General features: G+C 67.0%; 401 protein-coding genes, 4 tRNA genes and 2 riboswitches (1 of these 407 only partly in view). Of the genes, 198 read left to right on the top strand and 207 right to left on the bottom strand.

Annotated elements, in window-relative coordinates:
• The 10 genes from QUV18_RS03120 to QUV18_RS03075 form a co-directional block, all read right to left on the bottom strand.
• Positions 1-220, bottom strand: partial view of a pitrilysin family protein gene (locus tag QUV18_RS03120; RefSeq protein ID WP_300891959.1) — the 5' portion only. The gene continues 1,112 nt to the left of window position 1, outside the view; the window shows 220 of its 1,332 coding nt (coding positions 1-220); it begins with the start codon at positions 218-220; its stop codon lies beyond the left edge, outside the window.
• Positions 217-1,548: a pitrilysin family protein gene (locus QUV18_RS03115; protein WP_300891958.1), complete on the bottom strand. Its 1,332-nt coding sequence runs from the start codon at positions 1,546-1,548 to the stop codon at positions 217-219. Before QUV18_RS03115 ends, QUV18_RS03120 begins: the two co-directional genes overlap by 4 nt.
• Before the next feature lie 111 nt (positions 1,549-1,659).
• Positions 1,660-2,184, bottom strand: a complete 525-nt coding sequence (locus QUV18_RS03110; protein WP_300891957.1) for a DUF3035 domain-containing protein — start codon at positions 2,182-2,184, stop codon at positions 1,660-1,662.
• Positions 2,185-2,238: 54 nt separating this feature from the next.
• On the bottom strand, positions 2,239-2,709 hold the full coding sequence (lspA, locus tag QUV18_RS03105) for a signal peptidase II (RefSeq protein WP_300891956.1): 471 nt from the start codon (positions 2,707-2,709) through the stop codon (positions 2,239-2,241).
• Positions 2,710-2,738: 29 nt separating this feature from the next.
• Positions 2,739-4,328, bottom strand: a complete 1,590-nt coding sequence (gene purH, locus QUV18_RS03100) for a bifunctional phosphoribosylaminoimidazolecarboxamide formyltransferase/IMP cyclohydrolase (protein WP_300891955.1) — start codon at positions 4,326-4,328, stop codon at positions 2,739-2,741.
• Between the two features lie 27 nt (positions 4,329-4,355).
• On the bottom strand, positions 4,356-6,098 hold the full coding sequence (locus QUV18_RS03095; protein WP_300891954.1) for a heparinase II/III family protein: 1,743 nt from the start codon (positions 6,096-6,098) through the stop codon (positions 4,356-4,358).
• Positions 6,099-6,219: 121 nt separating this feature from the next.
• Positions 6,220-6,354 carry an aa3-type cytochrome c oxidase subunit IV gene (locus tag QUV18_RS03090; protein ID WP_300891953.1) on the bottom strand — a complete coding sequence of 45 codons (135 nt, stop codon included), beginning with the start codon at positions 6,352-6,354 and terminating at the stop codon, positions 6,220-6,222.
• A 114-nt stretch (positions 6,355-6,468) separates the two neighbouring features.
• The gene (locus tag QUV18_RS03085) at positions 6,469-6,924 is read right to left on the bottom strand and encodes a DUF6173 family protein (protein WP_300891952.1); all 456 of its coding nucleotides are present in this window, start codon (positions 6,922-6,924) and stop codon (positions 6,469-6,471) included.
• An 8-nt stretch (positions 6,925-6,932) separates the two neighbouring features.
• A complete protein-coding gene (locus QUV18_RS03080; protein ID WP_300891950.1) occupies positions 6,933-7,982 on the bottom strand; it encodes an MBL fold metallo-hydrolase in 1,050 nt (349 codons plus the stop codon).
• Positions 7,979-9,697, bottom strand: a complete 1,719-nt coding sequence (locus tag QUV18_RS03075; protein WP_300891949.1) for an acyl-CoA dehydrogenase — start codon at positions 9,695-9,697, stop codon at positions 7,979-7,981. Before QUV18_RS03075 ends, QUV18_RS03080 begins: the two co-directional genes overlap by 4 nt.
• 136 nt (positions 9,698-9,833) lie before the next feature.
• Here QUV18_RS03075 and QUV18_RS03070 point away from each other — a divergent pair, with 136 nt between their 5' ends.
• The gene (locus tag QUV18_RS03070; protein WP_300891948.1) at positions 9,834-10,778 is read left to right on the top strand and encodes an L-threonylcarbamoyladenylate synthase; all 945 of its coding nucleotides are present in this window, start codon (positions 9,834-9,836) and stop codon (positions 10,776-10,778) included.
• A 65-nt stretch (positions 10,779-10,843) separates the two neighbouring features.
• Here QUV18_RS03070 and QUV18_RS03065 read toward each other — a convergent pair whose 3' ends face one another.
• Entirely contained in the window at positions 10,844-11,374 is a 531-nt protein-coding gene (locus QUV18_RS03065) for an invasion associated locus B family protein (RefSeq protein ID WP_300891947.1), read from the bottom strand.
• 208 nt (positions 11,375-11,582) lie between these two features.
• Here QUV18_RS03065 and QUV18_RS03060 point away from each other — a divergent pair, with 208 nt between their 5' ends.
• The 3 genes from QUV18_RS03060 (at position 11,583) to QUV18_RS03050 (ending at position 14,064) form a co-directional block, all read left to right on the top strand.
• Entirely contained in the window at positions 11,583-12,578 is a 996-nt protein-coding gene (locus QUV18_RS03060) for an asparaginase (protein ID WP_300891946.1), read from the top strand.
• A 304-nt stretch (positions 12,579-12,882) separates the two neighbouring features.
• Positions 12,883-13,143 (top strand): EF-hand domain-containing protein, encoded by a 261-nt coding sequence (locus QUV18_RS03055; protein WP_300891945.1) that lies wholly within the window; start codon positions 12,883-12,885, stop codon positions 13,141-13,143.
• A gap of 247 nt (positions 13,144-13,390) precedes the next feature.
• Positions 13,391-13,544: riboswitch (FMN riboswitch) on the top strand.
• Positions 13,545-13,623: 79 nt separating this feature from the next.
• On the top strand, positions 13,624-14,064 hold the full coding sequence (locus QUV18_RS03050) for a 6,7-dimethyl-8-ribityllumazine synthase (protein WP_300891944.1): 441 nt from the start codon (positions 13,624-13,626) through the stop codon (positions 14,062-14,064).
• Here QUV18_RS03050 and QUV18_RS03045 read toward each other — a convergent pair.
• The 5 genes from QUV18_RS03045 to QUV18_RS03025 form a co-directional block, all read right to left on the bottom strand.
• Positions 14,061-14,759 carry an ATP-binding cassette domain-containing protein gene (locus QUV18_RS03045; protein WP_300891943.1) on the bottom strand — a complete coding sequence of 233 codons (699 nt, stop codon included), beginning with the start codon at positions 14,757-14,759 and terminating at the stop codon, positions 14,061-14,063. The two genes, QUV18_RS03050 and QUV18_RS03045, sit on opposite strands and share 4 nt — an antisense overlap.
• Positions 14,746-16,302, bottom strand: a complete 1,557-nt coding sequence (locus tag QUV18_RS03040; RefSeq protein WP_300891942.1) for a thiamine/thiamine pyrophosphate ABC transporter permease ThiP — start codon at positions 16,300-16,302, stop codon at positions 14,746-14,748. The genes QUV18_RS03045 and QUV18_RS03040 overlap by 14 nt, the downstream gene beginning before the upstream one ends.
• Positions 16,278-17,255: a thiamine ABC transporter substrate binding subunit gene (gene thiB, locus QUV18_RS03035; protein ID WP_300891940.1), complete on the bottom strand. Its 978-nt coding sequence runs from the start codon at positions 17,253-17,255 to the stop codon at positions 16,278-16,280. Before thiB ends, QUV18_RS03040 begins: the two co-directional genes overlap by 25 nt.
• Positions 17,256-17,287: 32 nt before the next feature.
• A riboswitch (TPP riboswitch) is annotated at positions 17,288-17,400 on the bottom strand.
• A 100-nt stretch (positions 17,401-17,500) separates the two neighbouring features.
• Entirely contained in the window at positions 17,501-17,836 is a 336-nt protein-coding gene (locus QUV18_RS03030) for a YciI family protein (RefSeq protein WP_300891938.1), read from the bottom strand.
• Positions 17,837-18,387: 551 nt separating this feature from the next.
• Complete coding sequence (locus QUV18_RS03025; RefSeq protein WP_300891936.1) at positions 18,388-20,472, bottom strand: response regulator; 2,085 nt, start codon at positions 20,470-20,472, stop codon at positions 18,388-18,390.
• Between the two features lie 174 nt (positions 20,473-20,646).
• Between QUV18_RS03025 and QUV18_RS03020 the strand changes: the two genes are divergently transcribed.
• The gene (locus tag QUV18_RS03020) at positions 20,647-21,735 is read left to right on the top strand and encodes a Hint domain-containing protein (protein WP_300891934.1); all 1,089 of its coding nucleotides are present in this window, start codon (positions 20,647-20,649) and stop codon (positions 21,733-21,735) included.
• Between the two features lie 548 nt (positions 21,736-22,283).
• Here QUV18_RS03020 and serB read toward each other — a convergent pair.
• Together serB and QUV18_RS03010 are read right to left on the bottom strand one after the other, a co-directional pair.
• Complete coding sequence (gene serB, locus QUV18_RS03015) at positions 22,284-23,150, bottom strand: phosphoserine phosphatase SerB (protein ID WP_300891931.1); 867 nt, start codon at positions 23,148-23,150, stop codon at positions 22,284-22,286.
• Between the two features lie 71 nt (positions 23,151-23,221).
• The gene (locus QUV18_RS03010; protein WP_300891929.1) at positions 23,222-24,079 is read right to left on the bottom strand and encodes a c-type cytochrome; all 858 of its coding nucleotides are present in this window, start codon (positions 24,077-24,079) and stop codon (positions 23,222-23,224) included.
• A 276-nt stretch (positions 24,080-24,355) separates the two neighbouring features.
• On the opposite strand from QUV18_RS03010, the gene QUV18_RS03005 reads away from it, so the two are divergent.
• The gene (locus tag QUV18_RS03005; protein ID WP_300891926.1) at positions 24,356-25,510 is read left to right on the top strand and encodes a phosphoserine transaminase; all 1,155 of its coding nucleotides are present in this window, start codon (positions 24,356-24,358) and stop codon (positions 25,508-25,510) included.
• Positions 25,511-25,600: 90 nt separating this feature from the next.
• Positions 25,601-27,196: a phosphoglycerate dehydrogenase gene (serA, locus tag QUV18_RS03000; protein ID WP_300891924.1), complete on the top strand. Its 1,596-nt coding sequence runs from the start codon at positions 25,601-25,603 to the stop codon at positions 27,194-27,196.
• 105 nt (positions 27,197-27,301) lie between these two features.
• Here serA and QUV18_RS02995 read toward each other — a convergent pair whose 3' ends face one another.
• Entirely contained in the window at positions 27,302-27,673 is a 372-nt protein-coding gene (locus tag QUV18_RS02995) for a hypothetical protein (protein ID WP_300891923.1), read from the bottom strand.
• Positions 27,674-27,849: 176 nt separating this feature from the next.
• Here QUV18_RS02995 and QUV18_RS02990 point away from each other — a divergent pair, with 176 nt between their 5' ends.
• Positions 27,850-28,542 (top strand): metallophosphoesterase family protein, encoded by a 693-nt coding sequence (locus QUV18_RS02990; RefSeq protein WP_300891921.1) that lies wholly within the window; start codon positions 27,850-27,852, stop codon positions 28,540-28,542.
• 85 nt (positions 28,543-28,627) lie between these two features.
• A complete protein-coding gene (locus QUV18_RS02985) occupies positions 28,628-29,803 on the top strand; it encodes an acetyl-CoA C-acyltransferase family protein (protein WP_300891918.1) in 1,176 nt (391 codons plus the stop codon).
• Between the two features lie 363 nt (positions 29,804-30,166).
• On the opposite strand, the gene pbpC is transcribed toward QUV18_RS02985, so the two are convergent.
• From pbpC to QUV18_RS02970, 3 genes are read right to left on the bottom strand one after another with little or no spacing between them, the layout of a single operon-like run.
• On the bottom strand, positions 30,167-32,212 hold the full coding sequence (pbpC, locus tag QUV18_RS02980; RefSeq protein WP_300891916.1) for a penicillin-binding protein 1C: 2,046 nt from the start codon (positions 32,210-32,212) through the stop codon (positions 30,167-30,169).
• A complete protein-coding gene (locus tag QUV18_RS02975) occupies positions 32,202-32,777 on the bottom strand; it encodes a putative glycolipid-binding domain-containing protein (protein WP_300891914.1) in 576 nt (191 codons plus the stop codon). Before QUV18_RS02975 ends, pbpC begins: the two co-directional genes overlap by 11 nt.
• Positions 32,774-38,200, bottom strand: coding sequence for an alpha-2-macroglobulin family protein (locus tag QUV18_RS02970; protein WP_300891913.1), 5,427 nt, complete (start codon positions 38,198-38,200; stop codon positions 32,774-32,776). The genes QUV18_RS02975 and QUV18_RS02970 overlap by 4 nt, the downstream gene beginning before the upstream one ends.
• Before the next feature lie 149 nt (positions 38,201-38,349).
• Here QUV18_RS02970 and QUV18_RS02965 point away from each other — a divergent pair, with 149 nt between their 5' ends.
• Positions 38,350-40,515, top strand: a complete 2,166-nt coding sequence (locus QUV18_RS02965; RefSeq protein WP_300891911.1) for a response regulator — start codon at positions 38,350-38,352, stop codon at positions 40,513-40,515.
• Here the strand turns inward: QUV18_RS02965 and yaaA are convergent.
• The 3 genes from yaaA to QUV18_RS02950 all read right to left on the bottom strand — a co-directional run bounded on the left by yaaA (position 40,500) and on the right by QUV18_RS02950 (position 43,704).
• Positions 40,500-41,261 carry a peroxide stress protein YaaA gene (gene yaaA, locus QUV18_RS02960; protein ID WP_300891910.1) on the bottom strand — a complete coding sequence of 254 codons (762 nt, stop codon included), beginning with the start codon at positions 41,259-41,261 and terminating at the stop codon, positions 40,500-40,502. The genes QUV18_RS02965 and yaaA overlap by 16 nt on opposite strands.
• Positions 41,262-41,298: 37 nt before the next feature.
• Positions 41,299-43,338, bottom strand: a complete 2,040-nt coding sequence (gene recQ, locus QUV18_RS02955) for a DNA helicase RecQ (RefSeq protein ID WP_300891908.1) — start codon at positions 43,336-43,338, stop codon at positions 41,299-41,301.
• A gap of 78 nt (positions 43,339-43,416) precedes the next feature.
• Positions 43,417-43,704 (bottom strand): YggT family protein, encoded by a 288-nt coding sequence (locus QUV18_RS02950; RefSeq protein ID WP_300891906.1) that lies wholly within the window; start codon positions 43,702-43,704, stop codon positions 43,417-43,419.
• Positions 43,705-43,839: 135 nt separating this feature from the next.
• Here QUV18_RS02950 and QUV18_RS02945 point away from each other — a divergent pair, with 135 nt between their 5' ends.
• From QUV18_RS02945 to arfB, 5 genes are all read left to right on the top strand, one after another.
• Positions 43,840-44,376 (top strand): acyl-CoA thioesterase, encoded by a 537-nt coding sequence (locus QUV18_RS02945; RefSeq protein WP_300891904.1) that lies wholly within the window; start codon positions 43,840-43,842, stop codon positions 44,374-44,376.
• Positions 44,377-44,431: 55 nt separating this feature from the next.
• Positions 44,432-45,814, top strand: coding sequence for an MFS transporter (locus QUV18_RS02940; protein ID WP_300891902.1), 1,383 nt, complete (start codon positions 44,432-44,434; stop codon positions 45,812-45,814).
• Entirely contained in the window at positions 45,793-46,719 is a 927-nt protein-coding gene (mepA, locus tag QUV18_RS02935) for a penicillin-insensitive murein endopeptidase (RefSeq protein WP_300891901.1), read from the top strand. Before QUV18_RS02940 ends, mepA begins: the two co-directional genes overlap by 22 nt.
• 84 nt (positions 46,720-46,803) lie before the next feature.
• Positions 46,804-47,427 carry a queuosine precursor transporter gene (locus QUV18_RS02930; protein ID WP_300891900.1) on the top strand — a complete coding sequence of 208 codons (624 nt, stop codon included), beginning with the start codon at positions 46,804-46,806 and terminating at the stop codon, positions 47,425-47,427.
• 322 nt (positions 47,428-47,749) lie between these two features.
• Positions 47,750-48,172 carry an alternative ribosome rescue aminoacyl-tRNA hydrolase ArfB gene (gene arfB / locus QUV18_RS02925; RefSeq protein ID WP_300891899.1) on the top strand — a complete coding sequence of 141 codons (423 nt, stop codon included), beginning with the start codon at positions 47,750-47,752 and terminating at the stop codon, positions 48,170-48,172.
• Between the two features lie 105 nt (positions 48,173-48,277).
• Here the strand turns inward: arfB and QUV18_RS02920 are convergent, their stop codons facing one another.
• Both QUV18_RS02920 and polA read right to left on the bottom strand, forming a co-directional pair.
• Entirely contained in the window at positions 48,278-49,285 is a 1,008-nt protein-coding gene (locus QUV18_RS02920; protein WP_300891897.1) for a hypothetical protein, read from the bottom strand.
• 338 nt (positions 49,286-49,623) lie between these two features.
• The gene (gene polA, locus QUV18_RS02915) at positions 49,624-52,434 is read right to left on the bottom strand and encodes a DNA polymerase I (protein WP_300891896.1); all 2,811 of its coding nucleotides are present in this window, start codon (positions 52,432-52,434) and stop codon (positions 49,624-49,626) included.
• 186 nt (positions 52,435-52,620) lie between these two features.
• Here polA and QUV18_RS02910 point away from each other — a divergent pair, with 186 nt between their 5' ends.
• On the top strand, positions 52,621-53,184 hold the full coding sequence (locus QUV18_RS02910) for a GAF domain-containing protein (RefSeq protein WP_300891895.1): 564 nt from the start codon (positions 52,621-52,623) through the stop codon (positions 53,182-53,184).
• Between the two features lie 18 nt (positions 53,185-53,202).
• On the opposite strand, the gene QUV18_RS02905 is transcribed toward QUV18_RS02910, so the two are convergent.
• From QUV18_RS02905 to QUV18_RS02890, 4 genes are all read right to left on the bottom strand, one after another.
• Positions 53,203-53,577, bottom strand: coding sequence for a diacylglycerol kinase (locus QUV18_RS02905; RefSeq protein ID WP_300891894.1), 375 nt, complete (start codon positions 53,575-53,577; stop codon positions 53,203-53,205).
• A gap of 331 nt (positions 53,578-53,908) precedes the next feature.
• Positions 53,909-54,598 carry a TIGR02117 family protein gene (locus tag QUV18_RS02900; RefSeq protein WP_300891893.1) on the bottom strand — a complete coding sequence of 230 codons (690 nt, stop codon included), beginning with the start codon at positions 54,596-54,598 and terminating at the stop codon, positions 53,909-53,911.
• A gap of 479 nt (positions 54,599-55,077) precedes the next feature.
• Positions 55,078-55,740: an OmpA family protein gene (locus QUV18_RS02895; protein WP_300891891.1), complete on the bottom strand. Its 663-nt coding sequence runs from the start codon at positions 55,738-55,740 to the stop codon at positions 55,078-55,080.
• Positions 55,741-55,894: 154 nt separating this feature from the next.
• Entirely contained in the window at positions 55,895-56,746 is an 852-nt protein-coding gene (locus tag QUV18_RS02890) for a bifunctional helix-turn-helix domain-containing protein/methylated-DNA--[protein]-cysteine S-methyltransferase (protein ID WP_300891889.1), read from the bottom strand.
• 100 nt (positions 56,747-56,846) lie between these two features.
• On the opposite strand from QUV18_RS02890, the gene nth reads away from it, so the two are divergent.
• Complete coding sequence (gene nth, locus QUV18_RS02885) at positions 56,847-57,491, top strand: endonuclease III (RefSeq protein WP_300891887.1); 645 nt, start codon at positions 56,847-56,849, stop codon at positions 57,489-57,491.
• Positions 57,488-58,474: an adenosine kinase gene (locus QUV18_RS02880; RefSeq protein ID WP_300891885.1), complete on the top strand. Its 987-nt coding sequence runs from the start codon at positions 57,488-57,490 to the stop codon at positions 58,472-58,474. The genes nth and QUV18_RS02880 overlap by 4 nt, the downstream gene beginning before the upstream one ends.
• Before the next feature lie 274 nt (positions 58,475-58,748).
• On the opposite strand, the gene QUV18_RS02875 is transcribed toward QUV18_RS02880, so the two are convergent.
• From QUV18_RS02875 to QUV18_RS02865, 3 genes are all read right to left on the bottom strand, one after another.
• Positions 58,749-59,168 (bottom strand): hypothetical protein, encoded by a 420-nt coding sequence (locus QUV18_RS02875; RefSeq protein ID WP_300891883.1) that lies wholly within the window; start codon positions 59,166-59,168, stop codon positions 58,749-58,751.
• A gap of 64 nt (positions 59,169-59,232) precedes the next feature.
• Entirely contained in the window at positions 59,233-60,126 is an 894-nt protein-coding gene (locus tag QUV18_RS02870) for a bestrophin family ion channel (protein WP_300891881.1), read from the bottom strand.
• A 15-nt stretch (positions 60,127-60,141) separates the two neighbouring features.
• Positions 60,142-60,960 carry a sulfotransferase family protein gene (locus QUV18_RS02865; RefSeq protein WP_300891879.1) on the bottom strand — a complete coding sequence of 273 codons (819 nt, stop codon included), beginning with the start codon at positions 60,958-60,960 and terminating at the stop codon, positions 60,142-60,144.
• Between the two features lie 151 nt (positions 60,961-61,111).
• Here QUV18_RS02865 and QUV18_RS02860 point away from each other — a divergent pair, with 151 nt between their 5' ends.
• Both QUV18_RS02860 and QUV18_RS02855 read left to right on the top strand, forming a co-directional pair.
• Positions 61,112-62,689 (top strand): DUF5928 domain-containing protein, encoded by a 1,578-nt coding sequence (locus QUV18_RS02860; RefSeq protein WP_300891877.1) that lies wholly within the window; start codon positions 61,112-61,114, stop codon positions 62,687-62,689.
• 12 nt (positions 62,690-62,701) lie between these two features.
• The gene (locus QUV18_RS02855; protein ID WP_300892041.1) at positions 62,702-63,082 is read left to right on the top strand and encodes an HIT domain-containing protein; all 381 of its coding nucleotides are present in this window, start codon (positions 62,702-62,704) and stop codon (positions 63,080-63,082) included.
• Between the two features lie 31 nt (positions 63,083-63,113).
• Here the strand turns inward: QUV18_RS02855 and QUV18_RS02850 are convergent, their stop codons facing one another.
• A complete protein-coding gene (locus QUV18_RS02850) occupies positions 63,114-64,934 on the bottom strand; it encodes a hypothetical protein (RefSeq protein WP_300891876.1) in 1,821 nt (606 codons plus the stop codon).
• A gap of 166 nt (positions 64,935-65,100) precedes the next feature.
• Here QUV18_RS02850 and QUV18_RS02845 point away from each other — a divergent pair, with 166 nt between their 5' ends.
• On the top strand, positions 65,101-65,877 hold the full coding sequence (locus tag QUV18_RS02845) for an ion transporter (protein WP_300891875.1): 777 nt from the start codon (positions 65,101-65,103) through the stop codon (positions 65,875-65,877).
• A 6-nt stretch (positions 65,878-65,883) separates the two neighbouring features.
• On the opposite strand, the gene QUV18_RS02840 is transcribed toward QUV18_RS02845, so the two are convergent.
• A complete protein-coding gene (locus QUV18_RS02840; RefSeq protein WP_300891874.1) occupies positions 65,884-66,813 on the bottom strand; it encodes an ABC transporter ATP-binding protein in 930 nt (309 codons plus the stop codon).
• 75 nt (positions 66,814-66,888) lie between these two features.
• On the opposite strand from QUV18_RS02840, the gene QUV18_RS02835 reads away from it, so the two are divergent.
• Positions 66,889-67,068, top strand: coding sequence for a zinc-finger domain-containing protein (locus QUV18_RS02835; protein ID WP_300891873.1), 180 nt, complete (start codon positions 66,889-66,891; stop codon positions 67,066-67,068).
• A 191-nt stretch (positions 67,069-67,259) separates the two neighbouring features.
• Positions 67,260-68,054, top strand: a complete 795-nt coding sequence (locus QUV18_RS02830) for a phytanoyl-CoA dioxygenase family protein (protein WP_300891872.1) — start codon at positions 67,260-67,262, stop codon at positions 68,052-68,054.
• On the opposite strand, the gene QUV18_RS02825 is transcribed toward QUV18_RS02830, so the two are convergent.
• From QUV18_RS02825 to QUV18_RS02810, 4 genes are all read right to left on the bottom strand, one after another.
• Positions 68,051-68,626, bottom strand: a complete 576-nt coding sequence (locus tag QUV18_RS02825; RefSeq protein ID WP_300891870.1) for a HupE/UreJ family protein — start codon at positions 68,624-68,626, stop codon at positions 68,051-68,053. The genes QUV18_RS02830 and QUV18_RS02825 overlap by 4 nt on opposite strands.
• 128 nt (positions 68,627-68,754) lie before the next feature.
• Positions 68,755-69,453: a polysaccharide deacetylase family protein gene (locus QUV18_RS02820; protein WP_300891868.1), complete on the bottom strand. Its 699-nt coding sequence runs from the start codon at positions 69,451-69,453 to the stop codon at positions 68,755-68,757.
• On the bottom strand, positions 69,450-70,742 hold the full coding sequence (gene pncB / locus QUV18_RS02815; RefSeq protein WP_300891866.1) for a nicotinate phosphoribosyltransferase: 1,293 nt from the start codon (positions 70,740-70,742) through the stop codon (positions 69,450-69,452). The genes QUV18_RS02820 and pncB overlap by 4 nt, the downstream gene beginning before the upstream one ends.
• A gap of 184 nt (positions 70,743-70,926) precedes the next feature.
• Entirely contained in the window at positions 70,927-71,274 is a 348-nt protein-coding gene (locus QUV18_RS02810) for an antibiotic biosynthesis monooxygenase (RefSeq protein ID WP_300891864.1), read from the bottom strand.
• A gap of 242 nt (positions 71,275-71,516) precedes the next feature.
• Between QUV18_RS02810 and QUV18_RS02805 the strand changes: the two genes are divergently transcribed.
• The 7 genes from QUV18_RS02805 to QUV18_RS02775 all read left to right on the top strand — a co-directional run bounded on the left by QUV18_RS02805 (position 71,517) and on the right by QUV18_RS02775 (position 81,452).
• Positions 71,517-72,980, top strand: a complete 1,464-nt coding sequence (locus QUV18_RS02805) for a PLP-dependent aminotransferase family protein (protein WP_300891862.1) — start codon at positions 71,517-71,519, stop codon at positions 72,978-72,980.
• A gap of 108 nt (positions 72,981-73,088) precedes the next feature.
• A complete protein-coding gene (gene xsc / locus QUV18_RS02800; protein ID WP_300891860.1) occupies positions 73,089-74,864 on the top strand; it encodes a sulfoacetaldehyde acetyltransferase in 1,776 nt (591 codons plus the stop codon).
• 4 nt (positions 74,865-74,868) lie between these two features.
• Positions 74,869-76,029, top strand: a complete 1,161-nt coding sequence (locus QUV18_RS02795; RefSeq protein ID WP_300891859.1) for an acetate/propionate family kinase — start codon at positions 74,869-74,871, stop codon at positions 76,027-76,029.
• A gap of 138 nt (positions 76,030-76,167) precedes the next feature.
• Entirely contained in the window at positions 76,168-78,996 is a 2,829-nt protein-coding gene (locus QUV18_RS02790) for a molybdopterin oxidoreductase family protein (protein ID WP_300891857.1), read from the top strand.
• A complete protein-coding gene (locus tag QUV18_RS02785; protein ID WP_300891855.1) occupies positions 78,993-79,835 on the top strand; it encodes an alpha/beta hydrolase in 843 nt (280 codons plus the stop codon). The genes QUV18_RS02790 and QUV18_RS02785 overlap by 4 nt, the downstream gene beginning before the upstream one ends.
• A complete protein-coding gene (locus QUV18_RS02780) occupies positions 79,832-80,578 on the top strand; it encodes a 4Fe-4S dicluster domain-containing protein (RefSeq protein ID WP_300891853.1) in 747 nt (248 codons plus the stop codon). The genes QUV18_RS02785 and QUV18_RS02780 overlap by 4 nt, the downstream gene beginning before the upstream one ends.
• Position 80,579: 1 nt before the next feature.
• On the top strand, positions 80,580-81,452 hold the full coding sequence (locus QUV18_RS02775; RefSeq protein WP_300891851.1) for a DmsC/YnfH family molybdoenzyme membrane anchor subunit: 873 nt from the start codon (positions 80,580-80,582) through the stop codon (positions 81,450-81,452).
• Positions 81,453-81,604: 152 nt separating this feature from the next.
• On the opposite strand, the gene QUV18_RS02770 is transcribed toward QUV18_RS02775, so the two are convergent.
• Entirely contained in the window at positions 81,605-82,180 is a 576-nt protein-coding gene (locus tag QUV18_RS02770; RefSeq protein WP_300891849.1) for a DUF1523 family protein, read from the bottom strand.
• 209 nt (positions 82,181-82,389) lie between these two features.
• On the opposite strand from QUV18_RS02770, the gene QUV18_RS02765 reads away from it, so the two are divergent.
• Entirely contained in the window at positions 82,390-83,211 is an 822-nt protein-coding gene (locus tag QUV18_RS02765; RefSeq protein WP_300891847.1) for a cyclase family protein, read from the top strand.
• Positions 83,212-83,296: 85 nt separating this feature from the next.
• On the opposite strand, the gene QUV18_RS02760 is transcribed toward QUV18_RS02765, so the two are convergent.
• Both QUV18_RS02760 and QUV18_RS02755 read right to left on the bottom strand, forming a co-directional pair.
• Positions 83,297-83,590: an SCP2 sterol-binding domain-containing protein gene (locus QUV18_RS02760; RefSeq protein ID WP_300891845.1), complete on the bottom strand. Its 294-nt coding sequence runs from the start codon at positions 83,588-83,590 to the stop codon at positions 83,297-83,299.
• 324 nt (positions 83,591-83,914) lie between these two features.
• Entirely contained in the window at positions 83,915-85,123 is a 1,209-nt protein-coding gene (locus QUV18_RS02755; RefSeq protein ID WP_300891843.1) for a M24 family metallopeptidase, read from the bottom strand.
• Between the two features lie 150 nt (positions 85,124-85,273).
• Between QUV18_RS02755 and QUV18_RS02750 the strand changes: the two genes are divergently transcribed.
• From QUV18_RS02750 to QUV18_RS02725, 6 genes are all read left to right on the top strand, one after another.
• The gene (locus QUV18_RS02750) at positions 85,274-86,272 is read left to right on the top strand and encodes a P1 family peptidase (RefSeq protein ID WP_300891841.1); all 999 of its coding nucleotides are present in this window, start codon (positions 85,274-85,276) and stop codon (positions 86,270-86,272) included.
• 286 nt (positions 86,273-86,558) lie between these two features.
• Complete coding sequence (gene leuC, locus QUV18_RS02745) at positions 86,559-87,962, top strand: 3-isopropylmalate dehydratase large subunit (protein WP_300891839.1); 1,404 nt, start codon at positions 86,559-86,561, stop codon at positions 87,960-87,962.
• 3 nt (positions 87,963-87,965) lie between these two features.
• Positions 87,966-88,490 carry a hypothetical protein gene (locus QUV18_RS02740; protein WP_300891838.1) on the top strand — a complete coding sequence of 175 codons (525 nt, stop codon included), beginning with the start codon at positions 87,966-87,968 and terminating at the stop codon, positions 88,488-88,490.
• Positions 88,491-88,563: 73 nt separating this feature from the next.
• Positions 88,564-89,169 (top strand): 3-isopropylmalate dehydratase small subunit, encoded by a 606-nt coding sequence (leuD, locus tag QUV18_RS02735; protein WP_300891837.1) that lies wholly within the window; start codon positions 88,564-88,566, stop codon positions 89,167-89,169.
• Between the two features lie 374 nt (positions 89,170-89,543).
• Positions 89,544-90,383 carry a hypothetical protein gene (locus QUV18_RS02730; RefSeq protein ID WP_300891836.1) on the top strand — a complete coding sequence of 280 codons (840 nt, stop codon included), beginning with the start codon at positions 89,544-89,546 and terminating at the stop codon, positions 90,381-90,383.
• A gap of 38 nt (positions 90,384-90,421) precedes the next feature.
• Complete coding sequence (locus tag QUV18_RS02725) at positions 90,422-91,423, top strand: endonuclease/exonuclease/phosphatase family protein (RefSeq protein WP_300891835.1); 1,002 nt, start codon at positions 90,422-90,424, stop codon at positions 91,421-91,423.
• Here the strand turns inward: QUV18_RS02725 and QUV18_RS02720 are convergent.
• Complete coding sequence (locus QUV18_RS02720; protein WP_300891834.1) at positions 91,387-92,310, bottom strand: sugar nucleotide-binding protein; 924 nt, start codon at positions 92,308-92,310, stop codon at positions 91,387-91,389. The two genes, QUV18_RS02725 and QUV18_RS02720, sit on opposite strands and share 37 nt — an antisense overlap.
• 97 nt (positions 92,311-92,407) lie before the next feature.
• Between QUV18_RS02720 and QUV18_RS02715 the strand changes: the two genes are divergently transcribed.
• The 4 genes from QUV18_RS02715 to QUV18_RS02700 all read left to right on the top strand — a co-directional run bounded on the left by QUV18_RS02715 (position 92,408) and on the right by QUV18_RS02700 (position 95,372).
• Entirely contained in the window at positions 92,408-93,304 is an 897-nt protein-coding gene (locus tag QUV18_RS02715) for a LysR family transcriptional regulator (RefSeq protein ID WP_300891833.1), read from the top strand.
• A 15-nt stretch (positions 93,305-93,319) separates the two neighbouring features.
• On the top strand, positions 93,320-93,700 hold the full coding sequence (locus QUV18_RS02710; RefSeq protein WP_300891831.1) for a GFA family protein: 381 nt from the start codon (positions 93,320-93,322) through the stop codon (positions 93,698-93,700).
• A gap of 74 nt (positions 93,701-93,774) precedes the next feature.
• Complete coding sequence (gene leuB, locus QUV18_RS02705; protein WP_300891829.1) at positions 93,775-94,881, top strand: 3-isopropylmalate dehydrogenase; 1,107 nt, start codon at positions 93,775-93,777, stop codon at positions 94,879-94,881.
• Positions 94,878-95,372: a GNAT family N-acetyltransferase gene (locus tag QUV18_RS02700; protein WP_300891827.1), complete on the top strand. Its 495-nt coding sequence runs from the start codon at positions 94,878-94,880 to the stop codon at positions 95,370-95,372. Before leuB ends, QUV18_RS02700 begins: the two co-directional genes overlap by 4 nt.
• On the opposite strand, the gene QUV18_RS02695 is transcribed toward QUV18_RS02700, so the two are convergent.
• A complete protein-coding gene (locus QUV18_RS02695; RefSeq protein ID WP_300891825.1) occupies positions 95,344-96,258 on the bottom strand; it encodes a CHAD domain-containing protein in 915 nt (304 codons plus the stop codon). The genes QUV18_RS02700 and QUV18_RS02695 overlap by 29 nt on opposite strands.
• Positions 96,259-96,340: 82 nt before the next feature.
• Here QUV18_RS02695 and QUV18_RS02690 point away from each other — a divergent pair.
• Positions 96,341-96,417: transfer RNA gene (locus QUV18_RS02690), tRNA-Pro, on the top strand.
• 308 nt (positions 96,418-96,725) lie between these two features.
• On the opposite strand, the gene QUV18_RS02685 is transcribed toward QUV18_RS02690, so the two are convergent.
• The 8 genes from QUV18_RS02685 to QUV18_RS02650 form a co-directional block, all read right to left on the bottom strand.
• Positions 96,726-97,493 (bottom strand): SDR family NAD(P)-dependent oxidoreductase, encoded by a 768-nt coding sequence (locus tag QUV18_RS02685; protein ID WP_300891823.1) that lies wholly within the window; start codon positions 97,491-97,493, stop codon positions 96,726-96,728.
• Positions 97,490-98,338 carry an ATP-binding cassette domain-containing protein gene (locus tag QUV18_RS02680; protein WP_300891821.1) on the bottom strand — a complete coding sequence of 283 codons (849 nt, stop codon included), beginning with the start codon at positions 98,336-98,338 and terminating at the stop codon, positions 97,490-97,492. The genes QUV18_RS02685 and QUV18_RS02680 overlap by 4 nt, the downstream gene beginning before the upstream one ends.
• A complete protein-coding gene (locus QUV18_RS02675) occupies positions 98,335-99,333 on the bottom strand; it encodes an ABC transporter ATP-binding protein (protein ID WP_300891819.1) in 999 nt (332 codons plus the stop codon). Before QUV18_RS02675 ends, QUV18_RS02680 begins: the two co-directional genes overlap by 4 nt.
• Positions 99,330-100,241, bottom strand: coding sequence for an ABC transporter permease (locus QUV18_RS02670; RefSeq protein ID WP_300891817.1), 912 nt, complete (start codon positions 100,239-100,241; stop codon positions 99,330-99,332). Before QUV18_RS02670 ends, QUV18_RS02675 begins: the two co-directional genes overlap by 4 nt.
• Positions 100,238-101,215 carry an ABC transporter permease gene (locus tag QUV18_RS02665; protein ID WP_300891816.1) on the bottom strand — a complete coding sequence of 326 codons (978 nt, stop codon included), beginning with the start codon at positions 101,213-101,215 and terminating at the stop codon, positions 100,238-100,240. Before QUV18_RS02665 ends, QUV18_RS02670 begins: the two co-directional genes overlap by 4 nt.
• A gap of 93 nt (positions 101,216-101,308) precedes the next feature.
• Positions 101,309-102,913 (bottom strand): ABC transporter substrate-binding protein, encoded by a 1,605-nt coding sequence (locus tag QUV18_RS02660; RefSeq protein ID WP_300891814.1) that lies wholly within the window; start codon positions 102,911-102,913, stop codon positions 101,309-101,311.
• 34 nt (positions 102,914-102,947) lie between these two features.
• Positions 102,948-104,099: an acetylornithine deacetylase gene (argE, locus tag QUV18_RS02655; protein WP_300891813.1), complete on the bottom strand. Its 1,152-nt coding sequence runs from the start codon at positions 104,097-104,099 to the stop codon at positions 102,948-102,950.
• Complete coding sequence (locus QUV18_RS02650) at positions 104,096-105,157, bottom strand: Glu/Leu/Phe/Val dehydrogenase dimerization domain-containing protein (RefSeq protein WP_300891812.1); 1,062 nt, start codon at positions 105,155-105,157, stop codon at positions 104,096-104,098. Before QUV18_RS02650 ends, argE begins: the two co-directional genes overlap by 4 nt.
• A gap of 170 nt (positions 105,158-105,327) precedes the next feature.
• Between QUV18_RS02650 and QUV18_RS02645 the strand changes: the two genes are divergently transcribed.
• From QUV18_RS02645 to QUV18_RS02610, 8 genes are all read left to right on the top strand, one after another.
• A complete protein-coding gene (locus QUV18_RS02645; protein ID WP_300891811.1) occupies positions 105,328-106,179 on the top strand; it encodes an AraC family transcriptional regulator in 852 nt (283 codons plus the stop codon).
• Between the two features lie 96 nt (positions 106,180-106,275).
• Positions 106,276-107,364 (top strand): TRAP transporter substrate-binding protein DctP, encoded by a 1,089-nt coding sequence (dctP, locus tag QUV18_RS02640; RefSeq protein ID WP_300891810.1) that lies wholly within the window; start codon positions 106,276-106,278, stop codon positions 107,362-107,364.
• 54 nt (positions 107,365-107,418) lie between these two features.
• Complete coding sequence (locus QUV18_RS02635) at positions 107,419-107,736, top strand: DUF1330 domain-containing protein (RefSeq protein ID WP_300891809.1); 318 nt, start codon at positions 107,419-107,421, stop codon at positions 107,734-107,736.
• A gap of 9 nt (positions 107,737-107,745) precedes the next feature.
• Positions 107,746-108,489, top strand: a complete 744-nt coding sequence (locus QUV18_RS02630) for an SDR family oxidoreductase (RefSeq protein WP_300891808.1) — start codon at positions 107,746-107,748, stop codon at positions 108,487-108,489.
• Between the two features lie 72 nt (positions 108,490-108,561).
• Entirely contained in the window at positions 108,562-111,915 is a 3,354-nt protein-coding gene (locus QUV18_RS02625) for an indolepyruvate ferredoxin oxidoreductase family protein (protein WP_300891807.1), read from the top strand.
• Between the two features lie 9 nt (positions 111,916-111,924).
• Positions 111,925-112,635 (top strand): alanyl-tRNA editing protein, encoded by a 711-nt coding sequence (locus QUV18_RS02620; protein WP_300891804.1) that lies wholly within the window; start codon positions 111,925-111,927, stop codon positions 112,633-112,635.
• Between the two features lie 20 nt (positions 112,636-112,655).
• Positions 112,656-113,195 carry a TRAP transporter small permease subunit gene (locus tag QUV18_RS02615; RefSeq protein ID WP_300891802.1) on the top strand — a complete coding sequence of 180 codons (540 nt, stop codon included), beginning with the start codon at positions 112,656-112,658 and terminating at the stop codon, positions 113,193-113,195.
• Complete coding sequence (locus QUV18_RS02610; RefSeq protein WP_300891800.1) at positions 113,192-114,778, top strand: TRAP transporter large permease subunit; 1,587 nt, start codon at positions 113,192-113,194, stop codon at positions 114,776-114,778. The genes QUV18_RS02615 and QUV18_RS02610 overlap by 4 nt, the downstream gene beginning before the upstream one ends.
• A 3-nt stretch (positions 114,779-114,781) precedes the next feature.
• On the opposite strand, the gene QUV18_RS02605 is transcribed toward QUV18_RS02610, so the two are convergent.
• Positions 114,782-115,918: an acyl-CoA dehydrogenase family protein gene (locus QUV18_RS02605; protein ID WP_300891798.1), complete on the bottom strand. Its 1,137-nt coding sequence runs from the start codon at positions 115,916-115,918 to the stop codon at positions 114,782-114,784.
• Between the two features lie 195 nt (positions 115,919-116,113).
• On the opposite strand from QUV18_RS02605, the gene QUV18_RS02600 reads away from it, so the two are divergent.
• Positions 116,114-117,451, top strand: a complete 1,338-nt coding sequence (locus tag QUV18_RS02600) for an FAD-linked oxidase C-terminal domain-containing protein (RefSeq protein WP_300892040.1) — start codon at positions 116,114-116,116, stop codon at positions 117,449-117,451.
• Between the two features lie 64 nt (positions 117,452-117,515).
• Here the strand turns inward: QUV18_RS02600 and QUV18_RS02595 are convergent, their stop codons facing one another.
• Both QUV18_RS02595 and QUV18_RS02590 read right to left on the bottom strand, forming a co-directional pair.
• Positions 117,516-118,607 carry a CaiB/BaiF CoA-transferase family protein gene (locus QUV18_RS02595; RefSeq protein ID WP_300891796.1) on the bottom strand — a complete coding sequence of 364 codons (1,092 nt, stop codon included), beginning with the start codon at positions 118,605-118,607 and terminating at the stop codon, positions 117,516-117,518.
• 261 nt (positions 118,608-118,868) lie between these two features.
• Positions 118,869-119,855 (bottom strand): DMT family transporter, encoded by a 987-nt coding sequence (locus QUV18_RS02590; RefSeq protein ID WP_300891794.1) that lies wholly within the window; start codon positions 119,853-119,855, stop codon positions 118,869-118,871.
• 155 nt (positions 119,856-120,010) lie between these two features.
• Here QUV18_RS02590 and QUV18_RS02585 point away from each other — a divergent pair, with 155 nt between their 5' ends.
• Positions 120,011-120,514 (top strand): CoxG family protein, encoded by a 504-nt coding sequence (locus QUV18_RS02585; RefSeq protein ID WP_300891792.1) that lies wholly within the window; start codon positions 120,011-120,013, stop codon positions 120,512-120,514.
• A gap of 142 nt (positions 120,515-120,656) precedes the next feature.
• Here the strand turns inward: QUV18_RS02585 and QUV18_RS02580 are convergent, their stop codons facing one another.
• The 9 genes from QUV18_RS02580 to QUV18_RS02540 all read right to left on the bottom strand — a co-directional run bounded on the left by QUV18_RS02580 (position 120,657) and on the right by QUV18_RS02540 (position 128,466).
• Positions 120,657-121,943: an ABC transporter substrate-binding protein gene (locus QUV18_RS02580; protein WP_300891790.1), complete on the bottom strand. Its 1,287-nt coding sequence runs from the start codon at positions 121,941-121,943 to the stop codon at positions 120,657-120,659.
• 72 nt (positions 121,944-122,015) lie between these two features.
• Entirely contained in the window at positions 122,016-123,419 is a 1,404-nt protein-coding gene (locus QUV18_RS02575; RefSeq protein ID WP_300891788.1) for a hypothetical protein, read from the bottom strand.
• A 169-nt stretch (positions 123,420-123,588) separates the two neighbouring features.
• A complete protein-coding gene (locus tag QUV18_RS02570) occupies positions 123,589-123,873 on the bottom strand; it encodes a YrhK family protein (protein WP_300891786.1) in 285 nt (94 codons plus the stop codon).
• Positions 123,874-124,062: 189 nt separating this feature from the next.
• Positions 124,063-125,136: a phenylalanine--tRNA ligase subunit alpha gene (pheS, locus tag QUV18_RS02565; RefSeq protein ID WP_300891785.1), complete on the bottom strand. Its 1,074-nt coding sequence runs from the start codon at positions 125,134-125,136 to the stop codon at positions 124,063-124,065.
• A gap of 82 nt (positions 125,137-125,218) precedes the next feature.
• Positions 125,219-126,106, bottom strand: coding sequence for a fatty acid desaturase family protein (locus QUV18_RS02560; protein WP_300891783.1), 888 nt, complete (start codon positions 126,104-126,106; stop codon positions 125,219-125,221).
• A 45-nt stretch (positions 126,107-126,151) separates the two neighbouring features.
• Positions 126,152-126,919, bottom strand: coding sequence for a MauE/DoxX family redox-associated membrane protein (locus QUV18_RS02555; protein ID WP_300891782.1), 768 nt, complete (start codon positions 126,917-126,919; stop codon positions 126,152-126,154).
• A 210-nt stretch (positions 126,920-127,129) separates the two neighbouring features.
• Complete coding sequence (gene rplT / locus QUV18_RS02550; RefSeq protein WP_300891780.1) at positions 127,130-127,495, bottom strand: 50S ribosomal protein L20; 366 nt, start codon at positions 127,493-127,495, stop codon at positions 127,130-127,132.
• Positions 127,496-127,508: 13 nt separating this feature from the next.
• Positions 127,509-127,709 carry a 50S ribosomal protein L35 gene (gene rpmI, locus QUV18_RS02545; protein ID WP_300891778.1) on the bottom strand — a complete coding sequence of 67 codons (201 nt, stop codon included), beginning with the start codon at positions 127,707-127,709 and terminating at the stop codon, positions 127,509-127,511.
• Between the two features lie 121 nt (positions 127,710-127,830).
• The gene (locus QUV18_RS02540) at positions 127,831-128,466 is read right to left on the bottom strand and encodes a cation transporter (protein ID WP_300891776.1); all 636 of its coding nucleotides are present in this window, start codon (positions 128,464-128,466) and stop codon (positions 127,831-127,833) included.
• Between the two features lie 72 nt (positions 128,467-128,538).
• Between QUV18_RS02540 and QUV18_RS02535 the strand changes: the two genes are divergently transcribed.
• Positions 128,539-128,967, top strand: coding sequence for a helix-turn-helix domain-containing protein (locus QUV18_RS02535; protein WP_300891775.1), 429 nt, complete (start codon positions 128,539-128,541; stop codon positions 128,965-128,967).
• A gap of 7 nt (positions 128,968-128,974) precedes the next feature.
• Here QUV18_RS02535 and QUV18_RS02530 read toward each other — a convergent pair whose 3' ends face one another.
• The gene (locus QUV18_RS02530; protein WP_300891773.1) at positions 128,975-129,196 is read right to left on the bottom strand and encodes a hypothetical protein; all 222 of its coding nucleotides are present in this window, start codon (positions 129,194-129,196) and stop codon (positions 128,975-128,977) included.
• A 46-nt stretch (positions 129,197-129,242) separates the two neighbouring features.
• Positions 129,243-130,688, bottom strand: coding sequence for a pyruvate kinase (gene pyk / locus QUV18_RS02525; RefSeq protein WP_300891771.1), 1,446 nt, complete (start codon positions 130,686-130,688; stop codon positions 129,243-129,245).
• Positions 130,689-130,879: 191 nt separating this feature from the next.
• Here pyk and QUV18_RS02520 point away from each other — a divergent pair, with 191 nt between their 5' ends.
• Positions 130,880-131,620: an N-formylglutamate amidohydrolase gene (locus QUV18_RS02520; protein WP_300891769.1), complete on the top strand. Its 741-nt coding sequence runs from the start codon at positions 130,880-130,882 to the stop codon at positions 131,618-131,620.
• 141 nt (positions 131,621-131,761) lie between these two features.
• Entirely contained in the window at positions 131,762-133,054 is a 1,293-nt protein-coding gene (locus QUV18_RS02515; RefSeq protein ID WP_300891767.1) for an MFS transporter, read from the top strand.
• 30 nt (positions 133,055-133,084) lie between these two features.
• Here QUV18_RS02515 and QUV18_RS02510 read toward each other — a convergent pair whose 3' ends face one another.
• Positions 133,085-133,414, bottom strand: a complete 330-nt coding sequence (locus tag QUV18_RS02510) for a DUF2200 domain-containing protein (protein WP_366914613.1) — start codon at positions 133,412-133,414, stop codon at positions 133,085-133,087.
• A 145-nt stretch (positions 133,415-133,559) separates the two neighbouring features.
• Here QUV18_RS02510 and QUV18_RS02505 point away from each other — a divergent pair, with 145 nt between their 5' ends.
• The 6 genes from QUV18_RS02505 (at position 133,560) to QUV18_RS02480 (ending at position 138,188) form a co-directional block, all read left to right on the top strand.
• Complete coding sequence (locus QUV18_RS02505) at positions 133,560-133,901, top strand: 5-carboxymethyl-2-hydroxymuconate isomerase (protein WP_300891762.1); 342 nt, start codon at positions 133,560-133,562, stop codon at positions 133,899-133,901.
• A gap of 6 nt (positions 133,902-133,907) precedes the next feature.
• Entirely contained in the window at positions 133,908-134,999 is a 1,092-nt protein-coding gene (locus QUV18_RS02500) for a hypothetical protein (RefSeq protein ID WP_300891760.1), read from the top strand.
• 10 nt (positions 135,000-135,009) lie between these two features.
• Positions 135,010-135,324 carry a DUF1244 domain-containing protein gene (locus QUV18_RS02495; RefSeq protein ID WP_300891758.1) on the top strand — a complete coding sequence of 105 codons (315 nt, stop codon included), beginning with the start codon at positions 135,010-135,012 and terminating at the stop codon, positions 135,322-135,324.
• A 1-nt stretch (position 135,325) separates the two neighbouring features.
• Positions 135,326-135,709, top strand: a complete 384-nt coding sequence (locus tag QUV18_RS02490; protein WP_300891756.1) for a DoxX family protein — start codon at positions 135,326-135,328, stop codon at positions 135,707-135,709.
• Between the two features lie 135 nt (positions 135,710-135,844).
• Positions 135,845-136,570 carry an STAS/SEC14 domain-containing protein gene (locus QUV18_RS02485; protein ID WP_300891755.1) on the top strand — a complete coding sequence of 242 codons (726 nt, stop codon included), beginning with the start codon at positions 135,845-135,847 and terminating at the stop codon, positions 136,568-136,570.
• A 100-nt stretch (positions 136,571-136,670) separates the two neighbouring features.
• Positions 136,671-138,188: a catalase gene (locus QUV18_RS02480; RefSeq protein ID WP_300891753.1), complete on the top strand. Its 1,518-nt coding sequence runs from the start codon at positions 136,671-136,673 to the stop codon at positions 138,186-138,188.
• Positions 138,189-138,311: 123 nt separating this feature from the next.
• Here the strand turns inward: QUV18_RS02480 and QUV18_RS02475 are convergent, their stop codons facing one another.
• The 8 genes from QUV18_RS02475 to QUV18_RS02440 all read right to left on the bottom strand — a co-directional run bounded on the left by QUV18_RS02475 (position 138,312) and on the right by QUV18_RS02440 (position 146,265).
• Positions 138,312-139,175 carry a D-amino-acid transaminase gene (locus QUV18_RS02475; RefSeq protein ID WP_300891751.1) on the bottom strand — a complete coding sequence of 288 codons (864 nt, stop codon included), beginning with the start codon at positions 139,173-139,175 and terminating at the stop codon, positions 138,312-138,314.
• A gap of 70 nt (positions 139,176-139,245) precedes the next feature.
• Positions 139,246-140,211, bottom strand: a complete 966-nt coding sequence (locus QUV18_RS02470) for a M23 family metallopeptidase (protein WP_300891749.1) — start codon at positions 140,209-140,211, stop codon at positions 139,246-139,248.
• A 25-nt stretch (positions 140,212-140,236) separates the two neighbouring features.
• Positions 140,237-141,202, bottom strand: coding sequence for an N-acetyl-D-Glu racemase DgcA (gene dgcA / locus QUV18_RS02465; protein ID WP_300891747.1), 966 nt, complete (start codon positions 141,200-141,202; stop codon positions 140,237-140,239).
• Positions 141,203-141,286: 84 nt separating this feature from the next.
• On the bottom strand, positions 141,287-142,288 hold the full coding sequence (gene dgcN / locus QUV18_RS02460; protein ID WP_300891745.1) for an N-acetyltransferase DgcN: 1,002 nt from the start codon (positions 142,286-142,288) through the stop codon (positions 141,287-141,289).
• A gap of 141 nt (positions 142,289-142,429) precedes the next feature.
• On the bottom strand, positions 142,430-143,695 hold the full coding sequence (locus tag QUV18_RS02455) for an MFS transporter (protein WP_300891743.1): 1,266 nt from the start codon (positions 143,693-143,695) through the stop codon (positions 142,430-142,432).
• Between the two features lie 212 nt (positions 143,696-143,907).
• A complete protein-coding gene (locus QUV18_RS02450) occupies positions 143,908-145,023 on the bottom strand; it encodes a site-specific DNA-methyltransferase (RefSeq protein WP_300891742.1) in 1,116 nt (371 codons plus the stop codon).
• A 90-nt stretch (positions 145,024-145,113) separates the two neighbouring features.
• A complete protein-coding gene (locus tag QUV18_RS02445) occupies positions 145,114-145,746 on the bottom strand; it encodes a ribonuclease HII (protein WP_300891741.1) in 633 nt (210 codons plus the stop codon).
• A gap of 147 nt (positions 145,747-145,893) precedes the next feature.
• Positions 145,894-146,265 (bottom strand): hypothetical protein, encoded by a 372-nt coding sequence (locus QUV18_RS02440; protein WP_300891740.1) that lies wholly within the window; start codon positions 146,263-146,265, stop codon positions 145,894-145,896.
• A gap of 199 nt (positions 146,266-146,464) precedes the next feature.
• Between QUV18_RS02440 and QUV18_RS02435 the strand changes: the two genes are divergently transcribed.
• The 4 genes from QUV18_RS02435 (at position 146,465) to QUV18_RS02420 (ending at position 149,946) form a co-directional block, all read left to right on the top strand.
• Positions 146,465-146,707: a hypothetical protein gene (locus QUV18_RS02435; RefSeq protein ID WP_300891739.1), complete on the top strand. Its 243-nt coding sequence runs from the start codon at positions 146,465-146,467 to the stop codon at positions 146,705-146,707.
• A gap of 43 nt (positions 146,708-146,750) precedes the next feature.
• On the top strand, positions 146,751-147,455 hold the full coding sequence (locus QUV18_RS02430; protein WP_300891738.1) for a hypothetical protein: 705 nt from the start codon (positions 146,751-146,753) through the stop codon (positions 147,453-147,455).
• Positions 147,456-147,618: 163 nt separating this feature from the next.
• The gene (locus tag QUV18_RS02425; protein ID WP_300891736.1) at positions 147,619-148,770 is read left to right on the top strand and encodes an ABC transporter C-terminal domain-containing protein; all 1,152 of its coding nucleotides are present in this window, start codon (positions 147,619-147,621) and stop codon (positions 148,768-148,770) included.
• A gap of 117 nt (positions 148,771-148,887) precedes the next feature.
• Positions 148,888-149,946, top strand: a complete 1,059-nt coding sequence (locus QUV18_RS02420) for a phosphatase PAP2 family protein (RefSeq protein ID WP_300891734.1) — start codon at positions 148,888-148,890, stop codon at positions 149,944-149,946.
• 45 nt (positions 149,947-149,991) lie between these two features.
• On the opposite strand, the gene QUV18_RS02415 is transcribed toward QUV18_RS02420, so the two are convergent.
• Positions 149,992-150,068, bottom strand: a tRNA-Arg gene (locus QUV18_RS02415).
• A 126-nt stretch (positions 150,069-150,194) separates the two neighbouring features.
• Here QUV18_RS02415 and QUV18_RS02410 point away from each other — a divergent pair.
• The 5 genes from QUV18_RS02410 to QUV18_RS02390 all read left to right on the top strand — a co-directional run bounded on the left by QUV18_RS02410 (position 150,195) and on the right by QUV18_RS02390 (position 154,412).
• Positions 150,195-151,220 (top strand): LacI family DNA-binding transcriptional regulator, encoded by a 1,026-nt coding sequence (locus QUV18_RS02410; RefSeq protein WP_300891732.1) that lies wholly within the window; start codon positions 150,195-150,197, stop codon positions 151,218-151,220.
• Between the two features lie 213 nt (positions 151,221-151,433).
• Positions 151,434-152,390 carry an NAD(P)-dependent oxidoreductase gene (locus tag QUV18_RS02405; RefSeq protein ID WP_300891730.1) on the top strand — a complete coding sequence of 319 codons (957 nt, stop codon included), beginning with the start codon at positions 151,434-151,436 and terminating at the stop codon, positions 152,388-152,390.
• Between the two features lie 84 nt (positions 152,391-152,474).
• Positions 152,475-153,530: a calcium-binding protein gene (locus tag QUV18_RS02400; RefSeq protein ID WP_300891729.1), complete on the top strand. Its 1,056-nt coding sequence runs from the start codon at positions 152,475-152,477 to the stop codon at positions 153,528-153,530.
• A gap of 156 nt (positions 153,531-153,686) precedes the next feature.
• Entirely contained in the window at positions 153,687-153,956 is a 270-nt protein-coding gene (gene rpsO / locus QUV18_RS02395; protein ID WP_300891727.1) for a 30S ribosomal protein S15, read from the top strand.
• Between the two features lie 138 nt (positions 153,957-154,094).
• Positions 154,095-154,412: an HPF/RaiA family ribosome-associated protein gene (locus QUV18_RS02390; RefSeq protein WP_300891725.1), complete on the top strand. Its 318-nt coding sequence runs from the start codon at positions 154,095-154,097 to the stop codon at positions 154,410-154,412.
• Positions 154,413-154,481: 69 nt separating this feature from the next.
• Here the strand turns inward: QUV18_RS02390 and QUV18_RS02385 are convergent, their stop codons facing one another.
• Positions 154,482-156,116: a tryptophan halogenase family protein gene (locus tag QUV18_RS02385; RefSeq protein ID WP_300891724.1), complete on the bottom strand. Its 1,635-nt coding sequence runs from the start codon at positions 156,114-156,116 to the stop codon at positions 154,482-154,484.
• A gap of 256 nt (positions 156,117-156,372) precedes the next feature.
• On the opposite strand from QUV18_RS02385, the gene QUV18_RS02380 reads away from it, so the two are divergent.
• From QUV18_RS02380 to pnp, 3 genes are all read left to right on the top strand, one after another.
• Entirely contained in the window at positions 156,373-157,452 is a 1,080-nt protein-coding gene (locus QUV18_RS02380) for a Hint domain-containing protein (RefSeq protein WP_300891722.1), read from the top strand.
• Between the two features lie 150 nt (positions 157,453-157,602).
• Positions 157,603-158,373 (top strand): hypothetical protein, encoded by a 771-nt coding sequence (locus tag QUV18_RS02375; RefSeq protein WP_300891721.1) that lies wholly within the window; start codon positions 157,603-157,605, stop codon positions 158,371-158,373.
• A gap of 335 nt (positions 158,374-158,708) precedes the next feature.
• The gene (gene pnp, locus QUV18_RS02370; RefSeq protein WP_300891720.1) at positions 158,709-160,844 is read left to right on the top strand and encodes a polyribonucleotide nucleotidyltransferase; all 2,136 of its coding nucleotides are present in this window, start codon (positions 158,709-158,711) and stop codon (positions 160,842-160,844) included.
• Positions 160,845-160,970: 126 nt separating this feature from the next.
• Here the strand turns inward: pnp and QUV18_RS02365 are convergent, their stop codons facing one another.
• Both QUV18_RS02365 and QUV18_RS02360 read right to left on the bottom strand, forming a co-directional pair.
• Entirely contained in the window at positions 160,971-162,560 is a 1,590-nt protein-coding gene (locus QUV18_RS02365; RefSeq protein ID WP_300891718.1) for a GMC family oxidoreductase N-terminal domain-containing protein, read from the bottom strand.
• A gap of 42 nt (positions 162,561-162,602) precedes the next feature.
• Entirely contained in the window at positions 162,603-163,061 is a 459-nt protein-coding gene (locus tag QUV18_RS02360; protein ID WP_300891717.1) for an Lrp/AsnC family transcriptional regulator, read from the bottom strand.
• 134 nt (positions 163,062-163,195) lie between these two features.
• On the opposite strand from QUV18_RS02360, the gene ald reads away from it, so the two are divergent.
• The 11 genes from ald (at position 163,196) to QUV18_RS02305 (ending at position 175,734) form a co-directional block, all read left to right on the top strand.
• A complete protein-coding gene (gene ald / locus QUV18_RS02355) occupies positions 163,196-164,314 on the top strand; it encodes an alanine dehydrogenase (RefSeq protein ID WP_300891716.1) in 1,119 nt (372 codons plus the stop codon).
• A gap of 214 nt (positions 164,315-164,528) precedes the next feature.
• A complete protein-coding gene (locus tag QUV18_RS02350) occupies positions 164,529-165,575 on the top strand; it encodes an ABC transporter permease (protein WP_300891715.1) in 1,047 nt (348 codons plus the stop codon).
• Between the two features lie 15 nt (positions 165,576-165,590).
• Positions 165,591-166,784: an ABC transporter permease gene (locus QUV18_RS02345; protein ID WP_300891714.1), complete on the top strand. Its 1,194-nt coding sequence runs from the start codon at positions 165,591-165,593 to the stop codon at positions 166,782-166,784.
• A gap of 27 nt (positions 166,785-166,811) precedes the next feature.
• A complete protein-coding gene (locus QUV18_RS02340; protein ID WP_300891713.1) occupies positions 166,812-168,905 on the top strand; it encodes an ABC transporter ATP-binding protein in 2,094 nt (697 codons plus the stop codon).
• Positions 168,906-169,034: 129 nt separating this feature from the next.
• Entirely contained in the window at positions 169,035-170,225 is a 1,191-nt protein-coding gene (gene hutI / locus QUV18_RS02335) for an imidazolonepropionase (protein WP_300891712.1), read from the top strand.
• Complete coding sequence (gene hutH / locus QUV18_RS02330; RefSeq protein WP_300891711.1) at positions 170,222-171,757, top strand: histidine ammonia-lyase; 1,536 nt, start codon at positions 170,222-170,224, stop codon at positions 171,755-171,757. Before hutI ends, hutH begins: the two co-directional genes overlap by 4 nt.
• Entirely contained in the window at positions 171,757-172,551 is a 795-nt protein-coding gene (gene hutG, locus QUV18_RS02325) for an N-formylglutamate deformylase (RefSeq protein WP_300892039.1), read from the top strand. The genes hutH and hutG overlap by 1 nt, the downstream gene beginning before the upstream one ends.
• Positions 172,548-174,218 carry a urocanate hydratase gene (gene hutU / locus QUV18_RS02320; protein WP_300891710.1) on the top strand — a complete coding sequence of 557 codons (1,671 nt, stop codon included), beginning with the start codon at positions 172,548-172,550 and terminating at the stop codon, positions 174,216-174,218. The genes hutG and hutU overlap by 4 nt, the downstream gene beginning before the upstream one ends.
• A gap of 48 nt (positions 174,219-174,266) precedes the next feature.
• Positions 174,267-174,674: a DUF1810 domain-containing protein gene (locus tag QUV18_RS02315; protein ID WP_300891709.1), complete on the top strand. Its 408-nt coding sequence runs from the start codon at positions 174,267-174,269 to the stop codon at positions 174,672-174,674.
• 171 nt (positions 174,675-174,845) lie between these two features.
• Entirely contained in the window at positions 174,846-175,004 is a 159-nt protein-coding gene (locus QUV18_RS02310; RefSeq protein ID WP_300891708.1) for a hypothetical protein, read from the top strand.
• A 112-nt stretch (positions 175,005-175,116) separates the two neighbouring features.
• Positions 175,117-175,734: a TetR/AcrR family transcriptional regulator gene (locus QUV18_RS02305; protein WP_300891707.1), complete on the top strand. Its 618-nt coding sequence runs from the start codon at positions 175,117-175,119 to the stop codon at positions 175,732-175,734.
• A 13-nt stretch (positions 175,735-175,747) separates the two neighbouring features.
• On the opposite strand, the gene QUV18_RS02300 is transcribed toward QUV18_RS02305, so the two are convergent.
• Both QUV18_RS02300 and sseA read right to left on the bottom strand, forming a co-directional pair.
• A complete protein-coding gene (locus QUV18_RS02300) occupies positions 175,748-176,932 on the bottom strand; it encodes an amino acid aminotransferase (protein WP_300891706.1) in 1,185 nt (394 codons plus the stop codon).
• 4 nt (positions 176,933-176,936) lie between these two features.
• The gene (gene sseA, locus QUV18_RS02295; protein ID WP_300892038.1) at positions 176,937-177,791 is read right to left on the bottom strand and encodes a 3-mercaptopyruvate sulfurtransferase; all 855 of its coding nucleotides are present in this window, start codon (positions 177,789-177,791) and stop codon (positions 176,937-176,939) included.
• Between the two features lie 415 nt (positions 177,792-178,206).
• Between sseA and QUV18_RS02290 the strand changes: the two genes are divergently transcribed.
• The 10 genes from QUV18_RS02290 to QUV18_RS02245 all read left to right on the top strand — a co-directional run bounded on the left by QUV18_RS02290 (position 178,207) and on the right by QUV18_RS02245 (position 186,016).
• Positions 178,207-178,500: a ribbon-helix-helix domain-containing protein gene (locus QUV18_RS02290; RefSeq protein ID WP_300891705.1), complete on the top strand. Its 294-nt coding sequence runs from the start codon at positions 178,207-178,209 to the stop codon at positions 178,498-178,500.
• Positions 178,501-178,591: 91 nt separating this feature from the next.
• Entirely contained in the window at positions 178,592-178,987 is a 396-nt protein-coding gene (locus QUV18_RS02285; RefSeq protein WP_300891704.1) for a VOC family protein, read from the top strand.
• Positions 178,988-179,023: 36 nt separating this feature from the next.
• Positions 179,024-179,548, top strand: coding sequence for a Twin-arginine translocation pathway signal (locus tag QUV18_RS02280; RefSeq protein WP_300891702.1), 525 nt, complete (start codon positions 179,024-179,026; stop codon positions 179,546-179,548).
• Positions 179,549-179,575: 27 nt separating this feature from the next.
• Complete coding sequence (locus tag QUV18_RS02275; protein WP_300891700.1) at positions 179,576-181,147, top strand: GMC family oxidoreductase; 1,572 nt, start codon at positions 179,576-179,578, stop codon at positions 181,145-181,147.
• A 212-nt stretch (positions 181,148-181,359) separates the two neighbouring features.
• On the top strand, positions 181,360-181,803 hold the full coding sequence (gene msrB / locus QUV18_RS02270; protein ID WP_300891698.1) for a peptide-methionine (R)-S-oxide reductase MsrB: 444 nt from the start codon (positions 181,360-181,362) through the stop codon (positions 181,801-181,803).
• Entirely contained in the window at positions 181,804-182,313 is a 510-nt protein-coding gene (gene msrA, locus QUV18_RS02265; protein WP_300891696.1) for a peptide-methionine (S)-S-oxide reductase MsrA, read from the top strand. It abuts the gene before it with no gap.
• Between the two features lie 3 nt (positions 182,314-182,316).
• The gene (locus QUV18_RS02260) at positions 182,317-182,802 is read left to right on the top strand and encodes a peptide-methionine (S)-S-oxide reductase (RefSeq protein WP_300892037.1); all 486 of its coding nucleotides are present in this window, start codon (positions 182,317-182,319) and stop codon (positions 182,800-182,802) included.
• A gap of 93 nt (positions 182,803-182,895) precedes the next feature.
• A complete protein-coding gene (locus tag QUV18_RS02255; RefSeq protein WP_300891694.1) occupies positions 182,896-183,912 on the top strand; it encodes a C4-dicarboxylate TRAP transporter substrate-binding protein in 1,017 nt (338 codons plus the stop codon).
• Positions 183,913-183,989: 77 nt separating this feature from the next.
• Positions 183,990-184,619 carry a TRAP transporter small permease gene (locus QUV18_RS02250; RefSeq protein ID WP_300891692.1) on the top strand — a complete coding sequence of 210 codons (630 nt, stop codon included), beginning with the start codon at positions 183,990-183,992 and terminating at the stop codon, positions 184,617-184,619.
• On the top strand, positions 184,619-186,016 hold the full coding sequence (locus tag QUV18_RS02245) for a TRAP transporter large permease (RefSeq protein WP_300891690.1): 1,398 nt from the start codon (positions 184,619-184,621) through the stop codon (positions 186,014-186,016). Before QUV18_RS02250 ends, QUV18_RS02245 begins: the two co-directional genes overlap by 1 nt.
• Positions 186,017-186,067: 51 nt before the next feature.
• Here the strand turns inward: QUV18_RS02245 and QUV18_RS02240 are convergent, their stop codons facing one another.
• Both QUV18_RS02240 and paaZ read right to left on the bottom strand, forming a co-directional pair.
• The gene (locus tag QUV18_RS02240; RefSeq protein WP_300891688.1) at positions 186,068-186,847 is read right to left on the bottom strand and encodes a PaaX family transcriptional regulator C-terminal domain-containing protein; all 780 of its coding nucleotides are present in this window, start codon (positions 186,845-186,847) and stop codon (positions 186,068-186,070) included.
• A gap of 31 nt (positions 186,848-186,878) precedes the next feature.
• Entirely contained in the window at positions 186,879-188,909 is a 2,031-nt protein-coding gene (gene paaZ / locus QUV18_RS02235) for a phenylacetic acid degradation bifunctional protein PaaZ (protein ID WP_300891686.1), read from the bottom strand.
• A 115-nt stretch (positions 188,910-189,024) separates the two neighbouring features.
• Between paaZ and paaG the strand changes: the two genes are divergently transcribed.
• The 5 genes from paaG (at position 189,025) to QUV18_RS02210 (ending at position 192,846) form a co-directional block, all read left to right on the top strand.
• The gene (gene paaG, locus QUV18_RS02230) at positions 189,025-189,810 is read left to right on the top strand and encodes a 2-(1,2-epoxy-1,2-dihydrophenyl)acetyl-CoA isomerase PaaG (RefSeq protein WP_300891684.1); all 786 of its coding nucleotides are present in this window, start codon (positions 189,025-189,027) and stop codon (positions 189,808-189,810) included.
• A gap of 2 nt (positions 189,811-189,812) precedes the next feature.
• Positions 189,813-190,238, top strand: a complete 426-nt coding sequence (gene paaI, locus QUV18_RS02225; protein ID WP_300891682.1) for a hydroxyphenylacetyl-CoA thioesterase PaaI — start codon at positions 189,813-189,815, stop codon at positions 190,236-190,238.
• A gap of 16 nt (positions 190,239-190,254) precedes the next feature.
• A complete protein-coding gene (gene paaK / locus QUV18_RS02220) occupies positions 190,255-191,565 on the top strand; it encodes a phenylacetate--CoA ligase PaaK (RefSeq protein ID WP_300891680.1) in 1,311 nt (436 codons plus the stop codon).
• Between the two features lie 3 nt (positions 191,566-191,568).
• Positions 191,569-192,165, top strand: coding sequence for a TetR/AcrR family transcriptional regulator (locus QUV18_RS02215; RefSeq protein ID WP_300891678.1), 597 nt, complete (start codon positions 191,569-191,571; stop codon positions 192,163-192,165).
• A gap of 69 nt (positions 192,166-192,234) precedes the next feature.
• Positions 192,235-192,846, top strand: coding sequence for a dimethylsulfonioproprionate lyase family protein (locus QUV18_RS02210; protein WP_300891675.1), 612 nt, complete (start codon positions 192,235-192,237; stop codon positions 192,844-192,846).
• Between the two features lie 190 nt (positions 192,847-193,036).
• Here QUV18_RS02210 and hemF read toward each other — a convergent pair whose 3' ends face one another.
• The 4 genes from hemF to clpS are packed head-to-tail and all read right to left on the bottom strand — an operon-like array spanning position 193,037 to position 196,128.
• Positions 193,037-193,927 (bottom strand): oxygen-dependent coproporphyrinogen oxidase, encoded by an 891-nt coding sequence (hemF, locus tag QUV18_RS02205; RefSeq protein WP_300892036.1) that lies wholly within the window; start codon positions 193,925-193,927, stop codon positions 193,037-193,039.
• 24 nt (positions 193,928-193,951) lie between these two features.
• Complete coding sequence (locus QUV18_RS02200) at positions 193,952-194,752, bottom strand: SDR family oxidoreductase (protein WP_300891673.1); 801 nt, start codon at positions 194,750-194,752, stop codon at positions 193,952-193,954.
• A 37-nt stretch (positions 194,753-194,789) separates the two neighbouring features.
• The gene (locus QUV18_RS02195) at positions 194,790-195,782 is read right to left on the bottom strand and encodes a class I SAM-dependent methyltransferase (RefSeq protein WP_300891672.1); all 993 of its coding nucleotides are present in this window, start codon (positions 195,780-195,782) and stop codon (positions 194,790-194,792) included.
• Between the two features lies 1 nt (position 195,783).
• Positions 195,784-196,128: an ATP-dependent Clp protease adapter ClpS gene (gene clpS / locus QUV18_RS02190; RefSeq protein WP_300891670.1), complete on the bottom strand. Its 345-nt coding sequence runs from the start codon at positions 196,126-196,128 to the stop codon at positions 195,784-195,786.
• Between the two features lie 97 nt (positions 196,129-196,225).
• Here clpS and QUV18_RS02185 point away from each other — a divergent pair, with 97 nt between their 5' ends.
• Positions 196,226-196,927, top strand: coding sequence for an HAD family hydrolase (locus tag QUV18_RS02185; RefSeq protein ID WP_300891668.1), 702 nt, complete (start codon positions 196,226-196,228; stop codon positions 196,925-196,927).
• A gap of 87 nt (positions 196,928-197,014) precedes the next feature.
• Here the strand turns inward: QUV18_RS02185 and QUV18_RS02180 are convergent, their stop codons facing one another.
• Positions 197,015-198,265: a glycerate kinase gene (locus QUV18_RS02180; protein ID WP_300891666.1), complete on the bottom strand. Its 1,251-nt coding sequence runs from the start codon at positions 198,263-198,265 to the stop codon at positions 197,015-197,017.
• 237 nt (positions 198,266-198,502) lie between these two features.
• Here QUV18_RS02180 and crcB point away from each other — a divergent pair, with 237 nt between their 5' ends.
• From crcB to QUV18_RS02140, 8 genes are all read left to right on the top strand, one after another.
• Positions 198,503-198,883, top strand: coding sequence for a fluoride efflux transporter CrcB (crcB, locus tag QUV18_RS02175; protein ID WP_300891664.1), 381 nt, complete (start codon positions 198,503-198,505; stop codon positions 198,881-198,883).
• On the top strand, positions 198,880-199,923 hold the full coding sequence (locus QUV18_RS02170; protein WP_300891661.1) for an RluA family pseudouridine synthase: 1,044 nt from the start codon (positions 198,880-198,882) through the stop codon (positions 199,921-199,923). Before crcB ends, QUV18_RS02170 begins: the two co-directional genes overlap by 4 nt.
• On the top strand, positions 199,920-200,603 hold the full coding sequence (locus QUV18_RS02165) for an HAD-IA family hydrolase (protein ID WP_300891659.1): 684 nt from the start codon (positions 199,920-199,922) through the stop codon (positions 200,601-200,603). Before QUV18_RS02170 ends, QUV18_RS02165 begins: the two co-directional genes overlap by 4 nt.
• Positions 200,600-201,313, top strand: a complete 714-nt coding sequence (locus QUV18_RS02160) for an ATP12 family protein (protein WP_300891657.1) — start codon at positions 200,600-200,602, stop codon at positions 201,311-201,313. The genes QUV18_RS02165 and QUV18_RS02160 overlap by 4 nt, the downstream gene beginning before the upstream one ends.
• 203 nt (positions 201,314-201,516) lie before the next feature.
• A complete protein-coding gene (locus tag QUV18_RS02155) occupies positions 201,517-202,536 on the top strand; it encodes an amino acid ABC transporter substrate-binding protein (RefSeq protein ID WP_300891655.1) in 1,020 nt (339 codons plus the stop codon).
• Positions 202,537-202,666: 130 nt separating this feature from the next.
• Positions 202,667-203,935 carry an ABC transporter permease subunit gene (locus tag QUV18_RS02150; RefSeq protein WP_300891653.1) on the top strand — a complete coding sequence of 423 codons (1,269 nt, stop codon included), beginning with the start codon at positions 202,667-202,669 and terminating at the stop codon, positions 203,933-203,935.
• Position 203,936: 1 nt separating this feature from the next.
• Positions 203,937-205,259, top strand: a complete 1,323-nt coding sequence (locus QUV18_RS02145; RefSeq protein ID WP_300891651.1) for an amino acid ABC transporter permease — start codon at positions 203,937-203,939, stop codon at positions 205,257-205,259.
• A 15-nt stretch (positions 205,260-205,274) separates the two neighbouring features.
• Entirely contained in the window at positions 205,275-206,066 is a 792-nt protein-coding gene (locus tag QUV18_RS02140) for an amino acid ABC transporter ATP-binding protein (RefSeq protein WP_300891649.1), read from the top strand.
• A 60-nt stretch (positions 206,067-206,126) separates the two neighbouring features.
• Here the strand turns inward: QUV18_RS02140 and QUV18_RS02135 are convergent, their stop codons facing one another.
• The 12 genes from QUV18_RS02135 to QUV18_RS02080 form a co-directional block, all read right to left on the bottom strand.
• A complete protein-coding gene (locus QUV18_RS02135) occupies positions 206,127-206,618 on the bottom strand; it encodes a histidine phosphatase family protein (RefSeq protein ID WP_300891647.1) in 492 nt (163 codons plus the stop codon).
• Entirely contained in the window at positions 206,615-207,196 is a 582-nt protein-coding gene (locus QUV18_RS02130; protein WP_300892035.1) for a ferredoxin, read from the bottom strand. The genes QUV18_RS02135 and QUV18_RS02130 overlap by 4 nt, the downstream gene beginning before the upstream one ends.
• 47 nt (positions 207,197-207,243) lie before the next feature.
• A complete protein-coding gene (locus QUV18_RS02125; RefSeq protein WP_300891645.1) occupies positions 207,244-208,038 on the bottom strand; it encodes a sterol desaturase family protein in 795 nt (264 codons plus the stop codon).
• Between the two features lie 60 nt (positions 208,039-208,098).
• A complete protein-coding gene (gene argB, locus QUV18_RS02120) occupies positions 208,099-208,962 on the bottom strand; it encodes an acetylglutamate kinase (RefSeq protein ID WP_300891643.1) in 864 nt (287 codons plus the stop codon).
• 73 nt (positions 208,963-209,035) lie between these two features.
• Positions 209,036-209,530: a hypothetical protein gene (locus QUV18_RS02115; protein WP_300891641.1), complete on the bottom strand. Its 495-nt coding sequence runs from the start codon at positions 209,528-209,530 to the stop codon at positions 209,036-209,038.
• Positions 209,527-210,009 (bottom strand): RNA pyrophosphohydrolase, encoded by a 483-nt coding sequence (locus QUV18_RS02110; protein WP_300891639.1) that lies wholly within the window; start codon positions 210,007-210,009, stop codon positions 209,527-209,529. Before QUV18_RS02110 ends, QUV18_RS02115 begins: the two co-directional genes overlap by 4 nt.
• Positions 210,006-212,018, bottom strand: a complete 2,013-nt coding sequence (locus tag QUV18_RS02105; protein WP_300891637.1) for a M3 family metallopeptidase — start codon at positions 212,016-212,018, stop codon at positions 210,006-210,008. Before QUV18_RS02105 ends, QUV18_RS02110 begins: the two co-directional genes overlap by 4 nt.
• A 77-nt stretch (positions 212,019-212,095) precedes the next feature.
• The gene (locus QUV18_RS02100) at positions 212,096-213,142 is read right to left on the bottom strand and encodes a HesA/MoeB/ThiF family protein (RefSeq protein WP_300891635.1); all 1,047 of its coding nucleotides are present in this window, start codon (positions 213,140-213,142) and stop codon (positions 212,096-212,098) included.
• On the bottom strand, positions 213,142-213,597 hold the full coding sequence (dut, locus tag QUV18_RS02095; RefSeq protein WP_300891633.1) for a dUTP diphosphatase: 456 nt from the start codon (positions 213,595-213,597) through the stop codon (positions 213,142-213,144). The genes QUV18_RS02100 and dut overlap by 1 nt, the downstream gene beginning before the upstream one ends.
• A 51-nt stretch (positions 213,598-213,648) precedes the next feature.
• Positions 213,649-214,842, bottom strand: coding sequence for a bifunctional phosphopantothenoylcysteine decarboxylase/phosphopantothenate--cysteine ligase CoaBC (gene coaBC, locus QUV18_RS02090; protein WP_300891632.1), 1,194 nt, complete (start codon positions 214,840-214,842; stop codon positions 213,649-213,651).
• A gap of 64 nt (positions 214,843-214,906) precedes the next feature.
• Positions 214,907-215,671 (bottom strand): ChaN family lipoprotein, encoded by a 765-nt coding sequence (locus tag QUV18_RS02085; protein WP_300891631.1) that lies wholly within the window; start codon positions 215,669-215,671, stop codon positions 214,907-214,909.
• The gene (locus tag QUV18_RS02080) at positions 215,668-216,546 is read right to left on the bottom strand and encodes an RNA polymerase factor sigma-32 (RefSeq protein WP_300891630.1); all 879 of its coding nucleotides are present in this window, start codon (positions 216,544-216,546) and stop codon (positions 215,668-215,670) included. Before QUV18_RS02080 ends, QUV18_RS02085 begins: the two co-directional genes overlap by 4 nt.
• A gap of 108 nt (positions 216,547-216,654) precedes the next feature.
• Here QUV18_RS02080 and cobU point away from each other — a divergent pair, with 108 nt between their 5' ends.
• The 12 genes from cobU (at position 216,655) to QUV18_RS02020 (ending at position 228,043) form a co-directional block, all read left to right on the top strand.
• Complete coding sequence (cobU, locus tag QUV18_RS02075; RefSeq protein ID WP_300891629.1) at positions 216,655-217,176, top strand: bifunctional adenosylcobinamide kinase/adenosylcobinamide-phosphate guanylyltransferase; 522 nt, start codon at positions 216,655-216,657, stop codon at positions 217,174-217,176.
• Positions 217,173-217,745, top strand: coding sequence for a histidine phosphatase family protein (locus QUV18_RS02070; protein ID WP_300891628.1), 573 nt, complete (start codon positions 217,173-217,175; stop codon positions 217,743-217,745). The genes cobU and QUV18_RS02070 overlap by 4 nt, the downstream gene beginning before the upstream one ends.
• A gap of 59 nt (positions 217,746-217,804) precedes the next feature.
• On the top strand, positions 217,805-218,695 hold the full coding sequence (locus QUV18_RS02065; protein ID WP_300891627.1) for a glutathione S-transferase N-terminal domain-containing protein: 891 nt from the start codon (positions 217,805-217,807) through the stop codon (positions 218,693-218,695).
• A 66-nt stretch (positions 218,696-218,761) separates the two neighbouring features.
• The gene (locus tag QUV18_RS02060; RefSeq protein WP_300891626.1) at positions 218,762-219,334 is read left to right on the top strand and encodes an XRE family transcriptional regulator; all 573 of its coding nucleotides are present in this window, start codon (positions 218,762-218,764) and stop codon (positions 219,332-219,334) included.
• 8 nt (positions 219,335-219,342) lie between these two features.
• Positions 219,343-219,732, top strand: coding sequence for a GFA family protein (locus QUV18_RS02055; RefSeq protein WP_300891625.1), 390 nt, complete (start codon positions 219,343-219,345; stop codon positions 219,730-219,732).
• The gene (locus tag QUV18_RS02050) at positions 219,729-220,097 is read left to right on the top strand and encodes a GFA family protein (protein WP_300891623.1); all 369 of its coding nucleotides are present in this window, start codon (positions 219,729-219,731) and stop codon (positions 220,095-220,097) included. Before QUV18_RS02055 ends, QUV18_RS02050 begins: the two co-directional genes overlap by 4 nt.
• Positions 220,094-220,480, top strand: a complete 387-nt coding sequence (locus QUV18_RS02045) for a GFA family protein (RefSeq protein ID WP_300891622.1) — start codon at positions 220,094-220,096, stop codon at positions 220,478-220,480. Before QUV18_RS02050 ends, QUV18_RS02045 begins: the two co-directional genes overlap by 4 nt.
• A 1-nt stretch (position 220,481) precedes the next feature.
• Positions 220,482-222,926 (top strand): FAD-dependent oxidoreductase, encoded by a 2,445-nt coding sequence (locus QUV18_RS02040; protein WP_300891621.1) that lies wholly within the window; start codon positions 220,482-220,484, stop codon positions 222,924-222,926.
• Positions 222,923-223,549: a LysE family translocator gene (locus QUV18_RS02035; RefSeq protein WP_300891619.1), complete on the top strand. Its 627-nt coding sequence runs from the start codon at positions 222,923-222,925 to the stop codon at positions 223,547-223,549. Before QUV18_RS02040 ends, QUV18_RS02035 begins: the two co-directional genes overlap by 4 nt.
• A gap of 23 nt (positions 223,550-223,572) precedes the next feature.
• Positions 223,573-224,634 carry an alcohol dehydrogenase family protein gene (locus tag QUV18_RS02030; protein ID WP_300891618.1) on the top strand — a complete coding sequence of 354 codons (1,062 nt, stop codon included), beginning with the start codon at positions 223,573-223,575 and terminating at the stop codon, positions 224,632-224,634.
• On the top strand, positions 224,631-225,533 hold the full coding sequence (locus QUV18_RS02025) for a homocysteine S-methyltransferase family protein (RefSeq protein ID WP_300891617.1): 903 nt from the start codon (positions 224,631-224,633) through the stop codon (positions 225,531-225,533). The genes QUV18_RS02030 and QUV18_RS02025 overlap by 4 nt, the downstream gene beginning before the upstream one ends.
• Before the next feature lie 62 nt (positions 225,534-225,595).
• Positions 225,596-228,043, top strand: a complete 2,448-nt coding sequence (locus QUV18_RS02020; RefSeq protein ID WP_300891615.1) for an FAD-dependent oxidoreductase — start codon at positions 225,596-225,598, stop codon at positions 228,041-228,043.
• Between the two features lies 1 nt (position 228,044).
• Here QUV18_RS02020 and QUV18_RS02015 read toward each other — a convergent pair whose 3' ends face one another.
• Entirely contained in the window at positions 228,045-229,277 is a 1,233-nt protein-coding gene (locus QUV18_RS02015; RefSeq protein WP_300891614.1) for an NAD(P)/FAD-dependent oxidoreductase, read from the bottom strand.
• 101 nt (positions 229,278-229,378) lie between these two features.
• On the opposite strand from QUV18_RS02015, the gene QUV18_RS02010 reads away from it, so the two are divergent.
• Positions 229,379-230,023 (top strand): RluA family pseudouridine synthase, encoded by a 645-nt coding sequence (locus tag QUV18_RS02010; protein WP_300891612.1) that lies wholly within the window; start codon positions 229,379-229,381, stop codon positions 230,021-230,023.
• 70 nt (positions 230,024-230,093) lie between these two features.
• Here the strand turns inward: QUV18_RS02010 and QUV18_RS02005 are convergent, their stop codons facing one another.
• The 4 genes from QUV18_RS02005 to QUV18_RS01990 form a co-directional block, all read right to left on the bottom strand.
• Positions 230,094-231,134 carry a serine/threonine protein kinase gene (locus tag QUV18_RS02005; protein ID WP_300891611.1) on the bottom strand — a complete coding sequence of 347 codons (1,041 nt, stop codon included), beginning with the start codon at positions 231,132-231,134 and terminating at the stop codon, positions 230,094-230,096.
• A gap of 104 nt (positions 231,135-231,238) precedes the next feature.
• Positions 231,239-232,090, bottom strand: coding sequence for an alpha-1,2-fucosyltransferase (locus QUV18_RS02000; RefSeq protein ID WP_300891610.1), 852 nt, complete (start codon positions 232,088-232,090; stop codon positions 231,239-231,241).
• A complete protein-coding gene (locus tag QUV18_RS01995) occupies positions 232,087-232,872 on the bottom strand; it encodes a glycosyltransferase family 25 protein (RefSeq protein WP_300891609.1) in 786 nt (261 codons plus the stop codon). The genes QUV18_RS02000 and QUV18_RS01995 overlap by 4 nt, the downstream gene beginning before the upstream one ends.
• Positions 232,854-234,296 carry an aldehyde dehydrogenase family protein gene (locus QUV18_RS01990; RefSeq protein WP_300891608.1) on the bottom strand — a complete coding sequence of 481 codons (1,443 nt, stop codon included), beginning with the start codon at positions 234,294-234,296 and terminating at the stop codon, positions 232,854-232,856. The genes QUV18_RS01995 and QUV18_RS01990 overlap by 19 nt, the downstream gene beginning before the upstream one ends.
• A 172-nt stretch (positions 234,297-234,468) precedes the next feature.
• Here QUV18_RS01990 and QUV18_RS01985 point away from each other — a divergent pair, with 172 nt between their 5' ends.
• Positions 234,469-235,122: a peroxiredoxin gene (locus QUV18_RS01985; RefSeq protein ID WP_300891606.1), complete on the top strand. Its 654-nt coding sequence runs from the start codon at positions 234,469-234,471 to the stop codon at positions 235,120-235,122.
• A 254-nt stretch (positions 235,123-235,376) separates the two neighbouring features.
• On the top strand, positions 235,377-236,411 hold the full coding sequence (locus QUV18_RS01980) for a succinylglutamate desuccinylase/aspartoacylase family protein (protein ID WP_300891605.1): 1,035 nt from the start codon (positions 235,377-235,379) through the stop codon (positions 236,409-236,411).
• Between the two features lie 94 nt (positions 236,412-236,505).
• Here the strand turns inward: QUV18_RS01980 and QUV18_RS01975 are convergent, their stop codons facing one another.
• From QUV18_RS01975 to rpsU, 3 genes are all read right to left on the bottom strand, one after another.
• Complete coding sequence (locus QUV18_RS01975; protein ID WP_300891604.1) at positions 236,506-237,171, bottom strand: hypothetical protein; 666 nt, start codon at positions 237,169-237,171, stop codon at positions 236,506-236,508.
• A 76-nt stretch (positions 237,172-237,247) separates the two neighbouring features.
• Positions 237,248-237,868, bottom strand: a complete 621-nt coding sequence (locus QUV18_RS01970) for a protocatechuate 3,4-dioxygenase (protein ID WP_300891603.1) — start codon at positions 237,866-237,868, stop codon at positions 237,248-237,250.
• Positions 237,869-238,047: 179 nt separating this feature from the next.
• Positions 238,048-238,254 carry a 30S ribosomal protein S21 gene (gene rpsU / locus QUV18_RS01965; RefSeq protein ID WP_057812606.1) on the bottom strand — a complete coding sequence of 69 codons (207 nt, stop codon included), beginning with the start codon at positions 238,252-238,254 and terminating at the stop codon, positions 238,048-238,050.
• 111 nt (positions 238,255-238,365) lie between these two features.
• Here rpsU and QUV18_RS01960 point away from each other — a divergent pair, with 111 nt between their 5' ends.
• The 4 genes from QUV18_RS01960 (at position 238,366) to QUV18_RS01945 (ending at position 241,784) form a co-directional block, all read left to right on the top strand.
• A complete protein-coding gene (locus QUV18_RS01960) occupies positions 238,366-239,058 on the top strand; it encodes a COQ9 family protein (RefSeq protein ID WP_300891600.1) in 693 nt (230 codons plus the stop codon).
• A 74-nt stretch (positions 239,059-239,132) separates the two neighbouring features.
• Complete coding sequence (locus QUV18_RS01955) at positions 239,133-240,116, top strand: NAD(P)H-quinone oxidoreductase (protein ID WP_300891599.1); 984 nt, start codon at positions 239,133-239,135, stop codon at positions 240,114-240,116.
• A gap of 4 nt (positions 240,117-240,120) precedes the next feature.
• Positions 240,121-241,236, top strand: coding sequence for an exo-alpha-sialidase (locus QUV18_RS01950; RefSeq protein ID WP_300891597.1), 1,116 nt, complete (start codon positions 240,121-240,123; stop codon positions 241,234-241,236).
• On the top strand, positions 241,233-241,784 hold the full coding sequence (locus QUV18_RS01945; RefSeq protein ID WP_300891596.1) for a hypothetical protein: 552 nt from the start codon (positions 241,233-241,235) through the stop codon (positions 241,782-241,784). Before QUV18_RS01950 ends, QUV18_RS01945 begins: the two co-directional genes overlap by 4 nt.
• Before the next feature lie 64 nt (positions 241,785-241,848).
• On the opposite strand, the gene QUV18_RS01940 is transcribed toward QUV18_RS01945, so the two are convergent.
• Positions 241,849-242,478 carry a ribonuclease T2 gene (locus QUV18_RS01940; RefSeq protein ID WP_300891595.1) on the bottom strand — a complete coding sequence of 210 codons (630 nt, stop codon included), beginning with the start codon at positions 242,476-242,478 and terminating at the stop codon, positions 241,849-241,851.
• Positions 242,479-242,608: 130 nt separating this feature from the next.
• Here QUV18_RS01940 and QUV18_RS01935 point away from each other — a divergent pair, with 130 nt between their 5' ends.
• Complete coding sequence (locus QUV18_RS01935) at positions 242,609-243,382, top strand: cell cycle transcriptional regulator TrcR (RefSeq protein WP_300891594.1); 774 nt, start codon at positions 242,609-242,611, stop codon at positions 243,380-243,382.
• A 209-nt stretch (positions 243,383-243,591) separates the two neighbouring features.
• On the opposite strand, the gene QUV18_RS01930 is transcribed toward QUV18_RS01935, so the two are convergent.
• Positions 243,592-244,350, bottom strand: coding sequence for an SDR family oxidoreductase (locus tag QUV18_RS01930; protein WP_300891593.1), 759 nt, complete (start codon positions 244,348-244,350; stop codon positions 243,592-243,594).
• Between the two features lie 170 nt (positions 244,351-244,520).
• Here QUV18_RS01930 and QUV18_RS01925 point away from each other — a divergent pair, with 170 nt between their 5' ends.
• Positions 244,521-245,393 carry an AraC family transcriptional regulator gene (locus tag QUV18_RS01925; protein WP_300891591.1) on the top strand — a complete coding sequence of 291 codons (873 nt, stop codon included), beginning with the start codon at positions 244,521-244,523 and terminating at the stop codon, positions 245,391-245,393.
• Between the two features lie 3 nt (positions 245,394-245,396).
• Here the strand turns inward: QUV18_RS01925 and recR are convergent, their stop codons facing one another.
• The 5 genes from recR to QUV18_RS01900 all read right to left on the bottom strand — a co-directional run bounded on the left by recR (position 245,397) and on the right by QUV18_RS01900 (position 250,200).
• Positions 245,397-245,990: a recombination mediator RecR gene (gene recR / locus QUV18_RS01920; protein WP_300891589.1), complete on the bottom strand. Its 594-nt coding sequence runs from the start codon at positions 245,988-245,990 to the stop codon at positions 245,397-245,399.
• Entirely contained in the window at positions 245,987-247,027 is a 1,041-nt protein-coding gene (locus QUV18_RS01915) for a TraB/GumN family protein (RefSeq protein WP_300891587.1), read from the bottom strand. The genes recR and QUV18_RS01915 overlap by 4 nt, the downstream gene beginning before the upstream one ends.
• A gap of 5 nt (positions 247,028-247,032) precedes the next feature.
• A complete protein-coding gene (locus QUV18_RS01910; protein WP_300891585.1) occupies positions 247,033-247,377 on the bottom strand; it encodes a YbaB/EbfC family nucleoid-associated protein in 345 nt (114 codons plus the stop codon).
• Between the two features lie 364 nt (positions 247,378-247,741).
• On the bottom strand, positions 247,742-248,134 hold the full coding sequence (locus QUV18_RS01905) for a hypothetical protein (RefSeq protein ID WP_300891583.1): 393 nt from the start codon (positions 248,132-248,134) through the stop codon (positions 247,742-247,744).
• On the bottom strand, positions 248,110-250,200 hold the full coding sequence (locus QUV18_RS01900) for a DNA polymerase III subunit gamma/tau (protein ID WP_300891581.1): 2,091 nt from the start codon (positions 250,198-250,200) through the stop codon (positions 248,110-248,112). The genes QUV18_RS01905 and QUV18_RS01900 overlap by 25 nt, the downstream gene beginning before the upstream one ends.
• A 63-nt stretch (positions 250,201-250,263) precedes the next feature.
• On the opposite strand from QUV18_RS01900, the gene QUV18_RS01895 reads away from it, so the two are divergent.
• The 4 genes from QUV18_RS01895 (at position 250,264) to QUV18_RS01880 (ending at position 254,475) form a co-directional block, all read left to right on the top strand.
• Positions 250,264-251,784 carry an ankyrin repeat domain-containing protein gene (locus tag QUV18_RS01895; RefSeq protein WP_300891579.1) on the top strand — a complete coding sequence of 507 codons (1,521 nt, stop codon included), beginning with the start codon at positions 250,264-250,266 and terminating at the stop codon, positions 251,782-251,784.
• Between the two features lie 83 nt (positions 251,785-251,867).
• Complete coding sequence (locus tag QUV18_RS01890) at positions 251,868-252,704, top strand: neutral zinc metallopeptidase (protein ID WP_300891577.1); 837 nt, start codon at positions 251,868-251,870, stop codon at positions 252,702-252,704.
• A gap of 10 nt (positions 252,705-252,714) precedes the next feature.
• Positions 252,715-253,197 (top strand): protein-tyrosine phosphatase family protein, encoded by a 483-nt coding sequence (locus QUV18_RS01885; protein WP_300891575.1) that lies wholly within the window; start codon positions 252,715-252,717, stop codon positions 253,195-253,197.
• Between the two features lie 132 nt (positions 253,198-253,329).
• A complete protein-coding gene (locus QUV18_RS01880) occupies positions 253,330-254,475 on the top strand; it encodes an iron-containing alcohol dehydrogenase (RefSeq protein WP_300891573.1) in 1,146 nt (381 codons plus the stop codon).
• Positions 254,476-254,571: 96 nt separating this feature from the next.
• On the opposite strand, the gene QUV18_RS01875 is transcribed toward QUV18_RS01880, so the two are convergent.
• From QUV18_RS01875 to QUV18_RS01840, 8 genes are all read right to left on the bottom strand, one after another.
• Complete coding sequence (locus QUV18_RS01875) at positions 254,572-255,330, bottom strand: Phenylacetic acid catabolic protein (RefSeq protein ID WP_300891571.1); 759 nt, start codon at positions 255,328-255,330, stop codon at positions 254,572-254,574.
• Positions 255,331-255,344: 14 nt separating this feature from the next.
• Positions 255,345-256,421, bottom strand: a complete 1,077-nt coding sequence (locus tag QUV18_RS01870) for a 2Fe-2S iron-sulfur cluster-binding protein (protein ID WP_300891569.1) — start codon at positions 256,419-256,421, stop codon at positions 255,345-255,347.
• Positions 256,422-256,429: 8 nt separating this feature from the next.
• The gene (paaD, locus tag QUV18_RS01865) at positions 256,430-256,903 is read right to left on the bottom strand and encodes a 1,2-phenylacetyl-CoA epoxidase subunit PaaD (RefSeq protein ID WP_300891568.1); all 474 of its coding nucleotides are present in this window, start codon (positions 256,901-256,903) and stop codon (positions 256,430-256,432) included.
• A complete protein-coding gene (gene paaC / locus QUV18_RS01860; protein WP_300891566.1) occupies positions 256,897-257,664 on the bottom strand; it encodes a 1,2-phenylacetyl-CoA epoxidase subunit PaaC in 768 nt (255 codons plus the stop codon). The genes paaD and paaC overlap by 7 nt, the downstream gene beginning before the upstream one ends.
• Positions 257,664-258,002, bottom strand: coding sequence for a 1,2-phenylacetyl-CoA epoxidase subunit PaaB (paaB, locus tag QUV18_RS01855; RefSeq protein ID WP_235607866.1), 339 nt, complete (start codon positions 258,000-258,002; stop codon positions 257,664-257,666). Before paaB ends, paaC begins: the two co-directional genes overlap by 1 nt.
• A gap of 12 nt (positions 258,003-258,014) precedes the next feature.
• On the bottom strand, positions 258,015-259,007 hold the full coding sequence (gene paaA / locus QUV18_RS01850; RefSeq protein ID WP_300891563.1) for a 1,2-phenylacetyl-CoA epoxidase subunit PaaA: 993 nt from the start codon (positions 259,005-259,007) through the stop codon (positions 258,015-258,017).
• A 137-nt stretch (positions 259,008-259,144) separates the two neighbouring features.
• Complete coding sequence (locus QUV18_RS01845) at positions 259,145-260,290, bottom strand: acyl-CoA dehydrogenase family protein (protein WP_300891561.1); 1,146 nt, start codon at positions 260,288-260,290, stop codon at positions 259,145-259,147.
• 80 nt (positions 260,291-260,370) lie between these two features.
• Entirely contained in the window at positions 260,371-261,600 is a 1,230-nt protein-coding gene (locus tag QUV18_RS01840; RefSeq protein WP_300891559.1) for a HAMP domain-containing sensor histidine kinase, read from the bottom strand.
• Positions 261,601-262,020: 420 nt separating this feature from the next.
• Here QUV18_RS01840 and QUV18_RS01835 point away from each other — a divergent pair, with 420 nt between their 5' ends.
• Positions 262,021-262,704 (top strand): acyl-homoserine-lactone synthase, encoded by a 684-nt coding sequence (locus QUV18_RS01835; RefSeq protein WP_300891557.1) that lies wholly within the window; start codon positions 262,021-262,023, stop codon positions 262,702-262,704.
• 122 nt (positions 262,705-262,826) lie between these two features.
• The gene (locus QUV18_RS01830) at positions 262,827-263,618 is read left to right on the top strand and encodes an alpha/beta hydrolase (RefSeq protein WP_300891556.1); all 792 of its coding nucleotides are present in this window, start codon (positions 262,827-262,829) and stop codon (positions 263,616-263,618) included.
• 149 nt (positions 263,619-263,767) lie between these two features.
• On the opposite strand, the gene QUV18_RS01825 is transcribed toward QUV18_RS01830, so the two are convergent.
• Together QUV18_RS01825 and QUV18_RS01820 are read right to left on the bottom strand one after the other, a co-directional pair.
• Complete coding sequence (locus QUV18_RS01825; protein WP_300891554.1) at positions 263,768-264,583, bottom strand: SDR family oxidoreductase; 816 nt, start codon at positions 264,581-264,583, stop codon at positions 263,768-263,770.
• Between the two features lie 204 nt (positions 264,584-264,787).
• Positions 264,788-264,863, bottom strand: a tRNA-Lys gene (locus QUV18_RS01820).
• Positions 264,864-264,969: 106 nt separating this feature from the next.
• Between QUV18_RS01820 and dapF the strand changes: the two genes are divergently transcribed.
• The 4 genes from dapF to QUV18_RS01800 all read left to right on the top strand — a co-directional run bounded on the left by dapF (position 264,970) and on the right by QUV18_RS01800 (position 268,427).
• Positions 264,970-265,809 carry a diaminopimelate epimerase gene (dapF, locus tag QUV18_RS01815; protein WP_300891553.1) on the top strand — a complete coding sequence of 280 codons (840 nt, stop codon included), beginning with the start codon at positions 264,970-264,972 and terminating at the stop codon, positions 265,807-265,809.
• Positions 265,806-267,062: a tRNA (N(6)-L-threonylcarbamoyladenosine(37)-C(2))-methylthiotransferase MtaB gene (gene mtaB, locus QUV18_RS01810; protein WP_300891552.1), complete on the top strand. Its 1,257-nt coding sequence runs from the start codon at positions 265,806-265,808 to the stop codon at positions 267,060-267,062. Before dapF ends, mtaB begins: the two co-directional genes overlap by 4 nt.
• Positions 267,063-267,139: 77 nt before the next feature.
• Positions 267,140-267,760 carry an FMN-binding negative transcriptional regulator gene (locus QUV18_RS01805; protein ID WP_300891550.1) on the top strand — a complete coding sequence of 207 codons (621 nt, stop codon included), beginning with the start codon at positions 267,140-267,142 and terminating at the stop codon, positions 267,758-267,760.
• Positions 267,761-267,824: 64 nt separating this feature from the next.
• Positions 267,825-268,427, top strand: coding sequence for a glutathione S-transferase (locus tag QUV18_RS01800; protein WP_300891548.1), 603 nt, complete (start codon positions 267,825-267,827; stop codon positions 268,425-268,427).
• Positions 268,428-268,446: 19 nt separating this feature from the next.
• Here the strand turns inward: QUV18_RS01800 and QUV18_RS01795 are convergent, their stop codons facing one another.
• The 3 genes from QUV18_RS01795 to QUV18_RS01785 are packed head-to-tail and all read right to left on the bottom strand — an operon-like array spanning position 268,447 to position 270,991.
• Positions 268,447-269,853, bottom strand: coding sequence for a PepSY domain-containing protein (locus QUV18_RS01795; protein ID WP_300891546.1), 1,407 nt, complete (start codon positions 269,851-269,853; stop codon positions 268,447-268,449).
• 39 nt (positions 269,854-269,892) lie between these two features.
• Positions 269,893-270,267, bottom strand: a complete 375-nt coding sequence (locus QUV18_RS01790) for a hypothetical protein (protein ID WP_300891544.1) — start codon at positions 270,265-270,267, stop codon at positions 269,893-269,895.
• Between the two features lie 37 nt (positions 270,268-270,304).
• Positions 270,305-270,991, bottom strand: coding sequence for an outer membrane beta-barrel protein (locus tag QUV18_RS01785; RefSeq protein WP_300891542.1), 687 nt, complete (start codon positions 270,989-270,991; stop codon positions 270,305-270,307).
• 235 nt (positions 270,992-271,226) lie between these two features.
• Between QUV18_RS01785 and petA the strand changes: the two genes are divergently transcribed.
• The 3 genes from petA to QUV18_RS01770 are packed head-to-tail and all read left to right on the top strand — an operon-like array spanning position 271,227 to position 273,928.
• Positions 271,227-271,787 carry a ubiquinol-cytochrome c reductase iron-sulfur subunit gene (petA, locus tag QUV18_RS01780; protein WP_300891541.1) on the top strand — a complete coding sequence of 187 codons (561 nt, stop codon included), beginning with the start codon at positions 271,227-271,229 and terminating at the stop codon, positions 271,785-271,787.
• Between the two features lie 12 nt (positions 271,788-271,799).
• The gene (petB, locus tag QUV18_RS01775) at positions 271,800-273,122 is read left to right on the top strand and encodes a cytochrome b (RefSeq protein WP_300891540.1); all 1,323 of its coding nucleotides are present in this window, start codon (positions 271,800-271,802) and stop codon (positions 273,120-273,122) included.
• 17 nt (positions 273,123-273,139) lie between these two features.
• Positions 273,140-273,928, top strand: coding sequence for a cytochrome c1 (locus QUV18_RS01770; RefSeq protein WP_300891539.1), 789 nt, complete (start codon positions 273,140-273,142; stop codon positions 273,926-273,928).
• Positions 273,929-274,152: 224 nt separating this feature from the next.
• Here the strand turns inward: QUV18_RS01770 and hisH are convergent, their stop codons facing one another.
• From hisH to QUV18_RS01735, 7 genes are all read right to left on the bottom strand, one after another.
• The gene (gene hisH / locus QUV18_RS01765) at positions 274,153-274,791 is read right to left on the bottom strand and encodes an imidazole glycerol phosphate synthase subunit HisH (protein WP_300891538.1); all 639 of its coding nucleotides are present in this window, start codon (positions 274,789-274,791) and stop codon (positions 274,153-274,155) included.
• 4 nt (positions 274,792-274,795) lie between these two features.
• The gene (hisB, locus tag QUV18_RS01760; protein ID WP_300891537.1) at positions 274,796-275,383 is read right to left on the bottom strand and encodes an imidazoleglycerol-phosphate dehydratase HisB; all 588 of its coding nucleotides are present in this window, start codon (positions 275,381-275,383) and stop codon (positions 274,796-274,798) included.
• 78 nt (positions 275,384-275,461) lie between these two features.
• Positions 275,462-276,469: an LLM class flavin-dependent oxidoreductase gene (locus tag QUV18_RS01755; RefSeq protein ID WP_300891535.1), complete on the bottom strand. Its 1,008-nt coding sequence runs from the start codon at positions 276,467-276,469 to the stop codon at positions 275,462-275,464.
• Between the two features lie 131 nt (positions 276,470-276,600).
• Positions 276,601-276,675: transfer RNA gene (locus QUV18_RS01750), tRNA-Gly, on the bottom strand.
• Between the two features lie 95 nt (positions 276,676-276,770).
• Entirely contained in the window at positions 276,771-277,160 is a 390-nt protein-coding gene (locus QUV18_RS01745; RefSeq protein WP_300891533.1) for an MAPEG family protein, read from the bottom strand.
• Positions 277,161-277,230: 70 nt separating this feature from the next.
• Positions 277,231-280,674 (bottom strand): pyruvate carboxylase, encoded by a 3,444-nt coding sequence (locus QUV18_RS01740; RefSeq protein WP_300891531.1) that lies wholly within the window; start codon positions 280,672-280,674, stop codon positions 277,231-277,233.
• A gap of 199 nt (positions 280,675-280,873) precedes the next feature.
• Complete coding sequence (locus tag QUV18_RS01735; protein WP_300891530.1) at positions 280,874-282,055, bottom strand: alpha-hydroxy acid oxidase; 1,182 nt, start codon at positions 282,053-282,055, stop codon at positions 280,874-280,876.
• Between the two features lie 574 nt (positions 282,056-282,629).
• Here QUV18_RS01735 and QUV18_RS01730 point away from each other — a divergent pair.
• The 3 genes from QUV18_RS01730 (at position 282,630) to QUV18_RS01720 (ending at position 287,045) form a co-directional block, all read left to right on the top strand.
• A complete protein-coding gene (locus QUV18_RS01730) occupies positions 282,630-284,975 on the top strand; it encodes an ATP-dependent helicase (RefSeq protein ID WP_300891529.1) in 2,346 nt (781 codons plus the stop codon).
• Between the two features lie 187 nt (positions 284,976-285,162).
• Positions 285,163-286,044 (top strand): fatty acid desaturase, encoded by an 882-nt coding sequence (locus QUV18_RS01725; RefSeq protein WP_300891528.1) that lies wholly within the window; start codon positions 285,163-285,165, stop codon positions 286,042-286,044.
• Between the two features lie 5 nt (positions 286,045-286,049).
• Positions 286,050-287,045 carry a zinc-binding dehydrogenase gene (locus QUV18_RS01720; RefSeq protein ID WP_300891527.1) on the top strand — a complete coding sequence of 332 codons (996 nt, stop codon included), beginning with the start codon at positions 286,050-286,052 and terminating at the stop codon, positions 287,043-287,045.
• A gap of 257 nt (positions 287,046-287,302) precedes the next feature.
• Here the strand turns inward: QUV18_RS01720 and QUV18_RS01715 are convergent, their stop codons facing one another.
• Positions 287,303-287,554 carry a Rho termination factor N-terminal domain-containing protein gene (locus QUV18_RS01715; RefSeq protein ID WP_300891526.1) on the bottom strand — a complete coding sequence of 84 codons (252 nt, stop codon included), beginning with the start codon at positions 287,552-287,554 and terminating at the stop codon, positions 287,303-287,305.
• Positions 287,555-287,642: 88 nt separating this feature from the next.
• Here QUV18_RS01715 and QUV18_RS01710 point away from each other — a divergent pair, with 88 nt between their 5' ends.
• Positions 287,643-287,993, top strand: a complete 351-nt coding sequence (locus tag QUV18_RS01710; RefSeq protein ID WP_300891525.1) for a hypothetical protein — start codon at positions 287,643-287,645, stop codon at positions 287,991-287,993.
• A gap of 286 nt (positions 287,994-288,279) precedes the next feature.
• On the opposite strand, the gene katG is transcribed toward QUV18_RS01710, so the two are convergent.
• A complete protein-coding gene (gene katG / locus QUV18_RS01705) occupies positions 288,280-290,454 on the bottom strand; it encodes a catalase/peroxidase HPI (RefSeq protein ID WP_300891524.1) in 2,175 nt (724 codons plus the stop codon).
• A gap of 234 nt (positions 290,455-290,688) precedes the next feature.
• On the opposite strand from katG, the gene QUV18_RS01700 reads away from it, so the two are divergent.
• Together QUV18_RS01700 and QUV18_RS01695 are read left to right on the top strand one after the other, a co-directional pair.
• Positions 290,689-291,630 (top strand): hydrogen peroxide-inducible genes activator, encoded by a 942-nt coding sequence (locus QUV18_RS01700; RefSeq protein ID WP_300891523.1) that lies wholly within the window; start codon positions 290,689-290,691, stop codon positions 291,628-291,630.
• 204 nt (positions 291,631-291,834) lie between these two features.
• Positions 291,835-294,459 (top strand): Hint domain-containing protein, encoded by a 2,625-nt coding sequence (locus QUV18_RS01695; RefSeq protein WP_300891521.1) that lies wholly within the window; start codon positions 291,835-291,837, stop codon positions 294,457-294,459.
• A 33-nt stretch (positions 294,460-294,492) separates the two neighbouring features.
• Here the strand turns inward: QUV18_RS01695 and QUV18_RS01690 are convergent, their stop codons facing one another.
• The 12 genes from QUV18_RS01690 to QUV18_RS01635 form a co-directional block, all read right to left on the bottom strand.
• Positions 294,493-298,824: a translocation/assembly module TamB domain-containing protein gene (locus QUV18_RS01690; RefSeq protein WP_300891520.1), complete on the bottom strand. Its 4,332-nt coding sequence runs from the start codon at positions 298,822-298,824 to the stop codon at positions 294,493-294,495.
• Positions 298,824-300,617: an autotransporter assembly complex family protein gene (locus tag QUV18_RS01685; protein ID WP_300891519.1), complete on the bottom strand. Its 1,794-nt coding sequence runs from the start codon at positions 300,615-300,617 to the stop codon at positions 298,824-298,826. The genes QUV18_RS01690 and QUV18_RS01685 overlap by 1 nt, the downstream gene beginning before the upstream one ends.
• A 109-nt stretch (positions 300,618-300,726) precedes the next feature.
• A complete protein-coding gene (locus tag QUV18_RS01680; protein ID WP_300891518.1) occupies positions 300,727-303,789 on the bottom strand; it encodes an efflux RND transporter permease subunit in 3,063 nt (1,020 codons plus the stop codon).
• Between the two features lie 10 nt (positions 303,790-303,799).
• Positions 303,800-304,849, bottom strand: a complete 1,050-nt coding sequence (locus QUV18_RS01675; protein ID WP_300891517.1) for an efflux RND transporter periplasmic adaptor subunit — start codon at positions 304,847-304,849, stop codon at positions 303,800-303,802.
• Between the two features lie 99 nt (positions 304,850-304,948).
• Complete coding sequence (gene ureG / locus QUV18_RS01670) at positions 304,949-305,599, bottom strand: urease accessory protein UreG (protein WP_300891515.1); 651 nt, start codon at positions 305,597-305,599, stop codon at positions 304,949-304,951.
• Positions 305,596-306,243, bottom strand: coding sequence for an urease accessory protein UreF (locus tag QUV18_RS01665; RefSeq protein WP_300891513.1), 648 nt, complete (start codon positions 306,241-306,243; stop codon positions 305,596-305,598). Before QUV18_RS01665 ends, ureG begins: the two co-directional genes overlap by 4 nt.
• Positions 306,233-306,760 carry an urease accessory protein UreE gene (gene ureE / locus QUV18_RS01660; protein ID WP_300891511.1) on the bottom strand — a complete coding sequence of 176 codons (528 nt, stop codon included), beginning with the start codon at positions 306,758-306,760 and terminating at the stop codon, positions 306,233-306,235. The genes QUV18_RS01665 and ureE overlap by 11 nt, the downstream gene beginning before the upstream one ends.
• A gap of 11 nt (positions 306,761-306,771) precedes the next feature.
• A complete protein-coding gene (gene ureC / locus QUV18_RS01655; RefSeq protein WP_300891510.1) occupies positions 306,772-308,532 on the bottom strand; it encodes an urease subunit alpha in 1,761 nt (586 codons plus the stop codon).
• A 6-nt stretch (positions 308,533-308,538) separates the two neighbouring features.
• Complete coding sequence (locus tag QUV18_RS01650; RefSeq protein WP_300891509.1) at positions 308,539-308,847, bottom strand: antifreeze protein; 309 nt, start codon at positions 308,845-308,847, stop codon at positions 308,539-308,541.
• 8 nt (positions 308,848-308,855) lie between these two features.
• A complete protein-coding gene (locus QUV18_RS01645; RefSeq protein WP_300891508.1) occupies positions 308,856-309,161 on the bottom strand; it encodes an urease subunit beta in 306 nt (101 codons plus the stop codon).
• An 11-nt stretch (positions 309,162-309,172) separates the two neighbouring features.
• A complete protein-coding gene (locus QUV18_RS01640) occupies positions 309,173-309,475 on the bottom strand; it encodes an urease subunit gamma (RefSeq protein ID WP_300891507.1) in 303 nt (100 codons plus the stop codon).
• A gap of 4 nt (positions 309,476-309,479) precedes the next feature.
• A complete protein-coding gene (locus QUV18_RS01635; protein WP_300891506.1) occupies positions 309,480-310,214 on the bottom strand; it encodes an urease accessory protein UreD in 735 nt (244 codons plus the stop codon).
• 317 nt (positions 310,215-310,531) lie between these two features.
• On the opposite strand from QUV18_RS01635, the gene QUV18_RS01630 reads away from it, so the two are divergent.
• The 6 genes from QUV18_RS01630 (at position 310,532) to QUV18_RS01605 (ending at position 316,587) form a co-directional block, all read left to right on the top strand.
• Positions 310,532-311,701, top strand: a complete 1,170-nt coding sequence (locus QUV18_RS01630; protein WP_300891505.1) for a pyridoxal phosphate-dependent aminotransferase — start codon at positions 310,532-310,534, stop codon at positions 311,699-311,701.
• Between the two features lie 19 nt (positions 311,702-311,720).
• A complete protein-coding gene (locus tag QUV18_RS01625) occupies positions 311,721-312,764 on the top strand; it encodes a GlxA family transcriptional regulator (protein WP_300891504.1) in 1,044 nt (347 codons plus the stop codon).
• Positions 312,765-312,890: 126 nt separating this feature from the next.
• On the top strand, positions 312,891-314,030 hold the full coding sequence (locus tag QUV18_RS01620) for a ring-hydroxylating oxygenase subunit alpha (RefSeq protein WP_300891503.1): 1,140 nt from the start codon (positions 312,891-312,893) through the stop codon (positions 314,028-314,030).
• Positions 314,031-314,076: 46 nt separating this feature from the next.
• Positions 314,077-314,871, top strand: a complete 795-nt coding sequence (locus QUV18_RS01615) for an SDR family oxidoreductase (protein WP_300891502.1) — start codon at positions 314,077-314,079, stop codon at positions 314,869-314,871.
• Positions 314,872-314,910: 39 nt separating this feature from the next.
• On the top strand, positions 314,911-315,651 hold the full coding sequence (locus tag QUV18_RS01610; protein ID WP_300891500.1) for an SDR family oxidoreductase: 741 nt from the start codon (positions 314,911-314,913) through the stop codon (positions 315,649-315,651).
• Positions 315,652-316,587 (top strand): 3-hydroxyacyl-CoA dehydrogenase NAD-binding domain-containing protein, encoded by a 936-nt coding sequence (locus tag QUV18_RS01605; RefSeq protein ID WP_300891499.1) that lies wholly within the window; start codon positions 315,652-315,654, stop codon positions 316,585-316,587. It abuts the gene before it with no gap.
• Here the strand turns inward: QUV18_RS01605 and QUV18_RS01600 are convergent.
• Together QUV18_RS01600 and QUV18_RS01595 are read right to left on the bottom strand one after the other, a co-directional pair.
• Entirely contained in the window at positions 316,557-317,210 is a 654-nt protein-coding gene (locus QUV18_RS01600; protein WP_300891498.1) for a hypothetical protein, read from the bottom strand. The genes QUV18_RS01605 and QUV18_RS01600 overlap by 31 nt on opposite strands.
• A gap of 122 nt (positions 317,211-317,332) precedes the next feature.
• Positions 317,333-318,475, bottom strand: a complete 1,143-nt coding sequence (locus tag QUV18_RS01595; RefSeq protein ID WP_300891497.1) for a Xaa-Pro peptidase family protein — start codon at positions 318,473-318,475, stop codon at positions 317,333-317,335.
• 131 nt (positions 318,476-318,606) lie between these two features.
• On the opposite strand from QUV18_RS01595, the gene QUV18_RS01590 reads away from it, so the two are divergent.
• The 3 genes from QUV18_RS01590 to glmS all read left to right on the top strand — a co-directional run bounded on the left by QUV18_RS01590 (position 318,607) and on the right by glmS (position 320,661).
• Entirely contained in the window at positions 318,607-319,389 is a 783-nt protein-coding gene (locus QUV18_RS01590; RefSeq protein ID WP_300891495.1) for an arylmalonate decarboxylase, read from the top strand.
• A complete protein-coding gene (locus QUV18_RS01585) occupies positions 319,386-320,069 on the top strand; it encodes a GntR family transcriptional regulator (RefSeq protein WP_300891494.1) in 684 nt (227 codons plus the stop codon). Before QUV18_RS01590 ends, QUV18_RS01585 begins: the two co-directional genes overlap by 4 nt.
• Positions 320,070-320,178: 109 nt before the next feature.
• On the top strand, positions 320,179-320,661 hold the full coding sequence (glmS, locus tag QUV18_RS01580; protein WP_300891493.1) for a methylaspartate mutase subunit S: 483 nt from the start codon (positions 320,179-320,181) through the stop codon (positions 320,659-320,661).
• Here glmS and QUV18_RS01575 read toward each other — a convergent pair.
• Positions 320,658-321,602: a LysR family transcriptional regulator gene (locus tag QUV18_RS01575; protein ID WP_300891492.1), complete on the bottom strand. Its 945-nt coding sequence runs from the start codon at positions 321,600-321,602 to the stop codon at positions 320,658-320,660. The two genes, glmS and QUV18_RS01575, sit on opposite strands and share 4 nt — an antisense overlap.
• 139 nt (positions 321,603-321,741) lie before the next feature.
• On the opposite strand from QUV18_RS01575, the gene QUV18_RS01570 reads away from it, so the two are divergent.
• From QUV18_RS01570 to QUV18_RS01560, 3 genes are all read left to right on the top strand, one after another.
• Complete coding sequence (locus tag QUV18_RS01570; RefSeq protein WP_300891491.1) at positions 321,742-322,422, top strand: SOS response-associated peptidase; 681 nt, start codon at positions 321,742-321,744, stop codon at positions 322,420-322,422.
• 74 nt (positions 322,423-322,496) lie between these two features.
• Positions 322,497-323,858: a formimidoylglutamate deiminase gene (locus QUV18_RS01565; protein ID WP_300891490.1), complete on the top strand. Its 1,362-nt coding sequence runs from the start codon at positions 322,497-322,499 to the stop codon at positions 323,856-323,858.
• Positions 323,855-324,556, top strand: coding sequence for a GntR family transcriptional regulator (locus QUV18_RS01560; protein WP_300891489.1), 702 nt, complete (start codon positions 323,855-323,857; stop codon positions 324,554-324,556). The genes QUV18_RS01565 and QUV18_RS01560 overlap by 4 nt, the downstream gene beginning before the upstream one ends.
• A gap of 10 nt (positions 324,557-324,566) precedes the next feature.
• On the opposite strand, the gene QUV18_RS01555 is transcribed toward QUV18_RS01560, so the two are convergent.
• The 12 genes from QUV18_RS01555 to QUV18_RS01500 all read right to left on the bottom strand — a co-directional run bounded on the left by QUV18_RS01555 (position 324,567) and on the right by QUV18_RS01500 (position 337,646).
• Positions 324,567-324,932, bottom strand: coding sequence for a Na+/H+ antiporter subunit G (locus tag QUV18_RS01555; protein ID WP_300892034.1), 366 nt, complete (start codon positions 324,930-324,932; stop codon positions 324,567-324,569).
• On the bottom strand, positions 324,932-325,201 hold the full coding sequence (locus tag QUV18_RS01550) for a K+/H+ antiporter subunit F (protein WP_300891487.1): 270 nt from the start codon (positions 325,199-325,201) through the stop codon (positions 324,932-324,934). Before QUV18_RS01550 ends, QUV18_RS01555 begins: the two co-directional genes overlap by 1 nt.
• A complete protein-coding gene (locus tag QUV18_RS01545) occupies positions 325,198-325,701 on the bottom strand; it encodes a Na+/H+ antiporter subunit E (protein ID WP_300891486.1) in 504 nt (167 codons plus the stop codon). The genes QUV18_RS01550 and QUV18_RS01545 overlap by 4 nt, the downstream gene beginning before the upstream one ends.
• A gap of 1 nt (position 325,702) precedes the next feature.
• Positions 325,703-327,355: a monovalent cation/H+ antiporter subunit D gene (locus QUV18_RS01540; protein WP_300891485.1), complete on the bottom strand. Its 1,653-nt coding sequence runs from the start codon at positions 327,353-327,355 to the stop codon at positions 325,703-325,705.
• A complete protein-coding gene (locus QUV18_RS01535) occupies positions 327,352-327,702 on the bottom strand; it encodes a Na+/H+ antiporter subunit C (RefSeq protein ID WP_300891484.1) in 351 nt (116 codons plus the stop codon). Before QUV18_RS01535 ends, QUV18_RS01540 begins: the two co-directional genes overlap by 4 nt.
• A 1-nt stretch (position 327,703) precedes the next feature.
• Positions 327,704-330,568, bottom strand: coding sequence for a monovalent cation/H+ antiporter subunit A (locus tag QUV18_RS01530; protein WP_300891483.1), 2,865 nt, complete (start codon positions 330,566-330,568; stop codon positions 327,704-327,706).
• A gap of 187 nt (positions 330,569-330,755) precedes the next feature.
• Positions 330,756-332,414, bottom strand: coding sequence for an amidohydrolase (locus QUV18_RS01525; RefSeq protein ID WP_300891482.1), 1,659 nt, complete (start codon positions 332,412-332,414; stop codon positions 330,756-330,758).
• Positions 332,415-332,441: 27 nt separating this feature from the next.
• On the bottom strand, positions 332,442-333,677 hold the full coding sequence (locus QUV18_RS01520) for a serine hydrolase (RefSeq protein WP_300891481.1): 1,236 nt from the start codon (positions 333,675-333,677) through the stop codon (positions 332,442-332,444).
• A gap of 65 nt (positions 333,678-333,742) precedes the next feature.
• Positions 333,743-334,774, bottom strand: a complete 1,032-nt coding sequence (locus QUV18_RS01515; protein ID WP_300891480.1) for an extracellular solute-binding protein — start codon at positions 334,772-334,774, stop codon at positions 333,743-333,745.
• Positions 334,775-334,805: 31 nt separating this feature from the next.
• Positions 334,806-335,663, bottom strand: a complete 858-nt coding sequence (locus tag QUV18_RS01510; RefSeq protein WP_300891476.1) for an ABC transporter permease — start codon at positions 335,661-335,663, stop codon at positions 334,806-334,808.
• The gene (locus QUV18_RS01505) at positions 335,656-336,582 is read right to left on the bottom strand and encodes an ABC transporter permease (RefSeq protein WP_300891474.1); all 927 of its coding nucleotides are present in this window, start codon (positions 336,580-336,582) and stop codon (positions 335,656-335,658) included. The genes QUV18_RS01510 and QUV18_RS01505 overlap by 8 nt, the downstream gene beginning before the upstream one ends.
• Positions 336,579-337,646, bottom strand: a complete 1,068-nt coding sequence (locus tag QUV18_RS01500) for an ABC transporter ATP-binding protein (protein ID WP_300892033.1) — start codon at positions 337,644-337,646, stop codon at positions 336,579-336,581. Before QUV18_RS01500 ends, QUV18_RS01505 begins: the two co-directional genes overlap by 4 nt.
• A gap of 130 nt (positions 337,647-337,776) precedes the next feature.
• Between QUV18_RS01500 and QUV18_RS01495 the strand changes: the two genes are divergently transcribed.
• Entirely contained in the window at positions 337,777-338,712 is a 936-nt protein-coding gene (locus tag QUV18_RS01495; protein ID WP_300891473.1) for a MurR/RpiR family transcriptional regulator, read from the top strand.
• Positions 338,713-338,744: 32 nt separating this feature from the next.
• Here the strand turns inward: QUV18_RS01495 and QUV18_RS01490 are convergent, their stop codons facing one another.
• The gene (locus tag QUV18_RS01490) at positions 338,745-340,112 is read right to left on the bottom strand and encodes an aspartate aminotransferase family protein (RefSeq protein ID WP_300891472.1); all 1,368 of its coding nucleotides are present in this window, start codon (positions 340,110-340,112) and stop codon (positions 338,745-338,747) included.
• Between the two features lie 175 nt (positions 340,113-340,287).
• Between QUV18_RS01490 and QUV18_RS01485 the strand changes: the two genes are divergently transcribed.
• From QUV18_RS01485 to gap, 9 genes are all read left to right on the top strand, one after another.
• Complete coding sequence (locus tag QUV18_RS01485; RefSeq protein WP_300891471.1) at positions 340,288-341,313, top strand: LacI family DNA-binding transcriptional regulator; 1,026 nt, start codon at positions 340,288-340,290, stop codon at positions 341,311-341,313.
• A 292-nt stretch (positions 341,314-341,605) separates the two neighbouring features.
• Positions 341,606-342,928: an ABC transporter substrate-binding protein gene (locus QUV18_RS01480; RefSeq protein ID WP_300891470.1), complete on the top strand. Its 1,323-nt coding sequence runs from the start codon at positions 341,606-341,608 to the stop codon at positions 342,926-342,928.
• 112 nt (positions 342,929-343,040) lie between these two features.
• Positions 343,041-343,988, top strand: coding sequence for a sugar ABC transporter permease (locus tag QUV18_RS01475; RefSeq protein ID WP_300891469.1), 948 nt, complete (start codon positions 343,041-343,043; stop codon positions 343,986-343,988).
• A complete protein-coding gene (locus tag QUV18_RS01470; RefSeq protein ID WP_300891468.1) occupies positions 343,985-344,923 on the top strand; it encodes a carbohydrate ABC transporter permease in 939 nt (312 codons plus the stop codon). The genes QUV18_RS01475 and QUV18_RS01470 overlap by 4 nt, the downstream gene beginning before the upstream one ends.
• Positions 344,920-345,108 (top strand): hypothetical protein, encoded by a 189-nt coding sequence (locus tag QUV18_RS01465; RefSeq protein ID WP_300891467.1) that lies wholly within the window; start codon positions 344,920-344,922, stop codon positions 345,106-345,108. The genes QUV18_RS01470 and QUV18_RS01465 overlap by 4 nt, the downstream gene beginning before the upstream one ends.
• 9 nt (positions 345,109-345,117) lie before the next feature.
• A complete protein-coding gene (locus tag QUV18_RS01460) occupies positions 345,118-346,215 on the top strand; it encodes an ABC transporter ATP-binding protein (RefSeq protein ID WP_300891466.1) in 1,098 nt (365 codons plus the stop codon).
• Entirely contained in the window at positions 346,208-347,203 is a 996-nt protein-coding gene (locus QUV18_RS01455; RefSeq protein WP_300891465.1) for an ABC transporter ATP-binding protein, read from the top strand. Before QUV18_RS01460 ends, QUV18_RS01455 begins: the two co-directional genes overlap by 8 nt.
• A gap of 12 nt (positions 347,204-347,215) precedes the next feature.
• The gene (locus tag QUV18_RS01450; RefSeq protein ID WP_300891464.1) at positions 347,216-348,853 is read left to right on the top strand and encodes a dihydroxyacetone kinase subunit DhaK; all 1,638 of its coding nucleotides are present in this window, start codon (positions 347,216-347,218) and stop codon (positions 348,851-348,853) included.
• Between the two features lie 110 nt (positions 348,854-348,963).
• Complete coding sequence (gap, locus tag QUV18_RS01445) at positions 348,964-350,001, top strand: type I glyceraldehyde-3-phosphate dehydrogenase (protein WP_300891462.1); 1,038 nt, start codon at positions 348,964-348,966, stop codon at positions 349,999-350,001.
• On the opposite strand, the gene QUV18_RS01440 is transcribed toward gap, so the two are convergent.
• The 8 genes from QUV18_RS01440 to QUV18_RS01405 all read right to left on the bottom strand — a co-directional run bounded on the left by QUV18_RS01440 (position 349,998) and on the right by QUV18_RS01405 (position 362,391).
• Positions 349,998-353,453 (bottom strand): CHAT domain-containing protein, encoded by a 3,456-nt coding sequence (locus tag QUV18_RS01440; RefSeq protein ID WP_300891461.1) that lies wholly within the window; start codon positions 353,451-353,453, stop codon positions 349,998-350,000. The genes gap and QUV18_RS01440 overlap by 4 nt on opposite strands.
• A 1-nt stretch (position 353,454) precedes the next feature.
• Positions 353,455-354,396 (bottom strand): rhodanese-like domain-containing protein, encoded by a 942-nt coding sequence (locus QUV18_RS01435; RefSeq protein WP_300891460.1) that lies wholly within the window; start codon positions 354,394-354,396, stop codon positions 353,455-353,457.
• 21 nt (positions 354,397-354,417) lie between these two features.
• Positions 354,418-355,473: a serine protease gene (locus tag QUV18_RS01430; protein ID WP_300891458.1), complete on the bottom strand. Its 1,056-nt coding sequence runs from the start codon at positions 355,471-355,473 to the stop codon at positions 354,418-354,420.
• Between the two features lie 13 nt (positions 355,474-355,486).
• A complete protein-coding gene (locus QUV18_RS01425) occupies positions 355,487-357,679 on the bottom strand; it encodes a caspase family protein (protein WP_300891457.1) in 2,193 nt (730 codons plus the stop codon).
• 158 nt (positions 357,680-357,837) lie between these two features.
• On the bottom strand, positions 357,838-358,188 hold the full coding sequence (locus QUV18_RS01420) for an Hpt domain-containing protein (RefSeq protein ID WP_300891456.1): 351 nt from the start codon (positions 358,186-358,188) through the stop codon (positions 357,838-357,840).
• Positions 358,189-358,215: 27 nt separating this feature from the next.
• Complete coding sequence (locus QUV18_RS01415) at positions 358,216-359,181, bottom strand: response regulator (protein WP_300891455.1); 966 nt, start codon at positions 359,179-359,181, stop codon at positions 358,216-358,218.
• A gap of 134 nt (positions 359,182-359,315) precedes the next feature.
• Positions 359,316-361,307 (bottom strand): ATP-binding protein, encoded by a 1,992-nt coding sequence (locus QUV18_RS01410; protein ID WP_300891454.1) that lies wholly within the window; start codon positions 361,305-361,307, stop codon positions 359,316-359,318.
• A 115-nt stretch (positions 361,308-361,422) separates the two neighbouring features.
• Positions 361,423-362,391 (bottom strand): response regulator, encoded by a 969-nt coding sequence (locus QUV18_RS01405; RefSeq protein ID WP_300891453.1) that lies wholly within the window; start codon positions 362,389-362,391, stop codon positions 361,423-361,425.
• A 427-nt stretch (positions 362,392-362,818) separates the two neighbouring features.
• Between QUV18_RS01405 and QUV18_RS01400 the strand changes: the two genes are divergently transcribed.
• The 5 genes from QUV18_RS01400 (at position 362,819) to QUV18_RS01380 (ending at position 372,914) form a co-directional block, all read left to right on the top strand.
• The gene (locus QUV18_RS01400) at positions 362,819-365,989 is read left to right on the top strand and encodes a PAS domain S-box protein (RefSeq protein ID WP_300891452.1); all 3,171 of its coding nucleotides are present in this window, start codon (positions 362,819-362,821) and stop codon (positions 365,987-365,989) included.
• A gap of 55 nt (positions 365,990-366,044) precedes the next feature.
• The gene (locus QUV18_RS01395; protein WP_300891451.1) at positions 366,045-366,443 is read left to right on the top strand and encodes a response regulator; all 399 of its coding nucleotides are present in this window, start codon (positions 366,045-366,047) and stop codon (positions 366,441-366,443) included.
• Positions 366,444-366,650: 207 nt separating this feature from the next.
• Entirely contained in the window at positions 366,651-370,295 is a 3,645-nt protein-coding gene (locus tag QUV18_RS01390) for a PAS domain S-box protein (RefSeq protein WP_300891450.1), read from the top strand.
• Between the two features lie 5 nt (positions 370,296-370,300).
• Entirely contained in the window at positions 370,301-370,705 is a 405-nt protein-coding gene (locus QUV18_RS01385) for a response regulator (RefSeq protein ID WP_300891449.1), read from the top strand.
• Between the two features lie 46 nt (positions 370,706-370,751).
• Positions 370,752-372,914, top strand: a complete 2,163-nt coding sequence (locus QUV18_RS01380) for a histidine kinase N-terminal 7TM domain-containing protein (protein WP_300891448.1) — start codon at positions 370,752-370,754, stop codon at positions 372,912-372,914.
• Positions 372,915-372,919: 5 nt separating this feature from the next.
• Here the strand turns inward: QUV18_RS01380 and QUV18_RS01375 are convergent, their stop codons facing one another.
• Genes QUV18_RS01375 through QUV18_RS01350 form a run of 6 tightly spaced genes read right to left on the bottom strand, consistent with a single transcriptional unit; the run spans position 372,920 to position 380,798 of the window.
• Complete coding sequence (locus tag QUV18_RS01375) at positions 372,920-373,693, bottom strand: IclR family transcriptional regulator (RefSeq protein ID WP_300891447.1); 774 nt, start codon at positions 373,691-373,693, stop codon at positions 372,920-372,922.
• Positions 373,690-375,261, bottom strand: a complete 1,572-nt coding sequence (locus QUV18_RS01370; protein ID WP_300891446.1) for a class I adenylate-forming enzyme family protein — start codon at positions 375,259-375,261, stop codon at positions 373,690-373,692. The genes QUV18_RS01375 and QUV18_RS01370 overlap by 4 nt, the downstream gene beginning before the upstream one ends.
• A complete protein-coding gene (locus tag QUV18_RS01365; protein WP_300891445.1) occupies positions 375,215-376,309 on the bottom strand; it encodes an acyl-CoA dehydrogenase in 1,095 nt (364 codons plus the stop codon). The genes QUV18_RS01370 and QUV18_RS01365 overlap by 47 nt, the downstream gene beginning before the upstream one ends.
• A 2-nt stretch (positions 376,310-376,311) precedes the next feature.
• Positions 376,312-377,508 (bottom strand): acyl-CoA dehydrogenase family protein, encoded by a 1,197-nt coding sequence (locus QUV18_RS01360; protein ID WP_300891444.1) that lies wholly within the window; start codon positions 377,506-377,508, stop codon positions 376,312-376,314.
• A gap of 4 nt (positions 377,509-377,512) precedes the next feature.
• Positions 377,513-378,691, bottom strand: a complete 1,179-nt coding sequence (locus QUV18_RS01355; RefSeq protein WP_300891443.1) for an acetyl-CoA C-acyltransferase — start codon at positions 378,689-378,691, stop codon at positions 377,513-377,515.
• A gap of 16 nt (positions 378,692-378,707) precedes the next feature.
• Positions 378,708-380,798, bottom strand: coding sequence for a 3-hydroxyacyl-CoA dehydrogenase NAD-binding domain-containing protein (locus QUV18_RS01350; protein ID WP_300891442.1), 2,091 nt, complete (start codon positions 380,796-380,798; stop codon positions 378,708-378,710).
• A gap of 206 nt (positions 380,799-381,004) precedes the next feature.
• On the opposite strand from QUV18_RS01350, the gene pcaC reads away from it, so the two are divergent.
• From pcaC to pcaG, 3 genes are read left to right on the top strand one after another with little or no spacing between them, the layout of a single operon-like run.
• Positions 381,005-381,391, top strand: coding sequence for a 4-carboxymuconolactone decarboxylase (pcaC, locus tag QUV18_RS01345; RefSeq protein ID WP_300891441.1), 387 nt, complete (start codon positions 381,005-381,007; stop codon positions 381,389-381,391).
• Positions 381,388-382,116 (top strand): protocatechuate 3,4-dioxygenase subunit beta, encoded by a 729-nt coding sequence (gene pcaH, locus QUV18_RS01340; RefSeq protein WP_300891440.1) that lies wholly within the window; start codon positions 381,388-381,390, stop codon positions 382,114-382,116. Before pcaC ends, pcaH begins: the two co-directional genes overlap by 4 nt.
• Entirely contained in the window at positions 382,116-382,736 is a 621-nt protein-coding gene (gene pcaG, locus QUV18_RS01335) for a protocatechuate 3,4-dioxygenase subunit alpha (protein ID WP_300891439.1), read from the top strand. Before pcaH ends, pcaG begins: the two co-directional genes overlap by 1 nt.
• A 475-nt stretch (positions 382,737-383,211) precedes the next feature.
• Here pcaG and QUV18_RS01330 read toward each other — a convergent pair whose 3' ends face one another.
• From QUV18_RS01330 to QUV18_RS01280, 11 genes are all read right to left on the bottom strand, one after another.
• Positions 383,212-383,718, bottom strand: coding sequence for a hypothetical protein (locus QUV18_RS01330; RefSeq protein ID WP_300891438.1), 507 nt, complete (start codon positions 383,716-383,718; stop codon positions 383,212-383,214).
• A complete protein-coding gene (locus QUV18_RS01325) occupies positions 383,711-386,494 on the bottom strand; it encodes a 2Fe-2S iron-sulfur cluster-binding protein (RefSeq protein ID WP_300891437.1) in 2,784 nt (927 codons plus the stop codon). The genes QUV18_RS01330 and QUV18_RS01325 overlap by 8 nt, the downstream gene beginning before the upstream one ends.
• Complete coding sequence (locus QUV18_RS01320) at positions 386,491-386,757, bottom strand: sarcosine oxidase subunit delta (RefSeq protein WP_300891436.1); 267 nt, start codon at positions 386,755-386,757, stop codon at positions 386,491-386,493. The genes QUV18_RS01325 and QUV18_RS01320 overlap by 4 nt, the downstream gene beginning before the upstream one ends.
• A 12-nt stretch (positions 386,758-386,769) precedes the next feature.
• Positions 386,770-388,020: a sarcosine oxidase subunit beta family protein gene (locus QUV18_RS01315; protein ID WP_300891435.1), complete on the bottom strand. Its 1,251-nt coding sequence runs from the start codon at positions 388,018-388,020 to the stop codon at positions 386,770-386,772.
• On the bottom strand, positions 388,017-388,691 hold the full coding sequence (locus tag QUV18_RS01310; RefSeq protein WP_300891434.1) for a TetR/AcrR family transcriptional regulator: 675 nt from the start codon (positions 388,689-388,691) through the stop codon (positions 388,017-388,019). Before QUV18_RS01310 ends, QUV18_RS01315 begins: the two co-directional genes overlap by 4 nt.
• A complete protein-coding gene (locus tag QUV18_RS01305; protein ID WP_300891433.1) occupies positions 388,692-390,239 on the bottom strand; it encodes a trimethylamine methyltransferase family protein in 1,548 nt (515 codons plus the stop codon).
• Positions 390,240-392,648: an FAD-dependent oxidoreductase gene (locus QUV18_RS01300; RefSeq protein ID WP_300891432.1), complete on the bottom strand. Its 2,409-nt coding sequence runs from the start codon at positions 392,646-392,648 to the stop codon at positions 390,240-390,242. It abuts the gene before it with no gap.
• 413 nt (positions 392,649-393,061) lie between these two features.
• A complete protein-coding gene (locus QUV18_RS01295) occupies positions 393,062-394,558 on the bottom strand; it encodes an aldehyde dehydrogenase family protein (protein ID WP_300891431.1) in 1,497 nt (498 codons plus the stop codon).
• The gene (locus QUV18_RS01290; RefSeq protein ID WP_300891430.1) at positions 394,555-395,598 is read right to left on the bottom strand and encodes an ACP S-malonyltransferase; all 1,044 of its coding nucleotides are present in this window, start codon (positions 395,596-395,598) and stop codon (positions 394,555-394,557) included. The genes QUV18_RS01295 and QUV18_RS01290 overlap by 4 nt, the downstream gene beginning before the upstream one ends.
• Complete coding sequence (locus QUV18_RS01285; RefSeq protein ID WP_300891429.1) at positions 395,595-397,784, bottom strand: alpha-ketoacid dehydrogenase subunit alpha/beta; 2,190 nt, start codon at positions 397,782-397,784, stop codon at positions 395,595-395,597. The genes QUV18_RS01290 and QUV18_RS01285 overlap by 4 nt, the downstream gene beginning before the upstream one ends.
• 17 nt (positions 397,785-397,801) lie before the next feature.
• Positions 397,802-399,022 carry a pyridoxal phosphate-dependent aminotransferase gene (locus QUV18_RS01280; RefSeq protein WP_300891428.1) on the bottom strand — a complete coding sequence of 407 codons (1,221 nt, stop codon included), beginning with the start codon at positions 399,020-399,022 and terminating at the stop codon, positions 397,802-397,804.
• A 101-nt stretch (positions 399,023-399,123) separates the two neighbouring features.
• Between QUV18_RS01280 and QUV18_RS01275 the strand changes: the two genes are divergently transcribed.
• The gene (locus tag QUV18_RS01275) at positions 399,124-400,005 is read left to right on the top strand and encodes a LysR family transcriptional regulator (protein WP_300891427.1); all 882 of its coding nucleotides are present in this window, start codon (positions 399,124-399,126) and stop codon (positions 400,003-400,005) included.
• Positions 400,006-400,036: 31 nt separating this feature from the next.
• On the opposite strand, the gene QUV18_RS01270 is transcribed toward QUV18_RS01275, so the two are convergent.
• Entirely contained in the window at positions 400,037-401,320 is a 1,284-nt protein-coding gene (locus QUV18_RS01270) for an FAD-binding oxidoreductase (protein ID WP_300891426.1), read from the bottom strand.
• A 682-nt stretch (positions 401,321-402,002) separates the two neighbouring features.
• Between QUV18_RS01270 and QUV18_RS01265 the strand changes: the two genes are divergently transcribed.
• The 3 genes from QUV18_RS01265 to QUV18_RS01255 all read left to right on the top strand — a co-directional run bounded on the left by QUV18_RS01265 (position 402,003) and on the right by QUV18_RS01255 (position 405,012).
• On the top strand, positions 402,003-402,638 hold the full coding sequence (locus QUV18_RS01265; protein WP_300891425.1) for a sugar transferase: 636 nt from the start codon (positions 402,003-402,005) through the stop codon (positions 402,636-402,638).
• Between the two features lie 57 nt (positions 402,639-402,695).
• Positions 402,696-403,676, top strand: a complete 981-nt coding sequence (locus QUV18_RS01260) for a CpsD/CapB family tyrosine-protein kinase (RefSeq protein ID WP_300891424.1) — start codon at positions 402,696-402,698, stop codon at positions 403,674-403,676.
• A 73-nt stretch (positions 403,677-403,749) separates the two neighbouring features.
• The gene (locus QUV18_RS01255) at positions 403,750-405,012 is read left to right on the top strand and encodes a Wzz/FepE/Etk N-terminal domain-containing protein (protein ID WP_300891423.1); all 1,263 of its coding nucleotides are present in this window, start codon (positions 403,750-403,752) and stop codon (positions 405,010-405,012) included.
• Between the two features lie 4 nt (positions 405,013-405,016).
• Here QUV18_RS01255 and QUV18_RS01250 read toward each other — a convergent pair whose 3' ends face one another.
• The gene (locus QUV18_RS01250) at positions 405,017-406,384 is read right to left on the bottom strand and encodes an oligosaccharide flippase family protein (protein WP_300891422.1); all 1,368 of its coding nucleotides are present in this window, start codon (positions 406,382-406,384) and stop codon (positions 405,017-405,019) included.
• A 173-nt stretch (positions 406,385-406,557) separates the two neighbouring features.
• Here QUV18_RS01250 and QUV18_RS01245 point away from each other — a divergent pair, with 173 nt between their 5' ends.
• Positions 406,558-407,775: a glycosyltransferase gene (locus QUV18_RS01245; RefSeq protein ID WP_300891421.1), complete on the top strand. Its 1,218-nt coding sequence runs from the start codon at positions 406,558-406,560 to the stop codon at positions 407,773-407,775.
• A gap of 66 nt (positions 407,776-407,841) precedes the next feature.
• Here the strand turns inward: QUV18_RS01245 and QUV18_RS01240 are convergent, their stop codons facing one another.
• The 8 genes from QUV18_RS01240 to QUV18_RS01205 form a co-directional block, all read right to left on the bottom strand.
• On the bottom strand, positions 407,842-408,705 hold the full coding sequence (locus QUV18_RS01240) for a glycosyltransferase family 2 protein (protein ID WP_300891420.1): 864 nt from the start codon (positions 408,703-408,705) through the stop codon (positions 407,842-407,844).
• A gap of 1 nt (position 408,706) precedes the next feature.
• Entirely contained in the window at positions 408,707-410,407 is a 1,701-nt protein-coding gene (locus QUV18_RS01235; RefSeq protein WP_300891419.1) for a hypothetical protein, read from the bottom strand.
• Positions 410,404-411,360 carry a hypothetical protein gene (locus QUV18_RS01230; protein ID WP_300891418.1) on the bottom strand — a complete coding sequence of 319 codons (957 nt, stop codon included), beginning with the start codon at positions 411,358-411,360 and terminating at the stop codon, positions 410,404-410,406. Before QUV18_RS01230 ends, QUV18_RS01235 begins: the two co-directional genes overlap by 4 nt.
• Positions 411,361-411,385: 25 nt before the next feature.
• Complete coding sequence (locus QUV18_RS01225) at positions 411,386-412,120, bottom strand: 4'-phosphopantetheinyl transferase superfamily protein (protein ID WP_300891417.1); 735 nt, start codon at positions 412,118-412,120, stop codon at positions 411,386-411,388.
• The gene (locus QUV18_RS01220; protein WP_300891416.1) at positions 412,117-416,727 is read right to left on the bottom strand and encodes a MupA/Atu3671 family FMN-dependent luciferase-like monooxygenase; all 4,611 of its coding nucleotides are present in this window, start codon (positions 416,725-416,727) and stop codon (positions 412,117-412,119) included. The genes QUV18_RS01225 and QUV18_RS01220 overlap by 4 nt, the downstream gene beginning before the upstream one ends.
• The gene (locus tag QUV18_RS01215) at positions 416,724-417,734 is read right to left on the bottom strand and encodes a glycosyltransferase family 2 protein (protein ID WP_300891415.1); all 1,011 of its coding nucleotides are present in this window, start codon (positions 417,732-417,734) and stop codon (positions 416,724-416,726) included. Before QUV18_RS01215 ends, QUV18_RS01220 begins: the two co-directional genes overlap by 4 nt.
• Before the next feature lie 5 nt (positions 417,735-417,739).
• Complete coding sequence (locus tag QUV18_RS01210; RefSeq protein WP_366914608.1) at positions 417,740-424,180, bottom strand: beta-ketoacyl synthase N-terminal-like domain-containing protein; 6,441 nt, start codon at positions 424,178-424,180, stop codon at positions 417,740-417,742.
• A 362-nt stretch (positions 424,181-424,542) separates the two neighbouring features.
• Positions 424,543-425,979, bottom strand: coding sequence for a hypothetical protein (locus tag QUV18_RS01205; protein WP_300891413.1), 1,437 nt, complete (start codon positions 425,977-425,979; stop codon positions 424,543-424,545).
• Between the two features lie 113 nt (positions 425,980-426,092).
• Here QUV18_RS01205 and QUV18_RS01200 point away from each other — a divergent pair, with 113 nt between their 5' ends.
• Positions 426,093-426,857, top strand: coding sequence for a WecB/TagA/CpsF family glycosyltransferase (locus tag QUV18_RS01200; protein WP_300891412.1), 765 nt, complete (start codon positions 426,093-426,095; stop codon positions 426,855-426,857).
• Here QUV18_RS01200 and QUV18_RS01195 read toward each other — a convergent pair.
• Positions 426,854-427,828 (bottom strand): glycosyltransferase, encoded by a 975-nt coding sequence (locus QUV18_RS01195; RefSeq protein WP_300891411.1) that lies wholly within the window; start codon positions 427,826-427,828, stop codon positions 426,854-426,856. The genes QUV18_RS01200 and QUV18_RS01195 overlap by 4 nt on opposite strands.
• A 12-nt stretch (positions 427,829-427,840) precedes the next feature.
• A complete protein-coding gene (locus QUV18_RS01190) occupies positions 427,841-428,950 on the bottom strand; it encodes a glycosyltransferase (RefSeq protein WP_300891410.1) in 1,110 nt (369 codons plus the stop codon).
• 284 nt (positions 428,951-429,234) lie between these two features.
• Here QUV18_RS01190 and QUV18_RS01185 point away from each other — a divergent pair, with 284 nt between their 5' ends.
• On the top strand, positions 429,235-430,803 hold the full coding sequence (locus QUV18_RS01185; protein ID WP_300891409.1) for a hypothetical protein: 1,569 nt from the start codon (positions 429,235-429,237) through the stop codon (positions 430,801-430,803).
• 10 nt (positions 430,804-430,813) lie between these two features.
• On the opposite strand, the gene QUV18_RS01180 is transcribed toward QUV18_RS01185, so the two are convergent.
• Positions 430,814-432,034 carry a GNAT family N-acetyltransferase gene (locus tag QUV18_RS01180; protein ID WP_300891408.1) on the bottom strand — a complete coding sequence of 407 codons (1,221 nt, stop codon included), beginning with the start codon at positions 432,032-432,034 and terminating at the stop codon, positions 430,814-430,816.
• Between the two features lie 2 nt (positions 432,035-432,036).
• Entirely contained in the window at positions 432,037-433,080 is a 1,044-nt protein-coding gene (locus QUV18_RS01175; RefSeq protein WP_300891407.1) for a phosphotransferase, read from the bottom strand.
• Positions 433,081-434,787: 1,707 nt separating this feature from the next.
• On the opposite strand from QUV18_RS01175, the gene QUV18_RS01170 reads away from it, so the two are divergent.
• The 5 genes from QUV18_RS01170 (at position 434,788) to speB (ending at position 440,343) form a co-directional block, all read left to right on the top strand.
• Entirely contained in the window at positions 434,788-434,910 is a 123-nt protein-coding gene (locus tag QUV18_RS01170) for a hypothetical protein (RefSeq protein WP_300891406.1), read from the top strand.
• A gap of 187 nt (positions 434,911-435,097) precedes the next feature.
• Positions 435,098-436,999: a biosynthetic arginine decarboxylase gene (gene speA / locus QUV18_RS01165; protein WP_300891405.1), complete on the top strand. Its 1,902-nt coding sequence runs from the start codon at positions 435,098-435,100 to the stop codon at positions 436,997-436,999.
• Between the two features lie 11 nt (positions 437,000-437,010).
• Entirely contained in the window at positions 437,011-438,219 is a 1,209-nt protein-coding gene (locus tag QUV18_RS01160) for a saccharopine dehydrogenase family protein (protein ID WP_300891404.1), read from the top strand.
• A gap of 109 nt (positions 438,220-438,328) precedes the next feature.
• Positions 438,329-439,498: a carboxynorspermidine decarboxylase gene (gene nspC / locus QUV18_RS01155; RefSeq protein WP_300891403.1), complete on the top strand. Its 1,170-nt coding sequence runs from the start codon at positions 438,329-438,331 to the stop codon at positions 439,496-439,498.
• Positions 439,495-440,343 (top strand): agmatinase, encoded by an 849-nt coding sequence (gene speB, locus QUV18_RS01150; protein ID WP_300891402.1) that lies wholly within the window; start codon positions 439,495-439,497, stop codon positions 440,341-440,343. The genes nspC and speB overlap by 4 nt, the downstream gene beginning before the upstream one ends.
• Here speB and QUV18_RS01145 read toward each other — a convergent pair.
• Entirely contained in the window at positions 440,340-441,152 is an 813-nt protein-coding gene (locus tag QUV18_RS01145) for a helix-turn-helix transcriptional regulator (protein ID WP_300891401.1), read from the bottom strand. The two genes, speB and QUV18_RS01145, sit on opposite strands and share 4 nt — an antisense overlap.
• Before the next feature lie 142 nt (positions 441,153-441,294).
• Here QUV18_RS01145 and QUV18_RS01140 point away from each other — a divergent pair, with 142 nt between their 5' ends.
• The 6 genes from QUV18_RS01140 to QUV18_RS01115 all read left to right on the top strand — a co-directional run bounded on the left by QUV18_RS01140 (position 441,295) and on the right by QUV18_RS01115 (position 450,431).
• Positions 441,295-443,310 (top strand): CocE/NonD family hydrolase, encoded by a 2,016-nt coding sequence (locus tag QUV18_RS01140; protein WP_300891400.1) that lies wholly within the window; start codon positions 441,295-441,297, stop codon positions 443,308-443,310.
• 115 nt (positions 443,311-443,425) lie between these two features.
• Entirely contained in the window at positions 443,426-444,976 is a 1,551-nt protein-coding gene (locus QUV18_RS01135; RefSeq protein ID WP_300891399.1) for an ABC transporter substrate-binding protein, read from the top strand.
• Positions 444,977-445,036: 60 nt separating this feature from the next.
• Positions 445,037-445,981: an ABC transporter permease gene (locus QUV18_RS01130; protein ID WP_300891398.1), complete on the top strand. Its 945-nt coding sequence runs from the start codon at positions 445,037-445,039 to the stop codon at positions 445,979-445,981.
• Positions 445,968-446,918: an ABC transporter permease gene (locus tag QUV18_RS01125; protein ID WP_300891397.1), complete on the top strand. Its 951-nt coding sequence runs from the start codon at positions 445,968-445,970 to the stop codon at positions 446,916-446,918. Before QUV18_RS01130 ends, QUV18_RS01125 begins: the two co-directional genes overlap by 14 nt.
• A gap of 2 nt (positions 446,919-446,920) precedes the next feature.
• Positions 446,921-448,978, top strand: a complete 2,058-nt coding sequence (locus QUV18_RS01120; RefSeq protein WP_300891396.1) for an ABC transporter ATP-binding protein — start codon at positions 446,921-446,923, stop codon at positions 448,976-448,978.
• A gap of 25 nt (positions 448,979-449,003) precedes the next feature.
• On the top strand, positions 449,004-450,431 hold the full coding sequence (locus QUV18_RS01115) for a C69 family dipeptidase (protein ID WP_300891395.1): 1,428 nt from the start codon (positions 449,004-449,006) through the stop codon (positions 450,429-450,431).
• Positions 450,432-450,523: 92 nt separating this feature from the next.
• On the opposite strand, the gene QUV18_RS01110 is transcribed toward QUV18_RS01115, so the two are convergent.
• Complete coding sequence (locus QUV18_RS01110; RefSeq protein ID WP_300891394.1) at positions 450,524-451,198, bottom strand: TetR family transcriptional regulator C-terminal domain-containing protein; 675 nt, start codon at positions 451,196-451,198, stop codon at positions 450,524-450,526.
• 160 nt (positions 451,199-451,358) lie between these two features.
• Between QUV18_RS01110 and QUV18_RS01105 the strand changes: the two genes are divergently transcribed.
• Both QUV18_RS01105 and QUV18_RS01100 read left to right on the top strand, forming a co-directional pair.
• A complete protein-coding gene (locus QUV18_RS01105) occupies positions 451,359-452,768 on the top strand; it encodes an aminotransferase (protein WP_300891393.1) in 1,410 nt (469 codons plus the stop codon).
• A 58-nt stretch (positions 452,769-452,826) separates the two neighbouring features.
• Positions 452,827-454,044, top strand: coding sequence for an aromatic ring-hydroxylating dioxygenase subunit alpha (locus tag QUV18_RS01100; RefSeq protein ID WP_300891392.1), 1,218 nt, complete (start codon positions 452,827-452,829; stop codon positions 454,042-454,044).
• Positions 454,045-454,391: the final 347 nt, after the last annotated feature.

The raw sequence follows: 454,391 nt of genomic DNA, 5'->3' as shown, positions 1-454,391 counted from the left end.
GGCTGACCGCGCCGTCCTTGCCCTCGGCGTCAAGCGAGGTGCCGCCGCGGAAGCGCAGTTCCAGCGCGACGAAGGGGAGGGAATGCTCCTCGACCAGCCAGACCTCGATGCCGCCGGGGGTGGTGATTTCCTGGATGTCGACATCGGCCCGCGCGGGCAGGGCGGCGACCATGAGCGCCACCAGCATCACGGGGGCGAAAAGGGTTCTTGCAAAGCTCATTGGGTCACCTCCGGCGCCTTCATCCAGCCTGTGACGGCCTTGTCGCGGTTGAATACCTTGCGGGCTGCGGCGAGCACGTCATCTGCGGTGACCGCCTGGAGCACGCCGGGCCAGGCCTGCACGTCCTCGACCGTCAATCCCTGTGTCAGCGCCCGGCCATAGCGGTTGGCGACCTGGTTGACGTCGTCGCGGCCATAGATCTCGTCGGCCCTGAGCTGCATCTTGATGCGCTCGAGCTGTTCCTCGTTGATGCCCTCTTCGAGGAAGGTGGCGATGACCTCGTCCATGGCGTCCTCGATCTCCTGCAGGGTCACGCCGGCGGCCGGCGCGACGATCAGGTCGAAGGTGGTGTCGTCGAGCGACTTGCCGCTGTAATAGGCCGAGGTGTAGACCGCCTTGCTTTCGTCGAACTGGAGCTTCTCGGAGAGGAGCGAGGTGATCCCGCCGCCGAGGATCTCGGCCAGCACGGTGAGGGCGGCGGCCTCGTCCTGGTCGCCGCTGTCGCGCTCGGGGGCGAGGTAGCTGCGCATCACGTAAGGCTGGCCGACGCGGGGGTCTTCGTAGATCAGCCGGCGCTCGGCCATCTGGCGGGGTTCCTGCGGGCGGGCGCGTTCGGGCAGGTTGGGGTTGCGGGGCAGGGCGCCGTAATACTGCTCGGCCAGCGCCTTGACCTCGTCCGGCTGAACGTCGCCGGCGACGATCAGCACGGCGTTGTTGGGGGCGTAATAGGTCTGGTAGTAGGCCAGCGCATCCTGAAGGTCGAGGTCGCGCATCTCGTGCTGCCAGCCGATGATGGGCACGCCGTAGCGGTGGTTGAGATACTGCGCGGCGGTGGCCTGTTCGCGGAAGAGGGCGCCCGGGTTGTTCTCGACCCGCATGTTGCGTTCCTCGATGATCACGTCGCGTTCGGTGGCGATGACCGACTCGTCGAGCTGGAGGTTGACCATGCGGTCGCTCTCCATCTTCATCATCAGTTCGAGACGGTCGGCGGCGACGCGCTGGAAGTAGGCGGTGTAGTCGTAGCTGGTGAAGGCGTTGTCGCGCCCGCCGTTGCGGGCCACGGTGGCGGAGAATTCCCCGTCGGCCACCGTTTTGGTGCCCTTGAAGAGCAGGTGTTCGAGGAAATGCGCCACGCCGGAGACGCCGGGCTCTTCATCGGCCGAGCCGGCCTTATACCAGACCATGTGCACGACGACGGGGGCGCGGTGATCCTCGACCACGACGACCTCCATCCCGTTGTCGAGCATGTAGGACGTTACCTGTTCGTCGGCCCGTGCCGCGCCCGCTGCCGTGAGAACCACGGCGAGCATGGCCAGAAATCTCGTCATGGCCTGCCTCCCTGCCATCAAATTCCTTTGCCCCATGGCTATACTAGCGAAGATACGGGCGTACCATCGCAATTCAATCCATCTGAACGGGTTGTGAATGGCCGCGCCAGCCTAGCGCGAGGGCGGCGGCGCGGTGGGGGTGATGACACCGGCGTTGCGCATGCGGCGCTGTTCGGCTTCCGAATCGAGCCACTGCCGCTTGTAGGCGTCGGTGTAGTTGTCGCGCGGCCCGATGCGCAGGATGTTGCGGCGGCCGTAGTTGCGGCGGATCTGCTGGTCTTCGACGCTGAGACGCTGGCGAATCGCCGGGTCGGTGCCGTAGCGGCCGGCGTGGCGGACGAGGCCCGCGTCACCCGGGGCCACGCCGGTATCGGCCGTGGCGGCCGGGTTGCCGCCGAGTGCGGCGATGCCGTCGGCCTTGGTGTTGTGATCGGTGCGGTTGCCGGCGCCGGGTTGCGGCGTGGGCAGGGCGGAATAGCTTTCGGGGGCCTCGAGCGGTTTGCCGGGGGCGATCGCGAACTCGTCCGGCCCGTTGCCGGTGTTCTTGAACCGGGTCAGCGTGATATCGCGGTCGCGCGAACACGCGGCCACCACAAGCACCAGCCCAACCATCATGATCTTTCTCGGCAACATCATCTTGCCAATCTCCCACACTCGTCGCGCCGTGTCTAACGCATCACGCGGCAAAGGTCACGCGGCCTTTTTCTCGCCCGTGAATAATACCATACCGAGGGCACCGGCGAAAACCGCGATATCGGCCACGTTGAACGCGTAGGGGTTGTCGATGCCGCAGCAGGCCATGTTGAGGAAGTCGGCGACCGCCCCGTAGACCAGCCGGTCGACCACGTTGCCCATCGCCCCGCCGATCAGCAGGCCGGCGGAGATGTGCTGCCAGAGGCCGCCGGGTTCGCGGCGGATCCACCACAGCACGACGCCCGAGATCACCACCGCGATGGCGATGAGGATCCAGCGGGTGGTGTCGGTGTCGCCCTGGAACAGGCCGAAATTGATGCCGTAGTTCCACGCCATCCGGAAGTTGAGGAAGGGCGGCAATATGTCGATCTCGCGCACGCGGTCGAGCTCGAGGATGTGGACAACCCAGTATTTCGACACCTGGTCGATCAGGAAGGTCAGGATGCCTGCGATGATGAGCGTGCGCATGGGGCTCTCCTTGCCGCGTGGCGCCGGTGTCAGTGGCGGAAGTGGCGCATGCCGGTGAGGACCATGGCGAGCCCGGCCTCGTCGGCGGCGGCGATCACATCGTCGTCGCGCATCGAGCCGCCGGGCTGGATGACGGCGGTCGCCCCGGCCTCGGCCGCGGTGAGCAGGCCGTCGGCGAAGGGGAAGAAGGCATCGGAGGCGACGACGCTGCCCTGGGTGAGGGCGGCGTCGAGGCCGAGTTCCCTGGCCATGTCCTGCGATTTGCGGGCGGCGATGCGGCAGCTGTCGACGCGGCTCATCTGGCCCGCGCCGATACCGACGGTGGCGCCGTCCTGGACGTAGACGATGGCGTTGGACTTGACGTGTTTCGCCACTTTCCATGCGAACAGCATGTCGGTCATCTCGCGGTCCGAGGGCGCGCGCTTGGTGACGACGCGAAGGTCGGTCACGTCGACCTGGCCGGTGTCCTTGTCCTGCACGAGGAAGCCGCCGGAGACCTGCTTGATGGCCAGCAGCGAGGCCGTGGGGCTGGCGAGCTTGTCGGTGGTCAGCAGGCGGAGGTTCTTCTTGGCGGCGAAGATCGCCTTGGCGTCGTCATCGGCGCCGGGGGCGATGACCACCTCGGTGAAGATCTTGGCGATCTCCTCGGCGGTTTCGCCGTCGAGGGGCTGGTTCAGTGCGATGATGCCGCCGAAGGCGCTGGTGCGGTCGCAGTCGAAGGCGCGCCTGTAGGCGTCGCGCAATGTCGGCCCCTGGGCCACGCCGCAGGGGTTGGCGTGCTTGATGATGGCGCAGGCAGGGCCCTCGTCGGTGGGGTATTCGCTGACCAGCTCGAAGGCGGCGTCGGTGTCGTTGATGTTGTTGTAGCTGAGTTCCTTGCCCTGGTGCTGGGTGGCGGTGGCCACGCCGGGCCGGGCGGAGCCGTCCTTGTAGAAGGCGGCGGACTGGTGCGGGTTCTCGCCGTAGCGGAGGGTTTGCGCGAGCGTGCCGCCGAAGGCGCGGCGGCGGGGGGTCTTGTCGCCCAGCGCCTGTGCCATCCAGCTTGAGACGGCGGCGTCGTAGGCACCGGTGCGGGCATAGGCGGTCAGGGCAAGGCGCTGGCGGAATTCGTAGGTGGTCTGGCCGTCATTGGCGTCGAGCTCGTCCAGAAGTGGCTGGTAATCCTCGACATCGACGACGACGGAGACGAAGGCGTGGTTCTTGGCCGCCGCGCGGATCATGGCCGGGCCGCCAATATCGATGTTCTCGATGCAGGTGTCGTAGTCGGCACCCTTGGCGACCGTTTCCTCGAACGGGTAGAGGTTGACGACCAGAAGGTCGATCGGGCCGATGCCGTGCTGTTCCATGGCCGCCACGTGATCGGCGTTGTCGCGGAGCGCCAGCAGGCCGCCATGGACCATCGGGTGCAGGGTTTTCACGCGGCCATCCATCATCTCGGGGAAGCCTGTCACATCGGCCACGTCGCGCACCTCGAGCCCGGCTTCGCGGAGGGTTTTCGCGCTGCCGCCGGTCGAGAGCAGCTCGACGCCGCGTTCGGACAGGGCCTTGCCCAGCCGGACCAGCCCGGTCTTGTCGGAAACGGAAAGCAGGGCGCGGCGAAGGGGCGCAAGATCGGTCATCGGCAGCATGTCCTTGGTCGGTTCAGGTCAGTATTCGGTCACCGGGTCGAGCCCGTCGCGCGCCAGATCGCGGATGCCTATCGGCGAGTCCTGCGGCTTGGCCAGTGACCATCTCACGCGGGTCGCATACTCCATCATGCGGCCGGAGAGAACAATCTGTTTGGTCGCACGGGGCTTGAGCCGCGTTTTTTGCAGGTAAACGCTGCCTTCTATGGACATTTCGACGTTGCCGTCGACCCGCATGACCCAGATTTCGCCGCTCATCAGCGCCATAGACGCCGCGGTGCCGCCCATGTCGAGCGAGACGTCGACATCCGGATGAAGGTGAAAGCGGATGTCGAATGGGATGCCCTCGAGCCCGGAGGCGTCGAGTGCCTTGTCGAAATGTTCCTTGTCGCCGTCGTCGAGCGTGACCAGCATGTCCTCGCCCGCCAGCCCGCGCCCGTCGAAGGTGAGTTCCAGCTTGCGGACGTGGGTCAGGCCGTAATCGCGGACATAGCCGTCATGCCCGCCCTCGAAGCGCAGCCCGTCGGAGGCGTGGCTGATCTCGATGGGCACGCGGCGGGGGGCGCTGACGAGGTAGTCGAACCCGTCGCGGGGGGCGCCGAGCCGGGCGCTGGACTGTTCGTTGAGGACGAGGGTGGAATGCGAGGGGGTGGCGCGGCCGGCGCGGCGCCATTCCTGCCCGAAATTCACGCCCGAGCCGCAGTTGACGATCAGCGGGCGGCGGCCCGAGGTCAGCTCGAAGGCGAGGGTGGAGGCGTGGGCCTCGGCCGAGGCCTTGCCCTGGGGCGGCGGGGCGGCATCGACGATGACGCTGGTGCGGCCGGCGCTGAGCCGCAGGAACCCCATGGAGAGGCCGTTCGCCGCGCGGCTTTTCACGCCGCTGTTGGCGAGCGCGTGGTCGAGCCGCCCTTCCAGCCCCTTGCCGCCGCCGTGGAACCGGGCGAGCCCGCCATCGGCGTGGCGCAGGGTGCGCAGGGTGGGAGCGATGCGTTCGATGGCCGACCAGTGGGCGTTGCTGACGCCCTTGCCGGATTCGCCGAGCGCGACGGCGGCCCATGTCAGAAGGGTGAAGACGTCGAGCAGTTCCTCGGGGTTGCGGGTGGGCAGGCCGCCCTGGGCATCGATCTGCTCGGTGCATTCGCGGCCCAAAGCGGTGACGGCGGAGTCGACCTGGTCTTCCATGCCTTCCAGCGAGATGCCGGCATAGATCAGCCCGGTCAGCGCTTCGAAGCGCGGCAGGCCGGGGGAGGTGGCGGACCAGCGGCGGCCGAGGAAGACGGTCTGCGCCGCCATCGAGCGGTAGAAGGCGTGGGAGTGTTCGCTGTCCAGCCCGTTGAGCAGGAAGAAGGCGTGGCTGATCCAGCGGATCAGGCGGCGGCCGGTGAGGTTCGGTGTCCAGCCCGGGCCGCGGCCACGGCCGTAGAGCTCGATCCAGCCGCGGAGCCACTCCTGGGCACGGGCGCGGGCCGTGGCGTCGCCGGCGGCGACGAGATCGTCGAGCCAGCCGAAACCGTGCAGCGCCTCGGCGAAGGCGTGGTCGGGCGGGGTGAGTTCCCACATGTCGGTCTCGGGCTGCTGGAGCAGGTGGCCGGCGAAGAGGAAATTGCCGGCGGCCAGCTGGCGCCCGCGGGCATAGCTGCCGATGGTGCGGGGTTCGGGGCGCGAGACGAAGGCCGTGGCGGGCCGGCCCAGCACCGCCCGTCGGGCGGCGACCCGGTTCTGGAACCGCGTCCAGCGCGCGGTCAGCTTTTCCGCTGTTGCCATGCCTTTGTGCCTCTTCACGCTCTTCGCGGCGCCGTTTGGCCGAGTATAGCGCGGGAGCGAGGTCAAGTCACGGCGGATTGCGGGCCGCGGGCAGGACTTTCAGGAAAGGGCCGGTGGCGCCTCAGGCGTTGACCAGCGCCATGAAGATCAGCACGACGACGATCAGAACGCAGTTCCAGGCCGTGAAACGGATGAAGCCCTCGAAGGTCTTCTCGTGGGTTTCGATATCCATTTCGCCATGTTTGTGGTCAGCCATCTGGGGTCGTTCCCTGCTTGGAAATTACGCGGTCGGAGGTGTGGATAGCGCATTTGCGGGGGGCTGTCACCACCCTGTGCGCCCTGTGGCCCGAAATGTCGCAAGGCGCGGGGCTCAGGCGGTTTCGAGGTCTTCCACCAGGCGGAAGCCGATGCGGTTGGGTTCGACGTGGTCGATCTTCTTCGGCAGGGCCCGCAGCATGACGCTGAGCTGGGTGACGTGCTGGATGAGCTGGGTTTTCACGCCGCCCGCGTCGCTGCCGTAGAAGGTGACGATGTCGGGGTCGAAAAAGCCCATCCCCTCGATCCGGATGACGCCGGTGTCGCCGCCGGCGAAGCCGATGGCGATCTCGTGCTCGTTGTCGAGGGTCTTCTCGAAGTTCTGGATGTAGAGGATCAGCCGTTCATAGGCCCACTGCGCCTCGCTTTTTTCCTTGACGGGGGTGAGCCGGACGCCCTCGGTCACGTCGCGCCCGCCCTTGCAGGTTTCGGGGTCGGCATGGACCTCGTGACAGCGCGGGATGGCGGCGTCTTCGGCGGCTTCGGCCGCGGTTCTGATCTCGTCGTCCATGTGTCTGCTCACTCCGGGCTGCTCTGCCAAAGCCAGGCGCCATCGTCGCGGCGGCGGCGCGTGATTTCGCCAGCGTGGTGGAGATGATTGAGATGTGCAACCGTCTCGACCAATGCAAGCCCGTAGATGCCCGCGTCGATCGGGCGCTTGAAGAGCGGGGGGAAGCATTCGGCGGCGGTGCGGGGCTCGGCCAGGTGGGCGCGGAGGCGGTCGAGCGCGCCGTGGTGGTTCTCGATGAGCTGGCGCATCCGCATGGGCAGGCCGAGGAAGGGCCGCTTGTGCCCGCTGAGGACGAGGTGATGTTCACGGGCGAGCGAGCGGAAGCGGCCGCAGGCTTCCAGCCAGTCGGCGACGGGGTCGGCCTCGGGCTCGGTAGGATGGACGCCGATATTGGGGCTGATGGAGGAGATGATCTGGTCGCCGGCGATGACGAGATTGTCGTCGCGGCTCCAAAGCGTGAGGTGTTCGGGGGCGTGGCCGTTGCCGATATGGATGTCCCACTTGCGGCCGCCGGCGCGGAGCGTGTCGCCTTCCTTGACGCGGGTGTAGCCCACCGGCAGGGGGTGGCAGACATCGGCGAAGTTGAAAGGGCGTTCGGCCTTGCGGGTCTCGTAGATCTCGGGGTCCATGCCGGCGGCGCGCCAGAAGTCGAGCGCCTGCGGGGTAGGCTTTTCCTCGGTGTCGAGGATCAGCATCCGGGAGAAGAGCCAGGCGGTGCGGGTGGTGATCAGCTCGGCCCCGAAACGCTCCATCAGCCAGCCCACCATGCCGACGTGATCGGGGTGGTGGTGGGTGAGGATGATGCGCGAGACGGGTTTGCCCCTGAGCGGCCCGGTGAGCAGGCCCTCCCACAAGGCGACGCTGTGGTCGGTCTTCATGCCCGTATCGACGAGCGTCCAGCTGTCGCCGTCGTCGAGCGCGTAGACGTTGACGTGGTCGAGCGCCATCGGCAGGGGCAGCCGGATCCAGAGCACGCCCGGCGCCACCTCGAGGGCGGCACCGTTCTCTGGCGGATCCGGAAAGGGGTAGCGCAGGGTCTGGTTCGGGCCGTCCGTCATGCGACGAGGTCGTCCGGTGTCAGCGCGTAGAGGTCGTCGGCCCCGGCGGTGGCATGGGCGATGTGGCCCGCGTGCTCTGGCAGGAGGCGCTTGATGTAGAACCGCGCGAGCCGCGTGCGCTTGCCCTCGCCGCCCTCGGCCTGGGCGGCGCAGAGGTGGAAATGGCCGCCGAGCACCCGCGCCCAGGCCCGCAGGAAGGGGACGGAGCCGGCAAAGCGGTCGGTCATGTTCTTTTGCGACACCATCCACTCGGTCGCCTCGCGGAGGGATTCGGTGGCGTTCCACACCGGCTCGGCCAGCTCGGGCAGGGTGCTCCGCGCGCTTTCGGCGTGGCGCTCGATCTCGTCGAGGAGGGCATAGGCGGCCTCGCCCCCGTCCATCAGCTTGCGGCCGGCAAGGTCCATCGACTGGATGCCGTTGGTGCCCTCGTAGATGGCGGTGACGCGGACGTCGCGGGCATACTGGGCGGCGCCGGTTTCCTCGATGTAACCCATGCCGCCATGCACCTGGATGCCGAGATCACTGACCGCGATGCCGGTGTCGGTGCCGAAGGCCTTGGTGATGGGCGTGAGGAAGGCGGCGCGGGCGGCCCAGTCGGGCTTGCCGGTGGCGTGGGCCATGTCGATCGCCACGGCATTGGCCAGCGCGATGGCGCGGGCGGCGGCGGTTTCGGCCTTCATGGTGGTCAGCATCCGGCGCACGTCGGCGTGGTCGATGATGGTGCCGGCGCCGTTCTCGACGGGCGTCTTGCCCTGGCTGCGCTCCTGGGCGTAGGCCATGGCGTGTTGCAGCGCGCCCTCGGCCGCGCCGATGCCCTGGACGCCGACGCCGAGGCGGGCGTTGTTCATCATGGTGAACATGCAGCGCATGCCGTCATGTTCCTTGCCGATGAGCCAGCCCCTGGCGCCGTCATACTGCATGACGGCGGTCGGGCTGCCATGCAGGCCCATCTTGTGTTCGAGGCTGACGACCTTGAGATCGTTGGCCTTGCCGGGAGCGCCGTTTTCGTCGGGGATGTACTTGGGCACGAGGAACAGGCTGATCCCCTTGGTGCCGGGCACACCGTCGGGCAGACGGGCGAGGACGAGGTGGCAGACGTTCTCGGTGAAGTCGTTGTCGCCCCAGCTGATGTAGATCTTCTGCCCGGTGATGGCGTAGGAGCCGTCATCGTTGGGCTCGGCCCGGGTGCGGAGCGCGCCCACGTCGCTGCCGGCCTGCGCCTCGGTCAGGTTCATTGTGCCGGACCATTCGCCGGAGATGAGCTTGGGCAGGTAGGTTTCGCGAATCGCGTCGCTGGCGTGGTTTTCCAGTGCCTCGATCTGGCCTTGGGTCATCAGCGGGTTGAGTTGCAGGCTGAGGCAGGCGCCGCTCATCATCTCGTTCACGGCGGTGGTGACGGCCATGGGCAGGCCCATGCCGCCGTTCTCCTGAGAGGCGGAGATCGAGACCCAGCCGCCCTCGGCGATGGCCTTGTACCCTTCGTCGAAGCCGGGGCTGGTGCGGACGACGCCGTTTTCGAGCCGGGCGGGGTGCAGGTCGCCGTTGCGTTGCAGGGGGGCGAGCACCGCCTCGCACATGCGGCCGGCCTCCGTGAGGATGGCGGTGACCATGTCGGGGGTGGCGTCGGCGAAGCGTTCGGTGGCGGCGACGTCTTCGAGTTTCACGACGTGGGAAAACAGAAAATTGAATTCCTCGACAGGGGCGCGATAGGGCATCGGAAATCTCCTGATCTTGTCAGTTGCGGCGGCGCGGCGGCTTGGCTTCGCGCGCCGTGGCCTTTATGCAGTCGGCCAAGGCATAGCCTAGCGGGTGACGGACTTCCATCAATCAAAACGCCGCGTCAGACCGATCATGAACCAAGAGACCGCCCTTCTGACCGCCGACCCGAACGGGTACGCCCGCGCCGCCGAGTTGTTGCGGGGCGGAGAGCTTGTCGCCTTCCCGACGGAGACGGTTTACGGGCTGGGGGGCGATGCGACGAACGACATGGCGGTGGCGCGGATCTTCGAGGCGAAGGGGCGGCCGCGGTTCAACCCGCTGATCGTGCATGTGGACCGGATCGAGACGGTGCGGGACTACGTCGAGTGGTCGCACGCGGCGGAAGTTCTGGCGAGCGCGTTCTGGCCCGGCCCGCTGACATTGGTGCTGCCGATCAGGCCGGGGACGGGGATTTCGGGGCTGGTGACGGCAGGGCTGCCCTCGCTGGCGGTCAGGGTGCCGGCGAACCCGGTGGCGCGGGAATTGCTGAAGGCTTTCGGCGGGCCGGTGGCGGCGCCGTCGGCCAACCCATCGGGCCGGATCAGCCCGACGACGGCGGCGCATGTGGAGGCCGGGCTGGCCGGGCGGATCGCGGCGGTGCTTGATGGCGGGGCCTGTGACGTGGGGGTGGAATCGACCATCGTCGGGCTGACCGACGGGCCAATCCTGTTGCGCCCCGGCGGGTTGCCGGCAGAGGCGGTGGAGCAGGCGCTGGGCGAGGCGCTGGCGCGGCAAGGCGAGGGTGAGCCGGTGACAGCGCCGGGGCAGCTGGCCTCGCATTATGCGCCCGGCGCGATGGTGCGGCTTGAGGCCGAGAGGCGGGAGCCGGGGGAGGTGTTGCTGGGCTTCGGCCGGGTGGATTGCGACCTGAACCTGTCGGCGTCGGGCGACCTGACCGAGGCGGCGGCGAACCTTTTTGCGCATCTGCACGCGCTGGATGAAACGGGCAAGCCGATCGCGGTGTCGCCTATTCCCGAGCGGGGGTTGGGCCGGGCGATCAATGACCGGCTGCGCCGGGCCGCCGCGCCGCGGGATTAGAAAGGGCGCGTCACCGGAGGGGTGCGCGCCCTTGTGGGGTTGTGCTAGTGAAGCCCGTCAGGCCGTCACTGGCAGCGTTTCTCGGCCTCTTCGACCGCCGCGGTGAAGCCCAGCAGCGAGAAGGTATCTTTCGTGGTGGTGCCCCGGCTGGACCGCGCGGTGAGCACCGCGTCGGTGCCGCGCTTGAGGGCCGCGATGATCTTGGCATCGTCCGCCGTGCTGGCCGGCCACGCCCATTCGCCCTCGGTAAAGAGCTCGAACTCGGTGCCGCCGACATTAAGGTTGACGGTGGAGCCGGAGGCGAAGGGATAGCCGCCGGTGAAGGTGAGCTGGCCATCGACGCCGGCATCGGGACGGTAGAACGTCATCATCAGGATGTCGCCCCGCCGCACCGCGACGACGCGGCCATCCTTGGTATTGACCGTTTCGGTCGGCGAGGACACGGCCCAGCATTCGCGCGGATCGTTATCCTCGAACACGCTCCATGCCGTGTTCGCGGCGACCTGGTTGGTGCTTTCTTCCTGCGCAGCCACGCCGGTTGCAGTAGCTGCCAGCAGGGCGCCCGCCAAAAGGCGCAGGGCAGTCAGACGTCCCATCGGTGATCCCATTCTATCCAGCCTCCAAAGCTGTCCTTGGCCTCAAATTCTTCAGCCGCCCTTGCCGCTTACCGGATTTATCTTGCGGGTCGGCCGTTTTCCCTCGACATTGCAATATTAGCCTGAAAGTGGCGAGATATGAAAGGATCAATTGGCAAGTTTTCGCGCGCCCTCGCGAGGGTGTGAACCCTTGCCGGAAAGGCATGACATGAGCGGTGCGACCCCCCTGACCGAAATCTGGCGCGGTCCGCTGGCGGAAAGCCGGCATCTTGGCCACGCGGTGATCTGCGACGGCAAGGGCGAGATCGTGGAGGCGTGGGGCAATCCGGAGGAGCCGGTTCTGCCGCGCAGTTCCGCCAAGATGATCCAGGCGCTGCCGCTGGTGGAGAGCGGGGCGGCGGCGAAGCACGGGCTGAATGCCGAGCGGCTGGCGCTGGCCTGTGCCTCGCATAACGGGGCGTTCATGCATACGGAGCGGGTGAACGCTTGGCTGGCCGAGCTGGGATTGTCGGACGATGATTTCCGCTGCGGGCCGCAGATGCCGGATGACGAGGAGGCGCGGTACGGGTTGATCCGGGCACATGAGCAGCCCTGCCAGGTGCATAACAACTGTTCCGGCAAGCATGCCGGGTTCCTGACGCTGGCACGGCACATGGGCGCCGGGCCGGAGTATGTCGAGGCGGATCACCCGGTGCAGAGGGCCTGTCTCGCCGCCTTCGAGGAGGTGACGGGCGAGGCCAGCCCCGGCTACGGGATCGACGGGTGTTCGGCGCCGAACTTCATCACCACGGTGCATGGCATGGCCCGGGCGATGGCGCGGTTTGCCTGTGCCCAAGAGGGGGCGGATGCGCGGCAGAGCGCGCAGCACCGGCTGTGGCAGGCGATGGTGGCGCATCCGGAGCTTGTGGCGGGCGAGGGGCGGGCCTGTACCGGGTTGATGCGGGCCTGTACCGAGCCGGTGGCACTCAAGACAGGGGCGGAGGGATTCTTCGTCGCCATCCTGCCGAGCCGGGAGATGGGGATTGCCCTGAAGGTGGCCGACGGGGCGACGCGGGCGGCCGAGTGCACGATCGCGGCGCTGCTGGTGCGGCTGGGCGTGCTCGACCCGCTGCACCCGGCGGCGCGGCGGTACCTGAACGCGCCGATCTACAACCGCCGGGGGATCGAGACCGGGCGGATCAGACCGGTTGAGGGGTTGCTTTGACCTGTCGAGGGAAGCCGCCGGGCGTGTGCCAATTTCAACCCTAAGGGCGGTTGTTTCGCGCCTTGTCCGGTGCGGCCGACGGTTTCCGCCCATTAAGGCACGCCGCATCCGCAGGTTCCCGCCGTCCAGTTGCCGTAAAGGGGCCCGTGGCAATCTCCCGCTGACATGACAGACCGGTTTGGGCTCTTTCCCGCAGGTTCGGGGCCGGTTTCGTGATCGCCGCAGACAAGTGGCTTTCGGGTCACCATGTTCTGTGGACGAGAGCACCACTCTCGGAACGCAGAAACCGAAAAGGAACGATTTCATGTTCAAGAAACTGACATCTGCAGGCCTCATCCTCGCCTTGGTGGCACCGACCGCAGTACTTGCGGAGGAAGCCGAAGCGTCGATGGATGCCGACGGCGACGGCGCCGTGACCATGTCGGAATTCAACGAGGCGATGCCCGATGCGGGCACGGAAGTCTTCGCTGAAATCGATGCCGACGCGAACGGTGCCTTGAGCGAAGAGGAAATCTCGGCGGCGACCGAAGCGGGTGTGCTGCCGGACATGTCTTCTCGGGGCTAGGGTCACTTCGTTCCTCCTCCCGAGTTCCCGGAGAGGGTGTGCGGTCATGCTTGCAGGCGCGCCTAGCCCTGAGGCCGGTCAAGGACACCCCCAAATCCCGACCGGCGATTGGCAATAACCAGCCAGCGTCTGTGCAGCTACATCTGGTTTGACAGCGCTCCACTCCGGGTCGGATGCCGCGTCGCCACTGGCGGCGCGGCATCTTATTTCGGGGCTTGCCGCAAGGGCGGTTTTCCAACATCATCGACCACGTTCTCAGGGCGGGGTGCAATTCCCCACCGGCGGTAAGGGGCGCCTGCCCCAAGCCCGCGAGCGCACCGGGGCTTCATGGCTTCGGTGGTCAAGCAGATCCGGTGCGATTCCGGAGCCGACGGTGACAGTCCGGATGGAAGAGAACGCCGGGTTTCAGGGGTCTGCCCCTGCCTTTCCCGTCGTCCTGCGCCTTGGGTGAGAAGTGTCGATGATGGAAAGGAGCACCCCATGACACGCACCCGATACGCCTTTATCAAGGCCAACTGGCACGCCGAGATCGTCGATCAGGCGCTGGCCGGTTTCTGTGAGCTTATCCCCGAAAGCGAGGTGGATGTCTTCGACGTGCCCGGCGCGTTCGAGATGCCGCTTCTGGCACGCGACCTGGCCCGGACGGGGCGCTATGCCGCCGTGGCGGCGGCGGCCTTCGTGGTGGATGGCGGGATATACCGGCATGACTTCGTGGCGCAGGCCGTGGTGGACGGGCTGATGCGGGCGGGGATGGACAGCGACGTGCCGGTATTGTCGGTGTCGCTGACGCCGCACCAGTACCAGGAGACCGAGCATCACACCGCTATTTTCAAGGCGCATTTCGTCGAGAAGGGGCGGGAGGCGGCGAGGGCCGCGCTGATGATCGGCAAGACCCGCGAGGGGTTGAGCGCGGCGGCCTAGGCGTCACCCAGGTAGGCGCGCAAGGCCTCGGGCGGATCGGCGAAGAGCCGGTCCGTTGCCGCCGGGGGGTGGGCCTTGCCGTCTGTCACCAGGATCACCTCATCGGCGACGCGGCGGGCGTCGTCGGGCTCGTGGCTGACCATCAGTACGGTGGCGCCGGATTCGCGGGCCAGCTCCGCCACGAGGTCGAGCATCTCGGCCTTCAGCGCCGGGCCGAGGGCGGCGAAGGGTTCGTCGAGCAGGAAAATCTCGCGGTGCTGCACCATGAGGCGGGCCAGGGCCACGCGCGCCCGCTGGCCGCCGGAAAGGGCGCCGGGCTTGCGGGGGCCGAGCCCCTCGAGGCCGACGCGGGTAAGGGCGGCGTCGATGCGGGTCTTGTCTTCGGTCGAGAGGCGGAGGCGGGGGTCGATGCCGAGGCCGACGTTCTGGGCGGCGGTCAGGTGGGGGAAGAGGTTGCCGTCCTGAAAGAGCATGGCGACGGGGCGCTTGCCGGGCTCGGTGTCGGACAAGGGGTTAGCGTTCCAGTAGATTTCGCCCGAGGTCAGGGGCAGGAAGCCGGCGACGCCTTCGAGCAGGGTGGTCTTGCCGCCGCCGGAGGGGCCGATCACCGCGACGATCCGCCCGGTATAGACCGAGAGATCGGCGGCGAGGTGGAAACCGCCATTGTCGATGGTGCAATCGTCAAATTTCAGCATGGTGGCGGCCTCCCTTGTCGAGAAGCCAGAAGGTGCCGACCGAGAGGAGGAGAAGCAAGAGCGCGCCGCCCGCCGCCGCCTCCATCTGGTAGGAGCCCATGAGGCGGTAGATCTGGAGGGGGAGGGTGGCGATGTCGGGGTCGGCGAAGAGGGTGATGACGCCGAGATCGCCGATGGAAAGGGCCATGCCGAGCCCGGCGGCGAAGCCGATCTGCGCCCGCATCCGGGGCAGGAAGACCCGCCAGAGGAAGGGGCCGTGCGCCATGTTCAGCGATAGGCCGAGCTTGCCATAGCGCTCGACGATGTCGCGGGCGCGGGGGACGAGGATGCGCATGGCGAAGGGCAGCGACATCAGGGCGTTGACCAGGGCGGTGACGGGCAGGGCCAGCAGGAACGGGTCGGCGATGGGGCGGATCAGGATGAAGAGCCCGGTGCCGATGACGAGGGGGGAGGCGGCGAGGCCGAGGAGGCCCGCGAGTTCGATGGCGGTATGGCGGCCGGTGGCGATGGCGGCGGACATGGGCAGGGCGGCGAGGAGGAGGAGCGCGGTGGAGGCGGTGGCGACGAGGAGGGAGACGCCGGCGGCCTTCCAGACGACGAAGGGCAGGCCCGCAAAGCCGGGCACGCCCGAGGCGACGATGGCCCCGAGCGGGAGCAGCAGGAAGGCTGCTGCGAGGGCGATCCAGACCGCGTCGGTCGTTCTCGCCAAGGTCGTGCGCCCGTCCCAACGTCTTAACGAACGGTCAAGGCCGGTGCCGAATCCGGTGCCTTGCGCCAGTCGAATCGCCACCATCGCGGCGCCCGTGGCGAGCAGGATCTGCAGACCCGACAGCAATGCCGCGCGGCCAAGGTCGAATTCAAACCTGAAGGCCTGGTAAATGCCGAGTTCTATGGTGGTCGCTTTCGGCCCGCCGCCGAGGGTGAGGGCGACCGCGAAGCTGGTGAGGCAGATGGCGAAGACCACGGCCAGCGCGCCGGGGATGACCTGGCGCAGGAGGGGCCATTCGATAAGGCGGAACATGGCGGGCGCGTCGAAGCCAAGCTGGGCGGCGAGGCGGAAGCGTTCGGCGGGCACCTCCTGCCACCCCTGGAGGATCAGGCGGGTGGCCAGCGGCAGGTTGAGGAAGACATGGGCGAGCACGACCCCGTGCAGCCCGTAGATGCGGATCGGGTCGAGGCCGAAGAGGCCGAGAAGCTGGCTGATCAGGCCGGCGCGGCCGAAGACCTCGAGCAGGCCGAGGATGGCGACGATCACCGGCAGGATGAAGGGCACGCCGAGAAGGGCGATGAGGGCCGAGCGCCCGGCGAAGCGGCGGCGTGCGAGGGCGCGGGCCACGGGGATGGCGAGGCCCACGCTGAAGAGGGCCGAGAGGGTGGCCTGCAGCAGGGTGAAGCGCACCGCCGCCCAGTCGGCGGCGGAGAGGCCGCCGCCGGGTTCGGCCCGCCATGCCACGGCGGCCAGCGTGCCGAGGACCAGCGCGGCGATGCAGGCCGCCGCGCCGATGCCGGGGCGCGCGCTTACTGGCTGAGCGCGGTCTGCCACTCGGACAGCGCCTCGTCACGGATGGCGGCGGCGTCCTCGGAGGACATGAGGAGCGATTTCTCCGGCGTGATCAGGGTGTCGAAGCCGTCTGCCAGCCCGTCCTCCGGCATGACGGCGGGGTACATCCAGTTGGTCGTGGGGATGATCGACTGGAAGGCGTCGGAGACCATGAATTGCAGGAACTGGTCGGCGAGCTCGGGCTGGTCTGTGCCGGCCAGCTTGGCGGCCACTTCGACCTGCATGTAATGGCCCTCGTCGAAGGGGGCGGCGGCCTTGGTGTCATCCTCTTCCGCGATCAGGTGATAGGCGGGGGAGGTGGTGTAGGAAAGCACCATGTCGGCCTCGCCTTCCATGAAGAGGCCGTAGGCTTCGGACCAGCCTTTCGTCACGGTGACGATGTTGTCGGAGAGGCCCTCCCAGATCTCGGGCGCCTCGTCGCCATAGGCGGATTTAACCCACAAGAGCAGGCCGAGGCCGGGGGTGGAGGAGCGGGGATCCTGTATCAGGATGGTCTGGTCGCTGTCGGCCAGTTCGCGGAAGCTTTTCGGCGCGTCGGTGCCGGCCTCGTGGATGAAGGCGAAATAGCCCCAGTCGTAGGGGACGAAGACCGGGTCGTCCCACGTGACGGGCATGTCGTAGGTGGCGTCGACCGAGTGTTCGGCGAAGAGGCCGGTTTCCTTGGCGGCGGCGGTCAGGTTGGTGTCGAGGCCGAGCACGATGTCGGCGTCGGAGCGTTCGCCCTCGAGGCGGACGCGGGCGAGGAGCGCCGCGCCATCCTCGACGCCGACGAGCTTGAGGTCGCAGTCACAGACCTCCTCGAACGCCGCCTCGACCTTGGGGCCGGGGCCCCATTCGGCGACGAAACTGTCATAGGTATAGACGGTCAGTTCCGGTGTCTGGGCCGTGGCGGCCGTGGCACTCAGAATTGCCGCTGCAAATGCAAGATGCTTCATGTCATCCTCCTTTGCGGCGCGAGGGCAAGGGCGGATGCGACCTTTACCTTCCCTCCGCCGGTTCTAGCCGGTTCAGGTTCAACGGGTTTGCCGGTGGCATCTCAGCCCATGGGCCATTGGCCCACGGGCACCCCGAGGTAGGCTGGAAACTAGGGCCAGCGGAGGGGGAAGGCAAGGGGGGCCAGGGGCGCCGGGGCGCCACTGGCCAATGTTCGGGGCCAGTGATCGGGGGCCGGGTTTGCGGATCAGGCGGCGGTGGCGGGCGTCTCGGACGACTCGCCGATGGGCGCGACCTCGACCGAGCCGCCGTTGGCGAGGATCGGGCAGCCCTTGGCGATCTCGCAGGCGGTCTCGATATCCTCGGCCTCGACGATGGTGTAGCCGGCGAGCGGATTCGTGCCGCCATTGTGGGCGATGCCGGCGGCGCGGACGGTCTTGGACCAGCCGACGGGGCCGCCCTCGTCGAGGCAGGCCTGCCCCATGACGTTGCGCCAGTCCTGCCAGCGGGCCTGTTCCTCCTGCTCGGAAATCCCGGATTCTGCAGCGTTTCCGCCGTGATAGGCGAAAATGTATTTCGGCATATCGTGCTCCTCCTCTTGCGGTTCGAGGGGGCAGGATACCACGGCGGGGGGCGGAGATTCAGGGCAGCGGCCGGAAGAAGGGGTTAACGGCCATATTTTGCTGGGGAATGGACGTCGGTATCACGTCGGTATTCTGTCGGTATCGCGTCGGTGCGGGGGTCTGTGAAGGCGTTGGTTGATGTGGCGGGCGGTGCGCAACACGCTGGATCTTGTGGGGGGCGCAACGGGGGGTGGTGGTCCGGTGTCGGCCCCGAGCCATTCTCGACGTCGCCCCGCCGGGTGAGCGCCGGCCCGTGGGGAGGCGCTGCAACGGGGGGGATGGCAGTTTATGGTGCCGCGTACTTCCTACCTGACAACGGCGCTCGACGCTTGCCAAAGCGCCTGCCCGCCCGGACGGGCCGGCGCTCGCCCGGCGGCCTTCGGCCTCGATTCCGGGCGTGTGGTATGCCGAGCCGATGCACTCGATCCGTCCCGGCCTTCGAGCCGGGACCTTGGGCCGGCGGAGGCCCCGGGTCAGGCCCGGGGCGGGGTGTGCAACTTGTCGGGCGGTCTCAGCTTTCGGTGCCGTTTTCCGGGTCGGGCGCCGGGGCGGACGAGCGGCCGACGATGGTGCGCAGGGTGCGGACGTCGATCGGTTTCTGCAGGAAGGGCAGGCCGGCCAGCGCAGCGATCTCCTCGCGCTGGGTGGCGGAGGCGAAGCCGGACATCAGGATCACCTCGATATCCGGGTAGCGCTGGCGGATGCGGGCGGCGAGGTGGTGGCCCTGCATCTCGCCCGGCATGACGATATCGGTCAGCACGACCTCGGGGAGCGGGCCGGCCTCGAGCGTTTCGAGCGCCCTGGCCGCGTTCAGGGCCACCCGCACGGTGTGGCCGGCGCGTTCGAGCTGGGTGGCCATGACGCGGGTGAGCGCCTCGTCGTCGTCGACGATCAGCACGCCGCGGGGCGTGGTGGTGAGCGTCGTGGTCTCGGCGGTGTCGGCGGGTTCGGCCGCGCCCCGGGCGGGCGCGGGGCAGGTCGTGGCCGTGGCGGCGGGGAAGGCCATGGCGACCAGCGTGCCGCTTCCCGGCGCCGAGTCGATCCGCAGCCCGCCCCCGGATTGGCGGCAGAAGCCGGCGACGGTGGACAGGCCCAGCCCCGTGCCCTCGCCCACCTTCTTGGTGGTGAAGAACGGCTCGGTGGCCAGTTCCGCCACTTCCGGGGTCATGCCGGTGCCGGTATCCTCGATGGCGAGGGTGGCGTAGGTGCCGGAGGGCAGGGTTTCGCTGCCGTGGAAGCCGGTGACCGCGGCGCCCTCGAGATGTTCGCGCCGGCCGGAAACGCGGATCTCGCCGCCCTCGGGGAGGGCGTCGCGGGCGTTGATCAGGACGTTGAGCACCGCCTGCTGCAGCGCCGCCGGGTCGAGCCGGGCGGAGAGGCCGGGGGTGTCGAACGCCCGCGTGATGGTGATGTTGGCCGGGCAGACCCGGCGGAACATGGCAATGGCGGTCTCGACCTCGGTTTCGAGGTCGGTGAGGACCGGGCGAAGCTGTGACTTGCGGCCATAGGCGAGGAGCTGGCGGGTCAGGTCGGCGGCGCGGTTGGAGGCGCCGATCGCCTCGGACAGGTAGGTGCGGTGCATCTTCCTGTCGGGGTCCTCGTCGAGCAGTTCGAGGTTGCCGAGGATGACGTTGAGCGTGTTGTTGAAGTCATGCGCCACGCCGCCCACCAGCTTGCCCAGCGCGGCGACCTTTTCCGAGCGGGCGGCGGCGAGCTCGGTCTGCTGGCGCTGCATCTCGCTTCGGAGATAGGCGGCCTCGGCCTCGGTGCTGCGGCGTTCGGCGCGGTTGGTGAGGTGGGCGAAGCCGATCACCGCGGAGACCGTGCAGAAGATGATCATGAAGGTGAGCATGGCGAGGCGGAACTCGATCGTCATGATGTTGCGCTCGACCGCCTCGGCCACGACGAGGGCGAAGAAGAGCGGCACGATGATCGCCACGGGCAGGACGCGGCGGGCCATGCGGCTGCCCGGCTCCTGCGAGAGCAGCACCTCGATCCAGCCGCGGCCGGGCTCGGTGAGCAGGAGCGCGATGAAGAGCAGCACATGCCCCAGCGCCGTGTGCAGCGCCATCATGGTGTAGAGCGGGTTGTGGAACAGGGTCTGCGCGCCGAAGACGTAGCCGATCAGCGGGATGAAGGCGACGACCAGCCCGGTGGTGTCGACCACGACCGAGGCCGTGCCGATGCGCAGGGCGCGCAACAGCAGGCTGAGCCCCAGCAGCGTGGCGCAGAGGGCGCTGGCCAGTGACATGCCGTCGAACCCGCGGTGCGGGTCGGGGGTGAGGCCGATGGTCTGTTCGAGAAGGATGAAAGCGAAGATCGCCGCCGCCGCCAGCAGGGCCAGCAGCGCCGGCGCGCCGATCAGCAGGGCCGCCGCGCCGAGCCCGCCGGCCAGCAGGGTAAGGGCGGTGGCGGGGACCATGGCCGGCAGGCCCGGCGCGATGCGGCGGAGCCAGTCGACCTCGAACCCCCAGCCGAAGACCAGCACCAGCGCCGCACCGAGCGCGGCCACGGTCGCGAGGAAGAGGCCGAGACGAGGCGGGTCGATGGCGTGGAAGCCATGGATCGACCCTCCGTCATGTGCTTGGTTCGCCACCGTATTTCCCGCCATCGAGGAACAATTCATCAAAGTGTACATCCTAAACGGTCTCAGAGAAACCCGTTGCGCGGAGGGCGGTTAATGCACCGGTGGCGGTGATTTGGGCAATTAGGCGCATCTTAAACCGGCAAGGGTAGGTCTTCCCCGTGTTTGCAGGACCGGGAGCGCGATATGCCGACGATTGCCGTCTACGACTGGAGCGTGGTGAGCCATGACGGGGCGCTGACCGCCGAACAGCTCACGAGTGACGACCATGCCAACGACCCGGCCTCGGAGAATTACGACCCGGGCCGGACGAGCTGGACCGGGGTGACCTATACCTATACCGGCGCGCCGCCCGTGCAGATCGTCGTCTCCGACGATGACGGCAGTTTCGATGACGGTATGAACGATACCGGGGCGGGCCAGGTGCTGATGGAACCGGTGACGGTGAACGGTGTGACCTACCCCGCGGGCACGCCGGTGGAGAACGAGTTCGCGCTGATCCAGGACGGGTTCATCGAGGTCTACGTGCTGCGGCTGGGGGACGACAATATCGGTTTCGTGCCGGCCTCGGACCTGCCTGAGCCGTTTCCGGGGGCGCAGTTCAGCCCCACCGCAAGCCGCGACGGGCTGGCCGAGAACAGCGGTGACGGGGGCACGAACGAGGAGGCGTACAACAATGTCATCTGCTTCGGCGCCGGGGTGCGGATTGCCACGCCGGGAGGTGACGTGCGGGCCGGGGCGTTGCGCGCGGGAGACATGGTGCTGACGGTGGATCACGGGCCGCAGGCGTTGATCTGGACCGGCCGGCGGGAAGTGGTGTTTTCCGGCCCCGACGACCGGCGGCGCCCGGTCAGGATCGGGGCCGGGGCGCTGGGCGAGGGGCAGCCGGGGCGCGATGTCCTGGTCTCGCCCCAGCACCGGGTGCTGGTCGGGGAGGGTTGCCGCACTGGGAGCGGTGCGCTGGGCCCGGCGCTGGGCCTGATGCGGTTGCCGGGGGTGTCGCGGGTGCGGGGGCGGCAAAAGCTGACCTACGTGCACCTGCTGCTGGCGCGGCACGAGTTGTTGTGGGCCGACGGGCTGGTCTGCGAGAGTTTCTTTCCGGGGCGGATGGCGCTGCGGCTGCTGGGGGCGGAGGACCGGGCGGAGGTGCTGGCGCTTTGGGGATTGTCGCGCGAGGGTGCCGGGCCGGAAAGGGCGGCGCGGCCGCTGCTGACCCGGCGGGAGACGGCGGCGCGGGTCGATGACGGTATGGGCCGGGTACTGGGGGTGGGGTAGGCGCGGTCTTTTGGGGTTGGCTTCGGTGGGACCGCAATAGGCGGGGCGAGTGCCGGTTCGCGGGGAGGCGTGGCTCTGTTCCGGGCGTGTGCCAGACGGCAAGGATAGCATGATTCTGCCGGCCCGTCCCGGCCTCCGAGCCGGGGCCTCGGCCGGTCAGGGGCCCCGGGTCAGGCCCGGGGCGGGTATGGTCGGCGGTCGGGCGGGGTGGGGGGCGGAAAATTGGAATTTTCCGGCCCGTTTTCTTCGAAGAAAACGGGCTCGTGCGCCCGGTTCGCCAGGCGAACTCTGTCCGCGCGTGGTCCTGCAGGAACTGGAGTGCCTTCCGGTCTTCGTGGCAATACACGTCATATTTGGCGGCGACCGAGGGTTTGGTGTGGAGGGCGGCGCCGGCCCGTCCCGGCCTCCGAGCCGGGACCTCGGCCGGTCAGGGGCCCCGGGTCAGGCCCGGGGCGGGTATGGTCGGCGGTCGGGCGGGGTGGGGGGCGGAAAATTGGAATTTTCCGGCCCGTTTTCTTCGAAGAAAACGGGCTGGCGCGCCCGACGGGTCAGGCGAAGTCGCTGCGCGCGTAGCCTTGCAGGAACAGGAGCGCCGTCAGGTCGCCGTGGTTGATGCGCACGTCGCATTGGGCGGCGACGGAGGGTTTGGCGTGGAGGGCGACGCCGGTGCCGGCCAGCTCGAGCATCCCGAGGTCGTTGGCGCCGTCGCCCACGGCGATGACGTCCGCCGGCGTGATCCCGAGGCGGGCGGTGATGTCGTGGAGCGCCTGCACCTTGGCGTCGCGGCCGAGGATGGGCTGGGCGACGTGGCCCGTCAGCGTGCCGTTCTCGATCAGGAGAGTGTTGGCACGGTTCTCGTGAAAGCCGAGCTCCTCGGCCACTTTCGCGGTGAAGTTGGTGAAGCCGCCGGAGACCAGCGCGGCATGGGCGCCGTGGGCCTTCATGGTCGAGAGCAGTTCGCGCCCGCCGGGCATGTAGGTGATGCGGGAGGCGAGCACCTCGGCGATGACGGTCTCGGGCAGGCCCTTGAGCAGGGCGACGCGCTCGGTCAGCGCGCCTTCGAAGTCCAGCTCGCCGTTCATGGCGCGGGCGGTGATGTCGCGGACATGGGGGCCGACGCCGGCTTCCTCGGCCAGCTCGTCGATGCATTCCTGCTGGATCATGGTGCTGTCCATGTCGGCCAGCAGCATCTTCTTGGCGCGGTTTTCGGCCGGTTGAATGACGAGGTCGGTCGCGCCCTTCTGGAGGTCGTCCCACACTTCCCAGCGGTTGCCGGGGAGCGCCTCCATCGGGAATTCGGCGGCCTCGTCGGGGGAAAGCCACTGCGCGTTGCCGCCGCCCCACGCGTTGCGCAGGCTGTCGACGAGCGCGGGCTGCAGCGTGCCGCGCGGGGCGATCAGGGTGGCGATGTACATTGGGCGGCCCTCCGTCGGTTCAGGTGTCGGTGCGGGATAGACCACAGGCACCGGCGGAGGGCCAGCGGGTTTTAGCTGCCGCCCGTTTCGGCGTCGGGCAGGGGCGGCAGGGTGCGCAGGTAGAGGATGAGGGCGGACAGATCGTCCCCGGTCATCTTCGCGAGGTAGCGGTAGGGCATGGGCGGCATCATCGGCGCGCCGTCGGGGCGCTGGCCCCTGGTGATCATGCCGGCGAGATCGGCGTCGGAATACTCGGCCAGCCCGTCGGCATGGCTGGTGAGGTTGGGCGCGACGGAGATGCCCCACGGCCCCTCGAAGGCAAAGCCGCCGCGGCCGAGCTCGTCATGCAGCAGTGCCCCTTGCGGCCCGCGCGGGGTGTGGCAGTCGACGCAATGGGCCACCGCGCTGGCGAGGTAGGCGCCGTATTCGGCCGTCACGCCGCGGGGGATGTCGGCGACGGACTCGACCGGCGGGCCCCAGGCCGGCGGCAGGGGGATGCGGTATTCGGAGGCGGCCATGGTGTTCTCGACCGCCGGTACGGTGCGGAGATAGGCGACGATGGCGGCGAGGTCGGTATCGGAGAGGTCGCGGTACATCTCGAACGGCATCGGCGGGCCGATCAGCGAGCCGTCGGGGCGCAGGCCCTCGCGGATGGCGCGGGCGAGCTCGGCATCGCTCCACCCGGCGACGGGACCGCCGGGGGTGATGTTGGGCGCGCGGGCGGTGAACTCGGGCAGCTCGATGACGAGGCGGCCGGCGAGGGCCTGGCCCGGCAGGGGCTGGCCCGCCTGGTCGATGGGCGAGTGGCAGTTGCCGCAGCCGGCGGGGCCTTCGACGAGGTAGGCGCCGCGTTCCTCGGGGGTTTCGGCGGTGACGGCGAGGGGACAGGTGGAAAGGGCAAGCGTGGCAATGAGCGCGGAAAGACGCATCTGGCTGATCCTGATGGTCCGGGCCCCGGTTTTCCTTTCACGAGTCGGGGCGGGCGGACGTTGCGTTGACGTGGCGGCAGCCTAGCAGGTCGGCACCCGTGCTCTGGCCGGATTGCGACGCGGCGGTTTCCGATCGGAACCGAAAGCGTCGCAAATCGACATCAAACCGGCGCTGGGGGGCGATTTCTGCGCTTGCAAAGGCGCGCGAAGGGTCTTACCCCTTGCCGTGGGACACCCCTCCCCAACGAGGGGCGCTTATCTGGAAGGGTAGCAAAAATGGCTATTTCGCAACCGGCAACGCGGCCGGGTAATCCGCGTTTCTCCTCTGGCCCCTGTGCCAAACCCCCCGTTTTCAAGCTCGAGAACCTGAAGGACGCGCCGCTGGGCCGCTCTCACCGTGCCGGTGTGGGCAAGGCCAAGCTGAAGGCCGCCATCGAAGGCACGCGCGAGGTTCTGGGCATTCCGGAAGACTACAAGATCGGCATCGTGCCGGCGTCGGATACCGGCGCGGTGGAAATGGCGATGTGGAACCTGCTGGGCGAGCGCAAGGTCGAGATGCTGGCCTGGGAAAGCTTCGGCTCGGGCTGGGTCACGGACGTGGTCAAGCAGCTGAAACTCGATGCCGAGGTGAAGACCGCCGAGTATGGCGAGATCGTCGACCTCGACAGTGTCGATACCGACAATGACGTGGTGTTCACCTGGAACGGCACGACGAGCGGCGTTCGGGTGCCGAATGGCGACTGGATCAAGGAAGATCGCGCCGGGCTAACGATTTGCGACGCTACTTCGGCGGCGTTTGCGCAGCACCTGCCCTGGGACAAGCTGGATGTGACCACGTTCAGCTGGCAGAAGGTCCTGGGCGGCGAGGCCGCGCATGGCATGCTGATCCTGAGCCCGCGGGCGGTGGAGCGGCTGGAAAGCTACACCCCGGCCTGGCCGCTGCCGAAGATCTTCCGGCTGACCAAGGGCGGCAAGCTGATCGACGGCATCTTCGAGGGCGCGACGATCAACACGCCGTCGATGCTGGCGGTCGAGGATTACCTGCTGGCGCTCGACTGGGCGCGGGACGTGGGTGGCATGGAGGGGCTGCGCGAGCGGGCCTATGCCAACCTTGCCGCGGTGCAGAGCTTCGTGGCCGAGAATGACTGGATCGCGTTCCTTGCGAAGGACCCGGCGATCCGGTCGAACACGTCGGTCTGCCTGAAGTTCACCGACGACCGGATCAAGGACGGTGCCGGCTTCGCCAAGGCCGTGGCCAAGCGGCTGGAGGCGGAAGAGGTGGCGTTCGACATCGGGTCGTACCGCGATGCGCCGGCCGGCCTGCGCATCTGGTGCGGTGGCACGGTGGAGACATCGGATGTCGTCGCGTTGATGCCGTGGATCAAGTGGGCCTTCGAGGCCGAGATCGAGGCGTTGTCAGAGACGGCGTGATAGTGGGTTTTCACCCACCCTACGGCGGCGTAGGGTGGGGCCTGCCCCCCCAATTGCTCAATACATTCTCAATCTAAAGGACCAGGAAAAATGGCTCCCAAGGTACTTGTTTCCGACAAGCTGTCGGACACCGCAGTTCAGATCTTCCGCGACCGGGGGATCGATGTCGACTTCATGCCCGACCTGGGCAAGGACAAGGACAAGCTGGCCGAGGTGATCGGCGACTATGACGGCCTTGCCATCCGCTCGGCCACCAAGGTGACGGCGAAGCTTCTCGAGAACGCCACGAACCTGAAGGTGATCGGCCGGGCCGGGATCGGCACCGACAATGTCGACAAGGAGGCCGCGTCGAAAAAGGGCATCATCGTGATGAACACGCCCTACGGCAACATGATCACCACGGCCGAGCACGCCATCGCGATGATGTTCTCGGTTGCCCGCCAGATCCCCGAGGCGAGCGCCTCGACCCAGGCCGGGAAATGGGAGAAGTCGAAGTTCATGGGCGTCGAGCTGACCGGCAAGACGCTGGGCGTGATCGGTGCCGGGAATATCGGTGGCATCGTGTGCGACCGGGCGCGCGGGCTGAAGATGAAGGTGGTGGCCTATGACCCGTTCCTGAGCCAGGAGAAGGCCGACAAGATGGGCGTCGAGAAGGCCGAGCTGGACGAGCTGCTGAAGCGGGCGGATTTCGTCACGCTGCACGTGCCGCTGACGGATCAGACCAGGAATATCCTGTCCCGCGAGAACATGGAGAAGATGAAGAAGGGCGCGCGCGTCATCAACTGTGCCCGTGGCGGGCTGGTCGACGAGGAGGCGCTGGCCGATCTCATCAAGTCGGGCCATATCGGCGCTGCCGCCTTCGACGTGTTCACGGTGGAGCCGGCGACGGAGAACCCGCTCTTCGGCCTGCCCAACGTGGTTTGCACGCCGCACCTAGGCGCCGCGACGACCGAGGCGCAGGAGAACGTGGCGCTGCAGGTGGCCGAGCAGATGTCGGATTACCTTCTGACGGGCGCCGTGAGCAACGCGCTCAACATGCCGTCGGTGACCGCCGAGGAAGCCAAGGTGATGGGCCCGTGGATCAAGCTGTCGGATCACCTGGGCGGGTTCATCGGGCAGATGACGGACGAGCCGATCAAGGCGATCAACATCCTGTATGACGGTGTGGTGGCCGACATGAACCTCGAGGCGCTGACCTGTTCGGCGGTGGCGGGGATCATGAAATCGGTGAACCCCGAGGTGAACATGGTCTCCGCGCCCTTGATGGCGAAGGAGAAGGGCGTGAAGATCTCGACCACAAGGCAGGACAAGTCGGGCGCCTTCGAGGGGTATATCAAGCTGACGGTGGTGACCGACAAGCGGGAGCGGTCGATCGGGGGCACGGTGTTCTCGGACGGGAAGCCGCGGTTCATCCAGATCAAGGGGATCAACATCGATGCCGAGATCGGGGCGCACATGCTCTACACCACCAACAAGGACGAGCCGGGGATCATCGGCACGCTGGGCAACACCATGGGCGAGAACGGCGTGAACATCGCCAACTTCACGCTGGGCCGGTCGGCGGCAGGGGGCGAGGCGATTGCGCTTCTTTACGTGGATGCGCCGGTGGGCAAGGACGTGATCGCCAAGCTGCACGAGACGGGCAAGTTCCAGCAGATCGCGCCGTTGCAGTTCGACGTGGCCTGACGGGGTTTCGTCATTGGACGAGGGAAACGCCGCCTTTCGGGGCGGCGTTTTCTTGTCGGTGAAGGGGCGGGCCCTGCGCGGCTCTTCGGGCACCCCGTGCCTCTCCTACCCCGCGTGCGCCCCGCGCAGGACGACCACGAGAAACGACAGCATCCCCAGCGCCGAGGTGATCGAGCCGGCGATGGCGAAGGCGGGGGTGCCGCCCTGGATGGCCAGCGCGATGCCGGGGACCATCAGGGCGAGCCCCGCGACCGACAACAGGAAATGCAGCCGGGGCAGGAGCCCCACATCGGCGCCCGGCACCGCGTGGTAGTAGAAGGCAAAAACCGAGAAGGCCACGAACCCCAGCAGGTTGAGATGGCCGTGGGCGGGGGAGAGCGAGTGATCCTCGATCCCCGACATGTAGAGGCCCCAGCTCATCCCCGCGAGCGCCGCGACGAGGCCGAGCACCATGAACCAGAGCGCCAGTCCGTTCATTTTTCTGCTATCTCCGTGTCTTCCCCCGCGCGGCAGACTGCGACATAACGCGACGTAAGGAAACCCGTGAGGGGCGGGTTGCCGGGAAGTGCGACCGCCATGCCATACCCTTTCGATGAGGGGGCCGTGCGCCGAACCGGGTTGCGCCGCGCTGCGAGACCGGCCACCAATGGCGCATGAGCATACTCGCCATCCCCGATATCCACGGCTACCGGTCCGAGCTTGACCGCGTGCTGGCGCTGGCCGACGCGCAGTGCGGCGCGGAGGCCAGGATCGTCTTTCTCGGCGACCTGACCGACCGGGGGCCGGACAGCCGGGGGGTGATTGACCGGCTGATCGAAGGGCTGGAGGCGGGGCGCGACTGGGTCGTGCTGCGCGGCAACCATGACCAGATGTTCCTCGATTTCCTGCGTGGTCCGGGGCCGGGGGCGCGGTGGCTGAACGGGAATATCGGCGGGTCGGAGACGCTGCGCTCCTACGGTGCGGCCGAGGCGATGGCGGCGGGTGACTGGCTGGCGGCGGCGGATTGCGTGCCGAGGGCCCACCGCGAGTTCCTGGCCGGGCTGCCCTTCAGCCACGAGACGGAGGCGCAGTTCTTCGTGCATGCGGGCATCCGCCCCGGCGTGCCGCTGGACGTGCAGGAGATCGACGACCTGCTGTGGATCCGGCAGGAGTTTCACGGCGACACGCGTGACCATGGCAAGCTGATCGTGCATGGCCACACGCCCGTCGAGCGGCCCGCGCATTACGGCAACCGGATCAACCTCGATGCCGGGGCGGGGTTCGGGCGGCCGCTCAACGTGGCCGAGATCGAGGGGCGCGAGGCCTGGCTGCTGACGGCGGAGGGACGGGTGCCGCTTACGCCCTGACCGGGGTGCGACGCGAGGGTCTGTTTGCGTCCGGCATCCTGCAGTATACCGTGGGCAACAACATCGAATCCTGCAGGAGATTCCCATGACCGACATCGTTCTTCTCGACGGCGCGCGTACCGCCATCGGCACTTTCGGCGGATCGCTGGCCGGCACGCCGCCGACCGCGCTGGGCGCGCATGTGGCCAAGGCCGCGATGGAGCGTTCGGGCGTCGAGCCGGGGCAGATCGGGCACGTGGTTTACGGCAATGTCATCAATACCGAACCGCGCGACATGTACCTGTCGCGGGTGGCGATGATCGAGGCGGGTATTCCCGACACCACGCCCGCGATGAACGTCAACCGGCTGTGCGGGTCGGGCGCGCAGGCCATCGTGTCGGTGGTTCAGGCGCTGATGCTGGGCGATGCCGAGTTCGGGCTGGCCGGCGGGGCCGAGAACATGAGCCGGTCGCCCTTCATCATCCCCGATCAGCGCTGGGGCGCGAAGATGGGTGATGTGCGCACGCTCGACATGATGCTGGGCGCGCTGAACTGTCCGTTCGGGACGGGGCACATGGGGGTGACCGCAGAGAACGTGGCGGGCGAGCATGACGTGAGCCGCGAGGACCAGGATGCGTTCGCGCTGGAAAGCCAGAACCGGGCGGCGAAGGCCATCGAGGAGGGCTATTTCAAGTCGCAGATCGCGCCGATCGAGGTAAAGGTGAAGCGCGACATGGTGCCGTTCGAGACGGATGAGCACCCCAAGCCGACCACCGCCGAGGGGCTGGCCGGGCTGCGGCCGGCGTTCCAGAAGGATGGCAGCGTGACGGCGGGCAACGCCAGCGGCATCAACGATGGCGCGGCGGCCGTGGTGCTGGCGCGGGCGGAGGCGGCCGAGAAGGCCGGGCTGAAGCCCAAGGCGCGCGTGCTGGGCTATGCCGTGGCGGGCGTGCGGCCCGAGGTGATGGGCATCGGCCCGGTACCGGCGGTCGAGAAGCTGATGGAGAAGACGGGGCTGAAGGCGGGCGATTTCGACGTGGTGGAATCGAACGAGGCCTTCGCCGCGCAGGCGATTGCCGTGAACAAGGGGCTGGGGCTGGACCCGGCCAAGGTGAACCCGAATGGCGGGGCGATTGCGCTGGGGCACCCTGTCGGGGCGACGGGGGCAATCCTGACGGTGAAGGCGTTGTACGAGCTGGAGCGGATTGGCGGGAAGACGGCGCTCATTACCATGTGCATCGGCGGTGGCCAGGGGATCGCGCTGGCGATCGAGCGGCTTTAAGGGTTTCGCGCCGCGGGCCTGACCCGGGGCCTTACTCTTGTCGCCGAGGTCCCGGGCCGAGCCCGGGACGGGTGGAGAGAGATTTCTGGACAGGCGGCCTCGGATGGGTTTCCGGGGCCGTTTTTCGTGGGATGAAGGGGATTGCCAAGCGCGGAATCGAGGCCGAAGGCCGCCGCGCATCGACCGCTGGCCGGCAGGCGATTGCCTGCAATCGCCGAGAGGTGGGCCGCCCCCCGGCACGGCGATTTGGTGAGGTAGGCGCGACGTCGTGAGCTTGGATGTGTTTGGCGGGGATAAAGTGGCCGCCACTATCGTCGGAACGCCGCACCACGGCCCGCCGATGCGCGGCTCCGAGACGTGTCCCTAGTCGATCCAGACGGTGACCCGGTCCGCCCGGCCCTCGGCGTCGATCACCGAGAGGGTGGAGTAGCCGCGCGACAGGCCGTTCAGCACGGTGTCGCGGCGGTGGATGCCGGTGAGGACGGCGGCCCCGTTGGCCATCCAGGTAAAGGGCGGCGTGCCGTCGCGGAGTTTGACGGCGAGGCCGATGCCGTCGACCGGCAGGCGGGCGCCGGAGGGGGGGAAGACCAGCTTGGGGGCGTCCTCGTCAGGGCGGAAGACGGCCTCGCGCCCGGTGAAGCGCTTGAGGGGCTGGGGCAGCTCGGCGGTCGAGACGATGAGCGTTTCGGGCGGGGGCGGCGGCAGGGGGTCGGCCTCGGGCTTGAGGCGCTGGAAGGCTTCGAAGAGAATGGGCGCCGCGAGGTCGCCGCCGAAGGCGCCGGGCACCGGCGTGCCGTCGGCGCGGCCGATCCAGACCCCGGCGACGTGTGACCCGTCGAAGCCCACCGCCCAGGCGTCGCGGTGGCCGTAGGAGGTGCCGGTCTTGTAGGCGATGCGCCCGCGCGGCGCGCCGGGGGGCGGGGTGAGGCCGGCGAGGATGTCGCCGACCTGCCACGCGGCGGAACGGCTGATGACGTTGTGGATGGGGGTTGTAGACGGTGTTTCCTGCCAGTGGAGGGGGCGGGTGCGGCCCTCGTTGGCGAGCATGGCGTAGAGCTGCACGAGGTCTGTGAGGGTGATGCCGACGCCGCCCAGGGCGACGGCGAGGCCTGGCTGGTCGCCGGGAAGCTCGGGGGAGAGGCCGGATTTGCGCAGGGCGTCCATCAGGTGGGCCGGCCCGATCTCGTTCAAAAGCAGGATGACGGGGATGTTGAGCGACTGGCGCAGGGCGTCGGTGACGGAAAGCTCGCCCCGGAAGGCGCCGTCGAAGTTCTGCGGGGCGTAGCTGCCGAAGGCGACGGGGCGGTCGTTGATGAGCGTCTGGGGGTGGGCGAGGCCGCGGTCGAAGCCCATGGCGTAGACCAGCGGTTTCAGGGTCGAGCCGGGGGACCGCAGGGCGCGGGTCATGTCGACATAGCCCTGCCGGCCGTCGCCCGTGGCGTAGCTGGCGGAGCCGACGGAGGCGAGGATCTCGCCCGTCCGGTGGTCGGCGATGACGAGGGCGACGGAGACGCCATCGGGCAGGGTGCGGAGGCTGTCGCGGGCGAGCGATTCCACGCTTTGCTGCAGGGGGCGGTCGAGGGTGAGCGTGTGGCGCGGGGCGACGGGGTTTTCCGCGAGCGCAAGGTCGGTGAGGTGGGGGGCGAGGGCCGGGAAGGGTTTGCGGGCGAAGGGGACGGGTTCGGAGTAGGCGGCGGTAATCTCGCTTTGGCTGAGGAGATTGGCGCGGCCGAGCCGTTCGAGAACGCGGTCGCGGGCGTCGCCGGCGGCTTGGCGGTTGCGGTCGGGGCGGCGGGCCTCGGGTGATTGGGGGAGGGCCACGAGGAGGGCGGCCTCGGCCGCGGTCAGGCGTTTCGGTTCCTTGCCGAAATAGGCGAGTGTCGCCGCGCGGACGCCTTCGAGGTTGCCGCCGAAGGGCGCGCGGGCGAGGTAGAGTTGAAGAATGCGGTCCTTGGACAGGCGGCGTTCGAGGGCGAGGGCCACGCGTATCTGGCGGAGCTTGCCGGAGAGCTGGCCGGTGCCGCTGTCTTCGAGAAGGCGGGCGGCCTGCATGGTCAGGGTGGAGCCGCCGGAGACAACCTCGCCGTGCCAGAGTGCCTGGCCGACCGCGCGGAGCATGGCGCGGGGGTCGACGCCGGCGTGGCGGTAGAAGCGCTTGTCCTCGTAGCCGATGAGCATGTCGAGATAGCGGCGGTCGACGGCGTCGGGGCTGACCGAGAGGCGCCAGCGGCCGTCTTCGACGGTGTAGAGGCGGAGGAGGTCGCCGTTCCGGTCGCGCATCTCGGTGGAGGTCTCAGACGCGAGCACGGGCAGCTGGGTGGCGTCGACCCAGCGATCGAACGCGTCGCGGCCAAGGGCGGCGGTGAAGAGCGCGACGGTGAGCGCGAGGAGGAGGCGGTCAGCCCGCATGGGTGACCTCGCCTTCCCAGAGCTCGGGGTAGAGGGTGACGAAGCCGGCCCGGTCGAAGGTGAGCTGGGTGGCGTAGCCGGTCTGATCGGCCATGTAGGACATGACGTCGGGCTGGCCGGTGCGGGCGTAGGTCTGGTCGAGCCGTTGCAGGGCAGGCTCGGGGTAGTGCAGCCACGCGGCGGAAGACTGGAGCGAGGTTTCGCGCCCCTCGAGCAGGCGGCGGAGGGGCATGAGGTTGGTGGCGGGGGTGAAGGAGAGGTCGATATCCGGCACGCCGTCGAGGCCGGGTTGCTCGGCCTCGTTCAGGAGCCACGCGCCGTTGTCGCGCTGGATGTGGAGGCGCACCTCGCGGTCGTCATGGATGCCGGCGATGTCGGCGCTGAGCGTGTGCCACGCCTCGTCGCAGCGCACCACGTAGTCGAGCGCCGCGAAGCCGCCCTCGTCACGGAACCGCGCGTGGCCGACCAGTAGCCAGCCATTGGCGGTGGGGCTGAGGCGGCACTTGTCCTCGCCCTCGCGGTCGAGCGCGCGCCAGTGGGCGGTGGCGACGACAAGCTCCGTCACTCGGTCACGCGCATCCGCCCGGTGGCCGAATGCGCCCGGTATTGTGGGCGGTACATGTCCTCGACCGAGACCGCCGGGTGGTGGTATTCCCCCGGCGAGACGGCGCGGACGATGTAGGCCAGCTCGAACGGCCGGTCGGAGAGCCAGTCGACGGCGGCAAGAAACCGGTCGGCGCGGAACTCGGTATGGCGGGCATCGGCGGGCTCGAGCCAGTCGAGCGCGCGGATATCGCCGGAGCGCAGGAGGTTGGGGTTGTCGATCTCGAGGCCGGCGGGCAGCGGGTCGTCGACCATCAGCCGCGCCTCGCCCTTCTCGAAGGGGGTGACCTTGATGACGGTCACGAGGCGGGTGCCGGTTTCCACGCTGTCGAGGGTGACGGGGGCGCCGTCGAGGTCGTAGTAGCTGCGCTCGATGGCGTAGCCATAGCCGCCGGCGTCGGGTGCGACGGTGGGCACGCCGATGGTGGTGAGCGTGATGTCGACGGGGCGGTCGCCGGTATTGGCGATGGTCTGGTCGGTGAACATCTCGGCGCTCACCTTCTGCACCAGCGGGCCCGAGACCGGTTCGCCGTTGAGGGTGAGGCCGGCGAGCGAGGGATCGTCGATCAGCGCCTGCGTGGCCAGCAGGGTCCAGGCCTGTTCCTGGGTCGACATGTTGGGGCCGACGTTGGACAGGGTGTCGGCCAGGGTCGAGGCGTCGACTACGTTGCTGCCTGCCTCGACCGCCAGCGCCAGAAGGCCAGCGCGGTCGCGCAGCCGGGTGCCGTAATCGGCGCGCCAGACATGGCCTTCGTCGCCAGACTGGCCGACGACGCGGCGCACGGCCAGCGCGAACATCCGGTCGGCGCGGGTCTGGTCGCCGTAGGAGGCCAGCGCCGAGCCGAGCTGGGCCAGTGCGAGGGGGGTCGAGAACGCCTCGGCCTTCACGTCGGCGTAGTAGCGCAAATCGCCCATGCGGGCCGCGCCTTCGCGGGCGAGGACCATGAGCGCATAGGCCACGTCTTCGCCGCCCTCGTCGAAATCGGGAGCATAGTTGACGCGGTTGCGCAGGTTGTCCATCGCCATGGCGAAGGCCTGTTGCGGGACGTCATGCCCCTTGGCTTTGGCGCGCGAGAGGAAGTCGGTGACATAGGCGTCGAGCCAGAAATCGCCCGAATCCGGGTACCAGAGGCCGAAGCCGCCGCCGGTGGATTGGCGGGCAAGGACGCGGGTGACGGATTGCTCGATGCGGGTGTCGATGCGGTCCTGCTCGCCCAGCCCCAGCGCCTCGGCCACAGCGTTGAAGTAGAGGAGCGGCATGGCCTGTGACGTGACCTGCTCGGTGCAGCCGTAGGGGTAGCGGTCGAGCGCGGTCAGGAGTTGGGGGGCGTTCATCTTGGCCAGCGGGCCGGCGGAGAGGATGGCGCTTCCGGTGCCGGGTTTGAGGTCGGCGAAGACATCGGCGCCAAGGGTGAAGTTGTCGCCCGTGCCGAGGGAGAAGCGGCGGGTTTCGGCGACTTCCGGGTCGTTGGAGCGGACGCCGAGTTTGAGGTTCTTGGTCAGTTGCTGGCCGTCCGGCGTGGTGAGGGCGACGCGAAGGTCGTAATCGCCCACCTCGCCTGCCGTGACGGGCAGGCGGAAGGTGGCTTTTTCGCCTTCGGCGAGGTCGAAGCCGGAGGGGATGGCATCGCCCAGCGTCAGCCCCTCGGCGGTGACGTCGAGGCCCATGCGGCCCGCGGGCCCGTCGGCGTGGACGATCTCCAGCAGCAGGCGGCTTTGGTCGCCGGGTGCGAGGAAGCGGGGCAGCGAGGCGGTGACGACGACCGGGTCGCGGACGATGACGTCACGCTCGGCCTGCCCCACGGCGCGGGGGGACCACGCGATGGCCATCAGGCGGACGGTGCCGTTGAAATCGGGGATGTCGAAGCTGGCCTGCGCCGAGCCATCGGGGCCGATGGTGAGGGGGCCGGAGAAATAGGCGACAAGCTCGTCCTGCGGCGGGGGCGAGTCGAACTGGGTGTTCGAGGCGTCGCCGCCGGAGCGGACCTGCCCCTGGGCGCCGTTCATGCCGTCGATCAGGCGGCCGTAGAGGTCGCGGATTTCGACGCCGAGGCGGCGCTGGCCGAAGTAATGACCGGAGGGGTCGGGGCTTTCGAAGCCGGTGAGGTTGAGGATGCCGAGGTCGACCGCCGCGAGGGTGACATAGGCGGTGTCGTCGTCGCCGATGCCGTCGACATTGACGGTGACATCGAGCGGGCCGCGCGGGTCGGACATGTCGGGGGCGTCGATGGCGACGTCAAGCTGGCGGTCGCCGGGCTCGATTTTCGCGTAGGAGAGGCCGAGGGAGCGGGCCGGGTTGTGGCCGGAGGCGACGTTCATCGGGCGGATGACCTGGGCCGTGACATAGGCGCCGGCGCCCCACTCGTCGGTGACGGGAAGGGGGATGGTGTTCTCGCCCTCGGTGACTTCGACCGCCTGCATGTCGATCACGTGGTTGGACATGACGGTGATGAGCGCCGTGCCGGCGTAGCGGGGCACGATGCGGAGTTGGGCCGTGTCACCCGAGCGGTAGCCGGGCTTGTCGAGCGACAGTTCCAGCGTGTCGGGCGTGCTGGAGGCGTCGGCGGGGGCGTACCAGCCGGCGTAGAAGTCGGAGGAGGCGGCGACGTAGGTGCCGTCTGTTCGTTCGACGACCAGTTCGTACTGGCCCCATTCGACGGGGGCGGAGACGGTGACCGGGTCGCCGCCCAGCGTGGCCTCGCCGGTGGCGACGCGGCTGCGGGTGGTGACGGGTTCCCAGTTCCACGAGCCGTAATCCTGGTACCACTGGTAGCGGGTTTCGACGCGGTTCATCGTCCATGTCACCTGCATGGGTGTCGGCGAGAGGTCGGTGCCGAGGGAGATGACCTGGAAGGTGGCATCGGTGCCTTCGGCGACGACGCCGTCGAAAGAGGGTTTCAGGCCGATCATCGGGCCGGCGGGGGCCAGCATCCGTTTCGTCTGGCGCTCGACCGGGCGGCCGGAGCCTTCGCGGACCGACATGGTGACCGTCGCCTCGAACGGACGGTCGGTGACGGTGGTTTCGGGCATCTCGACGGGGGTGACGAGGATACCGTCGGGGCCGGTGGTGCCGCCGTCGATATAGCCGGAGCGGGCGTTGACCTGTTCGTCATGGCGGCCGAACTGGTAGCCGGGGAAGGCGTCGAGCGCGCGTTTGGGGCGCAGGGTGACGGTGCCGTTGGCCTTGAGGCCGGCACCGGGGGCGCCGAAGAGGTACTTGGCGTCGACGGTGAGCGGGGGTTCGTCGCCGGGGCGGATCTCGCCCTCGGGGAGGGAGAGGGTGAAGTCGATGCGCTCGGGCAGGAAATCCTCGACGAGGAGGGTCTGGCTGGCCAGCGTCTCGGCGTCGGGGTCGGCCTTGATGTCCAGCGTCCACGCGCCGCGCGGGGCGGTGGCGGCGACGGGCAGGGTGAAGACATGCCCGCCGGCGGAATCCTCGGCCGAGAGGTGGCGGGAGTACTCCACGCCATCGGGGCGCTTGAGGATGGCGGTGAGCGGCAGGCCCTGCACGGCCTCGGCGCCGCTGTCGCGGGCCAGCGCCGTGGCATGGATCACCTCGCCCGCGCGGTAGGCGCCGCGATCGGTGGCAAGGAACACGTCGACCGGCGGGGCGGGCTGACGCCCCTCGACGCCACGGTCGGAGAGGTCGAAGGCCGGGTCGGTGAGGGAGAGGAAGGCGATATCCTCGTCGCCCCGTTTCGCCAGCACCATGGCGGGGGCCGCGCCGTCGGTGCCCCGCGTCAGGCCGGGGGCGAAGAGGGCGTGGCCGTCGGCATCGGTTTGCAACTGGCCGAGTTCCCGGTTGCTGCGGGACAGCAGGGTCAGCGTCACGCCCTCCTGTGCCGCCGCGTCGCTGAGGCCGCGGACGAAGACGTGCAGGCCGTCGGTGCCCTTGAGCGTGGTCAGCCCGAGATCGGTCAGCACGAACCACTGGGTGGCGCCGGCATCGTCGTAGAGGTCAACGCCCGGCACGCGGGCGGTCAGCGTATAGATGCCCGGCGGCTGGTCGGCCAGCACGTCGCCCAGCGGCAGGCGGGTGGTCATGGTCTGGTTCAGTTCGTTCTGCACCTCGCCCTTGCCCTGCCAGATATCCTCGGCGATGTCGTCGGAGAAGCGGGCGTCATCGTAGTAGCTGAGCGGGCGGGCGAAATAATCGTCCTGGATGGCGCGGAGGAGGTTGCGGTCACTCACCCGGCGGAGGACCAGGTCGACCTCCTCGAGGTTGACGGTTTCAAGCGGCAGGGCGGTGTCAGCCGCCTTCGGGAGGACGTAGTTGCGGCCCGGGAAGGCGACCTTGGGCGAGCGGTCGCGGACGTAGAGGGTGATCTCGACATCCTTGAGGAGCGTCTCGCCGGTGGCGGCGGGCAGGCCCTTGCGGAAGGTGACGCGGTAGCGCTCGCCATGCTGGACGCCGTCGATGCAGAGCTGGCGCTCGTCGGCCTGGACCACCAGCCCGGCATCGGGGAGGCGGACGTACGGCGTGTAATCGGTGCCGGCCTGGACCAGGTCCTCGGAGAACTCGGCACAGATGCGGGGGCTGGCGCTTTCGTTGTCGGAGCGGTGTTCGGTGATGCGGAAGCCGTACTTGGCGACGGCGCTTTCAAGCTCTGACAGCACGTCGTCGCGCGGCTGGATGCTTTCGGCAAGGCGCAGGGCATGGACCATGTCGCGCCCGCGGTCGAGCCGTTCCAGTGCCGGGGCCATGGTGAGCAGCGCGTTGATGCGCACCGGGTCGGAGCCGGCGCGGAGATAGGCGTTGGTGGCGGCCTCGACCGCGCGGGTGGCGTTCTGGCGTTTCTCGGAATGCTTGTCGGTGTCGATCAGCATCGAGAGGCGGGCATATTCGACCCACTGGTCGGCCGCGTCGGTGGCGGCGACGATGGCGCCTGTCCAGCGCATGGCGTTGAGGAAATCCTTCTGCGAAATCTGCTGCTGCGCGGCCGAGATCATGGCGGCGGGCTCGTACTGGCCGCCGGGGTGGCGCCAGGAGATGTCGATGGCCTGCGAGCGGGCGTTGTTCAGGTCGCCGGGCGAGAGGAAGTCGAGATCGGCGGCGCGGGCGCCGGCCTGTGACAGGATGCCGGCCTCGGTGTTCAGGACACGGGCCGAGACGGCGCCCTCGTAGGCCTGCGAATCCTGCACGGCGCTTTTCGGGAAACAGGCGTTGGAGCGGGAGTTGAACGTGTAGGCCCGGCAATTCGCATCGGCGAAACAGGCCGTGCGGCAGGCGGTGCGCGTGGTGTCGAAAAGCGGTTGCAGGTCGGCGCCGTAGAAATCGGTGTCGAGGGTGATGACCTCGCGCCGTTCGGGAACCGCGCCCTGCTGGGCCGTGGAAATCGTGGCGGTGATGGCGAAGAAAACAACTGAAGCAATAAAACGGAGCATGGGACCCTCCCGGTCAAAAGACGTCTCATTTTGCCACGCGCCACGGCGTTGCACAACGATTCCAACGCGGGAGGTGAAAGGTTAACGCCTTGTTCATTTTCCTGACGGAAGGTGGCGGCCTTATCCGGGGGTTGTGCGGAGACCGGGCGATGAGCCTTGCCAACAAACTGGCCGAAGAGCGCCGCGCGCGGCTGGCGGCGGAGCGGCTGCTGGAGCAGAAACAGGCGGAACTGCATGCCGCGAACCGCAAGCTGGGCCGGCACGCGATGGCGTTGTCGGAGGAGATCGTCGAGACCCGCGCCGAGGTGCAGGTGGTGCGCGACGAGAACGCGCGCTTCCGCTCGGACCTGAGCGATGCGAACCGGAAGATCCGGATCGCCGAGCGGCGGCTGTGGCATTCGATCGAGACGATCCAGGACGGGTTCGCCTTTTTCGACGCCGATGGCCGGATGATCGCCGCCAACAAGGCCTGGCTGTCGGTGTTCGACGGGCTGGAGGAGGTGAAGCCGGGGATCGCCTATGTCGAGATATTGCAGATCGCCACCGAGGAGGGGATCGTGGATATCGGCGGGCAGGACCCGGCGGCGTGGCGCGAGGCGATGCTGGACCGCTGGCAGAGCCCCGGGCCCGAGGCCGAGGTGATCCGGCTGTGGAACGGGGAATACGTCAAGCTGATCGATCAGCGCGGGCATGGCGGCGACGTGGTGAGCCTTGCGCTCAATATCACCGACACGGTGCGTTACGAGGAACAGCTGAAGGACGCGCGGCGGCAGGCGGAGGCGGCGAGCAAGGCGAAATCCTCGTTCCTTGCCAACATGAGCCACGAGATCCGGACGCCGATGAACGGGATCGTCGGCATGTCGGAGCTGTTGATGGACACGGTGCTGAACGAGGAGCAGCGGCTGTTCGCGGACACGATCAAGAGCTCGGGCGAGGCGCTCCTGGTGATCATCAACGACGTGCTGGATTACTCGAAGATCGAGGCCGGGAAGCTGGACCTGCACGAGGAGGATTTCGACCTGGAGCGCTGTATCTACGAGCTGGTCACGCTGATGCAGGCCAGCAGCCGCGACAAGGGGGTCGAGCTGTCGGTGGAATATGACATGTTCCTGCCGGGGCGGTTCACGGGGGATCCGGGGCGGATCAGGCAGGTGCTGACCAACCTGATCGGGAACGCGGTGAAGTTCACTGAGGCGGGCCACGTGATCGTGCGGGCGACCGGGGTGCCGGGGGCGGACGGCATGACCGAGCTGCATGTCAGCATCGAGGATACCGGGATCGGGATACCGGCGGACAAGGCGAAGCATATCTTCGGTGAGTTCAACCAGGTCGACGAGGCGCGGAACCGCAAGTTCGAGGGGTCGGGGCTGGGGCTGGCGATTTCGCAGCAGCTGATCGGGATGATGGGCGGGCGGATCTGGGTGGAGTCGGAGGAGGGCGTGGGCTCGACCTTCGGGTTCACGCTGACCCTGCCGGTGGCCGAGGTTCTGGAGGCGGAGGATGTGCACCTGCCCGAGGGGTTGCGCACGGTGCTGGTCGTCGACCCGCAGGCGGCGCGGCGGGCGGTGCTGGAACGGCAGATGGGCGCGCTGGGGCTGGCGGTGGTGAGCGTGGAGAGCGGGGCGGCGGCGCTGGCGGCGCTGCCGGGGGCGGTGGACCTTGTGCTGACGGCGCATTCCATGGCCGAGATGGACGGGATGGAACTGGCCGAGGCGATGCGGGCGGAGGGGTATGGCATGCCGGTGCTGGTGCTGAGCGCCGAGCCTTCGGTGGCGGAGCGGGACCCGGCGCGGGGGCATGTGCAGGGGGTGCTGGCCCGGCCGTTGCAGCGGAGCGATGTTTTCGCGGCGTTGCGCGGGCTGGAAGGGGCGTTTGCGCCGGGTGTGCCGGAGGGCGGGGGCCGGGCGATGCGGGTACTGGCGGCGGAGGACAACCGGACCAACCGGCTGGTGTTTTCAAAGATGGTGGCGGCGCTGGATATCGAGCTGCGCTTCGCCGGGAACGGGGTGGAGGCGGTGGAGGGGCACCGGGACTTCGCGCCCGACTTGATCTTCATGGACATTTCCATGCCGGAAATGGACGGGAAGGCCGCCACGCGTTGTATCCGCGAAGCCGAGGCGGGCACCGGGCGGCACGTGCCCATCGTGGCGATGACGGCGCACGCGATGGGCGGGGACGAGGCGGAGATCCTGGCCGCCGGGCTTGACCGGTACATGACCAAGCCGCTGAGCAAGGCGGCGATCACCGCCGAGATCGCGGCGGCCTGTCCGGCGGGGGCGCGCCCGCCGGGGGCCGGGGTTCAGGCGGCCTGTTGAGGGCGGACGAAAACGGGTTTGCCGGGCTCCGACAGGTCGGGGCGGTGGCGGTAGCCGCCGCTGTCGAACCCGGTCAGGCTGTCGGGGTCGGTCAGGCGGCGCTGGAGGATGAAGCGGGCCATCGCCCCGCGCGCCTGCTTGGCGAAGAAGCTGACGATCTTGGGGCCGTCGGGCTTTTCCTCCATGAAGACCGGCGTGACGACGCGGAGGTTCAGCGCGCCGGGTTTGACGGCGCCGAAATATTCCTGGCTGGCGCAGTTGACCAGCGTGTCGGTGCCGAGGGTTTCGGCCTGGTCGTTGAGCGCCTTGGCGATGCGGTCGCCCCAGTAGTCGTAGAGCGACTTGCCGCGCCGGGTTTTCAGGCGGCTGCCCATTTCGAGGCGGTAGGGCTCGATCGCGTCGCGGGGGCGCAGCAGGCCGTAGAGGCCCGACAGGATGCGCAGGTGATCCTGGGCGTAGTCGAGTTCGTCGGGGTCGAGCGAGGCGGCCTCGAGCCCGGTATATGTGTCACCGGCGAAGGCGAGGGCGGCGGGCTTGGTCTCCATCGTGCCGAAGGCCTTGAACCGGTCGGCGTTGAGCTTGGCGAGCGTCTCGCTGATGCCCATGAGCTTTTGCAGGTCTTTCCGCGTGAGGCCGCGGGCGGTCTTGGCAAGGGCCCTGGCGTCGTCCGCGAAATGCGGGTCGGTGGCGGGAATGTCCACCGCAGACATGTCGAGTTTCTTCGCGGGCGAGAGCACCACCAGCATTGATTGATCCCCCAATTCGGTATCCGTTGCCGGTGACTTAATCCGCCATCTGCAGAACGTCCAGAAACGCCGCGCCGAACCGGTCGGATCGTTTCTCGCCCAGAAGGCGGGCCATGTCCTGTAGCGTGCCCGGCCGGGCCGAGGCGACGCGTGCCAGAAGCGAGGAGGAGCAGCTGAGCGGCTTGTCGGTGCCGGTTTCGCCACGGGCGAGATCGGCCTGCACGGCGAGGAGGCGGTCGTAAAGCTCGCCCGCCTCGCGCCCGGCGAGTTTGCGGCGGGTGGGGTGCATGGCCTCGGCCTCGCCCCGGATGACCTCGAGAAAGGCGGCGCCATATTGTTCCAGCTTCTTGGCGCCGACGCCGCTGATGCGGGCCATGTCGTCAAGCGACTGCGGGCGGCGTTCGGCCATCTCGATGAGCGTGCGGTCGTTGAAGACGATATAGGCGGGCATCTTCGCGGCCTCGGCCAATGCGCGGCGCTTGGCCTTGAGGGCGGAAAGAAGCGGCGCGTCCTCCTCGGATACCAGGGCCTTGGCGGCGGGGCGGCGGGGGGTCTTCTGCATCGTGTCGCGGCGCAGCGTGATGGCCTGTTCGCCGCGCAGCACGGGATGCGCGGCCTCGGTGATGCGCAGGGCGCCGTGGCGTTCGGGGTCGGGGCGGACAAGGTCGTGGCCCATCATCTGACGGAAGATCGCCTGCCAGCCGCGGCGGTCGATGTCGCGGCCGACGCCGAAGGTGGGCAGGTCGTCATGGCCGCGCGCGCGGACCTTCTCGGTTTCGTTGCCGGTGAGCACGTCGATCAGGTGGCCGGCGCCGAAGTATTCGCCGGTGCGCAGCGCGGCGGAGAGGGCCTTTTGCACGGCTTCGGTGGCGTCGAAGGTTTCGGGCGGGCGGTCGCAGAGGTCGCAATTGCCGCAGCCCTGCGCTTCCTCCCCGAAATAGCGCAGGAGGGTGGTGCGGCGGCATTCCAGCGCTTCGGCCAGCCCAAGCAGCGCGTTGAGGCGGGCGTGGTCGGCGAGGCGGCGTTCGGGCGGGGCGAGGCCCTCGTCGATCTGGGAGCGACGGAGGCGGATGTCGTCGGCGCCGAAGAGGGTGAGGGTTTCGGCCGGCGCGCCATCGCGGCCGGCGCGGCCGATTTCCTGGTAATAGGCCTCGATCGACTTGGGCAGGTCGGCATGGGCGACCCAGCGGATATCCGGCTTGTCGACCCCCATGCCGAAGGCGACGGTGGCGACGACGATCAGCCCGTCCTCGGTGCTGAACCGGTGTTCGACATGGCGGCGGTCGTCGGCCTCCATCCCGCCGTGGTAGTGGCAGGCGTTGTGGCCATCGTCGCGCAGGGCCTTGGCCAGCGTCTCGGTCTTGGCGCGGGTGCCGCAATAGACGATGCCCGACTGCCCCTTGCGGGCGGCGACGAAGGCGGTGACCTGATGGCGCGGGCGGTCCTTCTCGGCGAAGGCGAGGTGGATGTTGGGCCGGTCGAAGCCGCGCAGGAAGGTCTGGGGCGTCTGGCCGTCGAAGAGCTTCTGGACGATCTCGTCCTGCGTCTCGGCATCGGCGGTGGCGGTGAAGGCGGCGAGCGGGACGTCGAGGGCGCGCCGGAGTTCACCGATGCGCAGGTAATCGGGGCGGAAATCGTGGCCCCATTGCGAGACGCAATGGGCTTCGTCGACCGCGATGAGGGAAACGCCGATGCGGCGGAGCATCCCCATCGAGGAGCCGGCGGCGAGGCGTTCGGGGGCGATGTAGAGAAGCTTCAGCCGGCCCTCTTCCAGCGCCTCCCACACCGCGCGGGTCTCCTCCTCGGTATTGCCGGAGGTCAGCGCGCCGGCCTCGACCCCGGCGGCGCGCAGGGCACGCACCTGGTCGCGCATCAGCGCGATGAGGGGGGAGATCACGACGGTCACGCCCTCGCGCAGAAGCGCGGGCAGCTGGTAGCAGAGGGATTTGCCGCCGCCCGTGGGCATGATGGCCAGCGTGTTCTGGCCCTCGGCGACGGTGTGAACGATCTCTTCCTGCCCCGGCCGGAAGGTCTGGAATCCGAAGACATCGTGCAGAAGCGTGGCAGCGCTGTGCATGAAAAGGCCCGTAGAATTTTATCTGTCTGCTCTTACGCAGAACCTTTTCACACTAAGATTCGGTAAACAAGACCCGGCTCAGTAAAACGCCGCCGCGTTGTTGGCCAGGATGATCCGGATCGCGTAGACCCCGATCAGGGCCACCAGCGGCGCGAGGTCGATGCCGGACATCGGCGGAAGGATCTTGCGGATCGGCCGGTAAATCGGTTCGAGGATGCGGTTGAGCATGTCCCAGATCTGCGCGACGAGCGGCTGATGCAGGTTCAGCACCTGGAAATTGATCAGCCAGCTCATGATCACGTGGGCAATGATGAAGAACCACAGGATATCCAGCAGAAGAAACAGGATCTGTAAAATCGACGTCATCGGCACCTTCCTCGAACTGCGACCGGTCAACACCTAAGCGGGCGGGTCCGGAATCGCAAGTCTGACGCAGGGTTTCGGTTGACGTCGCGGACGGGCGGGCAGAGGTCAGGGGCAAAGCGAAGGAGGCAACGCCCGATGTACCCGTTCATCCGGATGTTCTGGCAGGTGTGGAAATACCGCAAGGCGCCGCCGCTTTCGGTGTTCGACACGCATGTGTCGCGGCATGTCTGCCTGCCGTGGGATATCGACATGTGGATGGAGCTGAACAACGGTCGGACGCTGATGCTGTATGACCTCGGCCGCATCCCGATGGCCTATCGCGTGGGGTTGGTCGAGGTACTCAGGCGCAAGCGCTGGGGGCTGACCATGGCCGGGGCGAGCGTGCGCTACCGGCGCCGGGTGAAAGCGTTCGAGACGGTCGACATGCGCTCGCGGCTGGCGTCCTGGGACGAGCGGTTCTTCTATATCGAACAGTCGATGTGGAAGAAGAACGGCGAATGCGCGAACCACATCGTCTATCGCTCGGCCGTGACGGGCAAGAACGGGATCGTGCCGCCGGGCGAGGTGATCCGCGAACTGGGGGTCGACGAGGTGTCGCCGCCGGCGCCGGAGTGGGTCAAGGCGTGGATCGAGGCCGACGATGTGCGCCCGTGGCCGCCGATGCAGGATTGACTTGAAAGCCGTGCTCTGAGCCTGTCTTATCGCGGGCAAGGCTTGGGGGGACAGTATGGCGGAACCGTCGCGGCGCAAGCGCATCTGGGGCTGGTACTTTTTCGACTGGGCCAGCCAGCCCTATCACACGTTGCTGGTCACCTTCGTCTTCGGGCCGTTCTTCGCCTCGGTGGCGTCGGAATATTTCATGAATGCCGGGCTGGCAGAGGAAGCGGCGGATGCGCGGGCGCAGAGCCTGTGGTCGATGTGCCTGACGGTGACGGGGCTGATCATCGGGTTCGGGGCGCCGTTCATCGGCGCGCTGGCCGATACCGCCGGGCGGCGGCTGCCGTGGATCGTGGCCTTCTCGGTCATGTACGTGGTCGGCGCCACCGGCATCTGGTGGACCCAGCCGGACGGGTCGAACATGCTGTGGGCGCTGTCGTGCTTCGGGATCGGGTTCATCGGGGCGGAATACGCGCTGATCTTCGTCAACTCGCAGCTTCCCTCGCTCGCGCCCAAGGAGGAGGCCGGCGCGGTTTCGGGCTCTGGCTTCGCCTTCGGCTATGTCGGCGGGATCGTTTCTCTGGCGATCATGCTGACGCTGTTCTTCGACGATGGCGGCAAGACGCTGATCGGGCTCGACCCGGCGCTGGGCCTCGATGCGGAGGCGCGGGAGGGCACGCGTTTTGTCGGGCCGTTCACGGCGGCCTGGTACGCGGTGTTCATGATCCCCTATTTCCTGTGGGTGCGCGATACTGGCCCGGCGCGGAAGGGGCGCGGGGTGGGTGACGCGCTGCGGCTTCTGAAGAAGTCGATCGTGGCGCTGAAACGCCGGGTGAGCCTTTCGGTCTACCTTGGCTCGTCGATGTTCTACCGCGACGCGGTGAACGGGCTTTACGGGTTCGGGGGCACCTACGCGGTGCTGGTGCTGAACTGGACCATCATCTCGGTCGGCATTTTCGGCATCGTCGGCGCGATCTCGGCGGCGGCGTTCAGCTGGGTCGGGGGGCGGTTCGACCGGGCCTTCGGGCCGAAGCCGGTGATCATCGTGTCGATCCTCGGGCTGATGCTGGTCTGCTTCACCGTGGTGGGGATGGACCGGGACCAGTTCTTCGGCATCCCGCTGGAAGAGGGCTCGGCCCTGCCGGACATGGTGTTCTTCGGCTGTGGCGCGCTGATCGGGGGTCTGGGCGGCGTGTTGCAGGCGTCGAGCCGGACGCTGATGGTGCGCCATACCGACCCGGCGGCACCGACCGAAAGTTTCGGTCTCTACGGCCTTTCGGGGCGGGCGACGGCCTTCATGGCGCCGGCGCTGATCGGGCTGGTCACCACGCTCAGCGGCAGTGCGCGGATCGGCGTCTCGCCGGTAATTCTTCTTTTCCTGATCGGCCTCGTCCTGCTACGCTGGGTGAAAGCAGAAGGGGACAGCGACACATGGTCCGTCACGTCAAACTGATCGCGCTCATCATCGGCCTTGCGGGCTGTGGCGGCTCGGGGCCGCAGGAGTATGCGGCGAGTGAGCCGATCCTCTCGACCCAGAGCATTCCCGCCTCGATGCAGGGCGTCGAGGCGAAACAACTCTTCGGGGCCAAGCCGCAGGGCTCGCAACAGGCGCCCACGCCGTTCGGCAGCTATGCCAAGGGCTGTGCGGCGGGCAGCGTGCAATTGCCCGAGACGGGGCCGACATGGCAGGCGATGCGGCTGTCGCGGAACCGCAACTGGGGCCACCCCGAGACCATCGATTTCATCAAGAAACTCTCGGCCAAGGCGGCGCAGCAGCCGGGCTGGGCGGGCCTATATGTCGGCGATATCAGCCAGCCGCGCGGCGGGCCAATGCTGACCGGGCACCGGAGCCACCAGATCGGCCTCGACGTGGATATCTGGATGCTGCCGCCGAACCGGCTGAACCTTTCGCGGGCAGAGCGCGAGAACCTTTCGTCGATCTCGCTGCGCAGGGCGAACGGGGCCTATACCAATGACAACTGGACGCGCCAGCATCACGAGGTCATCAAGGCCGCCGCGCAGGACCCGCGCACCGCGCGGATCTTCGTCTTCCCCGGCGCCAAGGTGCGGATGTGCAAGGAGGAGATGGGCGACCGCTCCTACCTGCGCAAGATCCGGCCGTGGTACGGCCACCATTACCATTTCCATGTCAGGCTGAGCTGTCCGCGGGGCGCCAAGAACTGCGAGAACCAGGCGGCGCCGCCGGCGGGCGATGGCTGTGACGACGCGCAGGAATGGGTGAACAACATCATCAACCCGCCGCCGCCCGACCCCAACGCCCCGCGCCCCAACCCGCGGCGCGAGCTGACCATGGCCGACCTGCCGGGGCAATGCGTGTCGGTGCTGACCTCAGAATAGGCACGGGCCTTGCCACGCGGCAGGACAGGCTGTAAGGGCGGCCAGCCCCCCGGTGGGGGAGTTGTGCAAGGATCGTCCGACGTCATGAAACACCACCTGCTTCCCGGCATCCTGGCCATGGCCGCGATCGTCGTGGCCTCGAACATCCTGGTGCAGTTCCTGTTCGGCCAGTGGCTGACATGGGGGGCGTTCACCTATCCGCTGGCCTTCCTGGTGACCGACGTGATGAACTGGGTCTACGGGCGCGACGCCGCGCGGCGGGTGGTGTTCGCGGGCTTCGTTGTCGGGCTGGCCTGTTCCTTCGTCGGCACGCAGATCTCGGGCGAGTTCGGGCCGCTGGTGACCCTTCGCATCGCGCTTGGCTCGGCCGTGGCATTCCTGGCGGCGCAGCTGCTTGATATCGCGGTCTTCGACCGGCTGCGCGACGGGGCGTGGTGGCGGGCGCCGATGGTGTCGTCGCTGATCGGCAGCACGGTGGACACGGCGCTGTTCTTCACCATCGCCTTTTCCGCGAGCCTTGTCATGCTGGAGCCCGGCAACGACGTGGGCTGGGCCAACGAGGCGCTGCCGCTTCTGGGGGTCGGGCCGGTCGTGCCGCTGTGGATCTCGCTGGCGGTGGCGGACTGGATGGTCAAGCTGGGACTGGCCCTGCTTACTTTAGTGCCGTTTCGCATCATCGTGAGGTCACTGACGAACCGCGCCACATGATTTTGTTTTGACAAAGCGAAATTCTGTGTCAGGCTGTGGATAACGGCAACATTTTGAAAGGAGGTGATCCAGTGTCTATAGAGGTATTGGAGAGAGGTGACGGAACAGTTCGGGAGGGTCTCGTCTAGGGCAGCCCCTGGGCGTGTGACGCCCCCGGATTGGTGCGCCTAACCGCACCGCCTCCTACAACTCTAGAGGGCCGCTTCCTTGCCGGGGCGGCCCTTTTGATTTGCCGGTTTTCAACGTCGGTATAACGTCGGTATCTTGTCGGTATCGCGTCGGTGTTTCCACCGCGCCCGAGACTTTGCCCGAGAGGAATTCCATGCTGCGCATCACGAGCCAGATCACCATCGAGGACTGGGAGCTGACCGAGCAGTTCACCCGCTCGGGCGGGCCCGGCGGGCAGAACGTCAACAAGGTGTCGACGGCGGTCGGGCTGCGCTTCGAGGCGGAACGCTCGCCCAACCTGCCGGAGCCGGTGAAGCGGCGGCTGAAGCGGCTGGCCGGGCGGCGCTGGACGAAGGACGGGGCGGTGCTGATCCAGGTGGAGGAGACCCGCAGCCAGGCGCGGAACCGCGAGATCGCGCGGGAGCGGCTGGCGGAGCTGGTCAAGAAGGCTTGCGAAAAGCCGAAACGGCGCATCCCGACGCGGCCGTCGCTGGGGTCGAAGAAGCGGCGGTTGAAGGCGAAGAAGGAGCGCGGCGAGGTGAAGGCCCTGCGCGGCCGGGTGGATAGGGAGGAGTAGGGGGTGGGAGAGAGGCCCCGGCTCGGGGGCCGGGGCGGGTTGCATGGTATTGCGGGACGTGGGGGAGGTGGGTTTCACCCACCCTACGCCGAGGCCCCGGGCCGGTCAGAGTTCCTTGCGGATCAGGCTGCCGAGGTTATGGAAGGGGACGCGGACCCTGTTGTCATTGATATCTTTATAATAGAAAGTCACACCCACACCATGGAACGGCGAGTTCGTGCGGTTCAGTTCGCGCTTTAGGTGATCGGCGCGGAGCCACAAGGTGCCGATGGCGAAGACGATCCCCTTTTGCCTGGAGATGCGGCACAATTGCTCGGCATCGAACTCGGCACGGTGTTCGGGCTTGCGCTTGGGGTCGAGAAGAACCTCGGAATAGTCCCGGGTCTCTTCCAGGGTTTTGAAACATTCGGATTTGCTGCCCCGATACCAGGATTCATACATGTAGGCGTTGGCGTCTTGCTTGGGCAATTGCACTGCGCCGTAATCGCTGTCGAAGAGTTTGACCCGCGCTGTGCTGGGAAGGTCAACGTCGTGTTTCCGGGCATAAAAATCCGTGCGGAGCGCCACGCGCAGGCGAGCGGTGGACCACTTCATCATCCGTCTGACCAGACAGTTGACCGGCATGGTGAGTTCGGCGTCGGGATCGTAGTTTTCGGGGGTGTAGGGGTTGTCGTCGGTGAAGATCATGTCCGCCATGCGGTCGAGGTCGCGGTCTTCCTTGGCGCAGGTTGCGTAGACGCGGCCGAGGCGGCTGGACTTGTCGCGGCGGTGGGCTTTGACGAGGGTTTCGACGAGCCGCCCTTCGACCTCGCGGGCCTTGCGGGATTGCCGTTCGCTTTTGCTGAGTTCGTGGAGGTAGAGGGCCTGTCGGTAGGGTTCGCCGGTGATGGGCAGGAAGAGGTGGGCGTATTCGCCCTCGAACAGGCCCGGGGAGACATATTCGTAGAACGCGCCCGAGCCGTCGGGCGAGCGGGTCTTTTGCCAGTAGCGGTCCTGTGCCGGGGCGGCGGTTGCGGTGATAAGGACGGCGAGGCCGAAGGTGAGTTTCAATAGATTGGCTTTAAACATTTTTATACCCATGTTTTCGTTACGGAAACGGGTTGAGGAAAGCATGGATGGGGGCGGTGGCGCAATGATATTGTGGGGAATTTTTGTTTGTGTGATCGTGGGCTGGCACACGCCCGGAACAAGGCCGGAGGCCGCCGGGCGAGCGCCGGCCTGTAAGGGCGGGCAGGCGATTTGGCGGGTGTTTCGTGACGTTGAGAGGGAAGATGTATTCGGCGCGATAAAGCGTGGGCCGTTACCGTTGTAGCGCCTACCCACGGGCCGGCGCTCGCCCGGCGGGGAGGCGATGGCGCGAGGTCCCGGGTCGAGCCCGGGGCGGGGAGGAGGAGGCGAGGCCCCGGGTCAGGCCCGGGGCGGGGAGGGCGCGCGAGGTCGGCGGGGCGGGCTCAGTGGGCCTCGGCCCAGTTCATGCCCTGGCCGGCATCGACCACGAGCGGCACGTCGAGGTGAACCGCAGGTTTGGCCGCCCCTTCCATGATCTCCCGGGCGGCGGTGATGACCTGGTCGGCGGCGCCGGAGTCGACCTCGAAGAGAAGTTCGTCGTGGACCTGCAGGAGCATCTTGCAGGGCAGCCCCTCTATCGCCGCGGGCATGCGGATCATGGCGCGGCGGATGATGTCGGCGGCTGTTCCTTGTATCGGCGCGTTGATGGCGGCGCGGCGGGCGAAGCCGGCGCGGGGGCCCTTGGCGGAGATTTCCGGCGTGTGGATCTTGCGGCCGAAGAGGGTTTGCACGAAGCCGTGTTCCTTGGCGAAAGACACCGTGTCGTCCATGTAGGTCTTGATGCCCGGGAAGCGCTCGAAATAGCGGTTGATGAAATCCTGCGCGTCGCCGCGGGGGATGCGGAGCTGGCGGGCGAGGCCGAATCCGGAGATGCCGTAGATCACGCCGAAATTGATCGCCTTGGCGCGGCGGCGGATTTCCGGGGTCATCTCGGCCAGCGGCACGTCGAACATTTCCGAGGCGGTCATGGCGTGGATGTCGAGCCCGTCGGCGAAGGCCTGCTTCAGTTGCCCGATATCGGCGATATGGGCGAGGATGCGCAGCTCGATCTGGGAGTAGTCGAGGGAGAGGAGCGTCTTGCCCTCGGGGGCGACGAAGGCCTCGCGGATGCGGCGGCCTTCCTCGGTGCGGACGGGGATGTTTTGCAGGTTCGGATCGGTCGAGGCGAGGCGGCCGGTGCTGGCGCCGGTCTGGACATAGGAGGTGTGGACGCGGCCGGTGTCGGGGTCGATATGATCCTGCAGTGCGTCGGTATAGGTGGATTTCAGCTTGGAGAGCTGGCGCCAGTCGAGGATGCGGGCGGGCAGCTCGTGCATGGTGGCGAGGTCTTCGAGCACATCGGCGCCGGTGGCATAGGCGCCGGTCTTGCCCTTCTTGCCGCCTTCGAGGGACATCTCGTCGAAGAGGATTTCGCCGAGCTGCTTGGGGCTTCCGACGTTGAATTTGCGCCCCGCCAGCGTGTGGATCTCCTCCTCGAGCTGGGCCATCTTCTGGGCGAACTTGCCGGACATGCGCGAGAGCGTGTCGCGGTCGACCTGGATGCCGTGGCGTTCCATCTGGGCCAGCACCGGCACGAGGGGCCGTTCGAGGGTTTCGTAGACGGTGGTGACGCGGGCGGTGTGCAGCTGCGGCTTGAAGATGTGCCAGAGGCGGAGGGTGATATCGGCATCCTCGGCGGCGTAGCCCACGGCCTTGTCGATGGCGACCTTGTCGAAGGTGATGGCGGATTTGCCGGTGCCCAGCAGCTCCTTGATGGGGATCGGCACGTGGGAGAGGTAGCGTTCGGAGAGCGTGTCCATCCCGTGGTTGTGGATGCCGGAATTGAGCGCGTAGGACATCAGCATCGTGTCGTCGATGGGGGCGATGCGCACGCCGTTCTGGGCAAAGATCTTGGCGTCGTACTTCATGTTCTGGCCGATCTTGAGGATGGCGTCATCCTCGAGGATCGGTTTGAGGGCGGCGAGCACGGTGTCGGGGTCAAGCTGGCCCTCGGCGCGGGTCTCGGAGTTGAAGAGGTCATCGGCGCCGCCGGAGCCGCCCTCGGTATGGCGCAGCGGGATGTAGCAGGCCTCGCCCGGGGTGACGGCGAGGGAGATGCCGACGAGGGCCGCCTGCATTTCGTTGAGAGACGTGGTTTCCGTGTCGATGGCGACGTAGCCGCGGGCGGTGATCCGGTCGATCCAGACCTGCAGCGCCTCCATCGTCTGGACGTGCTCGTAGGTGGAGGGGTCGATGGCGGGCCAGTCGGGGGCTTCGTCGGCCGGGTTGGCGCCGGCGGGGTTGGTGTCGGGGATGACCGGGGCCTCGACATTCAGCGTGTCGGCGATGCGCTTGGTCAGCGTGCGGAACTCCATCTGGGTGAGGAAATCCATCAGGGTTTCGGGGTCGGGTTCTTTGATCTCGAGGTCGTCGAGGGTGAAGGTGAGCGGCGTGTTGCAGTCGAGCTGGACGAGGCGTTTCGACAGCTCGATCTGCTCGCGCTTCTCGATCAGGGTTTCGCGGCGCTTGGGCTGCTTGATCTCTTCGGCGCGGTCGAGAAGCTCTTCCAGCGAGCCGAACTCGTTGATGAGCAAAGCGGCGGTCTTGATGCCGATGCCGGGGGCGCCGGGCACGTTGTCTACGCTGTCGCCGGCGAGCGCCTGCACGTCGACCACGCGGTCGGGCCTGACGCCGAACTTCTCCTCGACTCCTTCCACGTCGATGCGGCGGTTCTTCATGGCGTCGAGCATTTCGACCCCGTCGCCCACGAGCTGCATCAGGTCCTTGTCGGAGGAAACGATGGTGACCCGCCCGCCCAGGTCGCGCGCCTGGCAGGCGAGGGTGGCGATGATGTCGTCGGCCTCAAACCCTTCCATCTCCTCGCAGGCGATGTTGAAGGCGCGGGTGGCGTCGCGGGTCAGCGGGATCTGCGGGCGCAGATCTTCCGGCATCTCGTCACGGTTGGCCTTGTAGAGGTCATACATGTCGTTGCGGAAGGTGTGCGAACCCTTGTCGAAGATCACCGCCACATGGGTGGGCGCATCGGCGCCGTGATCGTCGGAGACGTAGCGGAAGAGCATGTTGCAGAAGCCCGAGACCGCGCCGATGGGCAGGCCGTCGGACTTGCGGGTGAGCGGCGGCAGGGCGTGGTAGGCGCGGAAGATGAAGGCCGAGCCGTCGATCAGGTGCAGGTGGCAGCCTTTGCCGAATGTCATGCGCGCGCTCCGTGGTCGGGGATTTGATTGCTTCGCAGATATGCCACGGGTGCGGGCCGGGGGCCAGTGGGCAATCGGGCGGGGCCGGGGGTGCTGACAGGGGGTGTCAGCGTGGGAATTTACCTTTGGTTCACCTTGGCGGGGCATGGTCGGGCACAAGACCCAAGCCGGAAAGGAAGAAAGACCATGGCCGAGAACACGATGATGGACGGCGCCGACTGGGACACACGCGGCGAGAGGTACTTCCGCGATTTCGCCGAAACACTGCACGCGCTGGAGCTGGTGGACAGCCCGCCCGAGGAGGTGTTCGACAAGTTCACCCGGCTGGTGGCGCGGGTGCTGGCGGTGCCGGTGTCGCTGGTCTCGATCGTGGACGAGGCGCAGGGGCGGCAGTTCTTCAAGAGTGCGCTGGGCCTGACCGGGGCCTATGCCGAGCGGCGCGAGACGCCGCTGTCGCATTTCTTCTGCCGGCTGGTGACGGGCGGCAACCGTCCGCTGGTGGTGGAACATGCGCCGAGCGATGCGCGGGTCTGCGACAACCACGCGGTGCCGGAGCTTGGGGTGCGGGCCTATCTTGGCGTGCCGATCCACGGGCCGGGGGCGCGGCCGGTGGGGGCGCTTTGCGCCATCGACACGGTGCGGCGGACCTGGCGGGAGGCGGACGTGGACGTCATGGTGGATATCGGCGCCTGCGTGTCCGACCTGATCCGGCTGCGGGCGATGATCGAGCGGCGGTTCAGGGGCGGATAGGCCGGGCGCGTTGCGCGGTCAGGCGAGGAATTTCTCGTAGAGCGCGGCCAGCCAGAGCAGGCCGGGCACCAGCGCCGAAAGCGCCACGGCGAGCGAGCCCATGTCCTTGGCCATGCGCGACAGCTCGTGCCGTTCCGGGCCGATCCGGTCGATCGCGGCCTCGATGGCGGTGTTGAGCACCTCGACGATCAGGATCAGCAGGACCGAGCCGATCAGCAGGGCGACATGCAGCGCGTCGCGGGCGATCCAGATGGCGGCGGGAATCGAGAGCAGGAAGAGGGTGAACTCGATACGGAACGCCTCTTCCCCGCGCCAGGCGTCGCGGAAGCCGGCCAGCGAATTGCGCGAGGCGGCGGCGAGGCGCGGCAGGCCGCTGAGCTTCTTCTTTTCCATGCCTGTCCTTTTGGTGACTGCGCGATGTGGCGGCAGGCTAGAGCGTTCGGGAGAAATACTGAATCCCGGAATGTCTTGAAGGCCCGGGGCCGGGCGGTGGTGTTGCACGGAAACCTGTGGCGCGGCGCGGGACGGGCGGTGTCCGCCGGTCGCGGCGGGGGCGAAGCGGGCGAGAGGGTGACGGCGTAGGGCGTGGGGATCCAGGCGCCGAAGCGCAGGCCGGCGGCGCGGGGCATGGCGGCGATCCAGGTGGTGTATCTGCGCGGGAGGTTGACGCGGCCATGGACTGTGAAGGCCCGGTTGGTGGGACGGTGACCGGTCGCAGGGACCGTCAGCGGGGTGTGTCGGGGGCGAAGCGGGCGAGCGAGAGGGTGACGGCGTAGGGCGTGGGTGTCCAGGCGCCGAAGCGCAGGCCGGCGGCGCGCAGCATGGCGGCGACCCAGGTGTTGCAGGTGCGCAGGATGTCGAACCGGCCATGGGCGGCGAAGAACCGGTCGGTCGGGCCGAAGCCGGGGGTGGCGAGCGGGATCGGCGCGCCGGTCTCGTCGTGGCGGAAGCTGCCGGAGATGGCGGCGAGGAGTTGGGAGTACTGCCCGGCGGTGAGGGCCAGGGCGGGCAGGTCGAGCCCCGCGCGCAGCGGGCCGGCCACGTCAACCCGCAGAACGGAGGCATCGCCGGTGAAGCTGCGCCAGATGGCGGCGGCGGAGAGGTCGGCATAGCTGCCGGTGGTGGTGTAGAACTCCCGCGCGCCCCAGCCGACGATCAGCCACGCGGCGCCGGGCGCGTCCAGCGGCAGGCCGTGGCGGGCCAGGGGGGCAAAGGCGGCGCGGGTTTCGGGCGTGAGGGGGAGGAGAAAGTCATAGTGGATCGGGCCGGAGACGAGGCGGATGGTGACGGGCGGGCCGGCGGTCTCCGGCGCGTCCTGCAGCGGGCCGGGGATCAGCGCGCCGGCGACGGCGGCCAGCAGGTAGGCGGCGACGAGCGCCACGAGGGCAAGGAGGATGTTGCGGATCAGGCGCATGGGGCCGCGGCCGATGCGGCCGGGGACGCGGCGTTCGGGGGCGCTGCCCCCCGCGATGAAACCCTGCAGGTTTCAACGCTCCCCCCGGGAGTATTTGGGCCAAGAAGACGCATGGCGCGGATCACCCCGTTCCCCGGCCAGGTTGATTGGCTGCCACGGGCACGGGAAACGGGGCTTCACCTTGGACGCCCATCGGCTTTCCAGCCTGTGACGCGGGATCACTAGACCAGATCCCGGTTAACAGGCCGTGAACAACCTTCATCTTGCCAAAGGGCTCCGCCCGTTCGCGGGCAAAACGCTCCACTGGAGCGTTTCCGGGACGCCCGCGAACTCCTCGCCGGAGGCTCCCGCATTCGCCGCAAGCGCCAAGGTCTCGGCCCTTAAGCTGCCGGCCCCACGGGCGCCCCGTTTTCTTCCCACGAGAAAACGGCCCCGGAAAACCCTGTTTTCCGAGGCCGTCGATGGGTGCGGGTGAGCCGTCACGAGGTCGGGAGGATGACGATCTCGACCCGGCGGTTCTGGGCGCGGCCCTCGGTGGTGAGGTTGGAGGCGACCGGCTGATCCTCGCCGCGGCCGAAGGCCTGGATCCGGTCGTAGGAGACGCCACCCGATGTCAGCACGTCGGCCACGGAATTGGCGCGGCGTTCGGAGAGCCCCTGGTTGTAGGCGGCGCTGCCGGTGTTGTCGGTGTGGCCCACCACCTGCACGCGCGAGCGCGGATACTCGCGCAGGCTGTTCGCCACGGTGAGCAGGTCGCCGCGGAGCGAGCTGTTCACGGTCGCGCTGTCGACGGCGAACAGGATGTCCTGCGGCATGGTCACGATCAGACGGTCGCCGGTGTTGCGAATGCCGATGCGGTCATTCTCGAGCTGGCGGCGGAGGTCGGCTTCCTGCTGGTCGAGGAAGCTGCCGGCGATGGCGCCGGTGGCGGCGCCGGCAAGCCCGCCGATGACGGCGCCCTTGCCCTTGTCGTCGGCGGTCAGCGCGCCCACGCCGGCGCCGAGGATGCCGCCCAGCAGGGCGCCCTGCTTGGTTTGCCGGTTGGGATCGTTCGGGCCCATGGCGCCGGGGTCGGTACAGGCCGTCACGGCCAGCAGCGAAACGGCGGAGAGGAAAAGGATGGGTTTGGTTGTGCAGCTCATGTGCTCGCCTCGACTATTTGTGATCATCCGCTAGATCGGATTTGCGGCAATGATATGCAATAACACGCCGGTTCCCAACCGGTTTCCGGCAAATTTCGGCGACAACCCGCGCACGATGTGCCGCCCCTCTTGCGCGGCGGCGGGCGTGCCCCTGTCAGCCCGCCTCGGCGCGGGCGGATTCCCAGGCGAGGATGGCGCGCTTGACGGGCAGGCCCCAGTGATAGCCGCCAAGCCCGCCGGATTTTCGCAGCGCCCGGTGGCAGGGGATCAGGAAGCTGATCGGGTTGCGGCCCACGGCGGTGCCGACGGCGCGCACGGCGCGGGGCTTGCCGATGGCCTGGGCGATCTCGGAATAGGTGGTGACGTGGCCCGAGGGGACCTGCAGAAGCGCCTCCCACACCTTGATCTGGAAGGGGGCGCCGATCAGGTAGAGGGGCGCCACCTCGCGTTCCTGCCCGTTCGCGCCGAAGGCGGCGAGCGCCCAGGGGCGGAGCATCATCGGGTCTTCCACGAACCGGGCGCCGGGCCAGCGCGATATCATGTCCTCCATGGCCGCGGCCTCGCCGGTTTCGCTGGCGAAGCCCACGCCGCAGATGCCCTTCTCGGTGCCCATGACGAGGGCGAGGCCGAAGGGGCTGTCGAACCAGCCCCAGAAGATGGTGAGCCCCTCGCCCCGGCGGGCGAAATCGCCCGGGCTCATGCATTCCCAGCGCAGGAAGAGATCGTGCAGGCGGCCCGAGCCCGAGAGGCCCAGCTCGTGCGCGGTTTCCAGGGTGGTGAAGCGTTGGGCCAGCAGCGCCTTGGCCTGCCCCAGCGCCAGGTATTGCTGGTAGCGCTTGGGCGAGACGCCCGCCCACTGGGTGAAGAGCCGCTGGAAGTGGGCGGGGCTCATGTTCATTTCCGACGCGAGCTCGCCCAGCGAAAGCTGGCCTTCCGCGGTGTCGATCAGGTCGATCGCGCGGCGCATGACGTGGTAGTGGTAGCTTTGCTGGGGCTCGGCGTTCATCGGGGCAATCCTTGGGCTTGTGGCAGGAAATCTATCCCCTGGCCCCGTGCCATGCGACCCGAATATTGCGCATTGCCGGGAATGCGGGCATGAGGGGGGCATGGCCGCCCAGCTCGATTACCACACGATGCGCGAGATCTTCACCCGGTTCCACGAGGCGGAGCCGGAGCCCCAGGGCGAATTGCATCACGTCAACGCCTTCACGCTGGTGGTGGCGGTGGCGCTGTCGGCGCAGGCGACGGATGCGGGGGTGAACAGGGCCACCGCCGAGCTGTTCAAGGTGGCCGATACGCCAGAGAAGATGCTGGCACTGGGCGAGGAGGGTCTGATCGGCCATATCAAGACGATCGGGCTTTACCGCAACAAGGCGAAGAACGTCATGAAGCTGTCGCGCATCCTTGCCGAGGAGTATGGCGGCGAGGTGCCCAATTCGCGCGCCGCGCTGCAATCGCTGCCGGGCGTGGGGCGCAAGACGGCGAACGTGGTGCTCAACATGTGGTGGCATTACCCGGCGCAGGCGGTGGATACCCATATCTTCCGCGTCGGCAACCGCACCGGCATCTGCCCGGGCAAGGACGTCAACGCCGTCGAGCGCGCCATCGAGGACAACGTGCCGGTCGATTTCCAGCGCCATGCGCATCACTGGCTGATCCTGCACGGGCGCTATACCTGCAAGGCCCGCAAACCCAACTGTCCCGCCTGTCTGATCCGGGACCTCTGTCAATTCGAGGAAAAGACCATATGACCAAGTACCAGGCCGTCGGCATCGGCAACGCCGTCGTCGATGTCATTTCGCAATGCGACGACCGGTTCCTTTCGACGATGGGTATCGAGAAGGGGATCATGCAGCTGATCGAGCAGGACCGGGGCGAGCTGCTCTATGGCGAGATGCAGAACCGCACGCAGATGTCGGGCGGCTCGGTCGCCAACACGATCGCGGGGCTGGGCGCGCTGGGGCTGAAGACCGGTTTCATCGGCCGGGTGAAGGATGACGAGCTGGGCCGGTTCTATGCCAGCGAGATGGCCGAGGTGGGCACCGATTTCGTGAACACGCCGGTGGCGGGGGGCGAGCTGCCGACCTCGCGCTCGATGATCTTCGTGACGCCGGATGGCGAGCGGTCGATGAACACCTATCTCGGCATTTCCACCGAGCTGGGGCCCGACGACGTGGATGACGACGTGGCGGGGCAGGCGGGCCTTCTGTTCCTCGAGGGGTATCTCTTCGACAAGGACAAGGGCAAGGAGGCGTTCCTCGCTGCTGCGCGGGCCTGCCGGGCCGGGGGCGGGCGCGCGGGGATCGCCCTGTCGGACCCGTTCTGCGTGAACCGGCACCGCGACGATTTCCGCAAGCTGGTGACGGAGCTGGATTACGTGATCGGCAACGAGCACGAATGGCTGGCCTTGTACGAGACCGAGGACCTGGGCGCGGCGCTGGAACAGGCGGCGGCCGACAGCGGGCTGATCGTCTGCACGCGGTCGGGCAAGGACGTGGTGCTGGTCGAGGGCGACGAGACGGTGACCGCGCCGGTCGACCGGGTCACGCCGGTCGATGCCACCGGGGCGGGCGACCAGTTCGCCGCCGGGTTCCTTTACGGTGTCGCCACGGGCAAGCCGCTTGCGGTCTCGGGGCGGATGGGCTGCATCGCGGCGGCGGAGGTGATCGGCCATTACGGTGCGCGGCCCGAGAAGGACGTGAAGGCGCTGTTTGCCGCGGAAGGGTTGATCTGACGGTGGCTTGATCGCGGCGACGCGTTGCGTGGCGGGCGTCGGATTCGGATATTTGTACCAAGAAGAAGCACAGGTTGCGCGCCCGGCCCCCGGCGGCGGGCTGGAAAGCCGGGCGCGACTTCTCCTTGGGCGGTCATCGGCTTCCCAGCCTGTACCGCATCCGTGAGTTAATCATCCCATGGTTAAGAAACCGTTGCTTCTTCTTGGGGAAAATATCCCGGGGTGAATTGGCCCAAGGGGCCAAGAGGGGCAGCGCCCCTTCTTCACCCGCCTCTCAGCGCGAGCAGGTGATGTTGGTCATGTGGGTGTTGCCGCGGAACTGGAAATACATCGTGTTCGGGTCGGACATGATGGCGGGCATCTGGAAGGGCTGCTGGCCGCTGCCGGCGCGGTACATGGTGCCGAGGAAGACCACCTCGGCATTGCCGTAGCCGGGTTGGGGGCCGTATTGCCCCTGCATCTGCACGGGGACGCGGCCGACCACTGGGTTCTCGTAGAAGCCTTCCGCCGTGAAGCTGGTGTCGGGCTGGGCGTAGAGGCGGTATTCCCAGTAATGCAGGTCGAGGGGCTGGCCGCTGAACGGTTCCATGGCGTAGCGGCAGTACCAGGAGCCGGCGAACCTGGCGGCCTGGGCGTGGGCGAGGCCGGCGAGCCAGCAGAGGGCGAGGGCGGTGATTAGGGTGCGTGTCGGCATGGGCTGTGGCCTCCGGCGGGATGGGGGATGATAGCCCGGACCGCGCCGTCTGCCTAGCGGCGCGTCAGGTCAGCACGCCCTTGACCGGCGCCAGCGGTGGCGGGGCGGGGCGGCCGAGCGCCTCGGAGGCGGAAATCTCGATCACCCGGCACATGGTGTGGAGCGGCAGGCCGTTCTCGACATTCTGGAACGGGTGTTCGAGCTCGCGGGTGACCGCCTGCAGCCCGAAGAAGACATAGGCCACGATGGCGGCGAGAAGCGGCGTGAACCAGCCCGCCTGGTCGGCCAGGGCGAAGGGCAGCAGGAAGCAGTAGAGGTAGGTCGTGCGCCGCACGAGCAGGGAATAGACGAAGGGCAGCGGCGTGGTGGCGATGCGCTCGCCCCCGGCCTGCGCCAGGCCCATGGCCGAGAGCGTGCCGGAGAGGGTCATGCGGGCGTAGCCGTCGAGCTCGGCCCCGGCCAGCGCCGCGTTGATGCGCGAGAGGGCGGCGTTGGCGGGGTTGGCCTGGGCCAGCAGCGCGTCGGTCTCGGCCTCGTCAAGCCAGGGCAGGATCTCGGCGCGGGCGTCCTCGCCGCGCAGGGCGCCGCGGTGGAGATGGGCGAAGGCCACCGCGTTCGTCATGACGCGGGCATGCAGCGCGGGGTCGGGGGAGAAGAGCGTGACCTGCCGGCCGAGGTTGCGCACCTCGGCGATGAGCTGGCCCCAGAGGCCGCGCGCCTCCCACCAGCGGTCATAGGCGGCGTTGTTGCGGAAGCCGAGGAAGAGCGAGAGCGCGATGCCGAAGACGCCGATGGCCGAGACCGAGACATGCGGCAGGGGCAGGGCGAGCCGGTCGATCGAGAGGATTGCCGCCGAGAGCGCCGCCACCGCGAGGATGTTGCGCAGGATGCGGGGCACGATGGAGCCCTGCATCACGAAGAAGAGCCGCAGTGCCGAGGGCTGTTCGAGCACGATCATGGGGGCGGGTCCGGCTCAGTCGCCCAGCTTGGCGTGGACTTCGTCGAGGTCGATCTCGCCCGTGGGCATCTTGTTCGACGGGTCGTGGAAGTCGTATTTGAAGAGCTCGAAATCGCGTTTGTAGATCTCGTAGACGAGGTGCATGGAGAGGTCGTCGAAATAGTCTTCGACCGGGTGGGCGCGTTTGGGCCCGTGGCCCTCGCTTTCGTTGAAGCGGGGGATGGTCTTCAGGTCGACCTCGTGGGGTGTCTCGATGGAACTCAGCACGTCGGCCATGCCGTCGTTGAACGCCTCGGTCCAGAAGATGCGGTCGTAGCGGCCGCCGCTGACGATGAAGGTCGACACGTGGCCGGACATGGCCGACCAGTGGATGTCCGGCTCCATCGGGCGTTTCCAGCGGATGGTGTCGCGGGCGAAGAGCAGGAAGCGACGGAAGCTCTTGACCTGGTCGAACTCTTCCTTGCCGTCCTCGCCGCCGACCTCGACCCCGTATTTCTGGACGAGCAGCGGCACCAGCTTGCCGCGGTAGCGCTTGCCGTTGCGCTGGATGCCGCAGATCTTGTCGAAGAAGCTGGAGAGGATGCGGGTATACGGGTTGCGCACGCAGGTGAAGGCGTAGGACCGGTGCGCCGTGACGTTGTCGCGGATCAGCGGCTGGCTGTCGTCGCGCGCCCATTTGTGCAGCCCCTCGACCGCGTCGTGAATGTCACCGTCGAAGAATTCGCCGTGATCGGAGTAGTACATGATCTGGCCGATCGTCGAGCAGGCGCATTTCGGCACCACGCGATAGACGACGCTCTCGCTTTCGGTCATCCACGTGCCCGGAAACCCCATATTTCTGCCTCCACCTTCCCGCGCCGCCTTTTTTTTTGCGACTTCAGCTTTGTACCCTGAGGAAAATCCCCCCGAAAGGGCGTTTCTTCAAGGCGTCTTCATGTCTATCACTGTACGCAAGAAAGATAATATCGGGTAGAGCGTTCACGTCATGGCAAGAATTGCCTTCATCCTTCTGTGCCATAAAGACCCAGACGCCATCATCCGTCAGGCCGAGATGCTGACGGCGGTGGGCGATTACATGGCGATCCATTTCGATGCGCGGGCCAGGGTGGAGCATTACCGCAAGATCCGCTCGGCGCTGGCGGACAACCCGAACGTGACCTTCGCGCGCAAGCGGATCAGGTGCGGCTGGGGGGAGTGGTCGCTGGTGCAGGCCTCGCTCCATGCCGTCGAGGCGGCGGTGGAGGCGTTTCCGAGGGCCACGCATTTCTACATGCTGTCGGGCGATTGCATGGCGGTGAAATCGGCCGCCTTCGCGCACGAGTTCCTCGACAATGACGATGCCGATTACATCGAGAGCTTCGATTTCTTCGAGAGCGACTGGATCAAGACCGGGATGAAGGAAGACCGGCTGATCTACCGGCATTATTTTAACGAGCGGGTGCAGAAATGGCGGTTCTACACCTCGTACAACCTGCAGAAGAAGCTGGGGCTGACGCGGCCCATTCCCGCCGATCTGCAGATCCAGATCGGGAGCCAGTGGTGGTGCCTGCGGCGGCGGACGATCGAGTGGATCCTCGATTTCACCCGCAAGAGGCGCGACGTGATGCGGTTTTTCGCCACGACGTGGATTCCGGACGAGACGTTCTTCCAGACGCTGGTGCGGCACGTGGTGCCCGAGAAGGAGATCCGGACGCGGACGCTGACCTTCCTGATGTTCACCGATTACGGGATGCCGGTGACCTTCTACAACGATCACTACGACCTGCTGTTGTCGCAGGATGCGCTGTTCGCGCGGAAGATCAGCCCGGAGGCGACGGAGCTGAAGGCGCGGCTGGGCGCGCTTTACGCCAACGAGGATGCCACGTTCCAGATCTCCGACGAGGGGCGGAACCTTTACAAGTTCCTGACTGGGCGGGGCCGGATCGGGCGGCGGTTCGCCAGCCGGTTCTGGGAGACGGAAAGCTCGCTCGGCCGGCAGCGCGAGCTGATGATCGTGATCTGCAAGAAATGGCACGTGGCCAAGCGGGTGATCCAGCGCATCCGGCAGGTGGCGAACGTGCCGACGATCGACTACCTCTTCAACGAGGAGGACACGCCGCTGCCCGACCTTGGCGGGATCCAGGCGACGCTTGGGAAGAGGACGCGGCACCGGCGGGCGCTGATGCGGATGCTGTTCGATTATTTCGACACCGACCGGCTGATCGTGTGCATGGACCCGTCGAACCTTGACCTGTTGCATGATTTCGCGGGCGACCGGTCGACCACCAAGATGCTGGAAATCCAGTGCGAGTTCACCGACGACTACCTGATCGGCCATGCCAAGCGGGTGGGCTTGGCGGGTGAACAGACCTCGCCCCAGACGCTGGAGCGGCTGTTGCCGACGATCCGGGGCGACATGACCTACGAGAGCGACCGGATCCGGGATGCCGGGTTCGAGCATCACGGGGTGATCCGGGAAACCGCCGAGCCGGACGAGAACGCGCCGCCGATCGCGCGTTTTCTTGATATCCCGCCCGAGAAGGCGCTAGAGATTGCCGAGACGCCCCGTCTTTTCGCTGACTAGGATGTGACCGCCATGCCCTTCGCCTATGACGACCAGAATATTTTCGCCAAGATTCTGCGCGGCGAGATTCCCAACGACACGGTGCTCGAGACCGAGCACACGCTGGCCTTCAACGACATCCAGCCACAGGCGCCGGTGCATGTGCTGATCATCCCCAAGGGGGCTTACGTGAGCCATGACCATTTCGCGACGGAGGCGTCGGATGCCGAGATCGTCGATTTCACCCGCGCCACGGCGGAGGTGTGCCGCAAGACCGGCGTGACGCTGGGCGAGGGGGGCGAGGGGTTCCGCTCGATCGCCAATGCCGGGGCGCATGGCGTGCAGGAGGTGCCGCATTACCACCTGCATATCCTCGGCGGGCGGCATATGGGGCGGATGCTGTCGAAGGATTGAGGGCGGCCGGCGCGCGGCCGCCCGGCCGCGTTCAGGCGCCCTCGGTTTCGCCGTTGAAGGCCCAGATGCGATTCTGCACCGCCGTGGCACCGCAGGTGCCGCCGGCATTGGCCTCGTAGATCGCGCTGCGCCGGGCCGAGGGGTGCGAGATGGTCAGCCCGTCGAGCACCGGCGCGCCGTCACGGTTCTTGAAATGCCAGAGGAATTCGACCGTGCGGTTGCCGATGACGGCGAGCGAGCCGAGGTCGTTCACGCCGGCCTCGCCGCCTTCGTCGGCGGGGTAGGTGAAGCAGCCGAGGCCGACCCGGGCGCCGTCGACCTCAAGCAGGTCGACATCGCGGGCGAGACGGTGCAGCAGCGCGTCGGCGGTGTAGGGCGTGGCGTTGGCACCGCCGTTGCAGGGGACGGCATCGAACAGGCCGGTTTCGTCGCAGAGGGTGACGCGCCGGGTTCCGTTGTCGGTGACGCCGCGCAGGGCCGAGCGGTAGGGGCTGCCGGTCTCGTGGACGGTGTCGCGCAGCGCCGGGATCTTCAGGATGCCACTGAGCCCGGCGGGCAGCACCACCATCTGATCGTCGCGCAGGCGGTCATCCGTCAGGTCGATTTCGGTTTGCAGCGGGGTGAAACGGTATTTCCGGAATGCCTCCTCGTCGAACACCGCCTTGTCGGGGCCGAAGCAGGCATCCTCGTTCCAGCCCTCGGAGAAGTCGGCCTGTTTCGAGTAGAGCATCGCGCTGATGGCGATGGGCACGTCGGCGCCCACGAGCCGGCCGTTCAGGGCGTCGGCGATGCTGTCGCAGACGCGCTTGGTGTCGTGCCGGTCGGAGCCGACATCGCCCCAGGCGGCCTTGGTGGCCGGGTTGGTCTGGACGAAATAGTCGAGCGGCTGAACGATGTCGTTGTCGACGTGGATCTTGCTGTCGCGGATGTCGTTGAAGGTGGGATCGGCGCTGGTGAGCAGGATCGACGGCTGGTAGTCGAGCGACACCTCGAGGCGCAGGTGCTTGTCGCGGTCTTCCATGCTGCGCGCGTTGCGCGGGTAGAAATCGGCCTGGATGCGGTAGGTGCTTCCGGCCGAGGCGTGGCGCAGCGTGCGGCTGGCGGTGATGGTTTCGACCTGTTCGAACGGCTCGAGGAGGGTGTCGACGAAGTCGATCGCGGCGCCGACGCGGCCGGCGTTCGACCCCAGCACCAGGCTGTTGAGGCTGGCAAGGCTGACCGTGTTGCCATCGGCACCGTTCTTGAACGTCTCGCTGCCCTCATTGCCGAGCGCGAAGAGCCTGGCGACGTTGCGGGTCACGGTGTCGGTGGTGGCGGTCTGGTGCAGCACCAGCCGGACGCGGCGGGATTCGTCGTTCTTGAAGAAGAAGCCGATCTCGCCGCCGAAATCGATCATCTGGTTGTCGGAGATCGAGGAGAAGGTTTCGCGGCTGGTATAGGCATAGACCGGGCGGCGGTGCAGCACCTTGACCTCGCCGTCGGCGAACTCGACCACTTCCACCGACAGCATGTAGGTCTGTTCGGTGTCGTTGAAGTAGCTGCCGAGCCAGCCGAGGAAGGAGCGGTCGGCGAATTCGCGGGTGTCGGGGGTCAGCTCGGCGCCGAGGGGCGTGTTGTCCCTGGGGTTGAGCAGGCGGAAGGAGAGCCGCCCGTAGCCCGCGCGCCTTGGCGCCGCCTCCAGCGTGCCCGGGTCGAGCCAGGTGACGCTGGGCACGAGGGAGAGGGCGACCGGGTCCGCCGCAACGGGCTTCGGCTCGGGGCAGTGGCCCACTTCGACATTGCAGGCCGTGGCCGCGGAGCCGAAGGCAAGAAGCGCCCCGGCCAGCAGGACAGAAGGAATGCGGTTTTTCATGATGGTCCCCAAATAAATAGCGTTTGTTCCCCTAATACCCTGAAATTAGACCACAGTTTGGGCGATCCGTCGAGTGTGGCGTGCCGCGGGCGGGTTTCGATCTTGCCGTTTGGGGCTTACTCCCCATATGCAGGCAGAGGACAGGAAACAGACGGATTTCGCCCCCATGACCCTTCGCGACCGCGCCGGTGCGTTCATCGACCGGCCTCTCGTCAGAAACTTCATACTCGGCGTGATCCTGTTCAACGCGGCCATCCTGGGGCTTGAAACCTCGGATATCGCGATGGCGCGGGCCGGGGCGCTGATCGTCACGCTGGACGGTATCTGCCTGGCGATCTTCGTGATCGAGATCGGCCTCAAGCTGTTCGCGCGCGGCGGGCGGTTCTTTCGCGACGGCTGGAACATCTTCGATTTCGTGATCGTGGCGATCTCGCTCATCCCGGCGGCGCAGGGGCTTTCGGTGCTGCGCGCGCTGCGGATCCTGCGGCTTCTCCGGGTGCTGTCGGTGACGCCATCGCTGCGCCGGGTGGTGGAAGGACTGATGAGCGCGCTGCCGGGGATGGGCTCGGTCTTCCTGCTGATGGGGATCATCTTCTACATCGGCTCGGTCATGGCGACGAAACTCTTCGGCGAGAACTTCCCCGAGTGGTTCGGAACGCTGGGGCGGTCCGCCTATTCGCTGTTCCAGATCATGACGCTGGAAAGCTGGTCGATGGGGATCGTGCGGCCGGTGATGGAGATCTATCCGCAGGCCTGGGCCTTCTTCGTGCCGTTCATCCTTGTGACGACCTTCGCGGTGGTGAACCTTGTCGTCGGCCTGATCGTGAACTCGATGCAGGATGCCCATCACGAGGAAGAGACCGAGAAGACCGGCAATTACCGCGACGAGGTGGTCGCGCGGCTGGAGCGGATCGAGCGGATGCTGGAAAGCCGCGGGAAGTAGCCGCCCTCAGGTGCTGCGGGTGAGGTCGAGGAAGACATCCTCGAGATCGGCCTGCTCGGTGCGGACGTCCGAGATGCGGATGCCGGCGCCGCGGACCGCCTCGAGCACCTGCTCGGCGCTGGTGCGGCCCGACTGGTAGGTGATTGCCAGCTCGCCATGGGGGCGGGTTTCCACCTCGATCCCCTCGGCCTGTGGCAGGTGGGTGACCGGCGCGTCGGGGCGGATCACCAGCGTCTTGGCGTCGAGCCGGCCCAGGAGGTTGCCGGTGGTGTCGCGGGCCACCAGCTCGCCGTGGTTGATGATGGCGATCTCGTCGCACATCTGCTCGGCCTCTTCGAGGTAGTGGGTGGTGAGGATGATGGTCATCCCCTCCTCGTTCAGGCGGCGGACATTGTCCCACAGCATGCGGCGCAGCTCGATATCGACCCCGGCGGTGGGTTCGTCGAGGACCAGCACGGCGGGGTGATGCACCAGCGCCTTGGCCAGCAGCAGGCGGCGGCGCATCCCGCCCGAGAGGGTGCGGGCATAGGCGTGGGCCTTGTCCTCGAGCCCGACGAGGCGGAGGATCTCGTCGCTGCGGCGCTGGGATTTCGGCACGCCATAGAGCCCGGCCTGCACCTCGAGCGCGCCACGGGGGGTGAAGAACGGGTCGAGGTTCAGCTCCTGCGGCATGACGCCGATGGCGGCGCGGCTCTGGCGGGGGTTCACGTCCTGGTCGAAGCCCCAGATGGTGACCTTCCCGGCGGTCTTGACGACCAGACCGGCGAGGATGTTGATCAGCGTCGACTTGCCCGCGCCGTTGGGGCCCAGGAGGCCGAAGACGCAGCCCGACGGGATGTCGAGATCGACGCCCTTGAGGGCCCGCTTTTCCGGCTCGCCCTTGTGCGGCGGGTAGGTCTTGGTCAGGCCCCGGATTTCAATGGCATTCCCGCCCATCGCTGCTCTTGCCCCCGGCTTTTCGATCTTCCATATTCGGACCTAGTTCAACCGAGCGGAAAAGGAAACTGCCAGATGGTGACACAGGCCCCAGAAACCCGGATCGTCGACAGCTACCGGATTGCCTGCGACGGCGGCGGAGAGGCGCTGGGCCATCCGCGTGTCTGGCTGATGATCCCGCAGGAGCTTGGCTGGGTGGAATGCCCCTATTGCGATGCCAAGCTGATCCACAAGGATTTCGAAGGCAAGGTCTGAAGGCCGATGTGCGCCCGTGCGGGCGCGCCGCCTGTCTCGCCGTCGCCCCTTGGGCGCCGTCTCGGGGGTGTGGCCGACGTGACGGGCCGACGCGGGCGGTGGCGCGCGTGGACGGGTCCGGGTGCCTCCGGCGGGAATATTTTTGGCAAGATGAAGCCGGGGCCGCGTGCGCCGGCGGAGGAGGGCGCGGGATGCATCCGTTGATTACCGAAGAGCATGTCGAGGCGTATCAGCGCGACGGGGTCGTGCTGATCGAGGGGTTGTTCGCGGATCATGTCGAGGCGCTGCGCGGGGGCGTGGCGCGGAACATGGCGGAGCCGGGGCCCTACGCGGCGGAGAACCTGAAGGAGGGGGAGGCCGGGCGGTTCTTCGACGATTACTGCAACTGGCAGCGCATTCCGGAGTTCCGGGAGGTGATTGCAGACTCGCCCGTGGCGCAGGTGGCGGCGGAGCTGATGCGGTCGGAGACGGCGCAGGTCTTCCACGACCACGTGCTGGTGAAGGAGCCGGGCACGTCGAAGCCGACTCCGTGGCACCAGGACGGGCCCTATTACTTCGTCGAGGGGCGGCAGACGGTCAGCTTCTGGTCGCCGCTGGACCCGGTGGAGGAGGCGTCGTTGCGTTGCGTGGCGGGCTCTCACCTGTGGGAGAAGCCGGTGCTGCCCCGGCGGTGGCTGTCGGAGGAGAGCTTCTATGCCGATCCGGAGGCCTATATGCCGGTGCCGGACCCGGATGCCGAGGGGATGCGGGTGGTGGAATGGGCGATGAAGCCCGGCGACGCGGTGGCGTTTCACTACGGCATCCTGCACGGGGCGCGCGGGAACGAGACCGCGCGGCGGCGGCGGGCGTTCTCGCTCAGGCTGGTGGGGGATGATGCGCGGTATGTCGAGCGGCCGGGGCCGACCTCGCCGCCCTTTCCCGGGCACGGGATGGTGCCCGGGGAGCGGTTGCGAGAGGACTGGTTCCCGGTGGTCTGGCCGGCCTAGCCGAAGATGAAGTAGAGCCCGGCCGCCGAGGTGAGCCCGCCGAGAAGGCGCAGGGCCGGGGCGTTGCCGGTGGTGAGACGCGAGGCCGCGACGGCGACGCCGAGGCCGGCGGCGTGGAGCAGCGCCGTGGCAATGGCGAAGCCCGCCCCGAATTGCAGGGCGCTGGCGCCGCCAAGTTCGCCGCCATGGGCGTGACCGTGGAACAGGGCGAAGGCGCCGACAAGGGCCATGGCGAGGCGCGGGTCGGGGCGCAGGGCGAGGGCCACGACGAGCCCCAGCACCACGATCGATGTCAGGATGGCCGGTTCCACGAAGGGCAGCGGCAGGCCGGCGAGGGCCAGCAGGAAGCCCGCGATCATGGTGGCGACGAAGGCAGTGGGCACGCCCCAGACGGAACGGCCGCCGATCTGCGCCGCCCAGAGGCCGACGGCGACCATGGCGAGCACGTGGTCGAGGCCGAAGATCGGGTGGGTGACACCGGCAAGGAAGGAACCGTACTCGCCCGGGGGCAGGTGGGCGAAGGCCGGGGTGGCGGCAAGGGTCAGGGCAAGGGCGGTCAGGGTGCGGGTCACGGGTATGGCTCCTTTGATGTGGGTCGGCCCGGCGCCCCGGTATGGGTCGCGTCGTTCTCCGGCAGAGTTGTGCACGGGGAGGGGGCGGCGCGCAAGGTGGCGCGTGTGCCGGTGCCGCGAAGCGCCGCCTAGGCGGGCTGGCCCACCTCCGCCAAGGTCACGAACTCCAGCCCCCGCTCGGCCGCGGCGCCAAGGAAACGGCGCAGGTCCTCCGGCGTCGAGAAGAACTGCGAGCCCTTGCCCGGCGGCCTGATGTCGTGGCCGGCGAAGACCCCCGTGCCGCCCGCCTCCGCGATCCGGTCGAGGAGGCGGGATTGCCACTCCCATCCCGGGAAGGCGCTGTGCTGGAAGTCGCAGAAGCCGACGCAATCGACCGCGTTGTGGGGGCCGGGGGCGTGGTAGATGCGCGCGGGGATGTCGGCTTCAGACAGGTTCTTCGGTCCCGCGGCGCGGGTGACGGGGAAGCGTTTGGCGGTTTCGGCGAGGGTTTCGTCGGTGAAGGCGTGGAAGGGGCTGGCGAAGCTTTTGGCGGGGAAGCCAAGGGCGCGGTGTTCGGCCACCCCGGCGTCGATTTCATGTTCCAGCCAGTGGGGGAGGCCGTGCTTTCGCAGGTAGGGGCCGAGTTTCGGGTGGGTGCGGGAGTGGAAGGCGATCTCGTGACCGTCCTCCTGCAGGGCGCGGAGCTTCTTCACCTGCCGGGGCTTGGCGTTGTGCAGGTTGCAGACGCAGAAGGTCGCCCGCGCGCCGAACTCGTCGAAGATCGGCCGGGCGGCGTGCCAGCTTCCGGCGAAGAGGTCGTCGAAGGTGAGGCAGACAAAGCCTGTCACACCACCACCTCCAGCGCCTCCTGCTTGCCCACGCCGAAGACGCGCTTGTAGCGGGCGATCTCGCTTTCGGGGCCCATCGCCTTGTTGGGGTTGTCGGAAAGCTTCACCGTGGGCCGGCCATTGGCCGAGACAGCCTTGCAGACCAGAGAGAAGGGGGCGAGCCGGTCATCCGGGGTCAGGCCGCGGAAGTCGTTGGTGAGCAGGGTGCCCCAGCCGAAGGACGGGCGGCAGCGGCCGGCGAAGCGGGTGTGCAGGTCGATGATCTTGTCGGTGTCGAGCCCGTCGGAGAAGATGATGAGCTTCTTCGTCGGGTCCTCGCCGCGGGATTTCCACCAGTCGATGGCGATCTCGGCGCCCTCGGCCGGGTCGCCGCTGTCGACGCGGATGCCCGTCCAGCCCGCCAGCCAGTCGGGCGCACGGTCGAGGAAGCCCTTGGTGCCGTAGGTGTCGGGCAGGATGATCCGCAGGTTGCCATCGTGTTCCTCGTGCCAGTCGGAGAGCACGTCATAGGGCGCGCGGGCGAGGTCGTCGTCGGTGTCGGCGAGCGCGGCGTAGACCATCGGCAGTTCATGGGCGTTGGTGCCGATCGCCTCGAGATCGCGGTTCTTGGCGATGAGGCAGTTGGAGGTGCCGACGAATTTCTCGCCCAGCCCCTCGCACATGGCGCGCACGCACCAGTCCTGCCAGAGGAAGGAGTGGCGGCGGCGGGTGCCGAAATCGGCGATGCGCAGGCCGGGCACGTCGCGGAGGCGCTCGACCTTCTCCCACAGCTTGGTCATGGCGCGGGCATAGAGCACCTGGAGCTCGAAGCGGCGCATGTCGTGCAGGACGGCGCGGCCACGCAGTTCCATCAGCACGGCGAGCGCCGGGATTTCCCAGAGCATCACCTCGGGCCAGGAGCCTTCGAAGGTGAGCTCGTATTGCCCGTCACGCTTTTCGAGCTGGTAGGGGGGCAGCTTCAGGTTCTCGAACCATTCCATGAAGGCCGGCGTGAACATCTGGCGCTTGCCATAGAAGGTGTTGCCGCGCAGCCAAGTGCTTTCGCCCCGGGTCAGGGAAAGCGAGCGGATATGGTCGAGCTGTTCGCGGAGTTCGCCCTCGTCCACCAGCTCGGCCAGCTTCACGTCGGTCGAGCGGTTGATGAGGGAGAAGGTCACCTGCGTGTCGGGCCGGTTGCGGAACACCGACTGGCACATCAGCAGCTTGTAGAAATCCGTGTCGATGAGCGAGCGGACGATCGGGTCGATCTTCCATTTGTGGTTCCAGACACGGGTCGCGATATCGACCATTGGTTTCCTCCCGGACGGGTTGCCGGACCGGTTAAAGCAAAGGGGGGCGGGGGTGGCAAGCCTTGGCGGCGCGCCCTTGGCGCGCCCTTGTTCCGCGCGAGGTTCCCTTGACGGGTTCGAAGTTCGGAGGGAGGTGCCACGCCTGGTTCGATGGCGTCCTCTTCCGTTTGCCGGCCTCGAAGGCTCAGCCGCCGTGTTCGGCCTTGCTGTCTTCCGGCGCCTCGGCGCGCTCGTTCAGCCCGTAATCGCGCAGGACGTGGGCGACGCGGAGGCGGTAGTCGGCGAACATGCCCGCCCGCCCCTTGGCCTGGGCCCGGCGGTGGGCGGCGAGCCGGCGCCATTCCTCGACCGCCTCCTCGCTTTCCCAGAAGGAGAGGGAGAGTAGCTTTTCCGGATGCGTCAGGCTCTGGAACCGTTCGACCGAGATGAAGCCGTCGATCTGTTCGGCGAGCGGGCGCATTTCGGCGGCGATGTCGAGGTAGTGGTCCTTGCGGCCCTCGGCGGGGATAACCTCGAAGATGATGGCGATCATTGGCTGTCTCCTTTCGGTGTGCGCGGGCCGGTGTGCGCGGGCGAGTTTCGGCGGTGTCGTGTTCGGGGGCAAGCGGTGTTTCCGACGGAGAGCGCCGGGGGGCCAGCCCCCCACGTTGAAATCCTGCGGGATTTCAACGCTCCCCCCCGGGATATTTTCGGCCAGAAAAAGCAGGGGGTGGTTTTGTCTTTGCCGGGCAATACCAGATTGCAGGGGCGATAAGGCCAGTATACCCTCGGGTCATGCCGATCCCCGTCGAGACCTTTTTCCTCAATCCCGAAGCGCAGGGCACGCTGCAGGCGCAGATCCAGCAGATGATCGCGCAGGGCATCCTGTCGGGCAGGCTGCGGAAGGGGGAAAAGCTGCCTTCGTCCCGCAAGCTGGCCAAGCACCTCGGCGTCAGCCGGATCACGGTGACGCTCGCCTATACCGAGCTGCAGGCCTCCGATTACCTCGAATCGCGCGACCGCTCGGGCTATTTCGTCTCGCAGAACGCGCCGGAGCCGCCGCAGTTTGCCGCGCGGCACCCGAGGCAGGACAGCATCGACTGGTCGCGCGCGCTGGGCCGGCGGTTTACCGGCGGGGCAACGCCGGTCAAGCCGCGCGACTGGTGGAGCTTCCGTTATCCCTTCGTCTATGGCCAGACCGACCCGTCGCTCTTCGATCATGCCAACTGGCGGCATTGCGCGCTCCGGGCGCTGGGGCAGAAGGATTTCCAGGCGCTGACCACGGATTACTACGACAATGACGACCCGCAGCTGATCGAGTTCATCGCGCGGCATACGCTGCCGCGGCGGGGAATCCTGGCGCGGCCGGAGGAGATTCTCGTCACGATGGGGGCGCAGAATGCGCTGTGGCTGACGGCGCAGGTGCTGTTGACGCAGAGGCGGACGGCGGTGGCGGAGGAGCCGTGTTACCACGCGCTTCGCGATATCCTGACGCAGTCGCGCTGCCACCTTGCCCCCGTGGCGGTGGACCGGGACGGGCTGCCGCCCGAGGCGCTGCCGGAAACGGCCGACGTGATCTTCACCACGCCGAGCCACCAGTCGCCGACCAATGCCACCATGCCGATGGGGCGGCGCAAGGCGCTGATGGCACGGGCGCGGGAGATGGAGGCGCTGATCGTCGAGGACGATTACGAGTTCGAGATGGCCTTCCTCCGGGCGCCGCTGCCGGCGCTGAAATCGCTCGATACCGATGGGCGGGTGATCTACGTGGGCAGTTTTTCCAAGTCGATCTTTCCGGGGCTGCGGCTGGGCTACCTCGTCGGGCCCGAGCCGTTCATCCGCGAGGCGCGGGCGCTGCGGGCCAGCGTCTACCGCCACCCGCCGGGGCATATCCAGCGGACGGCGGCGTATTTCCTGAGCCTCGGGCATTACGACAGCCTGATCCGGCGGATGGGGCAGGTTTTCGCCCGCCGCCGCAAGGTGATGGAGGAGGCGCTGGCGAATCACGGCCTCGGCGTGGCGGGCCGCGGCGTGTTCGGCGGCTCGTCGATCTGGATGCGGGCGCCGGAGACGGTGGACACGGGCGAGCTTGACCGGCGGCTGCGCGACAAGGGCGTGCTGATCGAGCCGGGGCGGCCCTTCTTCCACGCGGCCGAGCCGCCGGGGAATTTCTACCGGCTCGCCTATTCCTCGATTTCTTCCGAGCGCATCCCGGAAGGGGTGGCGCGGCTGGCCACTGAACTGGCCCTGATGCGCTGACTGGCTTTAGTCGGGCGCCAATTCTGGCCCTAACGATGCCCCGGCCCGTGCCGTAGGTTTGCCGCAACTCCGGTGCGCGGCCGGCTTTGGATTTCAGGAGACACCCGCATGAAAATGACGACCGAAGAAGCTTTCGTGAAGACGCTGCAGATGCATGGCATCCAGCACGCCTTCGGAATCATCGGGTCCGCCATGATGCCGATTTCGGATATTTTCCCCAAGGCGGGGATCACCTTCTGGGATTGCGCGCACGAGGGCAGCGCCGGGATGATGGCCGATGGCTATACCCGCGCGACCGGCAAGATGAGCATGATGATCGCCCAGAACGGACCGGGCATCACCAACTTCGTGACCGCGGTGAAAACCGCCTACTGGAACCACACGCCGCTTCTGCTGGTGACGCCGCAGGCAGCGAACAAGACGATCGGGCAGGGCGGCTTCCAGGAAGTCGAGCAGATGAAGCTGTTCGAGGACATGGTCGCCTACCAGGAGGAAGTGCGCGACCCGACGCGGATTGCCGAGGTGCTGAACCGGGTGATCCTGAAGGCGAAGCGGGCCAGCGCCCCGGCGCAGATCAACGTGCCCCGCGATTACTGGACGCAGGTGGTCGATATCGCGCTGCCGCAGATCGTGGCGTTCGAGCGGCCGACGGGCGGGGCCGAATCGCTCGACCGGGCGGCAAAGCTGCTGGACGAGGCGAAATTCCCGGTGATCCTGAACGGCGCGGGCGTGGTTCTGGCCGGCGGGATCGAGGCCAGCAAGCAACTGGCCGAGCGGCTTGATGCACCGGTCTGCGTGGGCTACCAGCACAACGATGCCTTCCCCGGCTCGCACCCGCTTTTCGCGGGGCCCTTGGGCTATAACGGGTCGAAGGCGGGGATGGAGCTGATCTCGCAGGCGGACGTGGTGCTGTGCCTCGGCACACGGCTCAACCCGTTCTCGACCCTGCCGGGCTATGGCATCGATTACTGGCCCAAGGACGCCAAGATCATCCAGGTCGACCTGAACCCCGACCGGATCGGCCTGACCAAGCCGGTCAGCGTGGGGATCGTGGGCGATGCCAAGGCGGTGGCCGAGGGTATCCTCGAGCGGCTGTCGGATACCGCGGGCGATGCCGGGCGCGACGATCGCAAGGCGCTGATCGCCAAGACGAAATCGGCCTGGGCGCAGCAGCTCTCCAGCATGGACCACGAGGATGACGACCCGGGCACCACGTGGAACGAGCGCGCGCGCAAGGACAAGCCCGACTGGATGAGCCCGCGCATGGCGTGGCGGGCGATTCAGCAGGCGCTGCCGAAGGAGGCGATCATCTCGTCGGATATCGGCAACAACTGTGCCATCGGCAACGCCTACCCGTCCTTCGAGGAAGGCCGGAAATACCTGGCGCCGGGGCTGTTCGGGCCGTGTGGTTACGGGCTTCCTTCGGTGATGGGCGCGAAGATCGGCTGCCCGGATGTGCCGGTGGTGGGCTTTGCCGGGGACGGCGCCTTCGGCATTGCCGTCAACGAGCTGACCGCGATCGGCCGCGAGGAATGGCCGGCGATGACGCAGATCGTCTTCCGCAACTACCAGTGGGGCGCGGAGAAGCGGAACTCGACCCTGTGGTTCGACGACAATTTCGTCGGCACCGAGCTGGACGAGGGCGTCAGCTATGCCGGGATCGCCAATGCCTGCGGGCTGAAAGGTGTCGTGGCGCGGACGATGGACGAGCTGACCGACGCGCTGAACCAGGCGATCAAGGACCAGATGGAGAATGGCACCACCACGCTGATCGAGGCGATGATCAACCAGGAGTTGGGCGAGCCGTTCCGCCGCGACGCGATGAAGAAACCGGTGGAAGTGGCGGGCATCGATCCGGCCGACATGCGCGAGCAGGTGGTCTGAGCCGATGACGGCGCCCGGCGGCGAGGACGCGATACTGGTTCTCAATGCCGGGTCCTCCTCGATCAAGTTCGCGGTGTTCGGCGGCGACCTGAAGGAACGCCTGACCGGGATGGCCGACGGCATCGGTGGCGACGGCGCGCTGCGGGTCGGGCGCGACCGGCAGACCGCCACCTTCGGCACCCATGCCGCCGCGCTGGCGGCGGTGCTGGAGGGGCTGGCGGCGCAGGGCTTCTCGGCCGACCGGTTCCGCGCGGCGGCGCACCGGGTGGTGCATGGCGGCATGGAGCTGACGGCGCCGGCGAAGATCGACGTGCACGTGCTGGCCGGGATCCGGCGCTGCGTGCCGCTGGCGCCGCTGCACAACCCGCACAACCTTGCCGCCATCGAGACGCTGGCACGGCTGGCGCCGGACCTGCCGCAATGCGCCAGTTTCGATACCGGGTTTCATGCCTCCAACCCGGAGGTGGCCAAGCGCTACGCGCTGCCGGCGGATATCGAGGCGCGGGGAATCCGGCGGTACGGGTTTCACGGGCTGTCCTATGCCTCGCTCGTGCGGGCCATGCCGGAGGTAACGGGGGAGGCGTTGCCCAAGCGGCTGCTGGCGTTTCACCTTGGCAACGGCGCGTCGCTCTGCGCCATCCGCGACGGGCAATCGGTGGCGACAACGATGGGCTATTCGCCGCTCGAGGGGCTGACCATGGGCACGCGGGCCGGCAGCATCGACGGCAATGCCGTGCTGCGCCTCGCGGGCGAGGACGGGATGGATGCGACGCTGCGGATGCTGAACAAGGAAAGCGGGCTCTGGGGCCTGTCGGGCGGCATTTCCGACATGCGGGCGCTGCTGGAGGATGGCGGCGAGCGGAGCCGCTTCGCGGTCGAGCATTTCTGCTACTGGGCGGTGCGGCACGCGGGCTCGATGATCGCGGCGATGGAGGGGCTGGACGCCGTGGCCTTCACCGGCGGCATCGGCGAGAACGCCGGCCCGGTGCGGGCGCGAATCGCCGAGGGGCTGGCGTGGCTGGGCCTGAGACTGGACGGTGCGGCCAATGACAATGGGAGTGCAATGTTGCATGTCGAGGGGTCCGATATCGGCTGCTGGATCGTCGAGGCGCAGGAAGAACGCCGCATCGCGGCGGATGCGCTGGACTTGCTGGGGGCCGGATGATTGGATCTTGCGGGAAAATCGTCTGGATTCCGGGCGTGGGCGGAACACACGGTTTCCGTGCCGCCGGAACCTCAGAAAAGGGTCGCGGACCCTATCAATCTGTCCTAATGTGCCGCTGGATCGGGAGACAATTGTCAGATGAGCTTTGAACAGCCGCGAATCAATACCTCGCCCAAGGTGTCGGACGAGGTGCGGAAGACCACGTGCTACATGTGCGCCTGCCGCTGCGGGATCAACGTGCACATGAAGGACGGCAAGGTCGCCTATATCGAGGGCAACCGCGACCATCCGGTGAACAAGGGCGTGCTTTGCGCCAAGGGCAGCGCGGGGATCATGCAGGTCAACGCGCCGTCGCGCCTGCGGGCGCCGTTGAAGCGCGTCGGCCCGCGCGGCTCGGGCGAGTTCGAGGAGATCAGTTGGGACGAGGCGCTCGATATCGCCACGGGCTGGCTTGCTCCGCTGCGCAAGGAAGACCCCTCGAAGCTGGCCTTCTTCACCGGGCGGGATCAGAGCCAGTCCTTCACCAGCTTCTGGGCGCAGAATTTTGGCACGCCGAACTATGCCGCGCATGGCGGGTTCTGCTCGGTCAACATGGCGGCAGCGGGCATCTACACGATGGGCGGCGCCTTCTGGGAGTTCGGCCAGCCCGACTGGGACCACACCAAGTTGTTCATGATCTTCGGCGTGGCCGAGGACCATGACAGCAACCCGATCAAGATGGGCATCGGCAAGATCAAGGCGCGCGGCGCCAAGGTGATCGGGGTGAACCCGATCCGCTCGGGCTACAATGCCGTCGCCGATGACTGGGTCGGGATAACGCCGGGCACGGACGGCCTCTTCATCCTGTCGCTGGTGCATTGCCTGCTGAAGGCCGGCAAGATCGACCTCGACTATCTCGCCCGCTACACCAACGCCGCGTATCTGGTGAACCGGGATTCCACCTCGGCCGAATACGGGCTGTTCCTGCGCGATGCCGACGGCAAGCCGCAGGTGATCGACCGCAACACCGGCAAGCTGGCGCCGTTCGACCGCAAGGGCGTGCGGCCCGATCTTTCCGCCAGCTACCGGCAGGGCGGGATCACCCACAAGCCGGTCATGCACATGATGGCCTCGCGCTACCTTGCCAAGGAATACGCGCCCGAGGCGGTGGCCGAGCAATGCGGGGTGAAGCCTGCCAAGATCAGGGCCATCGCCAACGAGCTGGCACGCGTGGCCTTCGAGGAAGAAATCGTGCTCGAGCGGGAATGGACGGATTTCCGCGGCGAAAAGCATTCGGTCATGAAGGGCCGCCCGGTGAGCTTCCACGCCATGCGCGGCATCTCGGCCCATTCCAACGGGTTCCAGACCTGCCGGGCGCTGCACATGCTGCAGATCCTGCTGGGCTCGGTCGAGGTGCCGGGCGGGTTCCGGTTCAAGCCGCCTTACCCGAAGCCCGTCACCGCCCACCCGACACCGCATTGCAAGGCCACCCCCGACGCGCCGCTCGACGGCCCGCACCTTGGCTTCGTGCGCGGCCCGCAGGACCTTGCGCTGAGGGAAGACGGCACGCCCGCCCGGATCGACAAGGCGTTCACCTGGGAAAACCCGATGAGCGCGCATGGCCTGATGCACATGGTCATCAGCAACGCCCATGCCGGCGATCCCTACAAGATCGACACGCTGTTCATGTACATGGCCAACATGTCGTGGAACTCCAGCATGAACACGCGCGGCGTGATCGACATGCTGACGGACAAGGACGAGAACGGCGAGTATGTCATCCCCCGGATCATCTATTCGGATGCGTATAGTTCCGAGATGGTCGCCTATGCCGACCTGATCCTGCCGGACACCACCTATCTCGAGCGCTACGACTGTATCAGCCTGCTCGACCGCCCGATCTGCGAGGCGGACGCGGCGGCCGACGCGATCCGCTGGCCGGTGGTGGAGCCCGACCGCGACGTGCGCGGCTTCCAGACGGTGCTGGTGCAGCTGGCGAACAAGCTGAAGCTGCCGGGGTTCACCGATGAGGGCGGCGCGGCGAAATACACCGACTACGCCGATTACATCACCAACCACGAGCGCAAGCCGGGCATCGGCCCGCTCGCCGGGTGGCGCAGCGGCAAGACCGGCCTGACCCACGGGCGCGGCGCGCCGAACCCGTCGCAGTTGAAAAGCTACATCGCCAATGGCGGGTTCTTCATCAAGCATATCCCCGACGAGGCGGCCTATATGAAGCCGTGGAACATGGCCTACCAGGAATGGGCCGTGGGGATGGGCATCTACGACAGCCCGCAGCCCTATGTCTTCGACCTATATGTCGAGACGATGCGCCAGTTCCAGCTGGCCGCCGAGGGCCATGGCGAGCGCCAGCCGCCCGCGCATCTGCGTGAGCGGATCAAGCAGACGCTCGACCCGCTGCCGGTCTGGTACCCGCCCTTCGAGGATGGCAGCATCGACACCGGGGAATACCCGGTCCACGCCCTGACCCAGCGGCCGATGGCGATGTACCATAGCTGGGGCACGCAGAACGCGTGGCTGCGGCAGATCCACGGGCAGAACCCGCTCTACGTTCCGACGAAGATCTGGGAGAAGGAGGGCTTTGCCGAGGGGGATTGGGCGCGCGTGACCTCGGCGCATGGCGAGATCGTGGTGCCGGTGGCGCATATGGCGGCGCTGAACGAGAACACGGTCTGGACATGGAACGCCATCGGCAAGCGCAAGGGCGCCTGGGCGCTCGACGAGGATGCGCCGGAGGCAACAAGGGGGTTCCTGCTGAATCACCTTATTCACGAGTTGCTGCCGCCCAAGGGCGACGGGCTGCGCTGGTCGAATTCCGATCCGATCACCGGGCAGGCGGCGTGGTTCGACTTGCGGGTGAAGATCGAGAAGACCGCCGCGCCGGACCAGGCGAAGCCCGAGTTCAGCGCCATCCGCTCGCCCGTGGGCAAGGGCCCGGACGAGCTGCGCTGGAAGGTGGGCGAATGAGCGCACCGGAGATCACGGGACGCGACGGCGTGCGGCTGGCCACGTATGCGGAGGGCCCCGAGGGCGCGCCGGCGCTGCTGTTCATCCACGGCTGGGCGCAGCAATCGGTGTGCTGGCGGCCGGTGATGGACCGTCTGAAGGATCGCTTCCGCGTGGTGGCGATGGATTTGCGCGGGCACGGCGCGTCGGACAAGCCCGAGGGCGAGGGGCCCTATACAGATACGGCGCTCTGGGCCGATGACGTGACAGCGGTGATCGAAGGGTATGGGCTGGAGAAGCCGGTGCTCGTGGGCTGGTCCTATGGCAGCCGGGTGATCGCCTCCTACCTGTCGGTGCATGGCGATGGGGCGCTTGGCGGTGTCGTGCTGGCGGGCGGTATCCTGACCATCGGTGCGGCACGGGAAGACTGGATGGTCGGGCCGTCGAGCCCCGGCGTGCAGCGCGACCTCTACACCGGCGACCTGCCAAGGCGGCTGGCCGCCACGGCAAAGTTCGTGCGGGAGTGCACGGCGCAACCGCTCGATACGCAAGCGTATGGTGAGCTGGTCGGCGCCAACATGCTCTGCCCGCCGCATGTGCGCCGGGCGCTTTTCGCGCCGACATGGGATTTCCGCCCGGTCTACGCGGCGATGACCTGCCCCGGGCTGGTGATCCACGGCGTGCAGGACGAGGTGGTCTCTGCCGCCACGGGCGAAGCGGCGGCGAAGCTGATGCAAGACGCCCGCTACCTGCCCTATGACGGAACGGGCCACGCGCCCTTCCTCGAAAACCCCGACCGGTTCGCGGCGGATGTCGCGGACTTCACCGAAACCCGTGCCAGACGGAAGGAGGCGGTATGACAACCCTGCCCGAGAAGACCGACCGCAAGCTGGGGCTGGTGATCGACCTCGACACCTGTGTCGGCTGTCACGCCTGCGTGGTCAGCTGCAAGGGCTGGAACACCGAGAATTACGGCGCGCCCCTGTCCGATCAGGACCCGTACGGCGCCGACCCCTCGGGCACGTTCCTCAACCGGGTGCATTCCTACGAGGTGCAGCCCGAGGAGGGAGCGGCGCAGCTGATCCACTTCCCGAAAAGCTGCCTGCATTGCGAGGATGCGCCTTGCGTGACCGTTTGCCCCACCGGCGCCAGCTACAAGCGGGTCGAGGACGGTATCGTGCTGGTGAACGAAAGCGCCTGCATCGGCTGTGGCCTCTGTGCCTGGGCCTGCCCCTATGGCGCGCGGGAGATGGACGCGGCGGAAGGCGTGATGAAGAAATGCACGCTCTGCGTCGACCGGATCTACAACGTGAACCTGCCCGAGGAAGACCGGGTGCCCGCCTGCGTGCGCACCTGCCCGGCGGGGGCGCGGCATTTCGGCGACCTGGGCGACCCGGAGAGCGATGTCTCGAAACTGGTCGAGGAACGCGGCGGCATGGACCTGATGCCGGAACAGGGCACCAAGCCCGTCAACAAGTACCTGCCGCCCCGGCCCAAGGACGAGCTCGACCAGGTCGACGTGCTGGCGCCCTATCTTCAGCCGGTGGCGGAGGAGCCGAAAGGGTTCATCGGCTGGCTTGATCGTACACTGGAGAAGCTCTGACATGCATCCGGCGCCGTCCGTCATCATCTTCACCACCCTGTCGGGGTTGGGCTTCGGCCTTCTGGCCTGGCTGGGCCTCGGTTTTCCGGAGGTCACCGGCTGGGTCGCCTTCACCTTCTTCGCCATCGCCTATGCGCTGGCGGTGGGCGGGCTGGTGTCCTCGACCTTCCACCTCGGCCACCCGGAACGCGCTTTGCTGGCCTTCACCCAGTGGCGGACCTCGTGGCTCAGCCGCGAGGGCGTGGTCTCGGTCGCCACGCTTCTGGTGATGGCGGTCTACGGCGCGGGGCTGGTCTTCTGGGGCGAAAGCTGGCGTCTCCTGGGCGTGATCGGCGCGGTGCTGTCGCTGGGCACGGTATTCTGCACGGCGATGATCTATGCCCAGATGGACACGGTGCCGCGCTGGAAGACACCGCTGACGCCGCTCCTTTACCTGATGCTGTCAGTGGCCGGCGGCGCGCTCTTGGCGGGGCAGGTGAAGGCCGCGATGCTGCTCCTGCCGCTGGCAGCGGCGGCGCAGGTGCTGTGGTGGATGCGCGGCGACGGCGCGTTCGCGCAGAGCGGCACGACACTGGCCACGGCCACCGGGCTGGGCGGCACCGGCAAGGTGCGCTCGTTCGAGCATCCGCATACCGGCAGCAACTACCTGCTGCGGGAATTCACCTTCCAGGTGGGCCGCAAGCACGCCACCAAGCTGCGCTCGATCGCCATGCTGCTGGGCTACGTGCTGCCCTTCTCGCTGCTGATCATGCCGTTCTCGCACGCGCTGGCGCTGGTGGCGGTGCTGAGCCACCTTGCGGGCGTGGCGGCGTCGCGCTGGCTGTTCTTCGCGGAAGCCGAGCACGTGGTCGGCCTCTACTACGGCAAACGCTGACCGCCGCTCGTCAGCCCTTGCGGGCTGCCTCGCCCCCGGCTTCTTCTTGGGGATAAATACTCAAAATCCGACGGTTCAGCGGGCGCAGGCTCATCCGGGGCTCCGCCCGTTCGACCCTGAAACGCTCCACTGGAGCGTTTTCGAGACGGGTCTCACCCCCACCCGTCGGTCCATTCATCGACCTTCGGATCGACCCGGTTCCGCCGGAACCGCTTCCACCGCACGCGGATCGCCCAGAACAGCGCGGCCAGCACCGCCAGCACGATGATGTTGAACCACGGGATGATCCGCACGTCGGGCCCCGCCACCCGCTTGATGGTGACCGCGTTGGGGTAGATCGAGATGAACTCGTTGCGCCAGCCATAGTGGCGGATCGACACCCAGCGGGGGGTCTCGGAGGTCGATTTCAGGTCGGCCGCCTCGGCCTGCAGGTTCGAGGTGTCGAACTTGAAATAGGGCGGCCAGCCCCAGCCGGTATCCTCGTTCCGGTAGACGATCACCCGGCCGTTCGGTCGCACCGCGGTGATGAAGAACACGTCGCGGTTCACCGTGCCCTCGGCCTCGCCGGTGCCCTGGTTCGCCCAGAAGATCGAGTTCTCGCCGAAATCGACCCGTTTCTCGTAGGTGTCGGTGATCCGGGCGATATCGTGCTGCGGCAGGGTGTAGTGCAGGAAGGCGCCCACGATAAGCCAGAAGGCGATGATGAAGACCCATTTGACGTAGACCATGCCGGCCCCTTTCCTGTTGCTGCGCGATTCCTGCCTGTAGGTCTTGCATATAGGCATGGTGCGGCCATGGGCCAGACGTGAGCGCCGCGAGGTGCGGAATTTCGCGGCGGCGGCCGGGCCCTCGGCGCGGCGCGCGGAGACTCCTTTTGGGGAAAAGGGCCGAGTCGCGGTAGACTTGCGGGATAATCATGAACCAGGGAGTGCGATCCATGTGTGATATCTGCGTAATGAACGCCGTGAAGGAAAAAATGCTGTCGCGGCGGAGTTTCTTTACGGCCACTGCCGCAAGCGGTGCCGCTGCCGTGCTGGGCAGCACGATCGCGGCGCCGCCGGCCATGGCCGCCGGGCATGGCGCGGTCGAGGACCTGACCCACGCCTATGGCCCCGATTTCCCGACCTTCTTCGGCGCCCCCGGCATCGAGATGACGCAGGAGTTCAATTTCGACGAACACGGGTTCAACCTGTTCAACCTGAGCATCAACGAACACACCGGCACCCATATCGACGCGCCGATGCATTTCTCGGCCGATGGCGCCTCGGTCGACGAATTGCCGGTGACGTCGCTGGTGGCGCCGCTCTGCGTGGTGGATATCGCCGCCAAGGCCGAGGAGGACCCGGATGCCCAGGTGACGCCGGAGGATCTGAAAGCCTGGATCGACGCCAATGGCGAGATCCCCGAGAACGCCTGCGTCGCCATGCATTCGGGCTGGGGCGGCAAGGTCGGGGGCGACGGCTATCGCAACGCCGACGGTGAGGGGGCGATGCATTTCCCCGGCTTCCATGTCGATGCGGCCAACATGCTGATCGAGGAGACGGCGGCCCAGTCGATCGCGGTGGACACCCTGTCGCTCGATTTCGGCCCCTCGCCCGATTTCGCGACGCATTACGCCTGGCTGCCCTCCGGCCGGTTCGGGATCGAGTGCCTCGCCAATCTCGACAAGCTGCCGGCGACCGGGGCGACGATCGTGGTCGGCGCGCCCAAGCACAAGGGCGGCTCCGGCGGGCCGGCGCGGATCTTCGCGATGACGTGACGCGGGAGAGGGGAGCGTCCCGGGCCCGATCCGGGATCTCCTTGCCGTGATGGGGCGCGGCTCGGGGGCCGGGACGGGTATTGCGTCAGGGCGCCGCGCTGAGGATCTCGCCCACTTTCAGCGCGCGCATCGGGCTGCCGTCGACCTTGAGCTTGCCGGTCATCACGGCGGTGGTGGGGTTCTGGCTGCCTTCGACGATGTTGCGGAAGACCTGTGAGGTGGCCGTCAGCGTCAGGTCGGCCTCGCGGTTGCTTTCGGTGGCGCCGGTCTCGTCCACGTACAGACGGCCGAGATCGGGCATGTCGAGCGCGACGGAGCCCCGGATACGCCCCTTGGCGCGGGCACTGACGGCGGCGGCGAAGTCTTCGAGCGGGGTCATGGGCGGGGTCTCCGGCTGGGGTCGGGGTCAGCATGCCAGAGGGCGCGGGAAAGCAAAGCGTGACGGTGGGTCATTTCGGCGATGGCAGGGGGGAAGCCCGTCCCGGGCTTGCCCCGGGACCTCGCTGCGGTGGAGAGGCCCCGGCTCGGAGGCCGGGGCGGGGAAGCAAATGATACCCATCGCGGGCTTGCCCCGGGACCTCGCTGCGGTGGAGAGGCCCCGGCGCGGAGGCCGGGGCGGGGAAGCAAATGATACCCGTCCCGGGCTTGCCCCGGGACCTCTCGGACAGCAAGAGCCCCCGGCTCGGAGGCCGGGGCGGAGGTGTCACCCCACCACGTTGAACCCCGGCCCATAGGGATACCCGGTGATGTTCTCGTGTCCCGCCTCGGTGATCACCAGCACGTCATGTTCGCGATAGCCGCCGGCGCCGGGCTCCCCCTCGGGCAGGGTCAGCATCGGCTCCATCGAGATGACCATGCCGGGCTGCAGCACCGTGTCGATATCCTCGCGCAGCTCCAGCCCCGCCTCGCGCCCGTAATAGTGGCTGAGGATGCCGAAGGAATGGCCATAGCCGAAGGTGCGGTATTGCAGCAGGTCACGTTCTTCGAGGAAGGCGTTGATCTTCTGCGTCACCTCGGCGCAGCTCACCCCCGGTTTCAGCAGCGACATGCCGTATTCATGGGTGGCGACGTTGGCCTCCCAGATCCTGCGGGAGGCATCGTCGACCTCGCCCAGGAACATCGTCCGTTCCAAAGCCACGTAATAGCCCGAGACCATCGGGAAGGTGTTGAGGCTGAGGATATCCCCGCGCTGCAATGGCCGCGCCGTGACCGGGTTGTGGGCCCCGTCGGTGTTCAGCCCCGACTGGAACCAGACCCAGGTGTCACGATACTCGGCGTCGGGGAAGACGCGGGCGATCTCAAGCTCCATCGCGTCGCGCCCCGCCATGGCGACATCGATTTCGCGCACCCCTTCGCGCACTGCCTCGCGCATCGCGTAACCGCCCACATCGGCGATGGCCGTGCATTTGCGGATCAGGGCGATCTCGGCGTCGGATTTCATCATCCGCTGGCGCATCGTGGCAGGCGCGATATCCAGCATGGTCAGCGGCCTGAGGAAATCTTCGAGCTTGTCCCGACCGGCCAGCGTCAGGTGATCCCCCTCGTACCCGATCACCGCGTGCTCGCCCGTCACCTCGCGCACGGCGCGCCAGAAATTGTCGCGCTGCCAGTCGGTATAGGTGATGTTGTCGCCCACCGAGCGGCGCCACGGCTGGCCTGCGTCGATCCCGGCGGAGATGGTGACGCAGTCGGTCTCGGTGACGACACAGGCATAGGGCCGCCCGAAGGCGCAATAAAGAAACCCCGAGAAATACGCCACGTTGTGCATCGAGGTCAGCACGCAGGCGCTGGCGCCCATCTGCTCCATCGTGTCGCGCAGATCGGCGAGACGCGCCTCGTATTCGGAAACGGCGAAGGGCAGCGGGGCCTTCTCGCCATTGTGGAAGCGGTAGAATTCAGGACGTGCAGTCATTTTCAGACCCTCCTTGATCAGAAAGGTCCCGGCGTTCAGGACTGTGGGGAAGGGCCGTGAAAGGGCGACGCCATCGCCCGGGCCTGTGGGTGTTCTTGCCGATCCGGGGCGATCCGGTCAAGACTGTTCGAGACTGAAGGAGAGTGGTGCGTGACGGAAGCATATCAGCCGGGCAAACGGAACCTGATCACCGATGTCGCGGGCCTGCGCGTGGGGCATGCGGCCGATGCGCGGATCAAGACCGGGGCGACCGTGCTGACGGGCGATACGCCCTTCACCGCCGGCGTGCAGGTGATGGGCGGCGCGCCGGGCACGCGCGAGACGGATTTGCTGGCGCCCGACAAGACGGTGCAGGAGGTCGATGCACTGGTGCTCTCGGGCGGCTCGGCCTTCGGTCTCGATGCGGCCTCGGGCGTGGCGGATACGCTGCGCGTCTCGGGGCGTGGCTTTGCCATCGGTCCCGTGCCGGTGCCGATCGTGCCGGGGGCGATCCTGTTCGATCTCGCGAATGGCGGCGCAAAGGACTGGCCGGAGAACCCCTACAAGCGGCTGGGGGCCGAGGCGCTGGAGGCCGCCGCGCCCGACTTCGCGCTGGGCACGGAAGGGGCCGGAACGGGGGCGATGACGGCAGGTCTGAAAGGCGGGATCGGCTCCGCCTCGCTGGTGCTGCCCACGGGGCATGTCGTCGGCGCGCTGGTGGCGGTGAACGCGCTGGGCTCGGCCATCGTCGGCAAAGGTCCGCAATTCTGGGCGGCGCCCTTCGAGATCGGGGACGAGTTCGGCGGGCTCGGGCTGGCCCCCGCCGCGCCGCCGCTGGCCCCTCACATCAAGGGTCGCGACCCCGGCAACACCACCATCGGGATCGTCGCCACCGACGCCGCGTTGACGCAAGCGCAATGCACGCGGTTGGCCACCGCCGCCCATGACGGGCTCGCGCGTGCCCTTGTGCCGGCGCACACGCCGCTCGACGGCGACCTGATCTTTGCCACCGCCACCGGGGAGAAGCCGCTCGACGACCCGCTGGCCGACATGCTTCTGCTGGGCCATGCCGCCGCCATCTGCGTGGCCCGCGCCATCGCCCGCGGGGTCTACGAGGCGCGGGCGGAGGCGGGGGACTTGAAACCGTGCTGGCGCGCCCGGTTCGGCTGACAGCTCTATTGAGTATTTGGGGAAAGATGAAAGACAGGCCCCGCTTTCACTTTTCCGAAAATACTCAAGATCCCGCCGGGGCCGCGGGCGCCTCCGATTGCGTTTCTCTTGCGACGGGGCCTGACTCGCTATATCTCCATCCCCATGACACGGATTTTCGACATGGATGACCGCGCGCGCCTGCCTTGGCGCTTCCACGGCGCGACGATGACGGTGCTGGCGCGCCTATGAGCGCGCGGCCATTCCTGTCACACCACAACTCCATCTGAAGAACCGGAGAGGACCCATGTCCCCCAAGACACTCTATGACAAGATCTGGGATGCCCATCTCGCCCACGAGGCCGAGGATGGCACGTCCCTTCTCTATATCGACAGGCACCTCGTGCACGAAGTGACCAGCCCGCAGGCCTTCGAAGGGCTGCGCATGGCGGGCCGCACCGTGCGGGCACCGGAGAAGACCATCGCCGTGCCTGACCACAACGTGCCCACCACCGCCGACCGGGTGAACGGGATCGAGAACCCCGAAAGCCGCATCCAGGTCGAGGCGCTGGACAAGAACGCCAAGGATTTCGGCGTGCATTACTACCCGGTCAACGACATCCGGCAGGGCATCGTGCACATCGTCGGGCCAGAGCAGGGCTGGACCCTGCCGGGCATGACCGTGGTCTGCGGCGACAGCCATACGGCCACGCATGGTGCCTTCGGCGCGCTGGCCCACGGGATCGGCACGTCGGAGGTCGAGCACGTGCTGGCCACCCAGACGCTGATCCAGACCAAGTCGAAGAACATGAAGGTCGAGATCACCGGCCAGCTGCGCCCCGGCGTCACCGCCAAGGACATCACCCTGTCGGTGATCGGCCGCACCGGCACCGCCGGTGGCACCGGCTACGTGATCGAATATTGCGGCGAGGCGATCCGCTCGCTCTCGATGGAAGGGCGGATGACCGTCTGCAACATGGCGATCGAAGGCGGCGCCCGCGCCGGCCTGATCGCGCCGGACGAGACCACCTTCGAATACATCAAGGGCCGCCCCCACACCCCGAAAGGCGCCCAGTGGGAGGCCGCGCTGGCATGGTGGAAAACGCTCTATTCCGATGACGACGCGCATTGGGACAAGGTGATCACCATCAAGGGCGAGGATATCGCCCCCGTCGTCACCTGGGGCACCAGCCCCGAGGACGTGCTGCCGATCGACGCCATCGTGCCGGCTCCGGAAGATTTCCAGGGCGGCAAGGTGGAAGCCGCCAAGCGCTCGCTGGAATACATGGGGCTGACCGCCGGCACGCCGCTGTCGGAGATCGAGATCGACACGGTCTTCATCGGCTCCTGCACCAACGGCCGGATCGAGGACCTGCGCGCCGCCGCCGCGATCCTGAAGGGCAAGAAGATCAAGGAAGGTCTTCGCGCCATGGTCGTGCCCGGCTCCGGCCTCGTCCGCGCGCAGGCCGAGGAAGAGGGGCTGGCCGACATCTTCAAGGATGCGGGCTTCGAATGGCGGCTCGCGGGCTGTTCCATGTGCCTGGCCATGAACCCCGACCAGCTCTCGCCCGGCGAACGCTGTGCCGCCACCTCGAACCGCAACTTCGAGGGCCGGCAGGGCCGCGGCGGCCGGACCCACCTGATGAGCCCGGCCATGGCCGCGGCGGCGGCGGTGACCGGCAAGCTGACCGACGTGCGGCAGATGATGTGAGCCATGTCGGCGGGTGAACGCCCTTTGTACGAAGGTGAGCCCATTCGTTATGTCGACCAGTTCGAGAAACTGGTCGACAGCGGGCTCGATCCGTATTCCGTGGCGGCCCATTTCGCCATTCCATACTTCGACGACGACAACCCGGAGGCGATGTATGATCTGGCACGGGGGCCAAGGGTCCTGACCGGCGCGGTGAACTATTACACGCTGGTCATGGATGGGGGCATCACCGGGGTGTTCCAGAACACGCCGGAGCTCACGAAGCTGAGCATCGACGCGATGGAGGCCCTCGGGTTCGACGAGGTCGCCGCGCGGTCCCGCGATGCGCTTGGTCTGTTTGGGTTGCCAGAGGTATTCACCTGGGAAGTTTACGAGGAGGCGAGTGATAAACTCGACGCGGAAAAGGCGGATGAATGGCTCGACGACATCGATCAGGACATCCTCGACTCGAAGTTCGACGAGCATCTGGGCGACCGGCTCCACAGCTTCATCACGAGGCACCGTACCGAGTTTGAAACACGCCACTGACGCAGGCTGCGAGGGCCTGCGGACAACCTGATGACGTGCAAGGATGTTGCACATATCCAGTGAGGATAAGACGATGGAAAAATTCACGAAAATCACCGGGGTCGCGGCGCCCATGCCGATGATCAACGTCGATACCGACATGATCATCCCCAAGCAGTTCCTGAAGACGATCAAGCGGTCGGGGCTGGGGGTGAACCTGTTCCACGAGATGCGCTTCGACGATGACGGTGGCGAGATCGAGAGCTTCGTGCTGAACAAGCCGCAATACCGCGAGGCCGAGGTGCTGGTCGCCGGGGCCAATTTCGGCTGCGGCTCGAGCCGCGAGCACGCGCCCTGGGCGATCAAGGATTTCGGCATCCGCTGTGTCATCGCGCCGAGCTTTGCCGACATCTTCTACAACAACTGCTTCAAGAACGGCATCCTGCCGATCTCGCTGCCGCAGGAGCAGGTGGACGTGCTGATGAAGGATGCCGAGAAGGGCTCGAACGCGCGGATGGAGGTCGACCTCGAGGCGCAGACCGTGACCACCTCGGATGGCGAGGTGATCCCCTTCGAGATCGACAGCTTCAAGAAGCACTGCCTTCTGGAAGGGCTCGACGATATCGGCCTGACGATGGAAAAGGCCGACTCGATCGCCGCCTACGAGACCCGCGCCGCCGCCGAGCGGCCCTGGGTCTGAGGCACAAGCCTGCCTTGTTTCGGTCGCTGCTCCGGCCTGCACGCCCTGCGTGCGGGCCGGACGGGCGCCACACCCCTTAAGCGAAAGTTAGCGCAGCCCGTTCAGGTTTGGTGGCGGGATTGCCCCAATCCACATTATCTTGTGTATATACACAAGAACGTCAAAATTCCGATTTCAAATTGATGCATTCCCGCACCACTTGCATCATCAATTGGACAGAAAATTCATGTCCCTTAACGGGCAAGCTTGAGCCCGTGGTGGAAAAGGGGCAAAAATTGGACAAGAATGAGGCAAACCGCCCGGACGGGCGGGATCAAGTTGGGACAAAGGCGCGGCATCGTACCGGGCCTGGCCAGTTTGAAGGGAAACGGGCAGTGGTTTCGCAGATCGTCAGTGCGCTTTTTCGCGCCTATTGCGTGGCGGTTCTCGTCGCGCTTCCGGCGTTGCTGCTGCCGACCGTGGCCTCCGATACCGCCCAGATCGTTGTCGTCATCGCCCTTCTCGCCGCCCTGCTGACCTTCATGGAATACTACGGCAAGTATCCCAGCATCGTCGAATTCCGCTTTGCCCCGCCCTTCAACCGCATCAAGTTCATCGCCCTGGCGGTGTCGATCATCACCATCTCGCTGATCATGCGCGGCAAGACCGATCCCAACGGCCTGACAGAGGTGCTGGCCATGACCGGCGACGCGCTGGGCCGGGTGATCGATTTCCCCTATTCCCCGGTGCGGCTGGTGATCCTGATGCTGCCGCCCGATGCCGGGCCGGGCCTGATCGGCGACGTGCGCACCGCGGCGGGAATCTCCTATGCCGTGTCGCTGGTGATGATGCTGGTCTTCGTCACCTACGTGCGGATGCTGAACTGGCCCATGCGCAAGGGGTCGTTCAACGTGTGGGTGAACCTGCCGCTGTTCGACCCGACCCGCGGCGGCGACGTGGTTGACCGGCTCAAGCGCGATGCCGGCGTTAACATTGTGTTAGGGGCTTTGCTGCCATTCATTATCCCGACGGCGATCAAGGCGACGTCGGATATCATCGATCCGGTGTCGGTCGCCAATCCGCAAACGCTGATCTGGACGATAACGGCATGGGCCTTCCTTCCTGCAAGCATGTTGATCCGGGGCATCGCCCTGTCGCGCGTGGCCGAACTGATCGAGGCCAAGCGCCGCCGGGTCTATGGCAAGGATGGCGCCAACGGGTTGCAGGAAGCCTGATCCTCGGCCTACTGGCCTGGCTTTGGGCGGGGCCGGCGATGGCCGAAACCCTGCGCATCGCGACATTTCACACCGAGCTGTCCCGCAAGGGGCCGGGCCTTCTGCTGCGCGATATCCTCAGGGGCGATCCGCAGGCCGGGGCGGTGGCCGAGGTGGTGGCCCATGTGGCGCCCGACGTGCTGATCCTGCAGGGGGTGGATTACGATCACGGGCAGGAAACCCTGCGCGCCCTGCGTGACCTGATCGGCGCGGCGGGGACGGAATATCCGCACATCTTCGCCCTGCAACCCAACAGCGGCATGGCCAGCGGGCATGACCTCGACGGCGACGGGCGGCTGGGCGAGCCGGAAGATGCGCAGGGCTATGGCTGGTTCGCGGGCGAGGGGGGCATGGCGGTGTTCTCGCGCTACCCCGTGGCGGAGGGGGAGGTGCAGGATTTCAGCGACATGCTCTGGGCCGACCTGCCCGGTGAGATTGCCGATGGCGGGATGAACGCGGCGGTGCAGCGGCTCTCCTCTGTCGGCCATTGGGTCGTGCCGGTGAAGCTGGGCGACAGGCGCCTCAACCTCCTGACCTTCCACGCCACGCCGCCTGTCTTCGACGGGCCGGAAGACCGGAACGGACGCCGGAACCATGACGAGATCACGTTGTGGCAGCGCTACCTCGACGGGGCGCTCGGGCCGGTGGCGGAGGGGGCGTTTGTGCTGGCGGGCAATGCCAACCTCGACCCGGTCGATGGCGACGGGCGGAAGGGCGCGATGGCCGGGCTGCTCGAAGATGCCCGATTACAGGATCCCGCGCCGCGCCGCGACGGTGGGGCGGAACAGGGCGAGGGCCAGGCGGGCGACCCGGCGCTCGACACCGTGGCGTGGACGGCACCAGTGCCGGGACACCTGCGGGTGAGCTACGTGCTGCCCTCGGCCAAGCTCGAAGTGCTGGCGTCAGGTGTATTCTGGCCGGCCGAGGGCGCGCCGCTGGCCGACGCCGCCCGCACGGCCAGCCGTCACAGGGTGGTCTGGGTCGACCTGCGCATCGAGTGAATGCGGCAACGCCCCCGCGCCGGTTTGAGCCACGGCCCCGCCGCCATGGCCAGCGCCTCCTGCGGCGGGGTGGCGGCGAAACGCGGGCAAAGCTCGTCGAACCGGTCGCTTTCCAGCCAGTGCGGCGTGTCCCACAGGTAGCGCATCTCCAGCAGGGAGCGGCCCAGCGGCCAGACCGGCGACGCAAGGTGCAGCGGCAGCCATGACATCCGGCGCAACGCGATACTGCGCCCGGTGACCGCGGTCAGCATGTCGGTCATCTCGAGCCCGGTCAGCGTGTAGCCGGGGAAGGTGACATCGGTGAAACCCGGCAGGCTTTCCTTCTGCCCCGCGATCTCGGCCGCGGCGCGGGTCAGGTCGGGCAGGTAGGCCCAGGCATGCGGAATGTCCGGTTGCCCCGGATAGGTGAACTTGTCCTTCGGCAGCGACGGCAGCATCATCCGGTCGAGCCAGTTGCCCGAGGCCTCGGTATCGATGAAATCGCCGGCGCGCAGGATCACGGTCTGCACGCCGCTGTCGCGATAGCTCTGCTCCATGCCGATGCGCAGCTCGCCCAGCGGGTTGGTGGCGTTGTGCGGCGTATCCTCGCGCCACGGCGCGGGGGTCTGGGCCCCGTAGACATAGACATTGCCGGGGATCAGCACCATCGCGCCCGACAGGCGCGCGGCATCCTGGATGCGGGCGTGCAGGGCAGGTATCTCCGCGGCCCAGTCGGGGTAGGCCGGATTCCACGCCGCGACGATCACGTCGGCGCCCCGCGCCGCCTCGTTCAGGTCGTCCCTGCGGCGGTCGAAGCTGCGAATCGACCAGCCGGCATTCCAGAAGGCATCGGCGGCGTTGCGGCCGAACCGGCCCGACGCCCCGAGGATCAATACGGATTTCTGCATCTTTCGGCTCCCGTGTGTCCGAGTGGGTGACGCGACGATACCTGTTCCTGTCCGAATGGAAATTGTCAAAATTTCGTGGGCTGGTATTCATGGATGAATGGATAAATCGCTTTCCTCTCTCGACTGGACGCTGGTGCGCGCCTTCCTCGCCGTGGCCGATACCGGCTCGCTCTCGGGCGCGGCGCGGCGGCTGGGCGGCAGCCAGCCGACGCTGGGCCGCCAGATCCGGCAGCTTGAAACCGCGCTCGGGCAGGCGCTCTTTCACCGCCGCCCCAAGGGCCTCGCGCTGACGGAGAATGGCCGCGCGCTCCTGCCCGGGGCGCAGAAGATGCAGGCCGCCATGCACGAGATCGAGCTGACGGCGGCGGGCCGCGAAACCGGGCTCTCCGGCCCGGTGCGGATCACGGCAAGCGAATCGGTGTCGCTCTCGATCCTGCCGCCGATCCTTGCGAAGCTGCGGCTGGAGGCGCCGGGTATCTCCATCGACCTCGTGCCCAGCGACAGCACCGAGAACCTGCTCTTCCGCGAGGCCGATATCGCGCTCCGCATGTACCGCCCCCGACAGCTTGAACTGGTGGCCCGGCACCTGGGCGACATCCGGCTGGGCATCTACGCCTCGCGCGCCTATCTCGACCGGGCGGGGCGGCCGGAAACGGCGCTGGACCTCTTCGATCATCCGATCATCGGCTACGACCGGAACGAGGAGATCATCCGTGAACTGCAATCGCGCGGCTTCCCGGCGACGCGCGAGTGGTTCGCCTTCCGCTGCGACAGCCACACGGTCAACTGGGAACTGGTGCGCGCCGGCTGCGGCATCGGCTTCGGCCAGGCCGGCGTGGCCCAGGCCGACCCCGAGATCGAGGAGATCCCGATCGACGTGAACCTGCCGGTGCTGCCGGTCTGGCTGGCCACCCACCAGGCGCTCAGGCATAGTCCGAGGATTGCAATGGTGTGGGACGCGCTGGCCGAGGGCATGGCGCCGCACCTGGTCTGAACGGGAGCGTGTGCGATGGACAAGGTGACGGGCGGCTGCCTCTGCGGCAAGGTGCGGATCACGGCGGAAGGGGTGCCCGACCGGGTGGGCCTCTGCCATTGCCTCGACTGCCGCAAGCACCACGGCGCGCTGTTCTACGCGGCGGCGATCTACCCGGCGGCGGCGGTGATCGTCGAGGGCGAAACGAAGGCCTATCAGGGCCGCCACTTCTGCCCCGATTGCGGGTCTTCCATCTTCGCCGAAAGCGGCGATGAAAGGGAGGTGCATCTCGGCGCCCTCGACGCCCCCGACCAGCTCCCCCCCACCTACGAGAACTGGTGCATCCGCCGCGAGGCATGGCTGCCGGAGTTTCCGTTGGAAACCAGCTACGAGAGGGACCGGGAAGAGGGGGCATAGCCCGCCCTTTCTTGACCCTCCCCCGGCTTCGGGCTAGGCGATGGCGAGACATTCCCAGACAGAGGACCGCCCCCATGACCAACCCTTCGCTTCTTATCCTCCCCGGTGACGGGATCGGCCCCGAAGTGATGGCAGAAGTCGTCAAGATCATCGGCTGGTACGGCGACAAGCGGGACCTGAAATTCGACGTCAGCGAAGACCTCGTCGGCGGCGCCGCCTATGACAAGCACGGGACCCCCCTTGCCGACGTCACCATGGACCGCGCGCAGAAGGTCGATGCCGTTCTGCTAGGCGCCGTGGGCGGGCCGAAATACGACAATCTCGACTTCTCCGTGAAGCCCGAGCGCGGCCTCCTGCGCCTGCGCAAGGAGATGGACCTGTTTGCCAACCTGCGCCCGGCGCAATGCTTCGACGCGCTGGCCGACTTCTCCTCTCTCAAGAAGGACGTGGTCGCCGGGCTCGACATCATGATCGTCCGCGAACTGACCAGCGGCGTCTATTTCGGCGAGCCGCGCGGCATCTTCGAAGAAGGCAACGAGCGGGTGGGCATCAACACCCAGCGCTACACCGAGTCCGAGATCGACCGCGTCGCGCGCGCCGCCTTCGAACTGGCGCGCCGGCGGGGCAACAAGGTCTGCTCGATGGAGAAGGCCAACGTGATGGAGAGCGGCATCCTCTGGCGCGAGGTCGTGCAGAAGGTGCATGACGAGGATTATGCCGATGTCCAGCTCTCGCACATGTACGCCGACGCCGGCGCCATGCAGCTCTGCCGCTGGCCCAAGCAGTTCGACGTGATCGTGACAGACAACCTCTTCGGCGACCTGCTGTCGGACGCGGCGGCCATGCTGACCGGCTCGCTCGGGATGCTGCCCTCGGCCAGCCTCGGCGCGCCGATGGCGAACGGCCGGCCCAAGGCGCTCTACGAGCCGGTCCACGGCTCGGCCCCGGATATCGCGGGCCAAGGCAAGGCCAACCCGATCGCCTGCATCCTCAGCTTCGCCATGGCGCTGCGCTACTCCTTCGACAAGGGCGACGAGGCCGCGCGCCTCGAAGGCGCAGTCGAGACCGTGCTGGCCGATGGCCTGCGCACCGCCGATCTGCTGGGCGAAGAGGGCGTAACCCCGGTCTCGACCGCCGAGATGGGCGATGCCATCGTCGCGGCGCTCGACGCCAGCCTGTGATCGAAACGCGGCCCTATGCCCCCGGCGACGGGGCCGCGTTCGAGACGCTCTACCACGGCTACCTTGACCACTACCGCCTCGGCCCCCCGAACGGGGCCGAGACCGCGCGGCTGATCACCCTGTTGGATGACGGCCGGCACATGTCCTGCCTGATCGCCCATGACGGCGGCCGGCCCGTGGGTTTTGCCACGTGGGCGCTGACCTTCCCGGCGGGGCGGGGCACGGCGCTGTTCATGAAGGAGCTGTTCGTCGACCCGCAGGCGCGGGGGCAGGGCGTGGGGCGGCACCTGATGGCGGGGCTCGTCGAGATCGCCAAGGCCGAGGGCTGCGTGCGGTTCGACTGGCAGACCGATGGCGACAACGCCGGTGCGCAGGCCTTCTACAAGGCCGTCGGCGCGCCGCAGGTCGAAAAGCTCAGCTACCGCGTTCCGGCGGACACGCTCGCCGACTTCCGCGCCCGGCTTACCCGGCCTTCCGGTCGCCGGCCGTAGGCGCCGAGATCCAGTAGCCCGCCAGCCGGTCGGCCAACTGCCCCTTCTTCTCGCCCAGCATCTGCGCCGCCAGCCCGAAGGCCCGCTCGCGCAGCGCGCCACTTTCTTCTGCGGCCAGTTCTTCGGCCCGCTTGCGGGCCGTCTTCGGCAGGTCGTCCGACGCCTCGTCGAGCGCCGCGCGAAGCACCACAAGGTCATGATCGTCGCCCAGCGCGCCCGACAGCTCGTCCAGCGTGTCGATCCTTGCGTGCATCGTCTCGGGCCACGCCTCGCGCAACAGGCGGCAGTGATACCAGTGATACTTCACCCGCTTGCGCCATTCGTGCAGCAGCTCGGCATCGCCGGGGTCGCGCCCGGCCTTGCGCCAGCACTTGCGCGCCCGGCCATAGGTTTTCTTCAGCCCGCCCGCGATCACCTCGTGCGACGTGCCTTCGACGGGCCAGGCAGAGGCCCGCTTGCGCGCATCCTCCAGCCGGGTCGCCGCCTCCTCGATCCGGCCGGGCAGGTCATGCTCGTGCAGCATCGCATCGCGCCGCTCGGTCGACCAGGCGATCAGCGGGGCAAGGCTGTCATCGCCCGCCTTTTCCGCCAGCCCTCCGAGCGTCTGCGTCAGAACCTGCGCATCCCGCAGGTCCGAGAACAGACGCGCGATATCGCGGAACTCGGTATTCTCGGCCTTGTACTGCTTGCCCAGGCCGGGGCGCACCAGCCGGATCAGCCCGCGCAGCTTCTTCATCCGCTTGCGCACGTCATGCACGCGCGGCTCCAGCTCGCCCTCGCCGGTCAGCGACTCGAGCGCCGCACCGATCTGGTCATCGGCCACGCGCCGCAGATTCTCGGTCAGCGGCAGGTCGGGTTTGAAGTGATACGTCATGTCGCCGGTCATTACATATCAACCCTTGCACCGATTTCCATGATTTCGCTACTTGCAAAACGCCGGACAGGCGTATAATCGCGTGGCTCAGCGTCGGAGTGTAGCTCAGCCTGGTAGAGCACTGTCTTCGGGAGGCAGGGGCCGGAGGTTCGAATCCTCTCACTCCGACCATTCTTTCCCGTGAAAATCAAATTGTTAATGCTTTCGCAATTTTATATCGCGTTTTCTGTTCCGCGATTGGGTAGCACCGGGGCAGCACATGACAGAAAAACGTGCCCCCGCCGTTTAAGGCTCAAGTCAAAGGCTTCTTGACGAAATCAGGTCTGGGGCGCTTCGGGTTGGTCCGGTACGTTTCCTGCCGCAGCACCCGAATTCAAATCGTCACGATCTGGGCTCGCGGCTGATCTCACGGCGCTCCGCCTTGTCCGGCAGGCAAGGCACACCCCATGAGGTCAGGCGCTTTGACACTTTACCTGCCCTCACTGGAACGGCATTCGAAGAGCGCCATCAAGGCGAATGACCTCTCCATTGAGCATCGGGTTCTCTATGATGTGTCTGACCAGCGCAGCGAAGTCGGCTGGTTGCCCCAGCCTGGAGGGAAACGGGACTGTCGCGGCGAGACTGGACTGCACGTCCGTCGGCAACCCCTTCATCATCGGGGTTTCGAATATCCCCGGCGCGATAGCGACGACGCGGATACCATGTCTTGCAAGATCTCGCGCGGCAGGCAGCGTCAATGCAGCGACACCTCCCTTTGAGGCCGCATAGGCAGCTTGACCGATCTGACCGTCGAATGCCGCTATCGAGGCCGTGTTGACTATCACGCCGCGTTCGCCGGCCTCGATGGGTTCCTGTTTCGCCATGGCAAATGCCGCGAGGCACATCATGTTGAAAGTGCCAACCAAGTTGACCGCCACGACCGTTGAAAACATGCCAAGGTCATGGGGCTCGTGACGACCAATGATGCGCGCAGCCGGGGCTATGCCGGCGCAATTTATCAATCCATCAATCCTCCCGAACCGGTTGATAGCCTTGTCGACCGCTGCTTGTCCCGCCTCGCCGTCCGTGACGTCGGTCGGAATGGCAAGTGCATGTGTCCCTAGCCCTTCCGCGACGGCCTGAAGCGTGTCGGCGCTCCGATCCAGGAGAACGGCCTTTCCTCCTGTTTGAAGGATTGTATCAACGACGCCAAGCCCGAGACCTGATGCTGCTCCAGTGACAAGAAACACACGATTCTGGAGCTTCATTCGTCTGTTCCTTTGCGAATTTTCGGGACGGCCGACAACAGCATCTGTGAGTACTCGGCCTTCGGCCCTGCGAAGAATGTCTTCGTGTCGGCCTCCTCCACCAGTATGCCACGCTGCAGGACGCCGACGCGCTGCGCCATGTGGCGAACGACGGCAAGATCGTGGCTGATGAAGAGATAGGTCAGGCCAAGGTCGGATTGCAGTGTCCTCAACAGGTTGAGCACCTGCGCCTGAACCGAGACATCAAGCGCCGACGTCGGTTCGTCGCAAACGATGAACTCGGGCTCGGACGCAAGCGCGCGGGCAATGGCAATGCGCTGGCGCTGCCCGCCCGAGAATTCGTGCGGATATTTCCGCGCGTCGGCGGCGGAAAGCCCGACGGTTTCCAGGTGCCCGGCAACCCGCGCGGCAAGCGCACGCCCGGAGGCCAGGCCAAAGGCCCGGATCGGCTCGCCCACGATGGCCTCGACCCGCCAGCGGGGGTTCAGGCTGGCTTGCGGGTCCTGAAACACCATCTGGATCCGCCGCCGCATGGCCTGGCGGGTGTCCCGGGCGTCCGGGGCGAACAGGTCGTGCCCGGCGATGCGCACGACGCCGGCAGTCGGTCGGGTAAGCCCCACCACCATCCGGGCGATGGTCGACTTGCCCGACCCGGATTCGCCGACAAGCGCATAAGTCTGACCGCGCGGGATCTCGAAGCTGACATCGGTTACCGCCCGGAAAACCGGCCGCGGACGGCCGGGAACAAGGCGCCGGAGAAAGGGCACCGGAATGTTGAAATCCCGCGACAGCCCTTCGACGCTCAGGACCGGCGCCACGGTGGTGGTCGGCGTGGAATGTTTCATGACGCGGCATCCTCGTGTGTCGGCGCGCAGACCGGACAGGCGACCTCCGACCGGCCTGCGGGCCGGGGGTCCGGTCTGACACGGGCGCAATCGGGCGTGGCGCTGGCGCATCGCGGATGGAAGGCGCAGCCGGATGGGCGGGCCGCGATCGACGGCATCGCGCCGGGGATCTGCCGCAGCGTCGCCACGCCCGGCTCCCCGCGCGCCGGATCGAGCGACGGGATCGCATCCATCAGGCCGACCGTGTAGGGGTGCCGGGGGCGCGACAGGACCTCGGTCACCGGCCCCGTCTCGGCCACGCGACCGGCATAAAGCACGCACACCCGGTCGGCGGTTTCGGCGATGACGCCCATGTCATGCGTGATCAGCATCACCGCAACCCCGCGATCGGCGCAGAGACGCTTGAGAAGCCGGATGATCTGCGCCTGCACCGACACGTCGAGCGCCGTTGTCGGTTCGTCCGCGATGATCAGCTCTGGCTCCCCCGCCAGCGCCAGTGCAATGACGATGCGCTGCCGCTGACCGCCCGAGAACTGGTGCGGCCAGTAGGCCATGCGCTCCTCCGGCGCGGGAATGCCGACCTCGTCAAGCAGGCGGATGGCTTCGGTCCGGGCACTGGCGGCAGGCATGGGGCGGTGCAGGCGGATCGTCTCGACCAACTGGTCTCCGATTCGCATCAGCGGGTTGAGGCTGGTCTGCGGGTCCTGAAAGATCATCCCGATCCGCCGGCCGCGCAGCTGCCGCATCTGATGCGGCGCAAGCCTGTCGATCCGCCGGTCGCCCAGCCAAATCTCGCCGCCCGCGACATGGGCGGGCCGGGCCAGCAGTCCGATGACCGCGTTGCCGATCATGGACTTGCCCGCACCGCTTTCACCGACAAGCCCCAGCACCTCGCCCCGCGCGATGCTCAGGCTCACGCCGTCGATGGCGCGCAGGGTGCCACGCCGATGCGGGATATCGACCACGAGGTCGGTCAGGGTCAGCAGATCGGTCATCCGAGCCTCGGGTTCAGCGCGTCGCGCAGCCAGTCGCCGAAAAGGTTCACCGACAGCGCCAGCACCCCCAGAACAGCGCCGGGAAACAGCGTGATCCACCATTCGCCCGAAAACAGGTAGTCGTTGCCGACCCGGATCAGCGTTCCCAGCGACGGGCTGCCCGGCGGCACCCCCACCCCGAGGAAGCTGAGCGTCGCCTCTATGATGATGGCCAGCGCGAGGTTGATCGTGGCGATGACCAGCACCGGCCCCATGACATTGGGCAGGATGTGCCGGATCAGGATTGCCGGCGCCGATATCCCGATCAGCCGGGCGGCCAGCACGTATTCCCGGTTCGCCTCGATCAGGACCGAGCCCCTCACGGTACGCGCGTATTGGACCCAGAACGACAGCCCTATGGAGAACACGAGCAGCGCGAGCGGTCCGGCGCCCGAGGCCCCCTGCGCGGCGGTCCCCCGGAAAATGCCGGCGAGAAGCAGTGCGATAAGGATCGCGGGAAAGGTCATCTGGATGTCAGCCGCCCGCATGATCAGATTGTCGGCCCAGCCCCCCGCATAGCCCGCGATCAGCCCGAGCGTGACGCCGAGGATCAGCGCAAAGATCACGCTGGCGAACCCGACCGCGAGCGAAACGCGCAATCCGTAGAGCATGGCCGACAGCAGATCGCGCCCCTGATCGTCGGTCCCCAGAAGGAACCGCGGGTCCCCTGCGGCGTCCCACGCCGGCGGCAGGAAGTTGTCGAGGATCGACAGTCCCGAGGGGTCGAAAGGATCGTGCGGAGCGATGACCGGGGCCAGCACGGCCCCGAGGATCAGCGCGCACGACAGTGCGGCGGCGATCATCGCGCCGGGGGTCCGGCGGAAGGAATACATCAGGTCGCTGTCCAGTGCACGGGTCACACGGGTCATGCGGCCGCCCTCCCGATGCGGATGCGCGGATCGACGGCCATGTACAGCAGGTCGACCGCCAGGTTGATCGTCACGAACAGCGCCGCGATCAGCATCAGATAGGCGGCCATTACCGGCACGTCGGCATTCTGCACCGCCTGCAGGAACAAGAGCCCCATGCCGGGCCATTGGAACACCGTCTCGGTGATGATCGAAAAGGCGATGATCGACCCGATCTGAAGCCCGGTCACGGTGATCACCGGGATCAGCGTGTTGCGCAGCGCGTGGCCGAAATGCACGATCCGGTCGGGCAGGCCGCGGGCCCGCGCGAACTTGATGTAATCGGTGCGCAGGACCTCCATGATCTCGGCCCGCACCAGCCGCATGATCAGCGTCATCTGGAACAGGCCAAGGGTGATGGCGGGCAGGATGATTGACCGCCAGCCCGAAGCGGTCAGCAGACCCGTGCTCCACCCGCCGATCTGCACCGTCTGGCCGCGGCCGAACGACGGCAGCCAGCCGAGATGAACCGAAAAGACGAAGATCAGCAGGATGCCGATCAGGAAGGTGGGCAGCGACACGCCCAGCAGGCTGAGCGCCATGAACGCCCGCGCGGCCAGCGACCTGGGATGCAACCCGGCCAGCACGCCAAGCGGAACGCCCGCCGCGATGGCAAACACCACCGATATCAGGGACAGCTCCAGCGTGGCGGGAAGACGGGCGCCGATCAGGACCGCCACCGACTCTTTCTGCTGGTACGAGGTGCCGAAGTCGAACCGCGCCGCGCGGACCAGGAACCGGGCATATTGCACCGGCATCGGATCGTTCAGTCCAAGGTCCTCGCGCAGTTTCGCGCGATCCGCAAGCGAGGTCTCGATTCCGACCATCTGGTTCACCGGGTCACCGACATACCGGAACAGCACGAAGGCGATCAGGGTGACCATCAGCATGGTTGCGATGGCCTGCACGGCGCGCGAAAGAAGAAAGGATATCATGGGTCTGCCTTAATGGGCCCGTGGTCGGGCCGTGTGGGCCCCCGGCGGGACGAAATGCGCCGGGGGAGGGCCTTTGCGCCCCGGCGCGCCTGCTCAGTTGACACGGGCCCAGTAGAACAGGACCTGGTTGTCCGCCCGCTGCGCAATCTCGATGTTGGCGCGCTTGCCCCAGACGAGGTTCTGCTGGTGCAGCGGCAGATAGGCCGTGTCCTCATGCAGGATGCGGTACGCCTCGGCGATCAGGTCATCGCGCCGTGCGGCGTCCGTCTCGCCCAGGATCTGCGCCGCCAGGTCGTCCACCTTCGGATTGCAGTAGCCGCCGACATTGAACGGACCGCCCTTGCCGGTCCGGTCCCGGCACGTCGCGAGGTTGACCAGTACGTTCCAGCTGTCGAGCGATCCGGGCGTCCACGCCAACAGGTAGAAATCGGTGTCGAACCCGCCCGCCGCGAGGATCTTGGCGGCCCAGAGCGATTTCGTCTGCGCATTCAGCGTCACCCTGACGCCGACCTTCGCCAGCATCGCCACCGCCGCCTGGCAAATCGCCTCGTCGTTCACGTACCGGTCATTCGGACAGTCGAGCGTCACCGAAAAGCCGTCGGGATATCCCGCCTCGGCCAGCAGGGCCTTGGCCGCCTCGGGATCGTAAGGCCATCGCTGGAAGTCCGACGCCTGTGAAAACAGCTCCTGTGCGATCAGAAGTGCCGTCGGCGTCGACAGGCCGCGCATGACCCGGCTCTTGATCGCCTCGATGTCGATCGCCTGGTACATCGCCTTGCGCACCTTCGGGTCCTGGAACGGGTTCCTGCCCTTGATGTCCGAGGTCGCAAGTTCGGCGCGCATCTGGTTCATGCCCAGGTAGACGACGCGCAGCTCCGGCCCGGTCAGAACGTCGGTATCGGCATTCTGCTCGATCCGGGGGATGTCCTGCACCGGCACCGGGTCGATCAGGTCGACATCGCCCGACAGCAACGCCGCCACCCGCGTGCCGTCGGCGGCGATGGTGGTGTAGGTGACCCTGTCGAGGTTGTGTTCGGGCGTGTCCCACCATCCGGGGTTCGGCACGAAAACGGTCTTCACGCCCGGTTCGTGGCTTTCGAAGGTGAAGGCGCCGGTGCCCATGGCGGTGAAGGCGGCGGGACGCGGGCTGGTGTCCTTGGCCGAGACGGGGGCGACCATGTCATTGGCCTCCGACCACTCCTTGTCCATGATGTACCAAGTATCCCATTCATAGTTCAGGATCGGGTTCGGTGTCGTCAGCTTGACGTCGACGGTGTACGGATCGACCTTCACGAATTCCGCGTCCGCCGGCAGCCGTGCGGCCAGGTTGGACCCGTCTGCCCGGACACGGTCGGCCGAGAACAGCACATCGTCGGCGTCGAAGGCGTTGCCATTGGCAAATGTCACGCCCTCGCGCAGGTGGAACCGCCAGGTCAGGTCGTCAATCTGCTCCCAGCTTGTCGCGAGACCGGGGATGATCTCGAGGTCCTTGTCGCGCCGGGTCAGGCCTTCGTAGACGTTGCCCAACATCCCCAACGTGAAGGTTTCATTCAGCGTGTAGGGGTCGAGCGCACCAAGCGTGCCCTGGAAGGCAAACCGGAAATCTGCGGCCGGAGCGGCGGTGGCCGCCCCCTGCGCGACGAGCGCAAGCATAACGCTCCGGCGCAGCACCCGCGCCGGCGAAATTGTCGATGTCATTGTCATTACTCCCTGTTTTCGTTTGTCTTTCGTATCAGTCCGCGGTCCAGGCGATCATGTCGCCAAGCATTCTTTCGGCCCGTTCGATCTGGGCGATCTCGACGTATTCGTCCGGCTTGTGCGCCACGTCGATCGAACCAGGCCCGCAAACCACGGTCGGCACTCCCATGCCCTGAAAAAACCCGGCTTCGGTTCCGAAGGGGACGGCGTCGTCGCCCTTGCAGCCGGTCCGGCGGTGCACCTCGTCCCGCGCGGCGCGGTTCATCGCGGGATCAAGCGCGGGCACATTGGCCGTCCGCCGCGTCTCGATCCGGGCGCCGGACCATTGCGCCTGCATCTCCGGCAATCCCGTCGCGGCTATCCAGCCAAGAATTTCGGCTTCCACCTGATCGGCGTCGACCTCGGGTATGTTGCGGAACTCCCAGACCAGCCGGGTGAAATCAGGGATGATGTTCAAAGCCCAGCCGCCGGTCATCAGGCCGACGTTGAACGTCGTCTGCGGCGGCTGGAGGTCCGCAACCGCCGTGCGCACCTCACCCAGACGATCGAAGTGGCGGTCGAGCATCGCGATGAACCGGGCCGCATGGACATTGCTGCTGACGCCCCGGTGGCTCTGGCTGGAATGGGCGGAACGCCCGTGGAACTCGGTCTCGTAGACCCGCGCGCCCTTGTGCGCGGAAACGATCCGCAGAAGCGTCGGCTCGCCCACGATGGCGATGCCCGGAAGCGGGATCGCTTCGCGCAGGACATCAACCAGATCGTCGGTCCCGGTGCAGCCAAGCTCCTCGTCGTAAGACAGCGCAAGATGGACGGGCCGCTTCAACGCGGCGGCGTCGATCTGCTCCATCGCCGCAAGGCTACAGGCGAGGAAGCCCTTCATGTCGGCCGCACCCCGCGCCACCACGCGGCCGCCGTCGCGGCGCAGGCGGAACGGATCGGAGGTCCAGACCTCGCCGTCGACCGGGACGACGTCGCTGTGGGCAGACAGCATCAACCCGCCTTCGCGCGCCGGACCCATGGTCGCGACAAGGCACTCTTTCTCGCCGGCCTCGTTCGAAACACGCGTGATCCGTGCCCCCGCCGATGCCAGCCGCTGCGCCACCCAGTCAACGAGGTCCAGGTTCGACCGGGAGGAGACGGTCTCGAAAGCGACCAGCCTGTCGAGGTGATCCAGCGCGACAGTCACTGCGCCGCCGCCGTCAGAGCCGCAGGCGAATAAAGCCGCGCCTCCGCCAGATCGGCCGCAGCGGCATGGGTCGGTATCGCATCGCGCTCAGAGCGGTCGAAGATCGCTGACAACGTGTCGCCGATGCCCAGCACGCGCCGGCGCACATCGGCTTGGCCGTCGGGCAGGAACTCTGCCGCAAGCTGGATCATGCCGCCGCTGTTGATGACGTAGTCCGGCGCGTAAAGGATGCCCCGCTCCATCAGTGCACCGCCGTCGCGGGTTTCGTCGGCCAGCTGGTTGTTGGCCCCGCCCGCAATGATCCGGGCCCGGATTTCGGGGATGGTTCCGGGGTTCAGCCCCGCCCCAAGCGCACAGGGAGAGAACACGTCGGACGGCGCCGCGTGGACGCTCTGCACCTCGCAGGACGTGGCCCCGAAGGCCGTCACCGCCCGCGCGACCAGTTCGGGACGGACATCTGCCACGACCAGCTTCGCGCCGGCATGGTGGAGCAGGTGGCAAAGATTGAATCCGACGTTCCCCAGCCCCTGCACGGCCACGACGATATCGCTCAGCCCACGGCCTGGAAGCCTGGCACGCACCGCGGCTTCAATTCCGGCGAAAATCCCGAGCGCCGTGCTGGGCGATGGATCGCCACTGCCGCCGGCCTCGGGCGGCAGGCCAAGCACATGGTCGGTCTCCTCACGAATTTCGGCCATGTCGGCCACGGTCGACCCAACGTCCTCACCTGTGATGTAGTGCCCGCCGAGCCGCGCGATGGCGCGACCGACGCCGCGCATCAGTGCGGGGGTCTTGGTCTGGCCGGGTTCCAGCAGCACGACCATCTTGCCACCGCCGAACGGCACGTTCGCCACCGCCGCCTTCATCGTCATCCCGCGCGACAGGCGCAGCACATCGTCCAGCGCCTCGTCCTCCGACCCGTATTCCCGCACACGGCAGCCGCCGATGGCCGGACCGAGCCGGGTGCTGTGCATTGCGATGATGCAGCGCAACCCCACGGCGGGGTCCGAAACATGGACCACCTGCTCGTGGTCGGCAAAGCTTCTGTGCTGGAACATTATCGGGTCTCCGTTCAGTCGGCCGGCTGCGGGCCTGACGTCAGCCTGACACGGGCGCATCTGACGATCTTGGCGGAAATTGCAGGGCTCTCGTCGACGGCGTGGACGACCGGAAGGCTCAATTTTTTCCAATATCGGTTCAGAGGCGCGCGCGATATACTTGCCCTGCCATGACCCGCCCAGAACCCGCCAACCGCACCACGTACTGGTCTGACAAGACGACGCCCGGCGTCAGCTTGCTGCATGCGGACTTCCGGACCATGAACTTCCGCCCGCATTCTCATGACGCTTATGTTGCCGTCGTGACCGAAATAGGCGGGTCGGTCATCCGCAGTCGGGGCGACGAATTCGAGGTGCAGGACCGGATGCTGATGATCTTCAATCCGGACGAGCCACATGAAGGCTGGCTGGGCGGATCGGGTCGCTGGCGTTACCGGTCGCTCTACATCTCCAAATCCGCGACGGACCTGGTGGCCGAAAGCCTCGGCCTCGATCGCATTCCCCGCTTCCTCTCCAACGGAATCGCCGATCAGGAGCTGTGTTCGGCCTTTCTCGACATGCACCGGGTGCTGGAAACCGGAGAGGACCCGGGACATACCCGCGAAAGCTTCCTGAACGCCTTCTGCACCCTGTTCCGGCGGCACGGCGATCTGCGCCGTCCGCAAGCAGACGTCCCGGCTGACAGTACCCTGCTTTCGCGCGCGGTGGCCCAGATGGAAGAACGCTATTCCGAGAAACTGCTGCTCGACGATCTTGCGGCCGAGATCGGCCTGACCGCCTTCCAGTTGATCGCGCTCTTCAAGCGCTGCACCGGCCTGACCCCGCACGCGTACCTCGTGCAGATCCGCCTGCGCGCGGCCTGCCGGATGCTGCGCGAGGGGACATCGATCGCCGAGACGAGCTTTGCCACCGGCTTTTACGACCAGGCTGCGATGACCAACCAGTTCCGCAAGACCTTTGCAATCACGCCGTTGCAGTACACCCGCGCCTGGGCACGGTCGCATCATACTGTCCGGAACTGACGGCTTCAAAATCCTCCAATACAACCCGGTCACAGCTGCCGAGTATGTCCCGACGGCGCCCAATGCGCCCGAACGGGAGGACATCACATGACAAGAATGACCCGCCGCGCCTTTGGCCGGACCGCACTCACCGGAGGCGCTGCAACCCTGGCCGCCCCCGCGCTCGCGCAGACCCAGCCGGAATACGTCTGGCGCATGACATCGAGCTTCCCGCGTGCACTCGATACCATCTTCGGCACCTCCGAACATTTCCGCGACCGCATAGCAGAGCTGACAGAAGGCCGAATGAAGATCGAGATCTTCGCCCCCGGCGAAATCGTCGGCGGCCTTCAGGCCCTGGACGCCGCAACCGAAGGCACGGTCGAAATGGCGCATACTGGCAGCTACTATTTTGTCGGCAAGAACGAAGCCTTCGCGTTCGGCACCTCGGTGCCCTTCGGCCTCAACACCCGCCAGCAGAACGCCTGGCTCTACCAGGGCGGCGGCATCGACATCTGCAACGACTTCTACAAGGGCTACAATCTGATCGGCTTGCCGTTCGGCAATACCGGGGCCCAGATGGGTGGCTGGTTCCGCAGGGAAATCAACACGGTCGACGATCTCAAGGGGCTGAAGCTCCGCGTCGGCGGCTTTGCCGGGCGGGTGTTTGCCCGGCTCGGAGCGGTGCCCCAGCAGATTGCCGGCGGCGATGTCTACCCGGCGCTGGAACGTGGCACGATCGACGCTGCGGAATGGGTTGGACCCTATGATGACGAGAAGCTTGGCTTTGCCAAGGTCGCTCCCTACTACTATGCGCCCGGCTGGTGGGAGGGGTCGACGACCATCCACCTCTTCATCAATCTCGATGCCTGGAATGCGCTTCCGCCGTTCTTCAAGACCGCGATCGCCACGGCCGCGGCCGAAGCCGACCTGTGGACGATAACGAAATACGACGCTCTGAACCCTGATGCGATCACCCGGCTGATCCAGCAAGGCGCGCAACTGCGCTGGTTCTCCGAAGAAATCATGGGCGCCTGTTACGAGGCGACGCAGGCGGTGATGACCGAGACAGCAGAGGCCAATGCGGAGTTCCGCAAGATCTACGACCAGTGGAAAGCATTTCAGGCCAAGGAAAACTTCTGGTTCCAGGTGGCCGAAGTTCCGTTTGAACGTTTCGTCTATCAGCGCAGCCGCGACAAGGGCTGACCTGCCTCATCCGGGCGGGCCGCATGGTCCGCCCCCGACCAGAAGGAGAGTGCCATGCCCAAGGCCTATTGGGTTGCGCGGGTCGATATCCACGATTCCGACGCTTACAAGAACTACGTCCTCGGCAACGCGAAGGCGTTCGAGAAATACGGTGCCCGCTTCCTTGTCCGCGCCGGCCGGTCCGAGCTTATGGAAGGCACCGCCCGGTCGCGCAATGTGGTGGTGGAGTTCCCCGATTTCGACACCGCCGTTGCCTGCTACAATTCGCACGAATACCGCGAGGCGTTGCAGCACCGTCTTGGCGGGGTCGCGGAGGCGGACCTGGTGGTGGTCGAGGGATGGGACGGCGGCACGCCGCCCCTGCCGGGCTGAGGACCGGCCATGGATCTGAACCTGGCTGGACGCCGTGCCCTGGTCTGCGGCGGCTCGCGGGGGCTGGGTTATGCCTGCGCGCTGGACCTCGCGCGGGAGGGCGCGGAGATCACGCTCCTCGCCCGCTCGGCCGATACGCTGGACGCGGCGGCGGACCGGATCGGCGGGGACACCGGCCACAGGCCCGTGACCTGCGTCGCAGACCTGGCCACACCCCACGGGATCGAGGCCGCGCTGGACGCCTGTCCCGCCCCCGATATCCTGGTCACCAACGCCGGCGGTCCGCCGTCGCGCGGCTACGAGGCGCTGACGCGGGATGACTGGGACAACGCTTTCGCCACGACCTTCCTTTCGGCCGAGGCGCTGATCCGCGCCATTGTCCCCGGTATGGCCGCGCGAGGCTGGGGCCGGGTGGTCGCGATCACCTCGGTCGCCGTGCGCCAGCCGGTCCTGGACCTCGATCTCTCGACCGCGCCTCGGCTTGCGCTTACCGGTTACATCGCCGGGGTCGCGCGAAAGGTGGCGGCGCAGGGTGTCACGCTCAACTGCGTCCTGCCGGGGCCGATCCTGACCGAACGTGTCGCCGAACTCGGCCCTGTTGCGGACATGCTGATCGCCCAGGTGCCCATGGGCCGCGCCGGCACCCCCGAAGAATTCGCCGCCGCCTGCACCTTTCTCTGCGGCCAGCGGTCGGGCTTTATCACCGGCCAGAGCCTGCTGGTCGACGGCGGTCTGTGCCGCACCACGTTCTAGGCCCAATTTTTCGCCAATACCCGAACGCGCATGCGCCCTATCCCCAAGAGAACGACCGGAGGAAGAAGAACCATGCAGCGCGAGAAGGACCCGATGCCGGGGGCCGAAGAGATCCGGTACCTGAACGGCGTCGAGGCACTGGCCGAACTGCCGCCCCTGCAGATCGCCCGCGATCATGCGGACGGGCACCGGACCGGCGCCTTCTGTTCAGGCTATCGGGGGTCGCCGCTGTCGGGCTTCGACCGGACGCTGACCAAGCGGATCAAGGGGGTCGAGGACGTCGTGTTTCAGCCCGGCCTGAACGAAGAACTGGCCGCGACCGCCGTCTGGGGCAGCCAGCAGGTGGGCCTTGCCGATCCGACCGACTACGACGGCGTCACCGGCTACTGGTACGCCAAGGCCCCGGGTGTCGACCGGGCCACCGACGCGCTGCGCCATGCCAACCACGCGGGCACCGCACCGCGCGGCGGGGTGCTGGCGCTGCTGGGCGACGATCACACCTGCAAATCCTCGACCCTGCCCAACTGGTCGGACCTGATTGCGCGGCATGTCGGCATGCCGCTGCTGTTCCCCGCGACGGTGCAGGAGGTGATCGACTACGGCCTTGCCGGGATCGGGATGTCGCGCTTTGCCGGGGTCTGGGTCGGACTCAAGTGCCTGATCGACACGATGGACGCCTCCGCCCCGGTGATCGCCGGCGGCACGATGCCGCCGCCGGTGACCCCCAACGATGTGGTTCTTCCGGCGGAGGGCGTGTCGATCCGCGCCACCGACACCCCACAGGAGCAGGAGGCGCGGCTCATCCGTCACCGTCTGCCGGCGGCCGTATCCTTTGCCCGCGCCAACGGCCTGAACCGGGTGGAAACGCGCGGCCGTGCGCCGCGGCTCGGCATCGTGACGGCGGGCAAATCCTGGCTCGACACCCGGCAGGCACTTGCCGAGATCGCCGACGAGGGCGCCGAGGCCGAAGTGCGGATCTTCAAGGCCGGGCTGGTCTGGCCGCTGGATGCGCAGGCGATCCGTGAATTTGCTCAGGGGCTCGACGCCATCCTCGTGGTCGAGGAGAAGGCCGCCATCCTCGAGGACCAGGTCCGCGCGGCGCTTTACAACGCCCCCGCCCGCCCGACTGTCGAAGGCCGCCGCGACCGCCACGACCAAGAGCTTTTTCCCGAAACCGGCGACCTCGATGCCCTGATCATCGCCGCTGCTATCGCCGCCCGCGCCCTGCCTGACGGCGCCGCGATCTCGGCGCGGTTGTCGGCCCGCCGCGCTGTGCCCCAGATTTCGACCCTGCCCCGCCGGACGCCCTATTTCTGCGCCGGCTGCCCGCATTCCACCTCGACCCGTGTGCCGGATGGCAGCCGCGCGCTGGCCGGCATCGGGTGCCACTTCATGGCCCAGTGGATGGATCGTGAAACCGGCTTCTATTCCCAGATGGGCGGTGAAGGCACGGGGTGGATCGGACAGGCGCCCTTTGTCGGTACCGATCACGTTTTTGCCAATCTCGGCGACGGCACCTACAACCACTCCGGTCTGCTGGCCATCCGCGCGGCGGCGGCGGCCGGGGTGAACATCACCTACAAGATCCTCTTCAACGACGCCGTCGCGATGACCGGCGGGCAGACGAACGAGGGCGGGCTCGATGTGCCTGCCATCGTCGCGCAGGTCTGGGCCGAAAAAGCCCGCAAGGTCGCAGTCGTGACCGAAGACTTGGCGCGTTATAGGGGTGTGACGCTGACCCCCGGCACGACCCTGCATCACCGCGACACGCTCGACACCGTCCAGAAGGAATTCCGCGCCACGCAAGGCATGACAGTCATCGTCTACGACCAGGGCTGCGCGACCGAAAAGCGCCGCAAGCGTAAGCGCGGACTGATCGAGACGCCCCGCCAGCGGGTCTTCATAGACCCGGATGTCTGCGAGGGTTGTGGCGACTGCGGCGTGCAGTCGAACTGCGTCGCGATCCGGCCGCTCGCCACGCCGCTCGGCACGAAACGGACGGTCGACCAGTCGGCCTGCAATCTCGACTACTCATGCCTGAAAGGTTTCTGTCCCAGCTTCGTGACGGTCGAGGTCGACCCGGTCGCGACGTTCGCCGCGAGGGCGGTGCCGGAAGTGGACCTCCCGCCGCCTCCGGCGTCTGACACCTCGATCCCGCATGACCTCGTCATCGCCGGAACCGGCGGCACCGGGGTCGTGTCGCTTGGCGCGGTCATCGGACGCGCGGCCGGGCTCGCGGGGCGCAAGGTCAACGTACTCGACATGATTGGGCTCGCGCAGAAGGGCGGCCCGGTGGTCAGCCAGATCCGGCTGGCGCCCGAGGGCATGGACGTGACCGCCATGCGCATCGTCGCCGGGGAAGCCGACCTGCTGATCGGGGCCGACGCGCTTGTGACGGCGGGCGACGACGTGCTGCGCCTGTGCGGTCCCGCCACACGCGCGTGCGTCGAGGCCGATGTCGCCCCCTCGGCCGATTTCGTGCGTGACCCGGATTACGAGCTGCCGGCCGACCAGATCGACCGGACCCTGGCCGCGCGGTTCGGCGACAATGTCGCCCGCGTGCCCGCGACCGCCCTTGCCGATGCCCTGCTGGGCGACACGATCGGCGCGAATGCAATCCTGCTGGGTCACGCGGTGCAGACCGGCGCCCTGCCCCTGCCGCCCGACACCATCGAGGCTGCGATCCGCGCAGTCGGCACGGCGGTGGATCTCAACCTCGCCGCCTTCCGCATCGGCCGCCGTTTCGCCGCCGATCCGGCGGCCACGCGGGCCACTGCCGGCCTCTACACCCCGGCACCGCCGCTGACGGTCGAAGACTATGCGACTCGGCTGACCGCGTACCAGAACGCCGCCTACGCCGCCCGATACCGCGCCGCGCTTGCCCCCCTGGACAGCGCCGCCGTCGCGGCCGACACCCGCGCCGCCCTGCGGGCGACGGCGGCACAGGCGCTTTACCGGATCATGGCCTACAAGGACGAATACGAGGTCGCCCGCCTGCACGCCGCGTCGGACCTGCCCGCGCGGATCGCCGCACAGACCGGCGGAACCACGCGTCTGCGCTATCACCTCGCCCCGCCGATGCTGCCGGGAACCGACTCGCGGGGCCGTCCGAAAAAGAGGGCCTTCGGGGCCTGGATGACCACCGGGTTCCGCCTGCTGCGGCACGGCAAGGCCCTGCGCGGTACCCCGTTCGATCCCTTTGGGCGAACCCACGAACGCCGCGCGGAGCGTGACCTGATCGCCCGGTACGAGGGGATCATCGCCGCGCTCGCCGCGACGGTCACCGAAGAAAAGGCGGATGAGGCCGTGGCGCTTCTCCGGCTCGGCGGCGAGGTGCGCGGCTACGGTCCGGTCAAGGCTGCGGCTCTGGCGCGGGTCGAGAATGAATGGTCTGCCCGCCTGCCCTTGTTTGTCGACAGCGCCTGAGGACACGGTATGTTCCCGATCTATCATCACAACCCCGCGCATCTGTCGCATGACACCGAGGTTCTGGAATACGACGGCCCACGCATTCGCGTCGCATCCAGCCCGTTCTATCCCGGCGGCGGCGGCCAGCCTGCCGACCGGGGCACCGCGACCGTCGGCGGGCGCAGCACCGAGATCGCAGAGATCGGCATCGGCCATAGCCCCTGGCTGACCCTGGCGGAAGACCTTGGGGCAGAGCGCGAGGTGACGCTTGACGTCGACCCGGACTTCCGTCGCCTGATGAGCGAGCTGCATACCGCCACCCATATCCTCAACGCGCTGGTCTTCCGCGACTTCGACGGGGCGCTGGTGACCGGCGCACAGCTGGCAGGCGACGGGACGGCGCGGCTCGACTTCGACCTGCCGGGCGCCGACAACGACCGCCTGCGCGCGCTGGAGGGCGCAATTGCAGAGGTGCGGCGCCAGGCTCTACCTGTCCGCGCACTCTACGTCGACCGCGCCGAAGCTGAAGCGGAACCGGGACTGATCCGGTCGAAATCCGTGGCCCCGCCGCCGACCGAGGACGGCATGATCCGCGTGATCGAGATCGCGGGGCTGGACCGGCAGGCCTGCGGCGGAACGCATGTCACCGACACCGGCGCGATCCGCCCGGTGCGCGTCCTGAAGGTGGAAAACAAGGGTCGGCAGAACCGGCGCATCCGGATCGGGCTGATGTCCTGATGCGGCGAAAGGGGGGAGAGATGAGGCTGTTACGGGCCGCCGTGACCGCGGTCGACCGGCTGACCGCCGCCTGCGGAGAGGCGGTGAGTTGGCTTGTCCTGCTGGCCGTACTGGTGTCGGCCTACAACGCGCTTGTGCGCTTCCTCGGCAACGGTCTGCCGGACTGGCTGCCGTTGCCGCGGGCCTCGAACGGGCTGCTGGAACTGCAATGGTATCTTTTCGGAGCGGTCTTCATGCTGGCCGCGCCATGGGTGCTTCAGCGTGGCGAACATGTCCGGATCGACGTCCTTGCCGGACGCTTCTCGGACCGCGCCCGGTGGCGGATCGACCTTGCCGGGCACCTGATTGCGCTGCTGCCTTTCTGTCTGCTGATGCTATGGCTCTGCGCACCCTGGGCGCTCCGCTCGCTCCGGTCCGGAGAGGTGTCCGCCAGCGCGGGCGGCCTGCCCCTGTGGCCTGCCAAGATGCTGATCCTGGCCGGCTTCGCCCTGCTGACCCTGCAGGCGCTGGCGGAGCTCGTCCGCACCGTCCTCTCCCGCCCCGGAGCCGCGCGGACATGATCGAGCTTCTGACCCACAATCTGGCCCCGGTGATGTTCCTTTCGGTCATGGGCGCGCTGCTTCTGGGCTATCCCGTGGCGCTGACCCTGGCCGCGGGCGGGCTGATCTTCTTTGCCATCGGCGTCGGGCTGGGCGAGATATCGCCCGAGATCCACCTGTCATGGATACTCCTGCAGTCCCACCCCGAACGGATCTTCGGCATCATGTCGAACGAGACGTTGCTGGCGATCCCGTTCTTCACTTTCCTCGGCATGATCCTCGAACGCACCGGCATGGCAGAAGACCTGCTGGAAACGGCGGGCCAGATCTTTGGCCCCCTGCGCGGCGGCGTGGCCTATGCGGTGCTTTTCGTCGGGGCGTTGCTGGCGGCGACCACCGGAATCGTCGCTGCTTCGGTCATCGCCATGGGGCTGATCTCCCTGCCGGTGATGCTGCGCTACGGCTACCGGCCCGCCTTCGCCTCGGGGGTCATCGCCGCGTCTGGCACGCTGGCGCAGATCCTGCCGCCGTCGCTGGTGCTGATCGTGATGGCCGACCAGCTGGGCCAGTCCGTGGGCGCGATGTATCGCGGGGCGCTGGCGCCGTCTGCGCTGCTGATCGCGCTCTACGCCCTGGTGATCCTGGCTGTTTCACTGATCCGCCCGCACTGGCTTCCGGCCCTGCCGCCCGAGGCGCGCCGGTTTCGCGGCGGCCTGACCTCGCTGATCCTTGCCTTCGCCGCCGCAACGGCGCTCGGCATCGGGCTGCGGCATGTCCTGCCGGCCACGATGACACCCGAGCTTCGCCTCGTCACCGCCGGGGCCGCCGCCGTCGCCGCGCTGCTTGTCTATGCTGCCTTCGATCGAAGACTCGCGCGTCCGTGGCTCTCCCCCCTGGCGTTCGAGGCGATCCAGGTCCTGATCCCGCCGCTGACACTGATCTTTCTTGTGCTCGGAACCATCTTCCTCGGCATCGCGACACCGACCGAAGGCGGCGCCATGGGGGCCACGGGGGCTTTGTTTCTCGCGGCGCTGCGGCGCAAGCTGACGCTCAACCTGCTGCGCCATGCGCTGACCGCAACGGCGCGCCTGTCGGCCTTCGTGATGTTCATCCTGATCGGGGCGCGGGTCTTCGGGCTGACGTTCTACGGCATCGGCGGCAACGTCTGGATCGAACAACTGCTGCTCTCCCTGCCGGGGGAAACCACGGGTTTCCTGATCTTCGTCACGCTTCTTGTCTTTATCCTCGGCTGCTTCCTCGACTTCTTCGAAATCGCCTTCATCCTCGTGCCCTTGCTCGTCGGTCCCGCCAAGGCGCTCGGCATCGACCCGATCTGGTTCGGCATCATCCTCAGCCTGAACCTGCAGACCTCGTTCCTGACGCCGCCTTTCGGCTTTTCGCTGTTCTTCCTGCGCTCGGTCGCGCCGGCCAGGACAGGCAGCGAGGGTGTCTCGACCGCCGAAATCTATCGCGGCTCGCTTGTCTTCGTGGCGATCAACATGGCGGTGATCGCGGCGATCATCATCTGGCCCGGCATCGTCAGGCACATGCCCGACCCGCCCGCGCCGGTCAGCCCGGCCTCGATCCAGCTGCCCGAACTCTAGGCGTCAACCGGCGGCCAGACTGCGGGCGATGACCATGCGCTGCACATCGCTCGTGCCCTCGTAGATCTGGCAGACCCGAACATCGCGCCAGATTCGGCCGACGGGGTAATCCTCGACGTAGCCGTACCCGCCGAAGCACTGGATCGCGGCCGACGTGACCCGTTCCGCCATTTCCGACGCGAACAGTTTGGCCATCGACGCCGCCTGCAACGCCGGCTGCCCGGCATTCCGCAGGTCGGCGGCATGAAGAACCAGTTGACGAGCCGCCTCCACCTCGGTCGCCATGTCGGCAAGGCGAAACGCGACGGCCTGATGGTCGATCAGCTTTGATCCCATGCTGGTCCGTTCCTGCGAATAGGCCAGCGCGGCCCCCAGCGCCGCGCGTGCCATGCCGACCGCCTGCGCCCCGATCCCGATACGCCCGCCTTCGAGGTTCGAAAGCGCAATCCGGTACCCCTCGCCCTCAGTGCCCAACAACGCCTCCTGCGGCAACTCCATCCCTTCGAACACGATCTGCGCGGTGTCCGAAAGATGCTGTCCCAGCTTCCGCTCGACCGAGGCAACCCGGTATCCCGGCGTCGAGGTCGGAACGATAAACGCGGAAATGCCCCGCTTGTCCGCATCGGGATCGGTGACGGCAAAGACGATCGCGACGTCGGCATTGGCGCCCGAGGTGATGAACTGTTTCACCCCGTCCAGGACCCATCCCGTATTGGTCCGCCGCGCCCGTGTCCGCAGGGCCGAGGCGTCGGATCCGGCATGCGGTTCGGTCAGGCAGAAGGCGCCAAGTGCTTCGCCTCTGGCCATCGGCTCCAGCCATTCGGATTTCTGCGCTTCGGTCCCGTAGCGCAGGACCGGTACGCAGGCGACGGAATTGTGCACGGACATCACCGTGGACACCGCGCCGCATCCGGCTGCGACTTCTTCCAGTGCGAGCGCATAGGCGACATGGTCGGTTATTGCGCCGCCATGCTCCTCGGGGACCAGCATCCCCAGGAAACCAAGGGCGCCCATCTGACGAAACACGTCCTTCGGGAAAACCCGGTCGCGATCCCAATCTGCTGCCTTCGGGACAAGCTCGTCGCGTGCAAACCGCGAGGCCATGTCCCGCACAGCTAACTGTTCTTCGTTCGGCAGCATCCAGGGTCTCCATCGTTGCGTCCTTCCGGGTCTAAACTTCAAGCAGAGGCATGGATTGGATTTTCTTGATCGGTGTGAGGAGGGCGCGGTCCAATTTTTGCCAATACAGTGCCGGTCCTTGTTCGGTTCTCTCGCGGCAAGGGACCGGAGGCTGCCGTGCAACGACCAATAAAGATCGATCAAGTGACGGCCGCTTTGCGCGATCGCCTCAAGGAGCGGCTTTCCGCAAACCCGACCCTGCGCTCTCAGCATGCCAATACGGCATCGTGGGTGCCGCCCGAACCTCCTGATCTCGTGATCTTTCCGGAAACGGCCGAAGAGGTTGCGTTTGTTGTCAGTGTCTGCGGAGAACTGGGGGTCCCGATCATCCCGTTTGGCGCCGGCACGTCGGTCGAAGGGCAGGTCAATGCCCCGTTCGGTGGCGTTTGCCTGGACATGACGCGCATGAACCGCGTGCTGCGCATCGGCGCGCGCGATTTGGACTGTACAGTCGAACCTGGAATCACGCGTAAGGCATTGAATCTCGCCCTTCGTGATCAGGGACTTTTCTTTCCGATCGACCCGGGCGCGGACGCGACGCTCGGTGGCATGGCCTCGACCCGCGCCTCGGGCACGAACGCGGTCAGGTACGGTACGATGAAGGACAACGTGCTGGCCCTGGAAGCCGTGATGCCGGATGGCCGGATCATCCGCACCGCGAACCGCGCGAGAAAGACGGCAACCGGCTATGATCTGACCAGGCTGTTGGTCGGAGCAGAGGGGACACTTGGAATCATCACGAAGCTGACTTTGCGCCTGCACGGCATTCCCGAAGCGATTGCCGTTGCGAGATGCCATTTCCCGAGTATCGAGGCAGCCTGCGACGCTGCGATCGCGTCAATCCAATTTGGCCTCCCGCTCGCCAGGATGGAATTGATGGATGCACTGACAGTGGGCGCGATCAACGCCTACTCGGATACCGGACTGCCCGAGCAGCCGATTCTGCTGGTCGAGTTCCACGGTTCGCCCGCAAGCGTCGCCGAGCAACTGAAAAACTTTGAAGAGATCGTATCCGACTACGGCGCCACCGACCTTGTTTCGGTCGATGCGCCGGAGGAGTGCAACAAGCTTTGGCAGGCACGCCACGATGCATGGTGGGCCGCCCTCCGAATGCGGCCCGGTTGTCTCGCCTATACAACAGACGTCTGTGTTCCGCTGTCCAGACTTTCCGAGTGTGTCAGCCTTGCAGGGGCCGAGGCACAGCGCCTTGGCCTCTTGGCCCCGACAGTCGGGCATGTCGGGGACGGCAATTTCCATATGCTGGTATTGCTCGATCCCGACAGCACATCCGAGAAGAAGTTGGGCCTCGACTTTGCCAGTTGGTTGGCCAATCTCGCCATGAGCATGGATGGAACATGCACCGGAGAGCACGGGATCGGCCAAGGAAAACAAGATGCGCTTAGGCGCGAACTCGGCGACTCGACCGAGTATATGTCGGCGATCAAGGTCGCGTTGGATCCCTTGGGGATCATGAACCCAGGCAAGATCTTTTAGAGCACGCGCCTTCGAAAGGCAGGGGCGGAGGTTCGAATCCTCTCACTCCGACCATGTCCCGCCATCAGATCAGCCCCCTCTCGTCGAGCTCCTTGCGGATGGCGTCGCTGTCGGCGCCGCGCTCTGGCGGGGCGGCGGGGGTGGGCACGGCATCATCAAAGCGCGGGGCAGGGGCCGGTTGCAGGGTGCCTCCGGCCTCGGACCACGTGGCGCGGGCCTGCATGTGGGGATCCTGCGCCGCCGCCTCCGGCGACAGGACCGGCGCGACACAGGCGTCGGACCCCTCGAAAAGCGCGGCCCAGTGGGCCACGGGTTTCTCGGCAAAGATCGCGGCAAGGCGGGCGCATTGGCCGGGCCATTGCGCACGGTCATACTGCTCGGCGAAGGCCGGATCGTCTTTCAGCCCCATCAGCGACAGGAACTCGGCATGGAATTTCGGCTCGAGGCACTGCACGCTGAGCCATTCGCCGTCGGCACAGGCATAGGTCCGGCACCAATGCGCCCCGTCCAGCAGGCTCTGCCCCCGCTCGGTGACAGTGTTGCCCGACGGCGCCATCGACATCAGCAGCGCCATCATGTGGGCCGAGCCGTCGACGATGGCGGCATCGACCACCGTGCCCTGCCCGGTGCGCCCGGCATTGAGGATCCCCGCCAGAAGCCCAGCCACGAGGTAGAGCGCCCCGCCGCCCACGTCCCCCACCAGCGTCGGCGGCGTGACCGGCGCATCGCCCGGCGCGCCCGCGTACCACAGCGCGCCCGAGGTGGCGATGTAGTTGAGGTCATGCCCGGCAGTCATCGCGCGCGGCCCGCTCTGGCCCCAGCCGGTCATTCGACCATAGACAAGCTTCGGGTTGCTCTCCGCGAAGGTCTCGGGGCCGAGACCCAGCCGTTCCATCACCCCGGGGCGGAAGCCTTCGATCAGCGCATCGGCCGAGGTGATGAGCGCGCGGGCGGTCTCCAGGTCGGCCGCATCCTTCAGGTCGAGCGTGATGGAGCGTTTGCCCCGGTCGAGCAGGGAGGGTCCGCTGCCCGTGGGGTTGGTCGAGGCCGGGCGATGGATTACGATCACCTCCGCGCCCATGTCGGCCAGCATCATCCCCGCAAACGGGCCGGGGCCCAGCCCCTCGACCTCCACGATCCGAACGCCTTCCAGCATGTGCGCCTCCCACTTTCCCGGCAGAGGGTAGCGGAGGGCTGGGCAAGGGGGAATGCCCTTTCAACCAATGCCCCGCCACCCCCGTTGCGCACCACGCAACATCTCGTGGCACCCCCCATCGAACGCCACATAAACCCGGCCTCGCACCGTGAAAAACACCGACGTAATACCGACGTAATACCGACAAGATACCGACCTGGGCTTCTTCAGCGAAATCAAGGCATTAACCCTGATTCGCGGGCCAAGGCCGAACCGCCCCGGTCAGAACCGCCGGTGCAGCCGCTTCCGCGTCACCACGTACCGCTTCTTCTGCCGCTCCCGCAGGAACACGAACAGCCCCGCGCCCAGGATCAGCGCGATCCCGGCCATCACCACCGGCCCGGGAAACTCGCCCCACACCAGCCAGCCCCACAGGATCGCCAGCGGCAGGCCCGTATACTCGAACGGCGCAATCGTCGCGGCATCGGCAATCCGGTAGGCGGCGCTCAGGCAATAGCCCACGATGGCCGAGTTGACCCCCAGCGCCAGGAACAGCCACACGTCCTGACCTTCCGGCCAGACCCACGCCCTGAGCAGGAAAACAAGGCTCCCGTTCTCCACCCCGGCGGCAAAACGCCCGTCCCCCGCCACCAGCCAGAACAGCCCGCTGACGATGATGAACCCCACCTGGATATAGATCGCCATCGCCGAGGCCTTGGAACTCACCCCCAGCTTCCGCGTCAGCACCTGGTTCAGCGCATAGGCCAGCGCCGCGATGATCGGCAGCAGGTAGACCCACAGCGACACGTCGCGCGAGGCATCGCTTTCCCACGGCCGGGTCATGATGATCACGCCCACCAGCCCCACCACCACGGCGCCGATCCTGAGCGGCCCGACCTTCTCGCCCAGAAGCGGGATCGACAGCAGGGTGATCATCAGCGGCGCCACGAAGAACACCGCCGTCGCCTCCGCCAGCGGCAGCACGGCCAGCGCGGCGAAATAGGTCATGTTGGCGAAGATGATCATCAGGCAGCGCAGCGCATGCAGCCCCGGCGTGGCGGTGCGCAGAAGCGTCCAGCCACCCTCGAACTGCAGGATGACAAGGCTGAAGGCGATGCCGATGGCCGAGCGGCAGAACACCATCTGGTGCAACGGGTAGCCGCCGGAGAGGAACTTGATCAGCACGTCGTTCCCGGACAGCGCGACAATCGCCAGCAAGATGAATCCGATGCCCGCCGAAGGGTTTTGAAGCCGTGCTGTCCCTGACATGAGATGTCCTTTCCCAGATGCCGTAGCACGGGCGGGCAGGGCGCTCCATCCTCAATTGCGACATTCCGCCACATGGATGCGCGGCGCGCCCTTGGCCCCGCCCCGGCGCTGCGCTACGCTCGCCCCCGACAGCGTGACAGGAGGGAGCCGCCGCCATGAAGATGAGTGACGAAAAGCAGATCAGCGCCGACCGCGAAACCGTCTGGAACGCGCTGACCAGCCCCGACGTGCTTAAGGAATGCGTGCCCGGCGCCCAGGATGTCACCGGCTCGCCCGAGGAGGGGTTCGAGGCGACGGTCACCCAGAAGGTCGGCCCGGTGAAGGCGACCTTCAAGGGCACGGTGACCTTCTCGGAAATGGAGAAGCCCGAGAAGCTGACCCTGACGGGCGAGGGCAAGGGCGGGGCCGCGGGCTTCGCCAAGGGCAGCGCGGCAGTGCGCCTGACCGAGAACGAGGGCGGCACGCTTCTGTCCTACGATGTCGAGGCGAAAGTGGGCGGCAAGCTTGCCCAGCTCGGCAGCCGGATCGTCGACGGCTTCGCCAAGAAGATGGCCGACCAGTTCTTCACCCGTCTCGAAGAGGTGATCGAGGGTCCGAAGGACGAGGATGAAGAGGCCGAGGCCGAGAAGAAGGGCTGGCTGAAGCGGCTGATTTCCTGAGTTTTTCCATGCGTTTGGCGCCGGTACCGCTTTCTTGAAAAGAAAGCGGACCGAAATCATTTGAAGATTTCGGCTCCCCCCGCCTCAACCAATGAAAAGGGCGCCCCCGAAGGCGCGCCCCGATCCGTTACCGAACGCCGCCTCAGAACGACTGCGTCGTGTAATCCACCTCGTCGGGGTACAGCGTGTCCTCGATCGAGGTGCTGTGCACCCGCTTGAGGAACCCATCCTCGACCCGGCTGATATACTGGTGCCCGAACACTTGGTGGGTCTTGCCGTTGAACCGTTTCGCCCCCTGCGGATGCTCGTTCGATTCGGGCATGTCGGTCATCGCCTCCACCGCCTCGATCAGCGCGGGCCGGTCGTCGGGCCCCTTGTAATCGGCGGCTTCCATTCCGGCCTTCAGGATATGCAGCGTCTCCCAGCAGCCGAACATGTGGGCATAGGTCGACACGTCGCTCGCATCGCTGACCGACGCGCCGCGCTCGTCCACGCCCACCTTCTCGCGGAAGAACTTGTCGAACTCGGTCTGGTCCTCCTGCGCGTGGCGCGGGTTGCCCTCCCAGAAATAGGTGCCGTCGAGATATTCCAGCCCGGGGCTCGCCATGTCCACCGCCTCGAGGCTGTCGATGAAGCCGAACACCTCCGGCCGGCTCGGCCCGAAGAACTCGCCCAGCTCCTTCACGAAGGTCAGCACGGCGGGCCCCACCATCACGTGGTACAGAACTTCCGTTTCGCGCGGGATCTTGGGGAAATACTTGGTGAAGCTCGTCTCCGACGGCGGGATGGCGATATGCTCCAGCACCTCGCCGCCCTGTTCCTCGATCGCGGCGGTGAAGAAATCGCGGTGATCGTGGCCGAAGGCGAAGTCGGGGAAGACCATCGTGACCTTCTTGCCCAGGTTCTCCGACACGTAGGGCGCCATCGCCTGCACCTGGCTTTTCACGTCCGTGATGCCGGGCTGCAGCGTGTAGCGGTTGAGCATGCCGCTGGCCACGTGATGCCCTTCGGACACCACGAAGTAGGGCAGCTTCAGCTCGCCCGCCCGCGGGGCCGAGCCGATCACCACGTGCGAAAACAGCGTGCCGAATCCCACGTCACAGCCATGCTGGTTGGCGAATTTCTCCACCACCTCGGCGCCGCGCTTGGGGTCGGTGCCGTCATCCTCGGCGACGATCTCGATCATCCGGCCATTGATCCCGCCATTCTCGTTGATCAGCTTGGCGGCGGCTTGTGTGGTGCGGTCGTACCAGCGGCCATAGGCGGCGCCGATGCCGGTGCGGTGCACCTGGAAGCCCACCTTGATCGGCTCGGATGTCTGCGCCTCGGCGAACCGCGCCCAGAGCGGCAGGCTCGCCGCGCCGGCGGCACCCCCCGCCAGTGTCTTCAGCGCGCCGCGGCGCGTCGTGCCCTTGATGAGTTTGGTCATTGCAAGCTCTCCCTGTTTGGATTGACTCGATCCTGCGAAGGGTCAGGCCGTTTGTCCAGTGCCTTGCTGGGGTCAGAGGCCCCGCGGCGAGGCCAGCAGCCACAACCCGAACACCGTGTAGGCAACCATGAACGCCGCCAGCGGCGCCTGCCCCAGCACGGCGCGGCGGGTGCCGGGGGTGTCCTTCAGCGCCAGCGCATGGGCCAGCAGGATGGCGATCACGTGCCCCGCCACCACCACCCCGGCCTGCGTCAGCCAGATCAGCTTGACCGTGCCGGGCGTGTTGAAAAAGCCCGTGGTCACGTAGAACTCCGCCAGCCCCAGCAGGCTTGCGCCGTTCCCCAGCGGGTCGTTCAGCGCCTTCAGCACATACTGCCCGTCGACCAGCAGCGCGGTCAGGTAATGGGCCACGTGATAGGCCAGCGCGATCGGCAGGATCGACGGCGCGAAGAGACAGAAGGCCTGTTTCAGCGGCCGCTGCGTGCCCGCCAGCCGCTCCCCCAGCCACAGGCAACCGGCAAACGCCCCGATCAGGCCGAGGTTGCAAGCGATAAGCCCCGCCAGCGTCTGCACGATCACGGCCGACCGGCCGGGAAATTCCAGCGGGTTCACCCCCAGCACGCCCATCCACCAAAACGTCTCGTTCAGCCCGTCGAAACTGCCGGTGCCCAAAAGCACCAGCGTGAACACCGCCAGCGCCAGCGGCGGCGCCTTCAGCCGGATCACCTGCCACCCCGGCAGCCCCGCCGCCACCCGCCCCCTGTCACGACCCAGCACCGCCATCCGCGCATAGATTCGCATCAGCACCGTGATCCCCTCTGCCCGCACCATCCAGGCCGGCCCGAACAGCACCAGCCCCAGCAGGGCCACGTACCAGTAGGCCCCGGCATAGGCCGCCAGCCGCGCCGGATCGCTTGGCGCCGGATCGGCCAGCAGGAACCCGGCGAAGGCGAGGAAGATGACCACCGCCGGCCAATGCCCCAGCCAGCGCGGATAGCGCCACGGCGCCCGGGCCCCGGTCAGCCGCGCCAACACCGCCGCCGGCCCCGTCCACGGGTTCGTCCAGCGCCAGTGATTGCCGACCAGCCCCTGCACCGTGACCAGCCCGATCCACCACACCGTCCAGACGAAAAGCGGCATCGGGTTCACCGACGGATCCCGCGACCCGGTGAACCCCCGCCATACAAGAAAGGCCAGCAACACCGCCGCCAGGCAGGAGGTGACATGCCGGAACCGCGCGCTGGCGGGCCATAGCCGCACCGTGCGAAACACCGCCTCCGCCGCGCCCGGCGGCAACAGCGCCAGCAACACCACCGTCAGCCCGACACTCGCGCCCCCGGCGGCGATATAGACGTCCGTGGGAAGCAGCAGCACGAACCCCTGCTCCGAGGCATGCGCCAGCGCCGCCCCCGCCGACAGCGCCAAACCCGCAACGGCAGCGAGAAGCGCAAGCGAGGATTTGAGTATTTTAACCAAGAAGAAGCGCAGGTGCGTCCCGGCTTCTTCTGGCCCCAAATATCCCCGCCGGAGGCATCCCGTCACCTGCCCCAAGCGCGCCCGCCGATGGCTCATCTGCCGCTCTCCGCCTGCCTGTCCCGGGCGCCAGCGTCGGGCGTGGCGCGGGCCAAGTCAAGCGGCGCTAATGTCAGGGCTGCTCGCCCCGGCGCGCCAGCTCGTCGACCCGGCCCAGCGAAAGCAGGTGGATTTCCCGCGCCAGCCGCAGCGTCGGCTTGACGCAGAACAGGACCGAGCCCACCACGAAGAACCAGATCGCCGCCGTCTCGGTCTCCTTCCAGAAGAACAGCACCGAGCCTATCAGGAAACTCAACGCCGCGCTGAAATCGACGACCGTATGGGCGATCTCGTAGGCGGCATACAGACGTCGGCTGCGCTCGCTTCGCTGCCGGTTCTCATGTCTGAAAAGGGGCATGTGGCGACCTCCGGTTCCGGGACGTTCGCGGGATACCATAAACGCCCCGTTCCGTGTCGCAACCCGGCGGCGGCCTTGGCTCTCCGTCCCGGCCCCCGAGCCGGGACCTCGGCCCGTCAGAGGCCCCGGATCATGTCCGGGGCGGGCACTTGCCCGTAGGGTGGGTGAAACCCACCACTCCGGCCGCGTCTACCGCGACAACCCGCCATGCAGCGTCGGCACATCCAGGCTCGCAAACCCGTAATGCCGGAGCCACCGCAGGTCGGAGTCGAAGAACGCGCGCAGATCCGGGATGCCGTATTTCAGCATCGCCAGCCGGTCGATGCCGATACCGAAGGCGAAGCCCTGCCAGCGATCCGGGTCGATATTGCCGGCCTGCAGCACCTTGGGATGCACCATGCCCGACCCGAGGATCTCCATCCAGTCGTCGCCCTCGCCGATCTTCAGCGTGCCGCCTTCCCACGAGCAGCGGATATCCACCTCGGCCGAGGGTTCCGTGAAGGGGAAGTGCGAGGCGCGGAAGCGCAGCTCGACCGCATCGACCTCGAAGAACGCCTTCACGAACTCCTCGAGGCACCATTTCAGGTTCGCCATCGAGATATCGGTATCCACCGCCAGCCCCTCGACCTGGTGGAACATCGGCGTATGTGTCTGGTCGAAATCCGCGCGGTAGACGCGGCCCGGGCAGATCACACGTAGCGGCGCGCCCTGCAGCTCCATCGACCGAATCTGCACCGGCGAGGTATGGGTGCGCAGCACGTGCGGCGGGCGCTCGTCGCCCTCCGCCCGGTACATGTAGAACGTGTCCATCTCGGCCCGCGCCGGGTGGTGGCCGGGGATGTTGAGCGCGTCGAAATTATGCCAGTCGCTCTCGACCTGCGGCCCCTCGGCGACAGAGAAGCCCATGTCGGCGAAGATCGCCGTGACCTCTTCGGTCACCTGGCTGACCGGGTGGATCGTGCCGTTGCGCCGGGGCCGGCCGGGCAGGGTGACGTCCAGCCACTCGGTCTTCAGCCGCTCATCGAGCGCCGCATCGGCCAGCGCCGCCTTCTTGGCCGCAAGCGCGCTGTTGATCTCGTCCTTCAGCGCGTTCAGCTTCGGCCCGGCCTCCTGACGCTCCTCGGGCGTCATCTTGCCCAGCTCGCGCATCTTCAGGCTGACCTCGCCCTTCTTGCCGACGGCCTGTACGCGCAGGTCCTCCAGCGCGGCCTCGTCCTTGGCCCCGGAAATCAGGGAAATATACTTGTCGCGCAGATCGTCCATCGCCGGGCGCCCTCGGTTGTGCTGTCGGCTGTCCTGCTAGCCGGGCGGGGGCCCGAATGCAAGCGGTGGCGGGGCTTTCGCCCTATCGCAGCGCCTTGGCATAGTCTGCGGTAAAGGCCGCATATCCATCCGACGTCACCGCGTGGCGGCCTTCCATATGCCGGTGCAGCTCCGGCAGGCGGTGGAAGGGCACGTTGGGCAGGGTGTGATGCTCGACATGGTAGGGCATGTTCCACGCCAGGAACCGGATGATCCGGTTGGTATAGGTGGTGCGCGTGTTCTCGAACATGTTGGCGACAAAGGCGCAGCGCCCGTGCTCGGCCAGCAGGTAAAGCCGCAGGAACGGCTGGCCTACGAGACAGGGCAACAGCCACACCCAGAAAAGGAGCGGCGTGATCACAAGGCTCGCCAGCGCCAAAACATAGATCGCCAGCATCCACCGCGCCTCGGCCACCACGCGGGGACGGGCGCGCGCCGGGATATAGGGCCCCAGGTCGCGCCCCAGCGCATTGTTCACCGTCACCCCGAGCATCGCCCACCAGAAGGGCAGGCCCGAGACGTGGCGGACATACTGCCCCCAGGTCTCCGGCTTGCCGCCGGCGACAAGCTCGGGGTCCTTGTCGGGGATGTTGGTAAAGCGGTGATGGGCGAGGTGGAAATACCGGAACCATTCGAAGGGCTGACAGATCAGCAATCCGCAGATACGACCGACCCACTCGTTGACCCAGAGCGTCCGGAAGGGTGTCTTGTGCGTCGCCTCGTGCTCCAGCGTGAACAGGAAGCAGATCGCAATCCCCTGCGCCACCACCGCCATCGGCCAGAGCCACCAGCCCTGTGCGATCCACACCCCGAACAGCCCGATCAGCCCGAAATGCCCCGCCAAGTGGCGCAGGCCGGGGGCATCCTCGGTCGCGTTCAGGTCGGCCAGCACCTCGCGGGGAAGGGCGGCGGTGAATTGCTTGTGGTCCATGGGGCGCAGGATAATCTCGAAGCCCGGCCCGCGAAAGGGGCCGCGTTACTTCAGCAGCATCCAAGCGCCCATCGCGATCATCACCAGGTTCTCGGTCAGCGACACGAAGCCCAGCGGTACGTTGGAATTGCCGCCGACGCAGGCGCATTTCAGTTCGCGCTTGTCGACATAGACCGCCTTGAAGACCGACACGGCGCCCACCGTACCGATGAACAGCGCCACGGGCGCGGCCAGCCAGATCAGCGCCCCGGCGATCATCAGGATCCCCGCCAGCGCCTCGCCGAACGGGTAGAGATAGCCGTAGGGCACCCAGCGCCGGGCCAGCAGGTCGTAGTTGAGGAACATGGTGGAAAAGCTCTCCACGTCCTGCAGCTTCTGCACCGCCAGCAGGGTCATCGCGGTCGCGGCGAACCATTCCACCGTGCGGATGGCCAGAACCGTGCCCAGCGACGCCCACGCGATTGCCAGCGCCACCAGCGCGGAGATGGCGAAGATGGCGATCACGGGGGTGTAGGAGGTCTCGTCCCCCTTTGCCACGGAGTATCCCAGCCGCTCGCGCAGCTCCTCGTAGCCGCCGACCCGTTCGCCGCCGATATAGGTCTGCGGCGTGGTCTCGACCCCTTCACGCTCCATGAAGGCGTCCACCTCGTCGCGATTGGTCAGCAGGTGGTCGTCGACCTCATAGCCCGACCGCTTGAGCAGCCAGCGGGATTTCAGCCCGAACGGGCAGAGATGGTCCGGCATGTCCATCCGGTAAAGGCTGGCAGTGCGGGTATCGGCGGGGGCGGAGGTGTGGGCTGTGGCATCTGTCATCACATGTAGGAAACGTGCCACGCCCGCTTCGTGTTCCGGGCGTCACTCGATCCGGGTTACCCGCCACCTACTTTCACTTTTCCAAAAATACTCAAATCCCGCGGCCCGCCACGCGCGCGCCATCCACAACAGGCTCACCCCCGCACAAGAAAAAACGCCGCCGGCATCCCTGCCCGGCGGCGTTTCCTTATGTCCCTCGGTGCGACTGGCTTACCGTGCCAATGCGCTTTTTGCCTGCTCGACGATGGCGCCGAATGCCGCCGGCTCGTGCACGGCCAGGTCGGCGAGAACCTTGCGGTCCACCTCGACCCCGGCCAGGCTCAGGCCGTTGACGAAGCGCGAATAGGTCAGGCTTTCGTCATGCGCGCGCACTGCCGCGTTGATCCGCTGGATCCACAGCGCGCGGAAGTTGCGCTTGCGGTTCTTGCGGTCGCGGGTGGCGTACTGGTTGGCCTTGTCGACAGCCTGTGCCGCCACCTTGAAGGTGTTCTTGCGGCGGCCGTAATAGCCTTTCGCGGCGCTGGTGACTTTCTTGTGACGGGCGTGGGTAACGGTCCCACCTTTAACGCGTGCCATTGATCAGTTCTCCTTAGCGCGAATAGGGCATCATCGGCTTGATGATCTTCTCATCAGCCTTGCTCAGCGTGGTCGTGCCACGCGCGTCGCGGATGAACTTGTTGGTGCGTTTGATCATCCCGTGCTGCTTGCCAGCCTGGGCGCGGATCACCTTTCCGGTGCCGCTGATCTTGAACCGCTTCTTGCAGCTCGACTTGGTCTTCATCTTGGGCATTTCCGGCTCCTTCATTCGGTCGGTTGTTCTACGCGACTCGGCATGCCACTCCGGCCGGCCGCGCTGATGAGCGGGCGATATACGAAGTTCCCGCCCGATAAGCAAGGGGGAATCCGGGCGCTCAGCCGGCCTCGTGCAGGTGCCCGGCCTCTTCCCGCCGCTCCTCCAGCGCCTGCCGGATGATCTGCACCGAGGAGGTCAGGAACAGCCCCGCCATGATCCCGGCGACGATCAGGTCGGGCCAGCCGGTCGTCGTGCCCCAGACCCCCAGCGCGGCCAGCATCACCGCCACGTTGCCGATCGCGTCGTTGCGCGAACACAGCCACACTGAGCGCACGTTGGCGTCGCCGTCCTTGTACTGCATCAGCAGCAGCACGCTCGCCACGTTCGCGGCGAGCGCCATGAACCCCACGACGCCCATGATCCCGGCCTCCGGCACGCCCACCACGAACACCCGGTAGATGGTCGAACCCATCACCCACAGCCCCATCAGCAACAGGCTCACGCCCTTGGCCAGCGCCGCCGTCGTGCGCACCTGCACCGACGCACCGATCACCGCCAGCGAAATGCCGTAGGTCAGCGCATCGCCCAGGAAATCCAGCGCGTCCGCCTTCAGCGCCTGCGACTGCGCCATCTGCCCGGCGCCCATCTCGACGGCGAACATCGCCGCGTTGATGGCGATCACCGCCCAGAGCCTGCGTTTATAGGAGTCCGACACCCCGTCGAACTTCGCGTCATGTCCACAACAGCCTGCCATGGTGGTCCTCGTTGAAATTACGTTGAGCCCAACCTAATCTCTCTAGGAACTAGAGCTTCAAGAGGTCTTTTCATGTTTTCCATCGGAGAGCTGTCGCGCCGCACCGGGGTCAAGGTGCCCACAATCCGCTATTACGAGGAGATGGGCCTGATCGCCGCCGCCGGGCGCACATCCGGCAACCAGCGGCGTTATGGCCGCGACGAGCTGGAACAGCTGGGCTTCATCCGCCACGCCCGCGACCTCGGCTTTCCGCTCGGCGCCATCTCCTCGCTGATCGAGTTGCAGCGCCACCCCGACCGCACCTGCCAGGAAGCCTCGGATATCGCCCGGGCCCAGCTTGACGACGTGCGCCACAAGATCGCCCGCCTCAGGGCGCTGGAGACGGAGTTGGGCCGGATCGTCGATGGCTGCTCGGGAAGGGGCGCGCCGCAGGATTGCTACGTGCTGGCCTCGCTGTCGGACCACGACATGTGCAAGACAGAGCACGGCGCCGATCATTAGAACGGCGTCAGATGAACTCCGCCACCACCCGCACGAAGACCTCGGGGATTTCCTCGATCGTGTAGCCGCCCGGTTGTTCGCGGACCGCCCAGACGATCATGCAGCCCGCGATGATGGCGACGAGCGCCGCCACCCGTGGCGTGCGCCGGTCGGCAAAGGCGGCCAGCATCGACGGGATCGACAGGACCGCCAGAACGATACCGATGGCAAGCAACAGGTCGGGGTTCACGCGCGGTCCTTCCCTCTCTCGGGCCGCCACCGGCCCTTGGGCCAGATTACCCCGGATCGGTGGCGTAAATCAAACTTTCCTGACAGGGCGCCACCCGCAGGATGTTGGTGGTTCCAGGCACGTTGAACGGCACCCCGGCGGTCACCACGATCTGGTCGAGCGGCTGGGCATAGCCCTGCTCCCGCGCGGCCCGCGCGGCGTTCAGAACCGCCTGCTTGAACCGGTCGAGCTGTCCGGTCATGACACAGTTCACCCCCCATGTCAGCGCCAGCCGCCGGGCGGTACCGACAAGGTTTGTCATGGCGATGATCGGCACGCGCGGCCGCTCGCGGGCGGTCAGCAGGGCGGTGGTGCCCGACTGGCTGAAACAGCAGATGGCGACGATATCCGTGGCCTCGGCAATCTCGCGCGCGGCGGCGACGATGCCGTCGGCCACGCTCGTGCGGCTGATCACGCGAGAAGATTCGATGATCTGGGTATAAGTCGGGTCGTCCTCGACCTCGCGCGCCACGTTGTCCATCGTGGTGACCGCCTCCACCGGGTAGCTGCCCGCGGCGCTTTCCGCCGACAGCATCACCGCGTCGGTGCCTTCATAGATGGCGGCGGCCACGTCCGACACCTCGGCCCGGGTGGGCATCGGGCTCTCGATCATCGATTCGAGCATCTGGGTCGCCACGATCACCGGCTTGGCCTGCGCCCGGCACTTGCGCACCAGCCGCTTCTGGATCGGCGGCACGTTCTGCACCGGCAGCTCGACGCCAAGATCGCCCCTTGCCACCATGATCCCGTCAGAGACGGCAAGGATGTTGTCGAACCACTCCACCGCCGAGGGTTTCTCGATCTTCGACAGGATCGCGGCCCGGCCCTTCGCCAGCTCGCGCGCCTCCTCCACATCCGCCGCCCGCTGCACGAAGCTCAGCGCCAGCCAGTCGACGCCCAGCTCGCAGGCAAACTCGAGGTCTTCCCGGTCCTTCTCCGACAGCGCCGCCAGCGGCAGCACCACGTCCGGCACGTTCACCCCCTTGCGGTTGGAAATCGTGCCGCCGACCAGCACCTCGGTCTCGGCGAAGTCATTGCCGCACTCGGTCACCTTCAGCCGGATCTTCCCGTCATTGACCAGCAGCGTCGCGCCCGGCTCCAGCGCCTCGAAAATCTCCGGATGCGGCAGGCAGACGCGGCTTGCATCCCCCTCCGCCTCGTCGAGGTCCAGCCGGAAGGCGGCGCCGGGCTGCAGCTCCTCCTCGCCCTTCGCGAACTCCCCGACCCGCAGCTTCGGCCCCTGCAAATCGGCGAGGATGCCGATCGGACTGTCCAGCTCCTCCTCGATCTGCCGGATGATCCGGTGCTTCTCGCGGATGCTCTCATGGGTGCCGTGGCTCATGTTCAGCCGGAACACGTCGGCCCCGGCTTCATGCAGGGCGCGGATCATCTCGTAGGTCTCGGATGACGGGCCGAGCGTGGCGACGATCTTGACGTTGCGGTGGCGTCTCATGGGCGGGGTGGTCCTCCGGCTGCTCGTCCGCCCGATCATCATGGCGTGGCGTGGCGTGTCAATGGGCCTGTCGTGAATGACGGCAGGGTATACGTAAAGCTGTTATCGCTAACGGATTTACAGCCGGTTATTACCCAATTCACATCCCGGCGCAACTGTCCTAGACCGTGCGCAAAGGACATGACACCCCGATGACATACCACCCGTTCGAGATCGAAGGGGCTGACCGCCCTGCGCGTTGGCTCGTGACCTGCGACCATGCCGCCAATACCGTGCCGCCCTTCGTCAACGGCGGCACGCTGGGGCTGGCCGAGGGCGACATGATGCGCCACATCGCCTATGATGTGGGCGCATTGGGCATGGCGCGGGAAATGGCCCGACAGCTCGACGCGCCCTTCATCGCCACCAATTTCTCCCGCCTCGTGATCGACCCCAACCGGGGCGAGGATGACCCGACGCTGCTGATGAAGCTCTATGACGGCACGATCATCCCCGGCAACCGCCACGCCGGGCCCGAGGAGCTGGAGCTGCGCCTCAACCGCTGCTACCGGCCCTATCACACCGCGCTGGCGGAGCTGGCGGCGCGCCGGGCCGATACCGTCATCGTCTCGGTCCACAGTTTCACCCGCCAGCTTCAGGGCCGCCCGCCCCGGCCGTGGCACGTGGGCGTGCTCTACGCCGCCGACGAACGCCTCAGCCGCCCGCTGGCTAACCGCCTGCGGGAAGAGCCCGACCTCTGCATCGGCGAGAACGAACCCTATGGCGGGCACCTCCCCGGCGACGCCATCGCGCGGCACGCCATCGCCTACGAGCGGCCGAACGTCCTGTTGGAAGTCCGCAACGACCTGATCGAGCAAGAGGCCGACCAGGTCGCGTGGGGCAGGCGGCTCGCGCCCCTGCTGGAAGAGGCGGCGGAGACGGCGGGGGTGTAGACGGTTTCCGTGCCAATTCCGGGCACGCGCCGGGCCGAAGGTCGCAAAACCCGGCACAGGCGGCGCGCCTGCGATACGGCACATCCCTGAAAGCCGTTACCAGACCTCCACAACGCAACCCATTGTGCTAGGCTCCCGCTCATGGTTCGGCTTCTCTCAGGCGTCTGGGCGCTTCTGCTCGGGATCGTGTTCATCATGCTGGGCAACGGCATGCATTTCACACTGATCGGCCTGCGCGGCGGGATCGAGGGCTTCTCCGCCACCGAGCTTGCCATCGTCACCTCGGGTTATTTCCTCGGCTTTCTCTCCGGCGCCCGGCTCACGCCCCTGATGATCCAGCGGGTTGGCCATGTCCGCGTTTTCGCCGCGCTGGGCAGTTTCATGTCCGCGGGCCTCATCGCCTTTCCGCTGGTCACCGACCCCATCGCCTGGACGGTCTTGCGCCTGCTCGTGGGCTTCTGCATGTCGGGCGTCTACGTCACTGCCGAAAGCTGGCTCAACGATTCCACCACCAACGAAACCCGCGGATCGGTGCTGGCAGCCTACATGATCGCCCAGACCCTCGGGATCATCGGCGCGCAGGGGCTGCTGACCCTCGGCGACGCCGGCACCGCGACACTCTTCATCGGCGCCTCGATCCTCGTGTCTATCTCCTTCGGGCCGATCCTCCTGTCAGCCACCCCGGTGCCCGCGGCCAAGGTCGCCCGGCCGATGTCGCTGCGCCGTCTCTTCACAGGCTCGCCGCTGGGCACGGTGGGAATCTTCCTCCTGGGCGGGGTCTATGCCACGCAGTCGGGCATGGCCGCCGTGTTCGGCACCGAGATCGGCATGTCGGCCGACGCCATCGCGCTCCTGGTTGCCATGCTCTTCGGCGGGGCGCTGTTGTTGCAATACCCGATCGGCTGGCTGTCCGACCGGATGGACCGGCGCAAGCTGATCTTCGGCGCTGCCTGCCTCGGCGGCATCTCCTGCGGCCTGGGCTGGATGGCGGGCGGCAACCTTTGGTTCCTGATGGCCGCGGCCTTCTTCGCCGGGGGCGTGACCACGCCGCTCTACGCGCTCTTCCTCGCCTACACCAACGATTACCTCTCGGCCGAGGAGATGCCCTCGGCCTCCGGCGGGCTGGTCTTCACCTTCGGGCTGGGCGCCATCGCCGGGCCTTTGCTGGCGGGCTGGGCGATGGGGCGGTTTTCCCCCTCCGCTTTCTGGCTGGTCCTCGGCGCCACATTCGCCACCATCGCACTCTATGCCCTCTACCGGATGACCCAGCGTGCTGTGGCGCCCGCGGAGGAGACCGAAAGCTATCTCGGCGTGTTGCCCACGGCCTCGCCCGTGGCGGTCGAGGCCGCCGGGGCCTGGGCGGCCGAACAGGCGGAAAGCGAGAGGGAGGCGCAGGATCAAGACCGGCCGCAATCCACGGCGGATCGACCGTAACGCGCGGCCAGTCCCGGCCGTTTCCGGGGATCAGCCCGAGCGCAATATCTTCTCCATCGCCTTGCCCTTCGCCAGCTCGTCCACCAGCTTGTCCAAATACCGGATCTCGCGCATCAGCGGCTCTTCGATTTCCTCGACCCGCACGCCACAGATCACCCCCCTGATCTCCCCCCGCGCCGGGTTCATCGCCGGCGCATCGGCAAAGAACGCCTCGAAATCCCGCCCGTCCGCCAGAACCGCCTCCAACCCCGCCTGATCATACCCGGTCAGCCAGCGGATGATCTCGTCCACCTCCGCCTTCGTGCGCCCCTTCCGCTCGGCCTTGGCGACGTAATGCGGATAGACGCTCGCGAAACTCATCTTGTAAATCTTGTGCCCGGCCATCGACGCCTCCCAGTACGACTGACCCGGATCCTACCACATGCCGCCGCCCGGCACAGGCGAAGTTTCCGGTTGCACCCCGCACCCCCGCCCGCCTTTACTCGCCCAAGGAAGGAGACCGCCCATGCCCCATATCACCATCGAACATTCCAGGGGCCTCGAGGACAGCCACGACCTCCAGGCCCTCTGCGACACCCTGTGGGAGGCCTTCGCCGCCCACCCCTCCGTCACCGCGCCCGACACCGTCCGCACCCGCACCATCGCCGCCACCGCCTCGCGCATCGGGGTCGAACCACAGACCTTCGCCCACGCAACCCTCCTCCTGCTCCCCGGCCGGGACGAGGACACCCGCGCCGACCTCGCACAGCTCACCATGGACCACCTGCAGAAACACCTCCCCGACGTCGGCAGCCTCACCGTCCGGCTAAGCGACATTCACCAGCCCTACCTCAAGCGCATGTTGTAACCCGCCTTGTCAGCGCCGCGCCAATATCCCGACGTGTTCCACAAGCACCGCTGGACGGTTCTTCCCGAACCCGTGCAACGCGCGGTCTACGAGCTTGGCTCTGCCAGCCGCCGCGACCGGGTCGAGCCGGGGCAGATCGACACATACAGACAAGGCCTTGCCAACCTCACACCCGCGGCTGTGCCGCGCGGAGGCTACGAGATCAGGCGGCTTTACAAGCCGGACGAACCCTGGGTTCGTCCCGTGGATGAAATTCCCAACCAGGCGCCCCCTTGGTACCGCATCGGGCCCGGTGGCGGCGGCTCAGGTGACCGCCATCGCCTCACGCGGTACCCTGACCTTGGCTGGCTCTTCCTCTTCCACGGTGACGGCTTTCTCCGCCAGGAAGCGCTCGAAGCGCTCCCGGGCCCGCCGCGGTCGCCCTTCGAATTCGCCGCCATCTGCTATCGCCTGAACGACTGGGTCGAAAACGTCCGCCTCGCGGCAGAGGCCTATGCCGCCCGCGCCTTCCCCGAGACCGACCCGAACGTCATCGCCGGCGCCGCGCTCTTCCTGCTGGAGATGGAGCCGCACCTGCAACGCTGGTCCGACAGGGGGCAGGGCCTGATGCGTCACGCGCTTGCCCGCCCGGATGTCGCGGCCGCTCTTGCCGAGACACTGGAAACGGCCCTGACCGGCCGCCAGGGCTTTCTCCTGCAACAACTGCTTCGCGACCCGCCGCTAGACACCAGCCTGCACCGCCTCGCCTATCACGCCGCGCATCCGGGCGTGCGCCGCGTCGCCATGACGGCGCTGCTCACCGGCGAGGCCCGCTGGCTCACCGGCCACCGCTTCGAATGGACGGACAAGACGATGGGCCTTCGCAAGCCTGTCCCGACCCACGACACCCGTTCCCTCACCGTCGCCCGCGACCTCCCCGCGCTCCTCTCCGCGGCCGCCCATGACCGTTCTCCCAAGGTCCGGGAAGTGGCTGCCGACGGCTTGATTGCCCACCGGGAAAAGGCCACATCCCACATGGACGCCCTTGCCGCACACCTTGCAGAAGACACATCTCCCTCGGTAAGGTCGCGTGCCGCCTTCTACCTGAACCGCCGATAAGGAGACCATCATGGACGACCAGACCCGCATCGAGCTCGAGGCCGCCGCCTTCCGCACCCTGCGCGAGCACCTGATGGAAAAGCGCACCGACGTGCAGAATATCGACATGATGAACCTCGCCGGGTTCTGCCGGAATTGCCTGTCCCGCTGGTACCAGGAGGCCGCCAACGAGCGCGGCATAGAAATGGGCAAGGAAGAGGCGCGCGAGATCTTCTACGGCATGACGATGGACGAGTGGAAAGCCAACTACCAGACCGATGCCTCGCCCGAGAAGCAGGACGCCTTCAAGACCGCCTTCGCCGAGAACGTGGGCGACAAGGGCTGAGGTGCCGGCCTCCGACACGCTCAACCTCGTCGGCCGCGTGCTGATCGCGCTGCTGTTCCTCGGCGGCGCGGTTCAGAAGGTGGGCGACCCCTCGCAGGTGATGGGGATGATCACCGGCATCGGCCTGCCGGGCTGGCTGGTTTGGCCGGTTGCCGCGTTCAATATCGCCGCCGGCCTCTGCCTCGTTCTGGGGCCGTACGTCCGCGGCTGGGCGCTGGTCCTCGCCGCCTACTGCATCTTCACCAGCTACTTTCACTGGCAGCTCCGCGCCGACCCGTGGCAGGTGACGATCATGGTCAAGAACATCGCCATCGCCGGCGGCCTGCTGATCCTCGCGGCACAGGGGCCGGGGCGGTACACCCTGTTCGGCCCCAGGAACGGCTAGGCAGCGGCACCTTCGCGGACCTCAAGGCGCAGACCCGCGCAAGGATCAGCCACCTTCGGCCACCCCCCCTTTCCGGACCGCCCTTTGCCTCCCTATATCCGTAGGGTTCCCACCCTTTCCGGAAAGATCGACCCGATGATCGAGATAGACCACACCGACGACCACGGAATCCTCGAGATCCGCATGACCCCGCCCGTCACCGACGCCGACTATACCGACACCCTGATCCCCGCCATCGACGCGGCCATCGCCCGGAACGAACGGGTGCGCATCCTCGCCATCGTCGAGGCCGGGTTCTCCGACTTCACCCTCGGCGCCATGCTGAAGGACGCCCGCACCGGCCTCAAGCACTGGCGCGGCTTCGACCGGGCGGCGCTGGTCACCGACAACACGGCCATGCGCAACGCCGTCGGCGCCTTTTCCGTCTTCCTGCCCTGCCCGGTGGGCAAGTTCGCCATGTCCGAGCTGGAAGAGGCCCGCCGCTGGCTGCGCGAAAGCCTCGGCACCATCCAGCAGCAGGAGATCGGCGACGGCATCCTCCATCTCAGCCTGCGGGGCAAGCTGGATGGCGAGGCCTATGCCAACGACCTCGAAGACCTCAACCGCTACATGGCTCAGCACGAAAAACTGCGCCTGCTGATCGACCTGCGCGATTTCGACGGCTGGCAGGGCCTCGGCGCGCTGAAGGACCATTTCGACCTCGTCCGCGGCCATGCCTCCCGCGTGGAGCGGGCGGCGATCGTCGGCAATGCCGGCTGGCAGGAAATGGCCGTGGGCATCGGCAAGCGCGCCTTCGGTTTCGACGCCCGCCATTTCGACGGATCGGAGTTCGACAAGGCGAACGACTGGCTCGCCTCCTGAGCCCTTCCCCCGGGGCCGCTTCACGCGAGGGCAGGCGGCCCCGCAGGAACCTGACCTGCCCGGCATCCGTTGGTCTCGTGACACACGAGAGAGGCTGAGGATGACCGACGACAACAAGACACCCCCGACAACCACGGACGCAGGTATCAAGGTTCAGAGCGACGAGCATTCGCTCACCGTGGGCCCCGACGGCCCGATCGTGCTGAACGATCACTACCTCATTGAGCAGATGGCCAACTTCAACCGGGAGCGCATCCCGGAACGCCAGCCCCACGCCAAGGGCTCGGGCGCCTTCGGCACGTTCGAAACGACGCAGGACGTGTCGAAATACACCAAGGCCGCCATCTTCCAGCCCGGCGCCAAATGCGAGGTGGTTGCCCGCTTCTCGACCGTGGCGGGCGAACGCGGCAGCCCCGACACCTGGCGCGACCCGCGCGGCTTTTCCGTCAAGATGTACACCGAAGAGGGCAATTTCGACATGGTCGGAAACAACACGCCCATCTTCTTCGTCCGCGACCCGATGAAGTTTCAACACTTCATCCGCAGCCAGAAACGCCGCGCCGACAACGCCCTGCGCGACCATGACATGCAGTGGGATTTCTGGACGCTCTCGCCCGAAAGCGCCCACCAGGTCGCCTACCTGATGGGCGATCGCGGCATTCCCCGGACCTGGCGCGAGATGAACGGCTATTCCTCGCACACCTATTCGCTGGTCAATGCGGAAGGCGAGAAGTTCTGGGTCAAGTTCCACTTCCACACCGACCTGGGCGATGGCAACGCCTACCTGAGCCAGGAGGAAGCCGACGAGCTGGCTGGTGCCGACAGCGATTACCACCGCCGCGATCTCTTCAACGCCATCGCCGAGGGCAACCCGCCCTCCTGGACGCTGAAATGGCAGATCATGCCCTACGAGGACGCCAAGACCTATCGCATCAACCCCTTCGACCTCACCAAGGTTTGGCCGCATGACGACTATCCTCTGATGGAGGTCGGCAAGCTGACGCTCGACCGCAACCCGGTCGATTTCCATACCCAGATCGAACAGGTCGCCTTCGAGCCCAACAACATGGTGCCGGGCGTGGGGCTTTCGCCCGACAAGATGCTGCTGGCACGCGGGTTTTCCTATGCCGACGCCCACCGGGCCCGTCTTGGCGTGAACTACAAGCAGATCCCGGTGAACGCACCCAAGACCGAGACGCACGCCTATTCCAAGGATGGCGAAATGCGCACCAAGCACGCGGTCGACCCGGTCTATGCGCCCAACTCCTATGGCGGCCCGGCGGCAGACCCCCAGCCAAGTGCCGAGGCGGGAACGTGGTATGCCGATGGCGACATGGTCCGGCAGGCCTATACCCTGCGCAAGGACGATGACGACTGGACCCAGGCGGGCATCCTCGTCCGCGAGGTGATGGATGACGGCATGCGCGAACGGCTGGTCGGCAACGTCGTGGGCCATCTCTGCGACGGGGTCAGCGAGAAGGTGCTGCAACGCGCCTTCGAATACTGGCGCAACATCGACAAGGATGTCGGCGACCGGATCGAGAAAGGCGTGCGCGATCAGCTCGGCGGCACGTCCGACGCGCCGGGCATGGCCTCGGCGAAAAGCATCGGCGGCTAGGTCTTCGCTGTCGGGGGCGTGGCGCGCCCGGAATTTGCGCAAATTCCGGCCCGGAAAATTCGCATTTTCCGGGCCCGTTTTCTGCGCAGAAAACGGACTACCGCCAGTCGGAAGACAGTCCTCTCAGATCGCCGCCTTCAGGCTCTCCTCGAGGTAAATCTCCCGCAGCCGCTTCGACACGTGCCCCGGCGTCCCGTCCCCAAGGCTCGTCCCGTCGATCTCCACAACCGGCATGACGAAGGTGCTGGCCGAGGTGATGAACGCCTCGTCGGCCGCCTTCGCCTCGTCGATGGTGAACGACCGTTCCTCGACCTCCATCTGCGCTTCGCGGGCGAAGCGCAGCACGGCGGCGCGGGTGATCCCGTGCAGGATGTCGTTCGACAGCTCGCGGGTGATGATCTTGTTGCCCTTCACGATATAGGCGTTGTTGCTGGTGCCCTCGGTCACCTTGCCGTCCTCGATCATCCAGGCATCGTCGCAACCGGCCTTCTTGGCCATCATCTTGCCCATGGAAGGGTACAGAAGCTGCGTCGTCTTGATGTCGCGCCGGCCCCAGCGGATGTCCTCGATGCTGATGACCTTCATGCCTTTCTTCGCTGCCGGGCTGTCGGCCAGCCCCGGCTTGGCCTGCGTGAACAGCACCAGCGTCGGCTTCACCTCGTCGGGGTCGGGAAAGGCGAAATCGCGGTCGGCGGCGGCGCCCCGCGTCACCTGGAGGTAAACCAGCCCGTCCTCGATTCCGTTCACCCGCACCAGCTCGCGGTGGATCTCGAGCAGGTCGTCGAACGCCTCGGGCTTCCGCATGTCCAGCTCGTTGAGCGATCGCTCCAGCCGCTTCAGGTGCCCGTCGAAATCGATCAGCTTGCCGCCCAGCACGCTGGTCACCTCGTAGACCCCGTCGGCCATCAGGAAGGCCCGGTCGAAGACCGACACCTTGGCCTCGGTTTCGGGCAGGTACTCTCCGTTCACGTAAACGGTTCTGGTCATGGGGTCTGGTCCTTTCGTTTTATAGCCTCTTCCGACGATCCGCATCCCGGGTCAAGCCTCTCGCCACCGGTCATGCGCCGCCCTTTATCATGTCTCCGCGTATCCGCACCGCGCCGCCGATCAGTAGCGGCAACGGCGCGCCGGAAATCGGTGCCGAACCGGGCGCTGCCGGTCGCTGGGCGTGAATATGGAGGTGCGGCTCCATCGTCTGGCCCGAGTTGCCAACCTCCGCCAGCGCCGCCCCGGATTCGATTCTGTCGCCGGGCGCGACGCGCAGGCTGCCCTGCCGCAAATGCGCCATCACGATCACCGCCCCGTCACAGGCCAGCATCACGTAATTGCCCAGCTTGTTGTCGCTGTCCATCTCCGGCACCGGCAGGTCGGGCCTGTCGTTCTCGACCGCCAGAACCTCGCCGGTGCAGGGCGCCCGCAGCGCCGCCCCGAAGATCGCATAACGCGCCGGGTCTTCCGGCCGAAGCCCATCGGCCCGCCGCCCGCCGGGGCCAATTCCGAAGACATCCACCGCGTAGGACTGCCCGCGCCAGTCGCGATATCGCGGAACGCTCTTGTCGAGCGTCCGCATATGGGCGTTGAACAGGGGGGCATGGCCGCCATGCGCCACAAGGTAGCGCCCCGGCCCGAACGGGCTGGAAATCCCGGCGGCCTCCAAACCCTCAGGCACCTGCCGCGCGTTCATCAGCTGCGCCGCAACCCAGCCGCCCGTCACCACCAGAACAAGCGAAACGCCCAACCCGGCACGCCCGGCAATTCCCCTGGGCCACACCGGCCGCCCCTTCAGCGCTCCGCGCCAAAGGCTCACCAACGCGGCTACGACGAACAGCGCCCCCAGCACCAGCGGCATCCACCAGCCCGTCACTGCCCATTGCGCGATCCGCGCGATTGCCCAGACGGCCGCACCGACGCCCACCAACCGCGCCAGCCAGCCCGCCACGCTGTTCGGCGGCCACAGCACAAGCCAAAGGATCAATGCCAGCGGCGCCACGATCTGCAAAAGGATGGCAGGCAGAACCGACATAACTCTGCGCGCCCCCGTATCCGCCTCAGCCCCAGAGCGCCGCCGACGGCGGATGCACGCCCGCCTCGTCGAAAGTCAGCGGTTCCTCCCGGTCTTCCGCCAGCAGAAGCGGGCCGTCGAGATCAGTCACCACCGCCCCCTGCGCCACCAGCACGGCGGGCGCCATGGCAAGGCTCGATCCGATCATGCAGCCGACCATGATGTCATAGCCCACTTCCCGCGCCGCCTGCCGCAGTGCCAGCGCCTCGGTCAGGCCGCCGGTCTTGTCCAGCTTGATGTTGACCACGTCATACTTGCCCTTCAGCCCCGGCAGGCTTCCCCGGTCGTGACAGCTCTCGTCCGCACAGACCGGCACGGGCCGCTCCATTCCCAGCAGGGCGTCATCCTCCGACGCCGGCACCGGTTGTTCCACCAGCGCCACGCCCAGCCGCACCAGGTGCGGGGCGAGGTCGGCATAGACCTCGGCGCTCCACCCCTCGTTGGCGTCGACGATGATCTTCGACTTGGGCGCACCGGCGCGCACGGCTTCCAGCCGCGCCATGTCGTCGGGGGTGCCCAGCTTGATCTTCAGAAGCGGGCGGTGCGCGTGTTTCGCGGCCTGCGCCCGCATCTTCTCGGGCTCGTCGAGCGACAGGGTATAGGCCGTCACCTCCGGCCCCGGCGCGCCGAGCCCGGCCAACTCCCACGCCCGTACGCCGGCCTGTTTCGCCTCGAGGTCCCAAAGCGCGCAATCCACCGCGTTCCTCGCCGCCCCCGCCGAAAGCAGGTCATAAAGCGCCTCGCGGTCGAACTCCGCCGGAAGCCCCTCGATCTCGGCCGTCACGCTGTCGAGCGTCTCGTCGTAGCGCGCGTAGGGCACGCATTCGCCCCAGCCCGTCACGCCGTCCTGGCTGATCCGCACCGTCAGCACCTGCGCCTCGGTCCGCGAGCCACGGCTGATGGTGAAGACCTGCGCCAGCTTGAATACGTCGCGCGTTACCGTCAGTTCCATGTCATCCCGTCCCGGACTTGATCCGGGACCTCCCCGTTTCTGGCCAGAGGCCCCGGGTCAGGCCCGGGGCGCGTGGCATGTGTTTCAGATCGCCGCCAGCGCGTCGACCAGCTTGCCCGACCCGAAACGGTAGGGGTCGGTCGCCGGAAGGCCCATCTCTTCCTCGACCTTGGCGAGATAGGCCTTCGCCTCGTCCTCGCCCATGTGCTGGGTGTTCACCGACACGCCCACCACCTGGCAGGCGGCATTGGCGACCCGAGCCAGCGGCAGGGCGGTATCGCGAAGCTGCTGCAGGCTCGGCAACTGGTAGTCGGGCAGGCCGCGCATATGCGCCCGCGTCGGCTCGTGGCACAGGATCAGCGCGTCGGGCTGGCCGCCATGCACAAGCGCCATGGTCACGCCGGAATAGCTGACATGGAACAGCGAGCCCTGGCCCTCGATCAGGTCCCAGTGGTCGTCGTCATTGTCCGGTGTCAGGTACTCGACCGAACCGGCCATGAAATCGGCGATCACGGCATCGAGCGGCACGCCGTCGCCGGTGATCAGGATACCGGTCTGCCCGGTGGCGCGGAACGTGGCCTTCATGCCGCGCTCCTGCATGTCGCGCTCCATCGCCATCGCCGTGTACATCTTGCCCACCGAACAGTCGGTGCCCACGGCGAGGCAACGCTTGCCGCTGCGCTTCTTGCCGTCGGCGATGGGGTACTTGACCGAAGGCACCCGCACGTCGTGCAGCTTGCGCCCCGTCGCCTCGGCCACGGCCACCAGGTCGGGCTCGTCACGCAGCAGGTTGTGCAGCCCCGAGGCCAGGTCGAACCCTTCCTCGAGCGCGGTGACCAGCACCTTCTTCCACTCCTGCGAGATCACCCCGCCGCGGTTCGCCACGCCGATCACCAGCGTCTTGGCGCCGGCGTCCTTCGCCTCGGCCAGCGTCATGTCGGTCAGGCCGAGGTTGGCGCCGCAGCCCTCAAGCCGGAACTGACCAACCGCGTGCTCAGGGCGCCAGTCGCGGATGCCGATCGCCACCTTCGCGGCCAGCATGTCGGGCGCATCGCCCAGGAAGAGCAGGTAGGGGGTCTCGATCATCGCGCATCTCCTTGTCGGCCGGCGGCAGGCAGCGCCCCGGCGGGAATCAGTTTTGCGGCAGTTTCCTATGAGACCGCCGCGATGTCCTCTTTGATTCGGCAGCGTAGCCGGGAATCAGCGCAAGATTGTTCGAACTATCGGCTAACTGTGCGAAGATTCATCGCTTTCCGGCTGCGGCGCCGCATCCTCCTCGGCATAGACCTCGGCCTGCAACAGGCCGGGCTGGGCAATGCCGATGACGCCCGTCGGCCTGACCTCGCCGGTCTCCTCGGGCGCGTCGGAGCGCACCCGCCGCGTCACCGCCAGCAGCACCGTGGCCACGCCCACCACCGCCAGCATCAAGGGCAGCCCGCGCCCATCGAACAGCTTCAGCGTGTTCGGCCCGATCAGCATCCCGAACACCTGCCCGAATTGCAGCAGGAACGCCATCGTCCCGGCGGCGGGCACCACCTGCCCGGGGCTGAGCTGATCGTTGGCATGGGCGGCAAGGATGGAATAGACCGGCAGGGTCACCGCCCCGATCACCGCGAAACCCACCAGGATCGACATCGGCCGGGTGTCCAGCGCCATCCACAGCGCCGCCACCACCGACACGGCCGCCATGCCGATCACAACGTAGCGCCGGTCGGTCTGGTCCGAGATCCAGCCCAGCGGGTATTGCGACACAGCCGCCGCCACCATCGCCACCACCAGCGCGAAGGAGGCCTGCGCCTCGGAAAACCCGTTCTGGAGCGCGTAGAGCGGCAGCGAGATGAACCACGCCACCACGCCCGCGCCCATGATGACGATGCCCAGCACCGCCATCGGCGAGACCTTGTAGAGCCGCCTGACCGGCATCCGGTCGGGGGCGGTGTATTCCGGCGCCCGGTTGTTCGACAGCAGAAGCGGCACGATCGCCACCGACAAGAGGATCGAACAGAGGCCGAAGAGCAGGTTGCCGCGCGGGTCGGGCAGGGCGACCATCGCGGTGCCCAGCGCCGGGCCCGCCGACTGGATGATGAAATAGACCGACAGCACCTGTGCCCGGATACGGTTCTCCGCCTTGGCGTTCAGCCAGCTTTCGGTGATCACGTAGAGCCCCGGAAAACACGCCCCCGCCAGAAGCCGCATCAGCCCCCAGCTCACCGGATCACTGGTAAGCAGGTGCGCGATCGCCGCCACCGACACCATCGAGGCCAGCGCCGAGAACACCCGGATGTGCCCCACCTTCTCGATCAGCCGCGGCGTCAGGATCGTCCCCGCCAGCGCCCCCAGCGGATAGCACGCCTGCATCAGCGAGATCTCGAGTTCGGTGAACCCCAGCAGGCTGCCCCTGATGGTCAGCAACGTCACCAGCATCCCGTTCCCCACCATCAGGAACAGCATGCCCAGGAACAGGGCCCAGTTGTCGATCAGGGCGCGTCTCATGCCCCCGCTTTGTCACGGTGCGCCACGGGCCTGCGCCCGCGTTTCCGACATGTGGCGTCGCTGGGGGAACACCGGGCCGGAAAGCGCCCCTTGCCCGCCGCGGTATCGCACCGCCGAAAAAAGCCCCCGCCAGCAAAGGCGGGGGCACAGTTGAGTGCCTGCAATGTCAGGCCACAGGCACCGGCGGTGTTCTTCTGATTTCGGTGGGGTCTCTAGTTGGGCCGGTCGCCCATCTCCGCCCTGATCTGCTGGCGGAAGATGTCGATCGGCACCTTCTTCCCGTCACGCTTGATGCACCAGTAGGTCCAGCCGTTGCAGCTTGGCGCGCCTTCCAGAGCGGCCCCCACCTGGTGAATCGAGCCTTTCACGTCGTCGCCCACAAGCGTGCCGTCCGCGCGCACCTTGGCCTTGTGGCGGTTGTTCATCGAGTACAGTTCCTCGCCCGGGCGCAGCATGCCCCGCTCGATAAGCTGCCCGAACGGAATGCGCGGCGCGGCGCGTTTCGAGGCCGTCACCTCCAGAGCCGCACGGTCGTAGCGCCGGATATTCGCCAGCCGCTTCTCGGCGACCTTGCGATAGCTCTCCTCGCGCTCGATGCCGATGTAGTCGCGCCCCAGCATCTTGGCCACGGCGCCGGTCGTGCCGGTGCCGAAGAACGGGTCGAGCACGACATCGCCAGGGTTCGTCGCCCCCACCAGCACCCGGTGCAACAGCCCCTCGGGCTTTTGCGTCGGGTGGGCCTTGTCGCCATTGTCGTCCTTCAGCCGCTCATGGCCCGTGCACAGCGGAAGAACCCAGTCCGACCGCATCTGGATGCCGTCGTTGAGCGACTTCAGTGCCTCGTAGTTGAAGGTGTATTTCCCGCCCTCTTCCTTCGAGGCCCAGATCATCGTCTCGTGGGCATTGGTGAACCGCTTGCCGCGGAAATTCGGCATCGGGTTGGCCTTGCGCCAGATCACGTCGTTGAGGATCCAGAAGCCCGAATCCTGAAGCGCCGCGCCGACCCGGAAGATGTTGTGATACGACCCGATCACCCAGATCGCCCCGGTGGGCTTCAAGAGCCGCCGCGCGGCGGCGAGCCACTCGCGGGTGAACCTGTCATAGACCTCGAAGCTGGCGAACTGGTCCCATGCATCGTCGACCGCATCCACCTGGCTGTTGTCCGGCCGATGCAGGTCGCCCCGCAATTGCAGGTTGTAAGGGGGATCGGCAAAGATCAGGTCGACGCTGGCCTCCGGCAGGCCATTCATCACCTCGATGCAATCGCCGGCAAGGATCGTGTTGAGCGGAAGCGCGGGCGCGCTCGCAACCTTGGTCATCTTCGTCATATTCTGCCTCTGTCCCGGCGCTTTCTGCGCTCTGACTTGTTGGCTCCGAAGATGAGTCAAACCCGATTCGCCGTCAATTTCTTTTTTGAATCAGGAGGTTAATGATTTAACTTGATACAAGATATTGTGTACCGGTTTGAACGAACGCCTATGGTGTGGGGTCACACCGAGATTTTGAAGCGCGGCCATGTGGCTTTTCGAGCCATAGCCCGCGTTGGTCTCCCAGCCGTATCCCGGAAACTGTTGCGCCAAATCCCACATGATGCGATCGCGCCTGATTTTCGCCACAATCGACGCGGCAGCGATCGACGCAGACAGGCTGTCGCCCTTGATCACTGCCCGTGCCGGCCCGGCGCAGTTTCGGGGAATCATGTTGCCGTCGATCAGCGCCATGCAGGCCGGCCTGCTCAGCCCCGCCAGCGCCCGCTCCATCGCCAGGTGCGCGGCGCGCAGGATGTTGATCTCGTCGATCTCCTCGACGCTGGCATGGGCCACCGACACCTCGGCACAGGCCATGATCTGGTCGTGCAGCTCGGCCCGCCGTTGCGCGGTCAGCTTCTTGGAATCGTCGAGCCCCTCTGGAATGCAATCCCGCTCCAGCACCACGGCACAGGCGGTCACCGGCCCCGCCAGCGGCCCGCGCCCCACCTCGTCGACCCCGGCCACGCGCAGCGCGCCCTGGCCCAGCAACTCGAGCTCCATGGTGTAATCGGGTCCGTCCATACCGGCAGAAAGCATGTTGGCGCAAAAAATGCAAAGGCCGCCTGTCTCGCGCGTCCAGGCCAGGCTGGCGGCCCGGAAAGAAAGAGGAGGGCCGAAGCCCTCCCCTCCCACCTGCTCACGGGACAACGTGAGTACTGGTTACCGTAATCACCAGTTGCGATGACCGTTATGCCGGTGGCCATGATGGGTATGGCCATGGTGCCGGTGATGCTTGCGGTACTGGTGCTGCTGGTACCGCTGCTGCTGGACCCAGCGATTGTGCTGGCGCAGGCGCTGCTGCTGGACCCAGCGGTTGTGCTGCCGATATTGCTGGGCGCGGTACGGATTATAGCCGTGACGCGAGACGTAATAGTTGTCGTTGTCATTGGCCTCCGAGATCGCCATGCCGATGATCGCCAGCGCGGCGGCGCCGGCGATGATCTTGGCGGTGTCGTTATCCGCGCGCGCCGGCGCGGATGACAGCACCGTCAGCGCCATGGCGGCGGCCATGATCGAGGTGATGAAGCGTTTGAAGGGCATCGGGGCCTCCTTTCAGGCAGGGGTTACCATAATGTCCGGCAATCGGGCGGATCCTGTGACACCGGTCATACCGAAAGACTGCGCCAACGCCCCTCTGACAGGCAATATCGCCACGCTGTTATCAGATAACAGGGCCCGAAAAGCCCATCTCGCGCAGGCGGTTATTGAATAGCCGCAAGCTTCGGCGCATGTTGGCGCCATGAAACGAACATTCACCATAATCCTGCTCGCCGCAGGTCTCGCGCTGTCTGCCGCCGCATCGGCCCAGGCCGCCTGCACCGTCGAGTACAAGGCGAAGCGCGATAACCCGCTCGAACTCTTCTACGAGGTAGCCGTCGTGCCCGGCCCATGCAATGCCGCAACCGCCCAGGCCCAGCTTCGGCCAATCCTTGCCGGCAAGGGGCTGACCCTTCTGAAGATTCTGTCGGTGCGTCAGCAGTGACGGTAAAGGGTAGACGTGAGGTGACGAGGGAGGGGCGCCGGTGGTGACAGACGATACAGGATTGGCCGCGGACGCCCGCCGCTCTGGCAGCCGTGTGGTCCTCGGCGGGGTGATCGCCATCGTGCTGATCCTGACGCTGACCGCCGTCTTCCTGTTCCTGACCCTTCCCGACGGCAATGCCTTCAACGCCCGCGTCGAGCGCATCTTCGTCGAGAACGACGCGCTGACGGCCGAGGCCGAGATCAAGCTGCTGGAAATCCTTGCCCTGTCTGGCACCGCCTTTTCCGAAACGCTGACCAGTTACCGCATTGTCATCTTCGTGCTGCTGGTCTTCGCCACGGCGCTGCTGATCGCGGCGCTCGTCTTCCTCGTCATGCTGGTGGCGCTCAACCGCCGCATGGCCCAGATCGAGCGCTCGGGCATCCAGGTCAGCTCGCTCCTCATCAGCCGGGACGAGAACACCGTCTACCTCAACAACATGGGCTTCAAGCTGACCGAAGCGGCGATGGAAACCCTCGCCGTGCTGGCCGAGGCAAGGATGGACGACGACGTGCTGACCGGGGCCGAGATCGAGTCGGTCATCTCCGGCCGCTCCAAGGAGGACTGCGAGGAAGCCGCCGGCGCCACCCGGATCAAGCGCCTGCGCGACACGCTGGGCAACCAGATGATCTCGGAGCTGCTGGTCAAGAACATCGCCCGCCGCGGCTACATGCTGGCCATCGACAAGGACGTGATCCGGGTGATCTGACGACTGCCTGCGCGATATCCCCTCCCGGTGGCATTGACACGCGGGGGCACGATCATTTCCTGTTGAATTAAAAAGATAGCCCTTTCGCATAACGGCGCCGCCCGCGCCGACCCGTGCCAAACGACATTGTAAACAAACAACATTGTAAACAAAGGAGTCCGCCATGCCCCGACCGCTTTCCTGCATATCCCTGTCCCTCACCGCCGCAACCATGCTGCTGCTCGCCGCGACCGCCCCGCAGGCCCAGACCCTTCTCTCCGGCGACCACAGCATCGACGGCCAGCTTTGTGTCGGCACCGACTGTACCGACACGGAAGACCCCGCTCCCCAATACGGGATTGTCATCAAGCAGACGCAGCCCGGCATCTATTTCGAAGATACCTCGACCGCCGGATTCCCCACGGTCGACTGGGAAATCGTAACCGGAAGCAGCTTTGCGTCGGCAGATGATTTCCTTGCGATCCGGAATCCCCAGACCGCGGCACATCTCCTGTACCTGTCCCCCTATGCGCCCGACAACGCCATCTACCTCGACAACCTCGGGCAGGTCGGGCTTGGCACCTCTTTGCCTCAGCAGAACCTGCATATTTCCGGCGGTTCCACCGCCGGCATCCGGCTCGAGGACACCGACATGTCCCCCTATGCGTGGGATCTGAACGGCAACTCGGTCGGCTTCTACGTCTATGACCCCCAGGCGATGAACATCCCCTTCGAGATCCGGACAGCCGCACCGAACGGCGCGTTATACATCGCCTCGAACGGGTATACCGGGCTTGGAACCCGCTCCCCCGACGCCCCGCTCGAGGTCAGCGACGATGAAAGCTTCAGCTTCTTCCGCCTCACCGCAACCGAGGCCGCCATCAACCGGTCCGTCGACGTCGTCTTTACCCAAGGCCCGCTCGGCACCGGCGAGTTCCGTTACAACATCGTCGACGGCGACGGCCCCGAGATGCGCCTGAACGCCGATGGCGACATGACCCTCGACGGCACGCTCACCACTGGCGGGCCCGCCTGCGACAGCGGCTGCGACGCGGTGTTCGATCCCTCCTTCGAGCGCCTTTCGGTCACCGAACACGCCGCCCTGATGTGGGACAAGGGGCACCTCCCCGCCATCGGCCCCACTGTGCCCGGCGCGCCGGTGAACCTCCCCGAGAAGATGGGCGCGATCCTGAACGAACTGGAACACGCCCATATCTATATCGAAACCCTTCACGGCAAGATCGAACGGCTCGAAGACGAAACGGCCCGGATCGACGCACAGGAACAGGTGATCGCGCGGCTCACCGCCCGGCTCGAGGCGCTCGAGGCCGACTGATCCCGAGAATCGGCCCCGTCCGCCCGACCGGGCCGATTTCCACCCTCTTGACGCATTCCGGCCCTAAAATCGTGCCGGCCATCGCCGACACCGGGCCGGACGGGAGACGAGGGTCGAATGGAACGGGTCGCCAACAATCTCTACATTCTGATCGCCCTGGCGGTCTTCGGCTGGACATGGTCGAGCGCCGGCGTGACGCTGGGCCATTTCGCCGGGCCCATGCTCGACTACGTCCAGATGGCACTCGCCATGTGGGGCGCGGGCGGGCTGATCCTGGTCTGTCTCGCCCTTCTGCGTCAGGCCAGCGGCCCGCCCGACCCGCGCGGCCGCTTCGCCTTCCTCCGCGACTGGGTGGCGCATCACCGGGCCGAAAGCCGCTTTGCCCATGTCGTCATCCCCGCGCTGGCCTTCGTCGTCACCATGGCCAGCTTCACCGTTCACAAGACCGTGGCCCTGCCGCTTCACGGGTTCGACACCGGCTGGGATGCGGCGTTCGCCGCGCTCGACCGCCAGCTCTTCCTCGGCACCGATCCCTGGCGCCTGTCGCACGATCTTTTCGGCTCGCCCACCGCCACCTGGCTGATCGACCGCATCTACCACGCCTGGTTCTACCCGATGATCCTGGCCTACGTGTTCTGCAGCCTTCTGGTGATCGGCGCCCACGCGCGGGCCTGCTACATCGCCACCTACCTGGCAAGCTGGGGGCTGATCGGCTGCGTCCTGGCCCTGGCCTTCGCCTCCGCCGGCCCGGTCTACGAGGGTGCGCTCTTCGGCGCCGGCGGGCTCTACGACGACCTCGCCGCACGCCTCGCCACCCTCTCGGCGGCCGCCGGGGGCCTCGACTCGCAAACTTATCAGCAGATGCTCCTCGCCGGGCACGAGGCGGGCCAGGTCGGCCTCGGCCTCGGGATCTCCGCCATGCCGTCGATGCATGTCGCCCTCGCCGCCATGTGGGCGCTGCTCTTCGCCCGCATCAACCCGTGGCTCGGCGCGCTCGGCACCGCTTATACCGTGGTGATCTGGATCGGCTCGTTTCACCTCGGCTGGCACTACGCGGTCGACGGGCTGGCCTCCTCGGCGCTGGTGGTGGCGCTCTGGTTCGCGGTCTCCGCCGGGCTCCGCACCCGCCGCCGTGCAACGCCCGGCACGGACGCCGCCGTCAACCCGGCGGAATGACCGGCCCGCCCGACAGCACGCCGCCTGCAATGGCTGTGGAAACGCTGGCGACCCCGGCAGGATTCGAACCTGCAACCTGCCCCTTAGGAGGGGGCTGCTCTATCCTGTTGAGCCACGGGGCCGCGCGGGCCCTCTTTAGCGCCATGATCCGCGCTTGTCATCGCCTCAATCCACCTTTTCGCGACGCTTGCCTGAAGAATGCCGTTCGCGGTAACATTCGGAAAACAACACATTGAGGACCCGAGCCCGTGAGCGCCAATGACAACCGCCCCCTGACCCTGCGCGACGTGTCCGAGGCGTCGGGCGTCTCGGAAATGACCGTCAGCCGGGTGCTCCGCAACCGCGGCGACGTCTCCGACGCCACCCGGCAACGGGTGCTCGAGGCCGCCAAGGAGCTGGGCTACGTGCCCAACAAGATCGCCGGCGCGCTCGCCTCGCAGCGGGTCAACCTCGTCGCCGTGATCATCCCGTCGCTGTCGAACATGGTCTTCCCCGAGGTGATGACCGGCATCAGCGAGGCGCTCGAGGAAACCGGGCTGCAGCCCGTCGTGGGCGTCACCGGCTACTCTCCCGAGAAAGAGGAGAAGGTGCTCTACGAGATGCTCTCCTGGCGACCCTCGGGCGTGATCATCGCGGGGCTGGAGCATTCCGACGCCTCCCGCGCCATGCTGCGCGCCTCGGGTATTCCCGTGGTCGAGATCATGGATGTCGACGGCACCCCGGTCGATTCGGTCGTCGGCATCTCGCACCGCCGCGCCGGCCAGCAGATGGCGCAGGCGATCCTCAAGGACGGCTATGAACACATCGCCTTCCTCGGCACCAAGATGGCGCAGGACCACCGGGCGCGGAAGCGGTTCGAGGGTTTCACCGAGGCGCTCGCCAAGGCCGGTGTCGAGATCGAGGATCGCGAGTTCTACTCCGGCGGCTCGGCGCTGGTGAAGGGGCGCGAGATGACCAAAGAGGTGCTCGACCGCTCCCCCGACCTCGATTTCATCTATTATTCCAACGACCTGATCGGCGCGGGCGGGTTGCTCTACCTGCTCGAACAGGGGGTAAAGATCCCGGCCGATTTCGGCCTCGCCGGGTTCAACGGGCTGAACCTCCTGAAAGGCCTGCCGCGGGAACTGGCCTCCATGGATGCCTGCCGCCACGAGATCGGCTTCAAGGCCGCCTCGATCATCGCCCGCCGCGTGGAAGAGGGCGACGCCGGCCGGCCCGAGCGCGTGGTTCTCGAACCCAAGATCAGCTACGGCGACACCCTCCGCCGCCGGTAGCCGGAATTCGCGCGAATTCCGGTCCCGGAAAATGCATATTTTCCGGGGAATTTTCTGCGCAGAAAATTCTGCCCTCGCCCCCGGTCGCCCGCCGCGCCGGAAAATTCCAATTTTCCGGCCCGTTTTCTTCGAAGAAAACGCCCCCACCGCATAAACCGATTTACAAACGGATTTCCCCTGTCGAAATGGGCCACGAAACAGGGAGATGCTCCAATGAAAGTAGGCTTCATCGGTCTCGGCAATGTCGGCGGCAAGCTAAGTGGCTCGCTCCTGCGCAACGGCGTCGATCTCAGCGTCCATGACCTCAACACCGCCATGGTCGACAGCTTCGTGTCCCGTGGCGCGAAACCCGGCGGCAGCCCCGCCGAGATGATGCGCACCTGCGACGCCGTCATCACCTGCCTGCCATCCCCCGCCGCCTCCGCCGCGGTGATGGAGGAGATGCTGCCAGAGGTCACCCCCGGCAAGATCTGGATGGAGATGTCGACCACGGACGAAGCCGAGGTCAAGCGCCTCGGCCAGCAGGTCATCGACCGCGGCGGCGCCGCCGTCGACTGCCCCGTCTCCGGCGGCTGCCACCGGGCCGACACCGGCAACATCTCCATCTTCGCCGGCTGCGACCGGGTCACCTTCGACCGAATCCTGCCGCTGCTGAAAACCATGGGCCGCCGCATCCTGCACACCGGCGACCTGGGCTCCGCCTCGATCCTCAAGGTCATCACCAATTACCTCGCCACCGCCAACCTCCTCACCTGCTGCGAGGCGCTGGTCACCGCCAAGGCCGCCGGCATGGACCTCGCCACCGCTTACGAGGCCATCGCCATCAGCTCCGGCACCTCCTTCGTGCATGAAACCGAAAGTCAGGTGATCCTCAACGGCAGCCGCGACATCTCCTTCACCATGGACCTCGTCGCCAAGGATATCGGCCTCTTCCAGTCGGTCGCCGACCGCGCCGGCGTGCCGCTGGAGATGAACCCGCTGATGATAAAGATCTTCCAGGACGGCATCTCCCGCTTCGGCCCGCGAGAGCTGTCGCCCAACATCATCAAGCGGCTGGAAGAGGCCACCGGCCTCGACATCACCGCCCCCGGCTTCCCGCCGGAAATGACCGATGACGAACCCGAGGAACAGGGCTACGAGGTCATCCCCCGCGGCCGCCCGGCCCCCTGACGCGTTAACCATTTGCCCCTGTTTTCTTTGACCGGTCGTCCCTTTCCGGGCATATCACCGCGGGGGTGTTTGGGATTATGTGTCATGTTACTGTTTGCGGGTATGCTCGGCATGCTGGCCGTGGGGGCGGCGGCTTTCGTCGGGCTGGATAGCGAAATCGACCATTTGGAGCCGGAGGCGAATGACGCGCCCGAAGCCGAAGAAACGCAGGAGAGCGGCGCGACGATCGACATCGCGACGTTCCTGAACGGCGGCATGCCGGAGGCGCCGGCCGAGACTGACGGCTGCGACGGCACCAATGAGGCAACCGATCAGGCCGCCGGGGATGCCACCGGGGATGACACCGGCGACGACTGGACGATCTCGACCGGCGGCGAGGCGGGCGATACCGTCACCGGCACCGATGGCAGCGATTTCCTTCTCGGCTATGCGGGTGACGACCTGATCACCGGCGAAGGTGACGCCGACCAGCTCGAAGGCGGCGATGGCGAGGACACGCTGCACGGCGACACCGGTGCCGACACGCTCCATGGCGAGGCCGGCGACGATCTGCTCCTCGGCGGGCTGGGCGATGACGACCTCTACGGCCATGACGGCGCCGACACGCTGGAAGGCGGGGCCGGGGAAGACGGCCTCACCGGCGGCACCGGCAACGACTCCCTCGAGGGCGGCGACGGCGACGACGCCCTCCACGGCTACCACGGTGCTGACACGCTCGACGGCGGGGCAGGGGAAGACACGCTCTTCGGCGGCTGGGGCGACGACACGGTGAACGGCCTCGGCCCCGACGGCACCGATGACGGCGAGACCGATTACCTCAACGGCGGCGACGGCGACGACCTTATCACCGCCGGTGCCACCGACATCGTCACCGGCGGCGAGGGGGCCGATACCATCTTCCTCGGCGGCCAAGCCGGGGCCGAGGGCGCGGCCGAAATCATGGATTTCACCCCCGGCGAGGACAGCCTGCTGATCGAGTACGACCCCGACAGCGGCGAGGCCCAGCTCGAGGTCACGCAGGACACCGCCGATACCGGCTTCTTCCGCGTCACCCTGAACGGCACCGAGGTGGCCCTCGTCCACAGCGCCGCCGGGCTCGAGCCGGCCGATATCGCCCTCGTACCGCCGGGCACGGTGTAGCCCGCGCCGCGCACCACCGGGAATTCGGGCTTTTCTTTTGCCCGGACTCCCGCTATACGCGCCCATCTGCCGGGCCTCCCGGCATATCTCCAAAGGACCTTGCTGGACGACATCCCGGCTCGCGCCCTCAACCCCTCACTTCGAAAGGAGACCCCGATGTCGATCACGGTTGAAGAAAAGCACAAGATTCTCAAGGACTTCGCGACCAAGGAAGGCGACACCGGCTCGCCCGAGGTTCAGGTGGCCATCCTGACCTCCCGCATCGCGACCCTGACCGAGCACTTCAAGACTCACACCAAGGACAACCACGGCCGTCGCGGCCTGCTGAAACTGGTGGCCCAGCGCCGCAAGCTGCTGGACTACCTCAAGGGCAAGGACGAGGGCCGTTACCTCGACCTCATCAAGCGCCTCGGCATCCGCCGCTAAGCCCGGCCGTCCACGGTTCGACCTTGCAGCGCCCGTCTCGAAAGAGGCGGGCGTTTTGCTGCCGGTCGCCCCGCGCCAATCTTGCAGCCCCGCTCCCCGCTCCATACATCCATAACAGTCAAAGCGAGGACCAATCCCATGCAAATCCAGGTGAACACAGACAATTTCATCCATGGCGACGACCGCCTGACGGAGGTGGCCGAAAATGCCGTCCAGACCGATCTCGGCCACATGGAAGACCGCCTCACACGGGTCGAGGTTCACCTGAAGGATCAGAACGCCGACAAGCACGGTCCCGATCACATCCGCTGCACGATCGAGGCCCGCCCGCGCGGCATGGGCCCCATGGCCGCCCACCATGACGGCCCTGACATCCCCGCGGCCCTCAAGGGCGCGGCCAAGAAACTCCGCTCGCGCCTGTCGAGCGAGTTCGAAAAGCTCGATCCGCACCGGTAAAGGAAGCCCGCGCGGAGACGCGCATCGCCGCCCCACGACCCGGCGATGCGCTCCACCGCGGCCGGCCCCCTACAACAAGCTGTGCTCTGACACCTGCATCCCGGTCACCGCCACCGGCTCCGGAACTTCCCCCCGTTCCAGCCGCCGCCGGTCGCGCGAAGACAGTTCGCCCCGGATATCCCGCAGCACCTGCCGATGGTCCGGCGCCCGCTCGCAGAACGTTGCGATCCGGCCCCGCTGCTCGGCCACGAAGGCCCACCATTTCTCCTCGTTGAGCGCGAAGGCGGCCGTGATGTCCTGCGCCGCATACCCCGCCTCGTAGACCCGCTTGCCCATCAGCACGGCCTGGTAGGTCCGATAGGAAAACAGCGTCGCGGTCGGCATGTCGTGATAGCTGGGCAGCGTATGCCGCCAAAGCTTGAGGTTCTCCGCCAAACTGTCCGGCACAGAAAGTTCCTCCCGCGCGTCGATCCAGTATGGCGTGTCCACCCGGTTCCCCAGCGCGTAATGCAAACAGATGAAATCCCGCACCTCGTCGTACAAACGCTCCATCCGCTGGTTGTACCGTTTCCGCACCGGCTCCGGGTAACTCGCATCGGGAAACAGCCGCATCAGGTGCCGGATCGACATGTCCACCATGTGAATCGCCGTCGACTCCAGCGGCTCGATGAAGCCGCCCGACAGCCCCACCGCGATCACGTTCTTCACCCAGGCCTCGCGGTTCCGCCCCACCCGCATCGGGATCACCCGTGGCTCCAGCCCCTCCGCCGCCGGGCCCAGATGCGCCATGAACTCGTCGCGCGCCTCCTCGTCGGTCCGGTGCGCGCTGGAAAACACGTACCCCGTTCCAACCCGGTTATACAAAGGCACCCGCCAGCTCCACCCGGCGCCTAGCGCGGTCGACCGCGTGCCGGGCTCCAGCGCCTCGCCCTGGTGCGGGATCTGCACCGCCATCGCCCGGTCATTGGCAAGGCAATCGGCATAGCTCACGAATTCCGTGCCCAGCACCTCGTTGATGATCAGCCCGCGAAAACCGGTACAGTCGAGCACCAGCTCCACCTCCCGCCGCCCCGTCTTTTCAAGCTGCAACGCGGTGACATAACCGCGCTCGTCCTGCTCGACCTCCCGAAGGTTGTCGAGGATGTGCGTCACGCCCCGTTCGGTGCACACGTCCCGCAACAGCGCCGCGAACTTCCCGGCATCGAGGTGATAGGCAAAGCTCGCCTCCTGCGCGAAGGCCGGCGCGCGAAACCCCCTCGGCCCCCGTTTCTCGTGGATCAGGTCGAGGTTCGGTCCGCACAGCTCGGCAAACTCCAGCTCCCCGGCGCCGAAGCGCAGCATGTAGGCGGCAAGGTCCATCCCGTCGATCACCGGCGGTTCGTCGAACGGGTTGAGGTAACAGATCGGCCGACCCTCGCGGTCGACGTTCCAGTTGTCGAACAGCACCCCCAGCTTGAACGAGCTGTTGCACGCGCGAAAGAACTGCGCCTCCGATATCCCGCAATCGATCAGCGTGCGCGGCATGTTCGGCACCGTCGCCTCGCCCACGCCCACCGTGGGAATATCGGGCGACTCGATCAGCGTGACGTCAAGCGCGTGCTCGGGTGCCGTGCTCCGCGAGAGGCCGGAATTCAGGATAAGCGCGGCCAGCCACCCGGCGGTGCCCCCGCCGACGATGGTCACGGATCGGATCGGCTCTGCCATGTTGTCCCCCATGCGGCCCGACCGGGACAGCTTACCTTGACGTAACGTCAAATCAACCCGGACGACCGCCTCCCCGGGATGCGGAAATTTTCGCCATTTTTAAGCGAATGGTCTGAAAATTGCCGGAATCAGCGGTTATGCGGGTCGCGCATCACATCAATCGCTTGGCAGATGTGGCGCGACCGTATAGATCACCCATAAAAAACAAGCAGATAATGTTTTGTTCCGCGCAAGGCGCGCGGCGAGGAGCAGTAAGGTGGCAGGCGAAAGGTATCTGCTGTCCGGCAACCAGATTGCGGTCTACGGGTCGTGGAACACCAGCTATCCTGGTGGCCTGACAACGATAAAGCTGCACCAAGTGACGACTCTCGGCGACGCCGACAGCCGCTATTTCCTCGTCCGCACCCAGGGCGACGGCGACACCGTCACCAACGGCCAGTACTTCGCCGTTTACGAGGCGGTCGATGACGGCAACGGCAACCTTGTACCGGGCCCTATGGTCATTCCCCCCACCTTCGCGACGCCCGACGCCTTCAACAACACCGGCGCCGGTGACGATTACATCATTTTCGGCATGTTCGGCGGGTCGCAATTCGCAGTCGATCTCGCCGGGTTCGAACCGGGCAACACCGCCTCCTTCAAACAGGGCGAAGACGTGCTGCCGGGGGGCGATGGCGAGCTGAATGTCGACACGATCGAACAGGCCAACCCCGATGCCTCGGCCATCTGCTTTGCCCGCGGCACGCTGATCCGCACGCCCACGGGCGACGTGCCGGTCGAAACGCTCGCTGTGGGCGCGCTGGTCTGCGTGCCGGACGGCCCGCCCCGGCCGATCCGCTGGATCGCCCGTCGCGTCATCCCGCTGGGCCACGCAAACCGCCACCTCGCCCCGGTGCGTATCCTACGCGGCGCGTTCGGTCCGGGCCTGCCGTCGCGCGACCTTCTTGTCTCGCCCAATCACCGGGTGATGCACCGCAGCCCGTGGGCCCAGCTCTGGTTCGACTCCGCCGACGTCCTGCTGCCTGCCAAGTTCATGATCAACGGCCGCACCGTCCGCCACGAGACCGCCGCGCGCCGGGTCGAGTACTGGCACTTCCTTCTCGACAGCCACGAGGTCGTCTGGTCCAACGGCGTGCTGACCGAAAGCCTGCACCCTGGCGACGTGGCCCTCACCGGCATGGCCGGCGCCACCCGCGCCGAACTGCTCGAGATATTCCCCGAGCTGGCCGGCCACGATGCCTCCCTGCAACAAACCTGCCTGCCCTCCCTTCGCCGCTTCGAGGCCGACCTCCTCCTCCGCTCCGGCGACCTCCAGCTTTCGGATGGCGAGGGATAGCCGCGCTGTTCATCGGGGGCAGACTTTCCTAAACAGGGAAAGTCCATTCTTCGACCGACGACAGAACAGCGGAACCCGATGCCCCCGATTTCATTCGCGCTGACGCCCGGCCCAATCGTCAGACGCACTTCCGATCATCACGTCTAGACGATGTTCTACGACGCACGAGGAGAGTTGCTGCTTTCCTGGGCCGATGGAACCGGACCGCTGTTGATCGAGCGCGTGGGAACGATGCATGAGGCCATTGCCTTGAAAGGGTCTCCGGCCCGTTTCCCGGTCGTTCAACGATTTTCAGACGGCCGATGGCTGTTGGCGGACCCGCGCTGCCGGAAGGACGATCTCAACTGTCAAATCCTCTCTCCGTCACTCGAACCTTTGCACGCGTTCCACGCGGGCGATGCGATCCACCAGGTCATCATCGACCGGGACGACAATATCTGGGTTGGCTACTTCGACGAAAACACGACGGCAGGGCTGCTGCGGTTCTCGGCCGATGGCCGGATCACGTTCGATTTGGGCGCCTCCTCCGGCCTGTGGGTGCTCGATCTCTATGCCATGCATCTTGACCGGACCGGGGCCGTATGGGCCCATCCGTATCCCGATCTCTGCCTCGCCAGGATTTCAGGTGAGATGGTGACAAAGACCCTCGACGAAAGCCCGGTCAAAGGCGCCCGCGCGATCCTTGCAGGCGGCAATCACGTCGCATTCTTCGGAAGCTATGAGGATGATAACGGGGTTTTCCTACTCGACCTGTCCCGTGGAACCGGCGATGCGGTCGTCCTGACGGCGGACGGCAAGGAGCTTGACCCGGACAGCCCGGCGCCGATCGCCACTCAAAGGGAAACGGCCTCGCTCCTTGTCGGCGACACGGTCCATGCGTTGCATCTCTCCGACCCGATCCGGGCGGTCGAGGGCAACTGACGCGATCCGACGCTCTTTCGGCCTCTCCCTCGCAACGCCCGGCCCCTTAACCCGGCCCGCGCCGACCGCCGCACCGACGCGATACCGACAAGATACCGACGTTATACCGACGTGCCAAACCCCAGTGTTTGCTGGCATTAACCCCGATTCGCGCCCCCTCCCCGTGATCTAAGCTTTCATTCCTCCTTAAACTCCTCTATAGCGCCGCCATCTGAGACGTGATGCCCTTGGCCCCGGGCGCATGAAGAAGAGATGGGGTCGGCGGCAATGGGGCCGCCATTGAAACGGAGGACTTGGGATACGCCCAAGAGCGCCTCCAACCAGGAAAACGACAGATGTTCAACGAAGTGAAGAAGACGATGCAGTGGGGCGAGGAAACGCTCACACTGGAAACGGGCAAGGTTGCCCGTCAGGCAGATGGCTCGGTCATCGCCACCCTTGGGGAAACCTCGGTCATGGCCAACGTGACCTTCGCCAAGCAACCGAAAGAAGGGCAGGATTTCTTCCCCCTGACCGTTCATTACCAGGAAAAATACTACGCCGCGGGCAAGGTGCCCGGCGGCTTCTTCAAGCGCGAGGCGCGGCCGACCGAAAAGGAAACGCTCACCGCCCGCCTGATCGACCGGCCGATCCGGCCGCTCTTTGTCCCGGGCTTCAAGAACGAAGTCCTGGTCATGTGCACCGTGCTCTCGCACGACCTCGTCAACGACCCCGACATGGTGGCGATGATCGCCGCGTCGGCCGCCCTGACGATCTCCGGCGCCCCCTTCATGGGCCCGATCGCCGGCTGCCGCGTGGGCTACGAGGATGGCGAATACATCCTCAACCCCGATGTCGAGGACATGCACGACCTGCGCAACAAGCCCGACCAGCGCCTCGACCTGGTCGTCGCCGGCACCAAGGACGCGGTGATGATGGTCGAGTCGGAAGCCTACGAGCTGACCGAAGAGGAAATGCTGGGCGCCGTGACCTTCGCGCATGAGCAGATCCAGCCGGTGATCGACCTGATCATCGACCTCGCCGAAGACGCCGCGAAAGAGCCGTTCGACTTCCAGCCGCCTGATTACACGGAGCTTTACGAGGCCGTGAAAGCCGCCGGTGAAGACCAGATGCGCTCGGCCTTCGCCATCACCGACAAGCAGGAGCGCACCACCGCCGTCGCGGCCGCGCGCGAGGCGATCAAGGAAAAGCTGACCGAGGAACAACTCGAAGACGCCAACCTCGGCTCGGCCATGAAGAAGCTCGAAGCCGGCGTTCTGCGCGGCGACGTGGTCAAATCCGGCAAGCGGATCGACGGCCGCGCCCTCGACGAGGTGCGCCCGATCGTCTCCGAAACCGGCATCCTGCCCCGCACCCACGGCTCGGCGCTCTTCACCCGCGGTGAAACGCAGGGTCTCGTGGTCACCACGCTGGGCACCGGCGATGACGAGCAGATCATCGACGCCCTGCACGGGAACTTCCGCTCGAACTTCCTGCTGCACTACAACTTCCCGCCCTACTCGGTCGGTGAAGCCGGGCGCGTCGGCCCTCCGGGCCGTCGTGAAATCGGTCACGGCAAGCTGGCATGGCGCGCGCTTCAGGCGGTGCTGCCGGCGGCGACCGACTTCCCCTACACCATCCGCGTCGTGTCCGAGATCACGGAATCGAACGGCTCCTCCTCGATGGCCTCCGTCTGCGGCGGCTCGCTGTCGATGATGGATGCGGGCGTGCCGCTCAAGGCCGCCGTGGCCGGTGTGGCCATGGGCCTCGTGCTGGAAGAAGACGGCTCCTACGGCATCCTGACCGACATCCTCGGCGACGAGGATCACCTCGGCGACATGGACTTCAAGGTCGCCGGCACCGAGAACGGCATCACCTCGCTGCAGATGGATATCAAGGTCGCGGGCATCACGCCCGAGATCATGAAGGACGCCCTGGCGCAGGCCAAGGAAGGCCGGATGCACATCCTCGGCGAGATGGGCAAGGCCCTGTCGGAAGCGGGCGATTTCTCGATCCACGCCCCGCGTATCGAGACGATGCACATCCCCACCGACAAGATCCGCGAAGTGATCGGCTCGGGCGGCAAGGTCATCCGCGAGATCGTCGAGGTGTCTGGCGCCAAGGTCGACATCAACGACGATGGCGTGATCAAGATCGCCTCGCCGAACGGTGAAGCCATCCAGAAAGCCTACGACATGATCCACTCGATCGTGGCCGAGCCGGAAGAAGGACACATCTACAAGGGCACCGTCGTCAAGATCGTCGACTTCGGCGCCTTCGTGAACTTCTTCGGCAAGCGCGACGGGCTGGTCCATGTCAGCCAGATCGAGAACCGCCGCCTGAACCATCCCTCGGATGTGCTGAAGGAAGGTCAGGAAGTCTGGGTCAAGCTGCTGGGCTTCGACGACCGCGGCAAGGTGCGCCTGTCGATGAAGGTCGTCGACCAGGAGACCGGCGAAGAAGCCAAGAAAGAGGAAAAGGCAGAGGACTGATCCCCTCGGCCATTCCAAAACACAGGGGCCCCGGTGGAAACACCGGGGTCTTTTATGTCTCCGCCCCGGACTTGATCCGGGGCCTCCCCGCCAGAGGTCCCGGGTCAGGCCCGGGACGGGGGTATGTCACCCCCGCGCCGCCTCCAAAATCATGTCCGCCGCCTTCTCGGCGATCATGATCGTCGGCGAATTGGTGTTGCCGCTGGTGATCGTCGGCATGACCGAGGCGTCGACCACCCGCAGCCCCTTGACCCCGCGCAGGCGCAGCTCCGGGTCCAGCGGCGCATCTTCGCCCGGCCCCATATGCACGGTGCCCACCGGGTGAAAGATCGTCGTGCCGATATCGCCTGCCGCCTTGGCCAGGGCCTCGTCACTCTGCACCTCGATCCCCGGGCGGAACTCCTCGGGCGCGTAACGCTGCATCGGCTCCTGTTCCATGATCCGCCGGGTCAGCCGGATCGATGCCGCCGCCACCTGCCTGTCCCCCTCGGTCGACAGGTAGCGTGGCGCAATCACCGGCGCGTCGGCGGCATCGGCCGAGGCGATGGTGACCGTGCCGCGCGACTCCGGCCGCAGGTTGCAGACGCTGGCGGTGATGGCCGGGAAATCGTGCAGGTCGCCCCCGAACGCATCGAGCGACAGCGGCTGCACGTGATACTCCAGGTCGGGCGTCGCAAGGTCGGGCCGCGACCGCGCGAACGCGCCAAGCTGGCTGGGCGCCATCGCCATGGGGCCGGACCGCTTCAGCGCGTATTCCAGCGCGATCTTCGCCTTGCCCCACAACGAGCCGACCATCGTGTTCAGCGTCACGGCCCCGGTAAGCCGCCACGCACAGCGCAATTGCAGATGGTCCTGCAAATTGCCGCCCACGGCCGGGATATCGCGCTTCACCTCGATCCCGTGTTCCCGCAGCAACTCCCCCGGCCCCAGCCCCGACAACTGCAACAATTGCGGGCTGCCGATTGCCCCCGCCGACAGGATCACCTCGGCCCTTGCCCGCGCAACCTGCCTTTCATTGTTCTGCAAATACTCGACACCCACCGCGCGCCCATCCTCGAGGACGACCTTTTGCGTATGCGCCCCGGTCTCGACCTTCAGCCCCTTGCCGGTGCCCGCCCGCAGGAAGGCCTTGGCGCTGGTCACCCGCCAGCCGTTGCGCTGGTTCACCTTGAAATAACCGACGCCTTCATTGTCGCCCCGGTTGAAATCGTCCGACGCCGGAATTCCCGCCGCCACCGCTGCGTCGCGCCAGTGGTCGAGCACGTCCCAGTGCAGGCGCATGTTCTCGACCCGCCATTCCCCGCCCGCGCCGTGATGCTCCGACGCGCCGTCGACGTAATCCTGAGACCGCTTGAAATAGGGCAGCACGTCGTCCCAGCCCCAGCCCGGGTTGCCCATCTGCCGCCAGCCGTCATAGTCGGCGGCCTGTCCGCGCATGTAGATCATGCCGTTGATCGCGCTGCACCCGCCCAGCACCTTGCCGCGCGGATACAGCAGCGAGCGGCCGTTCAGCCCCGGCTCCTCGGCCGTGCGGAAACACCAGTCGGTGCGCGGGTTGCCGATGCAGTAAAGGTAGCCCACCGGGATATGCACCCAGTGGTAATTGTCGCGCCCCCCGGCCTCGAGCAGGAGAACGGTGTGGCCGGCGCGGCTCAGCCGGTTCGCCAGAACGCAACCGGCGCTTCCGGCGCCGACGATGATGTAATCGTATTCCATGGCGCGCAATTTGGGCAAACCGTGCCGCCTTGGCAAGCCGCGTCAGAGGGGCAGGGCGGTGGTGTTCGACACGGTCCGAAGGGTGAAACTCGACTGCATCTTCGCCACGCCCGGCAAGCGGGCCAGGTGCTGGCGGTGAATGCGGGCAAAATCCTCGGTGCTGTCGGCCACGACCTTGAGGATGTAATCCGCCGCCCCCGCCGTGTGGTAGCATTCCAGCACGTCAGGAATACGCCCCACCGCCTTCTCGAACGCCTCCAGCACGTCGTCGGCCTGGGTCGACAGCGTGATCTCGACGAAGATCGTCGCCGACATGCCCAGCTTGCGCGCATCCAGCAGGGCGACATAGCCCCGGATATACCCCTCGGCCTCCAGCCGCCCGACCCGCCGGTGACAGGCGCTGGCCGAGAGGTTCACCTCCTCGGCCAGGTCGGCATTCGAGATGCGCCCGCGCCGCTGCAGCACCGAAAGCAGGCGACGGTCTGTTGCATCGAGGGACATATGCGCAAGGCCTTTCGATTAACCTGCCGTTTATTCGAAGAACCTTCACTCCGGCGTCAAGGGAGCGGCAAAGATTTCAAGCCAATTGCGCGCGATCTGCGACATTCTGGCAAGATCAGGAGGAGGATCGACCCATGAAAATCGGCTGCCCGGCAGAGATCAAGCCGCAGGAGTTCCGCGTCGGCATGACGCCCAACGCCGCACAGGAAGCGGTGGCCCACGGTCACGAGGTGATCATTCAGGCCGGCGCCGGCAAGGGCGCAGGGTTCGAGGACGCGGCCTATGTGGCCGCCGGCGCCCACATCCTCGATACCGCCGAGGAGATCTTTGCCATCGCCGACATGATCGTGAAGGTGAAGGAGCCGCAGGCCGCCGAACGCAAGATGCTGCGCGAAGGTCAGCTTCTGTTTACCTATCTTCACCTCGCCCCCGATCCGGCCCAGACCAAGGACCTGCTGGAGAGTGGCTGCACCGCCATCGCCTACGAGACCGTGACCGATGATCGCGGCGGCCTTCCCCTGTTGGCGCCGATGTCCGAAGTTGCCGGCCGTCTGGCGCCTCAGGTCGGCGCCTGGACGCTGCAGAAGGCCAATGGCGGGCGCGGCGTGCTGATGGGCGGCGTGCCCGGCGTGGGCCCGGCCAACGTGCTGGTGATCGGCGGCGGTGTCGTCGGCACCCATGCGGCCCGCATCGCCGCCGGCATGGGCGCGGATGTCACGGTGCTCGACCGCTCGCTGCCCCGGCTGCGCTATCTCGACGATGTCTTCGCGGGCGTCTTCAAGACCGGCTATTCCTCGACCGGCCTTCTGGAAGAGCACCTGACCCGCGCCGACATGGTGATCGGTGCCGTGCTCATTCCCGGGGCCGAAGCGCCCAAGCTCGTCCGCCGCGACCAGTTCCCCACCATGAAGCCGGGCGCCGCCCTGGTCGACGTGGCCATCGACCAGGGTGGTTGTTTCGAGACCTCGAAACCCACCACCCATGCCGACCCGATCTACGATGTCGACGGGATCATGCATTACTGCGTGGCCAACATGCCCGGCGCCGTGGCGCGCACCTCGACCATCGCGCTGGGCAACGCCACCATGCCCTTCATGCTGGCGCTGGCCGACAAGGGCTGGCAACAGGCCTGCGCCGACGATCCGCACCTGCTGAACGGGCTCAACGTGCATGCCGGTCAACTGACCTATTACGCGGTCGGCCGGGCTCTCGGCATCGACGTGATCTCGCCCCAGAAGATCGTCAAGGGCTGACCCCGCGGGCGGGCCGGGCCCGCCCGGCCCCTCTGCCTGCCATGTCGCTTTGCGCCCGCGGCATGCCGGTCTGTGTGCAGATTTCTTGCGCATCACCGGTCAGAACATCCCGACACATGCGGAACGGCTGGACCGATTGGGATTTGTTGGTTAGCATTTTTCGTGGACAGGACTCCTTCCTGAGCAAAAAACAAGAGCCAACGGGGGGCCATTGATGGGGAAGTTCATTCTGCGCCGGATCGGCGTCATGATCCTGACGGCGCTGTGCCTGACCTTCATCGTCTTTTTCCTCACCAACCTGTATCCCAACCTTGAAAAATTCGCCAAGACCCAGGGCAACTTCCGCATGTCCGACGAGGAGGTCGCGACTTTTCTCAACAATCGCGGGTACTTGCAGCCGACGGTCACGAAGTATGGCCAGTGGCTGGGCGTGTTGCCGGGCTACGTGATCGAAGGCACCGATGGCAAGGTCCGCGCCCGTTGCGCCGCCCCGAACCAGCCGATCGAGGAGGCGCCCCGCTTTTGCGGCGTTCTGCAGGGCAACTGGGGCTTTTCCACCACCATCAAGGAGGACGTGGGCGGCATCATCCTCGAAAAGCTGGGGCTGACCGGCATCCTCATGTTCTGGGTGATGCTGCTGATGGTGCCCTCGGCGCTGATCCTCGGCGTGCTGGCCGGGATGCGCGAGGGCTCTCGCCTCGACCGCTCGCTCTCTACCTTCTCGATCAGTACAACGGCCACCCCGGAATACGTCTCGGGCGTCCTCTTCATCGCCATTTTCGCCAGTTCCGCCGTCGGCCTGAAATGGTTCAAGGGCACCGCCACCAGCGCGATGGACAACGTCACCTTCGAGAACTTCTTCCTGCCGGTGCTGACCATCGCGGCCTACGGCATGGGCTACATCGCCCGGATGACCCGCGCCTCGATGGCCGAGGTGATGACCTCGCAGTATATCCGCACCGCGCGGCTCAAGGGGGTGAGCTTCCCGAACATCGTCATGAAACACGCGCTCCGCAACGCGCTGATCGCCCCCTTCACAGTGATCATGCTGCAGTTTCCGTGGCTGCTGAACGGGGTGGTGATCGTCGAGACGCTGTTCAACTACAAGGGCTTCGGCTGGACGCTGGTGCTGGCCGCCGGGAACAACGACATCGAGCTTCTGTTGGGGGTCTCGGTCATATCCGTTTTCGTGGTTCTGGTGACGCAGCTGATATCGGATATCGGTTACGTCTACCTGAACCCGCGGATCAGCGTGAGCTAGGGAAGGGCCGCAGAGATGAACAAAGACGCACTCAGCTGGGGCGCGATCTTCGGCCAGATGATCATCCAGTTCGCGCCGGTCCTGATCCTTCTGGTGATCACCTTCGCGCTTTCCCTGGCCTTCAAGCGCAGGCTGGGCCTTTACGGCAAGCTGTTCGACAGCACGGTCGGCATGATCGGCCTCGCGCTGGTGCTGTTCTGGGTTTTCACGGCGTTCTTCGCCGGCGTGTTCGACATGGTCGCCACCCACGACCCGCTCGACCAGTCGGCGCTGATGAAGAAGGCCCTGCCCGGCACGCCCTATTCCAAGCTGATCGGCACGCCCGACCCGAATGCCGGGGCCTATTACCTTCTGGGCGGCGACAACCTCGGGCGTGACGTGTTCAGCCGGGTGATCGCCGGGTCGATCAAGGTGATCCTGATCGCCCCCTTCGCCACCGTCTTCGCCTTCATGGTCGGCATCACGCTGGGCCTGCCGGCAGGCTATTACGGCGGGCGGTTCGACACGGTGCTGTCCTTCCTGTCGAACCTCGTGCTCGCCTTTCCGGTGATCCTGCTCTTCTACCTTCTGGTGACGCCCGAAATCGTGCAGACCGGCATTCCCGTCTACATGGCCGCGGTGCTGTTCATCTTCCCGCTCGTGTTCCTCGTGATCCTGTGGAACTCGCGCTATCACACCCAGCCGATGAAGCGGAACGTCTACCTGGCGATCACTCTGGTGATCGGCATCTGGGTCTATCTCGGCATCGCGTGGGATGCCGACCCGCTCGGCCTCATCCGCTTCCCGCCCAACGTGCTGGTGGTCTTCGTCTCGGTCGTCTTCGTCAACTCGCCCACCGTCTTCCGGATCGTGCGGGGCCTCGTGCTCGACATCAAGACACGCGACTACGTCGCCGCCGCCCAGACACGGGGCGAGGGGCCGTGGTACATCATGCTGTGGGAGATCCTGCCCAACGCGCGCGGGCCGCTGCTCGTCGATTTTTGCCTGCGCATCGGCTACACCACCATCCTTCTCGGGACGCTGGGCTTCTTCGGCCTCGGGCTCGAATCCGAAAGCCCGGACTGGGGCAAGATGATCATCGACGGCCGACGCCTGCTGTCGGCCAACATCCTGCATATCGCCATTCCGCCCGCCATCGCCCTGCTGACGCTGGTGCTGGGGCTGAACTTCCTGGCGGATGGCCTGCGGGAAGAGAGCCTGAGGGATTAACCGCCCGCTTCGGGAAAGGACAACGAGATGTCGCAGACACCAGACCATGAAGGCCCGATCCTTGAAATCGACAGCCTGTCGATCTCGTTCTTCACCCGGCTGCGGGAGATCCCGGCGGTGATGGACTTCTCGGTCGAGGTGCAGCCGGGCGAGGCGGTGGGCCTCGTCGGCGAAAGCGGCTGTGGCAAGTCGACCGTGGCGCTGGGCGTGATGCAGGACCTTGGCGTCAACGGCCGCATCGTCGGCGGCTCGATCAAGTTCAAGGGCCGCGACCTCGGCAAGATGTCCGCCGAGGAGCTGCGCGACATCCGCGGCAACGAGATCGCCATGATTTACCAGGAGCCGATGGCGAGCCTGAACCCGGCGATGAAGATCGGCAAGCAGCTCATGGAAGTGCCGATGATCCACGAGAAGGTGTCGGAAAAGGAGGCCTATCAACGCGCCCTCGAAGTGGTGCGCGACGTGAAGCTGCCCGACCCCGAGCGTATTCTCAAATCCTTCCCGCACCAGCTTTCCGGCGGCCAGCAGCAGCGGATCGTCATCGCCATGGCGCTGATGGCCAACCCCAGCCTGCTGATCCTCGACGAGCCTACTACGGCGCTCGACGTGACGGTCGAGGCGGCGGTCGTCGAGCTGGTCAAGGAACTGGGCCGCAAGTACGGCACGTCGATGCTGTTCATCAGCCACAACCTCGGGCTGGTGCTGGAAACCTGCGACCGGATCTGCGTGATGTATTCCGGCGAGGCGGTCGAGACCGGCAGCATCAAGGACGTCTTCGACAAGATGCAGCACCCGTACACACAGGCGCTCTTCCGGTCGATCCCGCTGCCCGGCGCTGACAAGAACGCCCGTCCGCTGGTGGCCATCCCCGGCAACTTCCCCCTCCCGCACGAGCGCCCGCCGGGTTGCAACTTCGGCCCGCGCTGCGACTATTTCCAGGATGGCCGCTGCAACCAGGATATCGCCATCCCGATGGAGCCGATCACCGGCGACGACCGGCATTTCACCCGCTGCCTGCGCTACAAGGAAATCGACTGGCACGCGCCGATCAAGGCCGCGAAACAGACCGCGGCGACCGAGAAGGGCGACGTCATCCTGAAGATGGACAACCTCAAGAAATACTACGAGGTTGCGGCCAACGCGCTGTTCGGTGCCAGCGGGGCGACCAAGGTGGTCAAGGCCAACGAAACCCTCACCTTCGAGGCCCGCGAGAGCGAGACGCTCGCCATCGTGGGCGAATCGGGCTGTGGCAAGTCGACCTTCGCCAAGGTGCTGATGGGTCTGGAAACCGCGACCGACGGGCAGATCCTGCTGGATAACAAGAACATCGAACATATCCCGATCCAGAGCCGCGACACCAAGACCGTCGCCGACATCCAGATGGTGTTCCAGAACCCGTTCGACACGCTGAACCCCTCGATGACCGTGGGCCGCCAGATCATGCGGGCGCTGGAAATCTTCGGCCACGGCAAGTCCGACGACGATCGCCACAAGGAAATGATGCGCCTGCTCGACCTCGTGAAGCTCCCGCGCGAGTTCGCCGACCGGATGCCGCGGCAATTGTCCGGCGGCCAGAAACAGCGCGTCGGCATTGCCCGTGCCTTCGCCGGTGGCGCCCGGATCGTGGTGGCGGACGAGCCCGTCTCGGCGCTCGACGTCTCGGTGCAGGCGGCTGTGACCGACCTGCTCATGGAAATCCAGCGCGAGAAGAAGACGACCCTTCTGTTCATCTCTCACGACTTGTCGATCGTGCGGTATCTCTCCGACAGGGTGATGGTCATGTATCTCGGCCACGTGGTCGAGCTGGGCACCACCGAACAGGTCTTCTCGCCCCCCTACCACCCCTATACCGAGGCGCTGCTCTCTGCCGTGCCCATCGCCGACACCCATGTCGAGAAAAAGCACATCGTGCTCGAGGGCGACGTGCCCTCGGCCATGAACCCGCCGCCCGGCTGCCCGTTCCAGACGCGCTGCCGCTGGAAATCGCAGGTGCCCGGCAACCTGTGCGAAACCGAGGTGCCGCCGGTTCGGATGCTGGCCGAGGGCCACCAGGTCAAGTGTCACCTCGCCGACGACATCCTTGCCCGGATGGAACCCGTCATCAAGATCGCGGCCGAGTAGCCACACGCATTCCTGCGCGGAACGCTGCCTCGACCGGGGCGGTTTTCCGTGCCTTGAATTCTTTCCTTGACGATTATTATGTGCAGACATAATAAAGGGCCATCGGCTCACATCAGGGGAAGACCGCGCATGCTGCTACGGAACGCGACCATTGCCACGATGACCGGCGAAGGGGCTTATGGCCTCATCGAGAACGGCGCGATCTCTTACGACGACGGAAAGGTCCGCTGGGTCGGGCCGGAGGCCGATCTGCCATCGGACCTGTCCGAACGGGGTGAGGACATGGAGGGCCGTTTGGTCACCCCCGCCCTGATAGATTGTCACACCCATATCGTCTTCGGCGGCAACCGCGCCGGGGAGTTCGAGATGCGCCTGAACGGGGCCAGCTACGAAGAGGTGGCGCGCGCCGGCGGCGGGATCGTCTCGACCGTCACCGCCACTCGCGACACGCCCGAGAACGATTTGCTGACCGATGCCCTGACCCGCGCCGATGCGCTGATTGCCGAGGGTGTCTCGGTCATCGAGATCAAGTCGGGCTACGGGCTCGACATCGACACCGAGATCAAGATGCTGCGCGTCGCCCGCCGGGTCGCCGCCTCGCGCGATGTGCGGGTGAAAACCTCCTTCCTCGGCGCCCATGCCGTACCGACCGAGTACAAGGGCCGCAACGCCGACTACATCTCCGAGGTCTGCCTGCCCGCTCTTGAGCAGGCCGCCGAGGAGGGGCTGGCCGACGCCGTAGACGGTTTCTGCGAGGGTATCGCCTTCTCCGTCGAAGAGATCGAACCGGTCTTTGCCAGGGCGAAAGAGCTCGGCCTGCCCGTCAAGCTACACGCCGAACAGCTCAGCAATATTGGCGGCACCAAGCTGGCCGCCAAGTACGGCGCACTGTCCGCCGATCACGTGGAATATGCCGACGAAAGCGACGCCAAGGCGCTGGCCGGGTCGGGCAGCGTGGCCGTCCTCTTGCCCGGCGCGTTCTACACCCTGCACGAGAAACAGGTGCCGCCCGTCGATGCCTTCCGCAAGCATGGCGTGCCGATGGCGCTGGCGACCGATTGCAACCCCGGCTCCTCTCCGCTGGCCTCGCTGCTGCTGACGATGAACATGGGTTGCACCCTGTTCCGCATGACACCCGAGGAGGCGCTGGCCGGCGTCACCCGCCACGCGGCACAGGCGCTCGGCCTCGACGACACCGGCGTGATCGCGCCGGGCAAACGCGCCGACCTTGCCGTGTGGAACGTGGCCCAACCGGCCGAGCTGGCCTACCGCATCGGTTTCAACCCGCTGAACCGGCGGATCTTCGGAGGCGAAGGATGAGCGAGGTTCTGACACCCGGCACGGTTACCCTGCCCACGCTCGAGGCGATCTGGCGCGAGGGGCGGGCGGCCATGCTCGACCGCTCGGCAAAACCCGCGGTCGAAGCGGCCGCCGACCTCGTGCGCCGCGCTGCCGAAGGGCAGGAGGCCGTCTACGGCGTGAACACCGGCTTCGGCAAGCTGGCCAGCGTCAAGATCCCGTCCGAGCAGACCGAGGCGCTGCAACGCAACCTGATCCTCAGCCATTGCTGCGGCGTGGGCGAGGCGCTGGACGAGTCCGCGACCCGGCTGATGATGGTGCTCAAGCTGATGTCGCTCGGGCGCGGGGCATCGGGCGTGAAATGGCAGACCATCGAACTGATCGAGGGGATGCTGGCGAAAGGCGTCACCCCGGTCGTGCCCGATCAGGGGTCCGTCGGGGCGTCGGGCGACCTTGCGCCGCTGGCCCACATGGCCGCCGTGATGCTTGGCGAGGGCGAGGCGACGTTCGACGGTCAGCGACTGCCCGGCGGCGAGGCGCTGAACAGGGCCGGCCTCGCCGCCATCGTTCTCGGCCCCAAGGAAGGGCTCGCGCTGATCAACGGCACGCAATTCTCCACGGCGCTCGCCCTGATCGGCCTCTGGCAGGCGTGGCGCAATGCCGAAGGCTGCATCGTCACCGCCTCGCTCTCGACCGACGCCATCATGGGCTCCACCGCCCCACTGGTCGACGCCATCCACACGCTGCGCGGCCACAAGGGCCAGATCATGGTCGCCCGCGCCCAACGCGACCTCATGGAAGGCAGCGAGATCCGCGAAAGCCACCGGGAGGGCGACAGCCGCGTGCAGGACCCGTATTGCATCCGCTGCCAGGCCCAGGTGAGCGGCGCCGCGATCGACCTGCTCCGCCGCGCGGGCGAGGTGCTGGAGATCGAGGCCAATGCTGTCACCGACAACCCGCTGGTGCTGGTCGAAGAAGAGCGCATCGTCTCCGGCGGCAACTTCCATGCCGAGCCGGTGGGCTTCGCCGCCGACCAGATCGCCATGGCCATCGCCGAGCTGGGCGCCATCGCCCAGCGGCGCGTGGCGCTGATGGTGGATCCGACCCTCAGCTTCGACCTGCCGCCATTCCTGACGCCGGAACCGGGGTTGAACTCCGGCCTTATGATCGCCGAGGTGACGACCGCCGCGCTGATGAGCGAGAACAAGCACCTCGCCAACCCCTGCACGACCGACAGTACGCCGACCTCCGCCAACCAGGAGGATCACGTGAGCATGGCGGCCCACGCGGCCCGGCGGCTGTTGCGGATGAACGCCAACCTGAGCAACATCCTCGGGGTCGAGGCCATCTGTGCCGCGCAAGGCATCGACTTCCGGGCGCCGCTCAAGACCAGCGAACCCCTCCAACGCGCCATGGCCCGCCTGCGCGAGGCCGTGCCCGCGCTAAAGGAAGACCGCTACCTTGCGCCCGACCTGACCGCCGCGGCGCAGTTGATCCGCGACGGCGCGCTGGTCAGCGCCTCGGGGCTGGCACTGGACATGGGAGACGCATGATGGACCCTGTCGAGGTCATCCGGGGCGACGGCCCCGTCGTTCTGGGCATGCCCCATACCGGCACCTACGTTCCCGCCGATATCAAGCGCAACCTGAACGAGCGCGGGCGCGGGTTGTCGGATACCGACTGGCATATTCACGATCTCTACGACGGGCTGCTGGCCGGTGCCACCGTGGTGCGTGCCACCTTCCACCGCTACGTGATCGACGCCAACCGCGACCCCTCGGGCGCCTCGCTCTACCCGGGGCAGAACACCACGGGCCTCGTCCCGCTCACGGATTTCGACGGGCAGGACATCTGGGACACCCCGCCGACCGAGGCCGACATCGCCGCCCGCAAGCACGCCTTCCACGCGCCGTATCATGCGGCTTTGGAAGCGGAATTGCAGCGCGTGCAAGCGGCGCACGGCGTGGCGGTGCTCTACGACTGCCATTCCATACGCTCTCGTATCCCGTTCCTGTTCGAGGGCACCTTGCCGGATTTCAACGTCGGCACCAACAACGGCACCACCTGTGATGCCAAGATCGCCGAGGCGGTGGCCGAGGATTGCGAAACCGCCGACGGCTTTACCTCTGTCACCAACGGCCGTTTCAAGGGCGGATGGACGACCCGGCACCATGGACGGCCGGACACCGGCCGCCACGCCATCCAGATGGAACTGGCCCAATCCACCTACATGGAGGAGGCGCCGCCATGGTCCTATCGCCCCGATCGGGCCGCGCGCATTCGCCCGCACCTGAAAACCATACTAACCCGTATTGACCGGCTTGCCCGCGAAGGAGAGCTTGCATGACCAATCCCCGCCACAACACCCGTGACATCTATCCCGACACAGGCACCGAGATCAGCGCCAAGAGCTGGGTGACCGAGGCGCCGATGCGGATGCTGATGAACAACCTGCACCCCGACGTGGCCGAGAACCCGCATGAGCTGGTGGTCTATGGTGGCATCGGCCGCGCCGCCCGCACGTGGGAGGATTTCGATCGCATCGTCGGCACGCTCAAGGGCCTCGAGGAAGACGAGACGCTGCTGGTGCAGTCGGGTAAGCCGGTGGGCGTGTTCAAGACCCATTCGGATGCGCCGCGCGTGCTGATTGCCAACTCGAACCTCGTGCCGCATTGGGCCAACTGGGACCATTTCAGCGAGCTCGATAAGAAAGGCCTGATGATGTACGGCCAGATGACGGCCGGGTCGTGGATCTACATCGGCACGCAGGGCATCGTGCAGGGCACCTACGAGACCTTCGCCGAGGCGGGCCGGCAGCATTACGACGGCGACCTGAAGGGCCGCTGGATTCTGACCGGCGGGCTTGGCGGCATGGGCGGGGCCCAGCCGCTGGCGGCGGTCTTCGCCGGGGCGTGCTGTCTCGCCGTGGAATGCGACGAGACCCGCGCCGAGTTCCGCAAGCGGACCCGCTATGTCGACGAGATCACCCATTCGCTGGATGAGGCGCTCGAAATGATCGACCGCTGGACCAAGGCGGGCGAGGCCAAGTCGGTCGCGCTGATCGGTAACGCGGCGGATGTATTCCCCGAGCTGGTGAAGCGCGGCGTGAAACCTGATATCGTCACCGACCAGACCAGCGCGCATGACCCGGTGCATGGCTACCTGCCGCAGGGCTGGACCGTGGGCGAATGGCGCGCCAGGCAGGAGAGCGACCCCAAGGCGGTGGAAAAGGCCGCCCGCGCCTCGATGAAGGTGCATGTGCAGGCGATGGTCGATTTCTGGAACATGGGCGTACCGACGCTCGACTACGGCAACAACATCCGTCAGGTCGCGCTGGAGGAGGGGCTGGAAGATGCATTCGCCTTCCCCGGCTTCGTGCCCGCCTATATCCGCCCGCTCTTCTGCAAGGGCATCGGGCCGTTCCGCTGGTGCGCCCTGTCGGGCGACCCGGAAGATATCTACAAGACCGACGCCAAGATGAAGGATCTGTTCCCCGAGCATGCCGACCTGCACCGCTGGCTCGACATGGCGCAGGAGCGGATCGCCTTCCAGGGCCTGCCCGCGCGGATCTGCTGGATCGGGCTGGGAGAGCGGCACAAGGCCGGGCTGGCCTTCAACGAGATGGTGCGCAATGGCGAGCTGAAGGCGCCCGTGGTGATCGGCCGCGACCACCTCGACAGCGGCTCGGTCGCGTCGCCCAACCGGGAAACCGAGGCGATGAAGGACGGCTCCGATGCGGTCAGCGACTGGCCTTTGCTCAACGCCCTTCTCAACACCGCAAGCGGCGCGACCTGGGTCAGCCTGCATCACGGTGGCGGCGTCGGCATGGGGTTCTCGCAGCATTCCGGCATGGTGATCTGCTGTGACGGCACGGAGGATGCCGATCGGCGGCTCGAACGCGTGTTGTGGAACGACCCGGCGACGGGCGTGATGCGCCATGCCGATGCGGGATATGACATCGCCATCGACTGCGCGCGCGAGCACGGGCTGACGTTGCCTGGCATCTTGAAGTGATCCCCGCCGCGGGGCAGGATACGCCGTAGCGTACCCTGTGGAGGCGGCATGAGCCTTGAGCGGTTCACCGAAGCACAAGAGCGGGTCTGGCCCGCACCGCTGGAGGAAATCCGGCGGGGGCGGAAGGACAGCCACTGGATGTGGTTCGTCTTTCCGCAACTGAAGGGGCTGGGCCGCTCGGCCACGGCGCTGCGCTACGGCATCGCCGACCGGGCCGAGGCGGAGGCCTATCTCGCCCACCCCGTCCTTGGGCCGCGGCTGGTCGAGATTTCCCGTGCCATGCTCACCCACGACGACATCGCGGCCGAGACCATCCTGGGCCCGGTCGACGCGCTGAAACTGCGCTCCTGCGCCACCCTCTTCGAGGCGGCAGGGGGCGGTGCGGTGTTCGCGCGTATCCTCGACTCGTTCTACGACGGGAAACGCTGCCACAGCACGCTGGACCTGCTCGACTGATCCGGCGACGGCGCAGAGCTCGGCATCAAAAACCTAATATATCACTACAATTCAACATTTTATGGCTCACCAAAGAAAAGTGAACCAGATAGTTCAGTTATTGCTTGAAAATCTAAACCGCTCTGTTTAGATATCCGAAAGTGAACGAAACAGTTCAGTTAGGAGAAACCCATGAAACCCGCTCTCGCACTCCTCGCATTGTCCCTCCTGCCGCTCGCTGCGCCCGTTCAGGCGCAAAGCGTCGATGTCGGCAGCCTGTTCCCCACACTGACCTACCCAACCCCCGCGCCCGAACCTGCCACCCGCACGGTGACGGAGCTGAACCGATAGCCCGGTCGCACGGTGCCGCGAGGGGCGGATGCCCTCGCGGCACATGCGGATTTGCTTGCGGGACCGGTGACCCCCCGGCTAGGGTGGACGGGCGACTTCGCGGAGGATGCGCATGACGGCGATGGCCGCAGAAATCAAGAAAGGCCGGAAATTCGACCAGGTGCTCGACGGGGCGCGGGAAATCTTCCTGCGCGACGGCTTCGAGGGCGCCAGTGTCGACGAGATCGCCCGTGCCGCCGGGGTCTCGAAGGCCACGCTTTACAGCTATTTCCCCGACAAGCGTCTGCTGTTCTCCGAAGTCGCAAGGATCGAGTGCAACCGCCAGGCCGAGGAGGCGCTCGACGTCATCGGCATGGGCGCACCGATCGAGGTGGTGCTCCACGAGGCCGCAAACCGGATCGTCCGGTTCTTCCTGTCCGATTTCGGCCGGCAGGTGTTTCGCATCTGCGTATCGGAATCCTTCCGCTTTCCCGAGTTGGGGCGGCGGTTCTATGAATCCGGGCCCAAGCTGGTGCGTGAGCGGATGACGAAGGTGCTGACGCCCTATGTCGAACGCGGCGTGCTCAAGATCGATGACATGGACCTTGCCGCCAACCAGTTCGGCGAACTGTGCAAGGCGGATCTCTTCGTGCGCAACCTGTGCGGGGTGTGCAACGACTTCAACGAACAGGATGTCGAGCGCGTGGTCAACGGCGCGGTCGAGATGTTCCTCGCCCGCTACCGCGCCTGAGGGGGGGCGGGCGTCAGCCGCCCGCCTCGACGATGGCCTTGGCCAGGATCGGCACCGTGGTCTTGTTCAGCCCGGCGATGTTGATCCGCGAGTCGCCCACCATGTAGATGCCGTGATCCTTGCGCAGGGTCTCGACGATCTCGGGCGACAGCCCGAGGCGCGAGAACATGCCGCGGTGCTGGGCGATGAAGCCGTATCGGTCGGACCCGGTAAGGCGCTGCATCTCGCCGGCAAGCTGTTCGCGCAGACCCAGCATGCCTTCACGCACCTCTTCTAGCTCGGCTTTCCAGTCGGCACGCAGGTCGTCGTCGTTGAGAACGATCGACACGAGCCGGGCGCCGTGGTCGGGCGGGAAGGAGTAGTTCTGGCGGTTCAGATAGGCGAGGTTGCCCTGAGCCGCTTTCTGCTTCGAGGCATCCTGAGAGACCGCCATCAGCAGTCCCGTGCGCTCGCGGTAGATGCCGAAATTCTTCGAACAGCTTGCGGCGATCAGGGTTTCCGGGCAGGACGACGCGACCTCGCGCGTGGCCAGCGCGTCGACGTCGAGACCGTCGCCGAAGCCCTGGTAGGCGATGTCGATCATCGGCAGGGCGCCCTTGGCGTTCATCAGCTCGATCACCGCCTTAAACTCGGTCAGGTTCAGGTTGGCGCCGGTGGGGTTGTGGCAGCAGCCGTGGAGGAGGACGACATCGCCCGCTTCGACCTTCTCGAGGCCTTCCATCATGCCGGCGAAATCAACGGCGCAGGTGGCCTCGTCGAAATAGCGGTAGGGGACGGCCTCGATCCCGAGATGTTTCAATATGCTCAGGTGGTTGGGCCAGGTCGGGTCGGAGACGTGGACACGCACGTTCGGGTTGACCATCTTCACCAGCTCGAAGGCCTGGCGCACGGCGCCGGTGCCGCCCGGGGTGGCCACGGCAGCGACGCTTTCGCGCGGCACGGCATCGCCCAGGACCAGGCCGATCATCGCGTCGGAAAAGGCCGGGTCGCCGGCGAGACCGGTATAGGCCTTGGTCGTCTCCTCGCCCCACCATTTCTGCTCGGCGGCCTTGATGGCGCGCATGATGGGCGTGACGCCTTCGGCGTTCTTGTAGACGCCGACGCCGAGGTCGATCTTCTGCTCGCGGGGGTCCTCGCGATACATCTGCATCAGCATGAGGATCTTGTCGGCGGGCTGTTCTTTCAGCGCTTCGAACATCTGGTCAGTCTCCGGTCGCGACGGGTACGGTGCCGAAGGCGCCCCATTCGGCCCAGGACCCGTCGTAAAGCGCGTGGTCGGTCTTGCCGATGCGTTCCAGCGCGAGGTTGATGATGGCGGCGGTGACGCCAGAGCCGCAGGTGGTGATGACGGGGCGGGACAGGTCGACGCCGGCTTTTTCCAGCACGGCGCGCAGGCCGTCGGCGTCTTTCATCGTGCCGTCATCGTTCATAAGCTCCCGATAATGCACGTTTTTCGAGCCGGGTACGTGGCCGCTGCGCAGGCCCTCGCGGGGCTCGGGTTCCTCGCCCCGGAAGCGGCCGGGGGAGCGGGCATCGAGGATCTCGTAATCGCCCAGCTTGGAGGCGGAGGAGACCTGCGTCACGTCCTTGACCATGTGGGCCTGGCGGCGGACGGTCATGTGACGGTCGCGGATGATGGGCTCCATATCCTCGGTCTCGCGGCCCTCGGCGACCCACTTGGGCAGGCCCCCGTCGAGCACCGCGATATCCGACTGTCCCATCAGCCGGAACAGCCACCAGACGCGCGCCGCCGAGAACAGGCCATGGGTGTCGTAGACCACCACCTGGTGCCCGTCGCCGACGCCCATGGCGCGCAGGCGGGACATGAATTTTTCAACGGGCGGGGCCATGTGGGGCAGGTCGGAGCGGTTGTCGGAAATCTCGTCGATATCGAAGAAACGCGCGCCGGGAATGTGGGTTTCGGCATACTCGGCGCGGGCGTCGCGGCCGGTGCCGGGCAGGAACATCGTGCCGTCGAGAATGCGCAGGTCGGGGTCCTTCATGTGGGCCGCGAGCCAGTCGGTGGAAACAAGGGTTTTCGGATCGTCCTGTGCCATGTCGCCCCTCGGGTTGGTTGCCTTCGTGAGTACAACCATGGGCCCCGAAGGGCAAGGTCGGGCGGTGCGCGGGGCGCTGTCGACAGCGTTCTGGGGCGAATCAGGGTTAACGCGTTGATTTCAAGGAAAACACCGTGTCGGTATCACGTCGGTATCGCGTCGGTATCGCGTCGGTGTTTTTTGCCGAAAACCGGCGCCGGCGGCCGGGTTAAGGCACCGGGCGGTGGATCGGAGGGCCTGCAACGGCCGGATCACCGCGCCGGAGGCCGGCCCGGCCGGGCCGGTGCGAATTGATTTGCAAATTCCGGCAATGCCTTCCATCCTTTCGGGAGGGGAGGCGTGTTTGCCGCCCCGGTTCCCGGCGCTGTGCATCCTGATCCCGTTACGCGCGCTGCGCCGAGAGGGAGGAGTCGATATGTGCCAGATATTCGCCGGGCAGGACCCGGAACGTTACCAGCTCGAAACCCGCCGCATGCGGCTGAATGGCCAGAGCACCAGCATCAGGCTGGAGCATTCCTTCTGGGCGATTCTCGACGAGATCGCCGAGGGAGAGGGGCTGACGACGCCGGGCTTCGTGTCGAAGCTGCATGGCGAGGTGCTGGAGCTGCACGGGGAATCGAAGAATTTCACCGCGCTGCTGCGCTGTACCTGCCTTGTCTATCGCGAGATGCCGCCCAAGGCCGAGGGGGCGCGGATCGCCGCGGAATGAGCGCGGCGGCGGTGTAGTAACCCCTTACTACCCGGCCGCGATCGCGGCCTGATACCCTGTTCCGGACAAGACACAAGTTCGGAGGACAGGCATGGCGAAGGCCATTCACAGCATGATCCGGGTGCTCGACGAGGCACGCTCGGTTGATTTCTACCGGCGGGCCTTCGGGCTCGAGGTCGCGGATCGGCTGGATTTCGAGAAATTCACCCTCGTTTACATGAGCAACGGGGAAAGCCCGTTCGAGGTGGAGCTGACGGTCAACAAGGGCCGGACGGAGCCCTATGACCTTGGCGACGGATACGGGCATCTGGCCGTGCTGGTGGAGGACCTCGCGGCCGAGCATGCCCGGTTCGAGGCGGAAGGTCTCAACCCCCGGAAGATGGTGGAGTTCGCGCCGGATGGCGAGGTGGTGGCGAAGTTCTTCTTCGTGGCCGACCCGGACGGCTACGAGATCGAGGTTCTGCAGAGAGGCGGGCGGTTCAAGTAATTCAAGAGAAGACGTCGACGTAGGGAGGAGACGACAATGAAAGACAACAGCCAGCAACGCGGATTGACGCGGCGCGAGCTTCTGTCGCGCAGCATGGCCGCGGGCGCGAGCTTCGTGGTGGGCGGGGGCTATGTGGCCAGCGCCGACGCGGCATGGGCGATGGAAACCGCCGCCCTGAAGCCGGAGACGATGGCGACGCTGATCCAGATGGCGCGCGATATCTATCCGCATGACCACGTGGGCGACGAATACTACGCCATCGCGGTCAAGGCCTATGACAGCGAGGAGGCCGCGCCGGCCATCGAGGCCGGGATCGCCGGGCTGAACGCCGCGGCGCAGGGCAAGGGCTTTGCCGATTACCTGTCGGTCGGGTGGGAGCGTGACCGGGTCGATATCCTGCGCGGGATCGAGGACAGCGCCTTTTTCCAGACGGTGCGGGGCGGTTTGGTGACCGGTCTCTATAACCAGAAGGCGGTGTGGCCGCTCTTCGGGTACGAGGGCGAGTCCTATTCCGAGGGCGGGTACCTGTACCGCGGCTTCGACGACATTACCTGGCTTTGAGCCATAGCATACGGAGGAGGAAAGACTATGGCTGCACCTTTTGACAAGACGGACAGCAACGTGGTGGTCGTGATCGGCACCGGCGCGGGCGGCGGGGTTCTGGCGAACGAGCTGGCCCAGCGCGGCGTGCCTGTCGTGGCGCTGGAGGCGGGCGGGCGCTACCTGCCCGAGGATTACGTCAACGACGAGTGGGAGAGCTTTGGCCAGCTCGCCTGGACCGATCCGCGGACGACCAGCGGCGACTGGCGGGTGGCGAAGGATTTCTCGGGCCTGCCAGCGTGGATCGTGAAGGCCGTGGGCGGCACGACGACCCACTGGGCCGGCGCCTCGCTTCGCTTCCAGGAGCACGAATGGAAGGCGAAGACCAATTACGGCGAGGTGCAGGGCGCGAACCTGCTCGACTGGCCGATCGACGGCGAGGAAATGGCGCCGTGGTACGAGAAGGCCGAGGCCAAGCTTGGCGTCACCCGCACCGGGGGCCGCGAGGGCCTGCCGGGGAACAACAACTTCAAGGTGTTCGAGGCCGGGGCGAAGGCGCTGGGCTACTCGGAGGTGCATACCGGGCGGATGGCGATCAACAGCGCCGAGTATGACGGCCGGATGGCGTGTCAGCAGACCGGTTTCTGTTTCCAGGGCTGCAAGTGGGGCGCCAAGTGGTCGGCGGCCTACACGGACATTCCGCGCGGCGAGGCGACGGGCAACCTGGAGGTGCGCGAGAAGGCGCATGTGCTGCGGATCGAGCATGGCAAGGATGGCCGGGTGAACGGCGTGGTCTATGCCGATGCGGAAGGGAACGAGCACAAGCAGGCGGCGCGGGCGGTCTGCCTGGCCGGCAACTCGTTCGAGAGCCCGCGGGTGCTGCTGAATTCGGCGAGCGCGATGTATCCCGACGGGCTGGCCAACAGTTCCGGGCAGGTGGGGCGCAACTACATGCGGCACATGACCGGGTCGGTCTATGCCACCTTCGAGGAGCCCGTCAGGATGTGGCGCGGGACGACCATGGCCGGGATCATCCAGGACGAGGCGAAGCACGACCCGAGCCGCGGTTTCGTGGGCGGTTACGAGCTTGAGACGCTGGCGCTGGGCCTGCCGTTCATGGCGGCGTTCCTCGACCCCGGCGGGTGGGGGCGCGAATTCACCACGGCGCTGGATTCCTACGAGAACATGGCCGGCATGTGGATCGTGGGCGAGGACATGCCGCAGGAGACGAACCGCGTGACGCTGAACCATGACGTGACGGACCAGTTCGGAATGCCGGTGGCGAACGTGCATTTCGACGACCACCCGAACGACGTGGCGATGCGCAACCATGCGTATGCACGCGGCAAGGCGGTTTACGAGGCGGTGGGCGCGACGCGCACTTTCCCGACGCCGCCCTATCCCTCGACCCACAACCTTGGCACCAACCGGATGTCGGAGAACCCGAGGGACGGGGTGGTGAACAAGTGGGGCCGCACGCATGACATCGACAACCTGTTCATCTCGGACGGGTCGCAGTTCACGACCGGCGCGGCGGAGAACCCGACGCTGACCATCGTGGCGCTGGCGATCCGGCAGGCCGATCACATCGCGGGCGAGCTGTCGCGCGGGAACATGTGAGAGAGCGACTGGCGCCCCCGGAGTTCGCTTCGGGGCGTTTCTCCCGGCCCGGCGTCTGCCCTATTGCAGGCGCCGGGTTTTTTGGCGTTGGCGCCCGTGTTGCACTGGCTGCTGCAAGTCGTGATTTGACAAGTTGGTGAGCGTGCCTTTGCATTTGTCCCCAATGGCGCCATCTGATGCGTCAAGGCAGATTGTGAAAGGGGAACCGCCGGATGGGATACGAGAGGTCGAAGGAAGCGATCGAGAAGCTGACGCCGGAGCAGTACCGGATCACCCAGAGGGCCGGGACGGAACGGCCGTTCACCGGCGAGTACAACGACAACAAGCAGCCGGGGATCTACGTGGATATCGTCTCGGGCGAGCCGCTGTTCGCCTCGTCTGACAAGTTCGAGTCGGGCTGCGGGTGGCCGAGCTTCACCAAGCCGATCGTACCCGCCTACGTGACCGAGCATCGGGACGAGAGCCTTGGCATGGTGCGCACCGAGGTGCGGTCGAAACATGGCGACAGCCATTTGGGCCACGTCTTCAACGACGGGCCGCGCGACCGGGGCGGGCTGCGCTATTGCATCAATTCCGCCGCCCTGCGGTTCATCCATCGCGACGAGATGGAGGCCGAGGGCTATGGCGATTACCTGAACCAAGTGGAGGACGTATAGATGTCTGATCAACGTGCCGTTCTGGCAGGTGGCTGTTTCTGGGGTATGCAGGACCTGATCCGCAAGCTTCCGGGCGTGAAGAGCACCCGCGTGGGATATACCGGGGGTGACGTGCCCAATGCCACCTATCGCAACCATGGCACCCATGCCGAGGGGATCGAGATCATCTACGATCCCGAGACGATCACCTATCGGGAACTGCTGGAGTTCTTCTTCCAGATCCACGACCCGACCACCCTGAACCGGCAGGGCAATGACGTGGGCATGTCGTATCGCTCGGCGATCTACTATGTCGACGCGATGCAGCAGCAGGTGGCGCTTGACACCATCGCCGATGTCGAGGCGAGTGGCATCTGGCCCGGCAAGGTGGTGACCGAGGTCGAGCCGGTGGGCGACTTCTGGGAAGCCGAGCCCGAGCACCAGGATTACCTTGAGCGGATTCCCAACGGCTATACCTGCCATTTCCCGCGCCCCGACTGGGTGCTGCCGCGGCGCGCCGCGGCGGAGTAGGCGCTGGCCATCGAGACGATCGGCTTTGGCGGCGGGTGCCACTGGTGTACCGAGGCCGTCTTTGCCGTGCTGAAAGGTGTCGGCCGGGTGGAGCAGGGCTTCATCCGGTCGGAGCCGCCCGACGATGGCTGGTCGGAGGCGGTGAGGCTGGGGTTCGACCCGGCCGAGATTGACCGCGAGGTGCTGATCGAGGTGCACCTGCGGACCCATGCCAGCATGTCCGATCATTCCATGCGCGGGAAGTACCGCAGCGCCGTCTACGTGACGGGCGAGGCGCAGGGCGAGGCCGTGCGCGAAAGCCTCGACCGGTTGCAGGCGGGGTTCGAGTGGCTGCTGGTGACGCGGGTTCTGCCGCTTGTGGCGTTCCGGGCATCGGAGGAGCGGTTTCAAAACTACCATGTAAAGCAGGCGGGCGGCCCGTTCTGCACGCGGTATATCGACCCAAAGCTTGACCGGCTGCGGGTAGAGTTTGCCGCGCATGTGAGGTGAACCCGACAGGCGCGAATTTCAGGTTGGCATGTGGCCTGTGGTCTTTATGCTGGCAGGTACAACTATAAAATCCGTCTTTTGGGAGGAGACACCATGCAGAAGATTTTCGGACTTGGTCTGACCACCGCGCTCGGGCTCGTATTCGCGAGCGAAGCCGTGGCGACCGAATGGAACGTGTCGGTCTGGGGCAAGCGCCGCGCCTTTACCGAGCACGTGGAGAAGCTGGCCGAGTTGGTGGCCGAGAAGACCGATGGCGAGTTCACCATGAACGTGAGCTATGGCGGACTGTCGAAGAACCGCGAGAACCTTGACGGGATTTCCATCGGCGCCTTCGAGATGGCGCAGTTCTGTGCAGGCTATCACCCGGACAAGAATCGCCTGATCACCGTGCTGGAGCTGCCGTTCCTCGGCGTCGAGAACCTCGACCAGGAAGTGGCGGTGAGCCATGCGGTGTACGACCACCCCGCCGTGCAGGACGAGATGGCGCAGTGGAACGCCAAGCTGCTGATGACCTCGCCCATGCCGCAATACAACATCGTGGGCACCGGCGAAGTGCGTGATTCGCTTGAGGATTTCGAGGGCATGCGGGTGCGCGCCACCGGCGGGCTTGGCGAAGCGTTCAAGGCCGTGGGCGCGGTGCCGACCTCGGTGACCGCGACGGAGGCCTACCAGGCGATGGAATCGGGCGTGGTCGATACCGTGGCGTTTGCCCAGCACGCGCACCTGTCCTTCGGCACGATCAACCAGGCCGACTGGTGGACCGCGAACCTCAACCCCGGCACGGTGAACTGCCCTGTCGTGGTGAATATCGATGCGTACGAGGGGCTGTCGGATGCCGAGCGCGAGGCGCTGGACAGCTCGGTTCCGGAAGCGATCGACCATTACCTGGCCAATTACGCCGAGCTGCTGAAGCGCTGGGACGAGGTGCTGGCCGAGAAGGAGGTCGAGAAGGTGACGATTTCTGAGGAAGAGCTGTCGGCCTTCCGGGAGCAGGCCGCCGACCCGATCCGCGAGCAGTGGATCGAGGACATGGAGGGGCAGGGCCTGCCGGGGCAGGAGCTGTATGACCTCGTGAGCTCGACGCTGGAAGAGGCGAAGGCCTCGAATTGATCGCATGATAACGGGCCGTCCGGGCGAGACCCGGACGGCCCTTACGATTCCGGATCAACCGGGACGGGGAGAGGACTATGGCCGGTGCTTCAACGGTGCTGGAAGATGGCAGCCTGCTCAGCCGGCTGGACAAGCAGCTTCTGAAACTCGAACGGTTCTTCGCGCTTCTGAGCGGGATCGCGGTGTTCTCGCTGATGTTCCTTGCGGCCTACTCGGTGGGCGGGCGGAAGTTCTTCGGCTCGCCGATGGCGGGGTATGTCGACTGGATCGAGATGCTGATGCCGCTCATTGCGTTCATGGGGATCGCCTATGTGCAGCGCGATGGCGGGCATATCCGGATGGATATCGTGATCGGGCAGTTGAAGGGCCGGGTTCTGTGGGCGGCTGAGCTGTTGTCGGTGGTGCTGATCCTGCTGTTGATCGTGGGGCTGATCTGGGGAAGCTGGGCGCATTTCGACCGGAGTTTCGACATGTCGCGCCCGCTCTGGAGCCGGGACAGCACGATTGATATCGGGCTGCCGGTCTGGCCGTCGAAGATACTGGTGCCGGTGGCGTTCTCGGTGCTGTGCCTGCGGCTGCTGATCCAGATATGGGCCTATGGGCGGGCCTTCGTGCTGGGGCTGGAAAGGCCGGTTTCGGTGCCGCTGATCCAAACGGTGGCGGAACAGGCGGCGCAAGAGGCCGACCAGCTTGAGGGGCGCGACTGATGGATTCCATAGAGATCGGTCTCTGGATCACGGGCGCCATGCTGGTGATGGTGGTCCTTGGGATGCGCGTGGCGTTCGCCGCCGGGATGGCGGGGTTCGTCGGGCTGGTGGTGATCTTCTGGTCGAAGAAGGATTTCGGCGGGGAGGATTTCACCTGGGCGCTGACGGTGGCGACGAAGACCGCGGGCCAGGTGCCGCATTCGAAGGTGTCGGCCCATGCGCTGAGCCTTATCCCGACATTCATATTGATCGGCTATCTCGCCTATTACGCGGGCCTGACGCGGGCGATGTTCGAGGCGGCGAAGCGGTGGATCGCGTGGCTGCCGGGCGGCCTGGCGGTGTCGACGGTGTTCGCCACGGCCGGGTTCGCCGCGGTGTCTGGCGCGTCGGTGGCGACGGCGGCGGTGTTCGCAAGGATCGCCATCCCGGAGATGCTGAAGATCGGGTACAACAAGCCCTTTGCCGCGGGCGTGGTGGCCGCGGGCGGGACGCTGGCGAGCCTTATCCCGCCCTCGGCGATCCTGGTGATCTATGCCATCATCGTCGAGCAGGACGTGGGCAAGCTTCTCCTGGCGGGGTTCATTCCCGGGGCATTCTCGGCGCTGGTCTATGCGCTGCTGATCGTCGGCATCGCGGTGGTGTTCAAGTCGGTCGGGCCGCCGGTCACGGGGTATACGTGGAAGGAGCGGTTCGTCTCGCTGCCGCCGGCGCTTCCGATCGTGGCGGTGGTCGTGATCATCATCTTCTTCGTCTACAACCCGTTCGGCGATGCCTGGGGTACGCCGACCGAGGGCGGCGCGGTGGGGGCGTTCATCGTCTTCCTGATGGCGCTGTACCGCGGGATGCGGTGGAAGGAGCTGAGATCTGCGCTGATCGAGACCGCGAAGCTGACGGTGATGATCTTCACCATCATCTGGGGCGTGCTGATCTACGTGCGGTTCCTTGGCTTTGCCGACCTGCCCGGCGCGTTCGCCGACTGGATCACCTCGCTCGAGATGTCGCCGATGCTGATCCTGATCTGCATCCTGCTGGCCTATGCGGTGCTGGGGATGTTCATGGACGCGATCGGGATGCTGCTGCTGACGCTGCCGGTGGTCTACCCGGCGGTGATGGCGCTGAACGGGGGCGAGATGGTGTCGGCGGCGGACAGCACGTTCGGGATGAACGGCACGATGTGCGCGATCTGGTTCGGGATACTGGTGGTGAAGATGGCCGAGTTCTGTCTGATCACGCCGCCCATCGGGTTGAACTGTTTCGTGGTGGCGGGCGTGCGGCCCGATTTGAGCGTGCAGGATGTATTCAAGGGTGTGACGCCGTTCTTCATCGCCGACGCGGTGACGATCGGGTTGCTGGTGGCGTTCCCGTGGATCGTGCTTTGGCTGCCGAGTTTGGCGTGAACCGGCTCGTGTGATGGCGCGAGGCCCCGGGTCAGGCCCGGGGCGGGTCGCTCAGGCTGCGAGGTCGCCCGGTGAGGGCCGGGGGAAGCGGTCGAGCGCGGTCATGACGATCTGGCGGGCGCGGGCGCCTTCCCAGTCTTCGCCGAGCAGGATGTCGGGCAGGTCGTCATGGCGCAGGCGCAGGCGCCGCCAGTGGTGCAGTGTCAGCACGCGGACCGCGCTGAGCGACAGGCTGTCCTGCGGCGGGGTGGCGGTGAGGATGTCGGTGACCGCCTCGGTGAGCTGGGCGTAATCCCGGCGGAGTTCAGGGGCGGCGACGGCGTCGGCCACCCATGCGGGCGCGGTGCCGGGGTCGAGCGGCGTGAGCCAGTAATCGGCGGGCAGGCCGGTGGCCGGACCGGCGAGGATGGCTGTGCGCGGCGCGAGGGCGGCGGCGGTTTTCGGCAGGGCGGAGGTGAAATCGGCGGCGGTGACGCTGGGCGGGGCGAGGATCATCTGCGCCGTGCCCACGGGCGGCTGACCGGTGGCATAGATGCGGCCGCGCACGGCCTGGGTTTCGCGCCAGCCCATGGCCGAGAGGCGGTAGGCGGCGTCGCGCCCCTTCTTCTCGGTCTGGATCCAGCCATCGCGTTTCAGGCGGTGGAGGGCCACGCGCATGGTGGGCGCCGTGAGCCCGATGCGCTCGATCAGGGCGTTGAGATCGCGACCCGAGATGCTGTCGTGACGGGCGACACAGAAGTCGCCCAGCACGGAAACGATCACCGACCACGCCTTGAGCGGGCCGCATTCGGCGAGTTGCTGGATTTTCCGTTCCGTGTCAGGCGCTTGCATATACATAGTATAGGCAGGCGCCGATACGTCCTCAAGTGGCGTTCATGGTGAGAAGTTCGTATTCGGCGACCTTCTCGTCATCCTGGTTGGTCAGGGTGACCTGCCAGCGCACCTCACCGTAATCAGGGGTGCGCGGGGTCCTGGCCTTGACGATCAGGCGGACCTTGATGGCATCGCCCGCTTCGACCGGCTTCATGAAGCGCAGGTTGTCGAGCCCGGTATTGGCTAGAACCGGCCCCTCGTTCGGTTCGACGAACAGGCCGGCGGCAAAGGAGATGAGCAGGTAGCCATGCGCCACGCGGCCGGGGAAGAACGGGTTCCGCTTCGCCGCCTCGTCATCCATGTGGGCATAGAAGGTGTCGCCCGTGAAGTGGGCGAAGGTCTCGATATCTTCCAGCGTGACGGTGCGGGCCGGGGTGTGGAGAGTGTCGCCGATGTCGAGCTCGGCGAACTTGCGGGTGAAGGGGTGGGCCGGGCGTTCGGTTTCCTCGGAGCCGAGGATCCACGTGCCGGTGATGGCGGTGAGCATGTCGGGCGAGCCCTGGATGGCGGTGCGCTGCATGTAGTGTTTCACGCCGCGGATGCCGCCCAGCTCTTCGCCGCCCCCCGCACGCCCGGGGCCGCCATGGACCATGTGCGGCATGGGCGAACCGTGGCCGGTGCTCTCCTTCATCGAGGTCCGGTCGTTGATGTAGAGGCGGCCGTGATAGGCGGCGGTGCCCAGCGTGACCTCGCGCGCGGTGGCGGGGTCGTGGGTGATCAGCGAGGTGACGAGCGAGCCGCCGCCGCGATTGGCGAGGTCCACGGCATGGCCGATGTCGCGATAGCCCATGATGGTGGAGACCGGCCCGAAGGCTTCGGTGTCGTGGATGCGCCGGGCGCGGTCGGGGTCGGTGCAGTGGTAGAGCATCGGGGGCAGGAAGGCCCCGGTCTGGGCGTCGTCGCCGTTGATGGTGAAATCATCGGGGTCGCCGAAGACGCGCTTGGCCTCGGCGCCGAGGATATCGAGCTTTTCGAGTACGTCACGCTTCTGGTCGGCCGAGACGAGGGCGCCCATGCGGGTGTCGTCGAGCCTCGGGTCGCCGGTGACGGATTTGGAGAGCTTGGCGGACAGCGCCTCGATCACCGCGTCTACATGGTCTTCGGGGGCGAGGATGCGGCGGGTGGCGGTGCATTTCTGGCCCGCCTTGGTGGTGATCTCGCTGACCGCCTCCTTGATGAAAAGGTCGAACTCGGGCGTGCCCGGTTCGGCGTCGGGGCCGAGGATGGACGCGTTGAGGCTGTCCTGCTCGGCCATGAAGCGGGTGGAGTTCTGCACGAGGTTCGGATTGCCGCGCAGCTTGGTGGCGGTGGCGGCGGAGCCGGTGAAGCCGACCACGTCCTGGCAGTCGAGCCGGTCGAGCATGTCGCCGATACCGCCCGAGACGAACTGTAGCGCACCTTCGGGCAGGATGTCGGCCTCGAGCATCAGGCGCACGCAGGCCTCTGTGACGTAGCAAGTGGCGGTGGCGGGTTTGACGATGGCGGGCATACCGGCGAGGAGCGTCGGCGCCAGCTTTTCCAGCATCCCCCAGACGGGGAAGTTGAAGGCGTTGATATGCACGGCGGTGCCGAGCAGTGGCGTGCAGATATGCTGCCCGAGGAAGCTGCCGGAGCGGGAGAGCTGTTCGAGATCGCCGTCGGAAAGGACGTGCCCGTCGGGCATTTCGCGGCGGCCCTTGGAGGCGAAGACGAACATGGTGCCGATGCCGCCGTCGATGTCGAAGGCGTGGTCGCGCTTGGTGGCGCCGGTGTCGTAGGAGATGTCGTAGAGTGCCTGCTTGTGCTCGGTCAGGTGCTGGGCCAGCGCCTTGAGCATGCGGGCGCGGTCGTGGAAGGTGAGCTTGCGCAGGGCGGGGCCGCCCCTGGTGCGGGCGTGGTCGAGCATGGCCTGCGTGTCGATGCCCTTGGTGCCGGCGCGGGCGATGACCTGTCCGGTGATGGCGCTTTCGATCTCGCGCGCCGAATCGTCGGGCGCGATCCATTCGCCGGCGGCGTAGCTTTTGACGTTCTTGAGGGTCATCTGGGCGCTCCTTCCATACGGGTGCGGGGCGTCGGAATCGACGGTCGGTTATTTATTGACCAACCGGTCGGTTTATGCAAGATGCGATTTGAATCAGGCGCGGGGAGGCAGACGCATGAGCGAGACGATTCTGGTGGAGGATCACGGGACCTGGGTGGAGATCACGCTCAACCGCCCGGACCGGATGAACAGCTTTACCGAGGAGATGCACAAGGCGCTTCGGGCCGCGCTGGAGGCGGCGCGGGACGACGGCAAGCGGGCGGTGCTGCTGACCGGGGCGGGCCGTGGCTTCTGCGCGGGGCAGGACCTTGGCGACCGAGATCCGTCGAAGATGGACGGGCCGCCGGACCTTGGCAAGACGGTGCGCGAGCTGTGGGCGCCGCTGGTGCGGCTGATCCGGTCGCTGGAGTGCCCGGTCATCTGTGCCGTGAACGGCGTGGCGGCAGGCGCCGGGGCGAACCTGACGCTGGCCTGCGATTTCGTGCTGGCGGCGGAAAGCGCCAAGTTCATCCAGTCCTTTGCCAAGGTTGGGCTGATCCCCGACACCGGCGGAAGCTGGCACCTGCCGCACCTCGTTGGCGAGGCGCGGGCGAAGGGGCTGGCCTTCACCGCCGAGCCGATCACCGCGCAGAAGGCCGAGGATTGGGGGCTGATCTGGAAGGCGCTGCCGGATGAGAGCCTGATGGAGGAAGCGCGGGGCTATGCCAGGCGGTTCGCGGAGGGCCCGACGCTGGGCTTTGCCGAGACCAAGGCGTGTATTCACGCGGCCGCGGCCAACACGCTGGACGAGCACCTCGAGCGCGAGGCGGTCGCGATGAAACGCTGTGGCGAGAGTGCCGATTATGCCGAGGGGGTGTCGGCCTTCCTTGGCAAGCGCGCGCCGGTCTTCAAGGGGGAATGAGCATGACGCCGAAGGAACGGGCCGAGAAGTCGGCCGAGGCGATGTGGAAGGGTGACCGGGCGAGCCAGTGGTTCGGTATGGAGATCGTCGAGGTCGACGAGGGCCGCGCGGTGATGCGGATGACCGTGGCGCCGGAGCATTGCAACGGGCACGGCATGTGCCATGGCGGCGTGACCTTCACGCTGGCCGACAGCGCCTTTGCCTTTGCCTGCAACAGTCGCAACCAGTCGACCGTGGCCCAGCACAACGTGATCAGCTACCTCGCGCCGGGGATGGCGGGCGACGTGCTGACGGCCCGCGCGGAAGAGACCGACCTGTCGGGCCGCAGCGGCATCTACGACGTGACCGTGACCAACCAGGATGGCCGCAAGATCGCCGAGTTGCGGGGCTTTTCCCGGACGATCAGCGGCAGCCTGTTCGACGAATGACGCGAGGGAGGACGCGATGAAGGACCTGACGCCGGAGAAATCGAGCCTCGATGCGATCGAGGTGGCCTCGATCGACGAGATCCGGAGCCTGCAATTGGACCGGCTGAAATGGTCGCTGCGGCATGCCTATGAGAACGTGCCGATGTACCGGGAGCGGTTCGATGCGGCGGGGGTGCATCCGGATGACCTCAAGTCGTTGAGCGACCTGGCGAAGTTTCCGTTCACCAACAAGGCCGACCTGCGGGACAACTACCCGTTCGGCTTGTTCGCCGTGCCGCGGGAGAAGATCGTGCGGGTCCATGCGTCGTCGGGCACCACGGGCAAGCCGACGGTGGTGGGCTATACGCGGAACGATATCGACATGTGGGCCGACATGGTGGCCCGCTCGATGCGGGCGAGCGGGACACGGCGCGGGGATATCGTGCACGTGGCCTATGGGTACGGCCTGTTCACCGGGGGCCTTGGCGCGCATTACGGGGCCGAGCGGCTGGGCTGTACGGTGGTGCCAGTCTCGGGCGGGATGACCGAGCGGCAGGTGACGCTGATCGACGATTTCAAGCCGACCACGATCATGGTGACGCCGTCCTACATGCTCAACATCCTCGAGCAGTTCCACAAGGCGGGGCTGGACCCTCGGGAAAGCTCGCTGGAGGTGGGGATCTTCGGGGCGGAGCCGTGGACGAACGCGATGCGGTCCGAGGTGGAGGAGGCGTTCGACATGCACGCCGTCGACATCTACGGGCTGTCCGAGATCATGGGGCCGGGCGTGGCCAATGAATGCGTCGAGACCAAGGACGGGCTGCATATCTGGGAGGATCATTTCTTTCCCGAGATCATCAACCCCGAGACCGGCGAGGTGGTCGAGGATGGCGAGATGGGCGAGCTGGTCTTCACCACGCTGACCAAGGAAGGCCTGCCGATGATCCGCTACCGGACGCGCGATCTGACGCGGTTGTTGCCCGGCACGGCAAGGAGCCTGCGGCGGATGGAGAAGATTACGGGTCGGTCGGACGACATGATCATCCTGCGGGGCGTCAACGTCTTCCCGACGCAGATCGAGGAACAGGTGATGGCGACCGGTGGGTTGGCGCCGCATTTCCAGATCGAGCTCTACAAGGCCGGGCGGATGGATGCGATGCGGGTGTTCGTGGAGGCCGATCCGAAGGCCGCCGACGAGGCCAGCAAAAACGCCGCCGCAAGGATGCTGACCAAGCATATCAAGGACGTGGTGGGCGTGTCGGCCGAGGTGGTCGTGGGCGAGCCCGGTGACGTGGCCCGCTCGCAGGGCAAGGCGCAGCGCGTGGTCGACAACAGGGCGAAGGAGTAAGGCTTGGCCCGGACGATCGCCAAGGACCACGACGAGAAGCGGGCGCATATCCTGGCCTCGGCCGCGAAGGTGTTCGCGACCGAGGGGTTCGACCGGGCGTCGATGACCCAGCTGGCGCGGGATTGCGGGATCTCGAAGGCGAATATCTACCACTACTACGACGGCAAGGAAGCGATCCTTTACGATATTCTCGAGACGTACCTGCGGGAATTGCGGGACCGGGTGTGCGGCATTTCGCTTGAGGGCCTCGGGCCGGAGGATCGGGTGCGGGCCGTGGTGCGCGAGGTGCTGCTGGCCTACCAGGGCTCGGACCACGAGCACCGGGTGCAGGTGAACGGCGTGGGGCGTTTGCCGGCGGATCAGCAGACGGTCTTGCGGGGCTACCAGCGCGAGATGGTGGTCTACGTGGGCGAGGTTCTGAAGGGCGTGGCGCCCGAGGCGCTGGGGCAGGACAGTGCGAGGCTGCGGTCGGTGACGATGTCGGTGTTCGGGATGCTGAACTGGTACTTCATGTGGAACAGCGGCGCCGGGCCGGAGGCAAGGGAGGATTACGCGCGGGTGGTCGCCGACCTGACCCTGAACGGGGTGCGCGGGGTCTGAGGCGGGGTTGACGCCGGGGCCCAATCAACGAAGGGTGAACGGGTTTCCACCAACCCCCAGGAGAGTGCCATGGCGGACCGCCCGGACGAATTGCAGACCTTCCTAGATGCCAGTCTGGATGCGTTCGAGGCGCATGCGGATCATCCGCGGGCGCAGGCCTCGCTGGCGAAGATCCGGGCGGCGCTGGCCGAGCCCGGGGAGATGGCCGAGAAGGGTGCCGGGCGGCTGCCGGTCTGTGCCCTGCTTGACGAGGTGGCGGTGCCGGAGCGGTTCGAGGCGCCGGATTTGCGCCGCGTTATCAAGGCGTTCGGCGATATAGAGCCGCGGCTGACCTGGGAGATAAGGGGCGGCGACATGTCGACCGCCAGCGAGAATATCGCCGAGGGCCATGCCAATGCGAGGATCGTCGGCCCCGGCGGGATCGAGCGGAGGTCGGACGTGTGGCTGGGCGTGTCGCTGCTGGCGCCGCATGTGCGCTATCCCGATCACAACCACCCGCCGGAGGAAACCTACCTGGTGTTCAGCGAGGGCGAGTTCCGGCACGGCGACAGCGGCTGGTTCGCGCCGGGGGTGGGCGGCTCGCTGTACAACGAGCCGGGGATTTCCCACGCCATGCGGACGGGCGATGCGCCGATGTTGGCGATGTGGGCGCTGTGGGCCGGGGACCGTACGGAGGCGTAGGGTAAGGCCGGGTTTTCGACGTCGGTATCGCGTCGGTAAAACGTCGGTATCTGGTCGGTGTTCCGGACGCGGGGCCGGAGCGGGGTTTAGCACGGCGGCGCGGCGTGTGGCGAATTCTTGAAAAGAATTCGGATCGGACTCTTTTAAAGAGTCCGGGTCCCCGGTTGCGGTGATGGGGGAGCGCCCTTGGCTAGACCCACTTGGCCATGGGCGGGAGGCTCATCAGCACCGCCTCGGGGTCGTGGCTGGTGGCGAGGCCGAACTTGGTGCCGCGGTCGTAGACGAGGTTGTACTCGGCATAGAGGCCGCGGTGGATGAGCTGGGCGTCCTTCTCGGCCTCGCCGAATTGCATCCGACGCCGTTTTTCCACCAGCGGCACGAAGGCCGGCAGGAAGGCGCGGCCGATGTCCCGGGTCAGGGCGAAATCGGCCTCCCAGCTTCCGGAGTTCTGGTCATCCATGAAGATGCCGCCCACGCCGCGGGCGCGGCGGCGGTGGGGGATGTAGAAATACTCGTCGGCCCAGGCCTTGAGCCTTGGGTATTCCCCCGCGCCATGCGGGTCGAGCCAGGCCTTCTGGGTGGCGTGGAAATGGCCGGTGTCCTCGTCATACTCAATGCAGGGGTTCAGGTCGGAGCCGCCGCCGAACCACCAGGCGCCCGGGGTCCAGAACATGCGGGTGTTCATGTGGACGGCCGGCACGTGCGGGTTCTGCATGTGGGCGACGAGGCTGATGCCGCTGGCCCAGAAGCGGGGGTTCTCCTCGATCCCGGGCACGCCGCGGGCGGCCATCGAGGCCTGGGCCACCTGGCTGAGCGTGCCGTAGACCTCGGAGATGTTGACGCCGACCTTCTCGAACACCCGCCCGCCGCGCATGACGCTCATGAGGCCGCCGCCGGCATCGGAGCCGTCCTCGCTGGTGCGGCTGGTTGCCCTGACCTCGAACCGGCCGGGTTCGGCAGCGGCGAAGGGGCCTTCGGCGTGGCTTTCCTCCAGCTCCTCGAAGGCGGCCACGATCGTGTCGCGCAGCTCGCGGAACCAGGCAGCCGCTCGGGCCTTTTCCGCCGTCATCTCTCCGGTCATGTTTCCGGTCATCTGGCCCCCCGTTCAGTGTGCCGGCGCCGCCACCGGATCGAGCAGGGTGCGGCCGCCATCGACCGTCATGATCTGGCCGGTCATGAAGCCGGAACTGTCGCAGGCGAGGTATTGCACCGCCTCGGCGAGCTCCGTCGCGGAGGCGATCCGGCCGAGCGGGGTGTGATCCTCGATATCGGCGCGGAAATCGCGATTCTCGCGCAGGGTGCCCTGGAGCGAGGCGCTCATCACCGAGCCGAAGGCCACGGCGTTGACCCGGATCCGGTGGGGCGCGAGGGCCACGGCAAGGCTGCGCGTCATCTGGTCGAGCGCGGCAGAGGAGACGGAGAACGCCAGCAGGTCGGGATGGGTGCGGCGCGCGGCGATCGAGGAGAGGTTGACGATGGTGCCGACCGGGCCGCCCTCGCGCGCCTCGGCCTGCTTGATCATCCGCTTGGCGACAAGCTGGCTGGTGCGCAGGGCGGTCAGCAGGTTCTGGCTGAGGAGTTGCTCGACCGCGTCGTCATCGGGGTTGAGCGGGTCGGAGACCAGCATCTGGCGCGAGGCGTTTACAAGGATGTCGACCTGGTCGAAGGCGTCGATGGTGGCCGACAACAGGTTGGCGAGCGTCAGCTTCTCGCGCAGGTCGCCCGCGAAATAGCGCTTGTTGCTGCCTTCCTCGTTTTCGCCAACCTGCTTGATGAGCTGCTTCTCGTCGATATCGGCGAACATCACGTTCGCGCCCTTGTCGACGAAATGCCGCCCGATGGCGAGGCCGATGCCGTTCGCCCCGCCGGTCACGATCGCGGTCTTTCCGGAAATGGAAAATGACATGGTCTACCCTTTTGTGCCTGTGGGATATCGCCGGGGATCAGCCGGGCCGGCGCGCCGGGCGCATCCCGTGCAGAAGCTTGAACCGGTTGTCGCCGCCCATTTCCTTCACCTCTCCGAACTGGCGCGCCATCTCCGATTCATAGGGGAGATGGCGGTTGGCGACCAGAAAAAGCTGGCCCCGTGGTGAAAGCAGCCGGGCGGCGGCGCGGATGAAGTCGAGCCCCAGCCCCGGGTCCGGGTTCCGCCCGGCGTGGAAGGGCGGGTTGGTGATGACGGTGTCGAGCGGCTCGTCCGGCTGCCAGCGGGTGGCGTCTTCCCAGTGCAGGTGGGCGCGGGGGTCGAGCACGTTGCGGCGGGCGCAGTCGAGCGCGGCAAAATCGGCCTCGACCAGGTGCATTTCCCTGATGCTCTCCCGCGTGAGGGCGCGGGCCGAGAGATAGCCCCAGCCGGCGCCGAGATCGGCGACGCGCGCGCCCAGCTTCTCGGGCAGGTGATCGGCCAGCAGGGCGGAGGCCGGGTCGATCCCGTCGGCCGAGAAAATGCCGGGCACGGTGACGAAGCCGCCCTCGATCTCGGACGGGTCGCCTGGGGCCCAGTCGGCGAAGGCGGTGGAGGCGGGGAAATGGAAGAGCTTGCCATGGGCCTTGGAGAGCGCGGGCGAAACCTCGGCGCGCTTGCGGCAGGCCTTGAGGATCGATTCGACGCCGTCGGTCTTGGCACCGTCGACGATCACCGGGCCGTCGGTCACGGACGCGGCCTCGGCCACCAGGGCCTGGCCCAGCGCCTTGGCGCGCGGCAGGCAGACGAGGGAGGCGGCGTAGCGGCCATCCGGCTCTTTCCCGCAGGTGAAGCCCTGCCCGGCGAAATGGTCGCGGTCGGGCTTGAAGGTGGTGATGACATGGCACAGGTCGGCCGGCAGCGCCGACAGGTCCATGCCCGCGCGGGGGGCGAAGACGGCGACGCGCCCGGCCTCGGGCAGCGTGACGTCGCCCGAGTCCAGCGCCAGTGACAGGCGTGACAGAGCGCTCAAGCTATTCCTTTTCCATCGTGCATTGCAGCGGATGCTGGTGGCGGCGGGCGAAATCCATCACCTGCGCGACCTTGGTCTCGGCAATCTCGTGGCTGAAGACGCCGACCACGGCGACGCCCCGCTTGTGGACCGTCAGCATGATCTCGAAGGCCTGTGCGTGGGACATGCCGAAGAACCGCTCGAGAACGGCCACGACGAATTCCATCGGCGTGTAGTCGTCGTTCAGAAGCAGCACCTTGTAGAGCGGCGGTCGCTTGGTCTTGGTGCGTGTCTCGACGATGACCGACGAGTCGCCGTCATCATCGCCGTTCTTCTGCCCCGACATCTGGAAGATAGGGTCCGTCATATCCTGCCCGGTCTCATTTGGCATGGCCGATCGTGAGTCCAGTATATAGCCTTGGGGGCAGGAGTGAAAAGAGGGGGAACCCTAGAGACGGGGCATGATGACACGGAATCTGACGACAATCGGCTTCGACGCGGACGATACGCTTTGGCAGAACGAGCGGTTCTTCCGGCTGACGCAGGAGAGATTCGCGGCGCTGCTGGAGGACTACGTGGATGGCGAGCACCTGGCGGAAAGGCTGTTGGCGGCGGAGCGGCGGAACCTGGGGCATTACGGGTTCGGCATCAAGGGGTTCACCCTGTCGATGATCGAGACCGCCATCGAGGTGACAGACGGTCAGGTGCCGGCCAGCGTCATCTCGGAACTGATCGCGGCGGGCCAGGAGATGCTGCAGCATCCGATCGAGCTGTTGCCCCATGCACGGGAGGCGGTGGCGGAGATCGCCGAAAGCCACCGGGTGCTGCTGATCACCAAGGGCGATTTGCTGGACCAGGAGCGCAAGCTGGCGCAGTCGGGGCTGGGCGAGCTGTTCGACGGGGTCGAGATCGTCAGCGCCAAGACGCCGGAGGTCTATGCCGGTATCTTCGCCCGCCACGGCAACGGCGCGGAGGCGTCGATGATGGTGGGCAATTCGCTGCGCTCGGACGTGAAACCGGCGATCGAGGCGGGCGGCTGGGGCGTTTACGTGCCCCATCACCTGACCTGGGAAATAGAGCATGACGAGCCGCCGGAGGACGCCGCGCGGTTCCGGGCGATCGACGATCTTGCCGCTTTGGCGGCACTGGTCGCGGAGATCGGGTAGGGGGCGTTGCCCCCGCCGTTGAAATCCAGAAGGATTTCAACGTCTCCCCCAGGATATTTCCGGCCAGAAGAAGCCCTGTGGGCCCTGTCAGGCAGACGGCGCGATCAGGATGGCGCGGAAGTCGTTCACGTTGGTAAGGGTGGGGCCGGTGACGACCTGGTCGCCGATCCGATCGAAGAATCCATGGGCGTCGTTGCGGTTCAGCGCCTCGGCGGCGTCGGGGCCCCTGGTGAGAGTGTCGGGGCCGATCAGCGCGCCCGCGACCTCGGCCGCGCCGTCGACCCCGTCGGTATCGCAGGCGATGGCATGGATGCCGGGGGCGCCGTCGAGCGCGAGGGCCAGGGCGAGGGCGTATTCGGCGTTGGGGCCGCCCACGCCGTCGCCGCGGCGGGTGACGGTGAGTTCGCCGCCGGAGAGGAGGAGGCGCGGGGCGGCGTTCTTGGAGAGCTTCGCCCGCTCGTCGAGGGCCTTGCGGGCGTGATCGGCGGCCACGTCGCGCGCCTCTCCTTCCAGGGCGTCGCCGAGGATTTCCACATCGCAGCCTTCGGCGCGGGCGAGGTCTGCCGCGGCATCGAGCGATTGCGAGGGGGCCGCGTAGATCACGTTTTCCACGCGGGAGAGGCGCTCGTCGTCGGGCGCGAGCGGGTTGCCCCCTTGTTCGAGGTAGGCGGTGATCGAGGCGGGGGCCGTGACCTTCCAGCGGGCGAGCGTGTCGAGGGCGCGCCGGGCGTCGCCGGTGTCGCCCACGGTCGGGCCGCTGGCGATGTCGGCGGGGTTGTCGCCGGGCACGTCGGAGATCATCAGCGCCAGCATCCGGGCGGGGTAGGCGGCGGCGGCGAGCTTGCCGCCCTTGACCGCCGAAATCTGCTTGCGGATGCCGTTGATGTCGCCGATGGGCGCACCGCTGGAGAGCAGCGCGTCGGTGAGCTGGCGTTTCTCGTCCAGCGTGATGCCGCCGGCGGGGGCGTTGAGCAGGGCCGAGCCGCCGCCGGAGATGAGCGCCAGCACGGTGTCGCCTTCGCCCAGCCCGTCGAGCAGGTCGAGCATCCGGCGCGTGGCGCGGGTTCCGGACTCGTCGGGGACCGGGTGGGCGGCCTCGACGATCTCGATCCCCTGGCAGGGGCGGGCATAGCCGTAGCGGGTGATGACCAGACCCTCGCAGGGGCCGTAGACCGCCTCGACCGCCTCGGCCATCCGGGCGCTGGCCTTGCCGGCGCCGACCACCACGAGCCGCCCTTCGGGCTTCGGCGGCAGGCAGGCGGCGAGGCTTTGCATCGGGTCGGCCACCTCGACCGCCCGGTCGAACAGGCGGCGCAGGAAGGGGAGGGGGTCTTGCATCGGCAGGGTCTCCTCGGGTTTGCGTTGGCGCACCCTAACGTGGTGGCGGTGGCGCTAACAGCGCAAAGCCGACAGGTTGGGGGCCGGTCTCGGCAAAAAGGGGGCGCTGCCCCCTCGGCCTGCGGCCTCACCCCCGGAGTATTTCCGGAACGGTGAAATGGCAGGGCGCGCGCCCCGGCCGGCGTTGGGGCCTCCGCCAGCTTGACAATTGCAGGGTGGCAAGCGACAGACGCGGCCATGATGACGAGCCTTCTGCACGTGGCCCTGGGCGGCGCGATCGGCGCCTCCGCCCGCTACCTGACCTCGGTGGCGGCGATGCGGCTGATCGGGCCGGGGTTTCCGTGGGCGACGCTGTTCGTCAACGTGGCGGGGTCGTTCCTGATGGGGGTGATCGTGGTGGTGCTGGCGCGCGAGGGCGGAACCAGGGCGGCGGGGCCGTTCCTGATGACCGGGCTGCTGGGCGGGTTCACCACCTTCTCGGCCTTCTCGCTGGACGCGGTGACGCTGTACGAGCGCGGGCAGGTGGCGCTGGCCGGGGCCTACGTGATGGGGTCGGTGATCCTGTCGCTGGCGGCGATCGTGCTGGGCATGGCGCTGATGCGCGCGGTGTGGACATGAGCGGGGTGCAGACCCTGACCGTGGCCGAGGGCGATGCCGGGCAGCGGCTTGACCGGTGGTTCCGGCGGCAGTTTCCGCATGTACCGCAGGGCCGGATCGAGAAGATGTGCCGCAAGGGCGAGCTGCGCGTCGATGGCGGGCGGGTCAAGGCCGCGACCCGGCTGGAGGCGGGGCAGCAGGTGCGCATCCCGCCGCTGCCGGAGCCGGGGGAGGCGCGTGCGGCCGAGAAGCCCGCGGTGTCCGAGGCGGATGCCAAGATGATCCGCGCGGCGGTGATCTATCGCGACGATCACGTGATCGCGCTGAACAAGCCGCCGGGCCTGCCGGTGCAGGGGGGCAGCAAGCTGACCCGGCATGTCGACGGGATGGCCGAGGCGCTGCGGTTCGGGCTGGAGGAGAAGCCGCGGCTGGTGCACCGGCTGGACAAGGACACGTCGGGCGTTCTGATCATGGCGCGGACCCGGGCCGTGGCGGCCAGCCTGACGGAGGCGTTCCGGCATCGCGATACGCGCAAGATCTACTGGGCCGCCATTGCCGGCGTGCCGACGCCACGGGCCGGGACGATCAAGTTCGGGCTGGTGAAGGCGCCGGGCCACGGCAAGGGAGGCGAGGGGGAGAAGATGCTCTGCCTGCACCCCGGCGAGGTGGAGCGGACGGAGGGCGCCAAGCACGCCACGACCGATTACATCGTGATCGAGCCCGCCGGGACGCGCACCGCGTGGGTCGGCTTGGTGCCGGTCACCGGGCGGACGCACCAGCTTCGGGCGCATATGGCCGAGCTGGGGCATCCGATCGTCGGCGACGGCAAGTATGGCGGGTCGGGGCAGGAGAACCTGGGCGATGGCTGGGGCGCGCAGCTGGGCGGGGAGGTGAGCCGCAAGCTGCACCTGCATGCCCGGTCGCTGACGCTGAGCCACCCGGTGACGGGGGCGCGGCTGCACCTGACGGCGCCCTTGCCGGAGCACATGGCAAGGACGTGGGAGATGTTCCAGTGGCAGCCCTCCGAGGCGCCCGAAGACCCGTTCGAGGAGATTGCATGACAGCGTCGTTGAAACTGGTGATCTTCGATGTCGACGGCACGCTGGTCGACAGCCAGGGCGATATCGTGGCGGCGATGGCCCATGCCTTCGACCGGGCCGGGCACCCGGCACCGGCGCGGGAGGCGACGCTGGGGATCGTGGGCCTGTCGCTCGATGCGGCCTTCCCGCGGTTGGCGCCGGAGCTGCCGGCGGAGACGCATGGCGCGATGGTCGAGTGGTACAAGGAGGCCTATGTGGCGTTGCGGTCGCAGGCCGGGGCGGCGGCATCGTCGCCGCTTTACCCGTATGCGCTGGAGACGCTGGCCGCGCTGCACGCGCAGCCCGAGACGCTTCTGGGCGTGGCGACCGGCAAGTCGCGCCGGGGGCTCGACAAGCTGTTCGAGGGGCATGACCTGGGCCGGTTCTTCGTGACGTCGCAGGTGGCCGATCATCACCCCTCGAAGCCGCACCCGGCGATGCTGCAGGCCGCGCTGGCGGAAACCGGGGTCGCGGCGAAGGACGCCGTCATGGTCGGCGACACGACCTATGATCGGGACATGGCGCTGGCGGCCGGGGTGCCGTTCATCGGCGTGTCATGGGGCTATCACGCGGCGGAGACGTTGACCGGCGCGGCGGCGATCCTGCGGGATTTCCGCGAGTTGCCCGAGGTTCTGACAACGTTGCGGGGAGCGGCGGCATGAGCGAGTGGAAGGCCAAGCGGTTCTGGAAGGAAGCGCAGGTTGTCGAGGCCGGGGAAGGCTTCGCCGTCGAGCTGGATGGCCGGCCGGTGCGGACGCCGCTGAAATCGGCGATGACCCTGCCGTCGCGCGCCATGGCCGAGGCGGTGGCGGAGGAATGGGATGCGCAGGAGGGCGAGATCCGGCCGCTGAGCATGCCGGTCACCCGCGCCGCCAATGCCGCGATCGACAAGGTGACAGTGCAGCGCGAGGAGGTGGCCGAGATGCTGGCCGCCTATGGCGACAGCGACCTGCTGTGCTATCGCGCCGACAGCCCGCAGGAGCTGGTTGCACGGCAGGCCGAGGCGTGGGACCCGCTGCTGGACTGGGCCGACGCCACCTTCGGCGCGCGGCTTATTCCGGTGCAGGGGGTCATGCATGCCCCGCAGAATCCGAAGGCGCTGGACAAGCTGGCGCAGCCGGTTCACGCGATGGAGCCGTTCCGGCTGACCGCTTTTCACGACCTCGTGGGAATCTCCGGCTCGCTGGTCATCGGCCTTGCCGCGATCGGCGAGGTGCGGGATATCGGCGAGCTGTGGCGCCTTTCGCGCATCGACGAGGCCTGGCAGGAAGAGCAGTGGGGCATCGACGAGGAGGCCCGGGCGCAGGCGGCGGTGAAAGAAAGTGATTTCTACGCTGCAAAGCAGTTTCATGATCTTGCGCAGGCCGCATGAGTGACCGCAACCCATTGGGTGACGCGTCGGAAACTCCATGATATGTCCATCGTTTTTCGTGATCCGGGGCTTGACGTGCGTCGATGAATCCACACAAACTTGCGGGCACTGATGGGGACTCTCCCCAAATACAGTATCGCTCCGGCCTCCGAGGGGCCGTTTAAACCGTTCTGGATAGAGCGGACAATCAGGAAGAGGTAAAAATGAAAAAATCCGTATTTCTTGGTGCGCTGACTGTCGCCGGCCTTTCGGCTGGCGCTGCTGCTGCCGGCACGTTGGACGACGTAAAGGCCCGCGGCACGCTGAACTGCGGCGTCACCACCGGCCTCGTCGGTTTTGCGGCGCCTGACGCCAACGGCGTCTGGGAAGGTTTCGATGTTGGTGTGTGTCGCGCCGTTGCAGCGGCCGTTCTGGGGGATTCCACGGCCGTCGAATTCGTTCCGACCACCGGCAAGACGCGCTTCACCGCCCTTGCCTCGGGCGAGATCGACATGCTGGCCCGGAACACGACCTGGACCTTCTCGCGCGACGTCGACCTGAAGTTCGAATTCACCGGCGTGAACTACTATGACGGCCAGGGCTTCATGGTTCCGTCCGGCCTGGGCGTCAGCTCGGCCAAGGAACTCGACGGCGCCACGGTCTGCATCCAGACCGGCACCACCACCGAGCTCAACCTGGCGGACTACTTCCGCTCGAACAACATGAACTACGAGCCGGTGCCGATCGAAACCAACGCCGAAGCGCAGCAGCAGTACCTTGCCGGTGCCTGCGACGTCTACACCACCGACCGTTCGGGTCTTGCGGCCACCCGTGCCGCGTTCGAGGCGCCGGGTGATCACACCATCCTGCCCGAGACCATCTCGAAAGAGCCGCTCGGCCCGCTGGTGCGTCACGGCGACCATGAATGGGGCGACGTTGTCCGCTGGACCCTGAACGCGCTGATCGTGGCAGAGGAACTGGGCGTGACCAGCGCCAACATCACCGACATGGCCAGCTCGGCCGGTGACAACCCGGAAATCAACCGCCTGCTCGGCACCGAGGGCAACCTCGGCGAGATGCTGGGCCTCGAGGCCGACTGGGCCGTCAAGGCGATTTCGGCCGGCGGCAACTACGGCGAGCTGTTCGAGCGCCACATCGGCGAGAGCACCCCGATCGGGCTGGCCCGCGGGCTGAACGCCCAGTGGAAAGACGGCGGCCTGCTCTACGCTCCGCCCTTCCGCTAAGACAGACCTTCGAAAGGGCGCGGATCACTCCGCGCCCTTTCAGCACTTTCCTACGGGATAAGAACATCGGCCCACGGCGCAAAAAAGCCGCCGCAAAAAACAAACCGGGCTGAACAACGGGGACTTCCAGATGACATCAACGACCGACCCGCATACGGAGTCGTTCCGACTGTCCATGCTGATTTACGATACCCGGTATCGTTCGACCACCATCCAGGTGGTCGCGCTCATCGGGTTCCTGATCCTGATCGGCTGGCTCATTTCCAACACCGCGCAGAACCTGCAGGACCTCGGCAAGGAGCCGTCCTTCCGCTTCCTGTTCGAACCGGCGGGCTATGACATCAACCAGCGGCTGATCGAGTACACCTCGCGCAGTTCGCACCTTCGGGCGGCGTTCGTCGGGCTTCTGAACACGCTGCTGGTCGCCGTGATGGGCTGTGCGCTGGCGACGGTGCTGGGCGTGCTGATCGGTGTGCTTCGCCTGAGCAAGAACTGGCTCGTCTCCAAGATCATGACGGTCTATGTCGAGATGTTCCGGAACGTGCCCGTGCTGCTGTGGATCGTGCTGTTCATGGCGGTGCTGATCGAGACGCTTCCGGCGCCGAGCGCCTTCCGCGGCGACGATCCCGAGTCGACCATGAAGCTGTTCGAGTCGGTGGCGCTGACCAATCGCGGCATCTACGTTCCCGAGCCGCTGTTCTCGCGCAGCCTTGGCGATGTGCACCTGTTCGGCCAGTCGGCGCTGAACTTCGATGTCAGCCTGAACCTGCTGGCCATCGTCGCGGTGCTGGTCGCGGGCGTGTTCGTGTCGGGCCGCATCCGCGACCGGGCGGACGCCATCCAGAACCGGACGGGCGTGCGCCCGACCACGTGGTACCTGCGGCTGGGCGTGGTGTTCGTGCCGCTGATCATCCTGCTGGTCGCCCTGGGCTTTCACCTGGGATACCCGGAGCTGAAGGGCTTCAACTTCGGCGGCGGCACGCATATGCGCAATTCGCTGATCGCGCTGTGGCTGGCCCTGTCGCTTTATACCGCGGCCTTCGTGGCCGAGATCGTGCGCGCGGGGATCATGGCCGTGAGCCATGGCCAGACCGAGGCCGCCGCCGCGCTTGGCCTCCGGCCCCGGCGGATCATGGGGCTGGTGGTGCTGCCGCAGGCGCTTCGGGTGATCATCCCGCCGCTGATCTCGCAATACCTGAACCTGACCAAGAACTCGTCGCTGGCGATCGCGGTGGGTTACATGGACATCACCGGCACGCTGATGGGCGTCACGCTCAACCAGACGGGCCGCGAGCTCGAGACCGTGCTTCTCGGGATGCTGATCTATCTCACGATCTCGCTGTGCATTTCGCTGGTGATGAACTGGTACAACAATCGCGTCAGCCTGGTGGAGCGGTGATATGAGCGAGATGCATGCAGAAACCGTAGGCTACGTTCGCGACACCATGCTGCCCGAACAGGACCCCCCGGCCACCTCGGTGGGGGCCATCGGCTGGCTGAGGGAGAACCTGTTCTCGGGATGGTTCAACTCTGTCCTGACCATATTGTCGCTGATCTTCATCTACTGGATCCTTTCCGCGCTCCTGCCGTGGTTCTTCTCTCCCACGTGGGAAGCGACGTCGCTTAACGAGTGCCGGGAAATCCTTGCGGAGATGGGCCGCGAGGGGCATTTCGGCGGCGCCTGCTGGGGCGTGATCCGCGACCGGTGGGTGCAGCTTCTGTTCGGGTTCTACCCGAGCGGGCTGTACTGGCGGCCGATCCTGGCCTTCATCCTGCTCTTCGTGGCGCTGGGGCCGGTGCTGTTCAGCGACTACTTCCCCGGCAAGCTGATCTGGTTCTCGGCGATCTACCCGTTCCTGATGCCCTGGCTGCTGTGGGGCGGTTCCGTCTGGACGCCGCTTCTGGTCATTGCCGGGCTCGGCATCGGCTATGGCGTGTTCCGGGTGGTCGCGGCCGCTGCCGGCAACCTGGCGGGGATCATCGCCGCGGTGATCGCGGCGCTCGCCTGGTGGATCTTCCTGGTCGGGCCACTTTCGGAGCTGATCCACTCGATCATTCCCGCGGGGCTCAACTCGGTCGACAGCCGCAACTTCGGGGGCTTCATGCTGTCGATCACCATCGGCGTGGTGGCCATCGCCATCTCGCTGCCGCTGGGGATCGTGCTGGCGCTTGGTCGCCGGTCGGACCTGCTGATCGTCAAGGCGCTGTGCGTGGGCTTCATCGAGTTCATCCGGGGCGTTCCGCTGATCACGCTGCTGTTCGTGGCCTCGACGCTTCTGAACATCTTCATGCCGCCGGGCACGAATTTCGACATCATCCTGCGGGTCATCATCATGGCCACCCTGTTCGCCTCGGCCTACATGGCGGAGGTGATCCGGGGCGGCCTGGCCGCGCTGCCCAAGGGCCAGTACGAGGGCGCCGACAGCCTTGGCCTCGACTACTGGCAGGCGCAGCGGCTGATCATCATGCCGCAGGCGCTGAAGATCTCGATCCCGGGCATCGTGAGCACCTTCATCGGCCTGTTCAAGGACACGGTGCTCGTGTCGATCATCGGCCTTCTGGACCCGCTGGGCCTGTCGAATGCCATTCGGGCCGACTCGGACTGGAACGGTATCGTGTGGGAGCTTTACGGCTTCATCGCGCTGCTGTTCTTCATCTTCTGCTTCGGCATGTCCCGCTATTCCATGTACCTGGAGCGCAAGCTTCAGACCGGCCACAGATAAGAAAGGATCACGCCTATGTCTGACTTAGCCGTAGATACCGAAATCGACCGCTCGCAAATGACGGTGTCGGACGACGTCGCCATCGAAATCAACAACATGAACAAGTGGTACGGCGCGTTTCACGTGCTGCGCGACATCGACCTGACCGTCAACCAGGGGGAGCGGATCGTGATCTGCGGGCCGTCGGGGTCGGGCAAGTCGACGCTTATCCGCTGCATCAACGCGCTGGAGGAGCACCAGCAGGGCAAGATCGTGGTGGATGGCACGGTGTTGTCGAACGACCTCAAGAACATCGACAAGATCCGCCGCGAGGTGGGGATGGTGTTCCAGCACTTCAACCTGTTCCCGCACCTTACCATTCTCGAGAACTGCACGCTGGCGCCGATCTGGGTGCGCAAGGTGCCGAAGAAGGAAGCCGTGGATACCGCCATGCACTTCCTCGAGAAGGTGAAGATCCCCGAGCAGGCCAACAAGTATCCGGGCCAGTTGTCGGGCGGTCAGCAGCAGCGGGTGGCGATTGCCCGGTCACTCTGCATGAAGCCGCGGATCATGCTGTTCGACGAGCCGACCTCGGCGCTCGACCCGGAAATGATCAAGGAGGTGCTCGACACCATGATCGAGCTGGCGCAGGAAGGGATGACCATGCTTTGCGTCACGCACGAGATGGGCTTTGCCCGGCAGGTGGCGAACCGCGTGATCTTCATGGACCAGGGCCAGATCGTCGAACAGAACGAGCCGGAAGAGTTCTTCAACAACCCGAAAAGCGACCGGACCAAGCTGTTCCTCAGCCAGATCCTCGGGCACTGAAGGCGTCGACATGCCATGCGAAGCCCCGGCCGATGTGCCGGGGCTTTTGCCGTTCGGGGCTCAGCCGGTCAGTTCGCGGGGGATGACGAAATCCACAGCCTTGCCGGTGCCCGTGCCGACCTCCTCCCAGCGGTCGATATCGAATTCGGCAACCAGCGTCGCGCAGGTGGGATAGTCGAAGAAGCGCGGATGCGGGGGCGGCACGGCGACGAGGGTCTGGGCGAACCAGCCGATGCCCGGATTGTGGCCCAGCATCAGCACGGTGTCGCCCGTGGCCTTGCGCAGCACGCGCAGCATGTCCTCTGGCCCGGCGTGGTAGAGCTTGCCGAGGAACTCGGTATCGCAGGCGATCTTGAGCCGGGCGAAGGTTTCCCGCGTGCGGACCGAATCGGAGCTGAGCGTCTGATCCGGCAGGTAGTCCTTGTGACGCAGCCAGTCGCCGAGCACGCGCGCCGAGACCTTGCCGCGGGAGTTGAGCGGGCGCGCGTGGTCGTCCTGGCCGGGGTTGGCCCAGCTGGATTTGGCGTGGCGCATCAGGATCAGCCGCTTCATCGGAAAGCCCTCATGTGAAAGGCGGATTGCGCCTCGAGCCTGCCATGGCCCTGGCTGACGGGGCAAGCGCGGCGGACGGCGCAGCCACGGGTCATGCAGTCATTTCCGGGGCGGTCGAGGTCGGCCTTGCAGGCGGCGACGTCATAGCTGCCGCTGGCGAAGGCGTCGACCGGGCAGGCGGTGAGACAGGGGCGGGTCTCGCAGCTCTCGCAGGGGCTGGGGGGCGGTGCGGGGGCGTCGATGCGATCGGCGAAGCCGAGGGCGCCGCGATAGGAGATCATCAGCCCCGCCGTGTCATGGACCAGCAGGCCCACGGGCGAGGAATGCGCCCGGCCGCTGGCCTTGGCCCAGGCGATGAAGGGCTGGTAGGGCGGGCCGCCGAAGGGGAAGAAGGGGGTGGCGTTCAGGGCCTCTGCCATGCCGGTGATCACCCGGTGCGACCAGCGGTCGAGCGGGTCGGGCGCGCCGTCGAGATATTCCGGAGACGCGGTGAAGGCGGGCCAGAAGCCGGGCTCCAGCGGGCCGAGCAGCACGAGCGATGCGACGCCCTCGGGCAGGTCGTCCTGCACCACGCCCATCACGCCGAGTTGCCGTTCCGTGGCGGCGGATGCTATCTCGGCCAGCTTCATTTGCGTTGAAACGGCAGGCCGAGCGACCAGCCCAGCTTCGAGGGCCGGTCATCCTGCCATTCCAGCCCCACGGTCATCCCGTCATGCCCCTTGTCGGGCTGTGCAATGTAGGTGCCGAACAGCCTGTCCCAGACCGACAGGGCGAAGCCGTAATTAGCGTCATGCTCGCGCCGGTGGATGGAGTGGTGGACGCGGTGCATGTCGGGCGTGACCATCAGCTTGCGCAGGAGCGCGTCGAGCCCCAGCGGCAGGCGCATGTTGGCATGGTTGAACATGGCGGTGCCGTTCAGCACGATCTCGAACAGGATCACCCCCAGCGCGGGCGGGCCGAGCAGGTAGACGAGGCCGATCTTCAGCAGCATCGAGAGGGCGATCTCGACCGGGTGAAAGCGGATGGCGGTGCTGACGTCGATATCGCGGTCGGCATGGTGGACCCGGTGAAACCGCCAGAGCACCGGCACCTTGTGGGTGATCAGGTGCTGGGCCCAGATGGCGAAGTCGAAGATCAGCACGGTCAGGGCGACCTTGACCCAGTAGGGCCAGCCGACGCCGTTCATCAGCCCCCAGCCCTGGGCCTCGGCATCGAGCGCGGCGCCTACCGCAAGAAGCGGCAGGGCGAGCGCCAGGGCCCGTAGCGCGAGCGTGTCGAGGATCACGATGCCCCAGTTGGTCAGCCAGCGCGTGCCGCGCGGCTGAAGCCGGGGGCGCCGGGGTGCCAGCGTCTCGATCCCCGCGAAGAGCAGGAAGAGTCCGAGAAACACCGACAGCCGGATGAGGGTTTCGTTTTCCATGGGCCGGAGCCTAAGCCAAATCCGGGCGCTGGCAAGCATCCCCGGATGGCATTCGCGTGATCAGCCCTTGCGGATGAGAGAGCCGGCGCCGTGTTCGGTGAAAAGCTCCAGCAGCACGGCGTTGGGCGCGCGCCCGTCGATGATCACCACTGCCCGTACGCCGCCCTCGATGGCGTTCAGCGCGGTTTCCGTCTTGGGGATCATGCCGCCGCCGATCACGCCTTCGCGGATCATGTCGTGGATCTGGCTGGCGGTGAGTTCGGTGAGCACGTTGCCCTCGGTATCCTTCACCCCGTCCACATCCGTCAGCAGCAGCAGGCGGTCGGCCTTGAGCGCGGCGGCGATGGCCCCGGCGGCGGTGTCGCCGTTGATGTTGTAGGTCTCGCCGTTGCGGCCGCCGCCCAGCGGCGCGATCACCGGGATCGTGTCGTCGCCGAAGAGCGTGCGCAGGATCGAGGGGTCGACCTCGGTGGGGTCGCCCACCAGCCCCAGCGCCGGGTCGGCCGGATCGCAGGTGATCAGGTTGGCATCCTTGCCCGACAGGCCCACGGCCTTGCCGCCCTGCCGATTGATGGCCTGCACGATGCGCTTGTTGACGCGGCCCGAGAGGACCATCTCGACCACTTCCATGGTGGCCTCGTCGGTCACCCGCTTGCCGTTGACGAAATCCGACTTGATCTGGAGCTTCTCGAGCATCTCGTTGATCATCGGCCCGCCGCCGTGGACGATCACCGGGTTCACCCCCACCTGACGCATCAGCACCACGTCGCGGGCAAAGGTTTCCATGGCCTCGTCGCTGCCCATGGCATGGCCGCCCAGCTTGATGACGACGATGGCGCCGTCATAGCGCTGAAGGTAGGGCAACGCCTCGCTGAGGGTTCTGGCGGTGGCGATCCAGTCGCGGTTCATCTCTCGTGTCTTCATCCCGTGGTCCCTTGCTGGGGCCGGGTTATCCCCGCATCGGGGCCCGGTATCAAGAGATTATCGGCGCGCGTGGCTACTGCACCGGCTCGCAGCCCTCGCCCTTCATGCAGCCGATCACCTGGTTCAGCATCTGCTCGCTCGGGTCCGGGATGGTCATGCTGGAACAGGGGTCGAGTGTCAGGACCGGGCCGCTCTCGCGCAGTTCGACGAAACCCAGCACCTCGATCCCCGAGGTGCCGCCGGCGCACCACGGGCCGAAGCACCGCACGTCGAGCGTGAGGGGCTTGTCGAAGGGCGTGGTGAAACCGTCGGCCGACAGGGACATGCCGGTGAGCTGTGCCGGCAGGGGGGTGCTTTCCGGGATCGAGCCCTGGTCCTGCAGGTCAGTCTTGGGGAGCCTGGTGTCATCGAAGGTCAGCGTGCCATGGACCACGATGTAGCGCTCCTCGGCCGCGTCGGCCTGCTGGTAGCTGCGGGCGGCGTCGGGGGCCATGCAACTCAGCGCCAGCGCGGGGCCGGCAAGCAGTGCCGCGAGGGCGGCGGGGGCAAGGGTGCGATGGAGTGTCATAGCCGGTCTCCGAATTCTTTCAGAACCTTTTGATAGACCTCGCGCTTGAAGGGCACGATCGCGTCGACCAGCTCTTCCGGCGGAAGCCAGCGCCACTCGGAAAACTCCGGGTGTTGCGTGGCGATGTTGATATCGCTGTCGCTGCCCTGGAAGCGCAGGAGGAACCATTTCTGCGACTGGCCGCGGAACTTGCCGCCCCAGATGCGCCCGGCGATCTCGGGCGGGAGGTCGTAGGAGATCCAGTCCTTCGTCTCCGCCTCGACCTTGACGAGCGAGGGCATGACGCCGGTCTCCTCCCACAGCTCGCGCAGGGCGGCGCGCTGGGGGTCCTCGTCTTCATCGACACCGCCCTGGGGCATCTGCCAGGCGGGGCCTTCGTTGTCGATCCGCTGGCCGACGAAGACCTCTCCGGCGGTGTTGGCGAGCATCACGCCGACGCAGGGGCGATAGGGCAGGTCGTCTTTCGTGTCCTCACTCATGCCGCGAGCCCCCGGCCCTTGAGCAGCGCTTCGACGCCGGGCATCCGGCCCCGGAAGGAGGTGTAGAGCGCCTCGGCCTCGCGCGAGCCGCCGGTCGAGAGGATGTTCTCCTCCAGCGATTTCGCGGTCTCGGTATCGAAGGCGTCGCCCGCCTCGCGGAACGCCTCGAACGCGTCTGCATCCATCACCTCGGACCACATGTAGCTGTAATAGCCGCTGGAATAGCCGTCGCCGGCGAAGACATGGGCGAAATGCGGCGTGGCGTGGCGCATGGTGATGGCGTGGGGCATCCCCAGCTCCGCCAGCACCTCGGCCTGTTTCGCCATCGGGTCGGCGGGGGCTGTGCCCTCATGGAATGCCAGGTCGACCATGGCGGAGGCCACGTATTCCACCGTCTGGAAGCCCATGTCGAAATTCGCGGCCTCGAGCACCTTGTCGAGCATCTCCTTCGGCATCGCCTCGCCCGTGTCGGCATGGGTGGCGAATTCCTCGAGCACGCGGGGCACCTCCAGCCAGTGCTCGTAAAGCTGGCTGGGCAGTTCGACGAAATCGCGGGCGACGTTGGTGCCCGAGAGCGATTCGTAGGTCACGTTCGAGAGCATCTGGTGGAGGGCGTGGCCGAACTCGTGAAACAGCGTGCGGGCGTCGTCGTAGCTCAGCAGCGCGGGGTTGCCCTTGGCGAAGTTGCAGACGTTGATGACGACGGTGCCCTGCTCCTCGGGGAACTTCGCCTGGCCGCGCATGGCGCTGCACCACGCGCCCGAGCGCTTGGAGGCGCGGGCGAAGTAATCGCCGATGAACACCGCCACGTGGCGGCCGTTGCGGGTGACCTCCCATGCCCGGCAGTCGGGGTGATAGAGCGGCACGTCGAGCCGCGCGAATTCCAGCCCGAACAGGCGGTTGGCGCAGGCGAAGGCCGCCTCGATCATCCGGTCGAGCTGGAGGTAGGGTTTCAGCGCGGCCTCGTCGAGATCATGCTCGGCCTTGCGCCGCTTCTCGGCGTAGTAGCGCCAGTCCCACGGCTCGAGCGGGCCGTTCACGCCGTCGCGCTGCATCATGTCGGTCAGCACGGCGGCATCGGCCTCGGCCTGTGCCTTGGCCGGGGTCCAGACGTCGTTCAGCAGGGTTTTCACCGCCTCCGGCGTCTTGGCCATCTCGGTTTCGAGCTTGTAGGCGGCGAAGCTGTCATAGCCCAGCAGGCGGGCGCGTTCCTCGCGCAGCTGCAGGATTTCGGCGGCGATGGCGCGGTTGTCGGTCTCGCCCCCGTTGGCGCCACGGGCTTCCCAGGCGCGGAACGCCTTTTCCCGCAGGTCGCGGCGGGGCGAGAATTGCAGGAACGGCACGATCAGCGAGCGTGACAGGGTGATCACCGGCCCGTCTTCGCCCTTCTCCTGGCCCGCCTCGCGGGCGGCGCGGACCAGGAAATCGGGCAGGCCCTCAAGCTCGTCCTCGGCCAGCACCATGTGCCAGCCCGCCTCGTCGGCCAGCAGGTTCTGCGTGAAGGCGGTGCCCAGCTCGGCCAGCCGCGACATGATATCCCGCATGCGGGCTTCCTCGGCCCCTTCGAGCGCGGCGCCGGCGCGGATGAACCGGCGGCGGGTGAGGTAGAGCAGGCGGTCCTGCTCGGGTGTGAGGTCGAGCGTGTCGCGTTTGTCCCAGAGGGTCTCGATGCGCTGGAAGAGCGGCTTGTTGGCGTAGACCTCGGAGGAATAGGCGGCGAGCCTGGGGCTGAAGGCGCGCTGCAATTCCTGCCGCTTGGGATTGGTATCGGCCCCGGCCACGCTGAAGAACACCGAGAGCACCCGGCTGAGCGGTTTGCCCGCCCGTTCCAGCGCCTCGATCGTGTTGGCGAAGTCGGGCTGTGCGGGGTTGTCGGCGATCGCCGCGATCTCGGCCCGGGCCTCGGTCAGGGCGGTTTCGAAGGCGGGGGCGAAATGCGCGTCCTCGATCCGGTCGAAGGGGGCGATTTCGTGGGGGGTGGACCAGTCGTCCAGCAACGGATTCGTCATGGGACATCTCTCCTTTGAGGGGAAGCTAGGCAGTTCGACCCGGTTCGGCAATGGCACGTGGCGCAGAAGTGAGGGCGTCAGGCGCCTTTCGCCGGGGTGCCGCAGACCGGGCAGTCGGCACGGCGGGAGAGGCCGATCTTGCGGGTCTCGCCGAAGAGCGCGTCGTGGATCAGCATTTCGCCCCGCAGCGGCGTGCCGGCGCCGGTGATGACCTTGATCGCCTCGGCCGCCATCATCGTGCCCAGCACGCCGGGCAGCGGCCCCAGCACCCCGGCCTCGGCACAGCTGGGGGCCAGTTCGGCGGCGGGCGCCTCGGGGAAGATGCACTGGTAGCAGGGGGTGCCTTTGGCCGTGTCGAACACGCTCAGTTGACCCTCCCATTGCGACAGGGCGCCGGAGATCAGCGGCTTGCCGGTGGCGTGCGCCGTGGCGTTCGACAGGTAGCGGGTTTCGAAATTGTCGGTGCCGTCGAGGATCAGGTCATACTCGGCAAAGAGCCCGGCGGCGATGTCTTGGGTCAGCTTGCGGTGATAGGGGCGCACCACCACGTTGGGGTTCTGCGCGCGCATCGCGTCGGCGGCGGAATGGGCCTTGGGCCGGCCGATATCGGCGTCGCGGTGGATCACCTGCCGCTGGAGGTTGGAATTCTCGACGAGGTCATCGTCAATCACCCCGATGGTGCCGACGCCCCCGGCGGCGAGGTAGAGCAGCGCCGGGGAGCCGAGGCCGCCCGCGCCGATCACCAGCACGCGCGCCTCCTTGAGCCGCTTCTGCCCCGGCCCGCCGATTTCCCGCAGGACGATATGGCGGGCGTAACGGTCGAGCTCGGCCTCGGAGAAGAGGCCCTTGCGCTCGGGCTCGGCTGTGCCTTCCGCCTTCTGCCGCAGGGCGCGCAGCCCCTTGCGATAGACCAGCACCAGCGCCACGAAGCCGGCCAGCAGCAGCCACAGCGCCGGGCTTTCCCCGGTCGCCAGCCGAAGCGGGTGACCATCGGGCAGGACCAGGTGCAGCAGGATGACCCCGAGCCACAGCATCAGGATCATGCCCCAGCGCAGCCGGTGCGGCGTGCCGAGCATCGCGCCCAATCCCCAGAGCGCCGCCGCGATGACCAGCACCAGCAGCATCAGCCGGCCCCGGTGGAGCCGAACCCGCCCGCCCCGCGGGAGGTGTCGTCGAGGCTGTCGGCCAGTTCGAATGCCGCCGTCACCACGGGCGCCACCACCATCTGGGCGATGCGCATGCCGTGCTCGATGCGGAACGGCTCCTGCCCCGCGTTCATCACGATCACGCCGAGCGGGCCACGATAATCGCTGTCGATGGTGCCGGGGCTGTTGGGCAGGGTGATCCCGTGCTTGAGCGCCAGCCCCGAGCGCGGGCGGACCTGCACCTCGTAGCCTTCGGGGATCGCCAGCCGGAGCCCGGTGGGCACCAGCACGCGCGTGCCCGGGGCAAGGTCGACGGCGCCGCGTTCGGGGAAGTTGGCGCGCAGGTCGGCCCCCGCGGCGCCGGCGCTTTCATAGGACGGCAGGCCAAGCGACTGGTCCGCGCCTTCTTCCCAGACAAACCTGACTGTCACCATGCCCGCTCTTTCATCTTTCCGAAAATACTCCCGCCGGAGGCGTCCTGCCGGTCAGGCCAGCGCATCGGCGATCTTTTGTGCCAGCCGGTCGGCGACCTGTGCCTTGGTCATGCGCGGCCATTCCTCCGCGCCGTCGGCGGTGATCAGCGTCACGGCGTTCTCCTGCCCGCCCATGATGCCGGTGGCGGGGCTCACGTCGTTGGCGAGGATCCAGTCGCAGCCCTTGCGCTGGCGCTTGGCGGTGGCGTTGTCGATCACGTCGTCGGTTTCGGCGGCGAAGCCCACCACGAGCGCGGGGCGGCCGCTTTCCATGCCCGAGACGGTGGCGAGGATGTCGGGGTTCTCCTCGAACTCGAGCGCGGGCATGCCGCCCTTTGTCTTCTTCAGCTTCCTGTCCGAGGCGCTCTTGACGCGCCAGTCGGCCACGGCGGCGGCGAAGACGGCGGCATCGGCGGGCAGGGCGGCCTGTGTCGCCTCGAGCATCTCGCGGGCGGAGCCCACGCGCACCACCTCGACGCCTTCGGGGGGTGGAATGTCGGCGGGGCCGGTTACGAACACCACCTCGGCGCCGAGGCCGGACAGCGCGCGGGCGATGGCGGTGCCCTGGGCGCCCGAGGAGCGGTTGGCGATGTAGCGCACCGGGTCGATCGGCTCGTGCGTGGGGCCGGAGGTGACGAGCACCCGCTTGCCCGCCAGCGGCCCGGCGCCAAGGCGGGCCTGCGCGGCCGACACGATCTCCAGTGGTTCGGCCATCCGACCGGGCCCGTATTCGCCACAGGCCATGTCGCCGTCGTTGGGGCCGACAAAGGCGATGCCGTCACCCTTCAGCGTGGCGATGTTGCGCTGGGTCGCGGCATGTTCCCACATGCGTACGTTCATGGCTGGAGCCACCAGCACGGGGGTATCGGTGGCCAGAAGCAGGGTCGAGGCAAGGTCGTCGGCCTGCCCCGTCGCCATCTTCGCCATCAGGTCGGCGGTGGCGGGCGCCACGACGATCAGGTCGGCGCTGCGGCTGAGTTCGATATGGCCCATCTCGGCCTCGTCGGTGAGGTCGAAGAGGTCGCGGAAGACCTTTCGGCCCGCCAGCGCGGAGACCGACAGGGGCGTGACGAATTCCTCGGCCGCGCGGGTCAGCACCGGGGTGACCGATGCGCCGCGTTCGCGCAGGCGGCGGGTCAGGTCGAGCGCCTTGTAGGCGGCGATGCCGCCGCCGATGATCAGCAGAATGCGTTTTCCAGCAAGCATCCGAACCCCCGGTGTTCCTGTCAGCCCGACAGTAGGGTCTGCCCCATGGCGATACAAGAGCGCCCTATCGGAAGGCGGCGCAGGGGTCGTCGCGCTGGGCCGGCGGGGCCGAGAGCACCTCGTCGAAGCCGCCGACCAGCGGCATCTCGTTCTCGGTCTGGCCGACCACGTGCAGGTCGAGCTCCGGCGCGGCGAGGGCCAGAAGGGCGGGCATGCCCCAGTCGCGGCGGGCATGGCCGTTGCCGGTGATCACCACGACCGGGCCGCCGGACTCCTCGTGCGCCAGAAGGGCGGTGCGGGCGAGCATGGCGTCGCGCAGCCTCTGGATGCGGACCATGCCGGGCAGCATCTCCTCGGGGATGGCGTTGCAATGGGCTTCCATCTGCAGGGCTTCACGGGCCTCCTGCTGATGCTCGGGCAGGGGCTGGTCGAGGCCGAAGCGCGCGGCCTCGCCGCCCATCGGGCCGTCGAAGCCGCCCTCCATCGCGGCGCGCGCCTCGTCCCGCCCGACACCGGCGCCGTAGACGCGGGCCGCGGGGGCGGCGGCGAAGATGGGGTAGTACATCGCGAAATCGGGCCAGCCGCTGTTGTCCCAGTCGAGCGCCCTGGCCAGCGCTTCCGGGTCATCGCGAAGGTCGGGCGTGACGCGCGCCGCCTGTTCCGGCGTCAGCATCTCGAAGACAAGGGCGGCGGGGGCGATGGCGGCCACCCGCTCGGCCTGGGCCGCGTGGTGGGCCGGGTTGTCGTGCACCTCGCCCAGAACGGAAATGTCCTGCGCCGATGCGGCACAGGACAGCGTCGAAAATATCGCGAATGCAAGGCTTCTCATACGAGAAGGTTCTGCACCTCCGAGCCATGACGTTCAAGGTGCTTGCGCATTTTCTGGAACGCCGCCGCCTCGAGCTGGCGGACGCGCTCCTTGCTTAGGCTCAGCTCGGTGCCGAGGCTTTCCAGGGTGCGGGGGTCGTCGCGCAGCTTGCGCTCGCGGACGATGAAGCGTTCCCGATCATTGAGCCGTGACATCGCGTCGCCGAGCCACAGGCGCAGGGCGACGTTGTCGTGATCCTTCTCGACCAGCTCGTCGCCGCGGGCGCCGTCATCCTCGATCGTGTCGATCCACTCGCGGCCTTCCTCTTCGGTCGACTGGGTGGCGTTGAGCGAGAAATCGGTGCCCGACAGGCGGCCTTCCATCATCTCGACATCACGCAGCGGCACGCCGACCTCGTGCGCGATCATCTCGCGCAGCTGGTGGCCGTCAAGCTCTTCGCCGCGGGCCAGAGCCTCGCGCTCGATCCGGGCCTGGACCCGACGCATGTTGAAGAACAGGGATTTCTGGCTGCTGGTCGAGCCGGTGCGCACCATCGACCAGTTGCGCATGACGTAATCCTGGATGGAAGCCTTGATCCACCATACGGCATAGGTGGAGAACCGCACGCCGCGATCGGGGTCGAACTTGTCGGCCGCCTTCATCAGGCCCAGCCCGGCTTCCTGGATCAGGTCGTTCATCGAGGCGCCGTAACGGCGGTACTTGGCAGCCATCGAAATCGCGAGGCGCATGTAGGCGGTGATCAGACGGTGCAGCGCGGCCTCGTCGCGCTGGTCGCGCCACGCATAGGCAAGGCTCAGCTCGGTTTCCGCGTCAAGCAACTCTGCTTTCATCGCGGCCCGTGACATGTCTGTGGGTTGGTCTGCGTCAAGCGGCATAATATTCCCCCTGTAGGGCAGACCTCGGTGATCTGCTCTTTTGTCGACATTCACCCGGTGATACGCACATAAGATCGCGTCGGATCAATAAAAAGGGGCAGGGAAAATATGCTTCCGGGATTGAGCCTTGTTCTGGGGGGCGCCGCCTCGGGGAAATCCCTTTTCGCAGAGGGGCTTGTGCGGGGTACGGGGCGGAGTTTGATTTATTTCGCGACGGCCCGCGCCCATGACGATGAAATGCGCGCGAAGATCGAGCGGCACCAGCGGTTGCGGGGCTCCGGCTGGCGCACGATCGAGGAACCGCTGGAGGTGGGCCGGACGCTTGCCGGGCTGAGCGGGGATACCGCGATCCTGCTGGATTGCGCCACCATGTGGCTGAGCAATCACCTGTTGGCGGAGAATGACCTGGAAGAGGCCGAGGCGGGTTTGATGGCCGGGCTGTCGCTTTGTGCCGCGCCGGTGGTGATCGTGTCGAACGAGGTGGGCCTGTCGGTGGTGCCCGAGAACGCGCTGGCCCGACGGTTCCGAGAGGAGCAGGGGCGGCTGAACCAGAAGCTGGCGGCGAAGGCCGGGCTGGTGGTGAACGTGGTGGCGGGCCTGCCGCAGGTGCTTAAGGGCGAGTTGCCGTGAGCCGCCTGCACTGGGTGCGCCACGGGCCGACCCATGCGAAAGCCATGGTGGGATGGTCCGACCTGCCCGCCGACCTGAGCGATACCGAGCGGGTGCGCCGGCTGTCGCGGCATTTGCCGGCGGAGGCGGTGATTGTCTCGTCGGACCTGTTGCGGGCGGTGCAGACGGCGGACGCGATCGCGGGAGACCGCGTTCGGCTCGACCCCGATCCGGAGCTTCGGGAAATCCATTTCGGCGACTGGGAGTTGCAGGGCTTCGACGGCGTCGAGGATCAGCCCCTTCTGCGCGCCTTCTGGGAGACGCCGGGGGATATCTGCCCGCCGGGCGGGGAAAGCTGGAACCAGGTGTCGGCCCGGGTCGAGCGGGCCATCGGCCGGGTGCTGGAGGCCCATCCCGGGCGCGACGTGATCGTGGTGGCGCATATGGGGACGATCCTGACGCAGGTGCAGCGGGCGCTTGGCCTGTCGGGGTATGACACCTTCGCGCACAAGATCGACAACCTGTCCGTCACCGAGTTGCACTGGCAGGGCGACGGGTGGGAGGCGGTGAGGATCAATCACTGTCCGTGATGCGCTGCCTCACGAAATAGCGTTTCTTGACGGGTCCGGCGCGGGATAGCGTGGGCGCCATGACATATGACCTTTTCATCGGCGATCGCGCCTTTTCCAGCTGGTCCCTGCGGGGTTGGCTGATGTTCGAGAAATTCGGCCTTCCGGTGCGGACGCAGCTGGTGGGGCTTTACGACGGGACGATGCAGGACGACCTGTCCGAACTGGCACCCGCGCGGCTTGTGCCGGTGATGCGGGATGCGGAGGGCGTGGTGGTGGGCGATACGCTGGCCATGGCCGAAACGCTGGCCGAGCGGCACCCCGAGGCGGGGCTGTGGCCGGCCGACGCGGCGGCGCGGGCGCTGGCGCGCTGGATGGTGGCGGAGATGCATTCGGGCTTCGGCGCGTTGCGCGGGGATTGCCCGATGCAGTTGCTGCACCGGGTCGAGGGTTTCGTGCCGTCCGAGGCGGTGCGGGCCGACGTGGCGCGGATCGAGCTGCTTTGGTCACGGGCCCGAACCCTGCACGGGAAGAGCGGGCCGTGGCTGTTCGGGGCGTATTCGCTGGCGGACGTGTTCTATGCGCCAGTGGCGGCGCGGATCGCGGGCTATGGTCTGCCGGTGCGGCGGGTGGCGCAGGAGTATGTCGAGCTGACGCTGGAGGAGGGGGCGTTCCGGCGGTGGCGGGCGCTGGGGCTGACCAAGAGCTATGACCCGGTGCCCTACGAGATGGACCTGCCGAAGGGGGCATGGCCCGGCCCGCCGCCACGCCCGGCGCGGGTGGTCGAGGCGTGGCAGCCGGAGAACGAGGCTTGCCCCTATTCCGGCAAGCCGGTGACGCACCTGCTGGAGACCGACGGCCGCGTCTTCGGGTTCTGCAACGCCACCTGCCGCGACAAGACGGTGAACGATCCGGACGCCTGGCCGGACTTCGTGGCGCTCAGGGATGCTGCACCGCAGCGTGAAAAATGAGTTGAAATTTTCACGGAATCACCGCAGCGTGAAATTATTAACAAATATTTCACGAAGGGTGTTTCCTTGGATCACAGCGACCCCAGCCGCCTGCGCACTCTCGGGGCCGACCTGCGCGCCCTGCGCAAGGCGCGCGGGCGGACGCTGTCGGACCTGGCCGAGACGTTGGGGCGTTCGGTCGGCTGGCTGAGCCAGGTCGAGCGCGACCTTTCGGAGCCGTCCATTTCCGACCTGCGCCAGATCGCCGAGGCGCTGGGGGTGCCGATGTCGCTTCTGTTCGGCCATGCCAGCGCCCCGGCGGACGAGCAGGGCTATGTCGTGCGGGCCGGTGCGCGGCGGCCCATGGGCTCGGGCGAGGAAGGGCTGATCGAGGAGTTGCTGTCGCCCGACCTGACCGACGATTTCGAGGTCATCCATTCCACGTTCCGTCCCCGCTCGCGCATGCAGACCCCGGCCAAGCGCCCGACGCAGGAGGTGGGCTATATCGTTTCCGGCAGGCTCGACCTGACGCTGGGCGGGCGGGAGTTTACCGTTGGCCCCGGCGACAGTTTCCGCTTTCGCGGCGAGGCGTATTCCTGGGCCAATCCATACGATGAACCGGTGGTTGCGATCTGGGTGATCGCGCCGCCGGTGTATTAGGGGCGGCAATGGTTAACGGCGGGTGTCTCTGCGGGGCGGTGCGGTTTCGGGTGGAGGCCGACCTGCGTGACCCGATCGCCTGTCATTGCAAACAGTGCCGCCAGGTGTCGGGGCATTTCTTCTCTGCCGTCCCCGCGCCAAAGGCGGCGGTGCGCTTCGAGCGTGACGAGGGGCTGCGCTGGTACCGTCACACCGGGATCGCCGAGCGGGGCTTCTGCGGGCGATGCGGGTCGACGCTGTTCTGGCGCGGCGACGAGGGCCCGGACGTGATGGTCGCAATGGGATCGCTTGACGAGACCGGCGGGTTGAAGCTGTCGGGCCATTTCTGGGTGGATTTCATGGGGGACTATTACGACATCGACGACGGCCTCCCCTTGCACGAAGGATTGAAGACATGACGACGGGACGCTGCCTTTGCGGCGATATCACCTTCACGGTCAGCGCGACGCCAACAGGCGCCTCTGTCTGCCATTGCGGCCAGTGCCGGAAGCAGTCGGGTCACCTGTGGGCCTCGGCGCAGGCGCCGGAGGCCGAGGTCACGATCGACGGGCCGGTGCACTGGTACGAAGCCAGCGGCATCGCCAAGCGCGGGTTCTGTCCGCGATGCGGGTCGTTCCTGTTCTGGAAGGCGCATGACGAGGACACGATCAGCTTTGCCCTGGGCGCGCTGGACGAGCCGACGGGCATAACGCTGGAGCGGCATATCTTCACCGCCGACAAGGGCGACTATTACGATATCAAGGACGGGCTGCCGCAGAAATGATCACCGGGGCCTGTCTTTGCGGCGCGAACGCCTTCGAGCTGGATGCCGGGCCCGGCCCGGCGACCGCCTGCCATTGCGGGCAGTGCAGGCGCTATTCGGGCTTTCATGCGGCCAGCATCGACTACGACGCCAAAGACATGCGCTGGCTCCGGCAGGGGCATTTGACGCGGTTCACGCATCCGGGCGGGAGCACGCGGGTGTTCTGCGGCAAGTGCGGCACCAAGCTGTGGTTCGAATACGCGGATGGCGGCCTGAGCCTCGAGGCCGGTGTGATGGATGCGCCGACCGGGGCGCGGCTGGCCGGGCATATCTTCGTCGCCGACAAGGGCGACTTCTTTGACATCGCGGACGGGTTGCCGCAACAGCAGGGATGGGAAGCTTAGAATGGCGGATTTTCCGAACACGGCACGGGTGGTCATCATCGGGGGCGGGGCGGTGGGGGCCTCGGTACTCTATCACCTGGCGAAGGCCGGTTGGTCGGATTGCGTGTTGCTCGAAAAGAACGAGCTGACGGCGGGCAGCACGTGGCACGCGGCGGGCAACGTGCCGACCTTCTCGACCAGTTGGTCGATCATGAACATGCAGCGTTATTCGACCGAGCTTTACGCGCGGCTGGGGGCCGAGGTCGATTATCCGATGAACTATCACCAGACCGGCTCGATCCGGCTGGCGCATTCGAAGGAGCGGATGCAGGAATTCGAGCGCGCCAGGGGCATGGGGCGGTACCAGGGAATGGACCTCGATATTCTCGGGCTGGACGAGATCAAGGACCGGTATCCGTTCATCGAGACGCATGATCTGCAGGGCGCGCTCTATGATCCGAACGATGGCGATATCGACCCGGCGCAACTGACGCAGGCGCTGGCCAAGGGGGCGCGGGACATGGGCGCGCGTGTGCTGCGCTTTACCCCGGCCACCGGTGTCAGCCGCGAGGGTGACGAGTGGGTCGTGCAGACGGAAAAGGGCGATATCCGCTGCGACTACGTGGTGAACGCCGCCGGGTATTACGCGCAGCGCGTGGGCGAGTGGTTCAGGCCCTATGGCGGGCGGACCGTGCCGATGATGGTGATGAGCCACCAGTACATGCTGACCGACGAGATCCCCGAGCTGGAGGCGTGGAGCAAGGAGGCCGGGCACAAGCTGCCGCTGTTGCGGGACGTCGACAGCTCCTACTACCTGCGGCAGGAGAAGTTCGGCCTGAACCTCGGGCCCTACGAGCGGAACTGCAAGGCGCATTGGGTGCAGCCGGACGACCCGATGCCCGAGGATTTCAGCTTCCAGCTTTACCCCGACGATCTAGAGCGGCTGGAATGGTATGTCGAGGATGCCATGGCGCGGGTGCCGCTGCTGGGCACCGGGGGCGTCAACAAGGTGATCAATGGCCCGATCCCCTATGCGCCCGACGGCCTGCCGCTTCTGGGGCCGATGCCGGGGGTGCCGAACGCGTTCGAGGCTTGTGTCTTTACCTTCGGCATCGCGCAGGCGGGTGGCGCGGGCAAGGTGCTGGCCGAGTGGATCACGGACGGGGCCACCGAGTGGGACATGTGGGCCGTCGACCCGCGGCGCTACACCGATTACACCGACCGCGATTACTGCATTGCCAAGGGGATGGAGGTGTATGGCCACGAATACGCCATGCATTTCCCCTGGCACGAATGGCCTGCCGGGCGCGACCGGAAGCTGTCGCCGGTGCATGACCGGGTGAAGGCTCTGGGTGGCGTGATGGGCGCCTACAACGGCTGGGAGCGGGCCAACTGGTTCGCCAAGCCGGGCGACGACACCTCGGAAGAGGCCACCCAGACGTGGAACCGCGCGGGCCCGTGGGAGCAGCGGATCAAGGAAGAGTGCGAGGCGGTGCGTGATGGCTGCGGCGTGCTCGACCTGCCGGGGTTCACCCGGCTTTGGGTGTCGGGAGAGGGGGCCGATGACTGGCTGCGCGGGTTCGTGACCGGCGGGCTGCCCAGGGTGGGGCGGATGAACCTCGTCTACGTGACCGATACGCGCGGACGGATCGTGACCGAGTTCTCCTGTGTCCGGCTGGCCGAGGACAGCTTCGTTCTGATCACCGCCGCCACAGCGCAGTGGCATGACGGCGAGCTGGTGCGCAACGCGCTGGCCGAGGGGCTGAGCGTGCGTGAGACCACGACCGAGCGCGACGCGCTGCTGCTGGCCGGGCCGAAGAGCCGCGAGGTGCTGGAGGGGCTGACCGATGGCGACCTGTCGCTGCCGTGGCTGAGCCACCAGCATTGCACCGTGGCCGGGCAGAAGGCGTTCCTGATCCGGGTGAGCTTTACCGGCGAGCTGGGCTGGGAGATTCATGGCGAGTTCGATGCCATCCCGGCGATCTATGACGCGCTGATCGAGAAGGGGGTGACGCCCTTCGGGATGTACGCGCTGAACAGCCTGCGGGTCGAGAAAGGGTACCGCGCGTGGAAGGGCGATTTGTCGACGGATTACTCGATGCTCGAGGCCGGGCTGGAGAGGTTCGTGAAGTTCTACAAGGCGCAGGATTTCACCGGCAAGGCGGCGCTTCTGGCGGAAAAGCAGCAGGGGCGGAAGAAGGCCTTCGTGACGCTGAAGGTCGACGCGGGGGAGGCGGATGCGCCCTACATGTCGACCGTCTGGCATGACGGTGAGATCGTGGGGGAAACCACGTCGGGCGCCTGGGGCTACCGGGTGGGCGCGAGCGTGGCGCTGGCGATGGTCCGGCCGGATCTGGCGGAGGCGGGCACGGAGGTGGAGGTCGAGATCTACGGCGAGCGCCGGCGGGCCGAGGTGCAACCGGACGGCCCGATGTGGGATCCTGAAAACGAAAGGCTGCGGGCATGAGTATCGAGACCTACCTGCTCTATCTCGGGGTCTTGGCGGCGTTCTTCGCCACACCGCCGGATACAAGCCAGTTGCTGATCATTTCCAACAGCCTGCGCCACGGGATGCGGCGGAGCATGGCGACGGTGGCGGGCGACCTGTCGGCCAACGCGTTGCAGATGACGCTGGCGGCGTTCGGGCTGACCGCCGTGATCGCTGCCTCGGCCGATGCGCTCTGGGTCGTGAAATGGCTTGGCGTGGCCTACCTCGTGTGGATCGGTCTGAAGCTGATGCTGTCGAAACCCGGCGGGGATGCACCGGCGGAAGCCCGGCAGGGGCGGCTGTTCCGGCAGGGTTTCGTGACCTCCTCGGCCAATCCCTACGCGGTGGTCTTCTTCGGCGCGCTCTTCCCGCAGTTCATCGACCCGGCGCTGCCGGTCTTGCCGCAACTCCTGATCCTCGGGGTGACGTACCTCGCGGTCGACGGATTGATCCTGCTGCTCTGGGGCTGGGCGGCAACGCATACGCTGGGCCGGGTGAAGCAACTGACGGGTGTCTGGCTCAACCGTGTTTCCGGCGCGCTAATGTTGGGGGCGGCGGTGCTGCTGGGCCTGAAAGTCCTCGACCGGGCGGCGGAACGGTAACGGCCATGGACTTGCCCGAGAGAATGTCCGGCGTCACCCTCACCCGCCACGGCGGGCCCGAGGCGCTGGAATGGCGCGAGGATATCCCGGTGCCGCGGCCCGGCCCGGGGCAGGTGCTGGTGCGGGTGCTGGCGGCGGGGGTGAACAACACCGACATCAACACGCGCATCGGTTGGTACGCGGCCGAGGTGACAGGGGCGACCGGCGAAGACGTGGCCGTGGGTGACAAGGCCGAGGGCGGCTGGGGCGGGGCGCTGCAGTTTCCGCGGATCCAGGGCGGTGACCTGTGCGGCCGGGTTGTCGCCTTGGGCGATGGGGTGGAAGACTTCGCCATCGGTGCACGTGTCACGTGCCCGATCAATCAGCCCCGCCCGACGGAAGAAAACCCTGTGGGGTTCGTCGCGCTCGGGTCGGAATATGACGGGGCCTTTGCCGAGTACTGCCTTGTCGAGGCGCGTGACCTCTACGACGTGACCGATGCGCCGCTGAGCGATGTCGAGATCGCCGCCATCCCCTGTGCCTTCGGCACGGCGGCGGGGCTGCTCTTTCGCGCAGGCGTCGGCGAGGGGCAGGAGGTGCTGATCACCGGCGCGTCGGGCGGCGTCGGGCTGGCCGCGGTGCAACTGGCGCAGAAGCTTGGCGCGCGGGTCACGGGCATCTGCTCGGCCTCCAAGGCGGAACTGGTGCGCGAGGCCGGCGCGGCGGAGACGATCGACCGCGGTGCGCCGTTGCCCGGGGACAGGTTTCATGCCGTGATCGACGTGGTCGCGGGCGAGGTGTTCGGGGCGCTGATCGACGCGCTCAAGCCCGGTGGCCATTATGCCGTCGCCGGTGCCATCGGCGGGCCCATTGTCGAGGCCGACCTGCGCCGCATCTACCTTCGCGACATTACCGTTCATGGCTGCACCTACCAGCCGCCGGAGGTGTTTGCGCGCCTGGTCGACATGGTCAAGGCCGGGCTGGTGCGGCCCCTGATTTCGAAAACCTACCCGTTGTCGGAGATCGGCCAGGCACAGGCGGAGTTCCAGACGAAACAGATGGCGGGCAAGCTGGTGCTCATTCCGCCGGGAGAAAAGGACGCATGAGGCAGATTACGTTACTTGACGGCTCTATCGGGCAGGAACTGGTGAGGCGGCTGGGCGACCGGTCGGTGCCGCTCTGGTCGGCGCGGGTGATGATCGAACAGCCGGACGTCGTGAGAGAGGTGCATGATACCTATTTCACGGCCGGCGCGACGGTGGCGACAACCAACACCTATCCCGTGCTGCGTCACCGGCTGAAGCGGGTCGGGCTGGACGACGAGGTGGGCCGGCTTGCCGACGTCGCCGTGTCGAGCGCGAGAGCGGCGCAGGAGAGGGCCGGCAAGGGCCGGGTCGCGGGGGCGCTCGGGCCGCTCGGCACGTCCTACCGCGTGGATGTATACCCGTCGGTGGCCGAGGCCGTGGAGCTGTATGCCGAATTGCTCAAGGACCTGCGCGAGCGGGTCGACCTTCTGCTCATCGAGACGATGGCGTCGGTGGAACAGGCCGAGGGGGCGTTGGAGGCCGTGGCGACGCATGGCAACGGGCGACCGGTCTGGCTGTCGGTGACGGTGTCGGATGATGACGGGACGCGCCTGCGGTCGGGCGAACCGCTGGACCGGCTGGCGCCGCTGGTGGAACGCTACGGGCCGGCGGCGGTGCTGATCAATTGCTCGCCGCCGGAGGTGATCGGGGCGGGGCTGGAGATCATCGGGACGTTCGGCCTGCCTTATGGCGCCTATGGCAACGGGTTCACCCGGATCAGCGAGGGGTTCCTGAAGGATGCCCCGACGGTCGACGCGTTGGAACAGCGGACCGACCTGACGCCCGCGGCCTATGCCGAGTTCGCAATGGGCTGGGTCGACCAGGGGGCCACTATCGTCGGCGGCTGCTGCGAGGTCGGGCCGGATCACATCACGGAACTGGCAGGGCGGCTTCGGTCGGCCGGGCACGAGATCGTTTGAATTGAACAAAGGCGGCGCGGCTCGTCGAGCCTTGCGGCCCGCCTCGCGAAGGAGAGTGAAAGATGGAGCTTCCCGACAAGGCCCGCGTGGTGATCGTGGGCGGTGGCGTGATCGGCTGTTCGGTGGCCTATCACCTGACCAAGCTGGGCTGGAAAGACGTGGTTCTGCTGGAGCGCAAGCAGCTGACCAGCGGCACGACGTGGCACGCCGCCGGGCTGATCGGCCAGTTGCGGGCGACCGCCAACATGACCAAACTGGCCCGGTATTCGGCCGAGCTTTACCTCGGGCTGGAAGAGGAAACGGGCGTCGCCACGGGGATGCGGCAGGGTGGCTCGGTTTCGGTCGCGCTGACGAAAGAGCGGCTGGAGGAGCTCTATCGCAGTGCCGCCATGGCGCGGGCCTTCGGCGTGCCGGTCGAGGAGCTGAGCCCCGACGAGGTGAAGGCGCGCTACGAGCATATCAACCTCGACGGGATGACCGGTGGTGTCTGGTTGCCCACGGACGGGCAGGCGGACCCGGCGAATATCGCCTTGGCTTTGGCCAAGGGAGCACGCCAGCGGGGCGCGCTGGTGAAGGAGCGGGTGAAGGTTACCGGCATGGCGCGCGATGGCCGGCGGATCACTGGCGTCGACTGGGCCAGCGATGACGGTGAGGCGCAGGGGCACATCGCCTGTGACATGATCGTCAACTGTGCCGGCATGTGGGGCAGCGAGGTGGGCCGGATGGCCGGCGTCAACGTGCCGCTGCATGCCTGCGAGCACTTCTATATCGTGACCGAAGGCATCGAGGGATTGAGCCAGATGCCGGTGCTGCGGGTGCCGGACGAGTGCGCCTATTACAAGGAGGATGCGGGGAAGATCCTGCTGGGCGCCTTCGAGCCCAATGCCAAGCCGTGGGGGATGGAGGGCATCCCGGAGAGCTTCGAGTTCGACCAGCTTCCGGAAGATTTCGATCATTTCGAACCGATCCTCGAGGCGGCCTGTCACCGGATGCCGATGCTGGCGGAGGCCGGGATTCACACCTTCTTCAACGGGCCGGAGAGCTTTACGCCCGACGATGCCTATCACCTTGGCCTTGCGCCCGAGATGGACAATGTCTGGGTCGCCGCCGGGTTCAATTCCATCGGTATCCAGAGCGCGGGCGGTGCGGGCGTGACGCTGGCGCAGTGGATGGAGGATGGCGAGAAGCCCTATGATGTCGGCGATGTCGACATCAGCCGGATGCACCCGTTCCAGGGCAACCGGCATTACCTGTTCGAACGCTCGAAAGAGACGCTGGGCCTGCTCTACGCCGACCATTTCCCCTATCGCCAGAAGGCCACGGCGCGGGGTGTGCGGCGCTCGCCCTTCCATGCGCAACTGCTGGAGCAGGGGGCCGTGATGGGCGAGGCCGGGGGCTGGGAGCGGGCGAACTGGTTCGCGAAGGACGGGCAGACGCCGGAGTATGAGTATAGCTGGAAGCGGCAGAACTGGTTCGACAATGCCGCCGCCGAGCACAAGGCGGTGCGCGAGAACGTGGGCATGTACGACATGTCCTCCTTCGGCAAGCTTCGGGTTGAGGGGCCCGATGCGGAACCATTCCTGAACCGTGTCTGCGGCGCGAACATGTCGGTGCCGGTGGGCAAGATCGTCTATACTCAGTTTCTCAATAGCCGCGGCGGGATCGAGGCGGATGTGACGGTGACGCGGCTGTCGGAAACCGCGTACCTGGTGGTCACCCCGGCGATGACGCGGCTGGCGGATGAGACGAGGCTAAGACGGCATGTGGGCGACCGGCGGGTCGTGATTACCGATGTGACGGCGGGCGAAGGTGTTCTGGCGGTGATGGGGCCGAAATCGCGGGAGCTGCTCAGCAAGGTGTCGCCCGCCGATTTTTCCAACGCCGTCAACCCGTTCGGCACGGCGCAGGAGATCGAGCTCGGCATGGGCCTCGCCCGGGCGCACCGGGTGTCTTACGTGGGCGAGCTGGGCTGGGAGATCTACGTTTCGGCCGACATGGCGGGGCACGTGTTCGAGACGCTGATGGAGGCCGGGGAGGACGTGGGGCTCAAGCTTTGCGGGATGCACATGATGGATTCATGCCGCATCGAGAAGGCGTTCCGGCATTTCGGACATGACATCACCTGCGAGGATAACGTGGTCGATGCGGGACTGGGCTTCGCGGTCGACCTGTCGAAGGAGGATTTCATCGGCAAGGCGGCGGTGACGGCGCGCAAGGAAAGCGGGCCGGAGAGCCGGATGGTGCAGTTCCTGCTGGAGGATCCCGAGCCGCTTTTGTTCCACAACGAGCCGGTGATCCGGGAGGGTGAGTACGTGGGCTACCTCAGCTCGGGCAACTATGGCCACCACCTCGGCGCGGCGGTCGGCATGGGCTACGTGCCCTGCAAGGGCGAGAGCGCGCAGGATGTGCTGGGGTCCACTTACGAGATCGACGTGATGGGTACGAAGGTGAAGGCGAAGGCCAGCCTGAAGCCGATGTACGACCCGAAATCGGAGCGGGTGAAGGCCTAGGTCAGCCGAGCAGCGCCGCCATCTCCTCGGCGGCGCGCAGGCCCTCCTTGTGCGCGCCGGAGACGGTGCCGGGCTCTGCATGGTGGGTGGCTTCGCCGGCGAAGAAGACCCGCTCGGCATGGGGCTGGCGCAGCAACGGCCGTTTGTGGGCCTGGCCGGGCATGGCGGCGGAATAGGATCCCTTGAAAAGCGGGTCGCGGCCCCATGCGGTGGCGGCGCCCTTGTGGAAGGCGGATTTCAGGTTGGTGCCGAAGATCTCGGTGAGGCGCGTGAGGGCGTAGTCGATGGCCGCTTCGGGGCCGGCCTCCTCCAGTTCGGTGGCAAAATCCCCCGCGTTTTCAAAGGCGCAGAGGCCGGTCTCGGAGATGTTGCAGAGCGCCCCGCCGCCGCGGAGGATGCCGTCATCTGACGGCTCGACCTTGTAGGTGACCCAGGTGTCAGCCTGAACCGGAAGGGCCCCGGACCGGAATTGCAGGGCGACGTGGTTGTAGGCGCCGAGGGTAATGGCGCCGATGGCGTCGAGATGGGCATTCTCGAGCGGTGGGTTGAAGTGGATGTCGCCGGCGGCGAGGATGCCTTGGGAGACGGTGATGATGACGGCTTTCGCGGTCAGGATGCCCTTGTTTGTATGGACGTCCACGCCATCGGCCGTGGTGGTGACCTGCTGGGCGCTGGTGTTCAAGGTGACCGGAATGTCTGCGGCGGTCATCGCGACGAGCGTGCCGTAACCCTGGCGGCAGAACCAGTCGGGGCTTTCCTGGTAATCGGCGAAATCCCTGGTGGAGATCTCGTGCAGGTTCCGGCCCATGGGCAGGACATGCATCATCGCCGCCGTGAAGGACCAGTCTGTCATGGGTTTGAAAAGGCTGGACAAAGCGGTGTCGTTGCCGGCGTCGGCCTCGCGGCGCATGGCGTCGCTGATGGCGTCGACCTCGGCCCAGAGGGCGGTGCCGTGGGGGTCGTCGCCCGCCGTCAGGGTGTGGTTGGGCGCCGGGTAGACGTCGAGCCCGAGGGCCTTGCCCTTGTCGATGAAGGCATTGATGGCGCCATTGTGGAGCCAGTGCGCGCCGCGGTCGAAGGGGAGGCCGAAGGTCTCGGTGTCGGTAAAAACGCGCCCGCCGATGCGGTTTCCCGCCTCGATGCAGGTAACGGTTTTGCCAAGGGAAACAAGGGCTTCCGTGGCGGCGAGACCGGCGGCGCCGGCGCCGATGACGATAACGTCGGGTGAGGGCATGGGCTTTCCTTTCGGGCGAACCATAGGGATGGGGCCGGGAGGGTCCAGCGATTTCCGGGTGTGGTGTGGCCCTGCGGGCATGGCTGGTGTAAGCGGGCGGCATGGATGAATACGCCCCGCCGACCGAGCCGATCAAGGTGCTGCACGAGGATCACGAGATCGTCGTGGTCGACAAGCCGTCGGGCCTTTTGTCGGTGCCGGGGAAGGGTGAGCACCTGGCGGATTGCCTGCTCAGCCGGGTGCAGGAGGCCTATCCGATGGCGCTTCTGGTGCACCGGCTGGACCGGGATACATCAGGCGTCATGATCTTCGCGCTGAGCCCCCACGCGCAGCGGCACCTGGGTCTTCAGTTCGAGAAGAGACAGACAAAAAAGACCTATGTGGCAAGGGTTTGGGGGCGGTTGGAGCCGCGGAAGGGGACGGTCGACCTGCCGCTGATCGTGGACTGGCCGAACCGGCCGAAGCAGATGGTGTGCCACGAGACGGGGAAGGCCGCGGTGACGGATTGGCGGGTGCAGCGGTATGGCGAGAGCGAGACGCGGGTGAGGCTGATGCCGAAGACGGGGCGGAGCCATCAGTTGCGGGTGCATATGCTGGCGATGGGGCATCCGATCCTTGGCGATCCGTTCTATGCGGAGGGGGCGGCGCGGGATTTTCCGCGGCTGATGCTGCATTCGGAGGAGCTTCGGCTGCGGCACCCGGACGGGGGCGCGGGGATGACGTTTCGGTCGAAAGCGCCGTTCTGAAAAGCCCTCTGTTTGCTGAAAAATCAACGTCGGTATTACGTCGGTATCTTGTCGGTATTACGTCGGTGCGTCAGCGTGACCTGTCGGTGAGGTTCAGGCGGGCGGCGACGATGGGTTTGAGGCTGGCCGCGAGGGCGGGGTCGGGTTTCTGCATCTCTTCGAGTTCGTCGAGCCGGTTGGTGGCGACGAGGCTGAGGGCATCCATGCGCGGGGTGCCGTCGGGGTGGCGCGGCAGGGCGGCGACGGGCTGGATGTGGTCGGGCTTGGGATCGGGGGCGAGGGCGCGGAGGTCGGGTTCGGACAGGTCGGTTTCGACGAAGGCGTAGAGGCCGACGCCCTTGGCCGGGAGGGCGAAGGTGCAGAGGGCCACGTCGGACACGTGGTCATGGGCAAGGAGGGCCGCGCGCAGGGCGGGGCCGTCGCGCTCGACCCGGTCCTCGGTGCCTTCGCCGTCGGACCAGTTCATCAGGCGGCGGGTGATGAAGTTGTAGAGCTTCTTGCCGGTCGCCATCCAGATGCGGGAGGGGAGCGCCTTTTGGGCGAGCATGGCCTTCTCGGAGGGTGTCAGCAGGTCGGGCGCGTAGGCGCGTTTCTGTTTCAGCAGGTGGCGGAGGTCTTCGCGGGCCATGGTGCGGAAGAGGCGGCCGCGGCGGCGGTGGACGGAGGCGAGCTGAAAGTCGATGACGGCGGCGCGGCCCTCGGGGGTCATCAGCCAGTTCTGGGGTTTGGCGATGTCGTTATGGGTGACGCCCGCGCGACGCATCTCGCGGAGGAGGCGCTTGGCATCGCGGTACCATGCGGCGTCGGCGGGCTTGGCGAGGTGGAGGGGTGTGCCCTTGGTCCAGCTGCGCAGGAGCCCGGTGCGGTCGACGCGGACGAGGACGGGGCAGCCCTCGATCCCCTGCACGGCCTTGAGTCCGCGAATTTCGCGGCGGGCGAGGGCCCAGGCGATGGGTTTGGCCCAGAGCGGCACGCCGTCGAGCTTGCGCAGGACGACGGGGAAATCCTCGACCCCGTCGAGCGTGCCCGAGACGGTTTCCGAGAAGACATCGCGCTTGTGCACGGTGTCGGGCCGGAAGCGGGCCTGCGATATGTCGGGGGCGGGGCTCATGCTGGGGGTTTAGAGATTTTTGGCGGCGTGGGAAAGCGTGCTCGCCAGCCCTTGCGGGCTGTCTCGCCTTATGTGGGTGCTGTGCAGAAAAGGGCAGGGGGTACTCAGAGGCGGACCCAGTCGGGCGGGCAGAGGTCGGCATTGCCGGGTTTGCCGGGGGCGAACCAGTTCTTCGGTGCGATGACGATCTTGGCCGGGGTGTCGTTGAGCCACGCGCCCCACCACGAGAAGGTCGAATTGGCGATGATGTTGTGATCGCAGAGCGATTGCAGGTGCATGTCGAAATGGCCTTTCGTCTCGTCATTGATGTCGACGACGACGGTCTGCTGCCCGAGCGAGAGGTTGTCGCGCGCCCAGGCGGGGTCGTTCGAGAAGACGAAACAGGTGAGGGGCTGGCCCAACTTTTGCGTCAGGTGCTCGACGGCGGCGCTGTAATATTCCGGCGGGCAGGCCGCGAAGCCGCCATCGGCGAGGTAGTCGCCGCGGCGGACATGGACGGAGACGGCGACGGGGGCGGCGGCGATGCTGTCGGCCATGTCGGCATTGGCGGCGTCGAGCGGCGTGGTGAGCGTGAGGTCGTGGCGGAGCCGGTCGGCGGAGGCGCCGAAATAGCGGGGCGATTGCCAGTAGCCGTGCAGGTAGGTGTTGTCGGGGAGGTCGAAGAAACCCTCGTTGAAGCCGAGATCGCCCTCGCGGTGGAAGCGGGGATTGCGGCCGAACCAGCGCCAGAGGGCGTAGCGCGGGAGGCTCTCCATCTTGGTGGGGGGCAGGCTGGCGGCTTCGGTGAAGCGGGTGTTCCGGTAGTGCGGGAAGCAGTCGCCGCGGGTGTCGTCCCACAGGACCATGTAGCGGCGGTCGAGGGCGAGGTCGGTGCCGAGATGGTCGGCCAGCGCGCGGCCGGCGGCGTATTGGAACATCTGGTTCCCGGCGCCGCCGAAGAGGCGGGTGACGATCATTCCGTGCCCTCCGGCAGGGGGGCCGCGCTGGCTCGGGCGTGGCGGGCGAGGGCGCGGCGATAGCGGAAGCGGGCGGCTTCGCGCCAGAGCTTCTCGGGGAGGGATTTGCGGCCGCCCTGGATGGTGGAGCCGTCGAGCTGGTCGGCGATGGTGCGGATGCCCGCCGGGTGGATAGCGGCGGGGCGCAGGCCGGTGTGCCAGTGGCATTGCAGGAAGGCGTCGATCGGGCGGTCGATGACCTCGGAGGCGTCGAGCAGGCGGCGGGCGGCGGCGCGGCTGACGAGCTGGGCCGAGGTGCGGAGTTGGGGAATGTCGGCGAGGGTCAGGCGGGCCGGGCCGGACTGGTCGATCAGGCGGGGGCCGGATTGCGGGGGCCTGTCCTGAAGCTGGATGTAGCCGCAAGCGTCGATATTGGCAGTGGCGAGGGCCAGGGCGCGCGGGAAGGTTTCGGGGTCGAGGGTCACGTCATCCTCGAGAATGAGGGCGTGGGAGAGGTCGCGGCGGAGGATCTCGGCCCAGACCTGGCGGTGGCTGAGGAAACAGCCGATCTCGCCCGGTTTGAGGGGGAAGGGGTAGGCGGGGTCGAAGAGGCGCGCGCCGGTTTCGGCGGCGAGGTCGGCCGCGTCGAGTGCCGCGCCGTCGACGGCTGCCCAGAGTTCACCGGGCAGGCCGCATTCTTCCTTGAGCGCATGCGCATTGTCCCGCCGTTTCCGCGCGCGGGTCAGGTGCAGGACAAAGGCATGCGCCTGCATCGGGCCCGCGCTCAGGCGTCCGGGGTCCACCCGGAGACGGCCTTGACCTCGAGGAAGTCCTCGATGCCCCACTTGCCGCCTTCGCGCCCGTTGCCCGACTGTTTCATGCCGCCGAAGGGCGAGCCCATCCCGCGCGACTGGCCGTTCATCTCGACCATGCCCGAGCGCAGGGCGCGGGCCACGCGGTTGGCGCGGGCGCTGTCCTGGGTCTGGACGTAGTTGGTGAGGCCATAGGGGGTGTCGTTGGCGATGCGGATGCCGTCTTCTTCGCTGTCGAAGGGCATGATCGACAGGACGGGGCCGAAGATCTCCTCGCGCGCGATGGTCATGTCGTTGTTGACGTCGGCAAAGACCGTGGGGCGGACGAAGAAGCCGCGGTTGAGCCCGTCGGGGCGGCCGGTGCCGCCGGCGACGAGGCGGGCGCCTTCGTCGATGCCCTTCTGGATGAGATCCTGGATCTTGTTGAACTGGGTCTCGTTGACGACGGGGCCGATGTGGCGGCCTTCCTCGTGCGAGGAGCCGACGGTGATCTTGCCCGCGACTTCGGCGGCGGTTTCGACGGCCTGATCGTAGACCTCGCGCTGGACGAGCATTCGGGTGGGCGCGTTGCACGACTGGCCGGAGTTGTTCATGCAGTGCAGCACGCCGCGCTTGACGGCCTTCTCGTCGGCATCGGCGAAGATCAGGTTGGCGCCTTTGCCGCCCAGCTCGAGGCTGACGCGCTTGAGGGTGTCGGCGGCGGCCTTGGAGATCAGCTTGCCCGCGCGCGAGGAGCCGGTAAAGGAGATCATGTCGACATCCGGGTGCGCGGAGAGTTGCGAGCCGACGCCGGCGCCGTCGCCGTTGACGAGGTTGAAGACGCCCTTGGGCAGGCCGGCCTCGTCGATCATCTCGGCGAAGATCATCGAGGAGAGGGGGGATTCCTCGGAGGGTTTCAGCACCATGGTGCAGCCGGCGATGAGGCCCGCGATGACCTTGAGGGTCACCTGGTTCATCGGCCAGTTCCACGGCGTGATCATGCCGACGACGCCGATGGGCTCGTGGATGATGCGGTCATTGGGGGCGTGGTCGCCCAGCGGTTCGTCGAAGGTGAAATTCTTCGCCGTTTCGAGGAAGGCCTTGATGTGGCCGATGCCGGCGCCGACCTGCTGCTGGCGGGAGAGGTCGATGGGGGCGCCCATCTCGAGGCTGATCGCCTTGGCCATGTCCTCGGCCCGGGCCTTGTAGGCCTGGTAGAGCTTCTCGACATAGGCGATACGCTCGGCCGGCGGCGTGGCCATCCAGGCGGGGAAGGCGGCCTTGGCGGCGGCGACGGCGGCGTCGGTGTCGGCCTGGCCGCCAAGGCTGATGATGGCGCAGGGATCCTCGGTGGAGGGGTCGATCACGTTGTGGTCTTTCCCGTCTTTCGGGTCGACCCAGGCCCCGTCGATGTAGAACTGGCGTTTCTCGATCATGGTCTCAGGCTCCGTTCCTTCAGAATGGCGGACGGCCGGAGCAGGCACGCCCCGGCCGGATTCGGCGTTACATTGTCACCGGCGCATGGCGGCTGCAAGGGAGAGGGCTTCAAATTCGCCCGGCAGGGCGTATCTTGCAGGGGAGATATCAGACCCCCGAGAGGAGATCACCATGGGACTGCGCATCAACGATACCATCCCCGACCTGAAGGTCGAGACCGACCAGGGCCCGCTTTCGCTGCATGACTGGATCGGCGACAGCTGGGCGATCCTGTTCTCGCATCCGAAGGATTTCACGCCGGTCTGCACCACCGAGTTCGGCGCCGTGGCCAAGCTTTCCGACGAGTGGGAGAAGCGCGGCTGCAAGGTGATCGGCGTGTCGGTGGACGGGGTCGAGGACCACAGGAAGTGGAAGGGCGACATCGAGAAGGTCGGCGGCGCCAAGGCGGGCTTTCCGATCATCGCCGATATCGGCCTCGAGGTCTCGAAGGCCTTCGACATGCTGCCCGCCGAGGCCTACCTGCCCGACGGGCGCACGCCCGCCGACAGCGCCACGGTGCGCAGCGTCTTCATCATCGGGCCGGACAAGCAGCTCAAGCTGATGATGACCTACCCGATGACCGTGGGCCGCAATTTCGGCGAGGTGATGCGCGCGCTCGACGCGTTGCAGACCAGCACGAGCAAGGGCGTCGCCACCCCCGCCGACTGGCAGGTGGGCGAGGACGTGATCATCCCGCCGGCCGTGAACGACGAGGATGCGAAGGCCAGGTTCGGGTCGTTCGAGGCGGTGTTGCCGTATCTGCGGAAGACAAAGCTGCCGGGGTGATTGTTCGGCCGGTTCAAGGGGGCGCTGCCCCCGACGTTGAAGCCCCGAGGGGCTTCAACGCCTCCCCCGGGATATTGTTGGCCAGAAGAAGCGGGGGTGTGGCGTGTGCCCTTGGGCCTCTGCACGGAAATTGGCGTCGGATGGGTATTTTCGACCAGAAAGAAGCGCGGTGTGCGACCCCGGGCCGGGGCGTGATGGACAGTTGTACGGTTTTTGCCTATGGCATCCGGTAAAGGATCGGAACGGCGACGGGCATGAGCGGCCGCGAGGCATTCAAACTGAACGGGCACGTGATCGAGGTGGGCACCCGCCGGACGGTCGACGTGCCGGTGAGCACGCTGTCGGATCATACGCCGGTGAACCTTTCGGTGCATGTCATCCACGGCCGGAAGCCGGGCCCGGTGATGTTCGTCTCGGCCGCCGTGCATGGCGACGAGGTGATCGGGGTCGAGATCGTGCGGCGGCTTCTGAGGGCCAAGGCGCTGAAATCGATGGCGGGCACGCTGATGGCGATCCCGATCGTCAACACGTTCGGGTTTCACAACCACTCCCGCTACCTGCCCGACCGGCGCGACCTGAACCGGAGTTTCCCGGGGGTGAGCGAGGGGTCGATGGCCTCGCGGCTGGCGCATATCTTCATGAAGGAAGTGGTGATGCGGGCGGATGTGGGGATCGACCTGCATTCTGCGGCCATTCACCGGCTGAACCTGCCGCAGATCCGGCTGACGCCGGGCAACAAGCGGCTGGCGGAGCTGGGGCGGGCCTTCGGGGCGCCGGTGATGCTGCCGTCGAAGCTGCGCGAGGGGTCGCTTCGGATGGCGGCGGAGGCGGCCGGTGTCGACGTGCTGCTGTACGAGGGCGGCGAGGGGCTGCGCTTCGACGAGCTGGCGGCACGGGCCGGGGTGAGCGGCATCCTGCGGGTGATGCAGCACCTGAAGATGATCGGCGGCAAGGGCGTGCCCAAGGTGCGCCACGCGCCGGTGCTGGCCAGCGAGTCGCACTGGTACCGGGCGCCCGCCGGCGGGGTGTTCCGCGGCTACGTGCCGATCGGGGCGGCGGTGGTGCCGGGCACGGTGCTGGGGGCGATTTCCGACCCGTTCGGAGAGGCCGAGAGCGAGGTGGTCTGCGACCGGAACGGCATCGTGATCGGGCGGTCGAACATGCCGACGGTCTACGAGGGCGATGCGCTGTTCCACGTGGCGGACACGCCGCGGGCGGACCACGCGGCGGAGGGCGTGAGCGCGCATATGGAGGCGGCGCCGCTGTTCGACGAGGACGAGATTATCTGAGGCTGGTGCTTGCCGGTGCGAGGCCCCGGCTCGGGGGCCGGGGCGGGCTGGCGTGTGGTGCGAGGCCCCGGGTCAGGCCCGGGGCGGAGGATTGTCAGCGGGTGGCGTGGCGGTTCTGGGGCATCAGGAAGATCGAGACCATCAGCAGGCTGAAGATCAGTTCGTAGACTTCCCACTTGCGGTTCTGGTCGCCCATCGCGACGATCACCAGGCTGGCGGCCACGGCGAAGAGAGTGTGGCGCAGGCCCGGCACCGGGATGGCCAGCCTGTCGGCCAGCCGGCGGATGACACCGACGCGCGGGTAGAGCAGCGGCAGGCCGATCAGGTAGAGCAGGATCACCGCCGTCAGCCCGGTGCCGAAGATCGTCTTGGTCAGGTGGGTGCCGCCGACCACGAGGTTGTGGAAGTTGGTTTCCATCTGCTTGTTGTTTTCCTGGAAGAACTCGCCCGATTCCCAGCCGAAGATGCGCTGGCCCCAGGACACCTCCTCGCCCGCGCCGAGGAAGAAGAGGAGGGCGTAGACGGCGGTGAGGATGGTCGCCAGCGTCAGGCCTTTCGCCTTCAGCGACAGGGCATTCGAGACGAGGATGCCGCTGGCCACCAGCAGGAAGAGCGCCGTGCCGTATTCCACCAGCCTGTCCTCGAAGGCGTAGACGGCGGCGAAATAGACCGGGTCCCAGAGGTGGATGGCGAAGGAGATCACGCAGACGATGGCGATGGCGGCCAGCAGGGTGCGGTCGATCAGGAGGTCTTTGGGCATGGGCGGGGTGTCCGGCAGGTGGCGTATTCGCCCCCGGATAGGCGAGCGGGCCGGCGGCATCAAGCGATATCGGTGGTCAGAGGGTGATGTCGACGGTCGCCTGCGGGTCTCCGCCGGTGTCGGTGAAGCGCATGGAAACGGCGTCCTGCTCGGCTTGCGAGAGGCGGCGGAAGATGCCGTCGCGCTGGTTTGCCGGCTCATTGGCGAGGTAGAACTGGGTGGTGACCCCGCGGCCCTGGGCGAAGGCCTTGACGTGGATATGGGGTGTGCGGCCCGGGTAGGGGACGGGTTTTATGGTGCGGAAGCTGTAGCGGCCCTGCGCATCGGTGATGTCGTGGCCGAAGCCCTGGAAGGCGGGGTCGTGCATGTCGCTGCCGCGGTCGCGGGTGTGCATGTAGTTGCCCCACGCGTCGCATTGCCAGATTTCGACACGGGCCTCGGGGATCGGCCGGCCGGACCGGTCGAGCACGCGGCCCGTGAGGCGGATGATGTGACCCCCCGCCTGCCGCACTGCACCGTCAATGCGGACGAGGTCGTTGTCGATGTCGGCGCGACGCATGGAGCCGGTGGGGTAGAAAGGCCCCTCGGTCTGACGTGGTGTGAGTAATGCGGCCTGCGCCGGCCGGGAAAGGACGCCGAGGCCCGCAAGGCCAAGGGCAGTGCGGAGGAAGCGGCGGCGGGGGGTCGGGTTTGACATCTACGTACCTTTCCTGGAGAGAAAGGTAGGGGCTCGGGCCCTCACGGGCCGTAAACGATTTCGTGAAGCGGGGGAACCTGCCGGTTCCTGCTGGCGGGGGGCTGCCGGAAATGACAAACCCCCGGGCGGGTGCCACGGGGGTCGTCTTCGATGTGTCGCAAAGAGCTGCGGTGCGGGTCTTAGAGGAGACCTTCGCGCTGGGCTTTCTTGCGCGCCAGCTTGCGAGCACGGCGGATGGCCTCGGCCTTCTCGCGTGCGCGCTTTTCGGACGGTTTCTCGAAATGTTGCCGAAGCTTCATTTCACGGAACACGCCTTCGCGCTGCAGCTTTTTCTTCAGGGCGCGGAGCGCCTGATCGACGTTGTTGTCGCGAACACTAACCTGCATGTGGTGTCACCACCTTTCTAAGTTGGAGTTGCATGAGAATGCAGGAGGTGGCCGTATAGCAAAGGCGATTTAGTTTGTCTAGGGTGACGCAGGCGAAAACGGAGGTGCCCGATGAGTGACGGCGACGACGTGAAAACAAGGCTGCTGGAGGCGGCGAAGCCCCATGTGCCCTTCGATGGCTGGAGCGATGCGACCTATCGCGCCGCGGTGAAGGAGGCCGGGGTGGCGCCGGGGTTGGCAAGGGCGGTCTTCCCGCGCGGTGCGATCGACATGGCGCTGGCCTATCACGAGGCGGGTGACATGGAGATGATCCGCCGGATCGAGGACACCGACATGAGCGAGATGCGGTTTCGCGACAAGGTGGCCATGGCGGTGCGGCTTCGGCTGGAGGCGGCCGAGGACAAGGAGCTCGTGCGGCGGGGGATGACCCTGTTCGCGCTGCCGCATCACGCGATGGACGGGGCGCAGGCGGTCTGGCGGACCTGTGACCGGATCTGGACCGCGCTGGGCGACAGTTCGGACGACGTGAACTGGTACACGAAGCGGGCGACGCTTTCGGGGGTGTATGGCTCGACCGTCCTGTACTGGCTGGGCGATGACAGCGAAGACCACGCGCGGACGTGGGAATTCCTCGACCGCCGGATCGGCGACGTGATGCAGTTCGAGAAGGTCAAGGCGCAGGCCGCTGAGAACCGGTTCGTGAGCGGGCTGATGAACGGGCCGCTGTCGTTCCTGAACAGGATCAAGCCGCCGAACGGCCCGCACCAGACCGGGATGCCCGGGCGGTGGTCGGGGCCGGGCTGAGCGCTGTTGCCATTGCAGGAGGCAGGTGGGAAACAGGGGGCCGAGACAGGGCCGCCGAAGAAGGAGATGCGCGCATGACCGGGACGATGAACGCCGTTGAGATCACCGAGGCCGGCGGGCCGGACGTATTGAAGCCGACGACCCGGCCAGTGCCGGAGCCGCGCCATGGCGAGGTGGTCATCAAGGTCGCCTGGGCCGGGGTGAACCGGCCGGATGCCTCGCAGCGGGCGGGCGCGTACCCGCCGCCGAAGACGGCGAGCGACCTGCCCGGGCTGGAAGCCTCGGGCGAGGTGGTGTCGGTCGGGGACGGCGTGAGCCGGGTGAAGGTTGGCGACAAGGTCTGCGCATTGCTGCCGGGCGGGGGCTATGCCGAGTACGTGGCGACCCCGGCCGCGCATTGCCTGCCCGTTCCGGAGGGGATGGGCATGAAGGAAGCCGCCTGTCTGCCGGAGACGTTCTTTACCGTGTGGACCAACGTGTTCATGCGCGGCGGGCTCAAGGCCGGCGAGCGGTTCCTGGTGCATGGCGGCTCTTCCGGGATCGGGACGACGGCGATCCAGTTGGCGCGGGAATTCGGGGCAAGGGTGTTCACGACAGCCGGGTCGGACGAGAAGTGCCAGACCTGCCTCGACCTCGGCGCCGAGCGGGCGATCAATTACAAGGACGAGGATTTCGTCGAGGTGCTGAAGCCCGAGGGCGGGGCGAACCTGATCCTCGACATGGTGGCGGGCGATTACCTGCCGCGGAACCTGAAATGCCTGGCCGATGACGGCCGGCTGGTGCAGATCGCCGTCATGCAGGGGCCGAAGGTGGAGATGAACCTCGCGCAGGTGATGGTGCGGCGGCTGACGATCACCGGCAGCACCCTGCGCCCGCAGAGCGACGAGGCGAAGGCGAAGATCGCCGAGGGGCTGCGGGAACATGTCTGGCCGCTGCTGGAGGCCGGGAAGGTCGCGCCGGTGATGGATTCGGAGTTCCCGCTGGCCGACGCGTCGAAGGCCCATGCGCGGCTGGAATCGAGCGGGCATATCGGCAAGATCGTCCTCAAGGTCGGGTAGGGATTTGGGCGCGGTTCAACTGGTGATACTCGGGCTGGGGCTGGTCAGCCTGTGCCTGAGTATCTGGGCGATCCGCGCGGATGCGGGCCTGAGCTGGCGGTTCGTGGTGCCGGAGGCGGTGGCGCCGGAGGGGGAGCCCGTCTTCGAGACGGTGTTTGACTATACCGCCGAGACCGGGCAGGCGCATTCGCCCGGCATCCTCGTGCGCGAGGAGGGGTTCACGATCACCTGGTTCGAGGGTTCGGAAGAGGCGCAGGCGGATGTGGACATTCACTATACCGGCTTCGAGCGGGACACCGAGGGGTGGCTTCGGGGCACGACCGGGCTGCTGGTGACGCGCGGCGGGCTGGCGCGCGTGATGGAGCCGCGGCAGATCGTGGTGACGCTGGGCAACACGATCGAGAACGAGGCTGTGCGGGACGGCTTGTACGCGACGGTGGCGTCGGTGGGCGGCTGGGCGATGGCCTCGGTCGTCGATGTGCGGGCGCCGGGGGGGCAGGCCGTGCGCGGGCGGAAGCTGAACCTGTCGCCGGTCTTCGGGCGGTCGAACCTGGTGAAATCGCCGATGGTGGAATACGCGGACGGGAGTCATGGCCTGCCGGCCTATTTCGAGATGGGCAGCACGTTCGGGGTTCTGGTGCGGCTGGATAAACAGGGCCGGGCCCGGGACACGCGGCGGATGGACGGGTTCGGCAAGCCGATCCAGCCGATGGTGGTGCCGCTGAGCGAAACGCGCGCCGTGGCGTTCCTGCGGGATTTCGACCCGAGCCGGAAATTGCTTGTCAGCCGGACGGAGGATGGCGGCCAGAGCTGGTCGCGCGTCGAGCCGATGGCGGTGGAGAACCCGAGCTCCCCGGTGGCGGCGCTGGGGTTGGGCGAGGGGCGGATATTGCTGGCGGTGAACGATGACGGGGACCGGCCGGAGGTGCTTCGGCTGGTGCTGAGCGAGGACGAGGGCGAAAGCTGGCGGGTGCTGCGGGCGTTCGAGGGCGAGGGCGCGTTGCGTTATCCGATGCTGCGGCGGCTGACATCCGGCGAGATCGTGCTGGCCTATTCCAAGGGCACAAAGCGGGGGCTGGTAGCGCATGTGTTCAACCAGGCCTGGGTGGCGGCGCAATGACCGGGCTGGGCGCGTCGGCGGCGTTGGCCGTCCTGGTGGGGTGGGTCGTGTTCGCCCTGCTGGGCTGGGTGGCCTCGCCCGGCCTTTCGGCCGGTCTCGGCGCGGTTGTCGGCGTGCTGGTCGTGGCGATGTTCCGGGAGAGCCTGGCGGTGGGCGGCGCCGTGGCGCTGCTGGCGCCGTTCGGGGTGATGCTGCCGGCGCTGGCTGTCCGGCACGTGGCGGTATCGCTCGGCGTGCCGATGGCGGGGTTCGGCACGTGGGAGCTGGTGGGGTTCCTGGTGCTCTACGCCGTGTTCCTGGCGGCGGCGTTCGGAGTGGTGCCGGTGGACCTTTACCGGTTCGGCTTTGCGCCGGTGCCGGTGGCGGTGATGGTGCTGGCGGTGTGCGCCTACGGGTTCGTGACCGGCAACTGGTTCCTGCCGCTGGTGGCGGTGCTGGGGCAGGCGGCGTGGGTCATGGGCTGGGGCAGCAGCAACTGGTTCGATTACGTGCTGCACGTGGTGATGTGGCCGGTGGCGCTGGTGGTGCTGGTGGGGCGGATTTTCTGACGCTGGCTGGTTTGGCGGGCGTCGGATTTGAGTATTTCTGGAAAAGTGAAAGTTGGGGGTCGCGTTATTTTATTGGCGCGAAGAGGGCGTTTTCCATCTGGCAGTCCTTCACCACGTCGCGGCCGCAGGGGACCGGATCGAGGGATTTCGAGAGGCAGAGGCGGGCTTCCTGGATGCGGCCCGAGCGGCAGGTGATGGTGAGCATGTCCGGCTCGAGGCCGGGGTTGGCCTTGAGGAAGGCTTGCTCGACGACGGAGGCCGGGAGCTTGACGGGGTCTTTCAGTTTGCGGAAGACATCCGGCCGGGCGAGGTTGCTGTAGGCGTCGCGGGCGAGCGCGTAATAGGCGGGCGCCGAGAGGCCCGAGCAGGACCCGTGTTTCTTCCACTGGTACCAGGCGAGGCCGGAGGAGCCCATGATATCGGTCATGGCTTCGGTCATGGATCGCGTGGGCGGGCGTTCGGCGGTGGGGCAATGGGCGGGCCAGCCGCGGTGGTATTGCGGCCAGAGCCCGTGGAGGACCCAGCCGTAATCGGCCGAGGCGTCGCATTGGGGGGAGTTCCGCGCGTCGCCCTCGAGCGCGCACCAGGTGGGCGACCAGCTGAGCGCCAGGACGTAATAGTCGAACTTTCCCGCCTTTTCGCCGTCGGCCAGGGCCGTGGAGGCCCAGAGGAGGAGCACGAGGAGCACACGCATTATTCGGACTTTCATTTTATTCGCATGGGGACTATATAGCCCGTCAGTTCCCCGACAACGGAAACTCGTCCCCCAGCGGGACAGCCATTTCAGGCGACGGGGAAGATATGCGTGAAGGAGACGTAAGGAAATGTCAGGACCGCTTATGGCCAAGGCTACCGCCGTCTGGCTGGTGGACAACACGACGATGAGCTTCAAGCAGATCGCCGATTTCACGGGGATGCACGAGCTCGAGATCCAGGGCATCGCCGATGGCGACGTGGCCGCCGGCGTGAAGGGGTTCGACCCGATTGCCAACAACCAGCTGACGCAGGAAGAGATCGACAAGGCCGAGAAGGACCCGCTGCACAAGCTGAAGCTGAAGTTCAACCCGGCCGCCGTGGGCGAGGAAAAGCGCCGCGGGCCGCGCTATACGCCGCTGTCGAAGCGGCAGGACCGGCCGAACGCCATCCTGTGGCTGGTGAAGTTCCACCCCGAGCTGGCCGATGCGCAGATCGCCAAGCTGGTGGGCACGACGAAGCCGACGATCCAGACGATTCGCGAGCGGACGCACTGGAACATCTCGAACATGCAGCCGATCGACCCGGTGGCACTGGGCCTGTGCAAGCAGTCGGAGCTGGACGCCGCCGTGCAGAAGGCCGCCGCCAAGAAGGCCAAGGAAGGCGAGCCGATGGACGACGAGGCGCGCCGCCGCCTGCTGAGCACCGAGCAGAGCCTCGAGATGGACCCGGAGCCGAAGATGCCCACCGCCATCGAAGGGCTGGAGACGTTCAGCCTGTCGGGCGACGACGAGGACGAGAGCGACGAGGACAAGAAATACGACGCGGACAGCTTCTTCAACCTGCCGGACAGTTCGGACGACGATGACGACGAGGAGGACGACAGCGACGATCCGCGCCGCTGAGGGTTTTCTCGTGAAGTGAGAATTGGGGAGCGCCCGCCGGGGGATTTCGGCGGGCGCTTTTGTTTTCAGGCGGTTGAGGTGGGTTTCACCCACCCTACGGAAATCCGGGACGTTGCGATTGCCCCGCCCCGGGCTTGACCCGGGGCCCTTGGTCGCTCGGGGTCCCGGCTCGGGGGCCGGGACGGGGCGGTGGCCCCGGCGCCTCGGCCTCAGATGCTCTGCCCGCCCGAGACCTCGATGCGCTGGGCGGTGATCCAGTGGGTTTCGCCCGCCAGCAGCGCCGCCACGGCGCCGCCGATGTCGTCGGGCAGGCCGGCGCGGCCTAGGGCGGTGGCGTCGGCGATCATACGGTTGACCTCGGGGTTGTCGCGGACGGTGCCGCCGCCGAAATCGGTCTCGACGGCGCCCGGCGCCACGGTGTTGACCGAGATGCGGCGTTCGCCCAGTTCCCTGGCGAGGTAGCGGGTGAGCACCTCGACCGCGCCTTTCATCGCCGCGTAGGCCGCGTAACCCGGCAGGGCGAAGCGGGCGAGGCCAGAGGAGATCATCACGATCTTGCCGCCATCCTCGATCATCGGCAGGAGCGCCTGGGTCAGCAGGAACGGACCCTTGACGTGGACGGCGTAGAGGTCGTCGAGCTGGTCCCCGGTGGTGTCGGCGAAGAGCGCCCAGTGGCCGGTGCCGGCGTTGTTGACGATATGGTCGATCGTGTCGCGGCCGAAGGTCTCGCGCAGGGTGGTGCGGAGGCGGTCGGGGAGCGACGCGATCTGGGCCGGGTCGGTCTGGTCGAGCTGGAGGGCGGCGGCGCCGCCGCTTTGCGCCGCGATTTCGGCCAGGGTTTCCTCGGCAGCCCGGGCGTTGCCGGCATAGGTGAAGATGACGCCGATGCCCTGTTGTGCCAGTTTGAGCGCCATGCTGCGGCCGAGGCCACGGCTGCCGCCGGTGATGAAGGTGATCTTGTCGGTCATGGTATGTCCTTTCGCGGTGTTTGCCTGTGACCGGATATGGCGGAGGGCGGGGCGCGGTGCCTGCCGGATTGTCCGGAAGACTTGCCCGATCCTCCGGCAGTGGCGGGGAAAGGCGTGGCAGAGCGGCGCGGGCATGGCATAAAACTCCGGACGCGTGCGTGGAGGCGATGATGGTGGATGACAGGCTGGTGGCGGCGGCGGAGCGGATCTGTGCGGTCGAGGGCGTGCGGGACGGGACGCTGAAGACCGGGGTGGCCGGGCTGATGATCGCGCGGCGGCCGGAGCCGTCGGCGCTGGAGGCGATGGTCTACGAGCCGCTGGTGTGTTTCGTGGTGCAGGGGGCTAAGGACACCGGCACTAAGGCCGGGTCGGTGAGGGCGTCGGCGGGGCGTTTGCTGCTGGTGAGCCATGACATTCCGATCGTGTCGCGCATCGTCGAGGCGACGCGCGAGCGGCCCTACCTGGCGCTGATCCTGCCGCTGGACCTGTCGGTTTTGCGGGGGCTCGAGGAAGAGATCGGCGGGGCCGGGGGTGGCGCCGTGAGCCGGGCGCTTTCGGTGCACGAGGCGGAGGCGCCTTTGCGGGAGGCGTTCGGGCGGTTGCTGGAGCTGGTTGAGCGGCCCGGGGAGGCCGGGGTGCTGGGGCCGCTGGTGCAGAAGGAGATCCATTACCGGCTGCTGACGTCACCGCAGGGGGCGAACCTCAGGGCGCTGTTGCAGACGGACGGGCATGCCGGGCGGATCGGGCAGGTGATCGCGCATCTGCGCGCCCATGTGGCCGACCCGCTGGCGACCGAGGAGCTGGCGCGGCTGGCAGGCATGAGCCGGTCGAGTTTTCACGAGCATTTCCGGACGGTGACGGCGACGACGCCGCTGCAATACCAGAAGGAGTTGCGGCTGTTGCAGGCGCGGGAGCGGTTGCAGGCGGGCGGGCAGAGCGTGTCGGCGGTGGCGTTCGAGGTGGGCTACGAGAGCCCGACGCAGTTCAGCCGGGAATACGCGCGGAAGTTCGGGGCCTCGCCCCGGCATGACCTGCGGGCGTGAGGCTCAGATATCCTTGCGGGCATTGAGGGCGGCGGTGATCGTGCCGTCGTCGAGGTAGTCGAGCTCGCCGCCGATGGGCACGCCCTGCGCCAGCGAGGTGAGGCGGACGCGGCCTTCAAGCTGGTCGGCGATGTAATGGGCGGTGGTCTGGCCGTCGACGGTGGCGCCGACGGCGAGGATGACCTCGGTGATGCTTTCGGTGTCGATGCGGTCGATCAGCTTGGGGATGCGGAGCTGTTCCGGGCCGATCTGGTCGAGGGCGGAGAGGGTGCCGCCGAGGACGTGGTAGCGGCCCTTGAAGACCTGCGCGCGTTCCATCGCCCAGAGATCGGCCACGTCCTCGACCACGCAGATCTGGCCGTTGGCGCGTTTCTCGGCGGTGCAGATATCGCAAAGCTCGGTGGTGCCCACGTTGCCGCAATTGTCGCATTCGCGGGCGGTGGCGGCGACGCGTTGCATCTGGTCGGCGAGCGGCATCAGCAGAAGCTCTCGCTTGCGGATGAGATGCAGCACTGCACGCCGGGCCGAGCGGGGGCCGAGACCGGGCAGCTTGGCCATCATCTCGATCAGGGCGTCGATATCGCGGGTGGAATTCATGGGGCTTCGCCGGACAGGGGGATGCGGGTGACGGTGTAGCCCTCGCGGCGCAGGAGCGCGATCATGCCGGTGTCGCGGGGGAGATGGAAGGCGCCTATGGCGATGAAAAGGCTGCCTTTCTCCAGTTCCGGAAGGGCGGCGGCAAGGAAGGTCTCGTTGCGCTCGGCCAGCAGGTAGGCATCGGTGCGCGCGAGCCAGTCGGCGCCTTGTCCGTCGGGGTAGCGGTGGTCGAAGAGGGCCGTCTCCCACGCCATCATCTCGGCGATGCGGCCGGAGAGGTAGAGCGCCTCGGTGGTGGCGTAGGCGTCTTGTGTCTGTTCAGGGTCGAGATAGGCGCCGTAGGTGGCAATGATGGCGGCGGCGAGGTCGAGGTTTGCGGGGTCGTTGAGCCGGTCGTAGAAGGCGTTGCGGTCTTCGAGACCGATCAGGCCTGCCCCGGCGAGGGCGCCCTGCAACTGGATGTGATAATCCTGGATGGGAAAGCTGCCGTCGTGGAAGTCGTTGCAGGGGTGAAACAGGAGGATTTCGGCGATGGCCGCGGGCCGCAGCGTGGCGTAGGCGTTGTAGCCCCAGCCAAGGCCGGCAAGGCGGGTCCTGATCCAGTTCTCCATGTCGAGCGGGATACCGAAATCGACCGTGTCGATCGTCAGGTTGTCCAGAACGTAGCGGTCGGTGGCATTCTGGCGAAAGACGTCGCGCCGGGTCTGGCCGGTGTAGTCACTCTCTGTCGCGACCATGCGGGCGGCGGAGATTTCGGCAGAGACGGCGTCGGGCAGGTCGAGGATGCGGGGCAGGTTGGAATGCATCGTGCCCCACAGGTGGGAGACGGTTCCGTCGTCCCCCTCGATCCGCCAGAAGCGGCCGGTGCCGTTGGGGATGTCGACCGCAAGTTGTTGAATTTCTTCGTATGTTGCCGGCGCGAAGGCCCCGGCGTGGATCTTCGGTTCCGGCTCGAGGCACAGCGCGCGCGTGGCCCAGCTCTGGGCGCCCGCCGGGGCGGCGAGCAGGCAGCAGAGGCCAAGGGCGAGCCAGCGCATCGGCTTCAGAACGGCAGGTCCATGTCCTTGGGCAGGCCCATGCCCTCGGTGATCTTGCCCATCTCCTCTTTCGCCTTGTCGTTGGCGCGGGTCTGGGCGTTCTTGATGGCGGCGAGGATGAGGTCTTCGACCGCTTCCTTGTCGTCGGGGTTGAAGATCGAGGGGTCGATATCGAGGCCCTTGAGCTCGCCCTTGACGGTGCAGGTGGCCTTGACGAGGCCGGCGCCGCTTTCGCCCTCGACGGTCATGTTGTGCATCTCTTCCTGAAGGCTGGCCATCTTCTGCTGCATCTCCTGCGCGGCCTTCATCATCTTGGCCATGTCGCCCATCTGGCCCAGTCCCTTGAACATGTGATCTCTCCGAAGTTCGGGTTTCGTTTCGTGTTGACCCATAGATACGAGGGCCGGCGGGCCGGGACAAGGGCGGTGCGGAGGACGGGATGGGGAGAGGGTGGTCGAATCGGGGTTAACAGGCTGAAATGGCGGGAAAACCGGGTGTCGGTATCGCGTCGGTATCACGTCGGTATTTTGTCGGTGCGCGGGTCGGTGCCGGGCCGGGTTAATGTGGCGGGCGATGCGGTAGGGGGCGATATCTTGAAAAGATATCGGGGCGAAGTCTTTTCTAGACTTCGGGCGGGGTGGGTGGTGGGTTTCACCCACCCTACGGGGGACCGGGGTTGCGGGTGTGCGGGGTGCCGGCCGGGGGCAGGCGGTGTCAGGCGCCGTCCTCTTTCTTGGCGGGGACGCCGATGTAGAGGATCATGGCCACGCAGAGGGCGGCGGCGGTGGCGATGAAGACCACGGGTGAGCCGATGCAGCCCTGCGCCATGGCCTCGGTGCGGCCGCCGTCGAGGAAGGCATAGACGGAGACCAGCGCGCTCCAGCCGACGCAGGCGGCCAGCGTGCCCCACTGGCTATTGTAACGGACGGCCAGAAGGCTGCCCGCGAGCAGGATCAGGGCGGCGGGGGAGGTGAAGAGGAGCAGCGCCTCGGACCACGCCGAGACGGGCGTGCCGTCCCATCCCGGGCGCATCTCCTCGCAGACCTGCGCCCAGGCGGGCGCGGGCAGGAGGAGGGCGGCGATCAGTCCTCCTCGAAGGGGTCCCATTCTTCGTCCACTTCGGGCAGGGCTTCGGCCTGGGCCTCGGCCTGCTGTTCCTCGGGGGTGCGGATGCCGGTGATCTTGGCGCCGGGGAAGGCGGAGAAGACGGCCTGTACCATGGGGTGGGTCTTGGCCTCGTCCTCGAGCGCGATACGGGCGGCGTCGCGGGTGGCGGCGATGGTGGGCTTGCCGCCCTCGCTGACGACCGAGACGCCCCAGCGGTTGCCTGTCCAGCGTTGCAGGGCGGCGCCGAGCCGTTGCGAGAGGTCGGCGGGGGCGTCGTCGGTCGGGCAGAACTCGATCCGGCCGGGGCGGTAGGCGGCGAGCTGGACGCAGGTTTCGACCTCGACCAAGAGCTTCACGTCGCGGTGGGCGCGGATCAGCTCGACCACGTGGTCGAAGGTGGGGTAATGCGCCAGCGCCGTGTCGGATTGGGCGGCGAGCGCGGTGGTCTGGCCGGAGGGGCCGGAGGCGCCGGTCTGGGCGGAGACGCCGGAGCTGTAGGCGGATGTGTGGCCGGTGGGGGCCGGGGCGTGGCCGCCGCCGCCGGGGCCGCCGGGCGCCGGGCCGCCGGCGGGGGGCTGGGGCGGCGGGCCGTCCTGTAGCCGGCGAACGAGGTCTTCGGGCGCGGGAAGCTCGGCGACATGGGTCATGCGGATGACGGCCATCTCGGCGGCCATCATCGAATTGGGCGCCTGGGCCACCTCTTCCAGCGATTTCAGCAGCATCTGCCACATGCGGGTGAGGACGCGCATCGGCAGGGCCTCGGCCATGGCGCGGCCGCGGTCGCGTTCGTCGGGGCCGATGGTGGGGTCTTCGGCGGCCTCGGGGGTGATCTTGACGACGCTGACCCAGTGGGCGATCTCGGCGAGGTCGCGGAGGACCGCCATCGGGTCGGCGCCCTCGGCATACTGGCCGGAGAGCTCTCCGAGCGCGCCGGCGGCATCGCCTTTCATGATCAGGTCGAAGAGGTCGAGCACGCGGCCCCGGTCGGCCAGCCCCAGCATGGCGCGGACCTGTTCCGCCGTGGTTTCGCCCGCGCCGTGGGAGATGGCCTGATCGAGGAGCGAGGTGGCGTCGCGCGCCGAGCCTTCGGCGGCGCGGGTGATCAGCGCGAGGGCGTCGTCGGCGATCTGGGCTTTCTCGGCATCGGCGATGCGGCGGAGCATGGCGATCATCTGCTCGGGGTCGATGCGGCGCAGGTCGAAGCGCTGGCAGCGGGAGAGCACGGTGACCGGCACCTTGCGGATCTCGGTGGTGGCGAAGATGAACTTCACGTGGGCGGGGGGTTCCTCGAGCGTCTTGAGCAACGCGTTGAAGGCGCTGGTCGAGAGCATGTGAACTTCGTCGATGATGTAGATCTTGTAGCGGGCCGAGGCCGCGCGGTAGGCGACGCTGTCGATGATCTCGCGGATGTCGCCGACGCCGGTGCGGGAGGCCGCGTCCATTTCCAGCACGTCGACATGGCGGCCTTCCATGATCGCCTTGCAGTGTTCGCATTGGCCGCAGGGATCCGTCGTCGGGCCGCCCTGGCCGTCGGGGCCGATGCAGTTCATGCCCTTGGCGATGATCCGGGCGGTGGTGGTCTTCCCGGTGCCGCGGATGCCGGTCATGATGAAGGCCTGGGCGATGCGGTCGGCCTTGAAGGCGTTCTTGAGGGTGCGGACCATGGCATCCTGACCGACGAGGTCGGCGAAGGTCTCGGGCCGGTACTTGCGGGCCAGAACCTGGTAGGCGGCTTGGGAGTCGGCGTCGGTCATGGGGGTCCTGTTCTGGGCTTCGAGGGGCAAGGTAAGGGGAGTTGCGCCCGGCGTCCACCGGGGGATTGGTGCAGGGTGTCCTGCCTTGCCGGGGCTCCCGCCCGCCCGCCCCGCCCCGGCAAGGCAGGACGGGGATGAATGGCGGGTGGCGGTGCGTGGGGCTGGTGTGGGGATTTGAGTATTTCTGGAAAAGTGAAAGTTGGGGGATGCGCCGGGTGGCTGGCGGTGTAAGATGAGGGCACGGCCTTTTGCAGGGGGCCGCCTGATCCGCGGAAAGCGTGCGCACCTGCCTACGACGGACGACCGGTACATATTTCGGTTTTCTCTTGCCCGGACTGGCGGATCGCGGGCCCCTGATCGAGAGGAACCCGGATCATGGATGATCTTTCCCTTAACGGGCTGCGATTCGCGGCCAAACGTATGCAGCGCGCCCATGCGGCGGGCGAGGCCTGGGCCGTGGAGCGGCTGAAACAGTACGGGCCGGGCAAGCCGGCGGAGGCGCTGGTGCGCGCCGATTTCCTGCACGCGGTGGCGCGGGAGGCGGGGTTCGAGAGCTGGCCCCGGCTGAAGGCGGCCGCCGAGGCGATGGGGATGGACCGGGCGGCGGCGTTGCAGCAGCTGAAGGTCGCGCTGTTCCGGGGGCAGGTGGCGCGGGTGGAGGCGTTGCTGGCGCGGTTCCCGGATTTGGCGGACGGGCAGTTCGGGTTGGAATGCGCGCTCTACCGGCGGGAGGCCGTCGAGGCGGCGCTGGCGAGGGAGCCGGGGCTGGCGGTGGCGAAGCTGGGACCGCGGACGCCGATATTGCACCTGGCGTTCTCGCGGTGGATTCATGCGCGGCCGGAGCTGGCGGCGGACATGCTGGGCGTGGCGGAGGCGTTGCGCAAGCATGGGGCGGATGTGAATGACGGGTTTGCCGAGGCGCCGGGGGGGCCGGTTCTGTCGGCGCTTTATGGCGCGGTGGGGCATGCGGACAACATGGTGCTGGCGGAGTGGCTGCTGGCGCAGGGGGCCGATCCGGATGACGGCGAGTCGCTCTATCACGCCACGGAGCTGGGGCATCATCGGGCGCTGGGGATGCTGCTGGCGGCGGGGGCCGATCCGAAGGGGACGAACGCGCTGTTCCGGGCGATGGATTTCCACGATCACGCGGCGGTGGAGATGTTGCTGGCGCATGGGGCGAAGGCGGAGGAGGGCGAAGCCGGGGGCGCGATTTCGGCGCTGCACCATGCCGCGCGGCGGATGAACGATGCGCGGATGGTGGAGCTGTTGCTGGACGCCGGGGCCGGGACGGCGCGGCGCTGGCAGGGGGTGAGCGCCTACGCGATGGCGCGGGTTTACGGGAACAGGGCGCTGGTGGAGGCGCTGGAGGCGCGGGGCGTGGACCGGGCGTTGAGCCGGGAGGAGGCGCTGCTGGCGCGTGCGGCGGAGGGGGGTGAGAGCCCTGGGGAGTATATCGACCCCGAGACGTTGCCGCGTGCGTTCCGGGGGCTTTTGCGGGAGCTTGTGCATTTGCCCGACCGGCTGGATCACATGCGGCGGCTGGTGGCGCTGGGCCTGCCTTATGACGCGGCGGATGCGCATGAGAAGGTGACGCCGACCCATGCGGCCGGGTGGGAGGGCAAGCCGGAGGTGCTGGCGTGGTTCCTGTCGCTGTCGCCCGACCTGGGCCATGTGAACGGCTATGGCGGCACGCTGTTGTCGACCATCCTGCACGGGGCGGAAAACAACCCGGCCAGGGCCGAGCGGGACCATATCGGCTGTGCGCGGCTGGCGCTGGAGCAGGGGGTGGCGCTGCCAAGGGCCCTGATCGGGCAATGCGGGCGCGAGGACATAGCGGCGTTCCTGCGGGGCTGGGCCGAGGCGCGGCCGGGGCAGGTGGTGGGCGGGCCGGGATAGGCGGCGACGCAACAGGCTTTTCCGGGTGCCGCAAAGCTGCTTATAGTGGTGGTCGTGTTCCATTTTCCCCGGGGGGAGAGACCATGCGGCTGAGGGGTATCCGGCGGAGCCGGAATGTCGAGGACCGGCGGCGGTCGGGCCGGGCGGGTGCCGGGATCGGCGGCGTCGGCCTGCTGGTGGTGGTGGCGATCGCCTATTTCGCGGGGGTGGACATCACCCCGCTGCTGGAGGGGCAGGACCCGTTCTCGCAGGGCGAGGCGCCGAGGGAATTGTCGGCCGAAGAGCAGGAGGCGGGGCAGTTCGCGAGCCAGGTGCTGGCCACGACCGAGGAGGTCTGGACGAAGGTCTTTCCCGACGCGTTCGGGCGGGACTACGTGCCGCCGGTGCTGGTGCTGTTTTCCGGCGTGACGCAGAGCCCCTGTGGCGGGGCGTCCGGGGCGACGGGGCCGTTCTATTGCCCGGCGGATGAAAAGGCGTACCTGGACACCGCGTTCTTCGAGACGCTGGGCCGGCAGCTTGGGGTGAAGGGAGATTTCGCCGCTGCCTACGTGATCGCCCACGAGGTGGCGCATCACGTGCAGAACGAGCTTGGCATCCTGCCGGAGGTGAACCGGATGCGGCAGGCGAGTGACAAGGCGCAGGCCAACGCGCTGACCGTTCGGCTGGAGTTGCAGGCGGATTGCCTGTCCGGCGTCTGGGCGCGGAACGTCGATGGCCTGCTGGAACCCGGTGACGTGGAGGAGGCGCTGAACGCCGCGCGGCGGATCGGCGACGATTACCTGCAGGAACGCGCGGGCCGGGTGCCGCAGCCGCATACCTTTACGCACGGCACGTCGGAGCAGCGGGCGGGGTGGTTCGCGCGGGGCTACGAGAACGGCGATCCGGGGGCCTGCGACACGTTCGGGGCGGACCGGATCTGAGATGGAGGCGATGTCGGGATTCGTGATCTTCGGCCTGCCGGTGGCGCGTGGCATCCTTGCCATCGCGCCGATGCCGGGGCGCGGGGGGCATTATGCCGAGGATATCGCCCACATGAAGGACTGGAAGCCGGCGCTGGTGATCTCGATGGTGACGGAGGTCGAGATGGTGGCGGCGGGGGCAGGCGACCTTGGCTCGGAACTGCTCAATTCCGGGGCACGGTGGCATCATATCCCGTGCCATGATTTCGGCGTGCCCACGGGCGAGGCCGAGGCGCTGTGGGAGGCCGCCAGCGAGCGCGCCTGTGCCGCGCTGAGGGGCGGGGGCCGGGTTCTGATCCATTGCATGGGCGGCTGCGGGCGGTCGGGGACCGCCGCGCTGAAGCTGATGGTGGCCTGTGGCGAGAAGCCGGGGCCGGCGCTGAAACGGCTCAGGGCGGTCAGACCTTGTGCAGTGGAGACGGCGGCGCAGTATGACTGGGCCCGTAAGCGCTAGCCCCAGTTGCATGTAGCGGCGGCGCCGATAGAGTGGCGGGCGACGGCGCCGGTGGCGGGGCCGGGATTTGAGTGTTTCTGGAAAGATGAAAGCCGGGGGCGGCAAGCCCCCGCAAGGGACAAGGGGACAGGCATGGGTCTTGTGGGCAACTGGTCGTATCCGACCGCGGTGAAATTCGGGGCGGGGCGGATCGCGGAGCTGGGCGAGGCCTGTGCCGCCGCCGGCATGAAACGGCCGCTGCTGGTGACGGACCGGGGGCTGGCCGGGCTGCCGGTGACGCAGGGCGTGCTGGAGCGGATGGAGGCGGCCGGGCTGGGCCGGGCGATGTTCTCGGAGGTGGATCCGAACCCCAACGAGATGAACCTTGCCGCCGGGGTGGCGGCCTATCACGAGGGCGGGCATGACGGGGTGATCGCGTTCGGCGGCGGCTCGGGGCTCGACCTTGGCAAGCTGGTGGCGTTCATGGCGGGCCAGACGCGGCCGGTGTGGGATTTCGAGGATATCGGCGACTGGTGGACGCGGGCCGATGCCGAAAAGATCGCGCCGATCGTGGCGGTGCCGACGACCGCCGGGACCGGGTCGGAAGTGGGCCGGGCCGGGGTGCTGACGAATTCCGACACCCATGTGAAGAAGATCATCTTCCACCCGAAGCTGCTTCCGGCGGTGGTGATCTGCGACCCGGAGCTGACGGTGGGGATGCCGAAGCCGATCACGGCCGGCACGGGGCTCGATGCGTTCGCGCATTGCGTCGAGGCGTTCAGCAGCCCGCATTACCACCCGATGAGCCAGGGCATCGCGCTGGAGGGAATGAAGCTGGTGATCGAGAACCTGCCGCGGGCCTATGACGATGGCGGGGATATCGAGGCGCGGGCGCACATGATGAGCGCCGCCGCGATGGGGGCCGTGGGCTTTCAGAAGGGTCTGGGGGCGATCCATGCGCTGAGCCACCCGGTGGGGGCGCATTTCGGCACGCATCACGGGACGACGAATGCGGTGTGCATGCCGGCGGTTCTGACGTTCAACGGGCCGGTGATTGCCGAGCGGTTCGACCGGGCGGCGCCGTATCTCGGGATCGAGGGCGGGTTCGACGGGTTCCGGGCCTTCGTGGACGGGTTCAATGACCGGCTGGGGATTCCGAAGGGGCTGGCGGCGCTTGGCGTCACGGAGGAGAGCATCCCGGCGCTGGTGAAGGACGCGGTGACCGACCCGAGCTGTGGGGGGAACCCGGTGGAACTCAACGAGGAGAACCTGGCGGAGCTGTATCGCGCGGCGATGTGAGGGGTTTGGTGGGTTGGCACCCACCCTACGGGTTTCGCGAGGGGCGCGAGGTCCCGGCTCGGGGGCCGGGACGGGTGGTGGTGCGCGCGGGGCGGTTTAGGGGCTTGCCAGGCCGAGGCTGTTGAGGGTGCGGTCGGTTTCTGTTTCCCACCTGGCGCGGAGTTCGACGTTGGGGGTGTGGCGGAGGCCCATGGCTTTCAGCGCGTCGAATTTCTGTGATGTCGTGGTGCCGAAGGAGGCGGCGACGCGGGGCCACCAGTAATCGACGGAGGTTTGCAGGGTGGCCTTGTCCTCGGTTTCGAGGAGGCGGTCGATGCCTTCGCGGGCGAGGACGGCGTGGTGCTCCTCGACCGGCAGGATGGCGCGGAAGGCTTCCGACAGGGGCTGGTAGGAGACGTGGATCATCTCGCCCAACTGCACCACGACGGCACGGCCCATCAGCAGGTTCATCACCACGGCGTCGGCCCAGCCGTCGATCGGGTAGTTGAGGACGGAAAGGCGCATGTCGTGCTCGCCCCGCCGGGTGCCGATATCGGCGTCGCGTTCCAGTCGGGCCGTCCAGGGGTGGTGGTTGGCGTAGCGGTCGGTGTCGGCGCCGAATTCGCCCATGATGCGCAGGACGCGGTCGGCGTTGTCGGTCTTTTCCAGCACGATCCGGGCGGCGGCGATGCGTTCCTTGATGCCGGGGCCGGAGTTGATGAGGTCGGCGAAGCCCGCCGCACCGGCGAGGGAGCTGTCGACGAAGCTGGCCATCATCTTGAGCAGTTCGGCGCGGTAGCGCGGGGGCACGTTGGCCGGGCTGGTCAGCTTGCCGCCTTGTGCGAGGTAGTCGGAAAGGGGCATGTCCTCGGCCATTTGGGCGGCCTCCTCTACTGGTCGTAGTCGACGGTGACGCGGTCGGTGAGGGCGTAGGACTGGCAGGAGAGCACGTAGCCCTTTTCGACCTCGTAATCCTCGAGCGCGTGGTTGGTGAGCATTTCGACCTCGCCCTCGATCACCCGGCAGCGGCAGGTGGAGCAGACGCCGGCCTTGCAGGCGAAGGGGGCGTCGAGGTCGCTGGCGAGGGCGGCTTCGAGAATGCTCTGGTCCTTGTCGGCGGTGACGGTGCGGGTGGCGCCGTCGAGCGTGATGGCGACGGTGGTGGTGTCGGCCTTGCTGTCGGAGGATTTGGGCAGGGTGGCGCGCTTGAGGCGGCCGGGCTGGGCGGAGGCGAAGAGCTCGAACTTGATGTTGGCGTCGTCGAGCCCCGCCTTGCGCAGCGCCGAGGCGATGCCGAGCATCATCGGCTCCGGCCCGCAGATGAAGGCGGTGTCGATGGAGGCGGCGTCGATCCAGCCGCTGTCGAACAGCTGGGCGCATTTTTCTTCCGTCACGAGGCCGGTGAAAAGGTCGATTTCCTGCGCGTCGGTTTCCAGCACGTGGATGACGTTGAAGCGGCCGAGATGGAGGTTCTTGAGGTCGTCGAGCTCCTCGCGGAACATGATCGTGTTCACGCCCTTGTTGGCGTAGACCAGCGTGAAGGTGGAGTTGGGTTCCTGCGCCAGCGTGGTCTTGATGATCGAGAGGACGGGCGTGATGCCCGAGCCGCCGGCGAAGCCGAGGTAGTTGTTGCGGTTCGCGGGGTCGAGTTGGGTGAAGAAGCCGCCCATCGGGGGCATGGCCTGCAGCACCTCGCCCGGTTGCAGGTCTTCGTTGGCCCAGGTCGAGAAGGCGCCGCCGTCGACGCGCTTGATGCCGACCTGAAGCACGCCGTCTTCCTTGCCGGCGCAGATCGAGTAGGAGCGGCGCAGTTCCTCGCCGTCGAAATCGCGGCGGAAGGTCAGGTACTGGCCCTGGGTGAAGTCGAAATGCTCGGCCGCGCCGTTGACGGGCCTGAGGGTGACCACCACGGCGTCGCGGATGGTCTTGCGGATATCGGTGACTTCGAGATCGTGGAACCGGGACATGGCGTTTCTCAGATGCACTTGAAATAGTCGAAGGGTTCGAGGCAGTCGCGGCAGCGCCACTGGGCTTTGCAGGGGGTGGAGCCGAACTGGCTGAGCCGTTCGAGGTTGTCGCTTTGGCAGCGGGGGCAGGCCTTGGGGCCGCCGGCCGGTTGCGGGGGCGCGATGCCGTAGGCTTCGAGCTTGGCGCGGCCTTCCTCGGTCATCCAGTCGGTTGTCCAGGCCGGGCTGAGCTGGCGCTTGAGGGTCAGCTTGTCGATGCCGTGGGCGCGCAGGGCGGCCTCGATCTCCATGTTGATAAGCGAGGTGGCCGGGCAGCCGGAATAGGTGGGCGTGACGGTGACGGTGAGGGTGTCGTCGGCCCAAGCGACATCGCGGATGATGCCGAGGTCGGTGAGCGAGATCGCCGGGATCTCCGGGTCGGGGATCTCATTCAGCCAGTGCCAGACCTGTTCGGTGCTTGGCCGTTGCATGGCGGTCACCATGTGTTGCCCGGGTAGGCGCGCTGGAGCCACTGCATCTGGGTCAGGATGTGGCCCAGGTGCTCGGTATGCATCCGGCCGTTGCGGCCGCCGGAATGGGCGAAGCGGTCTTCGGGCAGGGTGAGGGTGGCGCGGGCCATGACGCGCTCGACGAAGGTGTCGTATTCGGAGCGCAGGCTGGCCGGGTCGGGGGCGATGCCGGCGGCGGCCAGGGCGGCGTCGCCTTCATCCGAGAGGAAGAATTCGCCCACGTAAGGGTAGAGGTAGTCGAGGGCGGCCTGCATGCGGGTGTGGCTTTCCTCGGTGCCGTCGCCGAGGCCCACGACCGTGTCGGCGGAGCGTTCGACGTGGTAGGCCACCTCCTTGGTGGCCTTCTCGGCGATCTCGGCGATGCGGGGATCGGCGGAGTTGGCGAGGCGCGGCATGAGGATCGACGACCACGCGTCGAAGAAGAATTGCCGCATGAGGGTCTGGCCGAAATCGCCGTTGGGGAGTTCGACCAGCAGGACATTGCGGAAATCCCACGCGTCGCGGAGGAAGGCGAGATCGTCGGCCGACTTGCCTTCCCCCTGCACCTCGGCCGCGTAGCCGAGCCAGAGCTGGGTCTGGCCGATCAGGTCGAGCGCGGTGTTGGCGAGCGCGATATCCTCTTCCAGCACGGGGGCCTTGCCGCACCATTCCGACACGCGGTGGCCGAGGATGAGGGTGTTGTCCCCCATCCGCAGCAGGAATTGCAGCAGCGCGGTCTGGTCGATATCGGCCATTACATGTGCCCCACGTCGTCGGGAATGTCGTAGAAGGTCGGGTGGCGGTAGATCTTGCTTTCGGAGGGCTCGAAGAGCGGGCCCTTCTCGCCCGGCGCGGTGGCCGAGATGTGGCGGCTTTCCACGACCCAGATCGAGACGCCCTCGTTGCGGCGGGTATAGACGTCGCGGGCGTTCTTGATGGCCATCTCGGCGTCGGGCGCGTGGAGGGAGCCCACGTGCCGGTGGTTCAGGCCGTGCTGGCCGCGGATGAACACCTCCCACAGGGGCCATTCGTGGCGGGGGGATTTGCCTTTGCCCTCGCTGTCGGGCAGTTCGCCGGGGGTGACGGAACTCATGTGCGTGGTCTCCTATTCCGCTGCGACCTTGCGGGCGGCGGATTTGCGGGCGTGGGCGAGCAGGCCGTCGCGGACCCATTGCCCCTCGTCCCAGGCTTTCTGGCGGGCGGACAGGCGCTCGGCGTTGCAGGGGCCGTTGCCCTTGAGGACGTTGAAGAACTCGTCCCAGTCGGGCTGGGAGAAGTCGTAATGGCCGCGATCCTCGTTCCACTTGAGGTTCTCGTCGGGAACGGTGAGGCCGAGGAATTCGGCCTGTGGCACGGTCTGGTCGACGAATTTCTGGCGCAGCTCGTCATTGGTGTTCATCTTGATCTTCCACGCCATCGACTGGGCCGAGTGGACGCTTTCAGCGTCGGAGGGCCCGAACATCATCAGCGAGGGGTACCAGAAGCGGTTGAGCGCATCCTGGGCCATGCGTTTTTGGGCCTCGGAGCCTTGCGCCATCTTCATCATGATGTCGTAGCCCTGCCGCTGGTGGAAGCTTTCCTCCTTGCAGATGCGGATCATCGCGCGGGAATAGGGGCCGTAGGAGGTGCGCTGCAGCGGGACCTGGTTCATGATGGCGGCGCCGTCGACCAGCCAGCCCACCGCGCCCATGTCGGCCCAGGTGAGGGTGGGGTAGTTGAAGATCGAGGAGTATTTCATCTTCCCCGACAGGAGCTGTTCGGTCATGTCGTCGCGGGTGATGCCGAGTGTTTCGGCGGCGGCGTAGAGGTAGAGGCCGTGGCCGGCCTCGTCCTGCACCTTGGCCAGGAGGATCATCTTGCGTTCCAGCGTGGGGGCGCGGGTGATCCAGTTGCCCTCGGGCAATTGGCCGACGATCTCGGAATGGGCGTGCTGGCCGATCTGGCGGATCAGGGTCTTGCGGTAGCCCTCGGGCATCCAGTCGCGGGGTTCGATCTTGATGTCGGCATCGACGCGGTCCTGGAAGGCGCGTTCCTCGTCCGACATCTCCTCGCGCGGAGTGACGCCTTTGCCGGTGCTCTTGACCATCTGTGCATACATGAGTTCGGTCCTCCCGTTCGTCGCGCTGAATTAACCGACCGTGCGGTCGAAGTAGGGCAATCATCGATTCGCTTCAAGGGAAATGTTACGGATTGTGCCGTTCCGGCAGAATCCTGTAACAGTTCAGGCCGCACCGGTCAGAGCCGCTTGGCCACTTCCTCGAGCATCACTTCGGTCGCGCCGCCGCCGATTGCCTGAACGCGGGCGTCGCGGGTCATTCGTTCTATGGTGGCTTCGCGCATGTAGCCGAAGCCGCCGTGGAATTGCAGGCAATCATACATCACTTCGTTGACCAGTTCACCGCACAACGCCTTGATCATCGAGACCTCGCGCGTGACCTCCTCGCCATTCGCGTCACGGGCGGCGGTGGCGTAGACGAATTGGCGGGCGGCGGCGACGCGGGCGGCGAGCATGGCGAGGCGCTGGCGGATGGCCTGCTTGTCCCAGAGGGGGGCGCCGAAGGCCTTGCGGTTCTTCACGTAGTCGAGGGTGAGGTCGAGGGCGGCCTGGGCTTCGCCCATGGCCATGGCGCCGAGGACGATACGCTCGTTCTGGAAATTCTTCATGATCGAGTAGAAGCCGCGGCCTTCCTCGCCGAGCATATTCTCGGCGGGGATGCGGCAATTGTCGAAGGCGAGTTCCGCCGTGTCGGAGGAGCGCCAGCCATGCTTGTCGAGGGCGCGGGAGACGGTGAAGCCGGGGGTGCCTTTCTCGACGAGGAACATGGTGACCGACTGGCTGGCGGGGCCTTGCGCATCGGTCTTGGCGGCGACGCAGTAGAGGTTGGCGTGGACGCCGTTGGTGATGAACATCTTGGCGCCGTTGAGGATGAAATCGTCGCCGTCGCGGCGGGCGGTGGTGCGGATGCCCTTCACGTCGGAGCCGGCGTCGGGTTCGGTGACGCCGACGGCGGTGATGGTGTCGCCCGAGATGATGCCCGGCATGTGGGCGGCCTTCTGGGCGTCGGAGCCCGCGTTGAAGAGGTGGACGGAGGCCATGTCGGTATGGACCAGCACGGTGATGGCGAAGCCGGCGTAGGTGGAGCGGCCGAGTTCCTCGGCCAGGACGGCGGTGGCGCGGGTGTCCATCGCCGAGCCGCCGTATTCCTCGGGGTAGCGGATGCCGAGGAAGCCGAGCGCGCCCATTTCGCGGAGCACGTCGCGGGGGACGGCGCCGTCAACCTCCCATTGGTCGGCGTGGGGTTGCACCTTCTCGGCCACGAAGCGGCGCAGCTGGTCGCGCAGCATTTCGTGTTCCTCTGTCAGGAACAGGTGTTGTGTCATGCGTCCTCCCTTGACCGGCGCGGGGTCGGCGCCGGGTCAGGGTATCTGAGCGCATGCCGGGGGCCGATGCAATGCCCGTGTCAGGCGGATTTGCGCATGTCGGGGATGGGCTGGGGCCGGATCGTCTTGTCCTCGGCGAGGGTGACGTAGAAGGTCGAGCCGACGCCCTCGACGCTTTCGAAGTCGATCTGGCCGCCATGGGCCTGCATGATGTGGCGCGAGATGTTCATGCCGAGCCCGGTGCCGCCATGGCGCCGGATGTCGGAAGAGTTCACCTGGCTGAACTGTTCGAAGACCTTGTCGGAGGCGTCCTTGGGGATGCCGATGCCGTAATCCTTCACGGCAAGGCTGATCTGGTCGTCATGGGCGTAGAGGCTGATCTCGACCCGGCCACCGGTTTCGGAGAACTTGGCGGCGTTGGAGAGCATGTTGACCAGCACCTGTTCGAGGCGATGGCGGTCGGCGTTGACCCAGTATTCGCGCTTGGGCGGCTCCATGTGCAGGGTCACGTCGAAGCGTGCCGCATAGGGCCGGGTGCGGTCGACCGTGGCGGCGGCCACGGCGCCGAGCTCGATCGGTTCGACGTGAAGCTCGAGCTTGCCGGTCTCGGCGCGCTGCAGGTCGAGCAGGTCGTTGACGAGGTTGGCGAGGCTTTCGCTGTTGCTGCTGGCCATGTTGAAGAGGTGCTGCATCTTCGGCGGCACGGTGCCGAGCGCGCCCGAGTTGATCAGCTGGAGCGAGCCCTTGATGGCGGTCAGCGGCGTGCGCAGCTCGTGGCTGACGGTGGCGAGGAATTCCTGCTTGGCGTTGTAGGCGGCCTTGGTCTTTTCATGCTCGGCGACCAGCGCGTTGATGTAGCGCAGGTTCTTGACGTAGCCGACGAGGAAGTTCCGGCTGCATTCGATGATGAAGGACAGCACGAAGAGCACGGTGAAGAACTGGAGCCAGAGCGGCGAGGTCAGCTCGGGCTTGACGGCCACGAGGTCGCGGATCGGGATGTAGAGCAGCGCGACGAAGTAGACCGACAACCGTATCATCAGCGCCGACAGGATCTGGTGGTTGTTGATGCAGGCGAAGATCGATGCCGAGAACAGCATGAAGAGCGCCAGGAAGTGCATCGAATGCCCCTGCTGGGCGGCGAGCGAGATCGAGAAGAAGGCAATGACCGTGGCGCTGAACAGCGTGCCGACATTGATCATCCGCACGAAATGCCGGGCCTTGGCCCAGTCGCGGTCGCGCCAGCGCAGGACCTGGTTGAACACGTGACCATCGAACGCCTCGCCAAGCCAGACCATGGCGTAGAAAAACAACGCTGTCGAAGCGTCGTAATAATACCCGGCTAGCAAAATCGCGGCACTGTAGATTATGATTCGCTGAAGAAAAAGCTGACGGCCGACGGCTGAATAATCCCGCAAGCGCCGCTTCAGGGAAACGATGTCCGCCGGTCCTGCAATGGAGGATCGTATCGCTTCAAGTCCTGGGGTCATTTTTCCTAGCCAAATCAGTTGCAACCAAAGCGTTAACGGGCAATAATGGCACAACTTTGGCTGTATCGACGGGGAGTGTGGTTTCAGGAGGGTAATATCCGGGCTTCACGGCCTAAAGTAGGCGAAAATAAGAAAATCTCGCAGCTCTGAGGCAGTAATAAGGTGGGCTATCAATCTGTAACCAATTTGCAGGGACGCGCGAAACGCGTTTTCCCTGAGCTTGAGCCGGCTGGCGGCCGGCAAATGGTATGGCACAGCGATGCCGAACCGCCCCCTGTCTCGGAACAGGCGGGGCGGGCCAATTTTGCCAAGCCGCCGACGCTTCGGGCGACGACCCTGTCGGTGAGCAATTTCCACCAGCATGGCGAGTTGTATGCCGAGTTCCTGAAGGCCCGGAAGCGGGTGTTCATCGATGGCAAGGGGTGGGACCTGCCCTCGACCGAGGGTATGGAGTTCGACCAGTACGACACGCCGCTGAGCCGCTGGATCGTGGTGCACGAGTTCGGCGAGGTGCTGGCGGGCATCAGGCTGACGCCGTCGACGGCGCAGTGCGGGATCTACAGCTACATGCTGCGGGATGCCCAGCGGGGGCTGTTGAAGGATATTCCCGCGACGGTGCTGCATTACCGCGCCCCGGTGTCGGACAAGATATGGGAGGCCGCCCGGCTTTTCGTGTCGGACGGGCAGCCGGCGAGCCGGCGGTCGCTGTTGCAGAAGACGCTGCTTCTGTCGATGGCGCGGTCGGCCGTCGAGGTGGGGGCGACGCAGGTGATCGGCATCGTGCCGGCGGTCTTCCAGCGCTGGATGGCGCGGATCGGGATGAGCGCCCTGCCCATCGGCCCGCGGATGGAGATCGACGGGGACCGCACGCAGGCCGCGATGATGAACGTGCGCGCGCTGGTCGAGGGGCTGACCAACGAGGGGTAGCCCCGTTTGTCTTCCAGGTTCGAACAAGGGCCCGCCGTCTTGTGACGGCGGGCCTTTTGACAGGTGCCGGGCCGGGTTGTAAGGCAGGCGAGCCGGCGGGAGCGTGAAGGGGCGGGGACGACATGGAACATGGTGGCATAGCGTTCGACCTTGACGGGCCAGAGGATGGCGCGCCGGTGGTCCTGATCCACGGGCTGGGGCTGAGCCGGGCGATCTGGTCGGGATACCTGCCCCTGCTGGCGGCGGAGCACCGGGTGCTGTCATACGACCTGCCGGGCCACGGGCAGAGCGGGCCGGCGCTGGAGGAAATGACGCTGGAGCGCTACGCGGTGCAGCTTCGCGGGCTGATGGATCACGCCAGGATCGAGAGCGCGACGGTGATCGGGTTTTCGCTGGGCGGGATGATCAACCGGAAGCTGGCGATGACGGCGCCGGAGCGGGTTCGGGCGCTGGCCATCCTGAATTCGCCGCATGAGCGGACGCCGGAGGCGCAGGCGCAGATGGAGGCCTTCGCCGGCCAGAGCGCGCAGGGTGGCCCGGGCGCGACGATCGACGCGGCGCTGGCGCGGTGGTTCACCGAGGGATTCCGCGAGACGCATGGCGAGGTGGTCGAGGCCGTTCGGGCGCAGGTGCTGTCCTGCGACCCGCAGAGCTATGCCGGGGCGCGGGCGGTGCTGGCGCGGGGGGTGACGGAGCTGATCGCGCCGGAGCCGCCGATCACCTGCCCGACGCTGATCGCCACGTCGGAGAACGACACCGGCAGCACGCCGGGCATGGCGCGTGCGATGCAGGGGGAGATCGCAGGGTCGGTTCTGGAGATCGTGCCGGAGGTGAAGCATCTCGGCCTGCTGGAGCGGCCGGAGGCGTTCGGGCGGATGTTGCAGGCCTTCCTGGAGCGGGCGCGGCGGGGCTGAGCCCGGACGCCAGGGAAAGCCCGGTCTTCGTCCTCGATGCGGCGGCCGTGCCGATCTGCGGCAAAGGCGTGCGCCGAAGCAGGCCCGTGATTCTCGTCCGGCCGGCAAGGTGTTGAAAAGGCAGGCAGATTGTCGCGGGTGCGGGCCGGTCAGAGGAGGGTGTGCATCTTTCCCAGCGCGGTCGTGCCGAGCTCGTCCAGCACCCGGCCGCGCAGGCTTCGCATCGCCTCGAGCCACTTGTCGTGGTCGGCGGATTTGAAGGCGACGAAGCGGGCGACCTCGGGATGGGGCAGGATCAGGAAGCTTTCCCTGGCGATGCCCTCGACGACGGCGTCGGCCACGGCGGCGGGCGAGAGCAGGCCCGGCTGATCGGCGGCGGCTTCCGCATCCTCGTAGCCGAGCAGGGGCGTCGCCACGTATTGCGGGCAGATGACCGAGACCCGGATGCCGTCGCGGCCATGGGTGATGGCGAGGGATTCGGCGAAGCTGACAGCGGCGTGCTTGGTGGCGGAATAGGCGGCGTCGCCGATCTGGTTCAGCAGGCCCGCGGCGGAGGCCATCTGCAGCAGGTAGCCCGTGCCGCGGTCGATCATGCCGGGGAGCAGCGCGCGGGCGGCATAGACATGGGCCATGACATGCACCTCCCAGGCGCGGGTCCAGTCGGCGTTGCTGGCCGAGGCGGCATGGGTGGGCTCGCCCAGGGCCAGCCCGGCATTGGAACAGAACAGGTCGACCGGGCCGAATGCGGCTTCGGTGTCGCGGACGAGGTCCTGGATGTCGGCCTCCCTCGTGACATCGCAGGCAAGGCCGAGGCCGCCGAAGGTCGCGGCCACGGTGCGGGCGGCGTCACCCTCGAGATCGGCCACGACGACGCGCGCACCCTCGGCCGCGAAGCGCCGGGCCATCGCCGCGCCGATGCCGCTTGCCCCGCCGGTGACGATGACGGTCTTGTCTTGCAGGTGCATGGGGGTCCTCCTGTCGGCGTATCCGGGCCGCCGGGTCTCGGCAAGCTCGGGAGGGTCCTACGGGAGAAAGCGCGATTCGGAGACAGAAAACCGCGGGGCGAGGTCACGCGGCCTGCCGGCGCCGTCGCCTGGCGAGTCGGACCGGCCTGGACGCGGTTGTGGCGATACGGGGGATCGGCAGACGCCTTGAAGCGTCGGTAACAGTGGTGAGCCGTGCAGGATTCGAACCTGCGACCCACTGATTAAAAGTCAGTTGCTCTACCAACTGAGCTAACGGCCCACTAGGCGGCCTATCTAGAAAGTGGCGGGGGGGCGGTCAACCCATAATTTGGGGAATTTCACGCGCCCGCTGGATTCGTTGCGGGCGGGCCGTTATATGCCGGCGCATGAGCACGGATCAGCATAGCGGATTGCCCTTCATGAAGATGCACGGGTTGGGGAACGACTTTGTCGTGCTCGACGGGCGTGCGCGGGGGATTGCCGTGTCGGCGGGGCTGGCCGTGGCGCTGGGGAACCGGCGGACGGGGATCGGGTTCGACCAGCTGGCGTTGATCGAGACGGGCGAGGGCGGGGCGGATGCGCGGCTGACGTTCTGGAACGCGGACGGGTCATTGTCGGCGGCGTGTGGCAATGCGACGCGGTGCATTGCGCGGTTCCTGATGGACGAGACGGGGCGGGACCGGCTGCACCTGGTGACGGCGCGGGGGGATCTGTACGCGGTCGATGCGGGCGACGGGCTGACCTCGGTCAACATGGGCCAGCCGCAGCTTGACTGGCAGGAGATCCCGCTGGCCGAGGAGATGGACACGCTGGAACTGCCGATCGAGGGGGGGCCGACCGCCACGGGCATGGGCAACCCGCATTGTACTTTCTTCGTGGAAAACGCCGAGGCGGTGCCGCTGGAGCAGTTCGGGCCGCGCTATGAGCATCATCCGTTGTACCCCGAGCGCACCAATGTGCAGGTGGCGAGTGTCATCGGCCCCGATCACCTGCGGATGCGGGTGTGGGAACGGGGTGCGGGGCTGACGCTGGCGTCGGGGTCGTCATCTTGCGCCGCGGCCGTTGCGGCGGCACGGCGGGGGCTGACGGGGCGCAAGGTGCAGGTTGACCTGGATGGCGGGACGCTGTGGATCGACTGGCGCGAGGACGGCGTCTGGATGACCGGGCCGACCACGCATGTGTGTGACGGGGTGATCACGGCGGATTTCCTTGGGGGCGTGGCATGAGCGCGCCTGTGTTTTCCACGCTGGGCTGCCGGCTGAACGCCTACGAGACCGAGGCGATGAAGGAGCTGGCGGGGTCGGTGGGCCTCGATAACGCGGTGGTGGTGAACACCTGCGCGGTGACGGCCGAGGCGGTGCGCAAGGCGCGGCAGGAGATCCGGCGCTTGCGGCGGGAGAACCCGGGCGCGCGGCTGATCGTGACGGGCTGTGCGGCGCAGACGGAGCCGGAAACGTTTTCGGCGATGGACGAGGTCGACGCGGTCATCGGCAATACCGAGAAGATGCAGCCCGAGACGTGGCGCGGGATGGCCGCCGATTTCATCGGGCAGACGGAGGCCGTGCAGGTCGATGACATCATGTCGGTGACCGAGACGGCCGGGCACCTGATCGACGGGTTCGGGACGCGGAGCCGCGCCTACGTGCAGGTGCAGAACGGGTGCGATCATCGCTGCACCTTCTGCATCATCCCCTATGGCCGGGGCAATTCGCGGTCTGTGCCCGCCGGCGTCGTGGTGGAGCAGATCAAGCGGCTGGTGGGCAAGGGGTTCAACGAGGTCGTGCTGACCGGCGTGGACCTGACGAGCTGGGGGGCCGATTTGCCGGTGGCGCCGAAGCTGGGCGACCTGGTGATGCGGATTTTGAAGCTGGTGCCGGACCTGCCGCGGTTGCGGATCTCCTCGATCGATTCGATCGAGGTGGACGAGAACCTGATGCAGGCGATTGCGACGGAGCCGCGGCTGATGCCGCATCTGCATCTGTCGTTGCAGCATGGCGACGACCTGATCCTGAAACGGATGAAGCGGCGGCATTTGCGGGACGACGCGATAAGGTTTGCCGAGGAGGCAAGGCGGCTCAGGCCGGAGATGACGTTTGGCGCCGATATTATTGCAGGCTTTCCGACGGAGAGTGCCGAGGCCTTCGAGAACTCGCTGAAGCTGGTGGAGGAGTGCCACCTGACCTGGTTGCATGTCTTCCCCTACAGCCCGAGGCCCGGCACGCCGGCGGCGCGGATGCCGCAGGTGAACGGCAAGGACATCAAGGCGCGGGCGGCAAGGTTGCGGGCAGCGGGGGAGGCGCGCGTGGCGGCGCACCTTGAAGAACAGCAGGGCCGGGCGCATCGGGTGTTGATGGAGAATGCGCGGATGGGCCGGACCGAGCAGTTCACCGAGGTGGTGTTCGGCGAGGACCGGGAGGAAGGCGCCATCGTCGAGGCGACGGTGACGGGCGTGGAAGGGCAACGGCTGACGGCGGCGTAGGGCGCGTGTGAACCCGCCGTTGCGCCGGTAGACGTGGAGGCTATGGTGGGTTGGCACCCACCCTACGGACCTTGCCCATGCACCCGAACCCGGCCTTTCGTCAGACGCCCGAGGCGCGCAATATCGGTTTTGCCCGCGAGCAGGGGTTCGGCCTGCTCTGCGTGGGGACCGGGGACGCGCCGCTGGTGAGCCATATCCCCTTCCTGTTGTCCGAGGATGGCAGGCGCGCGGAGTTTCACCTTGTCCGGTCAAACCCGATCGCGCGCATGCTCGCCGCGCCCTTGCAGGCGCGTCTCGCGGTGCAGGGGCCGCATTCCTATGTCTCGCCCGACTGGTACGGGGTCGAGGACCAGGTGCCGACGTGGAATTACATCGCCGTGCACCTGGTGGGCGAGGTGAGCCTGCAGCCGCAGGACCGCCTGCGCGACCTGCTCGACCGGCAGTCGGCGGTGTACGAGGAAAGGCTTGCGCCCAAGCGGCCATGGACCTCCGGGAAGATGAGCGATGGGGTGATGGAGAAGATGATGCGGCAGATCGTGCCCTGCGTCATGGCGGTGGCGGAGATCCAGGGGACGTGGAAGCTGAACCAGAACAAGCCGGAGGAGGTGCGCCTGCGGGCTGCCGGCGAGGTGGAGGCGCAGGGGCCGGGGCAGGAGGCCGCGGCACTGGCCGCCCATATGCGTGCCCCGGACGGATAGCGATGGACAGGGCGGCGGCACGGCCCTAGCCTGCCGCTCGAATGCTCAAGGGAGGCCCGCCAACATGAAACTGATCGCCGCATTGCCCTCGCCCTTCGTCCGCAAGGTGCGGGTGCTTCTGCACGAGACCGGCCAGACCGATGCGGTCGAGCTGGTGGAAATCTCGACCACGCCGATGAATACCGACGCGCAGGCCGCCGCCGCCAACCCGGTGGGCAAGATCCCGGCGCTGGTGCGCGAGGACGGGCCGGCGATCTATGACAGCCGGGTGATCTGCCGCTATCTCGACGACCGGTTCGGCGCGGGGCTCTACCCGCAGGCGCGGGTGTGGGAGACGCTGACGCTGGAGGCGACGGCGGACGCGATGATGGAGGCGGCGGTGCTGATGGTCTACGAGCACCGGGTGCGCCCGCCCGAGAAGGTATTCGATGGCTGGATCGACGCGCAATGGGCCAAGGTGGCGCGCTGTGTCGAGGCCGTGAACGGGCGCTGGATGAGCCACCTGAACGGGCCGCTGGACATGAGTCATGTCGCCATCGGCTGTGCGCTGGGGTACCTGGATTTCCGCCACCCCGACCGGAACTGGCGCGAGGGGGCCGGGGCGCTGGATGACTGGTACGCGGTGTTCAGCGCGCGCGAGAGCATGAAGGCGACCGCGCCGGAGTGACCGGCGCGGTGCAGGGCCGTCAGGCGAGGCGGGCCCGCAGCCGTGGCAGGCGCGAGAGCAGCACGAGGTCGAAGAGCAGCACCGCGATCAGGGTGAGCCCCGCCAGCGGGAAGGCCAGCGATACGACCAGCCCCGTCAGCACCGCGCCGCGCCAGAGCGGCAGGTCGGCGGGAAGGGGCGGCGGCGACAGTCGAAGCTGGCCGCGCGGGCGGCGTTTCCACCACATGATCACGCCGCTGATGCAGAGGAACAGCACCGACAGGCAGAAGGCGGTGTTGGCCAGGACGCTCCAGAGACCGAGCGTGCCCATGTGCAGGGCGATGCCCACCGCCATGGCCTTGCCGAACAGCGAGTAATCCTCGTAGCGCACATCGGCGAGGATTCGGCCGGTGTACCGGTCGATATGGGTGGTGCGGTCGGCCGTGGGATCGGTGCTGTCGGTGTTCATCGAATCGCGGCTGAGCGTCCAGACGCCGGTGTCGCCCCGCGGCACGTTCATCTGGTAGCGCCCGTCGAAGCCGATCCGGCGGGCGAAGGCATCGACGGTATCGACGGTGAGCGGCGCGGCGAGCCCCTCGGTGCCGGCGTCGCTGCCAGAGGCGGGCATCGGGGTCTGTTCGAGCGCCCAGGGCACTTCCTTGGGCCCGTGGTTCATGCTGGCATGGGTGCTGTCCGAAAGCGGCACGTCGACGCCCCATTTGCCGGCCGGGAACTGGTTCCAGGCCTGTACGATCTTCTCGCCCCAGACGCCGGACCATGACAGGCCCGAGACGAGGAAGAAGACCAGGATGACCGAGACCCAGAGGCCCACGGCCCCGTGCAGCGCTCGCCATCCCGCGCGGCCGCGGCCGATGCGGGGCAGGAGCGCCCGGGCAAAGCCGGTGCCGCGCGGCCACCAGAGGTAGAGGCCGGTGGCGATCAGCACCATGCCGAGGGAGGCCGCGATCTCGATCATCCGGTCGCCGGTGACGCCCAGCAGCAGGTCGCCGTGGATGTTGTCCATCAGGTCGTACCAGCCGCTGCGGCGCGGGAAGGTGGCGAGTATTTCGGCGGTGTAGGGGGCGAGGGCGACCATGGTGGCGGTCTCGCCCTGATCGACGCGGAAGATGGCGGCGAGGTCGGGGGCGCGGGGGGCGATGTATTGCACGAGGTGGCTGCCGGGTATGGCGGTCAGCGCCGCCTCGGCCTGCACCGAGACGGCGAGCGGGGCCTCCTGCGGGGTGACGGGCAGGCGCTCGCCATCGCGCCCGTCGATCCAGGCGATCCAGAGCATGGCCATGCCGGTCAGCGCCAGCATGATGAAGAAGGGGATGATGTAGAGCCCCGCGTAGAAGTGCCAGCGCCAGGCGGCGCGATAGAACGGGGAGGCCGCCGCGGCGGCGGAGCGGTCACGCGCGGGCGTGCCGGTCAGGTCGGTCGAAACCATGGGAATAGTCCTCTGAAGGGGAAGGGAAGTGTCTTCGGATCAAAGGAGGCGCGGCGGGGCGCGCGGGGATTGCAGCAGGAAGGGGGGTGCCACGCGGGCGGCGAAGGCGCGGATCTCGGCCTCGGCCGGGTGGGCCGTGGCGGGGCGCGGCAGGGCGGGGGCCGGCGCGGCGGTATCGGCGGCCAGGAGCTGTACCGACCAGTCGCAGCGCTGGTGGGTGCGCTCGACCGGGTTGCCGTTCTCGTCGAGCGTGACGGTGACGGTTTCGCCGCCGGTACACAGGACCAGAGTCAGCGCCCCGTTCATCCAGGCGGGCATGGTCCCGGGGGCGAGGCCGGCATAGAAGGCGAAAAGCAGGACGAGACAGGCCCCGGGAAGGCGCAGGCGCCGGCGGTGCCGGCGGCCGCCTGTCATTTCTTGGGCCCTTGCATGTGCATGGCCGGGCCCCGGATCAGAAGCTGTAGCTGACGCCGAAGTTGATGGCGTGGGTGGTCAGCTCGGTGCTGAGGCGGCCGGGAAGCTGGCCGGGCACCGCCGGGTCGGCGTCGAGCGTGATGTCGTTGTCGGACCAGGTGATCTGGTACTCGCCGAAAAGCGCCCAGCGGTCGTTCAGCTCGTATTTCATGCCCGCGATCCCGCGCAGCGCGATGCCGGTCTGCTCGTAATCGAAGGTGCGGTTGGTGGCGCCGATCACCTGCGCGTCGACATGCGGGATGGCAAGGCCGACACCCGCGCCCAGATAGGGCGTGAAGTTCGAGCCCTTGAAGAAGCCGGGCCAGCGTTTCATCACGTTGGCGGTGATGATGTTGTGCCCGTCGGACAGCTCGAACCGGCCGAGACCGAGCGCGGCGAGATCGCCGGCCGAGGCATAGGCCTTGGTGTGCGTGCCCTCGACGCCGAAGCCGATGTTGTTGGTGTTCCACCACATGGCGCGGCCGCCGTAGTAGATCGGCGCCTCGAACGGCTTGCCGTCCCAGTTGAACTTGCGGCTGAACGCCGCGCCGCCGGGCAGGGTGCCGCTGCCGCGGCTGTCGGATACGCCCTGCCAGCCGAGATAGAGGCTGAGCTCGATTTCCGCTGCGGCCGGGCTGGCCAGCAGGACGAGGGCGGCGAGGGCGGATCTGGCGTAACGCAACATGAAGGGGGACTCTTTTTCCGGGGCGCGATTTCGGTTTCTGCTTACACGCCACCGCCCCGCGCCACAAGCGCGACAGATGAGCACCCCGGTCAAATCGTGGCGAATGTGCACTGGACGCCTCGCCAAAGCCCCGCTAAACAGCGGATCGGAAACGTGCCCGGCGCTCTTGCGCCGTGGTCATGTCATTGAGATGATGAACTTGGCCGGTTCCGGCTTGAGATATGGAGTAAACCTCGTGTCCCACGAAGAAGATCACGCAGGCACCCGTAGGGATTTCCTCTACTATGCCACCGCAGGCGCAGGTATCGTCACGACGGGGGCGGTCGTCTGGCCGCTGGTGAACCAGATGAACCCGTCTGCCGACGTCCAGGCGCTGAGCTCGATCCGGGTGGACGTTTCCGGCGTCTCGGCCGGGACGCAGCTGACGGTGAAATGGCTGGGCAAGCCGGTCTTCATTCGCCGCCGCACCGAGGAAGAGATCACCGCGGCCCGCGAGACCGACGTCTCGTCGCTGCCCGACGGGCTGGCGCGCAACGACAACCTGCCGCCCGACGCCCCCGCGACCGACGAGAACCGCTCGTTCGGCGAGACCGGCGAATGGCTGGTGGAAATGGGCGTCTGCACGCACCTCGGTTGCGTGCCGCTGGGCAATGCCGGCGATTTCGGCGGCTGGTTCTGCCCCTGCCACGGGTCGCACTACGACACGGCCGGCCGCATCCGCAAAGGCCCCGCGCCCGAGAACCTGCCGGTTCCGATCGCGGAATTCGTCGACGAAACCACGATCCAACTCGGATAAGGAAGCGCGCTCATGTCCGGAATTCCGCACGATCACTACGAACCGAAATCGGGCGCCGAGAAGTGGCTGCACAAGCGGCTTCCCATCGTCAGCCTGATGTATGACACGCTGATGATCCCCACGCCCAAGAATCTCAACTGGATGTGGATCTGGGGGATCGTCCTGACCTTCTGCCTGGTGCTGCAGATCGTCACCGGCATCGTCCTGGTGATGCATTACACGCCGCATGTCGACCTGGCCTTCGCCTCGATCGAGCACATCATGCGCAACGTGAACGGCGGCTACATGATCCGCTACCTGCACATGAACGGCGCCTCGCTGTTCTTCTTCGCCGTCTACATCCACATCTTCCGCGGCCTCTACTACGGCTCGTACAAGGCCCCGCGCGAGATCACGTGGATCGTCGGCATGCTGATCTACCTGGCGATGATGGGCACGGCCTTCATGGGCTACGTGCTGCCCTGGGGGCAGATGTCGTTCTGGGGCGCCACGGTGATCACCGGCCTCTTTGGCGCGATCCCGTTCATCGGCGAATCGATCCAGACCTGGCTGCTGGGCGGACCGGCGGTGGACAACGCCACGCTGAACCGCTTCTTCAGCCTGCACTACCTGCTGCCCTTCGTGATCGCCGCGCTGGTCGCCGTTCACATCTGGGCCTTCCATACCACGGGCAACAACAACCCCACCGGTGTCGACGTGCGCCGCGGGTCGAAGGCCGAGGCCGAGAAGGACACGGTTCCGTTCTGGCCCTATTTCGTCATCAAGGACGTCTTCGCGCTGGCGGTGATCATGGTGGTGTTCTTCGCCATCGTGGGCTTCATGCCGAACTACCTTGGCCACCCCGACAACTATATCGAGGCCAACGCGCTGGTGACGCCCGCGCATATCGTGCCGGAATGGTACTTCCTGCCGTTCTACGCGATCCTGCGGGCCTTTACCTCGGACGTGTGGGTGGTGATGCTGGCAAGCTGGATCACCGGCGGCATCGTCAACGCCAAGTTCTTCGGCGTGCTGGCGATGTTCGGTGCGATCGCGGTGATGGCGCTAGTGCCGTGGCTCGACACCTCGTCGGTGCGCTCGGGCCGCTACCGGCCGATGTTCAAGTGGTGGTTCTGGCTTCTGGTGATCGACTTCGTCGTGCTGATGTGGGCCGGGGCCATGCCGGCAGAGCCGCCCTATTCGACGATCTCGCTGATCGGGTCGGCCTACTGGTTCGCCTATTTCCTCGTGATCCTGCCGCTGCTTGGCGTGGTCGAGAAACCAGAGGCGCAGCCCGAGACCATCGAGGACGATTTCAAGGCCCATTACGGCAAAGCCGAAACGCCGGCCGAGTGAAGAGAGGACAAGGGACAATGTTGAAAAAGATTGCGATCTCCGCAGTTGCCGCCCTGGCCCTTTCGGGCTCGGGGGCGCTGGCGGCCGAGGGCGAAAGCCACGTGCATGACGTCGACTTCTCGTTCGAGGGGCCGTTCGGCTCGTTCGACCAGAACCAGCTTCAGCGCGGGCTCAAGGTCTATACCGAGGTCTGCTCGTCCTGCCACGGCATGCAATACGTGCCGTTCCGGACGCTGTCGGACGAGGGCGGGCCGCACCTGCCCGAGGACCAGATGCGGGCCTACACGGCGAATTTCGAGGTCTTCGACCCCGAGCTCGACGATTTCCGCACCGCGAAGCCGACTGACCACTTCCCCCAATCGAACCTGGAAAACGCGCCGGACCTGAGCCTGATGGCCAAGGCGCGGGCCGGGTTCCACGGGCCCTACGGGACGGGCATGAACCAGCTGTTCAAGGGCATGGGCGGGCCGGAATACATCGTGTCGATCCTGACCGGCTATACCGGCGAGACCAAGGAAGAGGCGGGCACCACGCTTTACGAGAACACGGCCTTCCCCGGCGGCTGGATCGCGATGGCGCCGCCGCTTTACGGCGAGGACGTGGAGTTCGACGACGACCATTCCAACGAGCTGCACCACGAGGCCGAGGACGTGGCCGCCTTCCTGACATGGGCCGCCGAGCCCAAGATGATGGCGCGCAAGCAGGCCGGGCTGGCCGGGGTGATCTTCCTGACGGTCCTGTCGGTGCTGCTGTACCTGACGAACAAGCGGCTCTGGGCGCCGATCAAGGGCAAGAAGACCGCCTGATCCGCAAGGCCAGAGACTCGAGAGAACCCCCGCCCATTCCGGCGGGGGTTTTCATTTGGCGGCGTTGAATGGGGCGCTGTGCCTGGCGCCGACGTCCTTCGCGACGGTCAACGTCGACCCCGGGCGCATTTGGCCCGGGAAGACGCCGGGGCCGGGCTCCCGGCTTCATCTTGCCGGAAATATTCCCGCCGGAGGCATTCGTCTCTTTTGGCCCGACAGCTCGGTCAGGGGGCCCAGCGGAGGAAGTTCGCGATCATGCGCAGGCCGGTGGACTGGCTTTTCTCGGGGTGGAACTGGGTGCCGACGATGTTGTCGCGGCCGACGACGGCGGTGACGTCGCCGCCATAGTCGCAATGGGCGAGGCGGTGGGCCGGGTCGGTGACCTCGAACTGGTAGGAGTGGACGAAATAGGCGTGGTGGCCGGTGTCGATGCCCTCGAAGATCGGGTGGGGGTGGTCGATCACGAGGTCGTTCCAGCCCATGTGGGGGATCTTGAGCGACGGGTCCGAGGGCGCGATGGCGGCGACGGTGCCGGGGATCCAGTCGAAGCCGGCGGTCTCGGTGTATTCCAGCCCGCGCGTCGCCATCATCTGCATCCCGATGCAGATGCCCATGAAGGGGCGACCGCCCTTGATGACGGCTTCCTCGATGGCTTCGAACAGGCCGCGGTGGTCGTAGAGTTCCTTCTGGCAGGCCGGGAAGGCGCCATCGCCGGGCAGGACCACGCGGGAGGCGCGGCGCACGGTGTCGGGGTCGGAGGTGACGGCGACCGCACCTGCGCCGGTCTCGGTCGCCATGCGCTGGAACGCCTTCTCGGCCGAGTGCAGGTTGCCGCTTTCGTAATCGACAATGACGGTGGTCATGGGGCTACAGCGCGCCCTTGGTCGAGGGGATCGCGTCGGCCTTGCGCGGGTCGGTCTCGACCGCGTCGCGCAGGGCACGGGCGACGGCCTTGAAGGCCGCCTCGGCGATGTGGTGACTGTTGAAGCCGTGCAGCGCGTCGACATGCAGCGTGATGCCGCCATGGGTGCTGAGTGCCTGGAAGAATTCGCGGACGAGCTCCGTGTCGAAGGTGCCGATCTTGGGCGTGGGCAGGTCGACGTTCCAGACGAGGAAGGGCCGGCCCGAGAGGTCGAGCGCGGCGCGCACGAGGGCGTCGTCCATCGGCAGGAGGCAGGCGCCGTAGCGGGTGATGCCTTTCTTGTCGCCCACCGCCTCGCGCAGGGCCTGGCCGAGGGCAATTCCCACGTCCTCGACGGTGTGGTGGTCATCGATATGCAGGTCGCCGGTGCAGCGGATCTTCATGTCGATGAGCGAGTGGCGCGCGAGCTGGTCGAGCATGTGGTCGAAGAAGCCCACGCCCGTTTCGTTGTCATACTGGCCGGTGCCGTCGAGATCGACGGTGACGTCGATCTCGGTTTCCGCCGTCTTCCGGGTGATCTGGCTTGTGCGCATCGTTGAATCCGTCAGTGGTTTCGCGCCCTTATAGGGGCGCGCGGGGCGCAGGCCAAGGGCGAGTTCGGGCAGCGGAGGTCAGGCGGCGGCGGCCTGGCTGCGCATCTCGGTCAGGATCTCGGCGGCGATCTCGAAGGAGCGGAGGCGGGCGGTGTGATCGTGGATCATGCCGGTGATCATCAGCTCGTCGGGCTGGAAGGTGTCGACCAGGGTGCCGAGCTGTTGCCGCACGCGGTCGGGGGAGCCTGTGGCGGAGCAGGCGAGCGCCTCGCGTACCTGGGCAAGGACGGGGGCGGGGATTTCCTGTTCGATGTCCTCGACCGGGTAAGGCAGCTTGCCCGGCTTGCCGGTTCTGAGGCGGGCGAAGGCGAGGAGTTGCGAGGAGCGGTGGAAGGTCGCCTCCTCGTCGGTGTCGGCGGCGCAGACGCCAGCGGCCATCATCACGTGGGGTTTGTCGAGGAACGCGGAGGGGCGGAAGGTTTGGCGGTAGGTCTCGATCGCCTGTTCCAGCATGGCGGGGGCGAAATGGGAGGCGAAGGCATAGGGCAGGCCCAGGTAGGCCGCGAGTTGTGCGCCGTAGAGGCTGGAGCCGAGGATCCAGACCGGGACATGGGTGCCGGTGCCGGGGATGGCGCGGACCGCTGAGCCGTCGGGCATGTCGCCGAGATAGGCGATGAGTTCCTGTACGTCCTGCGGGAAGCTGTCTTCGGGGGCCATGTGACGGCGGAGCGCCCGGGCGGTGGCCATGTCGGTGCCCGGCGCGCGGCCGAGGCCGAGGTCGATGCGGCCCGGATAGAGGGTGGCGAGCGTGCCGAACTGCTCGGCGATCACCAGCGGCGCGTGGTTGGGCAGCATGATGCCGCCCGCGCCGATGCGCATGGTGCTGGTGGCGGCGGCGACGTGGCCGATCACGAGGGAGGTGGCGGCGCTGGCGATGCCGGGCATGTTGTGATGCTCGGCCAGCCAGTAGCGGTGGTAGCCGAAGCGCTCGGCGTGCTGGGCGAGATCGACCGTTCCGGCCAGCGCGTCGGCGGCGGTTTTCCCCTCGGCGATGGGGGAGAGGTCGAGGAGCGAGAAATTCTGCATGGGAGGGCCTCCGTTCCCGGTGAAGCTAATCATCGCGGGGGGAGAGGCCAAGGGTGGAGGTGGGGAGAAATGCAGCGACCCCACGGCACACGGGCCGCGGTGGGGCTAGTCTGATTTGTGGGAAGAAGAATTGGAGCGGGTGATGAGATTCGAACTCACGACATTTACCTTGGCAAGGTAACGCTCTACCCCTGAGCTACACCCGCATCCTTGGGTGAGGCGTGAGATATAAAGACTCGGGCGGCGCTGCAAGGGGAAAATGCAGCCGGGTGCAGGATTTTTCGGCGGAAAGCGGCAGGCTTCAGAAGAGCGCGTGGCCGATCAGGCCGAGGGCCGTGGCCATGAACATGGTGAAGGTGAGGACCATGCCGGCCTGGCGCAGGCGCGGGACCTGGGGCGTGGCGCCCAGCCCGTAGGCGTGGAGGAGGCGGCCGGCGAGCAGGGTGAGGCCGAGGAGGTGCAGGGCCCAGAGAGGGGCGCCCTGAAGCTCGGCCAGCAGCAGGAGCAGGGCGCCGAAGGGCGCGTACTCGACGCAGTTGGCCTGCACGCGGATGCGTTTCTGGAGGGCCTTGTCCTCGCCGTCGCCGAGGGAGATGCGCGCGGAGAAGCGGTAGAAGATGACCCGGAAGCTGAGGAAGACCAGCAGGAGGGCGAGGAGGCCGGCGTAGAGGGGGGTGGCGGTGAGGGGCAAGGGCGCGGTCTCCTGTCTCGGTTTCGGGCCGAGGGTAGCGCGCCCCTGCGCAGGTGCAAGCGGAGCTTGGTTATTCCAGCTCGATCATCAGGTCCTTGGCGTCGATCTGGCTGCCGGGCTGGACGTGGATGGCCTTTACCGTCGCGTCATGCTCGGCATAGATGCCGGTTTCCATCTTCATCGCCTCGATGGTCAGGAGCGGGTCGCCATCCTTGACCTTCTGGCCGACCTGCACCGAGACTGAGGCCACGACGCCCGGCATCGGTGCGCCGACATGGTTGGCGTTGCCCGCCTCGGCCTTGGGGCGCTGGGTGGTCTGCGACTTGACCATGCGGTTGGGCACGCGGATGACGCGGGGCTGGCCGTTGAGTTCGAAGAAGACGCGCACGTCGCCGTCTTCGTTGGTTTCGCCCACGGCCTGGAGCAGGATTTCCATGGTCTTGCCCGGGTCGATCTCGACGCTGATCTCCTCGCCCGGTTCCATGCCGTAGAAGAAGGTCTTGGTGGGCAGGGTGCGGACCGGGCCATAGGTGCGGTGGCGGCCCATGTAATCGAGGAAGACCTTGGGATACATGAGGTATCCGTTGAGGTCCTCGCTGTCGACGGACTTGCCTTCCAGCTCCTTGACCAGCTTGTCGCGGGTTTCCTCGAAATCGACGGGTTCGAGGTGCTTGCCTGGGCGTTCGGTGTTGGGTTTCTCGCCCTTGAGGACCTTGTTGACGATCTTTTCGGGGAAGCCGCCCGGGGGCTGGCCGAGATTGCCGCGCATCATGTCGATGACCGAATCGGGGAAGGCCACGTCGGTGTCGGGGTCTTCGACCTGCTCGCGGGTGAGGCCCTGGCTGACCATCATCAGGGCCATGTCGCCGACGACCTTGGAGGACGGCGTGACCTTGACGATATCGCCGAACATCTTGTTCACGTCGGCATAGGTCTGGGCGACCTCGTGCCAGCGTTCTTCCAGCCCCAGCGAACGGGCCTGGGCCTTGAGGTTGGTGAACTGGCCGCCGGGCATTTCGTGGAGGTAGACTTCCGATGCCGGGGCCTGAAGCCCGGCCTCGAAGGCCACGTACTGGGCGCGGACGTGTTCCCAGTAGTTCGACAAAGCCCTTACATGGGCGATGTCGAGGCCGGTGTCGCGCTCGGTATGGGCCATGGCCTCGACGATGGAGCCGAGGCAGGGCTGGGAGGTGCCGCCCGAGAAGGCATCCATCGCCGCATCGACCGCATCGACGCCGGCATTGGCGGCGGCGAGGATGGTGCCGCCGGCGATGCCGGAGGTGTCATGGGTGTGGAAGTGGATGGGGATCGAGACCTCGTTTTTCAGCGCGGTGATGAGCTGACGGGCGGCGGCGGGTTTCAGGAGGCCCGCCATGTCCTTGAGACCCAGCACGTGGGCGCCGGCGTTCTCCATCTCTTTCGCCATCGAGACGTAGTACTTGAGGTCGTACTTGGCGCGGTCGGGGTCGAGGATGTTGCCGGTGTAGCAGATCGTGCCCTCGCAGATCTTGCCGGTGTCGATGACGGCGTCCATCGCGACGCGCATGTTCTCGACCCAATTAAGGCTGTCGAAGACGCGGAAGACGTCGACGCCGGTTTCGGCGGCTTGCCGGACGAATTCCTGCACCACGTTGTCGGGGTAGTTGGTGTAGCCCACCCCGTTGGAGGCGCGGAGCAGCATCTGGGTCAGCAGGTTGGGCATGGCGGCGCGCAACTCGCGCAGGCGCTGCCACGGGCATTCCTGCAGGAAGCGGTAGGCCACGTCGAAGGTCGCCCCGCCCCAGCATTCGACCGAGAAGAGCTGCGGCACGTTATGGGCATAGGCGGGCGCCACCCGGATCATGTCGATCGAGCGCATCCGCGTGGCCAGAAGCGATTGGTGACCGTCACGCATGGTGGTGTCGGTCAGCAGCAGGCGATCCTGCGCCAGCATCCAGTCGGCGACCGCCTTGGCGCCCTGCTCTTCGAGCAGGGTCTTGGTGCCGGCGGGCGGTTCCTTGGCGTCGAGTTTCGGCGCTTTCGGCACCGGCGCGTCGGCCTTGGGTTTGGCCCGTCCCTGGGTTTCCGGGTGACCGTTCACCGTGATGTCGGCGATGTAGGTCAGCACCTTGGTGCCCCGGTCGCGCCGCTTGGCGAACTGGAAAAGCTCCGGTGTCGTGTCGATGAACTTGGTGGTGTATTCGTTCGACAGGAAGGTCGGGTGCTTCAGCAGATTCTCGACGAAGGCGATATTGGTCGACACACCCCTAATACGGAATTCACGCAACGCACGGTCCATCCTTGCGATGGCGGCTTCGGGGGTCTGGGCATGCGCCGTGACCTTGGTGAGCAGCGAATCGTAATAGCGGGTGATGACCCCGCCGGAATAGGCGGTGCCGCCGTCGAGACGGATGCCCATGCCGGTGGCCGAGCGATAGGCGGTGATGCGGCCATAGTCGGGGATGAAGTTGTTGAGCGGATCCTCGGTGGTGATCCGGGTTTGAAGGGCGTGGCCGTTCAGGGTGATGTCTTCCTGCGTCTTCTTGCGCGTGGCCTCGGCCAGGGTCTTGCCCTCGGCGATCATGATCTGGGCCTGCACGATGTCGATGCCGGTCACCTCTTCGGTGACGGTGTGTTCGACCTGTACGCGGGGGTTCACCTCGATGAAGTAGAACTGGTTGGTGTCCATATCCATCAGGAACTCGACCGTGCCGGCGCATTCGTAATCGACGTGCTTGCAGATCTTGTAGCCGAGCTCGCAGATTTCCGAGCGCTGGAGGTCGGTGAGATAGGGGGCGGGGGCGCGTTCGACGACTTTCTGGTTGCGGCGCTGGACCGAGCAGTCGCGCTCGAACAGGTGGTACATGTGGCCGTGCTTGTCGCCGAGGATCTGCACCTCGACATGGCGGGCGCGGGTGATCATCTTTTCGAGATAACCCTCACCGTTGCCGAAGGCGGCGAGCGCCTCGCGGCGGCCTTCGAGCACCTTTTCCTCAAGCTCTTCGGGCTTGGTGACGGGCCGCATGCCGCGGCCGCCGCCGCCCCAGGAGGCCTTGAGCATCATCGGGTAGCCGATCTCGTCGGCCTGTTTGCGGATGAGGTCCATGTCCTCGCCCAGCACCTCGGTGGCGGGGATGACGGGCACGCCGGCCTCGACCGCGACGCGGCGGGCGGAGGCCTTGTCGCCCAGAGCGCGCATGGTCTCGGCGCGGGGGCCGATGAAGGTGATGCCGTTGGCGGCGCAGGCATCGACGAAATCGGGGTTTTCCGACAGCAGGCCATAGCCCGGGTGGATGGCGTCGGCGCCCGACAGCTTGGCGACGCGGATGATCTCGTCGATGGAGAGATAGGCCTGAACCGGGCCCATTCCCTCGCCGATGCGATAGGCTTCGTCGGCCTTGAAGCGGTGGAGGGAGAGCTTGTCTTCCTCGGCGAAGACGGCGACCGTGCGCTTGCCCATTTCATTGGCCGCCCGCATGACGCGAATGGCGATCTCGCCGCGGTTGGCGATGAGGATTTTCTTGAAGTCAGCCACCGGCCCGCCCTCCTGACATGCAGTCCTTGAAGCGTCACACCGCGGAATTGCCGCAGTGCAGCGCCATTGCTGCGGAACTTGTAGGATTTGTGAATGATTTGCGCAATGGCGGCGGTGGCCGATTCACCCTTTCGCGAGAGATTCTGCCCGATCGGGGAGGCGGGATTACCCGGATTGGAGGCGGGGAAGTGCCACGATATCAGGGGGTTGGCGGGTCGCCATAGGGCGTGCCTTGGGGGGTGCGGGTGGCGGGGACTACCCGGTTGCGCACCTCTGTCAGGGTGCGGATGCCGAGCTGGCCCATATTGGCTTCGAGATCGGCCTTGAGGATATGGGCGAGGTGGCCGGGGCCGGCGGGCCCGAGGGCGGCGAGGGCGTAGTGCCAGCCGCGGCCCATCATGGTGAAATCGGCCCCGAGCGCGATGGCGCGGAGGATGTCGAGCCCGCCCTCGATGCCGCCGTCGAAGATGATCGGCAGGGAGGTGGCGGCGCGGATCGCGGGCAGCGCGTCGATGGTGGCCGGGGCCGCGTCGAACTGGCGGCCGGCGTGGTTCGAGATCCAGATCGCGTCGGCGCCTTCCTTTTCGAGCCGTTTGGCATCGTCGGGGTTCATCACGCCCTTGACGAGGAAAGGCCCATCCCAGGCATCGCGGAGCCAGCGCAGGTAGTCCCAGTCAGGCGAGGTGCGCAGCAGGTAGCCCGCGTGCTTGTTCGAGGGCAAGCCCTTGGTATTGGGGGCATAATCGTCGATCATCCGCATCCGGGGCATACCGCGTTTGGCCATGCCGAGGGCCCAGGCGGGGCTGGTGGCGATATGGGCCAGAAGGCGGGGGGTGATGCGGGGCGGCTGGGTCAGGCCGGAGCGGACCTGGCGTTCGCGGCGGGAGCCGACGGGGACGTCGACGGTGAGGATAAGGGTGCGGAAGCCGGCGGCTTTCGCCCGCTTGAGCATGTCGGTGCGGATCTCGGGGTCGCGGGGCGGGTACATCTGGAACCAGCCGTGATCGCCCAGCACCGGTTGGACATCCTCGGGGGTCTGGCTGGCCACGGTGGAGAGGCCGTAGGGGATGTTCGCGGCGGCCGCGGCGCGGGCGAGGTGGCGTTCGGCATCGGGCCAGACGAGGCCGGACATGCCCACCGGTGAGATGCCGACGGGGAGGCCGTAAGTGGTTCCGAGGAAAGGGATTTCGGTGGAGCACTCGATCTCGCCATGGAGGATGGAGGGCATGAGCTGCACCGCGTCGAGGCCGGTGCGGTTGCGGCGGGTCGTGGCCTCGGTTCCGGTGCCGCTGTCGAGGAATTCCCAGACGAAATGCGGCAGGCGGCGGCGGGCGCGGGCGCGCAGGTCGGAGAGGGCGGGATATGCGGTGTCGAGGCTCATGGGAGAGAGCGATAGCAAGCGGCGGCGGGGGGCGGAAGAGGGAATGGTGACGGCGGCGGATTCTGCGATGCGGCGCGAATCATGGTTAACGGCGTTGTTTTGAAGGGGAGGGGACGTCGGTATCTTGTCGGTATCGCGTCGGTGCGGGGGGCTGTGAGGGCGATGGTTGATGTGGCGTTCCGGGCGCAACATGCGAGATGTTGTGTCGGGCGCAACGGGGGGCGGGCGGGATTTTGGAAAATTCCGGGTCGGAAAATTCGAATTTTCCGGCGCGGGTGGAGAGGTGGGGTGGCGCGGAATTTGCGCAAATTCCGGGGCTGGAAAATGCGCATTTTCCATACCGTTTTCCGCGCGGAAAACGGGAGGTTGGTGGATGCCGGCGGGGTGGCGCATTTGGTGGGCGTAGGATTGGATATTGTTGCCAAGAAGAAGCGGTTGCGGAGTGAGGGTTGGAGAGGTTGGCGTTGGGTTGTTCTATGGGCTAGTGCAGCGACGGGAAAAATCATCGGCGGAGCGGGGAACACTTGGAGAACATCGGCTTTCCCTTGGTGGCAATGCACGCTATTCTGAGGTCATGAGCAGTTTCGACGAGTCCGACGCCTTCGAGGGCGCTTCGCTGGCCGCCCGGGCGATGGCGGCGCGGCCTGCGCCGTACCTGGATGACCTGAACCCTGCCCAGCGGGAAGCGGTGGAGGCGCTGGATGGCCCGGTGCTGATGCTGGCGGGCGCCGGGACGGGGAAGACCAAGGCGCTGACGACACGGCTGGTGCATCTGTTGAACACCGGGCGGGCGCGGCCGAACGAGATATTGTCGGTGACCTTCACCAACAAGGCGGCGCGGGAGATGAAGCTGCGCGTGGGCCGGTTGCTGGGCGAGACGGTGGAGGGGATGCCGTGGCTGGGCACGTTCCACTCGATCTGCGTGAAGCTTTTGCGGCGGCATGCCGAGTTGGTCGACCTGAAGTCGAACTTCACGATTCTCGATACGGATGACCAGCTGCGGCTGCTCAAGCAGCTGGTGCAGGCGGCGGGGATCGATGACAAGCGCTGGCCGGCAAGGCAGCTGGCCGGGGTGATCGACCACTGGAAGAACCGGGCGTGGACGCCGGAGAAGGTGCCGGCCGGGGAGGCTTCGGCCTATGACGGGAAGGGCGTGGCGCTGTACCGGCAGTACCAGGAGCGGCTGCGCGAGCTGAACGCGGTCGATTTCGGCGACCTGCTGTTGCACATGGTGGTGATCTTTCAGGCCCACGAGGATGTGCTGAAGCAGTACCAGCGGTGGTTCCGGTATATTCTCGTGGACGAGTACCAGGATACCAACGTGGCGCAGTACCTGTGGCTGCGGCTGTTGGCGGGGGGCCACAAGAATATCTGCTGCGTCGGCGATGACGACCAGTCGATCTATGGCTGGCGCGGGGCCGAGGTGGGCAACATCCTGCGCTTCGAGAAGGATTTTCCCGGTGCCACCGTGGTGCGGCTGGAGCAGAATTACCGCTCGACGCCGCATATCCTGGCCGCCGCGGGGGGCGTGATTTCCGGCAACAAGGGGCGGCTTGGCAAGGAGCTTTGGACCGAGGTCGACGAGGGTGAGAAGGTTCGGCTGATCGGTCACTGGGATGGTGAGGAAGAGGCGCGCTGGATCGGCGAGGAGATCGAGTCGATGCAGGGCGGGACGCGGGGGATGCGTGGGTTTTCCCTCGATGAGATGGCGATTCTCGTGCGGGCGAGCCACCAGATGCGGGCGTTCGAGGACCGGTTCCTGACGATCGGGTTGCCCTACCGGGTGATCGGGGGGCCGCGGTTCTACGAGCGGATGGAGATCCGCGATGCGATGGCCTATTTCCGGCTGGTGGTTTCCCCGGCGGATGACCTGGCCTTCGAGCGGGTGGTGAACACGCCGAAGCGGGGGCTGGGCGACAAGGCGCAGCAGAAGATCCAGGTGACGGCACGGCAGAATGGCGTGTCGCTGGTGGAGGGCGCGGCGATCCTGCTGGAGGAGAAGGGGATTTCCGGCAAGGGGGCGGCGGAGCTGTCGAAACTGATCGAGGGCTTGCGGCGCTGGGGCCGGATGGCGGGCGACCCGAGCATGAGCCATATCGAGCTGGCCGAGGTCGTGCTGGACGAGAGCGGCTATACCGAGATGTGGCAGAACGACAAGACGCCGGAGGCGCCGGGGCGGCTGGAGAACCTCAAGGAGCTGGTGAAGGCGCTGGAGGGGTTCGAGAACCTGCAGGGGTTCCTGGAGCATGTCAGCCTCATCATGGACAACGAGAGCGAGGAGCAGGGCGAGAAGGTGTCGATCATGACGCTGCACGCCGCCAAGGGTTTGGAGTTTCCGGCCGTGTTCCTGCCGGGCTGGGAGGACGGGCTGTTTCCATCTCAAAGGTCGATGGACGAGAGCGGGTTGAAGGGCGTCGAGGAGGAGCGGCGGCTGGCCTATGTGGGGATCACGCGGGCCGAGGAGTTGTGCACGATTTCCTTTGCCGGGAACCGGCGGGTCTATGGGCAGTGGCAGAGCCAGATGCCGTCGCGGTTCATCGACGAATTGCCGGAGGATCATGTCGACGTACTGACGCCGCCGGGGCTTTATGGCGGGGGCTATGGCGCCGCCGGGCTGGGGGGCAGCGGGATCGAGACGCGGGCGGCGGAGGCGGACGGGTACAACTCGCCCGGCTGGCGAAGGTTGCAGGCGCGGGCCGGGCAGAGGCCGCTGAGCCAGCCGCGGGAATCGAAGGCGAGCGTGATCGATGCGCAGGCGGTGAGCAGCCACACGGTGGGCGAGCGGGTGTTTCACCAGAAGTTCGGATACGGGGCCATCATCGCGATCGAGGGCGACAAGCTGGAGATCGATTTCGAGAAGGCGGGGGTGAAGAAGGTGGTCGCCAAGTTCGTCACCGGGGCGGACGATATTCCGTTTTGAGGGGTGGCGTGTGGTGGGTTGGCACCCACCCTGCCTGCGTTATTTGAGCGCGTGAATAAACTTTTCCTTACAGGAGCGGCGGGGGTTGGGATAACCTGAACCGGGCGCGCGGCGCGGGCGGTTTGATCGCGATCAATGCGGAGGCGGCCCCGGGGACGCAGGATGGCGCGTCAATCGGAGGGTGAGCATGTCGACCGTACGCGAGGAATTCGAGATTGCCCGCAAGCACACGCCGGAGTTCGGCGGGCGGACCTTGTTGCTGGAGGCGGGGATGTTCGCCTTTGCCATTGCCGCCACGTGGCTGACGCTGGCCGGGCATATCCCGATTTGGGCCGGGATGGTGGCGAACACCGTGTTTATCTACGGGATCTACACGGTGGCGCACGAGGCGGTGCATGCCAATATCAGCTCGCGCCGGAAGGGGTTGCGCTGGGTCGATACGGTGGCCGGGACGCTGGCCTGTGCGCCGTTGTGGCTGTTCTATCACCAGCACCGGCGACAGCACATGGCGCATCATGCGCATACGAACGAGGCGAGCGATCCGGATCTTTATGCCAAGGGGTCGTTCCCGGTGTGGATCTTCGTGAAGCTTCCCGCCGCGCTGATCAACTATTTCAACCCGGTGGCGCAGTACCGGGAGTGCAAGCGGTTCGGCTGTACCGAGCGGGAGGTGGTCTATACCTTCGTGACCTTCGCGATCTACAGTGCCGCGCTGATCGGGGCGGTGGTGGCCGGGTACTGGAAAGAGGTGCTGTTGCTGTGGTTCGTGCCGTGGTGGGTGGGGCAGACGGTTATGCTGACCTTCTTCACCTGGACGCCGCATCATGACCATTCGGAGACGGGGCGGTATCGGAACACGCGGGTTTCGCTGTTTCCCGGGGCCAATGTGTTGTTGCAGGGCCAGAATTACCACCTGATCCACCACATGGCGCCGAGCGTGCCGTATTACCGCTACAAGCCGGTCTTCGACGAGATGCGGCCGCTGCTGGAGCGGAACAACGTGCGGATCGAGGGGATCTGGCCCGACCCGGCGAACGAGCATCCGCCGGGCGCGCATCCGGCGGAGTGAATGTCATGAAGGTCAAGGCTGTCGTCATCACCGGCAAGGGCGGGCCGGAGGTCATGAAATTGCAGGACGTGGCGCTGGCGTGGCCCGGGGGGCCGCGGGATGTGCTGGTGGAGCTGAGGGCCGCGGCGCTGAACCCGGCGGATACGTTTTTCCGGCAGCTGGGCGGGTATATCGACGCCGGGCCGTTCGTGCCGGGGCATGACGGGATGGGCGTTGTGGCCGAGGTCGGGCCGGAGGTGACGGAGTTCGCCGTGGGCGACCGGGTGTGTTTCTGCAATGGCGGGATCGGGGGCGTGCCGGGGACCTATGCGGAGGCCGCCGTGGTGCCGGAGTGGCAGTTGGCGAAGGTGCCCGAGGGGGTGGATGACCTGACCGCCGCCGCGCTGCCGCTGGTGGCGATCACCGGGTCGGAAGCGCTTTATGAGCGGGCAAGGCTGGCCGAGGGCGAGCATGTGCTGATCCATGCCGGTGCGGGCGGCACGGGGCACATGGCGGTGCAGCTGGCCGCGCTGCGCGGGGCGAAGGTTGCGGCGACGGTGAGCGGGCCGGAGAAGGCGAAGCTTGTCGAGGGGTTGGGGGCGGAGCTGGCGATCAATTACCGCGAGACGGATTTCGTGGCGGCCGCGCGGGACTGGTCGGGCGGTGTGAACGTGGCGCTGGACAACGTGGGCGAAGAGGTGATGACGCGGACCTACGGGGCGATGGCGCCTTATGGCCGGGTGGTCACGCTGATGGGGGTGGCGCCGGATGATGCGGATGTGGCCGCCTATAACATGAACCTCGATATCCTGAACGTGATGATGCTGACGCCGATGTGGCTGGGGCTGGAGGGGGCCCTGCGGCGGCAGGCGGGGATCGTGCGGGAGGCGCTGGGGCTGGTGGCCGATGGCAGGCTGCGGGTTCAGCATGCCGAGACGTTCGACCTGGACCGGGCCGGGGAGGCGCATGGCTTGCTCGAGAGCGGGCAGGCGGTGGGGAAGGTCACGCTGCGGATCGGGTAGGTGGTGGTGGGTTTGCACCCACCCCACGGGTCGGGCGTGGCGCTTTTGGCGGGCGTCGCGAGTGAGTATTTTTGGAAAGATGAAAGCCGGGGTTGTCGCCCGGGTGTAGAGAGGCCGGGGCGGGTGGTTTCGGGTGGCCCGGTGGTGGGTTTCACCCACCCTACTGGGCGGGCGAAAGATCGAGTATTTCCAGAAAGATAAAACCGGGGGGCGGTGGCGCGGACGCGCCCCGGCCCTGGCCCCGGCGCGGGTGAGGGTCAGCCGCGGAGGGCCTTAATAAGCTCGTCCTTGGTCATGTCGCTGCGGCCCTCGACGCCGATTTCCTGGGCCTTGTCGTAGAGCTCGTCCTTGGTCCAGTCCTCGTAGGGCGGGTTCTTGCCGCCTTTCTTCGAGGGTTTCTGCTTGTCGTTGGCCTGGGCGTTGGCGATGCGGGCGGATTTTTCCTTGGAGTAGCCCTGATCGCGGAGTTCCTGGTACGTGTCTTCGTCCTTGATGCTCGGGTTGGGCATGGGGTGGCTCCTTTGGCGGGGGGTTGAAGGGGTAACGCGAGCGGGCAAAGTTGGTTCCGGTGCGGTTCTGACGGGAAAGGCGGGACGGATGGAGCGGTTGAAAAGCCTCGTTGGCTGTTTTCATGAGGACCTCGAGATACTTGGGGACAGTCTCGAGGAGATTGTATTCGTCGAGGGGACGAGGCTTGCGCAGGCGGGAGAGCTGGAGGCGTTGATCCGGGAGGTCGACGTGGTTCTGGATCGCGGCAGGTGGGCGGAGGTGAGAGGGATATTCGACAGGTTGAGTGCCGTGGACGTGTGCGAGCCGGGGCGGGAGCGGGATTTCCTAGAGCGGGTCCGCTTCATCCTGGTCCAGGCCAGGGACGGGGACCACGAGGATTTCGAGGCCCTGGCCGGAGAGGCCGGGTGGACGGCAAAAGACCTTCGGATGGTGGTGTGACCGCCGGGCGGGTATGCGTATCGTCGGTGTGAGGAGGTGGGTTCGCACCCACCCTACGGGAATGGCTGCCGCGATGGTGGCGGTGGTGTACGAGGTGGGTTCGCACCCACCCCACGGGGTGTGGCTGCCCGCCCCGGGCTTGACCCGGGGCCTCTGGTGGCGCGAGGTCCCGGCGCGGGGGCCGGGACGGATGGGTCTCAGGTATCCCAAGATTGCATCGGGCAAACGAAAAACGCGGCCGGGGTTCCCCGGCCGCGCCTGTTGTTTCTGACGATCCGGTGACGGATCAGGCGATGTCGAAGCGGTCGGCGTCCATCACCTTGACCCAGGCGGCGATGAAGTCGCGCACGAACTTCTCGTCGTTGTCGTCCTGGGCGTAGACCTCGGCGTAGGAGCGCAGGATCGAGTTCGAGCCGAAGACGAGGTCGACGCGGGTCGCCGTCCAGAGCAGGTCGTCGGTGTGGCGGTTGCGGATCTCGTATGGGCCACCCTCGACGACAACCCACTTGTTGCCCATGTCGGTCAGGTTGACGAAGAAATCCGTGGTCAGCGCGCCTTCGCGGTCGGTGAAGACGCCGTGCTTGCTGCCGCCGTGGTTGGTGCCCATGACCCGCATGCCGCCGAGAAGGACGGTCATTTCCGGCGCGGTGAGGCCGAGAAGCTGCGAGCGGTCGAGCAGCAGTTCCTCGGGGCTGACCGAGTAGTCGGCCTTCAGCCAGTTGCGGAAGCCGTCGGCCAGCGGTTCGAGCGCGTCGAAGCTGTCGGCATCGGTCATCTCGGCGGTGGCGTCGCCGCGGCCCGGAGAGAAGGGCACGGAGACGGTGTAGCCCGCCGCCTTGGCCGCCTGTTCGACACCCACGTTACCGGCCAGCACGATCACGTCGGCGAGCGAGGCGCCGAATTCGTCCGCGATCGGCTGCAGGGTCGAGAGGACGCGGGCGAGGCGCTCTGGCTCGTTGCCTTCCCAGTCTTTCTGGGGGGCGAGCCGGATGCGCGCGCCGTTGGCGCCGCCGCGCTTGTCGGAACCGCGATAGGTGCGGGCGCTGTCCCATGCCGTCGAAACCATGTCGGAGAGCGACAGGCCGCTTTCGGCGATCTTCGCCTTGACGTGGCCGATGTCGTAGTTGACCGGGCCGGCCGGGATCGGATCCTGCCAGATCAGGTCTTCTGCCGGCACGTCGGGGCCGATGTAGCAGGCCTTGGGGCCCATGTCGCGGTGGGTCAGCTTGAACCATGCCCGGGCGAAGGTGTCGCGGAAGTATTCCGGATCGGACATGAACTTTTCGCAGATGGCGCGATAGGTCGGGTCCATCTTCATGGCCATGTCGGCATCGGTCATGATCGGGTTGCGGCGGACCGAGGGGTCGGTCGGGTCGACCGGCTTGTCCTCTTCGGCGATCTCGACCGGTTCCCACTGGTTGGCGCCGGCGGGCGACTTCTTGAGCTCCCACTCGTGGTTGAAGAGCATCTTGAGGTAGCCATCGTCGAACACGGTCGGGTTGGTCGTCCAGGCGCCCTCGATGCCCGAGGTGATGGCCTTGTTGGCCGAGCCGCCGAGCGCGGGGTTGAGCCAGCCGAAGCCCTGGGCCTCGACATCGGCGCCTTCGGGTTCGGCGCCCAGCGTGGCCGCGTCGCCCGCGCCGTGGCACTTGCCAACGGTGTGGCCGCCGACGGTGAGCGCGGCGGTTTCCTCGTCATCCATGGCCATCCGGGCGAAGGTTTCGCGGACCTGGGCCGCCGTCTTGAGCGGGTCGGGCTGGCCGTTGACGCCTTCGGGGTTCACGTAGATCAGGCCCATCTGCACGGCGGCAAGCGGGTTCTGCATGGTGTCGGGCTTGCCGACATCGTCGTAACGCTCGTCGGAGGGGGCGAGCCATTCCTTCTCGGCGCCCCAGTAGGTGTCTTTCTCGGGGTGCCAGATGTCCTCGCGGCCGAAGGCGAAGCCGAAGGTCTTCAGGCCCATGGTTTCATAGGCCATGGTGCCGGCGAGGATGATCAGGTCGGCCCAGGAGACCTTGTTGCCGTATTTCTTCTTGACCGGCCACAGCAGGCGGCGGGCCTTGTCGAGGTTGCCGTTGTCGGGCCAGGAGTTCAGGGGGGCGAAGCGCAGGTTGCCGGCGCCGCCGCCGCCGCGGCCGTCGGCGAGACGGTAGGACCCGGCCGAGTGCCAGGCCATGCGGATCATCAGCCCGCCGTAATGGCCGTAGTCGGCCGGCCACCATTCCTGGCTGTCGGTCATCAGGTCGGCCACGTCCTTGCGCAGGGCACGCACGTCGAGCTTCTTGAGCTCGTCGCGGTAGTTGAAGTCCTTGCCCATCGGGTTGGTCTTGGTGTCGTGCTGGTGCAGGATGTCGAAGTTGAGGGAACTGGGCCACCAATCCGTGACGCTGACGCCCGTATGGGTCATCCCGCCGTGCATGACCGGGCACTTGCCGGTCGATTTCATGTCATTTCCATCCATAGCTCTCTCCATTGGTGGCTTTGTCGCGTGGGACCGGGGCAAGGCCCCGGCCCGGGAAAATCTGGCCTGTCGGGATCGGGAGATAACAGGGGATTCGTGTCAGAATGCTGACAGCCGGCAGGGTTTTGCCGGGGCTCTGTTATCGGTCCTCCCCTCCAGATTCTGGAATGGTTCTAACAAATCCGTTCGATTGATTTAAGTTGAATTTTCGGATTATGGCGATAATTTTTTATTATGGCGAACATCACCCTGAGACAGTTGAAATATTTCGAGGCGCTGGCGCGGCACGGGCATTTCGGGCGGGCGGCGGAGGCCTGCGCGGTGTCGCAGCCGGCATTGTCGGTGCAGATTCGCGATCTCGAGGAGGATATCGGCGCGCAGCTGTTCGAGCGGGGGGCGCGACAGGTGCGGCTGACGGGGCTGGGGGAGCGGTTCGCGGACCGGGTGCAGGATATCCTGCGGTCGGTGGACGAGCTGGAGGACCTGGCGCGGGCGAGCGAGGACAAGCTGATCGGGCGGCTGCGGATCGGGGTGATTCCCACGATCGCGCCCTACCTGCTGCCGCGGGTGATAAGGGCGTTGTCGGAGACGCATCGGGGGATCGACATCCACGTGCGCGAGACGCTGACCGAGCGGCTGATCAGGGAGTTGCTGGACGGGCGGCTGGACACCGCCATCGTGGCGCTGCCGATTTCCGAGCCGGGGCTGGCGGAGGTGGCGCTGTTCGACGAGGCGTTCATGCTGGTGCGGCCCGGTGCCGAGGCGGGGCAGCCGGTGCCGAGGGCCGAGGACCTGGCGCGTATGCGGCTTCTGCTGCTGGAGGAGGGGCATTGTTTCCGCGACCAGGCGCTGTCGTTCTGCAATATCCGGCCGGCGGTGCCGGGAGACGGGCTGGACGGGTCGTCGCTGTCGACGCTGGTGCAGATGGTGGGCTCGGGCATCGGGGTGACGCTGATCCCCGAGATGGCGGTGCCGGTGGAGACACGCTCGGCCGACGTGTCGGTGGCGCGGTTCGGCAAGCCGGAGCCGTCGCGGACGGTGGGGATGATCTGGCGGCGGTCGAGCCCGCTGGCGCCGCAATTGCAGCGGATCGCCGAGGTGGTTGGCCGGGCCGGGGAGGAGCAGAAAAAGGCACAGGCGGCGGCGGACCATAGTTTCTCCCAGATTGATCCATAATCTACCCCAAATTCGTCTCTAGTTCCGATGATGGAGAGAACCGGCCGGACCGCGGCGCCGGGGCCATGCCCCGTTGTCGTTTGAACGCCGCCGGACCGAGGCAGGAGCGAGCAGCCCCGAGCCTTTGAAACAGGCGGGTTTTGCCCGTCGGCCCGATGCCGGGACACCGGCGCCGGGGTGGTACAGACGTATTCGAGGACCGCCATGACCGTCTACGTGGTCACGACAGAGAATTGGGACAGCGCCGCTTTCTGGTCGGGGATCAGCGAAGGCGCGGCCGGGCACGGGCTGGATTTCTCGGCGTTGCCGCCGGGGTATTCGGTGGATGTCGACGCCGCGACCGGCGTGATCACCATCAGCGACGGGTCTGACAGCTTCACGGTCGGCGAGGCCGGGGTGACCGGGACGGATGCCAATCTCGGCGGCGGCACGCAGCTCGATTACTTCATGGTGGCCTATGGCGGGGGTGGCGGCGACGTGCTGGACGGCACCGCGCGGGGCGACGTGATGGATGGCGAGGACGGCGCCGACACGATCGACGGCGGCATCGGCAATGACACGATCGACGGCGGCGGCGGCGGCGGCGACAGCCTGATCGGCGGCGAGGGCGACGACCGGATCACCGGCGGGGTCAGTGCCGAGGATACCGAGTTGTTCCTCGACTGGAGCGCGGCCGGCAGTGACGGCCAGAGCATCGGCAGCGGCTTCACGCAGGATACCGGCGGCATCGACGTGACCGTCACCTATACCGACGAGGGCAACGGCCAGAGCGCCAATGTCGAGACGACGACCGGCCAGTACGTGGGCACGGGCGAGCCGTTCGACGGCAATTCCTCGGTCGAACTGCGCGGGGGTGGCACGGCGGGGGATACCGCGACGCTGCGGATGGATTTCTCGGCGGTCGAGGGGTCGGGCTTCGAGGACGAGGTCACCGATGTCAGCTTCCGGATCAACGATGTCGACCAGTCGGGCAGCAGCGGCGGCTGGGAGGACGGGATCACCGTTCGGGCCTATGACGAGGAGGGCAACGAGCTTGACGTGACGGTCACCTACCAGGGCGTGACCGAGACGGGCACGTCGCCATTCGTCGATGGCGAGGGGTCGCAGAGCTCGACCGGGGCCAACGGTTCGCTGCTGGTCGAGATCGAGGGGCCGGTGGCCTATGTCGAGGTGGATTACGACCAGCTTGGCGGCAGCGGGCAGGTGATCTGGGTCACCGACGTGCATTTCACCGCGCAGGGCCGGAGCGATGGCGACGACACGATCGAGGGCGGCGAGGGGAACGATTACCTTGTCGGCAACCTCGGTTCGGACGAGATCCACGGCGGGGCGGGGAACGACACGATCCTTGGCGGGGACGATACGCTGACCACCGGTTCGGCGCCGATCGATATCGTCAACAGCAGTTTCGAGCAGACGAGCCACGGCGATGGCGGCTGGTCGGAGGGCACGCCCGGCTGGGAGACGAGCGGCACGGAGGTGGGCGATTTCAACCCGACCTCGGGGCAGATCGACGAAAGCGATATCGACGGCAGCAACGTCGCCTTCCTGTATGCCAACGGCGACACGCTGAGCCAGACGCTGACGCAGGAGTATACCGACGGCGAGACCTACGAGTTCGAGGTCGATCTCGGTGACGCGACCTATGCCGGGTCGGTGAGCTACACGGTCAACATCTATGCCGGCGACACGCTGATCGGGACGCAGAGCGGGACGACCGGGGATATCGACGGGCTGCAGACCGTGACGGTCAGCAGCGAGGGGTATTCCGACCCGAGCCTGAACGGCGAGCCGATCACCATCGAGATCGTCAATACCGGGGGCACCGACCTTCTGGTCGATAACGTGAGCGGCACGGTGACGGGGATCGCCGGCGGCCCGGATACCGACACGGGCGGCGATATCCTTGACGGGGGCGACGGGGCGGACCTTGTCCTTGGCGGGGCCGGGAACGACACGATCACCGTCGACCAGGGCGACACGGTGGAGGGCGGCGACGGCGACGACCGGTTCGAGCTGGCCGACCTTGATACCACGGGCACGGGCAACGATTCGATTTCCATCACCGGCGGCGAGGGGGACGAGACGGGCGGCGACACGCTGGTTCTGACGCCGGACGTGACCTATGACGACATCACCTTCACCAACACCGATGACAACGCGGCCGGGCTGTCGGGCAACTTCACGATGGCCGACGGGACGTTCGTGGAGTTCTCGGAGATCGAGAACATCATCTGTTTCACGCCGGGCACGATGATCCTGACGGAGGTCGGCGAGCGGCCGATCGAGAGCCTGAAGATCGGCGACCGGGTGGTGACGCGGGACAGCGGCTTGCGGCCGATCCGGTGGATCGGCCGGCGCACGGTGCCGGGGCGGGGCCGGTTCGCCCCGGTGATGGTGGCGCCGAACGTGATGGACGGCTCGCGCACCGGGCTGCTGGTGTCGCCGCAGCACCGGATCCTGTTCGCGGGCTACCAGGCGCAGCTGCTGTTCGGGCAGGACGAGGTGCTGGTGGCGGCCAAGCATCTTGTCGACGATGCCGACGTGAAGGTCAGGGAGATGCCGGAGGTGACCTATATCCACGTGATGTTCGACCATCACGAGGTGATCTATGCCGAGGGCATCGCCACGGAGAGTTTCCATGCCGGGGACGTGGGCCTGAGCGCGATCTGCGAGGAGGCGCGGGAGGAGCTGTTCGGGCTGTTCCCGGAGCTACGGAGCGCACCGCGGCACATGGGCGATACGGCGCGGCATTGCCTGAAGCGCTACGAGGCGCGGCTTCTGCGGGATTACGACACGATGCAGCGGAAGCGGGTCGGGGTTGCCTGATCCGGGTTCGGCCGGGGGGCGGGGCGGCGCGCCTCAGTAATCCTTTTCGTAGAAGATGCCGAGGCCGGTGTCGCCGTCGCTGCTGGCGCTGCCTTTCACCGTGACCGAGGAGCTGAGATCAAGGTTCAGGTTGATCTCGTTGTTGCCGTCGCTGTCGGCGGTGAATTCGGAATAGATGTTCTCGGACAGGTAGGCGCCCGCGCTGAACTGGGTGGCGCCGGACTCGGATGTGGTGACGTCGAAATCGCTGAGCCCCAGTGCGCCGCGGAGCCGCCCCGTCAGGCCGCCCGAGCCCCGCCCCGAGAGGGTGGCGACGGCGCTGACGAGCTGGGCCGCCTGGAAGGCCGACATGGAGGTGAAGCTGCGCCCGAAGAGGAGTTGGGCGAGGATCTCCTCCTGCGGGAGGTCGGGGGAGGAGGTGAAGGTGATGTTGGGGTCGCTGGCGAGGCCTTCGAGGATGATGTCGATGGTCAGCTCGTCGGTTTCGGTGCGGGCGACGAATCGCAGGTAGGGGTCGAGCGCGCCGCGCAGGTCGATGAGCCCCTCGGTCAGGTCGAGGCGCTTGGTGAGGATGTCCATCCGGCCGCGGATCAGCTCGAACGTGCCGCTGGCGTTGACGTCGGCGGTGGTGCCGCCAAGGCGGATGGCGCCGCCCAGTTCGGCGTCGAGACCGCGGCCGCGCACGAAGACCTGGTTGGGGGCGTTGATCACGAGGTCGATGGGGAAGGCCGCGGCGGGGCCGCCGCGCTTGCCGGTCTCGATCATGCCGGCGCGCTGGCGGGTGCGGCGGACGGCGGCGGGTTCGTTGACGTGGCGCAGGTTGGGGATGGTGCCGGGGGCGGAGCTTCCGCCGGAGGGCACCTGGATCTCGGTGCGGCCCAGCATGATCGCGCCGCCGATGCGGGCGCCGCCGGTGAGCGGCCCGGTGACGGTGACGCGGCCGTTGACGATGGTCTCGAACAGCGAGGGGTCGATCACGCGGAGGGCGTTGAGGCGGGCCTCGAGCGAGGCGTTGTAGGGCGCGGAGAGGGTGATCGGGCCGGTGATGCGGAAATTGCCCCCCGTCCCGGTGTTGCCGGTGATGTCGGCATTGGCCTGTCCGCCGGAGAGGTTGACGGTACCAGTGAGCCCCTCGATGGCGGTGGCGATGCCGGGGATCGAAACGCGGGCGTTGTTGATCGAGGCCTGGCCGGAGAGGGCGGAGAGGCCGGGCTTGCCATCGACGCGGAGGTCGAAGCGGGCGGGCCCCTCGATCGAGCGTGGCTGGATGAAGCTGTTGGCCAGCGCGAGGGGCGCATTGCCGTTGATGGCGAGCGCGACGGTCTGGCCGAGGTCGTTGATGCGCCCGGAGATGCGGGCGCCGACGCCGCCGGGCCCGTCGAAGTTGAGGTTGACGTCGAGGTCTTCGCCGCGGCTGTCGAGGATGGTGACGCGCCCGTTCAGCGTGGCGGGCCCGTTGATGCCGGGGGCGAGCAGGCCGAGATCGGCGAGGTTGGCGGAGATGGTGATGGGCTCGCCCGGGGCCGCGCTGGAGGCCGAGGCGGAGAGGCGCGCGGCGGCGAGTTCGAGGGTTTCGACGAAGGGGGTGCTGTCGCCGTAGGCGAGCTTGGTGTCGAGGGTGATGTCGGAGCCGAAGATGCGGTCGACCTGGGCGATGCCGGAGCGGAAGCCGGTGGCGTCGAGCGAGACCTCGGCGTCGACGCTACGGCCGTTGATCTTGCCCGTGCCGGCGAGGTCGAGGTCGATGGTGCCCGCGAGCGGCCGCCCGGCGAGGCCCGCGAGGCGGGAGAGGTCGGCGGCGTCGAGGGAGAGCTGGCCGTTGACGGGGAGGTCGGGATCGCCGGTGCCGATGGTGCCCTCGGTGTTCAGGCTGGCGTCGAGCGCGTCGAGGGACAGGCGGGAGACGGTGACCTGCCCGTCCTCGGCCCGCCACGTGAGGGCGGTGTCGATATCGGCGGGGCCGGAGAGCGTTGGCTCGACCCGGCCGAGGTTGTCGAGCCGGGCCTTGAGGGCGAGGGCGACGGTTTCCGAGGTCAGCCGGGCGTCGGCCTCGGCGGTGACGGCGTCGCTGTCGATCATCAGCCGTTCGATGGCGGTGCCCTCGTCGGTGCGGCTGGTCTCGATCTCGATACGGGCATTGCCGCGGAGGATCGGGTCGAGTCGCTCGATGCCGGTTTGCAGGTTCTGCGAGGTGGCGGCGAGGTCGATTTCGAAGCTGTCGCCGAGGAGGTTCTCGATCTGGGCGACGATGGAATCGATGCCGTCGGGCAGGGTTTCGGGTTCGTCCGTCTCTTCGGATTTGCGGATCGTGCCGTTGCCGGTGACGTCGAGGTCGATGGCACCGTCGAGCGGGCGGTCGGCCAAGCCGGCGAGGCGCGAGAGGTCGGCGGCCTGGAGGTTGAGGCGGCCGTTGAAGGGCAGGGTACGGGCCTGCGTGTTGAGCGAGCCTTCGGCGGTGAGGGTGGTGTCGACCGCTTCGACGAGGAGGCGGTCGATCGTGACCTGACCGTCGGCCTGCCAGCCCAGGGCGGTGTCGATGGTGGCCGGGCCGGCGATGCGGGGCTCGACGAGCGAGAGGTCCTCGAGCCGGCCCTGGAGGGTGAGCGCGCCGCTTTCGGCGTTCAGCCGGGCCTCGGCGGTGGCGTCGACGGAGGCGTTGTCGATGACGAGTCGGTCGATGAAGGTGCCGTCCTCGGTGCGGCGGGCGTCGATTTCCAGCGTGCTGCGGCCGGTGAGCAGGGGATCGAGCCGGTCGGTGCCGGTTTCGAGATCCTGCGTGGCGGCCTCGATCTCGACGTCGAAGGCGCCGCCGAGGAGGTTGCCCTCGCCCAGCACGGTGAGGTTGGCGGAGCCGGCAAGGTCGCGCCGGGCGACACCGGCGAAGCGGCGCAGGTCGTCGCTTTTCAGGGTGGCGCGGCCGGAGACGGGGAAGCCGTCGGCCAGCCCGTCGAGGGTGCCCTGCGCGGTGAGGGTGGCGTCGCCGCTGGCCACTTCGAGGGTTTCGATCTGGGTCGGGCGCTCGGGCTGGTAGGTGAGGCGGAGCTTGCCGTTCGGCGCGCCGCCGATGGCGCGGGCAAGCGCCTCGTCGCGGTGGGTGACGCCCTGGGTGCTGAAGGTAAGGTCGGCGAGGAAGCTTTCGTTGTCGCCGCGGGTGATGGTGCCGGTGCCCTCGACCCGGGCGCCGTCGATCTCGAGCCCGTCGCGGGTGAGGCCGTCGACCGAGATGTTCGCGTTCCAGGCGTCGCCCTCGGCGGCGTTGTAGCGCGCGGTGATGCGGCCGGCCTCGATCGAGGTGATCGGCTCGGAGACGGGCAGGCGCAGGCGGCCCTCGCCGCCGACGCGGCCGTCGAGGTTGAATTCGCTCGGCCAGCCGTCGGCATCGAGGGCGAGGTCGCCGGTCAGCTCGATCCCGCCCGCTTCTAGGGCGAGCGTATCGAGGGTGAGGCGGCCGTCGGCATAGGTCTGGCCCGAGACGCGCAGCGCGGCGTTTTCGCCGAAGAACGGGTGCAGGTCGGGGGTGAAGAGCTGGCGGAGGTCGCCGGAGAGGTCGGTTGAGAAGGCGTAACCCGCGTCCTCGTTGTCGGCGTCGAGGGCGGCGATGCTGATGGCGCCGCCGAAGCGGCGTGTGCCGTCGGAGGAGAGTGCCACCTGCGCCTGGAAGTCGGAGAGCGGTGCCTCGCCCTGGACCTGGAGGCGCATGGCGGGTTCGCCGGGGATGTTGAGGGCCTTGGAGACCATGCCGCCCTCGGCCTCGTCGAAGTCGAGATCGATGGCGAGCACGCGGGATTCATTGTCGAAGGCGGCGTCGAGGGTGATCTGGTCGGGCCGGTCGGTGCGTTCGATGGCAAGCTGCGCCTCGCCCGCGCCGCCGGCGAGCTGCACGGTGGCCTCGACCGTCATGGTGGCGGCTTCGCCGAGGATCGAGGGGCCGAGGCGGACCTCGTCGGCGCGGAGATCGTCGATGGAGACCGAGACGGGCAGTTCGGGCAGGGCGAAGGCCGTGGCCTCGGCATCGTCGGGGGTGACCTGTTCGCCGCCCTCGGGGAGGCGGGCGATGTCGATGACGGCGGCGGAGAGCTCTGTCACGTCGACCTCGCCGCGCAGGAGGGCGGCACGGGACCAGACGAGCGTGGCGTCCTCCATGGTCAGCCAGATGCCCTCGTCGTCGGAAATGGTCATCCGTTCCAGCGTGGCGTTCGAGGAGAGCGCACCGCGGAAACCGGTGATGGTGACCGCGCGGCCGGCGCCGGAGAGCGCGTCCTCGATCCAGCCTTCGAGATAGGTCTTGTCGGCCTCGTTCTCTTCCTGCGCGGCGGCGGGCAGGGCGGTGAGGGTGACGAGCGCGATGAGGCGGAGAAGACGCATCAGAATGCCTGTCCTATCCCGATATAGAGTTCGATGTCGTCGCCCGCGTCGCTGCCGAGCGGGGTGGCGATGTCGACGCGGATGGGGCCGAGGCCGGTATCGTAGCGCACGCCGAAGCCGGCGCCGTAATGGGTCGAGCCGTCGTCCCACCAGCTGTCGGCGCCGACGAAGCCCGCATCGGCGAAGCCCACGACGGACCACTTGTCCTTGACGCGGGCGCGCAGTTCGGCGGAGAGCGCCGCGAAGGAGCGGCCCCCGATGCGCAGGCCGGGGCCGAGGTTGACCGCGAGCGACTTGTAGGACTGGCCGCGCACGGTGCCCGCGCCGCCCGAGTAGAACAGCATGTCGGGCGGCACCTCGCCGATGGCGGCGCCGCTGACCGAGCCGAGCTGGGCGCGGGTGGCGAAGGTGAGGCCGTCGCTCTTGCCGAAGGTCAGGTAGTTGCGGGCGTCGAGATACATGCGCGCGCCGAGGCTGTCATTGTCGAGGCCGATGAAGGGGGTCAGTTCGAGGTTGGCGTAGACACCCTTCTTGGCGTTCAGCTCTTCGTCGCGGGTGTCGTATTCGAGGCTGGCGGGGAGCAGGAAATGCTCGAGCGTGCGGGAGCCGAGATCGTCGTTGATGTCGGTGAACTGGTAGGCGATGCCGATTTCGCCGGTCAGCTCGTCCGAGAAGCGGTGGAGGAAGCCGCCGCCGACGCGGATGCTGCGTTCGCGGAAGTCGGGCTCGTCCAGCTCCTGTGCGCGGGCGGCGAGGAAGAAATCGGTGTCGGGGTTGAAGGTGGCGGGGCGCTCGAAGCGGGTGGAGAAGATGTAATCCATCCCGCCGGAATCGCCGCCGATGCCGCTGACCTCACCCTCGATCCGGAGGCGTTCGGCGCCGCCGAACAGGTTGCGGTGCAGCCAGAAGCTGGAGAGGGTGAGCCCTTCGAGCGAGGAAATCTCGGCGCCGAAGCCGAAGCGGCGCGGCTTGGCGTCGGCCAGCGTGGCATGGATGTCGAGCGTGTTGCCGGGGCCGATGGTCTCGGCATCCTCCAGCACGACGGAGGAGAAGGCGCCGGTGCGGCGGAGCCGCTGGCTGGCCTGGCGGACCTCTTCGGGGGAGTAGACCTTGCCCGTGGGAAGGCCGGCGATGGCGCGGATGCGTTCGGGGCGGACGGCACCGCGGCGGGTCACGACGAGGTTGCCGAAGGTGAGGCGGGGGCCGGGGGCGATGGTGACCTCGGCCGAGAGGCGGGCGCCGCGGTGGTTGGCGGTGATGCGCTGGTCGGCGATGGCGACCTTGGCATGGCCACGGTTGCGCCACGTGTCGCCGGCGATGTCGATCGATTCGCCGATGACGGCGGAATAGGCCGGGGCGCCGGGGCGGAAGCCCTCGGGCAGCTCGGTTTCCGGGGCGAGGGGGGCGATGCGGGTGGTGGAGAAGCGGAAGAGCGGGCCGGGCTGGACCTGGATGACGATCTGGCGCACCTGGCGCGGCGTGGCGAGGGGCGAGATGTCGGCCACCTCGCGCCCGTCGACCTTGACGCTGACCACGCCGCCATAGCGCCCGACCTCGTAGAGGGCGCCGAGCATGCGGGCATAATCGGCGCGGGCGGCGGCCATGAGATCCTGGGCGGTGACGTCCTCTTCCCCGGCGGTCTGGACGCTGAGGGAGGCATCGCGCAGCTGGCCATTGAGGCCCTGCGCATCGGCGGGAAGCTGGATGAAGACCTCGGCCGCGGCGGCGAGGCGGGCCACGCCGAGAAGTGCCAGGAAAAGAAAGCAGCGTGCAATCTGTCGGGTCGAACGCAAGGGTGAAACTCCACTGTCGCTTTCAATATATCGCAAGTTCCGCCGGGATCGACCACACAATGCGGTTGACGACCACAAATCCCGTGTCGTTTTCCCGGCTGCGGGCGAATTACGCCGGGGAAGCGGTTTCGCTTTGTGCGGCAGGCGCATTCCGGTCGGCGCGGATGAAGAATACGTAATAAAACACCGGGGCCGCGATCAGCGTCAGGATCGAGGCGAAGGCGAGCCCGCCCATGATGGTGACGGCCATCGACTGGAAGAACGCATCCCATATCAGCGGGATCATGCCGAGGATGGTCGTGGCGGCCGCCAGGACCACCGGGCGGAGGCGCGACACCGAGGCGGCGACAATCGAATCTTTCAGCGGTTGCGCCGGCTTGTCGCGGCGTTCGATGTCGATCTGGTCGACCAGGACGATGCCGTTCTTGATCAGCATCCCCGAGAGCGACAGGAGGCCGAGCAGCGCGGTGAAGGTGAAGGGCATGCCGGTGCCGAGCAGCCCGAGGCTGACGCCGTTGACGGACATCGGCACCAGCAGCCAGATGATCAGCGGCTGGCGGATGGCGTTGAAGAGCAGCACCGAGATGGTGACCATGACGATCAGGCTGAGCGGAAGCTGGCGGCCGAGGCTTTGCTGGGCCTGGGTGGAGCTTTCCAGCTCGCCGCCCCATTCCATGTCGTAACCGGAGGGGAGTTCCATCTCCTCGATGGTCCGGGTGACTTCGGATTGCACCTGGGCCGCGGTGAGGCCGGGCGCGATGTCGGCGCCGACGGTGATGGTGAGCACGCGGTCGCGGCGTTTGAGCAGCGTGTTCTGCGGGTCGAAGCGCAGGCCGTTGGTCATCTGTTCGAAGGGAACGAAGGCCTGGGCGCTTTCGGAGTAGATGACGAAATCGGTCAGGGCGAGGTCGTCTTCGGGGTCGGCGCGCAGGATGATGGGGATCTGGCGCTCGCCCTCGCGGTAGACGCCGGCCTGGATGCCGTCGGTTGCGAAGCGCAGGATGCCGGTGACGTCGTCGCGGTTGATGCCGGCCTCCTGGGCGCGGTCGTTGGCGTAGACGGGCCGCAGGACCAGTTCCTGTTCGCGCCAGTCGATGCGGGGGGCGACGATGTTGTCGGAGGCGGCCTCAAGCCGTTCGGCGGCCTGGTCGGCGAGCTCGCGCAGGACCGCCGGGTCGGAGCCGGAGAAGCGCGCCTCGATCGGGTTGCCGCCGCCGGGGCCGAAGGCGAGGCGCTTGGCGCGGAATTCGCCCTCGGGGAGGGTCTGGGCGGTGAATTCCTCCATCCGGTTGATGACGAAGGCGATGGTGTCGATCGTCTCGGTCCGGACGATGATGTGCCCGTAGGACGGGTTGGGGTCTTCCGCCTGGTAGGTGAGCATGAAGCGGATCGCGCCCTGCCCGGCATAGGAGGTGGTGGAGACGACCTCGTCCTGCTGCATCAGCCAGTCTTCGAGCACGCGCAGGTCTTCGGAGGTCTGGTGGATCGAGGCGCCCTGTTCGAGCTTGTAGTGGACGAAGAAGAGCGGCGTGTTGCTGTCGGGGAAGAACTGTTGCTTGATCTGGCCGAAGAGCATGAAGCAGACCACGGTGATGGCGACGAGGCCGGGGATGACCAGCCACCAGAGCCGCAGGCAGGCACGCAGGAGGCCGGCATAGGCGCGGAAGATCGCACCGTCGTAGCTGCCGCCCTCTTCGCCGGAGCCGCGCTTGAAGAAGTAATGCCCGAGCAGTGGCGTGACGGTCAGGGCCAGCACCCACGAGAGCAGCAGCGAGATGCCGATCACCGCGAAGAGCGAGAACAGGAATTCGCCCGTGGCGTCGGGGCTGAGGCCGATGCCGGCGAAGGCCATGATGCCGATGACGGTGGCGCCGAGGAGGGGGACCTGGGTCTGGCCGGCGGCCTCTTCCGCGGCATCGTGGGAGGACTTGCCGCGCAGCATGGTCATCTGCATCCCCTCGGCCACGACGATGGCGTTGTCGACCAGCATGCCCATGGCGATGATCAGCGCGCCGAGCGAGATGCGTTCCATCTCGATCGAGAAGAGACCCATGAAGAAGAGCGTGCCGACCACGGTGAGCAGGAGCGTCACGCCAACCACGGCCGCCGCGCGCCAGCCCATGAAGAGCGCCAGCACGATCACCACGATACTGACCGACATGGCGAGGTTGGTGAGGAAGTCGTTGGAGGCTTCCTCGACCACCTCGTGCTGCTGGTAGATCGGGTGGATGGCGATGCCCAGCGGCAGGCGGGGCGCGAGCTCGTCGAGCTTGGCGTCGGCGCGCTTGCCCACGTCGACGATGTTCTCGGAGCTGACGCCGGCGATGCCGAGGGTGAAGGCCTCCTGCCCGTTGTGGCGGATCAGGATGTCGGGGTCTTCCTCGCGGTCGCGGTAGACGTCGGAGAAGTCGAAGAGGTTCAGCACCTCGCCGCCCACGCCCACGGTGAGGCCGGCGATTTCCGAGACGGTGTCGCTGCCCTCCGGCCCCTGGATCAGGATGCGGCCGGTCTCGGTTTCCAGCGTGCCGCCCTCGGTGACGCTGTCGGCGTTGGCGATGGCCTGCTGAATGGCGCCGGGGGGCACGTTCTGGTTGGTGGATTGCACGAGGTCGGGTTCGACGTAGACCACCTCCTGCGGGACGCCGGAGACGTCGACATCGGCGACGCCGTCGACGGTGAGCAGTTCCCGGCGGAGGAAGCGGGAGAGCTCGTAGAGTTCGCGGTCGGAATAGCCCGGGGCGGTGATGGCGTAGTAGATGCCGAAGACGTCGCCGTAGCTGTCGTTGACGAAGGGCTGGCTGCTGCCGTCGGGAAGCTGGGCGTCGCTGACACGGGTGCGCAGCTTGGTCCAGATCTCGGGTAGTTCGTCGCCGGCAAAGGTGTCTTTCATGTCCACCGTGATGCGGGACAGGCCGGGCTGGTTGACCGAGCGGATCTCGTCGACCTCGCTCATCTTCTGGATCTCGGATTCCAGCGGTTCGGAGACCTCGCGCGAGACCTGGAGGGCGCTGGCGCCGGGGTAGCGGGTGATGATCACCGCGCTCTTGATGGTGAAGGAAGGGTCTTCGAGGCGGCCCACGGTGGCGAAGCCCCAGATGCCGCCCAGGAGGCAGACCAGGACGAGGATCCAGACGTAGATCGGCCGGGCGATGGAGAAGGTGGCGATGTTCATGGCCGCCGGCTCATTCCGGGAAGGTGCCGAAACGGGCGACGCGGTCGCCGTCTTTCAGGCCGGCGGCGCCGGACGCGACGATTTCCTGCCCCTCCTCGAGCCCGTCGGTCACGCGGACGCGGCCGGTATTTGTGGGCTCGACGGTCACGGGTGTGCGGGCGACGGTGCCGGCGGCGCCGTTCTCGTCGTCGGGGGTGAAGAGCATCACGTAGGGGCTGCCATCGTTGCTCATGACCACGGCGGTCTTGGGGATGGTGATGGCGGCGCCGGGCTTGCGCAAGGTGGCGGTGACCTCGACCGAGGAGCCGGGCAGCACGATCAGGTCGTCGGGCGGCGGCATGGCCAGCGTGATGCGGAAGGTCTGGCCGATATCGGAGGTTTCGGCGTTGAACTCGCGCACGGTGAGGGGGAAGCGTTCGTCGGAGGCGGGGAAGCTGGCGAAAAGCTCGATATCCGGGTCGCGGCCGGCCTGCTGGAAGAGCACCTCGGGCACGTCGATCTCGACCCGGAGCTCGGACATGTCATGCAGGCGGACGATGGCGGTGCCCGCGGCGACGGAGGTGAAGTTGGCCACCATGCGGCGGGCGACGAGCCCGTCGAAGGGCGCCTCGAGCGTGGCTTCCTCGAGCGAGCGTTCGGCGTTGCGCACGGCGATGCCGGCGAGGTTGGACTGGGTCTCGGCATCCTCGACGGAGACCTGGCTGACGGCGTTGCCCTCGAGCTTGCGGAGGCGTTCGAGGGTGCGGTCGGCCTGTTCCTTTTCCACGCGGGCCTGTTCGAGGGAGAGCTCGAACGGTTCGAGGTCAAGCTGGGCGATCAGGTCGCCCTCGGTGATCGGGTTGCCCTCGACCACGGGGAGTTTGACGACCTGACCGCCGACCTGGAAGGCCAGATCGACGGTTTCCTTCGCGGCGACATGGCCGAAGAACTTGCGGGTGACGGCGGCATCGCCGGCCTCGACCGGGATCAGCTTGGCGAGCGGCAGGCGCTCTGCCTGCTGGGCGTGGGTAGCGCCCGGCAGTGCCGCGGCCAGCAGCAGCGCGGTCAGGATGTGTCGCATGAGTGTCCCCCGAAGCCCGGTGGTTTTCCGTTCGCGTCTTGGCCCCGGCACGGTTGCGGCCCGTGCCTTTCCCAGGGTCATTTGTACGTCAGCTACGTTTCAGTTGAAAGACTGACCTTGCGACAGAGATGGGGCGGGGGAGAGGCCGGACAAGTCGCGGATGGCGTCGAGCACCGCCTGCTGGCCTTCGCGGTGGCGCAGCGCGGTGAAGAGGACGGGGCGGGCGCCGCGCATTTTCGCGGCGTCGCGGGCCATCACGTCGAGCGAGGCGCCGACATGGGGGGCGAGGTCGGTCTTGTTGATTACCAGCAGGTCGGAGCGGGTGATGGCGGGGCCGCCCTTGCGGGGGATCTCCTCGCCCGCGGCGACGTCGATGACGTAGATGGTGAGGTCGGCGAGTTCCGGGCTGAAGGTGGCCGACAGGTTGTCGCCGCCGGATTCGATGAGGACGATCTCGAGGTCGGGGTGGCGTTGCTGCATCTCGGCCACGGCGGCGAGGTTGATCGAGGCGTCCTCGCGGATCGCCGTGTGGGGGCAGCCGCCGGTTTCGACGCCGAGGACGCGGTCGGAGGGGAGGATCTGCATCCGCATGAGCGCCTCGGCGTCTTCCTGGGTGTAGATGTCGTTGGTGATGACGCCGATGGAGTAATGGTCTTTCATCAGTTCGGCGAGGCGGGCGGTGAGGGTGGTCTTGCCCGCGCCGACGGGGCCGCCGATGCCGATGCGGAGGGGGCCGTTCATGCGTGTCATGACTGGAAGAGCCTTGGTTGCAGGGTTTCGTGGGTCATCGCGGCGATGTCGGAGAGGAAGGTGTTGCTGTGGAGGTCGGCCGCGGTGGCGCCGGCGGTGTCCGAGACGAGGCGCTGGCAGAGGGGGGCAAGGCGGGAGAGCGTGCGCTGTGCTTGCGTCTGGCCGAGCGGCATGAGGCGCTGGGCGGCGGAGGTGAGGTTGGAGGCGAAGCCCTGCAGGTAGAGCATGGTGGTGATGTCGGCATCGAGCGAGAGAAGGCCGGCGGCGCGGCCGACGGCGACGGGGAGGAGGAGGTCGGGCAGGTCGATGGACCAGACCGGGCCGGTGACGCGGGCGAAGGCTGTGCCCTGGCGCTCGGCCTCGCGCAGGCGCTCGGCGGAGGGGGCGAGGGCGCGGGCGGTGGCGTCGATGTCGTCGAGGGCCTCTGGGGTGGGGGCGGCGTGGGCGAGGCGGAGGAGGATGGCGTCATTGCGGCCGGAGCCGTCTGTCAGCAGGTCGGCGAGCCAGTCTTCCAGCGTGTCGGCGTCATGGACCCAGCCCGCGCGGACGGCACTTTCGAGCCCGTGGGAGAAGGCGAAGCTGCCCAGCGGGTAGGCGGGCGAGAGCCATTGCATGAGGGTGAGAAGGCGGGGGTCAGCCTGCATCGACGGTCTCGTCGTGGTCGTGTTCGGGATCGTGTTCCTGGTGGCGGTCGGGGCTGTGGCTGTGGCCGTGATCGTGGGAATGGGTGCGGCCGTGGCCATAGGCGCCGCCCTCGGGCGTGAAGGGGTGGCGGGCTTCCTCGACCGTGGCGCCGAGCAGGTCGAGCATCCGGCGGATCACCGGGTCGCGCTGGATGAGCAGGCGGTCGGGGTCGACCTGGCAGGGGGTGTGGCGGTTGCCGATATGCCAGGCGAGGCGCGGCAGGCTTTTGCCGGTGACGACGAGCACGTCTTCCTCGGCGGCGCGGATGACCACGCGGGAGCCGTCATCGAGTTCCAGCGCGTCGCCGTCCTCGAGGGAGGTGGTCTTTTCGAGGTCGATCACGAAGGGGCGGCCGGTGTCTGTGGCAAGGCGTTTGCGGCGCAGGAAGCGGGTGTCGTAATCGAGGGTGACGATCTCGGCCACGCCGCGCCATTCCCCGGCGCGGCGGACGGTCTGGGCGAGGGGCAGGTCGGTCATGTCGTGTTCCTTCAGAACAGGAAGTAGCGCTGGGCCATGGGCAGGGTTTCGGCGGGCTCGCAGGTGAGGAGCTCGCCGTCGGCGCGGACTTCGTAGGTTTCGGGGTTCACCTCGATATGCGGGGTGGCGTCGTTGAGCAGGAGGTCTTTCTTGCCGATGTTGCGGGTGTTGCGGACGGCGAGCGTGTCCTTGGCGAGGCCGAGGGCGGCGCCGATGCCTTCGGATTGCGCGGCTTCGGAGACGAAGGTGACGGCGGAGCGTTCGACCGAGCGGCCATAGGCGCCGAACATCGGCCGGGAATAGACCGGCTGGGGCGTGGGGATGGACGCGTTGGGGTCGCCCATCTGGGCACAGGCGATGGTGCCGCCGATCAGGACCATCTCGGGTTTCACGCCGAAGAAGGCGGGGTTCCAGAGGACGAGGTCGGCGCGCTTGCCGGGCTCGATGCTGCCGATCTCGTGCGAGAGGCCGTGGGCGATGGCGGGGTTGATGGTGTATTTCGCCACGTAGCGGCGGACGCGGAAATTGTCGTTATCGCCGGTTTCATCCGAGAGGCGGCCGCGCTGTTTCTTCATCTTGTCGGCGGTCTGCCAGGTGCGGATGATCACCTCGCCCACGCGGCCCATGGCCTGGCTGTCGGAGGCGATGATCGAGAAGGCGCCCATGTCGTGGAGGATGTCCTCGGCCGCGATGGTCTCGCGGCGGATACGGCTTTCGGCGAAGGCCACGTCCTCGGGGATGGATTTGTCGAGGTGGTGACAGACCATGAGCATGTCGAGATGCTCTTCCAGCGTGTTGACGGTGAAGGGGCGCGTGGGGTTGGTGGAGGAGGGCAGCACGTGCTCCTCGCCGCAGATGCGGATGATGTCGGGGGCGTGGCCGCCGCCCGCGCCCTCGGTGTGGAAGGCGTGGATGGTGCGGCCCTTCATGGCCTTGACGGTGTTCTCGACGAAGCCGCTTTCGTTGAGCGTGTCGGTGTGGATCATCACCTGCACGTCGAGCGCGTCGGCGACGGAGAGGCAGCAGTCGATGGCGCCGGGGGTGGTGCCCCAATCCTCGTGCAGCTTGAGGGCGCAGGCGCCGGCGTTGACCTGTTCCTCAAGCGCGGCGGGGAGGGAGGCGTTGCCCTTGCCCGCGAAGGCGAGGTTCATCGGGAAGGCGTCGGCGGCCTGCAACATGCGGCCGATATGCCAGGGGCCGGGCGTGCAGGTGGTGGCGAGCGTCCCGTGGGCGGGGCCGGTGCCGCCGCCGAGCATGGTGGTGAGGCCCGAGTGCAGGGCGTCCTCGATCTGCTGGGGGCAGATGAAGTGGATGTGGCTGTCGAAACCGCCGGCGGTGAGGATGCGCCCCTCGCCCGCGATGGCCTCGGTGCCGGGGCCGACGATGATGTCGACGCCGGGCTGGGTGTCGGGGTTGCCGGCCTTGCCGATGGCGGCGATGCGGCCGTCCTTGAGGCCCACGTCGGCCTTGATGATGCCGGTGTGGTCGACGATGAGCGCGTTGGTGATGACGGTGTCGACGGCGCCCTCGGCGCGGGTGGCCTGGGACTGGCCCATGCCGTCGCGGATGACCTTGCCGCCGCCGAACTTGACCTCTTCACCATACGTCAGCGTATTGTTGCCGGAGCCGCCGGTGGCGGCCGCGCCGGCGCGTTCGGCGATGAGGTCACGCTCGACCTCGATGATGAGGTCGGTGTCTGCCAGCCGCAGCCGGTCGCCCACGGTGGGGCCGAACATGGCGGCGTAGGAGGCGCGGGAAATGGTGGCGGGCATGGGCGGCTAGTTCCTTTTCGGGCCGCGCCTTGTCAGGCGGGTGACATTGGATTTCGTGGTGCGGCGGATCGGCTTGAGCGCGCGGGACAGGGTTTTCTGGCTGTCCTGCCCTTTCATGGTGCCCAGCATCAGGCGGGTGCCGGCCTCGGCGAAGGCTTTCTGCTTCTCGGTGACCATGCGGGCATTCTCGGAGGGGAGGACCGACCAGAGGCCGGCCATGCCCATCATCCGCATCCAGATGACGGCGCCCGCCTCCATCGCGATGAGGGTCGCCTGTGTCTGGAGTTGCAGCAGGGCGAAGGGGTTGGGGATCATGCCGTGTTTCATAGCGCGCCCATCACGGACTGGTTGAAGCCGAAGATGCGGCGGGCGCCGGAGACGGGGATCAGGCTGACCTCGCGGCGCTGGCCGGGCTCGAAGCGGACGGCGGTGCCGGCGGCGATGTCGAGGCGCATGCCGCGGGCGGCGTCGCGGTCGAAGTCGAGGGCCGAATTGGCCTCGGCGAAGTGGTAGTGGCTGCCGACCTGAACGGGGCGGTCGCCGGTATTGGCGACCATCAGGGTGATCGGTTTGGCGTCGGCGTTGAGCGTCAGCGTGCCTTCGGCGGGAAAGAGCTCTCCGGGGATCATGGGCGGGCCTTTCAGCGGATCGGGTTGTGAACGGTGACGAGCTTGGTGCCGTCGGGGAAGGTGGCCTCGACCTGGACCTCGTGGATCATCTCGGGGACGCCTTCCATGCATTGATCGCGGGTGATGACCTTGGCGCCCGCTTCCATCATGTCGGCGACGGAGCGGCCGTCGCGGGCGCCTTCGACGACGGCGTCGGTGATCAGCGCGATGGCCTCGGGGTGGTTGAGCCGGACGCCGCGCGCCAGCCGTTTGCGGGCGATCTCGGCGGCCATGGCGACCAGCAGCTTGTCTTTTTCCCGGGGGGTCAGGTTCATCGGGTCACAGTCTCCATGACGTGGGGAGGGCGCCGCCGCTGAGCCGGTCGAGCGCGGGCAGGAGGTGGGTGCGGAGCGCGTGGCCGTCGGGGGCCACGAGGCGCAGGGTGAGCATGTCGGGGGCGAGCAGGGAGGCGCCGCCGGTAGGCGGCAGTAGCGCGCGCAGGGGGGCGAGATGGGCCTCGGCGTCGGGGGCGACGTAGAGGAGGGATACCATCGCCGCCGCGCCGTTGCCCGAGGAGGCGCGGGCAAGGCGGGCGGCGAGATCGCCGGTGAGGGAGACACCGTCGAGGTAAAGGGGCTGGCCGGCGCGGGTGATGCGGATGCGATCGCGGAAGCTGGCGTCGGTCAGGGTTTCGCCCATGGCCGTGCGGCCGAAGAGGACGGGTTCGGCCATCAGCAGGCGGGCGGTGGGGGCGAGGTCGATCTCGAGCCGGCGGTCGAGGGCGCAGCCGTTGTAGAGGATGAGTTCCTGCGGGAGCCAGTGGAGGGTGGCGTTCTCCGCCACCGTAAGGCGCGAGCGCATGTGGCCGGTTTCGCCGGGGCTGGCGCGGTAGGCGCGTTCGGCGGCCTGCGTCGTGAGCGTGGTATGGGTGTCGGTGCCGATATGGGCGGTGACGTGGAACCGGTCGCCGCCGGTGACACCGCCGGAGGTGTTGATGAGGATGGCCTGCAGGCCGTGCTCGGGGCGGGGGAAGAGGGCCTTGAAGGCGCCGGACTGGCGGAGGGTGTCGAGCACGCTGCGCCCGCCGACCGGCTTGGTCGAGAGGGCGATCTCGCCCCTTGCCCGTGGGAGGACGGGCGGCAGAACATGGGCCGGATGCAGCGTGATGACAGTTCTCCCCCCGAGAATGGCGTGGTGCTTGGTTGGATGGGATCACGGGCGCGATGGGGCGGCAAGATTCGGGGGGTGTGCGCGGCGCAGGGCCGGTGAGGTTGCGCAAATGATGGGCGGTGTGCCCGATTTCCGGGCAGTGACGGCGCGGCGCGGCGGGCGTTCTCATCGGGGGCATTTTGCGCTAGCACGCGGGAGAGTTTCAAAACAGGGAAGTGGCCATGACGGAATTGCAGTTTGCCGGGAACCTTTCGCGCCTTGGGACGGAATCGGCCTTCACGGTGCTGGCCAAGGCCGGGAAGATGGCGGCCGAGGGGCGCGATATCATCAACCTCGGGATCGGGCAGCCGGATTTCCGGACGCCGGAGCATATCGTCGAGGCGGGGATCAAGGCGCTGCGCGACGGGCATCACGGGTACACGCCGGCCAATGGCTTGCCGGAGTTGCGCGAGGCGGTGGCGGCGGACCTGCACCGGCGGCACGGGGTAGAGGTGAACCCCGATCACGTGGTCGCGGTGCCCGGCGGCAAGCCCACGATGTTCTTTGCCGTGCTGATGTTCGGCGAGCCGGGGGCGGAGATCATGTATCCGAACCCGGGCTTTCCGATCTACGAGAGCGTGATCCGGTATAGCGGGGCGACGCCGGTGCCGATCGAGTTGAAGGAGGAGAACGGGTTTGCCTTTTCCGCCGAGGCGGTGCTGGGGCAGATCACGCCGAAGACGCGGCTGATCATCATCAACAGCCCGGCGAACCCCACGGGCGGCGTGACGCCGAAGGAGGAGATCGACAAGCTGGTGGCGGGGCTGGCCGAGCATCCGCAGGTGGCGGTGATGTCGGACGAGATCTATTCCAACATGCTTTATGGCGGGCGGGAACATGTGAGCCTGTTGCTGTATCCAGAGATCCGCGACCGGCTGATCATGCTGGACGGGTGGTCGAAGACCTACGCGATGACCGGCTGGCGGTTGGGCTATGCGGTGTGGCCCGAGGCGGCGGTGGATCACGTGACGCGGCTGTGCATCAACGACCATTCCTGTGTGAACGCGGCGACGCAGTTTGCGGGGATTGCCGCGCTGAACGGGCCGCAGGACGCGGTGCGCGAAATGGTGGCGGAGTTCGACGCCCGGCGGCAGGTGATCGTCGAGGCGCTGAACGGGTTGCCGGGGGTCAGGTGTGCCGATGCGGCGGGGGCCTTCTACGCGTTTCCGAATATCGAGGGGACGGGAATGACCAGCCACGAGGCGCAGGACCGGTTTCTGGAGGAAGCCGGGGTGGCGGCGATTGCGGGGACGTCCTTTGGCAAGTTCGGCGAGGGGTATCTGCGGTTCTCCTATGCCAACAGCACGGAGAACATTCGCGAGGCGATCCGGCGGATCGGGGAATTGCTTTAGGCGCGTTGCCCGATTTAACATGGCTGGACGTGTTCTGGCCGAAAGTGGACCCATGCCCGCGCCCCGCATCCCGGTGCAGCTTGCCGTTCTGGTGACGCCGCATTTCAACCTTGCCGCGACGGTGGGGTTCATCGACCCGTTTCGCGTGGCGAATTACCTGAACGGGCAGATCCTGTTCCGCTGGGACGTGGTGTCGGAGGCGGGCGGGGCGTGTGCGGCCAGCAACGGGATGGTGATCGGGACGCGGGCCCTGGCGGAGATCGCGGGGCAGCGGCGGGATATCGTGGCGGTGTCGTCGAGCTGGACGCCGGAGGCGCATCGCTCGGCGCAGTTGCAGGCGGCGCTGTGGCGCTGGGCCAGGGCCGGGGCGACGATGGCGGCGCTGGATACCGGCGCGTTCATTCTTGCCGAGGCGGGGCTGCTGAAAGGGCGGCGGGCGACGGTGCATTACGAGCATATCGATGCGTTCGGCGAGATGTATCCCGACACGGAAGTGACGGAGGACCTGTTCGTTTATGACGGCAACCGGATCAGTTGCAGCGGCGGGAGTGCGGCGACGGATTTCGCGCTGAACATCCTGCGGGGGACGCATGGGGATGCGCTGGCGAACCGGGCGGCGCGGTACCTCTTTCATCAGAGTGTCAGGCCGGCGGGGAGCCAGCAGAATGCGGACCCGCTGGAGCCGCTGGGGAACACCGCGCCGAGGAACGTGCGGCGGGCGATCGCGCTGATGGAGAAGCACCTGGAAGACCCGCTGTCGATTGCCGGGATCTGCGAGCGGATGGAGATTTCGCACCGGCAGTTGGACCGGCTGTTTCGTCGTTACGTGAAGAAGGCGCCGGCGGCGTATTATCGGGATATAAGGTTGGACCGGGCAAGGGGGCTGGTGACGCAGACGGAGATGGCGCTGAGCCAGGTGGCGCTGGCGTCGGGCTTCGCGAGCCAGGTGCATTTTTCGCGGGCCTATCGGGCAAGGTTCGGGCTGCCGCCCCGGCAGGACCGGATCGAGGGGCGGGTGCCGTTCGAGTTCCGGGCGTGGCCGATGCATCGGAAGACGGTGTGATGTCTGGTTTGGTCAAGTTCGCGGCGGGTTTGGTGTAAATGCGCCTTTGAATTGGGGGTGATGCTGGGGAAGAGAGGCGGGCCGCCGAGTCGCGTGTGGCCTGCCAGCCAGCAGGAGGGCCGAGCCATGACCGACATGCCGAAACGCGCCGATTTCGAGAGGATCCGGCAGGGGTACTCCGAGGAGTCGGGGCGGTCGCTGTCGCTGCACGCCGATGCCTATACGGAGGCGGGGTGGTACAAGGCCGATTTGCAGGCGGTGATCGCGAGGACGTGGCAGTGGGTGTGCCATGTCGAGAAGCTGCGGGAGCCCGGGTCTTACGTCACGGTGAGCATTGCCGAGCGGCCGGTTGCGGTGGTGCGGGACCGGGAGGGGGTGCTGCGGGCCTTTTACAACGTGTGCAAGCACCGGGCGCATGAATTGCTGCGGGGCGAGGGGCAGACCAGCCGGATCATGTGCCCCTACCATGCGTGGGTTTACAAGCTGGACGGGCAATTGGTGCGGGCGCCGGAGACGGAGCACCTGGAGGATTTCGAGACGGGGGAAATCTGCCTCGACGCCGTGCAGGTGGAAGAATTCTGCGGCTTCGTCTTCGTCAATCTCGACCCGCAGGCAAAGCCGCTGCACGAGCAGTCGGGGAGCCTTGGCACGGAAATCCGGCATTGGGCGCCGGATATCGAGAATCTGACCTTTGGTCACCGTCTGACCTATGACATCAAGTCGAACTGGAAGAACGTGGTCGACAATTTCCTCGAGTGCTACCACTGCCCGACGGCGCACAAGGATTTCTGCGATCTCGTGGATATGGATACCTACAAGGTGACCACCTACGGGATCTATTCGAGCCACATGGCGGATGCGGGGCAGGGGGCGAACAGCGCCTATGACGTGTCGAACGCCACGGTCAGGACGCACGCGGTGTGGTGGCTTTGGCCGACCACTTGCCTGATGCGCTATCCGGGGCGGTCGAGCATGATCGTGCTGAACATCATTCCGGCGGGGCCGGATCGGACCCTGGAGACCTATGATTTCTTCCTCGAGACGCCGGAGCCGGACGCGATGGAGCTGGATGCGATCCGGTATCTCGACGAGGTGTTGCAGGTGGAGGATATCGGGCTGGTTGAGAGCTTGCAGCGGGGGATGAGCACGCCGGCCTTCACGCAAGGACGGATCGTGAACGACCCGAGCGGATCGGGGAAGTCGGAGCATGCGGTGCATCATTTCCACGGGCTGATGCTGGAGGCGTATGAAAGGGCGATCGGGTGAGCGTGGTGACAGGTTCCGGCTCGGGGGCCGGGACGGGGAGGGTGTGATGGGACGGCTTGAGGGGAAGGTGGCGCTGGTGACCGGCGGGCGCGGGGGGATCGGGCGGGCGATCTGTGCGCGGTTCGAGGCTGAGGGGGCGGTGGTTTATGCGGCGGATCTGTCAGAGGCGGGGTCGCTCGCCGCGCCTGACGGCGCGTCTCGCTTTGTTCGGGTGGATGTGTCGGATGAGGAGAGCGTGACGGCCGCGATGGCAAGGGTCGCCGAGGAGCAGGGGCGGCTGGACGTGCTGGTGAATGCCGCCGGGATCGAGATCGAGAAGACGATCGAGGAGACGAGCCTCGAGGAGTGGAACAGGTCTTTCGCGGTGAACGTGACGGGCACGTTCCTGACCTCGAAACATGCGTTGCCGTTGTTGCGGAAGGCGGCGGCGGATGGCGTGAGTTCGGGGATCATCAATTTCGGGTCTTATGACGGGTTCATCGCCGATCCGGGGCTGGCCGCCTATTGCGCCACCAAGGGGGCGGTGCATGCGCTGACCCGGGCGATGGCCTGCGATCACGGACCGGAGGGAATACGCGTGAACGCGATTTGCCCCGGTTACATTGACACGCCGATGCTGCAGAGTTTCTTTACCGGAGACGGATCGGGCGGGGGCGGCAAGAGCATCGGGGAGTTGCAGCAGGCGGTGCGCGATGTGCACCCGCTGCGGACCTATGGCACGCCGGAGGATATCGCCAACCTCGTGACCTGGCTGGCCAGTGACGAGGCAAGGTATGCGAGCGGGCAGTTGTGGGTTCTGGATGGCGGGCTGTCGGCGCAGGTGCAGCAGATGAGGATTTGAGTATTTTCGGAATGGTGAAGGTTCGGTCGGGGGAGCGGGATGCGGCTTGAGGGAAAGCGGGCGCTGGTGACCGGCGGGCGGCAGGGAATCGGGCGTGCGATCGTCGAGGCGTTCTTGCGCGAAGGCGCCGAGGTGGTGACCTGTGGGCGCGGGGGCGATTCGGGGGATTTGCCGGAGGGCTGTGGCTGGGTGACGGCGGACGTGTCGGACCCGGCGCAGGCGGCGGCGCTGGTGGAGGCCTGCGGGGCGTTGGACGTGCTGGTGAACAACGCGGGCGTGCAGGTGGAGAAGACGGTTGTCGATAGCACGGACGCGGATTGGGAGCTGGTGATCGGGGCGAATTGCCGGGGGGTGTTCAATGTCTGTCGCGCGGCGATCCCGGTGATGCGGGACGGCGGGGCGATCGTGAATATCGGGTCGATTTCCGGTCAGAACGCGGACCCGTCGATGGCGCTTTACAATGCGTCGAAGGCCTTCGTGCATGGGTTGACGCGGTCGATTGCGGTGGATCACGGGCCGAAGATCCGGTGCAACGCGATCTGTCCGGGGTGGATCAACACGGGCATGCTGGAGGCGGGGTTCGACCTTGCGGGTGATCCGGCGGCGGCACGGCGGGACGCGATTGCGCGGCATCCGGTGCGGCGGTTCGGGGAGCCCGGCGATATTGCCGCGATGGCGGTGTGGCTGGCCTCGGATGAGGCGGGGTTCGCGAGCGGGCAATTGTTTACAATCGACGGGGGGATGACCGCGGCGTCCCCCCTCAATCCGGGGATGTTCTGAATGAATGATGTGACGCAATGCGCCGTGCTGGGCGCGGGAGTGATCGGGGCGAGCTGGACGGCGTTGTTCCTGGCGTCGGGGCGGTCGGTGGCCGTTTATGACCCTGTCGAGGGGGCCGAGGCGGCGGTGCGGGCCTATGTGGAGCGGGCGTGGCCGACGATGGACGCGCTGGGGCTGACGGAGCGGGGCAATCCGGGGCGGGTGACGTTCCATGGCTCGGCGGCGGAGGCCGTCGAGGGCGCCGGGTTCGTGCAGGAGAACGTGCCGGAGCGGGTGGCGATCAAGCACGCGACATTTGCCGAGATCGAGCCGGTGCTGGCGCCGGGGGCGGTGGTGGCGAGCTCTGCCTCGGGGCTGACACTGGGGCAGATGCAGGAGGGGTGGCAATCGCCGGGGCGGTTCATCCTCGGGCATCCGTTCAACCCGCCGCATCTGATTCCGCTGGTGGAGCTGATGGCGAACGGGCGGACGGAGGATGGCGTGCTGGACGCGGCGGAGGCGTTCTATGCGGATATCGGCAAGGTGACGATCCGGGTGCAGCGCGAGGTGCCGGGGCACGTGGCGAACCGGTTGCAGGCGGCGGTGTGGCGGGAGGCCATTCACCTTGTGCAGAGCGGCGTGGCGAGCGTTGCGGATGTGGACAAGGCGATGAGTGCGGGGCCGGGGCTGCGCTGGGCGGCGATGGGGCCGACGGCGTTGTTCGGTCTGGGGGCCGGCGCGGGCGGGTTGCAGGCGTTCTGCGACCACTTTGCCGATACGTTCAACGGGTGGTGGCAGGATATGGGTGAGCCGGTGCTGGACGCGGAAACGATTGCGTTGCTGGTCGAGGGGTTGGAGGAGGCCAATGCCGGGCAGTCGGTGGAGGAGCTGAGCGCGCGGCGGGATGCGATGATACTGGCGATGCGTCAGGCGCTTGCGGGGGTCCAGTCGGCGTAGCCGCGGGTTGTCAGGGCCTTGTGCAGGGCGGCGTTCAGGTCTTCGGTGAGGGTTTGCGGGTGTGCCGCGAGGTCGGCGAGGCGGCTGTGGACGTCGAGGCTGAAATGCGTGTCGTGGCCGAGGGCGGTGGCGAGGTGCTGGACGGCGGCGACGGCCGGGGCGAGGTCGATATCGGTGAGGATGAGGGCGTGGGCGAGGCAGGTGTTGCCGCGCCAGCGCTGGGCCGTGCCGACGATCTTGCGGCCCGAGACGGCGAGGTTGTAATCGCCGTCGCAGAAGCTGCCCTCGACGGGCTGGGCGGTGGAGGCGATGCCGAGGGTGGCGAAGGCGTCGGTGAGCGGGTCGGTGATCTCGGCATAGCTGCCGCGGATGTCGCGGCCATGGGGCGGCGCAACGGTGAAGGCGAGCGCGACGTTGAGCACGCCCGGCCCTTGCGGGGTGATGCCGCCGCCGGTCTGGCGGGGGGTGACGGGCCAGCCTTCGGCGGCGGAGGCGCGGGCGGCCTGCGGGTAGGTGTCGGTGAGGGTGTAGCGCCGGGGCAGGACGAGGCAGGGGGTGGCGACCGACCAGAGGAATGCGGAGCGCGGCGCGTCGCCCGAGGCCACGGCGGAGAGCATGGCCATCTCGGCGGAGAGGCCTTGGTCGGCCGTGTCGAAGAGGATCGGGGCGGCGGGCAGGGCTTTGTCCTTGGGTGACCGGCGGGGCGCCAGTTAAGGCGGGCCCGACGGGGAGGTCAAGGCAGCGCTCATTTCACGTGCGGGCCGAAGGGGGTGCTGTTGAGGATCTCGGCGCCTTCCGGGCCGAGGAGGACGGTGTTCGAGACGAAGTAGTTGCCGCGGCCGGTTTCGGTGAACCATGACATGAGGTGAAAGGTCATGCCGACCTTCATCTCGAGGTCGGAGTCGTGGCGCAGGCCGGTGACGCGGGGGCCGCCTGTCCATGACGGCGGGAAGCCGATGCCGACGAGGTAGCCGCAATGGTGGCGGCGGTAGGTGGGCAGGCCCGCCGCGTCGACCACGGATTGCCAGCCGTTGTAGACATCGCGTGCGGTGACGCCGGGTTTGAGGGCGTCGAGCGTGGCGTGGAAGGCGCGGGTGCTGAGCTCGGCCATCTCGGCGTCTTCCTCGGAGATGTAGCCGATATGGACGAGGCGGCCCATGGGCGCGTTGTAGCGGGCGACGCAGCCTGCGACCTCGAGGAAAACGGTCTGGTGGTGGGTGCCGTCGCCCCAGCTTGTGTGTTCCTCGGCCATGCGGGCGGCGGGGCGGATGAATGGCCCGAAGCCCGGGGGCGTGCCGCCGGCGCGGGTCATGGCGGCGAGGCAGTCGGCCGCGACATCGGTTTCGCGGGCGCCGTCGTGGATGGCGTCGATGGCGGCCTGTGTGCCCGCGTCGGCGGCCTTGGCGGCGGCGCGCATGAAGGTGATTTCCTCGGGCGATTTGACGAGGCGCATGAGGTCGAGCATGCCGGTGATATCCTGCCAGGCGGCGGCGTCGATCTGGTTGGCGAGTTGGTGGCCCATGCCGTAGGCGAGGCCGGAGGACCAGTTTTCGAGGCCGAGGGTAAGGCCCCCGCACTGGCCGTTCAGGTGTTTCACCGCAACGTCGGCGGCGGTTTCGGAATCGGTGTGGCCGATGAAGGTGGCGTTGCGGACCTGGTTGCGGATGACGACCTGTTCCATCTGGCGGGTGATGAGGGTGAGGTCGCCCACGGCCGGGACGATGAGGAGGTGGGGCGCGAAGTAGCCCCAGTGGTCGAGGCCGATCAGGTAGAAGATGTTCTCGGGCGAGCTGAAGAGGGCCATGTCGAGGCCCCGTTTGGCCATCTCGGTGCGGGTGGCGGCGAGGCGGCGGGCGAGTTCGGCATCGGTGAAGGGGTTCGAATGCATGGCGGGCTCCTTCAGGGAATCGGGTCAAGCTGTATACAGGTTGGAAGCTATCGGACATCACGGCAACGGGTTTGTGCGGAATCGACGGCTGGTGTATACATATGCGACAGATCCCGGAGGGAGTTGCCCATATGAACGCCAATGATCCGATGACCGAAGCCGCGCGGGCGGCGATCCTGAACGCGGTGGGTTTCGACGAGGGGCGCAATGCGCGGGCGAAGATCGGCTTCGTGCTGATCCCCAACGAGCAGACGATCGAGGAGGAGATGCTGCGCCACATGCCGCCGGGGGTGGGCGCGTATTTCAGCCGGGCGCCGATGCCGCGGGATATCACCTCGGAGAGCTTGGCGCAGTTGAAGCAGTCGCTGGCCGCGGCGGCGGGGCGGATCTTGCCGGATGACGGGCTGGACGTGGTGACGCTGGGCTGTACCTCGGGGACCGTGGCGGTGGGCGAGGCGGCGGCCTGTGCCGAGCTGGAGAAGGGCGCCAAGGGGGCGGTGGCCTCGACGCTGGCGGGGGCGGTGCGCAAGGCGCTGGCGGCGGTGGGGGCGGGGAAGATCGTGCTGGGCTCGCCTTACGTGCCGGAGCTGAACGCGCGGATGGTGCGGTATCTGGAAGAGGCCGGGTTCGAGGTGCTGCGCGCGCATGGCATGGGGCTGAGTTACGACACCGAGATGATCCGGGTGTCGCCCGCGTACCTGATGGATTACGCGCGGGCGATCGACCATCCGGAGGCGGATACGGTGCTGCTGAGCTGTGGCGCGCTGCGGAGTATGGAGGTCATCGACCGGATCGAGCAGGCGCTGGGCAAGACGGCGATCTGTTCCAACCAGGCGATGTTGTGGGACGTGCTTCGGCTGGCCGGGGTGCAGGACCGGCTGGAGGGGCTGGGCCGGCTTTTGCGCGAGTATTGAGGGACGGGGCGGAGACCAAGGGCGCCGCGGCGATCTTCCGGGCGGTGCGCGAGCGGATCTGTACGCTGGAGCTGCCGTTCGGGGCGGTGCTGCGCGAGGTCGAGCTGGCGCGGGAGTTCGGGGTGAGCCGGACGCCGGTGCGGCAGGCGCTGCACCAGCTTGCGGCGTTCGGCCTGGTGGAGACGCGCAACGGTGTGGGCACGCTGGTGACGGCGGGCGACCCGGAGACGCTGGCCGATATCTACGAATTGCGGATCCGGCTGGCCGGGCTGATCGGCGAGCTGGCGACGGGGCCGTGCCCGCGCGAATCGGCCGACGCGATGCGGGCGTTGCAGGCGCAGGCCGAGGCGCTGCCGGACCCGCCCGGGGCTCGGGCGTTCTGGCAGGTCAACGAGGACCGGCACGAGATCGTCAACGCGCTGATCGGGAATCGGGAGCTGCGGGGGCTGCACGACCTTTATTATTTCAAGGTCGCGCCCTTCTGGTTCGCGCTTTACGCCGAGGCGCCGGAACGTGAGTTCACGCTGCTCTTGCGGGAGATTCGCGAAATGGTGTTCTGGCTGGAGCAGGGCGACATGAAGGCGGTGGCCAACATGCAGGAGAACAACACCGCGATGGCCGCGCGACGGGTGGCGGCGGCCTTCGGGCGGGGCGGGGATGAGCCGGAAATCGCCCAATGAATGATAAGAAAACATGAAGTAAGCAAAAAGTGAAATAAGCCATGTTGACCGTAACGGGGGAGTTTTCTACGGGTCGAAACTGGTTGCAGGCAACATGGACAGGCAAGGAATGCCATCGACTTACAAAATCGTCCTCGGGGTCATCGGGGCAGAGCAGCAAACGGTCGGGAATTGCGTGATGGCGCAGGTTTTGACCGATCACGGGTTCGAAGTTGAGAATGTCGGCTGCTGTGGCAGCCGCGCCGAGCTGGTCAGGGCGGCGGTCGAGACGGGGGCGGATGCGATTCTCGTTTCCTGTGCCGACGGGCTGGCGGAATCGGAGTGCAAGTCGTTGCGGGAGACCTGCGCGGCGAGTGGGGTGAGCGACGTGCTGCTGTACCTGGGCGGCCGCTTCCTTGCCGCGAAGGGAAGCTGGGACGAGACCGAGGCGCTGTTTCTTGCCAAGGGATTCGACCGGGTGTTTCCGGCGCGTGCGAACATCACCCGCATCGCCGCGAAGCTGCGCGACGATATCGACATGCGCCGGCCCGGCGCGCACCTGTACGGGGCGGGCGCCTTCGGCGTGGCGCCGGCGGTGGCGGCCTACGACTAGACCGGTGCGAGCGTGGGGCCGAAGAAGTCGCGCATGAAGCGCGGGCCCTTCGACTTGATGAAATCGCGGAACTGCCGGGCGGCGGCGCCGAGCACGGCCTCTTTCGGGTAGAGCACGAACCAGTCGCGCAGCTCGGGCATGTCCTCGGCGTCGAGGATGGTCAGCTTGCCGGCCTCGTGTTCCAGCGCGATGGTGTGGGCCGAGATGAAGGCAAGGCCCATGTTGGCCATCACCGCCTGCTTGATGTTGGCGTTGCTGTCCATCTCCTGCGATTGCGGGAGGGAGAGGCCGTCGCTCTGGAAGTAGTGCTCGTGGACCATGCGGGTGCCGGAGCCGGGTTCGCGCACAAGGAAACGGTGCGCGGCGAGGTCGGCGCGGCGGATGCGGCGGAACCGGGCGAGCGGGTGGTCGGGGTGGCTGATCAGCACGTAGGGGTGGCGCGCGAACTGGTGCGCCGTCACCTCGATCCGGCGGGGCGGGCGGCCCATCAGGGCAAGGTCGATCTGGCCGGTTTCCAGCGCCTCGATCACGCCGCGGCGGTTGGCGATGGTGATCTGTAGGTCGATCCGGGGGTGGTGTTTCTGGAATTCCTGGAAGAGCTGGGGGCCGAAATTGCGTGCGGTGGAGACCATGGCGACGCGCACCCGGTTGTCGAGCTCGCCCTGCATGGATTTCACCATCTCGACAGCGTCGGTCAGGGTGGTGGTCATCTGGCGGGCGTAGGGCACGAGGGCATTGGCGATCTCGGTCGGCTGGATCGAGCGGCCTTCCTTCTCGAACAGGACGGCGCCCAGCTCCTCGCCCAGCTTGCTCATCTGCATCGAGACCGCAGGGGCGGAGAGGGAGAGGGTCTCGGCCGCGGCGGCGAAGCTGCGGTTTTCCACGGCGGCGAGGAAGATCTCGAGCTGGCGCAGCGTGATCCGTGAGCCGTCTTTCGTCATCGCGTTTCCCCCCTTGGTCGTGCGCCGTAATGATTAGCGGAGGCGGCGGGTAAGTTCAAAAATTCTTACCGGTCACGCCTGTCGCGGGTTGGCGTCATCGGGGCTTGCCCGCGCGGGTGCCGGTGCTAGCATCCGGCCCATGTGCAACCTGCATTCCAACATGACCACGCAACAGGCGATGCGCCAATTGTTCGACGTCGCCGCCGGGTTCGACGGGCTGGGCAACTTCGCGCCGCTACCGGCGATCTTTCCGCGGTACAGCGCGCCCGTGGTGCGGATTGGCGAGGGCGGCCAGCGCGAGCTGGTGTCGATGCACTGGGGGTTCCTGATGCCGCAAGTGTCGAAGAAGACGGGCAAGCCGATCATGCCCAAGGCGGTGAACAACGCGCGCGACGACAAGGTGCGGCATTCCGGCTTCTGGCGGGCGAGTTTCGAGGCGCGGCGCTGCCTGATCCCGGCCACGTCCTTTTGCGAGGCGAAGGGGCGCAACCCGGCGACATACTACTGGTTCGGAATGGCGAGCGAGGACCCCGACGCGCGCCCGCCCTTTGCCTTTGCCGGGATGTGGCGGGGGTTTCGGGGCGAGTATCGGGGCGAGCTGGTGGATATCGAGACGCATACGATGGTGACCTCGACGCCGAACGAGCTGGTGAAACCGGTGCATCCGGACCGGATGCCGGTGATCCTTGAGCCCGGGGATTACGAGACATGGCTGACCGGCACGCCGGAGGCGGCGGCGGAACTGATGCGGCCCTATCCGGCCGGGAAGATGCGGATCGTGCAGCAGGGCGAGGGCGTGAAGGAAGACCCGGCGGGGTGAGTGGCGCGGGCCCTTGTCAACGGTGCCCTGTCTGGTAATATGTCTGCACATATTATCAGAAGGGACCCGACGATATGCCGACAATCTGGTCGAAACAGGCGCTGACGGCCGAAGGCTGGCAACGGGACGTGGCGGTGGAGCTTGACGGGGCGGGGCGTATCGCCAGCGTCCGGGCGGGCCAGCCGGAGAGCGGCGAGCGGGTGGAGATATTGCTGCCGGCGCCGGTGAACGCGCACAGCCACGCCTTCCAGCGGGCCATGGCCGGCATGACCGAGCGACGGGGGCCGAGCGGGAGCGACAGTTTCTGGACGTGGCGGCAGTTGATGTTCCGGTTCCTGGACCAGCTGACTCCCGAGCATATCGAGGCGATCGCGGCCTTCGTGCAGATGGAGATGCTGGAAGCCGGGTATGCCACGAACGTGGAGTTCCATTACCTGCATCACCAGCCGGGCGGGGTGCCTTACGACAATCTTGCCGAGACCAGCGCGAGGATCGCGGCGGCGGCGGCGGAGACGGGTATCGGGCTGACGCTGTTGCCGGTGCATTACCAGTATGGCGGCTGTGACCAGCGTGAGCTGGGGCCGGGGCAGATCCGGTTCGGGAATGACGCGGAGCGGTTTGCGCGGCTGCACGAGGGGGCGGGGCAGGCGTTGGCCGGTCTGCCCGGCGATACCGTGCTGGGCGTGGCGCCGCACAGCTTGCGGGCGGTGGGCAAGGATGATCTTGCGGCGACGGCGGCCTTGGCCGAGGGGCCTGTGCACATGCACCTGGCCGAGCAGATGGCCGAGGTCGAGGAGGTCGAAGCGGCCTGGGGCAAGCGGCCCGTGGAGTGGGTGCTTGAAACGGGACAGGTGGACGAGCGCTGGTGCATGATCCACTGCACGCAGATGGAGCCGCACGAGACCGAGGGGCTGGCCGCGACCGGGGCCGTGGCGGGGTTGTGCCCGATCACCGAAAGCAGCCTTGGCGACGGGATCTTCGACGGGGTGCGGTGGTTCGATGCGGGCGGCCGGATCGCCATCGGGTCGGACAGCAACATCCGGATCTCGCTGACCGAAGAGCTTCGGACGCTGGAATATTCCCAGCGGCTGCGGGACCGGTCGCGGGCGGCGCTGGCCTCGGCTGGCCAGTCGACGGGGCGGCGGATGTTCGAGGCGATGGTCTCGGGCGGTGCTCAGGCGGCGGGCCGGGGTGTTGGCGGGATTGCCGAGGGCAACTGGGGCGATCTGCTGGCGCTGGATGGCCGGGCGGTGGACCTGCAGGGGCGCGAGGGGGATGCCGTGCTCGACGCCTATATCTTCGCGGGCGATGACCGGATGGTGTCGGGCGTGTGGGTGGCCGGGCGGCCCGTGGTCGAAGGCGGGCGGCACGTGAAGCACGCCGAGATCCGCGACCGGTACGCCGCGACGATGGCCAAGCTGAGCGCGGCGCTGTGACGGCGGGTGAATTCAAGAACTGGCAGGCGGTGCAGGAGGAAGTGCGCCGCCGCATCCATGCGCGGATCTGGGCGCCGGGCGAGATGATCCCGAACGAGCAGGACCTGGCCGAGGAATTCGGCTGTGCCCGGGCGACGGTGAACCGGGCGTTGAGGAACCTGTCTGAGGCCGGGTTGCTGGAACGGCGGCGCAAGGCGGGGACACGGGTGGCGCTGCACCCGGTGCGGAAGGCGACGCTGAGCATCCCGATGATCCGGAAGGAGATCGAGGACCTGGGGCAGAGTTATGGCTACGAGCGGCTGTTCTATCGGCGCGGCACGCCGCCCGAGGCGCTGTTGCGGCAGTTGAAGGCGCGGGAGAACGACCAATTCGTCCGGGTGAAATCGGTACAGACGGCGGATGGCGCGCCGTTCGTGTTCGAGGATCGCTGGGTCAACCTGACGACCGTGCCCGGAGCTGCGGAGCAGGGGTTCGCAGAGACGAGCGCGAACGAATGGCTGTTGACCCATGCGCCCTATACCGAGGGCGATATCGCTTTTTTCGCCGGGAACGCGAGCGAGGAGGTGGCCGGTATGCTGCGCTGCGAGGCGGGTGCGGCGATCTTCGTGATCGACCGGGTGACGTGGGACAACGACCGCTCGATCACCTCGGTGCGGCAGTATTTCCGGCCCGGCTACAGGATGCAGACCAGCATCTGAAGCCGGGGAGTCAGGCGTTTTCCTCGGCCACCGGGGCGGCTTTCGTGGCCCATGTGCTGTCTTCGGGCGGCGAGGGCGGCTCGACGGCGACGCGGCGGCGGTGAATGGCGACCTTGGCGATGAACATGGCCGAGACCGGGGCCGTCACGAACAGGAAGGCCATGATCAAGAGCTCGTGCACCGAGCCCACGCCCCAGACGAAGGCATAGACCATCGAGGCCGCGAGCGTGCTGCCGACGCCCAGCGTGCCGGACTTGGTCGGGGCATGCAGGCGGGACATGGGGCTGTCGAGCTTGAGCAGGCCGTAGGAGCCCACGAGGATGAAGAGAGCGCCGATCACGATCAGCGCGCTGACGAGGATTTCGGCGGCTTCCATCATTCGATCACGTCCCGGCGCAGGATGAAGCGGGCATAGGCCACGGTCGACACGAAACCCAGCATGGCAATGAGCAGGGCGGCTTCGAAATAGACCTGTGTCTGGGTGAGGATGCCGTAGAGCACGATAAGCGCGACAGCGTTGACGGAGATGGTGTCGAGCGCCAGCACGCGGTCGCCCGAGCCCGGGCCGATCAGCAGGCGCCAGAGGGCGAGGACCTGCGACAGGCCGACCGCGGCGAAGGCGAAGTAGAGGGCGTAGATGATCATTCGAAAATCTCCTTCAGGCGGCGTTCGTAGCGGTGCTTGATGTCGTCGCGCACGGCGTCCGGGTCGGGCGCGTCGAGCGCGTGGACCAACAGGGAATGCCCTTCGTCGGAAAGGTCGGCCGAGACGGTGCCGGGGGTCAGGGTGATGGTGCCGGCGAGGATGGCGATGGCCTCGGGCGTGCGCAGATCGAGCGGGATGCAGACCCAGTTGGGCTTCATCCGGGCGTTGCTCTTGAAGAGGACGATCAGGGCGACCTGCACGTTGGCGAGCACGATGTCCCAGACGACGATGAGGATGTAGGAAACCATCCGGTACGGCCGCCGCATGAGCGGGCGCTGGGGCCAGTAGGCGGCCGTCAGGATCGGGATCAGGATGCCGAGGATCAGGCCGAATGCCACAGCGCCGGTGCTGGGCGTGTTGATGAGCATGCACCAGACGAGGGTGAGCAGCAGCGTGAGGAGCGGGTGCGGGAAGATGCGTCGGGTCAGGCGGCTGGCCATGTCAGTGCGCCTCCTCTTCTAGCGGCGTCTCCGGGTTCTCGGGGCCGTGGGAGTCGCGGGCCGTGCTGTCCTTGTCGTGATCTTCGTCGGCGTGGCCCTTGTAGGTGATCTCCTTGCCGGGCGTGCCGAGCACAGTCGAGATGTAGGGCTCCGGCGCGAAGAGCTGGTCGGCGGTGGCCGCGAGGTGGCGTTGCAGGGGCCCGGCGAAGACCGTGATGGCCACGAGCGTTGCGAGGATCCCGCCGATGGCCACCATCGGCAGGGCGGGCAGGGGGGCCAGCGCGGCCTCGTCCTCGGGCGGGGGGCCTTCGTCATAGGCCGCTTCCGAGGCATGGGCGCGCCAGAAGATCGTGCTTCCGGCGCGGGCGAAGCCGATGACGGCGATCAGGCTCATGCCGAGGATGATGGCCCAGACCCAGGCCATGCGCGCGTCGGCCATGGCGGCGTCGAGGATGAGCAGCTTGCCGATGAAGCCCGAGAGCGGCGGCAGGCCCGCCATGGCGATGGCCGCGGCGAAGAACATCCCGGCCACGAGTGCGCCGCCGGCGATGGGCGGGGCGAGGTCGAAGGTCAGCAGGTTGCGCTCGCGCCGGTCGCGGACCACGTCGACCAGCAGGAAGAGCGCCGCCGTCGCCAGCGTGGAATGGATGGCGTAGAAGAGCGCTGCGGCGATCCCCTGGGGCGTGAATACCGAGACCGCTGCCATCAGCATCCCCATCGAGCCGATCACCGCGAAGGCCACCAGCCTGTCGAGCCGGCGCGCGCCGAGCACGCCCAGCATCCCGAGGATCAGGGTCAGCAATGCGGCAGGCAGGAGCCAGGTGTCGAAGAGCCCCTGGGTGGCTTCGAGGTCGGGCGGGAAGATCAGCGTGTAGAAGCGGATAATGGCATAGGCGCCGACCTTGGTCATGATCGCGAAGAGCGCGGCCACCGGGGCGGGCGCGCAGGCATAGGCCGAGGGCAGCCAGAAATGCAGCGGCAGGATCGCGGCCTTCACCGCGAAGACCATCAGCAGCATGACCGAGGCAGCGCGGATGCCGGAGGTGTGCTCGGCCGGGGCGGCGGCGATGCGCTGGGCGAGGTCGGCCATGTTGAGCGTGCCGGTCTCGGCGTAGATCGTGCCGAGGGCGAAGAGGAAGAGGGTCGAGCCGAGCAGGTTGAACACCACGTACTGCACGCCGACGCGGAAGCGTTCGGGCCCGCCGGAATGGATCATCAGCCCGTAGGAGGCGATGAGCAACACCTCGAAGAAGACGAAGAGGTTGAAGGCATCGCCCGTCAGGAAGGCGCCGATGATGCCCATGAGCTGGAACTGGAAAAGCGCGTAGAAATGCCGGCCGCGCGTGTCCCATTTCGAGCCGATGGCGTAGAGTTGGACGAAGATCGCCAGCAGGGACGTGAGGAAGACGAACAGCGTCGACAGTCGGTCGGCCACCAGCACGATGCCGAAGGGCGCGGCCCAGTTGCCGAGTTGGTAGAGGATGATCGAGCCGTCCCACGTGGCAATGACGAGACCGGCGGCGATGGCCAGCAGTGCCACGGTGCCGGCCAGCGAGAAGACCCGCTGCAACACCACGTGGTGACGGACGACGAGCACGATGAAGGCCGCCATCATGGCGGGCAGGACGATGGGCAGGATGATCCAGTGGCTCATGATTGCGCCCCCTCGTCACCGGTTTCGGGCCGGTCGTCGATATGGTCGTCCTCGGAGCTGAGATAGGCGCCGAGCGCCACCATCACCACGACCGCCGTCATCCCGAAGGAGATGACGATCGCCGTCAGCACCAGCGCCTGTGGCAGCGGGTCGGTATAGGCGGCGGCCGCGTCGTTCAGGACGGGCGGCTGCTGGACCGCGAGGCGCCCGGAGGCGAAGAGGAAGACGTTCACCGCGTAGGACAGGAAGGCGGTGCCCACGATCACCGGGAAGGTGCGCTGGCGCAGGACGAGGTAGACCCCCGCTGCGGTGAGAACGCCGACGGCGCTTGCAAGCAGAAGCTCCATCTCAGCCCTCCTTTCCGGTGGGTTGCGGTGCGTCGTCGCGCGACGGGTCGATATCCATGGCGTATTCGTTGACCTCGGTATCGCTGCGGCGGGCGAGGCGCGAGAAGCTTTCCAGCGACAGCATCACCGCGCCCACCACGCAGAGGAACACGCCGAGGTCGAAGCCCATGGCGGTGGCCAGTTCGAATTCCTCGAAGGGCGGGATGCGGAAATAGCCAAAGGAGGAGGTCAGGAACTCGGCCCCGAAGAACCAGGCGCCGATGCCGGTCAGCCCCGCCACCAGCACGCCTGTGCCGATGATGCCGTGGAACGGGTAGCGCTGGCGGGCGGAGGCCCAGGAATAGCCAGACGCCATGTACTGCATCACCACGCCGATGGCCACGACGAGGCCCGCGATGAAGCCGCCGCCCGGTTCGTTGTGGCCGCGCAGGAAGATGTAGACGCCGACCATCAGCACAACGGGCATCATCACGCGGGTGACGACGACCATCATCATCGGGTGCGCGTCGCCGGCCACGTCCTCGGTCGGGCGGTTGAGCAGGCGCGCGCGCACCGGCCCCGATAGCAGCGCCTCGGTGATGGCGTAGATGATCAGCGCGGCGATGCCGAGCACGATGATCTCGCCGAACGTGTCGAAGCCGCGGAAGTCGACGAGGATCACGTTGACCACGTTGGTGCCGCCGCCGCCCTTGTAGGAATTCTCGAGGTGGTAGGCGGAGATCGACGGCTCGACGAAGTCGCGCAGCATCATGGTGTAGATCAGCGCCGCCGCGCCGACGCCGGCGCCGATCGAGATCACCCCGTCGCGCAGGCGCCGCCCGGCGGTGCTTTCGACCGGCGTGTAGCGGGGCAGGAAGTTGAGCGCCAGCAGGAGCAGGATGATGGTGACCACCTCGACCGACAGCTGGGTGAGGGCGAGGTCGGGTGCGCTGAGATAGGCGAAGGCCATCGAGACGACGAGGCCCACCACGCCCATCAGGATCAGCGCGAGGAAGCGGTTGCGGTGGTAGCGCAGCAGCACGGCGGTGGCGGTGACAAGCAGGATCCACGCGGTCATCGGCACCGGCTCGATCGGCAGCGCGTCGCGGCTGGGCAGGCCGACCCCGCCCGAGAACCACGCGTGGGCGGTGACGGCGAAGACGGTGACGGTGAAGATCGCCGCGTAGCGGGTGAGCGAGCCGTCGTGCAGGCGGCCGGTGACGGCCTGGGCGATGGCGACCAGCATGGCGATGATCGCGTCAAAGATCGCCTTGGCGAAGGGCGGCCCGGCGGCAGCCCACGCGCGGGAGAGCGGCTTGAACATCAGCAGAAGGATGATGCCGCCCGCGACGGCGATGACCGACATCCACAGCGCCGGGGTGACGCCGTGCCAGATTTTCAGGTGGGCATCGGGCAGCTCGGCCGTGCCGCCGAGGACGGCGGCGGTGACGGTCTTGACCAGCGGTTCGGCGAGGAAGGGGGCGATGCCGATGGCGATGACGAGGATCACCAGCAGGGCGGGCGGCCCCCACATGCCGACGCCCGGGTCGTGCGGGTGGCCCGGGTAGTCGTCGCGTTCCGGCCCGAGGAAGGTGTGCACGATGTAGCGGAAGGAATAGGCCGCCGAGAAGAGCGCGCCGATGGTCGCCAGCACCGGCACCAGCATCGGGTTGCCGAAAAGGGTGGTGTGGGTGGTTTCCTCGAGCATCATTTCCTTCGACAGGAAGCCGTTGAGGAAGGGGATGCCCGCCATCGAGAGCGAGGCGATGGTGGCGATCACGAAGGTGACCGGCATCAGCCGGCGCAGCCCGCCCAAGAGAGTGATGTCGCGGGTGCCCGCCTCGTGGTCGATGATGCCGGCGGACATGAAGAGCGCCGCCTTGAAGGTGGCGTGGTTGAGGATGTGGAACACCGCCGCCATCGCGCCGAAGGGCGTGCCGGTGCCCAGCAGCATGGTGATGAGCCCGAGATGGGAGACGGTCGAGAAGGCCAGCAAGGCTTTCAGGTCGTTCTTGAAGAGCGCCACGATGGCGCCGATCACCATGGTCACCAGCCCCGCCCCGGTGACGAGGATGAACCACGCATCCGTGCCCGAGAGCACCGGCCAGAGGCGGGCCATCAGGAAGATGCCGGCCTTCACCATGGTGGCCGAGTGCAGGTAGGCCGAGACCGGTGTGGGCGCCGCCATGGCGTGCGGCAGCCAGAAGTGGAAGGGGAACTGGGCCGACTTGGTGAAACAGCCCAGCAGGATCAGGATCAGCGCGGGCATGTAGTAGGGCGAGGCCTGGATCTCGTCGCGGTGCTGGAGGATCACGGTCAGGTCGTAGCTGCCGGCGATATTGCCCAGCAGCATCATGCCCCCGATCATCGCCAGCCCGCCTGCGCCGGTGACCGCCAGCGCCATGCGCGCGCCCTGCCGCCCTTCGGGGAGGTGTTTCCAGTAGCCGATCAGCAGAAAGGAGGAGAGCGAGGTCAGTTCCCAGAAGATGAGCAACATCAGGATGTTGTCACACAGGACGATCCCCACCATCGCGCCCTGGAAGAGCAGGAGGTAGGTGTAGAACTCTCCCATGTTGTCTTCGCGCGAGAGGTAGAAGCGAGCATATGTGATGATAAGCAGGCCAATGCCAAGGATCAGCGACGCGAAGAACAGGCCGAGCCCGTCGACGAACAGGTTGAAGTTGAGCCCGAGCGAAGGCATCCAGTCGAGCCGGGCCGTCACCGTCTCGCCCGCCATCACGGCGGGCAAATGGGTCATCAACCCGAGGAAGGCGGTCAGCGTCACGAGGAAGGTGACCATGCCGCATGCCTGACGCCCGGCGCGGATCATCAGCCCGGGCAGAAGCGCGCCCAGGAATGGCAGTGCGACAATCAGAAATAACGACATCTTCACCTGTCCCAATAGGTCTGACCGACAATATACGGGTCATTCCGTGATGAAAGCCCCCCAATCGAAAGATTGGTCCCGGAGTCCGGTTTTCCAGAGGTTCCCGCCGGGATCAACCCGAAACAGGGGGGGCGGCGCGGGCCAGGGGGGCCTGCGCCTGTCGCTGGAGTGCTTGTGTTTCCTGACGTCAGCCGGCGGTATAGGTGACCATGCCGCCGCAGATTGTCGCGGCGATTTGTGTCTGGTCGAGCTGGTCGAGCGGCTGGCTTTCGATATCTCGATCGAGGATGACGACATCGGCCAGCTTGCCCTTGGCGAGCGAGCCTTTCTTCGTGTCGGTGCCCTCGGCCCAGGCACCGCCGATGGTGTAGCCTGCCAGCGCCTCGTTCAGGGTGAAGCGGTGGTTCGGGACGTCATCGGCCCATGCTTCGCGCGTGGTGGCGGCGTGCAGGCCGCGGATGATCGAGATGTCGGAGACCGGCCAGTCGGAGGCGAGCGCGATGGGGGCGCCGGCCTTGGCGAGGCGCTGCCAGGCGAAGGCGTCTTCCCAGCGGTCGCGGCCGATATTGGTGAGCGTCGGGTCGAGCGGCAGGCCGCAGGTGCCCGGCGCGTGGGGCGGCTGGATCGAGGCGGTGATGCCCATGGCGCCGATGCGCTCGAAATCCTCGGGCGCGACCAGTTCGAGGTGTTCGATGCGGTGGCGCGGGCCGGTGTCGCCATTGGCCATGCGGGCGGCTTCGTAGCCGTCGAGCACGCGCTGGGTGGCGGCGTCGCCGATGGAATGCACGGCGATCTGCAGGCCCATCGCGTCGACCCGCGTGGCGAGGTCGGCGAAGCGGTCGGCGTCGAAACGGCCATGCGAGCGATAGCCGGGCTGGCCGGGATAGTCGTTCTTCATGAAGGCGGTGCGGCTGTCGATCACGCCGTCCATGAAGAACTTGACGAAGCCGGAGGCGAGCCAGTCGTCGTTCCATCTTTCGTGCATCGCCTTGGCGGTGTCGAGATCGGCCACGTCCATCTCGGGGACGAAGTGGAAGGGGACGCGGACGCGCACCTGAAGCTCGTGCCGGGCGCGAAGCTCGGTGAGCAGTTCGAGGAGGTAGGTGTTGCCGTCCATGTTGACGATCGAGGTGATGCCGTGGCGGGCGGCGTGATCGAGGCCGCGCTTGAGGTGCTTGAGGTCTTCCTCGCGCTCTTCTTCCGTTGGCCACGGGTCGGGGTCGCGCCCGGTGGTGAGGCCGAGGCTGACCCGTTCCTGCCCGGCGAGGCGGAGGACGGGGCCGTAAGCCTCGGGTTCCAGCAGGGCACCGTTGGCGCGGCCATCGGCGCCCATCACCACCTCGTGGCCGGGAGAGGTTTCCAGCCCGTCGATGAGGCCGGCCTGTTCCAGCGCGATCGTGTTGGCCCAGACGGTGTGGTGATCGTGCGCCATCATCGCGAGCGGCCGGTCGCGCAGCATGGCGTCGAGCACCTCGCGCGGGGAGGTGTCGGCGAAAACGGCGTAATCGGGGGCCTGCGCCATGACGAGCGGCAAGTCGGGGTGCTGGGACGCGTAGGCGCGGACATGCTTGCGGATCTCGTCGGGGTCGCTGGCGCCGTCGAGCTGGAGGTTCTGCAATTCGCAGCCGCCGATGAAGAGGTGCATGTGGCTTTCGATGAAGCCCGGCAGCACGGTGGCGCCCTTGGCGTCGATCCAGCGGGTGTCGGGCCCGGCGAGCGCCTCGACATCCGCGGCATCGCCGATGGCGTCGATATAGCCGCTGTTGATGGCGATGGCCTCGGCGCGGGGCCGGTCGCCCTCCATCGTGAGGATCCTGCCGCCGGTGATGATGAGATCGGCTGTCATGTCGTGGCCTCCCTAAATGGTCTGTCGTCAGGCGCCGAGGGCGTCGCGAATGGCGTCGAAGGCGCGCATCGTGTTGCGGGTGTATTCGGCGATCAGGTAGTCGGGCCAGCTCGAGACCAGGGCGATCACGAGGTCGCTTTCCGGGTCGACATAGATGAACTGGCCGAAGACGCCGCGGGCGCAGATATCGCCGCGGTCGGCATCGCGGATCCACCAGAAGCGGCGATAGGCGCCGTTGGGGAAGTTGTCGGACCAGGGCGGGCCGAAGACGGAGGGGTCGCCCGTGCGCATCTGGTCGATCCATGCCTGCGGGACAAGCTGCAGATCGCCGGTGCGGCCGCCGTCGACGACAAGCTGACCCAGGCGGGCATAGTCGCGCAGCGTGGCGTTGAAGCCGCCATCTGCCAGCGCCGTCGCCTCGGCATCGACGGTGAAATTGGCGTCGCGGCTGGCGCCGATATGCTGCCAGATGCGGGTGCCGAGCAGGGTGGCGAGGTCGCTGCCCGCGACCCGCTCCATGACCCAGGCGACCATGTCGGTCTCGATCGAGCGGTAGTCGAAATCGCCGCCGTGGGGGCGGATTTTCGGAAGGGAAAGGATGACCTCGCGGATCGTCGGGCGCCCCTCGGTCGGGTCGGCGGGACGCCAGCCGGAGGCGATGTCGATGCGGGTCATGTCGCTGCCGGGGGTGTTGTAATCCTCGGTGAAGCGGACGCCGGAGCGCATGTCGAGCACCTGGTCGAGGGTGGCGTCGGCATAGCCGCTGTCTTTCAGCTCGGGGATGGTCTCGGCCAGCGGTGCATCGAGGTCGAGCAGGCCGTCGGCCCACATGCCGCCGGCGACCAGGCCGGTCACGGATTTCGCCACGGACTGCGACAGGTGCAGGCTGTGGGGGGCCATGTCGTTGAAATAGCGTTCATAGACTGCGCGGCCGCGATGCAGGACGAGGATGCCGTCGGCATAGACTGTCTGCAGGAAATGAGAGAGGCCGGGCGTGGCGCCGTTCTCGGTGGGGACGGGGAGGGCGTCGAGATCGGCGGGTGTCTCGTGCAGGTCGCTTTCCGGGCCGGTGCCGCGGAAGACGTCGGCCGTGGGGAACAGGCGGTGCATGTTCTGGAAGCTCCACCGGTTGTATGGTGGCAGGTCCCAGTTCACGAGGGAGGGGCGCTTGTCGGCGGGCGGGGGGAAGCCTTGCATGATGCCGAGGGCACGCGCCGTTTCTGGCACGCCTGCGGGTGCGGTGGGCGTGGGTCGGGCCGTCATGATCTGTCCTCGAAATGTCTTCTGGGGTGAGGCGCGCGGGCGAACCGCGCGCCTCTTTGGGTGCGTTACTGCTTCAGGCGCGTCCAGACCTTGTTGTAGAGATCGACCACTTCCTGCGGGCAGGGCTGCACGAAGTCGGGCGCCGGAGCGTCTTCGGGCATGACGATCTCGGGGGCGCTCAGCATCTCTTCATCCATGAATTCCTCGGAGCCGGTGATGCCGTTGGCATAGCGGGCGAAGTTCGAGGTCATCGCCGCGTTCTCGGGGGCCATCATGAAGTTGATGAAGAGCTTGGCGTTCTCCATGTTCGGTGCGTCGGCCAGGACCGCCACGTTGTCCATCCAGCCGGTGAAGCCTTCCTTCGGATAGGCGTATTGCAGCGTCGGGCGCTGGGCGCGGGCGCGCATGGCGGCGCCGTTCCAGTTCTGCGACAGGTCGACATCGCCCGAGGTCAGCTTCTCGATGGTGGAATAGTCCATCGTGCGCCAGTGCTGCTTGGCCTCGAGCAGAAGCTCGAGCACTTCGCGCATCTCGTCCTCGTTGCCGTTGCAGCGGCCGTAGCCGAGATAGCGCAGGCCGGCATTGATGACGTCGTTCATGTCGTTGAGCATGTTGATCCGGCCCTGAAGCACTTCGGGCGGGTCGAACATCAGCGCGAGCGTGTTGATGTCGCCGTCATACACCGCCGTGTCGACGGTGAAGGCGGTGGTGCCCCACTGGTAGGGGATCGAGTAGTTGCGGCCCTCGTCCCACCAGACATCGACCCATTTCGGATCGACATTCCCGAAGTTCTCCATCTCGTTGGGCTTGACCTCGGCCAGCAGGCCTTCGCCGATCATGACCTTGACCATGTAATCGCCGGGCACGACCACGTCGTAGCCGGTGTTGCCGGCCTGGACCTTGGCCAGCATGGTTTCGTTCGAGTCGTAGCTGTCGAGGTTGACGGTGACGTCGTATTCCTGTTCGAACTTCTCGATCAACTCGGGGTTGGTGTAGTTGCCCCAGTTGTAGATGTTCAGCTCGCCCTCGGCGAGGGCCGCCCCGCCGGCAAGGGCCAGCGCGGTGGCGGCCGTTACGGCCTTCAGTTGTGTTTTCATGGTTGTTACCTCCTGTTGGTCTGGTTTTTGGTTACTTCTTCATTTTCCCCTGGACGAGGAAGAGCACGAGAACGAGCAGGACCGACACACCGACAAGGATGGTGGAGACCGCGTTGATCTCGGGCGTGATGCCGCGGCGCAGGGCGCCGAGGATGTAGATGGGCAGGGTGGTTTCGCCCGGGCCCGCCACCATCAGGGTGATGATCACGTCGTCGAGCGAGACGACGAAGGCCAGCATGGCCCCGGCCAGGATGCCGGGCATCAGCAGGGGCAGGGTGATGTGGCGGAAGGTCTGCCAGGGCGTGGCGTAGAGGTCGGCGCCGGCCTGTTCGAGCGTCAGCGTCATGTCCTCGAGCCGGGCGCGGATGGGCATGTAGGCAAAGGGAATGCAGAAGGCGGTATGCGCCGCCATCAGGTAGCCCACGCCGGTGATGCCGGTGAGTTGCTTGACCAGCGAGAAGAGCGACAGGGTCGAGATGGCGGTGACGATCTCGGGGATCATCAGCGGCTGGTTGATGATGCCGTAGGCCAGCCCCTGACCACGGAAGGCCGCCGTGCGGGTGGTGGCCAGGGCCGCCATGGTGGCGGCGATGGTCGAGAAGACGGTGGCCACGAGGGCCACCTTGACCGACATCCACGCGGCGTTGCGGATGCCCTCGTTCTCCATCGCGGCCTCGTACCAGCGCAGGGAAAACTCGGTCCATTTCACCACGGAGCGGTTGTCGTTGAAGGAGAAGATGACCAGCACGACCAGCGGCAGGTAGAGCGCGAAGATGCAGGCCCAGCCGGCCGCCTTGAAGCCGGGCATGGCCTTGAGGTCGCGCGAGCGCATCCTGCGGCGGGTCGACTGGGCGGTGGCGCCCGCGGCGAGAGGGGGGGTGTCAGCCATGGGCGCGCGCTCCCTTGCTTACCGAACGGGCATAGATCAGCAGGGCGATCACCACGAGCGCCATCAGGATCAGCGCCGCCGCCGAGCCGAAAGGCCAGTTGCGGGACGAGCCGAACTGGATGGCGATCATGTTGCCGATCATCAGCTTCTTGCCGCCGCCCAGCAGGGCCGGCGTGATGTAGGCGCCGAGGCCGGGGATGAAGACGAGGATGCAGCCGGCGATGATGCCGGGCTTGGCGATCGGCGCGATGATGTGGCGCAGCACGCGGAAGCGGTTGGCGTAGAGGTCGTAGCCCGCCTCGACCAGCCGGAAATCGAGCTTTTCGAGGCTGGCATAGAGCGGCAGCACCATGAAGGGCAGGTAGGTGTAGATGAGCCCGATGAAGACCGCCGTGTCTGTATAGAGGATCGACAGCGGCCGCTCGATCACGCCGACGCCCATGAGCGAGAGGTTGATCAGCCCCTCGTCGCGCAGGATCAGCAGCATCGCGTAGGTCCGGATCAGCAGGTTGGTCCAGAACGGCAGGGTGATCAGGAACAGCCAGAAGTTCCGCTGTTCGCGCGGCTTGGTGGCGATGAAATAGGCGGTGGGAAAGCCGATCAGCAGCGCGCCGATGGTGGCCCCGAAGGCCAGCCCGATCGAGCGCATGTAGATCGTGAGGTAGGAGTCGTTGAACTGCAGCGTGCCGTCGAATATGTCGCGTTCGAACAGGAACTGGACATAGGCGTCGGGGGTGAATTCCCAGATCACGCCGCCATAGGTGCCGGGCGTCAGGAAGGAATAGAGCGCGGTGATGCCGAGCGGCATGATGCTGATCGCCAGGATGATGATCAGTGCCGGGGCCAGAAGCGCCCGACGGGTCTGGCGGCGTCGGCGGCGCGATTCCTGTTCGGCAAGGGTGAGGCTGGTGTCGGTCATGCCAGCACCCGTGCGCCGCCCGGCGCGATGACGACGCCGATCTGCGCGCCCGGCGACAGGTCGAGCCCCTCGGTCGAGCCGCCGTGGCGGACGACCAGTTCCTCGCCCGAGCCGAGCCGGAGATGCAGGTTGTGGGCCGAGCCCATGTAGACGAGGTTCTCGAGCTGGCCGGTGAGGGCGGGGGTGTCGCCGGCCTGTGCGACGCGGATGCTTTCGGGTCGCAGCGCGACGGCGCAGTGGCCTTGCGTGTCGGCCCCGGTCGATCGCGCCAGCATGGTGGTGCCGTCCTTGAGGCGCACGCGGGTCTGGTCGCCCTCGGTGCCTTCGACCTGCGCTTCGAGGATGTTGATGTCGCCGATGAAGTCGGCCACGAAGCGGTGGGTCGGCTTGTCGTAGATTTCCTTGGGCGTGCCGATCTGGAGGATCTGGCCGTCGCGCATGACGGCGATTCGGTCGGACATGGTGAGGGCTTCTTCCTGGTCGTGGGTGACGAAGATGAAGGTGATCCCGGTCTCGGCCTGAAGGCTTTTCAGCTCGATCTGCATGTTCTTGCGCAGCTTGAGGTCAAGCGCCGCCAGTGGCTCGTCGAGCAAAAGCACCTTGGGCGCCGGGGCCAGCGCCCGGGCGAGCGCCACGCGCTGCTGCTGGCCGCCGGAAAGCTGATCGGTGCGGCGGTTCGCCATCGCCTCGAGCTGGACGAGCGAGAGCATCTGTTTCACGCGGGCCTCGATCTCGCCCGAGGATTTGCCCAGCATCTTGAGCCCGAAGCCGATGTTTTCCGACACCGTCATATGCGGGAAGAGCGCGTAGTTCTGGAAGACGGTGTTCACCGGCCGCACATGCGGGGGCAGGGCGGTGATGTCCTGCCCGTCAAGCTGGATCAGGCCGCTGGTGGGAAGCTCGAACCCGGCGATCAGCCGCAGAAGCGTGGTCTTGCCACAGCCGGAGGGACCCAGCAGCGTGAAGAACTCGTTCTCGCGAATGTCGATGTCGACATTGTCGAGCGCGGTCACCGCCGTCTCGCCCTGGCCGAAGGTTTTCGTCAGCTCGCGGGCCGAGATCATGCTGCGTCGGGTGGTGCCGTCTTCGGGGGCCTTTGCGGTATCGCTGGTCATTCCCTGTCCCTGTTTTTTGTCGCCGCGACATTGTTTGTGGTATTTATTTATCGAATCGCGATACTGTTATGATAATAACATGACTGGTCCCACGGCAACATCAACTTTCGCACCTGCGGCATCGCTGGAGAAACGCATCGAAGATGTGTGGGACAGCCTGTCGTCGGCCGAGCGCCGCGCCGCGGCCTGCATGCGGGCGCGAGGCAGCCTGCTGTCGCTCGATACCGGCGCCGCGCTGGCGCAGGAGGCGGGCGTCAGCCAGATGACCGTCAGCCGGCTGCTCAAGAAGATGGGATTCCAAGGGGTTGCAGCGCTCAAGCGGGCGCTGCGCGAGGACGAGGCGCTGGACGCGATCGACCTGAAGGATCGCAACGAGCGGCTGCTCGATGGCTCCATCGGCGATTTCCTCAAGCGCGAAGCCGAGGCGGTGCTGGCGCTGGCGGAGCTGGTGGCCTCGGACCGCTGGAGCGAGGCGGTCGAGGTTATCCACGGCGCCGATGACGTGGTGGTGGCCGGGTTCCAGATGCTGCGCGGGCACGTGGAGGATTTCGCGCGGCGGCTGTCGACCTATCGTGACAACGTGCGCTATGCGGCCACGCATGACGGGTGCCTGTCCGAGCTGATCCCGCCGAAGGGGCGGGCGCGGCGGCGCGCGCTGATCCTTGTCGATATCGTGCCCTACGGGCGCGAGGCCGAGACGGTGGCGGCGCTGGCGCGGAAATCGGGCTTCGAGGTGCTGATCCTGACCGACGAGCTGAACCAGTGGGCGAAGGCGCATACCGACCTGGTGCTGACGGCGCGCATCTCGACCGACCTGACGATCGAATCCACCGGCCCGCTGGCGACGCTGTTGTCGCTGCTGGCGCAGGCCGTGGCCGAGCATGACCCGGTGGCGACGGCGGCGCGGCTGGATCACTGGGCGCAGATCGCCGGCGAGATGCGGTACTATTCGCGCAAGACCCCGCGCCGTCGCCGCCCGCTCTGGAAGGCGAGCTATTCCGGGCCGAAGGGGTAGCCCCGGCCCGGTTATGCTATGACCGGCGGTGGTCAGGCGGCGAAGTCCATCTGTTCCAGTTCGCTCAACGCATCGGCGAAGGCGTCGATGATGATGTCGATCTCGTCCCGCTCGATGATCATCGGCGGGCAGAAGGCCATGGCATCCATCATCGCCCGCGAGATCACGCCGCGTTCGAACAGGAGCTTGTTCATCGCCGCGCCCAGCTTGCCGGGCTTGTGGTCTGCACCCCCGTCGGGATGCACCAGTTCGACCGCCGCGATGAGCCCCACGCCGCGCACCTCGCCCACCATCGGGTGACGGGCGAACTGGGCCAGCTTGTCGCGGAAATAGGCGCCGGTCTCGGCGGCCTTGGTCACGAGGTCGCGTTCCTCGATGATCTTGATGTTTTCCAGCGCGACGGCGGCGCCGACCGGGTGGCCCGCGCCTGTATAGCCGTGGCCCAGCACGCCGATCCTGCCGCTTTCTTCGGCGATGGGTTCGTAGAAGCGGTCGTTCAGCAGGATGGCCGAGAAGGGCACGTAGCTGGAGGTGATCTGTTTCGACATGACGATGGCGTCGGGCCGGATGCCGTAGGTTTCACAGCCGAACATCTTGCCGGTGCGGCCGAAGCCGTTGATGACCTCGTCGGCGATCAGCAGGATGTCGTATTTCGCGAGCACCGCCTGGATCTTTTCCCAGTAGGTGGCCGGGGGCACGACCACGCCGCCCGCGCCCATCACCGGCTCGCCGATGAAGGCGGCGATGGTGTCGGGGCCTTCCGCCTGGATCATCGCGTCGAGATCCTCGGCGCAGCGGGTGGCGAACTCTTCCTCGCTCTCGCCGTCGCGGCCTTCCTTCCAGTAATGCGGGCAGGTGGTGTGCAGGATGCCGGGCAGGGGCAGGTCGAAAGAGCGGTGGTTGTTGGGCAGGCCGGTCAGGCTGGCCGAGGCGATGGTGACGCCGTGATAGCCGCGGTTGCGCGAGATGATCTTCTTCTTCTCGGGCTTGCCGAGCGCGTTGGAGCGGTACCAGAGCATCTTGATGACGGTGTCGTTCGCCTCGGAGCCGGAGTTGGTGTAGAACACCTTGGACATCGGCACCGGTGCGATGGAGACAAGTTTCTCGGCAAGGTCGATGGCCGCCGGATGCGCGCGGTGGGCGAAGTTGTGGTAATAGGGCAGCTTCTTCATCTGCTCGGTCGCCGCGTTGACCAGGCGGTCTTCGCCGAAACCGACCGCGACGCTCCAGAGGCCGGCCATCGCCTCGACATAGCGCTTGCCGTGGTTGTCGAAGACGAAGACGCCTTCCCCGTGCTCGATGATCTGGGGGCCATTCTCGGCATGGGCCATGGCATCGGTATAGGAGTGGAAGTGGTAGGCGATGTCGCGCGCTTCGGGGGAATTGGGAGCAAGTGTCATGAGACGATCCGTGTTGAATGGCCGCAGTTCGGGGGTTCGGCGGAACACTGGCAGAAGTGGCGGAGAAAGCAAATCGGAAATTTGATCAAAAATCGCGCGCGCCCGGCTTTGCCGGGTTGCGCTTGATTGACGTACCTCAAAGGCTTGGCTACGGTCGGCGGTCATGGAGGCTCCGGTGAACAAGCCCACGGTCCACGATATCGCCAAGGAGGCGGGCGTCAGCCTTGCCACCGTCGACCGCGTGCTGAACGCGCGGCCCGGGGTGCGCGAGAAGACCATCGCGAAGGTGAACGCCGCGGTCGAGCGGCTGGGCTACGTGCGCGATACCTATGCCGCGAACCTTGCGCGGCAGCGGCAGTATCGCTTCGTCTTCGTCCTGCCGGAGGGGCCGAGCCAGTTTACCGAGACGCTGAGGGCGGCGCTGCAGGAGGCCTATGCCTCGCAGATTGCCGACCGGGTGGTGCTTCGGACGGTGAGCGTGCCGGCGAACGACCCGCACGCCATCGTGCGGGCCTTGCGGGCGCTGGACACCGATCGGCTGGACGGCGTGGCGATCATGGCACCCGAGACGCCGCAGGTGCGCGACGCGATTGCCCGGCTGAAGGAGGCGGGGCTGGCCGGGGTTGCCGTGGCGACCGATTTGCCGAACTCGAAGCGGGATTATTTCATTGGTATCAACAACTTGTCGGCCGGGCGGACGGCGGGGTTGCTGATGGGGCGGTTCGCCGGGGGGCAGGGCGAGGTGCTTGTCGTGACCAACTCGATGCGGTCGCGCGACAGCCTGGAGCGGCGGCTGGGCTTCGACGAGGTGATGAAAAGCGACTTTCCGGCGATGACCGTGCTGCCCTCGATCGAGACCTATGACGACCCGGCGCGCATGGCGAGCGTGATCGCCGACGTGGTGGAGAACCGGCCGGGGGTGGTGGGGCTCTATTCCATGGGGCTGGGAAATGCGCCGCTTCTCGACGCCCTGCGCGAGGCGGGGCGGGCTGGGGACCTTGTGGTGATCGCCCACGAGCTGACGCCGAAGACGCGCGAGGCATTGCAGCGGAACGAGCTGGCGGCGGTGATCACGCAGAATGTCGGACACCTTGTGCGGAGCGCCTTGCGGGTGCTGCGGGCGTTCTGTGACGAGCAGTCGATTTTCGAGGCGCAGGAGCGGATTCGAATCGAAATCGTGCTGCGGGAGAACCTTTACTGAGCCGTCATCGGCCTGTGTCCGGCTGAGCCTGGGGTGGTTGGCCGGCTCGGGGTTCCGTAACGTAAGGTGCTGAAGTTCGGCAGAGATTCCCGGTCGTGTTGAATCTTTGAGCGTATGGGGCGTCGCCCGGGAAATGCGCGTATTTGCCCGAAAAACAGGCAGTTAGAGGAACGTACCTCAGAAAATCCTAGACATGAGGTACGTTCCTCATTTACCCTTTGTGTGCCTCCCGATCCAACCGCGGAGGCGCGGTGCGTGGATGGCGCGCCGACTGAACGGGAGGAGACAACCAATGAAGACGACGCATTTTCTGTCGGCTGCTGCCCTGACGGCGGCCACCGGCTTTGCCGCAAGCGGCGCGCAGGCCGACGAGTTGACGCTGTGCTGGGCCGCGTGGGACCCGGCCAACGCCCTGATCGAACTGTCGAAGGATTTCGAGGCCGAGTCGGGCCACTCGATGAGCTTCGAATTCGTGCCGTGGCCCAACTTCGCAGACCGGATGCTGAACGAGCTGAACTCGGGCGGGAAGTTGTGCGACCTGATGATCGGCGACAGCCAGTGGATCGGCCTTGGCGCCGAGGCCGGCCATTACGTGAAGCTGAACGATTTCTTCGAGGCCGAGGGGATCAGCATGGATGATTTCATCCCGGCGACGGTGACGGGCTATTCGGAATGGCCGAAGGGGACGCCGAATTACTGGGCGCTGCCGGCCTTCGGTGACGTGGTGGGCTGGACCTATCGCAAGGACTGGTTCGAGATGCCCGAGCACCAGGCCGAGTTCAAGGAGACCTATGGCCGTGACCTGAAGGCGCCGGAAACGCTGGCGGAGCTGAAGGATATCGCGGAGTTCTTCCAGGACCGCGAGATCGACGGGAAGACGGTCTATGGCGCGGCGATCTATACCGAGCGGGGCTCGGAAGGGATCACCATGGGTGTGACCAATGCGCTCTACAATTACGGGTTCCAGTACGGCAACCCGGAGAACCCCTACGAGCTGGAGGGCTTCGTGAACTCGCCCGAGGCGGCGGAAGGGCTGGAATATTACAAGGCGCTGTATGATTGCTGCACGCCGCCGGGTTCGTCGGATTGGTACATGTCGGCCAATATCGACGCCTACAAGTCGGGGCAGGTGGCGTTGCAGATGAACTTTGCCTTCATCTGGCCGGGCGTGAACGCCGACCCGAACGTGGGCGGCGACAAGTCGGGCTATTTCCCCAACCCGAAGGGCCCGGGCGGGCATTTCGCCCAGCTTGGCGGGCAGGGGATATCGGTTGTGTCCTATTCCGACAGCCAGGATGCGGCGCTTGAATACATCAAGTGGTTCGCGCAGCCCGAGATCCAGTCGAAATGGTGGGAGCTTGGGGGGTATTCGGCGCTGAAGGCCGTGGTCGAGGACCCAGGGTTCGCCACCAGCCAGCCCTATGCGCAGACCTTCCTCGACTCGATGGCGATCGTGAAGGATTTCTGGGCGGAGCCGGCCTATGCCTCGCTTCTGCTGGCCATGCAGGACCACGTGCACAGCTACGTGATCGCCGGCGAAGGCACGGCGCAGGAGGCGCTTGACGCGCTGGTCGAGGATTGGACGGAAGTCTTCGAGGACGAAGGCAAGATCTGATCCGGGCTGCCCTGTCGCCTGACTCGTTTGGCGGCAGCGGCACCCTCGTGCGGGGCCGTCCGGCCGGCTTCGGCCCCGCGCAACGCCAAAGCAATACCTGGAAGGAAGTCTCATGTCCGAGACGGTCATGGATCGGGCCGCAAGCGCCACGCCCACGAAAGTTGCGCGCCGCATCAAGGGGTTGTCCGACCGCACCATCGCGTGGATCTTCGTGGCACCCACGGTGTTCCTGCTGCTGGCGGTGAATATCTTCCCGTTGATCTGGACGATCCGCCTGAGCTTTACTAATTTCCGCGCCAACCGGCCGAATGGCGAGGTTGAGTGGATCGGGCTGCGGAATTACCAGCGTATCCTGACCGACAGCGATGTCTGGCTGACCATGCAGGCGACGGCGCATTTCCTGTTCTGGACGATCTTTTTCCAGGTGATCCTGGGCTTCGCGCTTGCGTGGCTGATCAACAGGAAGTTCAAGGGAAACGACCTTTGGACGACGATCATCGTGTTTCCGATGATGCTGTCGCCGGCGGTGGTGGGGAATTTCTGGACGTTCCTGTACCAGCCGCAGATCGGGCTTTTCAATTACGTGGTGGCGTTCTTCACCGGGGCGGACCCGGCGAGCTTCTCGATGATCGGCGAGGTGGCGCTGGCGCCCTGGGCCATCGTGATCGTGGACACCTGGATGTGGACGCCCTTCGTGATGCTGATCTGCCTGGCGGGGCTGCGCTCGATCCCCGACACGATCTACGAGGCGGCGGAGTGTGACCGGGCGTCGAAATGGCGGCAGTTCTGGACGATCACGGTGCCGATGGTGCTGCCGTTCCTGATGCTGGCGGTGCTGTTCCGGGGGATCGAGAACTTCAAGATGTTCGACCTCGTGGTGCAGCTGACCGGGGGCGGGCCGGGCAATACCACGACGCTGACCTCGATCGACCTCAAGCGCGAGGCGTTCGAGAAGTGGCGGACCGGGTTTTCCTCGGCCTACGCGATCATCCTGTTCGTCACGGTGTTCGGGCTGGCCTCGATCTACGTAAAGGCGCTGAACAAGGTGAAGGAAAGATGAGCAGCTATTCGATCACCGAGGCCACCGGCCGGCAGAAATGGGTCGCGGGCGTGCTTGTCATCGGCTACGCGCTGATCACGCTGATGCCCTTGTTGTGGATCCTTGCGACGGGCTTCAAGAGCTCGCCGGATTCGATTGCCTATCCGCCGAAAGTGGTGTTCGAGCCGTCGCTGGAAGGCTACGTGAACCTGTTTACCACGCAGACGCGGCAGAGCGCGGAGTATCTGGAGGCCAACCCGCCGGAGACGTGGTACGAAGAGATCGTGCACGACAAGGGGATGGTGATCGCCGGGCCGTCGCGGTTTGGCGAGCGGTTCATGAACTCGGTGATCATCGGGTTCGGCTCGACCTTCCTGTCGGTGTTCCTCGGCACGCTCGCGGCCTATGCGTTTTCACGTTACCGCATCCCGCTCAAGGATGACCTTCTGTTCTTCATCCTGTCGACGCGGATGATGCCGCCGATCGCGATTGCCATTCCGATCTTCCTGATGTTCCGCACGCTGGGCCTGTCGGACACCCATGCCGGGATGATCCTGCTTTACACGGCGGTGAACCTGTCGCTGTCGGTCTGGCTTCTGAAAGGGTTCATCGACGAGATCCCGCGGGAATACGAGGAGGCCGCGCTGATCGACGGGTACACGCGGTTCCAGGCCTTCTACAAGGTCGTGCTGCCGCAGGCGGCGACCGGTATCGCCTCGACCGCGATCTTCTGCCTGATCTTTTCTTGGAACGAGTATGCCTTCGCGGTGCTGCTGACTTCTGGCACGGCGCAGACGTCGCCGCCTTTCATCCCCACGATCATCGGGGTTGGCGGGCAGGACTGGCCCGCCGTGGCGGCCGGCGCGACGATCTTCCTGGTGCCGGTAATGGTTTTCACCATCCTGCTGCGCAAGCACCTGCTGCGCGGGATCACATTCGGAGCGGTGCGGAAATGAGGGATTTCGTCAACGGCATTCTGCGGCTGCGGCGCGGCCCGTGGGAGATGGTGGCCTCGGGCCTAATTGCACTGGGTGTGGTGATGCTGATGCAGCCTTTCGTTCTGTGGGCGTTCACCTATTCCTTCATCATCACGCTGACAGGGACGGTGATGTTCATCGTCGTCAGCCATTTCCCGGAATAGGAGGCGCATATGGCAGAGATCGTCATTCAGAATGTGCGCAAGGATTTCGGTGATTTTACCGCCGTCAAATCCTCGTCCTTCCGGATCGAGGATGGGGAGTTCTTCATGCTGCTGGGCCCGTCGGGGTGCGGGAAAACCACGACGTTGCGGATGATCGCGGGGCTGGAGTTGCCGACCTCGGGCGAGATTTACATCGACGGCGAGGAGGTGGGCCAGAAACCGGCGAGCCAGCGGGACATTGCCTTCGTCTTCCAGATGTTCGCGCTGTATCCGCATATGAACGTGCGCAAGAACATCAGCTATCCGCTGGTGAGCCAGGGAATGCCGCGCGCGCAGGTGCGCGAGAAGGTGGCGGAGGCGGCGCGGATCCTCGGGATCGAGAGTATCCTCGACCGGCCGGTGGGGGGCCTGTCGGGCGGCGACCGGCAGCGCGTGGCGCTGGGCCGGGCGATCGTCCGGAACCCGAAGTGCTTCCTGATGGACGAGCCGCTTGGCGCGCTCGACGCCGAGTTTCGGGAGCATATGGCGGAGGAGCTGCGCAACCTGCATGACCGGATGGGGGCGACCACCGTCTATGTGACCCATGACCAGCTGGAAGCGATGCAGATGGGCGACAAGATCGTGGTGATGAACCACGGGGTGATCGAACAGTTCGGCACGCCGCAAGATATCTACGACAAGCCCGCCAGCCGGTTCGTGGCGGAGTTCATCGGGTCGCCCTCGATGAATTTCCTGAAGTTCCATGACAGCCTCGAGGTCGGGGCGACGAGCGTGACGATGCATCACGAGACGCTGCATATTCCGGCGCTTCGGGAGCCCTTCGACGGGGACATGATCTATGGGGTGCGGCCCGAGCATGTGCGGCTGTCCGATGCCTCGGGCTATCGCGGAGAGGTGATCGCGACGGAATACCTGGGCACGACCCAGATCGTGACGATGAAAACCCATAACGGCGAGGTGAAGGCGCGGATCGGGTCGGAGCAGCCGGCCCGGGTGGGCGAGAGCGTGGGGCTCGATTTCAACGGCCAGACGGTGACGCTGTTCGATACGCAGGCGGGGCGGGCCATTCGCTCGGATCTGAACGAGGGGGTGCTGTCGCATGTCTGACGTGCTGCTTGAGAACGTATCGATGAGCTATGGCTCGACGCTGGCGGTGGACAACCTGACCATGACCGTTAGCGATGGCGCTTTCGTGGTGCTGCTGGGCCCGACCGGGGCGGGGAAGACCACGACCTTGCGGCTGATTTCGGGGCTGGAACGGCCCGACAGTGGGGATATCCGCATCGACGGGCGGTCGGTAGTGAACGAGACACCGGCGCAGCGGGACGTGGCGATGGTGTTCCAGCAATACTCGCTTTACCCGCATATGACCGTGCGCGAAAACCTCGCCTTTCCCTTGCGCTCGCCGATCCTGAAGACGCCGGAAGACGAGATCGAGCGGAAGATCCGCGAGGTGGCGGAGGTACTGAGCATTCCCCACAAGCTCGACAACAAGGCGACGGAGTTGTCGGGGGGCGAGATGCAGCGGGTGTCGATCGGGCGGGCGCTGGTGCGGGACCCGTCGATCTACCTGATGGACGAGCCGCTGTCGTCGCTCGACGCCAAGCTGCGGGCCGATCTGCGGGTCGAGTTGAAGCGCATCCAGGCGAGCCTGGGGGCGACGATGCTCTACGTAACGCATGACCAGATCGAGGCGATGACGATGGCGACGCATGTGGGCGTGCTCGATGAAGGCCGGCTGGTGCAATTCGGCAGCCCGCGCGAGATTTACGAAGACCCGGTGAGCTTGTACGTGGCCGGGCGGCTGGGCCTCCCACGTATCAACGCCCTACCGGCGGGGATATTCGGTGGGGCGCCGTCGGAGGCGAAGACCATCGGCTTGCGCCCCGAGCATATCGCGCATGGCGACGGCAAGCCCTCGACCGTGTCTCGGGTGGAGCGGCTGGGGGACCAGACCCGCCTACACCTGCAGCTTGACGGCCATGACATCGTGACGCTCACCGACCCGCATACCGACCTCGAGGCCGGGGATACCGTGGCCATTCAACCCCGCAACGCCCTTTACTTCGACGCCTCTGGCGCGCGGATCGCTTAAGGAGACTGACCCATGAAGCAGTTCATCAACGAGAAGGAAACGGTCGTCACCGAAGCGATCGACGGCAATCTGCGCATCGCGGGCGGGCGGCTGGCACGGCTGGATGGGTATCCGCATATCAAGGTGGTGGTGCGCACCGACTGGGACCGGTCGAAAGTGGCGCTGGTGTCGGGCGGCGGCTCGGGGCACGAGCCGAGCCATGCGGGGTTCGTCGGGCAGGGGATGCTGACCGCGGCAGTGTGCGGGGAGGTCTTCGCCTCGCCCTCGGTCGATGCGGTGCTGGCGGGGATCCTGTCGGTGACGGGCAAGGCGGGGTGCCTGCTGATCGTGAAGAATTATACCGGCGACCGGCTGAATTTCGGGTTGGCGGCCGAGCGGGCAAGAGCGCAGGGGTTGAAGGTTAACATGGTGATCGTCGACGATGACGTGGCCCTTCCGGACCTGCCGCAGGCGCGCGGGGTGGCCGGGACGCTGTTCGTCCACAAGATTGCCGGCGCCCTGGCCGAACAGGGCGCCGACCTCGATGCCGTGACCGAGGCGGCGGAGCGGGTGATCACGGGGGCCGTGTCGATCGGCATGTCGCTTGATACCTGCACCGTCCCGGGTTCGCCCAAGGAAGACCGGATCGGGCCGGGCAAGGCCGAGCTGGGGCTGGGGATTCACGGCGAGGCGGGGATCGAACAGGTGCCCTTCACCACGGCGCGCGAGGCGATTTCCATGGTGATCGACCGGCTGGCGCCGCACCTGGGCAGCGGGCCGCACGTGGCGTTGCTGAACAATCTCGGGGGGACGACCCCGCTGGAGATGGGGGTACTGGCGCATGAATTGACCCGTTCAAGGATCGGGGATCAGCTGCGCTGGCTGATCGGGCCGGCGCCGATGATGACCTCGCTGGATATGCGGGGGTTCTCGATCTCGGTCTACCCGGTGTCGAAGGCCGACGAGGCGGCGCTCTTGGCGCCGGTGGCGCCGTGGGCCTGGCCGGGCTGTCACATGATCGGCGAGGTCGAGGTGCTCGACCTGCCGGACGGGCTGACGCCGATCAAGCCGATCCCGTCCTCGCACGAGGCGACGCGGACTTTTGTAGAGCGGTGCTGCAACCTTCTGATCGGGGAGCAGGATGCGCTGAACGCGCTGGATGCGAAGTCGGGGGACGGGGATACGGGCAGTACGCTGGCCACGGCGTCGCGGGCGCTGATCGGGTCGCTGGATCGATTGCCTTTGGCGGATCAGACGCAGCTATACCGGGCCATCGGGCTGGAACTGAGCCAGACGATGGGCGGGTCATCGGGCGTGTTGCTGGCGATCTTCTTCGCGGCGGCGGGGGATGCCTCGGCCAGCGGGAAGGATGCCATTGGCGCGTTGAAATCGGGTCTCGACCGGGTGCAGCAGGTGGGCGGGGCAAGCCCCGGCGACCGGACGATGATCGACGCGCTGCTGCCGGCGCTGGAGGCGTTGCCGGATGGTTTGGCCGCGGCGGCGGAGGCGGCGAGGAAAGGCGCCGATGCCACGGCGGAGATCACACGGGCACGGGCGGGAAGGGCCAGCTACGTCTCGGCCGAGAGCCTTGCGGGGCATAACGACCCCGGCGCCGAGGCCGTGGCGCGTCTGTTCGAGCATCTCTCACGGGTCGACGAACTGGCCTCCTGAACGGATTTTCCACTGGCGCGACCGGAAAAGCGGCCGGGTCAGTGGTTATTCGTTTCAAAATATGTTAGCGCTACCATGAATCGCGAAATCAGCTAAAGGGAGCCTTCAACATGACTGCCAAGCTTGCCATCAACGGGTTCGGCCGGATCGGCCGCTGCGTCCTGCGGGCGTGGGTGGAATCTGGACGGGACGATATCGATATCGTCGCGATCAACGACCTCGCCCCGGTCGAGACCAACGCGCATCTTCTGAAATACGACAGCGTGCATGGCCGGTTGGCCGAGGAGGTCTCGATCGAGGGAGGCGAACTGATCGTGGGCGGCCGGCGCATCCGCGTGACGGCCGAGCGGGCGCCGGAGGATCTTCCGTGGTCCGACGTGGACGTGGCGCTGGAGTGCACCGGGGTCTTCACCGCCCGCGACAAGGCGGCGCGGCATTTGCAGAACGGGTCTGGCCGGGTTCTCGTCTCGGCCCCGGCGGAGGGGGCGGACAAGACCATTGTTTACGGGGTGAATCACCAGAGCCTGAACGCCGGTGACACGGTCATTTCCAACGCCTCCTGCACGACGAACTGTCTTGCGCCGGTTGCCAAGGTGCTGGACGACGCCTTCGGGATCGAGACCGGCTACATGACCACGGTGCACAGCTATACCGGCGATCAGCCGGTGCTGGATGCGGCGCACAAGGATCTCTACCGGGCGCGGGGCGCGGCGTTGTCGATGATCCCGACATCGACCGGGGCGGCGCGGGCTGTCGGCCTGGTGCTGCCGCACCTTGCCGGGCGGCTGGACGGGGCGGCGATCCGGGTGCCGACGCCGAATGTCTCGGTGGTCGATCTGACCTTCATGCCAAGGCGTTCGGCGACGGCAGACGAGGTGAACGAAGCGATCCGAAAGGCGGCCGGATCAGGGCCTTTGCACGGTATTCTTGCCGTCAACGACGCGCCGCTGGTGTCGAGCGATTTTAACCACGATTCCCATTCCTCCGTCTTCTGCCCCGGTCAGACGCGGGTGACGGGGGGCGGCATGGTGCGGGTGCTGTCGTGGTATGACAACGAGTGGGGCTTCTCGAACCGGATGCTCGATACCGGGGCGTGGATCGGCAAGCGGCTGGGCCTGCCGGTGGACGAGCAAAGGCTGGCGGGTTAGCGCAGGCCGACGATGGCGAAGGGCGCCCAGTAGGAGGGGTGCGTGCGCAGCGGGTCCTGTGCCGGGTCGTCGAGGATGGCGAGGACCGAGCGGCGCAGGGCCTCGGCATGGCCGAGCTCGGGCTCGTCCTGCAGTGTGCGGAAGAGGCCGGTGGAGACCTCGACCGCGGCGGAGGAATAGACCGACCAGTGGGTGACGAGGAGCGAGGAGCCGCCGGCGTGGAAGAAGGCACGGGCGAGGCCCGACAGGCCCTCGGCGCTGGCATCCTCGCCCGCGGCGGTGTTGCAGGCGGAGAGGACGACGAGGCTGGCGTTGAGATGCATCGTGGCGATCTCGGCGGCGGTGAGCAGGCCGTCATCTTCCGCCGTCGCAATGTCGGGCGGGGTCAGGACAAGGCCGGGCGCGCGGGCGCCGGCCTCGCCTGCGGTCAGGCCGTGGGTGGCGAATACGATCACGTCGTACTGCGCCAGCTGGGCGGAGGCGTCGAGGAATTTGACCCTGCTTTCCGTGGCTTGCGACCCGGTGAAGAGAGAGGCGGCATTGCCGAAGACGCGGCCGATCGCCTCGACCTCGCAGGCCGAGTCGGGCAGGCGGGGAAGGGCGCGAAGCGCGGCAGGGCGGGCGAGGGCGGCGCCGGTGTCGCCATCCATCAGGTCGGGTGTTTCGGGCGGCGCGGCGCGGAGGTTGGCCATGCGGACGGTGGCACAGTCGACGGGGCCGCTATTGCCGATCACCGGGTCGCCGAGGCCGAGGTATCGGCCGAGCCCCCTGGTTTTGCGCGACGGCTGGTTTCGCAGGCCCCGCAGGCTGGTGATCGAGGGCAGGACCGAGACGGCATTGTGGCGGATCAGCCAGTCGGGCGTGCCGTTCGGACCGCCCTCGGGATCGGTGACAAGGGCTTGAAAAGGCAGGCGTAACAGGTCGGCGGGCGGAGAGATGATCAGGTGGTCGGCCTCGGTCAGCATGCCGCTGACGCCGCCGAAGAGGTCCTGGTAGAGGTGGAAGGCGCCGTCGGCGTCGAAGCCGGTGGTTGGGTCGTCCCCGTCCTCTTCCGCCAGCATGGCGCCGCGGGTGGAGGCGGTGGCGAAGGTGGCGCAGTTGGGGTCGCTGACGGCGACCTGGCAGCGGAAGGCGGTGATCCTGTCGTTGAGGCTGCGGCGACTGTCGTCGGGAATGGGGGCGACGCGGACGGCGCCGTGGCTGATGGCGATGGTCCGGTTCGAGGAGCCGTCGAGACCGGCGACCATGTCGGGGCGCAGGCCGGGCAGGAGGAAGGTGACGAGCACCTCGCCGGGGTCGAGCAGGGCCTGGATCTCGGAGAGATGAAGGGGCTCGACGCCGGTCAGGCCGGCGGTGTCGAGGCCCAGATCGGAGAGGGTGTTCTCGACCGTCCGCAGCTCTGTCTCGAGCCTGTTGAGCCTTGAATCCAAAGCCTGAATCGCGCTCGGGTCGGTGCCGGAACCGTAGGCCGTGAGGAGGGCGGAGGTTTCGCGGGTGTGGGCCTCGCGGAGGTCCTGGCGGCGGCGGAGCCAGACGGCTTGCAGGGGGTCGTCGGCGGCGAGGCGGGCTTCCATCATGGCGAGCGCCTCGGCGGAGCGGGTGACCTGGGTCCATTGCAGGGCGGCGAGGGCTTCGTCGAGGCGGGCGGGGCTGGGTTGATCGGTGCCGGAGAGGAGGGACCAGGCGAGGAGCTCGAAATTCTGAAAGGAATCAGGGAGTTGTGAGCGGTAGGCCGGGGCCTTGCGGGCATCGGCCACGGTTTGCAGAAGGGGGAGGGCGGTATCGAGATGCCCCTCGGCGAGGTGGAAGAGGGCCAGTTTCAGGCGGGCGTCGACGGCCATGGGCATGGTGTCGGGAAGGGCGGCGGTGTTGATGGCGATGGCCTCTTCCAGCAGGCTCAAGGCCCTTGTTTTATTGCCCTGAACGAAGAGAAAGTCGGCGGCGTTGGCCAGGGCCGTGGCAAGGTCGGGGTGGTTTTCGGGGTAGCTTTCTCGGGCGATGGAAAGGGCGAGATCGAGGCGGGCCAAGGCCTGTTCGGGCTGGCCGAGGTCGGCGAGGGCGGTGGCCGCGGCGGCGTGGATGCGGGCCATTTCGGCCCGGATATTCCACGTCGGTATCACGTCGGTATCTTGTCGGTATTGCGTCAGTGCAATTTCGGTGAGGTCGAGCGCCTCCTGCGGGCGGCCCATGTCTGTCATCAGCCGCGCGCGGTTGGTGGCGCCGATGGCGAGATCGACGGGGGTGAGCGGCTCGGCCCCGTTTGACAACGCCACACGGTAGGCGCCTTGCGCCTGCTCGTAGAGCCGTTCGGAGAGCGACAGGTCGTTGCGCTGCCACGCGTTGGCGGCGAGGTCGTCGAGGATGAGGTGCAGGCTCTTGCGGCCTTCCTCGGTCGCCTCGAGCACGCGGGCGGCGCGGCGGAGGGTCTGGGCGGCCTGTTCGTGGAGGCCGAGATTGGTCTGGGCATGCGCCACCTCGCGCAGGGCGAGGCCGAGGCGGGGGTCGTTCTCGATCCCGGTGAGTTCGGCATAGGCGACGGCGAGCTGGGCATAGTCGAGCTGCACCTCGCGCAGCTCGGTGTAGCTGGCGGATTGGGTGGCGGTCAGGGTGAGGGTCGCCATCTCGTCGACATAGGCGAGCTCGTCGGCGGAGAGCGGCGCGGCGGCGGCCCAGTCGCGCAACGCATCGGCGGCGGGGCCGTAGCGCTCGGCCTGGTGAAGCTGGAAGAATTTCTGCGACAGCAGGTTCTGGATGCCCTCGACCTCGTCCGGCATGAAGCGGCGGAGGATGGCGATGCGCCCGGTGATGAGGGCGATGGCGTCGTCGGTGCGACCGGCCTGCTCCATCGCCTCCTGCGTCTGGGCGTAGGTGGTGTAGATCGTGCCGTAGACCGGGCGGAGGATCTCCGGATCGACCGCGAGCAGTTCCTCGAGGAATTCGATCGAGGCGACGTATTGCCCGGCGGCGAAATGGACCGAGGCGGCGATGCCCGCGGCGCGGCCGTGGGAGGGGGTGTTGCGGCCGATGTCGAGGATGCGGGTGACGAGGGCTTCGGCGGCGGCGATGTCGCCCGAGGCGACGTGCAGGTTGGCGCGGTTGGTGGCGGCCAGATACCACGGGTCGGTGCCGGTGAGGCCGGATTGTTCGGCGAAGGCGATGGCCTCGTCGAGCAGGGCGGCGGCCTGCGGGTCGGCCGCGAGCGAGAGGGCGTAACCGAGGTTGTTGAGGGCGTAGGCGACCGCGACAGGGTCGGGGTCGGGGTCGGGCAACGCCCGCGCCGCATCGACGGCGGCGCGGGCGCGTTCGAGGGCGAGCGCAGTGTCGCCCGCCGTGAGGGCTTCCATCGTCGCCCCGTTAAGGGCGCCGAGATCGGCTGCGGGCTGTTGTGCCGACGCGGGAGGCGCCAGCAGGAGGCCCAGGGCCACGATCAGGCCGAGGGCCGCCCGCCGCATGTCAGTAGCCGGACGGATAGACCGGGAAACCCGCCATCTGCCACGCCGTGATGCCGCCCCGGTACCAGTAGACATTGGTGTAGCCGGCCGCGACGACCCGCAGCGTGGCATTGTAGCTGAGCCAGCATTGCGGGTCGGAGCAGTAGAGGATGATCGGGTAATCGGCGATCTGGCCGGTCACCTGCCCGAGGAACTGCCCGGTTTGTTGTTGAATCCGGTCCTGGTAGGAGCCGGGAGACGACATTTCCGGGATCATGTAGGCGCTGGGCAGGGCGTATTCGCCGCCCAGCACGTCGATGATGATCATCTCGAGCCCGCTGGCCATGGCGTTGGCGAGGCCTTCCGTCGAGACGACCGAGGCGCCGGGCACCATGGTGGGAGTGGGCGCGTGCATGCCGCCATTGCGCAGGTTGCCCGAGGGCGGCACGCCGTAGTCACGGCTTTCGAAGGAGAGGATCTGGGGATCGACCGTGATCGCCTGGGCCTGGGCCTGCCCGCCCTGATCGGTTTCGGGCTGGGCCTCGGGTTGTGGCTCGGGCTGGGTTTCCGGCATGGCGGTTTCGGTGCTGTCGCCGGTTCCGGTACCGGAGCCGGTGATCGCGAAGTCGGGATCGAAGTTGCCATCCTCGGGCGCGGTTTCCGCCGTCGTGCCGGTGGTGCCGGTGTCGCCGGTGGTGGTGCCGCTGTCGGTCGTGGTTTCGGTGCCCGGTCCGAAACTGCCGCCGAAGCCGTCATCGGTGGCCGGTTCCGAGGCGGCTTGCGCCCCGGTGTCCGAGCCAGTGTCCGAGCCGGCATTCGGCTCGGGTTCCTTTGCATCGGACGTGGCTTCGACGGCGGGCTGGCCGTCGTCGAAGCTGCCGCCGAAGCCGTCGTCGGCGAGCGCCGGGACGCTGAGGAGCGCCGCCAGCGCCGCGCCGGTCGCGGTGCGTGCAATCAAGGTCATACGTTCTCTCCTTCCCGCGGATCAGCCGCGCACGTGGCTTGCGATCCAGTCGAAGTAGTTCGATACGCGGGTGTAGACCGAGTAGAGGTTCTCGTGCCCGCAGGGTTCGTTCGAGCCGAGGGGTTTGCGGCCCCAGCTGACGATGCCGACCTGAAGCCAGTCGCCATCGGCTTCCTTGATCATGAGCGGGCCGCCGCTGTCGCCGTTGCAGGAGGTGCGCTTGCCGCTGGGTACGCCGGCGCAGATCATGTTGTTGGTCAGCGCGTCGCCCCAGTTGTTGAGGATGATCGAGTAGGCCTCTTCCAGGCTGGTCATCGGGATCCGGTTCTCGGTGCCGATGGCGAGGAGGAACGCCCCTAGATCGCGTTGCGACACCTCGGCCATGCCCTTGTTGCAGGTGGCGTTGGAGACGATGTCGATATCGGTTTCCATCAGGTCGACGGGGAACTTGGCCTCTTCCATCATGCCCCAGCCGATGACGACCGCCGGGCCCTCGGGCAGCTGGGTCGAGCCGGTCTGCACCGGGATGGCGGCGACCGGGCCGGAGCTGTCGCTGATCGGCTCGGCGAGCTGGATCAGGCCGATATCGGCGTCGCCGGTGCGGGGATCGTAATCCTCGTGGACGATCACCTGGGCGACGGCGCGCAGGTCGCCCTCGCCGAGGTCGGCGGCGCCGGACTTGACGGCCACCTCGCCCGGCTGGACGGCGCGGCCCTCGTCATCGGCGATGCAGTGGGCGGCGGTGAGCACCCATTGGCGGGCGACGATCGAGCCGCCGCAGAATTGCGAGCCGTAGAGCCCCTCGACGGTGCCGTCGAGTCGTTCGGTCAGGTGCAGCGACACCTGGTGCGGCCAGGCGCCATCCTGGGCGGCGCGGCCGCCATAGATGCGCGAGGCGGTCTCGCCGGTGAGGTTCTCGGCCTTGGCGCGCTCCTTTACCACGTAGTTGGCGACCGAGGTGCCGGTGCCCTGGGCGGGTACGGCGACCTTGGAAAAGCTCGAGTCCTGCGCCAGCGCAGGCTGCGCAAGCATGCAGAACACGGACAATGCCGTGGCGCTTGAGGTCAGAAATTTCATTTGTCTTCTCCCGTTAAAAGTCCTGTTTCTTCCCCTGGTATTCCGTTGGCTCGACCGCCCGGCCCGCGCGCAGGAACGCTTCGCGGCGGGGCAGAACCTGCCATGTCCATGCCTCGACCCAGATGCCGGCGGAGCCGAGCCCGCCGAAGGCACCGCGCGTGTCGCCGCGCTGGGCCAGGTCTTCGAGAAAGGCGCGCGGGTCGGCTGCGGTGCCCCGTGTGGGGCCATCGACGCAGGTTTCGACCAGGCCTTCGAGATTGAGTGCCTCGGTGTTGTCGCGGGCTTCGGTGACGATGACGAACAGCCGCTCGGTGCCGGCGGAATAGCCGCTGGGACAGTCGGAGCAGATGGTCATGGCCGGGCCGAGGGGCAGCGCGTTGGCGTTGCCGGTGATCCGTTCGTGTTCGGCATGGACGCAGAACTGGGCGTCGACATGCACGCGGTTGACGTCGAAGGTGCCGCCGGTGGCGCCCTGGGCGCTGAAAGCGAGCCCGTCGCATTGCTTGAGCCGGGCGCCGCGGTCGAGGGGGACGGGGGCGGTGCTGCTGGCGGCACGGTAGGCGGCGCGGCATTCACGGCGGGGGGAGGTGTCACTTCCCAGGTCGGCCAGCGCCTCGATCGGGACGGGCTGGAGCTGGGTTTCGACATCGACCGGGCTGGGGTTCAGGAGCGAGCCGGAGGCGGAGAGGTTGTCGAGCATGCGGGCCAGGGTTTCGGCGCGGGCGATGCGGGCGAGGGCGGCGGGCAGGTCGAGGTCGCTCTCTGGCGTCCAGGTGAGGCCGGCGGGGCTGTCGCCGGCTTGCGCGGGCAGGCCGAACCAGAGGGCGCCGTCGGTGTGGAGCACGTCGATATCGGCCTCGGTGGCCGACAGGGTGACGGCGGGGCCTGTGCCGTCGGCCGTGGCCGCGACGGCCTCGGACAGGGCGGTGACGAGCGGGTGGTCGTCGGGCAGGGCGGCGCCGGTGGCGAGGTCGCGGGGATGGGCCAGCGCGATGGTGAGGTCGACCGGGTGGGCGATGACCTGGGCGAAGCGGGCCTCGGGCGGGAGGGTGCCGGCGATGTCGCAGAGCGTGTCGGCGCGCGGGGTGCAGTCGGCGGAGACCGGTCGTAGGAAGGCTTCGGCCGCGTCGGGATCTTCGACCTGGGCGAAGCCGATCAGCGCGTCGGGCGCGTCCGCCGCGTCGGCCACCAGCCCCAGCAGCGTGCCCTCGGCCAGCCCGTGGACCATGCCGGCGGCGACGCTGTCATCGGTGACGGCGAAGCGGCGTACGCCCGCCGTGTCGCGCCCGCCGAAGACGGCGGCGTCGATCAGGTCGCCCTCCCAGAGCGGCGTCTGGAGCTTGGCGACGCCGGGCACGTGGGAGGCGTTCATGTCGGAGAGCACCGCCTGGAAGAGCTGGCGGAAGGAGAGCGCGGCATCGTCCTGGAGCCGGGCGGCGAGCGTGGACGTGAAGAAGCCGTACCAGTCGTCGCCGCCCTCGGCCTCGGCGAAGTTGACCTCGCGCGCCAGTTCGGTGGATTGCGCCGCGTAGAAGGCGAGCAGCCCGCCGGGCGGTTCTTCCCCGGTGGGGGCAGACTCGGTGGCGTCTTCGGCCTGGTGCGCGGGCGTGACGGAAACGCCGAGCGCGGCGGGGTCGACGAAGCGGGCGACGGTGCCGGGGGTGGCGGCACGGGTGCCGGAGCCGGAATGGCAGCTGTCGAGCACGAACCAGACGTCGGCGCCGGTCATGCGGATGGCATGGAGTGCTTCGCCGATCTCGTCATCGGTGATGGCGTTGGGGATGGCCCCGGCGCCGGGTTCGGCGCGGGCGGTGTCGGCGGGCAGGAACACCTCGTCGAGCCCGTCGGCCTCGTCGCCGTTGCGGTCGGGCTGGCGGGTGCCGTGACCGGACAGGTGGATGTAGATGAAATCGCCATCCTGCGCCGTGGCGGCGAGATCGGCGAAGGCGCCGAGAATGGCGGCGCGGGTCGGGCGCGGTGCGCCCTCGATCCCGTCGGCGAGCACGGTGATGTCGGCAATACCGCGGGTTTCGAGCGTGGTGCCGAGAAGGCGGACGTCGTTGGCGGGGCCCTTGAGGTCGGCCACGCCGGCGGCATCGTCATAGTCGGAGACGCCGATCAGCAGGGCACGTGTCTCCGCCGCCGCGAGCTGGGGCGCGGCAAGGATAATGCCATAGATCAAAAACACCAGAAGGCCGCGCATCATGCAGGCCATCCTCCCCGGGAGTCGCGATGCGTACAAATTAACCGAGGGCCAGCTTACGCCGGGTTATGTAAAATCTCATAGCAAAAAATACCCCGACCCGCGCAGTACGCGGGCCGGAAGTGCTGCCATTTACTCAATTCTGCGTGAATCGCCGGTGATCAGCGGTTCTGCAGAAGCTGTGCGATGCGCGCCCGGAAGATCTCGGAATCACGCACGACGGCGGCCCAGCCGGTGGGATCGGTGCGGCGGGCTTCGCGCAGGCTGTCGATCGTCGCCTCGAAGGTCGAGGCCAGGTCGCCGAAGTCGGCGAAGCCCAGCGAGCCGGCGGATCCGGCGATGCGGTGGTAGACCGAGCGGATCTCGGCCATGCCGAGATCGATCGGGGCCTCGTCCTGTTCCACCTTGCGGCGGGCCTCGACGATTTCGCGATCGCGTTCGGCCAGAACCTTCAGGAAGAGATCGCGCGTCTTGGCCAGCCTCTGGGCCATGATCTGATCAAGATCTTCCATCTGTGCCTGTGTCATGTCTGCTCCCGTTTATGCTCTTGCGGTTTGAAGGATCGATTTGGCCTGGGTCTTGTGCGGCAGGGGGAACTGCGCCAGCGAGCGGGCTTTTTCCAGCATGCTCGCCGGGTCGCCGAGTTGCAGCAGCGCCGGGCGCACGACCGGGCCGCAGGTGACGACCGGGCGCATCACGTCGGGCTCGTCGAGCTGATCGTAGAACTGTTCGAGCGCGACGTTGATCAGCGCCTCCAGCTCGCCCGGGTCGATGGCCGCGAGGCGGGGGAGGAGGACCACGAAATCGCCCGAGCCCGCGTAGGCGAACATGTGGTGCATGGTCTGCAGCTCGCCATGGGCGGTTTCGGCCACGTCGCCCAGCATGTCCATGAAGGCGGTGCGGGTCATCAGGCCGAAGAGCTTCTCGGCGTTGCGGATGTGGATGCACATGGCGGCGTGGTTCATCATCCGCAGGCGGCCGACAGTTTCGAGATAGTTCTTGACCGCGACGTAATGCATGACCCCGTCGACATCGTTCAGCGCCACGGGCTCGTCGAAATCGCGCATGCCCTGCTCGATCGCGTCGTGGTCGCGCAGCATCGCCTTCATCGATTCGAAGCGGCGGCTTTCGCGGACGATCCGCTCGACGGCGCTGAGGCGGCCGCGGAGCTGGTTGATGTCGAGCGGTTTCGACAGGTAGTCGATGGCCCCGGCCTGGAAGGCGCCGTCGACGCTGTCGCGGTCGCCCATCGAGGTGATCATCACCACCGGTGCACGCTTGCCGCTTTCGGTGGAGCGGATGTTGCGGACCAGCTCGATGCCGTTCATGCCGGGCATCTCGATGTCGCAGAGGAAGCAGTCGAACGGCTGCGGAGCCGCTTGAATGGATTTCAGTGCCTCGGGCCCGGACATCGCGTAGGTGACGTCGGGATAGCCCAGCCTGTCCATGTAGGACTCGAGGATCTCGCGAAATACGGGATCATCGTCTACGGCAAGAATTCTCATCATCGTGGTTCCATTTCGTAAGCAGGGGCAATCCCTTAAGTAATTAAAAGTCTGTCGCTCATATTGAGGGCGCAATTTGGGCGTTTTCGTGGCGTTGCACCGCCAGGGTTGCGCGAACGGCAAATATTCGCCTGTCAGGCGCGCCGTTCCTGTGCCGGCGTGCCGCCCGCGACCAGGTCGCTGACGAGGCGGATGAGCTTCTGCCATTCCAGCGGTTTGGAGAGCACGGCCACGTTTTCGGGCAGGCGGTCGGGCAGGTCGCCCACGTTGCCGGACATCAGCAGTGCGGGGGTGCGCCGGTTGGGGCCGGTCCCGTCGCGGATGGTATGGACGGCGGTGGCGCCGTTCATGCCCAGCAGGTTCTGGTCGAAGATCATCAGGTCGTAGCGTTCCTGGCCGGCGGCGCCGACGGCCACGTCGCCGCTGTCGACGGCGCGCATGTTGGTGATGCCCATCAGGCCCAGCATCTCGGTGATGACCCCGCGCGAGATCTCGTCATCCTCGGCCAGCAGGATGCGGGCGTCGCCCATGGCGAGCTGGAGGATTTCCTCGGGGCGGTCGGTGTCGGCGGTGGTCTCGGCCGCATCCTCGGCATCGACCCGGTCGAGGGGCAGCTCGATGCGGAAGGTGGCGCCGGCGCCGGGGGCGCTGTGGATCGAGATGGAGCCGCCCATCAGGCGCACCAGCTCGGCGCAGATGGCCAGGCCGAGGCCCGAGCCCTCGCGCTCGCCGCTGCGGCCGTCATCGACCTGCCGGAAGCGTTCGAAGAGGTGCGGTTGGTCGGCCAGCGGGATGCCGGGGCCGTCGTCGCAGACGTTGAAGACGACGTCGCCGTCGGGGGTGGTGCCGGCGCAGACGCAGACCTCGCCATGCGACGAGAACTTGACCGCGTTGCCGGTGAGGTTGATCAGCACCTGCCGGATGCGGCCACGGTCGCCCATGACGCGGCGGGGCACCGAGGGGTCGACCCGGGTGACGAGGCGCAGGCCCTTGTTCTCGGCCTGGTCGACGAGGGTGTCGCGCACCTCGTCGACGAGGGAGGCAACGGCGAAGGGCTCGGCATGCAGGGTGAGCAGCCCGGCCTCGATGCGGGAGAGGTCGAGCGTGTGGTTGACCAGCTCGTGCAGGATCTCGCAGTTCTTGCGGATGCGGTTGGCGAGACTGGCGTGCTCCTCGGACAGGTCGGACCAGAGCAGAACCTGGGTGGTGCCGGATATGCCGTTGAGAAGGTTGCGGATTTCGTGGGTTGTGTGAGCCAAAGCCTCGGATTTGCGGCGGTCGCGCTCCTCGGCCTGGACGCGCTCGGACTGGATCTTGGTGATGTCGCTGACGACGCCGAGGCTGCGGACGGGGAAGCCGGTTTCATCAAGCACGATGCGGCCGCGCAGGCGCAGCCACATCCATGTGCCGGCCTCCTGGCGGAAGCGGCAGGTGACGTCGAGATCCTCGCCGGCGTAGTGGCGGAGCATGGCACGGTGCATCCAGCGCCGCTCGGAAGGGTGGGCGTGTTGCGTGAGCCATTCGAAATCGAACTGCCCGTCGCGGCCGGGGGTGCTGCCGAGCAGGGTGGCGAAGTTGTCGGAGAACTCGCAATGGCCGGTGTTGAGCTCGAGGTCCCAGAAGGGCAGGGCGCCGTAGTCGAGCGCCATGCGGAGCTGGTCGCGGCTGCGCTGGAGGTCGATCTCGGTCTGCTTGTGGCGGGTGATGTCCTGCTGGATCGAGATGAAGTTGGTCAGCCGGCCGGAGGCGTCGAAGACCGGGTTGATCAGCATGTTCAGCCAGTAGCGTTCGCCGGATTTCGCGTAGTTGAGGATTTCCACGTCGACCGGTTCGTGACTGGCGAGCTTGCGGCTGATGAGGCGCACGGTGGCGGGGTCGGTTTCGGGGCCCTGAAGCAGGTCACCGGGTCTCTGGCCGATATACTCGTCGGCCTCGTAGCCCGTGAGCCGCTCGAAGGCGGCGTTGGCCCAGATGATGCGGCCGGTATGATCGGAGGTGAGGGCGACGTCGGACGTATGGGTCGCGACAAGGGCCGCGGATCCGGTCGTATCGGTCCGTCTCAGCGCCTCATGCGCCATGGCGCCATCGTCGGTGCCGGTCTGCTCGCCCTTCAGCCTGCTGTTCACCGTCTTATGCCTTGCGCCGCGTATCGCGGCCAATCTCTTTGACGTAACGTCATTGAACATACTCGATACCATTTTTTTTACCAACTACAATCACGAACGCATCCCACGGCGGGTGTCAGGCAAAATCGTCGGCTGTCCGGCTGCGTCTCATTCGCCGGATGCGCGACGGAAGAGGCAGGACATTGTCATCCGTCCGCCCCACGTTCAGATCCCGACGGCGGCGTTCGACGCTGAGGAGCGCGCGCTCGAGAAGTCGCAAGGGTTCGTCTGCAAAGAACATCGAAGGCGTGATCGGGTTCCCGACGATCAGACCGGGTGTCCAGCCGCCGGCATTGCGCTGGCTGGCCTGTATCTGTTCGACCAGCCGGTGCGTCAGGGCCAGGGGCGTTTCGGCGGGCCGGGCGGAAAGCGCCGCCACGACCTGGTGGTCTGTCATGGAGGTACAGATCACGAGCTGGCGGTCGAAGACGCGGGCCAGGGCATTGACGATCGCGGAAAGCACGCTTTCGGGGTCGCCCCCGGGCGCGTCCATGTCGCGGGTGGCCAGATGGTCGACGGCAAGAAGGGTCGTCTTGCGCACCTGGCCGGGATCGAGGCTGTGCAGGAAGTTCAGGAAGACCTCGCTGCTGCGGTAGGACTGCCCGGTGGCGCCGGCCAGAACGGGCAGGGTCTGGCGGCGCGGCGCGGGCAGGTTGGCGGTTTTCGAGCGGGCCTGCGGCTGGGCTACGCTGAGCCGGGCGATCAGCTCGGACGGGATGAAGGGCTTGGCGAGAAAGTCGGTGGCCCCGGCGCAGAAGGCATCGACGATGGTCGCCTCGTCGTCGCTCTTGGTCACCACGATCATCGGGGTCTCGTCGTAGCCGCGCAGGGCGCGGGCCCTCTCGGTGAACTCGATACCGGTCATGTCGGGCAGGTTGACGTCGATCAGCAGGCAGTCGAACTTGCGCAACCCCTCGGTCAGCATGGTCAGCCCCTGCGCGCCGGTATCGGCGAAGTCGACCCGGTAGCCGCCCTTGGTTTCAAGGGTGGCAGCGATCATGTCCTGCATGATCAGATCGTCTTCAATACTAAGTACACGTAGCACCGGCGCCCTCGCTCGTTACCCTTTGGTTGTTTTTTGACGAAAACTGGACCGAAAATTCGGTTAGGGTGTGGCAGATTTGAGTATTCTGTTTGTCCATTCTGGCCGAAATGCGGCAGGAAACGGGCGGTTGGTCCGGGGGTGCGGAAATTTGCCGGTGCCGAGGGATACAAATCCGTTGGCGACCGGTACAACTGTGTCCTTAATGCACAATCAAAAAGTGTTAAGCGCGCCTTAACAATCCTCATTTGCGTGTGAGTCTCTTCCGGCACATTGTTCAGGCGTGAATGTTTTATATGCGCAACATCCCGGGTGCTGAAATGCAAGTTCGGCCGGTCCCCTCTGGAAGTCGGGCGCGGAGCATGTCAATGAGCCGCGTTACCAAACTCACTGGTATCGCTATCGAATGTAACCTCTCGGAGTATCCCGCGTGACGTCCGGACCCAGTGTAATCGAGCGTGTGGCCGGGCTGTTGCTGCTGTCCGGGCTGGCTTATGCCGGCAATGCCGCGGCGCTGACGCTGTTCACCCCGATCTCGTTCGTGTTCGGGTCGGTCTTCGCGCTGATCGCCGTGCGGCTGTTCGGGCTGGCCGGCGGGTGCGTCGTGGCGCTGATGGGATCCTGCTACACGGTCTATGCCTGGGGCCATCCCTATGCGCTGATCATCTTCACCGCAGAGGCGGCGGCGGTCTACGTGCTGTCGCGCCGGGTGTCCAACCTTGCCATGGCGGACGCGCTGTTCTGGATCTTCGCGGGATGCCCGCTGGCGCTGGTCTTCTACGGCGGCGCGATGGAGATGGACAGCGTGTCGGCCGGGTTGATCGCGCTGAAACAGGCCACGAACGGCGTGTTCAACGCGGTGGTCGCCGGCCTGCTGCTGATCGCGCTGCGGCGCTGGCTGCCGCCGTCGTTCCGGGCGGGCACGCGGGCCTCGTTCCATTCGCTGGTGTTCTATGTGCTGGTGCTGGTTGCGAGCGTTTCGGCCGCCGGGATGACCGTGCTGGAAAGCCGGCACGAATACCGGCAGGCGGTGGAACACGTGGATGCGCTGGTCTCCCTGCTGACTGACTGGACGCGGCAGGAACTGGCGGCCGGGCGGGACCTTTCGGAGATCGAGGCGGCCTATGAGCGCGATATCGGCCTGTTCATGGCGAACATGGCCCACGACCAGCCGCAGCAGGCGGAAATCGGGCTGGCCCTGACTGGCCCCGACGGCGAGAGCGAGGCGCTGATCGGATCGGTCAGCAGCCCGTGGCGCGCCGGCGAGATCACCCGGCTTGACGACGGGCTGATGCTTTGGGAGCCGGCCGGCGACATGCCGGCGATGACGCGCACGCGCGAGGGCCGGTATGTGCTTCGCACTCCGCTGGAGGGCGACGCGGCGGGCCGCGAGCTTCTGGTGGAGGTGTCTGCGGGGGCGCTGGTGGCGCAGATGGAGGCCGGCGGGCGATGGAACATGACGATGCTGGCCATCGCGATCGGGCTGGCGATGATCGGGTCGAAGGTGCTGAGCGAATGGCTGGGCGCGCCGCTCGGCCGGCTGGCGCGGCTGAGCGACGGGCTGACCGGGTCGATCATGTCGGGGCAGGATGCCGGCGTGACCTTTCCCACGAGCAACATCGCCGAATACGAGACGCTGTCGACGTCGCTACGCGACATGTCGGCGCGGCTGGGCGAGAGCTTTCGGTCGCAGAAGGCGGTTCAGAAGACGCTGGAGGAGCGGGTGCAGGACCGGACCCGCGCGCTGGACCGGATGTCCCAGGTGGCACGGCAGACGACCAACTCGGTGCTGATCATGGACACCGACGCCCGGATCGAGTGGGTCAACGAGGCGTTCACCGACATGACCGGCTACACGCTCGAGGGTGTGGTGGGCAAGATGCCCGGCCGGGTGTTCCTCGGGGCCGAGTCGGACAGGGACGTGATCGGCGAGATGCAAGACGCGGTGAACCGGATCGAGGGGTTCGACGTCGAGGTCGTGATGTACGACATGGGCCAGCGGCCGTTCTGGGCCGAGGTGCGCTGTAACCCGATCTGGGATTCCGGCGGGCGGCATGCCGGGTTCATCGCGATCATGAACGACATCACCCAGCGGCGGAAGACGTCGCAGATGTTGCAGGATTCGCTGGAGCGCGTGCAGCTGGCGACCGAGGTGGCGCAGATCGGTATCTGGGCCTACGACCCGGCGACCGGGAAGGTGGAATGGAGCGATGGCAATTTCCGGCTTTACGGCCTGTCGCCGCGGTCGTTCAACGAGACGATCGGCGCGTGGCCGGACCTTCTCAACCCCGACGACAGGGCGCGGGTGGCCAGGGAGGTCGAAGCGGCGCTGGCCGACGATGCGACGCCGTTCGAGTCGGAATTCCGGGTCTACAACCCGGAGAAGGGCGCGCGGGTCTTCCGCTCGGTGGCAAGGGTGTCGCGGGACGAGCAGGGCCGGGCGGTGCGGATGACCGGGGTGAACCTCGACGTCACCGAGGACCGGCGCGCGGCGGAGGCGCTGGGCAATGCCGCCAAGCGCAACGCCGCCGTGCTGGACAACGTGGCCGACAGCATCATCACGCTGGACCGCAAGGGCGCGATCCTGTCGTTCAACCGGGCCTCGGAAAGCATGTTCGGCTATCCGGCCGAGGACGTGACCGGGCGGGACGTCAAGACGCTGTTCCCGTCGGATGCGGGCGGGCTGGAAGGCGGGTTCATGGCCGAGTACCTGTCGGACCGGGCCCCCGAGCTTCTGGGGCAGGTGCGCGAGATGGAGGCGCTGCGCCGGAACGGGGAAGCTTTCCCGGTGGCGCTGGCGGTGTCGGAGGTCGAAACGCGGGGCGAGAAGGTGTTCATCGCGATCATCCGGGACATCACCGAAAGTCGCCGGGTGGCGAGGATGCAGGCCGAGTTCATTGCCACGGTCAGCCACGAGCTGCGCACGCCGCTGACCTCGATCAAGGGGACGCTGTCGCTGATCCGGGGCGGTGTGCTGGGGACGCTCGACGATAAGGGGCACAAGATCGTGGGGGCGGCGATGGCCAACAGCGACCGGCTGTCGGGGCTGATCGACGAGATCCTCGACCTCGAGCGGCTGACGGCGGGCAAGCTGACCCTCGATATCGCGCCCTGCCGGATCGATACGCTGGTGCGCCAATCGGTCGAGATCAACCACGGCTATGCCGACCGGTTCGGGGTGCTGCTGGCGATCGAGGGCCGTCTGCCGGAGCTTGAGGTGGCGGTCGACCAGATGCGCGCCGGGCAGATCCTGAGCAATTACATATCGAACGCGGTCAAGTTCTCGGCCAAGGGCCAGACCGTGACCGTGGCGGTCGAGTCGGCACGCGGCGGGGTGCGGGTTGTCGTGTCCGACCGTGGGCAGGGGATCCCCGAGAAGTTTCACGGGGCGATCTTCAAGAAGTTTTCACAGACCGATGCGTCGGACACCCGCAAGAGCGGGGGCTCGGGGCTCGGTCTCGCAATATCGAAGGAACTGGCAAGCCAGATGGGCGGAAGAGTGGGCTTCGTCTCTCACGAGGGCGAAGGTGCGCGGTTTTGGGTGGAATTTCCGTTGTGTGAAACGGGAGTTGACGTAACGGGAGCTTTTGAACATGCCTGATACGCATATTTGTACCATACTGGACATTGCCGGACGGCAAATCAGAGGAAGTGACATGAGCGAGCTTGAGAAGGTCTTGTTCGTTGACGACGACCCGGCGATCCGCGATCTGATCGACGTGGCCCTGTCAACCGTCGGAGGACTTTCCGCGCGCGGTTTCGCATCGGGGGAAGAGGCGGTCTCGGCCGCACAGGAATTTGCGCCGCAGCTCCTGCTGCTGGACGTGATGATGCCGGACATGGATGGCCCGATGACGATGTCGGCGCTGAAGTCGTTGGACGGGCTGGAGGCGGCGCCGGCCGTCTTCCTGACGGCGAAGGTGCATGGCAAGGAAGTGGAGCGGCTGATGGGGCTGGGCGCGGTGCGCGTGCTGCCCAAGCCGTTCGACCCGATGACGCTGGCCGACGACCTGCGGGCGATCTGGGCCGAAACCGGGAGCGGAACAGCCGGGTGAGTCCTTTCCGCGACGGTCTTGACGCCAAGGCAATCCGTGGGTCGACGGCGTGGCCGGACACATGCTATCAGATGGCACGCAGCGGCCGGGGGTGGGCGCAAATCTGATTTAAAACCAAGAGCATCCTTAAAGATGCCGTATTTCTATGGTGCGTGGCACCCAGAGGTTTCCGGAGAGTTTCGAATGGATATGACCCATTCGCGCGCAGTGAAAGATCAGGCATTCGTCACGAGGCTCCTTGCGGACCTGGTGCGCGCCACGCCGGACGATCTTGACGCGCTGCTCGACCAGGGAATCGAGCGGGTCGGAGCGATTGCCGGGGCCGACCGGTGCTATATCTTCCGGCTGAACGACGACCTCGAGATTTCGAATACGCATGAATGGGTGGCCGAGGGCACACGGCCGGCGATCGAGCAGAACCAGAACCTGCCGCTGTCGCTGATCGATCCCTGGATGCCCGACCTGATCGAGGGGCGGCACATCCACCTTCCGGATGTCGAGAACTGGCACGACGATGGCGACCTGCGCGACATCCTGCGGAGCCAAGAGATCAAGGCGCTGCTGGTGGTGCCGTTCATGCATGACGGCGAGCTTGGCGGCTTCATCGGCTTCGACAACACCCGGATCGCCACGCCGTTCGCAGAGCCGACGATCGACCTGCTGAAGGCCGTGGCCGACATCATCTGGGTCACCATCCGGCGGATCGAGTCGGAGCAGGCCCGCGAGCGGGCCGAGGAGGCGCTGCGCCTGACAACGAACCGGTTCAAGGCGCTGTTCCGCACCCTGCCCGAGCTGTTTTTCGAACTGGATGCCGAGCGGCGCTATACCGGCATTTTCGCCGGGCCTTCGGACATGATGATCGTGCCGATGGAGCGGCGCGCCGGCAAGACACCGGCGGACGTGCTGCCGGCGTATATCGCGAAGATCCTCGACAGCTGCATGGACGAGGCCGAGAGCGCAGGCGTCTCGAAAGCGCGCCGGTTCGACCGGATCGTCGGCCGCGAGACGCAGGTGCACGAGGCGACGGTGGCCGCCAGCGGCCGGCCGGGCGACCCGGATTTCCGCTTCGTCGCCGTGATCCGGGACGTGACGCAGGACGCCCACGCGCGCAACCGGCTGGAACGGCTGAGCAAGGTGGCCGAACTGATGACGAACCTCGTCGTCATCACCGACCGGCCGGGCAACGTGCTTTGGGCAAACCGGGCCTTCGTCGAGAAATCGGGCTATTCCGTCGACGAGATGATGGGCCGGTCGCTTCTGGATTTCACCCGCTGCGCGAATACCGATCCGGAGACCTCGCGCCAGATCGGCGAGGCGGTCGAGGCGGGCCGCACGTTCCGGGGAGAGATCCTCAACGAAACCCGCAGCGGCGAGGAATACTGGGTCGATCTGAACATCAGCGCCGAGATCGATGAGCAGGGTGCCGATGGCATTCTCGTGCACGTGGCGACAGACATCACCGCGATGAAGACCGCCGAGCAGGATGCCGAGCAGGCGCGCGGCCTTCTGGAGAACGCGCTTTCGGCGCTGCCCGATGCCTTTGCCTATTACGACCGCGACGAGCGGCTGGTGATCTGCAACGACAAGTACCGCGAGTTCTATCCGCGCTCGGCCGAGGCGATGATACCGGGCGTGCGGTTCGAGGAGCTGTTGCGCTACGGTGCCGAGCGGGGCGAGTATGCCGACGCCGTCGGCCGGGAAGAGGAATGGGTCGCCGAGCGGCTGGCGCGCCGCGGCACGCCCAAGGAATACATCGAGGAGAACCTCAGCAGCGGGCGGTGCATCCGCATTCTCGAAGAGCCGACGCCGGATGGCGGGCGGGTCGGGATGCGGATCGACATCACCGAGCTGAAGCGGGCCGAGGAGCGGCTGGCCGAGATCATCGAGGGCGCGCAGGTGGGCACCTGGGAATGGCGCCGCGGCATCGACCAGGTGATCACCAACGACCGTTATGTCGGGATCCTTGGTTATGACCGCGAGGAGATCTCCAGCGCGACGGTGATTTCGCATTTCGAGATGGTCGCCCCGGATCAGCGCGCCGAGGTCCTTCAGCATTTCGAAATGCTGCTGCACGGCCAGCGCAACCACGTGCGGCGCGAGTTCCGGATGAAACATGCCGCGGGCCACTATGTCTGGGTCGAGATGCGCGGGCGCATCACCTCGCGCGATGCCGAGGGGCGCACGTTGCGGATTTCGGGCGTGCTGATCGACATTTCCGCGCGCAAGGCGTCGGAGGAGGCGCTGCGCCAGTCGAACGAGGACCTCAAGCGCGCGCTGCAGGAGCGCGACACCGCCGTGCGGCGGTTCTACGACGTGGCGGCGATTTCGAGCGACTGGTTCTTTGAGCTGGATGCCGATCTGAACCACAGCTTCCTGTCCGACACGTTCCAGACGATCACCGGGCAGGATCCGGCCGAGCTTGAGGGGCGCGACCTTTCGGCGCTGCTGCCGGGGGGCCGGCCGGCGGAGTCGGACGTGGCGGCGTGGAAGGCGGTTCGGGCGGCGCTGGAGGCAGGGGAAGGGTTTTGCAACCATATCCTGTCATCGCGCAAGACCGATGGCTCGCAGATCTGGATCCGGCTTTCGGCCGCACCGTTCCACGACCTGATCACCGGCGAGTTCAGCGGGTATCGCGGTGTCGGTTCCGACGTGACGGAACTTTACAACGAGCGGCTCAAGGCGCTGGCGGCGAGCGATGCGAAGAGCATGTTCCTGGCCAACATGAGCCACGAGATCCGGACGCCTCTGAACGGTGTCCTGGGGATTGCCGACCTGCTGGCGCCGACGCTGGAGACCGAGCGGCAGCACAAGATGATCGACACGATCCGCAACTCGGGCGAGCTGTTGTTGCGGATCCTGAACAACATCCTCGACATGTCGAAGATCGAGGCGGGCGAGCTGGAGATCGTGTCGGCGCCGTTCAGCCCGCTGGAGATGGTCGAGGAAGTGGCCGAGATCTACAGCACGCTGGCCGAGAGCAAGGGCGTGGGGTTCCGCCTGCTGGTCAGCCCCGGCGCGGGCGAGGGGCGGCGCGGCGACGAGCACCGGCTGAAGCAGGTGCTGCACAACCTGCTGAACAACGCGATGAAATTCACCTCGGACGGCGAGGTGACGCTGAAGCTGTCGGCGCGGAAGAACAAGCCGCTGGTCTTCGAGGTCACGGATTCCGGGATCGGCATGACCGAGGAGCAGCTTGGCAACATCTTCCAGGCGTTCCGGCAGGCCGGGGCCGATATCTCGGCGCGCTACGGCGGCACCGGGCTGGGCCTGGCGGTGGTGCGCGACATGACCCGGCTGATGGGCGGGGAGATCGGCGTGACCAGTACGCCGGGCGAGGGCACGACCTTCCGCGTGGTGCTTCCGCTGCCCGAGGCGGCGCTGTCGGTGGCCGCCGCACCGGGCGAGGCTGCTTCGCCCGACGCGCGGCCGCTGCGCGACACCTATCCGGGGCGCCGGGCGCTGGTGGCCGATGACAGTTCGACCAACCGGCTGGTGATCACCACAATGCTGGGCAGCACCGGGATCGAGATCGAGGAAGCGAAGGACGGGCGCGAGGCGGTCGAGATGTGGCAGGCGGCGCAGGAGGCCTGTGGCGGGGCGCCGTTCGATGTGCTGATGATCGACATCTCGATGCCCGAGATGGACGGGCTGGCCTGTCTGGACGAGATCCGCCGGCTCGAGCGGGAGGCCGGGCTGCCGCCGGCGCCGGCCGTCGCCGCGACTGCCAATGCCATGCCGCAGCAGATCGCCGACTACATCGTCGGCGGCTTCGACAGCTATCTTTCGAAACCATTCCGGCAGAGGGAGCTGCTTCAGCTTCTCGATGCCTTCATTCCGGCGGAGGAGTCATGAACGACATGTCCAAACCGGCAAAGCCGGGCGAGAGCACGGCGAAGGTCCTGCTGGCCGACGATGACGAGATCGCGCGGAGCATCATCTCTGACGTGCTGAGCGCGGTCCTTCGGGTCGAGTTCACCATGGTGCCGGACGGCCGGCAGGCGCTGGTCTCGGCGCTGTCTCAGAAGTTCGACCTGCTGATCTTCGACCGCAACATGGACCCGATCAAGGGCGACCGCATCATCCGCTGCCTGCGCACGGGCGCGAGCCCCAACCGCGAGTCGCCGATGATCCTGACGACGGCGGAACTGGATCACGTCAGGGAAGGCAGCTTGCATCTGGCCGAGGCCAGCCTGTACATGCCCAAGCCGATCGATGCATCGGGCCTGATCAAATGGGTCAGCCGAAGTCTCGCATTGCAGTAGCCTCGGGTTATTTTCTCGGGCAGCACCACCAGAAGGCCGCCAAAACTTGATCGATCTTGCGCACGCGCCCACGCTTATCGTCGTGATCAATGCGGCGTTGATGATCTTCTGCATCCTGTTCCTGGGTGGGCGGACCTTCTTCAACGGCAAGCCGTTCATGATGCTGACCTGCGCGGCGATGTTCTGGTGGCTGGTCAGCGCGGGGATGGAAATCCAGTCGACGACGCTTGAGCGCAAGCTGTTCTGGGCCACCGCCGCCTGGCCCGCCATCGCCACGGTGCCGGTGACGTGGTTTTTCTTCCTCTACAATTACGCCTTCCTGGTGCGCAGCGACCGCGACCCGAGGGTGAAGGCGCTGATCCTGGTGGTGCTGGTCGGGGTGATGGCGATTACCTTGACCAACCCGTGGCACGGGGCCTTCTACGGTGAGGGTACGGCGCTTGAGACGGTCAATGGCCGCCTGTCCGCGACGTTCGATCACGGGCCGCTTTTCTACGTGACCGCGCTGGTGCTGTACGTGTTCCTTGCCGCCGCGGTGGGGATCCTGGCCTATGCCTCGTTGCAGGCGAAGCGGATGTACCGCTCGTTCTTCCGGGCGTTGCTGATCGTGACGATCGTGCCGGTGGCGGGCAACGTGGGGTACCTGCTTTACGACATCACGATCTTCGGTTTCGATCCGACGCCGTTCCTGTTCTCGGCGGTGGTAACGCTGTTCGTCTGGCTGCTGATCGTCAGCCGGGTGCTCAACCTCGACAGTATCGGCAAGGAAGTGCTGTTCCTGTCGAGTTCCGACGGGATCATCGTGCTGGATACCGATGGCATCGTCTGGGGCGCGAACGAGCCGGCGCGGGAGTTGCTGGGCCGCGAGCTGACGCGGGACGGGGCGTCGCTGCGCGGGATGGAGCCGATCTGGGGTTACGTGCAGGAGAACCTGTCGCGGGAAACCACGCCCGAGCCTAGGATCATCCGGCTTCAGGACCGGGCCTTCGACACGCGGCTGGTGCCGATCTTCCGGCCGCTGCATATCGGGCGGGTGACGATGGGCTGGGTGCTGAGCCTGCGCGACACGACCGAGCTGCTTGACCTGTCGCGGCGGCTGGAGGCCGAGCGCGACCGGCTGCAATCGCTGATGGAGAACAGCGCGATCGGCATCTTCCTTGTCGATGAGAATGGCGGCATCGTTTATGCCAACCCCGAAGCAGAGATGATTACCGGGCGGCCGGTAACCGAGATCACCACGCGGAACGTGCGCGACGACGACTGGAAGGTCACCACGGTCGATGGCAGGCCGCTGGCGCGCGAAGACCTGCCGGCGGCGGTTGTGCTGCGGACAGGCGATAAGGTCATGGACATGCGCTTTGCCCTGGTGCGGCCCGATGGCGAGCGGCGGGTGATCTCGGTCAATGCCGTGCCGGTGATGGGGCCGGAGGGGCGGCAGGTGGTGTGCAGCGTGAGCGACGTGACCACGCAGGAGGCGGCGGCCGATTTCCTGCGGCAGGCGCGCGACCGGGCCGAGGCGGCGAACGCGGCCAAGACGCAGTTCCTGTCGAACATGAGCCACGAGATCCGGACGCCGCTGAACGGGGTGCTGGGGATGGCCGAGCTGCTGGGCCATACCGACCTGAACGACGAACAGCGCCGGCACCTTGCGGTTTTGCGGGACTCGGGTGAGGGGTTGGTGGGTATCCTCGACGACATGCTGGACATGGCCAAGCTGGAAGGCGAGGCGGTGCGGCTGGCGCACGAGGTGTTCACCCCCAACGAACTGGCCGAGCGGCTGGATGCCCAGTTCGCCGAGAAGGCCGAGGACAAGGGGCTCGATTTCGAGCTGTACATTTCGGCGGGCGGCGACACGGAGCTCGAAGGCGATCCGAAGCGGATCGTGCAGATCGGTCAGCACCTGATCGGCAACGCGATCAAGTTTACCGAGAAAGGCCGGGTGACGGTGACGATGACGCTTGGCCGGGACGGGGTGCTGGAGCTGAGTGTCGAGGATACCGGTGCGGGGATGACCGAGGAAGAGCTGGAGCGGGTCTTCCAGCCCTTCACGCAGGCCGACGAGAGCCGCACGCGGCGGCATGGCGGCACCGGGATCGGGCTGGCCGTGGTGGCAAGGCTGGTCGACCTGATGAAGGGGCAGATCGAGACCGAGACCGTGCCCGGCAAGGGCACGACGATCACCGTGAAGCTGCCGTTTCCCCGGAACTGAGCCCGTCAGAGGGCGCGGTCGCGCAGGTCGGCCACCGCCCTTGCGAGGGCCGGGCCGATCATGGTGCGGAAATCTTCGGTCGTCACGTTGTCGTAGGTCGAGCCGCTGAAGAACGCCACCGGGCTGCCGAATTCATGCGGGCGGTAGGGGACGGCGATGCTGTTGATGTTGCTGGAGTGATGCCGGTCGCGGGGGACATGGGCGAAGCCCGACCCCTGGACGTCGTCGATCGCTTCCTGCCGGCGCGCGCGCAGGGTATCGGGGGACATGTCGCCCTGCTCGGCGAGGATGGCGGCAAGCTGGTCGAACTCGGTGTCCGTGACTGCGCTGAGATAGGCCCGCCCGGTCGAGGAGGTTGGCACGGGCAGGCGGTACCCCACCTCCAGCCAGATCGAGGCCGAGCCGACCGGGCGCCATGTCTTCGTGAGAAGCATCCGCCCGCTGTCATGAATGGCGATGCCGATGAGGGTGCCGGTGTCGTTGGCGAGTTTCTGCATCTCGGGCCCGGCGGTTTCCACGAAGGAGAAGGAGGCGGCGGCGATGTTGCCGAGGGCGAGGGCGGCTGGGCCGAGCCGGTACTTGTCGTGCTTGCGGCCATGGGTGAGGTAGCCCAGGGCGCAGAGCGTGAAGGTCAGCCGCGAGACGGTGGGCCGGGGGATGCCGGTGCGTTCGGAGATATCCTGGTTGCCGAGGCCGCTGTCGGTGGGGCGGAAGGCGCGCAGGATGCTGAGGCCGCGGGCGAGGGTCGTGGCGAAGCGGCGGTCGGAGGGGTCGGTCATTTCGGGGCCTCCGGCGGGGTGGCGAGAGCGTCGGCGAAGCTGTCGATCAGCTTGGATTTGAGGATCTTGCCGGTGGCGGCGGCGGGCAGGTCGTGGGCCACGATGATGCGGGACGGGCGCTTGTAGGGGGCGAGGCGGGTTTCGGCGAAGGCCATGAGCTCGGGCTCGGTGACGGTGCCGTGCTCGCGGATGGCGACGAAGGCCAGCACCTCCTCGTTGCCCTCGACCTGGCGACCTACGACGCCGGCCATGATGACGTCGGGGTGGTCGGTCAGGGTGGCCTCGATCTCGGGCGGGTAGACGTTGAAGCCGGAGCGGATGATGAGTTCCTTGCTGCGGCCGGAGATGTGGAGGCGGCCCTCGTCGTCGAAGCGGCCGAGGTCGCCGGTGCGGAAGAAGCCGCCTTCGGTGAAGGCCTGTGCGGTGAGGTCGGGGGCGCGGAAATAGCCGCTGGCGATCTGCGGGCCGCCGGCGAGGATTTCGCCGATCCCTTCGTCCGGCGTGGCGCCGGGGACGGTCATGTCGAGCTTGACGAGGCAGTTCAGCATCGGGCGGCCGACGCTGATGTCGGCGTCGCCGATGGGGTTCTTCGTGGCGCAGATTCCGGCGGCAGTTTCGGTCAGGCCATAGCCGTTCTGCATGGCGGTGCCGTAGAACGTCTCGGCCTTGCGTTTCCAGGCCGGGTCGAGCGGCGCGCCGCCGGAGGAGACGTATTTGAGGCGGTTGCCGGAGGGGCGGGGGAGGTCGTTGGTTTCGGTGTAGTGGAACAGGTGGGCGTGCATCTGCGGCACGGCGGGCAGGACGGTGACATCCTGTTGAACCGCGTCATAGAGGCGTTCGGCCGAGAAGCGGGTTTCGAGCCGGCAGGCGCATTGACGAGAGGCCACGGCCATCAGGACGACGGCGCCGAAGATATGGCTGGTGGGCAGGACGAGATAGACCACGTCATCGGCGGTCATGTCGCGCTGATGGGCGGCGGCGTTGCCGGCGGCGATCATGTTGGCGTGGGTCATCATCGCGGCCTTGGGCGTGCCGGTGGTGCCGGAGGTGTAGAGCAGCATGGCCGTCTGCTGGGCCGGGTCGTCGGGCGTGGCGCCGGGGTGGGAGAGCAGGGCGGCGCGGCCGAAGCTTCCGGTGATGTCGCGCGCGCCGAGGGTGGCGGCGTGGCGGGCGGCGTCGTCGGAGGCGGCGGTGGTGAGTATGGTGACGCGCGGTTCGCAATGGTCGGTGATGCGGGCGATTTCCGGCTCGGTGAGGCGGGCGTTGGCGAGCACTGCGCTGGCGCCGATCAGGCTGGCGGCGAAGAGGAAGGCGGTGGCCTCGACCGAGTTCTCGGAGACCAGCAGGATGCGGTCGCCCGGGCCAGCACCGGCGTCGTGGAGGTGGTCGGCGGCACAGGCCGCGTGTTCCGCGAGGTCGGCCCAGGTGACGTGGCGCGTGCCGTTCTCGAGGATGGCCAGCGCGTCGGGCCGGGCGCGGGCGGCGGCGAGGAGGAGATCATGCACCCGGCCCGTCATCGCGTTACCCGCCCGAGAGGTGGATGAAGCGTTCGAGGTGATGGTCGACATCGCCGAAAAGGTGGTCGGCCATGACGAGGCGGCGGGCGTGGTGGGAGAGTTCGTATTCTTGCGTCATGCCGATGCCGCCATGCATCTGGACGGCTTCCTCGGCCACCAGCGCGGCGACGCGGCCGACAAGGTTCTTGGTGGCGCTGACATGGCGTTCGCGGGTGTCGCGCGGGGCGTCGAGGTGGCCGGCGAGGTTGAGTACGGCGGAGCGGGCCTGTTCGATCTCGGTCAGCATGTCGGCGATGCGGTGCTGCAGGGCCTGGAATGTGCCGATGGGGCGGCCGAATTGCTGGCGCTCCTGCAGGTAGGCGAGGGTGAGATCCTTGGCGGCCTCCATGGCGCCGAGGGTTTCGGCGGACAGCGCGAGGATGGCGTGGGCGGTGGCGGTTTCGAGGAGGGCGTGGCCCTGGCCCGGCTCGCCTATGCGGGTGTCGGCTTGGGTGTCGGTGAAGGCGACCTGGGCCGAAGCGGTGCCGTCGACATTGGTGATGGGTGTGATGGTGAGGCCGGGGGCGTCTGTGGGGATCAGGAAAAGCGAAATGCCCTCGGGGTCGAGCCGGTCACCGGTTTCGCGGGCGGAGACGATGAGGTGTGTCGCCTGGGCGCCGTAGAGGACGTTGGTTTTGGTGCCGGTGAGGGTTGGTTTCGCCGAGAGGGAGACGTCGGCGAGGTCGTAGCGCGCGTCGGGCTCGGTATGGGCGAGGGTGACGATGCTGTCGCCGGCGATGATCTGTTCGACAAGGCCTGCGTGGTCGGTGAGCAATGGCGCGGCGAGGGCGGCGGGGAGGAATGGCTCCAGCGTGCCGGCGCGGCCGAGGGTTTCGAAGACGAGGGCGATGTCGGGGCCGGTGCCGCCGAAGCCGCCCGCCTCTTCCGGGAAGAGGGCGGCGAGGGTGCCGAGATCGGCGAGGCCCTTGAAAAGGTCGGCGTCGTAGGGGGCGCCGCTGTCGAGGGTTTTGCGGCGGCGCTCGTGGTCGAGGTTGTCGGCAAGGTAGCGCGAGAGGCTGTCCTGCAGCATGCGGCGTTCGTCGGAGAGGGTGAAATCCATCGTCAGCCCCCCAACACGGATTTTGCGACGATGGTGCGCTGGATTTCGTTCGAGCCGCCGAAGATCGAGAGCTTGCGCATGTTGAAATAGGCGGGCGCGGCACCGGGGGCCTGTTCATGGCCCAGCGGTTCGGTATTGTCTCCGCCGTCGAGGAAATCGGGCTGGTGCGGCAGGGCGTGGGGGCCAAGCGCGCGGCGGAGGAGGGAGGTCAGCTCCTGCCGGATGACGGTGCCCTTGAGTTTGAGCATGGAGCTTTCGGGGCCCGGCGCGCGGCCCGCCTCGGCGGCGGCGAGGATGCGGAGGTTGGTGGTGGCCATCGCCATCAGGTCGATCTCCACCTGCGCGAGACGGGCGGCGAAGAAGGGGTTCTGTGCCAGCGGCTTGCCGCCCGAGGTGACCTCGGAGGCCACGCGCTTGACGGTGGCGAGCGCGGCGTTGGAGAAGCCCACGCCCGCGATGTTGGTGCGCTCGTGGGTAAGGAGGTACTTGGCGTAGGTCCAGCCCTTGTTCTCCTCGCCGACGAGGTTCTCGACCGGCACGCGCACGTCGTCGAAGAAGACCTCGTTCACCTCGGCCTGTCCGTCGATCAGGGTGATGGGGCGGAGGGTGACGCCGGGGGTGTCCATGTCGATCAGCAGGAAGGAGATGCCTTCCTGTTTCTTGGCGTCGGGGTCGGTGCGAACGAGGCAGAAGATCTTGTTGGCGTATTGTCCCAGGGTCGTCCACGTCTTCTGGCCGTTGACGATGTAGTGGTCGCCATCGCGCACGGCGCGGGTCTTGAGCGAGGCGAGGTCGGAGCCTGCGCCGGGTTCGGAATAGCCCTGGCACCACCAGTCTTCGCCGCTGAGAATGCGGGGGAGGTGGTGGTTTACCTGTGCCTTTGTCCCGAAGGCGAGGAGGACGGGCGCGAGCATGGTGATGCCGAAGGGCACGGTGCGCGGGGCGTGGGCGAGGCAGGCTTCTTCCTCGAAGATGTGTTTCTGCACCGGGCTCCACCCCGCGCCGCCATGCTTGAGGGGCCAGCCCGGGGCGAGCCAGCCCTTGTCGTTCAGGATGGCGTGCCAGCGCTGGTAGTCGTCCTTGCCCAACCGCTTGATCAGGCGGACCTTTTCGGACAGGTCGTGCGGCAGGGAGGTGGCGAGGAACTCGCGCACCTCCTGCCGGAAATCCAGTTCGGCCTGCGTGAAGGCAAGGTCCATCGGATCAGTAGATCTCGAAGAGGCCCGCCGCGCCCATGCCGCCGCCGATGCACATGGTGACGACGCCAAGCTTGGCGCCGCGGCGCTTGCCCTCGATCAGCAGGTGGCCTGTCATGCGGGCCCCGGTCATGCCGAAGGGGTGGCCGATGGAGATGGAGCCGCCGTTGACGTTGCAGATTTCGGGGTCGATGCCGAGCCGGTCGCGGCAGTAGAGGGCCTGGCTGGCGAAGGCCTCGTTCAGTTCCCACAGGTCGATGTCTTCGACCTTGAGGCCGTGGCGTTCGAGCAGGCGGGGAACGGCGAAGACCGGGCCGATGCCCATCTCTTCGGGCTCGCAGCCGGCGGTGACGAAGCCCTTGAGGGCGCCCATGGGTTCAAGCCCCTGTTTCTCTGCCAGTTCTGCATCCATCACGACGAGGGCAGAGGCACCGTCGGAGAGCTGCGAGGCGTTGCCGGCGGTCACGTAATGCCCCTCGCCCTGCACCGGTTGCAGCTTGGCCAGCCCTTCCAGCGTGGTGTTGGGGCGGTTGCAGTCGTCCATCCCGAAGGTGACTTCCTTGCGGGTGACCTCGCCGGTTTCCTTGTCCTTGAAAGCCTGGGTCACGGTGATCGGCACGATCTCGTCATCGAGGCGCCCGGCCTCCTGTGCGGCGGCGGTGCGCTTCTGGCTTTCCAGCGCCAGCTCGTCCTGTGCCTCGCGGCTGATGTTATAGCGCTGGGCGACGATGTCGGCGGTCTGGATCATCGAGAGGTAGAGCTCGGGCTTGTGTTCCTCGATCCATTTTTCCTGGGCCCGCGGCGGCCGGGAGGGCGGCATCTGGCTGATGCTTTCAACGCCGCCGGCGATGGCCGCGGGGGCGCCGTTCTGGGTGATGGCGTTGGTGGCCATCGCCACGGCTTGCAGGCCGGAGGAGCAGAAGCGGTTGACCGTGGCCGCCGCGACGGTGACGGGAAGGCCCGCGCGGATCACCGACTGTCGGGCGATGTTGGCGCCTGTCCAGCCTTCGGGGTAGCCGCAGCCGATAAAGGCGTCCTCGATCAGCGCGGGATCGACTTTCGCGCGTTTCACGGCATGTTCGATGGCGTGGCCCGTCATGGTGGCGCCATGGGTTTCGTTGAAGGCACCGCGATAGGACTTGGCGAGCCCGGTGCGGGCGGTCGATACGATAACGGCCTGTTTCATATTGGGTTTCTCCTTCTCAGCCGTTCAGGCTGGCAAAATTCCGGTCGCTCTCGACGAGTTCTTTCAGCAGGGGGGCGGGTTGCCAGAGGTAGTCGTCCTCTTGCTTGAGAATGCCGATGTCGTTGAGGATCTTGGGCAAACCGACGGTGTCGGCATAGTGCATCGGGCCGCCGCGCCAGCGCGGGAAGCCGTAGCCGTTGAGCAGGACGACATCGACATCGGAGGGGCGCTGGGCGATGCCGTCGCCCACCACGCGGGCGGCCTCGTTGACCATGGCGGCCATGTAGCGGTCGACGATTTCCTGGTCGGAAATCTGGCGTGGGGTGATGCCCTTCTCGGCACGTTCGGCTGCGACGATCTCCTCGACCTCGGGGTTGGGGACGGGTTTTTCGCCCTCTTCGTAGATGTAGAAGCCCTTGCCCGTCTTGCGGCCGAAATCGCCGCGTTCGCAGATCCTGTCGGCGAATGCCGCGTAGGTTTCGCGCGGGTCGCGGGTTTCGGCAAGGCGCTTGCGGTTGGCCCAGCCGATATCGAGCCCGGCCAGGTCGCTGACCGCAAACGGCCCCATGGCAAGGCCGAACCCGGTCAGGGCCCGGTCGACGTCGAAGGGGCTGGCCCCGGCCAGAACGGTGGCGAACATGGCCTTCTGGTAGTGCGACAGGATGCGGTTGCCGATGAACCCGTCGCAGACACCGGCGCGCACGGCGATCTTCTTCATCTTCTTGCCGAGGGCGAAACCGGTGGCGGTGACCGCCGGGTCTGTCTTGTCGGCGACGACCACTTCGAGCAGCTTCATCACGTGGGCGGGCGAGAAGAAGTGCAGGCCCAGCACGTCGGCGGGGCGCTTGGTGGCGGCCGCGATCTCGTTGATGTCGAGGTAGGAGGTGTTTGTGGCCAGAACCGCGCCGGGCTTGCAGACGGCGTCGAGCTGGCCGAAGACCTCGCGCTTGACTTCCATGCTTTCGAACACGGCCTCGATCACCAGGTCGCGGTCGCCGAAATCGGCATAGTCGGTGGTGGTGCGGAAGGTGTTTTCGAGGATGGCGTCGTGCTTGGCCTGCGCGAGCTTGCCGCGTTTGACGGCGCCGGCGAGGTTCTTCTCGACCGTGGCGCGGGCCTTGGCGGCGGCGGCGTCGTCACGCTCGGCGAGCGTCACGTCGATGCCGGCCAGCAGGGCGGAGGTGGCGATGCCCGCCCCCATGGTGCCGCCGCCGACGACGCCGATCCTGTCGGTCGGGCGGGGGTCGGTGCCTTCGATGTCCTTGACCTTGGCGACACTGCGTTCGGCGAAGAAGGCGTGGATGAGGGCCGAACGCTGGTCGGAATTGAGCAGGTCAAGGAAGAGGTCGCGCTCGTTCCTGAGGCCTTCGGCGAAGGGCATGGTGGTCGCCCCTTCGACGGCTTCGAGGGCGGTGACCGGGGCGATGATGCCGCGGGCGGATTTCTTCACCTTGGCGCGGAGGGCGTCGAAATCGACGGCGTCGGCGTCCTTCGCGGCATTGTCGGAGGTGCGGCGGGGGCCGGCGCCCTCGGCCAGCAGGTCTTTCGCATAGGCGAGACCGGCGGCGCGGGGGTCGTCGCCCTCGTCAAGCCGGTCGATCAGGCCGAGGTCGTGGCCTTCTTTCGCGGAGATCATGCCGGCGGAGGTGATCATCTCGGCGGCTTTCGCTACCGGGATCAGGCGGGGCAGGCGTTGCGTGCCGCCGGCGCCGGGGAGGATGCCGAGATTGACCTCCGGCAGGCCCATCTTGGCCGAGGCGAGCGCCACGCGGTAATGCCCGCCCATCGCCACCTCGAGCCCGCCGCCGAGGGCAGTGCCGTGAATGGCGACGACGACCGGCTTGGTGCAGGCTTCGATCTGGTTGACGAGGTCGGGCAGGCCGGGTTCCTGCGGGGGTTTGCCGAATTCCTTGATATCGGCGCCGGCAATGAAGGTGCGGCCGGCGCAGCAGATGAGGATGGCTTCGACGGCCGGGTCGACCTCGGCCTCTTTCACCTTGTCCTGGAGACCCAGCCGGACGGCATGGGACGCCGCGTTGACCGGAGGGTTGTTGACTTCGACGATGGCGATATTCGCCTCGCGCGTGATGGTTACGGGGGTGTCCACCGTTCCTCTCCCTTTCGAATCCTGTTGGCGGGGTCTTACCGCACTCAGACAGAAATTTCAAAATATGAAAATGAATTTTGCATAGTGGAATTTAGGGGCATGCCGTTGGCCCCGCAATGATGACACTGAGAAAGACGTTTTCAAGTCTCCCGCCGCGCTGTCATAGTGGCGGGCGAAACATGGCCATCAGCGCGGGAGGCGGGAGCATGTCGGAAAAACACGAGGCCGGGATGGCGGTACGGCGCCGGGTCCTGGGCGAGGCGCATGTGGACCGGGCCGAGGCGGCGAAGACGCCGCTGGACGCGCCGTTCCAGGAGATGATGACCGAGGGCGCCTGGGGCACCGTCTGGGCCAGCGACGCGATCAGCCTGCGGGAACGCTCGATGCTGACGCTGGCGCTGTTGGCGGCGACGGGGAATTTCGAGGAGATCCCGATGCATATCCGCGCGACCGCCCGCACCGGGGCCAGCCCGCGCGACGTGGCGGAGGCGTTTCAGCACGTGGCGGTCTATGCCGGGGTGCCCAAGGCGAACCACGCGCTGAAGATCGCCAAGAGCGTATTTGCCGAGATGGAGGCGGAGGAGAGCCAATGACCAAGCCAGCCGAATATTACCAGCGCGACCGGGAATGGCATCCGCCGGCGCTGGCGCGGGACTACAAGACATCCGTCGCCCGCTCGCCGAGCTATGCGTTGATCAGTCTTGAACAGTCGGCGAGCGAGATCACCGGGCCGGTGTTCGGCCACAATGATATCGACCCGGGCGACAATGACCTGCTGACCAATTACGCGCAGGCGGGCGAAAGCCCGATCGGCGAGCGGATCATCGTTCACGGGCGGGTTCTGGACGAGAACGCGCGGCCGGTGCCGAACACGCTGGTCGAGATCTGGCAGGCCAATGCGGGCGGGCGGTACCGGCACAAGAAGGACATGTACCTTGCCCCGATCGACCCGAACTTCGGGGGGTGCGGACGGACGTTGAGCGACGAGAACGGATATTACTTCTTTCGCACGGTGAAGCCCGGCGCGTACCCCTGGCGGAACTGGGTGAACAACTGGCGGCCGGCGCATATTCACATCTCGGTCTTCGGCAGCTCCTTTTCGCAAAGGCTGATCACGCAGATGTATTTCGAGGGCGACCCGCTGATCGCGAAATGCCCGATCGTGCAGACCATCCCCGACCCGGCGGCGATCGACCAGCTGATCGCGCCGCTCGACCTGAACGCGACGATCCCGCTGGATACCATCGCCTACAAGTTCGACATCGTGCTGCGCGGGCGGCGGTCGACCCTGTTCGAAAACCGGCTGGAGGGGAACTGATGCCGCAAAAGCTTGATTACCTTAAGGAAACCGCGTCGCAGACGGCGGGGCCTTACGTTCATATCGGGCTGGCGCCGGGGGCGGCGGGGTTCGATATCTACGAGCGCGAGCTGGGCTGGGACATTGCCGGGCCGAATGCCGGGGGGGAGCGGATCCGGGTCGAGGGGGTCGTGATCGACGGCACCGGGAGCCCGGTGAAGGATGTGCTGCTGGAGGCGTGGCAGGCGAATGCGGAGGGCGTCTATGCGCATCCGGAGCATCCCGGCGAGGTCGAGGAGGGGTTTCGCGGCTGGGGCCGGGTGATCACGGATTTCGACACCGGGGAGTGGGGGTTCGATACCGTCAAGCCGGGGCCGGTGATGGGCCGGATCGGCAAGATGATGGCGCCGCATATCAACCTGTGGATCGTGGCGCGGGGGGTGAATGTGGGTTTGAATACAAGGGTTTACTTCTCGGACGAGGCGGAGGCCAATGCCGCGGACCCGGTGATGGGGCTGATCGAATGGGAGGTGCGGCGGCAGACCCTCGTGGCCCAGCGGGCGGAGCGGGACGGGAAGGTCGTCTACCGGTTCGATATCCGTCTGCAGGGCGAGGGGGAGACGGTGTTCTTCGATATTTGAGTGCGTTGGGGGTGGTGGGTTTCACCCACCCTACGGGCGTCCGGCGAGCGAAGGTTAACGGGGCGGATGGGCCGGATTTCGACGTCGGTATAACGTCGGTATTTTGTCGGTATTGCGTCGGTGCGGGGCACCGGCGGGGGCGGGCGTTCGAGATCGTTAACGTGGTGGGGAGACCGGCGCGAGGCCCCGGCTCGGGGGCCGGGGCGGGTCGATTTGTGATGCGTTGGCACCCGTTCCGTGGTGGCGCGGCGGTGGGTTTCACCCACCCTACGGGTGAGGTTGGCACGCGCCCGGAGTCAAGGCCGCAGGCCGCCGGGCGAGCGCCGGCCCGTCCCGCCGGGCAGGCGCTTTTGAGGCCGGGCGTGACGTTTCAGAGGATGGATGTACTTGGCGCGATAAAGTGGCGGCCATTCTCGTAGCAGCGCCTCCCCACGGGCCGGCGCTCGCCCGGCTTGGCGGGTGGCGCGCGGTGGGGTCAGCCGTGACTGGCCGCTTTCTCGAAATGTGTGACGAGGGCTTCGGCGTGGGCGCGGGGGACGTGGAGGCGGTAGGTCTTGGCGTCTTCCATGCGGTAGAGGAAGACGCCCAAGCCGAAGAGCTGGCGAGCCGTGGAACGGGAGGGGATGTCGGGGGTGATTTCCGCGCCGCGTCCGAGGAGGGGGAGGGCGTCGCCGGTCAGGTCGAAGACGGTGTAGGCGTCGGTGACGTCGGAGGTGGCCTGTTGGGTGGTGTCGTTCCAGCCATCGGGTGTTTCGGGGGCATTGACCAGCAGCAGGCGGTCGCGGCGGAGGATGGCGGCGTAGGCGTCGGACGGGGCCGCGCCGGGCCAGTCGACGAGGGGGAGGTCGGTTTGCTGCAGGACGTTCGGGCCGGAGACGAGGGTCTGGCGGGTGAGGTGCACCGGGGTCAGCCTGGCGGGGCCGAGGGAGATGGGCGTGGCCGGGTTGCGGGGGGCGTCCCAGAGGGCGGTGTCGTCACGCATCGAGGCGGGCTCCTTCGGGGTCGAGGGCGCAGGGGGCAGTGACGGTGGCCTGTCGGGTTTCGCCGAGGTGCCAGGCGGTGATGGTGTCGCCCATGCGGTCGGTGCCGTTTTCGAGGAGGGCGAGGGCGATGGGGCGGCCGAGCGTAGGGCTGAGGTAGCTGGAGGTGACGTAGCCGAGGGAGCGCGGGATTTCGTCGTCTGTCACGACGTGAGCGCCGGTGGGGAGTGGGGGTGCGCCGGCGGGGACGGTGAGGCCGACGAGTTGCTTGCGGTCGGGGGCGTTGGCTTTGTCGGTATGCAGGCTGCGGTCGCCGACGAAGGGGGTGGATTTCTTCTGGCGCGGGGCCGTGAAGCCGAGGTCGTGGGGCATGGTTTCGCCGTCGGTGTCCTTGCCGATCATGAGGAAGCCTTTCTCGGCGCGGAGGATGGAGAGGGCTTCGACGCCGATGGGGCCGGCGTCGAGCGGTTTGGCGGCGTCGAGCAGGGCAGACCAGAGGGCGGGGGCCTTCGAGGCGCGGATTGACAGTTCGAAGCTGGTGTCGCCGGTGAAGCTGACCCTTGCGAGGCGGAGGGGGGTGTCTTGCCACGATGTCTCGCGCAGGGACATGTGCGGGAAGTCGTCGGTGTCGAGGTCGAGCGTGTCGAGGATGGCGCGCGCCCTTGGGCCGGTGACGGTGAGGGTCGCCCAGTGCTGGGTCGTGTCGTGGATGAAGATGCGGTCGGGGTCGTTGCCGTCCTGGCGCCACGCTTCGAGATGGGTGCGGACAGAGTCGACATGGCTGGAGGAGCAGGAGATGACGAAGCGGTTCGCGTCGAGGCGGGCGATGACGCCGTCGTCGAAGACGGCGCCGCCCTCGGTGAGCATGAAGCCGTAGCGGATTTTGCCCGGCTTCAGGGTGGCGATGGTGTTGTAGTAGATGAAGTTGACGAAGGCCTCGGCTTCGGGGCCCATGACCTCGATCTTGCCCAGGGGAGAGGCGTCGAAGATGGCGGCGGTTTGGCGGGCCATCAGGGCTTCGGTTTGGGCTTGTTGGACGGGGTCGCCTTTGCCGTACCAGCCGGGGCGGAGCCAGCCGCCGTACTCGCCAAGCGCGGCGCCGGCGGCGCGGTGTTGGGGTTCGAGAGCGAGGCGTTTCAGGGGGTTCCAGAGCTGCTTGGTGTGGGCGCCGTGGTACATCTCGATGGGCACGGGGACGAAGGGCGGGCGGAAGGTCGTTGTGCCAACCTCGGGGATGGGGCGGCCCTGGATGGCGGCCATGGCGGCGAGGCCGGGCATGTTGGAGGTCTTGCCCTGGTCGGAGGCCATTCCGAGGGTGGTGTAGCGTTTCAGGTGTTCGACGGAGGTGTAGTTTTCGCGGGCGGCGAGTTCGACATCCTTGAGGGTGACGTCGTGCTGGAAGTCGATCCACTGGCGGCCTTTGCTGCCGGGTGCGGGCCAGTGGGGGGTGATGTGGTGTTTCGGGTCGGGGCGTTTGGCGGGGGTGTTTTGGCCTGTGGCGCGGGCGTGTTCGAGGGCTTCGTCGGTTTCGAAACTGCCGTTGGCGGCGCCGGTGGCTGTCATGTTGTCGGGTGGGGTGCCGGGGAGGAAAGCGTTGCGCCGGTCGCACCAGGCGAGCGAGCCGCCGGCGTGGCGCCAGAGGTGGACGAGCGGGGTGAGGCCGCCCGAGGCGAGGATGGTGTCGGCCGGGTGGGTTCGGTCGCCGGCCTGGAGCGCCTTGAGGCGTTTGCCGCCGCGGGCGCTGAGGGGGGATTGGGCGGGGTCCACGTGGGTGACCTGGGCGCCGGCCTGGGTGAGTTGGGCGGCGAGCGTGTCGGCTTGCGGGGTGTTGGCGAGGAGGGCGATCTGGCGGCCGGGGAGGGTGGCGTAGCGGGCGAGGTACTCGGCGGCGGCGGCGACGGCCATGATGCCGGGGCGGTCGTTGTTGGCAAAGGTGAGCGGGCGGTCGATGGCGCCGGTGGCGAGGATGATGCGGGCGGCGCGCAGGCGGATGAGGCGGGGGGCGGTGCCGAAGGGGCCGTTCTGGGCGAGGCCGACGAGGCCGTGGTCGTAGATGCCGAAGGCGGTGGTGTGGGTGAGGATGCGGCCGCCTGCCGCTTCGATGGCGGATTGGCGTTGGGCGATCCAGTCGGCGGTGGGGGTGGCGTCGATCTGGGGGAGTTGGTGGGCGGTGCCTCCGAGCTGGGCGTGGTCGTCGATGAGGAGGGTATCTTGGCCTGATTGCGCGGCGGCTTCTGCGGCGGCGAGGCCCGCCGGGCCGCCGCCGATGACGAGTGTGTCGCAGCGGTCGTGGGTCTGGTCGGAGGTGTAGGTGTCGAGATGGTCGGGGGAGACGGCGCCGAGACCGGCCATGCGGCGGATGAGGGGTTCGAAGAGGTGCCAGTCGGGCCACATGAAGGTCTTGTAGTAGAAGCCTGCCGCGAACCAGCGGTGGAAGAGGTCGAGGCCGGCTTTCATATCGAAGCGGGCGGAGGGCCAGGTGTTGACGGCGCGGGCTGCCATGCCGCCCTGCAGGTAGGTGGTGGTGGCGAGGCAGTTGGGGAATTCGTGGCCATCGAGGGTGACATTCATGATGGCGTTGGGTTCGTCGACCCAGGCGCCCCAGAGGCCGCGGGGGCGGTGGTACTTGAAGCTGCGGCCGAGGATGCGGGTGCCGCTGGCGAGGAGGGCGGAGGCGATTGTGTCGCCTGCGTAGCCGGTGTGGGGCTTGCCGTCGAAGGTGAAGGTGAGCGGTTTGGAGCGGTCGATGAGGCCGCCGGTGGGGAGGCGGAGGGTCATTGCGGCTCTTTCCGGAGGGGGTGGGTGGAGAAGACCTCCATGGTGACGCTGTCGCGTTCCATGAGGAAGAGTTCGCTGCAGGGGAGGTGCATCCAGACCTCGCGGGTGCGGCCCTTGTCGTTGCGCTGGGCGTGGAGGTAGGTGGCCCAGGTTTCGGGGTCGATCTGTCGGGTCGTGTCGGGGCGGGTCTTGCCGGCCTCGGCGGCGAAGTGGAATTCACGCTCGTCGCGGGGGCCGCAGAAGGGGCAGGTGAAAATCTGCATGGGGTGGCCTTCCTAATGCGCGATGCCCGAGGCGGCGCCTTCGTCGATGAGGCGGCCCGTGGGGAAGCGGGTGAGGTCGAAGGGCTGGCTGAGGGGGTCGTGCCGGCCGGTGGCCATGAGGTGGGCGAGGAGCCAGCCGCCGACGGGGATGGATTTGAAGCCGCCGGTGCCCCAGCCGCAGTTGAGGTAGAGCCCGTCGAGACCGGAGGGGCCGATGATGGGCGAGCTGTCGGGGGTGACGTCGACGATGCCGGCCCAGTGGCGCAGGAGTTTGACCTTGGCGAGCGCGGGGACCATTTCGGCGAGGCCGGCGAGCACGGTTTCCTGCATGGGCAGGTTGCCGCGCTGGCCGTAGGAGGGGACGCGGTCGAGGCCGCCGCCGATGACGAGGCCGCCCTTGTCGGACTGGCTGAAATAGGTGGCGAAGGGCGGGGCGAGCCAGACGGTGTCCATCACCGGTTTGAGGGGTTCGGAGACGAAGGCTTGCAATGCGTAGCTGGTGATGGGGAGCTGGAGGCCCGCCATCTGCGCGATGACGGAGGAGTGGCCGGCGGTGGCGGCGCCGATCACGCCCGCGCGGATCGGGCCGAGGGAGGTCTCGACGCCCACGCAGCGGCCGGCCTCGGTGATGAAGCCCTGCACCTCGCAGTTCTGGATGATGTCGACGCCGCGCGAGTCGGCGGCGCGGGCGAGGCCCCAGGCGACCGCGTCGTGGCGTCCGGTGCCGGCGCGGGGTTGCAGGACGCCGCCATGGATCGGGTGGCGGCAGTCGGGGCGGGTGTTGGCCAGCGGGATGCGCTTGAGCACCTGGTCGCGGTCGAGGAGTTCCGCGTCGACGCCGTTGAGGCGCATGGCGTTGGTCTGGCGGGCGGCCATTTCCATGTCGTGCTCGGAATGGGCGGTGACGATCATGCCGCGTTGCGAGAACATGATGTTGTAGTTGAGGTCGCGCGAGAGGCCTTCGTAGAGCTTCACGCCGAAATCGTAGAGTGCCGCACTTTCCGGGTAGAAGTAGTTCGAGCGGATCACGGTGGTGTTGCGGCCGGTGTTGCCGCCGCCGAGCCAGCCTTTTTCGAGCACGGCCACGTTGGTGATCTTGTGGTTCTTCGCGAGGTAATAGGCAGTGGCCAGCCCGTGCCCGCCCCCACCGATGACGATGGCGTCGTATTCGGGCTTCGGCTCGGGCGAGCGCCATGCCTTCGACCAGCCCTTGTGGCCGCGCAGGCCTTCGCGGAAGAGGGTGAAGGCGGAGTAGCGGGTCACTGTTTGCCGTCCTGTTCCATGGCATAGGCGATCATGGTGGCGAGGACCTCGTCGGAGGCCTCCTGCCCGGTAAAGCCCTTGAGGTAGCCCGCCAGCCGATCGCAGCGGGCCTGCATCGGTTCGCGCACGTCGAGGGCGTGGTAGCCCAGCTGCATGTAATAGAGGATTCGGGCGCGCACGTCGGCCTCGTAGGGGGTGAACCCGTGGCGCTCGAACATCTGTATCACGGCGGCGAGGCGTTCCCGGTCGGCCTGATCGATGCGCTGGCGCACGGCGCCGTCGCGGCGGGACCATTCGCGCACGGCGAAATCGAGGCCGCGATCGAAGAGATCGGGGTTGAGGAAGCATTTGAAGAAGTTGCCGACGGCCTCTCCGATGGTTTCGGCGGGAAGTGCGCATTGGGCGACGATGGTGCGGGTGTTGCGGGCTTCCCAATCGTCGAGCAGGGCCTCGAGCAGGTGTTTGCGGCTTTTGAAATACCAGTAGAAGCTGGAGCGGGAGACGTCGAGCCGCTGGCCGAGGGCGAGCACCTTGACCTCGGCCACGCCGTCGCTGACCAGCACGTCGCGGGCGACGTTGAGCCAGTCTTCGCGGGTGACCTTGATATGGCCGACAAGCGGTTCCTTTTCGGGGTCGTCGCGGTGGAGGATCGGAAGGTCTCGCTTGCTCATTCAACTCTCCGGCGGGGCGCCGCCGGCGGCGGTGCGTTTGGCGATGTCGCGGTGCATCGCCTCGAGTTTAGCCTCGTCCACCGCCGGGCGCACGTCATCCTGAAGGATCTTTTTCCAGATACCCGTGGCGCGCTCGCTTGCGGTGCGGCTGCCGTTCTCCGTCCATGAGCCGTAGTTCGACCAGTCGGCGACGAGGGGCTGGTAGAACTCGGTCTGGTAGCGGGCCATGGTGTGGGCGCAGCCGAAGAAATGGCCCGACGGCATGACTTCGCGGTGGGCATCTAGCGCGATCTCGTCGGGGCCTGCGGCGGTGGGGGCGCACATCTCGGCCACCATCTGGAGGGTTTCGAGGTCGGTGATGATCTTTTCGTAGGAGACGGTGAGCCCGCCTTCGAGCCAGCCCGCGGCATGGATGATCGTGGTGGCGCCGGCCATGAGGCAGCCCCAGAGGCCGAACTGGCTTTCATTGGCGGCCTGCGCGTCGTTCACGTTGGCCGCCGAGCCCCCGGCGCAGCGCCAGGGAAGGCCGACCAGGCGGGCCATCTGGCCGGCGGCGAGTGAGGCCTTGAAATGCTCGGGCGTGCCGAAGGCCGGGGCGCCGGACTTCATGTCGACGTTCGAGGTGAAGGTGCCGTACATGACCGGCGCGCCGGGGTTGGTCATCTGCGTGAGGGCGATGGCGGCCAGCGCCTCGGCGTGGGAGAGGGTGATCGCGCCCGCGACGGTGATCGGGGCCATGGCGCCCATCAGCGTGAAGGGGGTGACGATGGCGAGCTGGCGGTGCCTGGCAAAGTCGATGAGGCCCTGCGCCATCGGAATGTCGAGGACACGGGGGCTGTTGGTGTTGATGATGGTGTAGCAGTGGGGGTCTTTTTGGAAGGCATCGTCGGTCAGGCCGCGGAAGTTGGCGAGGAGTTCGAAGCTTTCGGTGACTTGCGGCGTGCCGCGGGAGAAGACGAAGGGCAGCTTGTCGGAGAGGGAAAGCTGCGCCTCCATCGTGAAGTAGTGGCGGACGTTGGTGGCGATGTCCTGCGGTTCGACGACGGGCGGCATCATGTGGAGCACGTCGAAATGCTGCACGATCCGGGTGAATTCGCGGAAGTCGCGGCCCGAGCCGGGGCGGCGGCCGCGTTCGAGATCGGTGGCGTGGGGGGCGCCGGCGCCGCATTGGAAGGTCAGGGAGCCCAGTTCGAGCAGGAGGTCGCGCTCGCGCGTGGCGGCGCGGGCGGTGATGGATTTGGGGGCGGTGGAGAGGGCCTGGGCGACGATATCGCGGCCGAGGTAGACCATCTCGGTGGTCTCGTCGACGCGGGCGCCGGCGCGGGCGAAGATTTTCCGGGCCTCGGGGAGGAGGACCTTGATGCCGAGCTCTTCGAGCATTTGCAGGGCCGCGTCGTGCATCGCGGCGACCTGGTCGTCGGAGAAGACGGCCACCTGCGGGAAGGGGTTGCGGAGCTGGCGGTAGTTGACGTCACGCCTGGGCGCCTCGCCGCCGCCGTCACGGGCGCGGCGGCGGCGGGAGGTGCGGCCTCGGGATTCCTGTTCCATCTAGGTTCTCATGGCCCTGCCGGAGGGGTCGTAGGGCGAGGGGGCGATGACGCGTGCCGGGCGCTCGGCGCCCACGATGTGGACGGTGAGCTCGGTGCCCTCGGTGGTGGCCGTGCGGTCGAGCATGGCCATGGCGAGGGATTTGCCGGTGGTGTGGCCGTATCCGCCGGAAGTGACGAAGCCCACGCGGGTGCCGTTCTGCCAGACGGGTTCGAAGCCCGAGGCGTCGGCGTCGTCGGCGTCGATTTCGAGGGTGACGATGTGGGTGGAGGGGCCGCCGCTGTCGCGTTCGGACTGGGCCGCTTCCTTGCCGATGAAGTCACCCTTGTCCCAGGCGATCCAGCGGTCCATGCCGGTCTGGGCGGGGGTGTAGCCCTGGGTGAATTCGGCGCTCCAGATTCCGAAGGATTTTTCGAGGCGGAGGCTGAGGAGGGCGTTGAAGCCGACCTCGCGGAGGCCGAGATCGGCGCCGGCTTGCAGCAGGAGTTTGCGGAGGCCGATATGTTCGGCCGCCGAGCAGTGGATCTCGTAGCCCAGCTCGCCGGCGACGGAGAGGCGGCCCACCTTGCAGCGGTAGAGGCCGATGTCGAAGGTGCCGCAGCCCATGAAGGGGAGGTCGGCGATGGGCCCGTCGGTGAGTTTCTCGATGATCTTGCGAGCGTTGGGGCCGGAGACGCCGAAGCCCACGGTGGCGTCGGAGATGTCGCGGACGGAGATGCCGTCGCCCATGTGATCGTGGAACCAGCGCATGTGCCATTCGCGCAGGTAGTAGGAGCCCATGATCCACCACGTGCCCTCGCCCCAGTTGAAGACGGTGAGGTCGCCCTTGAGGCGGCCGTCGGGGGCCAGCATGGGGGCGAGTTTGGCGCGGCCCGGGGCGGGGAGCTTGGAGGCGAGGACGTGGTCGAGCCACGCCTCGGCGCCGTCGCCCGTGATTTCGAACCGGGAGAAGCCGGAGATGTCGAGGAGGCCGGCGGTTTCGCGCACCGCCTTGCATTCCTCGGCGACGATGGGGAAGGCGTTGGAGCGTTTGAGGGTTGGTTTTTCCTCGAAATCCTCCGAAGGGGCGAAGTAGAGGGGGAGTTCCAGCCCCCAGCTTGCGCCCCAGCGGGCGCCGGCGGCTGTCATGTCGGAATAGGCCGGGGCCATTTTCAGAGGGCGCCCGGCGGGGAGCTGTTCGTTGGGATAGGTCATCACGAAGCGGCGGGTGTAGAACTGGCCCGTGGTCTGGCGGATGAATTCCTTGTTCTCGGCGAAATCGCCGTAGCGGGCGACATCCATGCCGAAGACATCCGCCTCGGGTTCGCCGTGGACGATCCATTCGGCCAGCGACTTGCCGACGCCGCCGCCTTGCAGGAAACCCGCCATGACGGCGCAGGCGCACCAGTAGCCGGGCTTGCCGCGGACGGGGCCGACGAGGGGGTTGCCGTCGGGCGAGAAGGTGAAGGCGCCGTTGACCCAGGACTTGATGCCGGCCTCCTGCAGGACAGGGTACCGCTGGAAGCCGAGGGTGAGTTCGTTCTCGATGCGGTCGGGGTCTTCCTGTTGCAGCTCGAACCCGTATTCCCACGGGGCGCCGTCCATCATCCAGTGCTGGTGGTCGATCTCGTAGATGCCGAGGAGCAGGCCCTTCTGATCCTGCCGCATGTAGGTGAAGCCTTCGAGGTCGACGACGAGGGGCATTTCCTTTTCCAGCGCCGCGATCTCGGGGATGGTGTCGGTGATGAGGTAGTGGTGATTGAGCGGCGAGACGGGGAGTTCGATGCCCGCCATGCGGCCGACCTGCTTGGCCCAGAGACCGGCGGCGTTGACCACGTGTTCGCAGGTGATGGTGCCCTTCTCGGTGACGACTTCCCAGCCTTCGGCGGTCTGGTTGAGTTCGAGGACGCGGTTGTGCTCGATCACCTGCGCGCCGCGTTTCTTGGCCGCGCCCGCGTAGGCGTGGACGGTGCCGGTGGTGTCGATATAGCCCTCGCGCTCGGCCCACATGCCGCCGAGGATGCCGTGGGTGGACATGATCGGGCAGAGCTCGCCGGCTTCTTCGGGCGTGATCAGGTGGACGTCTTCGATGCCGATCGACTGGAAGGTGCGGTAGGCCGATTGCAGCCATTCCCAGCGGTCGGGGGTGCCCGCGAGCGTCATGCCGCCAGTCATGTGCATGCCGACGGACTGGCCGGATTCTTTTTCGATCTCGGAGAGGAGGTCGATGGTGTAGGCCTGGAGGCCGGCGATGTTGGGGTCGGCGTTGAGGGCGTGGAAGCCGCCGGCGGCGTGCCAGCTTGACCCGGCGGTGAGGACGGAGCGTTCGATCAGGCAGACATCGGACCAGCCTTCGCGGGCGAGGTGGTAGAGCACGGAGGCGCCGACGACGCCCCCGCCGATGACAACGACGCGGTAGTGAGATTTCATGGCACGCTCCCTGTGCTGCTCCGCCGCGGTGCAGCGACTCGCGGAGGGGTTCTATACAGTTCTGTCCAATGGTGAGAGCATGATTGGACAGGTTTGTCCAGGGGGAGGTTTTTTTTGGGGGGGGGCGTGGTGCCTTGCGCGGAGTCGAGGGCGAAGCCCGCCGCGCATCGACGGGCCGTCCCGACGGCACGGCGATTTGGTGAGGGAGGCGCTCCGTCGTTAGGGCAGAGGGGTTTGGCGGGGATAAAGTGGCGGCCACTGCCGTTGGTTCGCCGTACCACGTCCCGGCGATGCGCGGCTTCTCGGACGGTGGGAATATTAAAGGCCAGAATTGAAGAACCCCGACCTTTGGCCGGGGTTCATCAGATGGTTTGGCGGTTCTGACGGATGGATCACGGTTCCATCCACACCCCTCAGATGTCGAACTTCACGCCCTGCGCCAGCGGCAGCTCGGCGGAGTAGTTCACGGTCGAGGTCTGGCGGCGCATGTAGCCTTTCCAGGCGTCCGAGCCGCTTTCGCGGCCGCCGCCGGTTTCCTTTTCGCCGCCGAACGCGCCGCCGATTTCGGCGCCGGAGGGGCCGATATTGACGTTGGCGATGCCGCAGTCGGAGCCCACGGCCGAGAGGAAGGTTTCCGCCTCGCGCACGTTCAGGGTGAAGATGCAGGAGGAGAGGCCCTGCGGCACGTCGTTCTGCAGCTCGATGGCTTCCTCGAGCGTGTCGTAGCCCATGACGTAGAGGATCGGGGCGAAGGTCTCGGTCTGCACGGTTTCGGTCTGGCGGGGCATTTCAACGAGCGCGGGGGAGACGTAGACGCCGCCGTCGACGCCCTTGGCATCGCCGCCGCCATGGACTTTGCCGCCCTCGGCCTCGGCCGATTTGAGGGCGGAGGCCATTTCCTTGCGGGCGGTCTCGTCGATCAGGGGGCCGACGAGGGTGCCCTCGGTGCGGGGGTCGCCGATGGTGAGGGAGGCGTAGGCCTGTTTCAGCTTCTCGGTCAGCTCCTCGCGGATCGAGTGGTGGACGATCAGGCGGCGCAGCGAGGTGCAGCGCTGGCCGGCGGTGCCGACGGCGGAGAAGACGATGGCGCGCACGGCCATGTCGAGATCGGCGGAGGGGGCGACGATCATGGCGTTGTTGCCGCCGAGTTCCATGATCGGGCGGCCGAAGCGGGCCTGGACCTTGGGCCCGACGATGGCGCCCATGCGGGTGGAGCCGGTGGCCGAGAGGACGGGCACGTCGCGGCTGTTGACCAGCGCCTCGCCGATGTCGGCGCCGCCGATGACGACCTGCAGCAGGTCGGCCGGGGCGTCAGGGCCGAAGCGGGCCAGCGCCCGGTCGAAGATGCGCTGGGTGACGAGGGCGGTCAGCGGGGTCTTCTCGGAGGGTTTCCAGATGACCGGGTCGCCGCAGACAAGCGCGAGGGCCGCGTTCCATGACCACGGCGCGACGGGGAAGTTGAAGGCGGTGATGACGCCGCAGGGGCCCATCGGGTGCCAGGTTTCCGACATGCGGTGGCCGGGGCGTTCGGAGGCGATGGTGAGGCCGTAAAGCTGGCGCGAGAGGCCGACGGCGAAATCGCAGATGTCGATCATTTCCTGCACCTCGCCGAGGCCTTCGGAGGTGATCTTGCCGGCCTCGAGCGTGACGATGGCGCCGAGTTCTTCCTTGGCGTTGCGAAGCTCTTCGCCGAGGAGGCGGACAAGTTCGCCGCGTTGCGGGGCGGGGACGGTGCGCCATTGCTTGAAAGCCTTTTGGGCGCGGTCGATCACCTCGGGCATCTTGTCGGCGGGGGTTTCGTGGATTTTCGCCACCTCGGCCCCGTCGATGGGGGAGCGGACGGCGAGCGTGCCGCCGGTGATTTCGGCGTCGGTGAGACCGGCGGCGGTGAGGGCGTCGTGGTGGTTCATTTGGCGTCTCCTTTCGTGACCCACGCGCGCTGGTCGGCATGGCCCATGCCGGCCAGAAGGGGCGTGGCGTTCTGGTGTTTGGTGAAGTCCTGTTTGCTGCCGATCCCGCGCCAATTGGCGAGGACCAGCGATTGCGCCACCGCCCCGCCCAAGGTGGTGCCGGGGCCGGTGACGATGAAGAGGTCGGGGGCGAATTCGCGGGCCGCGACGGTGATGGCGCGGGTGAAGTCGTAGGGTTCGGTGACCTGGTGGCCGAGCGTGTAGTCGTGGAGTGCGGCGGAGTCGGTGGCGCCGGGCCACCAGATGGTGCCGCGGCCGTCGATGAGCGGCAGGTCGGGTTGGGTGAAGAGGGAGTGCGGCAGGGCGGCGCGGCCCTTTTCGGCGACGGGCTTTTGCAGATGCGTATGGAAGGCGGCGTGGCCCTTGAGGCGCATCGGGAAGCGGTCGTCGATTTTCGGGACGGCTTGTTCGAAGGCCTTGAGGCCGTTGCTGTCGCCGGCCAGCACGAGCATGCCGCCGAGGTCGATGGAGAGGGCGAGTGTGTGGTCGTCGCGGGTGTTTATGTCGGCGACCTGCTGGAGAAGCTCGGCTTTGCGGGCAGGGTCGGGGCGCCAGTCGTCGCCGAGGAAGGGGTAGACGAGCTGGCCGCCGATCAGGGCCTCGTGCATGAGGGTGCCCATGGTATTGGCGATCTCGATGCCGTTCTCGGGCGTGGTGGCGCCGCCGCAGGCGAGCGCGGAGTACCAGCCCATCGAGTTGCCGGTGACGGCGACGGGGCGGATTTGTTCACCGTCGATGGAGAGGAAGTCGCCCAGCGTGGCCGCGTAGATCAGGCCGGCAGCGTTGTCGCCGCGGGTGAACTCGGAGGGCGAGAAACGGGCGGCGCCGTCGAGGGTGGTCAGCGGTTTTTGGTCGGCGTTTTCGCGGAAGGCGTCGAACTTGGCGAGGAGGCCGGCGTCGGGGAAGTGGCGGGAGAGGTAGCCGAGCTCGGGTTTGTTGTAGGTGCCGCGGCCGGGGCAGATGATGACGGCTGTTTTCATTTCTTGGCCCTCACGAGGTTCGTGGCCGCGTCGACGATGCTGTCGGCGGAGGGCATGGTGGCCGCGTAGGCTGGGCCGGTGGCGATGAAGCTGTCCTCGGCCGTCAGCCGGGCGTGGGGGAGGTCGGTTTTTTCCGAGATCAGGGCCATCAGGGCCTCGGCGATGCCGCCGGTGCGGCGGGTTTCGTCCACGATGAGGACGCGCTTGGCGCCCTTGAGGGCGTCGAGCAGCGCCTCTTCGGGCAGGGGGGAGAGCCAGCGGAGGTCGATGGTGCGGGTTTTGATGCCGTCGGCTTCGAGGCGCTTGGCGGCCTGGCGGGAGAGGTAGTGGCCGTTGGCGAAGCTGACGATGGCGACGTCGGTGCCCTCGCCATATTGACCGACGGAGCCAAGAGGCAGCGTTTCGCCACGCTCGGGATAGGTGGTCATCCAGCCGCCGTCCTTCTCGTCATGCAGATCGCGCATGGGGTAGAGAGCGATGGGTTCGAGGAAGACGACGACGCGCTGTTCCTCGCGCGCGAGGCGGACGCATTCGCGGAGCATTTTCGCGGCGTCGGCGCCGTTCGAGGGGCAGGCGAGGATCACGCCGGGGATGTCGCGGATCACGGCGACGGAGTTGTCGTTGTGGAAATGCCCGCCGAAGCCCTTCTGGTAGCCGAGCCCGGCGATGCGGATGACCATCGGGTTGGTGAACTGGCCGTTGGAGAAGAAGGGCAGGGTGGCGGCCTCGCCCCGGATCTGGTCTTCGGCGTTGTGGAGATAGGCGAGGAACTGGATTTCCGGGATCGGGGTGAAGCCGTTCTGGGCCATGCCGATGGCGAGGCCGAGGATGGATTGCTCGTCGAGCAGGCTGTCGATCACGCGGTCGGGGCCGAAGCGGGTGATGAGCTTTTGCGTGACGCCGTAGACGCCGCCCTTGCGGCCCACATCCTCGCCCATCATGACGATTTCGCCATGTTCGAGCATCAGGTCGGTGAGTGCCCAGTTGATGAGGCGCGACATGATCTGGGGCTCGGATTGCGCCTTGAGGTCGGGGCCGAGGGCGGCTTCGCGCGTGGCGGCGTCGGGGCCGTTGGTGGGTTTGCAGGGGCGGGCCGGGGGGATCAGGCTGGCCATGACGTCGGAGGCGGTTTTCAGGCGGGGGCGGGTGATGGCCTCCTCCGCCACGCGTTCGACGCGGGTGCAGGTGTCGTTGTAGATGTCGAGCGCCTGTTGCGGCTCCAGCGCGCCGGACTGGGAGAGCAGGCGGACGGAGTGCAGGAGGGGGTCGTTGGCTTCCTCTGCCTCGACTTCCGATTTGGGCATGTAGGTGGTGGGCATGTCGGCGCCGGCGTGGCCGTAGAGGCGGACGGTGCGGACGTGGAGGAAGGCGGGCTTGCGGCGGGTGCGGACGTAGTGGGCCGCTTCCTGTGCCGCGCGGTAGGTGTCGAAGATGTCGAGACCGTCGCAGGAGAAATACTTGAGGCCCGGGCGGTGGGCGAAATTGGCGGCGATCCAGCCTTTGGGGGTTTTGACGGAGATGCCGATGCCGTTGTCTTCGCAGACGAAGAGGAGGGGCAGGGGGATGGACTGGTAGGAGGTCCAGCCGGCGGTGTTGAAGGCGCCCTGGGCCGTGGAGTGGTTGGCCGAGGCGTCGCCGAAGGAGCAGATGGCGATGGCGTCCTCGGCATAGTGGCGGTGTTCGGGCGGGCGGCGTTTGGCCAGCCCGATGGCATAGGCGGCACCCACGGCCTTGGGCAGGTGGCTGGCGATGGTGGAGGTTTGCGGGGGGATGTTGAGGGCCTTGGAGCCCAGCACCTTGTGGCGGCCGCCGGAGATCGGGTCTTCGGCGGAGCAGGCGAAGGAGAGGAGCATGTCCCAAGTGGTGGTCTGGCCCGGCACCTGTGCGCCGCGGGCGATCTGGAAGGCGGCGTCGCGGTAGTGGAGGAAGGCCGGATCGGTGGGGCGCGTGGCGGCGGCGATGGCGGCCATGCCTTCGTGGCCCGAGGAGCCGATGGTGTAGTAGCCCTGGCCCGCCTTCTGCATGGCGCGGCTGTGGCGGTCGAGGGCGCGGGAGAGGCATTGCGAGCGGAAGAGGGAGACGGCCTCGGTGCGGCTCAGGCCGTCGGCCGGGGGGGCGCCTGCGGGGAGGTCGCCCGCGGCCACGCGGCGCAGGAAGTTGTCATGTACGATCTGGGCTCTGTCCATCGGGGGCCTCTTGCGGTTTAGCCGGTGTGGCCAGCGAAGGCCGTGGAGGGGGCGAACGTCAACCGGTCGATGGCGGTTTTCATGCGGGAGAGCGCCTCGCGGATCTGGGATTCGGCATAGGCGAAGGAGAGGCGCACGTGTCCCGGCATGCCGAAGGCGCGGCCGGGGACGAGGGCGACGCCGGTTTCCTCGAGCAGCCATTGGCAGAGGGCGGCGTCGTTGTCGAACCTGCCTTCGATGAGGGCCGAGCAATCGGGGAAGGCGTAGAAGGCGCCGTCGGGGGCCGGGCAGGTGAGGCCGGGGATGGCGTTCAGCCCCTCGATCGTGGTGTCGCGGCGGGCGAGGAAGGTGGCGCGGCGGTCTTCGAGGAGTTGCCGGTCGGATTGCAGGGCGGCGAGCGCGGCGGCCTGCGAGACGGAGGGGGCGCCGGAGGTTGTCTGGCCCTGCACGGAGATCATGTCGCGGATCAGTTCGGCCGGGCCGATGCCCCAGCCGATGCGCCAGCCGGTCATGGACCAGGCTTTCGATACGCCGTTGACGATGAGGGTGCGGTCGCGGAGGTACGGGGCGGCTTCGGTGAAGCTGGTGAAGGGGGTGTAGCTGAGATGTTGGTAGATCTCGTCGGCGACGACCCAGACTTGGGGGTGGGCGGCGAGTGTTTCGGCCAGTTTGGCGTATTCCCCGGCGGTGTAGATGGCGCCGGAGGGGTTGGAGGGGGAGTTGAGCATCAGCCAGCGGGTTTGCGGCGTGATGGCGTCGGAGAGTTGCTCGGGCGTCAGCTTGAAGCTCTGCGAAAGCGGGCAGGGCAGGACGACCGGCGTGCCGCCCGCCATGCGCACCATGTCGGCATAGCTGGTCCAGAAGGGGGCGGGCATGATGACCTCGTCGCCGGGGTTCAGCGTGGCGAGCATGGCATTGGCCAGCACCTGCTTGGCGCCGGTGGAGATGATGACGTTGGCGGGCTCGGCGCCGGCCTGGCGGGCCACTTCGGCGCGCAGTTCGGGCGTGCCGGCGGTGGGGGTGTAACGGGTCTGGCCGGCGAGCGCGGCCTGGTGGGCCGCCTCGATCACCTCGGGCGGGGTGGGGAAATCGGGCTCGCCGGTGCTCAGCGCGATGACATCGCGGCCCTCGGCGCGCATTTGGCGGGCGCGTTCGGAGATCTGGACGATTTCCGACAGGGCGATGCCCGACAGGCGGTCGGCCGGGCGGTGGGTGGCGGAACTGTTCGCTTTCGTCATGGTGGTGTGGGGCCCTGTTTGACGCGTTTGCGCGCAATTTGGGTGGAATCTTGGGAAAGGAAAAGCGAAACTAGCTGACATAACCTGGAGAAAAACTCACAATGCTGACGCCGCGCCGCTTTCTGCCCTCGATCAGTTCGCTTCTGGCATTGGAGGCGGTGGACCGGCTGGGGAGTGCCAGCGCGGCGGCGGAGGAGCTGTCGCTCACGCACAGTGCAGTGAGCCGGCAGTTGAAGGTGCTGGAGGGGCAGTTGGGCACGACGCTGGTGCAGCGGCGGGGGACGCGGCTGCAGCTGACGCCGGCGGCGGAGGATTATTGCCGGAAGGTGCGGAAATACCTGCGCGACCTGGCGCATGCGTCGCTTGAGCTGAAGGCGAACCCGACGGGGGGCGGGCTGAACCTGGCGATCTTGCCGGCCTTCGGGATGCACTGGCTGGCGCCGCGGCTGCAGGATTTCGCACGGGCGCATCCGGAGGTGACGGTGAACCTGTCGACGCGGCTGGCGCCGTTCGATTTCGGGCAGGAGAGTTTCGATGCGGCGATCCATTTCGGGGAGCGGGATTGGCAGGATGTGGAGTATTTGCCGATCCGGGAGGAGCGGGTGGTGCCGGTATGCTCGCCCCGGCTGGCGCCGGAGCCGTTGGGGAGCGCGGAAGCGCTGCTGGCTTTGCCGTTGTTGCAGCTGGAGACACGGCCGGGGGCGTGGGAGCAGTGGTTCGCCGCGCATGGGGTCGAGGGGGGCAGCGTGACGGGGATGCTGGTGGACCAGTTCGCGACGATGACGCAGGCGGCGGTGCACGAGATGGGGGTGGCGCTGTTGCCGGACTACCTGGCGCAGGTGGAGCTGGAGCGGCAGACGCTGGTGGTGCCCTTCGGGGAGGCGAGCCTTGTGGAGGGGCGGTATTATCTTGTCTGGCCGTCGGAGGCGGCGGTAAGGCCGCCGCTGGAGAAGTTTACCGGTTGGTTGCGGGGGATCTTGTGAAGCCGACGTTCCGGCCCGGCGGGAGGGCTGCTCAGGTGAAGGGCAGCGGCTTGGTCAGGTGGGTGAGGGCCGCGCCGGTTTCGTAATAGGCCTGACGGATCGAGGTGAAGCGCTCGGCATGGCCGGAGATCACCGGCAGGGGCAGGTGCGAGGGATCGTCGGTCAGGAGCGCCTTGGCCGCGGCAGTGCCGAAAACGGTGCCGGGGGCGATGCCGCGGCCGGAATAGCCGAAGGCCGCCAGCGCGTTGGGCCCGAAGGAGACGATCTTGGGGATGTGGTCGCTGGTCATGGCGATGCGGCCGCTCCACGAATGCTCGAAGGGCTGGTCGGCGAGCTCGGGGTAGACCTCGCGCAGCTTGCGGCGGGCCCATGCGGCGTGGATCGGGCTGGCCGGGCCGGTGGCGTCGCCGATGCCGCCGACGATCATGCGGCCGGCCTTGTCCATCCGGAAGGAGGACATCACCAGCGCGGTATCCCAGCAACCCTCGCCACCCGGCAGGATGGTCTCGCGCAGCTTCTCGGGCAGGGGGGCGGTGGCGAACTGGCTGAAGCAGACGGGCACGAAGCCGGGGGCGGCGGCGCCCTTGACCTCGCGGTGATAGGCGTTGGTGGCCAGCAGGAGGTGCCGGGCGCGGAGCCTGTGACCGGCGGCCTCGATCACCCAGGTGTCGCTGTCGCGGCTGATGCGGGTGACGGGGGTGTTCTCGTGGATATGGGCGCCGGCGGCGATGGCGGCGCGGGCGAGGCCGCGGCAATAGGCGAGCGGCTGGATGGTGCCGGCGCGGGGGTCCCACAAGGCGCCGTGGAACCTGGAAGAGCCGGTGCGGCGGGCGGTTTCCGCGGCGTCGAGAAGCTGGATCGGGGCGCCGAGGCGGTTGCCCTGCCGGAAGCGTTCGCGCAGGTCGTCGAGGCCCGAGGGGGCGTGGGCGAGATGCAGGGTGCCGGCGCGGGTGGCCTCGCACTCGATGCCTTCGCGTTCGATGATGTCGAAGACTTTCGACGGGCCCTCGGCCAGCGCGGTCATCAGGCGCATGCCGTCGGTTTCGCCGGCATGGGCGATGATCTCGTCCGGGGGCAGCCAGAGCCCGGCATTGACCAGCCCGACATTCCGGCCCGAGCCGCCGTGGCCCACGGTATCGGCCTCGAAGACAGAGACCGCGGCGCCGCGGCGCGCGGCGTCGAGCGCGGCCGCGCAGCCGGTGAAGCCGCCGCCGATCACGGCGAGGTCGGCCTCTGCGTCGGCGTCGAACCGGGTCGAGGGCACGGGGTCGGCCGCGGTGGTCCGCCAGAGGCTGCGGTTGGTGTCGGAGGTCAAGCTGTCGCCCTTTCGGATACTGGCTGTCCCCGGTTCTAGTGGCCATTTGCCACCGGCTGCAAGGGGCCTCCTGCGGGCGGGGGCGGGCAAGGGGGTTCCGCGGGGCGGTCACATTATCGGGTCTGGGTTGCCGTAGCGGAAAGGAATCGGGCAACCAAATGTGGCAACTTTTGGGCCAGAATGCACAATCTGGCCAAATTTTGCCTTTTATCCCCGCTTGCGAGAACACCACTTCTGCGTGAAAGGTGTGCATTTACGTCAGGTTGGCTGCCGTAGTTGATCCAAAAATGCTTTATTTACAATAACGTACCGGTAGTGATAGGATATTAAGAAACAAACTGTTTCCATTTAGAAAGTTTAAGATTTTCGGGGTTTCGCTAGGTTCAATTGTGTCAAGTTCAAGGCAAAATTCTGCCTTTAATGAGGACCGCCGCCAAAGTCCGATAAGTCTACCGGCCTGAATCTGCAGGGCCGGGGTGGTGGAAGTTTGTGTCTGGATGCGTGGCCCTGCCGGCCCGGTTGCCGCTTCGGTTCTGCGTCCTTGTGATGGTGTTTGTGTAATCAGTTGGGGTGTCACGTGGCTGCTGACCTTTATCTTCATTCTACTCCGTCCAGGGTAACTGCGCCCCCCGCGATACGTGGTCTCGACGCGGCGGCACGGGCCCCCGCAGCCGCTTCGTCGATGGCCGTCGACCTGCCGCGGCGGGGATCGGTCTATCGCCGGGCGGGCAAGCGCGGGCTCGATATCCTTTTGGTGCTGGCCTTCATGCCGATCTACCTTCCGGTGGTCGGTATCGCCGCCTGCCTGCTGTTCATCGAGGGCGGCAACCCGTTCTATCGCCAGCCGCGGCTGGGGCTGAACGGCGAGCGGTTCTCGATCCTGAAGCTGCGGACGATGGTGCGCGACGCGGACAAGAAGCTGAACGACCTGCTGGCGACCGACCCGGCGCTGAAGCGCGAATGGGACGTGTCGCAGAAGCTGAAGAAGGATCCGCGGATCACCCGCGTGGGCGCCCTGCTGCGGATGACGTCGATGGACGAACTGCCGCAGCTTTGGAACGTGCTGAAGGGCGACATGAGCCTTGTCGGCCCGCGGCCGATGATGCCGGACCAGCTTTCGCTGTACGGCGACCCGCGGCATTACTTCGCGGTGCGGCCGGGGATCACCGGCTACTGGCAGGTCGATCGACGCAACGAAAGCTCTTTCGCCGACCGGGCCTTCTACGACGAGGCCTATGACGCGGAACTGTCGCTGCCGAAGGACGCCAGGGTGCTGTGGCAGACGATCGGCGTGGTCCTGAGGCGGACCGGCCATTGAGATAAAAAGGGGGTGGGGGCGTGCCCGAGGGGTCGGGCCGCAAGGAATGGATGAAAGATGTTCGAGAGGTATCAAGTGTCGTTCGACTGGGTGAAATCCAGCGGCCCGACAGACGATCAGGACACCGGTTCCGGCCCTGAGCCCGAACCGGGCTTGCCGTTTGACCGCAAGCTGAAGCATTCTCTTCTGGGTGCCGAGGCCGTCGGGGCCGGCAGCGCGCCGGCCGTTGCGCCGGGCCCGGGCTCCCCTGCCAGGGCGCTGGTGGCCGTGGCGGCGCGGGATGCCGAGGATGTCGAGGATGACGACGAACCGATGACGGAAACCGGAACCGACCTTCTCGAGCTTGGCTCGTGGCAAATCCTGAAGCCCGCATGGCGCGGGCACCAGAATGCCGCGATGAAGCTGCGGAGCCGGTCGGACGGCGTCAAGCAGGCCACCGATACGCTGCGGACCCAGCTTTTGCAGACGATGAAGTCGCACGGGATCGGCCGCGTGGCCGTGACCGCGCCGACCTCGGGCTGTGGCACCACCTATACCACGCTCAACCTTGCACTCAGCATGGCGGCGATACCCGACGTGACGACGGTGCTTCTGGATCTCAACCAGCGCAAGCCCGGGCTGGGCGAGGCGCTGGGCCACAAGCCGGTGCAGAGCATGGCCGGGCTTTTGAGCGGCGAGGTGCCGTATTACGACTACCTGGAGCGCTATGGAGAGAACCTTGCCGTCGGGCTGAATTCCGACGTGCCGGAGAATCCCTCGGAGCTGTTGCAGAGCCAGAGCACGGCCGACGTGCTGGACGAGATCACCGGCGGGCTGACGCCCGACGTGATGCTGTGCGACATGCCGCCGCTTCTGGAATACGACGATGTGATGGCCTTCCTGCCGCAGGTCGACGGTGTGCTTCTGGTGGTCGACGGTACCAAGACGGTGGCCGAGGATATCGCCCAGTGCCAGAAGATGCTGAACGACCGGGTGCCGTTGCTGGGCGTTGTGCTGAACCGGGGGCGGCTGCCGCGCAAGAAAGCGCGGCGGCGATAGGGCCACCCGGCGCGGTTGGTGCGCCGGTGGTGTTTGGTAACAAGTGTCTTGGTGACAGGTTAGGACGTTTCTGATGAGCCTTTCGGATTGGATTGACGAACTTCGCGACATGGTGCGGCGCCGCTTCTGGCTGATCGTGCGGCTGACGGTTCTGGGGTGCGTGGCCGCGCTTCTCTACGCGCTGTCGCAGGAGCATGAATATACCTCGCAGGCGGTGTTGCAGGTCGAGGATGCCAAGGTGGCCGACGCGCTGGCCCCGCCGACGGTGTCGGGGGCGGATGCGCGCCAGTTGCAGATCGTCGAGCAGCGGGTGATGTCGCATGACGCGGTCCTCGACATCGCCGCCGAGGTTGGCGTGCTGGACGAGATGGGCGGATTGCCCGACAGCGAGAAGGTGTCGATCCTGCGCCGGTCGCTGAGCGTGTCGGCGGTGGCCGCCGCGCGCACGGGCACGACGGGCGACGGGGCGATTTCGCTGGTGCGGGTGACGGCGACATGGGGCGACCGCGAGACCGCGCAGGCGCTGGCCGAGGAAGTCACGCGCCGGACGGTGGCCCTGAGCCAGAACAAGCGGCTGGAGCGGGCGGAGGAGACGCTGTCGTTCTTCACGCTGCGGCAGAGCCGGCTGGAGGCCGAGGTGGCCGACCTCGAGGAGACGCTGGCCAATTTCCGCAAGCGCAACGACATGCCCGAGGAGGGCGCGCGCGCTTCGCAGGAGCGCGAGATCGAGGCGCTGAGGGCCGAGATCCTGTCGGTCGAACGGCAGATGATCGTGCTGGAACGCCAGCTTGAGCGCGAGGCCGGCGACGGCAACCTGACCCGGCTGGAACAGCGGGAGCGGGACGAGAATATCGCCCGGCTCAACGACCTGACCGAGCAGCGCGATTACCTGACCGAAAGCCTTGCCGCCGTGTCGGCCGCGGGCGATATCGACCCGGCGTTGCAGGCGGAGTTGACCCGCCTGACCCGCACCCTGTTGGCCAAGAAGGAAGAGCTGGCCAGCGTGAGCGAAAGCCGCAAGGCCGCCGAGATCGGCTTTCAGCTTGAATCGGAGGGCCAGTCGGAACACCTGAGCGTGCTGGAGCCCGCCTCGTGGCCGGATTACCCGTCGACCCCGTCGCGGACGAAATTCGCCGTGCTGGGGGCCTTTGCCAGCGTGATGGTGGCGTTCGGTATAGCGCTGCTGCTGGACCTGATGAACCCGGTGATCCGCAGTGCCGCGGTGATGGAGCGCGACCTTGGCTTCGCGCCGGTGGCGGTCATCCCCGAGGCGCCGCGCAGCAAGCGGCGGACGGCCCTGATGCGGGCGTTCCGCGGGCGCCGGCGGGCGGTCTGAGGCGTCAGCTTACGGGCGTCGAGGAGATGCGCTGGAGCGCGTCCCAGTGGAGCCAGATGGCGCCGGCCGCCAGCAGACCGGCGAGAAGGAAGCTGACGATGTCGTGCAACGGGTCCCATGCCTTGTGGCGCAGGCCGAGGGCGATCAGCATCGGATGCGCGAGCAGCATGGCGACGCCGAAGGAGGCGACGCCGCCCACCAGCCCGAACCAATAGAGCCCGAGGACCAGCAGCACGATCTGCAGGGTCGAGCGGGTGCCGGTCAGGAAGAACACGCGCCGCGAGTCCCCTGCCGCCAGCGCGGCTTGGTCGTAGCTCATGCCGATGACCTTGGGCAGGAAGCCGCAGGCCATGATGACGATGATCGGCCCGGCCTCGATATAGCGGTCGTCGTAGAGGAAATCGACGAGCGGCGGGCCGACATAGGCCATCAGCAGCAGCAGCGCGCAGAGCCCGCCGGTGAGCAGGGCACGCATCCGCTGGAGCTTCCGGCGGTTCGCCTCGGATTCGGCCGGGGGCCTGTTGCGGTAGATCGGGATCAGCAGGTCCTGCGCCACCGACTGCCCCAGCGCCATGGGAAAGCTGGCGAGGAAGAAGCCGATATTGTAGATGCCCAGCATCTCGAGGCTGAGCAGCTTGCCCAGCACCGCCTTGTCACCCTGGGTGCTGACGAAGGCGAAGGCGGTGCCGAGGAAGATCCACTTGCCGAAGCTGACCAGCTCGGTCAGGGCCGGTTTCTCGATCTGGAACCGGTCGCGGCGGCCGGGCAGGCCGTACCACATGACGAGGAGCTTGATCAGGTTGGTCAGCACGCTGCCCACCACGAGGGCGAAGACCGAGCGGGTCCAGAGCGCGAGCAGCACCATGATCGCGAGGCCCAGAAGCTGGCTGACGAGGTCGAGCATGGTGGCCCGGCCCATTTGCAGGTGGCGGCGGGCGAGTTCCATGCGGGTGGGGAAGAACCCGGTGAGGACGAGCGAGAGCCCGGCGACGGGAAGGTAGAGCGCCAGCTCCTCGTACCCGTAGAGGTCTGCGAAGGGGTAGGCCACGGCCAGCGTGACGAACCAGAGGGCGAAGCCGCGCATCAGCTGGAGCGACCACGCCGTGTTGAGAAATGCCGGGTCGTCGCCGCGCGGGCTGCGGGCCAGGGCCGGGCCGATGCCCATGTCGGAAAACATCATCAGGCCGACGGTGACCATGGTCACGAGCGCCATGATCCCGAACGCCTCGGGGAAGAGGATGCGGGTCAGGATCAGGTTGGAGCCGAGGCGGATGGCCTGTGCCCCGCCATAGCCCACCATCACCCATGACGTGCTGCGCAGTATCCGGCCGGTCAGGGTCTCGCCCTGGAATTCTTGGAGGAGGCGTTTCATGAGTAGGGTGACCGGATGCCTATTGATGCCTGTCACTACGCTAGGCGCAGGCGGTAGCGTGGTCAATTGCACACGAATGCGCGGGCGTGGCCTATGTCCTTGAGGTGGCACCTTTTCTTGGGGTCGTGGCGGTTGTAGCGTGAGGTGGAAATCTTCCCTGTCCGGTGTCGCCCGTGAAAGTTGCCTATATTCTGAACACCTATCCCCAGCCGTCGCAAAGTTTCATCCGGCGGGAGCTGAAGGGGTTGGAGCGGCTGGGCCTGTCGGTGGAGCGGATCGCGATGCGGCGGGGGGACGTGCCGTTGAAAGATCCGCAGGACCGGGCGGAGCAGGGGCGGACGCGATACGTGCTGGAGGCGGGCAAGGGTGCGCTGCTGATGTCGCTATTGGCGGCGATGCTGGGGCGGCCCGGGGCGTTTTTCGCGGCGCTCAAGGGGGCGCTGGAGTTGGGCCGGGTGTCGCCCGCGGGGCGGTTGCGGCACCTGGTTTACCTTGTGGAGGCCTGCCATGTGCTGAGGCTGGCGACGGCGGCTGGGGTGGAGCACATGCACGCCCATTTCGGCACCAATGCCGCCGCCGTGGCGATGCTGGTCAGGATGCTGGGCGGGCCGGGGTACAGCTTCACCGTGCACGGGCCGGAGGAGTTCGACGCGGTGCATTCCCTGTCGCTGGCAAGGAAGATGGAGCGGGCGGCGTTTACCGTCGCGGTCAGTTCCTACGGGCGGAGCCAGCTGTGCCGGTGGCTGCCGCACGACGCGTGGGACCGGGTGAAGGTGGTGCATTGCGGGATCGACCCGGAGGCGTTTCCGGAGCCGGGGCCGATGCCGGAAGGGGGCCTGCGGCTGGTGAATATCGGGCGGCTGTCGGAGCAGAAGGGGCAGTTGATCCTGATGCCGGTGATGGAACGGGTGGACGGGGTGGATGTGCACCTGACGCTGATCGGCGATGGCGAGCTGCGCGGGGCGCTGGAGGCGGAGATTTCGGCGCGCGGGCTTGGGGACGAGGTGACGCTGGTCGGGTGGCAGACCGAGGAGGAAGTGCGGGCGGCGCTGGCGGGGTGTCATGCGCTGGTGCTGCCGAGCTTCGCCGAGGGGCTGCCGATGGTGATCATGGAGGCGATGGCGGCCGGGCGGCCGGTGATTGCCACCTACGTGGCGGGCATTCCGGAGCTGGTGCAGCAGGGCGTGACCGGCTGGCTGGTGCCGGCGGGGGATGACGCGGCGCTGGCCGAGGCGGTGGAGGCGCTGGCGGCAATGCCGGCAGAGGCGCGGGCCGAACTGGGCCGGGCCGGACGGGCGAGGGTGCTGGAGCGGCATGACATGTACCGTGAGGCGGAGAAGCTGGCGGGGTATTTCCGGGCGGCGGTGGGCCAGGAACAGTTTGGCGGATGACGTTTGTATCGTCGGGCGCTGCCCGGCGGCGCGCCCTTGGCGCGCCTTGATTCCGGGCGGTGGAGGCTACCGCCCGCGCGCCCAGTCGCCCTTCCCGCCGGGAAGGCGGACACAGAGGGCTATGAAGCCGTAGACGAGGAAACCCAGCGGATCGCGCAGGATCGCGTTCAGCTTGCCCGTGCGGGAGGCGGTCGACGGGTCGGCGTTCTTTAAAAGCCGGGGAAACTTCTCGCCGATCTCGCGCACGCCGCGGTCCTGCCGGCGGCGGACGCGGATCAGGCCGGAGAGGCCCTCGATCATCGGCCAGCGGTAGGTTTGCGGCAGCCTGACCCGTTCTTCCGGCGAGAAGTTCAGTCTGGCGAAGGTGTCGTCGGAGATGATCTCGGGCCACGTTTCCCAGCGGGCGCGGCCCGGTCCGTTGACGGCGAAGATCCCGAAACCCGGCACGCCGGTCGTGACGAAGGGGAGCTTTTGCCAGAACCGTGCATAGGCGCGGGTGACGGGGCTTTGGGCCGGGGCGATCTCGGGCGTGCCGCTGGCGTAGCGGGGCGCGCCGGTGTCGAGCGTGGCGATCAGCGCCGGGATCAGGGCCGGGCTGACGGTGACGTCGGCATCGAGGTAGATGCGGATCGGCGCGCGGGCCGCGTCGTCGCCCAGTTGCAGGGCGCCGAGCTTGCCGCCCTTGTCGGTGTCGATGATGTGGACGGGCCGGGCCGGGTTGGTCGAGAGGTCCGCGACCTGCCGCGCGATTTCGACGGTGCGGTCGGAGCAGGCATTGGCGACGACGATGGTTTCGAACGGGGTATCGCCGGCCGAGGCGGCGAGCCGGTCGAGGCAGGCGCCGATATAGGCTTCCTCGTTGTTGGCCGGGATGATGACCGTGGCCTTCGGGGCCGGGGTGCCTTGGGGGGAAGGGGGTTCGGATGCCATTCTACTTGAACTCTTCCACCACCTGCCAGCGGGGATTGTCCGCGTCGCCGAGGTGGCGGAGGTGGCCCCAGCTTCCCCATTTCATCGGCACGTTCACGTCGTTGAAAAGCGTGAAGGGCCCGTCGCTTACCTCGGCCCATTTCTCGAACAGGGTGCGGTAGAGGGAGGCGATCTCGGGCGTGTAGTTCAAGTGGGTGAAGAAGGCGGTGAGCGTATCGTCGCCCACCTGCGCGCCGACGCCGACGATATGGGTGCCGCCCTCGTAGACGATGAGGTCGAGCCCGTATTCCCGGGCGATATCGGCCTGGTAGGGGAAGAAGGTGCCGGTGGCGCGGTCGAGCCCGTCGAACTCGTCACCGTACTGGCGGGAATCTGTCAGCGCATCGACGGCCCAATCGGTGGCCATGTCGAAGCGGTGCGCCGCGACATGGGCGGCCAGCGCCTCGCCGGTGAGGCCCTGCTGGCGGGCGTCGGCCTCGGCGGCCTGCGTGCTTTCGGCGATCTTGCCGAGCGTGATGTCGCGCATTTCGTCGCGGCCGAGATAGGAGCCGAAATAGCCGGTGATGGCATATGCGTCGGCAAAGGTATGGGGCGGCTCGTTGCCCTCCGCCACCCAGAGGGGGGCATCGAGGATGGGTCGTTCTAGCCCGAGCCAGCCGGTCTGGGTGGCGATGACGGTGACGAGGCGGTCGCGGGCATCGGAGAAGACGTCGGCCCAGGTTTGCGCCATCCGGGCGAACTTCATGCCGTAATAGTCCTGTCCCTTGTAGCGCTGGCCCCAGCGCTCCTGTGCCTGGGTCTCGGTCCATTCGGCCTGGGAGAATTGCCAGTTCCAGACCTCGTTGGAATATTCGACGTAAGCCTTCAGGCCGGGGTCGAGCCGGGCGAGGGCCATCTCGGCGAAGCGGCGCTGGTAGGTGTCGTCGGCGAGATGCGGCATGCAGAACCACGGATCGGCGCCGAGCTCGTTGGCGAGCGCGATCATGACCTCGGGCGGCACCCCGTGGCGGGTGTAGGAGAAATCGTCGGGCTTCGGCCGGGTGTCCCAGCTTTGCTGATCGGAATTGTTGGTGTGCATCCAGTCCATGAAGCGCAGGACCTTGAAGCCCCGCATGTGGTCGAGCCAGAGCGGGTTGAAGACGGCGCCATTGGCGAATGCCTCCTGATGTTCCTCGCGGACGACGGTGATATTGCGCACGTAGTCGCCCGTCTTCATCGGGTCGGAGCGCTGGATCTTGACCAGGACCATGCCGCCGATCTGGGGCGTGAAGTCGAAGGCGACGCGGCCCTCGCCGTAGCGGACGTTGCTGGCGGCGCCGCCGACCTCGACGATGCCTTCGCCGTCGAAACTGAGGACGTAGCGGCCGGCATAGACCTCGGCCTCGGCGGGCAGGTCGGTGAGGATCAGCGTGCCGATCGAGCCAAGGTCGTGCGGCACGGAGGTGGGCCAGCCCCGGGCGTCGAGCAGGCCGCGCTCTTCCAGCTCCTCGAACTCGACTCCGCCCCACTGGCCGGGCTTGTGGCCGATCCAGCGGCGGGCGGTCTTGAAGACATCGATGAAGGGTTGCTCGGCGCTCCAGTCATTGACCTCGGCGAGGTTGATGGCGAGGGGGAAATCGCGGGAGCCGGACTGGGCGCCGGACTGGGCGAGGGCCGGGGCGCCGGCCAGAAGCAGGACGAGGCAGGCGAGGATGCGGATCATTGCGGCACTCCTGTTTCCGGGCGGCTTGTGACCACGTCCCAGACGATTTGCTGCATCAGGCGGGCGGTGCCCTCGGAGGGGGCATCGGCCGCGGTGCCGTCGGCGCGGTCGAGCTGGTGGCGCATGCCCACGGGAGAGGTCTGATACAGGACGGCGTAATGGGTGAGGGCCACGAGGTAGGCGCCGAGGTCGTTGATGTGGATCGGGTCGAGCGTGCCGTCGTCCTTGCGCTGGAACAGGTCCTCGCGCGAGGTGATGTCGCCGGTGCCGCCCGTCGCCTCGACCTCGCGGACGAAGCGGGCCATCACCTGCCCGGCGGGGATCAGGTAGACCGGGCGTTCGGGCGTGTTTCGGGTCAGGTCCTGTTGCAGCAGCTCGCCGATCCAGTAGCGGTCGATGTCGCGGTCGAGCCGGTCGAGCCAGCCGTCGGGATCGTCCAGCCTGTGCCAGCTCTCGTAGAGGTAGAGGCGGGTCTCGGGATTGGCGTCGCGTGCGAGGGCGGCCCATTGGGCGAGGTACTTGCCGGACTGGTGATACCTGATGGCGTCGCGGATCTCGACCATCTCGGTGAAGACGATGGCGTCGTATTCGCCCGAGCCCACGGCTTCGCGCGCCGGGCGGAAGCGGGGGTGGTCGTTCTCGGCCTCGAAACCGTTGATGGTTTCGCCGGGCTCGTAATGTTCCTTGAGCGAGGTGCCCCAGCCGAGCTGGCTTTCGTAGCGGTGGCCGTCATTGGCAAGCTGGGCCAGCATGGCGGGCATGTCGCGCCCGACGAGGCTGTGGCCGAGGTGGAAGACATGCAGCCCCCGGCCGGGCGGTTCCGGCGCGGGATCGGCATAGGTTTCGCGCAGCTTCTCGGGCGAGAGCGCGGGCCGCGACAGCACCACCCAGAGCGCCACGGCGGCGGCGGTCACGACGGCCAGCCCAAGGAGAATGGTCGTGCGGTCGATCATCATCGGTATCCGGTTGCCGCCCTGCCTACCAGTAGGACACGCGCCGGCGCTGTGCGGCGAGGGTCGGGTGCTGTTCGGCGGTGATCGCGGTGATGATCTGCCCCTGGGCCACAACGTAACGGCCGTAGAGCCGCGCACCCCGGTCGAAGCCCGGCACCGGGCGGGTAAAGGTCGCCTCGAACTGGCCGGTTTCGAGGTCGGCGGTGATCTCGAGGTCATGGAATTCGAGGAAGGTGCCGCTGAGCGGGAACTGGCACTTGTAGGCGCATTCCTTGGCGCTGAAGATCAGCTTGGCCAGCAGGCCGCGCGTCTCTTCCGATTGCAGGGACAGCCAGGCGCGTTCCGGCAGGGTGCAGACCTCGGGGAAGAGGTCGGGGTCGAGCGGGGTGGCCTCCTCGATATCGACGCCGATGCCGGGCACGTTGCGGCGCTCGGCGATGACGGCGATGCAGAGCGTGTCGTTGTGGGTGATGCTGCCGGTGACGTCGTCGGGCCAGACCGGCGCACGGTCTTCGCCCGCGGGGATCGCGACGGCGGGCAGGCCCATCTCCTGCATCGCCTGGCGGGCGGCGGCGCGCCCGGCGCGGAATTCGCGGCGGCGCTTGTCATTGGCCCGGGCCACGGCGGCGTTTTCGTCGTTGAAGGGTGCATCGTGCTCGGCCGAGGGGTCGGTGACGACGACCGAGACGGCGGGGGCGAAGAGGGCCGCGAGGTCGTCTTCCAGGCAGCCGGTCGAGAGGGTTCCGGGATGCACGCTCATGACAGCTGACGCTCCCGCCCGGCGCGCATGGCACGGCGTTTCGACATGGTGGCGGCGCGGGCCTCGCTGGTCTCCTCGCGTTCGGGCGGGGTGGGATCGCCGCCGCTGCCGCCTTCGAGGTGGCGAGCGAGGTCGCGCAGCACCGGGAAGCGGAAGATGTCGGTGATCGAGAGCGTGGGCGTGTCGAGCGCCTTGCGGATGTCGCGATGCGCCTGCACCGCCAGCAGGGAGTGACCGCCGAGGTCGAAGAAATTGTCCTCCGGCGCGATCTGCTGCACGCCGAGAACGGTGGACCAGACCGCGGCGATGCGGCTTTCCAGCCCCGTGGCCTCGGACGTGGCGCGCGGCGCGGTGGCCCTTGCCTTGCGCACCGGCGCGGGCAGGGATTTGCGGTCGATCTTCTTGTTGGGGGTGAGCGGCATGGCGTCGAGCTGCACCAGGTCGGCGGGCACCATCGCCTCGGGCAGGTGGGCCTGAAGGTGGGTGCGCAGGCTGTCCTCGGGGGCGGTGCCGGTGAAGTAACCCGCAAGCCGCGTGTCGCCGGTGTCGGAGGTGAGCGGCACGACGACCGCCTCGGTGATGCCGGGGAGGCGTTTCATGGCGTCCTCGATCTCGCCCAGCTCGATCCGCTGGCCGCGGATCTTCACCTGGAAATCGTCGCGGCCGAGGAAGTCGAGCGTGCCGGAAGCCGTCCAGCGGGCAAGGTCGCCGGTGCGGTACATGCGGGCCGTACCGCCGGCGAAGGGGTCGGGGACGAAGCGCTCGGCGGTCAACTCGTCACGGTGCCAGTAGCCGCGGGTGACGCCGTCGCCGCCGATGCAGAGCTCGCCCGCCACGCCGACGGGGGCCGGGTTGCCGGTGTCATCGAGGATGTAGACCTGGGTATTGGCGATGGGCGTGCCGATGGGCACGGTGTGGCCATGGGCGCTCGGCTCGACCCGTTGGTGCGCGGACCAGACGGTGGTTTCGGTGGGCCCGTACATGTTGTCGATCCGGGCCTTCGAGGCGCTGCGCAGCTCGCGGGCGAGGTCGGCGGGGAAGGCCTCGCCCCCGATCAGGAGCTGGCGGACATGGCGCAGGGCCATGCGCGCCTCGTCATTCTGCGTCAGGATGCGCGCCATGCTGGGCGTGCATTGCAGGTGGGTGACGTCATGGCGGATGATCTGGGCGGCGAGCGAGAAGTCGTCGTCGGCCAGTTCCGCCGGCGCGTTGGAGGCGTCCATCACCTGCTTGATGAGGTCCAGGCCTTCCAGCACCGTCTCGGGCGCGATGCCATAGTCGATCAGGCAGGCGATTTCCGTGACGCCGATGCGCTTCATCTGCTCGGCCCGGGCCACGCCATCGGCCACGGTGCCGAACAGGCCCGAGTCCTCGAAATACCGCTCGAAGGCGAAATCGAGGATGGCTTCCATCTCGTCCTCGCCCAATGCGCCAAGGTCCATCTCGAAGGGGGAGTTCACGCCTTCGGGTTTCTTGAAGGCCGGGAAGGCCCAGGCGTATTGCTTGATGAGGCCCGCGGCGCTGCGGAGGTAGTTCTTCATCGGCTCGCGGGCGATCTCGCGGGCGTGTTCGCGGCTGTCGGAGATGAAGCTGTGCAGCATCACCGTGACCTTGAAGTCGGCCGGGTCGTGGCCGGCGCCGCGCAGGGCGTCGTGGTAGATGGTGATTTTCTCGGCGACCTCGTCGATCGACTGGCCGAGAAGGTGGGTCAGGATATGCGCGCCCCGTTCACCGGCCTCGCGCCATGTCTGGGGGTTGCCGGCGGTGGTGACCCAGCATTCCAGCTCGGCCGAGACCGGGCGGGGCAGGGTTTTCACCGGGAGCATTTCGCCCGACTGGGTAGGGAAGTCGACCGCTTCGCCGCGCCAGAGGCGGCGGGCCTTGTCTAGCGCGTCGTAGAGGGCGGGCTTGTTGGCGGGCGGCGTGTTCTCGGGGCGGAGGACGAAATCGTCCGGGTGCCAGCCCGAGGCGAAGGCGAGGCCCGCGCGCCCGTTGGTGAGGTTGTCGATGACCGCCCAGTCCTCGGCGATCCGGGCCGGGTGGTGGAGGGGGGCGACGATGCTGCCGGCGCGGACCGAGATGTTCTGTGTCACCGCCGCGATGGCCGCGCCCGAGACGGCCGGGTTCGGGTAGGGGCCGCCGAAGGCGTGGAAGTGGCGCTCGGGGGTCCAGACGGCGGCGAAGCCGTTGGCGTCGGCAAAGCGGGCGGCGTCGAGCAGGAGCTGGTATTTCTTAGGGCCGGGCCCGTCATCGTTGCCCCAGAAATAGACCGAGAAATCCATCGGCTCGCCCGAGGCGGCGATCGGACCGTTCGACACGGCGGCGCGGTTTTCCGAGCCGGTGACGACGACCTTGAAGCCGCGGGCGAGGGTGTAGAACAGTTCCAGCACCGAGATGTCGAAGGAAATCGACGTGACGGCGAGCCAGACGGAGCCGGCGTTCCGGTCGACGCAATCGTCCATGCCGCGGAAGAAGTTGGCGACGTTGCGATGTTCGACCATCACGCCCTTGGGCTTGCCCGTCGAGCCGGAGGTGTAGATCAGGTAGGCGAGGTCGTCGGCCCCGCTGCCGCCGTCGACATTGGCCGGGGCGGCGTCGCCCTGCTGGGGGATGGTGTCGAGCAGGATCAGCTTCGCGTCGGTGTCGGGCAGGTTGGCTTGCGTCGGCCCGTGGGCCAGCAGCACCGGTGCGCCGCTGTCGCCCATGATATGCGCCAGCCGGTCGGCCGGGTGGTCAGGGTCGAGCGGGACATAGGCGCCGCCCGCCTTGAGGATGGCCAGCGCGCCGATCAGCAGGTCGGGCGAGCGGCGCAGGCAGAGGCCGACATTGACGCCGCGGCTCACGCCGGCGGCCTGAAGCGCCAGCGCGGCGCGGTTGGCGCGGGCGTTGAGTTCGGCATAGGTGAGCGCGGTATCCTCGAAGACGAGGGCCGTGGCATCGGGGGTTTCCTCGACCTGCCTTTCGAAGGCGCGGTGGATGGTGAGGGCCGGGTTATAGGCCGCGTCCGTGGCGTTCCAGGTGTGGAGCTGGAGGAGGCGTTCTGGTTTGGGCAGGGTGCAGAGGGCCTGCATGGTGAAGGTGTCGGGCATGCTGTTGGCGGCCCGGGTGAGCATGGCCGAAAGGCGCGCGGTCAGCAGGCGGGTTGCGTCCTCGTCGAGGCGGGCGCGGTCGATATGCAAGTGGCAGGTGCCGGTATGATCGAGCGCGGCCACGATGACGGCACCGGGGATGGTGGCCGGGCCGTCGGTGATGGCGATGGCGGGCACTTGGAGAGAGCCAATCGACGGGTCGCGCAGGGCGAGGTCGTCGGGAAAGCCCGGCCTGGTTTCGGCGGTGGCGATTTCCGCGGTGAAGGCGGCGGTGAGGTCGGCCAGCGTGGTGTCTTCGGTGGTCTCGACGCGGAGCGGCATCCACGGGGTGGTGATCGCGGGGGTGTGCGCGTCGTGCTTCAGGCTGGCGGGGGCGTAGGCGATATCGCCCGCGCGCTGGCCAGCGCCCTGCAGGGCCCATGCGGCAAGGACGGTCAGCGCGGTTGCGCGGTCGAGGTCTGCGGGCAGGGCCACGTCTTCGACGGCCCAGTCGGCCGGGCCGGTGGTGGCGCGGGCGAGCGAGACCTGGACCGGGGTCATGTCGGTCAGGCGGGCGCGCCAGTGGCGCTGGTGCCTGGCGAGGCGCTCGGCGGTGGCGGTGAGCTGCTCTGCCGTCTCCGGGGAGAGGGCGGGCAGGATGTCACCGGCGTTGAACATTGCCTTCGGCGTGACCGGCTTGCCCTCGGCGTCGAGGAGCGAGGCAAGGCGGATGGCGCCGTCGGCGGTGGTGATCGTCAGGCTGTCGGCAGTGGCCTCGAGCACCTGGCCGGGTTGGGCGCCGGGATCGGCCGGAAGGGTGGTGGCGCTGCGGGCGAAGAGCGTGCCTTTCGCCGTCAGCAGGCGGGGCAGGGCGAGCGGATTCCAGTAGCCGCCGAAATCGAGCGCGCGGACGGTACGGGCGAGCGTTGCGGCGGGTTGATTGAAGTCGAGAACCCCGGCGGCCTCGGGCCGCTTGTTGCCCGCGAAATAGCTGCGCGTGGCGAAATCCTGCGGGCGGGGGGCCAGCGTGCCGGTTTCGATCTGGCCCAGCAGCTCGGCGAAGCTGTCGAGCCCGGCGGCATAGCATTTCGAGTTGAGCGAATGGGCGGTCTCATCCTCGGCGATGGCGAAGTCGCGGGTGACGAGGATGTCGCCCTTGTCGATGCCCGCCTCCATCACGTGCCAGCTTATGCCGTGCTCCGTTTCGCCGTTCAGCAGCGCCCAGACCGGCGTGTTGAGCCCGGCCATGCGCGGCAGGGGGCCGTCGTGGAAGTTGATCGCGCCCTTGGCGGGCAGGGCCAGCACGTCATCGGGAATGACCGAGAGGTTGGCGATGCTGAAGAGCCAGTCGAAGCCCGTGCCGTCGCGCAGGGCCGACGCGCTTTCGTGAACCGGCACGCCCTTGGCTGCCGCCCAGCCGCGCACCTGCGGGTTGGTGGTAATCACGGCGGCGATGCCATGGCCGTGGTCGAGCAGCTGGTCGCCACAGCCGATCAGGAGGGTTTCTTCGCCAACAAGCGCACTGGTAAACCGGGTCATTTCGACTCCTCCACAAGAGGTTTTGTCATCGGGGTGGCCGCGACATGGTCGGGCCGCCGGCGGATGTTGCCGGCGAAATGGGTGACGAGATCGCGCAGGAAATGCGGCGGGTCGCCGATCGACCGGCGCGACAGGATCGCGCGGGTCCGCCACAGCAGCGCGCCGGTCAGCCGGGCCAGCGTGGCCCCGGCGGCATAGGCGCGGCCGTGGTTCTTGGTGAAATAATGCAGACGGGAATCGAACCAGTAGGTCGGCGTCCGTTTCCACAGTTTCATGCCGGTCGAGGAGGAGCCTTCGTGCAGCACCTCGCTGTTGCGCACGTACCAGGTTTCCCACCCGGCGCGGGCGGCGCGCAGGCAAAGGTCGGTTTCCTCGAAATAGAGGAAGAAGGTCTCGTCGAAGAGGCCGATCTCGTCGAGCATCCGGCGGCGCAGCAGGGCCGAGGCCCCGGCGACCCAGTCGACGCGGATCGTGCTGTCGGGCAGCGGCAGGGGCACGACGGAATTGCGCAGCAGGCGGGTGAAGATGCCGGTGCGGATGGCGCCCTCGAACTCGCCCGCGATGGTGGGGAAGCGGAAGGCCGTCTGGTGCGGTTCGCCGTCGACGCCGCGGATCGCGCTTCCGGCGATGCCGCAATGGCGGTGCGTCTGCATGTGGGCGATCAGGTTGCGGATCGCGCCTTTCTGCGGGAAAGCGTCGGAGTTGAGGATGTAGTAGAAATCCGGCTGCGTGCCGTCGGAGAGACCGGCGTGCATGCCGAAATTGTTGCCCGCGCCGAAGCCGCCGTTGCGGGCCGAGGCCTTGAAGCGGACGGGGACGGGCGGATTGGCGAGGCCCTCGATGCCTCGGGTCAGCACCTCGCAGGAATCGTCGCCCGAGCCGTTGTCGACCACGAGGATCTCGCCGCGGATGCCCGCCATTTCACGCAGGGCGGCGTCGAGCGCCTTCAGCGTCAGTTCGGGCGTGCGGAAATTGAGGATGATGGTGAGAACGGACGGGTCCGTCATGGGCTTCACTCCGCCGCCGTGCGCGCCGCCGGGGCATGGGCGCGGGGTTTGTTGCGTTCTATGTCGCGGACAAGGCCATTCAGGTGCTTGGCCAGCACGCTGACATTGGGCATGAGCACCATGCTGTCATGGTCGCCCGGCACCTCGATGACGTTCACGCCGGGGGCCCATGGTGTCCACTGGTTGTCGTCGAAGACGTATTCGCGCTCGCGGCTGACAAAGTTGCCGCCGGTCACCTTCCAGTGCCGGTCGAGCGGCGGGCGGAAGAGGGTGAGCGGGCCGTCCCACGGGGCGAGCTCGTAACGTGCCACGGCGCCGCGGAAGGCCATCTCGATCTGGCGGTTGTTGAAATTGCCGCTGTCGGGGGCGGGGGCGGTGCTATCGGCCTGCGCGCGCTTGGTCTTTTCCCAGGCCCAGCGGTTGCGGGCCCATTCCAGCAGGTAGGCCGGGCCCTTGCGGCGGATGTCGTGCAGCTTCATCAGCGCCTTGTCGGCCGGTTTGAGGGATGGGCGCACCGGCAGGGGCGTGTCCAGCATCACGACCATCGCCACGTCCTGACCGGCCGTGTCGAGCTGGCGGGCGATCTCGTAGGCGGTGATGCCGCCGCCCGAGAAGCCGCCGATCATGTAAGGCCCCTCGGGCTGGATGGCGCGCATCTCGGCGATGTAGTCGGCGGCGGCCTCCTCGATCGTGTCATGCGGGGCCTCGTCGCCGATCAGGCCGCGGGCCTGAAGGCCGTAGACCGGGCGGTCTTCCATGCTCAGGGCAAGGTGGCGGAGGTTCAGGACGTTGCCGAACATGCCGGCGACGATGAAGAAGGGCATGCGCGACGATTTCGTGCCGTTGAGGGGCACCGCGTAGCGGAAGGAGGTGGGGGCTGCCGCCTCGGGTGCTGTGCCGGTGTCCGTGGTGCCGCCGGTGCGCGCGTCGAGCATGGCGGCGAGGCCGGCGATGGTGGGCGCCTCGAACAGCACGGAGATGGGGAACTGCACGCCGAAGTCGCGCTTGACCGCCGCGAAGAGGCGGACGGCGAGGAGCGAGTGGCCGCCGAGGTCGAAGAAGCTGTCATCCACCCCGATCTGCTTGACGCCGAGCAGGTGTTCCCATGTCTCCGCCAGCTTGATCTGGGTGGCCGTTTCGGGGGCCGCGTAGTCGGAGGTCAGTTCCGGCCGGTCGAAGGATTGCTTTTCCTTCGCCTCGTCGCGGGCCTCGGCCAGTTGCACCAGCGTGGTCAGGTCGACCGGCGAGATGGCGATCTGGGCCCCGGGGCGGGAGAGCGCGCGGCGCAGGGCCTCGGCGCCCTCCTCGGGGCGGATACCGAGGGCCACCATGCGCTGCATCTGCGCCTCGGAGGGCGACAGCTCTCGCGCGGCGCGGTCCTCGGGGAATCGGACGTCGTCCTTGGCGGTGACGGTGTTGCCGCCGAGCGTCGCCTCGCCGGTGAGGCGCTGCATCTGGAAGTCGGTGATCTCGGCGATGACCTCGCCTTGCGCGTCGCAGATCACCACGTCGAACCCGGCCATGCCGGTGTCCCAGTCGCTTTCGGTGCTGACCTGCACCCAGCTGAACACCTCGGCCGGCATCGGGCGGAAGACCCGGATCGACCCGTAGGAGACGGGCACCCAGAGGCGGTTGCCGGCGTAGCCGTCGATCAGCTCGATGGCCCAGCCGGTGGCGAGGTCGAGCATGGCCGGGTGAAGGGTGTAGCCCTGATCGAGGTCGCCCCGGGCGGCTTGCGGCAGCACCAGCCGGGCCAGCCCTTCGCCGGAGCCTGTCTTGGCATCCTGCACCACGCGCCAGCGGGGGCCGAAATTCAGGTGCGCCTCCTGCGGGGAGACGAAGCCATCGGGGCCGTGATGCGCCATGACGTTGGTGCAGCGGGCCGAGAGGGCGACAAGGTCGATCCGTGCGGGCACCTCGTTGATGGCGCCCATGGTGCCTTGCGCGTTCAGGACCATGCCGTCGCGGCCATCGGCGATGCAAGCGCTGCGGGTTTCGAAGGACATGTCGGCGCCCGAGGGCGTGAGGCAGGTTTCCACGCCGCGCGGCGCGGCGTCGGGCACGTCGAGCGGGCGCAGGAAGACGAGGTCGCGCAGTTCGACCGGCAGGGCGCCGCCCGAGGCGAGGTAGGATTCCATCGCCAGTTCCACGAAGCCGGTGCCGGGCAGGACGGCCGCGCCGGTGGACATGCGGTGTTCGTTCACGATCCAGTCGGCCTTGGCGTCGAGCGTCAGGCGGGCGCGGCGGTCGCCCGAGTGCTGGGCGGTTTCGGCCAGGAGCGGCTGGGGGGCGGGCTGCCACTCGGGTGCCGCGCCTTCGGCGTTGCGCTCGGCCACGGCGGTGGCGGCCATGCCGACGGTGTTCCAGACGCCCCAGTCGACTGCGAGCACGCGGGTCTTGCCGCGCTGTCGCGACTTGGCGAAGGCGTTCAGGAACTCGTTGGCGGCGATATAGTCGATCTGGCCTTCCGGTTTGGTGATCGTGCTGGTCGAGGAGAAGAGGACCATGAGGTCGAGCTCGTCTGTCTCGAACAGGCTGTCGAGGACGCGGAGGCCGTGGAGTTTCGGGGCCAGAACGCGCTCGACATCGAAGGTGGTCTTGCCCAGAAGCGGGGCGTCGTCGATCAGGCCGGCGGCGTGGATGACGCCGTTGATCGCGCCGAAATCGGCTTTGGTGCGCATCACGGCCTCGCGCATCTGCTCGATATCGCAGACATCGGCCACCTCGACCCGCACGGCGCCGCCAAGCGCCTCGATCTCGCGGATCGCGGTGATGCGGGCGACGGCGGGGTTGCTGGCGGGCATCGTGTCGATCAGCGTCTGCCACTGGTGGCGCGGGGGCAGGGCGCTGCGGCTCAGCAGCACGATATTGGCGCCGTGGGTTTGGGCGAGGTCGCGGGCGACGGTCAGGCCGATGCCGCCCATGCCGCCGGTGATCAGGTAGGTGCCGCCGTCGCGGAAGGCGGTGTCCTCGTGCGTGGCGGGCAGGTCCGCGGCTTTCCACGCCTGTTCGAACCGGCGGCCATCGCGGATGGCGGCGACGCTGTTGGCGGGCTCGGCGAGGAGGTCCTCGAGAAGTTGCTCGGTGGGGAACGCGACCGGCGCGGGCTTGCGGCGGCGCGAGGGGACCGGCGCGGGCAGGGCGATGTCGAGCGTGGCCACGGTGACGCCCGGAAGCTCCTTCGGGATCACGCCTGCCGGCCCGGCGATGGTGGCTTTCTCGGGGTAGGGCAGCGGCTCGTCCTGAACCTGTGCCGCGCCGCTGGTGAGCACGGTGAGGTGCATTTCATCCGGGCGGTCAACGCTTTCGATGGCCTGGGCGAGGTGCATCAGGCTGTGAAAGCCGTGCTCCATGTTGCGGGTGAAGAAGTTGCTGCCGGGGCGGAAGCTCTCCTTCTCGGTGGCCAGCCAGGCATGGACGACGCGGTCGGGCAGGCGGCCCTCGGCGGCGAGCGCGCGGAAAAGCTGGGCGTACCCGTCGGGCCCCTGGTCGGGGGCGAGGCGGTAGCTGTCGTCGGCGAGGCGGGCGAAGCTGTCGCCGGGGCGGACCGTGGTGACGGTGTGGCCGGCGGCGGCCAGCCGGGCGGCGGCGCTGTCGGCGAGGCCCGTGTCATCGGCGAAGACGAGCCATGTTTGCGGGTTTTCGGCGCCGCAATTGGTCAGGGTCTCGGCGTCACAGTCGGCATAGCGGGGCTGCCAGACGGGGCGGAAGCCCCACTGCGCAATGTCTTCGCTGCGGGTCAGGTCGGGCGCGGCATCGGCCAGCCGGGCCTTGCCGGGTTCGATGAAATAGCGGCTGGTCTGGAAGGCGTAGGTCGGCAGGATCACGTGGTTGCGCCGTGCCTCGCCCCAGATCTGGCTCCAATCGGCCTCGATACCGGTGGCCCAGAAGCGGCCGATCACGCCGAGCAGGAACTTGTCGTCGGCGATGGCGTCGTCGGGATGGCGCAGGGCGGACAGCACCTGGCCGGGTTGCACGGCGTCGCACATCTGCGACAGCGAGCTGAGCGCGCGGCCGGGGCCGACCTCGAAGAACACGCGGTCGCGCTTGGCGGCGAGCGTGGTGATGCCGTCGGCGAAGTGGACGCAGTTGCGGAGCTGGCCAACCCAGTAGTCGGGGTCGGTGGCCTCGTCCTCGGTGATCCAGTCGCCGGTGCGGTTGGAGATGAAGGGGATCTCGGGCGCCTGCAGGTCGAGCGTCTGCAGGAAGGCGCGGAACTCGGGCAGGATCGGGTCGAGCATGCGGGAATGGGCCGCAATGTCGATGTTGATGCGCTGGCAGTCGATGTCTTTCGCTTCAAGCTCGGCCTGAAGCCGGTCGAGCCGGTCCTGCGGGCCGGTCACGGCGCAGAGGTCGGGGGCGTTGATGCTGGCGATGTCGAGGGCGTCGCCAATGATCTCCTGCACCTCGCTTGCGGGCAGCGAGACGCTGAGCATCCCTCCGGGGGCGACGGTGTCGAAGAGGCGGCCGCGCAGGAGGACGAGGTCGATGCAGTTCTCGAAGCTCATGACGCCGGACAGGGCGGCGGCGGTGTTCTCGCCCATGGAGTGCCCGATCAGGGCCGCGGGCTTGATGCCCCAGGAGATCCAGAGTTTCGCCAGAGCGAATTCGATGATCATGATCAGCGGGAGCTGGACCGAAGGTTTCTTGAGGGTCTCGTTCGCGGTGTCCATGTCGCCCGGCTCGGGGAGCCAGATGGCGCGGATATCGTAGTCGAGCTTGGCCGCGAGGTGGTCGAGGCCGCGATCCATCCACTCGGCGAATTCCGGCTCGGTCTCGTAGAGGTCGCGGGCCATTCCGGCATATTGCGCGCCGCCGCCGGGGAACATGAAGACGGTGTCGGGTGTCTCGCCCAGCTTCTTGTGGGTGAAGACGCGGTGGGGGTTGCCCTCTTCCAGAAGAGCGGCCGCTTCCTCGTGGGTTTCGGCGACGACGACGCGGCGGTCGTCGAAGGCGTGGCGGCCGGTTTTCAGGGTGTGCGCCACGTCCTCCAGCGGCTGTTCGGGATGGGCGCGAAGGTGGGCGGCGAGGGCTTGCGTGTTGGCGTCGAGCGCGGCCTTGCCCTTGCCCGAGACGCACAGCACGTGGAAGGGCCAGTCGCCTTCTTCCGAGGCGGCGCGTTCGGGCGCTTCCTCGAGAATGGCGTGGGCGTTGGTGCCGCCGACGCCCAGCGAGTTGACCCCGGCGCGGCGGGGGGTGGGGCCTTCGGGCCATTGCGTCAGCCGGTCGTTGACGCGGAAGGGGCTGGTTTCGAAATCGATGGTCGGGTTCGGTTTCTCGAAGCTCAGGCTGGGCGGCATCGCCTTGTGATGCAGCGCGAGGCTGGTCTTGATGAGGCTGGCGACACCAGCCGCGGTGTCGAGATGGCCGATATTGGTTTTCACCGATCCGATGCGGCAGAAGCCTGATTTGTCAGTGGTTTTCCGGTAGGCCTCGGTCAGCGCGGCCACCTCGATCGGGTCGCCGAGATAGGTGCCGGTGCCGTGGCATTCGACGTAACCGATGGAATCGGCGGTGACGCCGGCGGTGTCGATGGCGCGGGCGACGGCGGCGGCCTGCCCGTCGACGCTGGGGGCGAGGTACCCGGCCTTGGCGGCGCCGTCGTTGTTGATGGCGGAGCCCTTCACCACGGCCCAGATGTGGTCGCCATCGGCGATGGCATCCTCCAGTCGGCGCAGTGCCACGACGCCCGCGCCGCTGCCGAATACGGTGCCCTTGGCGCGGTGGTCGAAGGCGTGGCAGTGGCCGTCGGGGGAGAGAATTTCGTTTTCCCTGAAGAGGTAACCGCGGCCCTGGGGCAGCTCGATGGTCGAGCCGCCGGCGAGCGCCATGTCGCATTGGCCCGAGCGCAGGGCCTCGCAGGCGTAGTGGACGGCGACCAGCGAGGTGGAGCAGGCGGTCTGGATGTTGACGCTGGGCCCCTTGAGGTCGAAGACGTGGCTGACGCGGGTGGTCATGAAGTCCTTGTCGTTGCCGGTATGGCGCAGGAGGAACATGCCCACGTCGTCGACGAGGTCGGGGTTCGAGCAGATGTTGAAGTAGAAATAGCTGCCCATGCCGCAGCCCGCGAAGACGCCGATATCCCTTGTTTTACTGCCCGGGAAGTGGCCCGATTGCTCCATCGCCTCCCACGCCACCTCGAGGAACTTGCGGTGCTGCGGGTCGAGGATGGCGGCGTCCTTGGGACCGAAGCCGAAGAACTCGGCGTCGAACTGGTCGTAGTCGTCGAGGCGGGCGGTGGCGGGGACGTAGTTGGGGTCGGCGATGCGGTCGGGGCGTTCGCCGGCGGCCTTGAGGGACTCCGGGTCCAGCCAGTCGATACTCTCGGTGCCGGAAACCAGGTTTTTCCAGTAATCAGAGATATTTAGCGCGCCCGGCACCTTCAGTGCCATGCCGACGATTGCTATGTCTCCGTTACCACTCGCATTCACTCGTTTACCAATCATACTCATCCTGCGCGAAGTCGTGACTCCGGCCCCCGCAATGGTTTTGCATCGAACGCGGCCACACGCCCACGTTCATGTTCATGATGATGTCGCATTTTTCGCCAAACATCTGAAAAGATTTATTAAAAAGTTCAGCAACCAGAGGCTGAACATCAATCCGGATGCGACAATTTCCTATTCGGTTCCAAATTGTTTTCTATACCACAACAATCGATTCTGCGAGCCCGACCGGTGGGCGGGGCGATTCTTTCCACCGCGCGCCGGGCGGGCGGTTTTCGGCGGAAAATCCTACGTCGGTATAACGTCGGTATTCTGTCGGTATTACGTCGGTGTGGGGCGCGGTGCCTACCACCCCAACCCCCTCACCCGATCAACGGCTTCGCCAGGCCGGGCCGGCCCGCCTTTGGGCGCAGGTGGCTGTCGTCCTTGGCCTCCTGCCGGCGGGCGGATTCGGTGTATCCGAGCACCGCGCCGGCGATGAGCCAGGTGTAGGGGGTGAGGATAGCGTTCACCAGCATGTCGATCAGGGTGATGGCGAGGATCAGGGCCAGCGCCGCCACGGTGCGGGTCGGCCGGTCGTGCCGGGCGTGGCGCAGGAGCAGGAAGAGCGGCACCGCGAGAAGGCCCATCTTGCTGAGATAGCCGAGCCAGCCGAAAGTGCCGAAGACGATGATCCATTCGCCGTCGGGGATCGAGATGATCTCGCCCGTCGTCAGGTCGTGCACGAGGTTGCGGCCCCAGCCGCCCCAGCCGAACATCCATTTCTCGTGCGCGCGTTCCAGCAGCAGCTCCTCGTTCTGGAAGCGGAAGCCGAGCGACTGGGCGCGGTCGGGGTGGATCGCCTCGGCCCAGCCGAGGATGCGGTCGAGCGGCACGAGGCCATAGTCGCGCAGCACCGGGTAGAGCACCGCGATGCCGGCGAAGACCACCGCGATGCGGATCTGCACCTTGGGCGCGGCGAGCAGGATGGCGGGCACCACGGCGATCCCGTAGGCCAGCGGCCCGAGGCTCTTGCAGAGAATCAGCACGCAGAAGAGATAGCCCGTGGCCGCCAGCAGGCGCGGACGGCTTTTGCGGTCGGCCATGCGGAAGAGCACCGCGGCGGCGGCGGCCGAGGTCATGAAGAAGAAGGCCATCCACAGCCCGTGCGGCAGGAAGACGATGGGCCGGAAGCCGCCCTGCCGCATCATCTGGCCGAAATCGTGCTGAAAGAAGCCGTAGACCCAGATGTTGATCTGCGGGCTGAGCCGGATTTCCAGCAGCGCCGGCAGGGAATAGACCAGCCCGCCCACCAGCAGCGCCAGAAGCAGCTCGCGCTGGCCCGTCTGCGAGGACAGGAAGGCGCGGCCCAGCACGAAGGGAATGAGCGTGATCGCCTGTTGCGAGCCGACAGAGAGAACGTCGATGATGCGCAGCCCCGGCAGGCCGCCGGTGACGAAGGAGACCGGTTCGGCATCGAAGACCGAGTAGAACAGGATGGGGTCGGTATTGGTGAGAACTGTGGGGATGGTGCCGGCGAGGAACAGGAACAGCAGCACCTTCATCACCCGGCTTTCCGGCCAGATCGGCACGCGGCGCTTGGCCACCCACAGGCAGCAGGCCAGCGCGCAGAGATTGGGAATCGAGGTCTTGTTGAAATCGGGCACCAGCGGCAGGTCGAACACCGCGCGGGGCGGCAGCAGGAGGTAGCCGCCGAGGATCGCCCAGATGATCGCCCGTTCGATGCCCATCCGGCGGAACATCACCACGCAGGCGACGGGCCAGATCATCAGCATGAGATATGCGAATGCGTTGGGCATCAGGCGAGGATTGCCCGCAGGCGCGCTTTTGACGGTGGCCCGGACCGGCATTCCCGGTATAGGTGGACAGGCCGGTCAGGTGTCAGATGTGGCGAAAGCGGGGTCATCCTTTCTTGCAGTTTACGGTTCGGGATCAGGTTGTTCGGGTGAACCTGCGCGACTTCGCCGATTTGGCGGAGGCGGTCGGGGCACGGTTTGCCGCGCGCGAAGGGTTCGCGCTGGCGACGATCAACCTCGACCACCTCGTGAAGATGCGGAGCGATCGGGCCTTTGCCCAAGCCTATGCGCGGCAGGACATGGTGGTGGCCGATGGCAACCCGATCGTGTGGCTGTCGCGATTGGCCGGGCGCCCGGTGGAGCTGTTGCCGGGGTCCGACCTGATCCGCCCGCTGTGCCGGATGGCCGGGGAGGCCGGGGTGCCGGTGGCGATGGTGGGCAGCGACGAGGCGACATTGCAGGAAGCGGGCGACCGGCTGGAGGCGGATATGCCGGGGCTTCGCGTGGTGCTGCGCCATGCCCCGCCGATGGGATTCGACCCCGACGGCGCGGCGGCGTCCGATATCCTCGGGCGGCTGGAGGCGGAGGGCGTGGGCCTGTGTTTCCTCGCGCTGGGGGCGCCCAAGCAGGAGCGCTTCGCGGCCCGGGGACGCGAGCTGGCGCCGCATGTGGGCTTCGCCTCGATCGGGGCGGGGCTGGATTTCATTTCCGGCCGCCAGAAGCGGGCGCCCGTCTGGGTCAGGCGGCTGGCGATGGAATGGGTCTGGCGCGCGCTGGGCGATATCCGGCGGCTGGGGCCGCGCTATGCCCGCTGCATCGCGATATTGCCGCGGCTGGCCATCGGGGCGTTGCGCCTGCGTATGTCGACCGGCGGGCACTAGCGGTACTCGATCAGCGTGGCGCGGCGGCGCAGGAGGCGGGAGGCGTGGAATTGCAGGGCGCCCTGGGCCTCGGCGAATTTGCCCAGCACCGTGAAGGCGGCCCATTCCCATGCGGCGCGCGAGGCCAGGCCGCGGCGGGCGGCGAGGCGGGCGACCTGTAGCGGATAGATGAGCGTCAGCAGCAGGGCCGCCGGGTGGACCAGCGCGGCAATCAGGATGGCGAGCGGCAGGAGGGCGCCCCAGAGCAGCGCGCGGCGCGTCTCGGCGACCCAGTGGCGTTCGGGCGGGGCGCCGTGGAGGTGGGCCCCCTCGGCAAAGGCGTGACCGGCGCGGCGGGTGCGTGTCCACCATTGGCCGAGCCGTGTCATGCGGGCGTCGTGCCGGGTCATGGGGGCGTCGAGGCGGTGGATCTTCCAGCCCTGCTGGCGCAGGCGGACGCAAAGCTCGGGTTCCTCGCCTGCGATCAGGTCGTCGCGGTAAAGCCCCACGGCATCGAGCGCGGAGAGCCGGGCGAGGATGTCGCCGCCGCAGGCGCTTGTGTCGCCGGGGGGCGTGTTCCACTCGATATCGCAGAGCCGGTTGTAGAGCGAGGCCTCGGGGTGATCCTCGCGCCGGCGGCCGCAGGCGATGGCGGTGTCAGGATGGGCCTTCAGGTAGGCCGAAGCGGTGGCGAGCCAGCCGGGCTCGACGGTGCAGTCGCCGTCGACGAGCTGGACGAGGTCGGTCTCGGCGCGGTCGAGGGCGGCGAGGCCAGCGTTGCGGGCGCGGGCGGCGGTGAAGGGCTGGGAAGTGTCGAGGTCGATGACACGGGCGCCGGTGCTGCGGGCGTGCTCGGCGCTGCCGTCGGTGGAGCCGGAATCGACGTAGATGACGGGGGAGGCATCTTCGAGAGAGGCGAGGCAGGCGCGGAGGCGCGCGCCCTCGTTACGACCGATGACGACCGCGGCGATGCGGGGGTGGGCGGAGGTCATTGGCCCGCGCCCTCAACCCACCAGCGGGGCCATCTGGGCGGCGAAGCGGCCGGAGCGGGCATAGTCGTGCAGCCGCTCGAAGGCCTGCCGGGCGATGCGGTCGCGGGCGGCCGGATCCTCGATCAGCCAGCGCGCCTTTTCCTCGAAATCCGACAGGTCCCAGCGCAGGGGGACGTAGGTTTCGTTGGGCACGAAGATGTTCGGCTGGGTCTCGACATGCTGCATGTCCTGCTTGAGCAGGACGGCGCCGGTGAGCACGGCCTCGAAATCGCGCCAGCAGACCTCGCCATAGCCGAAGGGGCTGAAGCAGATCTTGCTTTGCTGCAGTTCGGAGATGAAGCGGTGGTGGCCGATGCCGGTGCCGGTGACGGTTTCGGTGTCGGGCAGGGATTCGGCGGCGGCGAGGGATTCAGCGCGCATCGCCTCGTACCAGGGCGAGCCGCCCACCGCGATGCGGGCGTGCAGGTCGATCGGGCGGGGGCCGTCGGGGCGCTGGCCGGCGGCGAAGGCGGGCAGCATGAAGTCGGCGGTGACGAAGGACGGGCCGAGATGCAGCTTGTCGCGGAAGCCGGGGGGGATGGGGAAGCGGGTTTCGTCATGCGGCAGGTCGTACTTGCGGCCGTAGTAATCCATCAGCGTGGTGTCGCCGTAGAGCGTTTCGGCATAGCGGTCGCGGTCGCGCAGGACGTGCTTGGTGACGTAGTAGTCGATCCCCGGCAGGCGGTGGGCCATGCGCAGGTCGGTGGGCGCGAACCAGTCGAGATAGGCGAGGCGGGCCCGCGGGTTCCTCTCGCGGATGGCGGCCATGGTGCGGGCCAGTTCGTCATCGGAGATGTCGAACGGGGTCTGGAAACAGACGGTGGTGGCATCGCGCGGCCCGTCGGGCAGGCCGGCCACGTAATCGGAAATCTCGACCTCGCGGATCTCGGTGTCGAGCGCATCGCGGAAATCGCGGGCGTAGTAGTGGAACGGGAAGATCTGGCTTTGCGGGATGCGCTCGCCGATGCTGAGCAGCAGCAGGCGCTTGGCCGAGGTGCCGCTGAACGGTTTGCGGAACGCGCCGCGCCGGCGCCGCTGGTGCAGCGCCGCGCTGATTTTTCGACTGATTCGCCATGCGATCATGCCGCCTCTCCGTTTGCGCGCGCAGGAAACACCCCTGCGCCGCTCATGACAAGCGGCACGTGGGCCCGCCGGGGGGCGGGTCGGGGGAGAAGACGGTTCCTGGTCATCGGTCTTTCCTGCTCGGATTGTCGCAGATAACCACGCCCAGGGGCCAGAAAAATGGCGAAATTCGGTCTTGGTGGTGGCTATCGCGCATCGCTTGGGCAGGGGTGGGAAATTGCGCTCTTGCCGTGTGGGCATGTTTTGCGTTCCATGCCGCCGAATTCCCGGAGAGGAGGCCCCACGTGTCCGCATTGCCCGATGACCCGCCGTTCCTGATCCTGCGCCGCGAGGGGGATCGGGTGGTCGCGGAGGGGGCCGAGAGCTGGGCCTCGGGCCCGCATGGCAAGGCCGCGACGGTCTGGGCCGAGTGGGCGTGGGCCGATGGCCGGTTGACCGCGAAGGTCGACCGCTACGGGTTCTTCAACCTGTTCTGGTACGAGAAGGACGGGGTTGTGGCGGTCTCGCCCTCGCTGGTGAAGCTGGTGGCCGAGGGATGCGACGCCACGCAGGACGCCCGCGCGCTGGCGGTGTTTCACCGGATCGGGATTTTCGTCAACGACGACACGCCGCTGAAACACGTGAAGACATTGCCGCCCGGCGGTGTGCTGACATGGGACGGCACCGGGCCGGCCAGGGTGGAGAGCGGCGCGCGGGTGCCCGGCACGCAGGAGATCAGCCGCGACGGTGCCGTCGAGGGGATGATCACCCATTTCCGCAGCGCCGTCGGCCGGGCGCTGGAGGAGCATCCGGGCCCGTTCCACGTGCCGCTGAGCGGCGGGCGGGACAGCCGGCATATCCTGCTGGAAGTGCTGCACCAGGGGCGGCGGCCCGAGACCTGCGTGACCTTTCACCACAACGGCGCCGTTCCCAACCGCGAGGCGATGGCGGCGCGCGCCCTGTGCGAACGGTTGGGCGTGACGCACGAGATGCTGGGCTTTGGCCGGCCACGGCTGGCCGACGCGCTTCGGGCGCTGGTGATGACCAGCCTTTGCGCCGACGAGCACGCGCAGATGATGCCGCTCAACGATTACTTCCTCGGCCGGGATGCCGTGAGCTTCGACGGGATCGCCGGCGATATCCTGACCAACCCCGACGATTCCGCCGACTGGTTCATGGGCCTGTCGCAGAAGGGCGACTGGAAGGGGATCGCGCAGGGGATGATCGACGGGCACGGCAAGGTGGTCTCGCAAGCCCATTGGGGCAAGGGGGCCGGGCCGATCTATTCGCCGGGGATGGACGAGGAGGTGCGCGATTACGTGGCCCCCGCGATCGCGCAATATGCCGATGCGCCCGACCCCTACCAGATGTTCTGGATGTTCCACCGCACGCGGCGCGAGATCAATTTCGTGCCGCAGGCGATACTGGGCCCGGCGCGGCAGGTGTTCTGCCCCTATCTCGACCCGGAGTTCGTGGAGTTCTGCATCTCGCTGCCCTACGGCGTGACCAAGGACCAGCAATTGCACAACGACGCCATCGCCCGGGCTTATCCGGAGGTGGCCGACATTCCCTACCAGGAGGGGTTCGCCGAGCCGCGGGTGCGGCGCAATTCCAGGATGCGCAAGCTGGGCGGGATGCGGGACGCCGGCCAGATCGTGGCGGCGCTGGGAGGCGAGCGCCTGATGCAGGCGTTCCTTGGTTTCGTGCGGTTTCCGGACCGGCTGACCCGGCATCACGGCGATATCTACGCGTTGCACGCGCTGAGCCTGGCCGGGCTGGATGCCGCCAAGGCGCGGCGCCTGCTGGACCTGGCCGCGCGGCTGCGGGCGCGGCGGCCGGGGCGGCTGATCTCGGACCGGTACGAGGGCGCCTAGGCCCCGGCGGTCAGGTCAGCAGGCCCGAAAGCTGGGCACAGGCGCGGGCCGCGCGGTCGGTCTTGCCGTCGCGGATGAAGCCTTCCATGCGCTTGAGTGCCTCGCCGAGGCAGAGCACGTCGAGCATGCCGGCGCTGCCCGCCTCGGCCCGGCGGATATCGAAATAGAGGGTTTGCAGGTCTTCGGCGCCATAGCTGTACTTGTAGCGTTCGTTGCCGTGGCCGAAATCGTAGCAGATGAAACCCTGGCCGATGGCCCATTCGATGGCGTGGAAATGCAGGGCGTCGCCGATGAAGGTTTCCTCGGCCTGCGTGTCGCGGCCGGCGACGATGAAATGCAGGATGCCGTTCTGGCGGTCGATGACGTGGCCCAGCGCGCCGAGCCGGCGCTCGCCCCGTTTCAGGACCGGCAGGAACAGCGCGCCGCACTGGTGCGCCGCCGTCAGGACGCTGCGGTAGTTCGCGGCGACCTGTTCGGCGGTTTCGCGGCCCTTGGTTTCGGCCCACTTGGCCGTCCAGAAGGTGAGGAGCGCGGTGATGTCGTCGTTCAGCGTGGCGTCGTCGGCATGGGTGACGTGGTAGTCGCCGGTATCGAGATGGCGGCGGCGCATCTTGTTGAACCGCTGGCGGGTGTTGGCGCTGACCTGGGCCTTGAGGTAGCTGTCGAACGCCTCGGGGAGGTCGACCTGGGGGCTGACGAGGTTGTCGGTCTCGCCCTTGTTGATCCGGTAGTCGCGGTAGCGCACGGTGAGCCCGCGCGCCGCCAGCCGGTCGGTGAAGATGCGGGCGCGGCGGCTTTGGGCGACGTAGCGCATGGAGAGGCGCGACCAGGGCATCGCGGCCAGCTTGTCGGCGGCGGCGGCGAGGCCGGCCTCCTCCTGCGAGGGGTCGCAGAGGAAGCCGGTATACTCGCTGAACAGAAGCCGGCCGCCGGCCTCGAGCTGGGTCTGGAATTCCTGCTGGCTGCGGCTCCAGTGGGTGCGGTACTTGAGCGGGACGATGCAGATCGCCTCGTCGCTGTCGACGGGGTCGCGGACGACCAGCACGCTCCACCGCCAGGGGTTCTGGCGGAAGGCCAGCGCCAGCCAGTCCCATGTCAGGAAGACGGTGGATTCCATGTCGCGCGCCTGCAGGCGCCGCCAGGCGGGGGCGAGGGCGTCGAAGGCGTCGGGCGTGTCGACGATATCGACCTGCAGGCCGGTGGCGGGGCGGGGGGCCTTGTCTTGCAGCATGGTTACGCCTTCTCGAGCATCTTCTGTTTCATGCCGTCGCGCAGGAGGGTGACGAAGACCTGCTCGGCCTCCTCGAAATCCCTGGCGATGGGGGCGGTCAGGGTGTTGCGCCGGGCGAAGAGCGCGCCGACCCGGCAGAGATGGGCGGCGAATTGCGGGTGGACGCCGGCATCGTCGTACTTGCGGATGCGGCGCATGGATTGCCAGCCGCGCTTCTCGGATTCGCGGACCACGAGTTGCAGGCGCTGGATGCAGTGGAAGGTGGTGTAGAGCGCGAGGTAGTCCAGATAGGCGTCGAGGCCGTGGCCGAGGGCCGGGTCGTAGGCGTCGGTGATGATGTCGAGCATGTCCTCGGGGGAGACCGGCCAGACCTCGTCACCCAGCAGCCAGGCCAGGTCCTCGGCGCCGTGGCGGATGCCGGAATATTCGAAGTCGAACCAGCGCAGGCGGTCGTCGTCGCCCAGCGCGGCATTGCCGGAGCGGCAGTCCCACTTGAGAAACTGCCGTGCCGGGGTGGCGATGCGGGCGCAGAGCTGGGCCTTGTCGATCTCGCGCGAGCGGCCGGCGGAAAGCTCGGCCAGGAAATCGGCGGAGTGGACGAGGTTCTCGATCCAGTCGTCGTTCTGGCCGAGATGGGGGAGGATATCGCGGAGGCCGGCCTTCTGGCCCGCCATCTGGATGCGGAAGATGGCGGCGACGGAGTCGGCGGCGAGCGACAGGCGGTCTTCGGGGTCGCGGGCGATGATCTCGCGGTTGAGGCGGCGGGAGCCCACGTCGGACTGGAACAGGATCACCCCGTCGACGGCAAGGCATTCGGGGATGTCGTCGCAGAAGGGGGCCAGCCGGCGCAGGGTGTAGGCCTCGAGATGGGTGCGCTGGAAGGTGGGGCGCAGCGTGGCCACCACAGAGCGGCCGGGCAGGTGCAGGCGATAGCTCGACCGGTTCTCGCCGCCGGGGGCGGAGATGCTTTCGACCGGCTCGCGGAAGACCTTCTCGGCGCTTTCCATGACCCGGGTCATCCGCTTGTTGCGTGTCTTCTTTGCCATGCGTCCGTCACCCTCGCGTATCGGGGCCGCCGGTGGGGGCGGCCTGTCTGTGCCTCAGGGTGGCAGGGGTAGCGGCGCAAATGGGCGGTTTTGTGGAAAGCCCGTGGCAATTCGATTCGAGGTGATTCGGTCGTGGCCCGGCCGGAGGGCGGCGGCGATTGTTCCCGGTTTCATCGAATCGGCGCGGGATCGGCGCGGACTGTTTCCGGATATCGCGGGGTTTCGGGGCGACTGTGCCGATTCTGCGCCGGAAGTTTGGCGGAATTGTGACAACGCCGTAGCGTCAGCCGATCAAGAGAAACCGTGGCCCCGCCGTTTTTCCGGGCCGCGACAGCACCTGCCGCGGAAGTCGCGGTTTCGAGTACGAGTGGAGTAGAAGCTATGTCCTTTGGTTACCGGTCACACCGCGAACACGATTACCGCGGCTCTCATCACCGCCATCACGGCTCCGGCGGCACGCGCGGCAGCTCGGCCTGCGAGAAGGCGAGCTCGACCAAGTCCTATCACAACGGCGGCGTCGAAGGAGACTCGCTGCACAAGTGGTACGACGCGCACATGAAGGACGAGTTCCGCGACGGCAAATGGGAAGACGACGGGAAGGATGGATCCGGCGGGACGAAGGGGTCCGGCGGGACCAAAGGGTCCGGTGGTACCAAAGGGTCCGGTGGGACCAAGGGTTCCGGTGGAACGAAGGGCTCTGGCGGCACGAAAGGTTCTGGCGGGACCAAGGGCACCGGTGGGACCAAGGGCTCTGGTGGCACCAAAGGTTCTGGTGGCACAAAAGGTTCCGGTGGCACCAAAGGGTCCGGTGGAACCAAGGGCTCAGGTGGGACGAAAGGTTCCGGTGGGACCAAGGGCACTGGCGGGACCAAGGGTTCCGGTGGCACCAAGGGGTCTGGCGGGACCAAGGGTTCCGGCGGCACCAAGGGTTCTGGTGGGACCAAGGGTTCCGGTGGGACCAAAGGCTCCGGTGGGACCAAGGGGTCTGGCGGGACCAAGGGTTCCGGCGGCACCAAGGGGTCTGGCGGGACCAAGGGTTCCGGCGGCACCAAGGGTTCTGGTGGGACTAAGGGTTCCGGCGGCACCAAGGGTTCTGGTGGGACGAAGGGTTCCGGTGGCACCAAAGGCTCCGGTGGGACCAAGGGGTCCGGTGGCACCAAAGGCTCCGGTGGGACCAAGGGGTCCGGTGGAACGAAGGGTTCCGGCGGCACCAAGGGCTCAGGTGGGACGAAAGGTTCCGGTGGGACTAAGGGGTCCGGTGGAACGAAGGGTTCCGGTGGGACCAAGGGCTCTGGCGGGACGAAGGGTTCCGGTGGCACCAAAGGTTCCGGTGGGACCAAGGGGTCCGGTGGAACGAAGGGTTCCGGTGGGACCAAAGGTTCTGGTGGGACCAAAGGCTCCGATGGCACCAAAGGTTCCGGTGGGACCAAGGGGTCCGGTGGAACGAAGGGTTCCGGTGGGACCAAAGGTTCTGGTGGGACCAAAGGCTCCGATGGCACCAAAGGTTCTGGTGGGACCAAAGGCTCCGGCGGCACCAAGGGGTCCGGTGGGACCAAAGGCTCCGGCGGCACCAAGGGCACCGGCGGGACCAAAGGGTCCGGCGGCACCAAAGGTTCCGGTGGGACCAAGGGCACTGGCGGCACCAAGGGGGACGAGTATGTCCAGGCCGGCACGTCCCTGCCTGCCTTCACGCCGCATGACGACGACATGGGCGAACTGACCGACGAGGACGTTCAGGCGCTGATGAACCAGGAGGTGCCCGAGCACGGCACCGGCGGCACCTATGCCCGGATGGAGATGGACGACGAACTGGACCACATGGACGTCTGATCCCGAACGGCACTGAAACACCGACGGCGGCGGTCTTGCGATGAGCAGGCCGCCGCCGCTTTTCTTTTCGCCGCCATGCATCGCGGCGTGACTGGACGCTTGGAAAGGCTAGCTGTTATCCGTATAAGCCGGGCGACGCCGGGCGGCACACGCCCTGACCCCGCCGATAGCAGGAAAGGCCGCTTTCATGGATCAGTCGCGTCCCGTTCCCGAGGATATCTATGGTGTCGAGAGGTGGAGCCGGGGGCTGATCACCGTGACGGCCGAGGGCGAGATCGCGCTGTGCGACCCGGCGCATCCCGACGCGCCGCCGATTCCGCTGCCCGGTATCCTGCATGACCTCGACGAGCGGGGGATCGCCGCGCCTTTGCTGTTGCGGGTGAGTTCGTTCCTCGAGGCCGAGATCAAGCACCTGAACCAGAGCTTTGCCGATGCCATCGCGCGGATGAATTACAAGGCGCCCTACAGGGGCGTCTTCCCGATCAAGGTGAACCAGCAGGCGCAGGTGATCGACCGGATCGTCGATTTCGGCAAGCCCTACCAGTACGGGCTGGAGGCCGGGTCGAAGCCCGAGCTGGTGATCGCGCTGGCGCATCGGCTGTCGAAGGAGGCGCTGATCGTCTGCAACGGGGTGAAGGATGCCGAGTTCGTGCGGCTGGCGATCCTGTCGCGGCGGCTGGGGTTCAACACGGTGATCGTGCTGGAAAGCCCGAAGGAGGCCGAGACGGTCATCGAGGTGAGCCGCGAGCTGGGCGAGGAGCCGTTACTTGGCGTGCGGGTGAAGCTGACCCAAAAGATCGGCGGCAAGTGGCAGGAAAGCTCGGGCGACCGGTCGGCGTTCGGGATGAATTCGGACCAGTTGTTGCGGGTCGTGGACCGGCTGCGCGAGGAAGGCTTGCTGCATTGCCTGAAGCTGCAGCATTCGCACCTGGGCAGCCAGGTGCCCGACGTGATCGACGTGCGTCGGGCGGTGGCCGAGGCGTGCCGGTATTTCGTGGCGCTGACGGCCGAGGGGGCGCCGCTGACGCACCTGGACCTGGGCGGTGGCCTGGGTGTCGATTACACCGGCGAGAAGAAGGCCAGCGAGAATTCGATCAACTACACGGTCGAGGAATATTGCCACAACATCGTCGAGACCGTGACCTACGCGATGGACGAGGCCGGGCTGACCCATCCGGTTCTGGTGACGGAAAGCGGGCGGGCGTTGGTGGCGACGTCTTCGATGCTGATCTTCGAGGCGATGGAGAGCACGATCTACGATGCGCCCGACACGCCGGAGCCGGAGGAGGACGACCATCACCTCGTGTCCGACCTTGCGGCGGTGGCGGGCTACCTTGGCCCGCAGAGGGTTCAGGAATGCTGGAACGACGCCATTTACTATCGCGACGAGCTGCGGGCGTTGTTCCGGCGGGGCGTGGTCGACCTGCGGCAGATGGCGCGGGGCGAGCGAATATACCTTTCTCTGATGTCGCGGATCAAGGGGATCGTGGCGGCGCAGGGGGAGGAGAGCGACCTGGGCGAGGACATGCAGAAGATCGCGGATGTGTATCACTGCAACTTCTCGCTGTTCCAGTCGCTGCCGGATGTCTGGGCGATCGACCAGCTGCACCCGATCGTGCCGCTGCAGATGCTGGACGTGGCGCCCGATCGGCGGGCGGTGCTGTCGGACATCACCTGTGACAGTGATGGCAAGATCGACCGGTTCATCCTGGGCGACGGGATTGCGCCCTCGCTGCCGGTGCATTCGCTGCCCGAGGACAGGCCCTATTACTTCGGCGTGTTCTTCGTGGGCGCCTACCAGGAGACGCTGGGCGATCTGCACAACCTCTTCGGCGATACCAACGTGGTGACGATCGACCTGCGCCCCGATGGCGGGTTCGACCTGTTGCACGAGCAGGAGGGCGATACGATTGCCGAGGTGATGGCCGCGGTGGAGTTCGACCCGAACGATTGCGTCGCCGCCTTCCGCAAGATGGTGGACGAGGCGACATCGGCCGGCACGGTCAAGACCAGCGAACGCAAGCTGTTGATGGATGCCTATCGCGACTCGATCAACGGCTATACCTATTACGAGAGACATTCAGGCTGAGGAGAAGACCCATGAGCAAGACGCTAGTTGTGGGCGCCGGCGGCGTCAGCCATGCCGCGGTGCACAAGATGGCGATGAACAGCGATATCTTCACGGATATCACGCTGGCCAGCCGGACGAAGGCGAAATGCGATGCGATTGCCAAGAGCGTGAAGGAGCGGGTGGGGGTCGAGATCAAGACCGCCCAGCTTGACGCGATGGACGTGGCGGCGACGGTTGCGCTGATCAAGGAGACGGGGGCCGAGCTTCTGGTGAACCTCGCGCTGCCTTACCAGGACCTGAAGCTGATGGATGCCTGTCTCGAAGCCGGGTGCCATTACCTCGATACGGCCAACTACGAGCCGGAGGACGAGGCGAAGTTCGAATACAAGTGGCAATGGGCCTACCAGGACAAGTTCAAGGAAGCCGGCCTGGTGGCGATCCTCGGCTCGGGGTTCGACCCGGGGGTGACGAGCGTGTTCGCCACGTGGCTCAAGAAGCACAAGTTGAAGTCGATCCGGCAGATCGACGTTCTGGACGCCAATGGCGGCTCGAACGACCAGGCGTTCGCCACCAACTTCAACCCCGAGATCAACCTGCGCGAGGTGCTGCAGGAGGCCAAGCACTGGGAAGGCGGCGAGTGGAAGTTCACGCCGGCGATGACGCACAAGGTGGAGTTCGACTTTCCCGGCATCGGGCCGAAGAACATGTACCTGATGTATCACGAGGAGCTGGAGAGCCTGTCCAAGCACTTCCCCGAGATCGAGCGGGCGCGGTTCTGGATGACCTTTGGCGATGCCTACATCATGCATGCCAAGGTGCTGGAGAATGTCGGCATGACCCGGATCGACCCGGTGATGCATAACGGGGTCGAGATCATCCCGATCCAGTTCCTGAAGACGCTGCTGCCCGATCCGGGCGATCTGGGCGAACAGACCAAGGGCAAGGCCTGCATCGGTGACATCGCGACGGGCGAGTCGCTCGAGGGCGGCGAGAAGACCTATTACATCTACAACATCTGCGACCACGAGGAGTGTTACCGCGAGGTCGGGAGCCAGGCGGTGAGTTATACCACCGGCGTTCCGGCGATGATCGGGGCGGCGCAGGTGCTGAAGGGCAACTGGGTCGAGCCGGGGGTCTGGAACATGGAGCAGCTCGACCCGGATGACTTCATGGACATGCTGAACACGCAGGGCCTGCCGTGGCAGGTGCATGAGCTTGGCGGGCCGGTGGAGTTCTGAGGGCGCCGGGGCTGAGGCCAGAGGCCCCGGGTCAGGCCCGGGGCGGGTGTTTCTTGGGGGTCCCGGATTGACTGTCCGGGACCTTGCCCTTTGACGGAAGGAGCGACAGATGGCCGGGATGATGCAGACACAGGCCGGTGAGGCCGGGGCGTTTCTCGACTTCGACCTGAGCCGCGTGCCGAGCCCCTGTTTCGTGGTGGACGCGGCGGCGGTGGAAAGGAACCTGTCGGTTCTGGCCGAGGTGTCGGAGCGGTCGGGGGCGCATGTGCTGTCGGCCTTGAAGGCGTTCTCGATGTTCGCGCTGGCGCCGATGGTGCGGCAGTATCTCGGCGGCACCTGTGCCAGCGGCATTTACGAGGCACGGCTGGGGCGCGAGGAATATGGCGGCGAGGTTGCTACCTTCTGTGCCGGCTACAAGGACAGCGAGATCGACGAGATCATTGCGCTGTCGGATCACGTGATCTTCAACAGCCCGGAGCAGAAGGCGCGGTTTCTGGCCAAATGCCAAGAGGCCGGGCGGCAGGTGGGCCTGCGCATCAACCCCGAGCATTCCGAGGGCGAGGTCGAGAAATACGACCCCTGCGCGCCCTGTTCGCGGCTGGGGACGCCGGTGAGCCAGTTGAACGCCGAGGCGCTGGAGGGCGTCGACGGGCTGCACATGCATACGCTCTGCGAGCAGGGGGTGGAGCCCTTGCTGCGCACGTGGGAGGCGGTTGAGCCGCGGTTGCAGCCGTGGCTTAACGATCTGAAATGGCTGAACTTTGGTGGCGGACACCATATTTCGCGCGGGGATTACGACCGGGATACCTTGGTCGATTTCATCAAGTATATCCGCGAGACCTATGGGGTGGACGTCTACCTTGAACCGGGCGAGGCGGTGGCGCTGGATGCCGGGATACTGGTGGGCGAAGTGCTCGACCTGCCGGTGAACGGGATGCCGCTGGCGATCACCGATATCTCCGCCACCTGCCACATGCCCGACGTGATCGAGGCGCCCTATCGGCCCGCGCTGATGGGGGAGGCCGAAGCGGGGCAGACCTATCGGCTGGGCGGGCCGTCCTGTCTGGCCGGTGACGTGATCGGGGAATATACCTGGGCACATCCGCTGAAGATCGGCGACCGGTTCGCCTTCCTTGACCAGGCGCATTACTCGATGGTCAAGACCAACACGTTCAACGGCGTGCCGCTGCCGGCGATTGCGTTGTGGGACAGCCGGACGGACGAGCTGCGGATGATCCGCGAATTCGGCTACGAGGATTTCAGGGGGCGGTTGTCATGAGCGTGTTTCTCGACAGCGAATTGACCGAGGCGGAGCGGGGCGAGGATGCGCGGTTTCGCGTGATCCCGGTGCCCTTGGAGCGGACGGTGTCTTACGGGGCCGGGACGGCCAAGGGGCCGGCGGCGATCATCGAGGCGTCGAACGAATTGGAGCGGTTGGTTGGGACTGCGGAACCTTGCGCGGACGGGATTTTCACCGAAGCGCCCGTCGATTGCGACGGGCCGTTGCCGGAGGTGATGGAGCGGCTGGCCAAGCGGACGGAAGCGGCAGTGAAAGCGGGCCGGATGCCGGTGACGCTGGGGGGCGAGCATTCGCTGAGCTATGGCGCGGTAAGTGGCGTGGCAAGGGCGCTGGGCCAGCCGGTGGGGCTGGTGCAGATCGACGCCCATGCGGATCTGCGGATCGCCTACCAGGGGGAGAAACATTCGCACGCCTCGGTGATGCATCTGTTGGCCGAGGATGGGGTCAGGCTGGCGCAGTTCGGCGTACGGGCGCTCTGTCAGCAGGAGGTGGAGAGCCGCGACCGGAACGGGGTGTTCTTCGCCGATGCCGAGGAGTTGGTGACGGGGAATATCCACGCGGTCGACCTGCCGGAGGATTTCCCGGAGCTGGTCTATGTCAGCTTCGACGTGGACGGGCTCGACCCCTCGCTGATGCCCGCCACGGGCACGCCGGTGCCGGGGGGGCTGGGCTATTACCAGGCGCTGCAGCTGGTGGAGCACGCGCTGAAGGGGCGGCGCTGCGTGGGGTTCGACGTGGTGGAACTGGCGCCTGACGGCAACACGGCGTGGGATTTCACCACGGCGCAGATCGTCTACCGGCTGATGGCGGGCTGCCGCCCCTAGGGCGCCTCGATTTCCAGCACGAAATCGCCCGGCTCGATGGTGTTGACGATGGCGCTGGCGATGTCGTCGCGGATGGCGCCGGTGGAGGGGTCGAAGAGGCCGGTCTGGCGCAGGGCCTGTTTCACGTCGATGTTGCGGCCGAGGTATTCCAGCGCCACGCGGGAGGCGCCGGGTTTGCGGCCGCGGCGCGTGGGCCCGCCGGTCTGGATGCCGTAGAGACAGTCGAGCCGGTGCTGGTAGCTGGGGTAGAGCGTCATCTGGGTGATCGAATTCACCTCGAGGCTTTCGTATTCCATGATGTAGATCCGGTCGGCCAGGAAGAAGACCAGCCCCTCGTACTTGTTCAGCCCGGTGGTGCGGCCGGTGGACTGGTCGCGCAGGATCTCGATGTTCTTCCAGTAATAGCGCCCCTCCTCGCGGTAGATGGTGGCAAGCGAACGGAAGACCATGCCCTTGTTGCCGAAGGAATAGAAGTAGCGGAAGTAGAAGCCGGTGTATTTCTGCAGGTCCTGCGAGTGGCCATAGAGGGTTTGCAGGTGGGTGAGGGGGCGTTCCAGTTCGGTCCGTTCGACGGGGCGGCGGCGCAGGGTGATCATCTGCTCGAACTGGGCATGCTCCATCAGGATCTCGGATTCGGTGACGCCGAAATAATCGCAGATGCGCCTCATGTTGTGGCGTGACGGGCGTGACTGGCCGTTGAGGTAGCGGTTGAACTGTTGCCGGTTCAGTTTGAGCTTGCGGCAGACCTCGGCAATGGAGCGTTGATAGCTGCACAGGAGGTTGAGGTTGGCGCTGAAGTCGGTAGCCATGTGTCTATCGCATACTGAAGTCAGAACAGTGTCAAGTCACGAAACCCCGCGAAATTGGAATGCGGGTCGATCTCGGCGAGGCTCGGGCCCGGAAACGGGCCGGCAGTGCCCGGGATTTGCGCGCGACAGGGAGTGCCCAGAGATGAAGAACGAGTATCCGCAGGACATCGAAATCATCCCCCATACCACCGTTCCGATGCCCGATGGCTGCAAGCTGGCGGCGCGGATCTGGCGGCCGGTGACGGCGGTGGATCAGCCGGTGCCGGTGATCCTCGAATACCTGCCCTATCGGAAGAACGACCTGACCGCGAAACGGGATGCGACGATGCAGCCGCACCTGGCGGCGCATGGCTATGCCGTGGTGCGGCTCGACCTGCGCGGGGCGGGGGATTCGGAAGGGCTGATGGTGGATGAATACACCCCGCAGGAGTTGCAGGACGGCTGCGACGCCATCGCCTGGCTGGCCGAGCAGCCGTGGTGCGACGGCAATGTCGGCATGATCGGGATTTCCTGGGGCGGGTTCAACGGGCTGCAGATCGCCGCGATGCAGCCGCCGGCGCTGAAGACGATCATCACGCTGTGCTCGACCGATGACCGCTATGCCGACGATATCCACTACATGGGCGGCTGCATGCTGACCGAGCAGTTGGGCTGGGCGTCGATCATGTTCGGGCGCAACACCCTGCCGCCCGACCCGGAGAACGTGGGCGAGGCGTGGCGCGAGATGTGGCGCGAGCGGCTGCGGGGCAGTGGCCTGTGGCTGAAGACCTGGCTGGAGCATCAGCGGCGCGACGATTTCTGGAAGCACGGCTCGATCTGCGAGGATTGGTCGAAGGTGCAGATCCCGGTCTATGCCGTTTCGGGCTGGGCCGATGGCTATTGCCGGTCGGTGTTCCGGCTGGTCGAGAACCTGCCCGGCCCGGCCAAGGGGCTGGTGGGCCCCTGGGCGCACCGGTATCCGCATATCGGCCAGCCCGGCCCGGCGATGGATTTCCTGAGCGAGGAGCTGCGCTGGTGGGATCACTGGCTGAAGGGCGAGGCGACCGGCATCATGGACGAGCCGCCCTTGCGGCTTTACATGCAGGACAGCGTGCCGCCCGCCGGGTGGTATGAAAGCCGCCCCGGCCGCTGGGTGGCGGAACCGTCCTGGCCCTCGCCCAACATCACGCGGACGCCGTTCCATCTTGGGGCGGACGGGGCGCTGTCGCCCGGGGAACCGGGGGCGAAGGGCACGCTCGAGCATCACTCGCCGCTCTGGGTCGGCATGGGGTCGGGGAAATGGTGCGCCTATTCCTCGCCCGGGGATGCGCCGATCGACCAGCGGCGCGAGGATGCCGGCAGCCTGTGTTTCGAGACCGCGCCGCTGACCGAACCGCTGGAGATGGCGGGCGATGCCAACGTGGTGCTGCGCGTGTCGGTCGACAGGCCGGTGGCGACACTGGGTGCGCGAATCTGCGACGTGGCGCCCGACGGCGCCTCGACGCGTGTCAGCTTCGGGGTGTTCAACCTGACCCACCGCGACAGCCACGAGACGCCGGAGATGCTGGAGCCCGGCAAGGTCTACGAGATCACCATCCCGATGAAGCACGTGGCGCAGAACTTCCCTGTCGGGCACCGCCTGCGGCTGGGCCTGTCGACCAGCTATTTCCCGATGATCTGGACCGCGCCCGAGGCCGTGACGATGACGGTGCATACCGAGGGCAGCTACCTGGAAATGCCCCTGCGCACGCCCTCGGCGGAAGATGACAGGCTTGCCGAATTCGCGCCCGCCCAACTGCCGCCGCCGCTGCCGATCGAGGAGCTGGAGCCGGTGGAGGAATACCAGCGCATCCTCGAGGACGCCGCGACCGGCAAGGTCGAGATGCAGATGGGCGACGGCAGCGGGCGGCTGCGCTACCTCGACAACGACCTGACCCTTCATGAGCAGGGGTATGAGCGGTACTCGGTCACGGGCGACGACCCGGATACCACGACGGGCGAGACCGAGTGGTATTTCGAGGTCTCGCGCGACGGCTGGTCGGTGCGGACCGAGACCAAGACCAAGCTCACCTCGGATGCCCATGATTTCCACATCTCGGCCCGGATGCGGGCCTGGGAGGGCGAGACGCTGATCGAGGACCTGACATGGGAAGAGACGATCGCGCGGGACTTCCAGTAATTTCGCCAATTAGCGCGAACATAGCGTCACTTCGCGAAATCACGCGAAATGGATCGCGAAACCGCGCAACGACTAGACTTGTGGAAACAAAAGAGAACACACCAGGGAGTATGACATGACCAAACCGACACTTTCGCGCCGGGGCTTCCTTGCCTCGACGGCCGCCATCGGCGCGGCGACGATGACGACCGGCTGGCCCACCATGGGCCGGGCGGAGATGGGCAAGGTGCTGCGCGTGCGCATCGACGGCGACAACAACGTGCTCGACCCGGGCTTCATGGTCGGCGGCAGCGAGGTGGAGGCGCAGAAACAGTGCCTTCCGTTCCTGGCCGAGTACGTGCAGGAGGGCGACACCTTCACCTGGCGGCCGACCTATTACGTGACCAAGCTTGAGCAGAGCGAGCCCACGCGGATCGACTTCGAGCTGGCCGAGGGGCTGCAATGGTCGAACGGCTACGGCACGCTGAAGGCGTCGGACGTGAAGTTCTCCTACGAGCGGATGAAGGACAGCGACTGGGCCGGCTATTTCGATGCCATGGACCATGTCGAGGTGACCGGCGACCTGACCGGGACGATCGTGCTGAACAAGCCCTTCGCGCCGTTCTTCATGGTCACGCTCTGCCATGGGCCGGGGGCGATTGTCTGCGAACAGGCGGTCAAGGATGCCGGCGGCAAGTTCACCATCGACTTCCCGGCGGTCTGCGGGCCCTACACCTACAGCGCCACGCCCGGCCAGCGGGTGGTGTTCGAGCTGAACCCCGAATGGACCGGCCCGGCGCCGGGCTACGAGCGGGTCGAGGCGCATGTCATCACCGAGGTCAAGGCCTCGGAGCTGGCCTTCGACGCGGGTGAAATGGACTGTACCGAGCTGAGCCCGGACACGCTGGCGCGCTACCAGAAAGAGATGCCCGAGGATGCCGGCATCACCACTGCGGGCGAGCTTCAGTACCTGTGGATGGGCATGAACACAGAGCATCCCAAGCTGCAGGACGTCAAGGTTCGGAAGGCGATCCAGCACGCCGTCGATGTCGAGTCGATCCTGCAGGGGGCCTATTCGGGCATCACCACCAAGTCGAACGGCATCGTCTGCCCCGGCCTTCTGGGCCAGCGCTCGCAGACCAATTACAGCTATGACCCGGCCAAGGCCAAGGCACTTCTGGAGGAGGCGGGCGTCTCCGGGCTGGAGCTGACCCTGCGGACGCTGAACCAGCAGGAGCGGATGCTGACCGCGCAGATCATCCAGGCCAACCTGGCCGCCGTGGGCATCACCGTGAAGGTGCTTCCGGTCGACAGCGGCCCGTTCTGGGAAATGGGCATGGAAAGCAAGGGCGACACCTGGCAGGAGCTGGAGCTGTGGCTGATGCGCTATGCCACCACGCCCGACCCCTATGAATCGACCCAGTGGTTCGTGTCGAGCCAGGTCGGCATCTGGAACTGGGAACGCTGGACGGACGAGGAGTTCGACCGGCTCTACGACGAAGGCATCGCCGAGACCGACACCGCCAAGCGCGAGGAAATCTACCTTCGCATGCAGGAGATCATGGACGAGACGGGCGCCTATGTCTGGATCAACCACGAGCCCGAGGCCTATCTCCACCGGGCGGATATCAAGATCAACACCGCGCCGTCGGGCGAGTTGAACTACCGCCGGTTCGAACAGATGTAACGGCAATGGCCCCGCGCCGCCCGGTGTGGCGCGGGGCCTGACCGGCTGGGGGAATTTCCCGTGCTTTTCTATCTCGTCAAGCGGCTCGGCCTGTCCGCGCTGGTGATCGCCCTGGTGGTGCTGGTGCTGTTCTCGCTGCTGCACCTCATTCCGGGCGACCCGGCGACCATCGCGCTGGGCCCGCGGGCGACGCCCGAGGCCATCGCGCGTTATGCAGCGAAGATGCACCTGGACGAGCCGGTGTGGCGGCAGTTCCTGATCTACGTGGGCAACGCGGTGACCGGCGACCTTGGGGTCGACGTGTTTTCCGACCGGAACGTGACCGCCGTGGTGGGCGACCGGATCGGGTTCACGCTCGCGCTGATCTGTGCCTCGATGGGCTGGGCGGTGCTGCTGGGGCTGCCGCTGGGCTGCCTTGCGGCGGTGAGGCCCAACAGCTGGCTGGACCGGGTCACCGGGGTGCTGTCGGTGGGCACCATCGCGGTGCCGTCCTTCCTGGTGTCGATCTGGGCGCTCTTGATCTTCGCGGTCGAGCTGCGCTGGCTTCCGGCCATCGGCGCGGGCGAGCCGGGGGATACGATGGACCAGCTGAGCCACCTGGTGCTGCCGGCCTTTGCCGTGGGGCTGAGCTGGGTGGGGTACCTGGCCCGGATGGTGCGCGCCTCAATGCTGGAGGTGATGGCGGAGCCGTATATCCGCTCGGCCCGGGCGTTCGGCCTGCGGCCGCGCAAGATCGTCTATGGCTACGCGCTGCGGGTGGCGATCCTGCCCACCATCACGCTCATTGGCATGGGCTTTGGCGGGCTGATTTCGGCCGCGGTCTTTGCCGAGATCATCTTTGCCCGGCCCGGTATCGGCAAGCTGATCTACGACGCCGTCATGGCGCGCAACTTTCCCGTCGTGCAGGGCGCGGTGCTGGTGGCCACGGCCATGTATATCGGCATTGTCCTGATGTCCGACCTTCTCATTGCCTGGTTTGATCCCCGTGTCCGTGAATCCCTCTGAACCTCCCTCCGACAAGGATGTCGGCGAGCCGACGCTCGACAGCTCCGGCCTGCCCGAGCATGCCTCGGCCGAGGAGATGCGGGAATCCGCCTCGCGCGAGCGGCGCGAGAAGCTGAAGATGTTCCTGACCAACTGGCAGGGGGTGATCGGACTGGTTCTGGTGATCATGTTCTTCGCCAGCGCGATCTTCGCGCCGGTCTTCGCCACGCATGACCCCAACGCGCTGGATATCCCGGCAAGGCTGTCCTACCCGACGCTGGACCATTTCGCCGGGACCGACCAGTTGGGCCGCGATACCTATTCGCGCATCCTGTATGGCGGTCGCGTGGCGCTGAAGGTGGCGGCGATCGGCGTGTCGATCTCGCTGGTGGTGGGGCTGATCCTGGGCATGATTGCAGGATACGGGCCGCGGTGGCTGGATAACTTCCTGCTCCTGATGTTCGACACGGTCAGGGCGTTTCCGACGATCGTTCTGGCGCTGGCGACGGTGGCGCTGACGGGCCCGAGCCTGGCGATCGTGCTGACCATCGTGATCGTGACGTCGATTCCCCAATATGCCCGCGTGGCAAGGACGGCGACGATGACGCTGCGCAACACCGATTTCATCATGGCGGAACGGTCGCTGGGCGCCTCGACGGGGCGTATCCTGATGCATCACATCATGCCGAACGTGGTGGGCCCCTTGCTGATCCTCGCCGCGATGGACGTGCCGGTGGTGGTGACGGTCGAGGCGGGGCTGAGTTTCATCGGACTGGGCGTGCTGCCGCCCACGGCAAGCTGGGGCACCATCCTGAACGAGGGATATCTCGTCATCCGCGACACGCCGTGGATGGTGGTGGCCGGGGGCATTCCGCTGATCCTGACAACGCTGGGCTTCACCTTCCTGGGCGAGGCGCTGCGCGACGTCTTCGACCCCCGCATGGGCAAAGGACGCTGAACATGGCCAAGGACATGGGCACCGCCCCCGAAACGCTTCTGGATATCCGCAACCTGTCGGTCGACTTCCGCACCGCGCGGGGCCGGGTCAAGGCGCTGCGCGACATCACCTTCCCGGTCAGCAAGGGCCGGATCATGGGGATCGTCGGCGAAAGCGGGTCGGGGAAAAGCACGGTTCTGTGGTCGATCCTGGGCCTTCTGGCGGGCAATGCCGAGGTGATGGGCGGCGAGATCCTGTTCCAGGACGACGACATGCTGCGCAAGGGGCAGGCGGCGATGCGGGCGACGCGGGGCGAGGATATCTCGGTCGTGTTCCAGGACCCGATGACCAGCCAGATCCCGGTGCTGAACTATGCCCGCCAGATGTTCGACATCCTCTACCGCCGGCGGAACATGACCAAGGCCGAGAAGCGCAAGGCGGCGGTCGAGATGATGCGCAAGGTGGGCATCCCCGACCCCGACAGCCGGATCGACCAGTACCCCCACCATTTCTCGGGCGGGATGCGGCAGCGGGCGGGGATCGCCATGGCGCTGCTGACCGGGCCGAAGCTGTTGCTGGCGGATGAGCCGACCACGGCGCTTGACGTCACGATGGAGGCGCAGATCATCAACCTGCTGCGCGAGTTGCAGAGCGACCTGGAGGCGACCATCGTTCTGGTCTCGCACAATCTCGGCCTGATTGCCGAGCTGTGCGACGACGTGGTGGTGATGTATGCCGGCGAGGTGGTCGAGGTCGGCACGGTGCACGAGATCTTCCACAACGCGCAACACCCCTATACCCGCGCCCTGCTGGAATGCGACCCGGCGCGAATTTCGGACGTGTCGCGCAGGCTGCCGGTCATTCCCGGCGACATTCCCGACCTGACCAAGCCGCAGACCGGGTGCATCTTCGCCAGCCGCTGCCAGCGGGCGATGCCCGAATGCCGGACCATCGAGCCGCCCACGGCGACGCGCCCCTCGGGCGGCTATGCCAATTGCCACCTGCTGACCGGTCCGCTGGAAGACCCCGACTGGCCGCCGCCGCTGGACGTGCTGACGGTGCGGAGCGGCGAAAGCGCGGTGGCCGAGAAAAAGGCGCCGGAGGGCACCCCGCTGCTGGAGGTGGAGAACCTCAACGTCCGCTTCCGCACGCTTGGCCCGGTCAAGGCGCGGCTGCGGGGGGTCGAGGACCCGTTCGTCGATGCCGTGCTCGACGTGAGCATCCGGGTGCGCCCGGGCGAGACGGTGGGGCTGGTGGGCGAAAGCGGCTCGGGCAAGACGACGCTGGGCCGGACGATCCTGAACCTGCAGCACGCCGACAGCGGCAGCGTGCGGTTCGAGGGGCAGGAGATCCGCAACATGCCCGAGGCGCGGTTCAAGCCGCTGCGCCGCGACATGGCGATGATGTTCCAGGACCCGATCGGCTCTCTCTCGCCGCGCAAGTCGGTGCGGGCGCTGATCACCGAACCGTTGCAGGTGCATGGCGTCACCGGCATGAACCTCGACGAGGAGGCCGAGCGGCTGGCCGACATGGTAAGGCTGCCGAAGCCGTTCCTGACCCGCTATCCGCACGAGCTGTCGGGCGGGCAGGCACGGCGGGTGGGCGTGGCCCGCGCGCTGGCGCTGAACCCCAAGCTGATCATCGCGGACGAGCCGACCGCCGGGCTTGATGTCTCGGTGCAGGGCGAGGTGCTCAACCTGATGGCCGACCTTCAGGCCGAGCATGGGCTGGGTTACCTGATCATCACCCACAACCTGCCCGTGGTGCGGCATATCAGTGACCGGATCGCCATCATGTACCTTGGTCGGATCGTCGAGGAAGGCCGCGCGTCGGAGATATTCTCGAAGCCGCTGCATCCTTATACGCAGGCGCTGGTCGAGGGCGTGCCACAGCCCGACCCCGACAAGCGGCTGACCCATGTCGCCGTCCGGGGCGAGGTGCCGAGCCTTCTCAACCGGCCCAAGGGGTGCGATTTCGCCACGCGCTGTCCTTATGCGCAGGACAGGTGCCGGGCCGAGAAGCCGGCGCACGAGACCCGCCCCGACGGGCACAGCCACGCCTGTTTCTTCCCCCTTCACTAGAACAAAATACCGCAGGAATACTGTCATGAGCTACGGCATCTATATCGGGCGCAATCTGACCGCTGACGGGGTGGCCTACCTGGCCGGCTATGGCGACGAACCGTCGAGCCACTGGCTCGAGATCAACCCGAGGCAGGCGCATGCCGAGGGCAGCACCATCACCGTGGGGGTGACGCCGCAGGCCGACATGCCGGGGGTGCTGACCGAGATACCGCAAGCCGCCGAGACGCTGCGCAACATGCGGGTGAGCTATAGCTATTACCTCGGCGTGCCGGCACCGCTCACGAATGGCGGGCTGAACGAATGCGGGGTGGCGGTGCGCGATATCTGGTCGCCCACGCGCAAGGACCTGGTCGCGATGACGCCGAAGGACCAGAAAGGGCCGAACTATTCCGACCTGGCCCGGATCGTGGTGGACCGTGCGCGCACGGCGCGGGAGGGGGTCGAACTGATAGGCGAGCTGATCGGCAAGCACGGCTATTCGACCTATGGCGGCAATTCCCACATGATCGCCGACCCGGAAGAGGCCTGGGTGGTGATCGAGTTCGCCGGTGGCAAGGGGCTCTGGTGTGCCGAGCGCCTGGGGCCGGATTGCATCCGGGCGTCAAGGCCGGGCTATATCGGCGAGATCCCGGACGCGCCGAACGAGGATTTCCTGTTCCCGGAGCATTTCATCGACACGGCGGTCGAGCTGGGGTGGTACACGCGCGGCGAGGGGCCGTTCAACGTGAACGACATTTACGGCGACGGGCGGATGCGCTGGAAGGGCGTGGCCTGGGTCGAGGACGAGATGAAAGCGCGGGCGTCGCGGCCGGAGAAGGTGACGCTGGAGGACGTGTTCTGGTCGATCCAGACCGAGCGGCTGACGGGGGATACCGCCGGGTACGGGCAGGTGGTGCCGCTGGTGCACCCGGCCGATGCCGCGCTGCGGATGATGTGGCACGCGCCCATCGGGCCGGTGACGGCGCCGCTGCTGCCGGTGTTCCTCGGGCAGGGGTCGGTGCCCGAGGCGTATCGCCAGCACCGCTACCTGACGACCGGGGAAAGCGCCCGGTTCCTCGACCGCCGGAAGGAGGAGAAGAATGCCGACACCGTCTCGCATATCCCGCAGGGGATCGAGACGGCGGAGTCGGCGGTCTACCAGTACAAGCGGCTGATGCACCTGGCGTTCCAGGCGGAGGATACCCTGCTGCCCGAAGTCTGGGCGCATTGGCGGGCGATGGAGGCCAGCGTGAACGCCGAGGTGCCGGAGGTGCTGCGGGCGGCGGAGCTGCTGATCGCGACGGGCGAGACGGGGCTGGCGGAACGGGTGATGACCGAGTTCAGCCATCGCTGCCTGCGCGTGGGGCTCGAGGACTGCACGGCGCTGGCGGCGGCGGCCCAGGCCCGGCTGCGGGTGGCGGGGCGGCTGAACCTGACGGCCAAGCCGCTGGGACCGGCGCAGCTCTGGTAGGGGGGCTCCTGTCCCGGCGCCGCGCCAAGGCGCGGCTTGACTCCGCGCGGGTGGCAAACTGCGAGGGGGCGAGTCTCAGCTACGTCCACTCCTCAACCCTTCGGCGTAACGCCAAACCCCTTGCGGAACTGGTCGGCATGGGCCGGGAAGGCGGCGGCGAGGTACATGGCCGCCAGCCGCATCGGCTGTTTCAAATCCACCGGGTCGCCCGACAGGTACATGCCCAGCCACAGCCCGTCGGTCATCGCGTCGATCCCGGCGGCGATGTCGTCCGCGCCGGTGACCGGGCGCCCCTCGGCCTGCAAGAGCGCCGCGCAGGCGTTGCACATGGCATGGGCGCGTTCCTGTTCGAAGCTCTTGGAAATTTCCCCGTAAAGCGGCCGGGCCTTCGATTCGCCCCAGAAGGCGTGCCAGATGATCAGCGTTTCCTCGGTGCACGACTCGGGCGTGAAATCGGACTTGACCAGCGCGGTGATCTGGTCGGCCGGGTCGGACCCGGCGTCGGACATCGCCTTCTGCCAGCCTTCCTGGTAGATCTCGTACTGGTGGCGCAGCGCCGCGCCGAGCAGGGATTGCTTGTTCTGGAAGTAGAAGACGGCAACCCCCTGCGACAGCCCCGCCTCGTTCGAGACGCTGGCCAGGGTGGTGCCGGACAGCCCGTTCCTGACGATCGAGCGATAGGTGGCCTCGATGATCTGCCCGCGCCGCTTGTCGGCGTTTTCCTTGCGTTCCTTGCGTGGGCGCGTGGCGCCCTCCTGAACTGCCATGGCGGGTCTCCTTTCCCGGCACAGTATCGCGCGGAGAGGCCATCACGGCAACCCGGCGCAGGGGGAAACGGCGAAAAAATTTGATTGAGCGCTCAAAATAATTGGGTTACAGTCGGGCAGACGGAAAAACGCGGCCTCCGGCCGCTAGAAATGGACTCCAATGACCGACACGATCACCCCGACCGCAGATCCCGGCCACAACGCCGCCATCCCCGCAGAAGCCGTACAGGAATGGGATAACGACCATTTCCTGCACCCGTGGGAAACCATCGGCACCAGCGATGCCAACCGCGCCATCGCCGCGCGGGCCGAGGGGATCTACATGTACGACCCCGACGGCAAGAAGTTCATCGACGGGCCGGGCGGCATGTGGTGTGTCCAGATCGGCTATGGCCGGCGCGAAATGGCCGATGCCATCGCCGAGCAGACCATGCGCCTGCCCTATACCTCGCCCTGGGCCTTCGCGGCCGAGCCCTCGGCCCTGCTGGCCAAGCGAATCGCCGAGATGACGCCGGGCGACCTGAACAGCGTGTTCTTCACCACCGGCGGCTCCTCGGCGGTCGACAGCGCGATCCGCTTCGTGCAGTTCTACAACAACATGAAGGGCCGCCCCGACAAGAAGCTGATCATCGGGCGGGAGAAGGGCTATCACGGCTCGACCTACCTCGCGGCCTCTGTCACCGGCAAGGAACGCACCAAGTCCCGCCTCGATTTCGAGGAACGGCTGGTGCGCCTCATCGGCAACGTGAACCCCTATGTCCGCCCCGAGGGGATGAGCGTCGAGCAATGGTGCGACGCCAAGGTCGACGAGCTGGAACAGGCCATCCTCGATGCCGGCCCCGAGAACGTGGCCGCCTTCATCGCCGAGCCGGTGCTGGCCTCGGGCGGGGTGATCGTGCCGCCGCCGGGCTATCACAAGCGCACGCTGGAGGTCTGCCGCAAGCATGACGTGCTCTATATCTCCGACGAGGTCGTCACCGGCTTCGGCCGGCTGGGCCACTGGTTCGCCAGCGAGGAGGTGTTCGGCATCACCCCCGACATCATCACCTGCGCCAAGGGCCTGACCTCGGGCTATTTGCCGCTGGGGGCGATGATGCTGTCGGACCGGCTGTGGAACGACATCGCCTCGGACGACCGGGAACATATCATGTTCTCGAACGGCTACACCTATTCGGGCCACCCGGTCTGTTGTGCCGCCGCGCTGAAGAACATCGAGATTTTCGAGCGCGAGGGCATCCTCGAACACGTGCGCGAGATCACCCCGCATTTCCAGGACCGGCTGAACGCGCTGGGCCGGCACGAGATCATCGGCGACACGCGCGGCGTGGGGCTGATCGGCTGTGTCGAGGGTGTCGCGGCGCCGGACATGAGCGAGTCGAAGCGGCTGGCCATCGATCTCGAGTTCGGCGAACGCGTCGACGCCAAGTGCGAGGAGATGGGCCTGATCGTGCGCCCGCTGATCAACCAGTGCGTCTTCTCGCCGCCGCTGATCATCACCACGGACGAGGTCGACCGGATGTTCGACATCCTCGAGACCGCGGTGCAGCAGGTTCAGTCGGAAATGCTATAGACCGTGCCGCGGACGCGGCGCAAACTCACCCCACATACCCTGAGAAGGAGGTCGCCCGATGGAGGACAATGCCGTTCTGGAAGAGGGCTTCAACGGTCTCGCGCGGGTGCAGGAGGCCCTTCCGGCATCCTGGTACCTGGACCCGGCCCATTACGACCGCGAGCTGCGCCAGATATGGGGGCGCAACTGGGTCTACCTGTGCCGCGCCGACACGCTGGACGGCCCGCGCAGCTTCCGCACCTTCGAGGTGGCGGGGCAGCCCATCCTGCTGCTGCGCGACCAGGACGGGGCGTTGCAGGGGTTCTTCAACTCCTGCCGGCACCGCGGCTCGATGCTCTGCCCGCAGGCCTCGGGCACGCTGAAGAAGCCGATGATCGCCTGCCCCTATCACCAGTGGGTCTATGACCTGGCCGGGCGGCTGCGGGCGACCGGGCCGATGCGGCGCGTGGAGGGGTTCAACCGCGAGGATTACCCGCTGCACCGGGTCAGCGTGGCCGAGTGGGGCGGGTTCGTCTTCGTCAACCTCGACCCGGATGCGACATCGTTCGAAGAGCTCTACGGGGCCGAGACCGCCTATGTCGCCAACTGGCCGCTGGAAGAGCTGAAGGTGGGGCATTTCTTTTCCAAGACGCTGAACTGTAACTGGAAAGCGTTCTGGGAGAATTACAACGAGTGCCTGCACTGCCCCAACATCCACCCCGAGCTGTGCGAGCTGGTGCCGATCTATGGCCGGGCGATCATGGCGCGGCGGGATGACCCGGACTGGGAAGAACATGCCGGGGACCTGGCGCCGCACCGGTCGGGCGGGCTCAGGACCGGGGCCGAGACATGGTCGATGGACGGCGCGGCGCAGGGGCGCCTGCCGGGGCTGACCGATGACGACGTGGCCTCCGGCCAGCGCTACGTGACGGTGACGCCCTCGGTCTTCATCGCCCATCACGCCGATTACGTCCGCAGCGTGAAGATCACGCCGACCGGGCCCGAGACGATGGAGCTGACGGCGGAATGGCTGTTCCATCCCGACACGCTGGCGCGGCCGGATTTCGACGTCGACAAGATCACCCGCTTCGGGATCATGGTGATGGAGCAGGATGGCGGCGCGTGCGAGCTGAACCATGCCGGGATGCGGGCAAGCGCCTTCCACCATGGCGTGCTGATGCAGGAGGAATACGAGGTGTTCCTGTTCCAGCAATGGGTGCGCGAACAGCTTGGCGAGGCGCCGAAGAGCGAAGGGGCGGCGAGCCGGGCCAGCCGGCGGATGCCTGTTTCGGAGTGATGGTCGAGCCGTCCCGGCCTCCGAGCCGGGACCTCGTGCCGCAAGAGGCCCCGGGTCAGGCCCGGGGCGGGGAGATTGCACATGCCGGGTATCGGTTAGCCCCGCCGGGCGAGCGCCGGCCCGTGGGGAGGCGCTGCAACGGGGGTGACTGGCAATTTATGGTGCAGCCCGCATTCTACCTAAGAACGTCACGCTACACCTCAAAAGCGCCTGCCCGTGGGGACGGCGTCGTCCATTGGGCTCGAACCAATGGCGCCTCAATGAACGACCGCTCGCCCGGCGCCGCGCCAAGGCGCGGCTTGACTCCGGGCGTGTGGCAGCCAGTAGGGTGGGTGCGAACCCACCAT

Source organism: Roseovarius sp. (genome assembly GCF_030373445.1).
GTDB lineage: Bacteria > Pseudomonadota > Alphaproteobacteria > Rhodobacterales > Rhodobacteraceae > Roseovarius.
This window is presented reverse-complemented; position numbering and strand designations above follow the sequence as displayed.

What these genes read in the sequence shown, in the direction of transcription:
- QUV18_RS01140 (WP_300891400.1), top strand. Translation starts at nt 441,295, where the DNA reads ATGAAGAACGAGTATCCGCAGGACATCGAAATCATCCCCCATACCACC.
- QUV18_RS01615 (WP_300891502.1), top strand. Translation starts at nt 314,077, where the DNA reads ATGGGACGGCTTGAGGGGAAGGTGGCGCTGGTGACCGGCGGGCGCGGG.
- QUV18_RS01470 (WP_300891468.1), top strand. Translation starts at nt 343,985, where the DNA reads ATGAGCAGCTATTCGATCACCGAGGCCACCGGCCGGCAGAAATGGGTC.
- QUV18_RS02920 (WP_300891897.1), bottom strand. Translation starts at nt 49,285, where the DNA reads ATGCTTTCCTCAACCCGTTTCCGTAACGAAAACATGGGTATAAAAATG.
- QUV18_RS02160 (WP_300891657.1), top strand. Translation starts at nt 200,600, where the DNA reads ATGAGCGAGTGGAAGGCCAAGCGGTTCTGGAAGGAAGCGCAGGTTGTC.
- QUV18_RS01530 (WP_300891483.1), bottom strand. Translation starts at nt 330,568, where the DNA reads ATGTCGTTATTTCTGATTGTCGCACTGCCATTCCTGGGCGCGCTTCTG.
- QUV18_RS01795 (WP_300891546.1), bottom strand. Translation starts at nt 269,853, where the DNA reads ATGGTTTCGACCGACCTGACCGGCACGCCCGCGCGTGACCGCTCCGCC.
- QUV18_RS02200 (WP_300891673.1), bottom strand. Translation starts at nt 194,752, where the DNA reads ATGTCATTTTCCATTTCCGGAAAGACCGCGATCGTGACCGGCGGGGCG.
- QUV18_RS01250 (WP_300891422.1), bottom strand. Translation starts at nt 406,384, where the DNA reads ATGAAACGCCTCCTCCAAGAATTCCAGGGCGAGACCCTGACCGGCCGG.
- QUV18_RS01625 (WP_300891504.1), top strand. Translation starts at nt 311,721, where the DNA reads ATGGCTGGACGTGTTCTGGCCGAAAGTGGACCCATGCCCGCGCCCCGC.
- QUV18_RS02165 (WP_300891659.1), top strand. Translation starts at nt 199,920, where the DNA reads ATGACAGCGTCGTTGAAACTGGTGATCTTCGATGTCGACGGCACGCTG.
- QUV18_RS01215 (WP_300891415.1), bottom strand. Translation starts at nt 417,734, where the DNA reads ATGACGGACCCGTCCGTTCTCACCATCATCCTCAATTTCCGCACGCCC.
- QUV18_RS01915 (WP_300891587.1), bottom strand. Translation starts at nt 247,027, where the DNA reads ATGCGCTGGCTCGCCCTTGGCCTCTGCTGCCTGCTCGCCGCCCCGGCG.
- petB (WP_300891540.1), top strand. Translation starts at nt 271,800, where the DNA reads ATGTCCGGAATTCCGCACGATCACTACGAACCGAAATCGGGCGCCGAG.
- QUV18_RS02665 (WP_300891816.1), bottom strand. Translation starts at nt 101,215, where the DNA reads ATGATATCCTTTCTTCTTTCGCGCGCCGTGCAGGCCATCGCAACCATG.
- QUV18_RS02780 (WP_300891853.1), top strand. Translation starts at nt 79,832, where the DNA reads ATGACAACCCTGCCCGAGAAGACCGACCGCAAGCTGGGGCTGGTGATC.
- QUV18_RS02855 (WP_300892041.1), top strand. Translation starts at nt 62,702, where the DNA reads ATGCCCTTCGCCTATGACGACCAGAATATTTTCGCCAAGATTCTGCGC.
- QUV18_RS01825 (WP_300891554.1), bottom strand. Translation starts at nt 264,583, where the DNA reads ATGCACCTGCAAGACAAGACCGTCATCGTCACCGGCGGGGCAAGCGGC.
- QUV18_RS01550 (WP_300891487.1), bottom strand. Translation starts at nt 325,201, where the DNA reads ATGATCATCTACGCCCTCTACTTCGCCTTCGCCGCGGTCGGCCTGTCG.
- QUV18_RS02000 (WP_300891610.1), bottom strand. Translation starts at nt 232,090, where the DNA reads ATGATCGTCACCCGCCTCTTCGGCGGCGCCGGGAACCAGATGTTCCAA.
- QUV18_RS02255 (WP_300891694.1), top strand. Translation starts at nt 182,896, where the DNA reads ATGCAGAAGATTTTCGGACTTGGTCTGACCACCGCGCTCGGGCTCGTA.
- QUV18_RS02310 (WP_300891708.1), top strand. Translation starts at nt 174,846, where the DNA reads ATGAAACCCGCTCTCGCACTCCTCGCATTGTCCCTCCTGCCGCTCGCT.
- QUV18_RS03010 (WP_300891929.1), bottom strand. Translation starts at nt 24,079, where the DNA reads ATGCGTCTTTCCGCGCTCATTGCCACGCTTGCCCTTTCCACCTGTCCC.
- QUV18_RS01620 (WP_300891503.1), top strand. Translation starts at nt 312,891, where the DNA reads ATGACCGACATGCCGAAACGCGCCGATTTCGAGAGGATCCGGCAGGGG.
- QUV18_RS02790 (WP_300891857.1), top strand. Translation starts at nt 76,168, where the DNA reads ATGAGCTTTGAACAGCCGCGAATCAATACCTCGCCCAAGGTGTCGGAC.
- QUV18_RS01230 (WP_300891418.1), bottom strand. Translation starts at nt 411,360, where the DNA reads ATGATCGACCGCACGACCATTCTCCTTGGGCTGGCCGTCGTGACCGCC.
- QUV18_RS02725 (WP_300891835.1), top strand. Translation starts at nt 90,422, where the DNA reads ATGGCCGAAACCCTGCGCATCGCGACATTTCACACCGAGCTGTCCCGC.
- QUV18_RS01805 (WP_300891550.1), top strand. Translation starts at nt 267,140, where the DNA reads ATGCACCCGAACCCGGCCTTTCGTCAGACGCCCGAGGCGCGCAATATC.
- QUV18_RS02610 (WP_300891800.1), top strand. Translation starts at nt 113,192, where the DNA reads ATGATCGAGCTTCTGACCCACAATCTGGCCCCGGTGATGTTCCTTTCG.
- QUV18_RS02840 (WP_300891874.1), bottom strand. Translation starts at nt 66,813, where the DNA reads ATGGGCGGGAATGCCATTGAAATCCGGGGCCTGACCAAGACCTACCCG.
- QUV18_RS01295 (WP_300891431.1), bottom strand. Translation starts at nt 394,558, where the DNA reads ATGAACCACCACGACGCCCTCACCGCCGCCGGTCTCACCGACGCCGAA.
- QUV18_RS01650 (WP_300891509.1), bottom strand. Translation starts at nt 308,847, where the DNA reads ATGATCCCCAACCCCTTCGCCCTGCTGCAACTCCAGACACAGGCGACC.
- QUV18_RS01510 (WP_300891476.1), bottom strand. Translation starts at nt 335,663, where the DNA reads ATGGCTGACACCCCCCCTCTCGCCGCGGGCGCCACCGCCCAGTCGACC.
- QUV18_RS02345 (WP_300891714.1), top strand. Translation starts at nt 165,591, where the DNA reads ATGAACAAAGACGCACTCAGCTGGGGCGCGATCTTCGGCCAGATGATC.
- argB (WP_300891643.1), bottom strand. Translation starts at nt 208,962, where the DNA reads ATGAAGACACGAGAGATGAACCGCGACTGGATCGCCACCGCCAGAACC.
- QUV18_RS01930 (WP_300891593.1), bottom strand. Translation starts at nt 244,350, where the DNA reads ATGACCGACAAGATCACCTTCATCACCGGCGGCAGCCGTGGCCTCGGC.
- QUV18_RS01175 (WP_300891407.1), bottom strand. Translation starts at nt 433,080, where the DNA reads ATGGCAAAGAAGACACGCAACAAGCGGATGACCCGGGTCATGGAAAGC.
- paaA (WP_300891563.1), bottom strand. Translation starts at nt 259,007, where the DNA reads ATGTATGCACAGATGGTCAAGAGCACCGGCAAAGGCGTCACTCCGCGC.
- serA (WP_300891924.1), top strand. Translation starts at nt 25,601, where the DNA reads ATGGCTCCCAAGGTACTTGTTTCCGACAAGCTGTCGGACACCGCAGTT.
- QUV18_RS02080 (WP_300891630.1), bottom strand. Translation starts at nt 216,546, where the DNA reads ATGCCGCTTGACGCAGACCAACCCACAGACATGTCACGGGCCGCGATG.
- QUV18_RS01225 (WP_300891417.1), bottom strand. Translation starts at nt 412,120, where the DNA reads ATGAGCGTGCATCCCGGAACCCTCTCGACCGGCTGCCTGGAAGACGAC.
- dut (WP_300891633.1), bottom strand. Translation starts at nt 213,597, where the DNA reads ATGGTGACAGTCAGGTTTGTCTGGGAAGAAGGCGCGGACCAGTCGCTT.
- paaG (WP_300891684.1), top strand. Translation starts at nt 189,025, where the DNA reads ATGAGCGAGACGATTCTGGTGGAGGATCACGGGACCTGGGTGGAGATC.
- QUV18_RS01985 (WP_300891606.1), top strand. Translation starts at nt 234,469, where the DNA reads ATGGGACTGCGCATCAACGATACCATCCCCGACCTGAAGGTCGAGACC.
- QUV18_RS03005 (WP_300891926.1), top strand. Translation starts at nt 24,356, where the DNA reads ATGGCTATTTCGCAACCGGCAACGCGGCCGGGTAATCCGCGTTTCTCC.
- lspA (WP_300891956.1), bottom strand. Translation starts at nt 2,709, where the DNA reads ATGCGCACGCTCATCATCGCAGGCATCCTGACCTTCCTGATCGACCAG.
- coaBC (WP_300891632.1), bottom strand. Translation starts at nt 214,842, where the DNA reads ATGCTTGCTGGAAAACGCATTCTGCTGATCATCGGCGGCGGCATCGCC.
- QUV18_RS02210 (WP_300891675.1), top strand. Translation starts at nt 192,235, where the DNA reads ATGGCGGACCGCCCGGACGAATTGCAGACCTTCCTAGATGCCAGTCTG.
- QUV18_RS01450 (WP_300891464.1), top strand. Translation starts at nt 347,216, where the DNA reads ATGAAGCAGTTCATCAACGAGAAGGAAACGGTCGTCACCGAAGCGATC.
- QUV18_RS02100 (WP_300891635.1), bottom strand. Translation starts at nt 213,142, where the DNA reads ATGCTGCTGGTGCTGGTCATCGCGGCGGCGCTCTGGGGATTGGGCGCG.
- QUV18_RS01990 (WP_300891608.1), bottom strand. Translation starts at nt 234,296, where the DNA reads ATGATCGAGAAACGCCAGTTCTACATCGACGGGGCCTGGGTCGACCCG.
- QUV18_RS02875 (WP_300891883.1), bottom strand. Translation starts at nt 59,168, where the DNA reads ATGCCGACACGCACCCTAATCACCGCCCTCGCCCTCTGCTGGCTCGCC.
- QUV18_RS02040 (WP_300891621.1), top strand. Translation starts at nt 220,482, where the DNA reads ATGGCGGATTTTCCGAACACGGCACGGGTGGTCATCATCGGGGGCGGG.
- ureC (WP_300891510.1), bottom strand. Translation starts at nt 308,532, where the DNA reads ATGCCCGCCACCATTTCCCGCGCCTCCTACGCCGCCATGTTCGGCCCC.
- QUV18_RS01880 (WP_300891573.1), top strand. Translation starts at nt 253,330, where the DNA reads ATGGGTCTTGTGGGCAACTGGTCGTATCCGACCGCGGTGAAATTCGGG.
- katG (WP_300891524.1), bottom strand. Translation starts at nt 290,454, where the DNA reads ATGGATGGAAATGACATGAAATCGACCGGCAAGTGCCCGGTCATGCAC.
- QUV18_RS02065 (WP_300891627.1), top strand. Translation starts at nt 217,805, where the DNA reads ATGACATATGACCTTTTCATCGGCGATCGCGCCTTTTCCAGCTGGTCC.
- QUV18_RS01265 (WP_300891425.1), top strand. Translation starts at nt 402,003, where the DNA reads ATGGCCGTCGACCTGCCGCGGCGGGGATCGGTCTATCGCCGGGCGGGC.
- QUV18_RS01290 (WP_300891430.1), bottom strand. Translation starts at nt 395,598, where the DNA reads ATGAAAACAGCCGTCATCATCTGCCCCGGCCGCGGCACCTACAACAAA.
- QUV18_RS03075 (WP_300891949.1), bottom strand. Translation starts at nt 9,697, where the DNA reads ATGCCCTATCGCGCCCCTGTCGAGGAATTCAATTTTCTGTTTTCCCAC.
- QUV18_RS02420 (WP_300891734.1), top strand. Translation starts at nt 148,888, where the DNA reads ATGGAACGGGTCGCCAACAATCTCTACATTCTGATCGCCCTGGCGGTC.
- QUV18_RS02150 (WP_300891653.1), top strand. Translation starts at nt 202,667, where the DNA reads ATGACATCAACGACCGACCCGCATACGGAGTCGTTCCGACTGTCCATG.
- QUV18_RS02245 (WP_300891690.1), top strand. Translation starts at nt 184,619, where the DNA reads ATGGATTCCATAGAGATCGGTCTCTGGATCACGGGCGCCATGCTGGTG.
- QUV18_RS01975 (WP_300891604.1), bottom strand. Translation starts at nt 237,171, where the DNA reads ATGCCCAAAGACCTCCTGATCGACCGCACCCTGCTGGCCGCCATCGCC.
- QUV18_RS02035 (WP_300891619.1), top strand. Translation starts at nt 222,923, where the DNA reads ATGAGTATCGAGACCTACCTGCTCTATCTCGGGGTCTTGGCGGCGTTC.
- QUV18_RS02180 (WP_300891666.1), bottom strand. Translation starts at nt 198,265, where the DNA reads ATGCAAGACCCCCTCCCCTTCCTGCGCCGCCTGTTCGACCGGGCGGTC.
- QUV18_RS02020 (WP_300891615.1), top strand. Translation starts at nt 225,596, where the DNA reads ATGGAGCTTCCCGACAAGGCCCGCGTGGTGATCGTGGGCGGTGGCGTG.
- QUV18_RS01900 (WP_300891581.1), bottom strand. Translation starts at nt 250,200, where the DNA reads ATGTACCGGTCGTCCGTCGTAGGCAGGTGCGCACGCTTTCCGCGGATC.
- QUV18_RS02425 (WP_300891736.1), top strand. Translation starts at nt 147,619, where the DNA reads ATGCCCCGACCGCTTTCCTGCATATCCCTGTCCCTCACCGCCGCAACC.
- QUV18_RS01210 (WP_366914608.1), bottom strand. Translation starts at nt 424,180, where the DNA reads ATGATTGGTAAACGAGTGAATGCGAGTGGTAACGGAGACATAGCAATC.
- QUV18_RS01935 (WP_300891594.1), top strand. Translation starts at nt 242,609, where the DNA reads ATGTCAGGACCGCTTATGGCCAAGGCTACCGCCGTCTGGCTGGTGGAC.
- QUV18_RS02360 (WP_300891717.1), bottom strand. Translation starts at nt 163,061, where the DNA reads ATGTCCCTCGATGCAACAGACCGTCGCCTGCTTTCGGTGCTGCAGCGG.
- QUV18_RS01515 (WP_300891480.1), bottom strand. Translation starts at nt 334,774, where the DNA reads ATGAAAACACAACTGAAGGCCGTAACGGCCGCCACCGCGCTGGCCCTT.
- QUV18_RS02480 (WP_300891753.1), top strand. Translation starts at nt 136,671, where the DNA reads ATGACCGACGACAACAAGACACCCCCGACAACCACGGACGCAGGTATC.
- QUV18_RS01555 (WP_300892034.1), bottom strand. Translation starts at nt 324,932, where the DNA reads ATGGAAGCCGCCGAAATCCTCGTCAGCGCGCTGATCGTGATCGGCGCT.
- QUV18_RS03095 (WP_300891954.1), bottom strand. Translation starts at nt 6,098, where the DNA reads ATGGCAACAGCGGAAAAGCTGACCGCGCGCTGGACGCGGTTCCAGAAC.
- QUV18_RS01535 (WP_300891484.1), bottom strand. Translation starts at nt 327,702, where the DNA reads ATGGAGCTTCTGCTTGCAAGCGCCGTCGGCGTTCTCACCGCAGCGGGG.
- QUV18_RS02940 (WP_300891902.1), top strand. Translation starts at nt 44,432, where the DNA reads ATGGCGGAACCGTCGCGGCGCAAGCGCATCTGGGGCTGGTACTTTTTC.
- hutI (WP_300891712.1), top strand. Translation starts at nt 169,035, where the DNA reads ATGCTGCTACGGAACGCGACCATTGCCACGATGACCGGCGAAGGGGCT.
- QUV18_RS01835 (WP_300891557.1), top strand. Translation starts at nt 262,021, where the DNA reads ATGGTATGGCACAGCGATGCCGAACCGCCCCCTGTCTCGGAACAGGCG.
- QUV18_RS01180 (WP_300891408.1), bottom strand. Translation starts at nt 432,034, where the DNA reads ATGCTGCAAGACAAGGCCCCCCGCCCCGCCACCGGCCTGCAGGTCGAT.
- QUV18_RS01305 (WP_300891433.1), bottom strand. Translation starts at nt 390,239, where the DNA reads ATGGAACAGGAATCCCGAGGCCGCACCTCCCGCCGCCGCCGCGCCCGT.
- purH (WP_300891955.1), bottom strand. Translation starts at nt 4,328, where the DNA reads ATGACCGATCTTGCGCCCCTTCGCCGCGCCCTGCTTTCCGTTTCCGAC.
- pcaG (WP_300891439.1), top strand. Translation starts at nt 382,116, where the DNA reads ATGCCGCAAAAGCTTGATTACCTTAAGGAAACCGCGTCGCAGACGGCG.
- QUV18_RS01725 (WP_300891528.1), top strand. Translation starts at nt 285,163, where the DNA reads ATGTCGACCGTACGCGAGGAATTCGAGATTGCCCGCAAGCACACGCCG.
- QUV18_RS02475 (WP_300891751.1), bottom strand. Translation starts at nt 139,175, where the DNA reads ATGACCAGAACCGTTTACGTGAACGGAGAGTACCTGCCCGAAACCGAG.
- QUV18_RS01870 (WP_300891569.1), bottom strand. Translation starts at nt 256,421, where the DNA reads ATGTCCCGGTTCCACGATCTCGAAGTCACCGATATCCGCAAGACCATC.
- QUV18_RS02850 (WP_300891876.1), bottom strand. Translation starts at nt 64,934, where the DNA reads ATGAAAAACCGCATTCCTTCTGTCCTGCTGGCCGGGGCGCTTCTTGCC.
- QUV18_RS01700 (WP_300891523.1), top strand. Translation starts at nt 290,689, where the DNA reads ATGGCGAACATCACCCTGAGACAGTTGAAATATTTCGAGGCGCTGGCG.
- QUV18_RS02945 (WP_300891904.1), top strand. Translation starts at nt 43,840, where the DNA reads ATGTACCCGTTCATCCGGATGTTCTGGCAGGTGTGGAAATACCGCAAG.
- QUV18_RS03080 (WP_300891950.1), bottom strand. Translation starts at nt 7,982, where the DNA reads ATGACGGACGGCCCGAACCAGACCCTGCGCTACCCCTTTCCGGATCCG.
- hemF (WP_300892036.1), bottom strand. Translation starts at nt 193,927, where the DNA reads ATGACCGGAGAGATGACGGCGGAAAAGGCCCGAGCGGCTGCCTGGTTC.
- QUV18_RS02050 (WP_300891623.1), top strand. Translation starts at nt 219,729, where the DNA reads ATGACGACGGGACGCTGCCTTTGCGGCGATATCACCTTCACGGTCAGC.
- QUV18_RS01460 (WP_300891466.1), top strand. Translation starts at nt 345,118, where the DNA reads ATGGCAGAGATCGTCATTCAGAATGTGCGCAAGGATTTCGGTGATTTT.
- QUV18_RS01645 (WP_300891508.1), bottom strand. Translation starts at nt 309,161, where the DNA reads ATGATCCCCGGAGAGCTCTTTCCCGCCGAAGGCACGCTGACGCTCAAC.
- QUV18_RS01170 (WP_300891406.1), top strand. Translation starts at nt 434,788, where the DNA reads ATGGGCGAACTGACCGACGAGGACGTTCAGGCGCTGATGAACCAGGAG.
- QUV18_RS01905 (WP_300891583.1), bottom strand. Translation starts at nt 248,134, where the DNA reads ATGGGACCCCTTCGAGGAGGACTGATCGCCGCCCTCCTCCTGCCCGCG.
- QUV18_RS02365 (WP_300891718.1), bottom strand. Translation starts at nt 162,560, where the DNA reads ATGGAATACGATTACATCATCGTCGGCGCCGGAAGCGCCGGTTGCGTT.
- pyk (WP_300891771.1), bottom strand. Translation starts at nt 130,688, where the DNA reads ATGAGACGCCACCGCAACGTCAAGATCGTCGCCACGCTCGGCCCGTCA.
- QUV18_RS01720 (WP_300891527.1), top strand. Translation starts at nt 286,050, where the DNA reads ATGAAGGTCAAGGCTGTCGTCATCACCGGCAAGGGCGGGCCGGAGGTC.
- QUV18_RS02250 (WP_300891692.1), top strand. Translation starts at nt 183,990, where the DNA reads ATGGCCGGTGCTTCAACGGTGCTGGAAGATGGCAGCCTGCTCAGCCGG.
- QUV18_RS02585 (WP_300891792.1), top strand. Translation starts at nt 120,011, where the DNA reads ATGAAGATGAGTGACGAAAAGCAGATCAGCGCCGACCGCGAAACCGTC.
- QUV18_RS02110 (WP_300891639.1), bottom strand. Translation starts at nt 210,009, where the DNA reads ATGAGTGAGGACACGAAAGACGACCTGCCCTATCGCCCCTGCGTCGGC.
- QUV18_RS01110 (WP_300891394.1), bottom strand. Translation starts at nt 451,198, where the DNA reads ATGGCAGTTCAGGAGGGCGCCACGCGCCCACGCAAGGAACGCAAGGAA.
- QUV18_RS02650 (WP_300891812.1), bottom strand. Translation starts at nt 105,157, where the DNA reads ATGTTCCAGCACAGAAGCTTTGCCGACCACGAGCAGGTGGTCCATGTT.
- QUV18_RS02185 (WP_300891668.1), top strand. Translation starts at nt 196,226, where the DNA reads ATGACACGGAATCTGACGACAATCGGCTTCGACGCGGACGATACGCTT.
- QUV18_RS01465 (WP_300891467.1), top strand. Translation starts at nt 344,920, where the DNA reads ATGAGGGATTTCGTCAACGGCATTCTGCGGCTGCGGCGCGGCCCGTGG.
- leuB (WP_300891829.1), top strand. Translation starts at nt 93,775, where the DNA reads ATGACCAACCCTTCGCTTCTTATCCTCCCCGGTGACGGGATCGGCCCC.
- QUV18_RS02085 (WP_300891631.1), bottom strand. Translation starts at nt 215,671, where the DNA reads ATGAGAAGCCTTGCATTCGCGATATTTTCGACGCTGTCCTGTGCCGCA.
- QUV18_RS02115 (WP_300891641.1), bottom strand. Translation starts at nt 209,530, where the DNA reads ATGACACTCCATCGCACCCTTGCCCCCGCCGCCCTCGCGGCACTGCTT.
- QUV18_RS02880 (WP_300891885.1), top strand. Translation starts at nt 57,488, where the DNA reads ATGACCAAGTACCAGGCCGTCGGCATCGGCAACGCCGTCGTCGATGTC.
- QUV18_RS01730 (WP_300891529.1), top strand. Translation starts at nt 282,630, where the DNA reads ATGAGCAGTTTCGACGAGTCCGACGCCTTCGAGGGCGCTTCGCTGGCC.
- QUV18_RS02775 (WP_300891851.1), top strand. Translation starts at nt 80,580, where the DNA reads ATGCATCCGGCGCCGTCCGTCATCATCTTCACCACCCTGTCGGGGTTG.
- recQ (WP_300891908.1), bottom strand. Translation starts at nt 43,338, where the DNA reads ATGCACAGCGCTGCCACGCTTCTGCACGATGTCTTCGGATTCCAGACC.
- QUV18_RS01325 (WP_300891437.1), bottom strand. Translation starts at nt 386,494, where the DNA reads ATGACCCTCCGCCTCCCCACCGGCGGCCTCATCGACCGCTCCAAACCG.
- QUV18_RS01120 (WP_300891396.1), top strand. Translation starts at nt 446,921, where the DNA reads ATGGCCAAGGACATGGGCACCGCCCCCGAAACGCTTCTGGATATCCGC.
- QUV18_RS02515 (WP_300891767.1), top strand. Translation starts at nt 131,762, where the DNA reads ATGGTTCGGCTTCTCTCAGGCGTCTGGGCGCTTCTGCTCGGGATCGTG.
- QUV18_RS02445 (WP_300891741.1), bottom strand. Translation starts at nt 145,746, where the DNA reads ATGGACGGACCCGATTACACCATGGAGCTCGAGTTGCTGGGCCAGGGC.
- QUV18_RS01715 (WP_300891526.1), bottom strand. Translation starts at nt 287,554, where the DNA reads ATGCCCAACCCGAGCATCAAGGACGAAGACACGTACCAGGAACTCCGC.
- QUV18_RS02740 (WP_300891838.1), top strand. Translation starts at nt 87,966, where the DNA reads ATGTCGGCGGGTGAACGCCCTTTGTACGAAGGTGAGCCCATTCGTTAT.
- QUV18_RS01420 (WP_300891456.1), bottom strand. Translation starts at nt 358,188, where the DNA reads ATGGAAGATCTTGATCAGATCATGGCCCAGAGGCTGGCCAAGACGCGC.
- QUV18_RS01595 (WP_300891497.1), bottom strand. Translation starts at nt 318,475, where the DNA reads ATGCATTCGAACCCCTTCACCGATGCCGAACTCGCCCGCCGCCTCGCC.
- QUV18_RS02555 (WP_300891782.1), bottom strand. Translation starts at nt 126,919, where the DNA reads ATGACAGATGCCACAGCCCACACCTCCGCCCCCGCCGATACCCGCACT.
- QUV18_RS01495 (WP_300891473.1), top strand. Translation starts at nt 337,777, where the DNA reads ATGACTGGTCCCACGGCAACATCAACTTTCGCACCTGCGGCATCGCTG.
- QUV18_RS02505 (WP_300891762.1), top strand. Translation starts at nt 133,560, where the DNA reads ATGCCCCATATCACCATCGAACATTCCAGGGGCCTCGAGGACAGCCAC.
- dctP (WP_300891810.1), top strand. Translation starts at nt 106,276, where the DNA reads ATGACCCGCCGCGCCTTTGGCCGGACCGCACTCACCGGAGGCGCTGCA.
- QUV18_RS02375 (WP_300891721.1), top strand. Translation starts at nt 157,603, where the DNA reads ATGTTCTACGACGCACGAGGAGAGTTGCTGCTTTCCTGGGCCGATGGA.
- QUV18_RS01895 (WP_300891579.1), top strand. Translation starts at nt 250,264, where the DNA reads ATGGATGATCTTTCCCTTAACGGGCTGCGATTCGCGGCCAAACGTATG.
- paaB (WP_235607866.1), bottom strand. Translation starts at nt 258,002, where the DNA reads ATGAGTTCCGTCACCCCCGGCGAACTGCCCGACAGCGAGGGCAAAGGC.
- xsc (WP_300891860.1), top strand. Translation starts at nt 73,089, where the DNA reads ATGAAAATGACGACCGAAGAAGCTTTCGTGAAGACGCTGCAGATGCAT.
- QUV18_RS01235 (WP_300891419.1), bottom strand. Translation starts at nt 410,407, where the DNA reads ATGATCCGCATCCTCGCCTGCCTCGTCCTGCTTCTGGCCGGCGCCCCG.
- paaD (WP_300891568.1), bottom strand. Translation starts at nt 256,903, where the DNA reads ATGGTGACCGCCATGCAACGGCCAAGCACCGAACAGGTCTGGCACTGG.
- mepA (WP_300891901.1), top strand. Translation starts at nt 45,793, where the DNA reads ATGGTCCGTCACGTCAAACTGATCGCGCTCATCATCGGCCTTGCGGGC.
- QUV18_RS01415 (WP_300891455.1), bottom strand. Translation starts at nt 359,181, where the DNA reads ATGAGAATTCTTGCCGTAGACGATGATCCCGTATTTCGCGAGATCCTC.
- clpS (WP_300891670.1), bottom strand. Translation starts at nt 196,128, where the DNA reads ATGACGGACCCTATCTTCCAGATGTCGGGGCAGAAGAACGGCGATGAT.
- QUV18_RS02280 (WP_300891702.1), top strand. Translation starts at nt 179,024, where the DNA reads ATGAAAGACAACAGCCAGCAACGCGGATTGACGCGGCGCGAGCTTCTG.
- QUV18_RS03050 (WP_300891944.1), top strand. Translation starts at nt 13,624, where the DNA reads ATGACACGCACCCGATACGCCTTTATCAAGGCCAACTGGCACGCCGAG.
- QUV18_RS02710 (WP_300891831.1), top strand. Translation starts at nt 93,320, where the DNA reads ATGGACAAGGTGACGGGCGGCTGCCTCTGCGGCAAGGTGCGGATCACG.
- QUV18_RS02860 (WP_300891877.1), top strand. Translation starts at nt 61,112, where the DNA reads ATGGCAAGAATTGCCTTCATCCTTCTGTGCCATAAAGACCCAGACGCC.
- pcaC (WP_300891441.1), top strand. Translation starts at nt 381,005, where the DNA reads ATGTCGGAAAAACACGAGGCCGGGATGGCGGTACGGCGCCGGGTCCTG.
- QUV18_RS01115 (WP_300891395.1), top strand. Translation starts at nt 449,004, where the DNA reads ATGAGCTACGGCATCTATATCGGGCGCAATCTGACCGCTGACGGGGTG.
- QUV18_RS01520 (WP_300891481.1), bottom strand. Translation starts at nt 333,677, where the DNA reads ATGACGGCCCGACCCACGCCCACCGCACCCGCAGGCGTGCCAGAAACG.
- dgcA (WP_300891747.1), bottom strand. Translation starts at nt 141,202, where the DNA reads ATGGAACTGACGGTAACGCGCGACGTATTCAAGCTGGCGCAGGTCTTC.
- cobU (WP_300891629.1), top strand. Translation starts at nt 216,655, where the DNA reads ATGCTTCCGGGATTGAGCCTTGTTCTGGGGGGCGCCGCCTCGGGGAAA.
- QUV18_RS01575 (WP_300891492.1), bottom strand. Translation starts at nt 321,602, where the DNA reads ATGACGAAAGACGGCTCACGGATCACGCTGCGCCAGCTCGAGATCTTC.
- QUV18_RS02965 (WP_300891911.1), top strand. Translation starts at nt 38,350, where the DNA reads ATGAGCCTTGCCAACAAACTGGCCGAAGAGCGCCGCGCGCGGCTGGCG.
- dgcN (WP_300891745.1), bottom strand. Translation starts at nt 142,288, where the DNA reads ATGATCGAGACCCCCTACCTGCTCTTCCTGGGCGATGCGCCCGACATG.
- QUV18_RS02675 (WP_300891819.1), bottom strand. Translation starts at nt 99,333, where the DNA reads ATGACCGATCTGCTGACCCTGACCGACCTCGTGGTCGATATCCCGCAT.
- QUV18_RS01540 (WP_300891485.1), bottom strand. Translation starts at nt 327,355, where the DNA reads ATGAGCCACTGGATCATCCTGCCCATCGTCCTGCCCGCCATGATGGCG.
- speA (WP_300891405.1), top strand. Translation starts at nt 435,098, where the DNA reads ATGGATCAGTCGCGTCCCGTTCCCGAGGATATCTATGGTGTCGAGAGG.
- QUV18_RS02145 (WP_300891651.1), top strand. Translation starts at nt 203,937, where the DNA reads ATGAGCGAGATGCATGCAGAAACCGTAGGCTACGTTCGCGACACCATG.
- QUV18_RS02995 (WP_300891923.1), bottom strand. Translation starts at nt 27,673, where the DNA reads ATGAACGGACTGGCGCTCTGGTTCATGGTGCTCGGCCTCGTCGCGGCG.
- ureG (WP_300891515.1), bottom strand. Translation starts at nt 305,599, where the DNA reads ATGACACGCATGAACGGCCCCCTCCGCATCGGCATCGGCGGCCCCGTC.
- QUV18_RS02340 (WP_300891713.1), top strand. Translation starts at nt 166,812, where the DNA reads ATGTCGCAGACACCAGACCATGAAGGCCCGATCCTTGAAATCGACAGC.
- QUV18_RS02290 (WP_300891705.1), top strand. Translation starts at nt 178,207, where the DNA reads ATGTGCCAGATATTCGCCGGGCAGGACCCGGAACGTTACCAGCTCGAA.
- QUV18_RS01435 (WP_300891460.1), bottom strand. Translation starts at nt 354,396, where the DNA reads ATGACCTTGATTGCACGCACCGCGACCGGCGCGGCGCTGGCGGCGCTC.
- QUV18_RS02770 (WP_300891849.1), bottom strand. Translation starts at nt 82,180, where the DNA reads ATGGTCTACGTCAAATGGGTCTTCATCATCGCCTTCTGGCTTATCGTG.
- QUV18_RS02595 (WP_300891796.1), bottom strand. Translation starts at nt 118,607, where the DNA reads ATGCTGGAAGGCGTTCGGATCGTGGAGGTCGAGGGGCTGGGCCCCGGC.
- QUV18_RS02765 (WP_300891847.1), top strand. Translation starts at nt 82,390, where the DNA reads ATGTGTGATATCTGCGTAATGAACGCCGTGAAGGAAAAAATGCTGTCG.
- pnp (WP_300891720.1), top strand. Translation starts at nt 158,709, where the DNA reads ATGTTCAACGAAGTGAAGAAGACGATGCAGTGGGGCGAGGAAACGCTC.
- QUV18_RS01710 (WP_300891525.1), top strand. Translation starts at nt 287,643, where the DNA reads ATGGAGCGGTTGAAAAGCCTCGTTGGCTGTTTTCATGAGGACCTCGAG.
- QUV18_RS02715 (WP_300891833.1), top strand. Translation starts at nt 92,408, where the DNA reads ATGGATAAATCGCTTTCCTCTCTCGACTGGACGCTGGTGCGCGCCTTC.
- QUV18_RS01425 (WP_300891457.1), bottom strand. Translation starts at nt 357,679, where the DNA reads ATGATGCGCGGCCTTCTGGTGTTTTTGATCTATGGCATTATCCTTGCC.
- QUV18_RS02315 (WP_300891709.1), top strand. Translation starts at nt 174,267, where the DNA reads ATGAGCCTTGAGCGGTTCACCGAAGCACAAGAGCGGGTCTGGCCCGCA.
- QUV18_RS02155 (WP_300891655.1), top strand. Translation starts at nt 201,517, where the DNA reads ATGAAAAAATCCGTATTTCTTGGTGCGCTGACTGTCGCCGGCCTTTCG.
- QUV18_RS01665 (WP_300891513.1), bottom strand. Translation starts at nt 306,243, where the DNA reads ATGCAGGCTGACCCCCGCCTTCTCACCCTCATGCAATGGCTCTCGCCC.
- QUV18_RS03020 (WP_300891934.1), top strand. Translation starts at nt 20,647, where the DNA reads ATGCCGACGATTGCCGTCTACGACTGGAGCGTGGTGAGCCATGACGGG.
- QUV18_RS02795 (WP_300891859.1), top strand. Translation starts at nt 74,869, where the DNA reads ATGACGGCGCCCGGCGGCGAGGACGCGATACTGGTTCTCAATGCCGGG.
- QUV18_RS02625 (WP_300891807.1), top strand. Translation starts at nt 108,562, where the DNA reads ATGCAGCGCGAGAAGGACCCGATGCCGGGGGCCGAAGAGATCCGGTAC.
- QUV18_RS01830 (WP_300891556.1), top strand. Translation starts at nt 262,827, where the DNA reads ATGGAACATGGTGGCATAGCGTTCGACCTTGACGGGCCAGAGGATGGC.
- QUV18_RS02845 (WP_300891875.1), top strand. Translation starts at nt 65,101, where the DNA reads ATGACCCTTCGCGACCGCGCCGGTGCGTTCATCGACCGGCCTCTCGTC.
- QUV18_RS02435 (WP_300891739.1), top strand. Translation starts at nt 146,465, where the DNA reads ATGAAACGAACATTCACCATAATCCTGCTCGCCGCAGGTCTCGCGCTG.
- QUV18_RS01735 (WP_300891530.1), bottom strand. Translation starts at nt 282,055, where the DNA reads ATGAGCCTCGACACCGCATATCCCGCCCTCTCCGACCTGCGCGCCCGC.
- QUV18_RS01890 (WP_300891577.1), top strand. Translation starts at nt 251,868, where the DNA reads ATGCGGCTGAGGGGTATCCGGCGGAGCCGGAATGTCGAGGACCGGCGG.
- QUV18_RS01475 (WP_300891469.1), top strand. Translation starts at nt 343,041, where the DNA reads ATGTCCGAGACGGTCATGGATCGGGCCGCAAGCGCCACGCCCACGAAA.
- QUV18_RS01505 (WP_300891474.1), bottom strand. Translation starts at nt 336,582, where the DNA reads ATGACCGACACCAGCCTCACCCTTGCCGAACAGGAATCGCGCCGCCGA.
- QUV18_RS01370 (WP_300891446.1), bottom strand. Translation starts at nt 375,261, where the DNA reads ATGTCGACCATCACCTCGAACGCTTCATCCACCTCTCGGGCGGGTAAC.
- QUV18_RS02560 (WP_300891783.1), bottom strand. Translation starts at nt 126,106, where the DNA reads ATGGACCACAAGCAATTCACCGCCGCCCTTCCCCGCGAGGTGCTGGCC.
- QUV18_RS01310 (WP_300891434.1), bottom strand. Translation starts at nt 388,691, where the DNA reads ATGAGCAAGCGAGACCTTCCGATCCTCCACCGCGACGACCCCGAAAAG.
- QUV18_RS02025 (WP_300891617.1), top strand. Translation starts at nt 224,631, where the DNA reads ATGAGGCAGATTACGTTACTTGACGGCTCTATCGGGCAGGAACTGGTG.
- msrB (WP_300891698.1), top strand. Translation starts at nt 181,360, where the DNA reads ATGGGATACGAGAGGTCGAAGGAAGCGATCGAGAAGCTGACGCCGGAG.
- QUV18_RS02470 (WP_300891749.1), bottom strand. Translation starts at nt 140,211, where the DNA reads ATGTCGGTTCTGCCTGCCATCCTTTTGCAGATCGTGGCGCCGCTGGCA.
- QUV18_RS01970 (WP_300891603.1), bottom strand. Translation starts at nt 237,868, where the DNA reads ATGTCAAACCCGACCCCCCGCCGCCGCTTCCTCCGCACTGCCCTTGGC.
- QUV18_RS01980 (WP_300891605.1), top strand. Translation starts at nt 235,377, where the DNA reads ATGAGCGGCCGCGAGGCATTCAAACTGAACGGGCACGTGATCGAGGTG.
- QUV18_RS02030 (WP_300891618.1), top strand. Translation starts at nt 223,573, where the DNA reads ATGTCCGGCGTCACCCTCACCCGCCACGGCGGGCCCGAGGCGCTGGAA.
- speB (WP_300891402.1), top strand. Translation starts at nt 439,495, where the DNA reads ATGAGCGTGTTTCTCGACAGCGAATTGACCGAGGCGGAGCGGGGCGAG.
- QUV18_RS01360 (WP_300891444.1), bottom strand. Translation starts at nt 377,508, where the DNA reads ATGGACCTTGCCTTCACGCAGGCCGAACTGGATTTCCGGCAGGAGGTG.
- arfB (WP_300891899.1), top strand. Translation starts at nt 47,750, where the DNA reads ATGCTGCGCATCACGAGCCAGATCACCATCGAGGACTGGGAGCTGACC.
- nth (WP_300891887.1), top strand. Translation starts at nt 56,847, where the DNA reads ATGGCCGCCCAGCTCGATTACCACACGATGCGCGAGATCTTCACCCGG.
- yaaA (WP_300891910.1), bottom strand. Translation starts at nt 41,261, where the DNA reads ATGCTGGTGGTGCTCTCGCCCGCGAAGAAACTCGACATGTCTGCGGTG.
- QUV18_RS01300 (WP_300891432.1), bottom strand. Translation starts at nt 392,648, where the DNA reads ATGAAATCTCACTACCGCGTCGTTGTCATCGGCGGGGGCGTCGTCGGC.
- QUV18_RS01280 (WP_300891428.1), bottom strand. Translation starts at nt 399,022, where the DNA reads ATGACGAAAGCGAACAGTTCCGCCACCCACCGCCCGGCCGACCGCCTG.
- pcaH (WP_300891440.1), top strand. Translation starts at nt 381,388, where the DNA reads ATGACCAAGCCAGCCGAATATTACCAGCGCGACCGGGAATGGCATCCG.
- QUV18_RS03030 (WP_300891938.1), bottom strand. Translation starts at nt 17,836, where the DNA reads ATGCCGAAATACATTTTCGCCTATCACGGCGGAAACGCTGCAGAATCC.
- QUV18_RS02170 (WP_300891661.1), top strand. Translation starts at nt 198,880, where the DNA reads ATGAGCGGGGTGCAGACCCTGACCGTGGCCGAGGGCGATGCCGGGCAG.
- hutU (WP_300891710.1), top strand. Translation starts at nt 172,548, where the DNA reads ATGACCAATCCCCGCCACAACACCCGTGACATCTATCCCGACACAGGC.
- QUV18_RS02540 (WP_300891776.1), bottom strand. Translation starts at nt 128,466, where the DNA reads ATGGCAGGCTGTTGTGGACATGACGCGAAGTTCGACGGGGTGTCGGAC.
- QUV18_RS02615 (WP_300891802.1), top strand. Translation starts at nt 112,656, where the DNA reads ATGAGGCTGTTACGGGCCGCCGTGACCGCGGTCGACCGGCTGACCGCC.
- QUV18_RS02720 (WP_300891834.1), bottom strand. Translation starts at nt 92,310, where the DNA reads ATGCAGAAATCCGTATTGATCCTCGGGGCGTCGGGCCGGTTCGGCCGC.
- QUV18_RS02400 (WP_300891729.1), top strand. Translation starts at nt 152,475, where the DNA reads ATGTTACTGTTTGCGGGTATGCTCGGCATGCTGGCCGTGGGGGCGGCG.
- QUV18_RS01790 (WP_300891544.1), bottom strand. Translation starts at nt 270,267, where the DNA reads ATGACAGGCGGCCGCCGGCACCGCCGGCGCCTGCGCCTTCCCGGGGCC.
- QUV18_RS02350 (WP_300891715.1), top strand. Translation starts at nt 164,529, where the DNA reads ATGGGGAAGTTCATTCTGCGCCGGATCGGCGTCATGATCCTGACGGCG.
- ald (WP_300891716.1), top strand. Translation starts at nt 163,196, where the DNA reads ATGAAAATCGGCTGCCCGGCAGAGATCAAGCCGCAGGAGTTCCGCGTC.
- QUV18_RS02620 (WP_300891804.1), top strand. Translation starts at nt 111,925, where the DNA reads ATGTTCCCGATCTATCATCACAACCCCGCGCATCTGTCGCATGACACC.
- QUV18_RS02805 (WP_300891862.1), top strand. Translation starts at nt 71,517, where the DNA reads ATGCCGATCCCCGTCGAGACCTTTTTCCTCAATCCCGAAGCGCAGGGC.
- QUV18_RS01680 (WP_300891518.1), bottom strand. Translation starts at nt 303,789, where the DNA reads ATGAACATCGCCACCTTCTCCATCGCCCGGCCGATCTACGTCTGGATC.
- QUV18_RS02005 (WP_300891611.1), bottom strand. Translation starts at nt 231,134, where the DNA reads ATGAGCCCCGCCCCCGACATATCGCAGGCCCGCTTCCGGCCCGACACC.
- QUV18_RS01630 (WP_300891505.1), top strand. Translation starts at nt 310,532, where the DNA reads ATGACGGAATTGCAGTTTGCCGGGAACCTTTCGCGCCTTGGGACGGAA.
- dapF (WP_300891553.1), top strand. Translation starts at nt 264,970, where the DNA reads ATGAGCACGGATCAGCATAGCGGATTGCCCTTCATGAAGATGCACGGG.
- QUV18_RS02985 (WP_300891918.1), top strand. Translation starts at nt 28,628, where the DNA reads ATGACCGACATCGTTCTTCTCGACGGCGCGCGTACCGCCATCGGCACT.
- QUV18_RS02285 (WP_300891704.1), top strand. Translation starts at nt 178,592, where the DNA reads ATGGCGAAGGCCATTCACAGCATGATCCGGGTGCTCGACGAGGCACGC.
- QUV18_RS02810 (WP_300891864.1), bottom strand. Translation starts at nt 71,274, where the DNA reads ATGATCGCCATCATCTTCGAGGTTATCCCCGCCGAGGGCCGCAAGGAC.
- QUV18_RS02485 (WP_300891755.1), top strand. Translation starts at nt 135,845, where the DNA reads ATGATCGAGATAGACCACACCGACGACCACGGAATCCTCGAGATCCGC.
- paaK (WP_300891680.1), top strand. Translation starts at nt 190,255, where the DNA reads ATGAAGGACCTGACGCCGGAGAAATCGAGCCTCGATGCGATCGAGGTG.
- QUV18_RS03090 (WP_300891953.1), bottom strand. Translation starts at nt 6,354, where the DNA reads ATGGCTGACCACAAACATGGCGAAATGGATATCGAAACCCACGAGAAG.
- QUV18_RS02450 (WP_300891742.1), bottom strand. Translation starts at nt 145,023, where the DNA reads ATGACGAAGATGACCAAGGTTGCGAGCGCGCCCGCGCTTCCGCTCAAC.
- hutG (WP_300892039.1), top strand. Translation starts at nt 171,757, where the DNA reads ATGGACCCTGTCGAGGTCATCCGGGGCGACGGCCCCGTCGTTCTGGGC.
- serB (WP_300891931.1), bottom strand. Translation starts at nt 23,150, where the DNA reads ATGTACATCGCCACCCTGATCGCCCCGCGCGGCACGCTGCAGCCCGCG.
- QUV18_RS02990 (WP_300891921.1), top strand. Translation starts at nt 27,850, where the DNA reads ATGAGCATACTCGCCATCCCCGATATCCACGGCTACCGGTCCGAGCTT.
- hutH (WP_300891711.1), top strand. Translation starts at nt 170,222, where the DNA reads ATGAGCGAGGTTCTGACACCCGGCACGGTTACCCTGCCCACGCTCGAG.
- pbpC (WP_300891916.1), bottom strand. Translation starts at nt 32,212, where the DNA reads ATGCGGGCTGACCGCCTCCTCCTCGCGCTCACCGTCGCGCTCTTCACC.
- QUV18_RS01945 (WP_300891596.1), top strand. Translation starts at nt 241,233, where the DNA reads ATGACCGGGCTGGGCGCGTCGGCGGCGTTGGCCGTCCTGGTGGGGTGG.
- QUV18_RS01260 (WP_300891424.1), top strand. Translation starts at nt 402,696, where the DNA reads ATGTTCGAGAGGTATCAAGTGTCGTTCGACTGGGTGAAATCCAGCGGC.
- QUV18_RS02870 (WP_300891881.1), bottom strand. Translation starts at nt 60,126, where the DNA reads ATGATCGTGCTCGAACAGCCCTCGGCACTGCGGCTCTTCTTCGTGATG.
- QUV18_RS03110 (WP_300891957.1), bottom strand. Translation starts at nt 2,184, where the DNA reads ATGATGTTGCCGAGAAAGATCATGATGGTTGGGCTGGTGCTTGTGGTG.
- gap (WP_300891462.1), top strand. Translation starts at nt 348,964, where the DNA reads ATGACTGCCAAGCTTGCCATCAACGGGTTCGGCCGGATCGGCCGCTGC.
- QUV18_RS01240 (WP_300891420.1), bottom strand. Translation starts at nt 408,705, where the DNA reads ATGGCATCCGAACCCCCTTCCCCCCAAGGCACCCCGGCCCCGAAGGCC.
- QUV18_RS01640 (WP_300891507.1), bottom strand. Translation starts at nt 309,475, where the DNA reads ATGAACCTGACCCCCCGGGAAAAAGACAAGCTGCTGGTCGCCATGGCC.
- QUV18_RS01525 (WP_300891482.1), bottom strand. Translation starts at nt 332,414, where the DNA reads ATGACAGCCGATCTCATCATCACCGGCGGCAGGATCCTCACGATGGAG.
- QUV18_RS01885 (WP_300891575.1), top strand. Translation starts at nt 252,715, where the DNA reads ATGTCGGGATTCGTGATCTTCGGCCTGCCGGTGGCGCGTGGCATCCTT.
- ureE (WP_300891511.1), bottom strand. Translation starts at nt 306,760, where the DNA reads ATGACCGACCTGCCCCTCGCCCAGACCGTCCGCCGCGCCGGGGAATGG.
- QUV18_RS02895 (WP_300891891.1), bottom strand. Translation starts at nt 55,740, where the DNA reads ATGAGCTGCACAACCAAACCCATCCTTTTCCTCTCCGCCGTTTCGCTG.
- QUV18_RS01755 (WP_300891535.1), bottom strand. Translation starts at nt 276,469, where the DNA reads ATGCAGAATTTCTCGCTCCTCGACCTCTCCCCCATCGCCGAGGGGAAA.
- QUV18_RS02685 (WP_300891823.1), bottom strand. Translation starts at nt 97,493, where the DNA reads ATGAAGCTCCAGAATCGTGTGTTTCTTGTCACTGGAGCAGCATCAGGT.
- QUV18_RS02135 (WP_300891647.1), bottom strand. Translation starts at nt 206,618, where the DNA reads ATGAAGCGGCTGATCCTGATGCGCCACGCCAAATCCAGCTGGGCCAAC.
- QUV18_RS01565 (WP_300891490.1), top strand. Translation starts at nt 322,497, where the DNA reads ATGCCGACAATCTGGTCGAAACAGGCGCTGACGGCCGAAGGCTGGCAA.
- QUV18_RS02520 (WP_300891769.1), top strand. Translation starts at nt 130,880, where the DNA reads ATGACATACCACCCGTTCGAGATCGAAGGGGCTGACCGCCCTGCGCGT.
- QUV18_RS01675 (WP_300891517.1), bottom strand. Translation starts at nt 304,849, where the DNA reads ATGCGACACATCCTGACCGCGCTGCTGCTGGCCGCGGCACTGCCGGGC.
- QUV18_RS01195 (WP_300891411.1), bottom strand. Translation starts at nt 427,828, where the DNA reads ATGACCTCCGCCCACCCCCGCATCGCCGCGGTCGTCATCGGTCGTAAC.
- sseA (WP_300892038.1), bottom strand. Translation starts at nt 177,791, where the DNA reads ATGGCACAGGACGATCCGAAAACCCTTGTTTCCACCGACTGGCTCGCG.
- QUV18_RS02835 (WP_300891873.1), top strand. Translation starts at nt 66,889, where the DNA reads ATGGTGACACAGGCCCCAGAAACCCGGATCGTCGACAGCTACCGGATT.
- QUV18_RS02590 (WP_300891794.1), bottom strand. Translation starts at nt 119,855, where the DNA reads ATGTCAGGGACAGCACGGCTTCAAAACCCTTCGGCGGGCATCGGATTC.
- QUV18_RS02680 (WP_300891821.1), bottom strand. Translation starts at nt 98,338, where the DNA reads ATGAAACATTCCACGCCGACCACCACCGTGGCGCCGGTCCTGAGCGTC.
- QUV18_RS02055 (WP_300891625.1), top strand. Translation starts at nt 219,343, where the DNA reads ATGGTTAACGGCGGGTGTCTCTGCGGGGCGGTGCGGTTTCGGGTGGAG.
- QUV18_RS01220 (WP_300891416.1), bottom strand. Translation starts at nt 416,727, where the DNA reads ATGACCCGGTTTACCAGTGCGCTTGTTGGCGAAGAAACCCTCCTGATC.
- QUV18_RS01590 (WP_300891495.1), top strand. Translation starts at nt 318,607, where the DNA reads ATGAACGCCAATGATCCGATGACCGAAGCCGCGCGGGCGGCGATCCTG.
- thiB (WP_300891940.1), bottom strand. Translation starts at nt 17,255, where the DNA reads ATGAAGCATCTTGCATTTGCAGCGGCAATTCTGAGTGCCACGGCCGCC.
- QUV18_RS02010 (WP_300891612.1), top strand. Translation starts at nt 229,379, where the DNA reads ATGGATGAATACGCCCCGCCGACCGAGCCGATCAAGGTGCTGCACGAG.
- paaZ (WP_300891686.1), bottom strand. Translation starts at nt 188,909, where the DNA reads ATGACCCTCAAGAACGTCAAAAGCTACGCCGCCGGCGAATGGATCGCG.
- QUV18_RS02405 (WP_300891730.1), top strand. Translation starts at nt 151,434, where the DNA reads ATGAAAGTAGGCTTCATCGGTCTCGGCAATGTCGGCGGCAAGCTAAGT.
- QUV18_RS02240 (WP_300891688.1), bottom strand. Translation starts at nt 186,847, where the DNA reads ATGCAAGCGCCTGACACGGAACGGAAAATCCAGCAACTCGCCGAATGC.
- QUV18_RS01940 (WP_300891595.1), bottom strand. Translation starts at nt 242,478, where the DNA reads ATGCGTGTGCTCCTCGTGCTCCTCCTCTGGGCCTCCACGGCCCTGGCC.
- QUV18_RS02045 (WP_300891622.1), top strand. Translation starts at nt 220,094, where the DNA reads ATGATCACCGGGGCCTGTCTTTGCGGCGCGAACGCCTTCGAGCTGGAT.
- QUV18_RS01690 (WP_300891520.1), bottom strand. Translation starts at nt 298,824, where the DNA reads ATGCGTCTTCTCCGCCTCATCGCGCTCGTCACCCTCACCGCCCTGCCC.
- QUV18_RS01600 (WP_300891498.1), bottom strand. Translation starts at nt 317,210, where the DNA reads ATGGCCATGCTCTCCGCCGTGGCCTCGGGCGACGCGCCGCGCTCCGCA.
- rpsU (WP_057812606.1), bottom strand. Translation starts at nt 238,254, where the DNA reads ATGCAGGTTAGTGTTCGCGACAACAACGTCGATCAGGCGCTCCGCGCC.
- QUV18_RS01845 (WP_300891561.1), bottom strand. Translation starts at nt 260,290, where the DNA reads ATGACACAACACCTGTTCCTGACAGAGGAACACGAAATGCTGCGCGAC.
- hisH (WP_300891538.1), bottom strand. Translation starts at nt 274,791, where the DNA reads ATGACCACCGTCATTGTCGATTACGAAAGCGGCAACCTGCACTCGGCC.
- QUV18_RS01605 (WP_300891499.1), top strand. Translation starts at nt 315,652, where the DNA reads ATGAATGATGTGACGCAATGCGCCGTGCTGGGCGCGGGAGTGATCGGG.
- paaI (WP_300891682.1), top strand. Translation starts at nt 189,813, where the DNA reads ATGACGCCGAAGGAACGGGCCGAGAAGTCGGCCGAGGCGATGTGGAAG.
- QUV18_RS02695 (WP_300891825.1), bottom strand. Translation starts at nt 96,258, where the DNA reads ATGACCGGCGACATGACGTATCACTTCAAACCCGACCTGCCGCTGACC.
- rplT (WP_300891780.1), bottom strand. Translation starts at nt 127,495, where the DNA reads ATGGCACGCGTTAAAGGTGGGACCGTTACCCACGCCCGTCACAAGAAA.
- QUV18_RS01440 (WP_300891461.1), bottom strand. Translation starts at nt 353,453, where the DNA reads ATGCGGCGGGCGGCCCTCGGCCTGATCGTGGCCCTGGGCCTCCTGCTG.
- QUV18_RS02645 (WP_300891811.1), top strand. Translation starts at nt 105,328, where the DNA reads ATGACCCGCCCAGAACCCGCCAACCGCACCACGTACTGGTCTGACAAG.
- QUV18_RS01100 (WP_300891392.1), top strand. Translation starts at nt 452,827, where the DNA reads ATGGAGGACAATGCCGTTCTGGAAGAGGGCTTCAACGGTCTCGCGCGG.
- QUV18_RS01455 (WP_300891465.1), top strand. Translation starts at nt 346,208, where the DNA reads ATGTCTGACGTGCTGCTTGAGAACGTATCGATGAGCTATGGCTCGACG.
- QUV18_RS02440 (WP_300891740.1), bottom strand. Translation starts at nt 146,265, where the DNA reads ATGCCCTTCAAACGCTTCATCACCTCGATCATGGCCGCCGCCATGGCG.
- pheS (WP_300891785.1), bottom strand. Translation starts at nt 125,136, where the DNA reads ATGGACGATCTGCGCGACAAGTATATTTCCCTGATTTCCGGGGCCAAG.
- QUV18_RS02950 (WP_300891906.1), bottom strand. Translation starts at nt 43,704, where the DNA reads ATGACGTCGATTTTACAGATCCTGTTTCTTCTGCTGGATATCCTGTGG.
- QUV18_RS02670 (WP_300891817.1), bottom strand. Translation starts at nt 100,241, where the DNA reads ATGACCCGTGTGACCCGTGCACTGGACAGCGACCTGATGTATTCCTTC.
- QUV18_RS01925 (WP_300891591.1), top strand. Translation starts at nt 244,521, where the DNA reads ATGGTGGATGACAGGCTGGTGGCGGCGGCGGAGCGGATCTGTGCGGTC.
- QUV18_RS02275 (WP_300891700.1), top strand. Translation starts at nt 179,576, where the DNA reads ATGGCTGCACCTTTTGACAAGACGGACAGCAACGTGGTGGTCGTGATC.
- QUV18_RS02635 (WP_300891809.1), top strand. Translation starts at nt 107,419, where the DNA reads ATGCCCAAGGCCTATTGGGTTGCGCGGGTCGATATCCACGATTCCGAC.
- QUV18_RS01205 (WP_300891413.1), bottom strand. Translation starts at nt 425,979, where the DNA reads ATGCCCAACGCATTCGCATATCTCATGCTGATGATCTGGCCCGTCGCC.
- QUV18_RS01105 (WP_300891393.1), top strand. Translation starts at nt 451,359, where the DNA reads ATGACCGACACGATCACCCCGACCGCAGATCCCGGCCACAACGCCGCC.
- QUV18_RS02865 (WP_300891879.1), bottom strand. Translation starts at nt 60,960, where the DNA reads ATGGGGTTTCCGGGCACGTGGATGACCGAAAGCGAGAGCGTCGTCTAT.
- hisB (WP_300891537.1), bottom strand. Translation starts at nt 275,383, where the DNA reads ATGCGCACAAGCCAGATCACCCGGAAGACGGCGGAAACCGAGATCGAC.
- QUV18_RS01385 (WP_300891449.1), top strand. Translation starts at nt 370,301, where the DNA reads ATGTCCAAACCGGCAAAGCCGGGCGAGAGCACGGCGAAGGTCCTGCTG.
- QUV18_RS02305 (WP_300891707.1), top strand. Translation starts at nt 175,117, where the DNA reads ATGACGGCGATGGCCGCAGAAATCAAGAAAGGCCGGAAATTCGACCAG.
- QUV18_RS03055 (WP_300891945.1), top strand. Translation starts at nt 12,883, where the DNA reads ATGTTCAAGAAACTGACATCTGCAGGCCTCATCCTCGCCTTGGTGGCA.
- QUV18_RS03085 (WP_300891952.1), bottom strand. Translation starts at nt 6,924, where the DNA reads ATGGACGACGAGATCAGAACCGCGGCCGAAGCCGCCGAAGACGCCGCC.
- QUV18_RS02130 (WP_300892035.1), bottom strand. Translation starts at nt 207,196, where the DNA reads ATGGGCGTGGTGCAGGACGACCTGCCCGAGGGCGTCGCATCGCTCGTG.
- glmS (WP_300891493.1), top strand. Translation starts at nt 320,179, where the DNA reads ATGCCATCGACTTACAAAATCGTCCTCGGGGTCATCGGGGCAGAGCAG.
- QUV18_RS02930 (WP_300891900.1), top strand. Translation starts at nt 46,804, where the DNA reads ATGAAACACCACCTGCTTCCCGGCATCCTGGCCATGGCCGCGATCGTC.
- QUV18_RS02015 (WP_300891614.1), bottom strand. Translation starts at nt 229,277, where the DNA reads ATGCCCTCACCCGACGTTATCGTCATCGGCGCCGGCGCCGCCGGTCTC.
- QUV18_RS01875 (WP_300891571.1), bottom strand. Translation starts at nt 255,330, where the DNA reads ATGGCCGAGGACATGCCCCTTTCCGACTACCTCGCACAAGGCGGCAAG.
- QUV18_RS03045 (WP_300891943.1), bottom strand. Translation starts at nt 14,759, where the DNA reads ATGCTGAAATTTGACGATTGCACCATCGACAATGGCGGTTTCCACCTC.
- rpsO (WP_300891727.1), top strand. Translation starts at nt 153,687, where the DNA reads ATGTCGATCACGGTTGAAGAAAAGCACAAGATTCTCAAGGACTTCGCG.
- QUV18_RS02140 (WP_300891649.1), top strand. Translation starts at nt 205,275, where the DNA reads ATGTCTGACTTAGCCGTAGATACCGAAATCGACCGCTCGCAAATGACG.
- QUV18_RS03070 (WP_300891948.1), top strand. Translation starts at nt 9,834, where the DNA reads ATGAACCAAGAGACCGCCCTTCTGACCGCCGACCCGAACGGGTACGCC.
- QUV18_RS01430 (WP_300891458.1), bottom strand. Translation starts at nt 355,473, where the DNA reads ATGAAATTTCTGACCTCAAGCGCCACGGCATTGTCCGTGTTCTGCATG.
- QUV18_RS01320 (WP_300891436.1), bottom strand. Translation starts at nt 386,757, where the DNA reads ATGCAGATTTTCACCTGCCCCTTCTGCGGCCCCCGCGACGAGCGTGAA.
- QUV18_RS01275 (WP_300891427.1), top strand. Translation starts at nt 399,124, where the DNA reads ATGCTGACGCCGCGCCGCTTTCTGCCCTCGATCAGTTCGCTTCTGGCA.
- QUV18_RS02970 (WP_300891913.1), bottom strand. Translation starts at nt 38,200, where the DNA reads ATGCTCCGTTTTATTGCTTCAGTTGTTTTCTTCGCCATCACCGCCACG.
- QUV18_RS01190 (WP_300891410.1), bottom strand. Translation starts at nt 428,950, where the DNA reads ATGATCGCATGGCGAATCAGTCGAAAAATCAGCGCGGCGCTGCACCAG.
- QUV18_RS01955 (WP_300891599.1), top strand. Translation starts at nt 239,133, where the DNA reads ATGACCGGGACGATGAACGCCGTTGAGATCACCGAGGCCGGCGGGCCG.
- mtaB (WP_300891552.1), top strand. Translation starts at nt 265,806, where the DNA reads ATGAGCGCGCCTGTGTTTTCCACGCTGGGCTGCCGGCTGAACGCCTAC.
- QUV18_RS02125 (WP_300891645.1), bottom strand. Translation starts at nt 208,038, where the DNA reads ATGGAAAACGAAACCCTCATCCGGCTGTCGGTGTTTCTCGGACTCTTC.
- QUV18_RS01770 (WP_300891539.1), top strand. Translation starts at nt 273,140, where the DNA reads ATGTTGAAAAAGATTGCGATCTCCGCAGTTGCCGCCCTGGCCCTTTCG.
- QUV18_RS03115 (WP_300891958.1), bottom strand. Translation starts at nt 1,548, where the DNA reads ATGACGAGATTTCTGGCCATGCTCGCCGTGGTTCTCACGGCAGCGGGC.
- QUV18_RS02390 (WP_300891725.1), top strand. Translation starts at nt 154,095, where the DNA reads ATGCAAATCCAGGTGAACACAGACAATTTCATCCATGGCGACGACCGC.
- QUV18_RS02905 (WP_300891894.1), bottom strand. Translation starts at nt 53,577, where the DNA reads ATGGAAAAGAAGAAGCTCAGCGGCCTGCCGCGCCTCGCCGCCGCCTCG.
- QUV18_RS01135 (WP_300891399.1), top strand. Translation starts at nt 443,426, where the DNA reads ATGACCAAACCGACACTTTCGCGCCGGGGCTTCCTTGCCTCGACGGCC.
- QUV18_RS02605 (WP_300891798.1), bottom strand. Translation starts at nt 115,918, where the DNA reads ATGCTGCCGAACGAAGAACAGTTAGCTGTGCGGGACATGGCCTCGCGG.
- QUV18_RS02760 (WP_300891845.1), bottom strand. Translation starts at nt 83,590, where the DNA reads ATGACCCCGCTCGAAGACTTCGCCGCCGCCGTCAGTGCCCGCGCCAAG.
- QUV18_RS02630 (WP_300891808.1), top strand. Translation starts at nt 107,746, where the DNA reads ATGGATCTGAACCTGGCTGGACGCCGTGCCCTGGTCTGCGGCGGCTCG.
- rpmI (WP_300891778.1), bottom strand. Translation starts at nt 127,709, where the DNA reads ATGCCCAAGATGAAGACCAAGTCGAGCTGCAAGAAGCGGTTCAAGATC.
- QUV18_RS02495 (WP_300891758.1), top strand. Translation starts at nt 135,010, where the DNA reads ATGGACGACCAGACCCGCATCGAGCTCGAGGCCGCCGCCTTCCGCACC.
- QUV18_RS02900 (WP_300891893.1), bottom strand. Translation starts at nt 54,598, where the DNA reads ATGCGCCTGATCCGCAACATCCTCCTTGCCCTCGTGGCGCTCGTCGCC.
- QUV18_RS01355 (WP_300891443.1), bottom strand. Translation starts at nt 378,691, where the DNA reads ATGAAACAGGCCGTTATCGTATCGACCGCCCGCACCGGGCTCGCCAAG.
- QUV18_RS02455 (WP_300891743.1), bottom strand. Translation starts at nt 143,695, where the DNA reads ATGAGACGCGCCCTGATCGACAACTGGGCCCTGTTCCTGGGCATGCTG.
- QUV18_RS01480 (WP_300891470.1), top strand. Translation starts at nt 341,606, where the DNA reads ATGAAGACGACGCATTTTCTGTCGGCTGCTGCCCTGACGGCGGCCACC.
- QUV18_RS01910 (WP_300891585.1), bottom strand. Translation starts at nt 247,377, where the DNA reads ATGTTCAAGGGACTGGGCCAGATGGGCGACATGGCCAAGATGATGAAG.
- QUV18_RS01610 (WP_300891500.1), top strand. Translation starts at nt 314,911, where the DNA reads ATGCGGCTTGAGGGAAAGCGGGCGCTGGTGACCGGCGGGCGGCAGGGA.
- QUV18_RS02755 (WP_300891843.1), bottom strand. Translation starts at nt 85,123, where the DNA reads ATGACTGCACGTCCTGAATTCTACCGCTTCCACAATGGCGAGAAGGCC.
- QUV18_RS02580 (WP_300891790.1), bottom strand. Translation starts at nt 121,943, where the DNA reads ATGACCAAACTCATCAAGGGCACGACGCGCCGCGGCGCGCTGAAGACA.
- nspC (WP_300891403.1), top strand. Translation starts at nt 438,329, where the DNA reads ATGGCCGGGATGATGCAGACACAGGCCGGTGAGGCCGGGGCGTTTCTC.
- QUV18_RS02570 (WP_300891786.1), bottom strand. Translation starts at nt 123,873, where the DNA reads ATGCCCCTTTTCAGACATGAGAACCGGCAGCGAAGCGAGCGCAGCCGA.
- QUV18_RS01395 (WP_300891451.1), top strand. Translation starts at nt 366,045, where the DNA reads ATGAGCGAGCTTGAGAAGGTCTTGTTCGTTGACGACGACCCGGCGATC.
- QUV18_RS01255 (WP_300891423.1), top strand. Translation starts at nt 403,750, where the DNA reads ATGAGCCTTTCGGATTGGATTGACGAACTTCGCGACATGGTGCGGCGC.
- QUV18_RS01545 (WP_300891486.1), bottom strand. Translation starts at nt 325,701, where the DNA reads ATGGCCAGCCGCCTGACCCGACGCATCTTCCCGCACCCGCTCCTCACG.
- crcB (WP_300891664.1), top strand. Translation starts at nt 198,503, where the DNA reads ATGATGACGAGCCTTCTGCACGTGGCCCTGGGCGGCGCGATCGGCGCC.
- QUV18_RS01500 (WP_300892033.1), bottom strand. Translation starts at nt 337,646, where the DNA reads ATGATCTCGGCCCGCGAGCTGACGAAAACCTTCGGCCAGGGCGAGACG.
- QUV18_RS01800 (WP_300891548.1), top strand. Translation starts at nt 267,825, where the DNA reads ATGAAACTGATCGCCGCATTGCCCTCGCCCTTCGTCCGCAAGGTGCGG.
- QUV18_RS03065 (WP_300891947.1), bottom strand. Translation starts at nt 11,374, where the DNA reads ATGGGACGTCTGACTGCCCTGCGCCTTTTGGCGGGCGCCCTGCTGGCA.
- leuC (WP_300891839.1), top strand. Translation starts at nt 86,559, where the DNA reads ATGTCCCCCAAGACACTCTATGACAAGATCTGGGATGCCCATCTCGCC.
- QUV18_RS02510 (WP_366914613.1), bottom strand. Translation starts at nt 133,414, where the DNA reads ATGAGTTTCGCGAGCGTCTATCCGCATTACGTCGCCAAGGCCGAGCGG.
- QUV18_RS01785 (WP_300891542.1), bottom strand. Translation starts at nt 270,991, where the DNA reads ATGTTGCGTTACGCCAGATCCGCCCTCGCCGCCCTCGTCCTGCTGGCC.
- QUV18_RS01570 (WP_300891491.1), top strand. Translation starts at nt 321,742, where the DNA reads ATGTGCAACCTGCATTCCAACATGACCACGCAACAGGCGATGCGCCAA.
- QUV18_RS01365 (WP_300891445.1), bottom strand. Translation starts at nt 376,309, where the DNA reads ATGGATTTCACCCTCTCCGACGAACGCCGCATGCTGCAGGACAGCCTC.
- QUV18_RS01145 (WP_300891401.1), bottom strand. Translation starts at nt 441,152, where the DNA reads ATGGCTACCGACTTCAGCGCCAACCTCAACCTCCTGTGCAGCTATCAA.
- QUV18_RS02300 (WP_300891706.1), bottom strand. Translation starts at nt 176,932, where the DNA reads ATGTTCGAAGCGCTGAAAGAACAGCCCGCCGACAAGATCCTCATGCTG.
- msrA (WP_300891696.1), top strand. Translation starts at nt 181,804, where the DNA reads ATGTCTGATCAACGTGCCGTTCTGGCAGGTGGCTGTTTCTGGGGTATG.
- QUV18_RS02785 (WP_300891855.1), top strand. Translation starts at nt 78,993, where the DNA reads ATGAGCGCACCGGAGATCACGGGACGCGACGGCGTGCGGCTGGCCACG.
- QUV18_RS01285 (WP_300891429.1), bottom strand. Translation starts at nt 397,784, where the DNA reads ATGGACAGAGCCCAGATCGTACATGACAACTTCCTGCGCCGCGTGGCC.
- QUV18_RS02535 (WP_300891775.1), top strand. Translation starts at nt 128,539, where the DNA reads ATGTTTTCCATCGGAGAGCTGTCGCGCCGCACCGGGGTCAAGGTGCCC.
- paaC (WP_300891566.1), bottom strand. Translation starts at nt 257,664, where the DNA reads ATGGCCGATATCGACCAGACCGCGCTGCTGCAATTCCTGCTGCGGATG.
- QUV18_RS02830 (WP_300891872.1), top strand. Translation starts at nt 67,260, where the DNA reads ATGCATCCGTTGATTACCGAAGAGCATGTCGAGGCGTATCAGCGCGAC.
- QUV18_RS02385 (WP_300891724.1), bottom strand. Translation starts at nt 156,116, where the DNA reads ATGGCAGAGCCGATCCGATCCGTGACCATCGTCGGCGGGGGCACCGCC.
- QUV18_RS01330 (WP_300891438.1), bottom strand. Translation starts at nt 383,718, where the DNA reads ATGCGTGACGACACCGCCCTCTGGGACGCCCCCCGCAACCCGGCCACG.
- pncB (WP_300891866.1), bottom strand. Translation starts at nt 70,742, where the DNA reads ATGGTCGATATCGCGACCCGTGTCTGGAACCACAAATGGAAGATCGAC.
- QUV18_RS01490 (WP_300891472.1), bottom strand. Translation starts at nt 340,112, where the DNA reads ATGACACTTGCTCCCAATTCCCCCGAAGCGCGCGACATCGCCTACCAC.
- polA (WP_300891896.1), bottom strand. Translation starts at nt 52,434, where the DNA reads ATGACATTCGGCAAAGGCTGCCACCTGCACCTGATCGACGGCTCGGCC.
- QUV18_RS01960 (WP_300891600.1), top strand. Translation starts at nt 238,366, where the DNA reads ATGAGTGACGGCGACGACGTGAAAACAAGGCTGCTGGAGGCGGCGAAG.
- leuD (WP_300891837.1), top strand. Translation starts at nt 88,564, where the DNA reads ATGGAAAAATTCACGAAAATCACCGGGGTCGCGGCGCCCATGCCGATG.
- QUV18_RS01695 (WP_300891521.1), top strand. Translation starts at nt 291,835, where the DNA reads ATGACCGTCTACGTGGTCACGACAGAGAATTGGGACAGCGCCGCTTTC.
- QUV18_RS01375 (WP_300891447.1), bottom strand. Translation starts at nt 373,693, where the DNA reads ATGACCGACCCCTCCGACCGCCGCTTCGCCACGACCCTCGCCCGCGGC.
- QUV18_RS01160 (WP_300891404.1), top strand. Translation starts at nt 437,011, where the DNA reads ATGAGCAAGACGCTAGTTGTGGGCGCCGGCGGCGTCAGCCATGCCGCG.
- recR (WP_300891589.1), bottom strand. Translation starts at nt 245,990, where the DNA reads ATGAATTCCACCCGCGATATCGACGCCCTGATCGAGATGATGGCCAAG.
- QUV18_RS02890 (WP_300891889.1), bottom strand. Translation starts at nt 56,746, where the DNA reads ATGAACGCCGAGCCCCAGCAAAGCTACCACTACCACGTCATGCGCCGC.
- QUV18_RS02105 (WP_300891637.1), bottom strand. Translation starts at nt 212,018, where the DNA reads ATGACGAATCCGTTGCTGGACGACTGGTCCACCCCCCACGAAATCGCC.
- QUV18_RS02660 (WP_300891814.1), bottom strand. Translation starts at nt 102,913, where the DNA reads ATGACATCGACAATTTCGCCGGCGCGGGTGCTGCGCCGGAGCGTTATG.
- QUV18_RS03060 (WP_300891946.1), top strand. Translation starts at nt 11,583, where the DNA reads ATGAGCGGTGCGACCCCCCTGACCGAAATCTGGCGCGGTCCGCTGGCG.
- QUV18_RS02910 (WP_300891895.1), top strand. Translation starts at nt 52,621, where the DNA reads ATGGCCGAGAACACGATGATGGACGGCGCCGACTGGGACACACGCGGC.